Origin of the sequence: Thalassobellus citreus (assembly GCF_044385915.1) — a bacterium.
In the GTDB taxonomy this organism is placed as follows: domain Bacteria; phylum Bacteroidota; class Bacteroidia; order Flavobacteriales; family Flavobacteriaceae; genus Thalassobellus; species Thalassobellus citreus.
The window spans coordinates 1-461,373 of the sequence record NZ_JBISCC010000127.1 but is presented as its reverse complement, the minus strand read 5'-3'; the positions used below and the strand labels follow the sequence as shown (position 1 = coordinate 461,373).

Here is a 461,373-nt window from a genome sequence, read left to right as displayed (position 1 = left end):
CCATCATACGGGTTTGGGTTACGTTCTATTAAGGTTTCTATAGCTTTATCAAAATATTCTAAAGCTTTATCGAATTTTGCTTTTTTAAGACACCATAAACCCATAGCGTTGTTGCATCGTACATCATAAGGATCGCGAGACAAGCCTTCTAAATAATAATCTGTAGCATTATAAGTCGCATGTCTATATTGCTCTAAGTGTAAACCTCTTAAAAATAATTGTTCAACACTTTCTATGTCTTTTGGTTGTTTTGCAGCAACTGCAGAATTAGGAATACCACCTTCTTTTAAGGATTTTGGCGACCATGACACTAATGTAGTTCCGCTAGCATTTTTTACTGTAGCTGTTAAATCTTGATAAGAAGCTCCTTTTAAAGCAATGCTTTTTTCAAAACCATTTTTAGGATCTAAATCTTGTTCTATTTCAAATAATACTTTTTCTGAAGATTCTAAAATTAATTTACTCTTTGGATATATAGATGTAACATGAACTTTTACAGTCACTTTTTTTTCTGATGCTTCAATATTTAAAAGCGCTTCTTTAGTCGCATTTTTTACAACTCCTACATTATAATAGGGCATAAAATACTGCTTAAACGTTTTTTCTTCATAAGGATGCATCCATGAAAAATCGGGCTGATTATCGGTATACACTCCACACATTAATTCTATGTATGGGCCATCACTATCTGTTAAATTTCTATCCCATGCTTTACCAAAATCGCCATTACCCCAAGTCCATTGTTTTTTTCCTGGTGACACATGATGATCTGCCACATGAAGCAATCCGCCTTTGGAATCATTTTCATAACCACCCACAAAATCGTAATCAGACTGAATAGCCATATAAGACGTTGGAACAGGAATGTTTTTATATCTTGAAATATCGGTTCCAGGCGCATAATCTACTTTATAATATTCTCCTTTTGCAATAGGAAATTCTGAAACATCACGTTTTCCATGATCGAAAACAGCATTCACATCTGGTGGAAAAACAGATTGATAATGATCGTTTACAGCAACAGCTGGATTAGCCCACCATAAAAAGGTTTGCGGATGCGGTGTACGGTTATATAATTGTGCTTTAATTTCTAAATAGGCTTTATCTGGATGCAATGTAAATCCAGCCATTCCTTTGGTGCGGAACATACGCTCTACTTCGCTAACCCAAACCGTAACACTTCCATCTTTATTTTCTTCAATTTTAAAATCGGTAGGATCATAAGTACTTGGTCGGTGATGTTGTGGCCAGTTAAACTCAATACCACCAGAAATCCAAGGTCCTGTTAAACCAACTAAAGCCGGTTTAACAACTTGATTATAATACACAAAATGGCGTTCTCTAATTTTATCATAAGCCATTTGAATTCTTCCTCCTAAAGCTGGAATGACCATGATTTTTATATAATCGTTTTCAATGAAAACGACTTCCCATTCTTTATCTACTTTTTCATCACTTATTTTTTCTATTACAGGATGCGGATATACAGCACCACTACTTGCTTGATAAACTCTTTTATCTAAAAAAACAGGATATTTCTCTGGTGTTCCTACCTCGTAAGTTGGAATCACAACAATCTCTTTCCAAGCTTTAACTGCACTCATAATATTATTAATCTGTTAATTCACTTTCAATTTCTTCTAAGCTTTTCCCTTTCGTTTCAGGCAATTTCTTTTTAATAAAGACAAACCCTAAAACACATATAAAACTATAGACCCAAAACGTTCCATACGAACCTAATGCTTCATTTAAAATAGGAAACGTAAAGGTTAATATAAAGGAGGCTACCCAAAGCGAAAAAGTAGCAATTGCCATAGCAACACCTCTTAATCTATTAGGAAATATTTCTGAAAGCACCACCCAAGTAATGGGAGCTAGTGACATAGAATAAATGGCAATGGCTGTAATTACCAACACTAAAACAGGCCAGCCTTTAAATTCAAAATAATAAGCAGCGCCTAAAATAGCATAAACAATTGCAAGACCAATTGAACCAAAAAGCATTAATTTTCTCCGTCCCCAACTATCAACTGTTCGCATAGCAACAAATGTGAATATTAAATTAACACTACCTGTTATAACAATGTTGAATAACATATCACCTACACTATACCCTGCAGAAGTAAAAATTTCTTGTGCATAATTAAAGATGATATTAATTCCACACCATTGCTGAAATACTGCTAGTACAACACCAATTACTAAAACGGGCAATACTTTTTTACTGCGATAATCTGAAATAGAAAATGTTTCTTTAACAGTTTCTTTAAATGAATCTTTAATACTAGATAATTCCTGTAAAGCATATGCATCGCCTCCAATTTTATTTAGAACACGACTTGCTTTTTCATCTTCATTAACCTTAACTAAAAACCGTGGACTTTCAGGCACTAAAAACATGAATAAAAAAAATAGTCCAGCGGGAATTAATTCTGCCCAAAACATAATGCGCCATCCTGTTTGTCCATTCCAAGAATTTAAAATATCTATAGGAGTTGCACTATCTGCAATAGGATCTGCAATTAACCAATTTGCAATTTGAGCCGCCAAAATGCCAACAACAATGGTTAGCTGGTTAATAGCTACAAACCGACCTCTAAATTTAGCTGGTGCAATTTCTGCAATGTACATAGGCGATAATGTAGAAGCTAAACCTATGCCCAATCCGCCAATTAATCGATACCAAATAAAAGGCGTAAAGGTGTCAACCCAACCTGTTCCTAATGCAGATACCGTAAATAAAATAGACGCAATAATCAACGATTTTTTTCTACCTAATTTATCGGCTATAACTCCAGAAATAACGGCTCCAAAAATACAACCAATAAGTGCACTACTCATAGCCCAACCTTGTAAAGCAGGCGAATTCGTTATCTCAAAATTAAGTTCGTAAAAAGGTTTTGCACCTCCAATAACTACCCAGTCATAACCGAATAGTAATCCTCCCATGGCAGACACAAACGCTAATGACAGTAAATAGGGAATATTAAATTTAGTTGGTTTCATTTATAAATTAGTTTTTAATAAAAATATAGATTATTCTTTGATAAACATTCAAATTCTAACCCTTAACTTTTTAAGTTATATTTACATGCTATCTTTAGTTATTTACATCTTTTTAAGCACATTTTTTTTGATTACAATATACTACAGCACTAAATAATTAAAAAATAAGCATTAATAAAATAGACTATTTTTTAATAAACATGGACAAATCAACTTTAAAAGAAGGTTTTTTAGGTCAACGAATCATTATACTGCCTAATGAGGTAAAAAGCAGATTAAAAAACAACACCATTACAAGTAATTTTCACATTTCTGACATTGGGTATTTTCCAAAAGCAAGCAACCACTTTAGAAAACGAAAAAAAGATCATGGCACTTATATTTTCATTTATTGTGTTGAAGGAACTGGCTGGGTAAAAACGGATGGTGTAAAAACAATTATATCACCAAATCAATATATAATTATTCCTAAACATTTAGCTCACACCTACAAATCGGACAAAACGGATCCTTGGAGTATTTACTGGATGCACTTTGATGGAAAAATAGCAGAAACACTATACAACAAATACAGGCCAAACAAAAACGAAACCATATCTTTTGATAGTGATCGCATAAAACTATTCAACCAAATTTTTGAAATTTTAAACAATACTTATTTAGAAGCTCAGCTCGAATATGCTAATATTTTAAGCTTAAACTTTATTAGTGCTTTTATTTACAATAATATTGATGCTACTGTAAATATTAACAAACGCGATAATTTAGTTGGCTCCATAACTGCTTTTTTAAACAACAATCTTGGTAAATCATTAAAAGCTGAAGACATTGCCAAAGCTTTTAATCTATCAACATCATATACACAAACCTTATTTAAAAAAGGAACGGGCTATTCTTTAATCCATTTCTTCAACCTAAAAAAAACTCAAAAAGCTTGCGAATATCTTAACTACACAAATTTAAGCATCAAAGAAATCAGTATAAAATTAGGTTTCAAAGACCCTTTATACTTTTCAAGATTATTTAAAAACTATATGGGAGTATCCCCTAAAACTTATAAACAGAGGGATAATTAGAAATAAGATGGGTATTTAAAACAAAAAAGCCTCTCGTTCCCAAGAAGCTTTTCCTTTACAGTGCGGGCGGGGAGACTCGAACTTCCACACCTCGCGGCACTAGATCATTTATTCAACAAACCTTTTAAGGAACGAAACAAATCTAATAAGTTCAATAAAACTCTTTCTAGTATTAAAAAAATAAACAAAATATATCTGCAAACCATAACAACCCCTTACAAGTAACTTCTTTTTTAGATTGAAATTCTTAGTCATAGTTAAATTAAGCATATTCTAAACATATTTTATCAACTCAAAAAAATCGACTAAACAACAGTATTATCGGATTAAATACGGTTTTTTTTCTAAAACCTAACAAAAGTCATGTTTTAAACATTCATTAAACAATAGTTTTACATCCGTTAAATGCAATTATATTCGATGAAATACAATTTTAACACTTTTTTACTTGCATTTAACCGATATCTAATCAAAAACTTACAAAACAATCAAAATTTAAACACATAATCATCTAAAAATAAATCAATTAAAAACAAAAACCCTTAAAAACCCTTAAAAACCAATCTTATGAAATCAAAATTTCACCAAATCAAATTTCTAATAATTCTTCTACTTATTAATAGTGGAGGTTATCTATTCGCACAATCTCAAGACCTAGTTGTAATAGACCAGAGTTATGCACAAAAGGAAAAACTATTATCAAAACTTCCTTCAAATATTGCTATACTAAACATTAATGATTCTTCGAATCCTTGGAAAACGATTAGAGAAAAACTAGAAAGTGACTCTAACCTTAAAAACATTCATTTGTTTGCAGAATCTAGCTACAAATCTATTTTAATGGGAGGTATAGAATATACTAACGTTTCATTAGATAACGAATTTGAACTTTCTATGCTAGAAGGTCTTTATTCAGGAAACAATTATCAATTATTACTATATACGTGTAATCTTGCATCAAATTCAGAAGGACTTAATCTAATTAAAAAATTAGGAAATAAAGCATATTTCAATGTTGGTGCATCAACCAATTGTATAGATATTTTTAATTCTTCTTTGACATTTGATTTCACATCTCTTGGCACACCAACAGTAAACCCAATTTTCACAAAATAACCTAACCTATAATTATGAATAAATTTTTAAAACAATTAATTGTAATGGTTTTCCTAAGCCATTTATCAGTTTCTTTTTCCCAGAATGTAGACATGACCGTTACACAGGGACCAAACGTAGATGTTATGGTAACTGTTGGGTCTGCTAATTTAGACCTAAGTACTTTTGAAGACGATTTAGAACAAGCAATGCATACCAAAGGTATCCCATTAGGAAAGCTAAGAGTTGAAGCTTTTGAGAGGAGTTCAATATCTTCAGATCAAGCTGATGCTGGTGATATTTTTAATAGCTGGAATGTTATGGATTTTACAGGAGCCGAACCACCAAATTCTCATAATTACTTAAGTACAGCAGGTAGCGGTGTTTACAGTGGTTCATATTTCTCTTTTAACTCTACAACAAATGAAGTCTTAGCAGACCCAGTGGCTAGAAATTCAGGGAATTATGGAGTTGCTATGTATGACCCTACAGGAGATGTAGCTGACGGTACTATTTCAGCGACTTTCGGTCTTTCAGGAGCACCATATACACATGCAGAGGTTGGTTTCATTTTTAGAAAAATAGATAATGATAATTTCTATGCTTATATCATTGACAACCATACAGCTTGTGGTAATTTAATGAATTACGCTCCTGGTGATGGTTTTCCAGCTGAAGCCATTTTAAAAAGAGAAAATGGTGTTACTACTATTTTAGCTGTTAATACAAATAGCGGAACAAATGGTTCGGCTACTTATGGATGGAATGCCAATAGAGCTGATATGTTTGCTGCTTTTTATAATGGTCAAAGTATAGACTTTAAAATAGAAATGAGTGGAAATGACATTAATATCTCAAGAAGAGGTGGTGGAGGCAGTGCTGGAACGGATTGGATTCAATCATTCAGTATTTCAGATGCAACACATAGTTCTGGAAGTTATGGTTTTTATGTTCATGAACAACAAAACGCTTATTTTAAAGATATTAATATTGAAAAATTAGAACTTCGTGCCTTTAAAGATGTACTTAGAGAGCCACAATGGAGAAATAGTGCTTTACGTTTTAATGTAAATCTAGATGATTTGGAAGTTGCCGATTTTGATGTGGATTCTGATTTGTCTGAAATTTTAATGCGAACCATAAATGAAGACATACACTACATAGGTTGGGGTGTTAACGCTAATAAAGCCCAATTCGAACGCTTTACAGCACAAAATAATACTCAAGGAACTTTTGTTAATAGGGATGAAACCTCATATAGTTCCTGGATAGATCAAATAGCTCAATATATATATGAGCAATACTTATTTGGAACTGTTACAAATGGCGACTATTTTATTGCAGGAACGTCTGTAGAAATAGATGTTGCTCCAGCAGAGTTAAAAACAAATACAGCAAATGCTAGTTATCCTAATGGACGTTGGAAAATAACCCATGATGAAACTTTATTCCCCAATAATACTGGAAAAGTATCATGGAATAATCTCTATCTAGATGATGTACCTGAATTTTATGAAAAAACAGGGAAATACACATTTTCATTTGAAGATTTACCAACATCGCCTACCACACTTTTCTTTCACAGAAAACCAATAGCAAGTTTTACTTATAATTCTGGAACAGGCACACTAACCAATAACTCCTATGATTTAGACGGTGGTGCTAGTAATGGAATAGCGCAATCTGAATGGAAATGGAAATCGGTAGATGCTGGCAGTACTGCAGATTGGACTATGGGACAATTTAGCCCATCAGGACAACCAGACGGACAATATTTAATCATGCTTAAAGTTCAAGATCATCAAGGAACTTGGAGTAAGCCTGCAAGTGTTTATGTTGAAAAAACAGCTGCTACAGGAGGTAGTGATGATTTACCTCTAGCAGAGTTCAATATTATGCCAGATGTTTTAACTACATACTCAGGTGGCATGACCATTTCTATTCAAAATAACTCTTCAGACCCTTTTGGTAGATCTTTAACTGCAGAAGAATGGAATGTTATAAAAAGGGTTTACGATACAGATGGCAACCCAACAGATACTCAAATTTATAATGCTGGAGCTCCAATGACAGATTTCTCTGCATATAATACAGGAAATGCCGAATATATAATTAGTTTTAAAACACAAACAGACACAGGAGTTTGGTCGTTACCTTTTTATAGAACATTAACAATAATTGATGATAGTACTAATCCAACTATAACAGCTTCTCCGGCAAATGGAAACATTACTACAGATGACACGATCCAGCTAACTTTTCAAGATGAAGGTTCTGGTAGTGGATTTGATGTACAACGTTATGTTTTAAATCAAAGCGTAACTGCTCCTCCTTCAGATGATAGTAGCTGGAGATCATGGAGTAATAGCCAATCTAAAAATGTTTCTTTTTCTTCAGGCGGTACTTGGTATATTCATGCACAAGCCAAAGATAATGCTGGCAATATTGGCGTAGCTACTTTTGGCCCTTATAATTTAACATTAATTCTAAGTGCTGAAGATGATTTAGCCCTAACCGATGAAGACACCGATTCTTCTCCTATAAACGTATTATATAATGATAGTTATGACACAGGCGGAACTGTAACAGTTACTATATTTACACAAGGTACTTTAGGTACAGCTGTTGTAGATGGTGATAATAATATTGTGTATACTCCTGATACTAATAAAAACGGAACAGATACCGTTGTTTACCAAATAGATAACAATGGTTCTACCACTACAGGTAGCATTACTGTTTCTATTCAAGCAGTAGATGATGCACCAATAGCAATAGCAGACAGTTTTAATTTAGATGAAAACGCAACACTAAATGAAGATGTATCAACAAATGATGAAGAAGTAGACGGTGATGCTTTAATTTATTATCTAGTGGATGGGCCTGCACATGCTGCATCATTTACATTTAATAATGATGGTACATTTACTTATGAAAACAATGGAGATGAAGTTAATACAGATAGTTTTACATATAGATATGAAGATGCTAATAACTTTTCAAATACAATAACAGCAACTTTAAACATAACTTTACAAAATGACCTTCCACAAGGTGGAGATGTATCTTTAGAAGTTGTTGAAAATGTTGGATACAGCTTTGCAACAACAGACTTTACATTTAGTGATGTTGACGTTAATGATGGTTTTCACGGAATTCAAGTAATAGGAATACCTAGTCCTGGAACATTAACATATAATGGAACTCCAGTTCAAAATAATGATTTGATTGATGACGTTACTAAATTAGTATATACTACCGCAACAGATGGTTATGGAACAGATTATACATCTTTTACTTTTAAAGTTAAAGATAATTCAGACGCTGTAAGTACAGAAGTCTACACCATGTCTTTAGATGCTTTATTAGATACTGACGGTGATAGTATTCCTGATATTACAGATACCGATGATGATGATGATGGTACACCGGATGCTGAGGATGATTTTCCTTTAGATGAAAATGAAGATACTGATACTGACGGTGATGGTACTGGTGATAATGCTGATACCGATGATGATAACGATGGTACACCGGATACTGACGATGATTTTCCTTTAGACGAAAATGAAGATACTGATACTGATGGTGATGGTACTGGTGATAATACCGATACTGATGATGATAATGATGGTACACCGGATGCTGAGGATGATTTTCCACTAGACGAAAATGAAGATACTGATACTGACGGTGATGGTACTGGTGATAATGCCGATACTGATGATGATAATGATGGCACACCGGATGCTGATGATGATCTACCCTTAAACCCAGATGAGAATACAGATACCGATGGTGATGGCATAGGCGACAATGCAGATACCGATGATGATGGTGACGGCGAAGAAGACACAGACACCGATGGTGATGGTACTGGAGATAATATAGATACTGATGATGATAATGATGGTACACCGGATGCTGATGATGATTTCCCGTTAGATCCAGATGAAGATACTGATACTGATGGTGATGGCACTGGAGACAATGCCGATACTGATGACGACAATGACGGGTATTCAGATGAACTTGAGGATAGAGAAGAAACAGATACCAAAAACAGTAATAGCACTCCTGATGACAACGATAATGATGGAATACCTGATAGTGAAGATCCTGATGACGATAATGATGGCGTTTTAGACTCTGATGATGACTTCCCTAATAGTAGTGAACCTTCATTAGTTCCAGCAGAAGCATTTACCCCTAATGGCGATGGTATAAATGATACTTGGATAATTCCAGGAATTGATAATTACTCTAATTCATTAGTAAGAGTATATAACAGATATGGGCATGAGGTATTTGCTACAAAAGGTTATAAAAATGATTGGAATGGAATCTACAAATCTAATTCTGAAAAACTACCTTCAGGGTCATACTTATATGTAATTGACTTAGGAAATGGTTCAGCACCATTAAAAGGCTGGTTATTTATCAATTATTAATAAAAAAAGTCAATAAAATGAAATTTATATATAAAATTATTTTACCGCTTGTGCTATTTGTTATCTCTTCGGTAGAAGCACAACAAGATCCAAATTACACCTTATACGGGTATAATATGAATTTAATAAATCCTGCCTATGCTGGAGCAAATGATGCTATTGATTTTGGTATCAATATTCGAAGCCAATGGTCAAATGTTAAAGGAGCACCAGAAACCCAAAGTTTTATTTTTGGCACTCCGTTAGGTAAAAATGTAGGCTTAGGGTTATCTGTAATAAGTGACAAAACCTTTATAGAAAAGCAAACTTCTATTGCCGCAGACTTTTCCTATCATTTAAAATTAAATGAAGATATCGACTTATACTTTGGTATTAAAGCTGGTTTCAACTCTTATGATGCGAATACGGATGGATTAGTTACTTACGGAGTTGCTCAAGATCCTAAATTGATAAATCTAAACGGCAGATTGAATTCTAACTTTGGTGCTGGTATATATTTAAAACATGATGATTATTTTTTATCATTTTCTGTACCTAAAATCATAAACCAAGACAGGTTAGAACAAAACAATGGAATAGCCACCGTTGGAGCTAATAAACGACATATCTATTTATCAGGAGGCTATAATTTTGTGTTAAATGAAAATATAACATTAAAGCCTAGTACTTTAATCCGTTACATAGAAAACTCTCCTTTATCGGTAGATTTAACAGCTATATTTGAATTCAATGGTCATTTTGACTTAGGAGCAGCATATAGAATTGATGAAAGTGTAAGTGGTTTAGTAATGTTTAAAGCATCAAATACGATGCAAATTGGCTATGCTTACGAAACTTCACTTGAAAGTTCAGTTAGAAATATAGATAATGGAACTCATGAAATAATGTTAAAATTAAAACTTTAATTTTATTAAAGAAGACAAATAACATCTAGATTATATTATTTGTAAATTAATATTAAACGAGTATACTTAGGTATGCTCGTTTTTCTTTTAATCTGTTTTTATAAATCTTATTGACCTATACCTACTTATAATCAGAAAGAAGCTGAGAGTATAAAACAAAAAAGCCAACTTTAAAAAAGTCAGCTTTTCCTTTACAGTGCGGGCGGGGAGACTCGAACTCCCACACCTCGCGGCACTAGATCCTAAGTCTAGCGTGTCTACCAATTCCACCACGCCCGCTAAAGGACTGCAAATATAAACAAGATTTTTAAATTGCAAACTTCTTAGCCGTAAAAAACATTCTTTTTTTTATACTTTTGAATGAACTATAGAAAAAACTCATGAATCAAATACAATCTTACATATCAGAACATAAAAATCGTTTCTTAGACGAACTTATCGAACTTCTTAAAATTCCATCTATAAGTGCCGACTCCGCTTATAAAGGTGATGTTTTAAAAACGGCTGATGCTATAAAAATTAGTTTAGAAAAAGCAGGATGTGAAGCAGTTGAAATTTGCGAAACAAAAGGCTACCCTATTGTTTATGGCGAAAAAATAATTAATAAGAATTTACCAACTGTATTAGTGTACGGACATTATGATGTACAACCACCAGATCCTATCAATTTATGGGACTCACCTCCTTTTGAACCTGTCATCAAAAAAACAGACAAACATCCTGATGGTGCTATTTTTGCACGAGGTGCTTGCGATGACAAAGGACAAATGTACATGCACGTAAAAGCTATGGAATTTATGACTTCCACTAATCAATTACCATGCAATGTAAAATTCATGATTGAAGGCGAAGAAGAAGTTGGAAGTTCTAACCTTGCGACCTTTGTAAAAAACAATCAAGAAAAGTTAAAAAATGATGTCATTCTTATTTCAGATACAGGCATGATAGCTAACGATGTACCATCAATAACGACTGGATTACGCGGATTGAGTTATGTTGAAGTTGAAGTAACAGGCCCTAACAGAGATTTACACTCTGGACTTTACGGCGGTGCCGTAGCAAACCCAATAAACGTGTTAACTAAAATGATTGCGTCTTTACATGACGAAAACAATCATATTACCATTCCTGGGTTTTACGACCATGTTGAAGAACTTTCAAAAGAAGAACGTGCTGAAATGGCAAAAGCCCCTTTCAGTTTAGAAAACTACAAAAAAGCATTAGATATTGATGCTGTTTATGGTGAAACAGGATACACAACCAATGAACGTAATGCCATTCGTCCAACACTAGATGTAAACGGCATTTGGGGCGGTTATACTGGCGAAGGCGCTAAAACAGTTATTGCAAGTAAAGCCTACGCAAAAATATCTATGCGCTTAGTACCAAACCAAGACTGGAAAAACATTACCGAATTATTTACAAAACACTTTGAAAGCATCGCTCCAAAAGGCGTTACCGTAAAAGTGACACCACATCATGGCGGACAAGGTTACGTAACACCAATAGACAGCATTGGCTATAAAGCAGCCAGTAAAGCCTATAACGACACCTTCGGAAAAACACCAATTCCACAACGTAGTGGCGGTAGCATTCCTATTGTGGCATTATTCGAACAAGAATTAAAAAGCAAAACTATTTTAATGGGCTTCGGGCTAGATAGCGACGCCATACACTCACCAAACGAACATTTCGGCGTTTGGAATTACCTAAAAGGCATCGAAACCATTCCGTTATTTTATAAATATTTCACAGAACTTTCAAAATAATTTTGGGCGTTACCTTTATCCTGAAAAAAAGTTCAGGATAAAGGTCGCGCTTTCAACTATATCTTTTTCTCGTACCTCAAAAAAGGATGCCGTTTCAATCGCTAACGCAAATCCGAACTATTTTCACACCAATTAATGTAACATTTTGATACGTTTTGCGTTCTAATAGACAATCATCAATCAAAATCAATCATTATGTTAAAGCAATTCTTCATTATTTGCTCGGGAGCAGATACCGATATTTTAGAGCAATGTTCTAAAGGCGAACAAAACAAATATGCTGGTATTGGCGCTACAGTTTTCTTTACAGCAGTTATGGCTTTTATAGCTGGTAGTTATGCTCTTTACACAGTTTTCGACAATCTTTATACGTCTATATTTTTCGGACTTATTTGGGGGTTACTAATTTTTAATTTAGACCGCTATATTGTTTCAACCATTAAAAAAACAGGAAACATTATAGACGAATTAATTCAAGCTTCGCCTAGAATAGTATTAGCTGTTATTATAGCCATTGTTATTTCAAAACCTTTAGAATTAAAGATTTTTGAAAAAGAAATTAACCAGGTTTTATTAGAACAAAAAAACGAATTAACACTTGCTAATAAAAACCAGATTTCGGAACAATTCACTCCAACTATCGCTTCGCTAGAAAGCGAAATAACTAATTTACAAGAAGGCATAGAAACCAAAGAAGCCGAAGTAAATGCACTTTACAATACTTACATTGCTGAAGCCGAAGGAACCGCAGGAACTAAACTTTTAGGAAAAGGTCCTGTTTATAAAGAAAAAAGAGAAAAGCACGATGCACTTTTAGCCGAATTACAACAACTTAAAGCTGATAACAAATCAAAAATTGTAGCTATTGAAAACCGAATAGTACAACTAAATGGTGATTATGAAAATCAGGTTGCAACCACACAACCTATTATCAATAATTTTGATGGCTTAATGGCACGTGTAAATGCCCTAGGAAAATTACCTTGGTTGCCATCATTTTTTATATTCTTATTGTTCTTAGCCATTGAAACCTCTCCTATTCTAGCAAAACTTTTATCACCTAAAGGCGCATATGATTATAAACTAGAAGACCAAGAAACAGCTATAACAACAAACGTACTTCAAAATAAAAGTCAAAGAGACGCCATGTTAAAAGCAGATTTTGCTATTAACGATCGTATTTACGCAGACATTGAACATGAAGACGAGCTATATACTTACAAACGCAAAAAAGCGAGAGAACTTATGCAACTTCAAGCTGATGTCTTTTTTAAGAATCAAAAAAATGTTTTGTAATTTTAAGCCGCTGTTTGACTTTTAAAATGATTGTACAAATCTTTACACCCTAAACCAATAATTGATAGACTCTTATTTTTAGCAATAGATTCTTGATGAAGTTCTGTTAAGGCATTAACACCAAATTTATCGATACTTTCAACATCTTCTATACTTATTGTTAACGTACCAACACGATTAAAAATATTTTTAAATTCTGATTTAAAGACGTCTAAATTATCCTTATTTAAAGTTCCTTTAACTTTAAAAAAATTGTTGCAGTTAGTAATTTGTAAATCCATAATGAGGTTTTTTTTAATGTTTAAACAATAGATTTGAGGGGAAATCATTGTAATTATATGAAATAAAATTAGTAAAACAAAGCTATAACCGCATTATTTAATCGATGAATCGTTTTTAACTTTAGATAAAAAATTGCTATTTGTCAAATTAATCGACCAATAACATCTTTTTAAACAAGATTCCCTATTTTTACCTTTTGTGTAAAAAGCTAATTTTAATATTTTATATAAAACACAAGCTAAAAGCGCCCTTACAAGTCTATTTAAAGTACAACAATTGTTAAAAAATAAAAACAACTATGAAAAGACTCATTATATTAGTCTGTATTATTTCTGTTTTCAACAGCTATTCTCAAACAGAAGAACAGGATAAAAAAGCTATAAATAAAGTTTTAAAAGCACAACGTATTGCTTGGTCTAAAGACAATATTGAAGAATTTATGGAAGGTTACTGGAAAAGTGATTCTCTTAAATTTTATGGTAGTAATGGTATTACTTACGGATGGGAAAACACTTTAGAGCGTTATTTAAAAAGCTACCCTTCAAAAGACCATACAGGTACTTTAAGTTATAAAATTAATGACATTAGTAAAATAAGTGATGGTGCTTATTATGTTTTAGGTGAATTTCATTTAAAACGCGAAGTAGGTAATGCCGATGGTATTTTTATGCTTGTTTTCAAAAAAATTAATGGCAAATGGAAGATTATTGCTGATACGTCTTGTTAAAATAAAAAAGCATTTACACCTTTTAATTAAAAGGTGTAAATGCTTTTTTATTTGTGTTAAGGATTGAGGTATTTGTTTAAGCTCTTTTTTGATTTTTCTTCAAAAAAAGCGAGTACCGAAAGCCTGACCCCTTTTCGGGGGAACACCCAAATTCTATAATTTTTTAACGTATTTAGTAACAATAACAGTTAATGTAGGACCTACTTTGCCTTCAATAAATTCGGCATTATCTCTATCCAATCGAATATTCCTAACAGCTGTTCCTTGTTTAGCAACCATGCTAGAGCCTTTTACTTTTAAGTCTTTAACCAATACTACGTTATCGCCATTATTTAGAATAACACCATTAATGTCTCTATGTATAATTTTTTCGCTTTCGTCTTTATCTTCACCTGTTGCACGTGCTAATGCTAAAGCATCATCATCTAAATACATCATATCTAACAAATCTTTAGGCCAACCTTCATTACGAAGTCTTTGAAGCATTCTCCAAGACATAATTTGAACAGCAACATGTTCATTCCACATGCTATCATTTAAACAACGCCAGTGGTTTACATCCATTTCTACATTACCTTCTATTTGATCTAAACAAGTTTTACAAGCCAACACATCGTTTGCTACGTTTTCGTTTAATGAAGGCGGAATAGTGTATTGCTTTAAGTCTTGTTTTGAAGTACATAATTCGCAAGAGCTATTACTTCTATCTTGTAGTGTTTCTAATACTGTCATTTTACTTTATTTATTTTTACAATATTACGCTTAAATAAAAGGTCATACAAATTAGATTAAAACAAAAAAGGACACTTAAAAGCATCCTTTTTTGTTGAATTAGAATATTTTTATTTAGACAAATCGTGTATATAGGTATACAAATAATCGCCATGAACCCCTGTAAAATATTTGTTCCAAGCTTTTCCTTTTACTTTATTTTCTTCTGTATCAGGATAAGTTTCTTTCATTAACTCACTATTTCTATCAAACATTTTATCTAAATCTGATAATGAATCAAGAAAAAACGCTTCTATATACTCTGTTTTATCAGCACCCCAAGCATGCACATTTGGATAGTATGCTTTTACATATTCATTTTTTTGAACAATAGCGGCATTACCTTCCATTCTCAATGTGTTAAACTCTTCCATAGTTCCATCTTCTGGAAAAGCAAAATGACTTTTTCTAATATAAGTCAACATATCCTTAGTTGGTTTTTCAGCCATAATTTTTGCTCCAGATATGGGTGCGTAAATTTCGTCTGAATGTTCATTTGCATAATACGAGTTTAGATTTTTTAAAAATGCTTTTCTCTCGGTTTCATCTGGCCATGCTTCTTTTTCTAACTCACTATTTCTTTTTCCGAACTTCCCCATATCTTCCCATGATGCAAAAGTTTGCACTGTAAGAAACTCGGTATTATCGGCTGTCATATTATGCAAATATGTAGAAGCTCCCATGATATATTCATTTTTCATGGTTACTTTTTCTAAATATTCTTTTTCTGCAGCTTTCCACTCACTCATTTTAAAATCTTCCTTATCCATGTTCCAATGCATAGTTGTTACTGCAATAAACTCTGGTCTTTTGGGAGCTTCTTGCTGCTCTTCTTGTGCTAAAATAATAGATGTACTAAATAACAATAGTGCTAATACTATTGTTGCAAATAATGGTTTGGTTGTTTTCATAATTTGTAAAAATTAAAGTTAGTATAATGGTTTAAATAATTACTAAACAATAATTTGGGGACAAATAAAACTAAATGCTTAAAATAGGGGTGCTATAATGATTTCTCTAGGAGGAAATATTTTTCGAGATACTCAAATATAGTAAAATTTAATTTAATTATCTGAAAATCAATAGATTTATATTTTATTTGATTTAAAACTTCAAATAAACTAGCTCGTTTAAAGTTGATCTCGAAGTTTTTTTGACATGCCTTTTACAACCATATTATAAGAATGATCTATAAGCGCTTTAATAAGTTGTGGTTGCAATTCACCTTCATGTAGATAAAGTGTGTTCCAATGCTTTTTATTCATATGAAACCCTGGACGAATGCTATTATAGTTAGCTCTAAGTTCTTCAGAATATTCTGGGTCGGCTTTTAAGTTAATTGATGCTTCACCTTGCTCCCATTTTTTTAAAGAGGTTAACGCAAACATTTTCCCTAAGACTTTAAAAACTAATGCGTCTTGATCAAACGGAAACGCTTCGGTTGTTCCTTTTTTGCTTAAACAATATTTACGAAGTTGTTCTATGTTCATTTAGGTGAAAATCAAAAAAATAATAACTATAACATTATATAGATTCCTGCCTTCGCAGGAATGACAAGATTATTTTAAAATACGTTCCATTACTTTTTCAGAGTGACTTAATTCGGTATAACCAAACTGCTTATACAAGCCATGTGCATCAGCCGTTTTAAGCATCCAAACTTTACATGTTTCTAATTCTGGCGCTTCAATTACAGCTTTTATTAATTGTTTTGAATAGCCTTTTCCTCGATGTTCTGGTAGAATAAAAACATCCATCAAATAAGCAAAAACAGTATAATCGGTTGCTATTCTTGCAAAGCCAATTTGTTCTCCATTTAAATACACACCAAAACAGAAACAATGTTCAATTGTTTTTTTTACTTCTTCTAAAGTACGCCCTGTTGCCCAATAAGTTGTTGTTAAAAACCCGTGAATGACATCTATTTGAAGCCTGCTTTTATCTGAAGATATTTCTATCATTACTCTAATTTCTTAGTAGTTCCTGTTTCAATTTTTAATACCGAATAATCCAGTTTCCAACCAATAGTTTCAACAATGGTTTCCATAAGCAAGATGGTTTCTAAAGCTTCTTTTTGTGCTACTTGAATCAAACCACTTTCTGGCACTTTATCTTGAATATGTTGTTTGGCTTCTTGATGTAATCCTGTTAAATCTGAAGCTTCAAACTTATTAAATAAACCATCCGATTTATCATAATAATTCAAATTGGTTTCTATAGATAAAATTTCTGGTTGCGGAAAATGTTCTAAAATAATGATCTTCTTTATTGTGTCTGCTTGTAACTCAATCTTTGCTAAATCATAACCCACATGTGCTTTAGCATTAATTACAACCAATGCTTTTTTCTTGCTGGTTATCATTTTTAAAAAACGTTCTTTTACATCTTCGTAATGATATATTTCTGCAAAATCACCTTCAACAGTTATAAACTTACAAACCTTTTTTATTTTATCTAAAAGTAAAACCGACTGTGCGTTTACCAACTGTTTTTTCTTTATAGATTTAAAGTAGGTAACAATTCCTAAACTAACTAAAACACCTATAATAATTCCTAAAAATGCTTCCATAATTATTAATTCCCTATTTGACCTAAATGAGTATTCTTAAAATTATCTGAATACTTTAAACCGTAACCCAAAGCTCTATCAAACGATGCGTGTGAAAACAAAATAATTCCTACTAGTTGTAAAACATCATTTTGTAAATAAATCCCAATAATATAAAATAGAATAGCTAATCCCTTGTGATGAAAAACATTGTAGACAATACCACCAATTTTTGTATTTATTACATAGCCCAACATGCCAACATCTGGTGTTAAAATAAGTGCTAAAAACCACCACCAAGCAAAATGCAATTGATTAAAAGCAAAGATTCCTAAAATAAACATTGCTAATTCTTCTAATTTCAACGTTATCTTCATCATTCAATTATTTTATATAAAATAGGTTTACTAGGAGTAGCATCGTTTTCAAAAGGTGCTATTTGAAGGTTTAAAAAATAGCAACCATCATCAACCGTATTTGGCACAAAAATAAATTCTGTAATAGTAGCATTCAACCTCAATTCTCCTTTGGTATTCCAAAAAGCATTATGCGACAATAATTCGCAATTATCACGCTCTTTATCTACACTTGGCAAATCTATAAGCAAATGCTTAATGCCTTTTTCTCTTAAATAAATAGCAGCTTCTTCTAATAAATAAGTAGGATTGGTATTGGAGTATTGCCTAGAAATTTTATCGTTTGTATTAGGAATGGTTCTTATAACAATAGCATCTCTTTTTTTATTACCAATAGCAAATTGTAATTGCTTTTTTGAAATAACCATATCGTCATTCAACTTTTCTGGAGCAACTGTTATAACTTCTGCTAAAAAGAAAAACTGCTTTAAATTCTGGTTTATAGAATGTACTTTTTCGGTAATATGTCCCACACATTCGGTATGTGTACCATGAGCATGCGGATTAAAAAATATATTATTAAAATTTATACAAGCGCCTTCTTTTACACTTGCAATCCATTCGCCATCTTTTGCTGGTTCTATTTTGGGTTCATCAATATACCATGCATTTACATTGTTTTTTGATGCACGCAATGGCATTGAAATATCAATTGGATTTGATAAATTTATTTGAAGTTTTCTTGAATTGTATTGAATTGTAGCTAACATATTCAAATATACTTAAATCATAAACAAATCTGCTGCTATTCCGTCAACTAAAAATTTCCCCTTTTGAGCTGTTATTAATTTTTCTAATGGAACAGATTCATTTGTTTCGTTTACAATAGTAAGTAGTTCTTGTTTTACGAACTTTTCTGCAGAAGCTTTTAAATGCTGAAGAAATTCTTGTCCAAACTCACTTTCAATTTTCGCTAATGAAACTCCCCAGATAGTACGTAAACCTGTCATAACATATTCATTATACTGATCTTTCTTCGATAAAACCTCAACAGTATTTGGTAAGCTATCATTCTGAATGACTTGAATATATTTTGAATTATTTGCCACATTCCAACTACGCTGTGTATTAGAAAAAGAATGTGCCGAAGGACCAATACCCAAATACGATTTCCCTTGCCAGTAACTCGTGTTGTGTTTTGAAAAATAGTCTGGCTTACCAAAGTTTGAAATCTCATAATGCACAAAGCCTTGCTCCTCGGTTTTTTCAATTAAATGATTAAAATGCTGAAGCGCTAGGTTTTCATCAATTGGCGGATACATTCCTTTTTTAATAAAAGTATCTAAAGCTGTTTTAGCTTCAACCGTAAGCGCGTAACTTGAAATATGATTTATTCCAAAACCAAAAGCTATCTCTAAGTTTTCATTCCACTTCTCTAGACTCATATTCGGAATACCGTAAATAAGATCTATAGTTATATTATCGAAGTAGCGAGTTGCTATCTCCAAACATTCCTTAGCTTCTTCAGATGAATGTGCGCGATTCATACTTTTTAAATCATCTTCAAAAAAAGATTGAATGCCAATTGAAAGTCTGTTTATAGCACTTTTAGATAATTTGATTATTAATTTTTCGGATAAATCATCTGGATTGGCTTCTAAAGTAATTTCCGGATTATCTGAAACATTATAGTTGTTGTAAACTTCAGAAACCAAAAAATTCAATTCCTCTATTGATAATATAGATGGTGTTCCCCCTCCAAAATAGATGGTTTCAATGGTTTCGCCTTTCAGTTCATCTTTTCTAAGAACCAGTTCTTTTGCTAAAGCCTGAATCAATTCATCTTTCTTTTTTAAAGATGTTGAAAAATGAAAATCGCAATAAAAACATGCTTGTTTACAAAAAGGTATGTGTATGTATAAACCTGCCATTACTTCTTAACTCTAGCCTCATTCTGCTTCACAAAAGCATCCCAACCAGAATAACTTTTACCCACTTCAATTCTACCTGAATTGTAAAAATGACACACCGCAGCTGCTAAACCATCAGTGGCATCTAAATTTTTAGGCAATGTTTTAAGTCCTAATACACTCTGAAGCATTTTAGCAACCTGTTCTTTACTGGCGCTACCGCTACCTGTAATGGCCATCTTTATTTTTTTTGGCAAATATTCTGTAATTGGTATCTCTCTACTTAAACCCGCAGCCATAGCCACTCCTTGTGCACGACCAAGCTTTAACATACTTTGTACATTTTTCCCAAAAAATGGTGCTTCAATAGCTATTTCGTCTGGATTGTGTGTATCAATAAGTTCTATGGTGCGTTCAAAAATAAGCTTCAGTTTTAAATAATGATCGTCGTACTTTTTTAAATTCAGCTCATTCATCTGAACAAACTGCATGGTTTTACCAACCACTTTTATAAGGCCAAACCCCATAATAGTTGTTCCTGGATCAATACCTAAAATAATTCTTTCTTTAGTCATCTTGTTCACAATAATAACAACCACTAAGCGATATAGATGCTCCAATTGTTACAGTTAAAAGGTTTCCGTTAAACGAACCAAAACCACTAGAAATAGGATTAAAATCTTTTCCAAATCCATAAATATAAGACGCATCTAAATACACAGAAAACGTATCTGAAACGCCATAGTGAAATTCCATTCCTGCCATCGTATTTAAAAACGAAACTTTATTCTGTGTATAATTCCCCAACGGTTTTATCATAGAAACACCAGGACCCGCATGCATAAAAGCGCCTATACGTTTTACATTAATAATGTTTGACACATTATATACTAATTGCGCATTTAGTCGCGTATAATTCACTTTAAATTCTGGAGTATTATTAATATTAGAAAACCTATTATACCCAAAGTCTAGCTTAGCCCCAAACGGTGGTTTAAACATATATTGCACACCTAAATTAATACTAGGAAAATTAGTAGTGTTCGCCTCAAAATTAGAAACAAACCCTTCTGTTGATGGACTATTAACTCCTAATGCAAATTGTGCCGTTAAAGTGCCCGTATCTCCTTGAGACAAACCTAAAAAACAACAAAAAAACAGCACTATAGCTAACCAACTATTCTTAATCAATATAAAATTCGAGGTCATTACATATTATTAATTTAATTTGCACTTATATTTATGCATAATAATCTATCTCACAAAACTAAACAATTCTTTTTTGTACTTATTAAATTAAGCGTTGTAGTTGTGGCTTTTTATTTTATTTACCAAAAACTAACAAACAATAACGAATTACAGTTTTCTGTTTTTATTGATTTTTTGAATGAAAACAACATTTTTTCAATAAAAAACATCGCTTTTCTACTCATTTTAAGTTTTTTTAATTGGTTTTTCGAAATTAAAAAATGGCAAAACTTAGTAATTCCTATTAAAAAAATTACTTTTCAAAATGCTACCGAACAAAGTTTAGGGTCACTAACAGCATCATTATTTACTCCCAACCGTATTGGAGAATATGGCGCAAAAGCTATTTACTTCACTAAAAATCACCGAAAACAAATTATGTTTATTAACCTAATAAGTAACTTACTTCAAATGAGTGTTACAGTTTTTTTAGGAATTATAGGATTGTCTTTTTTTATTTCAAATTATAACATAAATATAAACAATAACAATCTACTCATAACACTAATAAGTAGTATCACGCTTATCGTTTTAATTACTTTCGGAATTAAAAGAAGCAAGTTTACTATTAAAGGTGTTTCTTTTGAAAAAATTAAACACTTTATTTCAAATTTCCCCAAAAACAAAATAGGATTCGGGTGGTTTTTATCATTAATACGATATGCCATTTTTTCATTTCAATTTTACTTTCTACTAATCATTTTTGAAACTGAAATAACATATTTTAATGCTATAACAGGCATTACTTCTATGTATTTACTATCCTCTATCATTCCTAGCATTTTTATTTTTGATGTGATTATAAAAGGAAGTGTTGCCGTTTATTTATTTGCTTTTTTAGGCGTTAACGAACTTACTATTTTAAGCGTAATCACCATCATGTGGTTACTTAATTTTGTATTACCAAGTATCATAGGAAGCTATTTTGTTCTTAAATTTAAACTTCCAAAAAACGATAATTAACAATGATTTTAGCAAGCATCATCATAACCATTTTTTATCTAATTTTAATAGGAAGTTTTGCTGTAGGATTTGATAAAGTCTCTGTTTTTAAATTAGAAGATTTACCTTCTAAAACAAAATTCTCTGTTATTATTCCTTTTAGGAATGAAGCTGAACATTTACCCGAATTATTAAAATCTATAAAAACACTAAATTACCCTAAACACCTTTTTGAGATTATTTTTGTTGATGATACTTCTGAAGATGATTCGGTTAAATTGATTGAACATTTTATTAAAACGACAAGGACAACTATTTCAATTATCCAGAATGAAAGAAAAACAAATTCCCCTAAAAAAGATGCTATTACATCGGCTATAAACAAAGCAAAAAATGAATGGATTATTACTACCGATGCCGATTGTGTGTTACCTAAATATTGGTTAGATAGTTTTGATGAATACATTCAAAAAACAAGCACTAAATGCATTGCTGCTCCTGTAACATACTTGTCTACAAATTCATTTTTAAACAGATTTCAATTACTCGACTTACTAAGTTTACAAGGTGCAACCATTGGTGGTTTTGGTTTAAAAAAACCATTTTTATGTAATGGCGCAAACTTTGGCTACCAAAAAGCTTTGTTCAAAACATTAAACGGATTTGATGGCAATAGCAATATTGCAAGTGGCGATGATATTTTTCTACTAGAAAAGGTTGCAAAAAAACACCCGAAAGCGCTTCATTATTTAAAATGCGAACAAGCCATTGTTTCAACAGAACCTCAAACCTCTTGGAAACATTTAATATCGCAACGACTACGTTGGGCAGCAAAAACAAGTGCTTATAATAATTGGTTTAGCAAACTCACAGGCCTTATTGTTTTAGCAATGAATGCCTTAATAATTACGTCTGTACTACTCACTATTATTGGAAGCTTCAATTTTAAAATTTTACTTTATTTCCTTTTTATAAAATTGAATATCGATTTCTTTTTAATTTATAAATCGGCTACTTTTTTTAATCAAAAAGAGATATTAAGATCGTTTGTTTTTGGCTTTTTATTGTATCCTTTTTTTAGTGTTTACATTGTTTTTCTATCTACATTTTCAAACTATAAATGGAAAGGGAGAACCTTTAAAAAGTAATTTTTATACAACAAAAAAAATCTCAAAAACTACATAAAGCTTTTGAGATTTTAAAGTATTTATAATTCCTTCTATTTAAAGAATATAATCAGTATTTATAAAGTTAGAAGATTTCTTTTCTAACAATTCGTTTAAAATAGCATTATTGTACTCATTATCTTTTGATGCCACAAAAGTTCTTATTGAAAACGAACGTAATGCATCACTAACACTTAAAGTACTAAATGCCGAATCTTTTCTTCCTGTAAACGGATACACATCTGGTCCACGTTGGCAAGAACTGTTTAAATTAACACGACATACTAAATTGACTAGTGTATCAATTAATGGTGACAATGTTTTTACATCTTTACCAAATAAGCTTACTTGTTGCCCGTAATTAGATTCTGCCATATCATCTAAAGGCTCTTCAATATCTGTGAATGGCACAATTGGAATTACGGGTCCGAATTGCTCTTCTTCAAAAACTCGCATATCTTTACTAACAGGATATAAAACGGCAGGAAATATAAAATTATCGGTAGTTTTACCTCCTTTTTCATTTAATATAGTAGCACCTTTTGCTTTAGCATCATCTATTAATTCTTGAATATACGCCGGTTTATCGGCTTCAGGAAGTGGTGTTAATTTCACACCTGATTCCCAAGGATTTCCAAATTTAAGCGCATCTACTTTTGCTGAAAAACGTTTATTAAAATCTTCAACAATAGATTCATGTACATACAATACTTTTAAAGCAGTACAACGCTGCCCGTTAAAAGATAAAGTACCAGCAATACACTCATCAACAGCTAAATCTAAATCGGCATCAGCTAAAACAATCCCTGGATTTTTTGCCTCTAAACCTAACACGGCACGCAATCTATTCTTTTTAGGGTGATTATTTTGAAGCGCATTAGCAGATTTACTATTTCCTATTAAAGCTAATACATCTACCTTACCAGATTTCATTATTGGTGTTGCCAACACACGACCTCTTCCGTAAACAATATTTACAACCCCTTTAGGGAAACTATTTTGAAAAGCTTCTAACAAAGGAGAAATTAAAAGCACCCCTATTTTTGCAGGCTTAAAAATAGCCGTATTCCCCATAATTAATGCAGGAATAAGCAAACTAAAAGTTTCATTAAGCGGGTAATTATAAGGTCCTAAACATAAAACGACACCTAATGGTCCTCTACGAATGTGTGCATACACACCAGCGTTTTTTTCAAACTTTGCCGAATCTCTATCTATTTGTTTATAGGCTTCAATAGTGTCATAAATATAATCAACAGTTCTATCGAACTCTTTTTCTGAATCTGGAAGGTTTTTGCCTATTTCCCACATTAAAAGTTTTACAACTTCTTCACGCTTGGTTTTCATTTGTTCTACAAACTTCTCCATGCAAGCAATACGATCTATAACCTTCATTGTTGGCCATAAACCTTGTCCTTTATCGTATGCTTTTAAAGCTGAATTTAAAGACGCTACAGCTTCTTCTTCACCTAAATTAGGAATCGTACCTAATAAGGTTGGTTTATACTCTGCTGTTGAAGATATTGTTGAATAAACTTCGGTAGTTTCACCTTTCCATTCTTTTAATTCACCATCTACTAAATATGTTTTTTGATGTAAAAGAGATGTGATTTTATAAGCTTCTGGAATTTCTAATAGTTTTGTATTCATGAGTTAAATATAGTGTTTTAGTATAGCTAAGATACTTATATTCTATCCAAAAAAGAATTACAACAGAAGCTAGCAAGCAAAAAATATTGTATTGTTAACACTGTGGTTACTTGTTAATAAAACACACAAAACTCAATCGTTTTCGATAATTAAAAAATGAAAACTTATTATCTTAAAGATCTTGTTTTAAACTAAAAACTGAAACAAATCTGGTTTATCATTTAGATAATCACCATAAAAATTATGTTCCTTCATTCGATCTATTAAAGGCTTTAAATCGTCGGCCGATTTTAATTGCACACCAACAACAGCCGAACCATTTTCTCTGTTTGTTTTTTTAGCATATTGAAAGTATGTAATATCATCATTAGCACCTAAAATATCAACTACAAATTCTTTTAACGCACCTGCTCGTTGTGGAAACTTTACTATAAAATAATGCTTTAAATTGGCGTATAATAAGGCTCGCTCTTTTATTTCTGAAGTTCGTGTTATATCGTTATTACTTCCACTAACAACACATACAACATTTTTTCCTTTTATGTCTTCAGCATAAAAATCTAATGCAGAAATACTAAGTGCTCCTGCTGGTTCTACTACAATAGCATCTTTATTATAAAGTTCTAAAATGGTTTGACACACCTTTCCCTCTGGAACGGTAAGCATGGTATGCAAGTTTGTTTTACAGATATCAAAAGTTAAATCGCCTACGCGTTTTACTGCAGCACCATCAATAAACTTTTCGATATGTTCTAACTCGGTATTTTTATTATTTTTAATAGACACTGACATAGACGGTGCACCTTCTGGCTCTACACCTATTATTTTGGTATTAGGAGACAATGCTTTAAAAACAGTTGATAAGCCTGATGCTAGTCCGCCGCCACCTACAGCTATAAAAACATAATCTATTGGCTCTGTTGCTTGTTCTAAAATTTCTAAGGCAATAGTTGCTTGTCCTTCAATAACTTTTGGGTCGTTAAACGGATGGATAAATGTTTTCTGAAGCTCATCACATTCTATCATTGCTGCATGATACGCATCATCAAAAGTATCTCCAACAAGCTTTATTTCTACATAGGCTTCACCAAACATTTTTACCTGCTCTACTTTTTGATTTGGCGTAGGTGCAGGCATATAAATAGTGCCTTGAATTTTTAATAATTTACACGATAAAGCAACACCCTGCGCATGATTTCCTGCACTAGCACAAACGACTCCATTTGAAGCTTCCTCTGTTGTTAGTGAACTAATTTTATTATAAGCACCTCTAATTTTATAAGAACGTACTTGTTGCAGATCTTCGCGTTTTAAAAGGATATTAGCATCAAACTGTTTTGAATACCTTAAACTAGTATTTAAAGGTGTAACTTCCGATACTTTTTTAATCGTTTCAGCAGCAGCTTTCACATCACTAAGGCTAGGAAAATATGTGTTTTTTTCCTGATTCATATGCTCATTATTTTTTATACAACAAGACCTGCCAAAGTTGACAGGTCTTGAATATTAATTATATTAATAGTTGTTAAACTATTGGTTTCATAGCTGTCATAGAAGCTCTTAAAAACTCACCTACTTTTTCAACTGGGTGATTTCTTAATGCTTTATTTACTTCAATTAACTTCGCGTTATCAACACCTGCTCCATTATCTGCAGCATAAGTTTTACCAATAACATCAGTATCAATAGTTTTCATGAAATCAGTTAATAAAGGCTTACAAGCATGATCGAATAAATAACATCCGTATTCAGCTGTATCAGAAATTACACTGTTCATTTCATAAAGTTTTCTTCTTGCAATTGTGTTAGCAATTAGAGGTGTTTCATGTAATGATTCGTAGTATGCAGAAGCATCAATAATTCCAGAATCTGTCATAGCTTCAAACGCTAATTCCACACCTGCTCTTACCATAGCAACCATTAACACACCGTTATCGTAATATTCTTGCTCTGAAATTTCAACATCACCTGCTGGAGTTTTTTCAAATGCTGTTTCAGCAGTTGCAGCTCTCCATCCTAATAAATCTTTATCATTATTAGCCCAATCTGCCATCATACCACTAGAGAAGTTACCTTCCATAATGTCATCCATATGTTTTTGGAATAACGGACGCATGATATCTTTTAATTCTTCTGATAATTCAAAAGCTTTAATTTTTGCTGGGTTAGATAAACGATCCATCATATTAGTAATACCACCATACTTAAGACCTTCAGTTATAGTTTCCCAACCATATTGAATTAATTTTGAAGCATAACCTGCATCAATTCCTTTTTCAATCATTTTATCGAAACAAAGAATAGATCCTGTTTGTAATAAACCACAAAGAATGGTTTGCTCTCCCATTAAATCAGACTTAACCTCAGCAACAAAAGAAGATGCTAACACACCAGCTCTATCACCTCCAGTTGCAGCAGCATACGCCTTAGCTTGTGCCCAACCTTTTCCTTCTGGATCATTTTCTTCATGTACCGCAATTAATGTTGGCACACCAAAACCTCTTTTATATTCTTCTCTAACTTCAGTTCCTGGACACTTAGGTGCCACCATAATAACAGTTAAATCTTCACGAACTTGCGTTCCTTCTTCAACAATATTAAAACCGTGAGAATACGATAATGTTGCTCCTTTTTTCATTAAAGGCATAACAGCATTTACAACATTTGTATGTTGTTTATCTGGTGTTAAGTTTAACACTAAATCGGCCGTTGGAATTAACTCTTCGTAAGTTCCTACATTAAAACCGTTATCAGTTGCATTAACAAATGATTGACGTTTTTCTGCAATAGCTTGAGCTCTTAAAGCATAAGAAATATCTAATCCAGAATCTCTCATGTTTAGCCCTTGGTTAAGACCTTGCGCTCCACAACCTACTATGACTATTTTTTTACCTTTTAATGCATTTACGCCATCTTCAAATTCTGAAGAATCCATAAATCGACACTTCGATAATTGACTTAATTTATCTCTTAACGATAGTGTGTTAAAATAATTTCCCATTTTAATTTTAGTTATTATTGATTATTGAATGCTAATAGCATCTCTGTTACTTTCATTTCATCTTTAGTTACCGCAATACGTCCTGCACGCACAAATTGCATAATACCAAACACATTTAAATCTCTACGTAAAGATTCGATTTCATTTCTTCTACCCGATTTTTCAAGTACAAAAAACTCTTTATTTACCGTAACGATTCTAGAATTACTTTCTTTAATTATATTTTGAATTTGAGGTTCTTCAAACAATAAAGAAGACTTAATTTTAAACATACAAGACTCTGTATAAATAGTTTCTTCGTCGGTATGGTAATAAGCACGTATTACTTCTATTTGTTTTTCAAACTGCCCTACAATTTTTTTAGCTTGAGAATCTGTAATATTAACTACAATAACAAAACGATTTACGCCATCTATTTCTGATTGCGATGTTGTTAAGCTTTCAATGTTTATAGTTCTTCTCTGAAAAATTGCAGAAATACGATTAAGTAATCCGATGTTATTTTCGGTATAAATTGAAATCGTTATTGATTTTATTTCTTCGTTCATTTTTTCTAAATATTTAGCTTAAACGTATATCTGAAACTGATGCTCCCGATGGCACCATAGGGAAAACATTATCCTCTTTTTCTACACAAACTTCTAAGAAATATGATTCTTTAGATTCCATCATTTCCTTAACAGCTTCTTCTAACTCTTCACGTTTAACAACTTTTCTAGCTTTAATATAATAACCTTCTGCAATGGCTACAAAATTTGGATTTGTCATTTCAGTAGATGCATAACGTTTATCAAAAAACAATTGTTGCCATTGACGAACCATTCCTAAAAATTCATTATTTAAAACAACAATTTTTACAGGTGTTTTTTGCTGAAAAATAGTGCCTAATTCTTGAATATTCATTTGAAATCCACCATCTCCAATAATAGCAACCACCTCTCTATTAGGCTCAGCCATTTTAGCACCAATAGCCGCAGGAAGCGCAAAGCCCATAGTTCCTAGTCCGCCAGAGGTAATATTACTTTTGGTAAGATTAAACTTTGAATAACGACAAGCAATCATTTGATGTTGTCCTACATCTGATACAATGGCTGCATTCCCTTTACTTTCTATATTTATTTGATTTAACACCTCTCCCATGGTTAAACCTTCTTTGGTTGGAGAAATATCATCTTTAATAACTTTTTCAAATTCTATAGCATACAAATCTTTAAACTCTTGTAACCAAGAATCATGAGAATTGGCATTTAGTAATGGTAATAGTTTTGCTAAACTATCTTTAGAATCGCCTATTACAGCGACATCTGTTTTTACATTTTTATCAATTTCAGCAGGGTCTATATCAAAATGAATGACTTTAGCTTGTTTTGCATATTTACTTAAATCGCCAGTAACACGGTCATCAAAACGCATTCCTATAGCAATAAGCACATCACATTCGTTAGTTAACTTATTAGGTGCATAATTACCATGCATCCCTACCATTCCTATATTTAATGGATGTGACGTTGGTATAGCTGACGCTCCAAGAATAGTCCATGCTGATGGAATTCCTGCTTTTTCAACAACTGCTTTCAGTTCCTCTTCTGCTTTACCAAGTATAACACCTTGCCCCCAAACAATCATAGGTTTTTTTGCTACGTTTATTAATTCGGCTGCAGCTTTAACAGCGTCTGGATTAGTTTTAGGTACAGGAATATAACTTCTTACACCTGTACATTTTTTATATTCAAAATCTAATTCGCCAAACTGTGCATCTTTAGTAATATCTATTAATACAGGACCTGGACGACCACTTTTTGCTATATAAAACGCTTTAGCTAAAACTTCTGGAATTTCTGAAGCTTTAGTAACTTGATGATTCCATTTAGTTACTGGTGTAGAAATACCTACGATATCAGTTTCTTGAAATGCATCACTACCTAATAAATGAGAAGGTACTTGCCCAGTAATACAAACTAATGGTGTAGAATCTATTTGGGCATCGGCAATTCCTGTTATTAAATTCGTAGCTCCTGGTCCTGAAGTTGCCATAGCAACCCCAACTCTACCAGAAATACGTGCATAACCTTGAGCGGCATGCGCTGCACCTTGCTCATGTCTTGTTAACACATGATGAATATCATCTTTAAACTTAAATAATTCATCGTATACAGGCATAATAGCACCTCCTGGATATCCATAAAGAATATCAACACCTTCTGCTATTAAGCATCTTACTATGGCTTCACTACCTGATATGCGCATTTTTTTATTAGTTACTTCTTGTGTTTTGTTTTCTGTTTCTGTATTCATAGTCTCAACGTTTAATGATGAGATTCCTGCGTATGCAGGAATGACAATTTATTATGCATCAGTAACACATCCTTTAGATGCAGAGGCTACTGATTTTGCATATTTATATAATATTCCTTTTTTATGTTTTAACGCTGGTTCAACCCATTGTGATTTTCTTTTTGCTAATTCTTCATCAGAAAGCAATACGTTAATAGAGTTATCTTCAGCACTTATTTTAATTTTATCGCCTGTTTTTAATAAGCCTATAGTTCCTCCTGATTGAGCTTCTGGAGTAATATGTCCAACCACAAAACCATGGGTTCCTCCTGAAAAACGACCATCTGTAATTAAAGCTACCGATTTTCCTAAACCTGCTCCCATAATTAAAGACGTTGGTTTAAGCATTTCTGGCATCCCAGGACCTCCTTTTGGACCGACATACCTAATGACGACGACATCTCCTTTTTCTACTTCTCCGTTTGAAATCCCTGTATTTGCAGCTTGTTCTCCATCATAAACAACAGCCTTACCTTCAAACAACAATCCTTCATTACCTGATATTTTGGCAACAGCACCTTCGGTTGCTAAATTTCCATAAAGAATCTGTAAATTTCCTGAAGATTTTAAAGCTTTATCTTTTGGATATATAACATCTTGATCATCTTCAAAAGTAAGCGGTTCAACATCAGCTAAATTTTCTGCTAAAGTTTTTCCTGTTACCGTCATACAATCGCCATGTAAATAACCGTTATCTAATAAGTATTTCATAACTGCAGGTGTTCCTCCAACGCCATGAACATCTTCCATTAAATATTTTCCGCTAGGTTTTAAATCGGCAATCAAAGGTGTTCTATCACTAACACGTTGAAAATCTTCTAATGTAAATTCTATGTCTGCAGCATGTGCAATAGCTAAAAAGTGTAATACGGCATTTGTAGAACCTCCTAATGCATTTACAAGTGCAACAGCATTTTCAATAGATTTTTTAGAAATAATATCTAATGGTTTTAAATCTAATTCTAAAAGATTTTTAATAGCTCTTGCAGTTCTTTCGCTTTCTGATAGTTTATTCGGATTCTCTGCTGGAATAGACGAATTATAAGGTAATGCAAACCCCATACATTCTATAGCCGAAGCCATTGTATTTGCAGTATACATACCGCCACAAGCTCCTGCTCCTGGAATAGCACTTTTTATAATTTCTCTATATTCTTCTTCACCAATTTCGCCTGCTACTTTTTGCCCTAAAGCTTCAAAAGCAGAAACAATATTTAATTTTCTTCCTTTATATTTTCCTGATGCTATTGTCCCTCCGTACATCATAATTGATGGACGATTTAAACGCAACATCGCTATAACAGCTCCTGGCATATTTTTATCGCAACCAACAACAGAAATAAGCGCATCATAACTTTGAGCATTCATAACCGTTTCGATAGAATCTGCAATAATATCACGAGACGCTAAAGAGTAATTCATACCAGAAGTCCCCATAGAAATACCATCACTAACACCTATAGTATTGAATCCTAAACCAACTAAATTGGCTATTTTACATTCAATTTTTACTTCAGCAGCCAAATTATTTAAATGCATATTACACGGATTACCATCGTATCCTGTACTAGCAATACCCACTTGGGCTTTATTCATATCTTCATCAGTCAAACCAACCGCATATAACATTGCTTGAGATGCTGGTTGAGATTCGTCTTGAGTTAATCTTTTACTATGTTTATTAAGTTCTTTCATTTTTATTGCAGATAATTTAATCTTTATCTTGGTTTAGTTTTCATTATTTCAAACATTTAAGACTTTTACCTCAGAATCAAAATATTCAAAATAACGCTCGAAATTAATTTATTAGGTTTTTATTTACGCATTTATTTAATTTACATGGTTAAACTCATAACCACCAAAATAAACATAACAAACTAAAAAACAACATGTTAACATGTTATTTTTATGATGTTCAAAAAAATAAAAAAAGCCTTCCTTTTACAGGAAAGCTTTTAATAAATATTTTATGTTTAATTATAGCCTTCCTATCTTCATGAAATAATCACAATGACAATAATAAGAATGCTATTTAAAATTTGTTTTTTCATTTTGTTACAACAAATATTTACAATTAAAATGTAACCACCAACTTTTTATTGAAAAAAATAAAAAGGAATTCTTTTTTCCTTTTATTTTTTTACTTTTGCAAGCACAAATAACAGAGGAAAGATTTGACTGATTGCAACCTCTTTATATTGAAATAATTTCGATATAAAATAAAAATGCTAAAGGCAGTGTAAACTTCCTTCGACGTTATCGTCAAATCTTACTGTAAAATAAATTATATGGCTTATTTATTCACTTCAGAAAGTGTTTCTGAAGGACACCCAGATAAAGTTGCAGATCAAATTAGTGACGCTTTAATTGACAACTTTTTAGCGTTTGACAGCGAAAGTAAAGTTGCTTGCGAAACCTTAGTAACAACAGGACAAGTTGTGCTTGCAGGCGAAGTAAAATCGACCACATATTTAGATGTTCAAAAAATTGCTAGAGACACCATAAACAAAATTGGTTATACCAAAGGCGAATATATGTTTGACGGAAATTCGTGTGGTGTTTTATCTGCAATACATGAACAATCTGAAGACATTAACCAAGGGGTTGATCGTGGAAGCAAAGAAGAGCAAGGTGCTGGCGACCAAGGGATGATGTTTGGTTATGCTACCAATGAAACTGAAAACTTCATGCCGTTGGCTTTAGATTTATCGCATAGAATTTTAAAAGAACTTGCTGAATTACGCCATGAGAATAAAGACATTACTTATTTAAGACCAGATTCTAAAAGTCAGGTAACTATTGAATATAGCGATGATAATATTCCGCAACGTATTGATGCTATTGTAGTATCTACACAGCATGACGATTTTGCTGATGATGATACTATGCTTGCAAAAATTAGAAAAGATATTGTTGATATTTTAATACCAAGAGTTGTTTCTAAACTTCCTGAACAAATTCAGGTATTATTTAATGATAATATTACTTATCATATTAACCCAACAGGAAAATTTGTTATTGGTGGCCCTCATGGAGATACCGGATTAACAGGACGAAAAATTATTGTTGACACCTATGGAGGTAAAGGCGCTCATGGTGGTGGTGCTTTTTCTGGAAAAGACCCTAGTAAAGTAGATAGAAGTGCTGCTTATGCAACACGACACATTGCTAAAAACTTAGTAGCTGCGGGTGTTGCCGATGAAATTTTAGTACAAGTAAGTTACGCTATTGGCGTGGTAGAACCTATGGGGATTTTTATTGACACTTACGGAACTTGCCCGTTTAATATGACCGATGGAGAAATTGCTAAAAAAGTATCAACTATTTTTGATATGCGACCATTTGCTATTGAAGAACGCTTAAAATTACGCTCTCCTATATATAGCGAAACTGCTGCTTATGGACACATGGGACGCACAAACGAAACGGTTACAAAAACATTTAGCCAACCCAACGGAGACACAAAAACACTAGATGTAGAATTATTTACATGGGAAAAGCTAGATTACGTTGATAAAGTAAAAGAAGTTTTTGAATTATAGACTTCTATTTATTATTTATAAAAACAAAAAAGACTTGCAATTGCGAGTCTTTTTTGTTTAACCTATAATTTAATTTCTTCTATTTTTTAATTTCTAATTTTTCGGCAAAATAATCACAAAAATCTTTCATTGTAGCAGTCATTCTTTCATCTTGTGTTGCTCTTTTAAAAGTATCACTCATAGCAACTAAGGTTTGATGAAAAAACACTTTCATTTCATCTACAGGCATATCTTTAGTCCATAAATCTATTCGCAAAGATTCCTTTGCTTTAGAATCCCATACGGAAAGCATCATAGCTTTTGCTTCTTCATTTGTAATGCCTCCATCTTCTGCTGTCCAAAATAATTTTTCTGGCACTTTATTAGCATCAAGTTCTACATTCAATTCTATTTTAGAGGTTTTATTCTCAGCCATTATTTACGTGGTTTAAATTTTGAGTTATTAAAAATATCTTCAGTGCTTGTTATAAGCATCTCTTTTAAGGTTACATCATTTTGTTCCATATAAGCCTTTACAATTTGCCAACCTATATATTGACCTAAGCGACCAGGTGATGCAGCATCAATTTCTTCTAAATAAAACTTAGAAAAGGGTGCAGGATTTATAAAACGCCCTAATAGTTTTGCATCGGTACTAAACAGCAATTCACGTTCAACAAAATAAATCCAAATTAAACTCTCATTTGCTAGCGCCCAATTTAATTCTTCTTGCGAATAACCAATACGTTGCGCCTCTGTTTTAAAAGGTACAACTGCATCTTTAAAATATAATTGCTTACCAAAATAAATCATTTCATCTAGAAACGTTTTATTTGGCTTTTGGTAAATATATCGTTTAGAATATTCACCTGCTAAATCAACTACAATTTGCTCTTTGGTTAAATCTTCTCTTATATATTTTGGAATATTAGCATAGAATTCATGATCGCCCCCTAGATAGGTATCTAAAGCGATAACATCAATAGTATCTGAAACAAAAATTTTATTTCTATAATCTACATAACTTGTAGTAGTAACAACTCTGGGTGGATTAAATTCTGGAAAATAATATTTAATATGATTAAAAAGCGATTCTATTTCTTTTTCCGTTTCTGAAAAATCTGAAAATACTTTATATACTTCAGCATACAACTGTAATTGTAACGTGTCTTTTTTTGTTTCTGCCCAAGTTGAATCGGTATCATTTTCAGAAAACATAAATGGATATGCTCCCCTTAAAGCAGGTAAATCTTTTAAATTTGTTTTAGCAGCCAACAAATCGAACCTTTCTATTGTTACATTATTATCAATTTGAGCTATTTTATGTTCTAAATCATTATTGTTTTTACAAGAAAATACAATCGATAGCATTAATATACATAATAATAAGTGTTTCATAGTAAACTTAAACGTGATAAATTTTTATTAATTGAGTGTTTCTTTTATTTTTGTTTGCAAAGGTAACTATTCTTAGATTTAAATTCATTTTATATGCATACAGAAAAAGTTGTAGACTACATTGTTAACTGGTTAAAAGACTACGCAACAAATGCGGGAGTTAATGGTTTTGTTATTGGAATATCGGGAGGTATCGATTCTGCTGTTACATCTACATTGTGTGCAAAAACAGGCTTAAATTTATTATGTATTGAAATGCCTATACATCAAGCAGAAAGTCATGTTACTAGAGCTCAAGAACATATTAAACATTTAAAAAATAAATTTGACAACGTTAGCGACACTAGAACTGATTTAACACCTGTTTTTGAATCATTTAAATCTGAAGTATTTTTTGATGGTGACCAAGCTACCATTGACATGGCTTTGGCTAATACGAGAGCTCGTTTACGCATGACAACCCTTTATTATTACGCTGGACTATACAAGTTATTAGTTGCAGGAACTGGCAATAAAGTTGAAGATTTTGGAGTTGGGTTTTACACAAAATATGGTGATGGCGGTGTAGATTTAAGCCCGATTGCAGATTTGTTAAAATCTCAAGTTTACGAATTAGGAAACTATTTAGAAGTACCCGAATCTATTATGAAAGCTGCTCCTAGTGATGGCTTATTTGGAGACACTAGAAGTGACGAAGACCAAATAGGAGCCTCATACCCTGAGCTTGAATGGGCCATGAAAATGGACGAAGCTGGCAAAAATGCGAATGATTTTTCTGATAGAGAACAAGTTGTTTTTAACATTTATAAGCGATACAATTCATCTAATAAGCATAAGATGACTCCTATTCCTATTTGCGATATTCCTAACAATTTGCTTTAATTTTTGTAAAATACATAAAAAAGCATTACATTTGCCGCAAGCTTATTCTCTCAATTATAATACTCTCTCTTATATTAACTATTATAAAAAGCTCTAAGATTATGATTAAATTATTAATAGCAGATAATCACCCAATTATCAGAAAAGGTTTAGAATTACTTTTTTCAGCTTCATCAAACATTGAAGTTGTTGGAAGTTTAGAAGACGGAGAAGAAATTCTTGATTTTATCAAGAAAAATCCTGTTGACATTATTTTAATGGAAGCTGATTTCCCTAAACTTAATGGTTTAACTGTGTTACGTTATTTAAAAAATGACTATCCAGACATTAAAACTATTATTTTTAGTGGTCAACCAGAAGAAGTATATGCCATAAACGCCATTAAAGCTGGTGCTTCTGGATACATTTCGAAATCTGTTAACATTATTACTATTAGTGAAGCAATAGTAAAAGTTTATGAAGGTGGTATTCATTTAAGTAATGAATTAACACAACAATTAGCTTTTGGTACGCGTACTAATAAAAGTGGTTCATTTTACAAGAAACTATCAACTAGAGAAGCAGAAGTTTTAAAACTTTTAACTGTTGGTAGAAAAAACAAAGAAATCTCTAAAGAATTAAACATTAACGAAAAAACGGTTAGTACATATAAAGCTCGTTTAATGCGCAAGCTTAAAGTTACTAATTTAGTTGATTTAGTTAATCAAGCAAAAATTGCTTCGGAGTTATAAAACTCTGTTTAACTTTATAGACAGTAACATTTTTAAGCCTGAGTAGTGTTTTACTTTTTTTTCAAGTACTGCAACCTCGTGTTACTGTTGATTTGTAAAGTTTATTGCTAGAATTTTTACTTTAAATCTATTAAAACTAAATAGACTTAAAATGATTTCTAAAACTAATTAAAATAACGCTAAGTATTTTTGAAAAGAAAAACACTTAGCGTTATTTTTTCTATAAAACTCGGTTTAACTTTCTAGATAACAGCATTTTTAAACCCGAATAATCCTTAACTTCTTCAAGTATATTTCTATTGGAATCACTTATATTTTGCATCGTTTCTTGTTGAAATTCTTTTACTTTTTGATCTATTAAGAAACAACGTAAACTTAAAATAGTTTCGCTAACTAATTGCGCAACACTATGTGTTTTTTCTTTTGGGAAGATATTCATTCTATTCCAGTCATCTAAAGTATAACGTTCGTCCTCCATTAAAATGGTTGTAATTTCGTTAGACATATCGGGATCTACTGAATTTATAAATGTTTTAAGTTCAAAATCTGGACTTTGATTCAGTCTATCTATAATCGTATAATACATGATTTTAAAATGAGGGTTTGTAAATTCCATTTCATCATCCTGTAAATCTAAAAATACTTTTTCGAACACTTTAGCTCGATGTATTTCTGGCTCTAAAACCAATTCACCTTTATCATTTTCTTTTAAAACCAGGTCTTCAAAATCTTCTTCTTTATTTCCATAAAGCAATAGCACTTCAATTATTTTCCGTTCTAAAAGGTATTGTACATCTACCTTTTTTACAGGTTGTGGTTCATGCTTAATAACATCAAACACTTTTTGATTCTTTTTAAGTTGCTTAGTCTCTTCTTGAGTTTCTTTTTTATCAATTTGAGCTAGTGTACTAAAAAGCACCTCCTCACTAATATCCATAATTCTAGCACATTCCTGTATATAAATTTCCTTTTTTATATGATCTGGAATTTTAGAAATACTATTTACAATATCTCTAACTGTTTCTGCTTTTTTTATAGGATCGTTTTTAGATTCTTCAAATAAAACAGATGCCTTAAACTGAATAAAATCTTTAGCATTATCTGCTAAATAAAGAGACAACTCTTCAAGTGTATTTTGTTTAGCAAAGCTATCAGGATCTTCTCCTTCTGGAAACGTACAAACTTTAACGTTCATACCTTGTTCTAGAATTAAATCGATACCTCTTAACGACGCTCGCATACCAGCAGCATCTCCATCAAAAAGCACAGTAATGTTTTTTGTAAGCCTATTTATTAATCGTATTTGTTCTGAAGTTAAAGCCGTACCAGAGGAGGATACCACATTTGTAATTCCTGTTTGGTGAAACTGAATAACATCTGTATACCCTTCAACTAAATAACAATTATCTTCTTTAGCAATACTTTGCTTTGCATGATAAATACCATACAACACTTTACTTTTATGATAGAGCTCACTCTCTGGCGAGTTTACATATTTTGCTGCTTTTTTATCTGCGATAAGAATACGACCGCCAAAACCTAAAACACGACCACTCATACTCTTAATAGGAAACATAATACGCCCTTTAAATCTATCAAAGCGTTTATCTTCCTTAACAATAGTTAATCCTGTTTTTGCTAAAAAATCAAGTTTATAACCTTGTTTTAAAGCTTCATCTGTAAAGGCTTGCCATTCGTTTAGAGAATAACCTAAATCGAATTTTTTTATTGTGTCTTCTGTAAAACCTCGTTCTTTAAAATAACTTAAACCTATAGATTTACCTTGATCTGTTTTATGTAATATTTTTTGAAAATAGGTGTTAGCAAACTCACTTACCAGATATAAACTTTCACGTTCATTGGCTTGTTCTTTTTGTTCATTGCTTTGCTCGGTTTCTTCAATTTCTATATTATATTTTTTGGCAAGATATTTTATCGCTTCTGGATATGTAAAATGCTCATGCTCCATTAAAAAAGACACCGCAGTCCCTCCTTTTCCTGTAGAAAAATCTTTCCATATTTGCTTTACTGGCGATACCATAAAACTAGGAGAGCGCTCATCACTAAACGGACTTAATCCTTTAAAATTACTTCCCGCTTTTTTTAACTGAACAAAGTCGCCTATAACCTCCTCTACTCGAGCGGTTTCAAATACTAAATCTATGGAAGCTGGAGATATCAATATGAAAATTTTATGAACTGTAAATGTAATATAAACTATTGATTGTTTAAAATTAAAGAAGTTTTGAAATTTTGAATATTCAATAAAATTTATCGAACTTCGCTAAATTCCTTGTTATAAGATATTTTACCAATAAACTAGAAAATGCCCATAGAAAACATTCCTGAAATTTATTTAAACGATTCTGTTGATAATACTGATTTGTTTATCTATGATTTTAAAATGACCGAAGATGTTATTAAAACTAAGGTTAATTTAAATATGCATATGTTTAGTTTTCTACAAGAAGGAAAAAAACAAGTTCATTTTTCTGATGTTGCCATAGCTGTAAACAAAGATCAGTCGTTACTTTTACAAAAAGGAAATTGTCTTTGGACAGAATTACTCGATAAGGAAGCAATTTACTTTTGCAAACTATTATTTTTTTCTGATAAAAAATTAAAAGAAATTCTAAAAAAACATTCAACTAGCATTACAAAACCTAAAGACGAAGCGCCTTACTTTGCTATTGAAAACGACACATTTATTAGTGCTTATCTAGATTCTTTAACCACTATAAGTACGGCTCCGCCCGTTTTTATGGAACGTTTGCTTTCTGTTAAGTTTGAAGAATTATTACTCTATTTAATCAATAAATATGGGGTCCCTTTTGAATCGTATTTACATGCATTAATCACAAACAAAGTTTCCGATTTTCAGAAAATCATAGAAAAAAATATTTACACAAGTCTTACTCTAGAAGAGATTGCTTTTTTATGTAATATGAGTTTATCAACCTTTAAACGCCATTTTATTAATGAATACAAAACCTCACCGGGTAAATGGCTACGAGATAAACGGTTGTTAAAAGCGAAAGCATTATTAGAAGAAGGAAAACTAAAATCTTCCGACATATATTTAGAACTTGGATACAATAACCTGTCTAACTTTAGTAGTGCTTTTAAGCAAAAATTTGGCATAAGCCCCAAAAATATTCCTCAAAAGGCTAATTGACCTTTTTTCATAAGTTTATGAACCCTATTCGTAATAAGATACTTTCTGTTTGATTATACTTTTGCAGTGTTAAAATTAAACACTTAAAATATAATTATTATGAATATTACATTAGCACAAGCAGAAAAAATGATTGCAGCAGCAAAAGAAAAAGCAACTGCAATAGATACAAAAATGAACATTGCCATTGTAGATGCAGGAGCAAACTTAGTAGCTTTTGGACGTATGGACGGAGCATGGTTAGGTTCTTTAGATATCTCAATTAAAAAAGCTAAAACAGCTCGTTTTTTTGATATGAATACAGGAATTATTGGTGAATTATCTCAACCAGGTGGTTCTTTATACAACATAGAACATTCTAATGGAGGTTTAATTACTTTCCCAGGAGGCGTACCAGTAAAAGATGCTGATGGAAACGTTATTGGAGCTATTGGAGTAAGTGGAAGTTCTGTAGAAAATGACCATACAGTAGCAGAAGCAGGAGCAACAGCTATCTAATCCCTGATCAAACAATATAATTAAGAGTGACTAAAATGAGGGTAACTATAAATAGTTACCCTCATTTATTTTAAAAACTAATTAAATGAAAAAATACATAGCAGAATTTATTGGCACTTTCGCATTGGTCTTTTGTGGAACAGGATCTGTAATTATCGATCAACAATCAAATGGAAGTTTAGGTTTAGTTGGAATTTCAGCAGCATTCGGAATTATTGTTACTGCCATGATTTATACTTTTGGTTCTATTTCTGGCACACATATAAATCCTGCAGTTACCATAAGTTTAGCTATTGGTAAATTAATGCCTAAAAGCGACATATTAGGCTATTTAGCGTCACAAGTTTTAGGTGCCTTTTTAGCAAGTGGTTTACTTACGCTTATGTTTCCAGACAACCTAAGTTTAGGAGGAACTTTACCCTCTGGAAGCATATTACAATCGTTTAGCATCGAATTGATACTAACATTCTTTTTAATGCTTACTATTTTAGGTGTAACATCTCAAAAAGAAACATCGCCTTTAGCAGGTATCATTATTGGTATTACTGTTACTGGTATTATTTTATTTGCTGGACCCATTTCTGGTGGTTCTTTTAACCCTGCTAGAAGTTTAGCACCTGCCATTGTATCTGGAAATTTAACAACACTTTGGATTTATTTAAGCGCTCCGATTTTAGGAGCCATTATAGCGACCTTTACTTGGAAATTGATAAGAAATTAAGGATAGCTAATAAAAAAAATAGCTTGTTAAATATTAATATTATGTTCAACAAGCTATTTCTTTTTTCTTCTAATTAATCCATATCAAAGCGTAAACCCACAGAAATATTATGTTGGTCAGCAATTTGATCTTTAAAAATGGGTGACAAGTCATATTTTACATATAATGCAGTGTCTCCAAAAGCTAAATATGTACTTAAACCATATATTAAATTACTAGTATTTAAGCCTCCTTTTTGTTTATCTTTTTTACGTTTTCCATCTAATTCATATTTTAATTTTTGACGAGTTCCAATATTAAAACCACCATAAGCTCCTATTCCAAATTTAAATTGTTTTTCTGTTGAATATCTAAAATAAGTGTCCCTTTCTATTTTTTTAGATGGCCCGAATTCAAAATGCACAGGGAATACTAAATTAGTCATAGACAATTTAGATTTCTTAAGGTTTTCAGGAAACACCTGCAGCACTGTTTGATCGTCTTGCTTAACAAAATATTGATTATCATTTGGTTTTAAACCATTTATTTGAAGCGAATACCCGTACTTAACACGCAAGAAATTAGTGTTTTTAAACACTCGTGTTTTCCATGCCCAACCTATTTCGAAAAAGCGAGATCCTCCAAACTTATATGGTGAATCATCTAGATTCTCATTTTCTATAATAGCATTATTTAAACCAAAAGCTAATACAAAATCACTTGATGTACGTCTGTCATATTTTCTGTTTTTTGGTTCATCATCTTTTTGTTTTCCAAAATAAATAAAGCTAGCATCACCACCTTCACCACCTCCTATTCTAAATAGCATTTCATTTTCATCTTGAGGAATCCTATCTGGGTTTCTACTCCATAAAGAAAATTCATTTTCTAAAATAGCAATGCGATTATCAATATTTAAAGCATGTTTTTTGGCAGCTTCTTTTTTAAGCTTTTCTGCCTCTTCACTTGTAACCTCACCATTATCCAACCTTATATTAATCGCTTCAACTTTTTCTTTTAAAAAATTACGCTCTTCACTTATAATAGCTTCTTTTTTTGCTTTTAGTTTTTCAATTTTATTTTCATTATTTACATTTTGAATTGTGTCTTGTGCATTGATTAAGTGCACATTTAAACTTAGTATGAATACCACTAAGCATTTAGTAATTGTTTGCATAACTGTTCGTTTTTTAGTCCATAATGGACATTAATTTATAATTGATTGATTTGATGATTTTTTTAATCGTTTCGTTGAGCAACAGCTGTTTTAACCGAATTGTAACTTGCCTTGATAGCTTTAAACACTTTTTCTCTAAAAGATTTATCTAATTCTTGTTCCACATCTTGAAGTAATGCATTTGCATCAACTAATCCTGTTGTTTCATTTAACATTCTATTTAATCTAATTTCTTGCTGAGCTTGTAACAGTAAGGCATCAATATCATCATCTGTTACTTCTGTTTTCGATTCTTTTAAATCTTGCACTTGCGCTACAACATCTTTTATTTTTTGTTCTTCAAAAGACAATTTTTCTTTTAAAATTTCTGATGATTTAATATCTACATCTTTTTTAATTACTCCTAATTCTTCTTTACTTGAAGCTACAACAACATTATTTAAATTATTGTTTTTTAAAACTTCGCTAGCTTTTTCCTTTATATAATGCTTAGTTTCATTTAATTCTTTTGTCACTTTATTGTCTTCAAAACCTTTCTCTTTAATTAATTCTTCAACAATTACATTATTTGAATCTTGAATAATAACCTCTGGTGCATCAACCACTTTAGGTAAATCTTCAACTTGAGTTTCTTTATTTAAAAATTGAGAAACAACCAAAAAAACACCAACAATACTTGCAGCCAAACCAATCCACCAATACGGCTTATTGTGCTTTATTTCTTTATGCTCATCTAATTGATTAGACAATTTACTCCAAGCATTGGCTGAAGGCTTGAGACTTCTATATTCAAGCTTCTCTTTTATGTCTTCTTCAAATTTAATTGGCGCCATAGCTTGCTATTTTATTTAATTTTCTTAATTCTTCTTGAAGCATTTTTCGTGCTTTAAATAATTGCGATTTTGATGTACCTTCATTAATATTTAACAACTCTGCAATTTCATGGTGCTTATAACCTTCAATTGCATACATTACGAATACCATTCTATAACCTTCAGGAAGCGCATCTATTAATTGTTGTATTTCTTCTACTTCAACATTTGTAATTATATCATTCGCATATGAATCATTATTAATCACATTATCTTCTATAGAAAACTCAACATTTTTTTGCTGTCTTAAAAACGAAATGGCTTCTCTAACCATAATTTTACGTATCCAACCTTCAAAGCTACCTTCATTTTTAAAATTTTTTAAATTAGAAAACACTTTAAAAAAACCTTTCAACATAACATCTTCGGCATATTGCATATCCTTAACATAATACCTACAAACGCTCAACATTTTTGGAGCATGCATTTCAAATAACACATGTTGTGCTTCACGGTTATTTTTCAACGCTTTTTTTATAAGTGCCAATTCGTTTTTATGGAGTTGAATAACTTTCAAAAATGATGTCATTTTGCTTTCTATTTATAAAGACGCAAATACTACACAAATGGTTGCCCAAAAGGTTAATAATTTTTAAAACTAATGTATGCTTAAATATATGAAAGAGTAAACAATAATTACAAAACACCTTATTCCGTCAATTATTTATCTAATAATTTAGATATTCAAAAAATACATTCATCAACAAAAAACTATAGATTTTTTATCAATTTTAAATAAATGTTAAATTTTATTCACTTATACCTTTGAATGACTGAAAATAATTTATCAATTACCTATATTTGGGTAAATACTCTATAGCCTATGGACAATAATCATCTTTTTTCATCATATGACAAGCTTCCAAAAACTTGGGACGAAATGTACAATGACAATGCAGAGTTTAGGACACAATACGAAGCATTTATAAAATATTTAGAAAAGACTTCTCCTGAAAAACTGACTAAAAAAGAAGATTTATCCAAACACCTATTTATGAGTCAGGGTGTAACCTTTACCGTTTACAACGACAATGAAGGTATTGAAAAAATATTCCCATTTGATATTGTACCAAGAATTATTACCGCTGCAGAATGGAGTAAAATTGAAAGCGGTATTAAACAAAGGCTAAAAGCTTTAAATCTGTTTATTAAAGACATTTATAACGAACAGTTTATTTTAAAAGATGGTATCATTCCTACAGAATTAATTTATTCTTGTCCTAATTTTTTACGCGAAATGAAAGGCGTAAAAGTACCACATGATGTTTACATACAAATATCTGGTGTCGACTTAATTAGAAACAATGATGGCGAATTTTATGTACTCGAAGATAATTTAAGAACTCCTTCTGGCGTAAGTTACATGCTTGAAAACAGAGAAATCTCTAAACGATTATTCCCTGGTATTTTACCTAAAAATAATGTGAGGTCGGTGTCTAACTATCCAAACATGCTACATAAAAAGCTTAAAGAGCTTTCAAACATATCTAATCCTAATATTGTTTTACTTACTCCTGGTATTTACAACTCGGCATATTACGAACACACAACACTAGCTAGATTAATGGGAATTGATTTAGTAGAAGGAAGCGACTTAGTTGTTAAAAACCACTTCGTTTATATGAAAACCACTAATGGTTTAAAACAAGTTGATGTAATATACAGACGTGTAGATGATGACTTTTTAGATCCGCTGGAATTTAATGCTGAAAGTGTTTTAGGTGTTGCTGGTATTATGGCTGTTTACCGAAAAGGGAATGTAAATATTGTAAATGCTCCAGGAACTGGCATTGCAGATGATAAAGCTATTTACATTTATGTGCCAGACATGATTAAATATTATTTAGATGAAGAACCTATATTAAAAAACATAGAAACCTACCAATTAGGAAGACCAGACGAGTTGGAACATGTTATTAAAAACATAAAAGACATGGTTATTAAAAAAACCGATGGTAGTGGTGGATATGGTATGCTTATGGGTCATGAAGCTTCAGATGACGAAATTGAAGACTACATAAAGAATGTAAAGAAAAAGCCAGATAACTTTATAGCACAACCCATTTTAAGACTTTCTACAGCACCTTGCTATATTGACGGCAAATTATCTCCTAGATGTATAGACTTAAGACCATTTGCACTATCTGGTCGTGATGGTATAGATATATGTCCTGGAGGACTAACTAGAGTCGCATTAAAAAAAGGATCGTTAGTTGTAAATAGTTCTCAAGGTGGCGGCAGTAAAGACACATGGGTTATTCAATAATATAAAACAAAAAACATGTTAAGTAGAGTAGCAAATAATCTTATTTGGTTAGATAGATATATGGAACGTGGTAATGGTATTTTAAATTTACTACATGTAAATTTTTATGCCAATCAAGACTCTCCTGAACTATTTTCTTGGACACCAATTATTAAAAATTTCACACCTCCAGAAAATCAATTTTATACAGAAGACGCTATAGAATGTATCGATTTTATGGTCTTTAATACTAGCAACTCTAACTCTATTTTAAATATAGTTACCAAAGCTAGAGAAAATGCAAGAAGTGTTCAAGAGCATATATCTAGAGAATTATGGTTGTGTATTAATAATTATTATCTATACCTTACAAATAAAGATTTACCAAAAAAATTAAGAGAAGAAGATCCTATACAGTTTTTAGAAGATTTAAGAAAACACCATTTAATTTACTATGGAACTGCCGATAATACCCAAGAACGTGGTCCATCATATTATTTTATGAATGTTGGCAAATTTTTAGAACGTGTTATTCTTATTTCCGATTTTACATCACTTAAACTGTACGACATTGGAAATACATCAGACGACTTAGAGAAAAGTTTCTATTGGAAAAACCTATTATTATCTATCGGTGGTTATCAATTATATTTAAAAACACATAAATCTACTTTTACAGAAGAGCATGTAATAAGCATGGTTTTTCAGGATAAATTATTTCCTAGATCGGTGTATTACTGTATTAATAAATTAAGCCGACATATTAATCAGCTTATTGAGAGCAACCAACTAGAAAGAAATAACATTGAATTTTTATTAGGAAAACTTGAAAGCACCATCAAGTATACAACCATTGAAAATATAAAAACTCAAGGCTTGCATAATTTTATTTATGATATTAAAGAAGACATTAGAAATATTTCGTTGAATATTAATGCCGTTTACTTTTCACAAAACAATTAATCTTTAATTTATGGCTACCTTTTTTATTAAACATATCACAAAATACACGTATAGTGATGCCATAATTGATGGCGCAACACTTACTAGATTACACCCTATTAATGATGATTACCAAAAAGTAGCATCGCATTTAATATCTATTACCAACAATCCGTACATAGAAACATTTACTGATTCTTTTAATAACAGAGTTGGCACTTTTATGGTCACCGACCCACATCATGAATTAAACATTACTTCTGAAATAGAAGTTATAACTTACAACAAGTTATTTCCTGAAGATACTATTAAAGTAGAAAAACAATGGAATAAACTAAAATCAATAAAAAATAATATAGATTTTATTGATTTTTTAAAACACAAACCATTTAATGGCAGTCAAGATATAAACGACTTAATTGCAGACAAAAACCTTGTTACAAAATCGCCCTATAAAGCCGCACTTGAAATTTCTCAATATATTTATGAAAACTTTAAATATATTCAAGGCATTACAGACATTAATACTCCGCTAGATGATGTTTGGCAATTAAAAGCAGGTGTTTGTCAAGATTTTACAAATGTACTTTTACAGATGCTAAGAACACTTGGTATTCCTGCGCGTTATGTTAGTGGTTATATTTGCCCAAGTAATGATATAACAAGAGGCGAAGGCGCTACCCATGCATGGATTGAAGCTTATATCCCATTTTACGGATGGCTTGGTATAGACCCAACAAATAATGCTATAGCAAACGAAAACCATGTTAGACTAGCAATTGGTAGAGATTACAACGATTGCTCTCCTGTTAAAGGCGTTTTTAAAGGTACAGGTGAAGCAGAAATGCAAGTAACTGTTGAAGTAAAAACGTCTAAACACTTAAACGACCCTATTCCAGAAACAAGTACAACCACTATTACAAATAACAGCTATAAACGAAACTTAGAACTTACTCAACAAATACAGCAACAACAGTAATTTGTAACAAATTCTTTTATTTTTTTCTATCAATCACATAATTCACCATAAGTTCTAGTGAATTTCTATAATCTGATTCTGGATACTTCTGAAGTATTTCTAACGCTTCTGTTTGAAATTGTTTCATTTTAGTAATGGCATAATCTAAACCACCATTATCTTTAACAAACGCAATCACTTCTTTGACGCGTTTTGTATTTTTATTATGATTTTTAATAGAATTTATAAGCCACTTTTTATCTTTCTTTGAAGCTTGATTTAATACATGAATTAAAGGCAAGGTCATTTTTTGCTCTTTAATATCTATACCTGTTGGCTTTCCTATTTGGGTATCGCCATAATCAAATAAATCGTCTTTTATTTGAAATGCCATACCTATAAGCTCACCAAATTTTCGCATAGCTTCTACATCTGGTGATTCTGGCTTTACAGATGCGGCACCCAAACTACAACAAGCAGCTATTAAAGTGGCTGTTTTTTGGCGGATAATTTCATAATAAATATCCTCAGTAATATCAAGTTTACGCGCTTTTTCTATTTGAAGCAATTCGCCCTCACTCATTTCACGAACAGCAATTGAAATGATTTTAAGCAAATCGAAATCGTTATTATCAATACTTAAAAGCAAACCTTTAGACAGTAAATAATCGCCAATTAAAACGGCTATTTTATTTTTCCAAAGGGCATTTACAGAAAAGAATCCGCGACGCATGTTACTATCGTCCACCACATCATCATGCACTAAAGTAGCAGTATGTATTAATTCTATAACCGAAGCACCTCTATAAGTCCTATCACTTATCTCGCCATTAGACACCATTTTAGAAACCAAAAAAACAAACATAGGACGCATTTGTTTTCCTTTACGGTTAACCATATAATGCGTTATTCTGTTTAGTAACGCCACTTTACTGGCCATAGATAGTTGAAACTTTTGTTCGAAAAGTTCCATTTCGTAAGCTATAGGTTGTTTTATTTGTTCTACTATTTTCATTCGGTGCTTAAAGATACTATTTCAGATGAATTATTTTAAAAAGTTTGTTTTATTTCTCACGAAGATTCCTGTCTTCGTGGGAATGACAAAAAGCAACTAATCTAACTTTTATTAGCTAATTGCCCGCAAGCGGCATCAATATCTTTTCCTCTACTTCGTCTTACTGTAACTGTAATGTTATTTTTTTCTAAAACATCAACATACATATCTAAAGCTTTAGATTGTGCTTGTTGAAACTCGCCATCGTCAATAGGATTATACTCAATAAGATTGACTTTACTTGGTGCAAATTTGCAAAATTCGACTAAAGCATCGACATCTTTTCGCTTATCGTTAATCCCATCCCAAACAACATATTCGTAAGTAATTCTATTTTTTGTTTTTGCATACCAGTATTCTAACGCTTCTCTTAAGTCCTTTAACGGAAACGTAGCATTAAAAGGCATGATAGAAGTTCTTACCTCATCAATAGCTGAGTGTAATGATACTGCAAGTTTAAACCTAACATCATCATCGGCCATTTTTTTAATCATTTTAGGAACACCCGACGTAGATACAACTATACGCTTTGGCGACATCCCTAAGCCTTCTGGAGAGGTTATCTTATCGATTGCCTTTATAACGTTGTTATAATTCATGAGCGGCTCTCCCATACCCATAAAAACAATATTACTTAGTGGGCGGTTATGATACAGTTTACTTTCGTTATCGATAGTAACTACCTGATCGTAAATTTCATCTGGATTTAAATTACGCATACGTTTTAAACGTGCGGTGGCACAAAAACGGCAATCTAAACTACAACCAACTTGACTAGACACACAAGCTGTGGTTCGTGTTTTTGTTGGTATTAAAACAGATTCTACTATTAAACCATCATGCAAACGCACAGCATTTTTAACTGTACCATCGCTACTACGCTGCATATTATCTACTTTGATATGATTTATAACAAAGTTATCTTCTAGCATTTGACGCGTTTCTTTCGAAATATTAGTCATATCCTCAAAAGTATGCGCTGCTTTTTGCCACAACCATTCATAAACCTGATTGCCTCGAAACGCTTTATCGCCTTGTTTTTCAAAGAAGTCTCTAAGTTCTTCTTTGGTTAATGCACGTATGTCTTTTTTCTTGATATCCATTGAAATGCAAAAATAGAAAAAAAAGCCTCCTTAACCCTCCAAAGGAGAAAACTCTTCTCTGAATAGGTTTACTTCTATAATTCTTTATTTATGAATTTTAAATTAAAGTTGTGATTTGCATTAGCGATTGAGGTATTGTTGAAGCTCTTTTTGTGTTGTTGCACCTATGCAACACAAAAAAGCGACTACCGAAAGCGCGACCCTTTTGGGGAATGCCCAAATAAAAGCAATAAAAAAGCCTTGAATTAACAAGGCTCTTTAAAATTTATATAATTAACATGGCATCACCATAGCTATAAAACTTGTAACCCTCTTTTACGGCTTCTTCGTATGCACGTTTTGTAAAATCGTGGCCAGCAAAAGCAGAAATCATCATTAACAATGTTGATTTTGGTGTGTGAAAATTAGTAATCATACAGTTAGCTATACTAAAATCGTAAGGAGGGAAAATAAATTTATTTGTCCATCCGTCAATTTCATTTAATTTACCATTTGATGACACAGCACTTTCTATAGCTCGCATTGCAGTTGTTCCAACAGCACAAATACGTCTTTTTTCTTCAAGCGCTTTATTTACAACACCTGTAGCTTTTTCATCAATTTCTAGTTCTTCGCTATCCATTTTATGTTTAGACAAATCTTCAACCTCAACTGGATTAAAAGTTCCTAAACCAACGTGTAAAGTTACCTCAGCAAAATTAACACCTTTAATTTCTAAACGTTTTAGTAGGTGTTTTGAAAAGTGAAGTCCAGCTGTTGGAGCTGCTACAGCACCTTCGTTTTTAGCGAAAATAGTTTGGTAACGCTCTTCATCTTCTGGCTCTACTTCTCTTTTTATGTATTTTGGAAGAGGAGTTTCTCCTAGCTCTGTTAATTTTTTACGGAACTCTGTATATGATCCGTCATATAGAAAACGTAATGTACGTCCTCTAGATGTTGTATTATCGATAACCTCTGCTACTAAAGTATCATCGTCTCCAAAATATAATTTGTTACCAATTCTTATTTTACGAGCAGGATCTACTAAAACATCCCAAAGGCGTTGTTCTTCATTTAATTCACGTAATAAAAACACCTCTATTCTAGCGCCTGTTTTTTCTTTATTACCATATAATCTAGCAGGAAACACCTTGGTATTATTAAGTATTAAAACATCATCTTCATCAAAATAGTCAATAATGTCTTTAAACATTTTATGCTCTATCGTTTGCTCTTTTCTGTTTAAAACCATTAAGCGCGACTCATCTCTATTTTCTGCTGGATGTTCTGCTAATAATTCTTCTGGTAAATCGAAGCCAAATTGTGATAATTTCATATGCTAGTTATTGTTGTTTTTTAGTTTTTTTAAAGGCAGCAAATATACAATCTGAAAGTAGGCCTTGTCAAGTAAATGAATGATTATTATTTAGTTATTTGAAATCCAATAGATTTTAGGTCGTCCCAAAATGTTGGATATGACTTAGAAACAACTGCTGCATCTTCAATAATAATTGGTGTTTTTAATGCTAAAGGTGCAAATGCCATAGCCATTCTATGATCGTTGTATGTTGCAATAGAAACTAATTCTTTTATTTTTTTTGAAGCTGAAAGATGCAAAGATTTATCTGTAATGGTAACGTTGCCTCCTAATTTTTCAATCTCTGTTTTTAATGCAACAAGTCTATCTGTTTCTTTTATTTTTAAGGTATGTAAACCTATTAAATCGCAAGAAATACCCAAAGCAAAACAAGTAACTGCTATGGTTTGCGCAATATCTGGAGCATTTTTTAAGTCTAACTCTAATGGTTCTAAGTTTGAAGCTTCTTTTTTTAGTGTTACCGAATTATCATTAAAAACACTTGTTACTCCAAAATGTTTGTAAATATCGACCAAAACAGAATCTCCTTGTAATGAGTTTTCTTTATAAGCACTTAAACTAATTTCTGTTCCTACCTCACTTAAAGCCGCTAAACTAAAATAATAAGATGCCGATGACCAATCGGACTCTACTGTTAGCGTTTTTGGTGTTAATTTTTTAGTGTTTGGTTTAACAGTAATGACATTGCCTACAAATGAAGACTCTACGCCTATTTCATCTAATAAACTCAAAGTCATATTTATATAAGGAACCGATGTAATCTCGCCTTCTAAAGTTAATTGTAAACCGTTTTCTAGTTTTGAAGCTATTAATAATAAGGCAGAAATATACTGACTACTTACATTTGCTTTTAAAGTAACTTGATGCTTGGTTAACTTTTTTCCTTTAATTTTTATTGGTGGAAAACCTTCGTTTTCTACATAACTTATTTCTGCTCCTAAATCTTGAAGTGCTTCTGCTAAAATTTTAATAGGACGCTCTTTCATACGTTTTGAACCCGTAAGAATAGTTTCTCGGCCTTCTTGAATAGAAAAATAAGCAGTTAAAAAACGCATGGCAGTTCCTGCGTGATGTATATCGACAATCTCTGACGATGATGCCAAAGCATCTGACATTAAACAACTATCATCTGAATTTGAAACATTTGCTAATTCAAACTCTGGATATAGTGCTTGTAATAACAATAATCTATTAGATTCGCTTTTAGAACCTGTTATTTTTACTGAAGATTGCTTTGCAATTTTAGATTTTTGAAGTGTAATATGCATCTAGTTTATAAATCTATATTTAAACAAGCTGCAAATTTACTTTAATTTTTCGTTATTATGATGCCTATTGTGATCGCGCTTGGTTTTTAAATCCAATTTTTTATCAAAAGCTGCTTGTAAATCTATTCCTGTTTGGTTTGCTAAACACAATACAACAAACATAACATCGGCCAGTTCTTCGCCTAAATCTTTATTTTTATCGCTTTCTTTTTCGCTTTGCTCTCCATAACGACGTGCAATAATGCGAGCTACTTCTCCAACTTCTTCGGTAAGTTGCGCCATATTTGTAAGCTCGTTAAAATAACGAACACCGTGTTCTTTAATCCAATTATCTACTTCTTTTTGTGCGTTTTGAATGTTCATTCTACCTTAGTTAATACAATTTGTTCTGATTCTTTTTCTACTAAGCCACTAAAATAAGCTTTTAAAGCTTCATAATGAACAGGTGAAATCCTAGATTGGTTGATTTCAGCTTCTACCGCCAATTGAATTGTATTTTGTTTTACCGATATAATATATTTATAAGACCCCAAATTATCTGGAAGCATTAATTTAACTGACTTTGGAGTAGATTCTACTTTATACCCTGACGGAATATTAATCATTAAGTTATATGAAGTAACAGAAGGATATCCAAAATCGACTGGAAACTCACGTTTTTCTAGTTTGAAAGGGTTTTCTTTAGTTTTTAAGAATAATAATGGTGAAAAATATATTTTATCATTAATAACATCGGCTTGACTTTCTATTGAAAATTTAAAAGATTCAGATATTGGTTTAGATAAATCATCTTCATTATTAACTACAAAATCAGATATCTCCATACCATTATATTTTTTTTCAAGCTTTTCTAAAAACTGATCTTTATCTGCTTCTAAATAATCCTCTCTAAAGGTCATGGCTTTATGAACCCTCTTAACAGTTCTAATTCCGCCCTCAACATCACCATTCTCGGCTAATTTAGCCAGCATCATAATTCTATTTTCAGATTTTACATTTGGATATAAACTTATGGTTGAAGACGTTTTATCTTTTCTAACAATACGCCCTTCCCAGTTTAAAGTTCTTAAGGGCAAAACATTTGGTTTACTATACTTACTAGTAGCATCTAATAAAATAACTCCTTCTTGCAATTCTATACTAGAAATCACATAATTATAACCTTCTCTAGTTGGAAACAACGGAATACCATGATGTCTAGTGCTAACTAAAACAGGGTTAGCATTTAACCCAACATGACGTAACATGGCTGTTAACATTAAATTGATTTCTGCAACGTTACCCACTTGATCTTTATATGCTTTTCTAACACCATCACTACAATACTTCCCATAATAGCCATTCCATTTAACTTTTGATTTAACAAAGTTGAATATTAATGCTACTTTTTCTATAGGATCTGAAATATTACTTACTAAAGCATCAATATCAACTTTAAAATAACTTGACTTTTCTAGCTCTAAACCAAAATTGGAACTCTCATAAATACTTTTAACCACATCTTCCCATGTTGTAGAATAATATTCTATAGGAGATTGAGGCATTTTAACATAGGACAACTCATATTTAACTGCTGAACGATAATTATTTATATTGTCTACATATGGCTCTTCTTTTAACGCTGGAATATCAGACAAACTATATGATGTTAGATGTGTTAAAAAATTCAAATCGGATGTACTATATGACGTATTAGTTGTTGAAAACCCATTCCCTCCTGTTCTAGATTTATTTGTAAAAGTAATTTTATCATTTTTAGTATTCTTTTTAGGAATTACAGACAAAAAACCTTTAGAATTTAATTTAAAATTAAAATACTCTGGTGCTTCAAATCTTGCATCTAACTTCTTAATGGGAATATCGTGCTGAAAAACAAACTCATCAACATTGGAGATGAAATCTGATGTTATTATATACTTAAACTCAATAACACAGCCTTCCTTTATATTTGGCATTGTAAATTTATACAGATCTCGATACTCACTATATTCTGTATTAAACACACCATCTTTTTGCAACTTAGTGTCTTCCATTTTACCATTAACTAAGTTATAAGTATAAGCTTTAAGATTAGATACTTTTTCCTTATTACCGCCTCTATGGAATAACAAAAGCTCATGCGTTGCATAATCAAACCCTTCTTGATTATAAATTTTTATTCGCTCGTGGATTTCTGTTACTAAACTAAAACCTTCCCCTTGTTGGTATCTAAAATAAGTTTCTCTATTTTTATATAAATACGTAGCACTTGCAGATGAATCTAGTGGGTTGAATTTTTCTTGCAATTCTTCTTTTGATACTTTTCCGAATTTATAATCTTGTGCAAATGACGATATGCAGAAACATAAGCTTAATAAAATTGTGGTGGTGGTTTTCATTTATTGTTGGTTTTAATTTTAATTCTTTATTAAAGCTACTTTTGCATTATCCATTTTTGAAACTTCTTTATAAAAATTTCTAAAATCGGCATAATCTTCTTTTGGAAATTCGCCGTCGTTAATAACAAACTGTCTTTTATAAATTAATGTGTTTTCGTCTTTAACTTCTACTTCAGCTTTATAACTCCCATATTTATTCTCCACCAACATGTTTTTGGGCATCGATTCTACTTTATAATCTTGAGGTAACTTAATTTCAACTTCATCAATATCGACAAAACCTCTTTTTATTTTTAATGGCTGCTTTCTGGTTCTGTATCTATCTGGAACGTGCGTATTTCTATTTAAGGCATTTAATGTAAGTAGCATTCTGTTTCCAACAATTTTAGAATAATTAGACGCTTTAAAACTCACATCTTCAACAAACTCAATAGCTTTTTTATTGTTTTCAATATGCATGTCATTTATAGAAATGCTATTAATATATTTCCATCGTTTTTTGTAATGAATATCTAAATCTCTTTCTGTTTCGGTTTCTAACCAATATTTATTATCATACTGAATGCCTTTAGAATTCACATTTACACTTGCATCAATATCCCCTTCTTTTGAAATACTATAATTTCCTTTTATAATTTGCGTATTTTCTTCTACTGTATACTTTTTTGTATGCTCAATTCTTCCGCCTTCTGGTGTAATAACTAACACATCTCTATCATCTGTAAAATCGCCTATAAAACCAAAAGGCAGTTTTTGACTGGTACATTCAAGCCATATGTTTTCATTGTTTTCTTGAGGAATATTTAAGATAACATGATTGCCTTGCATTGCCGCAAAATCATCTTCTAAACTTCTTTGAGATTTCCCTGCATAAACAACACTATAATTAGACTCTACTCCTACAGCTTTTAAAAGCGATCTAGTATAATTTGTTAAGGCTTTACAATCTCCATACCCAAGTTTATCAACCTCTGAAGCATTAAATGGTTTCCACCCACCAATACCTACTTGCACACTAATGTATCTTACTTTATCTTGAACATATTGATATATTTTTCTTGCTTTTTCAATATCATTCGGTTCGTCTTTTACAAGATTCTGAATCATACTTATAGTACTTTCAGGCAAATCATATGTATCTTTTATTAAATCATGATACATCCATTTCCCAAAGCTATTCCAATCATCAACTTCAGCATAGACACCTTCTAGAGTAAATTGCTTTGAAGTTAATAAAACTTTAGGTGCAAAATCAAAAAACGCAGGACTATACCTTTCTGGTTTAATAGCTTCTATGTTTTGTGCTTTGTATTTAACTCCATTTGTTAGAGTTTCTTTTTTTAATTCAAAACTTTCTAAATTCTTTTCCTTTGTTCTAATTGTTATAGTTTCTGGGTAATCAATGCTATAACCACTTGTTTCTACACTAACAAAATAACCGTTTAATGGGTAGAATGAAGGAATAAATGCTGTATTACTTGTTAGTGTTTCACAAACAAACTCAATGGTATACGGATAATCAATTGGTGTGTATTCTAGATATTTAACTCTAGAGTCTGAATATAATGTACCGCCATCAACCGCACTCACATCTTTAAAATCTTTCTTTTTTATTTTTTTAATAACCGCACCAAACTGATTATATACTAAAACTTGAAGTTCATTAATTTTCACATTCTTATCATAATGCACATAGGCATCAACATCATCGTCTCCTTCTTTATTTAGCACCGTAACAATTCTCTTTTTTGTTATGTACATTTCATTAGCCGATTTTATTGAAATATTCATATCATTTAACCTAACAACTGCATTTGCATTTTGTTTAAGATTATCTGGAATTGTGAAACTTGTGTATAAATTTTCTTGAGAAAAAACAGTTATTGTGGTGAGTAATATTAAAGTACTAATAATGCTTCTAAAAACCATAAAAAAAGAATAAGTTTTAAATTTATTATTTTAAAACCCATTATAACATGAGAAAAATCATATTTCGTTATAATGCATATTTTTTAGTTTTAAAACTAAAAATCTTACAGCTAATATAAGTAAATTAAGGAATAAATTTGTGGTAACTTACTGCAAAAGTAAATTTATTTATTCTTTGTTTTTAGAATCTATAATTATAGTTACAGGACCATCATTAAGCAGATCTACTTTCATGTCGGCTCCAAATTGCCCTGTTTGAACGACTTTACCATAATCATACTCTAATTGTTTTACAAAAGCTTCATAAAGCGGAATGGCAATATCGGGTTTAGCTGCTTTTATATAACTTGGACGATTTCCTTTTTTAGTTGAAGCGTGTAAAGTAAATTGGCTTACTACAATAACGTCTCCATCAACATCTTTTAGCGATTTATTCATAACATCATTTTCATCACCAAAAATGCGCAGGTTTATAATTTTATTTGAAAGCCAATTAATATCTTCTTGAGAATCTTCATTTACAATTCCTAAAAGAATTAAAAGCCCATTTGAAATAGAAGCGACTTTTTCGTCATCAATGGTAACACTTGCTTTTGAAACTCTTTGAATAACTACTTTCATTCTTTTTCCCAGGTATCAGTTCTGTAATGCTCATCTTCTCCTTCAATAATTTGGAGATAACTACGGTATCTTGAGAATTCTAAATCGCCATTATCTAAAGCTTCTTTTACAGCACATTTTGGCTCTTTTATATGCAAACAGTTATTAAACTTACAGTTTTGTTTTAAAGCAAAAAACTCTGGAAAATAATCTCCTACTTCTTCTTTTTCCATATCTACGACACCAAAACCTTTAATACCTGGTGTATCAATAATGGTGGCATCAAAACTTAAATCGAACATTTCGGCAAAGGTTGTTGTATGTTGCCCTTGCATATGTTGTGTAGAAATTTCTTTTGTTTTTATATTCAATGTAGGTTCAATAGCATTTACAAGTGTAGACTTACCAACGCCTGAGTGCCCCGAAAACATACTTACTTTACCCAACATTAAAGCCTTTACCTTATCTACATTTTTACCTGTTTTTGCAGAAACTCCAATACATTCGTAACCAATTTTACGATATACATGCGCTAGGTATTTTACTTCGTTAAGCGTTTCTTCATCGTAAGTATCTATCTTATTAAATAACAAAACAGTTTTTATAGAATAAGCATTAGCGGTTACTAAAAACCGATCTATAAAACTTGTTAAAGTTGGCGGATTATTAATGGTAATCATTAAAAAAACCAGATCGACATTTGCCGAAATAATATGGGTTTGCTTTGATAAATTAACAGATTTTCGAACAATATAATTCGTTCTATCGTGTATGTTATGAATGATTCCTGACACTTGATTATTATCGGTTTCCAACTCGAAATCGACAATATCTCCAACTGCAATTGGATTGGTACTTTTAATACCTTTCATCCTAAATTTGCCTTTTATACGGCACTCGTAAGCATCACCCAATTGAGTTTTTACGGTGTACCAACTTCCTGTAGATTTATAAACGCGTCCTGTCATATTTTTTCCAAAAGTAGTTTAAAATAATTATTTTACACGTAAGAATATCTATATATTAGCCCCTTATTTATTAAATCTCAACAACAAAAACATGAAAAAACTTTTTTTACCTATTCTTTTTTTAGCAATTATTCAAAACTCAATTGCTCAAACTAATTTGTATGAAAATCCAAATTTTGATGAAATTGCAAAATCGCATAAAATTATTGCTGTACTTCCTTTTATAACTCAGGTTAAATTAAGACCTAAACAAATGAAGGATATGACTAACGAACAATTACATAAACTAGAGCAATCTGAAGGAAAAGGTGTCCAAACCGCTATGTATTCATGGTTTTTAAAAAGAAAAAAACGAGGTAAATTACAAAGTTTAGAAGTACAAGACCCCAAAGTAACAACAGCTCTTTTAAAAAAAAATGATATTGATTATGACAACCTTACCGAGTACACTCCTCAAGAACTTGCAAAACTATTAGAAGTTGATGCTGTTATTTCTGGAGAATTTGAAACCGATAAACCCATGTCTGAAGGAGCTTCTGTTGCTTTAGGACTACTTATTGGTTTTTGGGGAAGCACTAATAGCGCTGTTATAAACATGAGTATAAACAATGCTGAAGATGGTGTACTATTATGGAACTACAATAAAAAAGTAAGAGGAAGTATAGGGAGTAGTCCTGATGACTTAATAAATATTTTAATGAGAAAAGCTTCAAGAAGATTAGCTTATACTAAAAATGATTAAAACAAAAAAAGGCTCGCAACTGCGAGCCTTTTTTTTAACACTTAAAACTTAACAGCTTTTAACTATTAATAATCTTCTCTTGATGATTAATTGATTCCTGGTGAATAGCTTTAAACATTTTTAAAATAAACTCTTCACTTAAACCGTGATCTTGTCCTTCTAAAACCATTTTTCCTAAAATCTCATTCCAACGTTTCGATTGTAAAACCGCTACATTTTTTTGTTTTTTAAGAGTTCCAATACCATCAGCTGCTTTCATACGCTTACCTAATAAATCGATAATTTGATTATCAACCACATCAATTTGTGCTCTTAAATTATCAAGTGATTTATTGTATTCAGCTTCAGAATCAGATTCTTTTCTAATTTTCAAATCTTTCATAATTTGAACTAAAGTAGATGGAGTTACTTGTTGAGCAGCATCACTCCATGCATTAGCAGGATCGTAATGAGTTTCAATCATTAACCCATCAAAATTTAAATCTAAAGCCGCTTGAGATACATCAAAAATCATTTCACGGTTACCTGTAATATGCGACGGGTCGTTAATTAAAGGAATATCTGGATATTTATTTTGAAACTCAATAGCTAATTGCCATTCTGGAGTATTACGGTACTTTGTTTTTTCGTAAGTAGAAAAACCTCTGTGTATTGCTCCAATATTTTTAACACCTGCTTTGTAAATTCTTTCAATACCTCCTAACCATAAAGCTAAATCTGGATTTACTGGATTCTTAATTAAAACTGGCTTATCAGTTCCTTGTAAAGCATCTGCAATTTCTTGCATAATGAATGGACTTACAGTAGAACGTGCACCAATCCATAATAAATCTACATCATGTTCTAAGGCTAATTTTACGTGAGCTGCATTAGCAACTTCCGTACAAATTTTCATACCTGTTTCTGCTTTTACTTTTTGTAACCATTTTAAACCTAAAGCACCAACTCCTTCAAACATACCTGGACGTGTTCTTGGTTTCCAAATACCAGCTCTAAAATAACTAACATCAGTATCTTTTAACTCATGTGCAATTTTTAAAACTTGTTCTTCTGTTTCGGCACTACAAGGGCCAGCAATTACCAACGGATGATCTAAGTTTAAATCATCTAACCAGGTTCTCATTTCTTTTGTGTTTTCCATAATTTCACTACTTAACTAATTCCGTTTAAAATATCTTTTATATGATTGGTATTTTTCATCTCATTAAAAATAGCATCAAAATCATCTGATTTCATAAGCTCTTTAAAATGAGTGAGGTTATTAATATACTCTTCTAGAGTTTCTATTACGTTTGTTTTGTTTTGTTTAAAAATAGGGGTCCACATTTCTGGCGAACTTTTTGCTAATCTTACAGTTGATGCAAATCCACTACCCGCCATATCAAAAATATCGCGTTCATTTCTTTCTTTATCTATAACTGTTTTACCTAACATAAACGAACTTATATGCGATAAATGTGATACATAAGCAATATGTTTATCATGGGCTTCCGGATTCATATAACGAATACGCATACCTATATCTGAAAACAACTTTAATGCTTTTTCTTGAAGCTTAAACGTTGTTTTTTCAACTTCACAAACAATATTTGTTTTCCCCTGAAACAAGCCACTAATAGCTGCACTTGGTCCTGAATGTTCTGTACCTGCAATAGGATGCATTGCTAAAAAATTTCTACGTTTAGGATGATTTTCAACCACTTTACAAATATCTAATTTGGTTGATCCTGCATCTACAACTAATCCATTCTCTGATATCTTATCTAAAATAGTTGGTAATAATTTAACGGTAGCGTCTACAGGAATAGACACAATTACTAAATCGGCATTACCAAGATCATCTAAGGTTGCTTTTTTATCAATTAAATTAAGAGATAATGCTTCATCAAGTGTTGACTGTTTTCTACTAATACCATGAATAATCACATCTGGATTATTCTTTTTAATATCAATAGCAAGACTACCACCAATTAAACCAACACCTATTGCGTATATATTTTTCATTTTACTCTAGCAATTGCTTCTTCTAAATCTTCAGTTTGTGCACATAAAGAAAAACGAATATATCCTTCACCTTGACTACCAAAAATAGTTCCTGGTGTTATAAATATATGGTTCTCTTTAAGTATTAAATCTATATATTCTTCTGCTTTTATATGTGGCGGTAATTTGGCCCAAACAAAAAGTCCTGTTGCATTTTCATCGTAAGTACAATTTAATGCTTTGGCTAATTTCCAAACTAAATCACGACGCTCCTTATACACACTGTTTAAAGTAACAAACCACATTTCTGAACATTTTAAAGCTTCTATGGCACCTTTTTGAATGCCATAAAACATTCCAGAATCCATATTACTTTTTACTTTTAAAATGTTATTAATATGCGTATCGCTTCCAACAACCATACCTACTCTCCATCCAGACATATTAAAGGTTTTGCTTAAAGAATTTAACTCTAAACAAACATCTTTAGCGCCTTCTACATTCAAAATACTTGTAGGATTGTCATTTAAAACAAAACTATACGGATTATCATTTACTATTAAAATATCATGCTTTTTACCAAAGGCAACTAACTCTTCAAATAAATATTTACTTGGTTGAGCGCCTGTTGGCATATGCGGATAGTTTACCCACATAAGCTTCACTTTACTTAAATCTAATTTTTCTAATGCTTTAAAATCTGGCAACCATTTATTAGCTTCATCAAGTTCGTAAAAAACAGGTGTTGCTTCCAATAATTTTGTAACAGACTGATAAGTTGGATACCCAGGATTTGGAATTAAAACTTCATCACCCTTATTTAAATATGCCATAGAAATATGCATGATACCTTCTTTACTTCCCATTAAAGGCAGTACTTCGGTATTCGGGCTTAAATTCACATCGTAATGTGTTTTATAAAACCCTGCAATAGCCTGTCTTAATTCTGGTAATCCTTGGTAACTTTGATACTTATGCGCATTAGGATCTAACAACCCTTTAGTTAAAGCATCAACAACCTTTTTTGGCGGTTGCATATCTGGACTACCTATACCTAAGTTAATAACTGGTTTTCCATTAGCTATTAACAAATTAACCTCTCTTAGTTTTTTTGAGAAGTAGTATTCTTCAACCGTATTTAATCTATCTGCTACTTCAATCATAACTTTGCATTTTTATATTCACCTAACACCTTAAATCCTTGCGCCATAATATCAATAATGGATTTTGCTTTCTTAAAATCGGCATACGTTTCAAAAGTAACATCAACAAAAAAGGCATATTTCCATGGTGTTTCAACTATTGGTAACGATTGTATTTTAGTTAAATTCAATTTACAATCGCTCATTACATTTAAAATAGTTGCTAAACTACCACGTTTATGGTCTGCTTCAAATTTTATAGAAGCTTTAGTTATCTCGTCTTCTGGCACTTCAGAATTTGTACGTTTTACAATAACAAAGCGTGTTTCGTTATGTTTAATTGTTTGAATACTGTGTGCTAAAATATCTAACTCAAATATTTCGGCTGCCATAACACTTGCAATGGCTGCAATTCCTTTTAATTGTTGCTCTTGAATACGTTGTGCAACCTCAGCAGTATCTTTATCTTCTACCAATTTAATATGAGGGTAGGCTTTAAAAAACGCTTTACATTGCAACAATGCCATAGGGTGCGAGTACACTTCTTTAATATCTTTAATATCTTGACCTGGCAACGCCATTAAATTATGTTGAATATCTAAATAATGCTCTCCAACTACATGCAAATCATGCTTATCTATTAAAGCATAATTAGGAATAATTGAACCAGCAATAGAATTTTCTAACGCCATAATAGCCGCATCAGATTCTTTAGTAATTACAGAATCAACTGTTCTATCGAATGTTAAACATTCAATAAGATTAACAGGTTTTTCAAAAAATTGTTTCGACACAATATGATGAAAAGATCCTTTTACTCCCTGTATGGCTACTGTTTTAATCAATTTTTGATATTATTTTAAAATATTTATTCCTTTATATTATTCTTATCAACTCTTAAACAAAAAAAAGTCTCGATTTACATCGAGACTCATATTTAAAATTTATAGTTTATAAATTATACACACAACGTCTCGTTTCTTCTGCTAAAGAAGAAATAAAAAAAGTTGCTAAAATATGTATAACTTACTGTTGCTTTCATAATTACGGTGCTAAAGTAATTCTTTTTTAAAGAAATCAAAATAGTATAAAATCTTTTTTTCATTTTTATTAAAAGTTTTAAAGATTTTACAGCAAAACAATGATTCCGATAGATAATCATTATTTTTGAACAAATAATTTATAATATGTCTATCGAAGTATCAGGTATCACAAAACTTTATGGCAGCCAAAAAGCTTTAAATAATATTTCTTTTAAAGTAAATAAACCAGAAATAGTTGGTTTTTTAGGTCCAAATGGCGCTGGAAAATCTACTATGATGAAAATTTTGACCACCTATATTAATGCTAATGATGGTTCTGCTAAAGTAAATGGATATAATATTAATGAAAATTCGCAGAACGTACAACACAGTGTAGGCTACTTACCAGAGCATAATCCACTCTATTTAGAGATGTATGTTAAAGAATATTTAGAATTTAATGCTAACATATATAAGGTTTCTAAAAAACGAATTAAAGATGTTATTGAACTTACTGGATTAACACCAGAAGCGCATAAAAAAATTGGACAGCTCTCTAAAGGATACCGTCAACGTGTTGGGTTAGCGAATGCTTTATTACACGATCCGGAGGTACTAATTCTAGACGAACCTACCACAGGATTAGACCCAAATCAATTAGTAGATATTAGAAATCTAATAAAATCCATTGGTAAAACTAAAACCGTATTTCTTTCTACGCACATAATGCAAGAAGTAGAAGCTATGTGCGACCGTGTTATTATTATTAATAAAGGAGAAATTGTAGCCGATAAAAAATTAAACGAACTAAGAGAAAGTAAAGAGCAAACCGTTATTGTAGAATTTGATTATCGCGTTGAAGATGCTTTTTTACGAAAACTCCCTAAAGTTAAAAACGTTGTAAACACTTATGATTTTGTTTATGAAATTACCTTTGAGACCTCAAAAGATATGAGATCATATGTTTTTGATTTCGCTCATGACAATCAATTAAAAATACTTCAACTAAACCAAAAAAACACAAGTTTAGAAACTCTTTTTAGAGATTTAACAACTAAATAATTATTCTAATTTCTTGAATTTTAATTAAAAAACGGGTATTTAATAAACGTTTTCTTAAGATATGATAAATATCATCTTTACCAATATATGAAGACACTAATTTTGCGTCATCAGATACATTTTTATTTAACCTAAATAAAATGTAATCGATTAACCTATAACAATAAAAAAAATGAGTAAGGGAATTTACGTTGCAACTATAGAACCTAACAGTGGAAAATCTGTTGTTGTACTGGGCCTAATGCGAATGCTTTTAGGAAAAATAGCTAAAGTAGGGTATTTTAGACCTATTATAGAAGACACTGAAACTGGAGAAATGGATAATCATATAAATACGATTATCTCACATTTTGAAATAGATATTAATTACAAAAAAACCTTTGCTTATACTAGAAGTGAAGTACTAGACCTATACAACAAAGGAAAAGCTGGTGAGGTTATTGATGAAATTATAAAAAAATACAAATATCTTGAAGAACGTTTTGATTTTGTACTTGTTGAAGGCACCGATTTTTCGCATGAAAATTCTAGTTTAGAATTAGACATCAACATCTTAATTTCTAAAAACTTAGGACTTCCTGTTATTATTGTTTCTCAAGGTGATAACATAAAACTTCCAGAAATTGTAGACAATGTTCAGTTAGCTCATGATACTTTTAAAGAAGAAGTAGATGTGCTTTCTATCATGACAAATAAAATCAAAACTGAAGATGTATCAACATTAAAAACGCTTTTAAAAGAACGTATTAATGAAGGTACAGATATAAGTGTGATTCCTAAAATTAGAAGTTTAGCAAGTCCTACTATTAAAGAAATTGTAAAAGCACTAGAAGGAAACATCCTTTTTGGTAAGGATATGGTAAACAATCAAGTTGAAAATTTTGGTGTAGGTACCATGCAATTACGTAATTACCTTAATCATTTAAAAGAAAACTCATTAGTAATTACTGCAGGAGATAGAGCAGATATTATTTTAGGTGCATTACAAGCACATATTTCAACAAATTACCCAAAAATATCTGGTATTATTTTAACAGGTGGATTAATTCCTGAAGACACTATTTTAAAATTAATAGAAGGACTTTCAAGTGTTGTACCTATTATTAGTGTAAAAGGTGGTACATTTTCAATTACCAATTCTATTGGTAAAATAAAATCTAGAATATATGCTGAAAATACTGAAAAAATTCAAACATCTATTTCTACATTTGAAAAGCATGTTAATACCGATAAATTAGCCGATAAATTAATCACTTTTGAATCTGAAATATTCACTCCAAGAATGTTCCAATATAATTTACTTCAACGTGCATTAAAAAACAAAAAGCACATTGTACTTCCTGAAGGTTATGACGAACGTGTTTTACGAGCAGCAGCAAAACTAATTGATGCTCATGTAGTTGACTTAACATTAATTGGAGAAAAGGCTAAAATAAAAGAATGCATTGAGAAATACGACATAGCTTTAGATATTAATGATGTAAACATAGTGTGGCCTCTTGAGTCTCCTCATTTTGAAGATTATACAAATACATTTTATGAACTAAGAAAACATAAAAACATTACTCTTGAAATGGCTAGAGACACCATGATTGATGTTTCATATTTTGCTACTATGATGATTCATAAAGGTCATGCAGATGGTATGGTTTCTGGTGCTGTACATACTACACAACATACATTACGCCCTGCTTTACAATTTATAAAAACAAAGCCAGGTGTTAACATTGTATCATCGGTATTCTTTATGTGCTTAGAAGATAGAGTTTCTATTTTTGGAGACTGCGCTATAAATCCAAATCCAAATGCAGAGCAATTAGCTGAAATAGCAGTTTCTTCGGCAAAAACTGCTGAAAACTTTGGAATAGACCCTAAAGTTGCTATGCTTTCGTATTCATCTGGAGCGTCTGGAAAAGGAGCTGAAGTTGATAAAGTAAGAGAAGCTACCGAGATTGTTAAAGCACAAGAAGCAGCTTTAAAAATTGAAGGACCTATTCAATATGATGCTGCAGTAGATATGCGTATTGGTAAAAGTAAATTACCAGATTCTGAAGTAGCAGGACAAGCAAGTGTTTTAATTTTCCCAGATTTAAATACAGGAAATAACACTTATAAAGCTGTGCAACGTGAAACCGGAGCATTAGCAATTGGACCTATGTTACAAGGTCTAAACAAACCCGTAAACGATTTAAGTAGAGGCTGTACTTCAGATGACATTTATAGTACAGTTATTATAACAGCTATTCAAGCCCAAGAAATATAATTATGCAAGTATTAGTTTTAAACTCAGGAAGTTCTTCCTTAAAATTCCAATTATTCTCAATGCCAGATGAAACCATACTTTGTTCTGGTTTAATTGAACGTATTGGTTTTAAAGATGCTAAATTCAAATTCAAAACTCAAAAATTAACTGTTGAATTTGAATCTGAAATATTAAATCACAAAACAGGATTAAAGTTATTAGCCAATCAACTTTTAGATAAAAATTCAGGGATTATAAAATCGGCCGATGACATTACTATAGTTGGACACAGAGTCGTTCATGGTGGTAAACACTTTAGCGAAACTACAGAGATTACTAAAGACGTAAAAGAAAAAATAAAAGCATTATCGTCATTAGCTCCTCTTCATAACCCTGCCAATTTAGAAGGTATTGAAGTAGCAGAAGATATTTTTCCAAACGCAAAACAAGTAGCCGTTTTTGATACAGCTTTTCATCAATCTATACCAAAACACGCCTATAAATATGCTATTCCTAATGAGTTATTAGAAAAACACCACATTCGTTTGTACGGATTTCATGGTACAAGTCATAAATATGTTTCAGAAAAAGCAATAGAATCTTTAGACAAATCAACTTCTAAAATTATTACTATCCATTTAGGAAATGGATGTAGTATGACCGCCATAAAAGATGGAGAAAGTATCGATCATACCTTAGGTTTCTCTCCTGTTAGCGGATTAATTATGGGAACTCGTTCTGGAGATATAGACCCAGCTATTGTATTTCATTTAGCAGAAAAATTAGATTATAGCTTAGAAGAGATAAACACCTTACTTCAGAAAAAAAGCGGGATGCTTGGTCTTACAGGTCATAGCGACTTAAGAGATATTCAAGATGAAGCCGCAAAAGGCAATAAAGAATGTCAATTAGCATTGCTTATGAATACTTACAGAATTAAAAAATACATTGGTAGTTATGCAGCCATTTTAAATGGACTAGATGCTATTGTATTTACTGCTGGTATTGGTGAAAATTCTCAATATATGCGAGAACTTGTTTGTAAAGATTTAGATTTTTTAGGCATAGAGTTAGATGCTAAAAAGAATGAAACAAGATCTGATGGTATTAGAACAATAAATAAAGAAGAATCTAAAGTTAAAATTTTTGTAATTCCGACAAACGAAGAACTAGAAATTGCAAAACAGTCTGTTATTTTATTTGAAAATTAATCGACCTTTATAAACTTCTTCAACATCTATAATATCTGGTTTGGTTAATGCAACAACATTACCCGTACCAGATATTTTCCCTGTTATTGATAATTGAGGATTCACAATAATATCGTTAGAACTTCTATTCCATAATTGTACGTTTTGCGCCATTAAATCTGCGCCTTCAAATCTAGATGTTCCAGAAGCGAATGTAACATTTAAGCTATTCGTCTTACCCGAAACATAGCAATTTGACAAATTATTAAAAACCAAGTTAAAGGAATTATTATCAATATCTAAAACAAAATTACCACTTGTAATACTTCCTGGAAGGCTAAAATCTTCAGACAATACAGTAAGTGAAGGGTAGGTTAAAACACCATCAGACTTAACATCATATTGTGTAGAGCTTCTTATCTCTTTTATATTTGGAGCTGTAACATATACTTTAGTTACTCCATAATTACGCACATAATTACAAGTATTATTATCGGTAAGCGTTAATTTTCCATCAACAACAATAGCTTCAACATCATTAAGTAAATTTTCACCTGTTTCAATAACCACTTTTTGATTTGGTCCTTCTTTTATAATTAATTCAATATCACGATTAACTAGTATTTTATCAAATGAAGAAAGACTCATTTCTTCACTAATAATAGCCCCTGTTTTTTGAAAACAATCACCTGCATTTTCACTATCACAAGCAAATACAATAATTAAGGCTAGTATGTAAATTAATTTCTTCATGTCTTATAATCGAACTCCAATACCAAATTCAACAGCTTCCGCTTTAGCGCCATGCGTTTTAAGCGTTAAAGCACCAAACCATTTATTAGTAAAATAACGTTTTAACCCAATTCTAGAATAAACTCTTCCTTCAAAATCAAACGGATAATATACATAATATCCTAATTGAGTAATTAATGAACTTTTATTAATAAATAGCTCATGACCTACAAAAACGCCAACACGTTTATAATCTTCATTTCCAGTCACATTTTCCTCTGGAAAAGAAACACTTTTATAATAAATAAGCTCCTTTAAAAAATTTGAAAAAAACACATCGGTTCCAAAATGCAAAGCACTTTTAACGTTAATACGCTTATCGGCATAAGCTGAAACTATATAAAATGGAAATTGCCCACTACCAACCACATCACTTTCATTTACACCTCCTCTAAATACCAAATTATATTTTATAGGTTGTGCAAATTTTTCTTTTACTCCTTCTAAAGTATTAACAAACTCTGGAATTTCATTATCTAAATCATATGTAACTCCAAGATTAAAAGCAATGGTATTTGTGCTTGCATTTGGTGCTTTTACATTCGCATTAGAGTAATGAATTAGTGAAAAACCTGTCTGTATACCAAACCTATCTATAATGCGTTCCTTTTTATAATTAAGCATCATAAGTGTACTACTTAAAAGGTGTGATCCAAAAGCATAATTTCTATAATTATCGACTTTATCATAATGATGGGTTGTATAAGCAAGACCTTGAGCAATACGAAACATTAAATTTCGCTTTAAAAAATAGAAATTGTAATGCGCATATAATCCATAACTGCTTCCTAAAACATTATTCTTAAAATCTTGAGAAACAAATGTTGCTCCATAATCAGGATAATTATAACGCTGCTCCCAATTATTAAAACCATATGTTTTTTTATTCCAACTTAAAATAATACCTTTTGGATGTCCTTGCACTAAATGAAGAATATCTGTATTATGGACCGCGATATTACCTTTAAAATAATTTACATCAATATATGATGTATGTTGTTTTTCTTGAGAAAAAACAAAAAATGATATTAAAAGTAAAACACTACTTAAAAATAACTTCATTAATATATTTAGATATAAAATGCTAAAGTATAAATTAAAACAATGCCGATGCTATAGCATGCACATTATCACTTTTTCCCATAGAATAATAATGTAAAAACGGTACACCAGCCTCTTTTAGCTCTTTAGATTGTTGAATAGCAAACTCAATTCCTACTTGCCTTACAGCTTTATTGTCTTTACACCCTTCAACAGCATTAATTAAATCTTCTGGTAAATCAATTTTAAATACCTGAGGTAATATTTGTAAATGACGTTTTACAGCAATAGGCTTTATACCTGGAATAATAGGCACATTAATGCCTGCTTCTTTAGCTTTTTCAACAAAATCAAAATACTTTTTATTATCAAAAAACATTTGAGTAACCACATAATCAGCTCCTGCATCTACTTTCTCTTTTAACCTTCTTAAATCGGTTTTTAAAGACGGTGCTTCCATATGTTTTTCAGGGTAACCCGCTACACCAATACAAAAATCGGCATTATGCTCAACCTTTACATCGTCATGTAAATATTTCCCCTTGTTTAAATCACTAATTTGTGACACCAATTCACTTGCAAAAGCATTTCCTCCTGCAACAGGCTTAAAATACGGTTCATCTTTCATCGAGTCGCCACGTAAAGCCATTACATTATCTAGCCCTAAATAATGACAATCAACCAATACATACTCCGTTTCTTCTTTTGTAAAACCACCACAAAGTAAATGCGGAATAGCATCTACACCATATTTGTGCATAATAGACGCACAAATACCAACCGTTCCTGGTCGCATACGGGTAATACGCTTATCTAGAAGTCCATTGCCTTTATCAATATAAATATATTCTTCTCTAGACGTTGTTACATCAATAAATGGCGGTTTAAACTCCATTAACGGATCTATATTATTATATAAATCTTGAATATTTTTCCCTTTTTTAGGCGGTATAACTTCAAAAGAAAATAATGTTTTCCCGTTTGCTTTTTTTATGTGATCTGTTACTTTCATTTGCCTCCCCAACCCCTCCAAAGGAGGGGCTTTCACGGGGTAATATTTAATTCTTATTTATTTTTCACTATCCTTTCTTTCTCCTCCCCTCTGAGGAGGCTGGAAGGGGCTTTTTATTCTTCTGCTAAATTAGGATGCAACCATTTTCTAGCTTTATCTTTCCCAATACCTTTTCTAACGGCATAATCTGTTACTTGGTCATCTGTAATTTTACCCAAACCAAAATACTTAGCTTCAGGATTACCAAAATAATATCCTGAAACTGCTGCAGCTGGCCACATGGCTAAACTTTCGGTTAAAGTAACACCTATTATTTTTTCAACCTCCAACAATTCCCAAATCGTTTCCTTTTCTAAATGATCTGGACATGCAGGATAGCCTGGTGCTGGACGAATCCCTTTATAACTTTCTTTTATTAAATCGTCATTGGTTAAACCTTCATCAGAATCGTAACCCCAATGCTTCGTCCGTACTTGCTTATGTAAATACTCGGCTAAAGCTTCAGCAAAACGATCGGCAATGGCTTGCGCCATAATGGCATTATAATCATCTTCTTTGGCTTTATAACTATCGGCTAATTCTTGTGCTCCAAAAATAGCAACACAAAAAGCGCCCATATAATCGGTCTTTCCTGTGTCCTTTGGTGCAATAAAATCAGACAATGCTATATTTGGAATACCATCTCTTTTCTTTAATTGCTGACGCAAGGTTCTAAACACTGCAACTTCTTTTCCTTTTTTCTGAATAGAAATATCGTCTTTATCGTTTGAATTTGCTTCAAACAATCCAAAAACAGCTCTAGGCTTTAATAATTGCTTCGCAATAATTTCTTTTATCATCGCTTGAGCATCTTTAAACAACTCCGAAGCTTGTTCTCCTACAACCTCATCGGTTAAAATATTAGGATATTTACCATGTAAATCCCAACTTCTAAAAAACGGACTCCAATCAATAAAAGGCTCTAATTCCTTTAAACTTAATTGCTTCAACATTTGAACACCTAATTCTTTAGGCTTTACAATTTCAGACGTATTCCAATCTATTTTAAACTTTTTTCGTCTTGCTTCTGCTATCGAAATATACGATTTCTCTTTGCCTCGTTTTAAAAACTTAGTTCGAAACTCATCATAATCCTTCTTCATCTTAGCCACATATTCATGCGACGTTTTCTTATTCAATAAATCGCCAACCACAGTAACTGCTCTTGATGCATCATTAACATGAACTACCGCATTATTATACTGGGTATCAATTTTAACCGCTGTATGTGCTTTTGATGTTGTTGCACCACCGATTAGTAACGGCACATTAAAATCTTGACGTTGCATTTCTTTTGCCAAATACACCATTTCATCAAGTGATGGCGTAATTAAACCTGACAACCCAATAGCATCTACACGCTCACTTATTGCTGTTTCAATAATTTTTTCTGGCGGTACCATAACGCCTAAATCAACTATCTCGTAATTGTTACATGCCAATACCACACTCACAATATTTTTACCAATATCATGAACATCGCCTTTTACCGTTGCCATTAAAATTTTACCAACAGGCTCTTGTTTATCGCCTTTTTCTGCTTCAATAAACGGATTTAAATAGGCAACCGCTTTTTTCATGACACGTGCCGATTTCACTACCTGTGGCAAGAACATTTTTCCTGCGCCAAACAAATCGCCGACTACGTTCATACCAATCATTAAATGACCTTCAATAACCTCAATAGGCTTAGCAGCTACTTGTCTTGCTTCTTCTACATCTTCAATAATATAAGCATCAATTCCTTTAACTAAAGCATGGGTAATTCTATCTTGAACAGGATTTTCTCTCCACGATAAATCAACTGTTTTTTCCGCTTTAGAACCTTTTACCGTTTCTGCAAAATCTAATAATCGTTCGGTAGCATCGTCTCTTCTGTCTAAAATAACATCTTCAACATGCTCTAATAAATCTTTAGGAATATCATCATACACTTCTAAAAGTGCTGGGTTTACAATACCCATATTCATACCTGCTTGAATCGCATAATATAAAAACACACTGTGCATGGCTTCGCGAACGCCATTATTTCCTCTAAATGAAAAAGACACGTTACTTACCCCTCCACTTACACTTACATTTGGTAAATTTTCGCGCACCCAACGTGTTGCTTCAATAAAATCGATAGCATTTCTTCGGTGTTCTTCCATTCCTGTTGCTACAGGAAATATATTTAAATCGAAAATAATATCTTCCGAAGGAAAACCTACTTCGTTTACTAAAACATCATACGATCGTTTTGCAATTTCTATTCTTCTATCGTAGTTATCGGCTTGCCCAACTTCATCAAAAGCCATCACTATAACAGCAGCACCATAACGTTTAATTTGTTTAGCTTCCCAAATAAATTTCTCTTCACCTTCTTTTAAAGAAATTGAATTTACCACACATTTACCTTGCACGACTTGTAATCCTGCCTCAATAATCTCCCATTTAGAGCTATCAATCATCATAGGAACCCGACTGATATCTGGTTCGGCTGCAATTAAATTTAGAAAACGCACCATAGACTCTTTTCCGTCAATAAGGCCATCATCCATATTAATATCGACAATTTGTGCGCCACCATCTACCTGATGACGTGCAATATCTAAAGCTTCATCAAACTTCTCTTCTTTTATTAATCGTAAAAACTTTCGAGAACCTGCTACGTTAGTACGCTCACCAATGTTTATAAAATTACTGTTTTCGTTTAGAATCAAAGGTTCTAAACCAGACAGCTTCATATATTTTGTTTGCTTCACTTTCATTAATCTATCGTTTCTAGCGTTTTTCTTGGCTTGTACTTAGCAGCAATATTTGCAATTACTTTAATATGTTCTGGACTTGTACCACAACAACCGCCAATAATATTTATTAAATCTTTCTTTAAATATTCTTCTATTTGCTCTCCCATTTCTTCAGGAGTTTCATCGTATTCTCCAAAAGCATTAGGTAAGCCTGCATTAGGATGTGCTGAAATTCCAAAATCTGTTTTATTAGCAATAGCTTCTAAATGCGGTTGCAATAAATTTGCTCCCAATGCACAGTTAAATCCAATAGTTAATAACGGAATATGAGATACTGAAATTAAAAATGCTTCAGCTGTTTGCCCCGATAAGGTTCTACCAGAAGCATCGGTAATCGTACCACTTAACATGATAGGAATATCTATACCTCTTTCATCTTTTACTTCTTCAATAGCAAACAATGCTGCTTTAGCATTCAAGGTATCAAACACAGTTTCAACCAACAACAAATCAACACCACCATCAACTAAAGCTTCTACTTGTTGTTTGTATGCAATACGCAATTCATCAAAAGTTACGGCTCTATAGCCTGGATCATTTACATCTGGCGACATACTCGCCGTACGGTTTGTTGGACCTATTGAACCTGCTACAAAACGAGGCTTGTTTGGTTCTTTTTTTGTGAATTCGTCTGCAACTTCTTTTGCAATTTTAGCCGATTGAAAATTAAGCTCATATACCAAATCTTCCATTTGGTAATCTGCCATAGCAATAGTAGTTCCTGAAAACGTATTAGTTTCAACAATATCAGCTCCAGCCTCAAAATATTTACCATGAATGGTTTTAATCGCTTCTGGTTGGGTAATAGACAATAAATCGTTATTACCTTGCAGTGGCGTTGGATAATCTTTAAAGCGTTCGCCTCTAAAATCTTCTTCGGTAAATTTATAAGCTTGTAACATAGTACCCATAGCACCATCTAGCACTAAAATACGTTCTTGTAAAGCTTGTTTTATGTTTGACATTTTTTTGATAATTTATATCTGTATGTCATCAAGAAAAGTAAAAGAAACACTTTTCGTTATCTTTCCAATAACCAATTAAATTATTAGTAGAATTTAGCACCTTCTTTACAAGATAAAGGGTTGCCAAGGTTTCAACGGGTCTAGTCCCTCTACCTTTCTTGATAACATTATTAATACGTTTATGAACTAGCGAACAAAAATACTAACTATATTTTTGTTTTCCTTATTCTACAAGGTCTTTTTTACTTGCAGGATTATCTAATTTGAAATCTATTCGAATAAAGAAGATGATAAATACCGATCGCCTCTATCGCAAATAATGGCGACTATAACACCTTTTTCTATTGACTTTGCTATTTCTAAAGCACAAAACACAGATCCACCACTACTCATGCCTGCAAAAACACCTTCTTCTTTTGCTAAACGCTGTGTAGTTTTTCTAGCATCTTCTTCAGTTACATCAACTACAACATCGACTTTAGAGCGATTGAAAAACTTAGGCACATAATCTGGTGACCATTTTCTAATTCCCGGAATTCTTGCGCCATCGGCAGGTTGAGCCCCAACAATAGTGATACTTTTATTTTGTTCTTTTAAAAAGGTAGAAGTTCCCATAATGGTTCCTGTAGTTCCCATAGCCGATACAAAATGTGTTACTTCACCTTCTGTATCTCTCCATATTTCAGGTCCAGTGGTTTTGTAATGCGCTTTCCAGTTATCGTTATTTTCAAACTGATTCAACAAGATATACCCTTTTTCATCTCGTAATTTAAAAGCTAAATCTCTAGAGCCTTCAATACCTACATCGGCAGAAGTTAATATAACCTCAGCACCATAAGCACGCATGGTTTTCACGCGTTCTACGGTCGAATTCTCAGGCATTATTAGTACCATATTCAATCCTAGTAATTGTGCTATAAATGCCAATGCAATACCTGTATTTCCGCTAGTGGCTTCCACTAATGTGCCTCCTTTTTTAATATCGCCTCGCTTTAAAGCTTCACTAATCATATTAAAAGCAGCACGATCTTTAACACTACCACCAGGGTTGTCGCCTTCAAGTTTCAAAAATAACCGAACACCTTTTTTATTTAAAATATGACTTGCTTCAACAATAGGTGTATTACCTATTTGATCAAGTATTGTTTTACCGTATGCCATTCTTTTTTGGTCTAATTTTAATTTCAGTTTGGTAGGTTACCAACGAATTTTCTGGAACCGATTGGGTAATCCAAACATTAGCTCCAATAATGCTATTGGCTCCAATAACAATATCACCACCTAAAATAGTAGCATTAGCATATATGCATACATTATCCTCAATAGTAGGGTGTCGTTTTGTGGATGCCAAACTTTTAGCTACCGAAATACCTCCTAAGGTTACCCCTTGATAAATTTTAACGTGTTCTCCAATAATTGAGGTTTCGCCAATAACAATACCTGTACCATGATCTATATAAAATGATTCGCCAATAGTAGCTCCAGGGTGAATATCTATACCTGTAATTCCATGAATATACTCACTCATCATTCTAGGTAAAATATAAACATCTAAATTATAAAGCGCGTGACTTAATCTATAAATTGAAATCGCATAAAAACCTGGATATGCCATATAAATCTCAGCTAAAGAGTGTGAAGCTGGATCGTTATTTTCAAATGCAATAGCATCGAGATCTAATTGACGTCTAATCTCTGGAAGCTCGGTTTTAAAGCTCTCCCATATTGCTTTTCCGTTTTCTATCTCTAACTTAGAAACTATTTTAAGAAATGTTTTTTCTAAATATTCTTTATGTGCTTCTTCTTGCTCACAATCGAACAAAGAATAAAACAATTTTTTAGTAAACGTTTTAACCGTATCCTTTAAACAAACATTATAACTTTTCATCTTTATAATTTGTTATGAAATTTGATTTATAAAAGTAAAACATATCCTTGTAAATCTTACTTTTAATATAAAATTTCTTGAAACCAAAATTCTATATTTAGATTCCCGTTTTCACGGGAATGACAATTTCAATGGAAACCCAATGCAAAGCCTAGGGAAATTATTTTCAATTAAATATTAAATCCTACAAGGTTTTAAAACCTTGCAGGATTGTACTTCTTAAGTCGTTTATTTTTGCTAATACTTAACTAATAACTTGAACAACTGCTTTAGGCGCTTCTTTACGAGAACCATCAAAACCATCAATACCACTAACCGTTGTATATTTTAAAACGTATTTTTTTCCTGGATTAATAATTTGATAAGCTGCTTGACACATTATTGTAGCTTCATGAAAACCACAAAGAATTAACTTTAATTTACCTGGATAAAAATTACCATCTCCAATTGCAAATATTCCTGGAATATTCGTTTGATAATCTAATGCATTATTAACTTTTATAGCATTTTTTTCAATTTCTAGACCCCAATTAGCAATAGGTCCTAATTTAGGAGACAACCCAAATAATGGAATAAAATGATCTGTTTTTAAAACAATAGGATCTTCATCTTTTTTCTTGATTTCAATAGCCTCAACCTTACCATCACCTATAATATCTGTAACTTCAGCAGGTGTAATTAAATTAATTTTTCCTGCATTTTTTAGTTCCTGTACTTTCTCAACAGAATCTAAATGCCCTCTAAACTCGTTACGTCTATGGATAAGTGTTACACTTTTTGCAACGTCTGATAAAAAGATACTCCAATCTAATGCAGAATCACCTCCACCAGCAATTACGACATCTTTACCACGATATATTTCTGGCTCTTTTATCATATATTCAACACCCTTATCTTCGTATTTAGCAAGATTTTCAAGTTGTGGTTTTCTAGGTTCAAAACTTCCTAAACCACTAGCAATAGCTACTACAGGCGCTTGATGCTGCGTACCCTTATTTGTAGTTACAATAAAAGTACCGTCTTCTTGTTTTTCAACAGTTTCTGCACGCTCACCTAAAGTAAATCCGGGCTCAAACTGTTTACCTTGCTCTAATAAATTCTTAGTTAAATCGCCAGCTAATATTTCTGGAAAACCAGGAATATCATAAATAGGTTTTTTAGGATATAACTCCGAACATTGTCCACCAGGTTGTGGTAATGCATCAATTAAATGGCATTTAAGTTTTAATAATCCAGCTTCGAATACTGTAAATAATCCTGTTGGTCCCGCACCAATTATTATTATATCTGTTTTAATCATTTCTGCTATTCTTTTAATAACTTATTTTTTTTCAATTAATCCTTTGGTAAATTCGTTTAGCGTTTCCACTTTTTGTTCAAAATCACCTTTTATTGTTTTTCTATATTCATTTAAATTCTTAACCAAATCGTCTACATTTTCTGGAATAACATCCTCGAAAAACTGACGTAATCGTTTAGCTGTTGTTGGCGACTTTCCGTTTGTACTAATAGCCACTTTTACATTGCCTTTTGTAACTATACCTCCCATATAAAAATCGCAATATGGTGGATTATCTGCTACATTTACTAAAATACTTTTTTTACGACAATGTTTATGAACTTTAACATTAACTTCTGGAATATCGGTCGTTGCAACAACCATATGCTTTCCTTTTAAATAACGCTTTTTATATTTCTTTTTTATAAGTTTTACATCTCCTGTCTTAGCTAAAGCAATGGTTCCTTCTCTAAACATTGGAGACACCATAGTGACATGTGCATCTGGACTTGAATTTAAAAGAAACGTTAATTTCTCTTCAGCTACGTATCCGCCTCCAACAATAAGGATGTTTAAGCTTTTAGTTTTTAGAAAAATAGGGTATAAATTATTCCTTTCTTCCTCAACTAAACTTGATGCTTTTATTTTATCGGCTTCAGATAGCATACTACAAATTTTTGTTAACTTCTTTGTAAACAGATGTTAATACCGCTCTTTCTTTCACCACATCTCCTATAACAATAATAGCAGGATTAGCTAATTGTTTTTCTGCAACAATTTCCTCTATAGTAGCAATGGTTCCAATACCAACATTTTCGTTATCTCTAGTACCGTTTTGAATAATAGCCACAGCAACATCTTGCTTATTTTCTTCTGAAAAAATCTTTACAATTTCACTCAGTTTACTCATACCCATTAAAATAACAACCGTAGCTGTAGATTTAGCTGCTAAAAACACATCGCCAGATAATTGATGCTTTTTTGTTGTACCAGTAATAACCCAAAAACTTTCTGAAGCACCACGCTTTGTTACAGGAATCCCTTGGGAAGCCGGAACTGCCATAGACGATGAAATTCCCGGAACCACAAAAGTTTCTAAACCAAACTGCCTGACATAATCAATCTCTTCTGCACCTCGTCCAAAAATAAAAGGATCTCCGCCTTTTAAACGTACCACATGCCCTTTTTCTTTTGCTTTAGAAACAATAAGCTCGTTTATCTGATCTTGCTGAAATGCATAACACCCTTTTCGTTTACCCACAAATATTAATTCCGCATCATTATTAGCATACTCTAATAAGGCTTCATTAATAAGCGCATCATAAAGCACCACATTGGCAGACTTAATTGCTTTAATTGCTTTAAGCGTAATTAAATCTACATCTCCTGGTCCTGCGCCTACTACTGTTAGCTTTGGGGTTTTTAAACTCATTTTTATGCTCGCTTATGCTAATTTGCTTTGTTCTGCTTCTCTGTAAGTTCTAACTGCTGCTAAAAACTTATTTGAACTATCTATATAATTTACAGCAAAATCTTTAGTTGGTGCATTCTTATTAATTTGATAAATCAATTCTGAAAACGACGTTCCTAAATCAATTTTCCCTCCTTCAACAAAAAGTTCATCAAACTGAGTAATAATTCCAGCATGTGTATTTGTCTTTTTATTTTCCGCTAATAATAACGCTTTCGCGGAATTAACTAACGATTGATAAGCATAATAAATAGCTCCTGAATACACGCCATTTTCAAAGGCTTCTTTAGCATTGTCAATTTTTTCTTCACTTTCAAAAAACAAAGTTGCAATTAAATCGATAACTACACCAGCACATTCTCCAATTCCTATTTCCTTAACGTATTTTTCTTCTTCGCCCCAATCGATAAAATCTTCTTGAGTTAAATTAGTAACGTCTTGTAAATCATTTAAGAAATCATAAAAATACTTTTCTCCTTTTTCTTTATAATATTCTACAAATGGTTTTCCATTAGCATTCGCTTCAAAATCATTTAAAATAAGTCTTAAAGCTTCTGGACCTCTTTTACTTGGTACTTTTACTACTTTATCAGCAAAGGCAGCGTTTCCATCTCCTAAATTTCCACCACCCAATAAAACTTGTAACGCTGGGGCTACTAATTTATCTGGTGTTCTAACCGTCATACCTTGAAAACCTATGTTTGCCATATTGTGCTGACCACAGGCATTCATACAACCACTAATCTTTATAACAAGATCTTCGTTTTTTAAATATTGTGGATATTCTGCTTTAATAACACGCTCCAATTCTTCAGCAATTCCTGTACTACTAGCAATACCTAAATTACAAGTATCTGTACCTGGACACGCTGTAATATCGACTGCTTTATTATAACCAGCTTCTACAAATCCTAACTTCTCTAATTCTGTGTAGAAAAACGGTACTAAATCTTCCTTTACAAAAGGAATAACTATATTTTGACGTAATGTTAAACGTACTTCACCAGCACCATACTTATCAACTAAATCAGCTAATAAACGTGCTTTATCTGTATAAAAATCACCTAAAAGCACTTTAATTCCTATAGCAACATATCCTTCCTGTTTTTGAGGAATAATATTCGTTGATTTCCATAAATCGAATGCTGCTTGATCTTTTATCTCTACTTGTGGCGCTTCAACCGAAACTGGTTTTGAAGCCTCATAAGCATCAGCATCAATAGCAACGCTTTTAAACTCAATAGCTTTTTGTTCTTCAGCAATTAATTCTCTAAAAGCTTCTAACCCGATATCTTTTAATAAGAATTTCATTCTCGCTTTAGCACGACTTTTACGTTCACCATAACGATCGAAAACTCTTAAAACACCTTCCATAATTGGAATAATTTTATCGGTTTCAACAAAATCGAACAACACATCTGCATGACGTGGTTGCGATCCAAGTCCGCCAGCTACCATTACTTTAAAACCACGAACACCGTTTTGTGTTTTGGCTATATAACCAATATCGTGCAGATAAGACAATCCAGTATCTTCATCTGTTGAAGAAAAAGACACTTTAAATTTACGTCCCATTTCTTGACATATAGGGTTACGTAAAAAGAATTTATATAAGGCATCTGCATAAGGCGATACATCAAACGGTTCGTTTACATCAATCCCCGCCGTTTCAGAAGCTGTTACATTTCTTACTACATTACCACAGGCTTCACGTAAAGTAACTTCATCTTTCTCTAATTCAGACCAAAGCTCAGGTGTTCTATCTAAATCGACATAGTGAATTTGAATATCTTGACGGGTTGTAATGTGTAAACGACCACGAGAATATTCATCAGACACTTCAGAAATTCTACGTAATTGGTTACTCTTTAATTTTCCGTAAGGTATTTTAATACGAATCATTTGCACGCCTTCTTGTCGCTGACCGTAAACACCACGAGCTAAACGAAGACTTCTAAATTTTTCCTCGTCAATTTTACCATTATGAAAAAGCTCAATTTTATTTGCTAATTCTATGATATCCTTTTCTACTATTGGATTTTCTATTTCTGTTCTAAAACTTTGCATGATATACCTGACCTTCTCTTTATTAGAAAAGAATTTTTAATTATTTTTTACTGAATAAAACCTGCTCCAACCGTGTTGTTTGATTGTGGATCGATTAAAATGAAAGAACCATTCGTTCTATGATTTTTAAATTGATCGTAAAAAATTGGTTTATTTAATTTGAAGGATACTGATGCAATATCATTAACTCCTAACGATGTTGCTTCTGTATCTATACCAGAATAATCTGGATGAATTTTATGATTAATTCTATCAACCTTTGCTAACACCTTATTAACGCCATGTTGTACTAGGTACTTCCCTCCAACTGTTAACTGGCTTGCATCCATCCAACATACATTTGCTGTAAATTGTTTCTCGATAGTTGGCAAATCACCTTCTTTAACAATCATGTCTCCACGACTTACATTGATATCGTTTTCTAAAGTGATGGTTACAGAAGAACGTCTAGAAGCCGTTTCATACTTTTCATCATAGAAATAAATATCTTTTATTTTAGATCTTGTTTTTGATGGTAATACAATAATATCGTCACCAACACTTAAGTTACCTCCATACACTTTACCTGCATATCCTCTATAATCATGAAAATCTTCAGTTTTTGGACGAATTACATATTGTACTGGAAAACGCGGTGTACCTACATTAAAAATATCTGCTTTATCTAAATCTTCTAAATGTTGAAGTAAAGCGTCACCTGTATACCAAGGCATTTTATCAGTTTTATTTACAACATTATCTCCCTTTAAAGCACTTACAGGAATGAATGTGATTTTTTGATCTTGATAATCTCTTTTGCTCATTAATTCAGAAAAATCAGCCTTAATTTTATTATAAGTTTCTTCAGAATAATCAACTAAATCCATTTTATTAATAGCCACAACCACATCCTTAACTCTTAATAAGTTATTGATGAAAAAATGACGATTGGTTTGCTCAATAACACCTTTTCTAGCATCAATTAAAATAATAGACGCTTGCGATGTTGAAGCTCCTGTTACCATGTTACGCGTATATTCTACATGACCTGGTGTATCTGCTATAATGTAACTTTTCTTTTTTGTTGAAAAATAGATATGCGCTACATCAATAGTAATACCCTGTTCTCTTTCGGCAACCAAACCATCTGTTGCTAAAGAAAAATCTAAGTAATCGTATCCACGTTGTTTACTTGTTTTCTCTATAGCTTCTAACTTATCTGAAGTCAATGATTTTGTATCGTAAAGAATACGTCCTATTAACGTACTTTTTCCATCATCTACACTTCCTGCGGTTGCAATTTTTAATACTTCCATACTTTTTATGCTGTTGGCTTTTAGCTTTTGGCTGCTAGCCTAATTTTTAATTCATTTTAAAAGATTTCCGCCTTCGCGGAAATTACCAAAATTGATATTTTAGAAATACCCTTGTTGTTTACGTTTCTCCATGGCTGCTTCAGATCGTTTATCATCAATACGCGCACCACGTTCTGAAATCGTAGAATCTCTAATCTCTTCTACAACTTTAGATATTGTTGAAGCATCTGACAACACCGCTGCTGTACAACTCATATCTCCCACAGTTCTAAAACGAACCATTTCTTCAATAACTTCTTCATGGTCATCTCTATAAACAACCTCATCTTCAGCAGACCAAATCATGCCATCTCTTAAGAATACTTTACGTTTATGAGCGAAGTAAATTGAAGGTATTTCAATAGTTTCTCTTTCTATATAAGACCAAACATCTAATTCTGTCCAGTTTGAAATTGGAAACACACGTACATTTTGTCCATGTTCTATATCGCCATTCAACATATCAAATAACTCTGGACGTTGATTTTTTTCATCCCATTGTCCAAAATCATCACGTACTGAAAAAATACGTTCTTTTGCTCTTGCCTTTTCTTCATCGCGACGAGCACCACCAATACATGCATCAAATTTAAATTCTTCAATAGCATCAAGAAGCGTTGTTGTTTGCAACATATTTCTACTTGCATAACGACCAGATTCTTCTTTTACTTTTCCTTCATCAATAGAATCTTGAACATTACGAACAATTAATTCTAAACCTAATTCTTTACATAAACGATCTCTAAATTCAATCGTTTCAGGAAAGTTATGCCCTGTATCAATATGCATTAATGGAAAAGGCACTTTTGCTGGATAAAATGCTTTTACAGCTAATCTTACCAAAGTAATAGAATCTTTTCCTCCTGAAAATAACAACACTGGTTTTTCAAACTGTGCTGCAACCTCTCTCATAATGTATATAGCTTCGTTTTCAAGCGAATTTATATGTGATGTATCTTTGTTCATAATCTTATTTTAATTTCCGCGAAAGCGAAAACAGTTTTCTTTATTATATTCTTTTAAGCATGTAATCCACACTCTCTATTTTCTAATGCTTTTGTTGGATCGAAATATTTAAACTCGTTTGGCAAGTTGTTTTCTTCTAAATACGTATCAAGTTTTTCATCTCCCCAAAAGTAAAACGGACTTACTTTTAAAACACCATCTTTACTTAAACTAAAAATACCAATACTATTTCTAAAAGCTGTTTGCCCTTGACGTAAATTTGTGAACCAAACTTTAGGCTTATGCTCATCCATAGCGCGTTTAAAAGGCTCTAACTTTACTTGTTCTGTAAATAAAGCATGCTCTGGAGCATCTACACTTGGTATTCCCATAACTACATCTCTATGAGATGATGTTTGTTTTGGCACATACAAAAACACATTCAAGTCTAAATCTTTAATAACTTGCTCTGCATGTCTATATGTTTGTGGTGTATTATAACCTGTATCGCACCAAATTACAGCTGTTTTAGCTTTTACAGAATTAACAGCATGTAAAATTGCTGCTTCGTAAGGTCTAAAATTTGTAGTAACTACCGCTTCATTGCTAAGTTCGAACGCTTTCTGAATAATTTCTGAAGGTGACGCTTTTTCAAAGCTTTTATTTAATTCGTCTATTTGTTTTTCTGTAAACATCTCTTTCTATATCTTATTTACCCCATTTAACAATATTCCAAGCGCGCTCATGGAAAAAATACAAAATCAGTTTTGTTATAAAATCTACAGAAGCAATAGAAGCAGCAAGTGTAATATCTTGTGCCAAAACAAAAGAAACTGCTAAGGTATCTAAAGTACCTACAACTCTCCAACTAAGTGCTTTTGCTACACTTCTGATTGGTTTTTCACCAACGCTATCCTCTTTATAAGTAGACTTTTCTTTATTTTTTAATAACATTTGCGCTATCATTTGTCGTTGTATTATATTAATCCTACCGATTTAGTAGGGATTACAAATGTAAAACATTTTATAACATAAAAAATATATTTAACAACTTTTTAGAATAATGGAATATTTTTAGGATAAACCGAAGAAAACAAATTAAAAAATGAGTTTATTTTGAGAAATTAGCAACTTTTATGTAGCAGACAAATCGGCTAGCGTCGTGTTTCTAAAGACCTTAAGTGTACTATCTCTTACTTGTATCATGAGTTTATTAACACTACAAAGGTTTTCATTTGGGCAATCGTCGCACTTTTCATAAAAATTTAAACTCACACAAGGCACCATAGCAATAGGACCTTCAAGAACGCGCATGACATCGGTCATTAAAATTTCAGAAGGATCATTTCTTAAATAATAACCACCATGCTTTCCTTTTTTAGAACCTAAAACACCTGACTTTCTTAAGGTAAGTAATATACTTTCTAAAAACTTTTGTGGTATTTGTTCGCTTTTAGCAATCTCGCCAACCTGCACAGGAGCATCTCCTTCGCTTCTCGCAATAAATGTAAGTGCTTTTAATCCGTATTTTGTTTTTTTAGATAGCATTCTGCTAATATATAATTATTTTAATTATATCCACTCCATAAGGACCTCAGACATAATAACACAATTTCCTTTTAATAAAACTCTATTATTCTCTATCAATTCACAGGAAACTATACCGCCTCGTTTTGATGCTTGATAACCAACAACCCTTTTTTTATTTAATTTTTCGCCCCACAAATTGGCTAAATAACAATGCGCCGACCCTGTTACAGGATCTTCATTAATCCCCATTGCTGGTCCAAAAAAACGAGATACGAAATCGTATTCCTTGGACTTTGCAGTAATAACAAACATCTTTTTAGTATGCTTTAGCAAAAGATTTAAATTGGGTTTCAAATTATAAACAGAACTTTCATCATTTAACTGAACAATACACCAATCGTTATCTTCATAAATAGCCAAAGGTTTTTCATTTAAAAAGGCTTCAATAATATCGTCCTTTTCATTGATAGGCTCTAAGTTCCCTAGCGGGAAATTCATTATTAATTCTTCGCCCTGCTTTTCAACTTTTAAAAGTCCGCTTTTGGTTTCAAATTCAAGAACAGACGCTTTAACATCATATTTATCGAATAAAATTTTAGCTGTTGCTAACGTAGCGTGTCCGCAAAGATCGACTTCATTTGTTGGTGTAAACCATCTTAAGTTATACCTGCCATTTTCTGGGTATACAAAAGCGGTTTCAGCTAAATTCATTTCCTGAGCGATATCAATATAATCTTCTACAGGAAGTGCTTTTTCTAAAACACAAACCGCTGCAGGGTTTCCTTTAAAAGGCGTCTCTGTAAAAGCATCTACTGTAAAAAGTCTCATGATGTTAGATACTTAAAGCTTGCTCCAAATCTTGAATAATATCATCTACATGCTCTAAACCAACAGACACTCTAACCAAGCCATCAGTAATATTAACTGCTAATCGGCTTTCTTCTCCTAAACTATGATGTGTAGTTGATGCTGGGTGTGTTACAATAGTTCTAGTATCTCCTAAGTTAGCCGATAGCGAACACATTTTAATAGCGTTTAAAAACTTACGACCTGCTTCTACCCCGCCTTTTACTTCAAAAGCAACAATATTACCTCCTAGTTTCATTTGTTTTTTAGCCACTTCATATTGCGGATGTGATTTTAAAAATGGATATTTCACCCAATTTACATTCGCATGAGATTCTAAAAACTCAGCGACTTTTAAAGCGTTTTCACAATGCTTATCAACTCTAACCGATAATGTTTCTAAACTTTTAGAAAGCGTCCAAGCATTAAATGGTGATAATGCTGGCCCTGTATTTCTGGCGAATAAATAAATTTCTCTAATTAAATCTGCACGACCAACCGTTACACCTCCTAGAACACGACCTTGTCCATCCATTAATTTGGTTGCAGAATGTACTACCAAATGCGCACCATACTTTATAGGTTGTTGTAAATAAGGAGTTGCAAAACAGTTATCTATAATTAAAATTAAATTATGTTTTTTAGCAATATCTCCTAATAATTCTAAATCGATAATATCGATTGCTGGATTTGTTGGAGACTCCGCGTATAAAATCTTTGTTTGAGGTGTAATAAAACTTTCAATAGTTTCTGGTTCGTTAATATCAAAATAACTGGTAGTGATACCCCATTTTGGTAAAAACTTAGTAAACATAGTATGTGTTGAACCAAAAACCGAACGTGCTGACACTATATGATCGCCACTTTCTAACAATGCTGCAAAGGTTGAAAAAATAGCAGCCATTCCTGTTGCAAAGGCATAACCCGTTTCAGCTCCTTCCATTTTACATACCTTTTCTACAAATTCGCTTGTATTTGGGTTTGTAAAACGACTGTAAATATTACGTTCTTTTTCTTCTGTAAACGAAGCACGCATATCTTCGGCATCTTCAAAGACAAAACTAGATGTTAAGTATAACGGACTAGTATGCTCTAAGGATTGGGTACGCTCTAATTGAGTACGGATTGCTTCTGTTTCGAAATTTTTATTCTTATTACTCATTTTTATTTTATATAGATTCCCGCCTGAACGGGAATGACAAATCTAATTTAATTAATATGCTTAGACAACCTTAAAATATCGCCAAAAACACCTCTTGCAGTTACTTCTGCTCCTGCACCTGCTCCTTGAATAACGATAGGTTGCTCGCCATACGATTCTGTAAATATTTCAAAAATAGCATCAGAACCTTTTACATGCCCTAACGTACTATCTTCTGGAATAGATACTAATTTAACTTCTAGATTCCCTTTGTCTTGTGATAAATCGCCAGACAAATCGCCAACATATCTTAATACATGACCCGCTTCTTGATTGTCTTTTATTTTCTGAAACTCATCATCTAAAACATCTAATTGTTTTAAAAATTCAGCAACTGAAATATCTCTATACGCTTCAGGAATTAAATTCTGAACCGATACATCTTCAAATTCATTATGCAAATCTAACTCTCTTGCTAAAATTAACAATTTTCTAGCAACATCATTTCCTGAAAAATCTTCTCTTGGATCGGGTTCAGTAAAACCTTTATCAATTGTTTCCTGCACAATAGCACTAAACGGTTTGTCTTGAACAGAAAAATTATTAAACAAATAACTTAGAGTTCCTGAAAACACACCACGAATTCTAGTAATGTTTTCACCCGATTCGTGTAATAACTTAATCGTATCAATTAATGGTAAACCTGCACCAACTGTGGTTTCGTATAAATATTCTTTATTATTTTCTTTTAATTGCTCTCGTAAATCTGTGTAAAATTGATGAGAAACGGTATTCGCTATTTTATTAGAAGACACTAAATCGAAACCAGCTTCAACAAACGGCACATAATTATCATGAAAATTAGGACTTGCTGTATTATCTACCGCAATTAAATTTTCTAAATGATTTGTTTTTGCAAATTCGATTACAGCTTCAACAGAACTTTCAAAAGATGATGCTAGTATAGCTTCATTCCAATTATTATCAACGCCTTTTTTATTTAAAAGTAGTTTTTTAGAATTCGCTATAGCAAACACATTTAAATTAACACCTTTTCGTTTTTCAATATCGTCTTTCGACTTTAATATTTGATTTATCAGTGCGCCTCCAACACCTCCGTGTCCGAAAATGGCAATGTTTATCTTTTTTGAAATACCAAAAATCTCACCATGAATCACATTCATTGCTTTATGAAGCTGACTCTTCTTAACAACCAAACTCACATTTTTACCTGTAATGGTATTATTAAATAATAACGGTGTTATTTGATTTTTAATTAGCGCATTGAAAGGTTTGTGGAATGAACTTAATTCAATACCAATAATAGAAATAACCGATACATCGTCAATAACTCCAATTTGATTGACATCTTGCGAATAAAAATCGTTTTCAAATTCACGCTCTAAAGCAATAACAGCTTGTGTTGCCTGATCTGCATCAATAATTAAACCTATACCTCTTTCTGAAGACCCTTGAGAAATAATGCTTACACTAATATCTTTACTTGCCAAAGCACCAAAAATTCTAGCATCTACACCACTTTTACCTAATAAGCCACGACCTTCTAAATTTAGCAACGCCACATTATCTAAAACCGATAAAGAGGTTACTTCTTTAGCATTTGGTTTCGCTGTTATTAACGTACCTTCATCATCAGCATTAAACGTATTTAAAATACGTAGACTGATATTTTTTTCAACTAAAGGAATGATGGTTTTAGCATGTAAAATAGTGGCTCCGAAGTTAGCCAATTCATTAGCTTCACTAAATGACATTTCTCTTATCTTTTTAGCATCTTCAACTAAATCAGGATTAGCTGTATAAATACCATTTACATGCGTATAATTCTGTAATTCTTCGGCATCTAAATAATTTGCTAAAAGCGCTGCTGTATAATTACTCCCGTTTCTACCTAAAGTAGTGGTTTCATTTTTAGAGTTTGATGCAATAAAACCTGTTACTACATTTACAAAATCGCTCCCTTTCTCTTTATAATAACTTTTTACATTATCTTTTGATGCTTGCTGAATAGGTTGCGCATTACCAAAAGCATCATTCGTTTTTATTAATTCTCTAGAATCAACCGCAGCTGTTTTAATGTTTAAATTATTTAATAAAGCTGAAATGAGTTTTGCCGATAACAATTCGCCTTGAGCCAAAATTTCATCTTTTACTTTACTACTATAATCGCCTAATAAACTAACACCTTCAAACAACTTATCTAAAATTGAAAATTCTGTTGAAAAATCAATCGTTTTTAAAGGTTCTATTTGATAAGCCTTAAAAGCCTCTAACTCGTCTTTATATGATTTTCCTGTTTTAGCTTTCTCTAAAATAGATTCTAAATCATCGGTCGCAGAACCTCTTGCAGAAACTACAACTGTTATTTTTTCGCCTTCATTAATCTTATTTTCAATAATTGAAATCACGGTATTTAATCCGTTTCCGTTTGCTAAAGATTTTCCTCCAAACTTTATTACTTTCATGCGTCTTTTTTTAGAATTTGGCACAAAAATGCCTTCTATTATTTTTTCTAATTGATCGTACTCCATTAAAAAGGCATCATGCCCATGTACCGAATTTATTTCATTATACGTAACATTCGGATTTGTTACTGCCAATTGTTTATGTGTTTGCCTATTTTCTTCTGCTGTAAAAAACAAATCGGAATCGACTCCTATAATATGAATGTTACCGTGAATGTTTTCCAATACATTAAAATCGGTTGGTCTGTTTTTAGTAACATCAATAGATTTTAAAAGCTGATTCATTAACTTATAAGCCGATAATTGAAAGCGCTCTTGTAATTTTTTACCATGATGCAACAACCAACTTTCAACATTAAAAATCTCTAATTCATCATTTTTTGTACGCTGAAAACGCTCGTTAAACGATTCTGGTGTGCGGTAACACAACATAGCATGCATTCTGGCATCATGCACAGGGTTTCTAGAATTTAACAGAAATTGTTCTTGAATTTGACAGTTTGCAATCAACCAATCGGTAGACTTCCAATCGGTAGCTACTAATATTAAATGTTCCGTAATATCGGGGCTTAACACTGCCATTTCCCAAGCAATTCCACCGCCTAAAGACCCTCCTAAAATAGCAAAGGTTGATTCTATATTTAGTTCCTTTAAACCTATTAAAAACAGGTTAGCAATATCTCTAGCTACAAAATCTTTGTAATTTTCAATTACAAAACCATCAAAACCATTTCCTGGAATATTAAAAGCCAAAACCGTATACATTTCGGTATCGATAACCTTATCTTTTCCAACAACGTCTTTCCACCAGCCTTTTTCTCCTGCAACTTCGCTATTTCCTGTTAAAGCATGATTTACTAAAACTACTGGTGCTGTACCTATAGGCTTACCAAAAACTTGGTAACTTAATTTTATTTCAGAATTAAGCACTTTGCTTTCTGTAATAAAATCTTTTATAATAATATGTTGTAATGGATGCTTCAATCTTTTTGTTTTTATTTAACGCCTACAAGGTATTAAAAACCTTGTAGGCCTATTTTTTTATTTAAATTGTTTTAAAAGCTTCTATTAAATCGGCTTTTAAATCTTCTATATCTTCAATTCCAACCGATAGACGAATTAAATCTCCAGAAACACCAGCCGAAGCCTGTTGTGCTTCATCTAATTGTTGGTGTGTTGTACTTGCAGGATGAATTATAAGTGATTTTGTATCACCAATATTTGCTAATAGAGAAAATAACTTGGTATTATCTGCTATTTTTTTAGCTGCTTCAAAACCGCCTTTATGCCCAAAAGTTACAATACCACTTTGTCCGTTTGGCAAATATTTATCGGCTAATGCTTTGTATTTACTACTTTCTAAACCAGGATAGTTTACCCATGCAATCTCCTCTTGAGATTCTAACCATTTTGCTAATTCTAAAGCATTTGCACTGTGTTGCTTAATTCTAACTGGTAAAGTCTCTAAACCTTGAATGATGTTGAATGCATTGGTTGGACTAATAGCACCTCCAAAATCTCTTAATCCTTCAAGAATTAATTTGAATGTGTAAGACGCTGCTCCTAAAACTTCGTGATATTTTAATCCGTGGTAACCTGCTGATGGCTCTGTAAACTCTGGAAACTTACCGTTTGCCCAATTAAAAGTTCCTGCATCTATAATGGCACCTCCTAACGATGTTCCTTGTCCGCCAATATATTTTGTTAACGAGTGAATTACAATATTTGCCCCATGCTCAATTGGATTTAATAAAGCTGGTGTTGCCACTGTATTATCTACAATAAAAGGTACTTCTGCTGCTTTAGAATGTGCTGCAATAGCTTCTAAATCTAAAACATCTAGTTTAGGATTCCCTAAAGATTCTACAAAAAAGGCTCTGGTATTATCTTGTACAGCATCTGCAAAATTATCTGGATTTGAAGCATCTACAAAGGTTGTTGTAATACCAAATCTTGGTAAAGTTACGTTTAATAAATTATACGTACCTCCATATAAACTACTTGATGCTACAATATGATCGCCTGCTTTTAACAAAGTTAATAAACCTGTTGATATTGCTGCGGTTCCTGAAGCAAAAACTACTGCTCCAATACCGCCTTCTAAAGCCGCAAGACGGTCTTGTAGAATTTGATTTGTTGGATTGTTTAATCGGGTGTAAATAAAACCTAATTCTTGTAATGAGAATAGATTTGCAGCATGATCTGAATTATTAAAAACATACGATGTTGTTTGATAAATTGGAACCGCTCGCGTTCCTCCGTTTGCTTTAACATCATGACCTGCATGTAATGCGTTTGTTGCTAGTTTTTGTGTGCTCATTTTTCTAATTTTTTAGTTAATAGATTAATTAAAAAAGTCAAATGCATCAAAATTTGATGTACTTAATAGAAAAATGTTATAAAGAATTTAAAATTACAGACATGTAATTTCGTTTTGGTTATCTATCCAACACCAATAAATGAATTGGTAATTAAGTAGAATTTAGCACCTTCTTTAATAAATTTAAAGGGTTGCTAAGGTTTCATAGGGTCTATCCCTCCGCCTTTCTTGATAACATCTCAGTAAGTGTTTGAACTTTGTGAGTGCAAATATTGCGTTAGAAAAAGTTAATATCCAAATTTTTTGATGGAAATTTTGTTTTTTGTTGACATTAATGGGTAAACATTAGCTTCAAAACACCTTACTAGCTACAAAGCAACTCGCGTAAGGGATTGATGCGGCATCCTTTTGTTTTTTTTAAAGTATTGCCTAAACTTTTAAAAGTATGGTTTATGTTATTAATAGATTCCTGCCTGCGCAGGAATGACAAAAAACGAAAGATATAGCGGAAAGCCCGACCCCTTGTGGGTAACGCCCAAAATGTATTATTTACTATATTTCATATCATAAAACTTGTTTCTAATTACAAGTCCTATGGGTCTGTTTTGAATTTTAGACTCTAACCACGAAATAATATCTAAATATAGAAAGGCACGACTTTGATAGGGATCGTCCTCGAATGTTTTTAGCTTTTTATGAAGCTTAATAAATTCATTTTTAACCTCATTTGGATAAATATCGCCCAGACCTCGTAAAAACTTGATGAATTCTTTTTGTACTTCGTACAAATCTTCCATTTTAATTAAAAACTTATAGGTGCTTTTAATTAGTACGTCTAGATTATAATCTAAACCGGCTTCGTAATGCGCCACAAGGTTTAATATTCTTGAAAAACACAATAAATCTTCGCGCATTTGCAAGGACTTATTGCTTATAATTTTTTCTAAATAATAAATACATTTTTTGTTTTCGCCAGCTCCAAAATACATACTCGCCATCTTATAATAAAACACCATAACATGATGCTCGTCAATACGATTTTTATAGCTTTTTAAACGTTCTAAAACCTCATCTATTAATGGTAAGCCTTCTTCAAAACTACCTTCGATAAAATGTAAATTAAATTTATTATTGTAAATGAATAAGAATGCTAAACTTTCGTTATTATCATCAAGTGGAAACCATGATTCTTTTGTAACCTCTTCTAATCTGCTAAGTGAATCTTTAAACTTCTCGTGTTGTTTTAAGTAAAATAAAGATTCTAACAAATAATGATTCCCTCTTAAAAAAAAGACTGGATTTAAAATAATCATATCTTTATTTTCATAGAACAAATCGGTCCATTTTGAAGCATACTTGTAGCATGACAAAAAATCGACTGTTAAAAAACTATACCATAATCTGGCTTTATAAAGCCATAATTTTTCTCTAAGCCCCAGTTTATTAATATCATATTTTGGAAGCCTATCGTTAAAATATTTTGTTACAACTTGATGTTCTTCGTCGTTTTTGATGTATCCTGTTTTTAAAAACAGTCCATATAATTGTAACGATAAATTAGATAGCTTACTTGCCAATACGTTTTGCTGACTCAGCTCTTTGGCTTGTATAGAAAGCTCGTCGGCTCTCGTACTAAGGCTTCTAGTAATATATTGCGATTCAATAACTTTTTCGAGCTCTACTATTTCATAAGCCACATTTTTTTCTTCATTTGCAATGGCTAAATTTTTGGCTTTATCTAAAATTTTTAAACTTTGTTTATACAATCCTTTATGATATAGAATGGTTGCAAAGTCTAATTGTTCTCTTATTTGAATCCTTACTGTTTGATGCGAAGGGTTTAATCGTAAACTAATTAAAATTTGTTTATACAGATGTGCTTTTAAATTTGATAGCTGTTGTTTTTTAACAATTCCCTTTTTTAAAATGGTAGCTTCATCATAAACCGAAAGCTTATCAAGAATATTAAATAGCGTTAAAAATTTTGAGTCTTCATTAACCCCTAATCTTCCTACATAAAGCTTAAATTGTCTCTTTTCAGATTTAGACAACGACTTTATTAACACAAACAAATTATCTTTTTGCTCTCTTGTCATAGTTACAAAAACAATGTTAAAATATTGATTTTCAATAAATTAAATAAACCAACTCAAAGTTAAACATCGTAATAATTATGAGTTGAATTCTCTAATTAATAAACCAAAATATACATTCGTAACACAATAAGAAAATATATTTTAACAAATGTCTGATAATAAAGTCCAAATTTTCGATACAACGCTTCGTGATGGCGAGCAAGTTCCAGGTTGTAAACTTAATACTGAACAGAAATTAATTATTGCTGAACAGCTAGATAATTTAGGCGTGGATATCATTGAAGCAGGTTTCCCTGTATCAAGTCCTGGCGATTTCAAATCTGTTGAAGCTATTTCTAAAATTGTAAAGCATGCTACAGTTTGCGGATTAACACGTTCTGTAGAAAACGATATAAAAGTAGCTGCTGAAGCATTAAAATATGCTAAAATACCTAGAATCCATACAGGTATTGGAACTTCTGATTCTCATATAAAATTTAAATTTAAATCGACGCAAGAAGATGTTTTAGAACGTGCAGTTAAAGCTGTAAGTTACGCTAAGTCTTTTGTTGAAGATGTTGAGTTTTATGCAGAAGATGCAGGAAGAACTGATAACGAATATTTAGCTCGTGTTTGCGAAGCTGTTATAAAAGCAGGTGCTACGGTTTTAAATATTCCTGATACTACAGGATATTGTTTGCCTCATGAATATGGTGCAAAAATTAAATATTTAAAAGAAAACGTAAAAGGCATTGATAAAGCTATTTTATCTTGTCATTGTCATAACGATTTAGGATTGGCTACAGCTAACTCTATAGAAGGTGTTATTAACGGCGCTCGTCAAATAGAATGTACTATTAATGGTATTGGAGAACGCGCAGGAAATACAGCTTTAGAAGAAGTTGTAATGATTTTAAAACAACATCCTTATCTTAATTTAGATACTAGTATTCAAACTGAAATGCTTTATGGTATTAGTCAGTTAGTATCTGATAGTATGGGTATTTATACGCAACCAAACAAAGCTATTGTTGGTGCTAATGCCTTTGCTCATAGTTCTGGAATACATCAAGATGGTGTTATTAAAAATCGTGAAACTTACGAAATTATAGACCCTAAAGATGTTGGAGTAACCGAATCTGCTATTGTATTAACTGCAAGAAGCGGTAGAGCTGCGTTAGCATATAGAGCTAAAAATGTAGGGTACGAACTTACAAAACTTCAGCTAGACGAAATTTATGTAAACTTTCTAGATTATGCTGATAAGAAAAAGGAAGTTCTAGACGACGACATTCATAAAATAATAGAAAACAGCAAGTTATACAAAGAAATAGTTTCCTCTTAATCGAATAAATTTCATTAGTTTAAACTAATATCTTATATTTTATAATTACTTTTCCGTTTAAGGAAACTAAATCAATTTAAATGAAACTAAATATTGCCGTTTTACCTGGTGATGGTATTGGTCCAGAAGTTACAGCTCAAGCCGTTAAGGTTTTGAAAGCTATTGCTATGGAGTTTAACCACGTATTTACTTTCGATTACGGATTAGTAGGTGCTTCTGCTATAGACAAAACAGGTAATCCATTACCAGAAGAAACTATTAACACTTGTGAAAACGCTGACGCCATTTTATTTGGTGCCATTGGAAACACAAAATACGATATAGATCCTAATACTACCATAAGACCCGAACAAGGTCTTTTAGGTCTTAGAAAAACACTTGATTTATATACAAATATTAGACCTGTTATAGCTTACGAAGATTTACTAAACAAATCTTCTTTAAAGAAAGCCCAAATTAAAGACACCAATATTCTTATTTACAGAGAATTAACAAGTGGCATTTATTTTGGTGAAAAACAATTAAGTGACGACGGTAATACAGCTTCTGATATCTGTAAATATACGCGTCATGAAATAGAGCGTATTGCGCATTTAGCATTTCAGGCAGCTCAATCTAGAAGACGTAAATTAACTTTAGTTGATAAAGCTAATGTGTTAGAAAGTTCGCGTCTTTGGCGCAGAATAGTTCAAGAATTAGCACCTCAATATCCAGATGTTGAAATCGTTTATATGTATATTGATAATGCGGCTATGGAGCTTATTATTAACCCAAGACAATTTGATGTTATTTTAACCGAAAATATGTTTGGTGATATCCTTTCTGAAGAAGCCAGTGTTATTGTTGGCTCTATAGGTTTATTAGCATCGGCATCTATAGGAAAAGATCATGCTATGTTTGAGCCTATTCACGGTGCTTACACCAAAGCAGCTAATAAAGGTATTGCTAATCCTATAGCTTCTATTTTATCGGCAGCCATGTTATTAGAACATTTTGGATTAGATGATGAAGCAGCCTTAGTACGTGAAGCGGTAGACAAATCGTTAAAACTACATATTACCACACCCGACTTAAATACCAAATACGATAATATAACAACCACCAAAGTTGGCGATTTTATTGAAGATTTTATAAATAATCCCGATGAAACCAACTTAAACTTTACCAACATACATTTAGGACAGTCCACAATTATTTAATTATTTGAGTTAGTCACAAAAACAAAAAATATTGGGATTTCTTTAAAGCGCATTGTAACCGATGCGCTTTTTTAATGCTTTTATTTATTTGGGCGTTACCCCGAAAAAGGGGTCAGGCTTTCCATTACAATCTTTTTGTTCGTACCTCTCAAAAAGGATTTTCATTGCAATCCTTAACGCGGAAAAGGAGAATTGAGGAATTCAATTTATAGTATTATATAAGAAAAGAAGTAATTACTTAATATTCTTTCAATTTCTCATTAATAAAAGAGTTAAAGTCTTTTCTATCAATATTAAATAGGCCTTCAATGGTTTTAATTAATTCTTCATCAGATTTACCACTATCCAATATTTCATATAACACATTATTTTCATCAGCCAAACTACAGAGTAGTGCTCCAACAGAATATTTTATGGAAGAAACATTTCCTATAACTGTATATTTCTTTTTGTTGTCTAACAAATATTCTAATAAATCAATTTTATTATTGCCTAAGTATTCTTTTAAAATCCTGATATGATGTAAATAATCCAATTCCATTGATCCTCCAAGATAAGTAGCGAAACCTTCATCGATTATTGAATTAATATTTTTGAAATACTTATGAGTATAAAGATGTACTAATTCGTGAGGGTAATATTCTGAATTATTACCCGAAAAAATCAATTCATGTTCTGGAAAAGTTTCGCCTCCATTTTGATTATTAAAAAACATTGAATCTTCATAATCAAAACCTCTTATTTTCTTATAATCATAAACAGAATTACAACTTATATAAGTATAATTAATCTTATCAAAGTTAAATTTGGAAATTAAATTATTTTCAAATTCAATTTGCTTTTGTACTTCAGTTTGATTTAACTTTTTGTTTGGAGGAAAGATATATTTTATGTTTTCAATATTTTTCTCATTCCACTCTTTAAGATTTTCAGTAATTACATTTTCAAATTTAAAATCTCCATCATTTTCTCTAAAAGCATAAAAATTATAAATAACATTTAAAGAATTGAATTCTTCAGGCTTACCCATTACAGCTATTTTAACTAAATATTTATCCTCTTCTTTTTTTTGTATAGACATTATAGTTGGAATATACTCAGGATACCAATCTACAATTGAGAACCATAAATCATCATATGCATATTTAAATATTAAAGTATCCGATTTCTTCCAATATTGTCCATACTCAAATAATTTACTTGAACTTATACACTTTTCAAATGTTTTAATTATTGTATCGTTTTCTTTATGGATTTCAGAAAAGGCTTTTAATGCGTAACCAACATCGTATCTTTTTTGCTGTTCAATTTTATTTTTCTCTTTACAATTGGTAAATATTATGAGAACAAAAAAGAAAAAATATTTCATCAATTTTATAATTTATATTGGTCAGCGAAACTATAATGATATAAAATCGTTTTAATATTTCATATCAGACGTTAAATAAAATTAGTTGAGTTTTTTAGAAATCAATCTAATTCCCTACTCAGGAAACTTATCTCTAATCTTATCTAAACATAAATTATGGATACTACCAACATGTGTATGATGTTTAGACGTATCAGGAACATAGGTACCGTCTTGTACTTGTCCGCCAATTTTTTGGTAAGCTTCTCTAAAACTTTGCCCTTCTACAACCAAAGTGTTTATATTATCTACCGTAAATAAGTATTTATACAAATCGCTATTTACATCAATATCTTTCACAATAATTTGCTGAATAGAATAATTAAAAATATCTAGAATGTCTTTTATTTCCTCAAAAGCAGCAATCATATTTTCTTTTAATAACTGAAAATCTCTGTGGTAGCCACTTGGCAAGTTATTCGTTATAAGAATCATTTCACTTTGTAAGGCTTGTATTTTATTACACTTACCTCTAATAAGCTCAAACACATCAGGATTCTTTTTGTGTGGCATAATGCTACTTCCTGTTGTTAACTCATCTGGAAATGTAATAAATCCAAAATTCTGACTCATGTACAAACAAGTATCCATAGCAAACCGCGCCATAGTATTACACAAACCACCTAAAGCAGCTGCAATAGTACGTTCATTTTTACCACGTCCCATTTGTGCCGCAACCACATTGTATTTTAAGGTTGCAAAGTCCATTTCTTTGGTTGTTAATTCTCTATCTATTGGGAATGAACTTCCGTAACCAGCTGCAGAACCTAAAGGATTTTGATCTACTGTTTTAATGGCTGCATCTAATAAATACACATCGTCTATCATAAGCTCTGCATAGGCAGAAAACCACAACCCGAACGATGATGGCATAGCTACTTGTAAGTGTGTATAACCTGGTAAGACTTTATCTTTATAAGTATCGGCTAAATCTAAAAGCGTATTGAAAAAAGTTTGTGTTTTGCTTTTTACAATGTTTAAATTCTCCTTGTAATAGAGATTAAGCGCTACTAAAACTTGATCGTTTCTAGAACGTGCCGTGTGGATTTTTTTACCAACATCGCCTAAGGTTTTGGTAAGCTCAAATTCTATTTTTGAGTGTACGTCTTCAAACTGAGGATCGATAACAAACGTGCCGTTTTCAATTTGTTCCTCTAAAGTTTTTAATCCGCCTAATAACTCCACCAATTCTTCAACTGAAAGAATGCCTATTTTTTGAAGCATTTTAGCATGTGCTTTAGATGCAATTACATCGTACTTTGCTATATGAATATCAATTTCTCTATCGTTTCCAACGGTGAATTGTTCTATTTTTTTATCGATTGATATGCCTTTGTCCCAGAGTTTCATACTTTATACTTTTTTCATTTCCGCGAAAGCGGGAATCTTTTAAATCTTAACTTTTATTTTTATAGATTCCTGCCTTCGCAGGAATGACAGAGCTATTTAAACAATTACCCTATTCAACAATTCCACATAAATCTTAATACCTTCTTCAATCTCATTCACATAAATAAACTCATTTGCCGAATGCGAACGTGTGCTATCTCCTGGTCCTAATTTTAAACTCGGACAAGACAACACGGCTTGATCTGACAATGTTGGTGAACCATAGGTTGTTCTTCCCATAGCAATTCCAGCTTTTACTAAATCGTGATCTAAAGGGATGGATGATGAATTTAAACGCAAACTACGTGGTTTTATACTTGTAACAGGTGCATTTTCTTGTAAAAAGGCAGCTATTTCGGCATTAGTATAAGCATCATTAACACGAACATCAATCACCAAATCTACATGACCTGGCACCACATTATGTTGTGAACCTGCACTAATTTGTGTTACAGTTAACTTCACATCGCCTAAAGCTTCTGATCCTTTTTCAAACTTTAAATCTTTAAACCACTGTAAAGCTTCAATACTATTATAAATGGCGTTATTATCGTTTGGATGCGCAGCGTGACTTGGTGTGCCTTCTATAACGGCTTCAAATACTACCAACCCTTTTTCGGCAACGGCAAGATTCATCAACGTGGGTTCGCCTACAATAGCAACATCAATTTTTGGAATAACAGCTAACATACTATTTAGTCCATTTGGACCGCTATTTTCTTCTTCCGCGGAAGCGACAATAACTAGATTATATTTTAAATCTTTATGATTATAAAAATAAGTGAATGTGGCCATTAAAGACACCAAACAGCCACCAGCATCATTACTTCCTAAGCCGTATAATTTACCATCTTCTACAAAGGCTTTAAACGGATCGTTAGTATAAGCACTATTTGGCTTTACGGTGTCGTGATGAGAGTTTAGCAACAATGTTGGTTTACTTACATCAAAATATTTATTAGTTGACCAAACATTATTTTTGGTTCTATTAAATGGAATGTCATACTGTGTAAACCATGCTTCAATATGCGCCGCAGTTGGTTCCTCTTCTGTTGAAAAAGACTGCGTTTCAATCAACTTTTTTAATAGTGATATCGCGTTATTTGTTAATTCCTGTAACATCCTTTATAAAGTTATGGTTGTAAAATTATCATTTTCTTGGGTTAACATAGAAGTATTTCCCATGTTTATGCTTTTTACACCATTATTTAATGCATCAAAACAATTTTCTAACTTCGGCAACATGCCATCTGCAATAATACCTTGCTCTAATAATTCTTGATATAATGAAGCATCTATGTGTTTGATAACAGAATTTTTATCGTTTATATCTTTTAAAACACCATTTAATTCGAAACAATAATAAATAGATGTTTCATATAAATTACTCATACCTACAGCTACTTGCGATGTAATGGTATCGGCATTCGTGTTTAAAAGTTGTCCGTTACTATCGTGCGTAATGGCACAAAAAACAGGGGTAAAATCGGCTTTAATTAATTTATCTATGGAATTATGAGCCACTTTTTTAACATCTCCAACAAAACCAAAATCAATGTCTTTTACTGGTCTTTTTTCTGATGTAATACTATTAACATCTGCTCCTGTTAAACCAATAGCATCTGTATTTAAAGCCTGTAGTTTAGCAACCACATTTTTATTTACCAAACCACCGTAAACCATAGTAATAACTTCTAAAGTTTCGGCATCGGTAATGCGTCTACCATTAACCATTTTAGACTCTATACCCAATTTTGATGCGATATGAGTCGCGCGTTTTCCGCCACCATGCACCAAAATTTTATGCCCTTTTAAATTAGAAAACAGTTTTAAAAAAGCATTTAAAGACGCTTCGTCTTCAATGATGTTTCCTCCTATTTTTACTATGGATAATTTTTCCATTTAAGTTTTTATTTTGAATGGGTTTCGACTGCGCTCAACCTGACACTATTTTTTATAAATTCTCTAATATTTTCTTTAACACCAATTGTGCTGCGTATGTTCTGTTATTAGCTTGTTCTATCACTAATGAACTATCACTATCTAAAACAGCATCTTCAACAATAACATTACGTCTTACAGGTAAACAGTGCATGAATTTAGCATCACCTAATTTCTCTTTGGTTATCATCCAATTAGGATCTATATTTAGTACTTTTCCGTAATCGTCATACGAACTCCAGTTTTTCACATATACAAAATCGGCATCTTTAAAAGCTTCTTCTTGGTTGTGAATTATTGGTGTATCTCCTGTAATTTCTGAACTCAAATCATACCCTTCAGGGTTTGCAATAACAAACTCAACATCCATTTTTTGCATGGCTTGTGTAAAACTATTAGCAACAGCGTGAGGCAAAGCCTTAATATGTGGCGCCCAACTTAACACGACTTTTGGCTTCTTAGTTTTTGCATGCTCTGAAATAGTAAGCGCATCGGTTAATCCTTGTAACGGATGTCCTGTAGCACTTTCCATATTAACAATGGGTACAGATGCAAATTTTTTAAATGAATTCAACACCTGTTCACTTTCATCTTTTTCCTTATCGGTAAGCGTTGGAAACGCTCTTACCGCAATAACATCACAATATTGAGATACCACTGCTGCCGCTTCTTTAATATGCTCTGCAGTATTTCCGTTCATAACCGTACCATCTCCAAACTCAATACCCCAAGCATCTCCAGAAACATTCATAACAATTGGATTCATTCCTAAATTCAATGCTGCTTTTTGGGTACTTAAACGCGTACGCAAACTTGAATTAAAAAATAATAACCCTAGTGTTTTATTTTTTCCTAATTCAATATCACTTAACGGATTTTCTTTTAAAGCTTTTGCATCTTCAATCCATGAATTGATATTATCGATGTCGTTTATGGATGTATAATGTTTCATTCTAAATTATTTTATTTTAGTAAACGGTACTTTATTTTCAAACGCATTGGTTATAAAATCATCTTCTAAACCGTTTACAATCCAAGTTTCAATATTTGCTTTTTTTGTTACTGATGCTGCTTCAATTTTAGATTGCATACCTCCGCTACCATGTGTTGATTTTGAATTAACCACTTGATTTATTAGAGCATCAAAATCCTCAACCAATTCAATGGTTTCTGGCTTACCATTTTCCATAGAGGCTTTTGTGTAAATCCCATTGGTATTGGTTGCAATAATAAACAAATCGACTTCTAAAAGCGATGCGGTTAACGCGCCTAATTTATCATTATCTCCAAATTTGATTTCATCGGTAGCAACCGTATCATTTTCATTAATAATAGGGATGTAATTATTATTAACGAGCACATTTATAGTATTTACAATATTGGTTTTACTCTGCTCTTTTTCGAAATCTGAATACGACAACAAACACTGCGAGGTTAACAACCCATATTCTCTAAAAATTTCTTGATAAATTCGTATAAGATGTGGCTGACCAATAGACGCCAAAGCTTGTTTTACAAAAAGCTCTTTACGCTGACTTTCAAGTTTTACAAACTGTTTTGCCACAGCAATAGCCCCAGAACTCACAATAATAAACTCGTAATTATCTTGAAGTTTTGCGATTTGACTTGCTAAATCTTCAATCTTACCTCTAGAAATATTATCGGTTTCTTTGGTGAGTGTATTCGACCCTATTTTTAGTAATATGCGTTTCTTCTTCATGTTATCTTATTTGCCCATTACCATGAACGTACCATTTATTGGTTACTAAATGCTGTAAACCAATTGGTCCACGTTGATGTAATTTATCTGTACTAATGGCTAATTCGCCACCCAATCCTAATTGACCACCATCAGTAAAACGTGTGGATGCATTATGATACACAGCTGCTGTGTCAACATTTTCCATAAACGCCTTAGCTTCGGCTTCATTACTTGTTACAATAACCGATGAATGTCCGCCAGAATATTTATTTATCATAGCAATAGTATCTTGATTAGATGCAATTTCTCCGATTAAGATTTTATAATCTAAAAATTCTTGATACCAGATTTCATCTGAAGTTATAGCTTCAACACCATGAGATTTTGAAATTGCTCCATCTCCTAAAACCTGAATTTTAGAATCACTTAATTTTGAAATTAACGTGTTCACAAATTCCTCTTTATTAGGTAAATTTTCGTCAATTAAAACTTTATCTACGGCATTACAAGCTGATATTTTTGATTTTCCGTTTAAGATAACATCTAAAGCAATATCTAAATCGGCTTCCTTATGTACATACACAAAATTATTACCACGACCACTAATAATAACTGGACAAGTAGCATGCTCTTTCACAAAAGCAATTAAACGTTCGCCACCACGAGGCACTATTAAATCGACTTTCTGAGTTGGTTTTTCTAAAAAGGCTTGTGTTTCGGTTCTATTGAACTGTAAATACTCCACCCAATCTGTTGAAGCACCATGTGCTTTTAACGCTTGATGCCAAAGTTCAACAATCTTTAAATTCGATCTTAAAGACTCTTTACCTCCTTTTAACAGAATTTTATTTCCTGATTTAAAGGCAATACCTCCAGCTTCCACAGTAACATCTGGACGCGATTCATAAATAATTAACACCGTTCCAAAGGATGCTGTTTTATTATAAACCTGCATACCATTATCGTGTTTAAAACTAAAACGTTCTACACCAACAGGATCTTCTTGAGATGCTAAATGCGTAACCGATTTAATCATTTCATCTACCTTCGAATCGTCTACTTTTAAACGATCGAACATAGAAATATCATCGCCCTTATAAGCGTCTAAATCCGTTTTATTTATAGCAATTATTGCTTCTCTTTCATTTTCTAAAAGCGTTGCCATTTCAAGCAATACGGCATTTCTTGTTTCTATGGATAATAGGGTGTTCATTGTTTTTAGTCTTCAGTTTAGCTTCTTGTGTGATTTCTCCTTTCGTCGAAATGACGCAACTGCATTTCAATATTTTAAATAATTATTCTAAAACCTTTTTAAGAGCTTCAAAAAATTGATCGATATGTTCTTTTTTAATAGTTAAAGGTGGTAAAATTCTAAGTAACTTTTTGTTAGAAGCTCCACCTGTAAATATATGCTCATCATAAATGAGTTTTTTTCTAAGTTCTCCTACTTCAAAATCGAATTCTAAACCAATCATTAAACCACGTCCTTTTATATTTTTTATCTGAGGAATGCTTTTCGCCTTCTCTATTAAATATTCAGACATTGCATTTACATTATCAATCAGTTTTTCTTCTTCAATCGTATTTAAAACCGCTAAACCAGCTGCACATGCTAAATGATTACCACCAAACGTTGTTCCTAACATACCATATTTTGCTTCAATATCTGGATGAATTAAAATCCCACCAATTGGAAAACCATTCCCCATACCTTTGGCAATCGAAATAATTTCAGGCGTTACGTTATAATGTTGAAACGCAAAGAATTTCCCAGAACGTCCGTAACCCGATTGCACCTCATCAGCAATAAAATATGTATTGTTTGCTTTACACAAAGCATCTACTTGCTCAAAAAAGGCAGCAGTACCTTGATCTAAACCACCAACACCTTGAATAAACTCAACAATAACAGCACAAACATCGCCTTTTTCTAATTCGGTTTTAACACCTTCAATATCATTTAAATCTAAAATAGTAACCTCTTGTTGCGCATTAATTGGCGCTATAATGTTTTTGTTATCGGTTGCCGCTACAGCTGCCGATGTACGTCCGTGAAAGCCATTTTTAAAAGCAACAACACGCGATTTCCCTGTTTTAAACGATGCTAATTTTAAAGCATTTTCGTTTGCTTCGGCACCAGAATTACATAAAAATAATTCATAGTCTTTACAGCCAGAAAGCACTTCTATTTTATCAGCTAATTGTACTTGTAACGGATTTTGAACCGCATTAGAATAAAACCCTAAGGCTTCTACTTGTTTTGTAACTGCCTGAACATAATTAGGATGTGCATGCCCTATTGAAATCACGGCATGTCCGCCGTAAAGGTCTAAATATTCGGTTCCAGCATCGTCATAAACATGAATATCTTTTCCCGAAACTGGGGTTACATTGTATAATGGATAAACGTCAAATAATGGCATTTTAATTATTTTTTAAGTTGATTAATTTTGTCAAACGACGCTTTAATACCTTCAATTAAAGCAGAGCTTAAACCTTTTTGCTCCATAACGTTTAAACCTTCAATAGTACAACCACTTGGTGTCGTTACTCTATCTATTTCTTCCTCTGGATGCTTACCCGATGATTTTAATAAACTAGCAGCACCATAAGAGGTTTGTAAAGCTAATTCTAAAGCTACATCGGCCTCAAAACCTAACTGAACAGCGCCTTGCATAGTAGCACGTATCAAGCGCATCCAAAAAGCAGTACCACTGGCACAAATAACAGTTGCAGCTTGTATTTGCTCTTCAGGAATCACCATGGTTGTCCCTAATAAATCAAAGATACCTCTTGCTAAATCCATCTGTGCTTTTCCTTTATCATTTCCAGCTAAACAAGTCATTGATTCTCCAATAGAAATCGCCGTATTTGGCATGACACGAATAATTGTTTTACCAGCACCAATACTATTTTCAATTCTAGCAATATCTACACCAGCAGCCACAGACATCACCACATGTTTATCTGTAATTTTTGATGCTACACTTGCTAAAACAGCATCAATATGCTTAGGCTGAAGCGCAAAAATAAGAACATCACTATTTTCAACAGCTAAAGCATTCTCGTTTGTAACGGTTACATTTTCAACATCTTTATACACATCTACATGCACAGTATTTCTATCACTTAAATACAATGATGTAAACGATTTATTACTAACAAGCCCTTTTGCAATCGAGCTTCCTAAATTTCCTGTTCCTATAATCGCTATTTTCATAATAAACTCTTTTTTTATTCCCTTGAGGGAAGTAATATCAATATTATAACTCTTTAGATTTCCGTCTCCACGGAAATAAAAAACAATCAATTAGAAATAAGTCGCCTTTAATCCTAATCCTGTTGTTTCTTCTAAACCAAACATTAAATTCATGTTTTGAACCGCTTGTCCAGAAGCACCTTTTAACAAATTATCAATCACACTAGTAATTAATAATTTGCCATTATGTTTATGTAAATGTATTAAACATTTATTAGTATTTACAACTTGCTTCATATGCAAAAACTCATCTGAAACAAATGTGAATTTTGCATCTTTGTAATAAGACGTATAAATTTCTTTTGCCTCTTCAACCGTTCCTTCAAAATCAGTATAAAGTGTTGCAAAAATACCTCTAGAAAAATTACCTCTATTTGGCATAAAAATAATTTCAGAAGAAAAACTATTTTGCAACTGGCTAACCGACTGATTAATTTCTCCTAAATGCTGATGCGTAAATGGCTTGTAATACGAAAAATTATTATCTCTCCAAGTATAATGCGTTGTTGCAGATAATGATGTTCCTGCTCCTGTTGCTCCTGTAACCGCATTAATATGCACATCGTTATTTAGCAAACCTGCATTTGCTAATGGTAATACCCCTAACTGAATGGCTGTTGCAAAACATCCTGGATTTGCTATATATTTTGCAGACTTAATATCGGCTCTTTGTAATTCTGGTAAACCATAAACAAATGTTTTTCCGTTAAAAACTTTATCAGCTTCCAATCTAAAATCATTTCCTAAATCGATAATTTTTGTGTTATCTGAAAACGTATTTGCAGATAAAAATTTAACCGAATTACCATGTCCTAAACACAAAAACAACACATCAACATCTGGGTTTACAGTATCTGTAAATTTCAAATCTAACGATCCTACTAAATCTTGATGAATTTTACTTATTTTGTTTCCAGCATTAGATGTACTGTACACAAAATTAATATTTGTGTTTGGGTGATTTATTAGTAATCTAATTAATTCACCTGCAGTATATCCTGCGCCTCCTATAATACCTACTTGAATGTTTTTCATTTTGTGCTGTTTTTATTCATTCCTGCATATCACAAATTATGTGATTTCTCCTTTCGTCGAAATGACTCAGTTTTTAAATTACTTATTTAGAATTTACTTGTCTGTATATTTTATTTTGATTTCCTAGAATCTTGATAAACCCTTTAGCGTCATCTGCTGTCCAAGCTTTATTTTCTTCACCATAAGTACTAAACTTACTTGACATTAAATCGTGATCTGAAACAATGCCATCTAAAGAAAAATGATATGGTTTTAAAGTTACCGTTACATCACCAGAAACCATGTCTTGACTACTTTGCAAGAAAGCTTCCATATCTCTCATTACAGGATCTAAATATTGTCCTTCATGCAAATGCATACCGTAGAAGCTAGATAAATAATCTTTGTGTTGTAATTGCCACTTAGTTAACGTGTGCTTTTCTAAAAGGTGATGTGCTTTTACCGTTATCAATGCAGCAGCAGCTTCAAAACCAACTCTTCCTTTTGTTCCTACAATAGTATCGCCTACATGAATATCTCTACCAATAGCATAAGCCGAAGCGATATCATTTAACTTTTCAATATTTATTCTAGGATCATTTTCTTCACCATTTAAAGCTGTAAACTCACCGTTTTTAAACGTTAATGTTACTTTTTCTTCACCTTCTTTTTCTAATTGAGATGGATATGCTTCACTAGGCAAAGGTTTTTCTGATTTCAATGTTTCAACACCTCCAACACTGGTTCCCCAAAGACCTTTGTTTACAGAATATTTAGATTTTTCCCAAGGCATATCAATACCTTCAGATTTTAAATAATCTATTTCTTCTTGTCTCGTTAATTTCTCATCTCTAATAGGCGTAATAATTTTGATATTTGGCGCCAAGGTTTGAAAAATCATATCGAAACGTACTTGATCGTTTCCAGCTCCTGTACTACCATGAGCAATATATTCTGCATCTATACTTTTAGCATACTCAATAATTTCAATAGCTTGAATAATACGCTCTGCACTTACAGATAATGGATAGGTACCGTTTTTTAATACGTTTCCAAAAATTAAATACTTTACCACTTTATTATAAAATGTGGCAACCGCATCAATATTCTTATAGGTTGAAACCCCCATTTTATAGGCATTACTTTCAATATGACTGATTTCTTCTTTTGTGAAACCACCTGTATTAACGCTTACCGCGTGTACATCATATTCTTTTGATAAACTTACTGCACAGTACGAAGTATCTAATCCGCCACTGTATGCTATTACTAATTTTTTCATGTGTAATACTATTTGTTTTTTATTTCCGCGAAAGCGATAATCTATTTTTTATCTTTTTTTAGAAAAAGAGCTTCTTTAATACGCTTTAATCTTTTAAAAACTTTTTCTTTAATTGGTTTTATTTCTTCTTCTTTTACCTTTGGATCATACAACATACCTGTACATAAGCACATTTTTCTGTTGGTACGGGTAAGTACATCATAATTTTTACAAGTTTGACATCCATTCCAAAAAGACTGATCATCTGTTAATTCAGAAAATGGTACTGGTTTATAGCCTAAATCGCTATTCAATTTCATGACTGCTGAACCTGTTGTAATACTAAACACTTTAGCATTTGGAAACTTGGTTCTGGAATGTTGAAACACTTTGTGCTTAATCCTTTTTGCTAAACCCATATTTCTGAAATCTGGGTGCACAATTAAGCCCGAATTAGCTACAAATTTACCATGCCCCCATTTTTCAATATAGCAAAACCCAGCAAACCTATTGCCTTCTAAAGCAATAACAGCATTGCCGTTTCTCATTTTTTCTGCAACATATTCTGGTGTTCTTCTTGCAATTCCTGTACCTCTAACTTGAGCAGATTCTGCAATTACATCACATATTTCCTGTGCATACTTTACATGATCATCATTAGCAATTATGACATCTATTTTTTTCATGTGTTTACAATCATCTTTTTTTATCAGTCACATGTAACATTCATTTAATATTTACTTAAATATCAAAATTTAATTATGAATGTTTCATAAACGAATATCGTCTAAATAAACTATAAAATTATATACTTGTTTTTTCAAATCCAATGAGATTATAGAACATAAGTTTATACACAATGTGTATAATATTTTTTTAATTTCTATATATGGATTTTATGCTCTCGGGGAAGCAGGACACACCTACTTCAAAATAAAATTAGACCCTCAAGGGGCGGCGAAAGCGGCGAGCAGGAATAGTAGTATTAACTAATTTGTTCAAGAATTGAACCTTAACTTCTGTAATAATGTAATTTACCGTTTTCATAATAATAGTAACTCTAAATCGTCGGCCTTAGCCCCTTTCGTTAACTAGATTCTGCAATATTACGTAAAAAAAATGAGGTAAAGAAAAGTAAACTATAAAAAAATGGCAGATTTAATAGTTTATAATATTCAATTTACATTAATAATAACCGGAAGTTCGAATGCTGTTTTTACTTGTTGCCCACGTTTTATAGCTGGAAATATTTTAGGCAACGAATCTATACTTTTAGTAAGTAAGGTTTTAATATTTGGTATTTCTTGTAAAGTGAGTGTATCTATTTTAGAATTTGAAAGCGACAACACTCCTGTTTCTGACACTTGAAAACTCAGTACAATCGTGTCATTAATATTTTGAGTAACCACAATACCATCACGCTCTAAAAAACTAAAAATATGAGTTGTTAAATGATTTTCAAAACACTCTTTTTTTTCTTGTTTCGTAGACATAGAGTCGCAAGAAGAAAAGGTTGGATACACATCTACATCGTTCCAATTAAAGGTTTGTAATTCTTCATTTAATATAGCCTCAGAAGATGTTTTTTTTACATTAAAATACTCGCAAGAAGTGAGCATAAAAACTAATATAAAAACGTATAAGTGCTTCATGGATTAAAAGTAATCACGAAAATACGATTTTTTTAGATTATTAACTCACACTATTTTTCATCTTCTTCTTTATTAACTTTAAGAAACCTTTCTTTTTTTAATTCTGTAATTCGATGATTTACAAATTCTTTCATTTTACTATTTGGAAACTTCTTATTTAAATCTTCATAAACTTTAATTTTTGCATCATAATCGGCATAATAATTTTCAAGCGTTACAGCTAAATGAAAATGAATCTTTTGGTTTTCAGGACTTTTTCTTATCGCTTTTTTCAAAGTAGCAATAGCCTCTTTGGGTCTTTTAAGATGATTTAATACCGTTGCTAATTTTGCGTATTCAGCATCTAAGGGTTTATCTAATAAAAATATGGCTTTTGAAATATACTTTTCGGCAGTCTCAAAATTATTTAAATGTTCGTAGTACGTACCAATAGCATATATCGAAGTAGCATCAAGTGGATTGAACTTTAATATTATCTCTCTATACTCTATTGCTTTTTCGTAATCGTATACTAAAGAATAGCTTAGACTCAACTTCTCATAAATATATTGGGAAGACTCACCTAAATCAATTAATTTTTTAAACCATAATATAGCATTATGGTAATCTTGTTTTTTATAAAAATTTTGAGCTTTTAAATTAATAAGTTCTGTATTATTCTGATACGTTTCTAAACCTTTATCGACATAGGTATCTACAAGATCATACTTTTTATATTTCAGATAATATTTAGCAATTCTATAAATAGCTTTTTGATGTGTTTGGTCTAACTCGTAGGCAGAACGAAACCTATCTATAGCAGTAGAGTCTTTTAATTTTTCTAGAACCAAACCTAATTCGTAATGATAATTTGGGTTTTTATCATCTATATAAACTAAATCGTTAAAAACCTTAGTTGCGGTTTTGTATTTCTTAGTTTTAGATAATAACCTCGCATATTCAAACTTCAACAAAGCGTCTTCTGCGTTTGCTTTAATGCTTAACTCATAATTTTTAAGCGCTTCATCATAATTACCAATAGCCCTGTATGCTTTCGCTATTTTATCATACACTTCATTTTTATTATTATACGTTTTATAACGCTCTATAGCTTTGGAATAATTTCCATTAGTATACAAACTATCTGCCATATTTAAAACCGAAGTTTGAGCTTCGGCTTTAAATAGTATTAGCAATAAAATGATTGAAAATATTCTAATCATTTTTAATCTTGTACTTGAAATATTATTGGTAAACTATAAGGTACATTTACTATTTTTCCTTTTTGCTTACCAGGAATCATTTTTGGTAAAGATTTAATAACTCTTGTAGCTTCTTCCTCTAAACTAGGATATGGAGCTCTCGAACGCACTCCTGCTATATTTCCTTCTGTATCTATAATAAAAATAACATTAATACGATGCTTGCCTGTTAATCCTTTTTCTTTTGCGATTTTAATATTGAAATTTTTGTTTACAAATTTTGATATTTTTTCAGACATGCAGTCTCTTCGCTCTTCATTACTAGTTAAATCTTCACAACCAGGAAAGACAGGAACTTGTTCTATTACTGAAAAAGGTACATCTATTATATTCTCATTAAAAACACCTTCAACAACTTTGTACTCTCCTATTTTTTCTCCTCTAATTAGTTTAAATAGTTCTGCTTTGTCCGCTTCACTAATCACTCCATTATTTTCTTTAACTTTTAATTTCAATAATTCTATTTGTTCTGAAATAGTCAATTCTTTATTATTCGTTTGTTCAGCACACGAGGTATAAACCAGCATCCCTAAAACTATAGGAATTAATAATGTGTATTTTAATAATTTAATCTGTTTTGATTTTGATTTTTGCAACATAATGATTCGTTTTTTGATTAATGATTGTTTAAAAAATGTATTGATGAATGATATATTTTTAGTCTCGAAAACTTGAGTCAACAAATTTTGATAGTACTGCGATTTGTCTTGATGTTTTACCGCTTCTGCATCTGCAATAAATTCATGAAGTGTATTCACTCTATTTTGATACATATATACCAAAGGGTTAAACCAAAATAAAATGCGAAGTATTTCAAAAAACAATAAATCTAAACTATGTAAGTGCTTTACATGAACAGTTTCGTGTTTTAAAATAGACTCTCTATCTTCACTTTTAATAAAATCGCCTAGAAAGACATATCGAAAAAAGGAAAATGCAGCATTACTGTTTATCAATTTTACTAAAGTTAAATCCTTTTGATAAGTCTTAGGGTTTTTAAAAATTAAAACTAAAATTCGAATTAACTTATAAAGGAAAACAAATAAAGCTATAATTAGGCCTGTATAAAAAGCGATTGCCCAATAAGAAACATTATTATTTATAACAACTGTTTCTAATAACACGAAGTTATTAGTATTTGATGGTGATTGACCAATAACGACTTCTGGTAGCGATATAATATATTCTTGAGGTAATACATCTTTAAAACGATTAATCTTTATAAACGGTATTGCAAATGATAATAAAGAGGTTACTATAAGATAGATTCTATTCCAATTAAAAAAGGTCTCTTTTTTTAAGAATACATCATATATTAATAAGAAGAATAATTGAAACGCAACGGTTTGTATGATATAATGTAACATAACTATTCCTTTTTATTAATTTCCTTTAAAACCGATTCTAATTCGTTTAAACTGATATCATTTTTCTTAACAAAAAAGGACACCATACTTTTAAATGACCCTTGAAAATAATTATCTACTAATTTATTTATAGATTGGTTACTATAGTCCTGTTGCTGTAAAAGCGGAAAATAGATATGTCCCTTACCTTCCTTTTCATAGCCAACAAATCCTTTGTTTTCTAATATTCTAACAATGGTTGACACTGTATTATATGCAGGTTTCGGCTCTGAGAATTCTTTAATAATGCTTTTTACATTAGCTTTTTTTAGCTGCCATAATATTTGCATAATATCTTCTTCTGCTTTGGTAAGTTGTTTCATAATGGATGAAATATATTTGTTCAACTAAAAACTTAGTTAAACAAATATAACTAAATAATTAGTTTGAACTAATTATTTAGTTTAAAATGTAACATATGGCATGATTTTTCGTCTTAACTATATAAAAATCAAACACATTTATGGATATTATTTTAATTATTATTGCTGCTTTACTAATTATTTCAGGAATTATTGGAAGCTTTCTCCCTGTTTTACCAGGCCCATTAACTAGCTGGTTAGGACTTTTAATAGCTCATTTTACGGATGCTATTCCTATGAATAAGTCATTTCTTATTATAACTTTAGCGATAGCTATACTTATATGGATTTTAGATTATATTATTCCAGCCATTGGCACTAAACGCTTTGGTGGCACAAAATATGGTATGATAGGAACTACTATAGGGTTAATTATTGGACTAATAAGTCCTATTCCTGGAGGCATTATTATTGGTCCGTTCGTTGGTGCATTAATTGGAGAACTTTTAAACAAAAGCGATTCTAAAACTGCTACTAGAGCTGCTTTTGGTTCCTTTATAGGTTTTTTAACGTCTACATTTATAAAATTTGTAGTCGCGATTATTTATTTAGGACTATTTATTGGGTTACTTATAGAACACGGTAGTTACCTAATTAATGGGTAGAAGAAACCCTGTGGGTCTCTCACCTCCACAGGGCTATGTAAATTGCTATTATCAACAAAAAAAATTGAGGGATTACTTAATTTTTAGAAGTGTTGATAAGACAAATTTAATTAAAATACCTATCTTCAAAGTGCGGGAAAACCGTAACTAATGTGCGGGTTAGATATAGAATCTAATTATACTAAGGATTTACAAGCTTCATAAAAGTGAAAATTATTTTGATTTTTAAAAACAAAAAGCTAAATGTTATATAAAACCTTTCTTTCTTGCTTCATCTAACAAAGTTTCGTCTTGCGCATCTGTAACTTCGAAAATTTCTCTGAGGTGCTTTTTTCTTTTTTCAACAGCACTTAATGAAATATCTAAATGAGATGCTAAGTTTTTTGTTTTTACACCTTGTGATAATAAATGAAGAATTTTTCTATTCTTTTCATCAACAACAATGTCACTTGTAATGGCTTTTCTAATAAAGCTATTTACAGTGCCACTATAAAAAGGCGGATTGTTAAGTACTGCTTGAAATGCACTAGCAAGCTCGCTAGATGTTAAATCACTTTTAATTAAAAAACCTTCAGGATCAATAGTTTTAATGATATTATGAATTCTAAAAGGCTCATTAAACATCGTTAAAATTATAATCTTAGATTCTGGTAAATTTTTACGAGCATAACCTGCTAAATCTTCACCAGAGGTCATTTTACCATCTGTTGAAGGTGGCAAACTAATATCAACAAACAATACATTATAAGGCAATTCGTTCTCAATAGATTTATCCATTAAAGCAATAGCCTCATCGCAATTATTAGCTATGTCTATTTTTAATTCTTGATTTTCCTTTTTGGTAAAAAGCAATGTATTTTGATACCCCTCAATAATCATTGGATGGTCATCAATCATTAGTATTTTAATTTTTTGGATCATAAATTTGGTTTTTTAGTCAATTGGGGCTTCAATTGTTACAGTTGTTCCTATATTTTGTTTTGAGGTTATACTAATAGTTCCTTCTATTTCTTGAATTCTTGAATTCATATTCTTCAAACCAATACCTGTTTTTGCTTTATTTACATTAAAGCCTGAACCATCATCGGTCATAGTTAAGCAAATTACATTACTTTTTAATTTAAAACTAATATTAACAATAGAGGCATTAGCATGTTTGTATATATTATGCAATGATTCTTGCACTACTCTATAAATATGAATCTTAGTTTTATTTGAAACTTCTTCCCAAATAATAGCATCATCATGCTTTAAAGTATATTCTAATTTATAAACATTAGTTTGAGTTTCTACTAAGGTTTTAATAATATCTATAAAACCAGAACCAGAAACAAAATCGGTATTTAATTCATGTGATACCTTTCTAATATCTTGCTCAATAGTTTTAAGCTCATCAATATATTGGGCTCTAGTTTTAATGGCTTCATCACTTTTATTCATATTTAAACTGTCTAAGCTTAAACGTGTACCAAACAAACGTCCTAAAACACCATCATGTAACTCTTCAGAAATACGCTGTTTTTCTAGAGTTCTAGCTTCTTCAATATTTTCATTTTGAGACAACATAAGGTTATAAATTTCTTCATTTGCTTCCTGTTGGTCTTGTCTAAATTTTAATTCATTATTTTTATTTCTTTGTGTTATTACTATGTATAATAATATTGATGCAATAATTAATATTATTGAAATTACAAGCAACCACATACGCTCTCTAGTTATTTGCTTGTTTTCTTGCTCTATTTGATTAGTTTCATACTGAATTCTGGTAAACTTATTTCGTGTAGCCCGTTCATTTTTAATTAAACTATCATTAAGTTTTATGTATTTATCATAGTATTTAACAGCTATACTATCATCTTCAATATCAGACAGCAACAAATAAGATCGCAATAAATCATCTTTTGAATATTTTTTTGAAATTTCTTTAGACTTATAAGCATAATACCTAGCAGAATCTGTTTTATTTAAGTCCTTATAATATTGAGCTAAATGTTGATTAATTATTACTGTATATGACTCAGCTCCAATACTATCGCAAATTTTTAACGCCTTAAGATATAAGTTTGGAAGTTTTTCATAATTATTAGACAAATAGGATGCATGAGCATAATTATCTAAAACTACAGCAAAAAAATCTGGTCTTTCTTTTTCTACCCCCTTATTACCTAAAATCTCTTTTAAATAATAAAGCGCATGATTATATTTACCAGCATCTTTATAAGTTACAGCTAAATTATTTTTCAAATTATTTAACATCAATTCATTGGCTCCGTCAATCTCATTTTGTTTGTCAATTGCTTTTTTAAAATAGGGTATAGCTTCATCAAATTGTTCTAAGATTTTAAAAATATGACCTAAATTATTATAAAAATGTGACTGAAACTTTAAAACATCTTTGGTTTCTTCTAATTGATCTAATAAAGACAAACCTTTAATAGAGGTTAACTCACTCCCTGTTAAATCTTTTTCTTGTTTTTGTATTAATGCTATATCTAAAAGTACAATGGCTCTGTTATAATAATCATCAAGCGCATTAAACAATTTTTCAGCTCTATCATCATAATAATAAGCACTATCAACTTCCTTACCATAATAATAATATCCTAAGTTTTTATTTATGTTTGCTAATGCAATTGAATCTTTTATTTTATTAGCCAATTTTAAACCAATATGGCTATAATAAAAAGTTTTAGAATCTCCTTTTTTAGAATAAATTGAAGATAAACTAGCATAACTTTTAACAATTAAAGAATCAATTTTTATTCTTTCAGATAAAACTTTTGCTCGTTTTGCATCATGTAATCTTTTCTCAATTGTTACAAATTCAACATTCTCTGAATTAGTAAGATAATATTGAATACTATCTATATCTTCTCTTTTATTAACTTCTTGAGAAAAAGATATATAAGAACAAAAAAATAATAGAAAGTAAAATTTAATATTCAAAAGAGATAAATTAAGTAATTTATCAAATGTATTTATAATTTTTTAATTTTTTAAAAAGACAAAGCCTTTATTATTCATAATAAAGGCCTTTATAAAAATTATTTAAATAATAATATTATCTAGTTTCTATTATTCCATCTCCAACAATTTTAGTTGTTTCTGGAGCAACTAACACATCATCTTCATTTAAATCCTGTTTTGTACAAGAAGTAAATGATGCAAAAATAACGGCTACAATCAAAGTAATTTTTAGGGTTTTCATAATATTCAATTTTAAGGTTAATTTATTTTTCTATAATATTTTTAATAAAAATTGTATCGAAGATTTTGAAACCAAAATCTTTGACAGAGGGAAAAATGGATAATTAACTTAAAAACCGAACGCACAAAAACGCACAGATTTTTTTACTTTTAAATTGAGGGATTCGACATTTCTGTCTATAAATGGATTAACTTTCTTTCGGAGCTGAGGGGAAATGATTTGGGTTGCTCGTTAAGAAGTACTAAAATAGGTTAAAGCGCTTACTTAAATGAAATATTTTCGACAAAACACCTATTTTAATCGATTAAGTGTAATTTATCGCTTTAAAACTGTTTATAACTTGTTGAAAACTATAAAAGAGTTGATTTATTTTTAACCAAACTTGTTTTAACAATTATAGTTCTAACATCTTCATTTAAATGCATATTCTGCAATCTAGTTATAAGTAATTGAGCGGCATTAGCACCAATAACTTTAGCATGTTGACGTATAGTTGTTAATCTTGGTAAAGTATGGTTAGAATCAGACTTACTAGCAAAACCTATAACAGACATATGTTTAGGCACTTTTTTACCCAAATTGATAGCTGAATTTATAGAAATTATTCCTGAAGAGCTATCTGCAGCAACAACACCATCGATGGTTTCGTTTTTCTTGAAAAAAGATTTAATTATTTTCTGATGATCATCTTTCTTCTTTATTCTTAAAACCAAAGGTACTTGACCTCCATCTTCTAAAATAGCTTTATTATAACCACGTTCTCTTAATTTCCCAACACTTAAATCATCTATATTACTTATAAAAACAATGTTCTTTCTGTTTTCAAGCAATAAGTTTTTAGTTGCATTGTATGTTGCATCAAAATCGTCTACAATTACCTTATCACACATAACATCATGAGCTACTCTATCAAACATAACTATAGGTAGACCTTGACTAATTGTTCTTTTAAAATGATCGATCTCATTTTTAATCTGAGTTTCTTCCGAAACACATAAAATAAAACCATCAACACTTCCATTTGCTAATAATTGTAAACTATCCTTTTCCGCTTCTAAAGATTCATTAGAGATACAAGTAATAATATTATAACCTAACTTGGTTGCTTCTCTTTCTATACCAAAAAGAACTTTTGCTAAAAAATGATTAAGAATATTTGGTATAATAACTCCAATAGTCTTTGTTTTGTTCTGTTTTAAACTTAAAGCCATTCTATTAGGCTTATAGTTATATAATTCAGCTAATTCTTTAACACGTTTTACTGTTTCTTCTCCAATTTCTTCGCTATTATTTAAAGCTTTAGAAACTGTAGAAATAGAAACATTTAACTCTTTTGCAAGCTGTTTTAAAGTAACCATGTAATGTATTTAGATAAATTATGAGTTGCGCAATTTACAAAAATCTCTTTTTTAAATTACTTTGTTTAAAATAAGTTATCAAAGATTTCATATTAGATTGAATATTTTTATAAGAAATATAAAAAATAAAACCACAATCTTAAATATAATTTAATGCTTTAAAACATTAAGAATCCTATTTTTGTATTTCAAAAAATATACTATGGATTTTTCAAAAGTAAAACTTGTTGTTAGCGATATGGATGGCACCTTACTAAACAATAATAGTGAAGTAAGTAATCGTTTTTTTAATCAGTTTGAAAAATTAAAGCAGCGTAATATCCACTTTGTAGCTGCTAGCGGACGACAATACCAAAGTATTTTAGAAAAATTAGATACCATAAAGCATGACATTTCTATAATTGCTGAAAATGGCGGCATCATGCAACATGATAATGAAACAAATATTCTTTTAAAGCTATCTTCTGAAGATGTATTAAAAACAATTAACACTTTAAGAACCATAGAAGGGTGCTACATTGTTTTATGCGGAAGAAAATCAGCTTACATAGAAACTAACGAACCTAACTTTATTTCAAAATTTAGTAAATATTATGCCGAATATAAAATTGTTGATGATTTAACAAAAGTAGCAAACGACGATTTTTTAAAAATAGCAGTTTACCATTTTGAATCTTCTGAAACTTATATATTTCCGCACTTAAAAGCATTAACAAACCAATTACAAATAATTGTATCTGGACAAAATTGGTTAGATATTTCGCATGCCAATGCAAATAAAGGTTATGCTTTAAGTATGCTTCAAGAAAAAATGGGTATCCATAAAAATGAAACAATGGTTTTTGGCGATTATAATAACGATTTAGAAATGCTAAAACTAGCACATTTTAGCTTCGCCATGGAAAATGCACATCCAGACGTAAAAAAAATAGCTAATTTTGAAACTAAAAACAATTCAGAAGAAGGTGTAGAAACTATTCTTGAACAACTTTTAGAAAGTTAATACTTTAAATTCTTAAAACTTTCTCTAGCTGAGAAAAACAAAAAAGCACCCTTTTTTCAATTAAGAAAAAAGAATGCTTCTACAAAATAAATATATAAACTACTAATTAACTTCTAACTAACCTCTTACTTCTTTAACTATTGCTAAAGCAGCTTTAACATCTTGCTCTAATTTAGCGTAATCTTTATTCGCTATAATGTCTTTAGATATTAATTTAGATCCCATACCAACACAAGTAACACCGGCATCAAACCAACCTTTAAGGTTTTCTTTTGTTGGAGATACACCACCAGTAGGCATAACGCTTGTCCATGGTTGAGGGCCTTTAATTCCTTTTACAAATTGAGGTCCGTAAATATCGCCAGGGAATAATTTAACAATCTCACATCCTAATTCTTCAGCACGTGTAATTTCTGTTAATGTACCACATCCTGGAGACCATAATACTTTTTTACGGTTACATGCAATTGCAATATCTTCTCTTAAAACAGGTGTTACAATAAAGTTTGCTCCTAAAGCCATGTATAATGATGCAGCTGCTCCATCTGTAACAGAACCAACACCCATAATCATACCTGGTAATTCTTTAATTGCATATTTAGTTAATTCACCAAAAACTTCATGAGCAAAATCACCACGAGCTGTAAACTCCATTAATCTTGCACCACCATCGTAACAAGCTTTTAATACTTGTTTACTTAATTCTATATCGTTGTGAAAAAACAAAGGAATCATTCCTGTATCTTTCATGGCTTGAGCCACTTCTAATCTTGAAAATTGTGCCATTTTTTTATTGTTTTTTTGTTTAGCGGTTTATCGTTGAATCGAAATACACAACTCAACGATAAACCTATAAACGTATTTATTATCTTGCTACACGTCCAGATGCATCACCACCCATTAATTTCTCTACCTCAGCAACAGTTACTAAGTTAGCATCACCTTTAATAGTGTGTTTTAAACATGACGCTGCTACTGCAAAGTCTAATGCATTTTGATCATCTTCAGGGTACGTTAATAATCCGTAGATTAAACCTCCCATAAATGAATCTCCTCCACCTACTCTATCAACAATATCAGTAATTTGGTACTGACGTGTTTCAAACATTTTTGTACCATCATATAATACACCAGCCCAAGTGTTATGAGAAGCAGAAATAGAACCTCTTAAAGTTGTAATTACTTTTTTAGCTCTTGGGAATTTTTTCATCATTTGTTGACAAACAGATAAAAAAGCTTCAGCTTTTACATCATGACCTTGTGTTTGAACACTAATACCTTCTGGTTTAATTCCAAAGTGCATCTCTGCATCTTCTTCATTCCCTAAAATAACATCACAATAAGAAGTTAATTCAGTCATAATCGCTTCACGATCACCACCATACTTCCATAATTTAGCTCTATAATTTAAATCTGTAGAAATAGTAATTCCTTTAGCGCTAGCAGCTTTTACAGCTTCTAAACACACATCTGCAGAACTTTGAGAAATAGCTGGCGTAATACCTGTCCAGTGAAACCACTCAACACCTTCAAAAACAGCATCCCAATCAACCATACCAGATTGAATATCAGCCATAGCAGAATTAGCTCTATCATAAACTACTTTACTACCTCTAGATACAGCACCAGTTTCAAGGAAATAAATACCTAAACGATCTCCACCCCATACAATTTTATCAACACCAACACCTCTTTTACGCATTTCCATCATAGCACACTCACCAATATCATTTTTTGGTAAACGGGTTACAAAATCACAAGATATTCCATAATTAGCTAATGAAACAGCTACGTTAGACTCTCCTCCTCCGTAAACAACATCAAAATTATTTGCTTGCGAAAATCTTAAAAATCCTTGAGGAGCTAATCTTAACATGATTTCCCCAAATGTTACTACTTTACTCATTTCTTAATTGTTATTTAGTTAATTTAATTTGCTTAAACGTTTAAGCAAATTTCTCAAATAAAATCAAAACCAATGACTGTCTTATGGTTTTGATTATAAAAACTAAAACATTATATTTGCTTAAACGTTTAAGCAAATATATAAAAAAATTGAATAGAAAAAAGAAAACTACCATAAAAGATATTGCTAACGTATTAAATATATCGCCTGCAGCAGTTTCAAAAGCACTACATGATGACCCCAGAATAAGTGACAAAACAAAAAAAGCTGTAAAACAAGTTGCCAAAAATTTAAATTATCAACCCAATCATTTAGCTAGTGCTTTACGTAAAGGAAAAAGCAAATTAGTTGGCGTTATTGTACCTAGAACAAACAGTAACTTTTTTTCTTCTGTCATTCAAAATATTGAAGAAGTTTTAAATAAAGAAGGTTATAATATAATAATTACACAATCTAACGAATCGTATAAAAAAGAATGTAATAACATTGATACATTATTGTTTACTCAAGTTGATGGTATTATTGCTTCTATGGCAAACGAAACTATTAATTTAGAGTATTATGAAAAAATTAAATCTAAAGGCATTCCGTTAATTCTATTTGATCGTGGTGAGAATGATTTAAATGTTGATTATATAGGTATTAATGATTATGATAGCAGCCATGTAATTGTTGAACATTTAGTAAATCAAGGATGTAAGCGTATAGCTCATATTGGCGGATATAAACACACTCGAATTTTCAATAATAGAATAAGAGGCTATATAGATGCGCTAAAAAAACACCATTTACCTCTTGACAAAGAACTTCTTATTGAAAGTAGCCTGACTATTGAAGATGGAAGACAAAAAATGATCAAATTATTAGCTTTAAAAAACAGACCAGATGCTGTTTATGTGGCTGGTGATTATGCTGCTTTAGGGGCCTTACAGATACTAAATGAACAACACATTAAGATTCCTAATGACATAGCACTAGTAGGCTTTGGAGATGAACCTTTTACGGCTATGGTTACCCCAACAATAACCAGTATAAACCAACACAGTGCTGAAATTGGAAAACAAGCTGCTAAAACATTTTTGAACCACGCAAAAAAACCAGTTGCAAAACAAACATTAAACAAAATAATTTTAGACGCTGAATTAATTATTAGAGATTCTTCTAACGTAAAAAAACTTAATTCTTAACATAAAAAAAGCGTATATATAAAATACACGCTCTTTGCTATTAATCATTTTATAATGTTATCATTCAACAGTATAGAAAGAACAATATTACAATTTTTGACCGTTTAGTTGTGTAACAAATGTTACACAACTAAACTTCAACTCTTATTTATAGTCCTAAAAAAGAATAGCAAAATATTATCATCTTCAAAGCCTTTTCTTATTTTTTTAAAAGCTATACTCATTTGTGCTTCTACTGTTTTTATAGAAATACCTAATGTGCTTGCTATATCTCTATATTTAATACCATCTATTTTGTTCATTCTAATAATCTCCTTACATCTTGGAGGTAATGAATCTATAATTAAATTCATTTTTTTTATACGCTTTTCTAATGCTTCATTATCGTCTTCAACTCTATCTCTTAATGCTTTTTCATAAACAACATCCAACAACCTTGTTTGCTTTTTTTTCTTTTTGATACTGTCAATATATCTATTATAAGCAATAGCATATAAATAATTTTTAGGAGACCTTATATCATCTAATTTCTCTCTATCATTCCATAAATTAATAAAAGCTTGTTGTACAACATCCTCAGCACTCATTTTATCATGTGTATATGTAATAATATAAGCTACCAATCTATCATAATATAGATTGAACAAATATCTAAACGCCTTTTTATCACCTCGTTTAAATGCTTTTATGGCATCTAATTCATTCATATATAATATAAATTATTAAAAAAATATTTTATTTCTTAGGGGTTTTATCAAGTTTTAATGCAATACTATAAAGAAATATAGCGAAAACCGATTAAACTATAAAAAATTCGCAATAAATTATGAAAAACCACATAACAAAACTTTTAATAGGGACCATAACAGAACAAGAGCTTAAAGAGCTTAATGACTGGCTGGCTATTCCTAAAAACCAATCTAAATTAGAATCTACAATTTCAGATTATCATGATTTAAATTTATCGATGCTAAAAACCAATATTGATGATGCATATAAAAATGTTATAAATATTATTGAACAAAATGAAGCATCTAAAAACCCTGTCAAGGTCCTTCCTCTGTATAAACGGAACTTTTTCAAATATACTGCTGTTATCTTATTATTCATATCTGCAAGTTTCTTCTTTATAAAGAAAGACAATCTAACTGATAAAAACAATACAGAATCTATAATATCTAAAACGCTACCAGGAACAGACAAAGCAACATTAACACTTGAAGATGGAACAACAATAGCTTTAGAAAAAGAAACCGTTTACCAAACAGAAAACATAAGTAGCAACGGAAAAGAGATTATATATAATACAACTCAAAATAAGAAAAAAGATATAGCATACAATTACTTAACTATTCCTAGAGGCGGACAGTATTTTCTAAAATTAGCTGATGGCACCAAAGTTTGGTTAAATTCTGAAACTCAACTAAAATACCCAACCAATTTTATAGATGGAGAAACAAGAATCGTAGAACTTATTTATGGAGAAGCCTATTTTGATGTTTCTCCTAGCACCTCACATAATGGTTCTAAATTTAAGGTTCATAACAACAATCAAGACATTGAAGTTTTAGGTACCGAATTTAATATTAAAGCTTATAAAAACGAGAATAAAATTTACACAACACTTATAGAAGGAAAAGTTGCTGTAAGTAACATAACTACTAGCTCTGTTTTAAAACCAAATCAACAATCTATTTTATCTATTAACACTAATCATATTGATATTACAGAAGTAAATGTATATCCTGAAATATCTTGGAAAGACGGCATTTTCAATTTTAGAGAAAAGAAATTACAAGATGTTGTTATTGTTTTAATGAGATGGTACAATATTGAGATTAGCTTTAAAGACGAGAGCTTAAAACATGAGAGATTTAATGGTTTAATAAGAAAAAATCAAAGTTTAGAGAGCATACTTAATACTATAAAACAAACTCAAACCATAGAATACGAAAAAATAGAAAACAAAATCATTTTAAAAATCAAATAAAAAAAGGAATGTGGTTTAGACCTTCGAAAATTCAAACCATCATTCCCTTAAAACTTTAATTAATTAAAACAATGTTTAACTAACTAATTTACAAATTTATGGAAATTAATTTTACGCGCTTAACTTTTCGAGAAAAACGAAAAGTTATAACAAAGCTTGTTATGAAAACCTTTATTATTTTATTTTGTACGACCATGTTCAGTTTCGCTCCAAAAAACACTTTTGGACAAGCTGACAAAATTGTTATTGATAATGATCAAACACTCTCTATAGAAGATGTTTTAGATTTAATTGGTAAACAAACAGATTTTACTTTTATATATAGTTACAATTTATTTGAAAACCTACCAGAAGTAGAACTTAAAAAGGGAACTATATTAGCGAATGATCTTCTAGAAAAAAGCTTACCTTCAAATAATTTCAACATTAGCTTTAGTGATGAAAAGACTATTTTAATTAAAAAGAACACGCCTATTTTAAGGCAAAAGCAAACAGAAATTCGAGGTATTGTAACCGACATAAATAACATCCCTATACCTGGTGTTTCAGTATTAATAAAAGACACAAATAAAGGTGTTTTAACAGATATAAATGGTCATTTCACAATTAGTATTTCTGGAAAATTCGCAACACTACAATTTGTGTCGTTAGGATATATTACAGAAGAAGTTAATTTAGGAGAATACACAACTATAAATGTTGTTTTAAAAGAAGACATATCTGAACTTGATGAAGTAGTAGTTATTGGTTATGGCACTACTACACAACGTAATGCAACAGGATCTGTTTCTACTGTAAAAGCAAAAGTACTAGAACAACAACCAACGCAAAACCCTATGTTATCATTACAAGGTCGTGTATCGGGACTTTTAGTTACAGCTGCTAGTGGACGTCCAGGAGCAAATACCCAAGTACTGATTAGAGGCGTAAATTCTATTGGTGCAGGAAATAGTCCATTATATATTATAGATGGCATTCCTTTTGATTCAAACCCATTAAATCAGTTTGATGCCATAGGTAATCCTAATATTGGTAATCAAAGCCCTTTGAATAGTATAAACTCAAACGATATTGAAAGTGTAAGCGTATTAAAAGATGCCGATGCAACTGCTATTTATGGATCTAGAGGAGCAAATGGTGTTATTTTAATTACCACAAAACAAGGAAAAAATAGTGGTAAATTAAAAGTTAATATAAATTTAAATACAGGAGTAGGTGATGTTGCTCACAAAATGGATTTAATGAATACTAGCGAGTATTTAGATTTTAGAAATCAAGCATTCACAAATGGCGGCAACACTCCTAACGATGGTAACGCTCCAGATTTAACCTTATGGGATCAAAATCAAGAAACAGATTGGCAAGAAGTACTACTTGGAGGCACTGCATATATAAATAATGCAAATTTAACCTTTAGTGGTGGCGATACTAATAATCAATTTTTATTATCTGGAAATTACAGAAAAGAAACCACGGTATATCCTGGTGACGCAAAAAATACAAGGGTAGGATTTAATGCTTCTTATAAATTCAAATCATCAGATAAAAAATTCGGTCTTCGTTTTGTTAGCACGTACTCTCTTGATGACAACTTTAGTTATGGTGGCGATTACGGCACTAAAATTTTAACAAGCCCTAACCTATTGCCTTATGATATTAACGGTGAGTTAAATTGGGAAAATTTAGGCCCTTATGACAATCCTCTTAGAGAGCTTTATAGAACATATGTAAATAAAACTGATAATTTTAACACCAATATTGTTTTAGACTATAAAATAACACCTGCTTTAGTAGCTAAAGTAAGTTTAGGTTATAATACTATTAAAATGGATCAGTTTACTGGAAACTACAGAAAGTATTATGCTCCAACAAGCAGCTCTTCACCCAATGCTAGCTTTGGAAATAATGAGCGTACTAGCACTATAGTAGAACCTCAAATTAATTATTCTAAATCTTTCGGAAAACATAATTTAAATGTTCTATTAGGAAGTACTATTCAAAAAACAAAAACCGATTCAGAATATATCTATGGAAGTAATTACTCTACTGACGCCTTATTAGAATCTCTAGCAGGTGCAGGAACAATAAGTGTATATAACAATGACGAAACTGATTATCGTTATGTATCAGCTTTTACAAGAGTAACATATAATTATTCAGACACATATATTCTTAACGGAACAGTTAGAAGAGATGGTTCATCTAGATTTGGACCAGGAAAACGCTATGGTAATTTTGGCTCTATTGGTGCTGCTTGGGTATTTTCAAATGAAAGTTTCTTGAAAGACAACAACTCATTTTTAAGTTTTGGAAAATTAAGATCTAGCTACGGAACGGTTGGTAACGATCAAATTGGTAATTACCAATATCAAGAAACATGGTCATCGTATTGGAAGAGTTATCAAGATGTGTCTTCTTTACGACCTCAGAAACTTTCAAACCCAAACTTTAGATGGGAAGAAGTTGCTAAATTTGACGTCGCACTAGAATTAGGCTTTTTTAATAATAAAGTATTACTAAATGCTAATTATTATAAAAACAGAACAGACAACATGCTTATAACATCTACATTACCATCTATAACAGGGTTTACTGGTATTACTGAAAACTTACCTGCAATCGTAGAAAATAGAGGATGGGAACTAGAACTTAATACAAGTATTATTAATACAGATAAAATTAAATGGAACTCATCGTTTAACATAACTATTCCTAAAAATGAGTTAGTTAAATATGACGGATTAGAAACATCAAACAATTCTTGGAGATATGAAATTGGACAACCAATTATAAATGCTAGAGGCTTTATTTTCAAGGGTGTTAATGCAGATACGGGCGTTATAGAATTTGAAGATTTAGATGATAGTGAATCTATTACATTTAACGAAGATAGAACTACATTAGGAACAACAATTCCAGAGTTTTACGGAGGTCTAACAAACACTTTTAAGTATAAAAACTGGACTTTAGATTTTCTATTTCAATTTGTAAAGAAAGAAGATTGGGATTATAAAAACAAACAATACACAGCTATAGGAGGTAGACAAAATTTTGGTTCTGAGGTTTATAATGGTGTTCAATCAAATAGCAGCGACTTCCCTGCTCCTACTACTGCATTCAACCCTTTATGGTATAATTATATTGGTTCTACAGCTTCTTGGGGTGATGCTTCATATATAAAATTAAAAAATGTTTACTTGTCTTATAGCTTACCAAAAGCATTAAACTCTAAAATTGGTTTTGCCAATGCAACCATATACTTTCAAGGACAAAATTTAGTGACGTTTACAAACTATTTAGGTTTAGATCCAGAAACAACAGGGCTATTTACACCGCCTTTAAGAACCTTTTCTTTAGGTCTTAATTTATCGTTCTAACTAAAAAAAATATAAAATGAAAAAACATATATCTATAAATAAAATGATAGTAGCATCAATTTTGCTAATATCAAGCTTTCTAAATTCTTGCGACAACTATTTAGAACCAGACCCTTCAACAGCATCATTAACATCAGAAAATGTTTTTTTATCTGATGCCACTTCTAATTCTGCAATATCTGGAATGTATGCTACAATAATGAACTCTAATGAAGTAAGCAGTATGCTAAATGGAGGTTTAGGGGTTATGACTGGTCTTAGCGCAGATGAAATACATGATTTTAATACAACCTATCAAGATTACGAAACCAATTCTATTAATTACTCTGATTTTGGACCTGTTTATTACCATTGGCTAGAAGCTTATAAAAGCATCTATAATTGTAATGCCGCAATAATAGGATTAACAGACAATGAGTTTGTAACACCAAGTGTTAGAGATAATCTACTTGGTGAAGTTTATTTTATGAGAGCACTTAACTATTTTTATTTAACAAATTTATACGGTGCTGTACCACTTATTACAAATACAGATCCAGCAGAGAATAAAGATAAATCAAGAACGTCTTCAGATGAGATTTACAATTTAATTGTTTCAGATTTAGATTTAGCAATACCACTTTTAGCAGAAAATTACATATCGGCAGAAAGAACTAGACCTAATAAATATACAGCAAAAGCTTTAAGAGCTAGAGTTGCTTTATATCTTGGAGATAACGTTACAGCCATAAACGAAAGCACAGATGTTATTAATAATGCTGCTACTTATACATTAAGCCCTATAGAAAGCGTGTTTAAAAATACTAGTCAAGAAACTATTTGGCAATTAGCTTCTGTTTCATGGAAACCAAATGCTTTAGATGCTCATTTTTATAACCCTAATGGCAGACCATCTTATACCATAACAGATGACTTGTTGAATAGTTTTGAAATTAATGACAAAAGAAAAACTAATTGGATCGCTCAATATACATACAACTCAGAAATCTATAATTACCCATTTAAATACACACAAACATTTCAACGACCAATTACAGAATATAATGTTGTATTCCGTTTAGCTGAGCAGTATTTAATTAGAGCTGAAGCAAAAGCAGCAACAGATATTCCTGGAGCTGTTAGTGATTTAGATGAAATAAGAAAAAGAGCTGATCTTTTACCATACAGCGGAACATTATCTAAAACAGCGGTATTAGATGCTATCGCACAAGAAAGACGTGTAGAATTATTTTCAGAATGGGGCCACCGCTGGTTCGATCTTAAAAGAACCTCTAAAATTGATGCTGTTTTAGGAGCATTTAAAGATAATTGGAAAAGCAGTGCTCAACTTTGGCCAATACCTCAAAAAGAAATAGATGCGAATCAAAACTTAAACCCTAATAATGAAGGATATAACTAGAGTGCATTATTTTATAAAATTATCATTTATTATTACAATCCCATTTTTCTTCATATTTTCATCTTGTTCAAAAACAAAAAAAGAAGAAACGGGTTATGTAATTAATGGTAATATTAAAGACTATAAGGGAATGGTATACCTTGAGTCTACAATAGATACTTTAAAACAGTCTATAGATTCTACAGCAGTAGTGAACGGAAACTTTACCTTTAAAGGTAAGGTTTCCGAACCTCTGATGTATACTTTAAAAGTTTCTGGTGTAAAATATCCCAAATATTTTATACTAAGCAATGATGACATTAATGTAGCTATTAATAAAGACACTATATTTAAATCTGAAATTACAGGAGCAAAACAACATGCTATCTACAATAGCTTTTATAAAAATGATTTTGAAATAATAAGAAAAATGGCAGGTCCAATATATGCCATATCTGATTCTATTTCTCAATCTGGTAAAAAGGAATTAACGGATTCTGAAAAAGCTTTTATGAAAAAAAAATGGAGCGACATGAGTGCTTTTGCAGATAGTGTTACTAATAACTTCATCCTTACTCATAAAAATGATGTTGCTGCTCCGCTTCTTATTTCCGAAAGATACATTACGTATTCTAAATCTGAAAAAGCAAAAACACTTTATAACGAGCTACCAAAAGAAATACAAAATTCTTATTATGGAAAAAAAATAAATGAGGCTCTCATTGCTTTTGATAAGACTTCTGTAGGCTCAATGACTACTGAAATTTCTCAAAAAACTCCAGAAGGGAAAATAGTTAACCTATCTGATTACAAAGGCTCTTATGTTTTAATAGATTTTTGGGCAAGTTGGTGCGGACCTTGCCGAAAAGAAAATCCTAATGTACTATTAGCATATAAAAAATACCATAAAAAGGGATTTGATGTTTTGGGTATTTCTTTAGATAAAGAAAAAGATAAAGACAAATGGATAAAAGCTATAGAAAAAGACCAATTGGTTTGGACCAATATTTCAGACCTTAATGGATTTAAAAACAAAGCTGCCAAAGCTTATGGTGTAAAGGCTATTCCTCAAAATTTCTTAATTGACCCTAAAGGAAAAATCATTGCTCAAAATTTAAAAGGAGATGCACTAGATAAAAAGTTAAGCGAATTATTTGATTGATAAATTAGAATAAAAACGCATTGAAATATTTATATATCAAAATTATCGATGTAACATTCTTTTCTCTTTAGCTACGAAATGTCTATTCAAAATAAAAACAGGGTTTCTAGATATTAGTTACCCTGTTTTTATTTTGTATACTGCTCTCTGCTTCCATCACTATCAATTTGATAATGAAAATCTATTTCTAAAATACCTGCATCTGTAGGATATGTATCATTAGGCCCATCACCATCTCTATATACCCTACAAACCAAAACACTTGATAATGTTTTACCACTTCCTGAAATAGTTCCTAAAGACGTAATAGCATGTTCATACGCACTTACAGTTCCTACAGCTGCGATAGGATAGCTAGAAGTTAATATTGTTGTATCTGGAAAAACATCACCAACATTGCTCCATGAATATTCTAAAGCCCAAGTAACTTTATATGTACCAACATCACTTTTAGTTGTCCAATGTATATGAGGATAAATATCGCTACCTTCTTTCCATGCATGCGGCATCTGCACTAAAAAATAAAGCTCTTCTTCATATCCTTTGTTAAACCAATATAACCAAACACCTTGACTACTTCCATTTCTTTTAAAAAGGGTCCAATCTGGTGCATTAGACGATCCTTTATTAGTAGAATTCATTGGCACTTTTAAATCATCCCATCTAGTAGCAGTTCCCTCATAACTTAACGAACCATCACTCTCTATATAAGTGTTATTTGAACCGTCACCAATTCTTGTATTTCCTGTATCATCAATAATCATTCTTTCTGAACCAGATGTTTTAAAATGAATATTATCTTCATCTGTAGTTTGTTCAACTTCAATACCCGTATCGGCATCTGCATCAAGCAAAGAATTGTTTGTCACCAACTCTGTCCAACTAGTGTTATAAAACCAAAAACTTTGAGTTGATGTGTCAAAAACTAATAATCCTGTTGCAGGACTTGAAATAGCAGTTCTTTGAGTTGTATTCATTCTAGGAATAAGAATTCCTTTTGATGTAGACTGGATATCTAACATAGAGGAGTCATCAGGACTAGTAGTCCCAATTCCTACTTGAGCAAAGACTATATAACTATTAAACAAAAAAGCTATAAGGGTTAATCTGAAAATTTTTATATACATGCTTTTCATTTGAAAAAAATTTAATTTGTTATTTTAAAAGTTTTATTTCCCTCATTAGAATTAACTATTACTAAGTACATACCTTGAGGTTGTAAAAATGGTATGTTAATTTGTTTTGTATTTATTACGTCTTTTTTAAGACTAATAATTTGTTGCCCTAGCATATTATAAATTTGCACATCACGCAACTTCAATAACTTTTTATTATTAATTACAATATGATTCTCTTTAACATAAACATGCACATTATCTTCAATGTTAGCATTAATACTAAGCAAAGCATCTGGTTTAAAAACGATACTAAATCGATTAAAATAATTATCTGGAGGTAAACTTATATCTACACTAGAATTACTTAAATTATATGTTTTATTTAAAACACTATCTTTAATATAAACGGTATCATTAAAGTTTTCAACCGCATCAAGCATTATTGTATGAACACCAACTTGATTTATTACTAACCCCATAGGAAATTCTAATGAATCATTAAATTCACCAACAGCTTCTATAACATATTTTTTGTTTAAATCATTTTCAATAATATAAAAAAGATCATCTTCTCTTATTGAAGAAATAGTAGCATCATATCCTGGATTATAGCCTATATCTACAGGAGATTCTGGTAAAAACCCTAATAATAATTGTCTATGAAACCCTTCTGGGTCTTCATAGCCTATTCTAATATATTTATTAACGTCATTACTGTTACTATTTTTTTGATTTGTAGATTTATAGAAATTTGAGTTTACACCATCTTCTTCTTTAAAAACACGTTGCGAATTATCAAAAATTATATTTCCACTTGAATTCGCATCTACAAAAAATCCTTGCGCTACACCAATATATCTTTTAGGTATAACTCCTGACGAACTACCTACTCCAGATATAGAAGCTATCATAGATGGCGCTACGCCTCCTGTTAAATTACAAATAGAATACCCACCTTGATAATCTGCTAAATAATGAGAATCTGATCCGCCATCTACCCAAAACTGAATATTATCTAGAACCGATAAATTATCTTGTATAAATTTATAAGAATCTATTGCTGAAGGATATGGATTTCCTAACAAAACACTTTCTCCTGCAAGAATAGAAAATGGTAAACTCCCATTATTGGGCACGCCTTTAAAAACATAATTTTGATTAACAGCGCCTGTACCTTTCATAGTAAACCCATAACCAGGATCAAGCAAAGTGTTTTGATCTATTTTTTGCCATCCATAGTACTCCAAACTACTCTGTGAAAACTTATAAAGCCATGTATCATTTATATACAAAGGGGTTGTAACATTACTACTTCCATCTAAAACAGATGGTACACCCGTATAAGGCGAACCTGTATTAAATAAAACTTGTTGTGGAGAAAACGGATTTAAATTAGCATCAGTACCATCAAACAAGCCACCATTTAAAGAAAAGAATCCTAAATTATTAGTTACTGGAGAAGACCAATAATTATATCCATAAACATTCGAAATACCTTGTTGATCTTTTAACAAGCTTCCTGTATTAGCTGTATTAATATTAGTTCCTACATGCGATTGAACTAATTGAGATTCGCCAACCAAACGTAAATCGCCACTTTCTAAATTTAGTTTATTTGCAACTATTACTCCTAAATTATCATCAACATAAACGCCTTTTTTTGAAGCTCCATAAACATTAACTTCTAAATTATAGAAGTTAATACTATCTCTTGTTCCACTAATATTTAAAACATTGTTTACCGAACTCTTAAAAAAAGTAGTTCCGGAAGAAGCCGAAGTTATTCCATTATTTACAAAATCATTGTTTAAATATAAATCACCATTATTATTATGAATACCTGTAAGTTGATTTAAATATTCATTTTCAAAATAAACCGTAGTTGCTGGTTCTATTTGTAATGTCCCTTCGTTAACAATTTGTGAGCATATTATTCCAGGGGTAAATACACAAAACCAAAAAAATATTGAATTTTTTATATTCATAACCAATAAGATTTAGGAACTAGTATTCCTAAAAATAAAATAAGACTTGGTTAAAAAACATGACAAAAGTCATTTCACACAACAAAAACATGTTTTAATCTTAAAAATACGCATTTAATCGATGTTTTTATGCTTGGGATTTTAAATAAAAACTATTCTATGCGTCGCAATCATCTTCCACAATACTACTTTCAATTGCATCTATAGGAAACGCAAAAAAGAACGTACTTCCCTTACCTAATGTAGAATCTACCCAAATTTTACCCTCTAAAAGATGCACTAATTTTTTTGCAATGGTAAGACCAACACCCATACCTTCATAATCTCTATTATAAGCGCCATTAACTTGAGTAAAACCTTTAAAAATTAAGTCTTGATGATCTTTATCTATTCCTATTCCTGTATCGGAAACAAAAAACTTGATATTGGGTTTATTTTGTTTATCACATAGTTGAAACCCATAATTAACATCTCCTTTTTCTGAAAACTTAAAAGCATTTTTTAATAAGTTTACCAAAATATGTTTTAATTTAAGAGTATCTGTATTAATAATTAACCTTTTACAATTTGGTGGTATTTTTAAATTGAAAGAAATATGATTCTTCCCTGATTTTTCTTGATGTCTTTTCATTAATTCATCAATTTCACTAAGAAAAACTATTAAATCTATCTCCTTTTTAAAAACCTTAGCCTTGCCTGATTCTATTAGAGAAATATCAAAAAGATCTTCTATTAATTTAAGTAAATGTTCGCCGCTATTATTAATTATTTGATTGTATTCAAGAATTTCGTCTATTGATGTATCTCTATCTATTAAACTAGAAAGCCCAATAATAGAATTAAGAGGCGTTCTTAATTCATGAGACATGGTTGCTAAAAACTCTGATTTAATTCTATCAGATTCTTTCGCTTTATCTAAAGCCTCTTCTAGTTTATTAATATATTTTATACGTTTTGTAATATCATGTTGAATACCTAAAAAACCTATAATCTCATTTTTTTCATCTAAAATTGGATCGATACTACTTTCTAAATCTATTAATTCTCCATTTCGTTTCTTGTTTAGATAATGAGACATTTTAAAGCTTTTTTTACTTAATAATGTTCGCCATAACAATTCGAAACGCTCTTTATCTTCTGTTCCTTTAAGCACCCTAGGTGTACATTTGCCAACAACTTCATAAGCCTCATAGCCATACGTTTTGGTAAACTGAGGATTTACATAGGTTATAAAACCTTGAGGGTCTGTCATTAACACAATATCTTTAGAGTTTTTCATTGCTAAGTTTAACTTCTGTAATAAAAAATCTTTTCTCTTACGCTCTGTTATATCTCTAAAAACACCTGTATAATAATTACTATCTCCCGATTTCCATTTTGATATAGAAAATTCTGTCGTAAGTTCTTCGCCACCTTTTCTTTTTGCCAAAAACTCCATGGTTTGCCCTATCTTCCTTTTTAAAGCCGTATTTAAAAGCCTATTTAAACTTTCTTTTTTTATTTGGTTCTTACTTACCAATACTTCAAAAATACTTTCGCCCAATATTTCACTCGAATGATATCCAAAAATCCTTTCTGCCGATGGATTCCAAGATAAAATACAACCATTGTTATCAACAGTTATTATAGCATCGGTAGCCGTTTCAACAATTGATTCGTTAAGTTTTTCCGACCGGACTGCTTTTTCCTTAAGAAACTCAATCTCGGCTAAAAGCGCTTCCATTGTTTTTTCTTTAGCATCCATGATTTACTGTTTTACTTTTAATCTTCAAATATTTAAATAACAAGTCTTCTATTATTTCTTTAGATACTGGTTTAGCAATATATTCATTACAACCAGCTTGCATTGCTTTAGTATCATCTTCTGATAATGCATAAGCTGTTAATGTGATAATTGGTATAACAAAATTAAACTTCCTTATTTCAGTAGTAGCCTGATAGCCATCCATTACAGGCATTTTAACATCCATAAATACGAAATCTATGTTTGAATTATTAGTTAATAATTCTACTGCCTCTAAACCATTGTAGGCCCTAAATATTTTAACATTAAACTTTTTAAGAACTTCTCTTAAATAAATAAAGTTTGAATTCTCATCTTCAACAATTAATATGTTCTTTTCATCAATTTTTGAAACCTCTATATTTTCATTTATATAAGACTTATTCGTTTCATATTTATTTACACGCTTAAATGGAAGTTTAAACATAAATTTACTACCTTTTTCAGTATTAGAATCAATCCATATTTCGCCTCCTAATAACTCAACAAGTCCTTTTGCTATACTTAAACCTAAACCATTTCCTTCTTCGTTAGATTTTCCATTTACTATTTGGCTAAATCTATCAAAAACAAATTCTCTATACTTCTCATCTATACCAACTCCTGTGTCTTTAACAAAAAATTGTATAAAGTCATCCTCTATACAATAACCAAATTTAATGGTTCCTTCGGTCGTAAATTTTAAAGCATTTTCTAAAAGATTAGACAAAATTTGCATAAGTCTATTTTTATCTGTTTTAATGAAACATTCATTATCCGATAAATCTTTTTTTGTTTTAATAGATACTCTTTTAGCTTTAGGGTGTAAAGAAAACTGATAATATAAACTATCTATTACCTCATTTAAGTTACAAGTATCTATACATATTTTTAACTGATTAGAATTTATTTTAGAAATGTCTACAACATCTGAGATAATAGATAAAAGTCGTTTTCCAGAATCTTGAATCAACCCAATAAACTGTTGCTTTTCTTTTTTTTCTAAATTATCTTCTTTGAGCAGATTAGAGAACCCTAAAATGGTGTTCATAGGTGTTCTAATTTCATGAGACATATTGGCAAGAAAAGCCGATTTTAATTGTTCGCTATTTTCTGCTTTTTCTTTTTCTATTACTAACTGTTTATTAGTATTAATTAAAGCTATTTTGTTTTGTTGCAGTTCTCTAGTACGATATTCTACTTTTTCTTCTAATTCTGAATTAAATTTGTTTAATTTAGAATAGGTGGTTTTTAGTTCTTCTACAACATTTGACAACAACTCCTGCTCACTTGTTTTTAAAACATCTTCTTTAGCTATATCTTTTTCTTTCCAATACAATGCTCTTAATTGCTGTAAAAAAACATTTATAGGCTGGGTAATGCTTTTTGAAATAAAAAATGCCACCATAAAACCTAAAAACACTAAAATAAGCGTAAAAGCCAGAAAAATACTTTTATTGAATTTTACATCTTTTACAGTTTGTGTATATATATTTTTTGCTTTATTTGAAGCATAAATTGACAGAACATTTAATTTTTCAAATAAAAAAATGCATTTATGATAGCCTTCATTCTCAAGCAATAATCTTGCTTCTGATTTCTGACCTAAATTATTAAGCCGTATTATTTCATTTATAGAAGTTAAAACATCACTATAAGCATAATATACATTATTAAAGTCTTCTTTTTTTCCTAAATAACGATCTTTAACGATATTAAAATGTATATTATTTATGCTATCTGAAGACCTTATTTGCTTAAGCAACTTTAAAGACGCATCCGATCCGTTTTTTGAATCTACTAAAGTATGTATATCATATTTTGTTGAAACGACGTTGAATCTAATTTCATTTATACTATTACTTACTAACAAAGGGTGGTCATAAATAACCTTAATTCGTTTGTTAACATCGTTCAATTCAACAAAAGAAATGGCACTTAATAAAATGGTAACAAATAATAAAACACCTAAACCAATATATATACGCGTTTGAAACCTTAGCTTTTTCATTTTGAAAAAATTTTAAACAAGTTTGTAATTTTTTACTAGAAAAAACATGATATAAGTCATTTTGAAATAATGACTAGAAATAAAAAAAGCATCCTTTTTCGTTATAAAGAAAAAAAGGATGCTTTTAATTTTAAGTTTATTTTTTATGCTTAAAAGCAATTAAATCATTACCTCACTAATTTGAATTACTGGTTCTATAGTAGTGTAATTAGGTAAATCTCCCATAATTTGCTCTGTATTTGGACCGAAAGAAGTTTCAAAAGCTTCAATTGTTTCAAAATACAAATTCCCCATAGCTATATATGTTGCGGCTTCATTAGGAGCTCCACCCCCTAAACCACTTTCTACTGTAGCACCTATAACTGCATCTCCTAACAAACCTGCTACCATTGGCACATGCTTATTGCAATAATAATCCATATCAAATGTTTTCCCTGTTTCATTAGGATATAACACACTTACTTTAATTGCTCCTTTTTTCATAATTGGTTGGTTTTAAATTATGCTTAGTAAGTTAGGGATAAAATAATAAAACGGCTCTAAAACAAAAAAGCATCCCAATTTTCTATAAAGAAAAAAGGAAAGCTTCTCATTGGTATACCAAATTTACTTTGGTAAACTACTTTCCCGAATGACTTCGGGAACAACACAACTTCTTTTTATTGCCAAAAAAAGCCCTAATTTCTTAGAGCTTTCTTTTGCAATTTTTAGCGGTCTGGACGGGACTCGAACCCGCGACCTTCGCCGTGACAGGGCGACATTCTAACCAACTGAACTACCAGACCGTTGCTTTATTGCGGTTGCAAATATACACGCCTTTTTTAATTCCACAAACCTTTTTTAGAGTTTTTTTTATCTTTTTTTTATCAAATAAATTTTTGTCGCTCTACCATATAGGTAGTCAGGATGTTATCGAAATTTTTATTTATATCGGCTTCTACATATTTAATTTTATACTGTGCGCATTTTAAACGTAAGGCTGTAAAATAATTATTTACGGTTTCACTATAATTTTCCTTTATACTATCGGCATACAAATTAATAAACGCTCCTGTTTCAACATCAACAAAACGCTTGGGTTTATTATCAAAGTCGAAATTTTGTTCTTTTTCTTTATCAAACACATGAAATAAAATAACTTCATGCTTATTATATTTTAAATGGCGTAGCGCTTCAAACAACCTCGTTTCATCTTCTGAAGTTTGAAACATATCGGTAAACAAAAAAATCATAGAGCGTCTATGTACTTTCTCTGCTATCTCATGTAAGTATTTATAAGTCTCTGTTTGCTTTTTTACTGGTTTTGATACCACAGCCTCACTTAAATGGTTTAAAAGCATTTGATGATGCCTTTCGCTTCCTTTTTCAGGCGCGTAATAATCATAATCATCGCTATAAATACTTAAACCAACCGCATCGCGTTGTTTTTTTAAAATTTGCATGAGTGCAGCTGCCGCTAATGCCGAAAACCCAATTTTATTTAAACTATTTATAGAAAAGTTATCCATTTCTGGATAATGCATTGAACTACTGTTGTCTATAATTAGATGACAGCGTAAATTAGTCTCATCGTCATAACGCTTAGTATAAAGCTTATCTGTTTTTGCAAACAACTTCCAATCTATATGGCGGGTACTTTCTCCTTGGTTGTATATTTTATGCTCAGCAAATTCTGCTGAAAATCCATGAAACGGACTTTTATGCATGCCCGAAATAAACCCTTCTACTACTTGCTTAGCAAGTAATCCTAAGTTTTTAAACCCTTCTGCTTTATTAAGTTCGTTTTGTAAATTCATTACTATTTTTCTCTTATAAGTTTTGCTCTATAAACACCATCTGATGCTTGCAAAAGTTTATTTTTTAGCACTTTTGGGAAATTTGGGTTTTCGTTTAAAAACTGTTCCAAGGTATTATAAGCATAATCAGATGTATAATTACCTATAGTAGCATTAAGCCATGATTTAGGAAAAAATATATCGCCCGTTAATTGTATTTCTTCAACCAAATCTAAACACATTTTTAAATGTTTTTGCGACGATTCTTGACGTAACGGATGGTTTATATTATACAATGCAGCACCCACCCAACTTTCTTTTTCTCTATTTTCTGCTTTAGCTAAAGATAACATAAATTTGTCTCTTATGCTTTCATCATTAGATAATGACGGCAATAAAAATTCAAAACGTTTTTTTCTATCAGGGTTCGATATACTTTCTAAAGCACTTTGCAGAATACTATCTGCCTTAGGATGGCTATATAAAGCTAAAGTAGCCGCTAAACCAGTATAATCGTTTTCATTTAAATACAAACCTTTTATGGTTTCTGATTTATTCCAAATACGATATAAGGCGTCTTTGCCATTTTTAGAACACGCAATACTTTTAAATAAACTAAAAAGTGTTTTTTTATAGCTAGATGAAAAATTATTATTTCGTAATTTTTTATTCAATAAAGATTCTAAGTCTTTACCAATAATTTCACGTTGTTCTGCTGAAAGAAAATCCCAAAAAAGAGTATTAGTCTTTCCTAAAATAATATTTAAAATAAGTTCTTCTTTTTCTGAAGCTATACCTTTTATTAAAACATTTAAAGCTTTTTGAGGCTCAACTTTGGCCGAAAGTACGTTTTCATATAAATTAATATAACTATAACCTCTGGCTAAATCGTCTTTTATATTTGGAATGGCATCAATATTTAAATTATCAATAGGAAATACGCCATACCCAAAAGCATCATAATTATAAATAACCGATTGTGGTTTTGGCAAACCAACAACAGCGTTTAAAACCTGTGTTTGTTTATTTAACTTAATAGGAATCACTTTTACGCTATCTTTATAAACCAAGCCTATTTTAAAAACTTGAGGCCAAATATGATCGCTTCCATCTTCCGCTTTTTGTGAAATCTCAAAATGTTCAATTGTATTGTCTTTATAAATAATACTATCTGAAATTATAGGTCGACCTGTTTCATTCACCCATACATTACTCCATTTTTTTAAATCTTCGTTAGTTTCTGCATCTAATAGTGTTACTAAATCATTCCAATCAGCATTACCATAAGCATAGGCTTTAATATAATTACGCATCCCTTTTCTAAAAGGCTCTGCTCCTACTAATGCTTCTAATTGGCGCATCATTATTGGAGCTTTATTATATATAATGCGTCCGTAAAGTGTGCCTGCATTTTTTAAATTATCTAACGGCTGTTTTATTGGTGTAGTGCCTTTTGTTCTATCTTCACTATAAGCACTTGCGTAATGCTCACTCATAAAGTTTAAACTATGATTTACATCGGGAAACGATTTACGAGTTACTTTATCGGCTAAAAAATTTGCAAAAACCTCTTTTAACCAAACATCATCAAACCAATTCATGGTTACTAAATCGCCAAACCACATGTGAGCCGTTTCATGAGCTATTAAATGACAACGATTTAATTCCTGATTTTGTGTTGCATTATTATCTAAAAACAAAGACGATTGGCGGTATTGTATTGCACCAACATGCTCCATACCACCATACTGAAACCCAGGAATAGCAGCAAAATCTAATTTTTGAAACGGGAATTCATACTCTGTATAATCTTCTAAAAACAAAACAGACTCGTTATGAAGTTTAAAAATTTCGCTAGTACTTGCTTCTATTTTTTCTTTATCATTTTCACGATAAAGCATACGCATATTTAAATTCCCCAATTGCTTATCTGCTTCATTAAATACACCTGCTACAAACGAAAACAAATAGGTACTCATAACATCAGATTTGTTAAACTTATATCTAACAAAATCTCCCTTATCCTCTTTAAAATCTAAATGAGATCCACAAAGTACTTTCCAGTCTTTTGGCGCAGTAATATCTAGCACATAGTTTGCTTTTATATTAGGCTGGTCGAAACACGGAAACAAAGTACTTGCTCTATCTGGAACTAATAAAGTATATAAATAAGCGTCATTTCTATTAAGTGATAATTCGCCTGCATCAAATTCAATATTTATTTTATTCGATCCTAATTTTAAATATTCAGGATTTATAATAAAATGTTCTTGCTGATGGCTAACAGTAATTTGCTCTTCATTAACCAAAACGTTTTTAATATGAGAACCATCTTCATTAAAATCTAAATACAAAGGTTGCTCTAAATTAGAGATTTCTAAATTTAAATCTAATTGAGAACTAATACGTTCCGTTTTTACTTCGGGTATTTTAAATGATAAATTATAAACAACATTAGAGACTTGCTGTTTTCTATATTCAGCTAACTCTAAAGAGATACCTGGACTTAACAAAGTGCTTTGTTTTTGTTTTGTATGGCAAGACACCATAAAAAACAAACCGAATAATACTATTAAAACATGCTTCATTTTAAAACTAATCGTTATAAAAAATTAAAAGGCATAGTAAAAACCATGCCTTTATATATTTACTTTCAAAATATTCTATAAAATACCATCAACAATACCGTAAGACACCGATTCTTGAGCTCCCATCCAATGGTCGCGATTAAAATCTTTCATTATCTTATCAAAAGTTTGTCCGCAGTTATCGGCTAATATTTGCGCACTTAACTCTTTAGTAATAACAATTTCTTTAGCAGTAATCTCAATATCACTTGCTTGCCCGCGAGCTCCACCACTAGGTTGATGAATCATAACACGTGCATGTGGCTGTATAAAACGTTTACCTTTTTCGCCAGCAGATAAAATAAGAGACCCCATAGATGCTGCAAAACCTGTACAAATGGTAGATACTTGACTGTTTAATGATTTTATACAATCGTAAATAGCAAAACCAGACGTTACATAACCTCCAGGACTATTAATGTATAATTGAATATCAAAATTATTCAAAGTATCTAAATACATCAATCTATCAATCACATGTTTTGCCGATTTATCATCTACTTGTCCCCATAAAAAAACTTTACGCTGCTCTAATAATTTGCTATCAATAGCATCTTGTACTTTTATTTTATCACTCATTTTTTATTTAATTTTTATCTAAAATAAAAAAAGGTTTACCATTATGGCAAACCTTTTTAATTTTCTTTTTATTTAACTTTTATAAAAGTCCGTCAATAGCATCTGTATATGCGTTCTTAGGTGCTACACCAACTTGTCTACCAACAACCTCTCCGTTTTGAAAAACTAAAACAGTAGGAATGTTACGCACACCATATTTAGCAGCAAATTCTTGATTTGCATCTACATCAACTTTACCAACAACAGCTTTACCATCGTATTCTTCACCAATTTGTTCAATAATTGGTCCAACCATTCTACATGGTCCACACCAAGCTGCCCAAAAGTCAACTAATACAGGTTTATCACTCTTTAGTACTGTTTCTTCAAACGTCGCATCTGTAATTTCTAATGCCATAATATTTATGTTTTAATATGTTCTTAATTCATTTTAACAACACAAAATTAGTCAAAAAAAACTTTAAAGCTTACACCCAAGCAATTTGTTTTGCCTATAGTTATATTGTTTCAACTTATTTTCAGTATTTGGGCGCATAAAACAGGCTATCCGCTATATCTTTCTGTGAAGCAGTCTCGAACTTGTTTCGAGATCTCATCAATATATATTAGGGCATAATTAATTAACTGGCTAATTTTATACGCTTCACAAAAAGGATGCCGCTTCTATCCTTTGCGCAAAAGACGTCTTCATAAAAGCATTTTAGTTGAGCAACCAAAAAGTTGCATATGGAAATTATTTGCTTTAATTTAGCAACCGTTAAGTTGCGTATTAATCAAAAATCGAATAATTATGAAAGACGTTATTAAAAAAGAAGTTTTATTTAATCATCCAATAAACAAAATTTGGGATGCTATTTCAAAAGCAGAAGAAATCTCAACTTGGTTTATCCCAGCCGATTTTAAAGCCGAAAAAGGATATAAGTACACGTTCACTTCACCTCCAAACGAAAAAGGTTGTACCATTATTAATGGCGAAGTAAAAAACGCAACGCCATATGTATTAATTTACACTTGGGTAGTTGCCGAAATGAAAACAGAAACCACTGTTAAATGGGAATTAGAATCAACAGAAGAAGGCACAAAACTAACTCTAGAACATTCAGGAATTTCAAATTATGAAGGCGAAACTGCCATAGCTATGTTTGAAAGCTTTAATGGCGGATGGGACAATTGCATTTCTGGTTTAACAGGTTATTTAAAAGAAACGGTTAATGCAGGATAAAATAACCAAATTATTTAAAGCCATTGCAGACCCAACAAGACGTGATATTTTTCACGCCTTAGTTATTGCAACCTCAGCCCTATCAATCACACAAATATCTAGTCAGTTTGATATTAGCAGACAAGGTATTACCAAACATATAAAAACGCTTGAAGAAGCAGGGTTAGTCAATATAGACTCACAAGGTCGCGAGCGTTTTTGCAATGCTAATCCAAAAAAACTTAAAGAAGTAAATAAGTGGTTGAAATTCTACGAACAATTCTGGGACGATAAACTAAATAATTTAGGAAATTATTTAGACAACAAAGCCTAAATTTTTTCAACAAACATATGAAAGACAACAACTACTCAAAACAAATAACAGTTTCTGTTAATTCAGAAAAAGTATTTCAAGCCTTAAATGAAGGACTTAATATCTGGTGGGGAAAAACAAGTAATACAGCATATAAAAAAGGTGGTCAATTTACTATTACATTCGAAAATGGATACTGGTGAACTTTTAAAATTATCGAACATACTCCAAACAAAGAATTAATATGGAAATGTGTTGATGGAGAGCCTGATTTTAATAAAGAATGGATTGGTCATACCCTACATTGGACCATTGATAAAAATAATAAAGCAACAACAATCAACTTTCAACAAACAGGATTAAATCCAAAAATTGATTGCTATGAAGTATGTTCTAAAACATGGGATATGTTTATTTCTGAAAGTCTGAAAAAACACCTTGAAAGTTTAAGTGATATTGCTTAATAAAAATAAAACATTATAATTAAAAACAAAAAAGAGCTGTCAGTATTTTGACAGCTCTTTTTTTACATTTAGGGCAAAACCGTTATTAACGATGTCTCTTTTTACCTATTTTTATTTCAGTAACTGTACCATCAACAGCAGTTTTTGTTGCAACTTTATCACAAGTTCCATCTCCAAAATCAACAGTTGCAGTACCAGCTTCTGTTGTATATTCTTTTATTCCAGAAGCAATATATTTACAGCCTGCAGGCTTTACTAATGGTGTTGTAATTTCTACATTTACAGTAACACCGTTTTTATTTGTAAAAGTAGACGAACCAGTAATTGTTTTCTCGTCATCATAACAAGTATCCGTATCTCCACCTGCAGTAATTTCAATAGTTCTAGTTCCTACTTTAGAAATGGTTCCTTCATCTGTTTCAATTGTTAAATCAATAGCACTTACTAATTCTGGATTTCCATTAGCATTACTAGTCACATAAGAATAGGTTTTAGTTCCATTAACAACATAACCATTAATAGATAAATCTTGAATGGTAATTGTTCTTTCTTTACTCGTATCCGATTTTGTTTTTACCTTAACAATCGTTCCAGATATAATGTTTCCATTATAATCTTCACATGCGTCAGTAAATGTAATAGTTGTTGTAACTGTATCATCTACTTCTTCAATAGTAATATCTGCACAGTTTTTAAAAAACCCAGATCTTCCTCGTTTATCTTTACCTGTTGTTTCTTTTGAAGAACTTGATGATTTTGAAGTTGATTCAATTTCAAAAGAACTATCAGAATAGATAGAAATATCGTCTAAAACACTTTCGGCTTCTTCAATAATAATTTCAGAATCTACACTTAATGATGCAGAAAGCTCATCTGATGGCACATTTTCATTATCACAGGCAATAAATCCTAAAGCCACTAACACTAATAACAATTTAAGTCTTTTCATAATTGGGAATTTTTAATTTAACTCATTTATTAATAAAACAAGTAAACCATAAAAACTCCTACCCTAATTGTTAATTTAATTTATAAACTACGTTTTGTTCTTCTAATTCTTTTATCAATTCTTGAGATACTTTAACCTTTTGTTTCCTACTTGGCATGCTTAATTTTATTTTTTCTTTAGTATCGTACACTAAAAAATTAAGCATTTGGTTTCCAGGATGCATGCTAATTAATTCCTTTAGAGCTATTATTTTTTGCTTATCTAAATCTTTAATATCAACTTGTATAGACAATTTTTTAGCATAATGCTCCATCACATCATGTAATAATTGAAAATTATTAAACTGCATACGCGGATCACTCTTTTTTCCTGTGTCTTTATTTACCCAACCATCTCGAATAAATGTTTTAACATACACAAAATTATTATGCATTAAAAAATGTCTAAACTTTAAATACTCTTCACCAAAAATTCTAAACTCATGGCTATCGGTATAATCTTCAACAGTAAATAAGGCCCAACCTTTTCCTTGTTTACTTACACGATGTTGCACATCGGTTACCACGCCACCAAAAACTAGCTCACGGTTTACATAGGGTGCTACATCATTAAACATTGCAAGTGTGGCATTGCAAAAAGTTTTCATCTCTGTTTTAAAATCATCTAATGGATGCCCCGAAATATAAACACCTACAACCTCGCGTTCTTTTGCTAACTTCTCCATAGTGCCCCATTCTTCACATGGTGGCACTTCTGGTTCTGCTATTTGCACATCACTAGCTTCTCCAAACAAACTTACTTGAGCCGAATTTTCATTTTCTTTATGACGTTGCGCATATTTAATGGCCATTTCTAAAAAGGTCATACCATCGCCTTCTCTATGAAAATACTGTGCCCTATGTGTGCCTTCAAAACAATCGAAACCACCTGCTAAAGCAAGATTTTCAAAAGCTTTCTTATTGGCTGCACGTAAATCGATACGCTTTGCGATATCGAAAATAGATTTATAATTACCGTCTTCTTTTCTATTATCTACAATAGTCATAACCGCACCATGTCCTACACCTTTAATAGCTCCCATACCAAAGCGAACCGCATTGTCTTTGTTTACCGAAAACTTATAATAACTTTCATTAACATCGGGTCCTAGAACTGGCAATTTCATACGCTTACACTCATCCATAAAGAATGTAACCTGCTTAATATCGTTCATATTATTAGACAATACCGCAGCCATATATTCTGCAGGATAATGCGCTTTTAAATAAGCCGTTTGATAAGCAATCCACGCATAACAAGTAGAGTGCGATTTATTAAATGCATAACTCGCAAAGGCTTCCCAGTCTTTCCATACTTTTTCTAAAACTTTTGCATCATGTCCATTAGCACTAGCTTGCTCAATAAACTTAGGCTTCATTTTATCTAGAACCGCAATTTGCTTTTTCCCCATTGCCTTACGCAATACATCGGCTTCACCTTTTGTAAATCCTGCAAGACTTTGAGACAGCAACATCACTTGCTCTTGATAGACCGTAATACCATAGGTTTCTTTTAGGTACTCTTCCATGGCTGGTAAATCGTACTCAATTTCCTCATCGCCATGCTTACGACGAACGAAACTAGGAATATACTCCATTGGTCCTGGACGATACAAGGCATTCATGGCAATTAAATCTTCAAACACCGTTGGCTTTAAATCGCGCAAGTGTTTTTGCATCCCAGGAGATTCGTATTGGAATACACCTACTGTTTCACCTCGTTGGAATAACGCATAGGTTTCTTCATCATCTAACGGGAATGTATCTGGATCGAGTAAAATATCATGTTTTGCCTTAACTATTTTAACAGTATCCTTAATTAAAGTTAGCGTTTTTAATCCTAAGAAATCCATTTTTAATAAACCCGCATCTTCTACAACGGAGTTATCAAATTGGGTAACATATAAATCGGAATCTTTAGCAACAGAAACCGGAACGAACTTTGTAATATCGTCTGGTGTAATAATAACGCCGCAGGCATGAATTCCAGTATTTCTTACCGAACCTTCTAAAGTTCTAGCAAGGTTTACTGTTTCTGCTTGCAAATCATTTCCATCAGATATATTTAAAAGTTCATTAACCTTTTCTAAATCTTCAGCACGAAATTTACTCGCCAAATCTTTTTCGCTTAAACCGAAAATCTTGCCAAGTTTAGACATGGTTGGAATTAACTTCGCAATCCTATCTGCGTCAAATAATGGTAAATCTAATACACGCGCGGTATCTCTAATAGACGACTTTGCCGCCATAGTACCATAAGTAATAATTTGTGCTACTTGGTTGCTTCCATATTTTTCAATTACATAATCCATAACACGACTTCGACCTTCATCATCAAAATCGATATCAATATCGGGCATACTCACACGATCTGGATTTAAGAAACGCTCAAAAAGCAAATCGTACTTAAGTGGATCGATATTGGTTATCCAAAGACAATAAGCAACCACCGACCCTGCTGCCGATCCACGTCCTGGACCTACCGACACATCCATGTTTCGAGCTTCACGAATAAAATCTTCTACAATTAAGAAATACCCAGGATAGCCTGTTTTTTCAATAACGTTTAACTCAAAATCGAGACGTTCAACAACTTCTTCAGATAATTCCTCACCATATCGTTTTTTAGCTCCTTCAAAAGTTAAATGCTTTAAAAAGGCATTTTCACCTCGTTTTCCTCCATCTGCTAAATCCTCTTCATGTTTAAATTCATCTGGAATATCAAATGCTGGTAATAATACATCACGTGCTAATTGATATGCTTCAACTTTATCAACAACCTCTTGTACATTAGAAATAGCTTCAGGAATATCTTTAAACAATTGTTTCATGTCATCAGAAGATTTAAAATAATACTCCTGATTTGGCATTCCATATCGATAACCACGACCACGACCTATAGGCGTTGCTTGTTTTTCACCATCTTTTACACATAATAAAATATCATGCGCGTTGGCATCTTCTTGTTTTTTATAATAGGTATTATTGGTAGCAACCAACTTAACATCATGTTTTCTTGCCAATGATATTAAGGTTGGATTTACACGATTTTCATCTTCTTGATTGTGGCGCATCAATTCTACATACAAATCGTCTCCAAACTGTTCTTTCCACCAAATGAGTGCTTCTTCCGCTTGATTTTCACCAATATTCAGGATTTTACTTGGTACTTCACCATATAAATTTCCTGTTAATACAATTAAATCTTCTTTATATTCTTCAATTAATTTTTTATCAATTCTAGGTAAATAATAAAATCCATTTACAAAGGCATGCGACGATAACTTTGCTAAATTATGATAGCCATTTTTGTTTTTAGCCAACAATACAATTTGATAGCCGTTATCTTTTCTAGATTTATCTAAATGATTTTCGCAAACAAAAAACTCGCAACCAATAATTGGTTTCATTTCTTTCACCTTAACCTCTGCCCCAGTTTCTTCTGCTTCTGTAATTTTTGCTTTAACACCTTTATTGTGTCTATTTACTGCATTTACAAAGTGAAAAGCTCCCATCATGTTAGCATGATCGGTTAGTGCTACCGCTTCCATATTATATTCGGCTGCAGCCGAAACAATATCGGCAACTCCCATAGTAGATTGTAACACTGAAAACTGAGAGTGATTATGAAGATGCACAAAATCTACATCGGCTAACCCCGACATGTTTTGCTTTATTTCTTCAGAAGAAATCTCACTTCCTTCAGCTTTTTTTATTCGCTCAAGAATTTTAGCACTTTCACGTTTAAGATTAATATGCTTTAACCCTATAAGTTGAATGGTATCTGGATTAGCCTTGTTAAAATTTTCAAAATAATCAGGTTCAACATCCAACTGCTCTTTAGTATACTCACCCAAACGCACCAATTCGAAAAAACAACGTGTTGTTGCTTCTACATCGGCAGTGGCATTATGCGCTTCTGCAAAACCTACGTTAAATAAATGTTCATGCAACTCTGATAATGTTGGTAATTTAAATTTACCGTAACGTCCTCCAGGAATTTCACATAAACTTGCTGTATGCTCTGTACAAGTATCTAAAACTGGTAATTCTTGCAAAGGATTTTCAACAGCGCCACGTACAAACTCAGCCCCCATAATATTAAGGTCGAACTTAACATTTTGCCCAACTACAAACTTTGTTTTTCCTAAAGCTTCATTAAACTTTTCTAAAACATCTGCTAACGGAATACCTTGTTCATCCGCCAATTCGGTAGAAATACCATGAATTTTCTCAGCATCATACGGAATATTAAAACCTTCTGGTTTTACCAAATAATCCTGACTTTCAATACAATTCCCCATCTCGTCATGCAATTGCCATGCAATTTGAATACAACGAGGCCAATTATCGGTATCGGTAATTGGTGCATCCCAACGCTTTGGTAATCCGGTAGTTTCAGTATCGAAAATTAAGTACATTCAGTCTGTTTATTTGTTGATATATTTTCTCGTTTAGAACAATAACGAAGCGTATAAAAATACATATCAAAATTGACATATCAACACATAAGTTATAAACAGTTTTAAACAGAGAAAGTGTCCTTTAATATAATTATTTTACTTTAGACGAATCTATATTACATATTATGAAATTCAAATTAGTTGTTTTAGGAATTATTATTAGTCTTCATTATTGCAATGCTAACGCTCAAAACACACCATTATATGTTGGCACTTACACTGATGGTTATAGTGAAGGTATTTACAAACTAGATTTCAATCAAAATACTGGAGAGCTTAGCAATTTGCAATTAGCAGTTTCTACACAAAACCCTTCATTTATAACATATTCAAGAAATAAAAAATTCATATATGGGGTAAGCGAAAGTTTGGGAGGTTCTGTTTCATCATTTAAAATTAGAGAAAACGGACATTTAAAATTTTTAAATAAGGTGAGTAGTAACGGGAAAGGCCCTTGCCATATTTCAATAAACAAACAAGGAAATAAAGCTGTTGTATCAAATTACAGTGGTGGCAGTGCTTCTATTTATAGTATTGCAAGAGATGGAAAATTAAATGATGCTACTCAAATTTTTAATTACAACACAGACGACAAAGTATCACATGCTCACTCTGCGCAATTTTTCAGGAATGAATTATACATAGCCGATTTAGGAATAAATGCACTATACCAATATAAACTTAAAGACAATACATACAAACTAACATTACCTACAGTGGTAGAAATGGTAGAAAACCCAGGCCCTAGACATTTTACAATAACAAAAAACGGTCAATACATCTATATCATAAATGAGTACGGTAGTTCTGTTACTTCTGTAAAAAGAACTGAAACAGGTTTTAAACAGATTGATTACGACTCTACATTAGATGAAGCCTATGAAGGATATAATTCTTGTGCAGATATTCATTTATCTAGGAATGAACTTTATTTATATGGTTCGAATAGAGGCGAAAATTCCATAGTAGTTTTTAAAAGAAACAAACTTGATGGCACTATTGAAAAAATTCAAACAGTACCAATTCATGGAGATTGGCCAAGAAACTTTACATTAGACCCTTCAGGAAAATTTTTATTGGTAGCTAATAAAAAGAGTCATAATATTTCTGTTTTTAGAATTAATGCATCTACCGGAAAACTTTCTTTTTTAAATGACGTAAAAGTACCAAGACCTGTATGCTTATTGTTTTAAAAACAGGCAAATAAAGTCTTGGTAATTAAAAAAATATAGTATCTTTGCGCCCTCATTAATAACCGAGGTCGAGAACCTCAAATAATTAATTATTATGCCAGTAAAGATTAGATTACAAAGACATGGTAAAAAAGGGAAACCTTTTTACTGGATCGTTGCAGCTGATGCACGTTCAAAAAGAGATGGTAAGTACTTAGAAAAATTAGGTATCTACAATCCAAACACAAACCCAGCAACTGTTGAATTAAACGTTGATGGCGCTGTAACATGGTTGCAAAATGGTGCACAACCAACAGATACTGCAAAAACACTTTTATCTTACAAAGGTGCTTTACTAAAAAATCACCTTGCAGGTGGTGTTAGAAAAGGCGCTTTAACTGAAGAGCAAGCTGAAGAAAAATTCAAAGCTTGGTTAGAAGAAAAAGAAGGTAAAGTACAAGCAAAAGCTGATGGTTTATCTGAAGCTGAAGCAAAAGCGAAAGCTGAAGCATTAGCTGCCGAAAAAGCAGTAAATGAAGCAAGAATTGCTGCCGCTACTCCTGTAGTAGAAGAAGAAGTAGCTGAAGAAGCTGCTCCTGAAGTTGAAGCAGAAGCATCAAAAGAAGAAGAATAAAAAAATATTTTTTTATACTTTTAAACTCCGGTATTTATATCGGAGTTTTTTTGTGAAATAGTATTTTGATTTTCAAAATACATTATTGAACAAATTCCGATGAAAATCGGAATCTCATAATTATTAATACTTTTAAAGATTCTGAAACAAGTTCAGAATAAAAAAATATCATTTTCAATGAAAAAAGAAGATTGTTTCTACTTAGGTAAAATTGTAAAAAAATACAGTTTTAAAGGTGAGGTTTTAGCGAAACTAGATACCGACCAGCCAGAACTTTACGAAAACTTAGATGCTATTTTTTTACAATTAAGAAATAATCTTGTGCCTTTTTTTGTTGAAAGTTCTCAATTACACAAATCGGAATTACTTCGTATAAAATTTGAAGATGTAGACGAAGAAGCCGATGCTGATGCAATTATGAAAAGTGGTTTATACTTACCACTAGACTTACTTCCTAAATTAGAAGGTAACAAATTTTACTTTCATGAAGTTATTAATTTTTTAATTGAAGACGTAAATTTTGGAAAAGTAGGTATTATAAAAGCTATTAACGACTCTACAGCACAAGCTCTTTTTGAAATAGATCGAGATGGTATAGAAATCTTAATCCCAATAAATGATGAATTTATAGTTAAGGTAGATAGAGCTAACAAAACCGTTTTAGTAAACACTCCAGAAGGGTTAATTGACTTATACTTAGAATAAATTTTTAAGCAAAACCCATAGCGTCTGCTTCTCTTTTTACTAAAAACAATGAAGATTGAATACAATCTCGTTGTTTAACTAAGAGCTTACAAAGCGGTAAAGACAAATTCATTTCCATAAGCAAGTCATTATATTTCATTATACTAAACTGCATAAGGTTATTAACTTGTCTTAATAAATTACTACTCTTTTCGTAACGCAATGATTTTTTAATACTCAACTCTGTTAAATGATTTCGTCTTTGTAACATTATAGAGTTATCTACCTTGGTTTCAAGTTTTTTTGATTCATTTTGTAACATCTCACAAAAACGTTTTCTCTCAAGCTCTTTTTCTTTAAAAAAAGTTTTTAAATTAACATCTGGAACATCACCTTGCATTTTTGAAAATATTTTTCCGACTTGTTGATTCATTAAAAATAAATCATTCAACTTCATTAAAATTTTATCATATTGTTTTATCCCCAAAACTATTCAGTATTTTATAATTAGACGCTTAATATACGTTAAACACAACCTAAATTGGATGTCTTTAGTATATTATTTAACATAATTTATTCAGTTTTAACATTTTATTTTTACTATTGCGTAATTTACAAAAAAATCATGTCTAAAAAACCTTTTCTGTTCAAAAAATTCGAAATAAACCAAGACCAATGTGCTATGAAAGTTGGTACAGATGGAGTATTACTTGGCGCATGGTCATCTATAAAACACAACCCTTTTTCTATTTTAGATATTGGTGCAGGCACAGGTATTTTAGCTTTAATGCTTGCTCAAAGATGTGATGCAGAACTTATTGATGCTATTGAAATTGATGATAACACTTACGAACAATGTGTTGATAATTTTGAACAGTCGCCTTGGGGAGATCGCCTTTTTGGTTATCATGCTTCTTTAGAAGAATTTACAGCAGAAATTGAAGACAAATACGATCTTATTATTTCAAATCCGCCATTTTATTCTGAAGATTTTAAAACAGAAAACACACAACGTGATTTAGCCAGATTTAACGATGCCATGCCTTTCGAACACTTAATTGAGAGTGTTTCAAAACTATTATCTGAAGATGGTGTTTTCTCGGTAATCATTCCTTTTAAAGAAGAAATTTCCTTTATTGAATTAGCTTCAAAACATAATCTTTTACTTAATAAAACACTCCATATTAAAGGAAATCCAAATTCAGAAATCAAACGAAGTCTTTTGGAATTCTCTTTCCGCGAAAGCGATATAAATATTAATGAGTTAATTGTTGAAACAGAACGTCATCAATATACTGAAGACTACATTAACCTTACCAAAGATTTTTATTTAAAAATGTAACTAAATCGGTAAATATTAATTAAATTTGAGAGGATATAGCGATATTTTTGTTAAAAACACAAAGGATTATCCCATTAAAACCTTTTAATTTAATCTAGATGAAACCAGATTTATTTGAAGCACCAGATTATTATAATCTTGACGAATTATTAACCGATGAGCATAAATTAGTTCGTGATGCTGCTCGCGAATGGGTAAAACGTGAAGTGTCTCCAATTATAGAAGAGTATGCTCAAAAAGCTGAATTCCCCAAACAAATTATAAATGGTTTGGCTGAAATTGGAGCATTTGGGCCATACATTCCCATGGAATATGGTGGTGCAGGCTTAGATCAAATTTCTTATGGTTTAATTATGCAAGAAATAGAACGAGGCGATTCTGGTATTCGTAGTACAGCTTCAGTACAGTCTAGTTTAGTTATGTATCCTATTTGGAAATATGGCAATGAAGCCCAACGTCAAAAGTATTTACCAAAATTAGCTAGTGGCGAATGGATGGGGTGTTTTGGTTTAACCGAGCCAGATCATGGTAGTAACCCAAGTGGAATGGTTACTAATTTTAAAGATATGGGCGACCATTATTTATTAAATGGCGCTAAAATGTGGATTAGTAATGCACCTTTTGCTCAAATTGCAGTGGTTTGGGCTAAAAATGAAACTGGACGTATTCATGGGTTGATAGTAGAACGCGGGATGGAAGGCTTTACTACCCCTGAAACACATAATAAATGGTCTTTACGCGCAAGCGCTACTGGCGAGCTTATTTTTGATAATGTTAAAGTACCTAAAGAAAACTTATTACCTAACAAATCTGGATTAGGAGCACCACTTGGTTGTTTAGATTCTGCACGCTATGGTATTGCTTGGGGCGCTATTGGTGCAGCCATGGATTGTTATGACACCGCTTTACGTTATAGCAAAGAACGTTTGCAATTTGGAAAACCTATTGGCCAATTTCAACTACAGCAAAAAAAATTAGCAGAAATGATTACAGAAATTACCAAAGCTCAACTTTTAACTTGGCGTTTAGGTGTTTTACGTAATAACGGAAAAGCAACTTCTGCTCAAATATCTATGGCTAAACGTAATAATGTAGATATGGCAATAAATATTGCTAGAGAAGCTAGACAAATGCTAGGTGGCATGGGAATTACAGGCGAATATAGTATTATGCGTCACTCTATGAATTTAGAAAGCGTTATTACTTATGAAGGCACACATGATATTCACTTGTTAATTACGGGTCTTGATATTACTGGATTAAACGCTTTTAAATAATTTTCTTTTTATTATAAATTAATACTTACTGGTATTAGACTTACATAACTAATACCAAACACCCAACTTATTTTTTGTATGATTAATATCACACACAAAGAACCTTAACAACTAAAATTTATTAAATAACTGACTTTCGACAGGTTTTTAAAATAATTCATGACTTAAATTTGTCGCTGACATTAAATTATTTAACCTTTTAAAGACTATGAAAGAATCAAGAAAAGACATTGTTCAATTTATAAATTTACAATTAGCTTCTTTAGGGCAACCTATTTACAAAGACAGTGATAAAAATGATGAAAAATTTTGTGACCCAAAATTTGAAGCGCTTTCAAAAGGCTTAATAAGAAGTATACGTGAGAAATCAAGACTTTTAGCAAGCCATCATTGTCCTGCTGATTCACGAATTCAAAAATTTATAAACGATTATTTAAAAGATGTAACTGTCGATAAATCGTTTGTAATTCCAAATAACACTTTAATACTATCCAAAAAGGGGCAAGCAAGAGAAGCTAGTTTACCACCAGACGGGAATTCATTTGAAAGTGATTTAGTAAACTCTAAAAGACTAAAACAAGGTATTTTAAACAATCCCTTACACGATAAAAGAACCACCAAAGGAACCTTTCATATTGTTGAAGGCCCACTTCCGGTTCCATTAGACAAAAAAGAAGTACCTAGAGTGGTTTTAGCACACTTTTTAAATGCTGCATTCAAACCTTCTGATGATTTAAATACCTTACCATTTACTTCAAATCAAGAAGAGAAAGCCAAAACTATGGTTTCTATGCTTTTAAGACCCGTTGTGTGTCCTGAAGTAAAAGGAGTTCTTTCTGAAAAATCTTTAGAAGTTCGATTCTTTGCTCCTGGTACTTTAGTAAGTAATTTAGACTTTGTTGAAAACATTTTTGGTAATGCAGGAAACCCTAATTTAGCACATAATGATGCTGCACTAGATCCAGAACACTGGACAGGACATACAGGATGTATTATTCTTGCGCCACAATTATTAAAACTTAAAAAGAAAGATGTTGGTTTACCTCATTTTGATGATGCCACAGAGCGTCAGAAAAAAGATGGTATGTGCTGGAAAGATGAAAACGAACTTTATAACGACGGTGGCGCTTTCAAAATTACTTGTAGAGATGATAGAGGTGTTGTGGTTACTTTAATTGCCGACAACTACTATGGATATTCAAAAAAAGAAATAAAGACTCAAATAAGTTATTCTGCAAACCTTTTTGGTTTAGTTGAAGAAGAACATGCTGGTGGTGCCATAGCTTATGCTAGACGTGTTATGGGAGATACCGTAAACTGTAATGATTATTTTAAATATTACGGACTAGATCATACTTTTGAAAATGTTAAAACCTTATTAGCAGACAGAATTGAAGTTAAACCTGAAAACTACGCCGTAGACAAAAATTACCCGAATGTAGTTTATATTCCTGAATCGTCTTATTTCAATACAAACACCAACAGTATTAGCTGGAACTATGAAGGTAAAGAACAAAGTTTAAAATTATCTCCTTTTAAAACTTACGTTCATCCATCAGGAAATAAACTTAGACTTGAAAAGCATGAATCTATCAATTTATGGCGTATTATAGAAACGTATCCAGAAGGAGTGTTTTGCCACAAACCATGTACAGTTTCTGGTGGAGGTAAATCGGAGATTTCTAAATCTATGCAAAATGCTATTACTTATAGCAGATTTAACATTCATGATATAGAAGAAGATTTTAAGAAAGCTGATGAAATTATTGAATTTAACTATTCAACAAGATGGAAAGATAAAAACTCTAACAGACCAAAATCAAGATCATTCTTAAGCGAGAAAAGAACTTTAGGATCTGTTGTAAAATTATTAACACCTTCTGAAGAAAACTCAGATGAGTTTAACGAGTGGTTAAAAAACATCCCTGTACATGTGCGCTCTTTAGTGTTATTTGTAAAACGTTTGTTTAGACAAGCTCATGGTGCCAATCTTAATTGGAAAGACATGATGACTGTTGAAATTATAAACGGTGTAAAAGGCACTTCATTAATTTACAATCACACACCTGTAGTTGGTAGTTATGTTAGAATAGGATTTAATCAAGAAGGGAATTGGATGTTGAATAAATTACGTTCAGATTTTTCAGCATGTGAAAAAATTCAAACCGAAGATGATATTACAGCGTCAATAACACTTCCAAGAGAGAAGTTTAAAAATTTAAACATAGAGTATCCTAATAAAAGTGTAAAAGTACTAACAAACTGTGAGGCGCATCTATTCCAAAGACCAGATGAAGCTATTGTAAGAGGTTATGATAAAGGTGCAGAATTAGATATTATTTCTGATGGTAGATTCTTAACAAACTATGAAAAGTTAACTAAAAAAGATGCCATAGAAATTTACGAAGACACCATTAATTATGATAAATACACACAACCAGTTCAAGACTTTATAAAGGAAATTATAAATAGTGAAGATGAAGACATACAATTTGTATTACCATCTCACCCAAGAATTGTAGATGGAGAACCAACTAAAAATCCACGTTATTTAGAACCAAATCAAGTCTATAACGAAACCGAAGCTACATACATTTCTGATATTGGGGTACGTTTAAAAAGAAAAATTAAGCCTGAAGACCCTGTAATTCATGTTGTAAACGCGGTTTTACCTGGTAGAAGAAACAACCCTGCAGACCGCGAAGCTGGTATTAGACCATTAGCTGTATACAACCCAATTCATTACCAGGAAACTCCTGAGTTATTTATGGATTTTATTTGTAGTTTAACAGGTAAATCGCCATCAACTACAGGAGCAGGATCAGAGGGTGCATTAACTAAGGCTCCGTTTAACATGCTTACGCCTACAACAGATTTAAATAATGCTTTATTATCGCATATCTTAACAGAGTCTAATGGATTTAGTACAGCAGCTGGATATGTTGGTGCAGAAAACAAAATAGACCATGATGTCAGTTTATTAATTCCAGAAATTTGGGCTAGAATGGCACCAGAAGACAGAGATCCTCAAAATTTAATTGCAAACGGATCTTTAGAAAAAATTGAAGATTTTGAACATAATGGTGAGAAAATATTAGCTAGCCGTTTAGGATACAGAATTACAAAAACATTCTCTTTATTATGTTTAAATAGACTGTTTGATGAACCTACAGCTGTATTTAATGAGCGTATGCTAAAACCAGAATTACAAAATTTAGAAGATTTTGTTGATGGTATTAAAAACATTACCGAAGCACAACAAAAAGTTGCATTAAACTATTTTGAAGACGGAAGTATTGAGGCAGCTATTCCACCATTAAAAATTCTATTGAATATTATGGCTTATGGAAATTACGAAGGCAAAGACATTAGTGACCCAGAGTTACGAAAGTATTTTGACAGAAGCTACATAATAAGTACAGATTGGTACAAAGAAAGACTAGCATTAAAACAACAAAAGGATATTGAATATTATGGTTCTCAAGTAGACTATTTAAAATCATTTATAGAAGATCCTCACAATGATGTTTTAGTAGAAGAGATGAACATTAATAAGCGTTTAGATGCTACTAACAAATTATACAACAATGCGAAATCTCCAGATTATTTAAACCGCTTAGTTGGTACAATTGGAGTAGATCCTTTATTTAAAAAATAAGGCTACGTATTAAAAAAACCGCTAGATTCTTTCGAAAGCGGTATTGTTTAAAATAATTAATATAATTTTTAAAATGCTTCTCAAATTGAGAAGCATTTTTTTGTTTATATTTACTTCATGTCTTCAAAATCTAGATTAGATAACGCTTACAAAAAAGCTAAATTGATTCACTTTGATGATCAGAGCAAATTTATACTATTTAGCGATTGCCACCGTGGCGATAATAGTTTTGCCGACGATTTTGCCAATAATAGAAATATATATTTTCATGCATTAAAGCATTATTATGCTGAAGGATTTCAATATTGCGAAATTGGCGATGGTGATGAATTATGGGAAAACATATCATTCAGCTCTATTTTAAATGCACATAAAAATGTGTATATGCTTATGAAACTATTTCATAAAGCAGATAGATTACATATGATTTGGGGAAACCATGATATGGTTTACAGAAATCCAGATTATGTAAAAAAACATTTATCTACTTATTTTGATGCGAAAACAGGTGAAGATGTAGAACTTTTTGGAGACATTACATACCATGAAGGCATTATCTTAAAACACACCGAAACAAAACAAGAAGTGTTTTTAACACATGGGCATCAAGCCGATTGGTGGAATTTCTTATTCTGGAAATGGAGTCGCTTTATGGTACGTATTCTTTGGAAACCCTTAAATGTTATGGGAATAGCAGACCCAACAAGTCCTGCAAAAAACTACAAAGAACTTATTAAAGTAGAGCGTAGAACAAAAAAATGGATTTCAGACAACAACAACTTACTAACCATTGTTGGACATACTCACCGACCTCGGTTTCCCGAACCTGGAGACATTGCTTTCTTTAACGATGGTAGCTGTGTTCATCCACGAAGTATTACAGGTATTGAAATTGAAAACGGAACCATTTCTCTTATAAAATGGCATATTGCCACAAAAGATGATGGCACACTTCAAATTGTAAAAACACTACTTGAAGGCCCAAGAAAATTATTAGACTATAAAAACTTTTAACTCTCAGGAGCAAGCTCTACTTCAAGACCTTCCATTTCTGGTGTCATTTGTATTTGACAACCTAAACGAGAATTGTCTTTAACATCAAAAGCTTCAGAAAGCATGGCTTCTTCATCATCACCCATTTCAGGCAACTCTGTTTCACTAGTTACGTAACATTGACAAGAAGCACACATTGCCATACCACCACAAACTCCAATAGTGCCTTCTGGGGCTAATTCATAAGACCGTACAACCTCCATAAGGTTCATAGCCATATCTGTTGGCGCTAGCAACGTATGTGCTACACCATCTCTATCTGTTATTTTTATTGTAATATCTGACATTCAAAAATTTTAAGTGGCAAAAATAAGTAAATAATTTCAATTAAACTATTAATCCTACTAAATTAGTAGACAATTGAATTATCAGCAAAAACAATGTCTCAGGAGCAATTTGTAAATATTTTTTTAGATTAAAATTAATAATTCTTCAATATCAAAGCTAACATAAGTCATAAAATTACCTAAGTCAATAGATTAATTTTACAATATGAATTTCTTAAAATAATGAAATGTATTTATGAATTCTCAATCATCAAATAAAAACACATTTACCCACGCTGGTGTTGTCTCTAAAATTGGAGATGAATCTATTGTGGTTTCCTTAGAACAAAACGTTCATTGCGAATCTTGTCGAGCTAAGGCTGCTTGTGGTATTTCAGAATCTAATACTAAAAACATTGAAATAGCAAACCTTGATGATTGTTATAAAATTAATGAACCTGTTCGTGTTGCTTTAAAAAAAGCACTTGGTTTTAAAGCCGTGTTTTGGGCTTATGTTTTTCCATTTATATTAATGTTTTTCACGTTAATAATTGCTTCTATTTATTTAAAAGAATGGATAGCAGGACTGTTATCACTTGCCATATTAATCCCTTATTATTTAACGCTCTACTTTTTAAAAAACACATTAAAAAGTGCCTTTAAAATTTCCATACTAAAAATATAATTAGCATGTCTGAATCCGTTTTAAATAGTGTTTTCTTATTAGCTTCCTTGGGTATCATTGCAGCTATTGTACTATATGTAGTTTCTAAAAAATTCTATGTTTATGAAGATCCTTTAATAGGAGAAGTTGATGAGTTATTACCAGCTGCCAATTGTGGTGGTTGTGGCTCTCCTGGTTGTAAAGCTTTCGCCGAAAAATTGGTTAGCTCTGATGATATTTCAGATCTTTTTTGCCCTGTAGGAGGCAACGATGTTATGAAAGAAGTAGCTACCGTTTTAGGAAAAGAAGTTACAGAAAAAGATCCTACTCTTGCCGTTTTACTCTGTCAAGGTAGTTGTGAGGTACGACCAAAAACTACCGAATATCAAGGTCCTAGAAATTGTGCTATATCTGCAATGATTTATAGTGGGGAAACCGATTGCCAATATGGTTGTTTAGGCGATGGCGATTGTGTAGCTGTCTGTAAATTCGATGCCATGTACATGGATGAAACTACCGGACTCCCGGTTATAATCACTGATAAATGTACGTCTTGTGGTGCCTGCGCTGAAGCCTGTCCGAGAGACATTATTGAAATGCGCCCTAAACACAAAAGAGATTTAAAAATATTTGTTGGCTGCTTGAATCAAGACAAAGCTGGTATTGCAAAAAAATCGTGTGCAGTGGCTTGTATTGGATGCTCTAAATGTGAAGATATTTGTCCTAAAGACGCTATAGACATGTCTAACAACTTAGCATATATAGATCCTGTAGCCTGTACGTTATGTAGAAAATGTGTGGATGTATGTCCTACACATTCTATTATAGAAACAAATTTCCCGAAGAAAAAGGTTAAGAAAGTTGAACCAAAAGTTGAAAAGGTAAAAAAGGTTGAACCTATAGCTAAAGCAAATGTTGAATCTGATAAACTAAAGACCGATGCTTAAAACATTTCCAAAAGGCGGTATCCATCCTCCAGAAAATAAAATAACATCATCAAAAGGCATTAAAAGAATGACGGTGCCTAAAATTGTATATGTACCCATATCTCAACATATTGGTATACCTGCCGAAATAATTGTTAATGTTAAAGACAAAATAGAAAAAGGGCAAGTTATTGCTAAATCTGGCGGATTTGTTTCTTCTAACATACATACACCTGTTGCAGGAACGGTTACTAAACTAGATAAAATAATAGATACTAGTGGCTACAAAAAACAATGCATCGTAATTAGAACAGATGCCAAAAATGAAACCAATTTTGAAGACATAGAATACCCTCTAAAAAAAGAAATTACTCTAGGACCTGAAGATATATTACAAAAAATAAATGATTATGGTATTGTTGGTTTAGGAGGCGCTACATTTCCTTCTCATGTAAAACTAACCGTGAAAGAAGGCGCTGTTTTAGATCACCTCATTATTAATGGTGTAGAATGCGAACCTTACTTAACAGCAGACCATCGTTTAATGCTTGAAAAAGCCGAAGAAATTATTGTTGGTATTCATCTTTTAATGACCGCTTTAAAAATTAACAAAGCCATTATAGGTATTGAAAACAATAAAAAGGATGCTATAAACATCTTTAAAAAACTAACAGAAAACGATTCTAAAATTCAGGTTGCTGCTTTACAAGTTAAATACCCTCAAGGAGGCGAAAAACAACTTGTAAGCGCCATATTAAATAGAGAGGTTCCTAAAAACGGATTACCATTAGACGTTGGCGTTGTTGTACATAACGTAGGAACTATTTTTGCCATTTATGAGGCCGTTCAGCACGATAAAGCATTAACAGAACGTGTTGTTACTATTACAGGAAAAAAACTAGAAAACGCCTCTAACTACTGGGTAAAAATAGGCACACCTATTAAAGATTTAGTAGCAGAAGTTGGCGGTTTACCAGAAGGTACTCGTAAGATTATTAATGGTGGACCAATGATGGGAAAAGCTATTAAAAACTTAGACGTTCCTGTTACTAAAGGCACTTCGGGAATTTTGGCTATTCATGAAGATGAAGCTAGCAGAGGTGAGCCCAAAAACTGCATTCGTTGTAGTGAATGTGTAAATGTTTGCCCAATGGGATTAGAACCTCATCTACTAATGAATCTTTCAGAAAAAGGGATGTATGAAAAAGCATCTTATGAAGATATTATGACCTGTATAGAATGTGGTTCATGCAGCTACGTTTGCCCTTCACATAGACCATTATTAGACTATATAAGGTTTGGAAAAAATATTGTTAAAAAGTTAAATACCACTAAAAACTAACTATGAGCAATCAACCCATAATTGTATCTGCGTCTCCGCATGTACACTCAGATAGAACGTCTAAAAAACTCATGTATGATGTGGTTATCGCATTAATACCAGCGTTCTTAGTTTCTTTATATGTTTTTGGAATTAGCGCATTAATAGCGACATCGGTAGCCATTGCTTCCTGTATGTTGTTTGAATATGTGATTCAGAAATATCTTTTAAAAACAGACGTCACAATTACCGATGGTTCTGCATTAATTACTGGTATTTTATTAGCCTTTAATTTACCAGCCACATTACCTATTTGGATGATTATTGTTGGTAGTTTAATTGCTATAGGCGTAGCAAAACTATCCTTTGGAGGCTTAGGCTTTAATATTTTTAATCCTGCATTAGTAGGTCGTGTATTTTTACTCGTATCATTCCCAGTACAAATGACCATGTGGCCAACAGCAATTGAAAATAACACCACACTTGTAGATGCTGTTACAGGAGCTACACCGTTAGGCGTTATAAAAGAAGGCTTGCAATATGGAGAAACAATGACTGAAATTAGTTCTAAAATCCCTTCTGCAATCGACATGTTATTTGGTTTTACAGGAGGTTCTTTAGGAGAAATGTCGGCAATTGCCTTACTATTAGGAGGCTTATATTTAATTATACGGAAAGTTATTACTTGGCATATTCCTGTAACATTATTAGCTTCTATGGCAGTTATAACAGGTGTTTTCTGGTTTATAAACGCAGAGCAATATGCCAACCCAATAATTCATTTACTGTCTGGTGGTGCTATTTTAGGAGCCTTTTATATGGCAACCGATCTGGTTACAAGCCCTATGACAAAAAAAGGCATGATTATTTTCGCTATTGGTATTGGGTTAATTACCGTTTTAATACGGCTTTTTGGCGCCTACCCTGAAGGTATTTCGTTTGCTATTTTAATAATGAATGCCTTTGTGCCATTAATTAATAAATATTTCAAACCTAGAAGATTTGGAAATAAAATAAAATCTAAAATCGTGTAATTATGAGTAAAAAAGAATCAACATTTCTAAGTATGGTGGTATCTCTTTTATTGATAACACTCATTTCTGGATTCGCCTTAGGCTTTGTAAACGATTTAACTATTGAACCCAAAGCAAAGGCTAAATTAGAGAAAAAAGTAAATGCTATAAAATTAGTATTACCAGAATTCGATAACAATCCTGTTGAAGATGTAAAAAAAATTAAAACAGCAGTCTCCAAAGATAGTGTTGAAGTTTATCCTGCTTTTAAAAACAACCAATTTGTTGGTGCTGCTGTTATTAGTTATTCTGAAAAAGGCTTTAGTGGTTTAGTAAAAATCATGGTAGGCTTTAAAGCAGATGGCGCTATAAAAAACATTGCGGTTTTAGAACAAAAAGAAACTCCTGGATTGGGAACAAAAATGAAAGACGAATCGTTTTTAAGACAATTTAGAGATAAAAACCCTGATACTTTTAACTTAAAAGTAAAAAAAGACGGTGGAGATATTGATGCGCTTACAGGAGCAACCATTTCTTCTAGAGCCTTTAGTGAATCAGCTAAAATGGCTTACGATATTTTCGTAAAAAACCTAGATGTTATCAACCAAACTAAACATTAAGAATTATGGCTGAACAACTAAATCAAAAGCAAAATTTCTTAAAAGGAATTATTAAAGAAAATCCCATTTTTGTGATGCTATTAGGTATGTGTCCTACACTGGGTGTTACCTCATCGGCATTTAATGGTTTAGGCATGGGAGTTGCTACTTTGTTTGTATTATTAATGTCTAATATTGTAGTTTCATTAGTAAAATCTCAAATACCAAGTAAGGTTCGTATTCCTGCATTCATTATTATTATAGCATCTTTTGTAACTATTGTTGAAATGGTTTTAGAAGCCTTTATTCCATTTTTATATGAACAATTAGGTATTTTTATTCCCTTAATTGTAGTAAACTGTTTAATACTAGGTAGGGCTGAAGCTTTTGCATCTAAAAACAATGTTTTAGCCTCTATTCTTGATGCCTTAGGCATGGGATTAGGCTTTGTGTTAGCCTTAACTGTGTTAGGTGCTGTACGCGAAATATTTGGTAGTGGTAGCTTATTTGGGTTAAGTTTTGTACCAGAAAACGCCAATACCTTTATTCTCTTTATTTTGCCTCCTGGTGCTTTTATTGCTTTGGCATATTTAACCGTTATTTTCAACAAACTAACTTCTAAAACAATTTAAGATATGGATTATGTAATTATACTTATAGCAGCCGTATTTGTAAACAATATTGTATTATCACAATTTTTAGGCATCTGCCCATTTTTAGGGGTATCTAATAAAGTATCAACATCTATTGGTATGTCTGGCGCTGTTTTATTTGTAATGACGATTGCCACAACCGTTACCTATTTACTGCATCAATATGTTTTAGTGCCTGCCGGATTAAACTATTTAAGAACCATTACGTTTATTTTAGTTATTGCAGCTTTAGTGCAAATGGTAGAAATTATGCTTAAAAAAGTAAGCCCGTCGTTATATCAAGCATTAGGTGTTTTTCTGCCTTTAATTACAACGAACTGTGCTGTTTTAGGGGTTGCCATATTAGCTTTAGGTTTAGATAATGGCAGCTTATTAAAAGCCGTATTTTTTGCTGTTTCAAACTCGTTGGGTTTTGCTTTAGCTTTAATTGTTTTTGCTAGTATTAGAGAACAGCTAGAACTTGCTAATATACCTGAAGGCATGAAAGGAGTTCCTATTAATTTATTAGTTGCAGGACTTTTATCTTTAGCTTTTTTAGGATTTACTGCTTTGGTTTAATCGGCCTTAACTTTCAAACAAATAAAAAAAGAGGATTCCAAATCAAGTATGAAATCCTCTTTTTTTATCTAAATTAATTGGAATAAAATTTCCTATTCATCTTTAATTTAAAAACCAACAAATAACCTAATTCACCTGATATATTTCCCCCGAAAAGAAAAGATCATCGGTTTGAGTGAATTTTGAATTGGATTTAACTTGTTTTGTTAATGCATCTTCTCTTTCTTCTAAAGTAACATCATCAAAACTTCTTATAACACCTGTTACTAAAGGATATTTTAATCGCACTAACATTTGATGCATGGTAGGGTCTTCTTCTTTAGCATTATGAACTAAAATATCAGCTTCAGTAATACCATTTTCTCCAAGGGTAACGACTTCTAATTTTAATCCGTTTAACACCAAACCTTTATTTTTTTCTTTACCAAAAATCATGGGCTGTCCGTGTTCAACAAATAGCTGCTTGTCTTCTCTAACATTCTTATCGGTATACTTTGTATAACATCCATCATTAAAGATGACACAATTTTGTAATACTTCAATTAACGACGTACCATTAAATTTTTCGGCATCAACAAACATTTGCGCCATTTCTTTAGGCGTGTTCCCTCCTATTCTAGCAAAAAACCGAGCTTGTGCGCCTATGGCTAATTCGCCAGGTTGAAAAGGTTGTTGCGTATTTCCGTAAGGAGAAGATTTTGTTTTTTGTCCAACCAAAGAGGTAGGCGAAAATTGCCCTTTTGTTAATCCGTAAATTTCATTGTTAAACAATACAATATTTAAATTGATGTTTCTACGTAACACATGAATAAAATGATTGCCTCCAATAGCCATAGAATCGCCATCGCCAGTAATAACCCAAACACTTAAATCTGGATTTGCTAGCTTAACACCCGATGCAATAGCAGGAGCTCTACCATGAATACTATGCATACCATAAGTATCCATATAATACGGAAATCGTGAAGAGCATCCTATACCAGAAATAAAAACGACATCTTCCTTTTTTACATCCATTTCTGGAAGCGCCTTTTGCATAGCTCTTAAAATAACATAATCATCGCAACCTGGGCACCAACGCACTTCTTGGTTGCTTGCAAAATCTTTAAACGTATATTTTTTAACTGCTGTTTCCATAATTAATCTACTATTTTTTTGAATGCTGTGATTAGTTCACTATTTCCAAAAGGCAAGCCTTGAATTTTGTTGTATTGTAACAATCCGCAGATATTAAAATTCATTTTTAAAATATTTACAAACTGACCGTTGTTTAATTCACAAACCACAATTTTCTTAAACTTCTTTAAAATGTCTTCTGTGTTTTTGGGTAACGGATTTATATAATTAAAATGTGCATAACCTATATTATTATAGCCTTCACTATTTAATTGTTTTACTGCCGAATGTAAACTACCATAAGTACCTCCCCAACCAACAACTAATAAATCGCCTTCTTCTGCAAATTCTGTAGTTAAATCTGGTATATAATTTTGTACACGCCTAATTTTTTCAGCTCTAATTTTTGTCATGTATTCATGATTTTCTGGAACATGAGATACATCACCTGTAACGCTATCTTTTTCTAAACCACCAATTCTATGTTCTAAACCAAAAGTACCAGGGACTGCCCAGTTACGAGCTAGCGTATCTTCATCTCTATCATACGGATGCCAATTCTCTTTTACTTTGGTAACCTTATTGTTTTTAATTTCAGGCATTTCGGCTACCCTTTTTATTTTCCATGGTTCAGATCCATTAGCAATATAACCGTCTGTTAATAAAATAACAGGTGTCATATGTTCTAAAGCTAATTTTGCCGCTTGATAGGCATAATTAAAACAATTTGAGGGCGTACTTGCTGCCATAACTATTACAGGACTTTCGCCATTTCTGCCGTACATGGCTTGCATTAAATCGGACTGCTCTGTTTTAGTTGGCAACCCTGTTGAAGGCCCTCCACGCTGTACATTTACAACAACTAAAGGGAGTTCTACCATCATGGCTAATCCTAATGCTTCACCTTTTAAAGCTAAACCAGGACCTGAGGTTGTTGTAATTGCTAAATCGCCAGCAAAAGAAGCTCCTATAGCAGATGTTACCCCTGCAATTTCATCTTCAGCCTGAAATGCTTTTACTCCAAAATGCTTATGTTTAACTAATTCATGTAAAATATCTGTTGCTGGAGTAATAGGATACGAGCCTAAAAACAATTCTAATCCCGACTTTTCTGCAGCTGCTAGAAAACCCCATGCTGTGGCTGTATTTCCTCCAATAATTCGGTAGGTACCAGATTCCATCTTAGCAGGCGAAATAGTATAGGCATTCGGAATTAACTCTAAGGTTTCGGCATAATAAAACCCTGCATTTAACACCTTCGTGTTAGACTCAATTAAGTGTGGTTTGGAAGCGAATTTTTTATTAAAAAAATCAATAGTATGCTCTGGCGAACGATCGTACATCCAATACACAATACCTAAAGCAAACATATTTTTACTTCTAATAATGGCTTTATTATCTAAATTTTCAATGCCTTTCAGTGCCTCTTTAGTTAATGAAGACATAGATACTTCTATAACCCTATAATTATCTAAACTGCCATCTTTAAGAGGGCTCGTTTCATATTGTGCTTTTTCTAGATTCTTCTTTGTAAATGAATCGGTATCAACTATTATAGTATGCCCTGGTTTTACTGAATATAAATTTGTTTTTAAACCTGCAGGATTCATAGCAACTAGCAAGTCTACTTCATCTCCAGGTGTACTAATTTCTACACTACCAATATGAACTTGAAACCCAGACACTCCATACAAACTTCCTTGTGGCGCCCTTATTTCTGATGGATAGTTAGGAAATGTTGAAACATCATTACCAAACATAGCCGATGTATCTGAAAATTGCGTACCTGTTAATTGCATACCATCACCAGAGTCGCCTACAAACCTAATAACGACTGCTTCTAAAGCTTCGCTATTAAGATTGACAGTATTTGAAATTTTATTAGCCATCATAATAAATTAATTTTTGAAAAATATATTAGCATTGGAACCATCCTATCAAATGTAATTTTGATTTTTTAATCTAAACGTGACAAAAGTCATATTTAGATCATAAAATGGAAAGTACTTTTACAGCATCTAATACAATTATATTATGGCAATTATTATAACTGAAGAATGTATTAACTGTGACGCTTGCCTTACCGAATGTCCTAATAATGCAATCTATGAGCCCGATCAAGAATGGGCATATTCAGAAGAAACTGAATTAAGCGGAACTATTACACTTCCAAACGGAGAAGAAGTAGACGCAGATGAAATGAACGAACCATTATCTAATGAGTTCTATTTTATAGCACCAGATAAGTGTACAGAATGTAAAGGATTCCATGATGAACCACAATGTGCTTCTGTATGTCCTGTTGACAGTTGTGTACCAGATGAAAACAATGTAGAAGATGAAGCTGCCTTACTAGCTAAGAAAGCTTGGTTACATGCAGAGTAATTTTTACAAAACCATATTTTAAGGGTTAACTTCCCTAATTTCGTGATAATTTCAAAACGTTCAACAAACCAAAGAAATTATACTTTATAAAAAGAGGATTTCATACTATTTGAAATCCTCTTTTTTTTTATGAATTATCTTCAAAAAAAAGCATAAATAATTCCTATTCAAATAATTATTTATTCAACACATGACAATTATCATAATTTAAATGTGATTCTAATCATAATTTTAACCAGTTGTATTAATGACTTAAGGTTTTCTTTGTGTAAAATACCAACTTGTTGTAATCGATTACATTTTATGCAAAACTATTTCCAAAGGGTCTCATGAATTTTATTTAAAATAAGATAATAACATTATGAAAAAAAAATTTCCAAAATTAATTTGCGATGCTAATGAGGCAGTTGCTAGAGTAGCTCATAAAACCAATGAGGTCTGTGCAATTTACCCTATTACACCCGCATCTCCTATGGGCGAACATGTAGATGTTTACAGCTCAAAAGGACAAAAAAATATTTGGGACAATGTTCCTAGAATTGTAGAAATGCAAAGTGAAGGTGGTGCTGCTGGAGCGGTTCATGGTTCATTACAAGCCGGAGCTTTAACTACAACGTTTACGGCATCACAAGGACTTCTTCTTATGATTCCTAATATGTATAAAATGGCAGGTGAATTATTACCTTCTGTAATACATGTTGCTGCAAGAACTATTGCAACGCATGCACTATCAATCTTTGGAGACCATTCTGATGTTATGGCTGCAAGACAAACAGGATTTGCTATGTTATTTGGTGGTTCTGTTCAAGAAGCGCATGATATGGCTTTAATTGCTCAAGTAGCTACATTAAAATCTAGAATTCCTTTCCTTAATATTTTTGACGGATTTAGAACATCACATGAAATTTCAAAAATTGATTCAATTACTGATGATATTATTGAAGCGATGATGCCTGAAGACAAAATTTCTGAACATAGAAGTCGATCATTAGACCCAGACAGTCCTGTAATTAGAGGAACATCTCAAAATCCAGATGTATTCTTCCAAGCTAGAGAAGCTGCCAATACGTTTTACGACAAAGTACCAGAAATTGTAGAAGAAACTATGAATGAATTCTACGAACATACAGGTCGTAGATATAGTCTATTCTATTATGAAGGACATCCTGAAGCAGAACGTTTAATTATACTTATGGGTTCTGGTGAAGGCGCAGCAAGAGAAGCCGTTGAAGCTATGGTAAATAACGGAGAAAAAGTAGGTGTATTATTTGTTCGTTTGTTTAGACCATTCTCAATAAAACATTTTGTTGATGCAATTCCAGACACGATTAAAAAAATTGCTGTTCTTGATAGAACTAAAGAACCTGGTAGTGTTGGCGAACCTCTTTATCAAGATGTTGTTACAGCATTTAATGAAAGTGATAAAGACATGCCTCTTGTTGTTGGTGGACGTTACGGATTATCTTCTAAAGAATTCACACCTCAAATGGTTAAAGGTGTTTATGATGAATTATTAGATGATAAACCTAAAAACCACTTTACTGTTGGTATTAATGATGATGTTACTTTTACAAGTTTACCAATTGACACAACCTTTAACATAGAACGAAATACTATTAATTGTATGTTCTACGGTTTAGGATCTGATGGTACTGTGGGAGCAAATAAAAACTCTATTAAAATTATTGGAGACACTACAGATAACTTTGTACAAGGTTACTTTGTTTACGATTCTAAAAAAGCAGGTGCCCAAACCATTTCTCACTTGCGTTTTGGACCAAAACCAATATACTCTTCATACCTAATTGATAAAGCAGATTTTATTGCGAGTCATCAATATAAGTTTATTAAGAAATATAATATGGTTGCCGATTTAAAACATGGCGGTACTTTCTTATTAAACTCACCATATTCTAAAGATGAAATATGGGGGCACTTACCTAAGCGAATTCAAAAAGAATTAATTGATAAAGAAATTAATTTCTATGTTATTGATGCCACAAAAGTAGCGGCTGAATCTAATCTTGGTAAACGTACAAATACGGTATTACAAACATGTTTCTTTGCTATCTCTGGTATTTTACCAAAAGAGGAAGCTATTCAAAAAATTAAAGACGCTATTGTAAAATCGTATTCTCATAAAGGAGAAAGCATCGTTCAGATGAATTTTACAGCGGTTGATAATTCGCTTGCTAATCTTGAAAAAGTAACATATCCAAAAGTAGTTTCTAGCGAAAGACCTTTAGAGACTGCTATGACGAATGCTCCTGATGGATTTGTAACTGAAGTATTAGAAAAAATACTAGGTGGATTTGGAGATGAATTACCTGTAAGCGCATTCCCTGTTGACGGAACCTTCCCTACAGGAACTACAAAATATGAAAAAAGTGGTATTGCAGATGCTGTACCAGTTTGGGATGATGCAGATTTATGTACACAATGTAATAAATGTGTTGTTATTTGTCCACATGCAGCCATTAGAGCAAAAGTTGTTACAAATGAAACCTTATCAAACGCACCAGCATCTTTAAAATCGGCTGCTGCAAAAGGAAGTCCTTTTAATAAAAACGAAGAGTCATACGTACTTCAAGTATCGCCTCAAGACTGTACAGGTTGCGACCTTTGTGTTGCTGTTTGTCCTGCGGTAAGTAAAGAAGATCCTGACTTTAAAGCTATCAACATGCATAAAAAACTGCAAGTTGAAACAGTAGAAGATGCAAACTGGGATTACTTTATTGATTTACCAGATTATAATAGAGAAGCATTGCGTATTACAAATGTAAAAGGATCTCAATTCTTGGAACCTTTATTTGAATTCTCTGGTGCTTGTTCTGGATGTGGAGAAACACCTTATGTTAAATTACTAACCCAACTATATGGTGATAGTATTTTAATAGCAAATGCAACAGGATGTTCTTCAATATATGGTGGTAATTTACCAACAACACCTTACACAACCAATAAATTTGGTAGAGGTCCTGCTTGGGCAAATTCACTATTTGAAGATAATGCTGAATTTGGTTTAGGTATGAGATTGGCTTTAAGTAAGAAACAAGAAATTGCTGTAAACTTATTAAAGTCTGTTGAAAATGAAGTTGGAACAGAATTAGTAGATGCAATTCTTAATAATCCTGAAAGTAATGAAATAGAAAAAGCTGAGAATTTCAGAAATCTAGACATCTTAAACGAAAAACTAGCGAGTATCGATAATAAGAATGCTAAAAAACTATCTCATCTAACAGAGTATTTGCGTAAAAAATCTGTATGGATTTTAGGTGGCGATGGTTGGGCATATGATATTGGTTTTGGCGGTGTAGATCACATCTTAGCATCTGGAGAGAATATCAATATCTTAGTAATGGATACTGAAGTATATTCTAATACAGGTGGTCAAACATCTAAAGCAACACCTTTAGGAGCCAGTGCAAAATTCTCTGTATCTGGAAAGCTTACCAGTAAGAAAAGTTTAGCTCTACAAGCAGTTTCTTATGAAAATGTATATGTAGCTCAAATTGCTATTGGAGCCAAAGATCTTCAAACACTTAAAGCTATTGAAGAAGCAGAAGCATTCCCTGGAACATCTATAATTATTGCTTATTCACATTGTGGAGAACATGGCTATGATTTATCTAAAGGGGTTTCTCAGCAAGAAAAAGCTGTTGAGAGTGGCTACTGGCCATTATTTAGATTCGACCCTTCTAAACCACAAGGCAAGAAGTTTAGATTAGATTCTAAAGCACCTTCAATCCCTCTTAAAGACTTTATGTATAATGAAACACGTTTTACTAGAGTTGTAAAAGAAAATGAAGAATTAGGAGCTCAACTTCTTGAACAAGCTCAGGAAGAAGTAAATTCTAAATGGGAACGTTTAGAAATTTATAGAGATATGTAAAAATCTCTTAACTAAAATAATATTCCCCATGTTGCATACTGTAACATGGGGAATTAAAATACTAATAAATATTAACTACAAACACACTTGTTATGGAAAATGATGCCAGTAAACTATTTGTAAATGCGGCTCAAAAACTTAATCAAGCCAATAAAGAGCTATACAAACCAGAAGAAGATATTGTAACTTATTTAGTTTGCAAAAACTCTCAATATGCTATTGAAAATTATTTAAAAGGGTATCTTTTAAAAAATGAAGTTGCTACTACTGAAGACGAAACGATAGAAAGTCTCTATAAAAAATGTAAAAAAATCAATAAAAAATTTGAAAAAGTGAGCTTAACAGGCTTTGATTGTAAAGCGCTTGATCTAGATTCTAGATACTGCAATGAGATTTCAAAAGTTAATAATTGCTTTGATATTGCAGATAGCTTAGACACTTTTCTAAGAAAAGAAAAAGTTATCTAAGCTTTATTATATTTAGCTTTAGTGCAAATGATTATTAAGTTAATCAGCACTAAGCTATTTTTAAAAATTAAAGCGTTTTTAAGCTACTATATTAACGACTCTCTCTATTTGTGGCACATACTTTTTAATAGTCATTTCCACACCAGATTTAAGCGTCATTTGATTTACGCTACAACCTACACAAGCACCTTGTAACTGTACCTTAACTAAGGTATCGTTTTCTTCTATAGATAATAGAGAAATATCGCCGCCATCACTTTGTAAAAACGGACGAATTTCCTCTAGTGCTTTCTCTACATTTAGTCTAACTTCTTCTGCTGTCATTTATTTTTTATTAACTGATGAACATCCAGCCATCGTTGTAATTTTTATAGCTTCAGTAGGTGGTAAATCATCGTTACGGTTTACAACTTCTTGAACTACGTGTTGTGTTATTTTTTCAAAAGCTTGCTCTAACGGCGTTGCTGTTTGTAAGGCTGCTGGACGACCAACATCACCTGCTTCTCTAATACTTTGCACCAATGGTATTTCTCCTAAAAATGGTACTTGTAAATCTTCTGCTAAATTTTTAGCACCTTCTCTTCCAAATATATAATATTTATTATCAGGAAGTTCATCTGGTGTAAAATATGCCATATTTTCTATAATTCCTAATACAGGCACATTAATGCTGTCTTGTTGAAACATAGCAACTCCCTTTTTAGCATCGGCTAAAGCTACATTTTGAGGTGTACTAACTACAACAGCTCCTGTAATTGGAAGTGATTGCATAATGCTTAAATGAATATCACCTGTTCCTGGAGGTAAATCTAAAAGTAAAAAATCAAGTTCTCCCCAATGTGCATCAAAAATCATTTGATTTAAAGCTTTTGCTGCCATAGGCCCACGCCACACAACCGCTTGATCTGGTTGTGTAAAAAACCCAATAGACAATACTTTAACACCATAATTCTCTACAGGCTTCATTTTAGATTTTCCTTCTACATTAACAGCTAAAGGTTTTTCTGCCTCAACATCAAACATAATAGGAATTGATGGTCCGTAAATATCGGCATCTAATACACCAACATTAAAGCCCATTTTAGCTAAACTAACTGCTAAATTTGCTGTAACTGTAGATTTTCCAACACCACCTTTACCTGATGCTACAGCCACAATATTTTTTATTCCAGGAATAGGGTTTCCTTTTATAACATTTGCTTTTGGTGTAGCAGGCGCATCTACCTTTACATTTACTGTTATTTTAGCTTTTTCATAAACCAAATTATGTATGGTTTTTAAAATATCTACTTCTGTACGCTTCTTAGCTTGTAAGCTAGGATTCTTTATAGTAATATCTACAATAACCTCATCACCAAAAGTAACTACGTTTTTTACAGCACCACTTTCAACCATATTTTGTCCTTCACCAGGTACTGTTATAGACTCAAGAGCTTTGAGTATATCTTGCTTACTTAATTTCATCTTTATTCTTATTTGTTCAAAATTAAAATCATCACGCTAAATCTATCTTTCAGCAAACAATTTAGATTTGTTCTAAAGTACAAATATACGCTGAAAAGTTAATATTTTAAAGCAGATTTATTGAAATGATTGATAAAGATATATGCTTTCTTTATGATATAAACTGATTTAAGTCATTGTCTAAAAATTAAAGTTTAACAGCTTTAATTCTTTATATATAGATTATAACACTTTTTTCACATTCTATAGTTGGTATTGGTATGATTTATGTGCAATAAACACTTTTTAAATAACACATACCTGACTTATGAAAAATGCTATTCTATATTTTGTCTTTTTTATTGGAATTTCAAGTTACGGACAAAGTAAAATTAAACGTGCCGAAGAAAGCTTAAAAGAAAAAGAGGACACCATTAAAAGTTATAATACAAACTACAGTAGCAACGAAGACAACGACAACAATTCTAATAATGATTTTTTAACTGAACTTGTTGGTGGTGTTTTTGTACAAATATTTGCTTATACGGCTTATGGTATTGCTTTTGAATCGCCTTTTGAAGAAGAACACCAAGCTAGCAACGCATATCTAAGCAAATACCCTTATTTCAATTCGAAAAAAGGTAACTACACTTACGAATGGAACAAAGACACTCCTATTTTTAGAACCTCATTATCGGCTAGATATATTATGGAAAACAGCCGATTAAAAGGCTCTCAATTAAATATGGATATGCGGTTTTTAAAAAGACTGGGATTAGAATTAAATTACCTTCAATTATGGGAAAACAACCCTAACTTTGGAAAAGATCATTTAGCTATTTACACCGCGCTTGCAAAATACCACCGTGTACGTACAGAAAAATTTAATGCTTGGTGGGGTCTAGGAGCTACTTATGTTAATGGTGCTGTTAATGAATTAGGCTTGACTTATGGATTGGGAGCTGAATTATTTTTTGCAAAACCTTTAAGTCTTGAAATTAACTTTAATCAAACCTTCATAAATAGCGAAAGCATTGATAAGTTTAATGCTTTGATAAATTATCATATTAAAAAACACAAACTAATTATGGGTTACGAATATCTTCAAATTGGAAATCAGAATTTTTCAACTCCTACACTAGGTGTTGGCCTTTTCTTTTAGACATATAAATACAATTATTACATCTAATTAATCAACTGATTATCAAAAAAAAAAAATACTATTACAAATCATAAAATAACGCTCTAAAATTTCAATATAATCGATAAAAAAAGAATAAACCCCGTCTAAATACCTAAAAATCAAAAACATGTGACTTTGGCATTAAACTTGTCTCTAAAGTATAAACACACTTGATTTATACGCTTCAAGTAAAAACAATAAATATGTTTACATTTAAGAAAAAAGAAATAAAAGAAGATGCTCAATATGTTATTGACATTGTAAAAAAATATTCTTCAGATAAAAATATTAAAAAATTAATTTCTCCTATTTCTGACGAATACTTTTTAATTGATTACAAAAATGAAATTTCAATTTGTATTAGTGATTCTGAAGTCACTATATCAAACCATACTTTTTTATATAAAAAGCTATTTAACTTATCATTTACAGATATGCTTAAAAAAGAGGTAAAGAACCATATGGAAGTAGAAATGCAACTTTTAAAGAAATCATTATTTAAAAACGAAACAGATCTTCTTGCTAAAATTTTAACGCTTTCAACAGAAAAAAAGAAACCTCAGGTTATAAAACACAACTTTAAAAACAGCAAAAAGATTGGATAAACTTTACTTTATTTCATTAGGATCCCAAAACACCTCATTAAAGTTTTGAATTTGATTATCAATAACTTGTACGCCTTCACTTTCTAAAAGTTGTTGCATTAAATTGGTGCCATCAAAATGATGCTTCCCAGTTAACAAACCCTTTCTATTTACAACCCTGTGAGCTGGCACATCTTTATTATGAGAACCATTCATAGCATAACCTACCATACGAGCACTTCTGGCTGCTCCTAAATATTTAGCAATAGCTCCATAACTTGTAACGCGTCCGTAAGGTATTTGTTTAGCAACTTCAAAAACCTTTTCAAAAAAGTTTAATGTTTCTTGTTGCATGGCTACATTTCTTTAATAATATTAATTAAAGTTATAATAGAAATAATGCCCGTAATACCTCCAATAAGGTAATTCATGCTTTTTTGTGAAGCAATTGATTTATCTTTTATTTTATGAAAAAAGAACATGTATACATAAAGCATTACAAAGGTTCCCATGGCGGCTCCTGAAATATATGCTATAATACTAATTTGGCTAAAATCTAACCAACCAAACGACGCCAAAGTAATGGTCATATACGCTTGATAAGGAATAGGAAACACATTAATAGCAGACAAAAAGACCCCTTGAAAAAAACGACTTTTCTTGCTTTTTATTTGAGGATCAACAAGCTCTTTAGATTCTTTTTTAGCTATCAGTAAAAAATAGATGGTAATTAAAACGAAAATAACAAAAGCCACACGTTGAAGAATTTCTACAATCTCTAAGTGACTACTTAAATAACTTGCAAAAATGGCCGCTACATAAGTTTGAATTAACACAACAACGCAAACACCTATTGAAAACACAACACCTCTAGCATGCCCTTCTTTTAAACTAATTTTAGCAGCAGTCATATTTAATAAACCTGGAGGAATAACACCTACTAATGCAATAACGAGTCCTAAAAAAAAGATAAAAGTTATATTCAAACCTATTTAATTTTAAACCGAATATACGTAATTGGTTTGTTTTGCTCTAAATATTGCGATTCGTAAAAGGTTTGAATACTTGTAACTTCTTCTGGACTTCCTTCTTGTTTATACACATTATGATTGGCATATAACACTTCATGCCCTGCACCATGTAACAAACCAAGTGTATAACCATGCATAAACTCGCTATCGGTTTTTAAATTCACCACACCGTCTGGTTTTAAAATGGTTTTGTATCGTTTTAAAAACACCTCATTCGTCATTCTATGCTTGGTACGCTTATATTTTATTTGCGGATCGGGGAATGTAATCCAGATTTCGTCTACTTCATTTTCTCCAAAAGCATGATCTATAAGCTCAATTTGAGTACGTAAAAAAGCAACATTGGGTATATTGTCTTCAATAGCAGTTTTAGCACCTCGCCAAAAACGTGCTCCTTTTATATCAATACCAATAAAATTTTTATTAAGATATTTTTGAGCTAATGCAACAGAATACTCTCCTTTACCACAACCTAATTCTAAAACTAGAGGATTATCGTTTTTAAAAACTGTTGATCTCCAATTTCCTTTTAAATTGAAATTTGAATCTACTAATTCTTCTCTTGTTGGCTGAATAACATTAGAAAAAGTTTCGTTTTCTCTAAACCTCCTTAGCTTATTTTTACTTCCCACAGCTTCTTAATTATTTTATTTTTATTGAAATAATAATTATTTGGTAAAATTAAGGAAATATACGAGAGTGTTTATATCCTTATCTTTGAAATTACCAAAAAATTGCGTGAGGGATTGAACAATTGTTGGAGCTCCTCGCAGAGAGCGACTTGTGAAAGCCCGACCATGCATTAGCATGGACACGCCATAACTATAAAAATGAAAAAAAGAATTTTAGTAGCACCTCTAAATTGGGGATTAGGACATGCAACTCGATGCATTCCTATTATTAAAGCATTAATTGATAATAATTACATCCCTGTTATTGCTAGTGATGGTGTTGCACTTTCGCTTTTAAAAAAAGAATTTCCAAATCTTTCATCGGTTGAACTACCATCTTACAATGTTACCTATGCTAAAAATGGTAAGTTTTTTAAATTAAAAATGATTAAAGATTCTCCTAAGCTTATTAAAGCGATAAAAGCTGAAAAAAAAGCAATAAAACATATTATTGATAACAAGGGTATTGATGGTATTATTTCTGATAATAGATTGGGGGTTTATAGCAAAAAAGTGCCTTCGGTTTTTATTACACACCAATTGAATGTTTTAAGTGGATCTACTACTTGGTTTAGCACTAAAATTCATGAAAAATTTATTAAAAAATTCAATATTTGTTGGGTTCCAGACACCAATGGGATACTTAACCTAAGTGGTAAATTAGGACATATTGATAGCTTTGAAATTCCTTTAGAATATATAGGTCCTTTAAGTCGATTTGAAAAAAAGCAAACACCAATTATTAATGATGTTATGATTTTACTTTCTGGCCCTGAACCTCAACGTACTTTGCTTGAAGAAAAATTACTGTTAGAATTTAAAAATTATAAAGGCAACGTTGTTTTTGTTAAAGGCATCATGGAAGAAGAACAAAGCATCCAAATTCTTGGAAATATAACTCTCTATAATTTTATGACTTCGGGGTTGTTAGAAAAAACTATAAACGAAAGTGCTTTAGTTATTTCTAGGTCTGGCTATACAACTGTTATGGACTTAGCAAAACTTAACAAAAAGGCCTTTTTTATTCCTACCCCTGGACAGTTTGAACAAGAATATTTAGCAAAACGACTTACCGAAATGAGCTTAGTACCAAGCTGTAAACAAGAAGATTTTACTTTAACTAAATTAAAAGACGTTAACGCTTATGAAGGTTTAAAAGCCTTTGATTTTAAAACAGATTTCAAAAAATTATTTAGCCTTTTCGAGGGTAAATGAAAACTCGCTACCCACACCATACTCGCTTTCTACATAAATTTTTTCGTCGTGAGCTTCAATAATATGTTTTACTATAGATAAACCTAAACCAGAACCTCCTTCTTTACGTGATCCACTTTTATCTACACGATAAAAACGTTCAAACAAACGTGGTAAATGGTCTTTTTCAATCCCTTCTCCATTATCTGTTACCCTAACAATAACTTTGTTTTTTATAAGGTTCTCTATACTTATTTCGGTGGTACCTTTATCTCTTCCGTATTTTAATGAATTAACTATTAAATTCACTAATACTTGCTGTATCCTTTCTTTATCTGCTTTTACTAAAACTGGTTCTGCATAATTCATATCAAAAGTTAGTGTTATGCTTCTTTTGCTTGCTTTCATTTCTAGCATTTCAAAAACACTTTTCACTAACTCAATAATATCAAAGTTTTCAGTATTTAAACTTAAATCACCAACTTCCAACTTGGTAATCATGTCTAAATCTTTTATAATGTAACCTAATCTATCAATACCTTTACTAGCTCTTTCTAAATATTTTTCTCGAAGGTTTTTATTATCCATGGCGCCATCTAACAATGTTAAAATATAACCTTGAACCGTAAATAAAGGCGTTTTTAATTCGTGAGACACATTACCCAGAAACTCTTTTCTGTATTTTTCTCTAACTTTAAGTGTTTCAATTTCAATTTTTTTTACGCGGGCAAACCTATCTATTTCTTGGGTAAGGGTTCGCATATCTGTAGTTATAGCTCCTTTTGATATGCTGGCAGATTCTAAAAGTGTTAAATCATCATATATTTTTTTTACCCTTCTGTATATAAAACGCTCTACCCTATATTGAATTAAAAGAAAGGAAAATACATAAGTTGCTATAAAAATAACAAATGGCATCCACCATATAAACTCAAAAAAATAATATAAAAAAACGCTCATTAAGAGCGTTATATACATGGTAATATAAAACGAGGTTTTTATTGCAAACCGATATGATTTTTTAAATTTTGTCTGCATTATTCAACAAACTTATAGCCTACTCCTTTTACTGTTTTAAAACTATCATCACCTAATTTTTCACGAAGTTTACGAATATGCACATCAATAGTTCTTCCTCCTACTACCACTTCGTTACCCCAAACTGCATCAAGAATTTCATCGCGTTTAAACACTTTTCCTGGTTTAGATGCCAACAAAGATAATAATTCAAATTCTTTTCTAGGAAGTACAATTTCTACACCTTTAGACGTAATTTTATATTCGTCTCTATTAATTTCTAGAGAACCAATTTTTACCGTATCAACAACGTCTTCTTCTTTAAAACGGCGTAAAAGCGCTTTTACTTTACTAACTAAAACCTTTGGTTTTATTGGTTTTGTAATATAATCGTCTGCACCAGCATCAAAACCTGCTACTTGAGAATAATCTTCACCTCTAGCAGTTAAAAAAGTTACTATGGTATTTTTTAAATCTGGATTTTTTCTAATTAATTCACAAGCTTCAATACCATCCATTTCTGGCATCATCACATCTAAAATAATTAAATGAGGCTGTTCTTTTTTTGCTTTTTTTACGCCTTCGGCACCATTTTCAGCAGTAATAACTTGGTAACCTTCACTTGATAAATTGTAACCAACTATTTCTAAAATATCTGGTTCATCATCAACTAATAATATTTTAATATCCTTTTTTTTCATCTGTAACACTTATTACTTTTTAAGGTGAGATAATATTTTTAATTAATCATCCCTTTACTGTAATTAAACTTTAAATTTGAATACTTCATTATCAAATAATTAAAATAATTAGCCAAATTTTAAGCCAAAGATAAAGCTAATAACAAGATTTAATTTAAACCTCTAAGATAAATAACATTAAGGTAACAAACAACTTACATGAATTTAATGTTTCGACATATAGCACAAATCTTTAACACTATTTTGGCATCACTTTTGCGGTATTTTATTACCTTTATTAATCGGTATAGAAACTATGAAGAAAAACTACTTTTTTACTTTAATATTTGCTTTAGCACTTTTGACTTCCTTTCAAGGAGTTTCTCAAAACAGTGTTAAAAACACACCTGCAGTAAAGCAAAATATTGAAAGTTTATCTATATATCCTAATCCTGTTACTAACGGTAAAACGTTTATATATATTACATCTAAAAAGAATTTAACCAAAAAAGTTGAGTTTTTTAATGTGCTAGGAAAACAAATTTTCTCTATTGTACTTACAGGTAAAGAATTAAACATTTCTAGACTAAGTAAAGGTGTTTATGTTTTAAAAATTACTGAAAACAATATTAGTGAAACACGGAAACTTGTGATTAAATAATTTAATCATACTTTATAATATTTAGAGCGCTACCTTTTGGTGGCGCTTTTTTATTTTATCTATTTTTGTCGATATGATAGAAAGTAATTCGATATTTAATATTAAGACAGAAACCGAGTTTAATGATTTGGCTTTACAAGTCTTTAATTATCAGTTTAAAAACAATAAAGTATATCGATCTTTTTGCGATTTATTATACAAACATCCTAGTGATGTTAAAACTATTGAAGACATTCCGTTTTTACCCATTCAATTCTTTAAGACCAAAGACATTTTAAGTTCTAACGAATCTGTACAAACAACTTTTACTAGCTCTGGAACCACTGGAAGTGAAACAAGCAAACACCATGTAACAGATTTAGAGATATACAAACAAAGCTTTTCTAAAGGCTTTCAACAATTTTATGGCAACATAGAAGATTATGTTATTCTAGCTCTATTACCTTCTTATTTAGAGCGGGAAGGTTCGTCGTTAATATATATGGCAGACGATTTAATTAAACAATCTAAACATCCTGAAAGCGGATTTTATTTAAATAATATTTCTGAATTAAAAGACAAACTTATTAAGCTTGATGCCGAAGGCAAAAAAGTGCTTTTAATTGGTGTGTCTTTTGCTTTATTAGATTTAGTTGAAACCTATAAATTCAACCTAAAAAACACCATTATTATGGAAACAGGTGGTATGAAAGGTAGAAGAAAAGAATTGATACGCTATGAATTACACCAGCAACTAAAACTAGGTTTTGGTGTTGATAGCATACATAGCGAATATGGTATGACCGAACTTTTAAGTCAAGCATACTCCAATGGAAACGGTGTTTTTAAATGCCCTAATTGGATGCGTATATTAACCCGAGATACAGAAGATGCTTTAAGTATTAATTCCTTAGAAAAAGCTGGCGGCATAAATGTTATTGATTTAGCCAATATTAATTCTTGTTCTTTTATTGCGACTCAAGACCTAGGTCGTGTTAATAAAAATGGAGCGTTTGAAGTTATTGGTAGGTTCGACAATTCAGATATTCGTGGTTGTAATTTAATGGTTTTGTAAGTAACTTATTTATTTTAAGACTCATTAAAAAAAATTATGAAGCGTCTTATTATATTATTACTACTAGTCTCCTCAGTCGCATTTTCACAAACTACAGATTATAACACTAAAAAAGGATTTGTTGCCAATGGTTATGATGTTGTTGCCTATTTTAACAATAAAGTCTTAGAAGGAAACAAAACCTATACAACGAAACATGATGGTGTATACTATAAATTTGTTTCAAGAGAAAACTTAAATACATTTAAAGAAAGTCCTAAAAAATTCATTCCACAATATGGAGGCTATTGTGCTTATGCCATAGCGACAAAAGCTAATAAATAAGGTTTCTATAAACCCAAAAAGCTTTGAAATAAAAAAAGGTAAACTCTATTTGTTTTATAATGCTTGGGGCACAAATACTTTAGAATTATGGCAACAAGAAAACAGCGACACTTTAATAAAAAAAGCAGATAAAAACTGGAACCAAATAAAATTAAAAAAATAAAATATTTTCTGTAAGTTTTAAAAAAACATTACGACCAAACCAACAGCTAAGAAAAAGAAGAATTAATTTTTAGTTGGTTGGTTAGTGTAACGCCTGATTTTTCTTAAAAATCAGGCGTTATTTTTTTATACTAAACGCAATACAAAATAATTTTTCTTACCTCTTTGAAGTAATACAAATTTATTATTGATTAAATCTTTTGAAGTAATAGTATAATCTTCTTTTACCTTTTCTTTATTAACTGAAATAGAATTTTCTTTTAATGCTCGTCTTGCCTCACCATTAGATTTTAAAAAACCGCCTTTTTCTGCTAAAGCTGCAATAATATCTAATCCGTTTTCAATATCAGACTGATTAATTTCAGTTTGTGGTACGCCATCAAAAACATCTAAAAACGTTTGCTCATTAAGTCTTTTTAAATCATCACTAGTCGATTTTCCAAAAAGAATAGCACTCGCTTTTATAGCATTATCTAAATCTTCTTTAGAATGAACCATTACGGTAATCTCTTCAGCTAAACGCTTTTGTAAAACACGTAAATGAGGTGCTTCTTTATGTTCTTCTATTAAAGCATTAATAGTATTTTCTTCTAAAAAAGTAAATATCTTAATATACTTTTCAGCATCTTCATCACTAGAATTCAACCAATATTGGTAAAATTTATAAGGCGATGTTCTGTTAGCATCTAACCAAACGTTTCCGCCTTCTGATTTTCCGAATTTAGAACCGTCAGATTTTGTAATTAACGGACAAGTAATTGCAAATCCTTTTCCACTACCTACTCTTCTAATAAGTTCGGTTCCTGTTGTAATATTTCCCCATTGGTCGCTTCCTCCCATTTGGATAGAGCAATTCTTCTCTTTATATAAATGAAGAAAATCATAGCCTTGAACAAGCTGATAAGTAAACTCCGTAAAACTCATACCTTCTGAAGATTCTGATGAAATTCTATTTTTAACAGAATCTTTCGCCATCATATAGTTTACAGTAATATGCTTACCAACATCGCGAATAAATTCTAGAAATGAAAAGTCTTTCATCCAATCGTAGTTATTCACTAATAATGCTGCATTTTCAGCATCGCTTTCAAAATCTAAAAAATGTGCTAACTGCCCTTTTATAGCTTCTTGATTATGACGAAGCGTTTTTTCATCTAACAAATTACGCTCGTTAGATTTCCCTGAAGGATCACCAATCATTCCTGTAGCTCCACCAACCAAAGCAACTGGCCTGTGTCCACAACGTTGATAATGCGCTAATAACATGATAGGTACTAAATTCCCAATATGTAAAGAATCGGCTGTAGGATCAAACCCCACATAAGCACTTCGCATGCTTTCCATTAAGTGTTCTTCTGCTCCAGGCATCACTGTATGTATCATGCCTCTCCAAGTTAATTCTTCAACAAAATTCTTTATCATCATTAAATCTATTTAGTAATCTTTGGCAAATATAAAAATACGTATAGAATTACTAATGCATAATCATTATTTATTACTTTAGTTGCATGATTTTAGTAACAGGAAGTACAGGTTTAGTTGGAGCACATTTACTCTATAAATTAGCTTTTAACAAAGAAAAAGTTAGAGCTATTTACAGAAGCACGCATAAACTAAATCATGTTAAAAATGTATTTTCTAGCTATACTACAGATTATGAGACTCTTTTTAATTCAATTGAATGGGTAGAAGCCGATATTTTAGACATCCCTTCTTTATCTGATGCTTTTAAGGATATTACTTATGTATACCACTGCGCAGCATTTGTGTCTTTTGAACCAGATAAATACCAGATTTTAAGACGAACCAATATTGAAGGCACTGCCAATATTGTTAATTTTTGCATTTCGAATAATATTAAAAAGTTGTGTTATGTAAGTTCTATAGCAACTATTGGAAACACTTTAAACAATACGCCTATTACTGAAAAAACAGAATGGAACCCAGAAGTAGACAATAGTGTTTATGCTATAACAAAATATGGTGCCGAAATGGAAGTTTGGCGAGCTACACAAGAAGGCCTAAACTCTGTTATTGTAAATCCTGGTGTTATTTTAGGCGCTGGTATTTGGCATTACGGAAGTGGTAGCTTATTTAAAAAAGCGTATAAAGGTTTAAAATATTATACTTCGGGAACTATTGGACTTGTTGCTATTGAAGATGTTACCTCCATTATGATACAACTTTTAAAAAGCGATGTTGTAAACGAACGTTTTATTTTAGTTGCCGAAAACTGGACTTACAAACAGTTTTTACAAACCTTAGCAAAATCTGTTAATGCAAATATTCCTAAAAAAACAGCTTCAAAAAACTTATTAAAAATAGCTTGGAAACTAGATTGGTTAAAAAGTAAAGTAACAGGTAAACGCAGGCAATTAACAAAACAAATTGCGTATTCATTATGTTCTGAAACTAATTATAGTAGTAATAAAATAAAGTCAACGCTTAATTATACTTTTAAAGATATTAATAAAAGTATTATTGAGATTGGGAGTCTTTACTTGAAACAGGAGAAATAAGCTTTCTATCAGCTTTAAATTTCTTTTCCAACATAATTTCTTTTAAAGAATCTTTTTTGATTATTAATCTTAAAGAATCTTTTGCTTTAATATTTGTTATAGAATCTAACAATTTCTCTTTAGTTAAAGCTTCTAAAGAGTCTTTTAATTTTTTCTCAGTTTCTTCTTTTAACTTTAAATCGCCATAAATCTTTTTAAGCGCCTCTAAACTATCTTTCACTTTTGCATAAATAGCTTCATATTCTTTAATATTAAAGGCGTAATAATCGTTACTTAAAGCAAACTGTAAACTATCAATCTTATATTTTTTAAAGATATATGTATTACGATTAATTCCAGAATCTATTAATGTTTTTCTGTTTCTATTATTGGCAGAAGCTAGCAATTTTACATCAATTAATATATCAACCATTTTATCCTTAGAAATTAAATTCTTTGGTTTGTCTGGTTTTTTAAATTCATAACAAGCTGTTGCCAATAAAAGAATTCCGAAACCTAATATGAATCGTTTTAAAATCATCTATTAAAAGTTAATCGTTTAGCAGATTTTACTTCTGAAAACTTAGCGTTTTGATATGCAATAGTTCCATTTAAAAATGTATGTGTTATTCTAGACTTAAAGGTTGTACCTTCAAAAGGCGACCATCCGCATTTGTAAAGAATATTATCTTTATTAACGGTCCATGGATTATTTAAGTCTACTAAAACCAAATCGGCAAAATAACCTTCTTTTATATAACCTCTTTTCTCTACTTGAAATAAGATAGCTGGGTTATGACACATTTTTTCTACTATTTTTTCTATTGAAATCTTACCTTTATGGTACATTTCTAACATTGCAGGTAAAGCATGTTGTGCTAGAGGACCTCCAGAAGGGGCACTTGTATAAACATTAGCTTTTTCTTCAGCAGTATGTGGTGCATGATCTGTTGCAATAACGTCTATTCTATCATCTAACAACGCCTCCCATAATTGGTCTCTATCTTTTTCAGTTTTTACTGCAGGATTCCATTTAATAAGTGTTCCTTTTTCATCATAATCTTTATCGCTAAACCATAAATGATGTATACAAACCTCGGCCGTTATTTTTTTATCTTTTAGCGGAATTTTATTAGAAAACAAAGCCGTTTCCTTTCCTGTTGAAAGATGAAAAACATGCAAACGCGCACCCGTTTTTTCTGCTAATTCAATAGCTTTTGAAGATGATAAATAACATGCTTCTTCACTTCTGATAATAGGATGATACTTTACAGGAATATCATCACCATATTTTTCTAAATGCTCTTGAAAATTCTTTTTTATAGTAGCTTCATCTTCACAATGTACCGAAATAACCATATCGGTACTTTTGAATATTTTTTCTAAAATTTCTGGATCATCCACCAACATATTTCCTGTTGAAGATCCTAAAAATAATTTTAATCCAGCAACTGATTTTGGGTTTACTTTTAAAATTTCTTCTAGGTTATCGTTAGTACCACCAAACATAAATGAATAATTAGCAAATGATGTTTTTGCTGCTATTTCAAATTTTTCTTCTAATTTTTCAACTGTAGTAGTTTGCGGATTGGTATTTGGCATTTCTATAAACGATGTAATACCTCCTGCAATAGCTGCTCTAGATTCGGTTTCTATAGTAGCTTTATGTGTTAAACCTGGCTCTCTAAAATGCACCTGATCATCAATAGCCCCTGGTAATAAATATTTCCCTTCGGCATCAATAACATGTACATCGGCAGATTTTGCGCTTATAGAATCGTTAATTTCTTTTATATATTCGCCTTCAATTAATATGTCGCCATTAAAAACGGAACCTTCGTTTACAATGTTTGCATTTTTAATTAGAATCGTTTTTTTCTTCATAATTTCTACTTTGTAAAAAGACTTTTAAGCTTCATTGATATGACTCCAAAAATAGCTTCTGAAATAATACCTGAACTTAATTTAGACTCTCCTCTCGTTCTATCAGTAAATATAACTGGTACTTCTTTAATTATAAACTTTTTTAAATAGGCTTTAAACTTCATTTCTATTTGAAACGCATAGCCTATAAACTTAATTGCATTTAAATCTATTGTTTCAAGCACATTTCGTTTATAACAAACAAAACCTGCTGTGGTATCATGAATTTTCATGCCGGTAATAATACGCACATATTTTGATGCTAAATAAGACATCAATACACGATTCATTGGCCAATTAACAACATTTACACCTGTTACATACCGAGAGCCAATAGATAAATCGGCCCCATCAACATGACAAGCCTTGTATAATTTTTCTAAATCATTAGGATCATGTGAGAAATCGGCATCCATTTCAAAAATATATTGATACTTTTTCTTTAAACACCATTTAAATCCGTGAATATAAGCTGTTCCTAACCCTGATTTCTCTTTACGCACTTCTAAAAACAATCTACCTTCAAAATCGTTTTGAAGTTCTTTTACTTTTAAAGCTGTTAAATCTGGAGAATTATCATCAACAATTAAAACATGTATTGCTTCCGATTTAGATAATACCGCTTTAATAATAGCTTCAATATTCTCTATTTCGTTATATGTTGGAATGATAACAATCGTATCTTGCATACTCTAATCTTAGTGAAAACACATAATTTTCAGCAAATGTACATCATTTAAAAGATTTTTTTTTCTAAATATTCCTTAATAATATAGCATTATTGATAATATTTATAATAATTTTATGCTATGATTCGTGATGTTTCTTCAAATGAATTATTTACTGTTCTAATCCTCTTTGGTATTGCTATTATAGCAGTAGCTAAGTTGGTAGCACCCAAACGTTTTCAAAACTTCTTATATATTATTGGAAACTTTAAGTATCTTAAAATTTATTCACGCGAACAAAAATTCTTTGACAACTTTGATGCTTTACTCTTTATTAACTTAATTATTTCGGGATCAATTTTTAGTTTTATCCTGTATCAACACGCAACAGGCATTAAAAATGTAGATGTAAATTTTATTTTTAAACTCACTGTAGGTATTGGTTCGTTTTTTTTAATAAAAGTTCTTATTGAGCGTTTAATAGGAAGTCTTTTTGAAATTGATAAAATAATGCACAGGTACCTCTTTCAAAAAATAAGTTACAAAAACTACTTAGGCTTATTATTGCTACCACTAAACGCACTTTTAGTTTTTAGTTTTAAAAATTCGTTAATTTTAACTTATATAATTATTATCCTTCTTTTACTTGTAAACCTAATCGGACTAATTACATCGTTTAAAACACATCAAAGTTTGATAAAGAGCAACTTTTTTTATTTTATTTTGTATCTTTGCGCTCTTGAAATTGCACCTTACATCATTTTATTTAAGGTGTTTAATGACAGATAAAGAACAAAACTACTTGTGTGTATGAAAGTGAAAACCATTTTAGTATCTCAACCTGAACCTAAAATTGAAAACTCTCCTTATTTCGATTTACAAGAAAAGCAGAAGGTTAAGATCGATTTTAGACCGTTTATTCATGTTGAAGGCGTTTCTGCCAAAGATATCAGACAACAAAAAGTAGATTTACACAATTACACTGCTATTATTTTAACTAGTAGAAATGCGGTAGATCATTTTTTTAGAATTGCTGAAGAAATGCGTTTTAAAGTACCTGATAGCATGAAGTATTTTTGTCAGTCTGAAGCTGTTGCTTATTACTTACAAAAATATGTAGTTTACAGAAAACGTAAAATTTATGTTGGTAAACGTACATTTTCTGAACTGTCTCCGTTAATAAAAAAATATAAAGACGAAAAATTCTTATTACCAAATACAGATAAAGTAAAGCCAGAAGTACCAAATACTTTAGATGCTTTAGGTGTAGATTGGAAACAAGCTACGTTTTACAAAACCGTAGTAAGTGATTTATCTGACTTAGCCAATGTTTACTATGATGTTTTAGTATTTTTTAGTCCTTCTGGAATAGAATCGTTATTTAAAAACTTTCCTGATTTTAAACAAAACGAAACTAGAATAGCTGTTTTTGGCAATACCACTATTAAAGCTGTTGAAGAAAAAGGATTACGTGTAGATATTGCTGCGCCAACTCCTGAAACACCTTCTATGACTATGGCTTTACAAAAATATATTGAACAAGCTAATAAGAAATAATCTTATTCTAAATATAATTAAAAAGCCCGATTTTAAATAAAATCGGGCTTTTTGTTTTAATGTGCATAACGTTGCGGGCCGCCACGTCTAATTTCTTCACTACAATGCATTTCAAACTTTTTAAAGTTTTCGCGAAAAGCATTGGACAATTTAAAAGCTGTTTTATAATAGGCTTCATCGTTATTCCAAGTGGCTCTCGGACTTAAAACACTAGTTGGTACACCAGGGCAAGACCTTGGTTGCGCAACTCCAAAAACAGAATGTATGTGATACGTATCATAGGTATATAAACCTAAATCACCATTTAAAACGGCGTTAATCATAGCACGTGTATATTTTAACTTCATTCTAGTTCCTACGCCATAAGAACCTCCTGTCCATCCTGTATTTACCAGCCAAACATTAACACCAGATTCTGTCATTTTCTTACTTAACATTTCGGCATATTTAGAAGGATGTAAAGGCATAAAAGGCGCACCAAAACAAGCCGAAAAAGAAGGCACAGGTTCTACAACACCTGCTTCGGTACCTGCAACTTTAGCTGTATATCCAGATATAAAATGATAAGCAGCCTGACTTGGTGTTAATTTAGAAATTGGAGGTAATACTCCAAAAGCATCTGCTGTTAAAAAAAAGATGTTTTTAGGATTTTTACCAATTGAAGGCTCCTTAATATTTTCAATATGATTTATAGGATAACTTACTCTTGTATTTTGAGTTATAGACGTATCTTCAAAATTTACATGTCCATTTTTATCTAAAACAACATTTTCTAAAATAGCACCCTTTTTAATAGCATCATAAATTTCGGGCTCGTTATCTCTAGATAAATTAATCACTTTTGCATAACAACCACCTTCAAAATTAAATACTGAGTTTTCATTAGTCCAACCATGTTCATCATCTCCAATTAAACTTCTATTCGGGTCTGTTGACAGTGTTGTTTTTCCTGTACCTGAAAGCCCGAAGAAAATGGCTGTATCGCCATCTTTACCTACATTGGCACTACAGTGCATTGGTAACGTATTTTTGAGTACAGGCAATATAAAGTTTAAAGCTGAAAAAATACCTTTCTTAATTTCGCCAGTATAACCAGTACCACCAATTAAGGCAATTTTTTTTGTAAAATTTAAAATCGCAAAATTATGTTGACGCGTACCATCAACTTCAGGATTCGCCATAAAACCTGGCGCATTAACAACGGTCCATTCTGGTGTAAAATTTTCTAGTTCTTCATCTGTTGGACGCAGAAACATATTATATGCAAACTGATTACTCCAAGGATATTCGTTTATAACACGAATATTCAACTTATAATCTTTATCAGCACAAGCGTAACTATCTCTAACAAAAACTTCCTTTTCAGAGAGATAAGCTGTTACCTTATTATATAAAACATCAAAAGCATCTGCTTCAAAAGGAATATTAATATCACCCCACCAAACAAGATCTTTTGTAACATCATCTTTTACAATAAATCGATCCATTGGAGAACGCCCAGTAAATTCACCTGTATTAACTGCTAAAGCCCCAGAAGATGCCTCAACACCTTGTCCTTTTTCAATAGCAATGCTATGAAGTTGTTCAGGAGACAATTGGTATTGAACCTTCGCATTTTTAATACCATAATTTTCTAACGAAATCGTTGTAGTAACTTGATTGTTGTTTTCCATATTTCTGCTATTATTTTAGTTGTATCGCAAAATTATGACATTTAAATTAAATTATCCTTTACGAAACATTATTTTTAGGCTTAATTCTTAAAAAATTCACAAACAATAAGCCCCATGCCATAATTAAAAACAGACCACCTATTGGCGTTATAAAACCTATAGTTTTAAAATCGAAACTTGACAATGAATTTGTTGCTAAACAATAAATTGAACCTGAAAACAAAATTACACCTAACAATACAAAATAGAATAGGATTTTTTTATCTTTTACTAGTACATTTGACACATTCCCAATAAATAATAGTAATAACGCATGATACATTTGGTAACGCACACCTGTTTCAAAAGTTTTTTGGGCTTCAATTGGAATTAATTCTTTTAAAGCATGAGCTCCAAAAGCCCCCAAAACAATACTCATTAAACCTAAAGTCGCTGCAGTAATCAAGATAGTTTTATTCATAATAATTATATTATTCTCAACAAAATACCAATACATTTATTAAATTCACAAAATAAAATCATAATCGGATTTCTTATTGATATTTAACAAAACTAGTCAACAAAACTCAATATGCGAAAAATTTTAGTCATTGGTTCTGGAAAATCAACTTCTTATCTTTTAAAATATTTATTAGATAAATCTACTTCAGAAAACCTTCATATTACTGTTGGTGATATACATATTGAGAATGCTAAAAAGCTCATTTTAAATCATAAAAATGCAACCGCAATTTCATTTGATGTATTTAATGAGAAAGCGCGCAATGAAGCTATTAAAAATACTGATATCGTAATTTCTATGCTACCCGCAAGATTTCATATAGAAGTTGCTAAAGACTGCGTTTTATATGGAAAACACATGGTTACAGCCTCGTATGTTAGCAAAGATATGCAAGCGTTAAATGATGATGCCATAGCTAAAGGTATTGTTTTAATGAATGAAATTGGAGTAGATCCAGGTATAGACCATATGAGTGCTATGCAAGTTATAGATCGTGTTCGAGACAATGGTGGAAAAATGATTTTATTTGAATCGTTTACAGGCGGTTTAGTTGCTCCAGAAAGCGATAATAACTTGTGGAATTACAAATTTACATGGAACCCAAGAAATGTAGTAACAGCAGGACAAGGTGGTACTGCTAAATTTTTACAAGAAGGTACTTATAAATACATTCCTTATAACCGTTTATTTAGGCGCACAGAATTTTTAGATATAGAGCATTTTGGTCGTTTTGAAGTTTATGCTAATCGAGATTCTTTAAAATACCAAAGTATTTATGGTTTAGAAAATGTGCAAACGCTGTATAGAGGCACTATGAGACGTGTTGGATTTAGTAGAGCTTGGAATATTTTTGTAACACTTGGCATGACTGATGATAGTTATACTATTGATGATAGTGAGAACATGAGTTATCGCGATTTTGTAAATGCTTTTCTTCCATACAGTCCATCGGATTCTGTTGAATTAAAATTAAGACACGCCCTTAAAATAGACCAAGATGATATTGTTTGGGACAAACTCGTTGAACTTGATGTTTTTAATGCAAAAAAAAGAGTCAAATTAAAAAAAGCGACACCAGCACAAATACTTCAAAAAATATTAATGGATAGCTGGACACTTGCTGAAGATGATAAAGACATGATAGTTATGTACCATAAATTTGGCTTCGAAAAAGATGGTAAAAAACACCAAATAGATGCTAATATGGTTGTTGTAGGTGAAAATCAAATATATACTGCTATGGCTAAAACGGTAGGTTTGCCAGTTGCAATAGCAACGATTGCTATTTTAAATGGAAAAATTAAAGCTACAGGTGTGCAAATTCCTATTAAAAAAGAAATTTACCAACCAATACTAGAAGAACTCGAAACTTTTGACATTAAATTTAACGAAAAAGAAGTTCCGTATTTAGGCTACAACCCTTTAAATAATTAATAACAAATTGTTCTTTTTTTAATTCCTTTAATATCGAAAAAAGCACTTCGAGTAATCATTATTATAAAAAATAGTTTCAAATTAAAATCAAATAACTACTTTTGTGTTCTAAATTAAAACAATTTATTACATGAAATCCAAAACGAAAGTTATTACTATTGACGGTATAGACAAAAAAATACTCCGCACTTTAATGGAAGATGCAAGAATACCAATTTTAGAAATAGCTAGAAATGTTGATATTTCTGGAGCTGCCATTCATCAAAGATTACGTAAACTTGAAAAATCTGGTTTAATTTCTGGTTCTAAATTTGTTATTAACCCTAAAATATTAGGTTACGAAACTGTAGCGTTTATTGGTGTTTATTTAGATAAAGCAATACAAAACCCTGAAGCTATAAAGCAACTAAAGAAAGTGCCTGAAGTACTAGAGTGCCATTACACTACTGGTAACTGGAATGTTTTAATTAAAATACTTTGTAAAGACAATGCGCATTTAATGCATTTACTTAATAATGACATACAAACTATTTCTGGTGTTTCAAGAACAGAAACGTTTATTTCATTAGACCAACAAATTGACAGACAAATAACTATATAATTAACATTAATTTATTGCAATTAGGGTATTTTCTTATGCAACCTTTTAGTAATATTGCGTCTTATTTTTAATACACATAAAATTAAATTGTTGTTTATGAAAAAATCGTTATTATTTTTAATTATTACGTTTTCTATATCCTCTTTAACATTCTCTCAAGAAAACATTAAAGAAACTTCAAATCAAAATTTTAATGAACTAAAATTAAATGGTTTATACCTAGTAATTGGGGCTTTTGATGTCACTTATGAAAGAACTTTAAATGAAGAATCTGGTGTTGGAATCAATATTTTCATACCTTTTGATGACGAAATAAGTGATGATGTGAACTATTACATCTCTCCATATTACCGCTTTTATTTTGGAAAAAAATATGCTGCAGGTTTTTTTGTTGAAGGTTTTGGAATGTTAAATTCTACAAATTATAACACTTACTTCTATAATAATGGGTTTGACCCTACAATAAAAGAAGATACCATAACCGATTTTGCCTTAGGTATTGGTCTTGGAGGTAAATGGGTTACTAATAGTGGTTTTATAGGCGAATTAAATTTGGGAGTTGGTAGAAACCTTTTTAACACAAGTGATGATTATATAGATAATGAATTTGTTGCTAAACTAGGTATTACTATTGGTTATAGGTTTTAAACCAAACAATTATATAAAAACAAAAATCCCAAACAGTTATTGTTTGGGATTTTTGTTTTTTATGAGATACTGAAACAAGTTCAGCATAACAAATTAAGTATGCTACATTTTCATTAACCAAGAACGTACATCTACTTCTTGTTTAATAATACCTCTTAAATCTTCTATTTTAACACGTTGTTGTTCCATAGTATCTCTATGACGAATGGTTACCATATTATCTGTTAACGTATCATGATCTACAGTAATACAAAACGGTGTTCCGTTTGCATCTTGTCTTCTGTAACGACGTCCTACAGCATCTTTTTCATCATAAACAACATTGAAATCCCATTTCAGGTCATCAATAATTTTACGAGCTACTTCTGGTAAACCATCTTTTTTAACCAATGGTAAAATAGCAGCTTTTACAGGTGCTAATACACTTGGTAATTTTAAAACGGTTCTTGTTGTTCCGTTTTCAAGTTCTTCTTCTTGTAAAGAATTAGAGAATACCGCTAAAAACATGCGATCTAAACCAATAGACGTTTCTAACACATACGGTGTGTAACTTTTATTGTCTTCATGATCGAAATATTGTAATTTCTTTCCTGAATATTCTTCGTGTGCTTTTAAATCGAAATCGGTACGTGAATGAATTCCTTCTAATTCTTTAAAACCAAACGGGAATTTAAATTCAATATCGGCAGCAGCATCAGCATAATGCGCTAATTTTTCATGATCATGAAAACGATAATTATCAGCACCCATACCTAAACTTAAATGCCATTTCATTCTGGTTTCTTTCCAATGGTTGTACCATTCTACTTGCGTACCAGGTTTAATAAAAAATTGCATTTCCATTTGTTCAAACTCACGCATTCTAAAAATAAACTGTCTTGCAACAATTTCATTTCTAAAAGCTTTTCCTGTTTGCGCAATACCAAACGGAATTTTTTGACGACTCGTTTTCTGTACATTTAAAAAATTCACAAAAATACCTTGCGCCGTTTCTGGACGTAAATATAAATCCATTGCTGTTTCAGCAGAAGCACCTAGCTTTGTACCAAACATCAGGTTAAATTGCTTAACATCTGTCCAGTTTTTACTTCCTGTTAACGGATCGGCAATTTCTAACTCTTCAATAAGTGCTTTCACATCGGCTAAATCTTCATTTTCTAAAGATTTTCCCATTCGTGAAAGTATGGTATTTATTTTTTCTTGATACCCTACAACACGTCCGTTTGTAGAAACAAACTCTTCTTTATTAAAAGCCTCACCAAAACGTTTAGCTGCTTTTTTAACTTCCTTATCTATTTTAGCTTCAATTTTAGCACAATAGTCTTCAATTAAAACATCGGCTCTATAACGCTTTTTAGAATCTTTATTATCAATTAACGGGTCGTTAAACGCATCAACGTGTCCAGACGCTTTCCAAGTAGTTGGATGCATAAATATAGCGGCATCAATACCCACTATATTTTCATTCATTTGTACCATGGCTTTCCACCAATAGTCGCGTATATTTTTCTTTAGTTCTGCGCCGTTTTGTGCATAGTCATAAACTGCACTTAAACCATCGTATATCTCACTACTTTGAAATACATAACCGTACTCCTTTGCATGCGATATTACCTTCTTAAATTTATCATCTTGATTTGCCATGGTGCAAAAATAAAAAACCACTCGAAACAAAAGGTGTTCTTTGTTAAAAATTAAGCATCTAGGTTGTTTATTTTTTATTTAACTTTATAAATTTACTTATTAATACACATGCTCAAATCTATACTAAACCTATTCTTCCCAAAAGTTTGTTATGCTTGTCATAATTTATTGAATGATAATGAAGATACCATTTGTATAGATTGCCGGCATGATTTACCAATAACCAACTTTCATTTTAATGATAACGATGCTGTAAAAAAAGTACTTTATGGACGAGCAAAGATTGAAAATGGCACAGCATTATTTCGATTTGAAAAAAAAGGTTTAGTACAGCAACTCATTCACGGTTTAAAATATAAAGGCTATGAACATATTGGATTTGTTTTAGGAAACTGGCTTGGTGGCGAACTAAAAACACTTGATTCATATAAAAATATTGATATTGTAATTCCTGTTCCGCTTCATAAAAAGAAACTTAAAAAACGAGGTTATAATCAAGTTACTAAATTCGGACAACAACTTGCTGAAGCTTTAAATGCCGACTATAAAGAAGATGTATTAATCAAAATAACAAATACAAAATCGCAAACCAACAAAGGTCGCTTTTCGCGTTGGACTAACACGAATGAATTATTTGCTCTGAAGAATACGAAAACTATAAATAACAAACATATTCTATTAGTAGACGACATTATTACTACTGGAGCAACCTTAGAAGCCTGTATCTTAGTTTTAAACCAAACAAAAAACATAAAAATAAGTATTGCAACTATGGCAATAGCCTAATAAGATTGTCGTTATATCTATAAACACACATCATACATTAGAAAATCTATTACATAATTAAAACTACTTCAAAATATATCATACCCCTACTTCTTTAAGTTTATCCATAGAGGTACTATGCAAAAACTTATAAGAAGTCATATTTTATTGTATTTTTAATCTTCATGACGACTTTCTAATGCTTGATGTGTGTTAAAAATTATGTAGGTTTGTGCAAAAGTATTATTGGTAATGTATAAGAAGCTTTCAAATTTTATTTTAGCCTTTTCTATTGGGCTTGTTTTTGTTAACTGTGCAAACCGTGGCACTCCTGAAGGTGGCCCTAAAGATTTAGATCCTCCTGTTATTATAAAAGCAATTCCTGAAAACTATTCTACACAATTTAGTGGTAATGAAATAAAAATTTATTTTGACGAATATGTTAAAATGAAGGACTTACAAAAGCAACTTATTATTTCGCCACCAATGGATACTCCTCCAGAAATTACACCTATTGGTAGCGCGAGTAAATACATTACTATTAAAATACACGATACCTTAGAAGCTAACACCACTTATGCTTTTAATTTTGGAAACAGTATAGTAGATAATAACGAAGGTAACCCATATCCGTATTATCGCTACGTGCTTTCTACAGGAGATTATATTGATTCGCTTACCGTTAAAGGAAATATTGTTGATGCCTTACAAAAGCAACCAGAAACTTTTGTAAATGTAGCGCTTTATGAAATAGACTCTACTTTTTCCGATTCTATTATTTACAAAGAAAAACCAAAGTATATAACCAATACATTAGATAGCCTTACAACTTTTTCTATTGAAAACATTAAAGCTGGAAAATATATGCTGATGGCTTTAAAAGATGGCAATGGCGATAATAAATTTCAGCAAAAAACAGATCAAATTGCATTTTATAAAGATTTTATTGATGTGCCAACCGATTCGCTTTATTCGCTTAAATTATTCTCTGAAGATTTAGATTTTAAAGCCACTAGACCTATTTTAGATGCTAGTGAAAAAATTACTTTTGGATATGAAGGTGACTATAGAGATATGAAGATTGATATTACCTCTGAAGTTCCAAATGATTTTAGTTATCGCATTACCAAAGACGAAAAAACAGACTCTCTTTACTATTGGTATAAGCCTAAATTAGAGGTAGATTCGCTTCTTTTTACAGTTTCTAATGCCAAGTATAAATTTGAAAAAGATTACAAAGTAAGAATAAGAGATAAAAAACGAGATTCGCTTACCTTAAAAGGCATAGCACCTATTGGCTCTGAAGACCCTTATAAAATAAGAGGAAGTGTGCCTTTTATGAGTTTTGATGATTCTAAAATTAGTTTAATGGACAAAGATTCTTTAAACGTTGATTTTACTACAAAATTTGACACCATTAATAACACCTACGATATAAGCTTTAAAAGAACCGAAGAGAATAGTTATAAAATACAAGTATTACCTGAAGCTTTTACTGATTTTTTTGACACTACAAATGATACTATAAACTATTCTGTAACTACTAAAAAAGGGTCTGATTATGGCTTTGCGCGTTTCACTTTAGTAAATGCCACATACCCACTTATTATTCAATTAACTACCGAAAAAGGAGATGTAAAGTTTGAGCAATACGCAGCAGAAAAAGGTATTGTAGATTTTTTAAACCTACCACCAAGCACTTATTACATTAGAGTTATTCATGATGCAAATGGCAATAAAAAATACGATACTGGTAATTATCTTAAAAAAATACAACCCGAAAAAGTGAGTCATTTTAAAGAAATTGAAATTAGAGCAGATTGGGGTTACCCTGAAACACTTCAATTTAACTAAGTTTAAATTCGTCTTTATCATTTAAAAACTTAAGCTTATTTCTATAAGCTTCAACGTGTCTTTTTTCTAGAGTAACAAGTTCTATTTGTTCAGTGTTGGGCGTAAAATTTGTTTTGATATTCCCTAGAACATCATACACTGCAGAGTGTCCTGAATATTCTATATTTATACTATCAACACCTACTCTATTTACACCAATTACATAGCACATATTTTCAATAGCACGCGCTTTTAATAAGGCATCCCAAGCAGAAATTCTAGGTCTAGGCCAGTTGGCCACATATAATAGAACATCATAATCTTCAACATTCCTTGCCCAAACAGGAAATCGTAAATCGTAACATACAAGCGGGCAAATTTTCCAACCTTTATAATCAATAATCACTTTTTCATCTCCTGCCGAAAACACTTTATCTTCACCTGCAAGAGTAAACGTATGCCGTTTATTATAATGTGTGATTTTACCAGAAGGTTCTACAAAAAGAAGTCTGTTATAAAACCTGTTTTCTTCAGAAATAATAAGACTCCCAACAATGGCGGCATTTGCTTTTAAAGCTTCTTTTTGCATCCATAAAACGGTATCACCATGCATGGTTTCAGCAACATTGGAAGCATTCATAGTAAAAGCCGAAGTAAACATTTCGGGGAGGACGATAACATCAACAGAATCAGAAATAGACTTTATTTTTTCTGAAAAGTTCAACCGATTTTGTTCAGGGTTTTCCCAAACTAAATCAGATTGAACCAATGCGATGTTAAGCTCCTTTTGCATTTATTTTAATTTACTTTCAAACTTATCTTTTTTGAATCTTAGTTTTTCAACTTTTTCAATCCACTTTGCTTCAGCAACCGGAGATAGCCTCCCTCTTTTTTTAAGGCTTTCGTATTTAGCCGTTGCCTTGTTATACTTATTTGTAGCTTTCTCAAAATTAGATTGTGCTTTTTCTTTTTGCTTTAAAGCCTTTTCAATCTTTTTTTGCTTCTTTTCGGCTCTCTTTTGTTCTTTTTCAGCTTTCTTTTTAGCTTTTTCGGCTTTTTCAAGCTCTTTAGCCTTTTTATCCGCCGCTAAACGTTCAACTTCTAAAGCTTTTTGTTCTTTTAAAACATCTAAAATACCAGCTTTTTCTTCAACAGACAAGGTTGTTGTTACATCTACTTTATCTTTTAAAATAGTTTCTCCTTTTACTTTATAAGTAACGCCATTAAATGCTACTTCTTGTGCTTGTATAGTTAATGATAATCCTAAAAATAATAATACTGCAAATAATCTCATAATCTTTTCTTTAATCGTTATATGGTTTTAGACCACATTACCATTAAAAAGTCACTATAAAACAGCAATCATTTTACAAAACAATCTAAATCAGAATATTACCTAATAAATTAAAAAAACTAAACAATATTCATCTTCTTCAATAAGAACGATGCATTCATATTTTGACAAATACCTGTTTTCAAAGTATAATCAAAATGAAGTTCATCATTAATAATTTCGGCATCAAAATAATAGTTTTTCACATCCTCCAACTCCTTTTCAATTTCACACAAACTCAAATCATGCGTTGCTATAATTCCTGTAGCATTTGAAGCGACTAATTTTTCAACAAACTTGCGAGAACCAATAGCTTTATCGGTACTATTAGTACCTTTTAAAATTTCATCTAACACAATAAAATAGGGTTCTTTTTGAATAGCATCAACAATGTATTTTAAACGTGTTAATTCTGAAAAGAAATACGAACTATCATCGGTTAACGAATCTGTAGTACGCATGCTTGTTATTAATTTAACTGGCGAATACTTACTTGTTTTAGCACAGATAGGCAAACCTACATTTGCCATAACAATATGCAAAGACACAGTACGTAAAAAAGTACTCTTACCTGCCATATTTGCACCTGTAACAATAAAAAACTGTTCGTTATCAATTAGTAAATCACTATCAACACGTTTGGTTTTATTTAGTAACGGATGCCCTAAACCTTCTGCTTTAATAACGGCGCCTTTTACTATGTCTGGAAACACAAAATCAGGATGGTTAAAAGTAAAATTTCCTAAAGAATTATAAGCATCAAAAAAGGACACAACTTCAAACCAATCAGCTACTTTATTAGCATACTGTTCAATCCATTGCTCTATGTGATAGCTATTTTTTAAATCGGATAAAAACAAACCATTCCCGAAGATGGCTGCTATTAAATTGTTTCTATTATCTAAAGCATCTAACGATTTAGATAAATCTTTAAAAATAGCAGATGCTTTTTTTCCTTCTTGCTGAATTTGCTGTTGTTTTTCTTTTAATAATTCTGAAGAAAAGGTTTCTTTTTCTATCAAATTTAAAAGTAATGCATATTGTTTAAAAGTCTCTTTTACCTTATCGGTATTAGAAGCTAGACTGTTTATTTTTTTAAGATAACGCCCGGTAACTCCTAATCCAATAACCAACCAATAACCAATTAAAGCTTGATTGGTAATGATATTAAAATATATGAGTCCGAATATAAGCAGAGACATTATAGTAAAAGCTAACGGGAGCCATTTCATAATTTTAGGCAAAAACGTTTTATGATCTTGCAACCAACCTATAATTTTATTTGCAGGTGTCTCAACAGAAACCAAACTTGATGTTGCTGTATAATGTTGTCGCCATTCTGGTTTAGAAGCAAGCTCTTTTATAGCTTCTTGACGTAATACAATACCATCAACATCATTTGCTTTTAAAGCATCAGCTAGTTTTTGAGTCCCTTCATTAATACGTGTTCTATTTATAAACTGAAAAAAAGAACCACGCCCAAATAAATCGATATCTAAACTATAAAAATGATTAGGATCTTGAAACTGCAAGCCATCATTTCTATCATAAAAATTGCCCGAAGCTATTTTAATTTCATCTTCATTAATAGCTACCAAAGCTTCATTAAATTGTCTTTTAGCTTTAACATCATTATACTTTGATAACAAATACAAAAACACAGCAATACCAACAACAGCGATAAAAACCGCCACTTGCCATTGACTAAAAGTTACATAAACACCAAAAGCAGCAATAATAAAAGTTAACAATCTTAACGTACTTAAGGCTGTCATTTTTTTGTACAACTTTCGCACAGCCTGGTTATAAGATTCTAGATGTTTTTTATAGTATGATAAAGAGGTGCTCATGTGCTGTTTTTATTGAATTGTAAAGAAACAAAAAAGCCTTGAAAAATTTTCAAGGCTTTTAACTTATATTTTATAGATTTTTAATTTAATCTCTAGACATAAAAATACGTAACACATACCAAAACAGAAGCATTAACGAAGCAAACAAACCTAATGCTGCCGGTATATATTCATCTGTAGAATATTTGTTAACTAAATTAGATGTTTGATATAAAATCGATCCTGCAGCTAATGCACACATTCCTACTGAAAACCAAAGCCCCAAATTAAACCCAAATAATGTTCCTGCTAAAATTAAACCAATTGCTATAAAAAACCCAACCGTTAAGCCCGCTCTTAAAAATGAAAAATCTTTTTTTGTAACAAATACAATAGCAGATAACCCAGTAAATAAAGCCAATGTAACAATTGCAGCCTGATTTAAAATTTCAGCACCAGTATCCATATAATATGCTGCTATATAAATTATTGGTACAAAAATAAAAGCCTCAGCAAGTATATAAACACCAAATGCTAGATATTGTGTATTCTTATCTGGTGTTTTTAAAGTCATTTTTTCTGCATAGTTAGTTACAAACATAAAACCACCCAACATAATTAACCAACGATATCCCTCAGTCATAGAAAGCATAAAGTTTACTATCGTTTCACTTTGAAGTAATAAATATTCAAAAAGAATAAACACCAATACGCCACCAGCAACATGAGAATACGTCTTTTTATAAAATGCCACTCGATCGACATCAGACACTTGGCTTAGTAATAATTTATCATTATTTTGAAACTGTTCCATAAAATTTCTATTTTTTAATCGTTGGTTTAAATTTACAAAAAAAGAAACCGAATTCTTACTTTTTTATAAAAATTCGGTTTTTAATTTATTTTAATTACTTACTAATCTCTTCCTCCTGCAAACACTCTAAATCCCCAATACACTAACTGAGCAAGAGAACCAATAGCTGCAACAAGATACGTTCTTGCAGCCCATTTAAGCGCATCTTCAGAACCTTTATATTCTTCTTGAGATACCATGTTTTTGTTTTTCAACCAAGCTAAGGCACGATTACTAGCATCGTATTCTACAGGTAGTGTAATAAAGCTAAACAAGGTTGCAAACCCCATCATTACTAAACCAGCAACTGCTACCCAATAACCTAATCCCATTCCTGCTGCTGCACCTAATGCAAGACCACCAATAACAATCCACATAGACATACCCGAAGTCACACTCACGACAGGAACTAAAGCCGAACGCATAGTTAACCATTGGTATGCTTTTGCATGTTGTACCGCATGCCCACATTCATGTGCAGCCACAGCCGCAGCCGCAGCATTACGCTGATTATAAACGGCTTCACTTAAATTTACGGTTTTATTTTTCGGGTTATAATGATCGGTTAAACGTCCAGGTGTAGAAATAACCTCAACATCTCTAATACCGTGATCTGCTAACATTTTTTCAGCAATTTCGGCACCACTCATGCCATTTCTCAAGTGCACTTTTGAATATTTTTCAAACTTACGTTTTAAAGTACTGCTTACTAACCAGCTTATTAAAGCAATACCTCCTAATAATATATAATATACTAACATTTTAAATCTATTTAAGTTTTTAATTACAAACTAAATATAACAAAAATAAAGCCATTATTAATTAAATGATAATATGTCAGTAAATTAAAAAGTGAGGAACCTAAATTAGGAACCTCACTTTAAAAAACACTTAAGTGTCAACCAAAAAAATTATTATTAGGCTTCAGCAAATTCTAAATCGAATGCCTCTGCTATTTCTTTATAAACAATTTCTCCTTTAACAATGTTTAATCCTTTTGCTAAAGGTGCATTATTTTCACATGCTTTTTCCCAACCTTCGTTTGCTAACTTAATAACATAAGGCAAGGTTACATTTGTTAATCCCATTGTAGAAGTATAAGGTACAGCTCCTGGCATATTTGCAACAGAATAATGAACCACCTCATCAATAATATATGTAGGGTCTTGATGCGTTGTTGGCTTAGTCGTTTCAAAACAACCACCTTGATCTACAGCCACATCTACCATTACAGTACCAGGACGCATCTCTTTAAGCATATCTCTTGTAATTAATTTAGGTGCTTTTGCTCCTTTAATTAATACACCACCAATAATTAAATCGGCATCAACAATATGTTTTCTAATATTATATTCACTAGAAAATTCACTAACAACATTATTAGGCATCACATCACTCACGTAACGTAAAGCTTTCATATTAATATCTAAAATATGAACACTAGCTCCTAACCCTGAAGCCATACGTGCTGCCTGAAGTCCTACAACACCTGCTCCTAAGATTAACACTTTTGCAGGAGGCACTCCTGGTATACCGCCTAATAAAACACCACGTCCTTTAATTGGTTTCTCTAAAAACTTCGCTCCTTGTTGAATAGACATACGTCCTGCAACTTCAGACATCGGAATTAATAAAGGTAAAGTTCCATCGGCATCTTCAACCGTTTCATAAGCAATACAAATAGCATTACTCTTAATCATAGCATGTGTAAGCGCTTCACTTGATGCAAAGTGGAAATATGTAAACACAACCTGATTTGGTCTAATTAAATCGTATTCTTTCTCAATAGGCTCCTTTACTTTAACAATCATTTCAGCAGTAGCATATACCTCTTCAATAGTATCAAGTATAGTTGCACCAGCTTTAATATAATCGTCATCTAAAAAACCACTATTAAAACCTGCATTTGTTTGTATATAAACAGCATGATTTCTTTTCGTTAATTCAAACACTCCAGAGGGTGTCATACCCACTCTGTTTTCATTATTTTTAATTTCAATAGGAACACCAATTTTCATAAGAAAGAGATATTTATTAAGTTAGTTTTAATTTTTCGCAAAATTAAATGAAATGATTTATATCTGAATCTTAAATTTCAATTTATTTGAATTATTGTTACCAAATTTAACATTTCGTTAATAAATCTATAACACATATCAATTTAATAGGAATATCCTGAATATTCCATAATAACCAAAAAAACCTACAAATAATTTAAAAACAGCATTTTACACGCTAATGCTTGTGGTATTTTATTTTGAAGAAAAGCAATAAAAATGAAGAAACAATAGTAATACTATTTGCAAAAATCATGGACGGACTTTCTTTTAAAATCCCATAAATTAACCAGCCAACAATGCCAATAAAAAAGATTATTAGCATAGGCAAAGACAAACCGGAAACATCTTTGGTTTTCCAAGTTTTATAAACTTGAGGTAAAAAAGCAGCTGTTGTTAAAATAGCAGCAATAAATCCTATTATTTCCATGTTATTTATTTGTAATACTTGAGTGAAAATTATTTGGGCGTTACCCCAAGGGTCGGGCTTTTCGTTAAAAGTTTTGGCTCGATGCACGCCTCGCCAAAAGCTACCACTGCAATCCCTAACGCGAAAAAATCAATAACATTTGTCATTTCGTACGAAAAGAGACATCACCTAATCAAATGTGTAATTAAATTATGTGATGTCTCATCGCAGCTCTTGTTTACATGACAAGAAACTATTATTAACCTACTATATTTACAATTTTACCAGGAACAACAATTACCTTTTTAGGTGTTCTACCTGCTAATTGTTCTTGCGTTTTTTCGTTTGCCATAACCGCAGCTTCAATATCGTCCTTACTCATATCCATTGGTAATTCCATTGTAAAACGCATTTTACCATTAAATGAAATTGGGTAGTTTTTACTGCTTTCCACTAAATGACTGGCATCAAATTCTGGAAACGGAGCTGTTGTAATAGACTCGTTATTTCCTAACTGATTCCATAATTCTTCAGCAATGTGTGGTGCGTATGGCGATATTAAAACCAATAAAGGTTCTAAAATGTCTTTACTTGTACATTTCTGAGCTGTTAACTCATTAACAGCAATCATAAAAGTAGAAACCGACGTATTGAAAGAAAAATTCTCAATATCTTCTTGTACCTTTTTAATAGTTTTATGCAACGTTTTTAAAGCATCTTTTGACGCTGCATCTTCGGTTACTTTTAAACCATTATCATCGGCATATAATTTCCAAAGTTTTTTAAGAAACGAATGCACACCTGTAATACCTGCGGTATTCCAAGGTTTGTATTGCTCTAATGGCCCTAAGAACATTTCGTAAAGACGAAGACTATCTGCTCCGTAATCTTTTACAATATCATCTGGATTAACAACGTTGTATTTAGATTTTGACATTTTTTCGACTTCACGAGACACCTTGTAAACTCCATTTTCTAAAACAAACTCAGCATCTTTAAACTCTTCTCTCCAATTTTTAAAAGCTTCAACATCTAATTCATCAGATGAATTAACATATTCAACAGGTACATGAGTTAAATTGATCGGTGTTATTAATTGCAACTCATCTTTTTCAATTCTATCAAGTAACTCTTCTTTAATATTTGATTTAACAATATCTATTGCTAATTCTTTATGACCTTTTAGAATCTCTACATAAACCTCTTTAGATATAAAAATAATCTTCTTATTTTCAACTACATCTTCATTTTTAACATCAATTATTGAATAAAAGATATAATGACCAAAAGCACTAGTCCCTAAAATCATCCCTTGGTTAATCAGTTTTTTTGCAAACTCATCAACAGGCACCACACCTTTATCAAATAAGAATTTTTGCCAAAAACGAGAATATAACAAGTGTCCTGTAGCATGCTCGCTTCCGCCAATGTATAAATCGACATCTTTCCAATAGTTAAGCGCTTCTTTACTTGCAAATGCTTCGGTATTTGTTGGATCCATATAACGGTTAAAATACCAAGAACTTCCTGCCCACCCTGGCATGGTGTTTAATTCAAGTGGGTATATTCCGTTATGCGATTTCTCGTCAGTCGTACCTCCTTCTGTCGAAATGACAAGATCGTTACTTACTACTTTATTATTTATGGTATCCCAAGCCCAAACAGTGGCATTTCCTAATGGTGGCTCGCCTGTTTCGGTTGGCAAATATTTTTCTACTTCTGGTAATTTTATTGGCAAATGCACAGCATCAATCATTTGCGGCATCCCATCAACATAATACACAGGAAATGGTTCTCCCCAATAACGCTGGCGACTAAAAACAGCATCACGCAAACGGTAATTGGTTTTTCCTTCACCTTGACCAATTTGCTCTAATTCGTAAATAGCACGTTTGGTCGCTTTTTTATAATTCATCCCGTTAAGGAAATCACTATTACCAATAACGGTTTTCTCTTTGTCTGAAAAAGCAGATTCTGAAATATCTACACCTTCAAAAATATTTATAATCGGGATATTAAAATGCTTTGCAAACGCATAATCTCTTTCATCACCACATGGTACCGACATAACAGCTCCTGTTCCGTAACCGGCTAACACGTAATCGCCTATCCAAACCGGAATAGGTTCTTTTGTAAATGGATGTTCTGCATACGCCCCCGTAAATGCTCCCGAAATGGTTTTTACATCGGCCATTCTATCACGCTCACTACGCTTTGCTGTTGCTAAAACATAGGCATCAACTTCCGCTTTTTGTTCTGGTGTTGATATTTGCGATACTAATTCGTGTTCTGGCGCTAAGGTCATAAAACTAACTCCGAAAATGGTGTCTGGACGCGTTGTAAACACATCGATAACGGCATCACTTTCCTTTACTTTAAAAGTAACAGACGCCCCAACAGATTTTCCAATCCAGTTACGCTGACTTTCTTTTAAAGAATCTGTCCAATCAATAGTATCTAAACCTTGAAGTAAACGTTCTGCATACGCAGAAATTCGCATGCTCCATTGGGTCATTTTTTTTCTTATTACAGAATGGCCACCACGTTCTGAAACACCGTTAATTATTTCATCATTTGCCAAAACAGTTCCTAACGCAGGGCACCAGTTTACCTCAGTTTCTGCTAAATATGTTAAACGGTATTGTAATAATATTTTTTCTTGTTTTTTTGAAGTAAAACCATTCCATTCTTCAGCAGAAAATGATTCAATATCATCATCGCAAACAGCATTTACTTTAGAGTTTCCTTCCGAAGCAAAAATTGCTTTTAGCGTTTCAATAGATTCTGCTTTATCAGTATCATTATTATACCACGATTCAAACAATTGAATAAAAATCCATTGTGTCCATTTATAATAACTTGGGTCACTTGTACGAACCTCACGAGACCAATCGAATGAAAAACCAATTTGGTCTAATTGACGACGGTATGTTTTTATATTTTCGGCAGTTGTAACCGCAGGATGTTGCCCTGTTTGAATAGCATACTGCTCTGCAGGCAAACCAAAGCTATCATAACCTTGCGGATGTAATACATTAAAACCTTGATGACGTTTGTAACGTGCATAAATATCGGATGCTATATACCCCAACGGATGCCCAACATGTAAACCCGCTCCACTTGGATAAGGAAACATATCTAACACATAAAACTTTGGTTTTTCGCTGTTGTTTTCGGCTTTAAAAGTTTCGTTTTCTGCCCAGTATTTTTGCCATTTGGCATCTATGTCATTGAAATTGTATTGCATCTATATCTTCAAATCTGATTTGCTATTACAAGTACATCTCTATTATTTGTAATAACGAAAATTAAAAGTGCAAATTTACGCTTTCTATATAAAACAAAAAGGCTTTGTTTCTAATTAATCCTATTACTCCTAAACAGGAAATAATTAATACTTAATTAAATTTTGATTGACACTCATTTTTGTAATTTCGCAGCTTATTAAAAACGTATTTGCTTGATAAAAAACACAACCAAAGCACATTTAGCTTTACTAGGCGCCAATGTAATTTATGGTGCTAATTATATTATTGCCAAAGGCATTATGCCTGATAAAATTGGTCCAACCGCGTTTGTGTATATCAGACTTGCATCTTGTGCGCTTTTATTTTGGATTCTGAAACTTGCCTTTGTTAAAGAAAAAGTTGCTAAAAATGATTTTTTAAGACTTGCTTTTTGTGGTTTAGTTGGTGGTGCAGCAAACCAATTGTTGTTTTTTCATGGTATTAATTTAACGTCGCCAATTGATGCTTCTATAATAACAACCTCAACGCCGTTGATTGTTTTGTTTTTTAGTTATGTTATTTTAAAAGAACGCATTACCAAAAACAAACTATTAGGAATAACCATTGGTGGTATTGGAGCAATCTGTTTAATATATTATGGTAATGACTCTAAAGGAACAAGTTCTGTTTTAGGCAACTTATTGGTACTATCTAACGCTTGTTGTTACGGGCTATATTTGGTTATGGCTAAAACGTTAATGAGGAAATACAACCCTATTACAGTAATAAGTTGGGTGTTTTTATTTGGGTGCATTTTTGCGTCTCCTTTAGGCATTCCTGCTTTTTTAAATACCAATTTTGAAACCTTTACACGAAACACCTATTTAACCATTGGTTACGTAGTTTTATTCACAACCTTTTTTGCTTATCTATTTAATATTTACGCCCTTAACAACGTATCTCCATCTGTAACTAGCAGCTACATATACCTGCAACCTGTTATTAGTTTTTTAATGGTAAGTGTTCTCGCTTATATTTTTATGCAAAGTGAATATGCTCAGGATATTAACCTTATAAAAATATTAAGTTGTATTGTTGTTGCAAGTGGTGTTTATATTATTAGCAAGCCTGAAAAAAAATCAATTTAAAACAATATTGAAAGTTTAAGCGTTGTTATTTATACAGTATTAGAATACTTTGTTATTTTTACGTTATTAATCCAAATTACTTTATGAGTTCATCATTTGAAAAACATCAAAAACGCAGACTTATTTCATCTTACTTTTCAGTAGTATTAAGTATTGCTTTGGTATTGTTTTTATTAGGATTACTAGGTATGCTGGTATTAAACGCAAAAAAAGTATCCGACCATTTTAAGGAGCAAGTAGTACTTACTATCTATTTAAAAGATTCTGCTAAAGAAGTTGAAACCAAACAACTTGAAAAAAGCTTAGCGATGTCTGATTATGTAAAATCTACCGAATACATATCAAAAGAACAAGCTGCAGAATCAATGAAAGCAGAAAACGGCGAAGACTTCATGGATTTTGTAGGCTATAATCCGTTACAGAATTCTATCGATGTGCATTTAAAAGCTGACTTTGTAACGTCTGACCAACTTGAAAAAATATCGGCAGAGGCTACTTCTAAAAACTTTGTTGACGAAGTGGCTTATGATAACGATTTGGTAAATTTAATGAACGATAATGTTAAAAAAATAAGTTTCTGGGTATTAGTTATAAGTGGAATTTTTACATTAATTGCTGTTTTACTTATAAATAGCTCTATAAGATTAGCCGTTTACTCCAAACGATTTACCATAAAAACCATGCAAATGGTTGGCGCTACCAAACAATTTATTCGTCGTCCATTTGTTTGGAAAAGTGTACGCTTAGGTATTATAGGTGCTATTTTAGCTTTAATAGGTATGGCTATTGTTTTATATTATCTAAACCAAACATTTACAGAGCTAGAGTTATTAAGCAACCCTGTTTTAACAAGTTTACTTTTTGCTTTTATATTTGCTTTAGGCATTATTATTACTTGGATTAGCACACATTTTGCAACCCAACGTTTTTTAAATTTAAAAACAGATGATCTTTATTATTAGATATTTTATAATAGCCTTAACGTAAATTTTTAAATAAATGCGTTAATTTGCAGCACTACTTTATATAAATCATGGGAGAAAAAAAACAAAAAGACGCTACAAAACCAGTTTTTGTATTCGGAAAGAAAAACTATAAATTTATGTTTATTGGTTTAGCATGTATTGCCCTAGGATTTATATTAATGTCTGGTGGCGGTAGTGACGACCCTAATGTTTTTAATCCTGAAATTTTTAGTTTCCGTCGTATTCGTTTAGCACCAATGGTTGTTCTTATTGGCTTTGGCTTTCAAGTATATGCCATTTTATTGAATCCTGATAAGAAGTAATTAACTTATCTTTTCAGCAAACTTAGCTGCCAATATTTTCACATAATCAAATCCGTTTTGCATAGCATCATCTAAGTTTTTTGAATGCTTTAATACAGCATCAGCATAGTTTATTCCTAATTTATTAATGCTATTTTCATCAAAATCTATAGCGCCACAAAAAGCAGCTACTTTAATATTTTTCGCTTTCGCGGAAGTAATAACACCTTGAATTGTTTTTCCCGAAAGGGTTTGAGAATCTAATTTACCTTCACCAGTAATAACCCAATCGGCTCCTTCTATTTGCGCATCAAAATTAGCAAGACCCTTAACTAATTGAATTCCCGATTCTAAAGAGCCATTTAAAAATACTTTTGATGCTATTCCCATACCTCCTGCTGCACCTGCGCCTTTTACTAATTGTGCATCTACAGCAAAAGTCTTTTCAATGATTTTAGAAAAATCTTCTAAACCCTTATCAAGCATTTTAACAGCTTCTTCTGAAGCTCCTTTTTGAGCTGCATACACATAGGCAGCACCATTTTTTCCGTATAAAGGGTTTGTTACATCGCATGCTATATTAAACTTTATACCCCTCAATTTATGATGTACTTTACCAAAATCTATAGCATCAATTTTAGACAAATTAGCTCCTATTGGTTTTAGCTCTTCTCTATTTTTATCTAAAAAACGATATCCTAAAGTGGTTGCCATTCCAATACCGCAATCGTTAGTTGCACTACCGCCAATACCTAAAATAATTTTAGATGCACCTTTATTAATGGCATCTAAAATCATTTCTCCTGTCCCCAAAGTGGTTGCATTTTTACAATCAAATTCATCTTGCTTTAATAACTTGACTCCAGAAGCTTCTGCCATTTCTATAAAAGCTGTTTTAGAGTTTTCAGAATATAAATACGAAGCTTCAATAGGTTGAAAAAATGGATTATTTACATTCACTTTTACAACAGTTCCTTTTAAATAATGATTCATCACATCAATAGTACCATCTCCACCATCAGCTAATGGCAATTTTAAAATAGTTGCATTAGGAATAATAGCTTTAATACCTACTTCTACAGCATTACAAAATTGTATACCTGTTAATGAGTTTTTAAATTTATCTGGTGCTATTACTATTTTCATCTGTTTATATCTATTGTCTTTTATCGGTCATATGATCATTATAATATTTCATTGATTGAAATTTTAACTTAAAATAGATGGAAGAAAATAGCTAAAAATTAATATAGTCACAAAAAACGCTACAAGAATATAAACTTCTCTTATCATAAAGTCTGATTTTTTAATAGCTACATTAAAATTAGAAATACTTTTTATTTCTGTTTTACGCGTTAATGCACTGACAGTATATGCTACGACTAAAGCTATTATTACACCTGTAAAATTAAGCCAAATCCAGAAAATATGAATTCCTAAATCAATATGAAAGATCTCCTGAATAGTTTTTGAAAAAATTAAATTAATAAGTACCGCTGAAATAATACCTGCATTCATCCCTATATGATTTACTTTTTTTGAAAAGAAAGCCAAAAAGAAAGTAACCAAAACGGGACCATAAAATACAGAACCAATAGCATTAATAATTTCTATAACCGCACTTTTGCTTCCTCCAAAAAGAAAAGCACTAGCAATGCATACCAACCCCCAAAACACCACAGAACCTTTCGAAATAAGCATATACTTTTTTGTACTCAATTTTGTTTTTCCTCGGTTAAAGAAATCTTCAACCGTTACAGCTGATAAGGAATTAACCGTTGAACTTAAAGATGACATAGCCGCCGATAAAATACCAACCATCAAAATACCTATTAGTCCGTGTGGCAAATATTTCATTATAAAAACAGGAACCATCAAATCGGCTTTAACACCATGAGTAGCATACTCATTAGGAAAATACTTTTGAGTTGTGATGGCTATTTCTTCAAGAAAACCTGGTGCCGTTGTTATTAAACCACCAATAACCAATCCCATGATACAATAAATTAAAACGACAGGAAACCTTAAAAGACCGTTAGCCATTAAAAGGGTTCTAATTGTTTTTTCATTTTTAGCAGATAATAACCGTTGTGCTTGTGTTTGGTCGCAACCATAGTAAGATGCGTAAAGAAAAAAACCACCTATAATCATTGGTAACAAACCATACTCATTTCCTTCTCCTATACCTAAATTACAGTCTATAACCTGTAATCTTTCAGGAGAAAAACCTTCTGCTAAACCGCCATGTTCTTGTAAAAGACTCCATCCGAAATACAAGCAAATAATTAACCCTACAAATAAGATAATCATCTGTATAGCGTCACCCCAAACCACAGCTTTCATACCACCTTGCCATGAATAAATAATAGTAATAACACTTATAATTAAAATAGTATATACAAAATCTATATCTAAAACAGCTTGTAAAATAATAGCAATAGTATAAACCATTACTCCAGTTCCTAAAGCACGACTAATTTGAAACACGATACTTAAAATTAACCGCGTAGATGTGCTAAATCGTTTTTCTACAAACTCATAAATACTAACAACTCCAGACCTAAATAATGGAGGAATAATCACTATCATTATAAAAATCATGGCTAGCGGAACAGCAAACTCAAAGGTTAACCATTTCATGCCTCCTCCTAATTTTAAACCAACAAAAGCTGGCGCTGATATAAAACTAATAGCCGATAATTGTGTTGCCATTGTAGATAGACTAAGAGGAAACCAGCCCATGCTTTTTCCGCCTAAAAAATAATCTTTGGAGTCTTTGTTATCCTTAAAAAAGAATCCCATTCCTAAAAAGAAAATAATGTAAAATATTATAATACTATAATCTAGCCAATTCATAATCTATATATACGTTTTAATCTCTATTAATTAGTTTGTTTTCTAATTCAATTTTATTCTTACTAAAATCAACTATTTAATAAATCAATTAATAAAGCTGCGCTCCATGAAAAATTATTCCCGCCATAACCTGCGTTTCCATGTTCATGTATTTCTTTTCTTGAATCAAAATATTCGTAAAAGCCATTTTTTTCAATAATACTAATAGTGTCTTGTTTTACACGTTCTGCAATATCGTTATATCCATATTGTTTTAAACCATTATAAAGTATCCAGTTAAGATTAATCCATACAGGGCCTCTCCAATATTTTTTAGGACTAAATCGTTCGCTTGTTGGATCAAAAGAAGCACATAAATATTGATGGTCTCCTCCAAATTTATCCAGCATAACTTTTAGCATTGAATCTGCTCTTTCCTTGTTAGGAATATTAGCAAACCATGGTGAAAATGATGATGAAGATATATATCTGATTGGTTTTTCATTTCGCAAATCATAATGAATATAGGCACCTAACTCTTCATCAAATAATTTATCGTTAAATGATTTAATACTTTTTGTTTGCCATTTTTGTAGTTGTGCAATTTTATCTTCATTATTTCCTATGAGCTTATATAATGCTATCAAGCTTTCGTTAGACTTTATTAGCACAGAATTAAATAAAGGATCTTGCACTAAAAACGGAGATAGTTCTGCTATTTTTTCATCGCTATAATTATTTTCCTTTGCTATTTCAATAATATACAAATAATGATCATATTCCCTTTTTGAAGGTCTTTCTGAAGCATCTACATGAGTTGTATCTCTTCTCTCAAAAGTATATTCTGGCGAATTCATAGTTTTCCAAATATCATCCCAAATAGGTGAATTATCGGTTCCAGATTCCCAATTATGATATATATAGACTAAACCTTCATTTTGAGGATCTCTATTTTTATAAAAATATTCATGATTAAAATAAACCTTATCAATAACCGTTTCTAAATACTTTAAAGTCGCTTTTTTATCGCTACTAATTCTATATAAATTTTCTAAAACAAATCCCGTTACAGGAGGCTGTGTCATACCGGTAGATTTATACTTTTTTGAAGCCTCAGGATGTAAATCTGAACAGTGAAAATCTGGCCCAGGAAAATAACTATCACTTTCAGTATGAAAAATAATATGTGGTATAAATCCATTTCCCCATTGTGCATCTAACAAGGTGTTTATTTCGGCTTCGGCTTTTTGCATATCAAAATGCGCAAAACCTATTGCAATTAAACCTGAATCCCAAAACCATTGAAATGGGTATAAGTTTGCACAAGGAATACTAAAACTATCCTTCCAATTATTATTAAGAACTTCTCTAGCTTTTTTTTCTAATTTTTTCATAGGTATATCTTACTAAAAAACTCATCACTTACACTTAGCAGTAAGTGATGAGTAATTAAACTAAACTCAAACTAAATTAATATGGGTTAAAAGTTGAACGTTGCAGTTATAAAAAATCGTCTTGGTAAAATTGGTCTTCCAAAGAAGAACTCTGCATCACCTGCTTGATTAACGTTTCTTGGATCTCCTTCTGTTACACCATCATCATCAAATAAGTTAAATATGGAAAACCCTAATCTTAAAGTATCATTACTGTCTTCATTATCTCCCATTTTAAACATATAACCAGCACCTAAACGCGCAATAGTTATTGCATCTAATTCAACAGTATTATTATCTGCTGCAAATTTACTTCCTGTATGGTTAAACGATAACAATGCATCAAACGCTCCATCATCATAATTTACACCTAAACTCCCTAAAAAGTTTGGTTGTCTTGCCAACTTATTACCCTCATTGACCGTTGAAGAAGTATTATTTGTTAAATCTGTAGAAACATTTTTAGTAATTTCATGATCTTGATATGTTGCTGTTCCTCTTAAACTAAAGTTATCTGCAAACGTCCAATCAAATGTTGTTTCTATACCTACAGTTGATGTACTTTGTTCAGATCTTGTTAAATCTACTAAAGTACCACTTACAAAACCTTGGTCTATTTTTATTCTATCGCTCAACCCAACATAATATGCTGCCAACGATCCTTTGAGTTTCTCTGTTCCTACTTTTGCACCTGCTTCAAATTGAATGATTTTTTCTGAATCATATTTACTACCAGTAACACCAGTTGCTAAAGGAGAAAACCCTCTAATTTGTGGAAAAAAGAACCCTTTTGAGAAGTTAGCATACAAGTTTACTTTTTCGTTTAACTTATACAAACCGGCTAATGACACTGCCCAATCTGTTGCACTAACATTAGCTCTTGTAAAACTACCATCTGCAAAACGTACATTTGCTAGTTCCGGTGTTAAGTTAGAATCATCATAAACTTGACTTTCTACTATATTTCCATTACTAAAAGTCCCTTCGGTACTCTCAATTCTAAACCCAACATCAAAACGCCATTTATTAAACACCATCTCATCAGTTAAATAAAAAGCTGACTTATTTTGAGATAAAAATTTATTTGAAGTCATTCCTATCCTATTATATAATCCACCTTTTGAAAAAGTAACATCATTTCCTCCTGCATCAACATAACTTAAATTAACTAGTTTTGGATTATTATTAAATTCAGATAAAACCCGGTATTGGTAATTTACATCTTCAGCTTCAGTACGAGCTAAAAACACACCTCCTGTAATATTATGCGTTCCACTTGTCCCTTCTAATGTTTTAGTTAAAGATGCTTCTCCTGAATAATCTGTCATAGGACGCAATCTGTCAATATGCAAATTATCGATAACCAAATCATTCCCGCTTATATCTGTAGACATTCCTTGATATTGAGCTGTATACCCTTGATTACCTGGCGCTAAATTAGCAACATAGTCGTTTAATGTTATTGGGTTTGGACTAGCTCCATTACCTCCTATATACAAGGCAAAATTGTGCTTATAATTTGCATATTTCACTTTAGATTTAAACACTAAATCATCAGAGAAGTTATAATTAAAATCTGCCATTAAATAACCTCCTTGTGTAAAAACACCATCTTCTATTGGGCTTTCATAAACACCTCCTGGTGTTAAAAATGATGTATGAGCTAATTCACCTGACAATAACTGAGAAACATCCTTACCATCGTTACCAGTAAGTCTGGTTCTACTTCCTCCTTCTAATGGTAAAGGCATAAAAAATTGTGCTTTATCATTTATAAATTGTCCATGAACTGTAAATGATCCATTTTCAAATTTCTTTTTAATATTGGCTCTAAACTGAACTCCTTTAGTTGGTAATCCTGTTTCTATTGGCCCATCATCTTTTCTAACAAAACCTGTAAACGCATAGTATGTATTAGAATCTTCTCCTCCTAATTTTCCACCTGTATAAAAATCGGTTTTTAAACGCCCCTTATCTGCCCATTCTACATTAACAATATTTCCTGGGTTAGAATCTCCTGTTTTACTAGTATAATTAATAATACCAGCGACAGATCCTGCTCCATATAATACTGCAGCACCACCACGAACAAATTCAACACCTTTAAAACCTATATCTGGTCTTGCATACACGTCATGTGCAGATGAATTTAAACCAAAAGTGCTCATTAATGGCATACCATCATATTGCAATGGGTTAAACACATATTGTCCTCCAGAAGGCAAACCTCTTACAAAAACATTTGTAGCAGTTTCTCCACCACCACCTTCAGCAGTAATCCCTGGAATACTTCTAATAATATCAGCTTGACTATTTGCAGAAAGCTTGGTTATTTCTTTTTGCTTTATCGAACTAATAGACATTGGTGTTTCTTTTTGTGATCTAAATGTTGCAGATGCTGTTAAAACAACTTCATCTAAAGAATTACTTCCTTCCTCCATTACAATTTGTAAATTAACAGGGCTGCTATCAAGATTAATTGATTTCTCTTGAGTTAAATAACCTAAGTAAGTTATTTGTAAAGTTTGAGTACCTGTAACATTGGTAGTAAAACTAAACTTCCCATCAAAATCTGAAGTCGTTCCAGAAGTACTTTCTAATATTAGAATGTTAGCCCCTGTAATTGGCACACCTGATTTATCATTAATAGTTCCCGAAATTTTAGTTTGCGAAAACATTACTGAAATGCTAAAAAGGCATAATAGTGTTAAAATAGTTTTTTTCATTTTATTTAGAATTAGTTAAATTTAAGTCAAATTTATAGATGATTACACAATAAAAACATCAAATTATTACGATATTTACATGCAAACGTTTGCGGCAACGTTTGATATTGTATTTTTTAACAAATTAAAGACCTATGAAAAAAGAAATTATTACTTTAAAAAAGTTAGCTGAAATACTTAATTTATCTATCTCTACAGTTTCAAGGGCTCTTAATGACCATCCCGATATTAGTGAGGACACTAAAGAAAAAGTTAAAAAATTAGCTCATTCTATGCATTACGTTCCAAATCTTTTTGCAAAAGGCTTTAGAAAACACAGAACAAACATTATAGGTGTTATAGTGCCTAATATTACGCACTATTTCACAACCACTATTGTTAGAGGTATTCTTGAAGAAGCATCAAAAAGAGGCTATCGGGTAATTATCTCAGAGTCTAATAACGATGTAACAAAGCAAACAGAAATGCTAGATACCATGATACAATTTGGAGTAGATGGTATTTTAGCATCGCTAACCAAAATGACAAAAGATATCGATAAAATTTTGCCAACCCTAAACACGGTTCCTTTTATTTTATTTGATAAAGTCTCAACTAAAATTCCCTGTACACAAATAACTATTAACGATGAAGAAGCCGCTTTTAATGCTGTTGAACATTTAATAAATATTGGAAAAAAAAGAATTGCTATTATTAAAGAAAGAGAGTTTTCATATAATTCTGAAAAAAGATATGCTGGTTATTTAAGAGCCTTAAAAGAACATCATATTGAAGTTGATGAAAAAATAATTATAAGTGTTGATGATATTTCTTTACAACAAGGGAAAAGAATGACAAACTTATTGCTTAGCTTTAAAAAAAGACCAGACGCTATTTTTACTATAACAGATAGTGCAGCAATTGGGGTAATTAAAACATTAAATAAATTTGATATTAAAATACCTGAAGACATTGCTGTAGTTGGATTTAGCAATAACATAAATTCTACTATTATTGAACCAAAACTTACAACCATAGACCAACCTGGAGAAACTATTGGTAAAACATCTGTTAAATATTTAATAGAAGAAATAGAAAGCGTAACAGATAGCGTTAGTAATAAAATGATAGAAATAAAAGGAAATCTTATAATTAGAGATTCAACTTTTAAAGCGTGAAATATTTGTTATAAATACACTTTACTAGCTCTATTTTAATATTTTTGCGTCATGGATATAATAGACTCAATCATTCTTGGTATTATTCAAGGACTTACTGAATTTTTACCTGTATCATCTAGCGGGCATTTAGAAATTGGAAAAGCTATTCTTGGCGATAATTCTGTGCCAGAAGAAAGCCTTCTTTTAACAGTGGTTTTACATTTTGCAACAGCCTTAAGTACTATAGTTGTTTTTAGAAAAGATATTTTAGACCTAATAAAAGGCGCTTTAAAGTTTAAATGGAACGACGATTTAGAATTCATATCTAAAATAGCGATCTCAATGATTCCAGCCGTAGTAGTTGGATTGTTTTTTGAAGAGCAATTAGAAGCACTTTTTGGTGGTAATATTCTACTTGTTGGTTTCATGTTAATAATTACAGCTATTTTATTATTTCTAGCTGATAAAGCAAAAGATACAGACAAAAAAGTGTCTTTTAAAAACGCCTTTGTAATAGGCATATCTCAAGCTATTGCGATGCTTCCAGGTATTTCGCGTTCGGGAGCAACTATATCTACATCAGTTTTACTTGGTAACGACAAAACTAAAGCTGCACGTTTTTCATTTTTAATGGTAGTACCCTTAATTTTCGGCAAGATTGCTAAAGATGTTTTAAGTGGCGATTTAACTTATGATAGTGGAAACTTCACGTCGCTTTCAATAGGATTCGTAGCCGCCTTTGTTGCTGGTTTATTTGCATGTACTTGGATGATATCTCTTGTTAAAAAGAGTAAACTCTCATATTTTGCCATTTACTGTGCTATTGTTGGCATTATAGCTATTGGTTATTCATTAATGAATTAAAAAATGAAAACTGCCGAAGACTACCTATCCGGACACGTTCTATTAATTGACAAGCCTCTTAATTGGACCTCTTTTCAAGTGGTTAACAAACTACGTTGGGAAATCCGTCAAGCTTTCAACATAAAAAAAATAAAAGTAGGTCATGCTGGCACTTTAGACCCTTTAGCTACTGGGTTATTAGTTATTTGCACTGGCAAAATGACCAAACAAATTGACACGTTTCAAGGTCAAATAAAAGAATACACTGGCACTATTGTTTTAGGAAGCACTACACCTTCATACGATTTAGAATCGGAGATAAACGAAACCTTTCCAACAGCACATATTACAGACGATTTAATTCATAAAACAACAGCACAATTTACAGGAGAGATTCAACAATTTCCGCCCGTATTTTCAGCATTAAAAAAAGACGGAAAACGTTTATACGAATATGCTAGAGCAGGAGAAACTGTTGAAATAAAATCTAGAACCGTTTCAATTTCAGAATTTGAAATCACAAAAATTGATGGTTTAAATATAGACTTTAGAGTAGTTTGCAGCAAAGGTACTTACATACGCTCATTAGCAAACGATTTTGGCAAAGCCTTAAACTCTGGAGGCCATTTATCGGCTTTACGTCGCACAAAAATTGGTGATTTTAATGTTACTAATGGTGTATCTATAGAAGCCTTTATCAAGTCTCTTAAAGGCTAAGTTTTTTAAATTTACGTATATTCATTAAATATTTGCTATAAATAAATCGATTTGAACCTAACAAATCAACATAAAGCCCTACTCATAACGCTTCTTATTACTGGAACCGTGATGCTGTCTGTTTTCAATTTAAGTTTAAAACAGCACAATGAATTAGCTTCTGAAAGTTATTATGAAATAGAACCTGAAAAAGAACTAACCGAAGAAGAGGTTAAAACACTAGAAGCTTTAGAAAAATTAAACGCTAGTAAAGCTGAAACCAACAAAGCCTTTAACGAAACTCAAAAAAACAAACACTTTGCGCAAGCCTACAAACTAATTGCGCCTCCAGAAGATTATGTTCCTAGAGAAAGCAATACAATGGAAAGCAAAGAAGCTTATACAAAAACCTATGAGTTAACGGATGTTTCTAAAGTAAATAAAGATGAACTTTCTTCTTTTGACAAAGTCAATGATTTATTAAAAAAACAAAAAGAAGCTAGTAACAATTCTAAAAGTACCATAAGCTTTTCGTTAACAAATAGAACAAAAGTACATATTCCCATACCGGTTTACCTTTGTGAAGTTGACGGTAAAATTGTTATAAATATTACTGTAAACAATAAAGGAAATGTAGTAGATGCTTATGTAAATACATCTTCAAATTCTACAAATAAATGCTTAATTGAGCATGCTTTAGATTATGCAAAAAAATCTCAATTTAGTGCAGATGCATCAAAAAAATCTCAAATAGGGTCTATCACATTTTATTTTATTGGCAAACATTAGGTTCTAGCTGACAAAGCATTTCGGTAACATCCTGAATAATATTTTGTCCTTTATCATCATTATACCAATGTTGTAAATCTTCTTTAAATGCTGAGGTTAATTTACCATTTTCAGCCTTAAATCTACTTACATAGCTTGCCGCTTCACTTGGTCGTGGTCCGTAGGTATTTAAAACTTCACCTGTTTCATCATCAATCATAATTAACTTAGGAACAGAACGTGTACCATGAGTTAAAAAAGCATCCATTAACTCCTTATTCTCATCGCGAGTCACAATTTTCATTTCAATATAAGAACTCAATTCAGAGATCTTATTTATTGCAGGCAATATATGTGCTGCGTCTCCACACCAACTTTCGGTAATAACTAACCAAGTAATATGATGACGAAATTCGTTAATCTTGCGTTTTGAAGCTTCCGATATTTTTATGGTTTTATCCCAACGCTTCATACGTTTATCATTAAGCTTTGTATAGTTTGCTAATGTTTTTGTTTTTTCATCTCCTGTATTCGACTTCTCATCCACTAAATACTTAACCAACTCTCTGTAAGCCTGATAAGATATGCCTTTTTGCAAACTAGTTTCTATAATTGAGCTCATAATATAATTTATTTTGGATTACACAAAATTAGTATCTTGGTGTTTTAATTAAGATGACTTTTGTCATGCTTTATTTTAACTCCTTACATTTTAATAAAATTAACATGGAAAAACATAGATGCAATTGGTGTAAAGGCGATGCTTTATATGAAGCATATCACGATAAAGAATGGGGCGTTCCCGTTTATGATGATGCCACACTTTTTGAATTTTTAATTTTAGAAACCTTTCAAGCTGGCTTAAGTTGGATAACCGTTTTGCGTAAGCGTGAAAACTTTAGAATGGCCTTTGATAATTTTGATTACAAAAAAATAGCTACCTACCAACAAGACAAAATTGATTCGCTTTTACAAGATGCAGGTATTATAAGAAATAAATTAAAAGTAAATGCGACTGTTACCAATGCAAAAGCCTTTATGAAAATACAAGATGAATTTGGCAGTTTTAGTAAATACATTTGGGGTTTTGTTGATGGCAAACCCATAAAAAACAAACACAAAACCATGCAAGATGTACCTGCAACAACAGCTATAAGTGATGACCTAAGTAAAGACTTAAAAAAACGCGGTTTTAAGTTTGTTGGTTCTACCGTTGTATATGCACATATGCAAGCTACCGGCATGGTGAATGATCATATAGAAAGTTGTTTTAGGTATGATGAGGTTTAATTCATAAAATTAACGACTCCGTCTTCATCCATTTCTTTTAGAATTTTCAACGTATTTTTAGCAATATCTTGATCTGGCTCTACGGTTGATATTTTATATTGATTAGACATATCCTGCTTTTCTCTAAAATGAGCTAAGTGAAAAAACCCTTGAAAAACCACAAAATTTGAAGACGAAGTGTTTGGAGAATCATGAAAGGTATTCCACCCAGAAAGTTCATTTATATTAGGGAAATGAAGAATTTTAGAATCATAAAAAGCAGTGCCTAGTTTTAAACTAAATTTATTTTTTTCTGAAGCACCTCCAATCCAAAGAGAGTTTATGGGAGTTTCTCCTTTAACACGAATAAAATAAATATTATTAGGATTACTTTCTATTTTAGTTGTAAAATCATTTAGAACAATAGAGTCTATAGGAATTTCAAATATATTATTTCCCATAGCGAATCCTTCTTCTAAAACTTCGGCTTTAACTTTGTAATTGTCAAGATTAATATTAATTATATCATAAGTGATTAAATCTTCTTCAAGAAAAAATTCTTTAAAATATCCTGTAGTTTGACTTGCTATACCCAAAACACTAAGAATTACAAGCAAAGAAGATGTCCATTTATTGCTCTTTAACCATTTATTATACTTTTCATAATCTAACATTCAGCTATATTTTATTTAAATACTCAAAACGCACTTACTTGGTTTTAAATAACTCAAACTAAACTAGTTTAATTTTTAACATAATCAAAATTTACACATTAAATCTTAGCAAATCACTTATTTACAAACACTAACTAATATGTTTTATAAACAGCTATAAAACATCCATTTTTCTGAAATTTTCAGAATTAATTTAATCATCAACTTGTTTTCAAGCAGCTTTACTTATAATTTATGCTGTTCGTAATAATCCAAAACATGCTTTGGTGTTTCAATAGCATCTGCTAATAAAGAATCTGGAATTGGTGGTTCTGCAATTTGTTTTATAGGTATAATACCTGCCCAAACTGGAAAATCTAAATCAGCTTTTTCGTCCTTAGCTCCAACATCTCTAATTTTAGCAGAAGCCGTTTCTATGATCATTTCAACCACAAGTGTCCCATTAAATTCTTTGTCGTTCATAGGACGCAAACTCTCCCATCTTCCTGGAATCATTTGATCTACAACTTGCTTTAATGCTTTTTCTTTTAATGTTGGATTATCAACTTGAACTACCGATCCAAATATAGTTACAGACCGATAGTTTACTGAATGATGAAAACCAGAACGTGCTAAAACCAATCCGTCTAAATGCATCACCGTCATACTTGCTTCCTTATTTTCTAATAAAGCCAATAACATTCTGTTTTTTCGTGACCCGTGCAAATAAATTTTATTTTCAATTCTGCCATAAGCCATAGGTATTGTTATCGCTTTATTATTAAAAACATAACTAACGTATCCTACAAATCCGGCATCGAGAATGTTGTTTATTTTTTCAACATCATAGGTTGCTCTATTTGCTCCTCTTTTTACTTTGTTTAATTCTGAAATCTTGTATTCTTTCATGATTTTTCATTTTAAAAGGATAAAATTAATAACTTTATGGACTGTTTAAATCATCCAGATTTAACTTTACAAATAGTCCAGATATGATTCCTTATAAAACAATTATTACTATAAATAGAAAAAGTAAACAACCCTTATTTATTCAATTAACAAATCAATTTATAGCATTAATAAAACAAGGTACTCTTGCTCCTAAAACGAAATTACCTAGCAGTAGATTATTATCTGAACTAATTGGTTTACACAGAAAAACAATAGTAGCCTGTTATGAAGAATTAACGTTACAAGGTTGGATAAAAACAGTACCTAAAAAAGGTACTTTTGTAAATGCCAATTTACCATTGCTTCAACAACAACCATTAGGCAAACTAGAAACAGTAGAAGAAAAAAATAAAGCAGGCTTTTCTTTTGAGAAACACACTATTTTAAATAGAACATTTCCTGAATTTTCAGAAGACAGTTTCATGTATGCAAACGATGGTGTTTCTGATGCACGATTAGCTCCAGTAGACGAAATTGCTGTGTTATACCGAAGGTGGGCTGGTAAAAAAAGTATTGTAAACCATTTGAGCTATGGTACCACTTACGGAAACTCCCAATTAAGAAACACTTTAGTAAGCTATTTAAATGAAACGAGAGGATTACATATTACAAAAGATAATATTATAATTACGAGAGGTAGCCAAATGGGCATGTTTTTGGCGTCACAATTATTAATTTCTAACAACGAATATGTAATTATTGGAGAAACTAATTACAGTGCTTCAGATACAACTTTCCAATTTGCTGGGGCAAAACTTTTAAGGGTTACCGTTGATAAAGATGGTATAGACACCAAGGCTATTGAGTTACTTTGTAAAAAACACAACATAAAGGCTATTTATACAACACCGCATCACCACCATCCTACAACAGCAACATTATCAGCTGAACGGCGTTTACACCTTTTAAACTTAGCTAAAACGTATCAATTCGCTATTATTGAAGACGATTATGATTATGATTTTCATTATAATCACGCACCTATTTTGCCACTGGCAAGTCATGATAAAAATAGTAATGTTATTTACGTAGGATCTGTTTGTAAAGCTGTAGCTCCTGTATTTAGAGTTGGATATTTAATAGCTTCTAAAGAATTTGTTGATGAATGTGCAAAACTACGTCGATTTATAGATAGACAAGGTGACGCTTTATTAGAATTGGCATTTTCTAGTTTTATAAAGGACGGAAGTTTAGATAGACATATTAAAAAAGTGGTTAAAATTTACAAAGCAAGACGCGACCTATTTTGTAGTCTTTTAAAAACAGAATTAAGCAACTACTTTTCATTTGAAATTCCCAAAGGAGGCATGGCTATTTGGCTAACTCTTGACAAAAAATATTCTTGGGAAACAGTAACTAAAATAGCTTTACAAGAAAAATTAATTATTCCTGATTGGAAACGTTATGATATGGCAAATAGTAAACATAATTCTATTAGAATTGGTTTTGCCACATACAACGACACCGAAATTCATGAGTTTATAAAACGCTTAAAAGCAACTATGGAAATTGTAGAAAACAACTTGCTGAATTTATAAATACTCTAAAAAAGCTTCTCTAGAAATCTCCTCAGCACCTAAGCTTTCTAAATGATTAGTGTACACTTGGCAATCAATAAGTTTATAATTGCTGTTTTGAATAAACGTTATAAACCCCACTTTGCTAGCATTACTCACTTTAGCAAACATACTTTCACCACAAAAAACTTGGTTACCTAAATCAATGCCATAAAGCCCGCCAACAAGTGTATCGTTTCTCCAAACCTCGACAGATTTGGCATAGCCTAATTCGTGTAATTTCACATAAGCATCAATCATATCTTTGGTTATCCAAGTACCGGCTTGCCCATCTCTTTTAGCTATAGAACATTCTTCTATAACCCTTTTAAAAGCTTTATTAACCGTTACTGTAAAATCTTTATTACGCAATACCTGTCTCATACTTTTCGAGACTTTCAATTTCTCTGGAAACAATACAAAACGCGGATTTGGAGACCACCATAAAATTGGCACTTCTGTTTCAAACCAAGGAAAAATGCCAGATTTATAAGCCAACAATAAACGTTCTACAGATAAATCGCCTCCAATAGCTAGTATACCATCTTCAGTAGCTTCATTTACATCTGGAAACCATATGTTTTTTGTTAAATAATGCATCTTTTAAAAGTAAAAAACCTCAACATTTTATAAAATATTGAGGTTAAATTTTAGACCCTTACGGTTTTGGATTCTTTAAGAAATCAAAAAATCCACCTTCCCTCAAATTAGTGAAGGAATTCTTGTGTCGTATTTATTAAAACGGTAAATCGTCGTGATCGTCTTCTTTTAAATCGCCTGCTGGTTCAAAAGCATCTGCTGGTGGTACTGGTGGCATATTTCCTCCAGAAGCTTCAGCTTGTAATGCTTCAATTCTCCATCCTTGTATAGAATTAAAATATTTAGTTTCTCCTTGTGGATTAACCCATTCTCTACCTCTTAAATTGATACTTATTTTTACTTGTTGTCCTTCTTTATAGCTATTCAACAACTCAGTTTTATCTTGTACAAACTCCACCATTATATGTTGTGGGTATTGTTCTTCTGTTGTTACAACAACTTCTCTTTTTCTAAACCCATTACTACCAAAAGTTTGAGTTTCTCCTACCATTTTAATTCTTCCTTGAACTTCCATTTATTCCTATTTATATCTATTAATACTATTTTAAAATTAACTTTTTTCAACTTAATAATATTATTCAGTTTGTATTTAAACTGAACAAAAACTACAAGTAAAAAAAATAAAATTAGTAAACCTGAACCAAATAAAACCGTCTATTTAACTAACACACAAGGTTTTTACACCTAATAAGGTTATTAAACTTTTTTATTTTGAACAAATGTAACTATTATGTTCTTCAACTAAAAACTGATTTACTAACAACTTGAACAATAATATTAACAGATTTACATTATATTACATAATTAATTAATTCTGCCATGATTTTGACCAAAAACAGCAATGTATTTCGATGGATAATAATAATAGCATCTTTTATTATTGTGACGCTAATTTTGTGGAAAACTTATGAGTTTTTTCAACATTTTAAAGATGAAGAGCGTATTAAAATGGAAAATTGGTCGTTCGCTCAAAGTGATTTACTAAAAACTGATAACCTTAACAGCAACATGGGTAATTTACCTTTAAAGGTAATTACGAGTAATAAAACGACCCCTATGATTATGGTTAATGTAGATGGAAGCATTGATTTTAATAATATTGACACTAAAAAAACAAAAGACTCTTTATATATTAAAAAATTAATTTTAAAATTTGAAAAAGAGAACAACCCTATTGAAGTTAAATTTGATGGCAAACTTATTAGTACAATGTACTATGGAAACTCACCGCTTTTAAACAAGCTAAAATATTATCCATTAGCACTACTTCTTATTGTATTTTTATTTGGTGCCGTTATCTTCTTTTTTTACAGTAGCAATAAAAATGCCATCCAAAATAAACTTTGGTCTGGTATGGCAAAAGAAACAGCGCATCAAATTGGCACTCCTTTATCTTCTTTAATTGGATGGACAGAAATTTTAAAAACAGAAAATGTAGATCCAGATTATATTATTGAAATGGAAAAAGATATAGACAGGCTACAAACTATTACGGAACGTTTTAGTAAAATTGGCTCCATTCCTGTTTTAGAACCATTAAATATTATTGAAGAAACTATAAACTCCTATGATTATTTAAAATCGAGATCTTCTAAGCTAGTAGATTTTAAAATTATAATACCCGAAGGTGATATTATTGTAAACCTTAATAAGCAACTATATAGTTGGACCATTGAAAACTTAGTAAAAAATGCTATTGATGCTATGAAAGGTCGTGGCAAACTTACCGTAGAAATTTCGCAACTAGAAAACAATATAAAAGTAAGTGTTAGCGATACAGGAAAAGGTATTCTTAAAAAAGATTTTAATAGAATATTTGACACGGGTTATACCACAAAAAAACGAGGTTGGGGCTTAGGATTATCGCTTACAAAACGTATTATTGAAGATTTTCATGATGGTAAAATAAAAGTTTTACAATCTGAAATAGGAAAAGGTACCACCATACAAATTGCCTTAAAACGCGCTATAGATCATGCAAGATAAGCTTATACTTATAAAAGAAGTTCATTTAAAAAACAATTGCCCCGAATGCTATAGTAAAGAAGGCTTGATATTAAGCTTTAAACAGCGATTTATTGAAACTAAATTTAAGAAATCGATTACTACCGAAGTTAAACATGAAATTGACTGTAGAACTTGTAATACTAGTATTTATCCTGTACAATGGACTGATGATATTGAACGTGTAGTTGCATATCAAAAAAAAGCATTCATTCCTAAAAAAGCATCTACCTTTTTAAAGAAAATGTTATTATTAGCATTATAGTTACAGTAATTATTTTAACAACTATAGCTATAATACTTTACACAAACTTATAATTGCGCATTTATTGCTTCAGCTGTAGCTTTAAATTCTTCTACAGTCAACGTTTCTTTTTTAATAAAACGAGCATCCTCCATAGTATGTAACGGAATTAAATGTACGTGCGCATGTGGTACTTCTAAACCAATTACAGTAACTCCAACTCTATCACAAGGAATTGCTTTTTCAATAGCAATGGCAACCTTTCTAGAAAAACTCATAAGTCCATTATAAGTAGTTTCATCTAGATCGAAAATTTTATCAACTTCCTTTTTAGGAATACAAAGTGTATGTCCTTTACTATTTGGGTTAACATCTAAGAATGCTAAAAAATCATCAGTTTCGGCAATTTTATAACAAGGAATTTCGCCATTAACTATTTTTGTAAAAATTGAAGCCATAATTAAGTTGAGGGTTAGAATAGCTGTAAATATAAAAGATTCCTAATAATATTAATTAGGAATCTTAATTAGAATTTTATGATATTTAAATAGATCCTGCCTACACAGGAATGATCATTATCTAGAAATTTCAACAATATCAAATTTCATTACTCCATTTGGCACTTGAATTTCGGCAACATCTCCAACAGATTTTCCTAACAAGCCTTTACCAATAGGAGAGTTTACAGAAATTTTTCCTGTTGCCAAATCCGCCTCACCATCAGCAACCAACGTATAGTTCATTTCCATACCATTGGTTTGGTTTTTTATTTTCACCTTAGATAATACTAATATTTTAGACGTATCCATTTGAGATTCATCAATAACACGGGCACCTGCTAAAGCATCTTCAAGTTTAGAAATACGCATTTCTAACATTCCTTGTGCTTCTTTGGCTGCATCATATTCGGCATTTTCACTTAAATCACCTTTATCTCTTGCTTCTGCAATAGCTCTTGAAGCCTTTACACGTTCTATATCTTTTAGCTGCTTAAGCTCTTCTCTTAATTTTTTTAATCCTTCTGGTGTATAGTATGATACTTTACTCATAACTTCATCGTTTATTTAATAATAAAATGCTGAACGAGTCCAGCATAAAAAAAATCCCGTATAAACGAGATTGAATAACAAATATACAAAAAAAACAACTCAGTTTACTTTTTGTTGTAAATTGCAAATCATATTTTTAAGTCTTATGAAATCTATTTTACTTACGTTTAGCCTTTTCGTTTTAGTTGCTTGTAGCAAGAATGATGATATTAAACCAAATCCTTATATTCCTAATATTAATTTTAATACTGGTAACTTAGTAAATATTAATTTACCAGAATATAGTCAGCTTCAATTTTCAGGCAATCATGTAATTCTAAATTCGTATGGTTTAAAAGGTATTGTCCTTTATTATATTGGCGGAAATCAATATTCAGCCTTTGAATTAACAGACCCTAACCATGTTCCTAGCTCATGTTCTAAATTAAATGTTGAGGGAGTTATTGCTACTTGTGGTTGTGATGATGGCAATAGTTACGATATTTTAACAGGGTCAATGAGAGAAGGCACTACTGGAGGCTATACTTTAAAACCCTATCGTGTTGAAGTTGCTGGCAGTATTATTAGAGTTTTTAACAATTAAAAAAGCGAATCATCCTTCTGTTTGATTAGCCATTTTCTTTTTCCACTTCTTATAACCTACAAATGAAAATACGGTATAAATAACTGTTAAACCTGTATAAAGACTTAAGTCTCTATTAAAATACAAGGCAATGGTTACAAAATTTATAACAATCCAAAATTTCCAAGCTCCAAGCTTTTTTTTAGCTTCTAAATAACTAGCTATAAAACTAAAAACAGTTGTTTGTGCATCTAAATAAGGCATTTTAGCATCGGTATAATTATCAAAACAATAGCCTAAAATAATAGCCAATACTTCTCCTAAAATAATTAAATACAAATAGGTGCTTATTGAAAAATCTGTTACTTTAAATTCGTTGTTTTCTTGAATGGCTTTTTTCCAATAAACAAAACCATAAACACCAATAATAACATAATAGATGTATAAAATAGATTCGGCATATAAGCCCGTTCTATAAAACAAAAAAATACTAATTAGCGATCCTAATACGCCAAATAGCCAACAAATAATATGTTCTTTAATTAAAAAAAACAAATAAGCTAAACCTAGTATTACAGCTATAAGTTCTAAATAAAAATCCATTAAAATAGTGCTAAGTAATTTTTAAAATAAGATTCGCTTGTAAACTGTAAATCATTAAACTCTATATCCTGAAATGGCTTAGGTAAAGAGAAAAAAGCAAACGAAAAACGTTCCTTATTAACTGCTGTAAAATCTACTTGATGCTCTAATGCTTTGTATTTTCCTTTGGTTAAAAACTCTAATAAATACCCAGGAAAGACAACAATGTTTTGACTTGCATGTAGCGTTTCTTTTTTATTACTAAAGTTTTGATATGAAAATCCATCAGCTGAACCAAAAACAAAAACGGTAAATAATGACACGTCTTTATGTTTAGATAACCTTAAAGACGTAGCAACCTCTAAATCTACTTTAGGGTAATAATTACAAGATACCATATGCCCTATAGAATCTTCGTAAAATGCTTTTAAGCCTTCAATTTTTAGTTGCTCAATAACATGCAGCTCTATGGTTTTTATTTTTGAAACTAGCGCCTTCCAATCATTCTGTAAAAAAGCATGAAACTCTTTTGGAAAAAGCACTTGTTTAGAAAATTCTGAAAGCACAAAGGAATGTAACAAATCGGTATCATATTGATTGATACTATCTTTTTGTCCTAAAAAAGAATAACCATCAAAACCACAATTATAATATGTTTGAAGAAATTCTTTTTTATAAGATTCAGGCTGTTTTAGAAAATTTTTAAATGCAGTCTTTATAGTTGTATCTGAAGATTTTGGGATAGTTGTTTCAACTATCCCAAAATGATCTTCAAACCTATTTTCTTTTACAAACATTTAAAACTTAAAAGTAGCTCCTACTAAAAAGTTTGTTGTTGCTTGTGGGTAGTAGCCTGTACCTTCAATAGTTGTAGTTACTCCTGCATTAGACCAAGTATCATCATAAGTATAATAATATCCGTTAGAAACATACTCTTTACCAAATACATTATTAACTATACCAGATAATAATATTGATTTAAATATTGATTTTGGTTTTATTTCGTAAACTACATTAAAATCATTCACAAAATAATCATTTAATTTTGATGCGTCAGAATCTACATTTCCCATAAATTGTTTTCCAACGAATTTACTTAAAAAAGATAATTGTAAGTTTTCCACAGGAAAAAAGTTAAGTGCATTTCCTATTACTAAATCTGGTGAAAAAGAAATGTTAGTATTTCCTAAATTAACCAAACTACCATCAATTGATGATGTAAAATCTTTATTCTTATTACTACTTACTGCAATATTTGTTGAAGTACTGAAAGATTTACAATATTGAATATTAGCATCTACTTCTAATCCTAACCTATAACTCTTACCACTAGTTGCTCTTATTGGGCTTCCAACATCATCAAGTTCTCCGGTTAATACTAATTGATTTTTATAAAACATATAATACAAGTTTGTACTTATATGAGCTTTACTCGTGTTATAACGCCACCCTAATTCAATATCATTTAGAGTTTCATTTTCGGTTACACCAGCTTCAAAATCGTCACGGTTTGGTTCTCTATTTGCTCTTGCATACGATGCATAAAAGCTACTAGTCTCAGAATCCTTATAGGTTAATCCTACTTTAGGATTGAAGAAATTAAACTTAGCATCTGTAATAAAAGAAACTCTATCAGAATTCAACCCATTGGTTTTATAACGTACAAAACGTCCTTGTAAATCAATAAACCCTGTTAAATTATCAACTAATTTAAAAGTTGCTTTAGAAAAAACACTGAAATCGTTTTTAGTAGCATCGCCTTCATAATACCTATCTCTAATATTAGTGTTAGGAGTTAAATTACTTCCCCAAATAACCTCACCAAAATGATCACCTGAATAAGTGTTATATGAAAGTCCTGTAATAATTTCAAAAGCATTTTTCTTATAAGTTACATTGGCATTAATTACATAAAAATCATTATCTAACCATCTGCGAACTATAACATCTGAATCATCTTCAATTAAATTATTAAAATCTGAAGCTGTTTCTTCCGGTTTGTACTGTTCAAAATACCCTTTTCCTTTTGTATAGTTTAAACCTAAGTTAGTAGACCAATTATTATCTAAACGCTCATTCCAATGTAATTGGTAATGATCTTGCCAATAATTATCAGTTTCATTTTCATAAGTATATGGGTTTTGACGACGATCTTCTTTTAATTCATCGGCAGTTAAACCATACCAAGATTGATATGTATATTCCTGACCACCAAACGATAAAGCTTTAATTAAAGTATTATCATCTTTATAAACTCCTTGAAGAAAATATGATTTTAAATCTGTAAACGCCCTGTCTACATAACCATCCGAATCTATTTTTGAAAAACGCCCTGAAATTTCAAAATGGTCATTTAATAAACCTGTACTTAATTTAACAGTATGCTTACGTGTATTATAGCTACCAAAACTATTAGAAATTTCGCCAGTAGCTTCTTTAGAAAACGCATCTGTAAGCAAATTTAAACTCGCACCGAAAGCACCAGAACCATTCGTTGATGTTCCTACACCACGTTGTAATTGTAAACTTTCAGTTGATGATGCAAAATCACCTAAATTAACCCAAAATGTACCTTGGCTTTCTGGGTCGTTATAAGGAATTCCGTTAATTGTTACATTAACACGTGTAGCATCTGTACCACGTACACGAATACCAGTATACCCAACTCCTGCTCCGGCATCACTAGTTGTAACGACAGATGGTAAATAGTTAAGTAAAATAGGAATATCCTGTCCTAAATTGCGCTTTTCTAATTGTTCTTTTGTCACATTAGAATGCGTAATTGGAGAATCTGCGTTTACACGCACTGCATTTACTAAAACCTCATCTAGTTTTTCTGTTTTAGTTGAATCTTGTTGTACTTGATTTTGTTGTGCATTTGCACTTAAAACAATTAAGAAAGATAATAATGTTAATGCTTTCTTTGTGTGAGATTCCTGCCTACGCAGGAATGACAAATTTTTGAATAAATTTTTCATACGATTATGAATTATAATCGAATAAAAAGAGGTAATTATTCTTAGTTATTAATAAGTTAATTTTTGAAGCACATGCTTCGTTTCCATGAATTCAAGCCTACACCAAATATGGTATAAATTAGAACTCGATTTCCTAAACAGCATTACCTGTTCTAGGTTCAATGGGTATGATCTCAGCCGATAATAGGCACCCCTTTTTTGAGAACGGTGCAAATGTACTAACGAATAATTGATAATCAATTATTATTTATCAGTTTTTTTAATCTAAATTAGGTTTCCTTCTATTTGCTTTTTTTTCAGATAGATTACGTTTATTTTTCAATCGTTTTTTAATGACTGATTTAGGGATTTTTGTAAGCACACGTTTTTTAGGGATTATTAATCCAATTCTTATTAAGTTAAAAAACCGTTTAATTACTAGCTCTTTATTTTTATGCTGACTTCTACTTTCTCCGCATTGTAAAATTAAAACACCTTCTTTTGTTAATCTATTTTGAAGCTTATTAAAAAGACGCTGTTTTTGTTCTTCATTAAAAACTGAAGACTCCTTTAAATTAAAAACCAATTCTACTTTTGAAGCGACTTTATTAACGTGCTGACCTCCTGCTCCAGAACTTCTAATAGCTTTAAAGGTTAACTCTTTTAATAAGACTTCGGTATTAAACATGTTTACGCTTGATGCGGATCTTTAAGTAGATCGTTTACTGTTTTTACAGGGTTAAAAGTTTCTAAAGGCACCTCTACAAATATAGAATTCCAATACGCCATACTTCCATTCCATAGTCCAGGAAGCTCTAATGCTTTAATATCAATACCGTTTTGCGTTTTCATGGTTATAAAAGCAGCTTCATGATCTACAAAATCTAAAAGATTAAACTTTTCTCCTTTATAATTTTTAACACCACAAACTAAATCTGTTGGATTAAAGTGCGTCGCATTTTTAACAATATCTGCTTGTTCATTATTATCAATATCTATTTGAGCAAACTCAACGATTTGTAATGAAATGTTACCGTTTTCGTCTTTTACCCAAAACGGACCACCACCAGGTTCTCCTTCATTTTTAACCATTCCACAAACACGAATAGGCCTGTTTAATTTATCTTTTAAATAATTTATTTTTGCTTCGGAAGCGAAATCATCAAACTCTGTATCAATTGAAACATTTAATTTATTAGTTAAAAACATAGCTATTTTTAGCATGTCATTTTCAGAAACCAAATCACTATCTAGTTGATTTAAAAACTTAAAAGCCTCTTCTTGAATTTCAACAAGAACACCTGCAAGTAATTTTTTGTATTCTGAAACTTCAATATTAGTTTTAACAACAACAATATTATCTATGTTTTTTATGAAAACAATATCGTTATTCAACTTATTTAAATTCTCTAATAACGCGCCATGACCAGCTGGTCTAAATAAAATAGAACCATCTTCATTTCTAAAAACTTCTCCATCATTTTTTAATGCTACAGTTTCTGTCGCTTGATTTTGATAAGAATATGACACATTAAAAGCGGTATTTGTTTTTTGCCCTAAATCAGTCTTAATTTTATTTAATTCCGAATTAAAATAATCATGATGTTGCTCTGATACCGTAAAATGTAAATTGGAACTCTTATTAGAAGATGCATATAAAGTAGATTCAAACAAATGCTCGTAAAAAGCAGTTACCACTTGATTGTCATATTTATGAAATGGCAACAAACCTTTTGGTAAAAAACTATAATTTAAACCATCTACATTCAACATCGTTTTTACAAATTCAAAATACTGTTCACTTTTTGATAAACTTTCAAAATTAGAATTTGATGCTTTTACTTTTGCAATTACTTCGTTATAAAAAGGAAATGTTTCTAAATTAGAAATAAAGGTTTTTATTAATGTATCTTTTTGTCTTTCAGCATAATCATCAATACTTTCATTTGAAGCATCAAAGTTTTTATAAAACTGAAATAAAAATTTAAACATACGTGTTGCTGCACCTGAAGCAGGTACAAACTTCACTATAGATAATGCATTTTGTTTCGCATTATACAGTTCAATAAGAACTTTTGTTTCATCCTCATTAAAAGACGCTATCCCTTTTCCAATAGTAGCTGCTTCAATTAGGTTAGAATAAGACATACCATTTTTAATACGACTTATTTGGGCATTAACTTGTTCTTGTGTTATCCCTTTATTTTCTATTTGTTGAATATCTTTTTTAGTAAACATTAATTATTTTTTTAATAGTAAATCAATATGCTTAATAGCTAATTCTAAACGCTCTTTTTTATTTCCTTTTAATAACACATAAGGTCTTTTATTTACAACCAAAGCTTCTTCAAAAGCTTTAAACATTTTTTCTCTATACTCTGACTTGTCACGTAAATCGTCTGCTTCCCAAGGCGTGTCAATATAAGTTAAAAAATACAAATCGTATGTATTTTCTAACGCATACTTTTCAAGCATAGGATCACAACTCCCTGAATAATAAGCTTCAGAATACACTTTGGTTTCCAATAAATCGGTATCACAAATTAAAACTGTATTTGTTTTTTGAGCCAATTCATTTTCAAGTTTTATTTGACCTTCTGCAATGGGTAACAAATCATCAACCTCGCATGTTTTTCGTTCATTATTCCATTTATCTTGAAGATAGTCTCTCGCATACTCTGGCACCCAAATAGAATTATAATGTCTAGCCAATTGCCTAGACAAAGTTGTTTTTCCAGTTGATTCGGGACCAAACAAAACTACTTTTACGCAGTTTGCAGGTTCTTGTTTATACTTTTCTTCCATGCTAAATAACCAAATACAGCTATTACTGTAAACACTAAATATTGCAAACTTGTAAATGTAAATCCTTTATGAAAATATAATGGAACTGAAATTAAATCACCTACAATCCAAAATATCCAATTCTCTAATTTTCTCCTTGCCATTAGCCACATACCTACAAAAAACACAGCGGTAGTAAACGTATCAACATAAGCAACCCAACTTGTCCATTTATCAAATACATTGTAAACTAAATAAACAAATAACAAAGTCGCTAAAAATACAGCTACACTTATTTTTTTCTCGTTAAACGACATTTTTGAAATTGGAGTTACATGGGTTTCATCAACTTTTCTTGTCCAAATATACCAACCATAAAGGCTCATAATAAAATAGTAAGCATTAATCATCATATCACCTAACAACTCCCATTTAAGTAATAAATAAACAAAAATAACTGTGCTAATTATCCCAGTTGGAAATACTAAAATATTATTTTGTTTTGAATACCATACAGATAAAAAACCAAAGATTACCGCTATTATTTCAAGCACAATATCTATTGTTTCATATGTTGAATATTGTCCAAAGAAAAAATCGAAAAAAGAATTCATAGTTGTATCTCTCTAACTGTAAAATATATAGAATGGAAAAGCTTATTTATACAAGCTCAAAAATTAGTGCTAAATATACTGTATCTTAGATGAAAAGAGAAATATACTTAAGCCATTAATTAAACTTAGTTAAAACTAAGAATTAACAAAAAGTGCTTTATAATAATTTACAAGCAGGATACAACAGGATAGAGTTTTTAAATGTAAAATATACATTTGATAACAACTAAAACTAAGCTAAACTATTTAAAATGAATAAAATATTACATATTAATAAAACAAAATCAATTTTGAGGAACTTCTTCAAAAAAAACCTGCTTTTTTCGGTATTTGTTTTGTTTTCCTTAACAACTATAGCCCAAAGGCAAATGGAAGATTTAGACCGAGGTGTACTTCCTATTAGAATTAGTAGTAATACCGTTTTAGTAAGTTGGAGAATTTTAGGAACAGAATTTACAAATGCTTCCTACAATGTTTACAGAGGCTCAACAAAGTTAAATTCAACACCAATTACTGGCGCTAGTAACTTTGCTGATAATACTGCATTTTTTCCAGGCTCATATAGTGTTGCCGCAGTAATAGATGGTGAAGAACAATCGCTTTCAGTACCCGTAGAACCTTGGGATAAAATTTACAAAAAAATACCTATTTCTGCCCCAACAGGAGGAACAACACCAGACAATGTTACTTACACCTATGATGCAAATGATGCATCTGTTGGTGATTTAGATGGTGATGGTCAATATGAAATTATACTTAAATGGTATCCAACAAACGCTAAAGACAATGCTCATAGTGGTTATACAGGAAATACTATTTTGCAAGGATTAGAAATGGATGGAACCGTTTTATGGACAATTAATTTAGGAAAAAACATAAGATCTGGATCGCATTACACTCAATTTATGGTGTACGATTTAAACGGAGATGGAAAAGCCGAATTAGTTTGTAAAACTGCAGACGGAAGTACTGACAGTGAAGGAACCATTTTAGGAAATGAAAATGCGGACTACCGTAACAGTAATGGCTATGTTTTAAGCGGCCCTGAATATTTAAGTGTTTTTTCTGGTGAAACAGGAGCTTTTATTGATACCGTAGATTATATTCCTGCAAGAGGTAGTGTTTCTAGCTGGGGAGATAATTATGGAAATAGGGTCGATCGTTTTTTAGCATGTGTGGCTTATCTTGATGGTGTACACCCAAGTGTAGTATTTTGCAGAGGGTACTATACTCGTACGGTTTTGGCGGCATGGGACTTTGATGGCACAAATTTACAAAACAAATGGGTATTCGATTCTAATACAGCAGGCAGCCAATACGAGCAGCAAGGAAATCATAGTGTAACTGTTGGAGACGTTGATCAAGACGGAAAAGACGAAATAATTTACGGTTCCTTAACTGTTGATGATGACGGAACAGCTTTCAGTTCTACTGGTTACAAACATGGAGACGCTAGTCATTTAGGCGACTTTAACCCAAACAGTCCCGGTCTAGAATATTTTACTTGTCATGAATCAGCTGGATATAGTAGAAATACTCCTCTTGGAAACTTTGGAGCTTTTCATACTAACGTGATTCCAAAAACCGATTTTAGAGGAAACCAACTAGGAGAAATATTTTGGCAAGTAAATCAAAATAGTGGAAAGGCTGATATTGGCAGATGTTTAATAGCCGATATTGACCCAAACTATCCAGGAGCTGAAGCTTGGGCATCTGATGGCACTGGAATACACGATGTAAACGGAAATGTAATTTCAACAACTTACCCAACGACAGCAGGTAATGGAGCTTCATACAACATGGCTGCTTGGTATGATGGCGATTTATCAAGAGAGCTAGTAGATAGAACAGTAATTACCGAATGGAATGGTAGCGGAACTAGTCGAGTTTTAACAGCTTATAATTATGATGGACTTGAATTAGCTAGTAACAATAGTTCTAAATCAAATCCTTGTTTAATTGCAGATATAATTGGTGATTGGAGAGAAGAAATTATTTGGCGTGCATCAAACAACACATATCTTGTAATAATGTCTTCTAAAGACATGCCAACAGAACGTATCTTCACCTTAATGCATGACCCTGTTTACAGAACTAGCATTGCTTGGCAAAATGTAGCATATAACCAACCTGCCCATACTGGTTTCTTTTTAGGTACTGATATGCCAGTTCCTGCAGCTCCAAACATTTATTTAGCTAATGAAACTTTATCTGTTGATACTAAAGAAATAAATAGTTCAAAAATAAAACTATACCCTAACCCTACTTCAGGAAAAGTTTATATAAGTGGGATTAATAATGGTTCTGTTGAAGTATACGATAGTATTGGAAAGTTACTATTTACAGAAACATCTAAAAATATTAAAAGCATAGACTTAAAAAACCAAATAACAGGTCTTTATTTTATAAAAATTAAAGATGAAACTGGTATTCATGCATTTAAAATATTCTTAAAATAAATGCTTTAAATGAAAAATAGACGCTCATTTTATTTACTATTCTAAATTCATAATTAAACAATTTTTTACCAATGTCAATAAAACCATTGCTAACCTTTTTTATAATTTTTTCTCTTTTTCAATGTGCTTCACCTACTAAACAAATTGATTTAGAAGGAAATTGGTCGTACAGACTAGACAAAGAAAACGTTGGTTTAAAAGAAAAATGGCAAACTCTTAAATTTAAAGACACCATTCAACTACCAAGTTCTTTAAGAGATAAAGGCATTGGAGACAATCCAACATTAACTACCGAATGGACAGGAAGCATATACGATAGCACCTGGTTTTTTAATCCAGCAATGCGTAAATACAGAAAAAAAGACAGCTTAAAATTTCCGTTTTGGTTAACACCCAACAAACATTATGTTGGTGCAGCTTGGTATCAAAAAGACATTATAATTCCAGAAAACTGGAAAGACAAAACCATAGGTTTAGAATTAGAAAGACCACATTGGCAAACTCAAGTTTGGATAGACACTGTTTATGGTGGCTCTCAAAACAGTTTGTCGGCATCTCACCAATATACTTTTAGCCAAAACATAAATCCAGGAAAGCACACAGTAACTATTCGTGTAGATAACGCCATAAGAGATTTAGATGTTGGTATTAATTCGCATAGTATTTCAGACCATACACAAGGTAATTGGAACGGAATTGTTGGAAATATGGTTTTATACCCAATCAATGAATACAAAATCAATCAACTTAAAATAACACCTAATCTTAGCGATAAAAATATTCAAGCTAAAATTATTCTGAACAAAAAAGCACAGAAAAACATTCAAGTTTCTATTAAAGTAAAAGGCCTCAACCATGAGCATAATTTAAATCCTTCGTCATTCAACTTTGAAAATGAAGCAAGTGAGCTTTCAATTAAAATCCCAATGGGTGATGATTTTAAAACTTGGAGCGAGTTTCATCCAAACTTATATAACATTGAAGTCGCCATAGAAGATGAAGATGGTATTCAAGATGTAAAAGAAGCTATTTTCGGAATGCGAGCATTCACTATAGAAGAGAAACATTTTAAAATAAATGGCACCCCAATATCTTTAAGAGGCACTACAGAATGTAGCGTATTTCCATTAACAGGTTATCCGCCAACAGATGAAGCTTCATGGACGCGTATTTATGAAATATGTAAATCATTCGGATTAAACCACATGCGTTTTCATTCGTATTGTCCGCCAGAAGCTGCCTTTATAGCAGCAGATAAAGCGGGGATTTACCTTCAAGTTGAAGGTCCGAGTTGGGCAAAATATTCTGTGAGCTTAGGAAACGGAAAACCCATTGACACCTATTTAATGGAAGAAACAAAACGTATTATTGATACCTACGGCAATCATCCTTCGTTTTGCATGATGGCTTATGGAAATGAACCTTCAGGAAATTATGTACCTTATTTAGAAAATTGGGTAAGTCATTTTAGAACCTACGATCCGCAACGTGTATTTACAGGAGCTTCCACAGGTAGAAGTTGGTCTATTATAGAAAATAGCGATTTTATTGTACGCTCTCCGCCTCGTGGTTTAAACTGGAAAAACGAACAACCACAAAACACATTTGATTATAGAGACAAAACTGAAAACCAAAACAGACCTTATGTTACTTTTGAAATGGGACAATGGTGTGTGTATCCTAATTTTGATGAAATTAAAAAATATACTGGCCCGCTAAAAGCTAAGAATTTCGAGCTCTTTCAAGAAGATTTAAAAGATCATCATATGGCAGATCAAGCACATGATTTTTTAATGGCATCTGGAAAACTACAAGCATCTTGCTACAAACAAGAAATAGAAGCGACTTTAAGAACGCCTAATTTAGCAGGCTTTCAGTTGTTAAGTTTAAACGATTTTTCTGGACAAGGCACCGCTTTAGTTGGTGTTTTAGATGCTTTTTGGGATGAAAAAGGATATATTTCTGCTAAAGAATTTAAATCGTTTTGTAATGATGTTGTACCACTTATAAGACTTCCTAAATACACCTTTTATAATAATGAAACTTTAACTACTCAAGTTGAAGTCGCCAATTTTAGTGGTGAAGTCTTAAAAGATTCAAACGCAAAATGGGAATTACTTGATGAAACAAATACAATCCTTCAATCTGGAAATTTAAATCCAGAAGCAATTCCTTTTGGAAAATGCAATGAACTTGGTAACATTAATGTCCCATTAAATTTTGTAACAAAGGCTTCAAAATTAACTTTAAAAGTCCATGTTGGAAACTACACAAATCAATGGCATGTTTGGGTATATCCAAAAACTGAGGCGAAAGTTGATACTAACAATATCTACATCACCAAAAGTTTAGACACAAAAGCAACTCAAATTTTAAAACAGGGCGGTAACGTATTATTGTTAGCCGCAGGTAAAATAGAAAACGGAAAAGATATTATACAATACCAAACACCTGTTTTTTGGAATACCTCTTGGTTTAAAATGAGACCACCACATACAACTGGTATTTTATTAAAAGACAAACACCCAGTGTTTAATGATTTTCCAACAGATTATTATGGCGATTTACAATGGTGGGAAATTGCAAACAGACAGCAAATCATGAATCTTGAAAATTTTCCTGCTAATTTTAGACCTATCGTTCAACCAATTGATACTTGGTTTTTAAACAGACGATTAGCAATGCTATTTGAAGCACATGTAGGTGAAGGAAAACTAATGGTTTGCAGTATTAATTTAGATGAAATTAATGACAACCAACTTGTAGCAAAACAATTATACAAAAGCATTATAAACTATATGAATTCAAATGATTTTAAACCTAATGACACGATTTCATTAGACATTATTAATGAGTTATTTGAAAAGAAAGAACGCGAAGTATGGAATTCTTATGTCACTGAAAACCCATAAAGAGCATCACTTAAAGATTTTTAATTATATGAAATTTCGCTTTCATTATATTCTCCTTTTATTATTATCAACAGTGTCTGTAAATAGTCAAACCATTACTATTGATGCACAAATTGAACCCCCTAAAATTATTGAGAATAGTTTAAAAATGGGTAACCCAGGACTTGCTGGAAAAGAAATTACTATTAACAACAAGTTCTTATCATTAGCAGGAAAACCTATGATTCCTGTTATGGGAGAAATTCATTTTTCAAGATGTAATCCTGATAAATGGGAAGAATTAATTCTAAAAATGAAAGCCAATGGTATTACCATTATTTCTACTTATGTTTTTTGGATTTATCATGAAGAGGAAAAAAGTGTTTTTAATTGGAACGGCAGTAAAAACTTAAAACACTTTATAGAGCTTTGTAAAAAACATGATGTTTGGGCATATCCACGTATTGGGCCTTGGTGTCATGGCGAAGTTAGAAATGGCGGATTACCAGATTGGATTGTAAATCAAAAAGCCTTTAAACCACGAACCAACGATGCTAAATACCTTGAACATGTTGACCAATGGTATCGTGAAATCTCTGAGCAATTAAAAGGACTTTATTACAAAGATAATGGGCCTATTATTGGAATTCAATTAGAAAACGAATATTGGAGAGGAAAAGGTGGCGAAAAACATATTATGACTTTAAAAAACATGGCTTTAAAGTATTGTATGGATGTGCCTATGTACACTATTACTGGCTGGAGAAACACCTCTACACCAGAAAATGAAGTGATTCCGCTTTGGGGTGGTTATCCTGCTGCACCTTGGAATACCGATATTAAAAAAATAAAATCTAATGCCAGCTATGTGTTTAACAAACCTATAAACGATCAAAGTATAGGTAACGAAGCTAGTACTGCTAAATACAAACCAAACTACTCGTTATATCCTTATTTTACGTGCGAATTAGGAATTGGCAATCAAATTTCAGAACACAGAAGACCTATTTTAAATCCTATTGATGGTGTTACTATTGCAACATCTAACGTGGCTTCTGGAAGTAATTTACCTGGATATTATGTATTTACAGGCGGGTTAAATCCTGTTGGAAAACATACCACATTACATGAAGAAAGGTATGAATCTGGCTATTGGAATGAATACCCTATTATATCTTATGATTTTCAAGCAGCCATAAGAGAAACTGGTGAAATAGCATCAGCATATCATAAATTAAAACCTTTACATTATTTCTTATCGGAGTTTGGAGAGCAACTTGCTCCCATAACGCCTATTATTCCTTTAGATAATAACAATCCAGATAATTTACAATACGCATTAAGAGTAAAAGATAATAGCGGATATTTATTTGTTTCAAATTATTATAGAGGGTATAAAAAGTCTACTAAGGAAGATATTCAGTTTCATATTAAATTAAAAGAAGGAGATATTAAAATACCATCTTCACCAATAAAGATAGAAGACAGCACTGTTTTTATATGGCCTGTAAATCTTAAAATGGGTCATAATATTCTAAAGTATAGTACAACACAACCCATTTGTAATATTAAAAACAAGAAAACTGAAGATTGGTATTTTAAAGAAACAAAAAACATAAACACCGAGTTTTTATTTGATTCAAAAAACATTGAAACAATTACTATTAATGGCAGAAAACAAGAAAAAACGAATGCTATTTTTTTCTTAAAGTCTATTAAAACAGGTCTAAACAATCCTATTATTATTAAAAACAGTGATGGTTCAGTGAAGCGAATTTTTGTATTATCAGAAAAGCAAATGGATACCTTTTGGTATTTTAAAAGCAAAAACAAAACCTATGCTTTTCTCTCTACAGCCAATTTAACAATGGATGAAAATGAAAACATAAAAGTATTTTCAACTCATGAAACCGATGAAATTATTGCATTAAATAGCACCTTAAAATTATCAGGAAAAACCAAAAACGGCTTTAAATACTACACCATAAAAAACAAGAAAGAGCACATCAACTTTAAGCTTGAAAAAACCGCTTTAATTAATGAAGCAAAGTGGCTTCAAATTTCACCAGAACATTACAAAGACAAAAATGAGATGTATCACAAACAGTTTTTTAAAGCATTTAAACTTGAAAATACTGCCGATATTAAAAAAGCTACTTTTCATTTTCTAACAGAAGAAACATGTATAATTCGTATCAATGGCAAATGGCTAAACCAAAACATAGCTATTGAAAAAACTAACGAATTAGACTTTACAGGCTATTTAAAAAAAGGAGAGAATGACATCCTATTAGATTTTCCTTATATAAAAAATAAAAAAGCCTTTGTTGGTGTTTTAGAAGTTGAATTCTATAACGCAAACAAAATATGTATTCCAACAGATATAAGCTGGCTAAACACAGAACAATACAAAATTCCTGCGCCTTGGGATACTGTTAGCAATAAAACAAAACCTGTAATAACAGAAAAACCAATACAATTTCAAGATTTTAGTTTTACACCTTATCGCTATCAACTTACTTTAAACAAAGATCAAGTAGACGCATATAAAAATGTGTTTTTAAGAATCAATTATTCTGGCGATAAAATAACATGTTATTCTGGTAAAAGTTTGGTTGCAGATAATTTTAATAATGACACCACTTGGTCTATCAATCTAACAGATATTAAATTAGAAAAAGACACACCTCTTATTTTTGAAATTGAACCTTTTAAAAAAGATCCTAAAATCTACTTTGATAAACAACCAGATTTTACTAAAACAGGTATAAATACTTTAGAAATAGATCCAGAATTCTCAACCCGTTTAGAAATTAAAAATTAGACGATTTTATAGAATTAAAAAACAATTCATCGTCTTCAAAAGCAGTTCCAATAACTACCAAATTGGCTCCTGCTTTATAGGCATCTTCTAATTGTTGTTTACAACGAATACCGCCACCAACAATAAGCGGAATTTTTAGATTTTCTTTTACACGAGTAATAATATTTGTCTCTACTGGCACTTTGGCTCCACTACCCGCTTCTAAATACACGAGTTTCATACCTAAAAGCTCACCAGCTTTTGCTGTATCAACAATATCTTGGATATTATCGCTTAACATGGGCTTCGTTCCTGTAACACGCTCTACAGCTGTTTCCTTTCCGCTTTCAATTAAAATATAACCTGTTGGAATGACTTCTAAACTCGTTTCTTTCAATTTAGAAACTGCTTCTACATGTTTCCCAATTAAATACTCGGGGTTTCTACCAGAAATCAAACTTAAAAACAAAATAGCATCTGCTTCGTTAGTAATTTGCGTAACATCTCCAGGGAATAAAACAATTGGTAAGTTGCTGTGCTTTTTAATTTCGGCTACTAATATTTCAGTCGCATCATCATCTACAGTACTACCTCCAACAAAAATGTGAGTGGCTATAGATGCATTTACTTTTTCAATAAATCGACTGGTAGTTTCAACAGAAAACTTATCAGGATCAATTAAAACAGCGAGTAGTTTTTCGCCATTTAAAATCGATTCGTTTATATTTTCATAAACCGCTTTCATTTAAGCAATTGCGTAAGCACAGGTAAAGCCTTCAAACTCTATAAACTGAATATCATAACGGTGCTTTTCATCTTCATAGTCAATCCAAGCATTTGTTTGTTCATCAATCAATTCAAACGGAATAACCAAACAATGCTTTTTAAAACTTAATCCTGGTGTAGCAAACAACTTGTACAACGATTCTTTAACACACCAAATGGCAGTTAACTTTTTTATATAATCGGTATCGTTTTCATTTAAATAATCAAACTCATAATCAATAAATTTATGAGCGATAACATTTATTTTATCACGTTGTTTTTCAACATCAATACCAACAATTAAATCGCTAATAATAACTGCCGAAAAATTAAACGAATGCGTAATAGAAATTTGCTTTCCATCTTTTAAATGAGGTTTGCCATTTTCATCATAAAACAAATCGGCATCAGTATATCCAAAAGCTCTTAATAAATGACGCACACTTAAAAATCCGCGTTGATGCAATTCACTTTTCATACCTAAAACACGCTCTAAACTTTTCGGATTTAATGAAATAGGCTGCATTAAATCATCGAAAGACTCATCTATCTTCCAGATTTTAACAACAGTTTGTGAATTTGGTGTAATGGTTTTATAAAGTGGCATTTAATATTCTAAATGTTATTAGTTATCTTTGCACCGCCAATGGCATTGTAAACATTTTTGATAAGCGAATTTAACTATTTTAAATACGAATGCAAAGATGTTTTCATTTTATAAAATTGAAAAAGAAAAATTAATATGAGCACAAAAACAATTCCTTTCGTTGCTAATAAAGTAAAAGACATATCGCTTGCCGATTGGGGAAGAAAAGAAATAGAATTAGCCGAAGCTGAAATGCCAGGACTTATGAGTCTTCGTGAAGAGTACGGAGCATCTCAACCTTTAAAAGGCGCTAGAATTGCCGGATGTTTGCACATGACTATTCAAACAGCTGTGTTAATTGAAACTCTGCAAGCTTTAGGAGCTGAAGTTACTTGGAGTTCTTGTAACATATTTTCTACTCAAGATCAAGCTGCTGCTGCCATTGCTGCTGCAGGAACTGCGGTTTATGCTTGGAAAGACATGACCGAAGAAGAATTTGATTGGTGTATTGAGCAAACCTTATTTTTTGGTGAAGACAGAAAGCCTCTTAACATGATTCTTGATGATGGTGGCGATTTAACTAATATGGTTTTAGATAAATACCCAGAATTATCTGCTGGAATCAATGGTTTATCTGAAGAAACAACAACAGGTGTTCACAGACTTTACGAGCGTGTAAAAAACGGAACATTAACTATGCCTGCTATTAACGTAAACGATTCAGTAACAAAATCTAAATTCGATAACAAATACGGTTGTAAAGAATCTGCAGTAGATGCGATTCGTCGTGCTACCGATATTATGTTAGCTGGAAAACGTGTAACTGTTTGTGGTTATGGCGATGTTGGTAAAGGTACTGCCGCTTCTTTTAAAGGTGCTGGAAGTATTGTAACCGTTACAGAAATCGACCCAATTTGTGCGCTTCAAGCGGCTATGGATGGTTTTGAAGTTAAAAAACTAGAAACAGTTATTGGTAATACCGATATTGTAATTACAACAACAGGAAATAAAGATATTGTTCAAAGTCGTCACTTCGAAGCTTTAAAAGACAAAGCTATTGTTTGTAACATTGGGCATTTCGATAACGAAATTGATATGGCTTGGTTAAACGAAAACCACGGTCATACCAAAAACACTATTAAACCTCAAGTAGATAAATATACAATTAACGGAAAAGATATAATCATTCTTGCCGAAGGTCGTTTAGTAAACTTAGGTTGTGCAACAGGACACCCAAGTTTTGTAATGTCTAACTCATTTACAAACCAAACCTTAGCTCAAATTGAACTTTGGACAAATGCTGATGCTTACGAAAACAACGTTTACATGTTACCAAAAGCATTAGACGAAAAAGTAGCAAAATTACACTTAGCAAAAATTGGAGTAGAGCTTACCGAGCTTCGCGAAGATCAAGCAAGTTATATTGGTGTTACTGTTGATGGCCCATATAAGCCAGAACATTACAGATACTAATAAATTCCTGCGAAAGCAGGAATCTCATAAATAGAAACTACATTATAAATTAAATCCCAAGCAGTCATGTTTGGGATTTTTTATTTGGGCAATTTTGTTTTAGCAGAAAAAGCTAAAACAAACCGCGCTTTCCGCTATATCTTTTTAAAACGTCATTGTGAGGAGCTACGAAGTGGCAATCAATTAATCTATAGTTCTAAACACAGTTTATTACACTTTTACTTTTAAAAAGGATGCCGCTGCAATCGCTATCGCGAAAAAACGCTCTTTATTTGTATAATTATTCTTATATTTAAACTATTTTTCATTCAATAAGTAAGAGTCAATATTATATAAAATAAATATTCAATGGCAGATATACATGCAGAAAAATTTGATAATGCAACTCAAATAAAACTAATTATTTTACAGGAATATTTAAAAGAATGGCTTCCTGTATTTCTAAAATCAAATAAAAAATGGTGGAAAGACATATTTATATATGATTTTTTTGCAGGAGAAGGATATGATAATCAAGGAAACCCCGGAAGCCCTTTAATAATTTTAAAAGAACTTTTAGAATATAATCAAGTTATTAAAGATGATGGATTTAATTTTAAAGTATTATTTAATGATTACAATCCAAAAAAAATAGAGAAATTAAAAAACCATTTAAATTTAGATGATTACGCTTTTAATGTTGATTTTAAACAAAAAGATTTTACTGAGCTATTTAATAGCATTTATCCAAGCATGATTGAAAACAACAGAAGTGGTTTACCACGATTTATGTTTATAGATCAGTATGGAGTTAAATTTGTAACTAAGGAAATATTCAATCAACTATCTGACTTAAAAAGAACTGATTTTTTATTTTTTATATCTTCCCATTTTGTAAAAAGATTCTCTGAACTCGAAGAATTTAAAAAATATATTAAAATTAGTAAAAAAGATTTTGACTTAACCAAACCTTATCAATGTCATAGAGTTGTTTTTGATTATTTCAAAAATATGATACCAAAAAACAAAGAATTATATCTAGCACCATTTTCTTTACAAAAAGAAAATTCAAGCAATGTTTATGGTCTTATTTTTGGCACTCATAATTTACTTGGAATTGAAAAATTTTTAAAACTTGCATGGAAACAAGACGGGAATGCTGGCGAAGCTAATTTCAATATAGATGAAGCTATACTAGAAGGTGATACTTTTGATTTATTCAATTCTGACACTAGAGCTAAAAAACTACAATATTTTGAAAAAGAATTAAAAAATTTAATTCAAAATAATAAAATTAAAACTTTAAAAGAAGTTTACATTTACGCTTTCAATTATGGCTGCCTACCCAAACACGCTAATGAATTGCTTAAAGAATTAAAAAAATCTGGATTAATAAAAAAAGATATAAAGTTAGTTACATCAAATATTCATAAATTAGAGGGAAATATTTTTTTAAAATGAAAAAAACTAAAATAGAATGGACAGAAGCAACATGGAATCCAACTACAGGTTGTAACAAAGTATCTTCTGGATGTAAACATTGTTATGCAGAAACTATGTCTTTTCGTTTAAAAGCAATGGGAACTGCTGGCTATGAAAATGGATTTGAATTTACATTAATGCCTGAACGTTTAGTACAACCTTTAAATATAAAAAAGCCAACTCGCTTTTTTGTAAATTCAATGAGTGATCTATTTCATGAAAAAATGCCTTATGACTATTTAGATCGAATTTTTGAAGTAATGGAAAAAACACCAAGACATCAATATCAAATTCTTACTAAACGTGAAAATATTTTAGCAGACTATTTCAAAAACAGAAAAGTTCCGAAAAATGTTTGGTTAGGTGTTTCTGTTGAGAACAAAGAAGCAAAAAACAGAATTGATGTTTTACGCAATATAGATGCAGAAATTCGCTTCTTATCATTAGAACCTCTATTAGAAGATTTAGGAAAGCTAGACTTATCAAATATCCATTGGGCTATAGTTGGTGGCGAAAGTGGACCAAAAGCAAGACCAATGAAACCAAGTTGGGCAATAAATATTAAAGACCAATGCTTAGAACAAAGTGTTCATTTCTTCTTTAAACAATGGGGAACTTGGGGTGCTGACAATGTAAGAAGAAGCAAAAAAGCTAACGGAAGACTTTTAGAAGGAACTGAGTGGAACCAATATCCAGCAGAACTAGAAAGTCTTTAATAATCATTCATCAACCAAATCCTTTTCAAAATACCACCACAAGCTAGAATCAATAGACGCTTTCATTTTATTAATATCAGCATCATCTTTTAAAAAGATAGTAATATTTTCATCAGCGCGATTTCGCCCCATACTTTCTCTAATTTCAATGAGTTCTATTTCATTAAAATGCTCTAAATGGTTTTTTATTCTGGTATCTAAAGACTCATCACTTAAGAAAATCTTGATAGTTTGCTGCTTTGGGGAATTTCTAATTTCAGATCTAAAAGGAAGTTGCATAAAAATAGTTTTTAAGTGAAACAAAATTTAAAACTTAAAGAATCCACTAGGCTTTTACCTTGTGATTTCCTTTGAAATTGTCTTTCCCGTAAAGTCGGGAATCTAAACGCAATAGCCTAAGTTAAGAATTTTATTAATATCTTTTGAGTTTAAATTCAATAAATAATGGCGAATAAACAAATAGACACTTTAAACATCTTGTTAAATCAGTTAGAAAAACACATTCCTTTTAAAGACAAAAACAATACTTTAATTTCAAAATCTAATGTTGGTTGGCAGCTAGACCATACTATAAAAGTTATTAATGCTGTTTCGTCTGTATTAGCAAAAACAGACCCTAAAAAATACAAAAAGAACTTTAACTTACGTCGAACGATTCTATTTGCATTAGGCTATATTCCTAGAGGTAAAGCTAAAGCTCCAAAAACTGTTTTACCACCAAACACTATTTCAACTCAAGATTTAATCAGTCAACTAGAAACGGCAAAAAAACAAATTGAAAGCATAAAAGCACTTCCAAAAAACGCTTATTTTATACATCATATTTTTGGAATGCTTACTAAAAAACAAACATTCCGTTTTTTAGAAATACACACAAAGCATCATTTAAAAATTGTAAATGATATTTTAAATCAATAAAAAAGCCCTCACTAAAATAGCAAGGGCTTTTAAAATTTATAAAGAAGACTTTTATTCTAGTAATTTAAGCTTTGCTAAATCATGAAAATAAAAGTTTCTATCGTTGTTCATAGACACAAATAAACCGTTAGGAAATGCAGCCCCAAGAGCTTTTGTAGTAACGTCGCAACCATCGGTTTCTGTGGTTCCTAAATTAATCTCTTTTATAAAAGCATTTGTTTTTAAATCGAAAACATTAAACGTATTTGATTGCTGATTAGATACAATTAAAAATCCTTTATCCTCATATTTAGCAATGGCAATACCTTCTATATCTTGTTTAAAATGTTCGCCTCCAAAGCAATAAATTTCTTTACTTCCCATAGATGGTTCTGCTTGATATTTACGAATACCGTGTTTCTCATCAGAATAATAAACAATACCATTCTCATCATCAACAGCTATAGCTTCAATTTCCTTTTTACCACTAAATGCTCCAAACTTTCTAACAAAATTAGCATGTACGCCTAAACTATCTGAAACCAATTCATATTGATACAAATACCCTTGTTTAGGTCCTGCTTTTCTTCCAACAATAGCATAAAGCACCTCAGTTTTTGGAGATTTGTAAAGCGCAATTCCCATTGGCAAGTTAAACTCAGGCTCGGTAGCATCAGTAAATACTTTAAAGCCACCACCATCTAATGGTTTCATGTCTGGAACTGAAAACAAACGTATTTGATTAAGTTCTCTTTCGGTAAAAGCAATCACATCTACTTTAGTAGAATCATTCAACTTAAAACCATACTCTAAATCGACATTATTTGGTCTTTTTATATTTGTAATGCTTTTATCTTTAAGAAGCTTTCCCTTCAAATCAAAAGCATAAATACCACCATCAGTATTCTTATCGGTTCCAAAAACAATACTTTTTGAAGCATCTTTTGGGTTTACCCAAATGGCAGGATCATCGGTATCATGAGGCGTTTGGTCTGTTATAACCGTAGCCACTATTTCTGGTAATTTAGCAACGCATCCCAAAAGCAACACGGTGATACCAAAAACAATATTCATTTTTAATTTACTCATTTTAAATGCTTATTTTTTCTTGAATAAATCATATTTTAAACCAAATGTAAGACGTCTTCCGTAGTACTCCATTTGCATGGTTCTAGCTTTAACACCTTGGAAATAACGTAACGGTTGGTCTGTAATATTGTTTAATGAAAAGTAAGCACTAAAACCATTTCCAATTTTGTAAGATCCGTTAAAATCTACCAAAAATTGCTCGCCATAGTATCTATCTTCAAAAGCATTTCCGCCTATTTCATCAATATAAGAATCTGAATAGTTTGCAGATAAACGTAAGCTTAATCTGTTACTTGTGTATGCTAAAGATCCGTTAACCATATTTGGAGCAGTACCTGGTAAATCTAAATCGGTTCTTTCATCTCCATCTTCATTTCTTATACCATCTGCGCTAGATGTTAAATAAGTATAATTTAACATGATGCTAAAGTTTTTAGCAAATCCAGGTAAGAAATCTAACTGACGTTGGAAACTAACCTCTGCACCAAAAATACTAGCATCGTCTCCATTTTGTGGTTGAAACACATCAAAACCAGTAGTATCAGTACCGTATTGATCGCTAGTTGTTTTTGTTCTATTTGTATAAATAAAGTTTTTAATTCCTTTTTGAAATACACCACCAGACAAAATCCCGACACTTTTAAAATAATGCTCAGCCATTAAATCAAAGTTCATAGATGTTGTTGCACTTAAATCTGGGTTTCCAATAACTATTTCTTCATCATCATTTACAACATCTATACTAGGTACAATATCCTTGTAGTTAGGTCTTGCTAACGTATTTGTCCATGCGAAACGCAAAACCGTTCTATCACTTAAATTATATTTAAAATGCACACCAGGTAAAACATGTACGTAATCTTTTTCTTTAGTAATGGTTCCTAACACATCTTCTTCATCTTCAATTTGATTACCAGTTGCTTTAGTTTTTGTGCCTTCTACTCTTAAACCAGCTAATACAGTAAACTTATCCGATAACTTTTGATTTGCCATAACATAACCAGCATATACTTGCTCTTTTACTGTATAGTTTTTTCTAAGGTATTCACTAGGCTCATCTTTCTCTTCAAATAAAGAGGCATTTTTTAAATCTAAGCTTCCTAAAAACTTATTATCTACAAATTGGCCCGCAGCATATTTTTCTCCTGCTAAGTAATCTGCATCTGTTTGATCTATTAAAGGCAATGCTGTTAAATCATCGAAAGCAGAATTTAAAGGATCGTACTCAAAAAAGTTATTATTTCTCTCTTTATCTTTAATCTTAGAACGCGCTCCAAACTTAATAAACCCGTCATTGGTATTAAAAAAGTTTACAGGTAATTTAAAATTCACAAACGTATTAAAATCTTTTTCGTCAGTAAATTGATTTTCTTCTGTTATTTCTTTTAAACTGAATTCAATAAAAGCTACATCGGCAGTATTTACAGGTGTTAACAACGGAAATTCTGTATTACTTAAATCTTCATTTAAGGCGATATCTTTTGCTCTATAAGAAATATAACGTTCGTTTAAACGCTCTTCTGAAGCTTTAGAAAAAGAAGTCATCCAATCCATTTCTAACTTACCTAATAAATGGTTACCACCTAAGCTATAGTTTTGCATACGTTGGTCTTCAAGACGTCTATTTTTATTTCTGTCATTATCAATACCACCTTTTGTTTGTCTATCAATTTCTCCTGTATAACCTATAATATTATTTGAAGCATCTAATTCTGCATCAATTTTTTTATAACGTAATCTGAAACGATTTTCTCTATCATCTCTCCAGTTATACATCGTTTTTAAATACATAGTATTGTTAGCATCAAAAGCATAATCGAAATTAGCAGAGAAACTACGACGAATACGTTCTACTAAATAAGTTCTTATATCAGATTCTCCAATATAAGGTTTCACTTCTACGTCATCACCATCAATATTTTCAGCTTCATTTGTCCATTCAGCTTCTACGTTATCCGATCCAAAATCGTTATCGTTAATTGATGTTGAAAGCATCCATCCAAATTTTTTGTTTTCAGATTTCCCTCCAACTAAAAAAGATCCGTTAAGTATTTTCTTGTTAGTAATGAAATTAACACCAGAACCAAGTGTAGCAGATACTCTAAATCCATTAGGAGATGTTCTTGTTACTAAGTTAACAGATCCTCCTAAAGCATCAGCATCCATATCTGGTGTTACGGCTTTGTTAACTTCTATAAGTTGAATCATGTCAGACGGAATTAAATCCATTTGTACATTTCTGTTATCACCTTCGGCAGAAGGAATACGACTTCCGTTTAAAGTAACCGAGTTTAATTGAGGCGCTAAACCTCTAATAATAACATTACGCGCTTCTCCTTGATCTACTTGCATAGTGATACCAGGAATACGTTTTACAGCATCTCCAATATTAGCATCTGGAAATTTACCAATTTGATCGGTAGATACAATATTGGTAATATTTTGTTTGTTTTTTTGTGAGTTTAAAGCTTTTGCTTGTCCACTATTAAAACCGTTAATAACAATATCGTCTAGAGATAATGCTTTAGAATGAATAGTTATTGTAACAGTTGCTGTTTTACCATCTTGTACTAAAACATCTATTTTAGCATCTTCGTAACCTAAATACTTAACCGTAATTGTTTGATTTCCTGCAGGAACTTCTTGTAATAAAAAGTTACCATCAACATCTGAATAAGTCCCTTTATTTAAAGACTCTATTAAAATGTTACTAAAAGGAACTTGTAGACCATCATTGTCTATAACAACCCCTTGAACATTACCTTCTTGTGCAAAAGTTAAAAAAGATATCATTGTAATTAACAATGATAATACGTAGTTTTTTTTCATGATTTTTGTTAGTTATTTATATTGGGCGAAATAACAAAATCAATGAAAGAAGAGTTTTAAGTGATTTTTAAATAAAAGTTATCAATGAACCTAAAAGCAGTTGAACTTTACACTTAATTAACAATAAAAAAACTTTAGATTATTATACAGGATATCTAGAGACAGATATTAAAGAAACGTTCTTTTTATCGGCTATATAGTATTCATATAACCAACATACTATATGTCTAAATTTTGATTATGAACATTTCTATTAAAATTTAAACAAAAAAAAGTCCTTTCTGTAAACAGAAAGGACTTTATACTTTAAAAGAAAATTATTTCTTAAGCTTCGAAAGGCTCAATAGAAACATAAGATTTGTTATCTTTTTTCTTTGTAAACTTTACAACACCATCAACATAAGCGTGTAATGTGTGATCTTTTGAGCAATACACATTTTCACCTGCGTGGTGTGTATTTCCTCTTTGTCTTACAATGATATTTCCAGCTAATGCAGCTTGTCCACCAAAAATCTTAACGCCTAAACGTTTCGATTCTGATTCTCTACCATTTTTCGAACTTCCGACTCCTTTTTTATGTGCCATTTTATTTCGATTTTAAATTTTAATATTAACTTAAAGCAGCAATTAAATCGGCTTTCTTCATAGAAGAAATTCCTTCAACACCTTTAGCTTTAGCCATGTCTTTTAATTCAGCAACAGTTAATTTGCTTAAATCTTGAGTAGCTTCTGCTTTTGGTGCAGCTGCTTCAACTTTAGGTTCTGCTTTTTTCTCTGCTTTTGCTGGGGCAGCTTTCTTAGCTCCAGAAGCAGCAATACTTTCAATTACGATTTCAGTTAAAGACTGACGGTGTCCGTTTTTCACACGGTAACCTTTACGTCTTTTCTTTTTGAAAACTATAACTTTATCACCTTTAAGGTGCTTTAAGACTTTTGCTCCTACTTGAGCTCCGTCTATAGCCGGGGCGCCTACAGTTACATTGTTACCATCATCTAAAAGAAGAACATTATCGAAAGAAACTTTCTTACCTTCTTCTGTTTGTAAACGGTTAACAAAAACTCTTTGGTCTTTAACAACTTTAAATTGTTGCCCTGCTATCTCTACAATTGCGTACATAGCGTAACGTTTTTATTTATTAATTTTGTTCAAAAATGAGTGCAAATATACATCTAAATAATTAATCTACAAACGTTTTATTTGTTTTGAGCCATTTTTATGCTAATAAAAAATGCAAACAACATTAATAAAAACAAATAACTTTTTTTAATAATCATTAAAGTACTATAAAAACCACCTTTTTAACCTTATAAAATAACAATATTTAGTAGTTTTGTAACTATTACAAACTCAATAAATAGAAACAAATGAAAACAATAAAAATTATATTAAGCCTATTTGTAATTACAACGATTTTTTTTAGCTGTAAAAACGAGGCTAAAGCCGAAATTAAAACTGTTGAAGTTGCCACTGAAACAGTAAAAAAATTAGACCCAAATGCTACTTACGCTAAAGCAGAATTCACTATTAACGGAATGACTTGCGCTATGGGTTGTGCTGCAACTATAGAAAAGAAAATAGCAAAAATGGATGGTGTAAAGTCTGCTAAAGTAGATTTTGGCAAAAAATTAGCTATGGTTGAATATGACAATGCTAAAGTAACACCTGCTTCTCTTGAAGAAACAGTTACTAAAGTTGCCGACATATATAAAGTTGCCGACATGAAAACGGTTGACACTTTTTCTAACGCTAAAAAAGTATGTACTACTAAATGCAGCGCAGACTGCACTAAAAAAGATTGTACAGATTGTAAAGCTAAAACAGAAGCTTGTAAAGCGAAATGTGCTAATAAAACAGATGCCGAAAAAAAGGCATGTGCTACAGATTGCAAAAAAGCTTGTTGTGTTAAAAAGACTGCTTAATTTTTATAAGAATTAAAACAAAAAAGGTCGTCTAAAAAGCAATTTTTAGACGACCTTTTTTATTTCCATTTTATGGTCTCCATAATATGTTGTATATCTTTCTCTAAGTAGTTTGTTGCTGGAAAAATAGAATCGTATTTAGTTTTCACATTAAAATACAAAGACCCTGTAACAAAATGACTCACGCTATCTGTTACATAAAATTGAGCTGGTGACGCTACATCTCCTATTACTTGCGAAAACTGTCCATAAACTTTTCGTTCTTTATTTTTATAAGGAAATACAGGTATTTCATCAGCCTTAATCATATGCTTTTGTGTAAAATTTTGAGCATCCCTAATATAGTTTCTTAAATTTCTATTATTACTTCCTATAGGTTTATAGGTTAAAAACAAAGTTGCTTTAAGCAACGGATATTCAATATTTAAACCATAACCTCCTGTTGCCACTTTAACCTGCTTAGAACTTATTTTTGTTGCCAATAAATTAGTTTCAAAAGTAAAAGGCAACTCTAAATTATCTTCAACATATTTTGCTTGCGGATAATCTAACCGTAAAAAAGCTTTGGGCTTTGGCATATAATCTTCTTCACAAGAAAAAAAGGATACAATAATCAATAAAATACAAAAATTCTTAATCATTATGTTATTGTAAATTTTACTAATTTAATACGTTTTTTATCTAAAGCTTCGATAGTAAAAACGTAATTTTTAAAATTTATTTTACTATTTAGCTTAGGGAAGCTTCCTGAAATCTCAAGAACAAAACCTGCTATCGTTTCTGCTTCACCTTTATTTTCTTCAAAAACAGAAACATCTTCTTCTTTTATAATTTTATAAAAATCTTTTAAAGCTGTCTTTCCTTCAAACACATAATTATTGTCATCTAATTTAGAATACATTAAATCTTCATCATCAAACTCATCACTAATATCTCCTACAATTTCTTCAATAATATCTTCTAAAGAAATTAAACCAGAAGTTCCTCCATATTCATCAACTACGACTGCTAAATGCACTTTCTTTTCTTGAAACTCTGCCATTAAATCATCTAATTTTTTATTCTCTGGCACAAAAAAAGGTTCTCGTATTAAACTTATCCAATCAAACTGTTTTCTATCTATGTAAGGTAGCAGGTCTTTTACATAAAGAATCCCTTGAATAGTATCTATATTGTCTTTATAAACAGGAATTCTAGAATAGCCATTAGCAATTATTTCTGGCATTATATCGGCATATTTTTGTTCAATATTAAGCGCAAAAATATCTATTCTAGGTCGCATAACCTGCTTTGTATCCGTATTACCAAAAGACACAATACCTTGCAAAATCTTATGCTCTTCTTTTGTTGTATCTTCTTCGCTTGTTAATTCTAGCGCCTGAGATAATTGATCGACACTTAAATTAGACTTTTGCTTCCCTAATTTCTTATGTATAGCCAACGTAACATTTTGCATAGGCATACTTAGAGGCGACAACAAAACATCTAAAATCTTTAAAGGATATGCCATAAAACCAGCAAACTTTAAATTGTTTCTACTCGCATAAATTTTTGGCAAAATTTCTCCAAAAAGTAAAATTAAAAAAGTAACAATTATAACTTCTAAAGTAAATTGAAAAATAGGGTTTTCTATAGATTCAAATAAAACACTACCCAAATACGCAAACAAAATTACGATAGCAATGTTTATAAAGTTATTAGCAACCAAAATAGTGGCTAATAATTTTTTAGGGCGTTCTAATAATTTTGAAATAATTTGAATGCGTTTTGATTTTGCTTCTAAACCAGCTTCAATATCTGTTTTTGAAAGCGAAAAAAGAGCTACTTCAGCTCCAGAAATAAGTGCAGAACATGCTAAAAGTATAAATAATAACACATAGCCAAATGCAAATGAAAAATCAATTGCTAATAAAAAAGGTTTAAAACTCGCGGGGTCAGGATCCAATTACTATAGGTTTAGTTAAACATAAGGTGTTCGATACAACATCGAACATATTATTAAAATGGAAGATCATCATTTTCTTCTGCAGCAGGTTCGCTACTTGCCTGTTGGTTAGCAGCAGGTTTTTGAGCTACTGGAGCAGTAGAAGCATTATTTTCACTTTCTTTTTTAGTTGATAGAAAGGTAAAATCTGTACATTGAATTTCGGTAGAATATCTATCGGCACCTTTATCATCTTGCCATTTTCTAGTTTTTAAGCGTCCTTCAATATAAACCTTATCGCCTTTACTTAAATACTTTTCACAAATTTCGGCTCCTTTATTTCTAACTACAATATTATGCCATTCGGTATTTGAAACTCGCTCATTAGTTTGCTTGCTTACGTAGGTTTCATTTGTTGCCAAAGGGAAGCGCCCAACACAACCACCACCTTCAAAATAATGCATTTTCACTTCATCACCCAAATGCCCAATTAGCATCACCTTATTTAATGTTCCAGACATAACTTTTATTTTTTTAAAGACAGCAAAAGTAAAGAATTGCTTTCCATTTGTTTAAAATTAATAAAAAAAAGTGATTTGCAACTAATCTATTCTAAAAATTAAAACTTTCTATAAAATTACCAATTAATATTGGTACTGGGTAATTATGAATTTCATCAATTAACACACCTTCTTGCTTAATTTCTTCTACATTAATAATCCAAAATTTAGTATACAAATGCTGATGCGATAATTTATGAATAATTGCGTCCTTATTATATAGTACTAATTCAAAAGATGTATTACTTTGTAAATCATGTTGAACAATTAAAGGTTTTAATAATGTAGCATTTACTTCTTTTTCTGTTTCAACCAACGGAAACTGATATAAATTTTGCCAAATACCTTTGCCTTCTCGCTTCTCAAGAATAGTTTTTTCATCCTTAGAAATAAAAACTAAAAAATTGAAATGTTTCTTTTTCGCTTTCGCGGATTTAATTTTAACAGGCAAATCACTAATCTTATTTTTATTAAAAGCAATGCAACCATTTTGAAACGGACAAACAGAACAATCTGGACTTTGAGGCTTACATTGCGTAGCACCAAACTCCATAATAGCTTGATTAAACTCTGCTGGATTTTTTTCATCAATTAATTCCTGAGCCAATTGCTTAAACTCTTTAGAACCTTTTGATGAATTAATAGGTGTATCAATTCCAAAATAACGCGCTAGTACTCTATAAACATTACCATCAACTACTGCAGTAGCTTCATTAAAACAAATAGAAGCAATGGCACTTGCTGTATAATCTCCAACACCTTTTAACTTTAATAAGTCTTTATAATTATCAGGAAATATTCCGTTTAAATCATTGGCAACATATTTAGCACTAGCATGTAAATTTCTAGCACGAGAATAATACCCAAGTCCTTGCCAAAGTTTTAAAACATCACTTTCGTTGGCAGCGGCAAGATCAAAAACAGTGGGGTAATTAGTAACAAAAGCTTCATAATATGGTAAGCCTTGTTTCACTTGTGTTTGCTGTAAAATAATTTCTGATAACCAAATGTAATAAGGATTATTAGTTTGCCTCCACGGCAAGATTCGCTTATTGACTGAATACCAATTTATTAGTGTTTTTGAAAATATCATTAATTGAATAAATAGAGCGAACAAAAATAAACGTTTATAATCTTAAATTTTAATGAATTAGGTTTGAAATATTGAATATTTAATTCCTATATTTGCATCCCTTTAAATTATAGATAGTAACATAAAAATAAAATATTAAAATGACGAAGGCGGATTTAGTAGCGAAGATTTCTGATAAATTAGGAATTGAAAAAGGTGATGTTCAAGCAACTGTTGAAACATTTATGGAAGAAGTGAAAACTTCTTTAGAAGGTGGTGATAATGTTTACCTAAGAGGTTTTGGAAGCTTTATTATTAAAACTAGAGCTGAAAAAACTGGTAGAAACATTTCTAAAAATACCACAATAAAAATACCTGCTCATAATATTCCTGCATTTAAGCCAGCAAAAGTTTTTGTTGAAGGCGTTAAAACAAATGTAGACGTTAAGTAAAAACATTAAAATAAATTATTAATTTAAAAAACTCCAATGTATGCCAAGTGGTAAAAAACGTAAGAGACATAAGGTAGCAACGCATAAGCGTAAAAAACGTAGACGTGCTAACCGTCACAAGAAGAAAAAATAAACCTCAAAAAGTAGTTAATCTAACTACTTTTTTTGGTTTAAAAAACAAAACGTTCTTTGAAATGAGTTCATCAAAAATTTCACACTTTTATTAGTGCTTTTTGAACTCCACGGATTTAAAAAAATCCTGTGAAATCTATTAATTAAAAATTAGTTAATAGATAAATAATGTATAATCCATCTGTACAGTTCAGTGAACAGTTATTAGTTACAATTTTTAGTAACCTAATACTGTGAACTAGAAAGTATGGATAAAAATTAACTAAATGGATAAAGAATTGATCATTAGATCTAGTTCCGAAGAAGTTGATTTTGCCTTATTAAAAGATGGAAAACTTATTGAATTACAGAAAGATGAAGGAGTGAATAACTTTTCGGTTGGTGATGTGTTTATAGCCAAAATAAGAAAAGCTGTTCCTGGTTTAAATGCTGCATTTGTAAATGTAGGTTATGAAAAAGATGCTTTTTTGCATTATCATGATTTAGGACCAAAACTTCCTTCTCTTTTAAAGTTCACAAAAAGTGTAAGCGCAGGTAAACTAAAAGATTTTTCTTTAAAAAATTTCCCATTTGAAAAAGATATTGATAAAGACGGAAAGATTTCTGATGTCTTAAAATCAAATCAATCGCTATTAGTACAAATAGTAAAAGAACCAATTTCTACAAAAGGCCCTAGAATAAGCTCAGAGCTTTCTATTGCCGGTAGATATATTGTTTTAGTTCCTTTTTCTAATCGTATTTCTATTTCTCAAAAAATAGAAGACAGAGAAGAAAAAGATAGATTAAAACGATTGGTAAAAAGTATCACACCGCAAGGTTTTGGTATTATTGTTCGTACGGTAGCAAAAGGCAAAAAAGTAGCAGAGCTAGATAAAGATTTACAAAATTTGCTTAGTCGTTGGACGGCAATGTGTAAAAAGCTACACAAAGCACATCATCCTAGTAAAGTATTAGGAGAAATGAATAAAGCCTCGTCAATTTTACGAGATATATTCAACGATACCTTTACAGGAATTACTGTTGATGATGAAGAGCTTTACATTCAAATTAAAGATTATTTGCAAGAAATTGCACCAAAAAAAGAATCAATAGTTAAATTGTATCAGTCTAAAATCCCCGTTTTTGAAAAATTTGGGATTGAAAGACAAATTAAAACCTCGTTCGGCAAAACCGTTTCTATGGCAAAAGGTGCGTATCTAGTAATAGAACACACTGAAGCACTACACGTTATAGATGTAAACAGCGGTAATAGATCTAATAAAGCCAACAGTCAAGAGGATACAGCATTAGAAGTTAATTTAATAGCAGCTACCGAAATGGCTCGTCAATTACGTTTGCGTGATATGGGCGGTATTATTGTGGTAGATTTTATCGATATGACTAATGCCGAAAACAGGCAAAAACTTTTCAATCATCTTCGTGATGAAATGAAAGATGACAGAGCCAAACACAAAATATTACCTCCAAGTAAATTTGGATTGATACAAATAACAAGACAACGTGTTCGCCCAGAAATGAACATTAAAACACGCGAGGAAAATCCTGATGTGATTATTAATGGCTCTGAGGTTGAAGCACCAATAGGAATTGTGCAAAAAATTACACACGATCTTGACCAACTATTAAAAAAAGACTATAAAAAGCTGACTTTAAACACACATCCTTTTATAGCAGCCTTCCTAACAAAAGGCTTTCCATCTATACGTTCTAAATGGTTTTTAGAACACAAAAAATGGGTTAAAATATTACCAAGAGACGCTTACACGTACTTAGAATATCATTTTTTCGACAAAGATGGTAATCAAATTAAATAATTAAAAAACCCGCAACTATTAAAGTTAGCGGGTTTTTTGTTTTAACAATTATGTAACACTGGAGTCTTAAGGTTTATATATTTTTATATAAAATCGCCCCAAAAATGCTTGTTAGACTCTATAAATCCTACAGATTTAAAATTATTTTATCGTTTTTATCTATTATATCAATAACCTTATTGTTATTTATAGGTTATAACTACTTCAATTCCAAAAGCAAAGATTTACAAAAAATCACTAATCATATTAGAGATTTAAAATCTAATTTTTCTAATAACAGTAAAAATTTCCAATCATTCCTAATTTATGGTTATAAAAACCCACAATTTTATGTTACGAAAAAAGAAGAAAACATAGATTCGTACATAAAAAACCTTCTCGATCAAGAAAAAGAATTAAACAAAACATTCGAAAAACTTCAATTAAATAACATTAATTTAAACTCAACGTTAATTAATAATTCTAAAAATAGCTTTGCTAAACTTGATACACTTTCAAAGTTGCTTAAATCTACTAGCTATAAATTAGGACATAGAGATTATGGCGAAATTGGTAAAATGAGAAATGTAGCTCATAAAATTGAATTTTCTAATCTCATTGAAAAAAAGCAAATTCTTCAATTGAGACGTCATGAAAAAGATTTTTTATTACGACAAGATTCTATTTACATCAATAAATTCAATCATTTAAATTCTCAACTCATATCTAAATACCAAAACACCCCAAGAACAATTCAACTTTTAAATGACTATAAAGCACTATTTAATTCAGTTGCTAATCTTAAATTTAAAATAAGTAATAAGCAGAATGGGTTATACAGCAAGATTTTTAATACGACTAAATCTATTAATGAAAAGCTTAATTTAATTGAAAGCATTACTCAAAAAGCCGTTATAAATAAAAATAATGACATTGCTAAATATGTTCAAATTTCATTAGTATTTATATTAGGTTTAATTATTTTATTAATCCTCTATTTATCACAATTTTTAACAAGAGATTTAAAACGTTTGCAAGCTTCAATGCATAAATTTATTGAATCAGATTTTAAAGAATATGACACTAATAAAGAGACCTCTAATATTTTAGAAGTAGATTTTTTATATAAAGCTTACGGCTTATTAAAAGAAAATCTTTTAGAAAACATAGATGATTTAAAGCTCACCATTGAAGAACTAGAAAGAACAACAGCTTATAAATCTAGTTTCTTAGCCAATATGAGTCATGAAATTAGAACACCTTTAAATGGTATTATTGGTGTTGTAAACCTACTTAATCAAACAAACCTTAGTGAGAAACAAATAAAACTACTTGAAATAGCCGATTATTCTTCAAGCCATTTATTAGGTTTAATAAACTTGATTTTAGATTATTCTAAGATATCGGCAGGTAAAATGGATTTAGAAAATCGTGTTATTCATTTAAATGAAGATTTAAATAAACTTACAAAAATTTTCAAATTTCAAGCTAAAGAAAAAGGTCTTGATCTTTTTTATGATTACAATAAAACAAATGAAGCCTCCAAACTATTATATGGAGATTCTATAAGAATTAACCAAATCATCATTAATTTACTTAATAACGCTATAAAATTTACAGAAACAGGTTTTGTAAAATTAAGTATTAAACAAGAAAAGCTAAACGAAACACATGACACACTCTTATTTTCTGTTAAAGATACTGGTCCTGGCATAGACAAAAATAAGGCTACAAAAATATTTCAAGCATTTGAGCAAGAAGATTTATCTACCACTCGAAAATTTGGTGGCACTGGCTTAGGCTTAACAATATCTAGTGATATAGCACAGTTAATGGGTGGAGAACTTAAGCTGAAAACAAAAAAAGGAGAGGGTACCTGTTTCTACTTTACTTTAACTTTAAAGCGCGCTAGCAAAGATTTAGAAATAACAAATAATGATTTTTTAATTGGTAATTCTCCAAAGCTTGGTGAAAGTATAAATGTTTTAATTGTTGATGACAACACCATGAATCAAAAAGTTTTAGGACTCATGCTTAAGAATTTCAATTTAAATATTGATTATGCAAATAATGGCTTAGAAGCTATTGATTGTTTTAAAGAAAATAATTATAGTATGATTTTTATGGACATTCAAATGCCTATTTTAGACGGACTAGAAGCCACGAGAATCATTAAGAAAACTAAGAAGTACAAAACCAATCCTATACCCATTATAGCAGTTTCAGCAAGCGCATATGCCGATGATAGAAAAGAAGCTGTAAATTCTGGAATAGACGATTTTATTTCTAAACCTATAGAAATTAAAAAGCTTCATAATTTACTTGTGAAATATTCGTTGAAAGTATAAAAATTAAAAAACCGCTCACTTAAAAAGTAGCGGTTTTTTTAATTCTTTTAAAAGATATATATACTATAATGACGTAGCATTAAATGTATCTCCTTGCGATAAATCGCCCGTTTCAAATCCTTTTTTAAACCATCTCATACGTTGTGCAGAAGTTCCATGCGTAAATGAATCTGGAACCACTCTTCCTGTTGATTGTTTTTGTAATCGATCGTCTCCAATAGCATTGGCAGCATTTAAAGCTTCTTCAAGATCGCCTGTTTCCATCATGCGAGTCATAGTTTGCGAATGATGCGCCCAAACACCTGCTAAAAAATCGGCTTGAAGCTCAACTCTAACTGAATATTTATTATATTCTTTCTGACTAAGTTGCCCTCTTAAACGTTGCATTTTTTCAGAAATACCCATAATTCTTTGAATATGATGACCAACTTCGTGAGCAATTACATAAGCCTGAGCAAAATCTCCTGGGGCGTTCATACGACGTTCCATATCATCAAAAAAGCTTAAATCTAAATATAATTTCTCATCGCCTGGACAATAAAAAGGACCAGTAGCACTAGATGCTGAACCACAAGCAGAAGACACTGAACCTGTAAAAAGCACCAATGTTGGTTCTCTGTAATTATCTAAAAGCTTATTCCATACATCTTCTGTATTTGCTAAAATTGTCGCGCTAAAATCTGCTAATTCTTGATCTTTTGCACTTGCAGTATATGGTGCTGAAGATTCGGTTTGTACTGCCCCACCACTTAGTAAAGTACTAATTAAAGACAATGGGTTTTTACCCATTATTAAAGATATCACCAAAAAGGCCCCTGCAATATACAGTCCTACTTTTGAAAAAAGGATTTTAATCAATGGCCCTAATAACATAGGATTAAACCCGCCAATTCCTTGACCAGAACTGCTTCTTTGTCCTCTACGGTCTTCAACATTAGAACTCTGTCTTTTACCTTTCCATTTCATATTAATATCTAATTTACAAGTTATTTTTTATTTAGCTCTCCTAACAAATACTCTAAACATTAAGAAGCCGGATTAGGAATTGCATCGTGTACTTCATTTATTTGAGACACAATCTCTTCGCTTAAAGTCACATTAACACTTCCTATATTCTCTTTAAGTTGTTCTAAACTAGTCGCACCAATTATATTACTAGTTACAAAAGGTTGTTGTGTAACAAATGCTAAACTCATTTGTGCTAAAGTCATATTATTATCTTCGGCAATTTTTAAATAGCGCTTTGCAGCTTCGGTACACTGCTCGCTACTATATCGTGCAAATCTTGGAAACAACTTTAATCTAGCATTATCTCCTGCAATGCCTTTAATATATTTTCCTGAAAGTACTCCAAAAGCCATTGGAGAATAGGCTAGCAAACCTATATTTTCTCGCAAAGACACTTCTGCCATATCGCCTTCAAAAACTCTGTTTATAAGTGAATATGCGTTTTGAATGGTCGCCATACGTGGTAAATTATTTACTTTCGATTCTTCCATATAACGCATGGCTCCCCAAGCTTTTTCGTTAGACATACCTATATTTCGAATTTTACCTGCTTTAATTTGTTGATCTAAAGCTTGAAGCACTTCGTTAAAATTGTCTTTCCATGTATCGTCTGGATTATGCTTATAATCTCGCACTCCAAACGTATTGGTTTGTCGCTCTGGCCAATGTATTTGATATAAATCTATATAATCGGTTTGCAGGCGTTTTAATTCGGCATCAATAGCCTCATTAATAGAATTGGCACTAAGTCCTGATGTTCTAATATGTGCCGTATAATCACTTGGACGCCCCACAATTTTACTTGCTAATATAACACGATCTCTATTTCCTGATTTTTTTAACCAAGTTCCTATAATTTTACTTGTTGTACCTTGTGTTTCCGGACTAGCAGGAACAGGATACATTTCGGCGGTATCAATAAAATTAACACCTTGCTCGAATGCATAATCTAATTGTTCATGTCCTTCTGCCTCGGTATTTTGATTTCCCCAAGTCATAGAGCCTAAACATATTTTACTAACTTTTATATTGGTATTTGGAAGTGTTGTGTATTTCATTTATTGATGTTTTTTCATTTCCACAAAGATGGAAATCTTTTGAATTAAACCTTAGTGCTACATTGTAGATTCCTGCCTTCGCAGGAATAACAAGTCACCCCATGTTTTTACATGAAGTGTAAATATAAAAAACCTTTTAGATATATATATTTCTAAAAGGTTTTTTATTCGTTAGCGATTGCAATGGAAAGCCCACAGTGAGGTACGAACGAGGACTTGCAATGAAAAGCGCGACCTGTTCCTGAAATTAATTCAGGATAAAGGTAACGCCCAAAGACTAATTATCGTTTAACAAACGAGATAACTCATCTAATTTAGGAGTTAAAATAACTTCAATACGTCTGTTTTTTGCGCGTCCTTCTGGTGTATCGTTAGTTGCAATTGGTGCAAATTCACCACGTCCTGCTGCTGTTAAATTTTCGGCATTAATAGCATCATTTTCTCTTAAAATATTAACGATAGCTGTGGCGCGTTTTGTTGACAAATCCCAGTTACCTTTTAATTGTCCGCTACCTTGATAAGGTACATTATCAGTATGCCCTTCAATTAATACAGCAATATCTGGGTTATCACCTAACACACTACCTAATTGTTTTACTGCGCGTCTTCCTTCGGCACCTACAGCCCAACTTCCTGAACTAAACAACAGTTTATTTTCCATAGACACATATACTTTACCATCGCGCTGTTCTACCGTTAAACCTTTACCTTCAAAATCGGTTAAAGCTTTTGAAATAGCATTTTTTAAAGCTGTCATTGCTGCATCTTTAGAAGCTATAACATTTTCTAATTCGGCTACGCGGTTAGAACGTTCTTCTAATGCTCTTTTAAGTTTTTCTAAACGTGCATTTTCGGCAGCTAAGGCTTGTTCTTTAGCTTCTAACTGTGCTAATAATTCTCTGTTTTTTTGTGAATTGGCAGCAATGGCTTTCGAGCTATTTTTTTCTAAAGCATCATAAGAGGCTTTTAAATTATCTAAATTAGATTTGGTTGCATTATAATCGGCTTGCAATTTATCACGTTCAGCTAAAGCTTCATTATAAGCAGATTTTAATTGCTTTAACTCATTCTCTACAGCTATTTTTGCACTTTGAAGCGATTCATTTTCTCTTGAAAGCTTTCTGTTTTGACTTTTTAAATTAGCATATTTAGCTTCTAATTCTTTATATATTTTTGGAGAAACACAAGAAGCTAAAAGTGTAATTGACAAGACAACTAATGAAATTTTTTTAATCATTTTATTAAATTCTATTTGGGTTATTTAATTTTCTATTTCTACTAAAATGGGACAATGGTCGCTATGTACCGCTTCCGATAGTATAACGGCTCTTTTTATGTTTTCTTGTAAAGGTTTTGATACCATAGCATAATCTAATCGCCAACCTTTATTGTTTGCTCTAGCATTTGCACGGTAACTCCACCAACTATATTGCTGTTTTTCTTGATTTAAATACCTAAAGGAATCTATAAACCCGCTATCAATAAATTTCCCTAACCATTCGCGTTCTTCTGGTAAAAACCCTGAAACGCCTTTCATTTTTGGGTTATGAATATCTATTGCTTCATGACAAATATTATAATCGCCACAAACTACCAAATTTGGTATTTCTGCTCGTAATTCATTTAAATAATTATGAATCATATCCATATACTCAAACTTATGTTGTAAACGTGCATCATTAGTTCCAGATGGTAAATACATGCTCATTACCGAAACACCATCAAAATCTGCACGAATATTTCTTCCTTCGAAGTCCATTGACTCAATTCCTGTGCCATACTCTACATGATTAGGTTCTATTTTACTTAAAATAGCAACACCACTATATCCTTTTTTTTGAGCACTAAACCAATAGTTGTATTTATAACCAGCTTCAATAAAAACATCTAAGTCTAATTGCTCTTTTAATGCCTTAATTTCTTGTAAACAAATAACATCTGGATTGGCACTTTTTAACCAACCTATAAAGTCTTTTTTTAATGCTGCTCTTATTCCGTTTACGTTATAGGATATTATTTTCATGAATCTATATTATTTTATTAAAACCTTCTTAAGAAAGTTTAGTGAATTTTAACTTAAGGCTTGAAAAGATCCTGACCTCCATCAGGATAGATTTGTTTTATATTAAAAACAAATCTAATTTTAGCTAAAATAAATAATGCTTTACTTTTACACTATTATTTTGATTGCCTTTTAACAAAATATTTTAAACTATTTACAGTTTAAGTACCTCATGAAGTATACACTAACTTTTATTGGTTTACTTATTGGTTTTAGCGTTTTTTCGCAAAATCAATCTTCCAATTATAGAACGATAAAAGTTGCTGTAAAAGATTCTATTTATATTGATAGTGTTAGTATTAATTCAAGTTCATTTTCAATTAAAAGAAATGATGAAACTAATATAGATTCAACATTATATCATGTTGATTTTGGAAAAGCACTTTTAACTTTCAAAAAACCTATAGATACCGATTCTATTATTATAAACTACCTAAAGTTTCCAGATTTTTTAACAAAAACCTATAAACAGTTAGATGAAAGTATTATTGTAGAAAACACAAGTAATCTTCAAAAACTGTATAAATTATCGCAACCCAATAATACTAAAAACACGATTCCTTTTGATGGTTTAACAACCTCTGGAAGTATTTCTCGTGGTGTAACTATAGGAAACAATCAAAACTCTGTTTTAAATAGCGAACTAGATCTTCAAATTACAGGAAAACTAAATGATAACGTATCGCTTCGTGCCTCTATTCAAGATGCCAACATACCCTTACAAGAAAGTGGATACTCGCAACGTTTAGATGAATTTGATCAAGTTTTTATTGAGCTATTTAGCGATAATTGGAATATTCGTGCAGGCGATATTGATTTACAAAACAACAACTCTTATTTTGCTTCATTTTCTAAACGTGTACAAGGACTATCGGTAAATTTGAATCTAGGTGAAGACAATAAAAAAACAAATTTGTTCGCCGCAGGTGCTCTAGTACGAGGACAATTTACAACCAGCCAGTTTACGGCACAAGAAGGCAATCAAGGCCCTTATAAATTACAAGGGCAAAATGGCGAATTGTTTGTGCTTATTGTATCGGGTAGCGAAACCGTTTATGTAAATGGCATCCCTGTTAAACGAGGTGAAGACCAAGATTATATTATTGATTATAATGCTGGAGAAATTATTTTTAACTCCACCTACCCCATAACTTCTGAAATGCGAATAACTGTCGATTATCAATTTAGTGAACGTAATTATTCTCGATTAGTGGCTTATGGTGGTGGAAATTTTGAAAGTGAAAAATTAAAAATAGGTATTTCTGTTTATTCTGAAAACGATTCTAAAAACCAACCACTTCAACAAAACCTATCTGAAGAACAGGTTCAAATTTTAGCAAATGCAGGCGATGATAAAACACAAATGGTAGCATCTTCTGAAATTAAAGAAGCTTTAAATGAAAATAGAATTCTATATAAAAAAGAACTTATTAATGGTGTTGAAGCCTTTGTTTTTTCTAATAATGCAGATGATGAATTGTACCGAGTTACTTTTACACAGGTAGGTACAAATCAAGGCGATTATAATTTAAGTAACATTAATGCTATTAATAATATTTATGAATACGTAGGTGTTTTACAAGGGAACTATGCCCCAATTATTCAGCTTGTTGCCCCTACAAAACTTCAAATTGCCGTTGTTAATGGTAGCTATAAGCCAACAGAAAAAACACAAATTAATTTTGAAGCTTCGGCTAGTAAGAATGATTTGAATTCATTTTCTAATTTAAATGATGATGACAACGATGGATTTGCTGGAAAATTAAATTTTGAACAACGTATTATTAAAAACGACAGCCTTTGGAGTATTAATGCTTTTTTTGATAGCGATTATATTAGTACTAACTATAGAAACATTGAAGGTTTATATAGCCCTGAATTTAATCGTGATTGGAATTTAGATCGATCGAATATAAACGGAATAGGAACTGATTTAGGAAATCAAACGCTTTTAAACTCTGGAATTCGAATGTTTCACCCTAAAAAAGGAACTATTAATTATCAATTTGAACATTTAAATTATTCTGATGGTTTTTCAGGAAATAGGCATATTGCAAATGCTAATTTACTTTTAAACAAACTAAGTATTATTTCATATTCAAGTTTCTTAAATGCCAATTCTAACACCAATACCTCAACGTTTTTACGATCGTATAATACGATTACTTATGGCTTGAAAAAAAGTTGGATAGGGACTAAACTAGCTATTGAAGACAACGAGCAAAAAAACATTTCAACTCAAGAATTAACGGCTTTAAGTCAGAAATTTAAATCGTACGAACTCTTTTTCGGAGTTGGAGATAGCACCAAAGTTTTTGCAGAGATTGGTTATAAAAACAGAATAAATGATAGTATCAGAGATAACGAATTACAAAAAGTAAACACCTCTAATACTTTTTATTTAAACTCTAAATTAGTACAAAATAAGAATACTAATTTGTCGCTTTACTTTAATTACAGAACACTAGATAATGAAGACGAAATAATTGATACTTCGACTTCGCTCAGTACAAGTGACGAGCGTTCTATAAATTCTAGATTACAATACAATCAAAAACTATTTAAACAAATTATACAGTGGAATACTATTTTTGAAACCAATTCGGGTACATTGCCACAACAAGATTTTACTTATGTAGAAGTTGAAGCTGGACAAGGCACATACACTTGGATAGACTATAACGAAAATAGTATTCAAGAACTAGAAGAATTTGAAATCGCTCAATTTCAAGACCAAGGCAAATATATTCGTGTGTTATTACCAAATCGAATTTTTATAAAAACGCATCAAAACAGATTAAGTCAAACACTTACTATCAATCCGACGCAATGGTCTGTAAGCGATAAAAAAATGCAAAAATTTTGGTCGTATTTTTATAATCAAACCTCCTATTTAATAGATAGAAAGTTAAAACGAAACAATAATAGTTTTAATTTAAATCCGTTTGAAACCAATTTAGAAAACCAATTAGGATTACAATTAAACTTTAGAAATGTCTTGTTTTTTAATCGTGGAAAACAAAATTACACAACGTCTTACACCTATTTATCTAACACTTCTAGAAATATACTATCTATTGGCTTTATTGAGAATAGTTTAAAAAGTCAGCAATTAAATTTTAACCATAAACTAGCTGAAAGTTGGCTAGTTAATCTTCTTACAGCTTTTGATACAAACGAAAGTATTAGCGAAAATTTTGCTAGCAAAAATTATAATTTTGAAGAAAGCCGTTTTAACCCAAAATTATCCTATTTATTTAACGACAATTCTCGTTTTGATATCTTTTATCAATATGCTTCAAAAGACAATACCATTGGTAGTTTAGAATCTTTAAAACAACAAAAGTATGGCGCTTCCTTTTCATTTGCTAACAAAGAAAAAGGTGCCATAAATGGTGAATTTAATTTTTTCTCTAACACATTTACTGGTAATGCAAATACGCCTGTATCATACCAAATGCTAGAAGGACTACAACCTGGAAAAAACTTTACGTGGAGTTTGTTAGCACAAAAAAAACTAACCAATTTTCTTGATCTTAACTTAACCTATTACGGAAGAAAAACCGAAACTAGCCAAACCATTCATACTGGTTCTGTTCAGTTAAAAGCTTATTTTTAAATTTTAGAAGTATCTATTTTTTCAAAAATTGAAATAATACCTTTAACAGCTTCTATATAAAATTTAGGATGAATATTTTCATAATCGTCTGTTGGTTCATGATAATCTTTATGGTCTTCAACCCCAAAATATAAGAAAGGAATCCCTTTTTTATAAAAATTAGCATGATCTGAAGCATACACCCAATTCTCTAAACCATCATATCCATCGTGCCCTAAAATAATTTTTATCTTTTCTGATTGCTTCACATTTTCAATAACATGTTTAAATAGTTTATTTATTGAAGCTCCAACAGCAAATAATTCATTTTTATCGCTACGGCTAATCATATCTAAATTAAGATTTGCCTTAATTTGTTTTAACGGCACCACTGTATGATTTACAAAATATTTAGAGCCTTGTAAATCTAACTCCTCACCATCAAAAGCTGCTAAAATTACCGAATGTTTTGGTGGATACTTTTTAAAATATTCAGCAAAGGCAAATAATGCGCTTATACCAGAAGCATTATCATCTGCGCCATTAAATATTTCTCCGTTTTTTATACCTTCATGATCGTAGTGCGCACTAATAACAATGTATTCATTAACTAATGTCGTTCCTTTAATAAGTCCTAAAACATTTGTTCCGTTATATTGTTTTCTATGGTTTATAAATGAAAAATGTTGCTCGTAAGATTTATTTATAGGTAAAACATCTAACTTAGAAAATTCATTAATAATAAACTTCTTAGCTCTTACTGCTCCTTGAGTACTGGTGCGTCTACCTTCATATAAATCTGAAGACAATGTTTTTAAATTCTGAAGTAGAGCTGCTTCATTAAAAGAAACAGTTTTTTCTTGAGTTAATGTTTGTCCGCTAATCTCAAAAAAAGAGAGTAATAGAAAAAGACATATTCCTTTTATATACATTAAAATATTTTAGATACTAAAGCTAAACAAAAAATCCCATACAAAATGTATGGGATTTTAATTTTATAAAATTAATAGCGTTTTTATAAGTTCGCTTTCATTAATTCTCTATTCATTCTAGCAATATTATCTAATGAAATTCCTTTAGGACATTCCACTTCACAAGCTCCTGTATTAGTACAGTTTCCAAAACCTTCTAAATCCATTTGAGCTACCATGTTTTTAACACGATCTGCAGCCTCGACTTGTCCTTGAGGTAATAATGCGTACTGAGAAACTTTAGCGCCTACAAATAACATTGCAGAAGAGTTTTTACAAGTAGCAACACAAGCACCACAACCAATACAAGTTGCAGCATCCATAGCTTCATCGGCAGCATGCTTAGAAATAGGTAGTGAATTTGCGTCTTGTGTATTACCTGATGTATTTACAGAAATGTAACCTCCGGCTTGTTGAATACGCTCAAAAGCCATTCTATCAACAATTAAATCTTTTATTACAGGAAAAGCTGCGGCTCTAAATGGTTCTATAGTAATAGTATCTCCATCTTTAAACATACGCATGTGTAACTGACAAGTAGTTACACCTCTATCAGGCCCATGTGCTTCACCGTTAATATACATAGAACACATTCCGCAAATACCTTCACGACAATCATGATCGAAAGCAACAGGCTCTTCTCCAGTATTTACTAATTGTTCATTTAGAACATCCATCATTTCTAAAAAAGACATATGCTCTGAAATATCAGTGACTTTATAATCGACCATTTGCCCCTTAGAAGAAGCGTCTTTTTGTCTCCAAATTTTAAGTGTTAAATTCATAGTGTCTTTATTATTTGTATGAACGTTGTTTTAATTCGATATCTTTAAATTCTAATTCTTCTTTATGTAAAACCGCATCAGCTGGTTCTCCTTTATATTCCCAAGCAGATACAAAAGCGAAATCTTTATCATTACGTTTTGCTTCTCCTTTTTGCGGGCCATCTTCCTCTGCAGATTCTTCTCTAAAATGTCCTCCACAAGATTCTTCTCTTGTTAAAGCATCTTTTGCAAATAACTCTCCTAACTCTAAGAAATCGGCAACACGTCCAGCTTTTTCAAGCTCGGTATTCATTTCATTAGCACTTCCAGGTACTTTAACTTCTTTCCAGAATTCTTCACGAATAGCTTTAATTTCTGCCATTGCTTCGGTTAATCCCTTAGCATTACGTGCCATTCCTACTTTATCCCACATTACTTTTCCAAGTTTTTTGTGGAAATAATCAACAGATTTTGTTCCTTTATTATTTACGAAGAAATCAATTCTATCTTTTACTTCTTTTTCAACTTCATCAAATTCTGGAGTATCAGTTGGAATTTTTCCTGTTCTAATATCATCAGCTAAATAATCGCCAATTGTATAAGGTAATACAAAATAACCATCGGCTAAACCTTGCATTAATGCAGAAGCTCCTAGTCTGTTTGCACCGTGATCAGAGAAATTAGCTTCTCCAATACAATAACATCCAGGAATGGTTGTCATTAAGTTATAATCAACCCAAACACCACCCATTGTATAGTGAACTGCTGGATAAATCATCATAGGAGTTTTGTATGGATTTTGATCTACAATTTTCTCATACATTTGGAATAGGTTTCCATATTTAGCCTCTACTATGGCTTGACCTAATTCGTATATTTTTTCTGCTGATGCATTTTTAATATTATGAATTTTTGCTTGCTCTTTCCCGTAACGTTCAATAGCAGCTGCAAAATCTAAATACACCGCTTCTCCTGTTGCATTTACACCGTAACCAGCATCACAACGTTCTTTAGCAGCTCTTGATGCAACATCACGTGGTACTAAGTTACCAAATGCAGGATAACGACGCTCTAAATAATAATCTCTTTCATCTTCAGATAAGTCGGTTGGTTTTTTACTTCCTTCTCTTATCGCCTTTACATCTTCTATATTCTTAGGAACCCAAATACGTCCGTCATTACGTAACGATTCAGACATTAAAGTTAATTTAGATTGGTAATCCCCTGAACGTGGAATACATGTTGGGTGAATTTGCGTATAACATGGGTTAGCGAAATAAGCCCCTTTTTTATGAATTTTCCAAGCAGCTGTTGCATTAGATCCCATAGCATTGGTTGATAAGAAATATACATTTCCGTATCCTCCTGAAGCAATTACTACAGCATGAGCAGAATGTCTTTCTATCTCCCCTGTAATTAAATTACGAGCTATAATACCTCTTGCTTTACCATCAACTTTTACAACATCTAGCATTTCATGACGGTTAAACATTTCAATTTTACCACGAGCAATTTGTCTATTCATTGCTGAATATGCTCCTAATAATAATTGTTGTCCTGTTTGACCTTTAGCATAAAACGTTCTAGATACTAATACACCACCAAATGAACGGTTATCTAAAAGCCCTCCATAATCACGAGCAAAAGGAACTCCTTGTGCTACACATTGATCGATAATATTTGCAGACACCTCAGCTAAACGATAAACGTTAGCTTCACGAGAACGGTAATCGCCTCCTTTTACGGTATCATAAAATAATCTGTATGTTGAATCACCATCACCTTGATAGTTTTTCGCTGCGTTAATTCCACCTTGAGCTGCAATAGAATGCGCTCTACGTGGTGAATCTTGATAAGCAAATGCTTTTACATTATATCCTAACTCTGCTAATGTTGCAGCAGCTGAACCTCCAGCTAATCCTGTTCCAACAACAATAACATCAATATGACGTTTGTTTGCAGGATTAACAAGATTGATTTTATCTTTATAAGTTGTCCATTTATCTTTAATTGGACCTTTTGGTACTCTTGAATCTAAAGCCATACTATACTAAGATTAATGGTTAAAGTGATGAAAAAGTGCAATAATTATAAATCCTAAAGGAATTATAATTGAATACATTTTACCAATATTTTGTAATGTTTTCTTTCTTGATGCCGTAACTCCCATAGATTGGAATGCCGATGTAAAACCATGTGCTAAGTGTAAGCCTAAAAACACAAATGCAACTACATATGCTGCTACTCTCCAGATAGGAACAAACTTGTGTTGTAACTCGCCAAAATATCTTGTTGGATCTTCTGGTAAAAACTCTATATACTTATGATTTACTTCTGGCAACCAAAAATCAATAAAGTGTAATAAGATAAATGCCAAAATAGCAAGACCACTATAAATCATATTTCTACTCATCCAAGTAGAATTTGCTGCACCATTATTTCTAGCATAAGCAACTCCTTGCGCTTTTTTGTTTTTAATTTCTAAAACAAAACCTAAAACAAAATGAAATACAACACCAAAAATTAAAACAGGCTGTAAAGCAAATTGCACTAATGGATTGGTTCCCATAAAATGGGATAACTCATTAAAAAGGTCTTCACTAAAAAGCGATGTTATATTAACCGCTAAATGAATAATTAAAAAGAAAATAAGGAAGAGAGCCGAAAGTGCCATGGCTATCTTTCTTCCAATTGAAGATTTAATAAATCCGCTCATATTTTATTAGTTATTTTATGTTATGCAAATGTAGGTCAGGGAGCTTTTATAGACAACAAACAATTGTCATGTTTTTGTTATTTAGAATGGTTTTAACTAAGTGTTTTGTTAACTCTTATTATTCAAAAATAATTTTTTTAGTAATCATAGCGTTCTCTGAATGTATGTTTACAAAATACATTCCTTTCGTAATACCTGTTAAATTAATTTCTTTTATTCTAGATGTATCGGAAATATTAATATTAGATATTAATCGTCCACTTACGTCATAAATAACTACTTTTTGTAAGTTAATAAAAGATTCATTTTTAATATAAAAACGCCCAAAACTTGGATTTGGATATACACCAATTGAATTAATTAATTCTTGATCTTCAACACTTAAGTTACATGAATATTCTACCATTGGAGATTTTGATGAGAAGCATGAAAAAGAAGGAAGGTTTGACTCACTTCTACTTTGAACATCATTTGCTGCAGCAATATTATTTAACGACAATACTCTTTGTTGCTCATTTAAACCAATAGCATAATGCATAACATCATTTCCATTATTACTAAAAGGGGAATTATCTATTACATGAGCTAACTGATGCGCATGTCCTAATTCATGAAGAGCTACACTCTCAAAATCAATTTTAAATCCCTGTGTTCCTATACCATAGTACCAATCTTCTCCATCATCAAAAGCAATATCTATTTCAGTTGTATATGCCTCAAAATCTTCAAGACTACTCCCGCAACCAGAAAAAGAATAGCTTGTTTGACCTAAAGTTCCAACAGGTAACTCCGATCCAACATCAAACCTTATAATATTTACACCATTTGAATCACTAGAAACAGTATTGCCAATTGTAAAATTTATACCAGTTTCACATCGCCAAGTATCCAATGCACTTAAAAAAGCTGATTTTGCAGATGTATTTGCATTAAAACTTGTTTGCATATTAAAAATATAACCTCCACTTCCATCATTATTAACATGCCTTGTTTGGTAAGCATAAATAATTCCAGAATCAGCAGGTAATTCAAATTCTCCATTAATTTCTGAATAAGGAATCGTTAAATCTTCAATAGATGTTATACTATTTAAAGAATCATCAGTTACTATAATTTTTCCAGTACCAGCTCCAGATGGCACTTGAACAGTAATAGATGTGGAAGACCAAGTTACTTGTGTATCTAAGGCGTCTATAAAAGTATCACCTCCATCATCTCCACTACTAAAACTTACCTTCCCTTTATTTACACCAAAATCTCCTGTTGAACCAGGAGGTATAGAAATTGTTATTATTGATTTTGTTCCAGCAGTTATAGTTGTTGGAGAAAAACTAATAGCATTAGGGACTAATGTTTTACTTGTTTTTGAAGTTGTTTTAAGACTCGTAATTTTTGGCAATTCAACATACTCTATGTATTCTTTTTTTGTTAGCAGTATAATATCATTATATAAAGAACTTGAAGTGCCTTTTCCCGACTTAAAAGGATGTATTATTTTATTATCATGCAGTCTATATTTATAAAATCCTTGCAAAGAACTATATACTGTAAAATTCTTTTTATTTGAAACTTTATCACTATATATAGTATTATTATCATTTAATGTAAAAACACCTAAATCTCCTTTATTTAACTTTAAGCTAGGCACAATTAATTGATTTTGCATTCCAATAGTACCTCCTCGAGTAATTATTTCTATTGTTTCCTCTGGTTGTCCTTTAAAAACTTTATATACTTTAACAATATTAGATGTAAATATCTTTTCTTTAGTTTTGTCCCAAAATGAATTTTTAGATATAACCTCTCCTTCTACTACTAAGCTAGAATTCTCAATCTGTTGCTTTAAAGATACTTTTCTTAATAACTTTTGAGCATTTAGATTAGAACTAGCTAGAAAGATAAAACATAAAGCAATTATTAAAATTTGCGTAATATTTCTTTTCATAATAATTAAAAAACAATCATTTTATTTAATTGTAATATTACCAAATATAACAATTATTAATATAATATTTATTTAGCTTTGTTTTTTAGTTAATGCATATTTAATATTTACAAGCAATTATGAAATACTTACAGATAAACAACTCCCTTTTTATACAAAACAGAAAAAACTTTATCTCTAAAATGCAACCAAATAGTTTGGCTGTTTTTAATTCTAATGATATATACCCCATAAGTGCAGATAGCACATTGCCTTTTCAGCAACACAGAGATATTTTTTATCTAAGTGGTGTAGATCAAGAAGAGAGTATTTTAGTTTTATTTCCAGACTGCCCTAACGAAAAACATCGTGAAATCTTATTCTTAAAAGAAACTAACGAACACATCGCCATTTGGGAAGGTGAAAAATTAACTAAAGAAGCTGCTTTTTCTACCAGTGGCATTAAAACTGTTTATTGGCTACAAGACATGGAAAAAGTCATGTTTGAATTAATGACACAATGCGATACCGTTTACTTAAATACCAATGAGCATTATAGAGCTTCAGTTGAAACAGAAACTAGAGAAGACCGTTACACTAAATGGTTAAAAGAAAAATATCCTGCACACGCCGTTGCTAAAAGCGCTCCAATTTTACAAAGACTACGCTCTGTTAAAAATCAAATTGAAATAGACTTAATACAACACGCCTGTAATATTACTGAAAAAGGATTTCGTCGTGTACTAAATTTTTTAAAGCCTGACGTTTGGGAATATGAAATTGAAGCAGAGTTTATGCATGAGTTTTTAAGAAATCGCTCAAAAGGGTTTGCTTACAGCCCTATTATTGCATCTGGAAATAATGCCAACGTATTACATTACTTAGAAAACAATAAACAATGTAAATCTGGCGACTTATTACTTTTAGATGTTGCTGCTGAATACGCCAACTATTCTAGTGACATGACGAGAACAATTCCTGTTTCTGGTCGTTATAACGAAAGGCAAAAAAATGTTTACAACGCTGTAAACCGTGTTAAAATTGAAGCAACAAAAATGCTTATTCCAGGAACTGATTGGGCAAAATATCATACTGAAGTTGGAAAACTAATGACTTCTGAACTTTTAGGCTTAAGACTACTTGACAAAGCAGATGTTCAAAATGAAAACCCTGATTGGCCTGCTTACAAAAAATATTTTATGCATGGAACATCCCACCACATGGGATTAGACACGCATGATTACGGTATTTTAACTGAACCTATGCAAGCCAATATGGTATTTACTGTTGAACCTGGTATTTATATTCCAGAAGAAGGTTTTGGTATTCGCTTAGAAGACGATGTTGTTATTCAAAATTCTGGAGAACCATTAAACCTTATGAAAAACATACCTATTGAAATTGAAGAAATTGAAGATTTAATGAATTCTTAAAAAAGAAAAGAGGGTTGTATTTAAAATACAACCCTCTCGCTAGCAATACTAAAAATGTATTTTATAGAGTGACTAATTCAAATAAATAATCGTTTAGTTTTTGCAGCGTATTAATTTTATCTTTTGAGTTTATTAATAAGGAAATATTATTGTTACTTCCTCCATAAGATATCATTCTAATTTTAATATCCTGTAATATTTGAAATAACTTATAGGTGTTTTCATGAATAACCACTGAATGCCCTACAAGACAAACAATACTTTGGTTTTTATCTACTTCTACTGACGAAAACGTTTCTAACTCAGCTACTATTTTATCTAAGTTTTTGTCATCATCAATAGTTAACGACACAGCAACTTCCGATGTCGTAATCATATCAATAGACGTTTCATAAACTTCAAAAATTTCAAATACTTTTCTTAAAAAACCATGAGCCTGTAACATTCTACCAGACTTAATTTTTATGGCAGTAATATTATCTTTTGCAGCGATGGCTTTAATACCGTTTTCAGAAGTTTTACTTGAAATTAAAGTCCCATAAGCTTCAGGATCCATAGTATTCTTTAAACGCACTGGTATACAATCTTTTCTAACTGGCGTCACTGTTTGTGGGTGCAATATTTTAGCACCAAAATAGGCTAATTCGGCAGCCTCATCAAATGATAGGTTAGAAATTGGCTTTGTATTTTCAACATATCTAGGATCATTATTATGCATCCCATCAATATCTGTCCAAATTTGCACTTCTTCAGCCTTAATAACAGCACCTATAATTGTTGCTGTATAATCACTTCCACCGCGTTGCAAATTCGAAACTTCATCATTAGCATCTAAACAAATAAATCCTTGTGTAATATATATTTCAGAATCTTCTGCATCATTTAAAACTGTTGCAAAATGTTGTTTTATATACTCAATGTTTGGCTCATTTGCTTCATCAATACGCATAAAACTTAAAGCTGGTAATAATGCCGAACGAATACCTTCCTGCTTTAAATACGCATTAAACATATAAGTAGAAAGCAACTCTCCTTGTGCAAGAATATTGTTTTCTAAAACTGTTGAAAAAGATTTATAAGTACATTCAACTAAAAAATTGAAAACACTAGAAACATATTCTTTTACATTTTTATTTAAATCATCATTTATTATAAGACCATCAATTGTCTTAAAATAAGTTTCATGCAAACCTTTAATCTTGTCTATAGCTTCATTAGGGAGCTTATCTTCAATATTTTTTGAAATAGCTACTAAATGATTTGTTGTACCAGACATAGCCGATAGTACAACTACCTTTTTCTTACCGTCGTTAATAATATTTTTAACGTTACATATATTTTCAATGGAACCAACTGATGTGCCCCCAAATTTCAATACCTTCATTTTCATTAATTTGAGCGCTAAACTATAACTACTTTAAGCAATAAAGATATTTATTAAAAAAAAAGTATATTTTTGCACAAACTGTTAAATAATTAACATTAAGTTTCTTTTTTTATGTTTAAACCATAAATTAATTGACACGTATAATTATTACATAACAATAAATATTTACTAAATGAAAACGGTATCGAATTGTGTTGAAGACATTTTAATAACACAACCTTATTTAGAAGAAGCGCTATCTAGAAACATAATAAACTTTAGTGCTCTAGCTATAGAATTGACAGAACCTATTAGTAAAATGCTAAAAAAAGAGGTGAAACCCGGAGCTATTATGATGGCTTTAAGACGCTATAATCCCCCAGTGACTTTAGGGAATTCTATAAAAATGAAAAAAGTTATTCAGAATTTAGGAGACATAACGGTTCGTTCTAATTTAAGTGATTTTACCATAAAAAATTCAGACACCATCATTGATAATCATGCTAAGATTTTAGAAAGAATAAATCAAGAAACAAAACTATTTTACACATTTACAAGAGGTATTCACGAAAGTAACATTATTATTTCTAGTGTTTTAGACGATTTTACTCGTGAATGCCTCAAAAACGAGACGTTTCTAGCTACTCAAGACGGACTATCGGCAATCAGTGTCAATTTACCACAAGACAACTCAAAAATAGCAGGTTTATACTATCAGTTTTTTAAACGATTGGCTTGGGAAGGCATCGTACTTTACGAGGTTATTTCAACAACAAACGAATTCACAATCTTAGTTGAAGAAGAATTTGTAGATAAAGCTTTTTCTGCTATTAAAAAGGTGAAAGCTTAATTTTCACACATTCACAACAACTAATTTTATTCTTTTTATTGATTAAAAACACCTAATTATTATTCAACCAATCTAGATTCTGGTATCTCGATATAATCACTATACATTTGCCAAATCTTAAAACCTCCAGCAACATTCATCACATTAGTTATTCCATTATTTCTTAAAATTAATTCGGCTAAATACCCTCTTAAACCTTTTTGACAAAAAATAATGATTTTTTTATCTTGAGATTTAATAAAACCAACCTGTTTTCTTAATTGATCTAATGGATAATTAACTGCGTCAGGAATGGTTCCTTTTTCATACTCTTTAACTGTTCTTGTGTCTATTAACAAATAATCTTCCTCTGAATTATTTTGCATAAAAGACTCTAATTCTTCAACTGAAATTTGCTCACTTCTTTCATTTAAAATATTCTCAGTTACGAAACTAGAGACAACAATAGGATCTTTTGCAGGTGAAAATGGAGGCGCATAAGCCAAATCTAGTTGAGATAAATCTGTTATTTTTAATTTAGCATAAATGGCAGTACTTAACACATCTACACGTTTATCTACACCAACTTCACCAAATAATTCCGCTCCTAAAATGGCTTCAGTTTCTGGGTTATAATATATCTCAGTAATTAAATCTTTTTGTCCTGGATAATAACCTGGAGTAGATCCTGCCACCGTTAAAACGGTTTTAAAAGGTATACCTTTTTTAGTCAAAGTTGCTGCATTCATCCCAGTTCTTGCCAATGTATAATCAAAAACTTTTATAATGGCAGTTTTGTAAGCACCTTTAAATTCAATAGTTCTTCCAACTACATTTGCTCCTGCTGCTCTACCTGCTTTATTAGAATGTGTTCCTAAAGGAAAATAATCAAACTCATTGGTTTGTAAATTTTTAATAGACACATTATCACCTGCCGCATACACATCTTTAATAGATGTCTCCATAAACTCATTAACTTTTAAGGCACCATTGCCAATAACTTCAGCTCCTTCTTGAACCAACAAATCTGTATTAGGCTTTATTCCAACACTTAAAATCACAAAATCGGTTGAAATTTGTTTTCCATCATTAGTTATAACAGATTGAATACTCCCATCTTTATCAATATCAAATTTAGAAACCAAACTTTCAGTTAAAACCTCTATACCTTCAGAAGTTAAAACGTTAGCTGCAAAGTTTCCAAATTTTTGTTGCCACATATTTAGTACGTGCGTAGAACCTTCAATTAACGTTACTTTCTTACCTGCGGCTTTTAAATTTTCAGCTACTTCAACTCCAATTAAACCAGCCCCAACAACTGTTATATGCTTTGACTCTTCTGTTAATCCTTCCTTAGTAATTTTATCAAAATCAATCATAGAACGACAGGTAGACCAATTACTAGCCAATTTTATATTTCCAATTGGTGGCACTACAGAACTTGCTCCTGTCGCAAAAATTAGTGTATCATATGCATACTCATTAACACTAGAAAATACCAACTTCTTTTTAGTGTCTATTTTTATAATTTCCTCATTTAAACGAACATCTATATTAAATCTGTTTTGAAGTAATTCTGGTTTCACAACCATTAACTTATCTCTACTTTCAATAACACCAGAAAAAGCATAAGGCATGCCACAAGTTGCATAACTAATATTTGCTCCTTTTTCAAATAAAACAATTTCAGCCTGCTCATTTTCTCGTCTAGCTTTTGCGGCTGCAGAAGGGCCTGCAGACAAACCTCCTATAACTATGATTTTTTTCATTTTGCTTAAAATTTCTAAACAAATTTGAATCAAAAATTTCAATAAGAATGTAATATTTGTTACTCTAACGTTTGCGTTAATTGGGTGTTTATAAATTTATTTTTCAGGATAAACACTCAATATGAAACTGCAACAATTATATCTTTGCTTAAAATAATACAAACATGGTTTTAACATACAAAGGCATTAAGTTATTCTATACTGATGAAGGCAAAGGTTCTCCTGTTATTTTACTTCATGGATTTTTAGAGAACAGTAATATGTGGCTTCCTTTTATTCCCGCATTATCAAAAAAGAATAGAATTATTTGTATTGATTTATTAGGACATGGAAAAACAGGATGTCTTGGCTATATTCATAGTATGGAACTTATGGCAGAAGCTGTAGAGGCTATTCTTTCTCATTTAAAAATAAATAAAGCAACTCTTATTGGACACTCTATGGGCGGATATGTTGCGCTCGCTTTCGCAGAAAAACACCCAAACAAAATAGAAGGCTTATGCCTTATGAATTCTACAGCAGAAGCAGACTCTAAAGAAAAACAAATTAATAGAAACAGAGCCATTGTTGCCGTTAAACAAAATCACAAAACATTTATACAACTTGCCATATCTAATTTATTTAGACCAAAAAACAGAACCATTTTTTCTGAAGAAATAAAACAAATAAAAAAAGAAGCCTTAGAAACACCTTTACAAGGTATTGTTGCAGCCTTAGAAGGCATGAAAATCAGAAAAAACAGAACCTCTTTATTATCGAATAATGATTATAAGCAAATGATGATTATTAGCAAAAAAGACCCTGCTTTAAATTATAACAACTTAATACATCAAACAAAAGACACCCAAGTTAGAATTATTGAATTTCCTGACGGACACATGAGCCATATTGAAAATAAATATCATTTCCTACAAAAAATAATGCATTTCATCGAAAAAATAAGTATTTTATCAACAATTTGAGTTCTTTTATTTATATTTAGTCACAAATAGTTTTCGTCATGAATAAAAAAACTAACCAGCCAACTTTAATTCCGAAAATATATTGTGGTATTTTTGGACATGATTATCAAGTAACCAAGAAAGTCACTTATCATGTTAAAGAATACACTTGTTGTCATTGTAAAAAACAATTAACAACAAATAGTAATGGAAAATTAATTGAATTAACACCTAATTTTAGAGAAATTAATGACATACTTGAGCGTATTCACTCCAAAAGAATGTTACGTTTAAAGAGAAAAACTACCACTTCGTCGATTTACTTGCATGCTGTTAAAAATTAACAATCTTTTTTAATACTTTAACATACTCTTACTAAGACTAATAAATAGCAAAAAAAGTAAATGAAAAACATTCAGTGCAAAATGTTCGGTCACGACTTTCAAGTAACAAGAAATGTGACGTATCATGTTAAAGAATACAGCTGCAAAAACTGCAAAAAAGAACTTACTACAAATGGCAGTGGAAAATTAACAGAATTGACTCCGAAATTTAAAGAAATAAACGATGTGCTAGAACGTATTCATTTTAAACGCAAAATTAGAACTAAAGAACAAACTGTAATTAACAGTAACTTATTAGTTTTTAAGCATTAATATTTTTCCACCCCTGAGCCTTTAAAGGTATTTTTGTATCTGCCCTTGTAACTAAATCAATTCCAGCGTTAACTTCTTTCATAAAACCAATTACTGTAAAATTTGGATTTGCTTTAATTTTTGGAAAATCGGCTTGTGAAATTGTAAATAATAACTCATAATCCTCTCCTCCATTTAAAGCTACTGTAGTACTATCAATATTAAATTCTTCACATACAGAAATCACTTGTGGATCTAACGGAATTTTAGCCTCATACAAATCACATCCTACATTACTTTGCTTACATAAATGAATAATTTCAGAAGACAAACCGTCACTAATGTCTATCATAGATGTTGGCTTAACATCTAAATCTTTCAATAACTCAATAATATCTTTACGAGCTTCAGGTTTTAATTGACGCTCCATTAAATAAGAATACATCTCTAAATCTGGTTGATTATTAGGATTTACTTTATAGACTTCCTTTTCGCGTTCAAGTATTTGCAATCCCATATAAGCAGCTCCTAAATCACCAGTTACAACCAGTAAATCATTTGGTTTTGCTCCATTTCTATAAACCTCCTTATCATGTTCTACTTCTCCAATAGCAGTAACAGAAATTAACAAGCCCGTAGTAGAAGACGTTGTATCACCACCAACTACATCAATATTATATATACTTGCAGCTGTTTCAATTCCTGCATACAAATCTTCTAAGGCTTCAAGCGGAAACCTATTAGACACCGCAATAGAAACAGTAACCTGTGTAGCTTTGGCATTCATAGCATACACATCTGATAGATTAACAACAATAGCTTTGTATCCTAAATGTTTTAACGGCACATAACTTAAATCAAAATGAACACCTTCAATAAGCAAATCGGTTGTTACAACAATTTTCTTTTTATCAAATTCTAAAACTGCAGCATCATCACCAACACCTTTAATTGTTGACTGCTGTTTAATCGTAAAATTTTTAGTTAAATGATCTATAAGTCCAAATTCGCCTAAATCACTTAGCTGCGTACGTTGTTGATTTTTATCTTCTATCATACTGCAAAAATAAGAAGCTTATTTATATTAATTAGCAAGCATTCAAAATTAAAAAGCTTCAAAAACATTTTAAAAGGTAGAATTTTTCAAGTCAACACAAACACAATTTTAACCTATAAGACAAAAATAAAGATCTTTTCACCCCATTATAAAACACTGATTTTCAAAGTAAAATTAATTAAAAGACAAAATAAGACTACATTAAATATGTGTTTTGACTAAAAAATATGTTTTTTATCTATTTTTTCATATATTTATCTCACTTAACCTCCTAAAGAATTTATTATGAATACAAAAAAAACCAATCTTTTTTGCTCAGTTTATGGTCATAATTACATTCATTTAAGTCATGCTAATGAAAACACACCTAAACTAATATGTAAATGTTGTAAAAGTTATTTTGACTTTAAAAGTGATGGCACTATAACTCCTGTTATATTAGAAAAAACGCAAGAACAAGTATCTTTAATCTACATGAAAATCACAGCTTAAGCATAAAAATACTTTATGATAAAAATCATACTTTAATTAGGCAAGAACCTTTAATTTCATCATTCCTTTCTTAATAAGAAAAACCTATTAGACCATATACTAATATAATGTTAGGTTGTATGGAAATCCATGACTTATATTGTATATTTGCAGTCTATTTAGACAAAATCTAATTAAAGATTATGATAAAAGTTTCTGATACAGCTAAGAAAAAGGTTATTGAATTAATGACTGATGACGGCTATAACCCAACCGAAGACTTTGTGCGCGTTGGTGTAAAAAGTGGTGGTTGTTCTGGATTGTCTTACGATTTAAAGTTTGATAAAGAAAATAACGAAGGTGATAAAGTATTTGAAGACAATGGGGTAAAAATTATTGTTGACAAAAAAAGCTTTTTATATTTAATAGGAACTACACTAGAATATTCAGGAGGGCTAAACGGAACTGGTTTCGTATTTAATAACCCTAACGCAAACCGCACTTGTGGTTGCGGAGAATCGTTTTCATTATAAAAAATAAGAAGTAATTATGTCGAAGTATACAGAAGACGATTTACGCGAAGAGCTTAAAACAAAAGAATACGAATACGGTTTTTATACCGATATAGAATCTGAAACATTTCCTATTGGTTTAAATGAAGATATTGTGCGTGCTATTTCTAAAAAGAAAGAAGAGCCACAATGGATGACAGATTGGAGATTAGAAGCCTTTAAGGTTTGGAAAGATATGACCGAACCAGAATGGGCGAATGTTAATTATGAAAAACCAGATTTTCAAGCAATAGCTTATTATTCTGCTCCAACAGCAGTTGATCCTAACAAAACATTAGACGATGTAGATCCCGATTTACTTGCTATGTACAAGAAATTAGGAATTTCGGTTGATGAACAGAAAAAAATGAACAATGTTGCTATGGATATTGTTGTAGATTCTGTGTCTGTTGCAACAACATTCAAGAAAACTTTAGGCGAAAAAGGCATTATTTTTATGAGTATTTCTGAAGCTATTAAAGAGCATCCAGAACTTGTAAAAAAATATTTAGGAACTATAGTTCCAACGAAAGACAACTTTTATGCAGCCTTAAATAGTGCTGTTTTTAGTGATGGTTCTTTCTGTTACATTCCAAAAGGTGTAAAATGCCCTATGGAATTATCAACTTATTTTAGAATTAATCAAGCAGGAACAGGACAATTTGAAAGAACCCTAGTTATTGCAGATGAAGGTAGTTATGTAAGTTACCTTGAAGGTTGTACTGCACCAAGTAGAGATGAAAATCAATTACACGCAGCCGTTGTAGAGCTTATAGCTTTAGATGATGCCGAAATAAAATATTCAACAGTACAAAACTGGTACCCTGGAAACGCTGAAGGAAAAGGTGGTGTTTACAACTTTGTAACCAAAAGAGGCTTATGCGAAAAAAACGCTAAAATTTCTTGGACACAAGTTGAAACAGGTTCTGCAGTTACTTGGAAATACCCTTCATGTGTATTAAAAGGCGATAATTCGGTTGGTGAGTTTTACTCAATTGCAGTAACAAACAATTACCAACAAGCCGATACTGGTACAAAAATGATTCATTTAGGTAAAAACACGAAGTCGACCATTATTTCAAAAGGAATTTCAGCAGGGAAATCACAAAACAGCTATCGTGGTTTAGTTCAAATTAATTCAAGAGCAGATAATGCCCGTAACTTTTCACAATGTGACAGTTTATTAATGGGTAACGAATGTGGCGCACACACCTTCCCATACATTGAAGCAAAAAATAAATCGGCAAAAATAGAACACGAAGCAACAACTAGTAAAATTGGTGAAGACCAAATTTTCTATTGCAACCAACGTGGTATCGATACAGAAAAAGCTATTGCTTTAATTGTAAACGGATTTAGTAAAGAAGTTTTAAATAAGCTTCCTATGGAATTTGCGGTTGAAGCTCAAAAATTATTAGAAATCAGTTTAGAAGGAAGTGTTGGATAAATTCAATAAAACAGAATGAAAAAAATATTTTTTACTCTATTAATTCTAACAGCTATTTTAAGTTGTAAAAACGAAACAAAATCTGAAGCAGAAAAAATAACTGATAGTTTAAAAGAAACTGCTAAGCAAAATGACGGATTAACCACATTAAAAGGTCAATTCGTATTTTATGATGATGCCGCTGTATTACAAACACCTACAGAAATATATGGTGTGTTTATTACAGATAAAATGAAAGAGTTAGAAACACTAGCAAAGCAACACAAAAAAGCACCAACCGATATGGTTAAGGTTGAAATAAAAGCTAAAGTTTCAACACAAAAAGATGACAAAATTCTTTGGGATAAAAAAGTTGAAGTTGTTGAAATAATAAAAGTTTCAGCAATAAATAAAGATAATAACGTAGTTAAATTAGGAAAATAATAGCATGTTAAAAATAACAAATTTACAGGCCAGTATAGAAGATAAAGCCATATTAAGAGGCATTAATTTAGAAGTAAAACCAGGAGAAGTACACGCTATTATGGGACCTAACGGTTCTGGAAAAAGTACATTATCTTCTGTAATTGCTGGAAAAGAAGAATACGAAGTTACAGACGGCACCATTCTTTTTAACGACGAAGATATTAATGACCTAGCTGCCGAAGAACGTGCACATAAAGGCGTGTTTTTATCTTTTCAATACCCAGTAGAAATTCCTGGAGTTTCGGTTACAAACTTTATAAAAACAGCTATTAACGAATCTCGTAAAGCTAAAGGTTTAAAAGACATGCCTGCTAAAGACATGCTTAAACTTATTCGTGAAAAAGCAGAATTATTAGAAATTGATAGAAAATTTTTATCACGTTCTTTAAACGAAGGCTTTTCTGGAGGTGAGAAAAAGCGTAACGAAATTTTTCAAATGGCTATGCTAGAACCAAAACTAGCTATTCTTGATGAAACCGATTCTGGCTTAGACATCGACGCCCTACGCATAGTAGCAAATGGCGTAAATAAACTTAAAAGCAAAGACAACGCTGTTATTGTAATTACACACTACCAACGTTTGTTAGACTATATCGTTCCAGATTTTGTACACGTACTTTATAATGGCCGTATAGTAAAATCTGGTGGTAAAGAGTTGGCACATGAGCTTGAAGAAAAAGGATACGACTGGATTAAAGAAGAAGTAGACGCGTAATTAGTTAGCAGTATTCAGTTTACAGTAGTTTACTCAACTGATTACTCTTACTAATCTATTAAATAATAAAACAGTTATAAATTATACAGACTTAGTAGTACTTTTAACTGCTTACTGAAGACTGACCACTGAAGACTGAAACATGGATTTAAAAGAAAAATTATTATCATCCTTTTTAATTGTTGACAATCAAGTAGACATAGACTCCTATGTACACGATGTTAGAAACGATGCTATAAAAATATTTAAAGAAAAAGGCTTTCCTTCTAAAAAAGAAGAAGCTTGGAAATACACATCTTTAAATAAAATTTTAAAAAAAGATTATAGCGTTTTTCCTAAGCAAGAAAATGTTATTGAATATAGAGATGTTCAAAAGTATTTTATTCATGAAATAGACACCTATAAAGTTGTGTTTGTTGATGGAAAATATGCATCACATTTATCTAGTACTACGCACGATGGTATGGATGTTTGCCTTATGTCTTCAGCTTTAACAAAACCTAAATACCGTTTAATTATTGAAAACTATTTCAATAAAGCTGCAAGTACAGATAGTTTAACATCATTAAACACAGCATTTGCAAGCGAAGGTGCATACATATACATACCAAAAAACAAATTGGTAGATAAGCCTATTCAAATTATAAATTTCTCTACAGGAAACGAAGCGGCAACTATGTTACAACCACGTAACTTAATTGTTGTAGAAGAGAATTCGCATGTACAAATTATAGAACGTCACCAAAGTTTAACCAAAAATGCGGTATTAACAAATAGTGTTACCGAAATTTTCACAAACAAACGTGCTATTGTAGATTATTATAAAATACAAAACGATAATAGCGACGCATCCTTAATAGACAACACCTTCATCAAACAAAAACGAGAAAGCGTAGCATCAGTACACACTTTTTCATTTGGAGGTAAATTAACACGTAACAACCTTAACTACTATCAAGAAGGCGAGCGTATCGATTCTATATTAAAAGGTGTAACCATTTTAGGAAACAAACAACATGTAGACCACAATACTATGGTACATCATATCGAACCAAATTGCGAAAGTCATCAAGATTACAAAGGCATATTTGGCGATAATTCAACAGGTGTATTCAACGGTAAAATAGTTGTAGAAAAAGAAGCGCAAAAAACAAACGCCTTTCAATCAAACAACAATATTTTAGTAAGCGACAAAGCATCTATAAACACCAAACCACAACTAGAAATTTTTGCCGACGATGTAAAATGTTCTCACGGTTGTACCATTGGTCAGTTAGACGAAAGCGCTATGTTTTACATGCGTTCGCGTGGTATTCCAGAAAAAGAAGCCAAAGCTCTTTTAATGTATGCCTTTAGTAATAATGTATTAAGTTCGGTTAAAATACCAGAAATAAAACAACGTATCACCAAAATTATCGCAAAAAAACTAGGTGTTAATATTGGGTTCGATTTATAGAAAATTTTGTCATTCCCTCGAAAGAGGGAATCTCATAAAAAGAATTAAATTATATTTTTTTTGAAGCTAATCCCGCTTTCGGCAGTCGCTCTCTGCGAGGAGCTCCAACAAATGCCTCTATCGGGGCTAGACATAAAGCTATGTTCAAGGTAAACGACATAAGAAAAGATTTTCCCATTCTTTCTCGCAAAGTAAACGGAAAACCATTAGTGTATTTCGATAATGCAGCAACATCACAAACACCACAACAAGTTATAGATGTTATTGTAGATTATTATTCAAACTACAACGCAAATATCCATCGTGGCGTTCATACCTTAAGTCAAGAAGCAACAGATTTATACGAACAAGCACGTATTAAAATTCAAAAGCATTTCAATGCAAAACATGCACATGAAATCATTTTAACATCAGGAACCACACACAGTATAAACTTAGTTGCAAACGGGTTTTCTGCCTTATTAAAAAAAGGAGATGAGATTATAGTCTCAGCTTTAGAGCATCATAGTAATATTGTACCATGGCAAATGCTTTGCGAACGCACAGGAGCCAGTTTAAAAGTCATTCCCATAAACCAAGATGGTGAATTGATCATGTCGACATTTGATGAATTACTATCAGAAAACACAAAACTTGTTTTTGTAAACCATGTATCAAATGCTTTAGGCACTATAAACCCTATTGAAACCATTATAGAAAAAGCACACCAAGTAGGCGCAGCTGTTTTAATTGATGGCGCACAATCGGCTCCACATATAAAACCTGATGTTCAAAAATTAGATGTCGATTTTTACGTTACCTCAGCTCATAAAATGTGTGGACCAACAGGAGTTGGCATGCTTTACGGAAAAGAAGCATGGTTAAACAAATTACCACCTTATCAAGGCGGCGGTGAAATGATTGCCGAAGTCACTTTCGAAAAAACAACCTACGCAGGTTTACCTCATAAATTTGAAGCTGGCACACCAAATATTTGTGGTGGCATTGCCTTTGGAGCCGCAATAGATTATATGAACACGATTGGTTTTAATACTATTGCAGAGTATGAACATGAACTTTTAGAATATGGTACTAAAAAACTTCTAGAAATAGAAGGTTTAAAAATTTACGGCACTTCAAAACAAAAAGCATCGGTTATATCATTCAATCTAGAAGGTATTCATCCGTACGATGTAGGTACCATTCTAGATAAATTAGGTATTGCTGTTAGAACAGGACACCATTGTGCACAACCTATTATGGCTTACTTTAAAATACCAGGAACCGTAAGAGCTTCGTTTTCATTTTATAATACAAAAGAAGAAATTGATGTTTTAACTGAAGGCATTAAAAAGGCTAAAATGATGTTGTCTTAATCCTATAGTTATATTCTTTTAAAACATTTCTTTCGTAATTTCATTTTATATAGATAAACAGAAACAATACCTCTGTTTTTTTAAGTATTTAACATAAATTTTTACATAAAACGCAATTTTTTGTTAAAATTTATTATCTTCAACGCTGACTAATTCAAATTTATATTTCAAATGAAAAAATTATTATTAAGTATGGCTGCTGTAGCCTTGTTATTTACAGCGTGTAATGATGAAAAAAGTGAAATCGTTCAAGAACAAGCAGTTGATATGAGCGATTTTTATGTTTTCACAGATTCTAGTGAAGATTTAAGTTCTAAATCTGCTAATTCAAAAAAAACATACAAAACATGTTATTCCATGGAGGTACTTAACAGACAACTTAAAGAAAATCCTGGTTTAGAAAAGAAAATGTATGATATAGAATATAAAACCAGAAAATTTATTACTGCTAAAGGAAAGCCAACAAACGGTGGCGGTGGTAATGGCGGCGGTGGCGGCGGAGAATCCGATGTAGACGTATTACCTATTGATGATGGTTTAGGAATAATTAATATTCCTGTATACGTACATATTGTTCTTCCAAATGCTAGCGATGTTACCAACACACAAATTCAAGCTCAATTAGATGTTCTAAATGATGATTTTGGCTCTAAAAACACAAGCCAATTGCCTTCTGGTGCTACAACTTTTATTAATGATGTTTCAAATCCAGGTATTAGTTTTTCTTTAATTGGTACAGATAGACATAATGACAACACTCCTGAATGGGGAACAAATAATGCTGTAAAAGCTGCATACCCTCCTATTAATCCAGATTCTGTATTAAACATTTGGGTTTGTAATATTGGTGGTGGTATTTTAGGATATGCACAATTCCCAGGTGGAAGCCCAAGTACAGATGGTGTTGTTTTATTACACTCTAGTTTACCTGGAGGTTCGGCGGCTCCATACAATTTAGGAAGAACTGCCACACATGAAGTTGGACACTACTTAAATTTAAGACATATTTGGGGTGATGGAAGATGTAGACAAGATGATTTTGTTGCAGATACACCTTCTTCTGACGGAGCAAACTATGGTTGCCCTTCATACCCTACAGTAAACTGTAAATCAGCTGATATGACTATGAATTATATGGATTATACAGATGATGCATGTATGTATATGTTTACAGACGGACAAAGCAATAGAATGCGAGCTCTTTTAGCCAGTGGTACAAGATAATATTCGTGTAAAAACACTTATAAAAAATTTAAAAGACGCCAACTTTGGCGTCTTTTTTGTATATTATATTTAAATATTCAATTCATGAAATTTACAACAATACTACTTGCTTTATTTATGCTTCAATCCTGTAAATGCCAAAAAGAAACAACAAGCATGCTAAATAACTCATCTCAAGAAAAACAAACTGAAGTACTATCTGGAGCCTATTCAATCTCATTAATTGGGACTAACAAAAACCTCCCTGAAAAATTAAATATCTTTTTTGAGGAAAACACAAATAAAGTATCTGGATTTGCTGGATGTAATCGCTTTTCTGGAACTTATACAACAAAAGCAAACACTATAACTTTTAGCAAATTAATAACTACAAGAATGTATTGCGAAAATGTTATGGACATAGAGAAACACCTACTAAAGACATTATCTGATGCCAATATATTTTCAATAAAAAAAGGGCAACTAAATTTAAAAAAAGATAATGTTATCTTAGTCGAAGCATCAAAAAGCCCACTTAATACAATACAAACAAAAAATAGTTATATTATTGAATACACAGCTTCTTCTAGAGGTGTTTTTAAACACATTATTATAAATAAAAAAAACATTTCTATAGCCTCAAAAAGAGGCGGTAAACCTACTATAAAAGAATACAATGAAGCTTATTGGAATAGCCTTTTAGAAACTATTAAAACATTAAATATTGAATCCATTTCAACTCTTGAAGCCCCAAGTAAAAAGTTTCAATTTGATGGAGCACCATTAGCCCATTTAAAAATAACTAAAGGAGAAGTAACTTATGAATCATCCCCTTTCGATCATGGTAATCCGCCTATAGAAATAGAAACACTTGTTAAAGAAATTCTATCTATTTCAGAAAACATTGAATAGGAACGTTTGATGTTGTATTTTTACATAAAATTTTAAGTATGAGTATTGAAGACATTCAAAACGAAATAATAGACGAATTCTCAATGTTTGAAGACTGGGAAGAACGTTACCAATATATGATTGATTTAGGGAAAGATTTACCTTTAATTGACGACCAATATAAAACCGATAGCAACATTATAAAAGGTTGCCAAAGTAAAGTATGGGTACATGCCGAAATGAAAAACGATAAAATAGAATTTACTGCAGATAGTGATGCTATAATCACCAAAGGTATTATTGCTATTTTAATACGTACGTTTTCAAATCAGCATCCAAAAGATATTATAGACGCTAATACCGATTTTATTGATCAAATTGGTTTAAAAGAACATTTATCACCAACTAGAGCAAATGGCTTAGTAAGCATGGTGAAGCAATTAAAAATGTATGCCATAGCATACCAAACACAATTGAAATAAGGTTAATTCGTTTAACGTTTAGCTGTTTATAAAACCTCTAAACGACTAAACAAATAAACGCATAAACATTAAAAAATGAGCAACACAATAGACACTGCCGATTTAGGTGAAAAAATAGTAAATGTTTTAAAATCTATTTACGACCCAGAAATACCTGTAGACATCTACGAATTAGGTTTAATTTATGATGTTTTTGTAAACGAAGATTACGATGTAAAAATATTAATGACTTTAACAACGCCTAATTGCCCTGTTGCAGAAACTTTACCTTTAGAGGTTGAAGAAAAAGTAAAATCTTTAGACGCTGTAAAAAGTGCCGAAGTTGAAATTACTTTTGACCCACCATGGACTCAAGAACTTATGAGTGAAGAGGCTAAGTTAGAATTAGGAATGCTTTAGAATTAAAACTAAATACCATGATAAAAGAAGTTATAAAACAAGAAGAAGATGTTGTGGCATTAAGCCCTACTTTAAATAGAAAAGTAGTTCATTTAAAAGATTTAATGATTACGGTTATTGAGTTTACAAATGGTCCTATGGCACAACCAGATCCACCACATAATCATCCGCATGAGCAAATTTCATACGTTGCAAGTGGTTCTATTAAATTATTCATTGAAGACCGTGAATATATTTTAAATGAAGGCGATGTTTTTAAAGTAGAATCTAATCTTAATCACTGTATTCAAACCTTAACAGAAAATGTTAAACTTATTGATGGGTTTGCTCCAATACGTGAAGATTTTCTTTAAAATTTAAAAACACATAATGCCAGACGAGATTATAAATCGCGTAGCGAATAGCAAATTAATAACTTTAAACCTTGAAGATTATTATCCTGAAGGTAAACGTATTCTTTTCGATATAAAAGATTGGTTATACGAAGGGTTTGTTTTGCGTGAAAAAGAGTTTCGAAATCAAGTAGCCGAATTTGATTGGTCACAATACAAAGATTGTTATGTGGCATTAACTTGTAGTTCTGATGCTATAATTCCTGGTTGGGCTTATATGCTTATAAGTATTCAATTAGAATTGTTTTCTAAAAAAACAATTATTGGCAACCTCGAGGCTTTAGAAACAGCTATTTATCAAGATGTTCTAAATAATTTTGATACTACCGAGTTTAAAGATAAACCCATCATTATAAAAGGCTGCTCAAAAAAACCAGTACCTCAAAATGCCTATATTATGCTAGCAACTAAACTAAAACCTGTTGCTAAGTCTATTATGTATGGTGAGGCTTGCTCTTCTGTTCCGCTTTACAAAAACAAATAATTTTACTGTGACTTAACCCGTCAAAGCGGTGTCTTACTATCTATATTTACAAAAAAAATTATCAAATTAATAAAATGAAAAAAGCACTATTATTACTTTCCTTATTTATTGGAATTTCTTCAATAAATGCTCAAACTAAAGAAGAATTAGAAACTCAAAAAGCAGAAAAACAAGCTGTAGCAGATGCTGCTCAAGCAGAAGCAAATGCTTTACAAGCAAAAATTGATGCCCTACCAGGATGGAGAAAAGGTGCTTTTGGTACCATTGGAGGGAGTTTATCTAATTTTAATAATTGGTATTCACAAGGTACACCTAATAATGTATCTGGTAATATAGGCTTTACTTTAAATGCTTATGCAAATTTAATAGAAGAAAAATTCTTCTGGAGAAACTCATTAAACACTAATTTGAATTGGGTAAAACTGGATAAAAAAGATGATGCTACTGATGATGATAGCTTCAACCCTACAACTGATGTCTTTAATATTTCATCATTATACGGAAGAAACATAACTAAAACATTAGCAGCTTCTGGATTAATGGAATACAGAACAACGTTACTAGACAACTTTAACGACCCTGGATATTTAGATGTTGGTATTGGTGTAACTTGGACGCCTATTCAAAATTTAATAGTTGTTATTCATCCTTTAAACTATAACTTTGTTTTTAGCGATAATGATACTGTTTTTGAATCTTCAATAGGAGCCAAAATTGTTGCAGATTACACAAGACAAATAGGCGCTATAAATTTTAAAACAAACTTCTCTACATTCCAAAGCTACAAAAGCAGCGATTTATCAAACTTTACATGGACAAACTCATTTGGCTATACCTTATGGAAAATGATTGGTATTGGTTTTGATTTTGGATTAAGAAGCAACAAACAAGAAGCTTTAAATTATGCATTAGCTCAAGTTCCTGCAACAGCAACTTCTTTTGAAGATGTTGATAACAAATTACAAACCTATTACACTATTGGTTTAAGTTATAAATTCTAAGTAAAACATTTTTTATTTAAAAGCGCACTTATAAAGTGCGCTTTTTTTATATCTAAACATAAAGTTTATTTTAAATTAAACGCATTTTATCTGATTAATTTGCATTTAATCGAATTTATTTTTATATTGCACTCGATTACTAAAGATCAATTTCTCTCTACTTTGGTTTCATTATAATTGTTTTGCCCTAAACACTAAATGAACTTAATACAATGACTGAAAATAGCAACAAAATTGTTTTAGCAGAAGACAACACCACACTTTCCTTATTGCTAAAATTCAGATTAGAAAAAGAAGGATATAATTTATTCATAGCAAAAGATGGCAAAGAAGCTATAGAATTAATAGAAGAACACACTCCAGATTTAATTATAACCGATATCATGATGCCTTTTATAAGTGGATTAGAGGTTATTAGTCATGTTAGAATAAAATTAAACATCGACTCACCAATAATAGTTTTTTCAGCGGCTGGTCAAGAAGAAATGGTTCTTAAAGCTTTTAACCTTGGCGCCAATGATTTTATGGGTAAGCCATTTAGTCCCAACGAATTAATGATACGAGTAAAACGACTTTTAGGATAAAATCTATGCTAGAATACGACACATATATTAACTACTTAAAAGACAGCCCAACACTAATTAAAGTTGCTTGGAGCACTAGCTGTTTTTTATTATTATTGATTGTGTTGCTCTCCATCTATTTAAAATCTGTACGAACATATTTAAGAAAAAAAGAGTTAGAAGATTTACAGTTTAAAAAAGAATATGAAGCATCATTAATTGAATATCTGTATTCAGGAGATGATAGTGGAAACATTAATTCAATACAAGAATCAATTATTGAAAACATTAAAGTTTCAGTAAACAACAAATCAAAACGAAAAATAATCATAAATGTTCTATATGATTTAATGAATGAAGTTTCAGGAGAAATGTCTGATTCAATAAAAACATTTTATTATAAAACAGGACTTATAAATGATGCACTAAAGCGTTTAGAAAGTAAAAAATGGCATATTATAGCAAAAGGTATTGGAGAATTAACACGCTTTAAAATTGATGAGGTTCATAATAATGTTTCAAAATTTATAACGCACCCAAAAAAAGAGGTTAGAAAAGAAACGCAATTATACCTTGTAAGTCTATATAAATTTGAAGGTCTTTCGTTTTTAAATAAAATGACAACACCTTTATCGGAATGGGCACAAATACAATTACTAGAAATTTTACAAAATTTTGACGATCAACAAATTTGCGATATAAAACCTTGGTTAAAATCATCAAATGATAGCGTCGTATTATTCTCTTTAAAATTAGCACAAATCTATAATCAATTTGAAGTTCAAGATACATTAATAGAATTACTATCTCACACCTCTAAAAAAATTAGAATTTCAGCTATAGAAACTTTAACCCATTTATATGGTCTTGAAGCAAAAGAAATGCTTAAAGCTAACTTTAATGAATTAAGCTTAGAAGAACAAATTTCATTCTTTGGTATGCTTGAAAAATTAGTCGTTCCATCTGACGAACCTTTTGTAGAAAAACACTTATTTCATAAAAACTTTGAAATACAGCTTTTAGCTCTCAAAATATTAAAATCAATTAACCTTGATAAATATATGGGTTTAAGCAAAATGCCTATTGACGAAAAAGATTCTTCAATGTTAAAACTAGTAGACTCATTATAATTATGGATACAAGTAGCGTTCAAATAATTTTAAAATTACTGCATTTCATCTTTTTTGGGTATGCATTTGCAGCCATATTATCATATATTATTTTATCAGTAATTTCAGGAAAAGAAACCATAGAATATCTTAAAAAAAACAGCTTTGTTAATTATAAAGACATACTATCTTCTACCATGTCGCCTTCAATAACTATTATTGCCCCTGCTTATAATGAAAGTCTTAATGTTGTAGAAAATGTAAGATCATTATTATCTAATCACTACGTTAATTACAGTGTTATTATTGTTAATGATGGCAGTAAAGATGACAGCTTAGAAAAACTAATAGAAGCTTATGATTTAGAAAAAATAGAGTATTTAATTAATGATAAAATTAAAACAAAACCACTAAGAGCTGGAGTTTTTAAATCTAAAAACCCTGCTTTTGAAAAGTTAATGGTGGTTGATAAAGAAAATGGCGGAAAAGCAGATGCACTAAACATGGGCTTGAACATTAGTAAAACAAAATATGTAGCCTGTATAGATGTAGATTGTTTATTACTAGAAGATGCGCTTCAAAAAATGATAAAACCTTTTCTTGATGAAACAGGAACAAAAGTTATTGCTGCTGGAGGTGTTATTAGAATAGCAAATTCTTGTATTATAAAAGGTGGAAAATTAATAGATGTTAATTTACCTAAAAACCTACTTGTTCAATCTCAAATTTTAGAATATTTACGAGCATTCCTTCTTGGAAGAATGGCTTGGAGCAGACTAAATGGGCTCTTAGTAATTTCAGGAGCTTTTGGTATATTCGATAAAGAAATAGCCATTGCCGTTGGAGGCTACGACACCCATACTGTTGGTGAAGACATGGAGATAATTGTTAGAATGCGTCGCTATATGGAAGAGCGAAATGAAAAATATAGAGTTTCATATATCCCAGATCCGTTATGTTGGACAGAAGCTCCAGACAGTTATAAAATATTTATATCGCAACGAAATAGATGGACACGGGGTACCATTGAAACTTTAAAAAAACATAGAAAAATTGGTTTTAACAGAAAATATGGATCATTTGGCTTATTAAGCTACCCATATTGGTTAATTTTTGAGCGTATGGCTCCAATTATTGAAACAGTAGGACTTATTTATTTTTTCATATTAATTGCCTTAGGAGAAGTAAGATGGGAATATGCCTTATCATTTTTAGTGTTATCATATTTATTTTCAGTATGTTTTTCCATTATTGCCATTTATTCTGAAGAACTAACTTTTCATCAATACAAAAAAAGAGGCACAGGATATAAACTTGTTTTATTAAGTGCTTTAGAACCTTTTATACTTCATCCTTTTGTATTATATGCTGCTATTAAAGGTAATTATGATTACTATTTTAATAAGAAAAAGAAATGGGGCAGCATGGTAAGAAAAGGATTATCAACCATCTAATAACTTTAAGTAAAAATATTCATGCCGTATCGTTTCTTAAATAAAGATATTTATAAATATATCAATCTAACCATGGCATTAATTGGTACATTTTGGTTTATGAGCTTGTTTGAGCTTATTATGACTAAATCAAATCACACTAGTTTTTTATTAGCCGTTATATTTAAGTTTATAAACGACTTTTGGTGTGGTATAATCATTGGATTATTACTATTTCCCATTTCATACTTATGTAATTTATTTCTAAAAAAATACGTTTTTACTATAGTTAAAGTACTTTTTGTTCTTTTAGTAATTATTCAATTTTCATTAGTAAAGTATAGCTTAACCACATTACTAAACTTAGGAGCAGATCTTTTAGGATACTCCTTTGATGATATTTTTAATACAGTTTCAGCGTCAGAATCATTTTCGATTACTTATTTTATTCCCTATATAGCCTTTCCGCTTCTATTCTTCTTATTATTCTATTTAATAACAAAATATTCAAACGAACGCATCTTAATTGGTGCAGGTGTTATCGTTTTCTTACTATTTGGGAGTTTAAAATTAGTACTAACAAATATATCTGATGTTAATTATCAAAACAAAATAGTTTTTTTAACCTATGACATTTATAAATTTCAAAATGAAAAAAACAAATTAAATGCATATAAAACAGATAGAAATGACTACCCTTTACTAAAGCCTTTTAGTAATTCTAAAGATGTTTTATCTCCTTTTTTTAATACCAAAGAAAAAAAGCCAAATATTGTTGTTATAATAGTTGAAGGTTTGGGAAGCGAATTTATGAATAACGGAAGTTATAGTGGCTTTACACCTTATTTAGATGGTTTAGTTTCAAAATCGTTGTACTGGAATAATTTTGTAAGTACTACAGGAAGGACATTTGGTGTTGTGCCATCATTGTTGGGCTCTTTACCATTTGGTGAATCAGGTTTTTTAGAATTACCTAAAACACCATCTCATATTTCATTAGTAAGTATTTTAAAAGCTAACGGATATTCAACTTCATTTTATTCTGGAGACCAATCTAGTTTTGATAAAAAAATAAACTTCTTTGAATATAATGACATTGATAATATTATAGACGAAAACAAATACGGTCCTGAATACACTAAAACACAAGCTAACTCTGGTGGGTTTTCTTGGGGCTACCCAGATTCCGAAATATTCAGAAAAACTTTAGCATCATTAGATAATACAGAAAAACCAAGATTAGATGTTATCATGACGCTTTCTAATCACGAACCTTTTAATTTTCCTAACAAAGAACTTTACGAACTTAAAGTTGATAGTATTTTAAATGCCAATAGAAATCTTAAAATTTCAAAAGAAGACGTATTAGATAATAAAGACATTTATACAAGTTTATATTACACAGATGCTTCTATAAAAGGCTTTATGACTGCTTACGAAAAGCGTGAGGACTTCAATAATACTATTTTTATTATTACAGGAGATCACAGGCTTATTCCTATTTCACAAAAAGATAAATTGTGCAGATTTCATGTGCCATTATACATTTATAGCCCACTTTTAAAGCAAGCAGAAATATTTAAATCGGTTTCATCACATTGGGATGTAACACCTAGTTTATTGTCTTTTTTAATAAAAAACTATAAACTTAATAATCTTCAAGAAACCGCTTGGATGAGCGAAGGTTTAGATACTGCCAAACAATTTAGAAACGTTCACAAAATACCGTTAATGCGTTACAAAGGGAGTATTAACGATTATATATACAAAGACTATCTCTTGTCTGATGGTGAATTATATAAAATAAATGAAAACTTTGGTACCTACAAAGTTCATGAAGAAGCGCTTTCTAAAGAAATAGCAGATTCTTTAATGTCCTTTAAAAAAATGAATGCCTATGTTACTCAACGAAATAAAATTTTCCCCGATTCATTAAATATATATGTTAAACCTAGTATTGATTTTTCAGAAAAGCAATTAGCTATGATTAATACTATGGCTGAAGGGTTAAATTTTGATCAAACTTTTCAACTAGCAAGAGAAAAAGCTTTTAACAAAAAACGTAAAGAGTGTAGACTACTTTGTGATTATATTTTAAACGAACTCCCTAATCATTCAGATGCTAGAACTCTAAAAGGGAGAACTTATGCTTGGGATGGTGATTACGAAAAATCGGAAACCGAATTATTAAACGTTATTAAAAGATCGCCTTTCTATTATGATAGCTATATGGCACTTTTAGATTTATACTGGTGGTCTAGTCAAGATGAAAAATCGGAAGCGATATACAAACAAGCTCTTAAAAACAAAATAACAGAACCTGAGCTTAGTCTTAAAATGGCTAAAGCTTATGTTAGAATGCAAAAAGCAAAAAAAGCTATTAAATTAATGGATAGTATTACTAGCAAACACCCTAGTAATAGTGATTACAAAATCTTTAAATCTACCTTAAAATAAAAGGTTACTATTATGAAAAAATACATCGCTATAATATTAATGCTTATTAGTTTTTGTTTTTACGGACAACAAAAAGTATATAATGGCAACCCAGATACTTCCTTTAAATTAGCAAGAGAGCTAGCATTTAATAATAACCGAAAACAAGCGCAAGACACCTTACTATCTATTTTAACCAAATACCCAAATTACAACGATATTCGTTCTTTTTTAGGAAGCACTTATTCTTGGGATGGTAACTATAAAAAAGCAAAAGAAGCCTTTAGCTATGTTTTAAAAAATGACCCAAAAAGATTAGACACATGGGAAGCAGTAATTAAAAATGAATTATACAGTGAAGCACCATTTAGCGCATTAAAATTGGCAAATACTGGCTTAGAACATTTTCCTGAAAGTCCAGAATTACTGTACTTAAAAGCTAGTGCAGAAGAAGCTTCAAACAAACCTGAAGAGGCATTACAAACTATTGAAAAATTATTAAAAAACAACCCAAAAAACGAAAAAGCATTAAGCTACAAAACCACTTTATCCAACACTCTTAGACACAATATAGTGGGTATTAGAAATTCCTTAGAACTATATTCTGATGTATTCGATCCTATGCAATATTATTTCTTTAAATATGTAAGACAAACTAAATATGGATCCGTACATGCTAAAGTAAATTTTAGTCGTCGATTTGCTTCTAACGGAGTACAATTTGAAGTTGATGCATACCCAAGAATTGCAGAAGGCATTTATGCTTACTTAAATTTTGGTGTATCTAATTCTTTTCTGTTTCCAGATATTAGATATGGTGCCGAAATATATAAATCATTACCTAAAAGTTTCGAGGCTTCATTAGGATTTCGATCTTTAAAATATAGTGAAACTACAAATATTTACACAGGTTCTGTGGGTTGGTATACAGGCAATAATTATTGGTCTTTTAGAGGTTATGTTACACCTGGCGATTCTGGAGCTAGTATGTCGGGAACACTTACTTTTAGAAAATACAGAAGTAATGCCGATAACTTTTTTAGTGTAGAAGCAGGTATGGGGTTTTCTCCAGAAATTTACCGATTTGAATTTGAAGGCAACGAAAATTCTATTATAAATCTTAAATCTCAAAAAGTAAACTTAGGCTACTTTTTTAGTACCAAAAATAATAAAAATGCTTGGGGCATACGCACAGGCATCGTACATCAAGAAATTAGTTTCGACCCAGGATCTTATTTCTGGATTTTTGATGTTGGTCTTTCTTGGGAACTTAAATTTAGATAAAATTTATTGCATCTCATTTACATCATAATCAGGATACAAGAATTTATTATAAGGAAAACGTGTAACATGAATTTCACGAACCTCATCGTAAACACGCTTTTTAAAGTCTTCTAAATTTTGCTTATTTAATGCCGAAATAAACAAGGCATTATTACCTACTTTACTCATCCACGTACTTTTCCATTCCTCTAACGAGTTATGTCTTTCGGTTCGTTCAGTTTCTAAATCATCCTCATCAATATGCTCTTGCTGATATGCATCAATTTTATTGAAAACCATAATGGTTGGTTTATCACCACTTTTTATTTCACCTAAAATTTTCTCAACAGACGCAATATGCTCTTCAAAATTAGGATGCGAAATATCAACTACATGTAATAATAAGTCGGCTTCTCTAACTTCATCAAGTGTACTTTTAAAACTATCTACCAATTGTGTTGGTAGCTTTCTTATAAATCCAACTGTATCAGTTAATAAAAATGGCAAGTTTTGTATCACCACTTTTCTAACGGTAGTATCTAAAGTTGCAAACAATTTGTTTTCGGCAAAAACTTCACTTTTACTTATTACATTCATTAAAGTAGACTTCCCAACGTTAGTATATCCAACTAATGCTACACGCACCATTTTACCGCGATTACCACGTTGCACAGACATTTGTTTATCAATGGTTTTTATTCGCTTTTTTAGTAAAGCAATTTTATCGCGTACAATACGTCTATCAGTCTCAATTTCAGTTTCACCAGGACCACGCATTCCAATTCCCCCTTTTTGGCGTTCAAGGTGTGTCCACATACCACGTAATCTAGGTAACAAATATTCACATTGCGCCAATTCTACTTGGGTTCTTGCGTAACTTGTTTGCGCACGTTGTGCAAAAATATCAAGGATTAAATTGGTTCTATCTAAAACCTTAACATTAAGAATTTTACTAATATTTCGTTCTTGTGCAGCCGATAATTCATCATCAAAAATAGCGGTTCCAATATCATTTTCCTCAATAAACACGCGAACATCTTCCATTTTACCGGTACCTATAAACGTTTTAGAATTAGGCATGTCCATTTTTTGAGTAAAGCGTTTAATAGCATACCCACCCGCAGTGAATGTTAAAAACTCCAACTCATCTAAATATTCTTTAGACTTTTCTTCATTTTGTTCTTTAGTTATAACACCTATTAAAACAGCGCGTTCTAAAGATAAATCTTTCTCTTCTATCATATAAATAAGTAATATGCAAAGTTACATAATTGTGAGCGTTTTATTTGAAAAAGGACTCCAAGATATAAAACATCAAGGTTTCCTTAAAAATTGTTATTCTCGTTAAAGCGGAAATCTAAAATATAGAATTTAAGAAAATTATATTTTTAATATTTTTAAACCTATTTTTGATCTATGACAGAAACTTTTGAAGACATTCCAGTAAGACCCGATTTACAAACTATTGCTTTTTATAATATTGAAAATTTATTTGACATTTATGATGATAAGCATACTAATGACAACGACTTCCTGCCTACTTCTGTAAAAAAGTGGACACCAAAACGTTATGATAATAAACTTAGAAAATTAAGTTTTGCTATTTCTAATATTGGAAAAAAAGAAACTGGTAAACACCCTGCACTTATTGGACTAGCTGAAGTTGAAAATGCTAAAGTTATTGAAGATTTAATAAGCTCAAAACATCTTGAAGATTGTAATTATGGCTATGTACATTACGATTCGTTAGACGAACGTGGTATTGACGTAGCACTGTTATACGATAAAAATGCTTTTGAAGTATTAACGTCTGAACCTTTTACTATTGAATTAACTGATGAAGATGGATCGCCTGATTACACCAGAGACATCCTACTTGTTACAGGTTTATTAGATGGCGAGAAAATACACGTACTTGTTAATCATTGGTCGTCTAGACGTGAAGGCGAAAAGGAAACAGAATTTAAACGTATTGCTTCTTCTGATAAAGCAGGAGAAATTATTTCTAACATACGCTTTGAAGATGAAAACGCTAAAATTGTAGTAATAGGCGATTTTAACGATGACCCTTCAAGCAACAGTATTAAACGCTTGGTAGAAGGCTTTGATTTGTTTAACCCTATGGAAACTTTACGTTCTTATAACCGAGGGACCACAAACTACAACCGCCAATGGAACTTATTCGATCAAATAATAATTTCTACTAATTTTTTTAAAAGCTCTGATAATTTATTTGAATACAGTACTGCAAATATTTTTGATGAAGATTTTCTAAAACTTTTTAAAGGAAAATTTAAAGGCACGCCTTTTAGAACTTACGTTGGAAAAAAATATAAAGGAGGTTATAGCGATCATTTTCCTGTGTATGCTGTTTTTAAGAAGTAATTTATTAATAAAACCGACAATACTGTTTTTGTCATGTCGACGCTAGGAGACATCGCATCTGGCATATAACCCTTATTATGTGATGTCTCCTTACGTCGACATGACAACGGGTTTAAGATTCATTTTTAAACAGCCATAGAAAGCACATAAGCCAACCCTAATACAAGAATAGGTAGCAAGAATAATAACCAAATATTATAAGAGTTAGACTTCTTTTTATTCATTTTTGCATTAATCATCATGCGGCGTTTACCTGTATATACTAGCCAGTTTTTAAAGCATACAAAGCCTGAAACCAAAACAAATATAATCCACGCTTTTTCCTGAGACATGGTACTCACATGCATTTGACTAAAAAAACCTGCAAAGAAAAGACCTAAAAGCAATAACAATGCGCATTGTACAACAGACACATATAGTATAGCAATAGTATTAGCTTTTTGCTTGTATTTAGGTTTGAAATATGAAAAGATATTGTAAAATAATATGTCGAATGCGTTCATTTAAAATATTTCAAGCGAAAATACTATTAAAATTTATAAAGCTTATTATCATTCCACATAATCAACACTCACTTCATCCAACTCATAAATACCATCAAAAGTATCTTGACCGCTACCAGTAAATTTAAAGGCTACATACATAGTTCCCATAGCACAAGATAAATCAACCGTTCCAGAATTAAACCATGGCACAAACGAATCGGAATCTTTAACCACATAGGCATCAGAAAGCACACCCCAAGTTGCAGATGTAATATTTTCTTCGGTACCATCCCAATCTAACGAATACAAGACTTCCAAAAAGCTACTATCGGCTAAACTATTTGAAGTTTTAAAACGAAGCGTAACACTGTTATAAGTATCTAAATTAATGGCTGGCGTAATTAACCAACCTATGTTACTAGCATCACCAGAACTAGCCGATTGAAATCTTGCCGACCTTCCTAAAGACGCATTAGAACTTGTAGAAGAGAATCCTTCCCATGCTTCCGTTCCTGCTTCTATATAATTTGTCCAACCATCAATTACTATAGGCTTATTGTTTTTTTGAGATTCGAAATCTTCATAAAATAAATTACTACTTCCTATGCTAGAGGCTAATCCGCAATTTAATTCCATAGGATCACACCGTTCGCTACTATCAAGATTTACATCTGTAGCACTATTTACAATAACCACATTAAAATCATCTCCAAAATCTCTACTAAATATTCCTGTAACACTTCCTTTTCCTTGTGGTACAATAACCGATTTAAAATCTGAAAATGTACTAGTTTGCATAAGTATAGAAACTCCAGAATCGCAACTTTCTAGAGTACGCAAGCCATCATATTCATCAATAGATTCACTGGCATAAGAAGCACCTAACTCAAACCTATTTAATTGCATATTATCTAGCCGTATTAAGGTGTTTAAATCGGCATCGGTTAAATTTTCGGGACTTACTATTTTCGGAACTATAGTTGCTACCTCATTTGTTCTTATAACAATATCGCGATATTCAGCTGGTTGAATTTGCTTCACTTTAACGGCATCGCCTTTTCCTATGGTTATGACTCCGTTTGTTTCACCAATGGTTAAACCTGCTAATTTGATATATACTTTTCTTCCAAACTCATAAGTATCAGACAAGCTACTCACATTAATATCGACTTTAAGTCCTAATCTTTGGTCGGCATCTGTACTACTATCATCTATTTTATTTTGAATAATCAATTCTTCAAAAAAGTTACCTGCGGCATCACTTGAAACTACGTAACCTTCAATATAAATATCTTCATCATCATAAATTCGTGCTATTAAATCACCGTTATTTATTGCTTGCTCAAACCTTTGATGTATAGCTCTAAACGTGGTTAATTTATTATCTGGAATGCTTATATTTTCTGATTCATTGGGTGTTGGAATTTTATAATCGTCATCATTTACACAAGATGCCATCATTAAAACACTTAAAAGAATATATAGTTTATTCATGCTCTTATCTTTTTAAAATCTTACATTCAAATTAAGGAAATAGGTTGCCCCACGACCGTACCAATATTTAGATCCGAATACAGGTTTATCAAGCGCTTTATCGTCTCTTAATTGTCTGTAGTTAGCATTCCTGCCTTGTTCGAAACCACCTGTTTTATACACTTCATCTAACAAATTATTCACACTTGCGAAAAGCCCAATATAATAATCACCAACAAGCCATGATTTTCCTCCTGTTAAGTTTACAGACATATAATTATCAAAGGCTTCTTGTTTTAAAAGGTCTTTAGCAATAGTTTCATCATAATCTATAAACGGTTGTCCATCAACATCGGTATAAAAATTATAGGTTCGGGTTAACGGACTAATATCTATATATGTTTTATCAAAAAAATTAGCTGTAGCTCCAAACCACCAATAATCAGGATCGCGATACTCGAATCCAACAGAATAGGCTTGATGTGGACCAACCGCCAACTTATAATCTTTTAAATATGACTTCCCCAAATACACATTCTCAAATCTATCTGAAGACAGATATAAATCGGGGTTATTAGCATAGGTATATTGTCCGTAGGCCACCGCACCTTTTAATTTAATTGTAGTTGTAACTTGTGCTTCAACACCTAATTCGGTACCTAAATGGTTTTTATCAATGCCCTGTAAAATTTCTTGAATAAATTCAGTGTCATCATTTCCAGATTGCTGTGTTCCCGACTCTGCAATAACATTTCCAATACCATCGGCAAAGAAAAATGAAATTTCGTTAGCGTCTTTCAATGTTGTATAAAATCCTGTTAATTTTGCTTTTACAATATCAGACCGATAAATATAACTCGCATCAAAAGACATGACTTTCTCTTCAGTAATATTGGGCACGATGTTGTGATTCGATCTAGAATTTGAATAACTATTTCTAATGGAAGGTCCTTTGGTAATATATCCTGCATTTATATCTATAATATGCTTTCCTGATATTTTATAGGTTGCTCCTGCTTTCAAACCCATTCCCAAAAAAGATAAACTTTCGCCTTTACCTAAAGAATTATTTGCAAACGATTCATTTTGAAACAAACCTTCTCTTTGATATTGTGTATTTGCAACATTAGCCGAAGCATAAAAATCAACTTTATTATATTTAAATTGTGCTTGTACATAGCCCGAAAAAACACTAGCAAACATATTGTAATTGTAACCATAGGTATCGCCTACTTGCGCAATAGCATTGGAGTTTTGTAAATCGTACTGAATACCATCGAAACTATCGACATTTAAAAAGCCTGTACCTCCTAGTAAATCTAAAACCTCTGCATAATTTTCAGATTTTAAAGTTTTATAATTCAACGCAGCATTGAATAAAAGATGCTCATTAATATCATTTTTATAAACCGTATTTATTGATAGTTGTTTATCATCTACTCTATCTTCATACAACATGTATGTGGCATTTCTTCCTAAGGATGTATTAATTACATTGGCTTCATATAATTGTTCCCAATTAAGTTGTCCGTTATTTAAAAATTCTTGTTGTGCTTGGTATGCAAAACCTAAATCGTTTGGAAAATTGCGTTCAAAATAACTTGGTAGTTTTTGGTAATAACTTGGGCTTGGATTTGTACCACCACTTTCAAAAGTATCATGCCCATCGTTTGTGGTTACTAAATTTGCGCCACCATAAGCCAATCGACTATTTCCAAATTTCCCGAATTGATAACCGATGTTTGTATTTAATGAGGATTTTGTGTTGATGTTCCAATAATGATTTAGCATCACAATAGGCTCGATGACTTCTTTAATACGTGAATTTCGTATTTCACCATCTTGATAGCCCCAATATTCATTATACTTTATGCCTTTTAAATCGTAAACTTCTTGTGTATTGGCTGATGATTTCCCGCGTTTGTTAGGTGCATAAATTCCCGTAAAACTTAAACTGTGTTTATCATTGAATTTCTTTTCCGCGGAAGCGAAAAAAGAATTAGAATCATAAATTGTTGCGTCTTGATAACCTTCGTTTCCCCAACGTCGACCTAAAGACAGCGTGTACGCCCAACCACTTTTTAAAAGACCCGAGGCATAAGTTGCCATAAGCCTGTTTGAATAACTTCTGTTTGAAGACGAATAGGTAATACGACCTCCTGATTTCATTTGAGAAGCTCTTGTATTCATATTAATAGTTCCTAAAAGCCCTCCAAAATTATAGTTTGATGGCGTTAACCCCGTGGTTAGTTCTTGATTTCGCAAAACATCATTCATACCGCCCCAATTACTCCACTGTGGTCGACCATTATAAATTTTGTTCATTTCAATTCCATTAATTAAAACGGAACTATTATCTGAATCTAAACCTCGAACCCTGAAAAAAGAGGAGCTAAACTCGAAGGCAGCAGTACGCTGAAAAACATCTAAAGATGATGAAAGCAAACCAGAAATATTACCGTAACCACTTTCGTCTCCATCTAATTCATCATCAGATAACGTAATAGTAAACACATCTTGAGAAGACGTGTCAAGATCTAAAGTCATATCAGTAATATTGACTATTTCACCTTCGTTTACAATAATTGGATATCGTTTTGTAAGGTATCCTAGCTTAGAAATTTTCAGAACTTGTTCTCCCAAAGGTACATTTTCAATAAACTGAAACGCACCTAATTCATTGGTCACTTGTATTTGTTTAGTAGCTTCAATAGTAATTGTAACATTTGAGATAGGCTGAAAAGAATCGCCATCAATAACGCTCCCTTTTATTAAGGTTTGCTGTGAACTAGCAATAGTTGTAAACTGCCAAAAAAACAAAAAGAACAAAAATTTATTCATACTAAATTAAAACACAAATTGTTTTAAAAACAACTACAAAGGTAAGAAATTTATATTAAATAAATATTTTTGAAATAAATTTTGTATTATAGAGACTACAAACAAAGCAATATCTTATTAATATGAATTGTATTAAACCATATGTTTTCCTTATCTTTTTATGTGTAATTATTAGCATAAATGCACAAGAAAAAAGATTCAAAATCCACACTATAGCATTCTATAATTTAGAAAACTTATTTGACACCATAAACGACCCAAATAAATTTGATGAGTACAGCCCAATGATGGAACTTAAAACAGATAGAAGTGAGATTTACAAAAAGAAAATAAAAAACATGGCACGTGTTATTTCTGAAATAGGCTTAGATATAACACAGAATGCTCCTGCAATAATTGGAGTTTCAGAAATTGAGAATAAAGAAGTTTTAAATGACTTAGTAAACGATTCTTTATTATTAGTAAAAAATTATGGCATTGTTCATTATGATTCTCCTGATGCTAGAGGTATTGACGTAGCACTTTTATACCAGAAAAAGATATTCACACCTTTAACAACCAGTAAACATGAACTTAAAATTTATGATGACACAACAGGAAAACGTATTTATACACGCGATCAATTATTAGTTAGTGGTAATTTAGATGACGAGCTTATTCATGTTATTGTTAACCATTGGCCATCGCGTCGTGGCGGTGAAGTACGAAGTAGAGCAAAACGTGTTGCTGCTGCTAAAGTTAGTAAACACATAGTCGATTCATTACAATCCATAAATCCATATGCCAAAGTTTTTATTATGGGCGATTTAAACGATAACCCCACAAACAAAAGTGTCAAAACTATTTTAAAGGCTAAAAAAGATAGAAGAAAAGTGCCTTTAAAAGGCATTTATAATCCTTTTGAAACATTCTATAAAAATAGTATAGGAACAACTGCTTATAGAGATTCATGGAGCTTATTTGACCAAATTATGGTAACACAACCGCTACTTAAAAAAGATTACACGTCTTTTAGGTATTATAAAGCAGGTATCTTCAATAAAAACTACCTAATAACTAATACAGGAAAATACAAAGGCTATCCTCACAGAAGTTGGTCTAACGGTGGATTTGACAATGGTTTTAGCGACCATTTTCCTGTTTATACTTATATAATAAAGGAAGCTTCTAGTGCTCAAACTAATTAAGAGTATTATCTACATCCAAGTACTCCAAGGAATTCTAGATAACAACAATACTAAAGCAATTGTATAAAAAACAGCTATGGTTTTTAATTTTGCTTTAGACGTTAGTTTCTTTTTATGTTTAGAATATCCAATCGTTATTAATGCTACTGCAATAATATTAACAAACGGATGTTCAACAAGGTATAATCTTGCAATAGAATTACTCATAACGCCACCTCCTAGCTCACTCCATAATTCAAATCGAGGTGAGACAAAATATAGTATCAAACCTATTAATAATTGAATATGAGATACTATTAAAGTGAACAATGATATTCTGAAATCTTTTGCTTCGTATTCTTTATCTCCTAAAGTTTTAATTAAAGCATTTGCAACAGCTACAATTAAAATAAAAAGCACCAAATATGCCCAGTATGAATGAATTGATAATATGATTTCGTACATGAATAACCTTTTTTTAATTAGAATAACAAATGTAATAATTAAAAGTATAAAAAAACCGCTTCGTTTGAAGCGGTTTTTAAATTGATTAACTATTAGCAAATTTATTCTTATATATTTTTTTAGTTTATTACTATTTCAAAGAAAACAATACATAAACAAAGATTAATATTACGTTAAAAGACATAAATAATTTAAATATTCAATTGATTTTAAGATATAAACAATAAATTTGTAACAACTACAAAGTCTAATTAACTAAAGATTCATTTCATGAAAAACCTATTTATTTATACATTCACTTTTTTATGTACTATATCTTCTTTTGGTCAAATTCAATCTTATTATAATGGTCTCGATTTGACAAATACAGGTGAAGATTTATTCATAGAATTATCAACTAGAGTAAAATCGACTCATATATCAATTCCTTACACATCTTCAGCCACTGATACTTGGGATGTTTTAAAGCAAGCGGAAGAAGACCCAAATAATCCTTCTAATGTATTATTGATTTATGGTTTTGATGATACAGATGGTGATTATAAAACTGATAGAACAAGATTAAAATCTGAGACTGACACTGGAGGAGGTGTTCCAGGTAAATGGAATAGAGAACATATTTTCGCCAAGTCTCTAGCAAACCCTGTTTTAGTAACTGATGATCCAGGTCCAGGAACAGATGTACACAATTTAAGACCAGCTGATTCAGAATGGAACTCTCTACGTAGTAATCGTAAGTTTGCAGATGGAAATGGGGATTCTAAAATTATAGCAGGCAATGGAGGTTGGTATCCTGGTGATGAATGGAAAGGAGATGTTGCACGTGCTATTATGTACATGTATTTACGGTACAATGGTGATGGATCTAAGACTTCTGAAACACAATGTTTACCAAAAGACATAGGTTATGGAAATATACTATCTGCAGACATAAATATGATAGATTTATTTTTAAAATGGAATGCTGAAGACCCTGTCTCAGGTTTTGAAGACCAACATAACCCTGTTGCAGAAGGAATTCAAGGTAATAGAAATCCTTTTATTGATAATCCTTATTTAGCTACACTTATTTGGGGAGGTTTAATAGCTGAAGATCGTTGGGATTTAAATGATAATTCAGATACAGAAGCTCCAAGTATTCCTCAAAACTTAATAGCAACAACTATTAAAGATGATGAAATTGAAATTAGCTGGGATCCTTCTACAGATAATGTTAATGTCATTGATTATTTAATTTATTTAGATGGCGTGTATTTACAGTCGACATCATCAACTTCTACTTTAATTGAAAATTTAACCGCAAACACGACATATCAAATTACTATAAGAGCTAGAGACAATTCTTCTAACTTGTCTGCTGCCAGTGAGATTTTGAATACTACAACCTTACAAGGGCCAATAGTTTTATTTTCAGAAAATTTTGAAAACTGCGGTGATTTAAATTTCATTACATATAGCGAAAGCAGTACTAAAGATTGGGCGTGTAGCCCACAATATGGAGAGAATAATTCAGGTTCTATTGGTATTAATGGCTACCAACAGGTAACTTTAAGTAAAGACTGGCTAATCACATCTAGTCCAATTGATTTTGATACAAGTTCTGGAGAAAAATTGAGTTTTTATACTGATGCCGCTTACGGGACATCTACATTAGAATTGGTGTATTCATCAGATTATGATAAAACTGATACTCCTGAAAATTTTATATGGACAGCAGTACCAAATGTTACAATTCCTTTACATTCTGATGGTTCTGGAACCGAAGAAGTATACACTTTTACCGATATAGATATTAGCGAAATTACAGGTTCTGTTTATTTTGCATTTAAATACTATTCAAACAACGAGCCTACTCGTTGGACTGTTGATAGTTTTGAAATTATAGCTGGCAGTTTACTTGGTATTGATAATTTAAATACTGAAAATCTTAGAGTAAAAGTATACCCAAACCCAAGCAATGGTAGTTTTATCTTTTCAGTTCCCCAAACCGAAAAAGTAGTAACTATTGAATTATACTCTATACAATCACAGTTAATTTCTAAAAAAACATACAACGTTGAAAACGGAAAGGTAGAAATGGATATACAAGATGAACCAGCTGGCTTATATATAGTTAAAGTGAATTCAAAAAACAAACGTAATAATACCACTCTTAAACTAGTAAAAGGATAAAACTATTTCTAGTATGTTAATACTGCTAAAATATAAAAAAGCCCATTTGTAACAAATGGGCTTTTTTAATTAATTAAACAGAATAAAAGTAAATTAAAGCTTAACATTCAAAAAGTATTCAACTACTACTAAGAATATGGTACAACATAATCAAATAGGTATTATATTTTTTTAAGATTTATAAATTTAGTCTACTTACTAAAAATTAGTTTAACCTAGAACTGAATTATTATTTAGTTTAAAATAAATAATTACAATATATATAAATAAAAAGACCGTCTTAAAGACGGTCTTTTCTATTGTTTAATAGAATTGTAAATTATTCATTAACAACCCACTCACCACCAGTTTTAATAAGACTGAAATTCTCAACCCCACTACTTCCGTTATAAATATCTACAGAAACGATATATTTTTGGCCTTCAGCAGCACTAGGGTCTAAACTATCTAGTACAACTCCAATACCAGTAATCATCTGATCATCTGTCCAGCCAGAATTACCTCCTGTTCTATTAAAGTTTCCAAAATTTGATAAATTTCCAGCAGCATTTTCAAAACCAGATACGTTTAGTAAAGTTTCTCCAACCAAAGTATAATCATCTGATGTAAAAGTATACCTAATAGTATTATCTGGTACCCAAACCCCTGATTCTAAACCAAACTGAAGTTTTGAGTCAATTGTTGATTCATAAGCAACCCATTCTCCTTCTATTTTTGTGTATAAATTACCTCTTGTCTGTGCTCCACTTGAGCTAGATACATAACCATAAATTACATTTAATGCTTCACCTTCTAATGCATATGGAAATTTAATATTTAAAAATGTTGGTAAATAATTATCTGGTTGCGTTGAACTTCCAAAAGTTTCAATACCCATAGAGGCAAAATCTTCATCATTTACTAAGTAAACCCCATCAGTAGCTATTTCCCATACGTCCTCTGTAAAAGTATAAATTACTTTATTAGAGGTTTTATTTCCAACTATCTCATCTTCTAATACATCATTGGTCATAATTGCCGACCATGTATTTGCTACACGAATACCATCTATTAGAGCAGTTGGTCCACCACCACCTTGACGAATTCCGATTCTATTTGCTGTGTTACCAGCAACACCTGTGTTTGTTGCTTCTGGTGTTGTAGGTTCTGTAGCTTCTGGTGCAGTTAAAACATATAAATTTGATGTGCCTGTAGCCGTATCATAAGTTGAAACTATTAAGTAAGTTGTATTTAAGGCAAAAGGAGTAGCACCATATGATAATGAACTTGAGCTTGCCCCTATACCAAATAAAATATTTCCAGACCCATCACTTTTAGCTCCAACTCTTGCAGAATAACTGAAACTACCATCTTCTTCCATTAAATGGAAAAAATAAGTTCCATCACCAACTTCACTTAAATTTATTAAAGCACTCGCGTAAACTGTTCCAGTAGATATTATTGATGTAAGCGAAGTATTAACATCTTCAGAACCTGAACTAGATATAGCTAAAGCGCCTCCTAAATTAGTACTAGGATAATCTGCCATAGATAAACTTGTAGTTGCAAACATTAATTGGTTAGAAGCTCCTGAGTGATTTGTCCAACTTCCCCCCGAGATAGTTGTTAAGTCTCCTGCTGCAGCTCCATAATCAAAATTTTCTTCAAGAGAAACAGTTGGAGTAACGGTATATGCACTTCCTGTAAATTGAAAATATGAAGCAGCAACATAATCGCCTTCTTTAGGAGAACTATAATTATTACTAAGAATATCAGCAATATAATCTTCTGGTGTTGCATCAGATTGAAAACCTAATAAATCACTTCCACTTAAAGCATAATCTTCTTGCTTTAAGCTATAATCTCTTAACCAAAATGCATTACCAATATATAATCTAAAATCCACAGTTACAGACGACCCATTACTTAAATATGGATATAATTCAGATAAATAATCTGGTAACATTGATTTAGCATCATCTTCTGAACTAAAACTGCCAAATGATAAATCTAATTCATCATAGTCATCATCACTAAGTGTTAATTCAACTTCTTCAACAACACCTGGATTATTAGCATTAGCGTCATCATAAATATCTTCTAGAGGATTACAACCAATAATGATTGTTCCTAATAAAACTGTATATAAATAAAATATTTTTTTCATTGCTCTTTTTTTAAAAATTTACTTTTAATCCTACACTATAGGTTCTACCTGCTCCAAAATACACTAAAGCAGTTCCTGCAGTTCCATCTACATCATTTGCATCTGACACATATTCTGTATTAAACACATTATTAATTTTACCATTTAATACAGCTTCAAATGAACCTATATTAAATACATGGCTTATACCTGCATCAAATAAGCCATATTCAGGAACCTCCCATGTATCTGGAAGACCTTCTGTACCTCTATTTGTAACTTGATAAGAAGCAAACATATCTCCTGCATAGTTATAATCTACATAAAGATTTGATTTTTTAGCAAATTTATAATTTGCTCCTAAAGCAAACGTGGTTTGTGCAGCGTCACCAACTTTTAAATCTTTTGCAAATACATCAACTTCTCCTACAGGTGTGCCATCCTGAGTTCTTACTATAGCAGACACATTGCTTTTCCATTGCCAATCTCCTAAAGAAGCCATCCCTGTAAAAGATAATTTATCTGAAAATTTATATCTAAAATCAATTTCTACTCCTTGGTGCAAAGCATCCATACCAAGTAAGTTATATAAAACCCTTTCATCTCCAGGATTTGCGCCTGGTAAAGATCCATTTATCCCTTTATCTAACCAACTAGTACGATAAAGATTAACATTGGCAGAAAATTTTTCACTTCTATATCCATAACCTAATTCTACACTAAATACTTTTTCGTTTTCAGCCTCTTCATTAACATCTAATAAATCATCATCCTGAAACGCAACACCGTCTAAAAATGGTGCTTTAGAAAAATACCCAACATTAACAAATACATTATTATTAATATCTAGGTTATAGTTACCACCACCTTTAACTCCAAATCCAAAAAAGTTAACATCGTCTGATTTCCTATCATTAAGAGGAATATCAGAGTTCATAAATTCCTCTTTTTTATAATTGGTATTAGAAATATCTGCAGCCATAAATAAATTTAAAGACTCATTAACTTGATACTCTGCCTGACCAAAAATACCTGATCTTAAAACAATACCATCATAATCTTTATTATAACGATCTCCAACTCTTAAAGGCTTACCAAAAGCAAAAGTATCACTCTCATTATCTAAGAAAAATTGTCCACCTAATAAATCTTCTACTTCATACCAGTGATGTCCAATATAAGAACGCGCATCTAAACCTCCTGAAATAGTTAACTTATCATTAATTCTGTTTTTATAAGTAGATAATATACCATACCATTCATGTGAGTTTCTTGAAGCAGAAATTATATCTGTAGAACCAGCAGCGCCATTTGCAATATTTTCCGCTACAATTCTATCAAAATCTATAGGTTGTAATCCTGAACTTCCTGTTCTATAATCATCAGAACCAATTTTAGAACCTTCATCTCGACGTCCACCTCCAGAACCAAATGACGCATATAAAGCTGTTGATAAAACTGAACTATCATTAATATTCCATAAATGATTTAATGAAATTTGAGGTTTATGATAAAAATTATAAGATTGATGATACACCTCTCCATTTTTATAACCCCAATCTTTATTAGCCTTTTGTGGTCCAGAATCTGTATCTAACAATTCAGAAATTGTAGAACGATTGAAACGTTGACCATGAGTTTGTTGTGCTCCAAATGCAGTAAATGTTAATCTGTGACTTTCATTTATTTGCTGTGCTAAACTTATAAAGTAATTGTAACCTGAAAATTCACCCCCATCTATATATCCATCTCCGAAAATTTTTGAAGCACTAACCGTAGCTGCAAAACCTTTATCTGATAATCCAGTAGAATATGTCATTCCATATTTTAAGTAGCCATCATTTGCAATCCCAGTAAAAAAGTTACCACCTTCTTCTGCATCAGTACTTTTGGTTAAAATATTTATTGTACCACCTATAGAAGGTACTGCTACTTTTGAAGCACCCAAACCTCTTTGTACTTGCATTGAAGAAGTAACATCTCCTAATCCTGCCCAGTTAGACCAATAAACACGTCCGTTTTCCATATCATTAACAGGAACTCCGTTAATCATTACAGCTACATTTTCAGAACTAAAACCTCTCAAAGAAACTCTACCGTCACCATAACCTCCACCAGCTCTAGTTGCATAAACACCTGGAGTTGCTTTTAATATTTCAGGAAATTCTTGTGTACTTAACTTTAAAGAGATGTCTGCTGCTTTAATAGTAGAAACTGCAACTGGAGTTTTTCGATCTACAGCCACAGATGCAATAATTTGAATTTCTTCTAAACCAACTTGGCTAGATTCAAGTTCAATATTACCCATAGCTTTATCTCCTGAAAAAGAAATAGTTTTAGATGTATAACCTACATAGGTAATTACAATTTCTCCTGAGCTAGATTGTGTGGTTAAAGAAAAATTACCATCAAAATCTGTAACAACACCATTGGTTGTTCCTTTCTCAACAACATTTGCTCCAGGCAAAGACATGGTTGTACCTGCTTCTAAAATAGTACCAGATATAGTACTTTGAGCCATAATTACCGTAGAAAACAAGATTCCTACAGCTAACATTAAAAAATGCGTAGTTTTTTTCATAATTAATTATTTGAAATTAGTCAAGGCAAAAATACGCAGAATTGAAGAATATACATTACCCAATTGTTAAGAAAATTAACAATTGTTAATAAAAAAAAGGTAATAGTATTTTTAATACTATTACCTTTTTTTGGTTTTTAATGAGAATAATTTTGCGTTTTAATTAAAACGCTTATAATAATTCAATAAATTATGAGTTGACGAATCATGTTCGCTATCCGCAGTATTGTTAAATTCATGTAAAATTTTATTAGCTAATTGCTTCCCTAATTCTACTCCAAATTGGTCATAACTAAAGATATTCCAAATAATACCTTGTACGAAAATTTTATGCTCATACATAGCAATTAATTCCCCTAAACTTTCTGGTGATAACTTGTTAATAAATATGGTATTTGTTGGTTTATTTCCTTGAAATACTTTAAAAGATGTTAAATCTTTACTAGCTCCTTCTGCAACAACCTCTTCTTTAGACTTACCATTTAACAATGCTTCAGTTTGCGCAAAGAAATTAGACATTAATTTATCTTGATGATCTTTGTTTCCGTGCAACGAATTAGCAAAACCAATAAAATCGGCAGGAATTAATTTAGTTCCTTGATGAATTAATTGAAAAAAGGCATGTTGCGAATTGGTTCCTGGTTCTCCCCAAATAATGGTTCCTGTTTGATAATCTATAGGATTACCATTTCTATCGACACTTTTACCATTACTCTCCATAATACCTTGTTGCAAGTAGGTTGCAAATTGACTTAAATATTGAGAATAAGGAATAATAGCTTCACTTTCTGCTCCAAAAAAGTTATTATACCAAACACTTATTAAAGCTAAAACAACAGGTATATTAGTTTTAAAATCTTCATTTTTAAAATGCTCATCCATTTTATTAGCTCCTTTTAATAAGCTATCAAAATGATTATAACCTACAGCTAAACTAATACTTAAGCCTACGGCACTCCAAAGTGAAAAACGACCACCAACCCAATCCCACATTGGGAAAATATTATTTTCATCTACTCCAAAAGCTTTCACATTTGCTATATTAGTTGATACGGCTACAAAATGCTTTGCAATAGCTTCTTCTGAAGCCGATTGTAAAAACCAGTCTTTTAATGTATTCGCATTAGAAAGCGTTTCTTGTGTAGTAAATGTTTTTGAAACCACTACAAAAAGTGTTGTTTCTGGATCTAATTTTTTAATGACTTCATTAACATGGTCGCCATCTACATTACTAACAAAATGTGTTGTTAAGTGATTTTTATAATACTGAAGTGAATCTACAACCATTGCTGGCCCTAAATCAGATCCTCCAATACCAATATTAACAACATCGGTAAATGCTTTTCCTGTAAAGCCTTTTCTTTCACCATTAACAACCTCATTAGTAAATGCTTCTATTTTCTGCTTTACTTTATAAATCTCTGGCATAACATTAACACCATCAACAGTAAAATCTGAATTTTTAGGCGCACGTAATGCGGTATGCAAGACTGCTCTTCCTTCTGTTTCATTTATTATTTCACCAGAAAACTGACTTTTAATAGCTTCATTTAATTTAACGGCATCGGCTAATTCTAGTAAAAGCTTAAATGTTTCTTCTGTAATTCTGTTTTTCGAAAAATCTACATAAAAATCTTCCCACTTAATTGTGAAGTTATTTGCTCGCTCTTTATCTTGAGTAAACAAATCTTTCATATGAACATCGTTAATTGAATTAAAATGCTCTTGAAGTTTTTTCCAGGCTTCTGTTGTCGTTGGGTTTATGTTTGGTAATGCCATTTTATGAGTTTGCTTGTTTAACGATTGTCTGTATCTGTTGTTGCTCTTCTTCAATACTAGGTAAAAAGAGTGTATTATCTAGTTGGGATTTTATTGGATCTATAAAATCTAAATACTTTTTCTTTAATGAGTCTGAAATTGGTTTTGCTTCTGGTAATTTTTGTTTAAATGGATCGACCTGCCTACCATTTTTCCAAAAACGATAGCATACGTGTGGACCTCCTGTATTACCTGTCATACCTACCCAACCAATAACATCGCCTTGTTTTACAAACTGCCCAACTTTTACTTTACGCTTTTTCATGTGCAAATATTGCGTTTCGTAAGTAGCGTTGTGTCTTATTTTTACATAATTACCATTTCCTCCAGTATAACTAGATTTACTAACCGTACCATTAGCTGTAGCCATAATAGGCGTGCCAATTGGTGCTGCAAAATCGGTTCCTTTATGCGGACGTACCTTATAGCCATAAACAGCAATTCTACGCTTAAGGTTATATCTTGAAGAAATTCGACTAAACTTAACTGGTGCTTTTAAAAAAGCACGACGCTGATTTTTTGCTTTTTCATCAAAATAATCTACAATACCTTTAACAGAATCTGTCATAAATTGAAAGGCATAAAAAGGCTCTTTATTATGCTCAAAATAAGCTGCTTTTACATCATGAACACCAGTATATATCGTATCATCTATATACTTATCTGTATAAATAACTTTAAAACGATCTCCTTTTTGAAGCCTTCTAAAATCAATAGTCCATGCATATATTTCGTCTGCTAGTTTATTTGTTAATACAGCACTTACGCCTTGTTCATCTAAAGTTTCTGAGATACTACTATTAATAACACCTGTAACTACTTTTTCGACATATTTAATAGGCTTCGTTCTTTTATAAGCACGAATAGAATCTTGAAAATTAATAACCACATAATCTTCTTTATTAGGCTGATAAACAAAACATTTTGCTGTTTCTAAAGAATCTTTAGCACATAAAAGCGTATAAGGCTTACCAACTTGTAACCCTCTTACTATATCAAAAGTATCTTTTGCTGTTTCAGCAATATGAAATATCTTAGGATAACCAACGGAATTCCTTTCTAAAATTTGTCCAAAACTATCTCCACTTTTTATGGTATCTCTTTTAACCACATAATCGCTTAATTTAAAACCAAACTCGAATAATTCTTTAGGCTTTTCAATAACCGCTAAGTCTTCTTCAACTAAATTAGATTTTGAATCGTCTTTACAGCTAATAAATAATAATGCTAATAGTGGTAATACTAAATATCTGTTCCCCAATTTTCTATTTCTTGCTCTGTCCATAATTCTGGAAAAAATATTCTCTTTTGATATTTTGGATGCATGTATTTTACCCATTCACTTCCTCCTGTTGCTTCGGCTGTTTTTCCGCCAATATTTAAATAATGATTTGCTGTATTGTAATGTGCCATTACCCATTTTATATTAACGGTATAATCGTAATGACGCATAGCATCAACCAAGTCTTTGTTTTCTCTTGCTTCTTTTGGGAGCGCTTTAAATTTAGAAAACAAATTATTTGTTTGATAAAATTTAGCAAATCTAATAAATTCGTCTTTATATCTTTCTTCAAAAACTGTTAATGTGTAACTTTTATTGCCTGTTACATAATCTTTCCCCGCAGCTTGCCAATATAAATATTCAAACGCATTTTCATAAGATGAGTTTCTATCAAAAGTACCTCTAAAGCGTTTATCAATGAGGTTTACAAGTTCTGTAGATGCAAATTCAATTTTTCTATATTGTGCACTTTGAAATCCGCTTGCAGGTGTTAGTGTAGTTCTAAACTTATTATAATCGTCTATATCCATACCATCTTTCATAATACTAAAAGACGATGTAAGCATATCGAAATAACGACTAATGCGCATTAATTTGGAAGTAAAAAGGTCTGCATCAACCTCATTGGTTTTTGCTACCTGATCTATTTCCCAAAGTATCATTTTAAATAAAAGTTCATTTATTTGATGATACATGATGAAAACCATTTCATCTTTAAAAACGGTACGTTGTACTTGAAGATTTAACAACGCATCTGTTTGAATATAATCCCAATAGTTTATAGGCTTACTATTTAATAAACCTTCAAGATAAGCTTCAGAATCTTGACCTATGGCTTCGTATTTTTCTTTAAGTTGGTTTTCTATTTTAGATTTCAAAATTCCTTAATTATTGACAACTATTTTGAACGGATGTTTTAACCCTTTAAAAGCTTCTAAATCGGCTCTTAAAGAACCGACAGCTAAATCGGCCTTGATTCGTAAAGGTAATTTATTTTTGTCTTTTGAAACCCAAAGTGTCAAACTTTCTTCTTCTTTAAAAACACGACCTGCCATAACATACGGTCTAAATTTTAAAGACTCTATTTCTCCAAATTCTGTATCAATAGTTTCTTCTCCTAAATATTTAAGCTTAAACCCGTAATTTTCTTCATCAAAAAACATATCGACACGAACTTCATCCCCTACTTTCAAATTACTCGTATCTAAGTTATTACGCAAATAATAAAATGTAGATACCATATCTTGAATATTAGGTTTTGTATCTATCACCGATTTTTTATTATGCTTCTTATCATTAACGTAAGCTTTATTTTTTTCTTGATCGAAATCTATTTCTAAATCTTTAGTATGGCCTCCTTCATCAATATTTCTAACAAACTTATATGGCATATTGGTTTTTTTATCAAAATAGCTCTCATACCTATCTTTTACTTTAAAAAACCATTTTATCATACCTGTAGTCCAGCCTTTACCCACTACATGATATACATCTTTATCTCCAAGTTTAGAATCTTTAACGGTAAGTGTCGCATTTCCTGCTTTCATCCAGCCACTATAGCTCATTTTAAATTTAAACCATTCGCCATCTCCATACGCAGATTCTTGCTGCGAAAAAGACATTTGCATGGTAAAAACAGCTATTATTATAAGTAGTATATTCTTCATTTGTTATGGGTCGTTGACATGTAACTTCTTAAATTTACATTTATTGTTTTTAAGTTAGAAATTACAATTACTATTCCAAAAATATAAAAATTCTTAAGACATCATGTTTATATAAGAAGTTCTTAACGTTAATTTGTTACAAAAACCCTCCATTTTAATTTTGATAGAATTGAGACCAATACTGAACAACATTTAAAACCAAAAACCTATATTAAAGAACCAAACACTTTGCTTTTGTTCTGGCGAGTAACTATATTTTACTTGAACAGGGCCAACTAAAGTTTCCATAGCATAGCCTAAGCTATAACCTCGATAATCTGGAAGCGTAAACCACTCCCCTGTCTCAAAAAGATCATCTTCTATATTTGCCCAATTTCCTTCTAAAGTTAAATGATGTTTTTTATAAACCTCATAATCTGCACTAAAAGATGCTTTAACATAACTATCTCCTGTTAAAGAAATAAAATCATACCCTAAAAATGGAATAAAATTATTTATTAAGTTATTACCATAACCTCCTAGAGCAAAATCTAATGATTTAGTCGATTTTTCTCCAAATTTAAAACCGCCACTGCTTCCTATATTAAAGGCTAACTTATCAGACAAACTAAAGGCATATGCTAAATCTGCTTTTACAATTGCAAAATTGTCAAAATCTTTGTTAAAGCTAGAAGCATAATAATAGTTATGCACATCGCCATTAAAATACACACCACTTTTAGGGAAATACTTATTATCGTAAGTATCTAATTTTAAATTCCCAAAAACACTTAAATAACTTGTTTTTTCAAATATAAAATCATCATTAGGATTGGTTACTGAAAGCGTTTCCGATTTCACCTCCAACCGTTTATGTTCTAGTCCCAAACTTAATGCAAAATCTTTTCTAAACAATGTTTGCAAATAAAACTGATTGGTTTGATCTTGTATATTTGCATCAATTTTATTTAATCCAGTTGTAATAATTTCAGAATCTTCTAGAAATAATTGAGCGCTTATATTCTTATTAAATGTGTTATATCTAGACCTTAAACCCACACTCCAATAAAAACCTTTATCTATTAAATACTCAAAATTATATCTAACATGATCTCCTAAAATAAAGTCTAAAGATGCTACATCATTATCAAATAACAAACGTTTCTGGGTTACATTAATTAAGGCTGCACTTTTATATAAATCGTCAAAATGTATTCCTAATTTTAAAAACGTTGTGTTTTTTGTTTCTTTTAATTTTGCTATTAAATGATAACTTTCATTATCCTTATTTTTAATTAAGTTATATTGAAATGAATCAAAATTATTAGTTGCTACAAGATTTTCAATACCTTTTGCAAAATCGTTATAACTTATTTTTTCGTTAGGTTTTAATTTTAATTTTCCTAAAACATAAGCCCTCGTATAGTTTTTTAATCCTTCAAATAAAAAAGAATTTATAGAGAGGCTATCTTTAGCTTTCATCATTACATGTTCTTTTTCCTTAGTCTTAAAAAAAGGTTTTAATGTTTCATATTTTAAAATAGCAGCTTCCTTTCCTTTTTCAATAATTTTAGAACCTTCATCAAAAGATACTACGGTGTAGTCTTTAATATCTGGTTTTATATAAATATCGGTTTGTTTTGCTTTAGTCTCCATAGCCTTTATGGTTCTAAAGTTATTTATTTGAATTAAAACATCTGGCGCCGATGTTAACTCGTCTCTATTTAACAACCCATCTTGCACATCTACTCCAATAATAATATCCATTCCTTTTGCTCGTAACTCATCAATAGGATAATTATTTATTACACCACCATCTATTAACACCTCACCATTAATATTAACAGGTTGAAACAACGAAGGAAGGGCGCTACTTGCCAAAATAGATTGCGTTAAATCGCCTTTATCTAACAACACTTGCTTACCTGTTTCTACATTGGTTGCTATACAGAAAAATGGAATAGGCAACGCATTAAAACTATCAATATCGTTAACAGGCAATAACAATCTAGAAAGTAAACTATAAGTGTTTTGACCTCTTGAAAGTGCCGAAGGCAACTTAACTTTAAAATGATCGAACGGCAGTGTTAATGCATATTTTTCAGAATTATCGCGTTCATGAAATGCTTTTGAAGCTCTTGGCAAATCATCATTCATAATTTTATCAAAATCTACTTCTTTAAAAATAGAATCGAGTTCTTTTCCAGAATAGCCAGAAGCATACAACGCGCCTAAAACAGCTCCCATACTTGTACCTGCTATATAATCAATCTTTACACCTAAACTATCAATAACCTTTAACACACCAATATGCGCCAATCCTTTTGCACCACCACCACTTAATACTAAACCAACTTTTTGGGTATTCTCTTGTGTTTCATTTTGCGCTTTCGCTGAAAGAGAAACGATTATGAACAGGGTTAATATGATGGTTTTAAAGTTCAAAAATTTTGTTTTATCCTATATTACTTCTCATGATAATAATTATAAACTTTTTCAGCACGAGATACACCAACAACAGCTTCCAACTCATCTAATTTTGCATTAGCAACACGTTTTGCCGACTTAAAATGTTTCAATAAATCTACAATAGTTTTTTCACCTATTCCAGAAATAGTTTCAAGTTCTGTATTTAAAGCCCCTTTACTACGCTTATTTCTATGGTGCTCTATACCAAATCGGTGTGCTTCATTTCTTAAAAACTGTATCACTTTTAAGGTTTCGCTTTTCTTATCTAAATATAAAGGAATTGGATCGTTCGGATAGAATAATTCTTCTAAACGTTTTGCAATACCTATAATGGCTATTTTTCCTCTTAAATTTAAAGCATCTAAACTTTTTAATGCTGATGATAATTGCCCTTTTCCGCCATCAATTATAATAAGTTGTGGCAATGACTGGCCTTCATCTAACAAACGTTTATAACGCCGATACACCACTTCTTCCATAGATGCAAAATCGTCTGGCCCAACAACTGTTTTTATATTAAAATGACGGTAATCTTTTTTACTTGGTTTCCCGTTTTTAAACACGACACATGCCGCAACTGGATTCGTTCCTTGAATATTAGAATTATCAAAACATTCTATATGCCTTGGTTCTTCATGAAGACGTAAATCTGTTTTCATTTGCGCCATAATACGATTGGCATGCCTATCTGGATCTACAATTTTTATTTGCTTGAAACGATCCATTCTAAAATACTTCGCATTACGAATCGATAAATCTAAAATATGTTTTTTATCGCCTAATTTAGGAATGGTTACTTTAAGAGCTTCTCCTAAATTAACTTTAAAAGGCACATAAATTTCTTTTGAATTAGAATTAAATCGTTGTCTAATTTCAGTTATTGCTAATTCTAATAATTCCAAATCGGTTTCGTCTAATTTCTTTTTTATCTCTAAGGTATGAGAACGAATGATAGATCCGTATGATAGCTGTAAAAAATTAACGTAACCATAACTTTCGTCACTAACTATAGAAAACACATCTACATTGCTAATTTTTGGGTTTACAATAGTCGATTTTGCTTGGTAGTTTTCTAAAACTTCAATCTTTTCTTTTATTTTTTGAGCTTCTTCAAACTGCATGTTTTCAGCAAAACTTTTCATTTGAAGTTTAAACAAGCTTAAAGAATCTTTAAAATTTCCTTTTAAAATTTCTTTTATAGCTTTAATGTTTTCGTTGTAAGCTACTTCTGTTTCCAAACCTTCACAAGCACCTTTACAGTTTCCTAAATGATATTCTAAGCATACTTTATACTTACCAGCATCCACTTTTTCTTGAGCTAAATGGTAATTACACGTACGTAAACTATACAAACCTTTTATTAAATCTAACAGTACATGCACGGTTTTTCCGCTGGTATATGGTCCAAAATATTCGCTACCGTCTTTAAAAACACGTCGGGTAGAAAACACTCTTGGGAAACGTTCTTTTTTTATACAAATCCAAGGATATGACTTGTCGTCTTTAAGCAGTACATTATATCGAGGCTTATGCTTTTTTATTAAATTATTTTCAAGTAAAAGCGCATCCGTTTCTGTATCAACAACTATATGCTTAATATCTGCTATTTTTGTTACTAATACGCGGGTTTTCCCATTATCATGCGTTTTAGTAAAATAAGAACTTACCCGTTTCTTTATATTTTTAGCCTTTCCTACATAAATAATAGTGCCTTCTTTATCATAATATTGATAAACTCCAGGTTGGTTTGGTAGTGTTTTTAATTGTATTTGTAAATCGGGAGTATCCATTAAATCAAAGGTAATTATTTTAATTTTTTATTGCTGAAATACTACTTATATAAATGTGTTAAACTTTTAAATAATTTGATTTTTGAATTGACAAATTCACTACATTTCGCCACGTTTTATAAAACCTTAAAATGAATAAAAAAATTATCGGACGCATTGATATTGTTGACTTCCCCAAATTAGGACTATTCAATATTGATGTGAAAATTGATACAGGTGCCTATACATCTGCCATTCATTGTTCTAAAATTATTGAAGAAAACAATAGTTTAATATGTATTTTTAATAGTGACGACCATAAAAACTTTGGAAAAACAGAAATTATTTTCGACACCTTTTCGCGTACCAACGTAAAAAGCAGTAATGGTTTTAAAGAAAATAGATATAAAGTTAAATCTGAGGTCATATTTTTTGGAAAAACATATAAGATTAACTTAACTTTAAGCACTAGAGAGGACATGAAATTTCCGGTATTAATTGGTAGACAATTTTTAAAAAGAAAATTTATGGTTGATGTAGACTTGGAAAACGTTTCTTTTTACAAAAAAGCACAATGAATATAGTAATCCTATCAAGAAATTCAAACCTATACTCAACTGAAAGATTGGTTGAAGAAGGCGAAAAAAGAGGTCACAAAGTAGAGGTTATAGACCCATTAAAATGTGATATTATCATAGAAAAAGAAAAACCTACTATTTATTATAAAGACAGGTATTTAGATTATGTAGATGCCATTATTCCTAGAATTGGAACCTCAGTAACCTTTTATGGTTGTGCTGTAGTACGTCAATTTGAAATGATGGGCGTTTTTACCATAGTAACATCTGATGCCATTCAACGTTCAAGAGATAAACTACGCAGTTTACAACGCTTAAGTAAAGCAGGAATAGGCATGCCTAAAACGGTTTTCACCAATTACTCTAGAGATGTTGAAGAGGTTATAGAACATGTTGGAGGTACTCCTGTAATTATTAAATTATTAGAAGGCACTCAAGGTTTAGGTGTGGTTTTAGCCGAAACAAAAAACGCAGCAGAATCAGTTCTTGAAGCTTTTAATGGCTTACAAGCCAGAGTAATTGTGCAAGAGTTTATAAAAGAAGCTGGCGGTGCAGATTTAAGAGCACTAGTTGTTGATGGTCAAGTTGTAGGCGCTATGAAACGACAAGGAAAAGAAGGTGAGTTTCGTTCTAATTTACACCGCGGCGGGTCGGCAAATATTATAAAACTAAATCATGACGAATTAAAATTAGCAATGAATGCTGCTAAAGCTTTAAAACTACCTGTTTGTGGCGTAGACATGTTACAATCTTCTCGAGGCCCTTTACTTTTAGAAGTAAATTCTACTCCTGGATTAGAAGGCATTGAAGCTGCTACAGGACGAAATATTGCAAAAAGCATTATTCACTATATTGAAAAAAATAGCCATAAAAAATAAATGACTCTACCAAATACTAACATTTTAACTATTCTAAACACAAAAATATACCCTGGCGAAAGCAAAGAAGTTAATTTTGATGTGGCCAATTTACACACTTCAACACCTGTAAACATTCCTATTATTGTTGAACGTGCAAAAAAACCAGGCCCCATTGTACTATTTACTGCTGGTATTCATGGTGACGAGGTAAATGGTGTAGAAATTGTTAGAAAATTAGTAGCTAATGGCATAAACAAACCAAAATGCGGTACCATTATTTGTATGCCCGTTATTAATGTTTTCGGATTTATAAATTTAAAGCGTGAGTTTCCAGATGGTAGAGATTTAAATCGTGTTTTCCCTGGTACTAACAATGGCTCTTTAGCAAGTAGAGTTGCTTACAAATTAATAAACGAAGTACTTCCTTATGTAGATTATATTATGGATTTTCATACTGGTGGCGCTGGTCGTTTTAATGCCCCACAAATCCGTATAACAAATGGAGATTCTCAACTTAATAATTTAGCTAAAACCTTTGGCGCTCCTTTTGTTTTATATTCTAAAAACATATCGAAATCATTTAGACATACCTGCTTTAAATTAGGTAAATCTATGCTTCTTTTTGAAGGTGGAAAATCTTTTCATATTGATGAAAATGTAACAACTGCAGGCGTTAACGGCGCTAAACGCGTTTTAAAGCATTTAGATATGCTAAACACTAAATTTAAAGTATCTAAACCTAAAAAAGAAACCGTTTTTATTGAAGAAAGCAAATGGCAACGGGCTAAATACTCAGGCATGTTTAGAGCAAAAACACCTATTGGCAAGCATATTGAAAAAAGGGAAGTTTTAGGAAACATTACAGATCCTTATGGTAAGTTCAATTACGAAGTAAAAGCTCCTAACTCGGGCTACATAATTAATGTAAATGAAGCACCTATTGTGTATCAAGGCGATGCTTTATTTCATATATCAACTAAACTTGAAGCTTAGATTATGACGAAATCTGAACTACGTAAAACATATAAAACACTTCGTAACAATTTATCAGAAAATGATATTGATGAGTTTAGTTTAGCCATTGCCAATCAGCTTTTAAAACTTCCTATTTGGGAGTATAATTTCTATCATATTTTTTTAGCTATAGAAGAACAAAAAGAAGTTAACACCGATTATATTTTAAATATTCTTTCGGGTAAAGACAAAAATATCCTGATTTCTAAAAGTGATTTTAAATCAGGAGACATGACTCATTTTCTTTTAACTGATAACACCGCTATTAAGAAAAACAAATACAATATTCCTGAACCTGTTGATGGTATAGAAATTTCAAATGACAAAATTGATGTTGTTTTTATTCCGCTTTTAGCTTTTGACAAACAGGGAAATCGTGTGGGTTACGGCAAAGGTTTTTATGATCGGTTTTTAGCCAACTGCAAACCTGAAACCATTAAAATAGGGTTGTCTTTTTTTGAAGCAGGCAATGAAATTAATGATGTTTACGAAAGCGATGTTCAATTAGATTATTGCGTGACGCCTGAGTTCGTTTATAAATTTTAGTTATTACAATTCTCGCAATACGTTTCTCTTAAATAATTATTTTCTAATAATTGAAATGTAACACCTCCATCTTCAACAGCATTAAATAATTTACAATAGCGTGCTTTATTCATATTAATAGCATTTAACATAATAGTTTTATAATTTAAATCTTTAGTAAAATCGACATTTACCAAGGTTAAATTTAAATAGTAAAACAATAAATCTTCATTAATATCAATACTTCTCGCTTTATTTTCAAGCAATTTTACAGACATATCTATATTAGCATAGTAACTAAAAAATTGAGCTAAACTTAAATAATCATAATCTGATAGCGGAAACTTATTATAATTATTATTTATAAAAGCAACCGATTTATCTTTATTTGCATAATCTCTTTTTCTCATTAAATTTTCGGCTTTAACAATATGAAAATTAACCATCATTCTTGAAATAAGCGAACTATCAATTCCGTAATTCTTTAAAGCAGTTATTTGATTTTTTAACTTGGTTTCATTTATTTCTAGAGCTCTAAAACGCCATAATTTAATTTTTAAAGCTGTAATATTATATTTTACTTCTCGATCTTTTGGAACTATTTTTTCCAGTTCTAATAATTCATTATAAACAATTAAAATCTCTCTAACATTCAGCATATATCTATAAGCAGAATTTTTATTAAATATCTTAACAAATTTTTCTTGTTTTGGGATATTCATTTTTCTTAAAATGTCTGGCGACACTTCTTTTCCTTTAAGCCTTTCAAAAATTGAATTTTGAATATCAATTGCTTCATCTAATTTTTCGGCAGTAATGGCGGCATTAAATTTATTTAATAAAACATCGGTAGACATTGTTTTATACTTGTCTTTCTTTTCTAATTCTAACTCTAAAACCGCCTTTCTATGGTGCTTTAAAATAGATTCCATTTCGCCTGAAAGCCCTCCTTTTAGTTTTGCTTTAATTTGAGTTTTACTCAAACCCGATAAACTTTCGTGCTTTGTTCCTTTTATATCATTTAAAAACTCTACCCAATTTTCTGAAGAAGAAACTTCTGTATTAATAGTTGGTTTTTGAAATGTTTGTAATGCAGCAACAATACTATTTGCACGCTGCTCCTGCAATTCTATATTTCTATTTAAGCTTCCCTCTATAGATGAATAGGCCTTAATATTTATAGCTTTAATATTAAAATCTGTTAACCGTAAAGAATCGTAAATGGGCTTTATATCTTCTTGTGAATAATTAGATTTATTCTTTTCAAAGGGAATTTTAAACTTCATCGTTTTGTTTCTAATAACAAACGTTTCTTGTTCAGTTACTTTTATTTCTTTTGGGTTATATGTTAAAGAATCTAAATACATTCCCATATCTAATAACTCCCAAGGATAAGACTCTAAATCATAAATTGTATAGTAATGACATAAGTTTTTATTATTTAAAAACAGGATATTATATTCTAATTCATCATTAATAAAACCTTCAGGAATTTTGCCAACATAAGCTCTAAAAACACTTTCTCCATTTGGCTTCAAACCTCTCCTTAACTCCTTAGTATAAAAAGGCTTAAGCAAAAACCCTCGTATTTGAGTCTTCTTTACAGATTCAACATCACATGCATACCTATCTTTTAAAACTATATCGATAGCCACACCATCTCCAGCATTTTTAAACAATAAATTAAACCAGTTTTTATCGTTAACCTGAAAATATAGATTATTCTTTTCTCTTTGTATTGAAAATTGAACTTCTTTAGGTTTTTGATTAAATACTTGAAAACATTGCTGACACTTTTGATCTCTATCGTTTCCTGGAAAAATAATGTCGTAAGTATTTTGTGCGCTAACAATATTTGAAACAAATATGAAACACAAGGCTAAAGTCAAGTATCTACTTTTCATTAATTAGGATTTTAAAATATAAAGATAACGAATACCTTTAAGAGTAGAAAAATACTTACTTGTAAAATTAGGAGGACACTTAATTTTTAGAAAACGCCTTCTTATTAAATACAATAAGCATTATAAAACCAGTACTTATAGCCATATCGGCTATATTAAAAACGGGTTCGAAAAAGTTAAAACGCTTACCACCATAAAAAGGAACCCACTGCGGTAAATCTACTTCAAATAAAGGAAAATAAAGCATGTCTACAACGCGACCGTGTAATAAAGAATCGTATCCGCCTGCATCTGGTAAAAACGTTGCAATTTGGCTATAACTATCATCAAATAAAACACCATAAAAAACAGAATCTACAATATTACCTAAAGCCCCTGCAAATATTAGAGAGATTGCTATTACCAATATTTTTGACCCTTGTTTTCTGGTTGTATCGTATAACCAATAGCCAATACCAAATATAGCAACGACTCTAAACAACGTTAAGGCTACTTTGGCAGTTCTATCAGAGATAAAAGAGACAAAATCACTAATTTTTGTTCCCCAAGCCATTCCATCGTTTTCAATAAAATATATTTTAAACCAACTAAAAACGGCAACTCTTTCATGAAGTGAAAAATGGGTTTTAATATATATTTTGCTAACCTGATCGATAAGTAAAATAAGAATTATTAAGAAAACAGATTTTTTTAGTGACATATAAAAAATAAAAACGCCTCAATATATGAGACGTTTTAATATATAATTAAAATAAAATTATTGTATGTTTTTTGCTTCAATACTTAAAGTAGCATGAGGCACTAACTTTAATCGTTCAGCATTTATTAGCTTACCTGTAACACGACATATACCATAGGTCTTGTTTTCTATTCTTATTAAAGCATTTTTTAAATCACGAATAAATTTTTCTTGACGAATAGCTAATTGCGCATTAGATTCTTTACTCATAACAGCACTTCCTTCATCAAAAGCTTTAAATGTAGGAGATGTATCTTCTGTACCATTATTATGATCATTCATATACGCACTCTTAATAAGCTCTAAATCATGCTGTGCTTTTTCTATTTTTTCTAAAATTAGCACTTTAAATTCTGCTAAGTGTTCATCTGAATATCTTGCGTTAGCTTCTCCCATAATTTTTAATGTTTTTGAATATACAATTTGGTATTTACATCATCAAAAGCAATTTCTATACCATTCTCTAATTTATCAATAATCTCAAGTTCGTTTGTTAATGTTTCCGATTTTATATATGCTCTATTTGCATCTACTGCACTAGTAATATATTCGTCTTTTTGAAGCGTTACATCTATTCTATCAGTTACTTCAAATCCTGAATCTTTACGTAAATTTTGAATACGATTAATTAACTCTCTAGCAATGCCTTCTTTTCGTAAATCATCACTAATTGTAACATCTAAAGCTACTGTTAAAGCACCTTCGTTTGCAACCAACCATCCTTCAATATCTTGTGATGTAATTTCTACATCTGTGCGTTCTAAAATAATATTTTTTCCGTTAATATCAACCTCTAAATTACCATTTAATTCTATTTTGTTAATATCTTCTGCTGTAAAGTTAATTACTGCAGCTGCAATGGCTTTCATATCCTTTCCAAAACGCGGACCTAACGCTTTAAAGTTAGGTTTTATTTGTTTTACTAATATATCTGAAGCATCTTCTAAAAGCTCTACTTCTTTTACATTTACTTCATGTTTTATTAAATCTGAAACCGCTAAAATCTCTTCCTTTTGTTGTTCATTATCAATTGGAATCATAATTTTTTGAAGTGGCTGGCGCACTTTTATCTTTTCTTTAGCTCTTAACGAGAGTACTAAAGACGATATTGTTTGTGCACTTTCCATTTTTCGCTCTAAAGACTTATTTATAAAACCAGCATCTACCTTTGGAAACTCAGCCAAATGTACACTTTCAAATTGTTCAGTTTGTGTTGTTTTTGTTAAATCTAAGTAAAGCTTATCCATAAAGAAAGGTGCAATTGGCGCTCCTAACTTAGCAATAGTTAACATACACGTGTAAAGTGTTTGGTATGCCGAAATTTTATCTTGTTGGTAATCGCCTTTCCAGAAACGTCTTCTACTTAAACGCACAAACCAGTTACTTACATAATCTTGAGTAAAGTCTGAAATAGCACGAGCCGCCTTTGTTGGCTCATAATCTGCATAATATTCATCTACTTTCTGAATAAGCGTATGTAATTCTGAAAGAATCCAACGATCTATTTCAGGTCTTTCATCTAAAGGAATATCTGCTTCACTATAAGTAAAACCATCAAGATTGGCATATAAATTAAAGAATGAATATGTATTATAAAGTGTTCCGAAAAACTTACGTTTTACTTCCTCAATACCTTCTAAATCGAATTTTAAATTGTCCCAAGGATTCGCATTAGAAATCATATACCAACGTGTAGCATCAGCACCGTAATTCCCTAAAGTTTCAAAAGGATCGACCGCATTACCTAAACGCTTAGACATTTTTTGTCCGTTTTTATCTAACACCAATCCGTTAGATACCACATTTTTATAGGCAACAGAATCGAAAACCATCGTTCCAATAGCATGCAACGTATAGAACCAACCACGTGTTTGATCGACGCCTTCTGCAATAAAATCGGCTGGGTATGATTTTTTACCATCAATTAACTCCTTATTCTCAAACGGATAATGCCATTGTGCATACGGCATAGAACCAGAATCGAACCAAACATCAATTAAATCGCTTTCACGGAACATTTTCTGTCCTGTTGGAGATACTAAAACAACCTCATCAACAATGTTTTTATGTAAATCGATTTTTGCATAGTTTTCTTCAGAATTGTTTCCAACTTCAAAATCGGCAAAAATATCTTCAGCCAAAACACCTGCAGAAACCGCTTTTGCCATTTCATTTTTCAACTCTTCAACCGAACCTATACATATTTCTTCTTTACCATCTTCTGTTCTCCATATTGGAAGTGGAATTCCCCAATAACGAGAACGCGATAAATTCCAATCGTTAGCATTTGCTAACCAGTTTCCAAAACGCCCTGTTCCAGTAGCTTTAGGTTTCCAGTTAATTGTTTCGTTAAGCTCGAACATACGCTCCTTAACATCGGTAACTTTAATAAACCAAGAATCTAACGGATAATAAAGAATAGGCTTATCGGTTCTCCAACAGTTAGGATAACTGTGTTTATATTTTTCAACCTTAAAGGCTTTATTTTCTTCTTTTAATTGAATAGCAATTTCAACATCTATAGAACGCTCTGGTGCTTCTCCTTCATTATAATATTCGTTCTTTACATATTTACCTGCATATTCAGCCATTTCTGGTCTAAATTTACCTTGTAAATCGACTAACGGAACTAAATTACCATTTTCATCTTTTACCAACATTGGTGGCACTTCTGGCGTAGCTTGTTTTGCAACCAAGGCATCATCTGCTCCAAATGTTGGAGCTGTATGCACTATACCTGTTCCATCTTCAGTCGTAACGAAATCTCCAGAAATAATTCTAAATGCATTTTCAGGATTATCATTTGGCAATGCATATGGCATTAATTGCTCATAAGTAATACCTACTAAATCTTTACCTACAAACTCTTTTACAACGTAAAAAGGAATTTTTTTATCGCCCGATTTATATGCTAATAATTCTGATTTTTCTTCAACTTTATTAAACTTTCCTGAGAATTGATAGTTAACTAATTTCTTAGCTAAAACCACATTAATAGGTTCAAAGGTATATTGATTATACGTTTCAACTAAAACATATTCAATTTTTGGACCAACAGTTAAAGCGGTATTACTTGGTAATGTCCAAGGTGTGGTTGTCCAAGCCATAAAATGAATATCGCCTTCATTTTGTAAAAATTCCGGTAATGACTCTGGTTTTGCTTTAAACTGAGCTACAATAGTAGTATCGGTTACATCTTGATACGTTCCTGGTTGATTTAACTCATGAGAACTTAAACCTGTTCCTGCTTTTGGAGAATATGGTTGAATGGTATAGCCTTTATATAATAAGCTCTTATTATATATTTCTTTAAGCAACCACCAAACAGATTCCATGTATTTTGGGTCGTAGGTAATATATGGGTCGTCCATATCTACCCAGTAACCCATTTTTTGAGTTAGATCATTCCATACATCTGTATAACGCATAACTGCTTTACGGCAAGCAGCATTATAATCTTCAACAGAAATGGTTTTACCAATATCTTCTTTAGTAATACCTAATTCTTTTTCTACACCTAACTCTATAGGTAACCCATGGGTATCCCAACCAGCTTTACGCTTTACTTGGTAACCTTTCATGGTTTTATAACGCGGAAAAATATCTTTAATAGCTCGCGCTAAAACATGGTGTACACCAGGTAATCCGTTTGCAGAAGGTGGTCCTTCAAAAAACACAAATGGTTTATTACCTTCTCTAGTAGATACACTTTTTTCAAAGATGTTATTTTCTTGCCAATAGTTTAAGATTTCATCTGCAACATTTGGTAAGTCAAGTCCTTTATATTCAGGAAATTTCGCGCTCATTTACTATATATTCTTATAAGGATGCGAATTTAAGAATTTATCCTTAAATGGTTAATTTTTATACATAAAAAAAGCCAAAACAATTGTTTTGGCTTTTTTTGTAATTTTTTAATTTTTAATTAACTATTATTTTTTTACTAAGAACTTGATGATCTTCTGTTCTAAAATATGCTATATACGTACCACTTGATATATTAGAAATGGTTAATCCGTTTTTTAAACTTTCTTGTGAAACATCGCTAAATTCTAAAACTATTTGACCTAACATATTTACAATTGAAATTTTAGATACTGAAGTATTTAACTTTTTCGCAAACAACTTATGCTCAGAGTTTTTATAATAAATAAAGTTCTCTGTTGTTAATGCTTCTTCAGCACTTAATCTTTTCTGTTCTGATTGAAATACAATTTCAAACCTTGTATTAAACTTACCTTGTTCTGATGTAAACTCGTAAGCCTCTCCTCCTCTTAAATCAAAATACGTTCCTGTTTCATTATCTTTTAAATATATTTCTTGATTTTCATCTATATTTTCGAATTCTGTAATTTTAATATTAAATGTATTACTACCCGATGATATAAAATTTAATGGAACTACTTTATCTGCAGTTATCTCGCTATAGGCTTGAATATTCATATCCTTACCTTCTAAACTTAAATGCAAGTCATTATTACTAGCACCTATACTTTTCGCATCATAACCATAATCATATTCATCACTTGTATATGGACTAAATCCTAAAAGCAATTCTCTTCTTGTTTTTGGACCTTCTACTGAATTAAATTCTAAACGCATTTTTCGCATTATGTTATCAGCACCTTCTTTATTTGAAGTATTACTTTTTGATGATTTACTATTACCTGATTTTGAAAACACAGAACCATTATTATAAGTACCATCTGCATCAGCTTCTTTTATAAATACACGCTGACTGTTATTAAACTCAACAACTCCATCTGCTATAATTTCAACAATAAAACCTTGGCCAACGGGAAGGTATCTTGATGGAACAACTGCTCCTTCTCCACCTCTTGTTGTTGCTCCAGAACGTCCTACAAACTGAGATGCTCTAATAGCTCCTAACTTATTTACTTCTGCATAACCACCATTATAGTCATTAAGATTATGAGAACTTCCACTCCATTGTTGCCACAAATTCAACGCCCCTTCTATTACCCCTTCATTATCATCTATAAACTTATGAATATCTATAGCTGAAGCATATGGGTTTCCTAATAAAAATTCCGTTTTCGACTTATCAGCAACCGATCCTGGCCCTCCTACATCTTTAACATCTACTAATATAGTACCGTTATTGGGTTTCCCTTCAAAAATATATTGTTGCTCTGTACTTGGAATCCCTGTTCCTTTTTGAGTATAACCAACACCTGGTTTTAAATTTGAAGATGGTGCTATTTGCTTCCAATCCCAATATGTTTTTCCGTTTATAAACGTGTACAACCAATAGGTACTTATGTTACCATTTGCCGTATAAGCTGGTGTAAATTGACAATTCATTTCTGTATCATCTTTTAACATTTCTAATTTAAAATTAGAGTTATTTGAATTATTGGTTGTTCCATTATTGTCAGATAAACTTGTAGCTTCTTTTGTTCCTACCGGAGATCCCCAATAGTTGTACCAATAAGCACTTGAAGTTCCTTCTTGACGTCTTTTTACCTTACCATCTGCTGAGGTTACTAAATCACTCGTTTTAGTTTGTAATAACTGAGAATCACTCATTAAATCTAAGGTACCATTTAGCTCTAAATACCAGTTGTTTTCTACTAAATGATCGCCTAGAATTGTTAATGTTTTATCTGTATCAATTATAAGACCAGACGTTTTAATATTATGATTAGCACTTACATCACTTGATATTTTTACAACAATCCAATCTTTATTATTTGCAGAATCTTCTATATCCCAAACATCGCCATACAACCAAGTAGACTCTGAAACCCAAGAACCATTACTTAATGATTCATATGGCATAGGAGCTGTTTGGTCTTGAACCGTTACATTAGACAAATAGATATCTCTATTATACCCTGAATAATCTAAAGTGCTTCCTTTTTTAATACCTGACATAGGGTAATAAGCAATTAAACTACCCCAAGAAACTGTTGCATTTGAAGAAGTATCTTTAATATCTTTTACTATAAAAGCTCCTTTAACATTTCCTGAATCATCTTCAATCTCTTGGTATATCATTTGTTGAATTTGATCTTTGGTTAATGACGTATTAAACACTCTAACTTCATCTATAGAACCTTTAAAATATTTTTTATCATTATCAGTACTTGACAACCTTCCAATTTCAAAATTTCCGTTTGAATTATTAGTATTTTCAATAGACGAACCTCCTACATTTTCAGAACCAACTAACTCACCATCAACATATAACTTCATTTCTCCTGATGATGCTGTATAAGTCCCTGTTAAATGATGCCATTCACCCAATTTAATTAAATGCGAAATGTCTCCAATAGTATTTTCTTGACTTCCTACTGTCTTTATTGTAAACATAGGTTGCTTACCACTTTGCAACCACAATCTGCAACCCGAATCTTCTCCTGCAACAACCATATCGGTAGTATTTCCAGCATCAGATTTAACCCAGGCCATTATAGTTACATTATTTAACCCTTCTATAAAAGAATCTCTAGATAAATAATCATCTATTCCATCAAAATCTATGCGGGCATTAATTGACGGATTTACATCAAACAAATCTCTGTAATCTAAATCACCGCCTGAATTTAAATCGCTATCACCATCAGGTAAAATAGATAAATCTAAAGGGTCTTCTATATCTTCATTTACATCCCATGAGGCATCTTTAACACCGTTTGTTTCAAACGGGTTCACTAATCCGTCTTTATCAGAATCAGCAGCCGAAGCCCCATTCGCCATACCGTTCTCTTTAACATCTAATTTCCCATCATTATCTGAATCAAAATCCAAATAATCTGGTGTTCCATCACGATCTGTATCTTCAGGAGATAAAATACCTATTCCATAATTATCATCTACACCATCATTATTTGCATCTGTTATTCCGGATCCATTTCCACTGGGCACTATATAAGCAAATGTTGATTGTGCTTCTACATTATCTGGTATTCCATCATTATCTGAATCTAAATCATGACAATTAGAAATACCATCATTATCAGCATCAAAAATATCAAATGCAATAGGGACAACTCTTGCATTCACGGAATATCTATTTTCCTTAGTAATTATTGTATATGTTATTGATTGTATTCTTTTATTATGGTCTAAACCTAAAAAACTTAAAGTACCAAATAATTGATCTGAGTTAGATTGAGTCCCTTCTTCGGGGGAAGGATCGACAATAGAAATAAATCCTCCTGTACTACCTTTTTCCGCCAGAGTTCCTGCAGAATTAAACAAATTATATGTATTACCTGCAATAGTAAAATCTAAATTACTCTGTGTGCTAGCATCATCATAAACCACAGTAAAATCACCTATATTACCTGTTCCAATCAAATTATCAAACCACAATTCTAAATTAAGAACAGGTTGTGCAAAAGTAAGCGTATAAGTAGCGCCAATACTTACATCTGCTCCTCCTTCTCTATAATAAAAAGTGGACCCATTTGTTTTAGCAGTTCCGTTTACCGTAGAAAACGTAACTGAATTGGCATTACCGCCTATGGTAAACGACTCTGTAAGGCTACCCGAAGTCGTTACTGGTAAAACATCATCACAACCTTCATCAGTATCTAATATACCATCGTTATCATCATCTAAATCTACTGAATCTAATATCCCATCGTCATCTATATCACTATTTTCTTCTGGAGTCGAATTATTATCTGATTTAAAATTAATTTTATAATCTTCAACCTCTCCTGCTTCCCAATTATAATCGCATGACGTAAAATTAGTATTTGTTCCTGTTCTAAAACCAACTCTCATCATTGCAATACCTAATTCAGCTGTATTTGGTATAGGGATACTAATAGGAACATCTATAGTTTTATTTCCACCTTTATTCTTATTATCCTTGACAGTAAATAAAAACCGTTCTCCATTATCCTCAAAATCATCGTCGGTTTCATTAAAATTCATCCATACAACAACTGTATTCTCACTTTTATTCCAGCCATTAATTGTTACACTAACTGTTCCATTTAATATTTCTCCAACAGTAACATCTGTTGGTGTTATTGAAGAATAATACGTATAAGCACCAGTATTACCAGAGCTAGTATTATTAATACTTCCTATTGCTACTTTTGAAATATAATTAGTATTGAAATTTCCAATATTATTTGGAGAACAATAATTAGCATCATAACCTCCAGAACCAGAATCATCGCCATCTGAAGTAAAATTAATTTTATAATCTTCAACTTCTCCTGCTTTCCATTTATAATCGCAAGATGTAAAATCTGTATTTTTCCCTTTTCTTAAACCGATTCTCATTCTAGAAATTCCTGATTGTGCATTATTTGGCACTGGAATACTAATAGGTACACTAATTGTCTTTTTTCCGCTTTTGTTATTTTTATCTTTTATGGTAAACAAAAACCGCTCTCCACTATCCTCAAAATCATCATCGTTATTCGTATTAAAATTCATCCAAACAACTACTGTATTCATATTAGTATTCCAACCATCTATTGTTATTTCAACTGCACCATTAATTGTTTCTCCAACAGCTATATTTGTTGTAGTTACAGAGTCAAAATAATCAACATAGCCTCCAGTAGTACCAGAGCTAGAATTATTTATACCACCTATTTCAACCTTAGAAATATAATTTGTGTTATTTTTATTAATATTTTTTGGGGTACAATATTGCGCATGAAGTTTACTTGTTGAAAATACTACAAGTATAATTATAATAAGATTATAAGATTTGATATAATTTGCTTTCATAGTTTAAATTTCAATAGGATTAAAAATCTATTAATTTTTATACTACAAATAACACAACTATAGTAAAATGGATTATTAAAAAAGCTTTGAGGGGAGCTTATTAAAATTGTATTTAAACAATTTAACGACGCAAAATTATATACACAATATTAAAAGAAAATATCTTTTCGATTAAAAGCACATAAATCTGTGATATTGTTTATTTTAAAACAAAACTAACACAACAACATTAAAGAACCTAGAAAAACAACCACTTATTATCGTTTAAAAACAAATAAATTCGATGAAATGAAATCATAAATTCTCTTTTCACAATTGAACAAAAAGCATTTGTCAAAAAAAAAAAAAAGCCAAAACAATTGTTTTGGCTTTTTTTGATAACTTTAAATTTTTAATTAACTATTATTTTTTTAGTAAACACTTGGTGATCTTCCGTTCTAAAGTAAGTAACATAAGTACCACTTGATATATTTGAAATGTTTAATCCATTATTTAAACTTTCTTGTGATACTTCTCTGAACTCTAGAACTGTTTGACCTAACATATTCACTAGTGATATTTTAGATACTGAAGTATTTAACTTTTTAGCATACAACTTATGATCAGAGTTTTTATAATAAATAAAATTCTCTGTAGCTAATGCTTCTTCTGTACTTAAACTTTGTTGTTCTGATTGAAATACGATTTCAAATCTTGTATTAAACTTCCCTTGATCGGATGTAAACTGATAAGCTGTATCTTCTCTTAAATTAAAATAGGTACCTGTTTGATTATCTTTCAAATAGATTTCTTGGCTTTCATCTATATTTTCTAGTTCTGTAATTTTAATATCAAAGGTATTACTGCCTGATGATTTAAAATTTAATGGCACTACTTTGTCTGCGGTTATCTCGCTATAAGCTTGAATATTCATATCTTGACCATCTAAACTTAAATGTAGATCGTTATTATTAACTTCTGTGTTTTTGGCATCAAATCCATAATCGTATTCATCACTCGTATCCGGACTAAAACCTAAAAGTAATTCTCTTCTTGTTTTTGGACCAATTACCGAATTAAATTCTAATCGCAGTTTTTGCATACTATTATCAATAACTTCTTTATTTGAAGTATTACTTTTTGATGATTTACTATTACCTGATTTTGAAAACACAGAACCATTATCATATGTACCATCCGCATCAGCTTCTTTTATAAATACTCGTTGACTATTATTGAATTCAACCGTTCCATCTGTTATAATTTCTACTATAAAACCCTGTCCTACCGGAAGATATCTAGATGGTGTTATTGTTCCATCTTGCTGACCATTTGTAGCTCCATAAAAACCAACAAATTGGTATGCTCTAATAGATCCTAATTTGTTTACCTGCGCATAACCACCATTATATTCATCAAGATTATGTGAAGAGCCACTCCATTGTTGCCATAAATTTAATGTTCCGTCAATTATTCCTGCATTATCATCTATAAACTTATAAATATCTAATGCTGATGGATATGGATTTCCTAATAAGTATTCTGTTTTTGACACATTAGCAACAGATCCTGGACCACCAACATCTGTAACATCTACTAATATAGTGCCGTTATTTGGTTTCCCTTCAAAAATATATTGTTGTTCTGAATCTGGAATTCCTGTCCCTTTTTGGGTATAACCAACTCCTGGTTTTAAATTTGCTGAGGGGGCAATTTGCGCCCAATCCCAATAGGTTTTTCCATTTATAAACGTGTACAACCAATAGGTACTTATATTGCCATTAGCAGTATAAGCTGATGTAAATTGACAATTCATTTCTGAATCGTCTTTTAACAATTCTAATCTGTAATCTGAATTATTTGAATTATTGATTGCTCCATTATTATCTGATAAAATAGTTACTCCTGTTGCTCCAACTGGAGATGCCCAATAGTTATACCAATAAGCACTAGCTGTTCCTTCTTGACGTCTTTTTATTTTTCCTGTTGATGAGGTCACCAAATCGCTATTACTGGTTTGTATTAATTGAGAATCATCTTGTAAATCTAAGGTTCCGTTTAATTCTAAATAGGAACTATTTTCTACTAAATAATCTCCTTGAACTGTTAATTTCTTATCTGTATCAATTATAAGACCTAATGTTTTAACATTATGATTAGCATTAACATCACTCAATATTTTTACAATACTCCAGTCTTTATTAGTTGCTGCATCTTCAATATCCCATACATCACCATGCAACCAAGTAGACTCTAATGACCAAGAACCATCGCTTAATGATTGATAAGGCATTGGTGCTGTTTGCTGTTGCATACTAGTAATATTATGCAATTTAGTAATTCTATTGTTTAAGGAATAATCCGTTGTTCTATCATAAGATACTATATCTAACATTGGATAATATGCAATTAGACTAGACCACAGCACAGGGTTATTAGTTGATATATCTTTAGAAATAACAACCCCTTTAACATTACCTGAATTTTCTTCTATCTCTTGATAAACCATTTGTTGTATTTGATCATCTGTAAGTAATTTATTAAATACTCTTACTTCATCTATATCTCCTTTAAAATACTCCCTATTTGCGGTAATTTCTGAGGTTCTTCCAACTTCAAAATTCCCATTAGAAGATACTGTATTTTGAATTGAAGCTCCAGTTATTCCTGTATTTTGTGTATCAACCAAAACTCCATCTACATAAATTTTTATTAAACCAGTATTACTAGAAAAACTTCCTGTAATATGGTGCCACTCATCTAAATTGATAGCACTACAACTACACCCTCCTGCAAACTGCGTAGAATTACTAGCAGTTGTTATAGTAAATGTTGGCCTATTCCCATTTTTTAAAGACATTTTACAACCTAACCCTTCTCCTGCAATAGTCATGTCAGTTGTATTACCTGTATCAGATTTCACCCAAGCCATAAGTGTTACATCATTTAATCCATTTATAAATTCTGGCGTAGACAAATAATCATCAACTCCATCAAAATCAAGCTTAGATTCAACAATAAAAGGGTTTATTATAATGTTTCCTCCACAATTCTCTAATATTTCAGCTGTAGTTGCTGGAATAGTTACATCTAAAAGAACATCAACATCTTCAACACATGATGCACAAACAGTATCAAAACCACCACCATCATCTATATCATAATACATATGCCCTGTAATAGAAGCTCCACTTGTTAACGAGGCTGTATTCCTTACTATAAGTACAGAATTAACATCATTCCCAATTAAATCGTCATTACTTAATGATATATTATTTAAAACCATTGCATCATTATTAAAAAACGTAGCTGTACCAAAATTTAAGTTTCCATCTAAAACAAACAACCCATTATTTGTATAATCTGCATTCAAACTCATGTCAGTATGGATATAAACCGAACAATTATTTTTTAATGAACTCGCACCTCCTGAAGATAAAGAACCATAAACTTCTAAAAGACCACAATTTGAATATTCACTAGCAATACTGGCGTCTCCCTGAACAATAGTACTTCCGGTACTAAAAGAAACAAATTCAACACTACCTCCTAATTGTAAATCACCTCCAATGTTTAAAGATTGTCCTGCATTAAAAATTTTAGAAGAACCAGAAGGATTAAACGTTCCAGGAATAAAAACACTACCAGTTTCATAAATATAAAGATTTACATTTTGAAATGACGGATTGGTTGGAAAATCAATATTACCTTCAACCAACACATTAGCTCCATTAATACTAGATATCGTTCCAGAATAAGTTACACCAGGCGCGATATAAAGAAATCCCTTAAAACCACTATTTGCAATAACATCACTATTATCATCTAAAATAGCAACACTATCTCCTCCACCCACTGAGCTTGGAGCAGCTATGGAGCTCCCCATACTATCTACCCAACCTAATGCATCTGTATATGTATAAGTAAAGCTTGACGGCAAATTTGGTGGAGCGAATGTGAATATTTCACATGTTTGAGCACTTAACTTAAAAAAGAATAAGAAACATATAAAAAAGACATTTAATGTTTTTGTAAGTTTCATAATATCGTTCTATTAAAAATTTATAATTAAATAAACAATCTGCTATGAAGACTTGAAGGAAAAAATAATCTTCATTAAATCACTACATGGATTTAAATAAATTAATAGAACAATATTAAATATTAATCAGCTTAAAAACTAATTAATATTTATTTTTTATCGATTAAAGAACAATAATTTCGATGAAAAGCATTTTTGTGAAGGCTTTTTTCTACAAATAAGAAAACAAAAACTAAAAAACTAACTACAACAAACATAACTTAGAACAAACAAGAAACTTATAAAATTATTTAAACCACAAACTCAACCAAATCCTCAATTTTAGAAATCAATTGAATTTTAATAACAGTATTTTTTAAAGAAATTTTATTGTATTTAGATACAAAAATGGTTGAAAACCCTAATTTTTCGGCTTCAAGAATACGTTGTCCTACACGTTGAACAGGACGAATTTCTCCAGATAAACCAACCTCGGCAGCAAAACAAAAATCTTTCTGCAAAGCTACATCTTCATTAGAAGATAAAATAGAAGCAACCACTGCCAAATCTATAGCAGGGTCATCAACAGTAATACCACCTGTTATATTTAAAAATACATCTTTTGCTCCTAAACGAAAACCTGCTCGTTTTTCTAAAACAGCCAGAAGCATATTTAAGCGTTTAGCATTAAATCCTGTGGCACTTCTTTGAGGTGTTCCGTAAACAGCTGTACTTACCAAAGCTTGCACTTCAATCATTAAAGGGCGCATACCTTCAAGAGTAGCTGCTATTGTATTTCCTGATAATTCTTCGTCTTTCTTAGAAATTAAAATTTCTGAAGGATTAGAAACTTCTCGCAAACCAGAGCCTTGCATTTCATAAATTCCTAGTTCGTTTGTAGAACCGAACCGGTTTTTATTAGCCCTTAAAATTCTGAAAACATGATTACGATCTCCTTCAAATTGTAAAACAGTATCTACCATATGCTCTAAGATTTTAGGACCAGCAATATTGCCATCTTTTGTAATATGACCAATTAACAAAACGGGCGTAGCTGTTTCTTTAGCAAATTTTATAAGCTCTGTAGTACACTCTTTTATTTGAGAAATACTTCCTGAAGACGACTCTATATAATCGCTATGTAACGTTTGAATAGAATCTATAATAACAATATCAGGCTCTAAAGCTTCAATTTGTTTGAAAATATTCTGAGTTTTAGTTTCGGTAAGAATATAACAATTGTTGTTTTCAGGGTTAATGCGTTCTGCTCGCATTTTTATTTGTTTCTGGCTTTCTTCGCCAGAAACGTAGAGTGTTTTATACGGTAGCTTTAATGAAATTTGAAGTAACAAAGTACTTTTCCCAATACCAGGTTCTCCTCCTAAAAGTGTTAATGACCCAGGAACTATTCCGCCTCCTAAAACGCGATTAAATTCACCATCAAAAGTATCTAAACGAGCTTCTTTTGATGCATCAATATCTTTTATTCGCAAAGGAATAGACACCCTTTTTGTGGTAGAAGTCGGTGTTTTCCAATCGTTTTTTTCAGGCTTTTGAATCACCTCTTCTACAACCGTATTCCATTCTTTACAGGCATTACACTGCCCTTGCCATTTAGCATATTGCGTTCCGCAGTTCTGACAAAAAAAAGTGGTTTTTACTTTAGCCATTAATACCCAAAATCTGCTTTAATTAAATCTGCCTTTTCAAGCACTAAATCTTTAGTAATACCTGCTATTTCTTTTAAGGTATAAGCCGATTGATAAGTCCGCATCGCCTTTTTAGGCTCACCTGTTTCTTCATAAAAACGCGCCAAATAATAACTTCCTAAAAGTGTTTCCGGATATGATTTTCTAGCCATTTTTCCTAAATCTTCATAATACTCAAAACTTTCATTTTTTTCTATTGCCGCAGAAATCGCTTTAAAATCGTTAATTAAAATCTGCTTATCAATTCCAAACAAATCTTTAATAGTTTGGTACTTTTCTTGAAGGTAAACAACGGGTGAAATTTCTAACTCAAGAATTGTTTCTTTATACTCTTTTTTACTAATAGGTTGAAAAACCTTAAACATACCTTCTATAGCATTTGGTATAGCGTGTGTAGGTACAGAATAATGTGACGGCCCTTCAAAACTATCAAAATCATAATATAAATTTTGGTTTTCAATATTAGAAACATCAGCATTTAAAGCTTTTGTCATTTTTTTAATAAATGACGCATCGTTATCTGTATTTGCTAAATAGTAAAATGTTTTAGAATCTACTTTAGCAAGCACTTCTGGAATATAATCAATCATATTTGGTGCTAATTCTGGACTAACAACTATATATCCTTGAAATAAAGGGTTTGGCTTTAACAAAAAATAATTAATATAGTTTGCAGTTTCTCCATGCCCAACAGCAACTCTAAAGTTAACAGTTCTATATTTGTTTTCTATATAAGGAATAAGTTCCATACCTATAAACTCAAAAAAGGCTGCGCCAGATTCAATAGGTAATGAGTTTTGCTCAGAATACATACAATCGTCATAACGCTTATTAAACTGATTAACACCAACAACAATGGCTTCTGGCATATCCTCCCAATAACTATAATAATCTACATTTCCTGCAACTGCTTCAAATAAATAATCGCCATCAAAGACTATAAAAATGGGATAACTTTTATCTTCATTTGCTTTATAGCCTCTAGGGAGTTGAATTTTTAATTCGCGTGTATCACCTAATTTTGAAGATTCTATAATTTCGTATTTAACTTGCGCCTCTATAAGTGGAGAGACAAAAAACAGAAATAAAAAGAAAAAAACAGAATGCTTCATTATGAATTGATTTGAGATTTAATAGCAGCAAGGTATGAAATAAAGAGAAACTACAAAATGTGTTTGTTCTACTTTTTTCTATTATAAATTGGTAAATAAATAAGTGATAGTCCTCCAAAAACAATAATCATAAGCGTTTGTGATGCCCACATAATCCAACCAAAAGCAATACTCGGTTCTTCAGGTATTCCAAAAATTGAAAAAGCTGCATAAATAGCTAATGGATAAGAACCAATACCACCATTAGTTGCAGCGATACTAAAACTTGCAGAAATAAAACCTATTAAAATAGCGCCTGCTGAAACCCCTTCTAAATCTTCTATAGCAAAAGACGTTACATAAAACATAAGCAAATACATAGCCCAAATAAAAAGGGTATGAAATATATAAGCCCATTTCTTTTTCATCTTAAAAACACTTAGAGCTCCTTCAATTAATCCAATGACGAACCCTCTAATTTTAAAAGCTATTTTTGAATTACTATTTTTTATAAATCTTGTAAAAAACAGTAACAAAACCCCTCCTAAAACAAGGGCTATAATAATTTTTGTGGGATTGAATTTTTCAATTAAAAAACCATAAATAAAATCGAATTGAAGAAAAAGAGTAATTATAATTATACCCAGCATAACAATCAAATCGGCTATTCGCTCTGCTACTATGGTTCCAAACCCCTTCTCAAAAGGCACGTCTTCATAATTTGTTAGTATAGATGCCCTAGCAACTTCACCTGCTCTAGGAATGGTATAATTTATTAAATAGGTAGCAAAAACAGCCATAACACTATTTCCAAACCTAATACTATACCCCATAGGTTCTAACTGAAAACGCCAGCGGTAAGCACGCGACAAATGACTTAACAGCCCTAAAAACATACCCAAAACCACCCAAGTGTAATCGGCCTTTTTAGCATAAACTAACAATTCTTCTATAGAAACTTTAGATAGAGAATACCAGACTAAAAAAACTCCCAATAATAATGGGAGTGTAATTTTTAGTATGTTCTTTATCTTTTTATTCAAAAGCTTATTTTAATAAGTTTGTAGCTTCATCTGGAAACACTAAAGATGGTTTAAACACCTTAGCTTCCTCAATATCCATAAAAGCATAGGTAATTAAAATTAAGGTATCTCCAACTGAAACTTTTCTAGCAGCTGCACCATTAAGCGTAATTTCTCCGCTATTTCGTGGCCCTGGAATGCAATATGTTTCTAAACGCTCTCCATTATCGTTATTTACAATTTGAACTTTTTCGCCTTGTATAATATTGGCAGCATTCATAAGATCTTCATCTATAGTTATACTTCCTATATAATTGAGTTCAGCACCTGTGCATTTTACTCTATGAATTTTAGATTTTACTACTTGTATTTGCATGTGGCAAAGATAATTAATTTAAAGCGATATTATCTATAAGTCTAATATCATCTGCATAGGCGGCTATAAATGCTCTATACGTTTTTTTGTTAGATTTTCGTTTTACGGATTTCAAGGTTTCGGTATCTGCAATAATAAAATATTCTAATTTTAACAAATCATGCTTTGCAAACTCATTTTCAACCCATTCCATTACTTTATTAGCACTTTTTGTGCCAAATTTAATTTTGGCAGTTTTTAAAGTTTTATAAATAAACGGTGCTGCCTCTTTATATTCTGGTTTTAACCTTGTATTACGAGAACTCATAGCTAAACCCGATGCCTCTCTATGAATTTCACAACCTACTATATTTAAAGGAATATGATGTTTCTCAACTAATTTCCTGATAATTTGAAGTTGCTGAAAATCTTTTTCACCAAAATAAGCATTATCTGGTTTTACAATTTCAAAAAGTCGTTTTACTATAGTACCTACACCGTCAAAATGTCCGTCACGAAACCTACCTTCCATTTCAAACTCTAAACCATCAAAATCAAACGATTCAGAAACTGTATTTCCACCATAAACATCATCTACAGTAGGCGCATATACCAAAATAGCATCTTTACTTACTGTTTTTAGTAACTCTACATCATTATCTAATGTTCTTGGGTACTTTTTTAAATCTTCTTTATTATCAAATTGTGTGGGATTCACAAAAATACTAACAACAACCCTATCATTATTTTCTAAAGCCTTTTTAACTAATTCTAAATGCCCCTCATGCAGTGCTCCCATAGTAGGAACTAATCCTACAGTTATATTTTTAGATTTTAAAACATCTAAAGCCGCTGTAATTTGCTGTTTTTCTGAGTGTATTTCCACTTTTTAATAAAAATTTAACGGGTGCAAACTTAAGATTTTACAGTGAAACTGCATAAATTTTTGTACTTTTGCGTGTTTTTTATTTTGATTTTTTCAAAAAGGAACAACATTTGTGTATAATACATCATATTATTTCTTCTTAAATACAAGGAATCATTATTTATTAATACGACAATCATTATTAAGTCAACAAAAACAAACATATGAAAGATAAGAGGATATTATACGTATCATCTGAAGTAGTGCCTTATTTACCTGAAACCGAAATTTCTTCAATGTCTTTTGAAGCACCTCGATTAGTAAATCAACAAGGTGGACAAATTCGAATTTTCATGCCTAAGTACGGCAATATTAATGAAAGAAGGCATCAATTACACGAAGTTATAAGATTATCTGGAATAAATTTAGTTATTAACGACTTAGATATGCCTCTTATAATAAAAGTGGCTTCTATACCTAAAGAGCGTATTCAAGTTTATTTTATTGATAATGAGGAATACTTTAAAAGAAAAGCTACATTAACAGATGAAGCCGGAAAACTGTTTTCTGATAATGATGAACGTGCAATTTTCTTTGCAAAAGGTGTTATTGAAACTGTAAAAAAATTAAACTGGTCGCCAGATGTTATTCATGTACACGGTTGGTTAGCAGCTTTACTTCCTGTTTACTTAAAAGAGTATTATAAAGACGAACCTTTATTTAACCAAAGTAAAATTGTTACTTCTATCTACAATCAAAGTTTTAACAATACTTTAAATAAAGATATGATCAATAAGGTTAAATTTGACAATATTAATGAAGAAGCTATTACTGTGCTTGAAGAACCGTCATTTAACAACTTAATGAAAATTGCTATTGACCATTCTGATGCATTAATAATAGGATCTGAAGATATTACAGATGAATTAAATGATTATTTAAAAGCATCAAACAAACCTATTTTAGAGTACAAAAGCAAAGATGAATTTGGAGAAGCATACACCAACTTTTTTAATACAGAAGTTTTAAGCTAAACCTACATATTCATTATATTATATATGAAAAAGATAATTAAAGCCCTTAAACTACCTATTACTTTTATTTTAATCCTTATTTCCTTTATCGCTTGCGATAAGGATTTTACTGTAATAGAAAGTGATGTTTTGGGTAAAGAAAATTCTAACTTTTTAACAGATAGTGTTTATTTACCTATATCAGCATATAATAAAAAACTCGATTCATTACAGGTTAACGGGCTATCCTCCAATCTATTAGGTTTTTTTAATGATCCAGCTTATGGAAAAACTACAGCTAATATTGTAGCTCAAATTACCCCAACTACATTTAATCCCGATTTTGGAAAAAACACTAAAATTGAATCTGTTGTATTAACTATTCCATATTTTAGCAGAGCTATAACCGATTCTACTTATACAATTAATGATTCATTATATGGCAATTCTCCAATTAAATTATCTATCTATAAAAATGATTATTTCTTAAGAGATTTTGATCCAAACTCAACTCTTGGAACGTCTCAAAAATATTATTCAAAATCCGATGGAACAGTTTTAAATGGAACTTCCGTTATTAATTTTGAAGATCATAAAAGTGATATAATATTTGAAGATGACAGTTTCACCCCTAGTAATAAAAGAATAAGTCTAGATGACACAGATGCTGATGGAAATACTACAACTACATATTCTACACCTGCTTTTAAAACAGAATTAGACACTCTTTTTTGGAGAAATACAATTATCAATAAACAAGATGACCCTGTATTAAGTAATGCTAGTAATTTTAATAATTACTTTAGAGGGTTATACTTCAAAGCAGAAGCTATTAATGATGAAGGTAATATGATTTTATTAAACCTAGCATCAACTGAAGCTAATATTATTATTAATTATTCTAAAGACTCTTCGGTTGCAGGAGAAAGAACACAAGCAACATATCAACTTAATTTTACAGGAAATAAAATTAATACATTTACTACTGATTACAATTTAGTAACATTACAAAATGGAAATAAAATTTCTGGAGACGAAAAACTTTATTTAAAAGGTACAGGCTCTATGGCTATTGTAAATTTATTTAAAGACCAAAGCGCTTTTGATAATTTCATTAATGATTATAGAATCTCTGATGGAAATGGAGGTTTTATTAAACAAGATAATACCGATGATTATAAACTTAAAAGGCTTATTAATGACGTCTTTTTAATTGTTTATGAAGATGAAGACATCAATATTGGCTCATATAGCAATGAATTTCACAAATATGACCGTATTTACGCATACGATATTAAAAACAATCAATCCACTATTGATTATCAAATAGATCCTATTGATTCTAAATTAATAAGTTTAAGTCAAAGAGACACTATTCTAGGAAAATACAAAATACGTCTTACAGAATATTTAAATAATATACTGCTTAGAGACTCTATTAATACAAAAATCGGATTAGTACTATCAAATAATGTAAATTATACTAATAATGCTGAAATTTTAAGCAGTGATGATGATGTAACAGGTGTACCTGCAGCAGCTATAATAAGTCCGAGAGGCACTATTTTACATGGTAGTAATTCAAATAATGATGATAAAAAATTGAAATTGAAAATATTTTATACAGAACCTAAAGATAATTAATAAGTTATACTGTACTGGATTTTCATTTTTAACTAAATTAATAATTGTAAAAAATGAATTTCATCGTATAAAATAAGGACTTTATATAAAAACTATTATTCATTAATATTTATTTTACATATTTGCTATAAATTATTGAACCCCAAAATCTAAATTAAAAATTATGTGTGGAATTGTTGGATATATTGGTTACAGAGAAGCTTACCCTATTGTAATAGAAGGACTTAAACGCTTAGAATATAGAGGTTATGATAGTGCTGGTATCGCATTATTTGATGGCTCAAACCTTAAAGTAGCTAAAACAAAAGGGAAAGTAGTTGATTTAGAAGAACGCTCCGATAAAGAAATAACAAAAACTGGTAATGTAGGAATAGGTCATACACGTTGGGCGACTCATGGTGTTCCTAATGATGTTAACTCTCACCCTCATCTTTCAAACTCTGGTGAACTTGTAATTATACATAATGGTATTATTGAAAATTACGATTCGCTAAAACAAGAATTAATATCCAGAGGATATACTTTTCATTCTGATACTGATACAGAAGTCTTAATAAATTTAATTGAAGATGTAAAAAAGCAAGAAAATGTAAAACTTGGTCAAGCTGTTCAAATTGCATTAAACCAAGTTATTGGCGCTTATGCTATTGCTGTTTTTGATAAAAATAAACCAGAAGAAGTTGTTGTTGCTCGTCTTGGAAGCCCTTTAGCCATAGGCATTGGGAAAAACGAAGATGAATTTTTCATTGCAAGTGATGCATCACCTTTTCTAGAATATACTAAAAATGCCGTTTATTTAGAAGATGAAGAAATGGCAGTTATTAGATTTCATAAAGGTATAAAAATTAGAAAAATTAAAGACGATTCTTTGGTCCCTACATATGTTCAAGAATTACAATTAAATTTAGAGCAAATAGAAAAAGGTGGTTATGATCATTTCATGCTAAAAGAAATTCATGAACAACCAAAAGCAATAACAGATACTTATAGAGGAAGATTATTAAGAAACGAAGCTATTATTAAAATGGCAGGTGTTGAAGATAATATGAAAAAATTCCTCAATGCAAACCGCATTATTATTGTTGCATGTGGTACATCATGGCATGCTGGTTTGGTTGCTGAATATATTTTTGAAGATTTAGCAAGAATACCTGTAGAAGTAGAATATGCCTCTGAATTTAGATATAGAAACCCCGTAATTACAGAAAATGATGTGGTTATAGCCATTTCACAATCTGGAGAAACAGCAGATACACTTGCCGCTATAAAATTAGCAAAATCTAAAGGCGCTTTTGTTTTTGGTGTTTGTAATGTAGTAGGGTCTTCTATTGCTAGAGAATCTGATGCTGGAGCATATACACATGCAGGTCCAGAAATAGGTGTAGCATCTACAAAAGCATTTACAACACAAATTACTGTATTAACACTAATGGCTCTAAGATTAGCTAGAGCTAAAGGCACTATTAGTAGTTCTGATTTCCGTCAACACTTATTAGAATTAGAAATGATTCCTAAAAAAGTAGAAAAAGCTTTAGAATCAGATTCTATTATTAAACAAATTGCCGACATATATAAAGAGTCTTCTAACTGTTTATACCTTGGAAGAGGCTATAATTTCCCAGTTGCTCTAGAAGGTGCATTAAAATTAAAGGAGATATCATATATACATGCTGAAGGTTACCCTGCAGCCGAAATGAAACATGGACCTATTGCTTTAATTGATGAAAACATGCCTATTGTTGTAATTGCAACAAAAAAAGGACATTATGAAAAAGTAGTTAGTAATATTCAAGAAATTAAATCTAGAAAAGGTAAGATAATCGGTATTGTAACAGAAGGAGATGTACAAGTAAAAGAGCTAGCAGATCATGTTATAGAAGTTCCTGAGACATTAGAATCTTTATCTCCTCTTTTAACTACTATCCCTTTACAATTATTATCGTATCATATTGCTGTTCTACTAAATAAAAATGTAGATCAGCCAAGAAATTTAGCAAAATCAGTTACAGTGGAATAACTTTCAATGCTATTAACGTATCATAACACTACGACTAAAACATGACAAAACATCATATTTTAGTCTTTTTTTTGCTAAAAACACAACAAAACACATTTTTTTTTAACAAAAAGTACTATGCGTGCATAATTTTTTTATATTTTTATGCTCAAGTGATATTCAAAAAACATATATTGCTACCCTAAAAATTAACTAATTCTTACTAAATGAAAACAATTATCCAATTTTTATTGTTCCTTTTTTGCTCTATAGCGTTATCACAAACAACAATTACTGGTTCTGTTTTAGATGATAACAGCCAGCCCATTCCTGGAACTAACATAATCATTGTTGGAACTTCTACGGGAACCGTAACAGATTTTGATGGGAATTTTACCTTAAGCTATAACCAAAATCCTCCTTTCGATGTACAGGCAAGTAGTGTTGGTTTTGAATCTATGACCATTGAAGTTACCAGTAACAACCAAATATTAAGTTTTGTACTTAACGAAGGTACTTCTTTAGATGAAATTGTAATTTCAGCTTCAAGAACTCCTGAAAGTATAAGAGAATCTCCTGTTACTATTGAAAGATTTAATGTTAAAGATATTCAATTAGCAACCTCTCCAGATTTTTACTCAAGTTTAGAAAATTTAAAAGGAGTTGATGTAAATAAAGGAAGCTTAACTTTTAATGCTGTTAATACACGTGGATTTGCAAGTTTTGCAAACACACGATTTGTTCAACTAGTTGATGGTATGGACAATTCTCTACCTGGATTAAATTTTGCCTTAGGGAATATTTTGGGATTGAGTGAACTTGATATAAGTAGCGTGGAAATATTACCAGGAGCATCTTCTGCTCTATATGGGGCAAATGCTTTTAATGGTATTTTATTTATGACCAGTAAAGACCCTTTTGATTACCAAGGAGTAAGTGCCTATGTAAAAACAGGGTTAACAGTACAGGATGAAGCTGGTGATAATCAATTTCATGATTTTGGATTTCGAGCTGCTCATGCCTTCAGTGATAAATTTGCTGCAAAAGCATCTTTTTCTTATTTAAGAGGGACCGATTGGTTTGCATCAGACGATAATCAATACACGTTAGGTGCAGTAGGTACAGTTGATGCAATAGATCCTTTTAGATCTGGACCTGCTCATGATGGATTAAATATATATGGTGACGAAGTAAGTTTAGCGGCTTCTGGCTTAAATCTTAATCAAGTTGCGCAACAATTAGAAGGCAGTATTCTTCCTATTGGAGCAAGTGCATTAGTACCAGCAGTAAATGTAGCAAGAACAGGCTATAAAGAATCAGATTTAACCGATTATAAAGCTGAAAGTATAAAGGCTTACTTTACACTAAATTATAGACCTTTTGGAAATAACACAGAAGTTATTTGGAGTTCTAAAATAGGAAAGGGTTCTTCTATATACCAAGGATCAAATAGATATGCCATAAAAGATTTCGCCTTACAACAACACAAATTAGAATTTAGAGGCGATAATTTTTTCCTTAGAGGTTATACCACTATAGAAAATGCTGGAAACTCATATGATATGCGTTTTACAGGAATTAACATGAATAAAGTTGGAGCAACACAGTGGTTTGGCGCATATGCTGCAGCCTATGCTCAAGGTGCTGGACAAATATTAGGTGGTGGTGGAAACCCAAACGATCCTACTGTTCAATCTCAATTGCACGCTGGAGCTAGAACATTTGCAGATACTAATTATACACCACAACCAGGAACTCCTGAATTTATTTCATTATTTAATAAAGTTACAAATGACCCAGACATTACAACTGGATCTAAATTAGTAGATGAATCTAAAATGGATATTGTAGATGGAAATTATAACTTTAGAGATTTACTAAATAATGTTGTAGACTTACAAATAGGTGGTCAATACAGACAATATTCATTGAATTCTAGCGGAAGTGTATTTACAGATTATGATGGTTCAATCGATTATCATGAATACGGAACTTACATACAAGGTATTAAAAAATTAATGGATGACCGATTAAAGATTACAGCTTCCATTCGTTATGATAAAAACGAATTTTTTGATGGCAGTTACTCACCAAGATTTTCATTAGTGTATGCGGCTGGAGAAAATAAACAACATAATTTTAGAGCGTCCTTACAAACAGGTTTTAGAAATCCAGATACACAAGCACTATTTATTGGTTTTGATGTAGGTAGAGCTATACTTGTAGGTTCAGCTCCAGATAATTTAGATAGAAGGTTACCAAATACTACTTTAACAGGAAGAGATGCTTACTCAAATGCTTACACATTATCATCAGTACAAGCATTTGCAGCTAGTGGAGGAACAACCTCTTTAACACCTGTAAATGGCACTGGTATTACACCCCTTGCAGAACAAGAAAAAGTTACAGCATTTGATGTTGGATATAGAGGAAAAATAAGCTTTGTAACTGTAGATTTTAATGCCTATTATAATACTTATGACAACTTTAGTGCTCAAAAATTTGTTGTGACTCCTAAATCTGGTTCAGTAACAGATGCATCAGGGGTTATTGATGTTGCTACAGGGAATTTTCAAGTTTTTAATGTATATACGAATTCATCAGCGGACGTTAGTTCTTATGGTGGAGTTATTGGTTTATCAACAAAAATTGCTAAAGAATTTAATTTAGGTCTAAACTATACTTATTCAAAATTAGATTTTAATCAATCAACTGATCCTGATTTTAGTGCTGGATTTAACACACCCGAACATAAAGTAAAAGTGTCTTTAGGAAATCCTGAATTATTTAAAAATTTCGGATTCAATATTAATGCACGTTGGAGTGATAAATATTTTTGGCAAGCAACTATAGCTAATGCCATGATACCTGCAAGAACAGTAGTTGATGCACAAATAAACTATTTAGTACCTTCCATGAAATCTACATTTAAAATTGGAGGAACTAACCTAGGCGGAAAAGAATATCAAAGTGCAGTTGGGTCTCCTTTTATTGGTTCTCAATATTTTATTTCATGGACAATTAATAATTAATTGATTGGCGAAAAAATTATAACATAAATTATACTTTTAAAACACCTTCAATTAGAAGGTGTTTTTTTATTCCAAAAAACCTATTAAAACCACTTTTTTTTTAAATTAAAAAATATATCTTTGCACGCGAAAACTTAAACTGTTTTCACACAATTAAATCGCATAATATTAAACATATAAGTAATGTCTAAAGTTACAGGTAAAGTTGCACAAATAGTAGGTCCAGTTATCGACGTTGAATTCGGAGCAGGATCAGAACTTCCAAAAATTTACGATTCATTAGAAATAAAAAGACCTGATGGTTCTTTATTAGTTCTAGAAGTACAATCTCACATTGGTGAAGATACAGTACGTACTATTGCTATGGATTCTTCGGATGGTTTAAGTAGAGGAACAGAAGTTACTGCAACTGGAGCACCTATACAAATGCCAATTGGTGGAGATGTTTACGGACGTTTATTTAATGTAATTGGAGATGCTATTGATGGTCTTGGAGATTTACCTAAAGCTGGAGAAGCTGGGTTACCAATTCACCGTCAAGCACCAAAATTTGAAGATTTATCAACTTCTACTGAAGTTTTATTTACAGGTATTAAAGTAATTGACTTAATTGAACCTTATGCAAAAGGTGGTAAAATTGGTTTATTTGGTGGTGCTGGTGTAGGTAAAACAGTATTAATTCAAGAGTTGATTAACAATATAGCAAAAGGTCACGGTGGACTTTCAGTATTTGCTGGAGTTGGAGAAAGAACTCGTGAAGGAAATGACCTTTTAAGAGAGATGTTAGAATCTGGTATTATCAAATACGGTGATGACTTTATGCATTCTATGGAAGAAGGCGGATGGGATTTATCTAAAGTTGATAAAGCTGGAATGAAAGAATCTAAAGCAACGTTTGTATTCGGACAAATGAATGAGCCTCCTGGAGCACGTGCACGTGTTGCCTTATCTGGTTTAACTATTGCTGAGTATTTCCGTGATGGTGCTGGTGAAGGACAAGGGAAAGATGTACTTTTCTTCGTAGATAACATTTTCCGTTTTACACAAGCTGGATCTGAGGTATCTGCATTACTTGGTCGTATGCCTTCTGCGGTAGGTTACCAACCAACATTAGCAACAGAGATGGGTGCGATGCAAGAACGTATTACTTCAACTAAAAGAGGTTCTATTACATCTGTACAAGCGGTTTACGTACCTGCGGATGATTTAACCGATCCTGCTCCTGCTACAACCTTTGCTCACTTAGATGCAACAACTGTATTATCTCGTAAAATTGCTGAGTTAGGTATTTACCCTGCGGTAGATCCTTTAGATTCTACATCAAGAATTTTAACTGCTGATATTTTAGGAGAAGAGCATTATGCTTGTGCTCAAAGAGTAAAAGAGTTATTACAACGTTATAAAGAATTACAAGATATTATTGCTATCCTTGGTATGGAAGAATTATCTGAAGAAGATAAATTAGCTGTAGGTAGAGCGAGACGTGTTCAACGTTTCTTATCTCAACCTTTCCACGTGGCAGAACAATTTACAGGGATTCCAGGTGTATTAGTAGATATTAAAGAAACTATTAAAGGTTTTAACATGATTATGGATGGTGAATTAGATCGCTTACCAGAAGCAGCGTTTAACCTTAAAGGAACTATTGAAGAAGCTATTGAAGCTGGAGATAAAATGTTAGCTGAGGCTTAAAACTAGTATTCAGTTTGCGGTAACAGTTTGCAGTAAGCGACTGAATACTGAACACTGAATACTGAATACTGAAAAACTATGTATTTAGAAATTGTATCACCTGAAGCAACCCTATTTAGTGGAGAAGTAACTAGTATTTCTGCTCCTGGAGTAAATGGTGAATTTGAAATGCTTAAAAATCACGCTCCTATTGTTTCTTTATTGAAAGAAGGGTTTGTGAAAATTTCAGGTAGTATCGAATTAGAAAAAGAAGTTGAAGATAAATTTACTAAAGGAGACAAAGGCACTACTTTATTAAAAATAAATTCAGGAACTTTAGAAATGAAAGATAATAAAGTTATTGTTTTAGCAGATTAACTTTTATTTTAAAATATATTAAAAACGCGAAGCTAATGCTTCGCGTTTTTTGTTTATACCTTCTTTATCACATTGGTAACAATACCCCAAATTAAAAAGTTATTATCTTCTGTAATGTGAATGATAGGATAGTCTGGGTTTTCGGGTTGCAACCAAACCTCTCCGTTAGAAACTCTTAAGCGTTTTACCGTAAACTCACCATCTAAGAAACAAACGGCTATTTTATTATTTGAAGGTTCTAAACTTCTATCTATTACTAATAAATCGTTATCGTCTAATCCTGCACCAATCATAGATTGTCCACTTACTTTTGCATAAAAGGTAGCCTCTTTGTTTTTTACTAATTCTTCATCTAACGATAAACGTTGTTCTTTAAAATCTTCGGCTGGCGATGGAAATCCTGCAGAAATACCTGCATCGAAAAAATGAGCTGAAGCGCCGTCGACTGCTTCTGGGGTGAAAAATGTTAAACTTCCTGATTTATGTGCTATCATTTTATTCTTTATTACTGCTGTTTGTATTAGTCTTCTTTTGCGTTAGGGATTGCAGTGTAAATCCTTTTGTTCTCTTTTGATTAAACAGAACTTTAAAAAAAGCTCCTGCCTTAATTATGGATTCCTGCCTGCGCAGGAATGACAAAACAAAAGATTGCAACGTAAAGCCCGACCTGTTCCTGAACTAAATTCAGGATAAAGGTAACGCCTAAATTAACATTTTACTTTTATAATATCGTTAATATTAGTTGTATATCTTGGTGATAATCGTTCTTGACGCATTTTCCAGGTGCGTTTTAAATCTTGATTACCTATTTTAATTTTATAGTTTTTATACTTGCTATTCATACTATCGATAGCTTGCATTAAAGGTTGGTGTTTTGGGTTTTCGTGCTCGAAAATATTTAATTGATAATTATCTACCGGCACCAAACCTGTAACGATAACTCCTGCCCTTTTATATTTTATTCCTGTCTTAAAGATAGACATTACTGCGCTAACGGCACAATTACTTATAATTAAAGATGAATTTGTTGGAAAAGATAGGTTTACACTGGTGCTTGCACGATGTTGTTCTAAGTCTTTTTTATGCCTATCGCTACTAAGTGTAACAATGATAACGTAACAACTAGAGTCTTGTTTTCTTAATTTTTCGGCACAACTTGATGCAAATGTTGAAACGCGTTCTTTTATATTATCTATATCTGAAAATGTGTATTCGAAACTTCGGGTGGTGGCAATGGCTTGCTTATCTTTTACCTCTTCTAATTGCAAGGTTGGAATACCTTCTAAATCTTTTTTTAATCTCCATTCGACTACTGAAAAGTTTTTACGCACCCAATCGTCTGGTAATTGTGTAAAATGGAATGCAGTTATGCATCCCTTTTCTTTTAAACGCTTTGCTAATCGCCGTCCTATGCCCCAAACATCTTCAATTTTTGTCCATTTTAGGGCTTTAATGCGTTTTTCTTCTGAATCGATAACATACACCCCTTTTGTTTTTTTTGGAAACTTACGGGCTATTTTATTTGCTACTTTACTTAAGGCTTTTGTTGGAGCAATTCCAACACTGGTTGGAATACCTGTCCATTTTAAAACACGTTGTCTTATTTGTTTTCCGTAATCATCAAAATTATAGTTTTCAAAGCCTTTAAATTGCAAGAACGATTCATCTATACTATACACCTCAACATCTGGTGTAAATTGTTTTAATATAGACATTACACGGCTACTCATATCTCCATATAACGGATAGTTTGAAGACAACACATGAATATTATTTGCTTTACAGAAACTTTCCCATTTAAAAATAGGCGCTCCCATAGGAAGGTTTAACGCTTTGGCTTCGTCACTTCTAGAAATGACACAGCCATCGTTATTTGAAAGAATAGCGATTGGTTTTCCTTGTAAATTAGGATTAAAAACCCGTTCACAAGAGGCATAAAAATTATTACAGTCTACTAAGGCGTACATAGTAGTAAAGATAATTGAAAGACTTAAAAAAAATACATTTTTAAGTAAAATTGAATGTTAAAAAAGCTTCCTATTCTCTATAATAGAATTACCAACACGTTTATAGCTTACTTTTTTTCCATTAGCACAAAAATCATATCTCCCTTTAGCCTTTTGTTCAGAAACAGATAACAATACCACATCATCTACTGTACAGTCATTATCTTTAGCCACTTTTGCTTTAATATGACTAATAGTAGCGCGTCCTTTTTTTAATTGGTTTTGAATTTTCTTATCTAATTTAGGTTCAGTAAAATCATTTGCTAACTCACACCCATTCTTCTTAGCTGTTTTTGTAATTTCTTTTACCTCAATATTATTTTTAGGACTTTCGGCATCAATATACTCCCATGTATAATCGGCTTTTAAAAGTACACGTCTACCATCATCGGTTTTTACTATATAATTGTTTTGTGCAAAACCAAAACCTGAAATAATAAATAAAAGAATAAAAAAAGACGTTTTCATAGCAAGATTATATTTAACAGAATTTCAAAAATACGCTTTTAATAAAAACGATGAAACTATTCTTCAACATACTCTAAAATATCTGCTGGTTGACAATCTAAAGCTTTACAAATAGCTTCTAAGGTTGAAAAACGCACCGCTTTTGCCTTCCCCGATTTTAAAATGGACAGGTTTGCCGTAGTGATTCCTATAATTTGTGCCAATTCGTTGCTTCGCATTTTGCGTTTTGCGAGCATGACATCAAGATTTACTATTATTGGCATGAGTTAGATTGTTAGTTCGTTTTCTTGTTGCATTGAAGATCCTGCTTTTAAAAGACTTGCCAAAACAAAAAGAGATAAGCCTTATAAAAATAATAAAAATTCAAAATTCCCTCTTGAACTTAAACTAACCCAAATGCGGTCATCTAAAAACTTGCCATCTACAAATGTCCTTGAAGTTAAATAAAAATTATAAGCATTATAAATATAACTCGCTCCTAAATCTAATATGATTTTTGCAACAATAACAATACCTAAAAACTTCACGTTTTTATGTAAAAACAAATTAAACCGTAACTCTTTCTTCAAGGAGAAGAATATTTTTTTTAAAAAATAAAAGCTGAAAGCTAATGCAATAACACCAGAATAAGCTCTTAATCCTAGCAATATTTTTAACATTAAATTTTCTGAATTTACTACAATAGAACTATTTCCCGTAAAGTAAGAATCTGTAGTAGTAAAGACATTTTCTTCGCCATCATCGAAACTCAAAACATTTACGGTTCGTTGTTTAAAGTCTTCAGGTATCAAGTTTATTTGTTCTCCTGATTCTGTATATAATGTTTGCTCAAATTCATCGTAATTAAAAATAGCATTGGGTAATTTAACATTTAATGTAACAGGAACTTCATAACCTCTAGAATGATGAGCAACTGAACTATAGTTTTCTATTTCTCCTTTTTTAGTAAAGATTTCAAAAGAAAAAGAAACAATAATAGACATTAAAGTTGCAAAAAATGCTAAACGAAAAACCCTGTATAAGATATTTACTAAAATTTTATTCTTTTTCATAATTATATTGTTAAATCGTTTTCTTGTTTTAATTCTCTTGCTTTCTGAAACACTTCACTTAAAAACATTAAGAACAGTCCCATAATTACAAATAATATAGTTGAAGTATCCAAAGAAAGTTTAAATTCATTTTTTAAAATTACACTTAAAATAATTTTCGCAATAAACTCTCCAGCACCAGATATTAAAAAAAGAATACCTGACTTTTTAAAATTCGTTACTACTAATTGAGAAAAATAATGACCTGTAGATAAATCTTGAACACTCTTCCTCAATCGCTTTATAGCTAAAAAATAAAGGCCCCACAATGTTATTATTAAAATAAATATGATACATACATTCACATAATTTAAACTGTTTAAATCGATTAAATAGCCTATAAACTTCACCTCATATTTCTTTTTAAAAAACAACAGAGGAAAACTCAAAGCTCCTGCTACTAAAATTAGAACCAAGAGGTAATAATAAATATTAATTAACTTTTTTAAAATAGATATTGATTTCATATAATTATCGTTTTTCGATAACAAAAATATAATAAATTATCGAAAAACAATAATTTTTTTCAAAAAAGCATATTTTTAAATCTTAAAAAAGTTCTTTCTACATTTGTAATTATGAGTGATACCTTTAAAACCATAGCTAAATTTCAATATTCCAGTGAAGCCCAAATTATAAAAGGAAGGTTAGAGGCTGAAGGTATAGATGCTTTTTTAAGCGACAACTTAACCATAGACACAGACCCACTTGTAAGTAATGCTATTGGTGGTGTAAAACTTAAAGTCCAAACTAAAGATGCTTTAAAGGCTCAAAATATTTTAGATAGTATTTCTAAATATTCTTTAGATGATGAAGGTAGCTCCATACATTGCCCTAGTTGTAATAGTAGTAAAATTCAATTATATTCTACTATTAAAAATTTTAAAGCTTTCTTTTCATTTATAATTGGCTTTCTCTTTGGAACATTACCTTTTTATGCCAAAGACAAATACAGGTGCGACATTTGTAATCATGAATTTGATATTGAATCATAAGCTTGTTTCAACTTTTTAACGACTGTTTCAATTTCTTCTTCATTTAAATCGCCAAAACCAAAACGAATACAGCAGGTATTTTTATCTTGGTAGAGTATGGTTTTAGGCAAGAATAAATCCTGTTTCAGTGCTTGTTCTGCTAACTTAACTAAGGATATTTTAGGTTCAAAACGCAACCAAAGCGCCAAACCTCCAGATGGTTTTTCCCAAAACACATATTCATTAAAATATTTCGTGAGGCATTCACATAAAAAATCACGTCTTTGTTTATAAATGATGATGTTTTTCTTAATTAACCGATGTATTTCACCTTCATAAATAAGCTCCGACAGCATTTGTTCTTGAATTAAATCACCTTGTCTGTCTAATATTTTTAAATAGTTTTTAGCTTCCGAAATTAAATTTTCTGGCGCTATTACAAAGCCTGTTTGAAAACTTGGAAATAACGATTGCCCCAATTTACCCAAATAAATAATAACACCATTAGCATCTGAACTCGCCATTGGTAACATAGCAGAACCATCGAACTGAAAATCGTAGTCGAAATCGTCTTCAATAATAGCAAACTGATATTCTTTAGCAAGTTGCATTAATTGTAAACGGCGTTCGGCACTAAGTGCTCTTGTAGTTGGGTAATGCCTATGCGCACATACATAAATACAACGAATGGCATTTTTTATAAAATGGGTTCTAATATAATCTACATCAATACCATCGTCGTCTATGGGAATGGTTTTAACATTCGCTCCCGACTGCTGAAAAATCATATTGGCAGCATAATTACTTAAATCGCCAACCAAAACAATATCATTAGGTTTTAATAATAACTGAGACACAATGTACAAACTCATTTCTATACTTCGTGTACTCATTAAATTATGCGACTTTATATGAAATCCGCGCGTCGCATTTAAATAATTACAAAGCTGTATTTCGAAAGCAGAATGAGATGACACCGCTGTTTGATTCCATTTTGAAACTAAGGATTTCCGTTTCATAGAAGCACTATACCATTTTGAAAATTGGTGTGTAGGATGCAATCTTAAATCTGATTGTCCATCATTAATACTATATGTTTTATGATTCTGTTCTTCTGTAGAAGCTAAATTAAAAGAAGGCTGAAACGGAAAACCAGTTGTTTTAGCATACTCATTAACTTGATCAATATGTTGTGAAGTCGCTTTAATGGCTGCTGTTTTCTGTTCAGGCACTAAAACACAAGTACCTTTATTTGGTACAATATCTACCCAACCTTGTGAAGCTAATTCATCGTATATTGCAACAACGGTATTCCTGTTAATATTAAACAACTCACTAAAAGTACGGGTTCCAGGTAACCAAGTGCCCTCGGTTAAATATCCACGCTGAATCGCATTAATAATTTGCTGCGCCGCCTGAATATAAATGGGTGTTGCATTCGATTTTTCAAGATGAATTAATTGCTCTAAAAGTTTATTAACCGGACTATTCATTATTTTAAAACTGGACTACTTAACTAGTCCAGAAAGTTACGAATTTTGCAGCGTAAAAACACATTGAATTACTTGTTATGAAAAACAATTATTTTTTAGCTATTGCTATACTCCTTTCTATCTTTGGAAACGCTCAAAACGAGCCTATTATACAACAAGACACAACTGCTCTTGGAGAAGTTATAATCAAATCAACACGAATAGATTTACCTTTTAAAGAAAACTCTAGAACCATTTCTATAATTTCTTCAGAAGATATTAAAAACAGTGCTGCAAATAATATTGCTGATTTATTACAACAAGTAGCTGGATTAGACATTAGACGTCGTGGTACTGCCGGAAGTCAAGCCGATTTATATATTCGCGGTGGAAGTTTCGATCAAACTTTATTACTTATTGATGGCATAAAAATGGACGATGCACAAACCGGGCACCATACTATGAATGCCGCATTACCAATAGAAGTTATAGAGCGCATTGAAATTATAAAAGGGCCTGCAGCTCGTGTATTTGGGCAAAATGCTTTTACGGGAGCTATAAATATTGTCACTAAAAAAGAATTAAAAAACTCGGTTTCAGTTAAAGCAGAAACTGGTTCTTTTGGACAATTTAATGGAGGCATCACGGTTGGTGCAGACATGGAGAACTCATCGCACATCGTGCATGTAGATAAAATGTCTTCTGCTGGATACCTACATAACACCGATTATGACAACAGTAATTATTTTATAAAAAGTGTTTTTAATAAAAACAAAAAAGCTATTGAAATGATTGCTACATTTCAAGATCGAAAATTTGGTGCAAACAGATTCTATGCTAGAGAAAGTGCCACAGAACAATACGAAGAAACTCAAAACAGTTTAATTGGGTTTACTACATCATTTAACACCGAAAAATTAACTCTTAAACCTCGTGTTTACTGGAAACGAAATCAAGATGAATATGTGTACTTAAGAAACGACCCAACGGTTTACAGAAACCTACACATTACCAACAAAATTGGTGCAGAAGTTAATGGTAGCTACAAATCTAATCTTGGAACTACCGGATTTGGTGTTGACTTATCTAAAGTTTATATTAAAAGTAATAATTTAGGAGACCGCAATAGATTTATGACAACCTTATTTTTAGAGCATGAATTTAAAACAGCAAATGATAAATTAGATATTACTCCAGGAGTAGCAGTAACTTATTTTTCAGATTTCGATTTTTATGCCTTTCCAGGGATAGATATAGGTGTCAAGATAAACGACCAATTGAAAGCCTACGGAAATATTGGTTATACATATAGAATACCAACTTATACCGATTTGTTTTATAACGATTCTAGTACAGCAGGAAATCCAGATTTAGAAGTTGAAGAAGCTTTTGCCCAAGAAGTAGGAATTAAATATTTCTCGCCTAAATTTTCAGGATCGTTAGCAGTTTACAACAGAGATGCACAAAACCTAATTGATTATATCCGTCCAAACACTACAGAAACTATTTATACAGCTACTAACATTACCGAGGTTAACACCAAAGGTTTTGAAGTTGATTTAGCATATCATTTTAAACTAAGTGATTTTAACCAAACACTTGCCGTTGGGTATAATTTTTTAGAAGATGATATTTTAAACCAAAACAAAGAGCTTTCTCGTTACTCACTAAATACGCTTAAACATCATTTTACAACACGTTTAAGCACACAATTATTTAAAAATGTAAGTCAGAATATTATTTACAAACATGCTGAACGTACTACAGGCGATAGCTATAATGTTTGGGATGCTTCGTTAGCAATAACCCTAAAACAATTAGAATTTACAATAACAGCAAGTAATATTTTTGATGCCGATTATATTGAAGCTGGTTTTGTACCTATGCCACCAAGCAATTTATTATTTGGTTTGAGGTACCATTTTGAATAAAATTTGATGCTTTTAAAAGCTAGAATAGCTTTATAATTTATGCCTGTTAGTTTTTTTAAGCTAACAGGCATAACTATTTTTAAGTACCTAATTCTTCCCTTAATTAAAAATATACAACAAGTTTTTATAACACTTCTGTAACAAAAATCATTTTTAAAACACCTATATATAAAATCAAGTTTTAGTATTGTAAAACTCTCTTTAAAGTTTTACCTTACAAAAAATTTTAAAGCGGTTTTATTATGGTAGATTGGTTTTCAAATTTAGAATTATTCCCAAAAATATACTGGAGTATAGCCTTATTAGGGTCTTTAATTTTTACAATATCTATGGTTTTAACCTTTCTTGGAGGCGACGCTGATGATTTTGGAGATGTAGATAGTGATATAGAAGGCGATACTGGTATTGGCTTTCAATTTATAACTTTCAAAAACTTAGTTGGCTTTTTTACCATTTTTGGATGGAGTGGTATTGCCTGTATAGATGCAGGACTATCAAACCCAATAACCATCCTTATTTCTATAGTTTGCGGGTTACTCATGATGACTATCATGGCAGCTATGTTTTACTACATGGGAAAACTTAACGATAGTGGAACTTTAAAATACAAAAATGCCATAAACACCATTGGCGAAGTATACTTAACCATTGGCGCTAACAGAACTTCTATGGGCAAAGTACAAGTAAAAATACAAGGCACTTTAAGAGAGCTTGAAGCACTTTCCGATTCTGAAACCGATTTAAAATCTGGAGCAGTAATAAAAGTAAAAAATGTTACCGAAAACGGAATTCTAATTGTCGAACAACTTAATAAATAATTTATGCTACTATTAACAACACAAGCCTCTCAATTTGGCTTACCAATAGCTGTAATCTTTGCAGTTCTATTTATTTTCGTCTTCTTTATTGTATTAATAAAACGATATAAACGCTGTCCTTCAGATAGAATATTAGTGGTTTATGGTAAAGTTGGTGGCGGTCAATCGGCTAAATGTATTCATGGTGGTGCTGCTTTTATACTTCCAGTTATTCAAGATTATGAGTTTTTAGATTTAACACCTATTTCAATAGAGGTCAATTTAATTAACGCCTTGAGTAAACAAAACATACGTGTTAATGTACCATCTCGATTTACTATTGGTATTTCTACAGAACCTGGTATTATGCAAAATGCTGCCGAAAGACTTTTAGGTTTGGGGCAAAACGAAATTCAAGAATTGGCACAAGAAATCATTTTTGGTCAATTACGTTTAGTCGTTGCTTCCATGGATATTGAAGAAATTAATAGCGATAGAGATAAATTTTTAACCAATATTTCTAAAAGTGTAGAATCTGAACTTAAGAAAGTAGGTTTAAAACTTATTAACGTAAACATTACAGATATTGTTGATGAGTCTGGATATATTGAAGCTTTAGGAAAAGAAGCTGCGGCGCATGCAATTAATGCGGCTCGTAAATCGGTTGCCGAAAAAACTAGAGATGGTTCTATTGGTGAAGCAAATGCCGTTCAAGATGAAAGAACTCAAGTTGCAGAACTTCATGCTAAAGCAAAAATTGGTGAAGCAAATGCTAGTCAAAATGAAAGAACTCAAATTGCTGCTGCCAATGCACAAGCAAAAATTGGTGAAGCAAAAGCAAGTCAAAATGAACGTGTACAAACAGCTAGTGCCATAGCATTAGCTAAAATTGGAGAAGCAGAAGCCTTAAAAGACGAAAGAATTAAAACATCTGAAGCTAACGCGCGTGCTATTGATGGAGAAAACATTGCCAAAATATCTATTGCAGAATCTGATGCTCTAAGAAGAGAAAAAGAAGCAGAAGCTGAAAAAAGAGCGATTGCTTCTGAAAAAGTACAAGCAGCAAAAGCTTTAGAAGAATCTTATGCAGCTGAGCAACGCGCAGAAGCTGTAAGAGCAGAACGCGAACGTTCTTCTCAAATAGCAGATATCATTGTTCCAGCTGAAATTGATAAAAAGAAAGTTGAAATTGATGCAGAAGCTGAAGCTGAAAACATAAGAAGAATTGCTAAAGGTGAAGCAGATGCCATTTTCTTAAAAGCTGAAGCAGAAGCTAAAGGTTTATATGAAGTATTAACCAAACAAGCCGCTGGTTTAGATCAAATTGTAAAAGCTGCTGGTAATAGCTCTAAAGATGCTGTTCTACTTTTAATTGCTGATAAATTACCAGAATTAGTAAAAACTCAAGCCGAAGCTATTAAAAATATTAAAATTGATAAAGTAACTGTTTGGGAAAATGGTGGTAATGGTGATGACGGAAAATCGTCTACAGCAAACTTTCTTTCGGGTATGTACAAATCGGTTCCGCCTTTACAAGATATGTTTAATATGGCTGGTATGGATTTACCAGAGTACTTAAAAGGAAAAGATGTTAAAGAAATTGAAGCTAAAGTTGAATCAACTGACAACAACGACGAAGCTACAATTATAAAAGAAGATTAATTAAAAAAATAATACAACACAACGCTACAACACCAAAAATAAGTTCCTATAACGAAACTTATTTTTGGTGTTGTATTGTTTGTTCTTGGTGTTTTTGGAGTTAATTAATTAAAACAGTAAACTACGAATAAATCCCGCCTTTTGTAGTAACACCCAAATACTATTTTAAATTAAGTAAGGTTTTCTTAACTTTGTAAATCTAAATTTATTAAGTATTGTCGTTAAACTTACAAGACATTCCTCGAGTAAAAACCATTACCAAAGAGGACTTTTTAAAACACTATTTTAAACCTCAAAAACCAGTAGTTATTGAGCGTTTTATAAGCCATTGGCCAGCTTATAGTAAATGGAATTTAGACTATATGAAAGCTATTGGTGGCAACATTACCATTCCTCTTTATGATGACAGACCTGTAGATTATAAAGATGGCTTTAATGAGCCTCATGCCAAAATGAAACTGGGAGATTATATTGATTTACTAAAAAAAGAGCCTACTAAATACCGCATCTTTTTATGGAACGCTATTAAGGAAATACCGCAACTACAAAAAGATTTCACCTTTCCAGATTTTGGTTTACGCCTCATGAAAGGCATTCCTATGTTATTTTTTGGAGGAAAAGATTCGCACACCTTTATGCATTATGATATAGATTTAGCTAATATTTTTCATTTTCATTTTGAAGGCAAAAAACAAGTGATTTTATTTGATCAAAAACAAAATGATTTTTTATATAAAATCCCGCATTCATTAATCACAAGGGAAGACATCGATTTTAACAACCCTGATTTAAAAAAATGGCCCATGCTTAAAAAAGCTCAAGGCTATAAAACAGAACTTAATCATGGCGAAATTTTGTATATGCCAGAAGGTTATTGGCATTATATGCGCTATATAACCCCAGGGTTTTCTATGAGTTTACGTGCCATTGCTAGAAATCCAAAAAACTTTAGTAAAGCTGTTTACAACTTAGTTATAATGCGAAATTTTGACAATATAATGCGCCGTATAAAAGGGCAAGAATGGATTGATTGGAAAAATAAACAAGCCATTGTTAGAACACATAATAACCTTTAACAAACCCCTCCTCTTAATTACAATATTATATGTGACTTGTAAAAAAATTCGGGTCTTAAACTAAATGTTTATTTAAAACAAAAGCAGCATTAATAAAACTTATAATATATTTGCGCACTGAAAAAATTAAAAACTCAAATCATGAAAAAAAATGTAATTGTATTAGTATTAGCTATTCTTAGCATATCATTTGTAAATGGACAAGCATTTACAGGAAGTAACGATAATAAATTTCAAGTTGGTACTAACCTTCAAGATGGAGGTACTGGACTAAACATAAGTTACGACTTTGGTATTGGCGAAAACATTTCAGTAGGATTATCATCTACTTATCTTTTAGGAATTAATGATGTTATTGATGCCGATTTTGATAATCGTTTTGACATTAGAGCACGTTTTAACGCCAATCTTGGTAATGTTATTAATATTGATGAAAATTTTGATATATATCCTGGATTAAGCCTTGGTCTTAAAAATTTTGGTGGACATTTAGGAGCACGTTACTTTTTTTCTGAAGGCTTTGGTGTTTACACAGAGTTAAATGCACCATTTGCAAAATATAAATCAGGTGTTTTAACGCCTGCCGAAACATTACACAACCAGTTTACTGTAAATTTAGGAGCTGTTTTTAACTTGTAAAAACAGTTATTAGATAATATAAAAGCGGAAAACTTTATTGTTTTTCGCTTTTTTTGTTTCTACAATTAAAAGTGAAATACAATAATATTTGGGCGTTACCCAAGGGTCGGGCTTTCCGCTATATCTTTTGCAAAAAAAGCAAAAGGATGCCGCATCAATCCCTAACGCAAAAAAACAAAATAATCTGTAAAAAAGAATACCCTTTAAACAAATTACTTCAGTCCTTTCCCCTAGTAATTATTCAAGATTTATTTGATAAGTTTATTTGCCTTTTCGTAGACCAAATACGATTCCCATCCACGATATAAAAAATAATCAATAAATTTCTTACGCTTCTTAAAAACGTTGCTCTCCTTTATTAAATTAACTCTTTTTTCGGCTAAATCGTTAAAATACTCGTTGTAATCGTCTTCTGATATTGTTGCAAGTGCTTGATTTATATTAACTTTGGACACGTCTTTTTTCTTAAGTTCGAAAGATAATCGACGACGGCCCCAAGCCTTAATTCTGAACTTACCTCGAACAAATGTTTTGGCAAAACGTTCTTCATTAAGAAAGTTATGCTCTAACAGGTGTACTATTATTACATCTATGGCTTCAGGTATCATATACATACCTTCTAGCTTTTGCCTTACTTCTTGATGACACCGTTCTTGATACGCACAATAATGCTCTAGTTTTTTAGTAGCTTCTTGTACAGTATATGTTTTTTTGGTTTGCATAACACGCCAAAAATAACAATAGATTAATTAATAAAAAGAATAAAAAAATTATAAAAGCCAAATCTTAATTTTTAAAACTTAACAATTATGAAAAAAATTACGCTTATAAAATCCTTCTCTTTATTTATAATGCTTTTGTGTGCTGTGAATTTTGGGTTTGGGCAGACTACTTTAGCAGCTGGGGACATTGCTATTACGGGTTTTAATTCTGATGACCCTGACCAATTTTCATTTGTATTATTAACAGATGTTACAACAGGAACCTCTATTAATTTTACTGACAATGGATGGCAAAGTTCTGGTTCATTTAGAGGAGGTGAAGGAACAATTACTTGGACTGCAACCTCAAATTTACCATGTGGTACAGTGATTGTTATAACGGACGAGAGTCCATTTTCCTCTTCAGTCGGTAGCGTTACTGATGGAGGATTTCAATTATCTATAGACGGAGATCAAATATTAGCATATCAAGGGCTAAGCTCAACTCCAACGTTTATTTATGCAATACACTTTGATGGTACAACTGGATGGTCTGCAGATGCTACTACTGCAAATACATCAGCTATTCCTAGTGGCTTAACAAATGGAACAAATGCAATAGCTATTAATGACACAGATAATGCTACTTATGACTGTTCGGTTACTTCTGATAATTCTTTAATTTTATCAGCAGTTTCTAACTCAATTAATTGGATATCTTCTGGTTCAATTTTGACTATCGGAGATTGTTACTATTCTTGTACTGCATGTTCGGGAGGCACTGTTACCTGGAATGGAGCATGGGTTGGTGGCTCTCCAGACATAACAACACAAGTTATTATATCAACAAACTATAATACGGCAAATGGTGGAAGTGAAATTAGTTTTAGTGCTTGTTCACTTAAAGTTGAAAATGGAGCTACTCTAAATATTGCAGACAATGATTATATTGAAGTTGAAAATGTATTAACTGTTGATTCAGGATGCTTTATCACTGTTCAACCTTACGGAGCATTTATACAAAATAATGATACTTCTTCAAATGGTATTTATGGAAACATATCTGTCGTTAAAAAAACTGCTGATTTAAATGTGTGGTATGAGTACACCTATTGGAGCTCTCCTGTTTCTGGAGAAACAATAGGAGGAGGCTTATTCGAATCCGAAGCATCAAGACGCTATTTATTTAATGGTCAAAATTTTCTAGACGCAACGGCAGAAACCAGCAACAATAATGCCGCAGTTACAGGACAAGATGATATTGATGACAATGGTGATGATTGGCAATGGCTTAGTAGTGGTACTATAATGCAACCTGGAGTAGGTTATGCTGCAACTCATTCAGAAGCATTTTTTATTGCTCCACCTATGAGTTCACTTCCTTATCAATTTGACTATACTTTTGAAGGACCTTTCAATAATGGAGTTATTACGGTTCCCATTTATCGAAATGACTCTGAATTAGCTGACAACAATTGGAATTTAATAGGAAACCCTTACCCATCTGCAATTGATGCAGATTTGTTTCTAGCCGCAAATACAATTATTGACGCAAGTGTTACAACAACATCAGCATCTACAATTGATGGTGCTATCTTTTTATGGTCGCAGGCAACTGATTTGTCTTCTAATGAAAACGGAAATCAAGCTCAAAATTTTTCAGATTCTGACTATGCCATAATTAATGGCACTGGAGAAACAGCCGGTGGTGATGGCACTGTTCCTTCTATCATTTTACCCTCTGGTAATAGAGCTATTCCTTCTGGTCAAGCTTTTTTCATTTCAATGTCTAATGCAGCTCCTGCAACCTTAGTGTCTGGAGATATTTATACAGCAGACGTGATTTTTAACAATAGTATGCGTGTTTTTGGATCTACAGATAATAGTCAATTCTTTAAGTCAAATTCTAAAAAGAACACTTCTTTACCCAATAAATTAAGGGTTAATTTAACATCTGATAATGGTGTCTTTAATCAAACTTTGATAGGATATGTAAATGGGGCTTCTAATAATGATGATGGGGCTTATTTTGATGCTCAAAAAAATATTGCAACAACTACTTCTGCTATACTATACTCAACTATTAATGGTTCAAATAAAAAGTTCGCCATTCAAGGAAAAGCAGTTAATAGCTTAGATGAAAATGAAATAATTAAACTTGGATTTAAAACAATCATTGATGTTGCAACACTTTATAAATTATCTGTAGCTCAATTACAAGGTAGTTTTTTAACTAGTAATACTATTTATCTAAAAGACAATTTAACAGGAACAGTTCATGATTTATCAGCGTCTGATTATACATTTACATCTGAAGTTGGAGAGTTTAATGAGCGTTTTGAAATAATGTTTACTGCTGAAGCATTATCAACTGAAGACAATATTTTAGATGCCAAATCGCTTAAAATTGTTCAGCTAGATAATGATCATGTTCAATTTAGTACATCAAATAACTTGAGTATTAAATCGGTTACTATTTTCGATTTATTAGGCAGACAACTTTATAATTTAAAAGGCAATACCAGTTCTGAAACTTACAAGCTTTCAAACTTAAACAAAGCGGTTTATATTGCTAAAGTAGAATTATCTAACGGTGCTATTATTACTAAAAAAAGCTTTAAAAACTAGAACGTTTTTAAGAGTATAAATAAAACTAACTATAAAAAAATCCTCTAGATAATTCTAGAGGATTTTTTGTTATTTAAAACTCAATCAAGCTATCCTTCTCTAGCAAATAAAACTTCCATTGCAAAAATGTAGAAAGTTTACAAACTATACTTTAAAGATAAAATAAAGTTACGTCCTGCTGCTGCAATACCAGATGAATAGGTTTTATATCGTTGGTTACTTATGTTTTCTAAACTAGCTGTTAACGTTGTAGAATTCGTTAATTGATATTGGGTTCTTAAATTAAGCGTGTACCAAGATGGGCTATATGGATTTCCGTTAGCATCTAAGGCATAGATATAATCTTTTTCTTTTTCAGAAGGCGCTAATTGATTAAAAGACAATTCGTTATTATAATTCGCAAAAAAATCAAACTTCAAATTTTTAGTAGTCCAAATTAAATGTGAATTTCCAAAATAAGGAGCTACATGCCTTATAGGAACTTCGATACCATCATTTTCTTCTGTACCTCCAATAATACTATACTGCGATGTTAATTTCAATGTATTTGTAATTGGCATCTTCATCCCTATTTCAAAGCCATAAATCCATGCTTTTGATGCATTTTGTATAGCTTGTACATTACTTAATTCACCATCATAAATAATATCGGTATCGCCATTTAAATTATAATCTCTTCTTACTAAAGCATTATCTAAATAGGTATAATACGTACTCATATCTAGAATTAGTTTTTGGCCAAAATTCAACTTCAACCCCACTTCTCCCCCATAAGCATACTCTGGTCTTAATGTTTCATTAGGCACCACTACAGAGCCTGGTTCAGAATCGAATACCTTTCCTATATCATCAATATTTGGAGCTCTAAAAGCAGACGATGCATTTAATTTCCATTGCATGATATTATTTGGCGACCAACTTATACCTGCTGTTCCTGTAAGTGCGCCTGCTTCATTTTTTGAAGCATTAAAAGGCAAGTTTAAATACACATTATTTTCGCTAAAATCTGCTTTAGAAATAACATGATTAAAACGCAAACCAGATTGAAATACAAATTTAGGATTTGGTTTGTATTTGATACTTGAATAAACTGCTGCCGATTGCCAACTGGCGCCATTAGGATACCTTGAAACTGTTGGAGTTATTATATGAGTTGCAATATTTTCTTCATTGCCGTGAGACATGATTTTATTATAAACATACTCAACCCCATAAAAAAACTGTGTTTTATAACTTAATGTTTTTTCAAAATCTAAATTAAAAGAATAGGCATCAACAACTTCTTCTCTTACACTTCGAATATCTGATTGAAAATCACGATCCATCCGACTCTCTTGAAAATTTTGATAAGCAAAAGTCGCTTTAATTTTATCGTATAAATTTGAGTGACTACTTAACTTAGTAACCTGTAAGTTAGACATAAACCATTCTTGCGGACCATAGTTCCATTCTGCCGATCGCAACACACCTTTTTTATACCTAATTAAACGATCGTACCTTGGCGTATTTGACGTTGTGGTATAAAACAACCCTAGATCAAAACTTAAATTTTCAGAAGCTTCATAACGCACCTTTTGCATCATATTAAGTTGATTATATCCTGTTTCTCTTTGAACCAAAGGATTACCATTTTTTATAACAACATCTCCTGTATTAGTTGCTAGAACAAATTTGGGTCTTAAATATGCATCAGGTCCATACTTCCCCATTTTTAAGTCGCCAAAACTCGTATAACTCGCATTGGTTACAAACGCCCACTTTTTATATCCTAAATTAAAATCGAAATGCCCCGTTTTTTCATCACTAGCAGATGCATATCTTACTATTGCATTTGATTTAAATAATAACGAATCGGTATAAGATAGTTTTGGTTTTTGAGTATAAAAACTCATAACACCTCCTACAGCATCACTTCCGTAAATAACAGATCCGGAGCCCAATGTAACCTCGGTAGATTGAATTGAAAACGGGTCGATAGCTATCACGTTTTGTAAATTACCACCTCTAAATATGGCATTATTCATTCTAACACCATCAACAGTAATTAATAATCTATTGGTTGAAAATCCACGAATCATGGGGCTTCCTCCTCCTAATTGGCTTTTTTGAATATAAACTTGTCCGGTAGTTTCAAGTAAATCGGCACTTGTTTGAGGATTGGTAAACTGAATGCTTTCTGGATTTATACTCACAATTTTTTGCGGAATGTCTTTTTTATTTTGCTCAAACTTTGAAGCCGAAATAACAATTTCTTCAAGACCTTGGGTATTAGAATTTAAATACACTCGGTTTAAAATTCCTAACTCTTTTTTTGTGATTTTTTTTAATATATGCGAAAGGTGTTTAAAATAAATTATTTCAGAATTTGAAAAACTTTCTAAATTGGCTTCTCCCAAAAAATTAGTAACCACACTTTTAGATTTATCTATATTAAAGATGGCAACTCCAATTATAGGTTCATTAGTATCTTTACTAAGAACCTTAATATTCTGAGCCTGTGCTGTTATAGCAACAAAAAAACAACAAAAAAGAAAAAACAACTTCATGTTTAACTAAAAACTTGATTAAATACCTTTAGAGATTTTGGGGTTTTAAAACTCCCCAAATGTAATTCAAAATAAAGCAAAATCATATTTAAAAATGACTGTCTTTGCTTGCCATTTACTTTTACTTCAGATAAGGCATCAAATGTTGTGCCTAAAAGCTGTTTCAATAACCTAATATTTTCACCTGTTATAGAATACTTACTTTGTTGCTGTTTTTCAAATCTGCCATCACTTAAATTAAAATAATTGAATTCTATATTCTTTAGATCTGGATAAAAACCCAAATATTTAGTGAGGTTAAGCAAAAAGAGTAAATGAAAATTCGAATATTCTGAATGCACATCTAACCATTGAAGCGTAGTTTCTAAATAACTAAAAAGTATATCGTTTTGCTCTTCTTCTCTTAAAGCATTTGATAATACTTCTGTTAAAAACATAACTATAGAACCTTTTAAAACATTAGTATGTAAACTTGTATATAAATGAGCTAGTTTAGCTTCTTTTACAGATTGTAGCGACCTATTATTTTTATAATCTATAACTAATTGCAACTGAGAAAGCGGCTGATAATAAGCACTTTTTGATTGTCCTCGCTTACTTTTTAAAATGCCTCTTAAAAGCACACTAATAAGCCCCAGTTGTTGGGTATAACATTTTACTATAAGGTCATTATCTCTATACTTTAATTTAGATAATACAATGGCATTTGTAGTAACTAACATTATCTAACAACCATAAGTTTTAAAACCTTTGTTTCAAAAGTATCTAAATCTGATAACATAACTAAATAAACTCCTGAAGCCACCACGTTATTAGCAAGGTTTTTACCATTCCAAAACGCTGTTCCTCCGTCTATTTCGAGATTATACCCTCTATATCTTTGGTTTATTCTAGATTGTGCTTCGGCCACTAAATTACCTTCAATATCGGTAATTTTAATATTTACATTTTCTGAAATATCTTTAATTTTCACTTTGTCTTCAACAATATTAAAAGAGGGTCTTACAGGGTTAGGGTATACGTAAGCAATTTGTAAATCGTCAAAAGTACTTGAGCCTCCTGCACTAAAAGAAACTAATCCACGACTTGTAGCTATATAAACCGTTCCATTAGTATTATTAATAGACACATCATTTATTTCATTTGAAGGCAAAGGAGAATTATCCTTAGTAAAATGAAATATGGTGTTCTGTCCATCAGATGAAAAATAAAATATTCCAGCATCTGCAGTTGCTATCCATTTATTATTAGAACCATCTACTTCTATATCTGTAATAAATTGTTGAAAAAGTAACTCTTTAGCAATACCATCTTCTTCAATAATAACTTCTTCTACTTGTACATTATCATCTTCAAAAAAATTAGAGGTGTTATATAATATACGTAATCCCCTGAAAGTCCCAATCCACAACTGATTTCTCTTATCTAATGCTAAAGCAGTCACAAACTCGGTTGGCATATTTTCATCTTCTTTATAAATCTCTTTCATTAATTCCTTTCCACCTGCTTCATTAAACCCAATAACTCCAAAACTAATACTTGCTAGCCACTTTGTTCCATCATCATCAATAATAACATCGGAAAAACCACTATTACCTAAAGGAGAAGATATAATTTCATCAAGGGCATAGGATTTCCATTGATTATTTGAAGGATTATATGATTTTAATTGATTTTTAGTTAATCCTAAAGTCATCCATAAAACACCATTCTTATCGAAAGCAGACGCTCCAACTCTTACATCTATATAATTAGGGTCATTAGGTAAAACTAATGATTCTAAACCACTATTAGATTCATTATATAATGTACTTGGTATATCTTCACTAACTTCTAATAAACCACTAAAAAAAGAGCTTATATATACTTGATTTGTATTTAATGGGTTTATGGAAATTTCATTTAAACATTTTGCTTCTAACACTTCACTATATGGGTTGTTAATCCATACGTCATCCTTTAAATGACTAACTCCTCTACTATTTAAAGGGTAAGGATTATAAAATAAATCATACTCCCCAAAAGTAACCCATAGACCATCAGGTTCTGCTTCAATAGAAAATGGTTTGTTTAACAAAGGTCCATCCGGATGAATCTCTTCATATAAAACTGGACTTACTAAAAGTGTTTTCAAAACTCCAAAATCTTTAGTTCCTATATACAAATATTCTGAATCTATTGATGTAGAATTAAACTTTGTATTAAAACTAGGGTCTATTAGAGCTTGTGAAATTAAATTGAAACTAGCATCGTATATAAAAGCCGTATTATTAGTTGTTACAATTAAATTATCATCGACAGATTGTAATTCAACAGGAATATCGGCATATGAAAACAACTCTGTTAAAACATCATTTACAACTTCATAAATCTTTCTATTTGTTCTAATTGTATACAACTTATTTGTTGAGGCTTCAATTGCCAAAAAATCTCCAGATATAATAGTCTGCCAATTTTGATAATCTATCAAATTAGGATTTGAAATTGATGCTTTTCTTAGACCATTACCACCAAAACAAGCTGCATAAATATCTCCATTGTAGATTGTAGTTTGATTAACTTGTATTTGAGAACCTCCATTGCCAATAAAATATGTATCTCCAAACTCTAAACGTTCTAAATCAAAAACAGAAATACCATAATTTGTAGATACATAAACGACATTATCATAAGCACTAAAATGATTTATTCTTTTATCTGTTTCTGGTATTGTAGGTTTTTCAATAATATCTACTACGGTTAAAATATCCTCCTCATTATCAAAAGCTATTTCTATTAATCCATTTTCATAGCCTATAACCAATAATTCATAAACATCACTATAATATATAGTAGAAATTGTTTCACCTGATAAGCCATTAATAGTAGAGAGTTCTTCAATAACATTTGTTTGAGTGTCTAAGCTAAAAATTGCATTATCTGAAGCAGCGTATATTTTGTTATTGCCTTTTACAACATTTTTAATGTTATAGTATGAAAAATGACCTTCCCATAGCGCCGAATAATCTTGAGCAAATTGGGCTATGGGAAACAAAAAAATAAATAAAATAAATAGTCTTTTAAACATATGTAATTTTAATATTCAAATATATTTATATCTAACGAGTTTTACCTCAAAATAATATATTTTAAAGCAAAAAGCATCCTAATAAATTAGAATGCTTTTAATTTTAATCAAAATTCTATCCCTATACCACTCCTTGTGCTAACATAGCGTCTGCTACTTTTACAAAACCAGCAATATTTGCACCTTTTACATAATCAATGTATCCATCCTCATCTTTACCATATTCTATACACGATTTATGAATCTCTGACATGATATCCTTTAACTTATTATCTACCTCTTCTCTAGTCCATTTAAATCGTAAAGAATTCTGTGTCATTTCTAAACCAGATGTTGCAACACCTCCAGCATTTGAAGCTTTTCCTGGAGCAAATAATATTTTTGCTTCATGAAATACTGTAATAGCATCTTTAGTTGATGGCATATTAGCTCCCTCACTTACACAAACACATCCATTCTTTAAAAGAGTTTTTGCATCATTTTGGTTTAATTCGTTTTGAGTTGCACATGGTAAGGCTACATCACATTTTACACTCCAAGGCGTTTCTCCTTTAACAAATTTAGCATTTGGATACGATTCTAAATACTCTTTTATTCTTCCTCGTTTTACATTTTTTAGCTCCATTACAAAAGCTAATTTCTCAGCATCAATCCCTTCATCATCATAAATATACCCTGAAGAATCAGACAATGTTAAAACCTTGCCTCCTAATTGTATTGTTTTTTCTGCTGCATATTGAGCTACATTACCCGAACCTGAAATAACGACATTTTTACCTTTAATATCATCATTTCTAGTTTCAAGCATTTTTTGAGCAAAGTATACTGTGCCATAACCAGTAGCTTCTGGTCTAATTAATGAGCCTCCCCAAGACATGCCTTTCCCTGTTAAAACGCCAGTAAAACCATTGCTTATTTTCTTATACATACCAAAAAGATACCCAATTTCTCTAGCTCCTACCCCAATATCACCTGCGGGAACATCTGTATTATGACCAATATGTCTAAATAATTCATTCATAAATGCATGGCAAAACCTCATAATTTCACCATCACTCTTTCCTTTAGGGTCAAAATCACTGCCACCTTTACCACCACCCATTGGTAATGTAGTAAGACTGTTTTTAAACACTTGTTCAAATGCTAAAAACTTTAAAATACTCATATTTACTGTAGGATGAAAACGCAGACCTCCTTTATAAGGTCCTATGGCAGAATTCATTTGAATTCTATACCCTCTATTTACTTGTATTTCGCCAGAATCATCAACCCAACAAACCCTAAATGTAATGACACGTTCTGGCTCAACCATTCTTAAAAGAATGTTTTTACCATAATAAATATCATTCTGAACTATATAGGGAATTACTGTCTCTGCAACTTCTTCTACTGCTTGTAAAAACTCAGGTTCTTGACCATTACGCTCTTTTACAATATCTAAAAACGAATCAATTATTTTTTTCATTTGGCCTTATTTATATTAATAATATATCTAAAATGTAATTTATAGACACAAATATACGTTATCTATAAAAATTAAGCTGTTTTTTTTTGAAATTCGCAATATTTTTTTAGAAATATTTACCGAAATTTACAGATATTTGTTTGTTAATCCACTTTTTATATATTTGTTATTAATAATGCCTCAAAAAAACAAAACCTTATATGTTTAAATTGAAACATTTAGCTTTAGCTTTTTGTATCCTTATCACCTCTCAAACAGCAAATGCTCAGTTAGGTTTTTCACATGAAATAGGTGTTGTAGCTGGCCCAGTACAGTTTCGTTCAGATTATGGAAATCGTGATGATACTGAAACCAATTTTGGAAATTCTGGCTTTGGGATTGGTATTGTTCATTATATAAACTTCGCTTACAGAGCAGATTGTAATTGTTATACCACTGACACATATTTTAATGATCATTTTAAATTAAGAAATGAAATATCATTCAACAAGACCAATTTAGAACATTTAGGCAAATGGGTTGATCCAAGTAGAAATACTATTGAAGCAAATCAATTAAGAGGTCATACAGGTCAAGCTAATAATTTAGATATTGGTACTCAGTTAGAGTTTTTTCCATTTAGTATCCGTTCGTTTCAGTCATTTGGATATAGAATTGCTCCTTATATAAGTCTAGGTGTGCATTATACATCATACAGTCCTAAAGTCGAAACCAATTATAACAATCCGGATCCACTTGCTTATGGAGATGTAACAGATCCTAGTAATTTTTATTCGGGATGGGATCCTGGATCTGTAGATGTCTCTCCTGGAAGCACATGGTCTGTTGTAAGCAGTATAGGAATTAGATACAAACTTAATAAGTTATCTGATTTAATGCTTGATTTAAGAGGACAATATTACTTTAGTGATTGGGTAGATGGTCTTAATCATCAGTTAGAATACAATAAAAATAACGATTGGTTAGTATGGCTAAATGTGGGGTACATTTATTATTTAAATTAATTTAAATACATCTAATTTTATTACTGTTTTTCTTTCTTGTTTATCTAACGAATTTTAACAAATTCAATTCATATTTAATTCGGTATATTCAAATGCAATAATTACCTTTAAGTCTAGTTAACAAAACAGCTATGCTTAATAAAAACCTTATTCTTGTCTTTTGTTTTTTCTTGCTTTTTTTCAATTGTAACAAAGACATAAAAACTACATTTTCAGACGTAACTATTTCAACTAACAATAATGATATTGTTGAAATTACTATTCCTAAGGCTTATGGAAATGAAACCATCATAAGTCAAATAAATTCTGAAATAAACAAAACAGTTGTAACGACTTTATATATAGGAGAATCAGATAGTGTACCGCATATTTCTATTGAAGAAAGTATTACAAATTTCAATAAAGAATATCAATCATTTAAAACTAATTTCTCTGAAAGCACACAAATATGGGAAGCGCAAATAGATGGTGAAATACTATACCAGTCGCCTAAAATTATGAGCATAGCACTAACGTCTTATATAAACACAGGCGGAGCTCATGGTAATTTAAACATCTCTTTTTTAAATTTTAATAGTGAAACAGGTAATTTAATTCACAATAAAGATTTATTAAAAAATAGTGATGCTTTTAAAGAAATAGCAAAAACGTATTTAGCTGAAGCAATAGATAACGATATGCTTTTTGATTTTGAAAACTTTCAATTACCTGCAAATATAGCCTATAATGAAGAAGGCCTTATTTTGCTTTACAACACCTATGAAATTGCGCCTTACTCATCAGGGATTTTAGAATTTACAATCCCTTTTGAAAAAGTAAGTAGTTTTTTAGTTTTTAACAGCTCTTACTAAAGCTAAAACATAACCAAGGTGCATCCCTTCATGAAACAATATAAATTGCAATGCATCATCAATATTTTTTAATGTATTACCTGTTGTAGAAACTGTATACTCTTGGTAATTTTTAAAAGCGCCATTTTTATAATCGGCTTCTAATTTTTCAATAGAAGAAAATAACAAGTCTTTAATTTCATCAACTTCTTCTTGAGAAACAAAGCCTTCTGGCTTACTATCTTTTCTATATTTATTAATTAAATCATCACTTGCAGCCATTGGCAAACCAGATAATTTATAGGCTAATAATTGTTGAGTAACCATTATATGCCCAATATTCCAAATGATATTATTATTAAATCCTTCAGGAATTTTATTTAAATCCTCTAAAGAATTGTTTTCAAGATATTTCTTTGAAAAAACGCGAATGTTAGATAATACGTCGAAAGTAAATTGCATGTCTTTATTTTTTCGATAAATATACTTTTAAATGCTATAATTCCTTTTATTTTGCATAAAATTTTTATTAACTCATTAAGAAATAAACACATGAAAAAAGTATATTACCTAAAAACTTGTAGCACCTGTATTCGAATTTTAAAGGAATTAAATCTTTCTTCTGATTTTATTCTTCAAGATATTAAAACGGAAAGCATTACCGTTAAACAACTAGAACACATGGAAAGTCTTGCGGGTAGTTACGAAGCTCTTTTTAGTAAACGTTCTAAACTTTACAAAGAAATGGATTTGAAAAACCAAGAACTTACTGAACGTGATTTTAAACATTACATTTTAGAACATTATACTTTTTTAAGTCGTCCAGTTATAATAATTGATGATGTTATTTTTATTGGAAATTCTAAAAAAGTAGTAGAAGCAGCTAAACAACATATTGGATAAGCATAGGTAACAAATCCCAATTTTATCTAAAAATAGAATTTTATTTTAATTCAATTATGCTATAAACCCTATACAGAACTAGAAAAACATTTAACGCAACCGATTGCTTTAATTAAAATTTATTTACTATTTTTGACTAGTAGTCATTTCTATAATTAAAACACCAACTAGAAGTATAATAGCTTCTTAACCAACTAAACTATCAAACAAATGAATAAGACACTTAACCTTTGTTTACTTCTATTCATATTAAGCATACAACTTTGTAAGGCACAAACACCTTTTTTAAAGAAAAGCAATAACACAACTCAATTAATAGTAGACAATAAGCCTTATATAATTCTTGGTGGAGAACTGGGAAATTCTACAGCAACTAGTATGGCTAATATGGAATCTGTATGGCCAAAGCTAAAAGCATTGAATTTAAATACCGTTTTAGTACCTGTTTATTGGGAATTAATTGAAGAAGAACAAGGTAAATTTGATTTTTCATTAATAGAACAATTAATAGCTGAAGCTAGAAATAGCAATTTAAAAATAGTATTCCTCTGGTTTGCTTCTTGGAAAAATAGTATGTCTAGTCACGCTCCAGAATGGGTAAAACTAAATCAAAAAAAATATCCTAGAGTTAAAGACGATAAAAATATAAGTCAAGAAATTTTAACACCTTTTAGTGTCAATAATTTGAATGCAGATTTAGTTGCTTTTGAAAACTTTATGCGTTTTATAAAAGATTTTGATAGTAAAGAGCATACCACTATTATGGTACAAGTTGAAAACGAAATAGGCATGTTACCAACCGCTAGAGATTACCATCCTTTAGCAAACGAAGCCTTTAAAAAAGAGGTGCCTAAAGCATTAATTTCCTATTTACAGAAAAACAAAACTAAACTTGTTCCAGAGTTTTATGCTGTTTGGGAAAAACAAGGCTTTAAAACCTCTGGAAACTGGGAAACTATTTTTGGAAAAGGATTACATACCGATGAAATTTTTATGGCATGGTATTTTTCAAAATTCACTAATAAAATTACAAAAGCAGGTAAAGCTATATATCCGTTACCAATGTATGTTAATGCGGCATTAAATAGCTCTAAAAAAATACCGGGTAATTATCCTAGTGCTGGACCATTACCTCATATTATTGATGTTTGGAAAGCTGCGGGACCTGATATAGATTTTTACTCTCCAGATTATTATAATCCAGATTTCAAACATTGGAACGATTTATACACACGCCAAGGCAATCCATTATTTATTCCAGAACATCGATTTGATGATACCGTAGCAGCAAAGGCGATGTATGCTATTGGGCATTATGAGGCTATGGGCTTTTGTCCTTTTTCAGTGGAATCTAAAGACATAATTACAGCTGAAAATATGGGTGATACTGGTTTTTCAGATGTTTCTAATAACAACTCTATTACTACCGAGCCACTTGCTAAAATGTATGATTTAATAAATCAATTGACTCCCGTAATAAGTGACAAGAAAAAAATAAAAAACATTGATGCTGTTTTATTAAACAAGGAAAATTCTGAGACCAAAATTGTTATGGGTCAATATGAATTTACCTTACGCCATGATTATACCTTAAACTGGTCTCCCAATGCAAAAGATGATAGCTGGCCTTTTACTAGTGTGGTTTTAATTGAAACCGAAAAAGGCGAATTCTTTATTGCTGGTTCTGGTGTTGTGGTTACTTGTAAGAATGCTAAAAATCCCTCGCTAAATACAGGTATTCTTTCTGATGAAGAAGGTTATTTTAAAAACAATAAATGGATAGTATCTAGATATTTAAATGGCGATCAAACGCATCAAGGAAGACATATTCGTATTCCTTTTGACACGTATAGTATTCAAAAATTTGAGCTTTATACTTATAAATGAATTAGACTTTACATATTAATAAATAGAAAAAGGGTTTTATTATTTTATAATAAAACCCTTTTTTATAAAGCTATTAAATATATATTATTCTTTATAAGGGTCTAAGGTATTAATTGTTCCATCATCATTATAAGTAATCTCAGCAACCTTTACAGATCTTAAGTGTGTTACACCTTTAGACAGACTAGAGTCATGATAAAACAAGTACCACTTCCCTTCTACTTCGCAAATAGAATGATGTGATGTCCAACCTACAACAGGGTTTAAAATTCTGCCTGTATAAGTAAATGGCCCATAAGGACTATCGCCAATGGCGTAACAAATAAAGTGAGTATCGCCTGTTGAATACGAGAAATAGTATTTTCCTTTATATTTATGTAACCAAGAAGCCTCGAAAAAACGACGGTCATTATCTCCTTCTAGCAGCAATTTGCTATTTTCATCTAAAATTTGAACTTCTTTTACGTCTTCAGCAAATTCTAATAAATCATCTGTTAATTTAGCAACCAAAGGCAATAATGCAGGTTCCTCTGGTTTAGGCAACTCATTTTTTTCATTATAAATATTATTACGGAATTTTTGAAGTTGACCACCCCAAATACCTCCAAAATACATATAATAACTACCATCTTCATCTTCAAAAACAGCAGGATCGATACTGTAACTCCCTTTTATGGCTAATGGTTCAGCTTTAAAAGGTCCTATTGGAGAATCTCCAACAGCAACACCTATTTGAAAAATGCCTTCTTTATTTCTAGCAGGAAAAAACAAGTAATATTTTCCGTCTTTATGTGCTGCATCTGGAGCCCACATTTGTCTTTCTGCCCATGCTACATCTTTTACATGTAAAGCAACACCATTATCTACGGCATCACTATCAATAGAATCCATAGAAATAACATGATAATCTTCCATACCAAAATGGTCACCATTATCATTAAAAGGGATTCCTGCATCAATATCGTGCGATGGATAAATATAAATCTTACCATTAAAAACATGTGCAGACGGATCTGCAGTAAACATATGTGTAACTAATGGTTGAGAAATAGCTTTCTTATTTAATTCATTAAAATCAATTTCTTCAATACTATCTTCTGGCATAATTATATTCTTTTAATTTCTTCTTTCTTTTAAATCACTTTCTATTTGTACTTCCATTTTCTTATTAATTTCATAAAGAAATAACAAGCCTATACATATTAAAAATGGAATTGCAGGATATATACTTACTAACATTTTTGTTCCCTGAATAACTGTATCTGGTTGCGTAATTACTTCTCCAGCAATTGCAGCCTCTTTTGTTACATAACCATACAAACCTAGAATCCAGGTTAACAAAGCACTTCCTATACTTAAACCGCCTTTTAAACCCACCATCATTGCAGAAAAAATAATAGCTGTTGCTCTACGGTTATTTTTCCATTCAGAATAATCGGCCACATCGGCAATCATTGCCCATAATAGCGGAATAGTAAGACCATAGAAAAAACCATGTAATATTTGTGAAACAAAGATTAATTCTACAGATTCGGCAGAGAAAAAATAAAAGGCTATAATAAACAGGGTTGAAATAAATAGAGCCACTCTAAAAACATCTCTTTTTCCGTACTTGTCTGCATATCTTTTTGAAAGTGTTATACCAACAATCATAAAAATAATACCTCCTGCATTAAATAATCCAAATCCAGCTGATACAGGATTTTCACCAAAGAAATTAATTCCAACAGATGACAGAAAATCTAAAATAGGTTGAATAAAATGTGTTAACTTTTCTTCACTAACATAATTCTCAAAATAGTAAACATACGAGCCTCCCTTCATAGCAAGTGTTACAAAAACTAATGTTGTAACAATAAGAATGATAACCCATGGTTTGTTTTTAAATAAATCGCCTAAATCTTCAGTAATACTCGATTTTTGTTCTGGTTTTGGAACAATACGTTCTTTGGTAGTTAAAAATGTAATTATTAACATAATAGTCCCTATAATAGCTAACCATGTCATTACAATTTCAATCCCCACAGCTTTATCGCCTCCTCCTGCAGATTCAATAATTGGTAACATAAATACTTGCACAAAAAATTGCGCAAACATTACGGCTACAAAACGATAAGATGACAAACTATTTCTATCTGCCATATCACCTGTAATCACACCGCTTAAAGCAGAATACGGTAAATTATTAGCAGCATATAATAGCAATAATAACGTGTATGTTACTACGGCATAAATTACTTTTCCTTTGTATTCAAAATCAGGTGTACTAAAAGCCAATAAAGCAATAACACCAAGCGGAATCGCAGTCCATAAAATCCAAGGCCTAAATTTTCCCCATTTAGAATTTGTCCTATCTGCAATAGCACCAATTATTGGATTAAAACCAAAGGCAGCAATAAGTCCTACCGTTAACATAATGGCTGAAGCATGATTTGCTTCAAGACCATAAATGTCGGTATAAAAATATGCCAAATAGGTCATTAATGTTTGGAAGACTAAATTGGCAGCAAGATCTCCTAAGCTATATCCAATTTTTTCTTTAATTGATAATTTCTGTGAATTAGAATTCATGCTGTTTAGTTATTTGGCTTTAGATTATATTTTTTTAAAGCAATAATGCTATCGTAAGCTTCTTTGGGTTTACCTTTTCTATCGAAAAGCAATGGGTAATTTATTCTTCCTTTTATAGGCCAATTGTTAAGCCAAGTTTGAGCATCATTTACACCCCAAAAGGTGACTCTACTAATTTTATCTTGATGCTTTAAGAATAGCTTAAAAATGTCTTGATATCTATTAGCTAGTTTAGTTTTAATAGAATCTGGTAGTTTTTCGGGATACGGATTCATTTTCTCATCACCTTCAAAATTTTGACTTACTTCTGCACCTACTAAATCCCAAGGGTTTGGCAATACGGTAATATCTAATTCTGTAACGGCTACTTGTATTCCTAAGGCAGCATATTCTAAAATACTCGTTTCAATCTCTTCTATTGAAGGACCATTTAAACTCCAATGCCCTTGCATACCAACACCATCAATCTTTACTCCTTTATTTTGAAGATTTTTTATCAATGCAATAGCTCCTTTTCTTTTAGCTGCACTGGTCATATTATAATCGTTATAATATAATGCTGTAGTTGAATCTACTTCTGAAGCTGTTTTAAAAGCTAGAGCTAAATAGTCTTCACCTAAAGCATCAAGAAACACCGTTTTTCGTAAAGAACCATCTTCATTTAAAGCTTCATTAACAACATCCCAAGAAGCTATTTTTCCTTTGTATTTACCAACAATTGTTTCAATATGATGTTTCATAACAGATGTCATTTCTGTACTATCTGTTATTTTTGAAAACCATGGAGATAACTGACTGTGCCAAATTAATGTATGACCATGAATATGCATATTATGCTTTTCCCCAAAGGCAACATATTTATCAGCCAACCTAAAATCAAAAGTGTTTTCTGTTGGATGAATAAACTTAGATTTCATAATATTTTCAGCCGTAATACTATTGAATTCTTTGGCAATTAAAGCAGTCACTATAGAATCTGATTCCATTATTTGAATAGAATCAAGAGCTGCACCTATATAAAAACTATCTTTATAAGCGTTATTTAAACTAGGTTTGATTGTTTTTTCTTCAATATTTTTTTTACAGCTATTTACTAACAGTAATATAGATATAACAGCTAAAAAGAGTTTTATTATTTTCATTTTTATGCTAATATTAATTAGTTAAGCCATCTAAAAAGCCAAAATAAGCCGGTTTATAGTTATAATCTGAATCGAATAATAAAGGCCATTCGTTTTGATTATTATGAAAATCTAACAGCCAACTATCGGTATCTCTCATACCCCAAAATGTAATTCCAAATTGTTGTGCTTCTGGAATCGTTTTATATATAATTGCAACTTGTTTATATCTTTCTTTTTGAGCATTAGACCTTGCTGTGGTTAAACTAGTTAAAACTTTATCTTTATTTACAGTCATATCTACTTCAGAAAAATGGATTAAAAGCCCCGTATCTGCTAATTTAGTTACATTCGATTTTAAGGATTCTAAATTAGGATACTGATAATCTATATGCATTTGCAGGCCAATGCCATCAACGGGTACTGAATTTGCTTTAAAATCATTAACCATATTTATAACTTTATCTGCTTTAGAACTATCGCTACATAGGTTATAATCGTTATAAAACAACTTCACTTTATCATCGGCTTCACGTGCCCATTTAAAACATTTTTCAACATAATCAGGCCCAATTCTTTTATAAAAAGGAGCGGCTTCTGCATCTGAAGTAAATGCTTCGTTAACCACATCCCAACTTTCAACAACAGGAGTACCGTCGGCAAAAGTTGCTTCAGCAAAATGAGATACTGCAGCTTTAATATAGGCTTCTACATGCGCTTCAAACTCAGTATCCGTCCCTGCAAAATTTTCTAACCAATCTGGAATAGCATATGAAGGATGCCAAATTAATGTATGCCCATGAACCCGTAATCCGTTTTCTTTTGCATAAGTAACAATAGCATCTCCTGAACTCCAATCATAAGTATCAGGAGCTATAAAAAATTTATACATTTTCATATCATTACCAGCAGTAATACTATTAAATTCTTTGTTTAACAAAGTTTTAAAATCAAAATCACTACTAGATGATAATTGACTTGCTGAAACAATATTTCCAATAGGAAAATTAGCAGCTTCCTGTAATGTTGTTGTAGGTGTTGTAGGATCGGGAGTTGGTGTTGTAGGTGTTGGTTTTTCAGATACTTCAGGATCATCTCCTGATTTACTACAAGCTAAAAAAAAGACTAAAACAACTAGCACAGTCCATTTTATTATTTTACTCATATTTTTTTAATTGTTTTAAGTTTTAAATAAGTCTCATTTAGTATTTAATTTCCAGGGGCAAAAGGAAAATTTAAAGATTCAAAATAGTCTAATGTTTGTGTGGGTTTTTGAACGCCTTTGGGCAGTTCCTTTTTAGAGAACTGTTGAAAATATAATAAGCAAGCATCTCGCCACCATTTAGCTTCTTTATATTGAATGTTTAATAACATTTTTATTTCTTCAAAACGTTGATGATCAACACAACCTTGTTGCATATCCCACGTTTTAACCATAGATTCTACTTGATTTACACCTTCTTGATATTTTAATGCTATCCCATTCCATAGGGTTTCACCATTCTTCAATTTATAATCCCATGAAGGGTGATGAAACCATAATAAATATTCTTCTGGACAAGTTTCAATATTATTAAATATACTTGCAACTTGAGGTGCGTATTGTGCCGTTGCTTTACTTCCTGTTAGAGTTCTATCAAAACCAATACCGTCATTATCTGCTTTATGGTAATAAACAGGATTCCATTCTGGTCTTGATAAATTAGAAACCCAAGGTCCAGGACCATAATGATGACCTGTTGCCATAATATGATGCAAACCTAAAGGTGTCATATAATTAACAACAGCTTCTCTAGAATTAAGCAGCATCTCTTCTACAGGTATCACAAAATCTTCATTATTAGTAAATGTTTCACGTATCCATTCATTTGCGATATCTTCAGATTTCAAATATGGATTCCATGCTAATCGCCCAAAGCCATACCAATTGGCTTGCAAAAATACATGTCCCGTCCAATTTCTATCACTTCCAATATTGCTAACTCCAGCAATACCAGTTAGTTTTTTATTATTAAGTGTGCCTTCAATAACTTTAGCAATTGTAGACCCTTTTCCTTTTCTATAGGTATCTGATTGCAAAACCTCTTCATATAATTTTGGAAGAAACACAGCATGTGTACTTTGCCCTAAATACTCTTGTGTTATTTGAAACTCCATCATTAAAGGTGTTTTATGCATGGCTCCAAACATAGGGTGAAAAGGTTCTCTAGGTTGAAAATCGATGGCTCCATTTTTTACTTGAACAAGTACATTGTCTTTAAATTGTCCATCATAAGGCACAAACTCAGCGTATGCCTGTTTTGCTCTATCGGTTACATCGTGTTCTGAATACACAAAGGCTCTCCACATAACAATGCCTCCAAAAGGCGCTAAAGCTTCTGCCATCATATTAGCACCATCTACATGATTTCTATCGTAATTTTGCGGTCCTGGTTGCCCTTCAGAATTTGCTTTTACCAAAAAGCCACCAAAATTAGGTATTGCTTTATAGATTTCGGCTGTTTTATCTTGCCACCATTTAATCACATTAATATCTAATGGATCGGCCGTTTGTAATCCTCCTATTTCAATAGGTGCAGAAAAGCGAGCCGTGAGATATACTTTTATTCCGTAAGGTCTAAAAACATTTGCCAAAGCCTTTACTTTATCTAAATATTGAGACGTTAATATTAAAGCATTAGCATTTACATTATTTAAAACAGTTCCATTAATTCCTATAGATGCGTTAGCTCGAGCATAATCTATATAACGTTGGTCTATATAATCTGGTAAGCGGTGCCAATCCCAAATTGAGGATCCCGAATACCCTCTTTCTACCGTTCTATCTAAATTATCCCAATGGTTTAAAACTCTAATTTTAAGCTTTGGTGAATCGGCAATGCTTAAATTTTCAATAGATTGATGGGTTTGTATCAATCTTAAAAAATGATATACACCGTATAAAACACCAACATCCGTTTTTCCTGTTATTACGAGCTGTTTTTTATCTTTTACAGAAAAAGATTTAATAATGAATCCTTCATTATTTATTTGATTGAATTCATCTTCTAAAAGTTGAATAACATCTTGACTTAAGTTTTCTTTATTACCAAAAACCAAACTGTTTTTTATGTTTTCACTTTTAATTAGCAAACACTTCGATCCAAGCATGCCATTTAATCCTAATTCTAATTCATTTAAAGCTATTTCAATCGTTTTTGAATCTCCTAAAGGAACTAGTTTTTGAATATTTGATTGATAAGAATGTCTTATATTTTCATTCTGAATAAAACTATATTGCATCCATAATTTATAACCATCGTTAGCAAACGCATTGAAACACAATAGAAATAAAAACAACAACACTAAATAATATTTTTTTAACTCTAATCTCTTCATAAAAATTAATTCAGCTATTCTTACAGTTATTTCCTTTTTTAAATAAAAATATACCCATAAATAAATATTTCACAATATCTACTATAATTAATTGTGAAGATAAGAAATATTATTTAATTTGCAATCGGTTGCGTAAAACTATAACAATCCATTTGAAAATAAAAATATTTGATAAATATTATGTATTTATCAAAACTTATAACTAAATAAACACCGCCAACTATCATGAGAAATTTAATACTAAATACCATAATTATCATCTTCTTTATTTGTGTCAGTTCTTGTGAAACCAAAAAAAACAATCTACCTGATGATAATATTAATATAGAAATTAAAAAAAATGATACGTTAGCTTTTTACAATACATCACTCTCTATAGATGAACGTGTTCAAGATTTAATATCAAGATTAACCCTTGAAGAAAAGATTGAGCAAATGATGAATGGTACGCCCGAAATTAAACGACTAAACATTCCTGCATATGATTATTGGAACGAAGCACTGCATGGTGTAGGTAGATCTTGTGCTGCAACCGTTTTTCCCCAAGCAATTGGTTTAGGAGCAACCTTTGATGCAGATTTAGCATTTAGAGTCTCTTCGGCAATTTCAGATGAAGCCAGAGCCATTTATAATGCTACAAATAAAAAAGGTTATCATAATAGATATAACGGCTTAACATTCTGGACACCTAATATCAATATTTTTAGAGATCCTCGTTGGGGTCGCGGACAAGAAACCTATGGAGAAGATCCTTATTTAACGTCTATTTTAGGAGTATCATTTGTAAAAGGTTTACAAGGAAATAATCCCAATTACTTAAAAACAGCTGCTTGTGCTAAACATTTTGCAGTTCACAGTGGGCCTGAAAAACTAAGACATGAATTTAATGCAAAAGTAAACCAGAAAGATTTATGGGAAACCTACCTACCCGCTTTCCAAGCTTTAATAGATGCTAATGTAGAAGCTGTTATGTGTGCTTACAATAGTACAAATGGTGAGCCGTGTTGTACTAATAATTATTTAATTACTGATGTCTTAAGAAACACATGGAATTTTAAAGGTCATGTAGTAACAGACTGTTGGGCTTTAGTTGATTTGCATAATCAAAAAAATGAAGGTGGGCATGGTCGCGTAAAAACGCCTGCTGAAGCTGCTGCCTTAGCTATAAAAAGTGGTATTAGTTTAAACTGTGGAGTTACATATACTGCTTTAGGTGATGCTATTAAAGAAGGGGTAATTACCGAAAAAGATATTGATGAACAACTAATCATTTTATTAAAAACACGTTTTAAATTAGGGCTTTTTGATACTAAGGGCAGTAATCCTTATGATGCTATTAAATTAGATGTTGTAAATAACGAAGCTCATAGAGCCTTATCTAAAGAAGTGGCTCAAAAAAGCATCGTGCTTTTAAAAAACAATGGAGTTTTACCTTTAAAAAAGGACCTTTCGAAATATTTTGTAACAGGTCCAAATGCTGCTAATATAGAAACTCTTTTAGGCAATTATTATGGAATAAATTCTAATATGGTAACTATTGTAGAAGGCATTAGTAATGCCATAAGCCCTACAAGTCAATTACAATTTAGATTAGGAACTATGCTTAACAAACCATCTATAAACCCTATAAACTATGCCACAGGTAACGCAGCAACTAGTGATGTTACTATTGCTGTATTGGGTGTTTCAAGTCAGTTAGAAGGCGAAGAAGGAGATTCTATTGATTCTAATACAGCTGGAGACCGTTTAGATTATAATTTACCTGAAAATCAAATTAATTATTTAAAAGAATTAAGAGAGACAGTTGACAAAAACCCTGATAACAAAAAACCAATTATAGCCATAATTACAGGAGGTAGCCCTATTAATCTTGCAGAAGTAGAAGCATTAACTGATGCTGTTTTATTTGTATGGTATCCTGGTGAAGAAGGCGGAACTGCTGTTGCCGATATTCTATTTGGAGATGTGTCTCCATCAGGAAGATTACCAATTACATTTCCAAAATCATTAGACCAATTGCCAGCCTTTGATGATTATGCAATGACAGGAAGAACTTACAAATACATGAATATAGATCCGCTTTATCCATTTGGTTTTGGGTTAAGTTACACTACTTTTAAATATAGCAATATTGAGGTATCATCTCCTACTATTTCAAAAGAAGAAAATCTTACCGTTGAAGTGTCTGTAACAAATACGGGGACTGTAAAATCTGATGAAATTGTACAAGTTTACATCTCAGATATTGAAGCATCCGTTCATGTTCCAAACTTTCAACTAATCAATACAAAACGCATTACACTAGAACCAGGAAGCTCTCAAAAAATAGCATTTGAGTTAACACCTAAAGATTTTGAAATTGTAAAAAATGACGGCACTAGAACTATTGAATCTGGTGCATTTAAAATTTATATAGGAGGTTCTAGCCCAATGAAACGAAGCTTTGAATTGGGTACTTCTAAAATGTCTGAAATTTTAGTTAACGTAAAATAATTTTTAAAAATGAATAAATTAAAAGTTTTAATTGTTGCCTTACTCTTAATTCAACCTTCTGGTTTAATTGCCCAAATTAAGCTACCTAGATTAATTAGTGATGGCGTTGTTTTACAAAGAGATACAAAAATTCCTTTATGGGGATGGGCGAGTCCAAATGAAAAAATAACCGTTCATTTCAATAATAAAAAATACAGAACCAAAGCTTCTAATGGAGGAACTTGGAGTTTAAAGCTTCCTAAAATGAAAGCTGGTGGCCCCTATGTAATGATGCTTTCTGGAAAAAATAGCATTGAAATAAAAGATATTTTAATTGGTGATGTTTGGCTTTGCTCTGGACAATCAAATATGGAACATCAATTATATAGACATGATGTTATTTATGCCAATGAAATTGCCACAGCTAATTATCCAGAAATACGCCATTATAAGGTTCCTAAAACCACGAGTATATCAGGTAAAAAAGAAGATTTAAAAGGTGGAAAATGGCAAAAAGCTATTGGAGAAGAAGTAAGACCTTTTTCGGCCGTTGCTTATTTTTTTGCTAAAAAAATATATAAAAAGTATCATATCCCTATTGGGCTCATTAATGCTAGTGTTGGAGGTACTCTTATTGAAGCTTGGATTTCAGAAGAAGGATTTAAAAACTATCCCAATATTCAAAAAATAATTGAAGAAAATAAAGATACGGTCTTTGTTAATAATCAAAAAATAGCGTTTCCAAATATACCAGTGTCTTCAAAAATAACAGACAAAGGTTTAATTGGAGAAAAGAAATGGTATGATGTAAATTTTACACCAAAAAAATGGCGACGCATTAATATTCCAGGATATTGGGAAGATCAAGGAATTAAAGATTTAAACGGTGTTGTTTGGTATCGTAAAGAAATAGACATTCCAGAATCTATGGTTGGCAAAAAAGCACGGGTTTTTCTTGGCAGAATTGTAGATGCTGATAAATTATACATTAACGGAGTACTGGTTGGTGAAACATCATACCAATACCCACAAAGACGATATACCGTTCCTGAAAACCTTTTAAAAGCTGGAAAAAACACGTTTGTTATTCGTGTTACCAATAACTCAGGCAAGGGTGGTTTTGTTACCAATAAACCCTATTATATTTTTACAGAAAAAGACACTGTCAATCTAAAAGGCTATTGGAGTTATAAGGTTGGAGATGTTTTTAAACCACAGAAGGTTACGTCTTCAAATGATAAAAAAGAAAAAATTAGAAAAATAAATTTACAGGACGAACCTACAGCCCTTTTTAATGCAATGGTTGCACCTTTTACTCAATATCCTTTAAAAGGGGTAATTTGGTATCAAGGTGAAAGTAATGGCTGGCACCCAAAAAAATACGAAGGCTATTTAAAAGCCTTAATAAACAATTGGAGGTATGAGTTTAATAATCCTGAATTACCTTTTATTTACGCACAGCTTCCAAATTTCATGGATGTATCTTATTTACCCTCTGAAAGTAGTTGGGCACAACTTAGAAAGTCTCAATTAAAAGCACTTGCTATCCCAAATACGGCAATGACTGTTAATATTGATTTAGGAGAATGGAATGATATTCATCCAGATAATAAAAAAGATGTAGGAGAGCGTATGGCTTTAGCTGGATTAAAATTAGCTTACGATGAAGACATAGTTTATTCTGGACCTATATACAAAGACCATGAAATACAAGGAAACAAAATAATGCTTTCATTCACGCATCTTGGTAGCGGATTAATTGCCAGTGATGGAGATGCATTAAGTGAATTTGCAATTGCTGGTGATGATAAAAACTTTGTTTGGGCAGAAGCTAAAATAGAAGATAATAAAGTAATTGTTTCTAGCGAAGATGTTCCAAATCCTAAATATGTACGTTATGCATGGGCAGACAACCCTGATAACCCTAATTTATACAACAAAGAAGGCTTACCAGCATCACCTTTTGAAACTGAATAAATATAATTTATAAAACAAAAAAATAGAATGACACTTACTGGCTACAGGTTTGTAAAATAGTAAGTGTTATTTTATTTCCTTAAAGAAGATTCTCTAACTACAACTTCAGTGTTTAGCACTCTTGTTTCTTTAACCTCAACTTTTTCTTTAGAGGTTAAAGTTTTTAAAATAATATCTGCTGAAGCTTGCCCCATTTTTGAGCCTGGATTTGTAATTGTTGACAAATGAGGTTCTATAATTTGTGAAATTGGGTCGTTATTAAAACCTATTACTGCTAAATCACCTGGCACGTTAATGCATCTTTTTTTTGCGCATTGTATGGCACTAACTCCTAAAATATCACCAGGAGCAAATATACCATCAGGCGGATTTTTTAAATCAAGTAGTTTGTTTGTTGCCTCGGCTGCCTCTTCTAAAGTTATTCCTTTAAGTTTAACTATAAGTTCGTCTTCAATAGGAAGATTAAATTCTTTTAAAGCAGCTAAATACCCCTTTTTTCTTTCGTAATAAATACTAAATTCCGAGCCTGCAGCCAGATGCGCTATTCGTTTACATCCTTGAGAAATAAGATGTTTCGTTGCTTTATAACCAGCATCATAATTATCAATTATAACTTTATATGTATTAAATTCTTCTTTTGGAACTCTGTCAACAAAAACCAAAGGTGTATTACTATCTATAAATAATTGAAAATGCGACGTATCTTTTGTTTCCATAGCTAAGGAACAAATAACACCACTAACCCTATTATTATATAATGACTTAACTAAGTCTACTTCGCCTTTATAAGAATCATGCGACTGAACAATAATAACATTATACCCTGCCTTTTTTGCTGTAATTTCAATACCACTAATTAATGATGAAAGAAAAGCTTGTTCAATAGTAGGAACTAAAACACCTATTGTTTTGGTTTTTTTATTTCGTAAACTAGCCGCTAGATTATTGGGGCGATATCCCATTTCTTCAGCCGTATTTTTAACTTTTTCAATAGTTTTTTTACTAATACTAGAATGATCTTTTAATGCTCTGGAAATAGTAGAAGTAGCTAAATTTAGTTTCTTTGCAATATCATATATAGTAACCTCTGTATGCTCTTTCATTTATATTCTAAAAAATTAATCAAATATACATCTTTTGAAGAAAAGATATTTTATATTTAAATTACCAATTAAACAAACAAGATATGCGCATTTTTTCTACTGGTTTTTTCAAAACTTTATCTATTCTAAGTTTATTAACTTTATTCTTTTCCTGTAAAAAAATTTCCAACTCTAAGCAATCGGTTGCAAGCAATGAATATACTACTTTTTTTTGGTTTAATTACCAAGGAAAAGATGACACATTCAAATCTATTTCTAAATCAGATGACAACTATTTAAACCCCATTTTATCGGGGTTCTATCCAGACCCAAGTATTTGCTATGCGAATAGTAAATTTTACCTCATAAACTCATCGTTTTCATACTTCCCTGGTATCCCTATTTTTGAAAGTACAGACCTTGTTAATTGGCAACAAATAGGACACGTTATTACACGTAAAGAACAAGCCGATTTTAGTGGTTTAAATGTATCTGAAGGTCTGTTTGCCCCAACTATTAGGTATCATGATGGTACGTTTTATGTTATTTGTACAAACGTTGCTGGAGGAGGCAACTTTATTGTAACAGCTAAAAACCCAGCAGGTCCATGGTCAGATCCTATATATTTACCTGAAGTTGAAGGCATAGACCCCGATCTGTTTTTTGATGATGATGGTAAAGTATACATTACCCATAATGGTGTTCCTCCAAATAATATTTCAAAACATGAAGGGCACCGCGCTATTTATATATTTGAATATGATCTTGAAAATGAAAAAGTTATTGGTAACTCTAAATTGATAGTAAATGGTGGTACTAGCATGGGCATAAAACCTGTTTGGATTGAAGCGCCTCACGTTTTTAAAAAAGACGGTTACTATTATTTAATTTGTGCACAAGGAGGCACAGGAAATAATCATTCTGAGGTGGTGTTTAGAAGTAAAGCTGTTTTTGGCCCTTATGTAAGTTATGAAAACAACCCGATATTAACACAGCGTCATTTAGATGCTAACCGATCAAACACTATTTCATCAACAGGACATGCCGATTTTGTAGAACTTCCTAATGGCGATTGGTGGACTGTATTTTTAGGTTGCAGACCGTACGAAGACGATTTGTATAATACAGGTAGAGAAACCTTTTTAATGCCCTTAATCTGGGAAAATGGTTGGCCAACAGTTGTTGGTGGCAAAAAACCGATACCCGTTTTACATAAAAAACCAAATTTACCAGCAGCACAAGAAACAACAACGCCTACAAGTGGTAATTTTGTATCTTATGATGGTTTTAATGAAGAGACCTTAGACTTTAAATGGAATTATATAAGAACGCCTATAGAAGCATGGTACAAACTAGATGGCGACAATTTACTTATAAAACCTAGAACAGAATCTATACATACAAAAACAAACTATTCGTTTATAGGAAGGCGACAACAGCATTTACAATTTAAAGCGTCTACAAAGCTTTCTTATACTGTTACAGATACTTTACAAACGGCAGGCTTGGTAGCATTTCAAAATGAAGATTTTTATTTATTAATTGGAAAACGTTTAAATAAAAATGGTAATCCCGAAGTGTTTATAGAAAAAAATGCTGGTCCTGTAGATGCTAGTAAACCTAATATTATTGCAAAAAAAGAACTTAACAAAAACACAGAAAACTTGTTTTTAAAAGTTGAAGGAGATAAACGTTTTTATAATTTTTATTACAAAACGCAAGAAGATGAACCTTGGGTGTTATTAGGTAATAAAATTGATGCTTCTATATTAAGTACAAATAAAGCAGGTGGTTTTGTTGGTACGTATTTAGGAATGTATACGTCTTTGAAGCATTTTTAAAAACAAATAAAACCAGACCATCACCCTTAAAAAAAACCAGAGAAGTTAACATCTCTGGTTTAATTTCATTATGGTTATATCACATTTTAATGAGACTCAAACATTAAAAAATCTCTTTCTAATCTGCTACTATTCTTAAATTCATATTTAAATTTTCTCCAAAAATATTGAGGATATAAATACCGGATAATTTTTTATTTGCAATATTTAAAACAAAATGACCGTTTTTATATACATTAAGTTTTTCTTTAATAATTACTTTACCTGTTACATCTTTTAAAGTTGTTGTTAAATAAGGTTTATTATAAGCAGGAATTTTTATGTTTATTTGATTATTAATAGGATTAGGATATACTTTAATATCATTTTTATTGTAATTAAACTCTTTACTACTTAAACTATTTTGATATAAAGTCGTTACATCTGAAGCACTTAACGCATGATTAAAGACTTTAAGTTCGTCTAATTTCCCTTTATAAGGCGCAGGGCTTGTACCGTTTAACAACTCCAGTTCACCTATGTTTCCTAAAATAAAATCGCTTACTTCAGCAATACCTGTAACCCCTGTTTCATCAAGATCTTTTATAAAAACCCCATTTAAATAAACTCGTAACTTATGTGCAGTTACATCTCTCATAACAACGACATGCTCCCAATTACCTGTAAAAAAAGGAGCCCCATCGCTTGATAATTCTTTTTTAGTCACATTGTCATCTACAGCAAAACGAAATTGACCGCCCTTAAACTCTATATTATATCGCTTACCTGTACTGCCTGTTGAAGTATTTGTACCAAAAGAACCTTTACATAATAAATAAACACTATTAGACCCTTGTGGCAATAAAGAAGGTGTCGCTTGCATCCAAAATGAAATACTAAAAGAACTTTCATCAAAATAGATTTGATCTTGATTAGAAATACTAACCATATAAGTCGCATCATTTGACGTTGAGAAATCTAACGCATTCCCTATTTTTCCTAAAACTCTGACACTTGCATTGTCAAAATTAGAGTCTAATATTCCATGATTTTCATAAGCTGTATTGTCTGTTACTTGTTGTCCGTCTAAAGGCGCTTCATTAAAGGGCCAATATCCTACCATTTTTTGAGGAACAACATCTGATGGTGCTAGTGGTGTTGTAACTGATTTTACTTCACTATATGCAGACGAATCGCTACTATTAGTAGCCTTAACTCGATAGTAATACTTAGTATTTGGCACTAAGCCTGTATCATTAAAACTCGTGCTATTCTCACCTAGTGTTCCTATAACAATAAAGTTACTACCATCTATTGAACGTTCTATAATGTTATTATCTTCGTTATTTGCAATATCACTCCAATTAACAGTTAATGAACTTGAAGGATTATCTGTAGAAACTAAATTAGTAAAATTGACATTTGATGGTGGAATAATAAATTCTGGTGGCGTCTCATTAACCAATCCATTTATATAAACTTCAATATTTAAATAAGGAGAATTTGTGATACTTACTGCTAAGGCATCAGAAGCATTATTTTTATTTAAACCATTATTATCTTCCCAAGCATCAGGCATACCATCATTATCTGTATCTAAAGGAGAGGGAGCTGCATATACATGACCTAAACCACCGTTAATAAATGGTAAATCGGTTTCTCTATAAACATAAAAAGCTTCAGTACCCTTTGATACTAAATTATCTATCATTAAGCTATCTACTTGGTCTCTCCTAGGATAAGACGCTCCTACATCTAGCACTACTTTATCAAAAGATTCTTGTGCCGTTAATGATGCGTTTTTAACAGGATAATCATAAGGAGATAATTGAAGACTAGAAACGTTACCTGTAGGATAGCCTGTTAAATCTTCTGAAACTAAAGTTCCATCTAATGTCCCATTTTTATTATTATCAAAATAATTACCAGAGCCATATAAAAAGAAATTGGAATTACCTCTATTAAAAGGTGTAGATAATGAGTTATTGGTATGAGGCCCACCAATAAAATAATTATTGATGATGTTTACTTCTGAAGTTCCTGCCGAATCACCTCCCATAATATAGGCGTCTCCTGATTCTGTATGCCCATATGTATTACCATAGTTTCCCCAATTATAAACCACATTATTTACAAACTCATTAATGCCTTTTACTTTTGGGTTACGAGTTTTATTACTTATATATAAATTTCCAATTAAACTTATTTTACCATCTGATGGTTGCATTAAACCTCCTGCTGAATGATTATGACGGTGTAATCCTTGGCCAATAATAGAATTTTGTATAGTTATATTATCGGGACTTGTGCCTTTTCCATCCCAATTAATAGAAAACACTTCGTCTGTTCCCCAAGTAACTGTCATATGATCAAAAATCATGTTAGCGCCATTTGATAAACCAGATGCATCTTGATTTTTAGCTCCTCCAACATAACGAATACGAATATATCGAGAAATAGTATTGCTTGCTCCAGTAAATGTTACTCTTGGACCCGCCAATACAATACCTTCTCCTGTGGCAGTTTGCCCTGCAATTGTAGTGTTTTTTGCTACTACAATTTGAGATTGCAAATTAATGATGCCTCCTACTTTAAATATAACAAAACGCCCTTCTTGACTAACAGCATCACGAAATGATCCTGCCCCACTATCGTTTAAATTGGTTACTAAATAAATTTGAGGGTTTACGTATCCTCTTGCCCCTGTAGTATACCTACCAAAACCAGTAGCTTCTGGAAATGCTAAAGTTTGGGCATTTAGGTTTTCTAACAATAAAGTTAATAAAAGGGTAATGACTATTTTAAATACGGCTTTTAATGATAAAGTTCTGTGTCTCATATATAAATTGAATTTCGCTTAGTTTAGTTTAAATAACAAATTTAAAAGTTACAGACTTTATTTTAACCTTCAACATTTACATTAGATATTTTTTCTGATGAGAAATATTCAATACCTGTTTTTCCGTTATCATATTCTTGTTGACCAAAGGGCAGCATTTTAAATACTAAAATAAAAATTTTCATAATTAAAATGGAACCCAAACTCATAATTAATACTTTTTTGGAATTCACTATTATTAAGCATTCTAAGCTATACCAATTTCATCTTCTGTAAAACCATAACTAGGTAAAGCGGAATTTAGACTGGTGAAATCTAAAGGCCAGAAATACATACAGGCTTTTGGAAAGCATTTGAGAAAATTAAGAAAGGATAGTAGTTTATCTCAAGAAGATTTAGCTAAATAAATTCCTGATTTAAAACTTCTAATTTCAACTACTTTACCTACATTAATTTTCTATATTTGATTATGAAATAAAGTTTCCTTTATGAAAAAACCTATACTATTAGTTTTATTAGCAACCTTTTCTTTATCTAACAACCTATTTTCACAAGACAAAACCTTTGGTTTAAAATTTGGTTATGGAATCTCTAATGCTTACGCACCAAATGGTGAGCTTATTTTATATACAGGTGGAGGTGCAGGACAAGGTAATGACTCCTTTGAATACACTTCAGGTTTTCAAGTAGGTATATCAAAACTCCTATTTTTTAAAAATGAAGAAAATTATCTTTCAATGAATGCAGAATACGTAACCAATGGGTACAAAGACAATATTTACACCATTGATTTAGACTATATTGAATTAAATACAACCATTATTAATGAGTTTGGCAGAAATTACAATTTATTTTTAGGGATTGGTGGCGGTTTAGCTTATTTAGTTAACCATAGTGAGGAAATTGATGCTAAAAACAAACTAGATATTAGGATGAACGTGATGCTTGGTTATAAATTATCTGATAATTTAAAACTGTATTTTCAAGGTAAGGCTGGCTGGATTGGATTATCAAAAGAAAACAAGATTAAAAGCTATATGCTAAGCTTAAACACTGAGTTTTTACTGTTTTAATTTATTACCTCAATTTTATCCAATGAAAAAAATATTTTTTATCTACTTCTTTCTTATAACCATTTCTTTTTTTGGTCAAACCATTGTTACTAATAATGCAACCGTATTTCTTAAAAACAACACTGTACTACAAGGTGAAATGAGAATGGGTCTTAAAGGACTTAGAATTAAACATAATTCCAAAAAATTCAAAGTTTATATGGGCAAAGAAATTGATAGTGTGCATATTTCTACTATAAATCACACACATAGATTTGTATACACCCCATTAAAATTCAACAAAGGGAAACATAAAGATTATAAGCTAATGCAACCTGTGTTTGAAGGTGATAAAATTACCCTCTATAATTATAATGAATCTGTATTTATGAGTAATGGATTTGGGATGTATGGAATGTCAGGTGGTAGTTTTAATTTTTTATATGCAATAAGAAATAATGAAAAAGTCCCTGTTAGAATTGCAAGTAGTTTTGGTTTCCATAAAGGTTTTAGAAAAGTTGCTCCAAAATATTTTAAGGATTGCCCAAAATTAGTTTCTAAAATAAATAATGATATTTATACTAAAGAAAACGTTTTGGAAGCTATAAAGTTTTACGAAAGCAATTGTAACAATTAATATTATTATGGGTAAAAAATTTTAGCTTATTTCTTCCGCTTACTAGGAATTTTTTGTGTTTTTAGAGTTATTGGAAACATAATGGGTTTACTTAACGGTAGACTTCACAAAACTAGTACAATTGAAAAGTTTGAAGTTTTAACAGCTCTTGTATTAGCAGCCTTTTTAGCTTATATCTTTTTCAAATATTCAAATAAATGGTTAAGAAAAAAACCAAAAGATGAAATAGATGAGATTGGGAAAGAAGGAAACTAACCACTTCCTTTCAACCTCTCCGTTTCTAAACTAATCTTCTTTTGTACAACCTTACCATAACGATCTTGTCTTGTTCTACTAGAAGATATTTATTTTATGTGTATTCATATTTTTAAATTTTAGTGATTTAATTACATTAGAAAAACTGCAACCTTTTTAATTTGGACTGCAACCTTATGTGCAACCTTTTTTTTGAAAAAACTTGATTAATCAGTATTTGAAGTAAAATATAATTAATGAACTATTGGTAACTATAATCTAGGAAAGTATATAAAAACAAAAAAGTCCAACATTTCTGTTGAACTTTTTTTGCTCCTTCTCTTGGGCTCGAACCAAGGACCCTCTGATTAACAGTCAGATGCTCTAACCAACTGAGCTAAGAAGGAATATTAATTTCGCCTTAGCGAGCGCAAATATATAAGTTTTTTTAATTACCACAAACATTTTTTAAAAAAATTAATTAAAAATTGCTTTAAAAATATCATTCCCGTTTGCAAATAAAACTAACCCTATTAAAATAAAGAATCCTACCATTTGTGCATACTCCATAAATTTGTCTCCAGGCTTTCTTCCAGATACCATTTCGTAAAGTAAAAACATAACGTGTCCGCCATCTAAAGCAGGTATTGGCAATAAGTTTAAAACACCTAACATTATAGATAGAAAGGCTGTTAAACCCCAAAAAGCACCCCAATCCCATGTTGGAGGAAACATTTTCCCTATAGCAGCAAAACCTCCTAATTGTGAAGCTCCCTTTTTTGTGAATATGTATTTAAATTGAGCAAAATAATCAACAATAGTCCAATACCCTAATGAAAGTCCTTTACTTACACTTTCTGTAAAAGAGTAATCTTTATGATTATAAGTAATATAATCTTTATCGGTAGGTTGTAAAACCACTCCTATTTTTGAGTCTTTATCTGGAGTAACTATTACTTCTTTTAATGTATGATCTCTTTCAATAGTAAGTTTAACGGTTTCCTTTTCTGTATTTCTATTTTTTATAAAATAATTATAATCTGTATTATAGCTTACTTTATTCCCTTCTACTGCAACAATTTTATCGCCTTTTAATAAGCCAGCTTTTTCACCAGGAAAATCAGGCACTATAGAATCTAAAACAAATGGAGATCTGGCTGTAAAAGCGCTAGTGTCTCCATTTTCAAACATGGTAGTCCCAATATTTTCTGGTATAGCTATATCTACAGTATTTCCGTCTTGACGTTCAACTTTAATAGACTTAATGGTTCTAAACATTAAGTTAGAATTAATACTAGATATTTCTTCTATAGGGACACCATCTGCACTAACAATTTTATCGCCTTGTTTAAATCCTATATCCTCCATGGTTTTAGTAATACCATAGCCATATTTAATATCATCTTTTGTGCTATAACTAGTTCCCCAAGCAAAAACTATAAAAATATAAATTACAAAAGCCAAAATAAAATTAACTGTTACACCACCCAACATAATAATTAATCGTTGCCATGCTGGTTTAGAACGAAATTCCCATGGTTGTGGCTCTTGAGCCATTTGCTCGGTATCCATACTCTCATCAATCATTCCAGAAATTTTCACATAACCTCCTAATGGCAACCAACCTATACCGTAAACGGTTTCTCCTATTTTCTTTTTAAATAATGAAAACTTTACATCAAAAAATAAGTAAAATTTTTCAACGCGTGTTTTAAATAATTTAGCTGGTATAAAATGACCTAATTCGTGTAAAACAACTAATATTGATAGGCTCAACAACAATTGAGCTCCTTTTATTAAAAATACTGACATCTATAATTTTTTATAATCGCACAAAAGTAAGCTTTTCACATCATTTAGAAAACTTATTAAAATTAATAGCTAGTTTTTTAACACCGATTTATTAATTACACCCTGTGTTGTATGTAATTGCACGAAAAGAACTCCCGAAGAAAATGGAGTTATATTAACTTTTTCTAACCACTTTGATTGATATAATAATTGTCCAAATACGTTAAATATCTTTATTTCATTAACCCCTATACTACCTGGTTTTGAAATAATTACATTCTCTTGCGCAGGATTTGGATACAAAAGAATGCTTCTCTCAAGTTCAAATTTATTAGTTGCAAGTGTTACTGTATTGTTTTTTGAAATTAAATCTGCCTCAGGATCAAACTCAACTGAAGCTACTGTAAAATTCACCGAATTAAGGAAATCTTCTTGATTCGTCGTATTGTTTAATGTAATATCTAGTGTTTCGCCTAAAGTTCCTGTAAGTCTTAAAGGTACTGGAGCTTCAAAATAAGATACTGAAGGATTACTTTGTGTTTGAGAAATTTGAATATGTACTTGGCTATCCGAAGGTTGATTCCATTCAATATTGTAACTAGGATAGCCTTCTTTATATAACCAATCGTTAAAAAACTCGGTTAAATTTTCACCACTTGCTGCTTCCATAATAGGAATAAAATCTTCTGTTTTAGCATAATCATAGGCATGATTCGTATTGCTTAAATAATTTTTAATACCTTGAAAAAAATTGGTATCCCCTATTTTCTTTCTTAGCATATGCAAAACCATAGCACCTTTATTATAACTTAATCTGCTACTAAATATTCTACCTACACTTGTTGTGTCTGTATCTGAAAGATATACAGTACCACCAGTAAAAGAGGTTATAGAGGTGTTACGTTGTTTTTTCCATGTTGTAAAAGCCGCATTACCGTCAATATTTTCAATGGTTAGCCCAGATAAATAGGTTGCAAAACCTTCATTAAGCCAAATATCTTTCCAGCTGCCGCAGGTAATTTTATTTCCAAACCATTGATGCGCCAACTCATGAGCAATTAAATTACGATTAAAACTACCCATAAATGAAACTGTTGTATGTTCCATACCTCCTCCCCAACCAAATTGCGCATGACCATATTTTTCATTAGCAAAAGGGTATGTTTCAAATAAATTAGAAAACAAATTCATTATTTCAACCGTAATTGGAGTACTTGTTTGCGCCGTACTTAAACTTTCTGGATACACATAGTTTACTATATCAAAAGGACTTCCATTATTTGCTACCGTATGCGAATACACGCTATAGTTTGTTACAGCTATCGCTATTAAATAAGCAGGAATTGCATAACGATGTTTAAAATGAGTGGTTTTATTTAATCCATCAATAATCTGGCTTTGTTCTAATCCATTAGAAACAGCAATATATTCTTCATTAGACGGATTAAACCTAGGTGTTGTGATGTAAACATCTAAAGAATCTGCTTTATCATTTAAGTCTTGCTTACAAGGCCACCAACCTTTTGCGCCGTAAGGCTCAGAAAGTGTCCACACAATAGGATCTCCATCGTGTTGACTTTGTTCAAAAGAACCAAAACCAGAGCTTACTGGGTTACCGGAATAGCTTATAGTTAAAGAATCTAAAACACCTGTATTTTGAACAGCTGGTAATGTAATAACCAATTCATCATTTGCATTCTGAGTAAATGATAATGTATTTCCTCTTTGTGTAACTTGTGAAACCGTCATGTTATCTGTTAAATCGAAAGTAACTTCACTTAAATTCTCTTTGGCTTCAAGATAAGTAGTTACATCTCCTGAGATAAAAGCAATACCTGGATCTAGAGTAAACTCTAATCGGTGATATTTTACATCGTAATTTCCGGTATTAATATTTGCTTTTTGTAGCATTTTTTTTGAAGCAGATTTTACTTCTAAATCTCTTATAGATTTTAATGTATTATCAAAGTCTTGCCCAAAAAAACTTATAGAATATAAGCAACATACTAGAAAAATATATACTTTCATTTTTATGTGTTTTTAAAGAATTCTTTTCAACTAAAAATACTACTTTATTAGTTATGTGTCGTATTTTTGTATTGAATCTTATAATTAATCTGTAAATTATATATAAATGCTTTCTTTTTTTAAAAGCTACAAGACATTCGCTATTGTTTTTGCTATCATCTCCATCATTATTATAGCTCTAATATATAACACTTTAAATGTTTACCAACCACTACCTATTTACCAACCCGCTATGGTTAGTACCGAATTGGTTGATAGCACCATTCAATATCAAAAAAAGTATCATAAAATAGCCGATTTTTCACTTACAAATCAAAATGGAAAAACCATTACTCAAGCCGATTATAAAGATAAAATTTATGTGGCCGATTTCTTTTTTACAACCTGCCAAACCATTTGCCCCATAATGACAGACCATATGGCCGATGTACAAAAAGCAATTTTAAATGATGACGAAGTTATGTTATTGTCCCACTCTGTAACTCCAAAAATTGATTCGGTGGCACAACTAAAACGTTACGCTATAAAGAAAGGTGTTAATGATAAAAAATGGAATTTAGTAACGGGTGATAAAAAACAGATTTACGAGTTAGCTCGAAAAAGTTATCTCGCTGTTAAAACTCTTGGAGATGGCGGCCCTTTTGATATGGTACACACCGAAAACTTTATGCTTATTGATAAAAAACGTCAAATTCGCGGGTTTTATGATGGCACCAACACAGAGGATATTGAAAAACTTCTTGAAGATATTAAAATTTTAAAAGAAGAATATAGGCAATAGTTTTATCTACAATTTTTTTAGGCTGAAATTTTACATTACTTTTGTTTCTTTAAAATCAATCTAAATAAGCTTGCAAGATACATTAGCCAATTTAAATCGAGGAGAACGTGCCATTATTACTGACGTTTCATCTATTCACATTCCTTTAAAACTCCTAGAAATGGGCTGTTTACCGGGTAATCCTGTAGAACTTGTACAATTAGCACCGTTTCAGGATCCTATGTATTTAAACATTAATGGATCGCATGTAGCTATTAGAAAAGAAACTGCTATTCATATTTTAATTGAAAAAGCAGATGAGTAAGCAAATAAACGTCGCCTTAATAGGAAATCCTAATACAGGAAAAACATCTGTTTTTAATGCCCTTACCGGTTTAAACCAAAAAGTTGGAAATTACCCTGGTATTACCGTCGAAAAAAAGGAAGGTATTTGCAAATTACCTCGTGGAGTAAAAGCCCATATTATTGATTTACCTGGCACATACAGTTTGAACGCATCTTCTCTAGACGAAAATGTTGTTATTGAGCTTCTTTTAAATAAAAACGATAAGGACTTTCCTGATGTTGCTGTTGTTGTAAGTGATGTTGAAAATTTAAAACGAAATCTACTTCTTTTTACGCAAATTAAAGATTTAGAAATCCCTACACTGCTGGTTATTAACATGGCAGACCGTATGAAGTACAAAGGTATTTCATTAGACATTCCTTACTTAGAAAAACAGCTTCAAACTAAAATCGCATTAATTAGTACTAGAAAAAACGAAGGTATTGATGCCTTAAAAGATCTAATTACTAATTATAAAGATCTATCAATAACACCTTGTTTAAATGCTTTTGAAATTGATAAAGATTATTTTGAAAATTTACAAAAAGCATTTCCTAATCAGCTTATATATAAACTTTGGTTAGTAATAACTCAAGATGTAAACTTTGGAAAAACCGATAGAAATGAAATTGATGCTATAGCAAGTTTTAAAACTAAAAGTAAAGCCGATTTAAAACGATTACAGCAAAAAGAAACCATTAAGCGTTACCAATTTATAAACAATGCGCTTAAAAAAGGACAAACCATTGATGCCTCTCAAGCTAAAGACTTGCGCACAAAACTCGATCGTGTTTTAACACACAAAGTATGGGGGTATCTTATTTTTATAGTAATTCTACTTACTATTTTTCAAGCTATTTACGACTGGTCTAGCGTCCCGATGGATTATATAGATAATGCGTTTGCTTTACTTAGTGAATGGACAAAAAACAGTTTACCACAAGGTGCTTTTACTAATTTACTAGCAGAAGGTATAATTCCTGGACTTGGAGGTATTGTTATTTTTATTCCTCAAATAGCCTTTTTATTCCTATTTATTTCTGTACTTGAAGAAAGTGGTTATATGAGTCGTGTCGTGTTTTTAATGGATAGAATTATGCGTCGTTTTGGTTTAAGCGGAAAAAGTGTTGTACCCCTTATTTCTGGTACAGCCTGTGCGATTCCTGCTATTATGGCAACACGTAATATTGAAAGCTGGAAAGAACGATTAATCACTATTCTGGTAACGCCTTTTACAACTTGTTCGGCACGATTACCTGTATACCTTATTATTATATCATTAATAATTCCTGAAGGACGATTTTTAGGATTAAGTTATCAAGCTTTAACCTTGATGCTTCTATACCTTATTGGATTTTTATCTGCTGTTATTGCAGCTGCCATTTTAAATAAAATAATGCAATTTAAAAACAAAAGCTTTTTTGTTGTTGAAATGCCAAATTATAAACTTCCGCTTTTTAAAAATGTAGCACTAACGGTTATTGAAAAAACAAAAGCATTTATTTTTGGAGCCGGTAAAATTATTCTTGCCATCTCTATTGTACTTTGGTTTTTAGCCTCTTATGGACCTGGCGACGATTTTAATAATGCAGAAAACATTATTAAAACGGAATACGCTTCGCAACAATTAACTGACGACGAAATACAGCAACATATTGCATCTCATAAATTAGAACACTCTTTTATTGGTTTAACAGGACGTGCTATTGAGCCTGCCATAAGACCTCTTGGTTACGATTGGAAAATTGGAATAGCCATTGTAAGTAGTTTTGCTGCACGTGAAGTATTTATTGGTACACTTGCTACTATTTACAGTGTTGGAAGCGATGATGAAGACACCATAAAAAACCGTATGGCAGCAGAAATAAATCCTATTTCAGGAGGACCATTATTTACATTTGCTTCTGGTGTTTCTCTATTATTATTTTATGCCTTTGCTATGCAATGCATGAGTACACTAGCTGTAGTAAAACGAGAAACTAATAGCTGGAAATGGCCAACACTTCAATTAATTATTATGAGTGGGTTTGCCTATATTGTTGCACTCATTGCATTTCAATTTTTAAAATAATTTAAGGAGTTTAAAAGAATATCGACTAAAAAAACATGAACACCATTATTCAAAACATACTGGTTCTTTTTACTTTAGGAATCGCTTTGCTTTTTTTAATTAAAAAATATTTTTGGAAAAAGCCAACATCCAAAAAAGCCTGTGGAGGCGATGATGGATGTGGATGTCATTAAAACGCTTACCTTCTCAACAACGCTTCAATATAATTCTGAGTGTTTATATACTCCATTCTTAAATCTTTCAGGTATTTTAAAACACTTTGATAATGTATATTATCAGGTTTTAAACAATCATTTAAAGCATCATCTGTAACTGTTATAGCAATATACCAATTACCACTTCTACTTACATATGCATCTTCTAGTATGGGGTCAAAATCTTTAGATTTTAATGCCGTATCAATTATAAAAGGCAAAAAGTTTAATGTTTTATCTGGTATTTCAACTTCATGAAAGGAGAAATAAAGCACTTCATTGTCATTAATATCAAAAGGCACATTTCTATCTACATCTTGATGGTACAATTCATATTTTGTATTTACATAATTGTAAAATTCGTTGGCATCTTTAGGATCTTCAAAAACAAAAGCATGTGCTTTAGGGAGTGTCCTTTTAAACTTTTTAGCCAGCATCACCTTATCGGTTTTAATACTTGGCGCTATTCTTAACGGAATACATGATGTAAAACATCCTAAAAAAAGTATTAAAAATAATTGTTTCATATAGGTCGATTGAAAATTCTAAAATCTATATCCTATTCTTAAGTGCAAATTCCCAGCAACATCACTTTCATTTTTTAAATACCCTGCATTTTTTGCGAAAGTATATACATACCCAATGCCAATACCTGTTTCATAATTAAAATGATTTCCAATATTTCTTCTTATTCCCCAAGTTGGAACAATAGAAATATCGCTTATTACCCTAATATTATCATAATTAGAAATCACAAACCAATCTGGGTGATAACTTGTTTTTAAAGAAATAAAGTTTCCGCTATTACCATCAATTCTTCTAGATTTTCGTGTTCTTTTATTCAAATTATAATACCAACGTGGTTCTGCTGTGATTACAGGTGCTAGTAAAAAACCTGTTTTATCGTAAAAACTTCCTCCCCAAATACCAGTATCAAGCCCAAATTCACTTCTTAAAGCTATTTGATTTGATAATTTAGATTCGTTATGTATCCAAACACCTAAAACACCTGTTTGAATTCCGAAAGTTGACTGTTCTACACTTACATTTTGAGACTTTGCAATTAAAGTAGATCCGCAAAAAATTAAAGCTAAAAGGAATTTTTTTATCATCTTATTTTTAATTAAAATTTAGGTAAGTATTTATCAACAACTATGCCTTCACTTCAAAATAAGACTGTTTTAACACAATCATAATATTTTAAAACATATTTTTAGTCTAACCTAAATTTATATTTATATTTGTATAAATTATTTTTAATGAAATATCTAATATTATTTTTAAGCATACTGCCAACTACTTTGTTTTCACAGCAAATTTCGGGTCGCGTATCAACCGATGGAGCACCCCTGCCTTATGCCAATGTGTATATAAAAAACACTACAAAAGGAGCAAATACGAAAGATGATGGCACATATAGCATTAATAATATTAAATCTGACACCTACACTCTTACAGCATCGTTTACAGGTTTTAAAACTCAAAGTAAATTAGTTACCATCACAGATAAAGATGTTACAGTAAATTTTAATTTAGAAGAATCTGAAGCACTAAATGAAATTGTTGTTACAGGAACTTTAAAAGCCGTATCGCGTCTAGATAGCCCCGTACCTGTTGAAGTATACTCACCCGCCTTTTTTAATAAAAATCCAACACCAAATATTTTTGAAGCACTACAAAATGTTAATGGTGTACGTCCGCAAATAAATTGTAGCGTCTGTAATACGGGTGATATTCACATAAACGGACTAGAAGGCCCTTACACTTTAGTTTTAATTGATGGTATGCCCATTGTTAGTGGTTTATCTACAGTTTACGGTTTATCGGGCATCCCTAATTCTCTTATAGAACAAATTGAAATTGTAAAAGGTCCTGCATCGTCTTTATATGGTAGCGAAGCTGTTGGTGGGTTAATAAACATTATTACAAAACTTCCAGAAAATGCCCCTTTAGTTTTTGTCGATAGTTACGCAACAGGTTGGGGAGAATGGAATTTAGACCTTGGTTTTAAAGCTAAAATAGGAAATAAAACAGATTTACTTTTGGGAGTGAACTACTTTAATTACAACAACCCAATAGACAATAACAATGATAATTTTACCGATTTAACACTTCAAGATAGAGTATCAATATTTCAAAAATGGAGCTTTAAAAGGAAACAAAATAGAATATTCTCTCTTGCTGGACGCTTTTTTTATGAAGATAGATGGGGTGGAGAAATGCAATGGAATTCATCTTACAGAGGCGGAACCGAAATCTACGGTGAAAGCATTTACACCAAACGATACGAGCTTTTAGGAAAATACCAATTACCTGTTAAAGAAAATATGTTTCTTCAATTTTCATATACCGATCATAATCAAAATTCTGTTTACGGTGATACACCTTATTTAGCAACTCAACGTATTGGTTTTACTCAATTAACTTGGGATAAACCTCTAGAGAATCATGATTTATTATTCGGAATTGCTGCACGTTACAACTATTACAATGACAATACACCAGCAACCATTAAAGCAGATAATATTGTAATTCCTTCTATTTTTATTCAAGATGAAATTAAACTCAATAAAAAAAACAATGTTTTACTAGGCGCACGTTATGATTACGATAAACGTCATGGCAATATTTTCACCCCAAGAATAGCTTATAAATTTAAACCTTCAGAAAACGATGTTTTACGCTTAAATGCTGGCACAGGCTTTCGTGTTGTAAATCTTTTTACCGAAGAACACGCAGCACTTACAGGTTCTAGAGATGTTGTAATTACAGAAGCCTTAAAACCAGAACGATCGTTTAACGTAAACCTAAATTATTTAACGAAACTATATACCAAACAAGGAAATATGTTTACAATTGATGCCTCAGCTTGGTATACACATTTCAGTAATTTAATAGCACCAGACTACGAGAGCAACCCCAATCAAATTATATATGATAATTTAAACGGAAAAGCAGTAAGTAAAGGTATAAGCTTAAATATAGACACAATGCTTTCTAATGGCATAAAACTATTAGTAGGCGCAACAGTACAAGATGTTTCTAAAACCGAAAATGTCATCACTGAACGTCAAATTTTAACCGAAAGTTTTACAGGTACATGGGGAGTAACCTATAAAAATTATAAATACAATACCACCATAGATTATACAGGAAATCTATATGGTTCTATGCGACTGCCTTTACTGGGTGATTTAGACCCAAGATTGCCAGAATCTCCAGTTTGGAGTATTCAAAATATACAATTTACTTTTGATGGATTAAATAATTTTGAAATTTACGGCGGAATAAAGAATCTACTTAATTGGACTCCCAACAAAGGAAACCCTTTTATTATTGCTAGAGCTAACGATCCTTTTGATAAAAATGTTCAATTTGATAATGACGGAAACGCCATGTCAACAGCCAATAATCCCTACGCTTTAACCTTTGACCCTGCCTATATTTATGGTCCTAATCAAGGAAGACGCTTGTTTTTTGGCATGCGATACAATTTAAAATAACACAAATTATTTTATAGATAAAGATCTATCAAACCATGAATTCACCTAAAAAATAATTCTCCAAATTTGAGCTACTAAAAAAGTAACAACAAACCCTAAAACAACAGGCATAATAGATGCAAACACCGTCCATTTTACACTTTTTGTTTCCTTATAAATAGTATAAATAGTTGTACTACATGGGTTGTGTAATAAACTAAACAACATCAAATTTATAGCGGTTAGCAAAGTCCAACCACCTGCACGTAAAATATCACCTGTAGCTGTAACCGAATCTAGTTCGAACATAACACCTGCACCAGAACCTCCAGCAATACCTGTTACCATAACCGTTAGCATTAATATGGTAGGAATCACAATTTCATTAGCAGGAATCGCGACTATATACGCTAATAAAATAACACCATTTAGTCCTAAAAGAAACCCAAAACCATCTAAAGCATCAATAGTCCAAGCAGCTATACTTTCATTACCTATATACACATTAGAGATTAACCAAATAACCGCACCCGCAGGAGCTGCAAAAACAATAGCGCGCCACAAAACAATCATGGTTCTATCTATTAACGAGGTATATAAGGTTTTCCAAAAACGTGGCGGACGATACGGAGGTAATTCTAAATTAAATGTAGATACTTCTCCCTTCAACATGGTTTTAGACAATGCCCAAGATGTACCAAACATAAAAGCCATACCCAAAACAGCAATTCCTATAACCGCTAATAATGAAACTACACTAGATAATGAAGAAGGCACTACAGCTCCAATAAAAATAGTAGCAATTAATATTTGTGTAGGCCATCGTCCATTACACAACGAAAAATTATTAGTTATTATAGCAATTAAACGCTCTCTAGGGCTATCAATAATTCGAGTAGCAACCACACCAGCAGCATTACAACCAAAACCCATACTCATGGTTAAAGCTTGCTTACCATGTGCACCAGATTTTTTAAATAAAGAATCTAAATTAAAAGCGATTCTAGGTAAATAACCAAAATCTTCCAATAATGTAAATAAAGGAAAAAAGATAGCCATTGGCGGTAACATTACCGCAATAACCCAAGCTACAGCAAGGTAAACACCATCAATTAAAAACCCATCTAACCACCAAGGCATCCCAATATTTGATGCAAAGGATTTTAAAATAGGATGCACGGTATCTAGTAAAAGTTCTGCTAATAAACCTGAAGGATAATTGGCTCCAATTATAGTTAACCATAACACCACAGCTAAGATTAAAAACATAATAGGAAACCCAAACGTTTTACTGGTAACTATTTTATCAATTTGTCTATCTAATCTAAAACGTTTTTTTGAATTATCAACCTTTACGGTATCACTAACTATTTGAGCCGCATCAGCATAAATACCTTCGGTTAAATTATCATGAAAATCGTCACCAATTTGCCAACGCAATTCGTTAGACAATTCTAATATATGATCTATATTTTTATTCTTCATGTCGTTATCAAAAACCTATTAGTTAAACTAATTCTCCTGCTCTTAAAGCATTAATAATATGCGTGTCACCTTCTAACAATCTAAAGGCAATCCATCTGCTATTCGCGATATTAGGGAACTCTTTTTCTATTTCAGCAGAAAGCGTTTTAACCGCATTTTCAATATTACTAGGCACATTTTTAATACGATGCGGCTTACATACAATATTGCCATTTGCAATCTCGCTAATAGTATGAATTAACTCTGGAATGCCTTGATTAAATCGAGCACTGGTTGGCACTACTGGAATTCCTAAATCGCGTGCTAGCGTTCGTTCATCTATAGTAATATGGTTTCGTTTAGCTTCATCCATTAAATTCAAACACAATACTGCCTTATCTGTAATTTCTAAAATTTGCAGTACTAAATTTAAGTTACGTTCTAATCTATTTGCATCTACAACAATTACAGTTACGTTGGGTTTTCCGAAAAGGATAAAATCTCGAGCTGCTTCTTCATCTTCTGATGTGGAGAGCAATGAATACGTTCCAGGTAAATCGACCAACTTAAATTTTTGACTATTATACTCAAAACCTCCTTCGGCTCTAGTAACTGTTTTCCCTGGCCAATTCCCGGTATGTTGCCTTAATCCTGTTAATGAATTGAATACCGTACTTTTTCCTGTATTCGGATTACCTGCCAACGCCACCACAAAATCGAAATTGTTGGTATTTATTCCTAGCTTTTTTAAACCTTCAGCATTGAAATGTTCACAGGTGTCGCAAGCACTTTTTACTTTTGTATCCATGGCTTAATCTTTTTTAATAAGAATTTTTGATGCTTGATTTTTCCGAAGGGCAATTGAGGTACCTTTTATTAAATAAGCATGTGGTTCTCCTAACGGATTCATTAAATCTATTTTAATATCGGCACCTTTTACAAAGCCTAAATCTAAAAGTCGTCTTCTACTCTCTCCCCGACTTTCTTTAGAAATCCCTATAATTTTAGCGGTATCTGATTCTTTTAAACTTGATAATCTGGCAATATTATCTTCAATAACAACCTCTTTTTCAATAGCTGCAACGGTTAAATTTGCTGCTACAATAGGTGCTAACCTAAACTCTTCACCTTCCGATAGAAACACAATACGAGTTGCATTATTTTCAACCACTCTAATAAGCGATCCTATATGAATGTTTTCGGCTAAAATTTGCTTATAAATTATTTCGGGTTCATCTTCAATATGTGTAATTCTACCAATGGTATTTACAGGTAATAAAGGCAACTCTGTCCCATTAACCTCAGCCATTTTTCCTGTTTTTGTAGGGATAGGATCTCCGTGCGGATCGAACTTTGGATTTCCTAAACGAGATGCCAGCGTATTGGTTTCATCATGACTTAACTTATGCTCCATCTTTTCTGCCCTATCATGCCATTCGGTTTTATCAAAACCTGTTTTATCGGCTAAATAGCGTTCCCAAAGCCTATGTACTCTAACAATACGAACCGCATAATCTCGTCCTGTTTCTGTTAACTTTAAAATATCTGATTCAAAATAAATTAAATCATTAATCGTCATTTTTTTTATGGCTTCAACAATGCTATTATTATTAAAATCTAACACCTGAACCAAAGTTTTCATATCAACTTTGTTTTCTGAATTTTCAAAATGATATAACTGCTTTAAAATATCTTCAATTATTGTTTTTTCATTACCTTTTAAATTCTTTTTAAGAATCCAAAACCAACCCTTTATAGGTCTAAACAAGCCAAAAAGCAATATTGCAATAACAAAAAAGATAATAAGTGCCGATATTGGATTGTATGTATTCATAATTACATGCTTAAATATAAATTTTGAGCAACTTCTTTAGAAATAATCATCTTTTTAGATTTAGTTTCTATAGTTAACGAGTTATCAAAAGGTTCAAAATCTAAAACCTTAATAGTGTCTCCTAACGCCAAATTATTTTTGTTTAAATACTTTAAAAACACATCAGAAGAGTTTTTTACTAATGCTAAAACGCCTTCTTTCCCTGTTTCTATATCTAAAATATTCACACTTTTTACAGGCGAATAATTTCCATCTTTATCTGGTATAGGATCGCCATGCGGATCGTGTGTTGGGTTTCCTAAAAAATCATCTAACTCGTTTACTAGTTTTAAAGATTTTATATGCTCTAACTGTTCGGCAACATCATGAACCTCATCCCAAGAAAAGTTTAATTTATCTACCAAAAACACCTCCCAAAGCCTGTGCTTTCTAACAACTAAGGCTGCTGCTAAACGGCCTTTTTCGGTTAAACTCACGCCTTGATATTTTACATAATTAGCTAAGTTTTTTTCAGCTAATTTTTTAATCATATCGGTAACCGAAGACGCTTTAGACTCAATTTTTTTTGCAATAGCATTAGTACTTACAGCCAAACTCCCTTGTTGTCCTAACTGATAAATAGCTTTTAAATAATTCTCTTCAGATAATGAAACCATGTTATAAAAATATACTGTAAAGATACACATATTTACTTTGGTTTAAAACTATTTTTAGGTATGGCTAAAAATTAAAACAAATAGAATATTTTTAAACAAATTATTCTGTTTTAGTACCTTTATTGTTGCTAAAACTATAAATACTAGCCATTATGAAAAATATAATTTTCGTTTTCATTTTAATTTCATGTTTTATATCCTGTAAAAACAAAAAGAAATTTGAAGGCAAATGGACAAATTGGACTTTAAAAAATTACGGATATAATGAAACCAAAAATGTTGTAATACAAAACGATTCTATAAAATTTAATTACACTGCATTTAATTTTTGGAACAAATATCCATTAACAATTGAAAAAGGAAAATTCAAATTTAATAACATAACCCTTAAAGGATCGATTGAAAAAGATACTTTAACTTTTAACGATTCTATACATTTTATAAAAGATGATTTAGATACTTTATATGATTACAAGCCTTTACTAAAAATAGAATTACCTCAAATATCAAAATTAATTAAGACTTCTAAAAAAGAAAACAACTTGATTAGTTATCTCTATTATGGAAAAAGAATTGATAATGGAGAATTTGGTTTACAATTAAATGACAAATATGCAAAATTAAAAGATATACCTGCTTTTCTAAATTACGAAAGAACAAGTACTAGGTGTGAATTAAGTTTATTACCCTCAACATATTTAATTATTGATAAAACAACACCAATGAAATATTTAGAGGATATATTTTATAACTTATCAATCATTAATAAACTAAAAATATGTTTTATAAATAATATAACCATAAATTTTAATGACTCCTTAGGACTTTATTATGAATATGAAAGGCTAATGAAAAAATTACCTCCATATAGAGAAAATGATAATTACAACACAAATACTTCTTCTGAAAAATATTCTATTCCACCACCACCTCCATTAGCACTTCCTCTATTTGATAAAACTACTCCTGAAATAAAATTTATCTACTTAAAAAAAGACAAAATATATTTCAAAAATGAAATTATAAAACCTGAAGACTTAAGATTCCTTATTAAACCTTGGATTAAAAAAAACAATGTTATTTTTAGTCTTTATGATTTAGAATCAACGTACTGTAGTTTTTTAGAAATGAATGCTATTATCAATAATACATATGAAGATGTAAGAGAGAAAGAATCTAAATTAACATTTAACAAAACCTTAAAAGAATTAAATAAAGAAAAACACTTAGAAATAAAAATGAAAATTAGAATGTATCATATTTGGAATTATTCAATACCTCATTATAATTCTATAATTAAAAAAAACAATTCATTTTTTGGTTTAAACGCTCCTTTAGTGCATTCCAAAACAAGTGTAGAATAACAAAATATTTTTATCTTAGTAAAATGGCTCAACACAACGAACTTGGTAAAAAAGGCGAGCAACTAGCCGTAGATTTTCTATTAAAAAACAGTTACGATATCATAGAACGTAACTATCGTTTTGATAAAGCCGAAGTTGATATTATTGCCAAAAAAGATGATATTTTAGCTATTGTTGAAGTAAAAACACGATCGACAGTCGATTTTGGAAATCCGCAAGACTTTGTAAAACCGAAACAAATTCAACGTCTTGTAAAAGCTGTTGATGAATATGTAACAGCGAACGATTTAGATGTAGAAGTGCGTTTTGATATTATTGCTATTGTAAAAGAAAGCAACAACTTTAATATTGAGCATTTAGAAAATGCTTTTTATCATTTTTAAACTTTTATTATTATTACTTAAGCAAAAAATAATTCACAATAAATTTAGAGTTAAAAATGGATCCCTGCATTCGCAGGAATGACAAATTATTCCTCAAAAAAGGTTTTTACATCTTCGAAATGTTCTGGTTTTGCAATAATGTGCTTGTCTTTATCTAAAATAAAATAGGTTGGTGTTGCCGTTACACCATAATCATTTCCTATGGCATTATCCCATTTACCTTCTCCATACACATGAATAAATTCTGGATAGTCATATGTTAGGTCTTTCCATTTGTATGGTTCTTTTTCTAAACCAATAGCAACCACTTGTATCTTTCCTTTTTCTTGAGCTTTTACAAAAGTATCTAAATGTGGAACTTCTTCTAAACAATGAGAACAAGTACTACTCCAAAAAACTACTATGTAATTTTCAGCAGTATCTAATTCACTTAATCTTTTAGTGATTTTCTTATCATCTTTTTCTATTTCTAAAGAAAAATCGGGTGCTTTTTCACCTAAAGAAACTCTTTTAAACAATAATAAGTCGTTAACCAACTGTTGGTCATTCAAAGCCAAAGCAACATCAATTAAATAAGTTTCAGAAATATAATTTGCAATAGGCTCATTACCTAAATCGGCCATTTGTTGCCATAAATCTAGCAATAAAATTCGCTTAACTTCATTAGGAACCATTTTCATAGCATCACAAAAAACATCAATATTCTTCTTATAATTGGACGCTTCATCTAATGTTTTTGAAGTCATTCCAAACACATAATTTAACATGCGCTCTTCTAAAAAACTAGAACTTTGTAATGTTGTATTATTAAAATCTACATAATCAAAATAATGTTTTTCTAAATTATTTATATATGTTTTTACATCTTCAAATACTTCGGGTACATAAGGCTTATTAGCTTTAATAAATTGAAGTGCAATAGTACCTTGAGCTGCTTTTTCAAAGTTTAGTTGCGTTTCTTTTTGAGTTTTAAAAATGGTTTTTAATGCCGTGGTATCTGTACTTTGTTGCCTAAAATAATTACCTATACTTTGAGTAACCATAGACATACTATTGGTATAAGATGCTAAAAGTTTATTTTCTGAAGAAGATGTGAATTTTACACCTGTTTCCGAGTTAAAAGTAAGCTCTATATCTTCTTTTGCATTATAAATAATATCGAAATTATAATCTTCTTGCGGTACCGCATATACCAATTTATAAATACCCTTTGTTGCTGTAGAATCTAACTGAAACTGAAAGCTTCCATCTTCTTTTATTTCTGCATTAGTAACGTATTCTGAGATAGTAGGCGTTGCTTTATACAATAATGCAACGTTATAGTCTTTAGCTGGAGAGAACGTTCCTTTTATAGTACGTTGCGCAAAAAGAAATGTTGGTAATAATACTACTAAGACAATAATTCGGTTTAACATGGGCACTAATTTATTTATATATCATAAAAATCAATAATCAAGCCACGATAGGTTTTAACAACTCGAAAGCTTGTTTTACAGATTTAACAGATTCAAAAGTTAATAATAATCGTAAGCCATTACGCGTTTGCTTTTCTTTCATTTTACAAATTCTTGGGTTTTTTTGCACAAATTGAAGCACTTTAGTAAACCCTTTACTTTGATAAAAATTACTTTGTTGGTCGGTAATAAAATAGCCTACAAACTTACCTTGTTTCATAATAATTTTTTCGAAACCTATTTTAGTTGCCAACCACTTTATTTGGACACTATTTAATAAATCGGTCACTTGATTTGGTAATTCTCCAAAACGATCGACTAATTCTTTTTCAAATTTCTGTAATTCTTCTTCAGTATTTAAATTATTTAGCTGTGTGTATAAATTTAAACGTTCAGCAATATTATTTACATAATCATCTGGAAATAACAATTCAAAATCCGAATCGATAGTTACTTCTTTAACGTAAACTTTATCGTCTTCATCATATAAATCTTTAAACTCGTTTTCTTTAAGTTCTTCAATTGCTTCATTTAATATTTTCTGATAAGTATCAAAGCCTATTTCATTTATAAATCCGCTTTGTTCACCACCTAACAAATCGCCTGCACCACGAATTTCTAAATCTTTCATGGCTATATTAAAGCCGCTTCCTAATTCGGTAAACTGTTCTAAGGCTGTAATTCGTTTTCTAGCATCATCTGTCATAGCCGAATATTCGGGTGTTATAAAATAACAGAATGCTTTTTTATTACTACGCCCTACACGACCACGCATTTGGTGTAAATCGCTCAATCCGAAATTATTAGCGTTATTAATAAAAATGGTATTCGCATTAGGCACATCCAATCCACTTTCAATAATGGTTGTGCTCACTAACACATCAAAAGCACCATCCATAAACGATAACATAAGCTGTTCTAGTTTTTTACCATCCATTTGCCCATGACCAATACCTATTTTAGCATCGGGCACTAAACGCTGAATCATGCCTGCGACTTCCTTAATATTTTCAATACGATTATGAATAAAAAATATTTGTCCGCCACGTTCAATTTCATAACTCACGGCATCACGAATACTATCTTCACTAAACCGAATTACATGACTTTCTATAGGATAACGATTTGGTGGTGGCGTTGTAATAACCGATAAATCGCGGGCAGCCATTAAACTAAATTGAAGCGTTCGCGGAATTGGTGTTGCGGTTAAAGTCAACACATCTACATTATCTTTTAATGTTTTAAGTTTTTCCTTTACAGCAACTCCAAATTTCTGTTCTTCATCAACAATTAGGAGGCCTAAATCTTTAAACTTTACTTTTTTATTAACGAGTTGGTGTGTGCCAATAATAATATCTACTTTTCCTTTTTCAAGATTCTCTAAAGTCTCTCTTTTTTCTTTTGCAGTTCTAAATCTATTTAAATAATCTACCGTTACAGGGAATTCTTTTAAACGTGCTGCAAAGGTTCTAGAATGCTGATATGCTAAAATAGTTGTTGGCACCAAAACAGCGACTTGTTTGCCATTATCTACAGCTTTAAAAGCGGCACGAATAGCGACTTCTGTTTTACCAAAACCTACATCGCCACAAACCAATCTGTCCATAGGGCGTTCGCTTTCCATATCGGCTTTAATATCGGCAGTAGCAGTACTTTGGTCGGGCGTATCTTCATAAATAAAAGAAGCCTCCAACTCATGTTGCATATAACTATCTGTCTTGTATTGATAGCCTTTTTCGGTTTTACGTTTAGCGTAAAGTTTAATTAAGTTAAACGCTACATGTTTTACACGTGCTTTTGTTTTGGCTTTTAAAGTTTTCCAAGCGGTACTACCAAGTTTGTAAATTTTTGGTGGCTTCCCATCTTTTCCATTAAACTTAGTTATTTTATGAAGTGAATGAATACTTAAATACAGTACATCGCGCTCACCATAAACCAGTTTAATAGCTTCTTGTTTTTTGCCTTCTACATCTATTTTTTGAAGTCCGCCAAAACGTCCAATACCATGATCTATATGCGTTACATAATCACCAATATCTAAATTTGTAAGCTCCTTTAAAGTAATGGCTTGCTTTTTAGCATAACCGTTTTTAACATGAAACTTATGGTAACGTTCAAAAATTTGATGATCTGTATAACACACCACTTTTGAGTCGTGATCTATAAACCCTTGATGTAATGATAAAACAATGGTTTTATAATGAACCTCTTCTTCTACATCATCAAAAATATCATGAAAGCGTTTTGCTTGCTGTTCACTTACACAGGCTATATAATTTTTATATCCTTTATCGTGATTGGTATTTAAATCTTCTATTAACAAATTAAATTGCTTGTTAAAAGAAGGCTGTGGAGAAGTATTAAATGCAATTGATTGCGTATCGCCTATACTAGAAAAGACAGCAGAACTACCAAACTCTACAATTGAAAACTCTAACAATTGTTTTTTTAATAATTCAGAATTACTAAATAACTCATTTGGTTCGGCATGCTTAATATCTGAAGACAAGGTTTTAAAAGCTTCTTCTGCTTTGGTATAAAAATCGTCTATTCTTGAAAAGAATAAATCGGCATTTTTAAAATACACCACTGTTTTTTGAGCAATATATTTTAAAAAACTTTGACGTTTTTCTTCTAATAATTTATTGGCAACATTAGGAATGATGTTGATTTTTTTAATCTGCTCTATAGATAATTGTGTCTCTACATCAAAGGTTCTAATACTATCAACCTCATCGCCAAAAAACTCAATTCTATAAGGTTGATCGTGCGAAAACGAAAATACATCTACAATACCTCCACGTACCGAAAACTCACCAGGTTCGGTAACAAAATCGACCCGTTTAAATTGATATTCAAACAACACCTCATTTACAAAATCGATAGATAAATCGTCATTAACACCAATTTTTAAAGTATTACGTTCTAATTCTTTTCTAGTTACCACCTGCTCGAAAAGCGCATCTGGATACGTAACAATAATGGCTGGTTTTTTTTGAGAGTTTATGCGGTTTAAAACCTCAGCTCGTAATAGTACATTAGCATTATCGGTTTCTTCTATTTGATAAGGTCTGCGGTAACTTCCAGGATAAAATAATACATCTTTATCGCCACATAATTGTTCTAAATCGTTTAGGTAAAAAGCAGCTTCTTCTTTATCGTTAAAAACAATTAAAAAAGGTTTCTCTGCTTCTTTAAACACACTCGATATAACAAACGAAAACGAGGAGCCTACAAGGCCTTTTAAATGTGTTTTACTTTGAGAATTGGCAATAGACGTTTTCAGATTTCGCGTTTGCAAAGTCTGTGCATAAGTTTGCGAGAGAATAGTTTTACTCACGTAATTTAAATTTTAAGCAAATATACTTTTTTATAAGACTTTTAATAAACGTTTTAAAGAAAACGATCGCGCTTTTACTTATTATTATAAATAAAAATCAAATTACTTTCCCTTTATACTTATCTACATTAATATTGTATTTATCAATTCTTAAACCAAGTTTACGGTTTGAAATTTTAAGTTGTTTTGCAGTTTGTAAAACATTCCCTTTTTTTACGGTAAGACAATCAATAATTAATTGTTTTTCCACCTTTTCTACAATAATTTGAAGCGTCCCTTTATTAAGTGTACTTGATGACTCGGCAGTTTGAAGTGTTGGAGGAAGATTTTCTATTCGTATTACTTGATCGGTACTAAGAATAGCGGCACGTTCAACACAATTTTCTAATTCTCTAATGTTTCCTGGCCATTTGTAAATCATTAAAGCATCAATAGCAGAAGAAGATATTCTTAAAATATTCGTACCATTCTTTTTATTTGCTTTTTGAATAAAATGATCTGCTAAAATTGGAATATCATTTAGTCGCTCCCTTAAAGGAGGTATATATAAAGGAAATACATTAAGACGATAATATAGATCTTCTCTAAATTCACCTTCTACAATAGCTTCTTCTAAGTTTCTATTTGTTGCTGTAATAATTCTAGCATTACAATTAATAGTTTTAGAACTTCCTAATTTTTCAAATTGCTTTTCTTGAAGCACTCTTAAAAGTTTAATTTGCATAGTTGCAGATAACTCTCCAACTTCATCAATAAATAAAGTGCCGCCTTGAGCTAATTCAAATCGTCCTTTTTTAACTTCAGACGCTCCTGTAAAAGCTCCTTTTTCATGACCAAACAATTCGCTTTCAATTAAAGTTTCAGGTAATGCCGAGCAATTAACTTTAATAAAAGGTTTTGATGCTCTATTACTTTTATAATGTATGGCATCAGCTATTAACTCTTTACCAACACCACTTTCTCCTCTTATTAAAACCGTTGCTTCAGTTTTAGCCACTTGTTCTATTTGTTTAAAAACCTCTCGTAGTTTAAAGCAATTACCAATTATATTCTCATAAGAAAACCTGTTTTCAAGTTCTAAATGTAATTTTTTATTTTCGTTTTTCAAGCGTTCTATTTCTTCCATTCTATCTTGTTTGGCTCTTACAGCTTGTGCAAGCATAGAACCAATAACCGAAAGAATTCTGATAAGCTCATTTTTATTTACACGTTCATCATAAACTCTAGAAATACTTAATGTTCCAACAATTTCATTATCAACTTTTATTGGTACAATAACAAAAGAAATATCTTTGTTATTTTTTGTTTGAAGTTCCATTTTGGTTTTATTTACAAAACCTTGAGCGCCTTCAATTTTATCAATAAAGATAGGCTCTCCACTTTTAACAACATTTCCAGTAATACCTTCTCCAACTAAATAACGTCCTTGTTTTTTGTCATCATAAGACATTCCGTAAGAAGCCTCTATTAAAATTTTAGAAACCTCTCGATTCAATATCGATAGAATAGAACGCTCTGCGTCTAAATACCTTGCTACTAGTTCCATAACTGGTGCCATTATATCTTTAATGAACCTAGTATTATTAATCATGGTACTAATTTCAAACAACAGTGGTAATTCAGTATCTCCTTTACAGAATCTCCCAGCTTTATGACAATAATGACTTTTAAATCCGTCTTTAATATTATTTTTTAATGCTGTAGACATAGGACGTTATACTATTAGATTCTACTTCTTTATAGAAGACAATACACCAAATTCAAAAATACATAATTTTTAACAAAATAACCATTTTTAATAATTTTAAATAACAAAAACACTATAGTTGCAATTATTATTTATGGTTTTATTCATTTTGTTGAAAATTATGCAATTACAATATTTTACAAAAATGTAAAATAGCCACTGTTTTTTTACATTTTTGTAAACTTCATTTTTTATATAAATCATTTTCAAAAAACTTTATTTTTTTTATAACAACCTAACAAACAGTTATTTAAAACAATAATTTCAATCCTTTTATTTTACTAAATGTTTTGTTGGCATAGTAAGTGAAAAATGAAAATCAAACATTCATTAAATAATCTTACTTATGAGAAAAATAGCAATTTACGGAAAAGGTGGTATTGGAAAATCTACTACTACACAAAACACAGTGGCTGGTTTAGCAGAAATGGGAAAAAAAATAATGGTTGTAGGATGTGATCCTAAAGCCGATTCAACTAGACTTCTCTTAGGTGGTTTAGCCCAAAAAACAGTACTAGACACATTAAGAGAAGAAGGGGAAGATGTTGTATTTGACGACATTGTAAAACCTGGTTATGGCAATACAAGTTGTACAGAGTCTGGTGGCCCAGAACCTGGTGTTGGTTGCGCTGGTCGTGGTATTATTACATCAATTAACATGTTAGAACAACTAGGAGCTTATGATGAAGATAAGTCTCTAGATTATGCTTTTTATGATGTATTAGGAGATGTTGTTTGTGGTGGATTCGCAATGCCAATTAGAGATGGTAAAGCAGAAGAAATTTACATTGTAGTTTCTGGTGAAATGATGGCTATGTATGCTGCAAATAATATTTGTAAAGGTATTGTAAAGTTTGCGCAAGCAGGAGCTGTGCGTTTAGGAGGACTTATTTGCAACAGTCGTTTGGTTGATAATGAACAACAAATGATTGAAGAATTAGCAAAAAAATTAGGAACTCAAATGATTCATTTTGTACCACGTGACAACATGGTTCAAAAAGCCGAAATTCATAGAAAAACAGTTATCGAATACGAACCAAACCATTCTCAAGCAGAAGAATACAGACAACTTGCTAAAAAAATTGATCAAAACAAAATGTTTGTAGTTCCAACACCTCTTGAAATTGAAGAACTAGAAGGGTTACTTATAGAATTCGGAATACTTAATTAAAAAACACAATCATTTAAAATATATCAATATGCAATTAATAAGAGCCATTGTAAGATCTGAAAAATCTGCAACCGTAATTAAATCGTTATTTGAATCTGGTTTTGTAGCTGTTACAAAAGTACCAGTTGTAGGACGTGGTAAACAACGAGGAATTAAAATAGGAGATATTACTTATGATGAAATTCCTAAAGATTTATTAATGATTGTTGTTAAAGACGAAGACAAAGATTTTTCAATAAGAACAATTATGGAATCTGCACGTACTGGAGAAAAAGGAGCTTTTGGAGACGGTAAAATATTTGTAAGTCCAGTTGAAGAAGCCTATACAATAAGTCGTGGCACAAAAGAACTTTAAACAGAAAGCAATATGAAGACAGTTATAGCCATATTAAGAATTCATACAATGAATTCAACAAAAAAAGCACTTTCTGATGCTAATATACCATCATTCACAGCAACAGGGCAAGTTTATGGTCGAGGTAAAGGAAAATGGGATGCCGAAGTTATGGAAGGCGTAAAAAATAATCAGCCAGAAGCCATTGCCCTTTTAGGACCAGAACCAAGACTTAGATTACACAGAATGATAACAGTTACCGTTGAAGACTCAAAGGTTAAAACCGCTATACAAGCAATCATGGGTGCTAATCGAACAGACGCAGCAGGTGATGGAAAAATATTTGTATTACCTACTACAGAAGCACTTAGTATTCGTACTGGAGATTCAGGAGATAGCGTATTAGATTAATACTTAAAACAAAAACATATGTCGAAAGATACTAAAAATACATTTCCTGATCCATCGGAATTAATAGAGGAAATTTTAAACAAATACCCTAGTAAAATAGGAAAGAAGCGAGCAAAATCTTTGATTACAAATGATCCAAAAGAAGATCAAGAAATTCAATCTAACATCCGTACAATTCCAGGAATTATTACACAAAGAGGATGCTGCTATGCTGGTTGTAAAGGTGTAATATTAGGACCAACACGTGATATTATTAACATAGTTCACGGACCTATTGGTTGCTCTTTCTATGCATGGCTTACACGAAGAAACCAAACAGATGCAGGTCCAGACGGAGAAAATTATATGAATTACTGCTTTTCAACAGACATGCAGGATACTAATATTGTTTTTGGAGGTGAAAAAAAACTAGAAGAAGCCATCCGTGAAGCTTACAACATGTTTAAACCACATTCTATTGGGGTATTTTCTACCTGTCCAATTGGATTGATTGGTGATGATGTCCATGCTGTTTCTAGAAAGATGAAAGAAGAATTAGGCATCAACATTTTCGGATTTAGTTGTGAAGGATACAAAGGTGTTAGTCAATCTGCTGGTCACCATATTGCCAATAACGGCATATTTAAACATGTGGTTGGTTTAAATGATACAGATCCAGGCGGAAAATTTAAACTAAACCTACTTGGTGAGTATAATATTGGTGGAGACTCATTTGTACTTGAAAAATACTTCGAAGAGATGGGAATCACACTAGTTTCAACCTTTAGTGGTAACTCAAGTATTCACCAATTTGAAAATGCTCATATGGCCGATTTAAACGCGGTTATGTGCCATAGGTCTATCAATTATATTGCAGAAATGCTAGAGAAAAAACATGGTATTCCTTGGATTAAAATAAACTTTATTGGAGCAGAAGCTACTGCTAAATCATTAAGAAAAATAGCAGAGTACTTTGAAGACAGTGAGTTAATAGCTAAAACCGAAGAAATTATTGCCCGAGAAATGTTAGAAGTTAAGGCTACTATTGAAGATGTAAAAACAAGAACAGAAGGCAAATTATGCATGATGTATGTTGGAGGATCTAGAGCGCATCATTACCAAGAATTATTTGGAGAAATAGGAATGCGTACCATATCTGCTGGTTATGAGTTTGGACACCGTGATGATTATGAAGGAAGAAAAGTGCTTGACAGTATAAAAATTGATGCTGATAGTAGAAATATAGAAGAGTTAGACATTACCAAAGATGAAGGTTATTGGAGAGACGATTTGGTTGCCAAAAAAACATCCCTTGAAAACAAAGGATATGGCTTTGCTGAGTACGAAGGCATGATGCCAGATATGGAAAAAAACAGTTTGGTAATAGATGATATTTCTCACTGGGAAACAGAAAAGCTTATTGAGTATTATAAACCAGATATTATTGGTGCGGGTATTAAAGAAAAATATGTGATACAAAAATACGGTGTACCACTAAAACAACTACATAGTTATGATTATGGTGGTCCGTATGCAGGCTTTAAAGGCGCTGTTAATTTTTACAATGATATTGATAAAATGGTAAATACTAAGGTCTGGGGATTAATTCCACCACCGTGGAAAAATCAACCAAAGTTAGTAGCAAAACTAGCTGATTCAGCTTACTAATGGCAATAAAAACCATTAACAAACAATTTATAAATTTTAAATCAGAGATATTATGTTACTAAGACATACCACAAAAGATATAAAAGAAAGAAAAGCTTTAACAATTAACCCAGCAAAAACCTGTCAACCTGTTGGAGCTATGTATGCTGCACTAGGAATTCATGGTTGCTTACCACATAGTCACGGATCGCAAGGCTGCTGTTCATATCACAGAAGTGCACTTACAAGACATTACAAAGAACCTATTATGGCAGCAACAAGTTCGTTTACCGAAGGATCTTCAGTGTTTGGAGGACAATCTAACTTGGTACAAGCAATAGACAATATTTTTACTATTTATGAACCAGATATCATTGCGGTTCATTCAACATGTCTATCTGAAACTATTGGTGACGACCTTACACAAATTGTTGAAAAAGCAAATGCTGGTGGAAAAATTCCAGAAGGAAAACACGTAATATATTGTAATACTCCTAGCTACATAGGATCTCACGTTACAGGATATGCCAATATGGTAAGTGGAATGGTAAAATGTTTATCTGCTTCTACAGGTGTAAAAAGCGATAAAATAAATCTTATTTCTGGTTGGGTTGAGCCTTCAGATATGAAAGAAGTAAAACGGTTAGCAAACCTTATGCAAGCCAAATTCACATTATTTCCAGACACTTCAGATGTTGTTGATGCACCGCAAACAGGGAGTTACAAAATGTATCCAAAAGGAGGAACCACTGTTCCTGATTTAATTGCTACTGGAGATAACAAAGCAACTTTAGCTTTTGGAGAATGGGCTACAGCCGATGCAGCAACAAAATTAAACATCAAATGTAAAGTACCTTTTGAAGTAACAGACCTTCCTATTGGAGTAAGAGCTACAGACCGCTTTATCATGAAAATGTCAGAGCTAGCAGAAGTAAGTATCCCTGATGAAATCACAACTGAAAGAGGAAGACTTGTTGATATGATTACCGACATGCAACAGTATTTAAACGGAAAACGTGTTGCCTTATTTGGAGATCCAGATCAATTAATTCCATTGGTTGAGTTCTTATTAGACATGAACATGAAACCTGTTTATGTTGTTTCTGGTACACCAGGTAAAAAAATGCATCAAAGACTAGAAAAACTAATATTACCAACCGTTCCTGAAGCCAAATTTAAAAATGGTTTAGGAGCCGATATGTATTTAATGCACCAATGGATTAAAGAAGAAAGCGTAGACCTTTTAATAGGAAACACCTATGGCAAATACATTTCTAAAGATGAAAACATCCCTTTTTTAAGAATGGGATTCCCAATTTTAGATAGAGTTGGTCATTCTTATTTCCCAACTTTAGGATATATGGGAGGGCTACGCATTTTAGAAAAAATATTAGGTCTTATTATGGATAAACAAGATTTAGAATCTTCAGAACCAGAATTTGAATTGGTTATGTAATACAAGTAAAAACTAATATCCAAAAGTTTAAAATGAAATATCCATGAGTGTATTTTACACAAAAAAACACGGATGTTACATCAAGGCTTAAAAACAATAAATAGTAACAGGTGAAACTATAAACTAAAATTAAAACACATGGAATCTATACTTAAAGACAGAGAAAATCAAATATTGACTAAGGGTACAGATTCTCGTGAATTAGCTTGTGACAAATCTAGTCTAGCAGGATCCGTAAGCCAAAGAGCTTGCGTATTTTGCGGGTCTAGAGTCGTTTTATACCCTATTGCCGATGCCCTTCATTTAGTACATGGTCCTATTGGTTGCGCTGCTTATACCTGGGACATTAGAGGTGCTTTATCATCTGGACCCCAAATTCACAGACTCAGTTTCTCAACAGACGTAAAAGAAAAACAAGTGGTTTTTGGAGGTGAAAAAACCTTAAAAAAAGCACTTATTGAATTAATTGAAGCCTACAATCCCAAAGCCGCATTTGTGTATTCAACATGTATTGTTGACTTAATTGGCGATGATGTTGAAAGCGTTTGTAAAAATGTAACAAACATAACAGGTGTTGAGGTTATAACAGTACAAGCACCTGGTTTTGCTGGCACAAAAAAAGACGGATACAAAGTTGCCTGTGATGCGTTAATGAAACTGGTTGGTACTAAAGGCACCAACGAAACAATTCCTAACAGTATTAATATTATTGGAGATTTTAACCTAGCCGGAGAACTTTATTTATTACGTGACTATTACGAAAAAATGGGGATTCATATTGTAGCCACTATTACTGGTGATGGTCGTGTAGATGCTATTCGTCAATCTCATAAAGCAGCATTAAATATTGTGCAATGTTCTGGTTCTATGAGCAATTTAGCGCTTCAAATGGAAGAAAAATATCAAATATCAAACATGAGAGTTTCATATTTTGGTATTGAAGACATGTCTGACGCTCTATATAATGTAGCTCGTTTTTTTGGAGACAAAGAAATGATGGATAAAGCCATTGAATTGGTTAAGACTGAAGTAAGTGATTTATTACCCAAACTACAATTCTATAAAAAAGCATTAAAAGGCAAAAAAGCAGCCATTTATGTTGGTGGTGCTTTTAAAGCCATTTCTCTTATAAAAGCATTACGAATGCTAGATGTAAAAACAGTAGTAGTTGGTTCTCAAACAGGAAATAAAGAAGACTATCTAACTATGAAAAACCTGAGTGATGAAGGTACTATTCTTGTTGATGACACCAATCCGTTAGAATTAACTCAATTAGTTAAAAAAACCAATGCAGATATTTTAATAGGAGGTGTTAAAGAAAGACCCATTGCTTATAAATTAGGTTTAGGTTTTTGCGACCATAATCACGAACGTAAACTAGCATTGGCAGGCTACAAAGGCATGCTAAATTTTGCTAAAGAAATTTATGCAACTGCTATGAGTCCAGTTTTTCAATTCACTAAAAACAAATAACAATACGGTTTAATACTTTGAAATATGCAAAATAAAGTCGACATCATAGAAAAAGGAAAAGCGTTTACATCAACTCGTAATGCATGTAAAGTATGTACACCATTGGGAGGAAGTATTGTTTTTAAAGGAATTGAAGGGTGCGTGCCTCTCATTCATGGTTCGCAAGGATGCGCAACGTACATAAGACGCTATTTAATAAGTCATTATAAAGAGCCCGTAGATATTGCTTCTACAAATTTCACAGAAGAAACCGCCATTTTTGGTGGTGAAAAAAACTTATTTATCGCCATAAAAAATGTTACTAAACAATACAATCCTAAAATAATTGGTATTGCTACAACCTGTTTAAGCGAGGTTATTGGTGACGACATGCGTAAAATACTATATAAGTATAAAGTTGAAAACGAGAACGATCCTAATCTTCCTGAATTAGTTTTTGTGAACACCCCTAGTTTTATGGGAACTCATATTAACGGGTTTCATGACACGGTGTTATCTCTTGTAAAAGCATTTGCTACAGAAGGTCAAACAAGACATAGTATTAATATGTTTCCAGGCTTTCTTTCTCCTGCAGATTTACAACACCTAAAAGATATTTTTTCTGAGGTACTGATGAACGTTACTATGGTTCCTGATTATTCTGATATTTTAGATAATGAGTATACAGGAGTATATGAAAAACTACCAAAAGGAGGAACTACATTAAAAGAGTTACAACATACAGCTTCAGCAAAAGCATCCATAGAATTTGGATATATTTTAAATAAATCTAACCCAAAATCACAATCGGCAGGAGAATTTTTAGAGTCTAGTTTTGATGTGCCTAGAATAAATTTAAACATCCCAATTGGGATTAATGCTACCGATGCTTTTTTTGATACGCTTGAAAAATTAACTAATAATAAGATACCCGAAAAATACAGAAAGCAACGTGGAAAACTGGTTGATGCCTATGTAGATGGACATAAATATGTCTTTGGAAAAAAAGCGGTCTTATATGGAGAAGAAGATTTTGTTATAGCCATGATTTCATTTTTAGAAGAAATTGGAATTGAAACAGTGTTATGTGCTTCAGGTGGTGATAGCGGATTACTAAAGAAAGTGATTCAAGAAAAAGTAAAACCCAATTCAGATATTATCATTCACGATAATTTCGATTTTGAAGAAATAGCCACTGTTTGTAAAGAATTGAAACCCGATATCTTAATAGGAAATAGCAAAGGCTATTATATAGCCCGCGAATTAGGAATTCCATTAGCACGAGTAGGTTTTCCTATTCATGATAGATTAGGAGGTTCACGTATTAAACATATTGGTTACGAAGGTACTCAAGTACTTTTCGATATGATAGCTAACACACTTATTCAACAAATGCAAGATCATTCGCCTGTTGGATACAAATACATGTAATTTTTAATTACATCAATAAAATGAATACAGATAATCATTAAAATTAAGAACATGGAAAAGACAACCACTTTAAATAAAGTGCACCCTTGTTTTGACAAGGAAGCAAAATTAAAATATGCAAGAATTCATATCCCAGTAGCACCAAAATGTAATGTTCAATGTGGTTATTGTAATAGAAAATATGATTGTGTAAACGAAAGCAGACCAGGTGTTACAAGTTCTGTGCTAAAACCATTTCAAGCCCTTAATTATATAAGAGCCATATCTCAAAAAATTAAAAATGTATCAACCGTTGGTATTGCTGGACCAGGAGATGCCTTTGCCGAACCAGAAAAAACATTAGAATCTATTAGATTGATAAAAAATGAGTTTCCAGAAAAAATATTTTGTCTCTCTTCAAACGGATTAAACATACTGCCATACATTGATGAGATAGCCCAATTAAATGTGACACATGTTACCATTACCATTAATAGTTTTAGACTTGAAACTTTAGAAAAAATCTATAAATGGGCACGTTACAAGAAAAAAATGTATCGTGGTGTTGAAGCTGCAAAATTGATGCTAAGTCAACAAGGAGAAGCTTTAAAAGCATTGGTAGCAAAAGGTATTGTTGTAAAAATAAATACGGTAATTATTCCTGGTGTTAATGATACAGAAATAGAAGAAGTTGCTAAAAAAGTAAGCGAATTAGGAGCTACAACTATGAATTGTATTCCATTAATTCCTACCGAAGGAAGTGATATGGAAGATTTAGAAAAGCCAACAGGCAAATCTGTTAGAAACATTATAAGATCTATTCATAAGTATATAAAACCAATGACACATTGTGCGCGATGTAGAGCAGATGCTGCAGGAATACTAGGTAAAGACGATACAAGTGCTTTTAAATTAATTGATCAATGTGCCGTCATGCCAACACCCGTTGATAAAACAAAACCACATGTTGCTGTTGCAAGTTATGAAGGCTTAATGATTAACAAACACTTAGGAGAAGCTACTGAGTTTTTAATATATAAGCAAACAGAAACTGGATATGAACTGGTTGAAAGGCGTTTAGCTCCAACAAAAGGAACAGGAGATTTACGTTGGATAAACCTTGCTAAATCGTTAAAAGATTGTTCTTATGTATTAGTAAATGGTGTTGGGGCTAAACCTGTTGATTTACTCCAAAAAGTTGGTATAGCAGTTATTGAAATGTCTGGATTAATTGATGACGGATTGGATGCTGTTTACAAAGGGAAAAAACTAAAATCGGTACTTAAAACAACCTTAGGGAAATGCGGTACTGGTTGTGGCGGTAACGCTATGGGTTGTGGATAATCTTAAAAACACAATTTATATGTAATCATACAAAACAATTAAAAATGAAACATTCACAACTAAAATTTTGCCACACAAAAAAAGGACAATATGAATGTGAGATCTGATCTAAAAACTATAAATATTAACAGATGAAAAAACCAGATTATTTAATATTATTATGCAATTCCTACAGAATGGTAGGCGAAGCAAAAGGCACTTGCCTAAAAAGAGGATCGTCAGACTTAATACAATATATTTCAGAAGAAGCAGCCGATAGAGGTTTAGATGCAGCTGTAACTACAACAGCTTGTTTAAATATTTGTCCGCAAGGTCCAGTAATAATCATTCAGCCAAATAATTTTTGGTATGGCGGTGTTACAGACGAAGATAAAATAGATGAAATATTAGAGGCACTAGAAGAAAATGAAGCTGTTGAAGAATATTTAATTTCTGATTAAATATTGTTTCACCTTTTATTTAAATGATTTTGCCTAGACTTTGATACTTGTTTTATCAAAGATGCTTATTAACTAATAATCTTTCTCTTATGGAATTATTTTTTTTAATTACTCTTTTTATAGTTGCCTTCCTCTATGCCTCAATTGGTCATGGTGGAGCTAGTGGATATTTAGCTTTAATGGCTATGTTTGGTATTGAAGCTATTACCATGAGATCTTCAGCTTTAATACTTAATCTATTTGTAGCAGGTATCGCATTTTACAGCTATTATAAAGGCGGATATTTTAAATGGAAAATCTTACTCCCATTTGTTATAGCTTCAATGCCTGCTGCTTTTTTGGGAGCTAAATTGTCTGTAGACCCTACGTTTTATAAAATATCGTTAGGCATTTGTCTTTTAATAGCCGTAGCTAGAATGTTATTACAAGTAAAATCTAAAAAAAATAACGCTGTAAAAAACCCTAATATCTTAATAGCACTAGTTCTTGGCTGCATTGTAGGCTTTTTTTCAGGGATGATAGGAATTGGAGGTGGTATTATTCTAAGCCCTATACTAATAGTTTTTGGTTGGGCTAATTTAAAGGAAGCAGCAGCTATTTCTGCAGGATTCATTTGGCTTAATTCAGCTACAGGCTTGTTAGGAACAATAAGTTCGGGTGTTCACTTTGCTCCTATGATAGTACTTTGGATAGCAGTAGCACTATTAGGAGGCTTTCTTGGTTCATGGTCTGGAAGTTTTAAGTTTTCATCAGTCACATTGCGTTATGTTTTAGCCTCAGTCTTGTTTATGGCTAGCATTAAATTATTTTTCATTTAATACATTTATTATGAAACCATATATCATAGATACAACCTTACGAGATGGAGAACAAGCACCAGGAGTCGTTTTTTCAAAAAAAGAAAAAATGAAAATCGCCATCTTACTTGATGAGTTGGGTGTAGATGAAGTTGAAATAGGAACTCCTGCCATAAGCAAAGAAGAAAAATTAATAATTAAAGATATTGCGAGCCAAGGGTTTTCGTATAAAACATCTAGTTGGTGTAGAGCTCATCTTACTGACATAGAAGAAGCTGTAAAATTAGGAACAACCTCAATTAATATTTCATTACCAGTTTCAAATATTCAAATAAAAACTATAGAGAAATCTAAAAACTGGGTATTGAATAAATTAAAAGAAACCACAAAATATGCTTCCCATTTTTTCTCTCATGTTACAGTAGGTGCCCAAGATGCCACAAGGGCTGATTCAAATTTTTTAAAAGAATATATTTATTACGCACAAGAAAATGGTGCTAAACGTATTAGAATTGCAGATACCGTTGGTATATCTAGTCCCTTAGAAATTCATGAACTGTTTACAGACTTAAACGGTAGTTTCCCCTCTATGGAATTTGAGTTTCATGGACATAATGATCTAGGAATGGCAACAGCAAATGCTATAACGGCTTATAAATCTGGTGCTACATGTATAAGTGCAACTGTTAATGGTTTAGGGGAAAGAGCTGGTAATTCTGTACTCGAAGAATTTATAGCCTATCTTATTTATAAAGAAAAAAACGATAGCTACAATTCAAAAATTATTTCAACACTTTGTGATACTGTTTCAACTATTTCGGGACAAAAATTACCAGATAGCAAACCTTTAATAGGCACAAAAGTTTATACACATGAATCTGGCATCCATACATCGGCAATTCTAAAAAATAGAGCATCTTATCAATTTATTAATCCTATAGATTTTGGACAAAAAAACACAGGCTTTTACTTTGGAAAACACTCTGGTACAGCCTCTGTAAATCATTTTTTAAAAGAGAAAAACCTTCATTTTGACGAACGTTTAGCGCAAAATATTTTATCAATGGTTAAGCAAAAATCATCTCATTTAAAAAGAGCTTTAACAGATGTAGACTTAATGACTATTTACAAACAATCTGTTTGCTCATAAAACAACATAGACGTTTAATTTAATTTGAATATAAAATGAACATTATTATACCTGTAATTGACGATAACAAAGGCAAGTACACCATTGCAAAAGGATTTCACAACACCGAATACACTTGTGTATTTAATAGTCTTAACAGTAGTTTTGAATGGATTAAAACAAAAGAAATAAGTAATATGGATGACAACCTAAGTTTAGCTTTAAAGCGCAAAGGTATTTATTCTATTATAACCAGCCATATGCCCTATTTAGCCTTAAGGTTGTTTAAAGAAAGTGGTTTAACTATTTACAAATCAAAAGGAAAAAATGTTGAAGAAAATATAGAACTATACCTAACTAATGAACTTCAATCTTTTACACCTCAAATACATTTTGGTACTTCAAATTATAGTGCATGTGGCTCATGTAGTGCTAATTCAAACTCCTGCGGATCAGACTGTAGTTAATATTAAAAAATATGGCATTAAGCAAAGCAATAGCCTTTTTACAAGCAGCTAGCATTAGTAATGAACTAAGAACAGCGTGTACTCATTATTCAAAAGACAAATTATTACTTCAATTAAATTTTAATGAGGTAGAGTTTGAAGATGCTATTAATATGGAATTGGTTAAATGTCAAACATATGAAGAAGCAGAAGTTATACAACAAATAAGAATATGGTTTTTATTACTTTAAAATATGATATATAGAGATTTAGAAAAAGTACGAGGAATTATTGAAGATGCAACAAGCTTAGAAGTGTCCTATGCCTATGACGATTTAGTATTTCCAGATCATACAGCTTTCATCATACAATTTGATGATACTAAAACAACACGTTTTTTCTGTTACTTTCATAAAGATTGCAATTTAAAAGACAAAAAAGAGCTTGAAGAAAAATTAAAAAGCGCTAGCCTTAAACAAAAATGTGATCTCATTGTTAAAGGCGATTTTTATTTAGAACAAGAAAACGAACAAGTGAATATTCATTTTTTATAAAAAGATAGTTATGAGCGAAAAAAAACTTAATTGGAGAACGTGGTTGTTAGAAGGCGACCAATACCTTAAAGCATCAACACCTAAAAGCGGGGTGAGTCGCTTTGGTCCAGAAGTAAGGTATAATTTAATATCGATGTCTTTAGAAGCCTATATTATGGCTATTATGGATTTCTATAAAAAATTACCACAGAATCACACCTATTCAGATTTAATAAGGGGCTTGGAAACAGTTATTACCTTAGACGAGAAACTTAAAAATAGAATTTTACGCTATGAAAATATTCAATCTATTTGTTCTATCGAGAAATATCATACCACAGCTGCAACAGAAGTAGAACTTATAGATTTAAAAGGAGCAGTTGTAGAAATAAGTGCCATAGCACACCGTGTATGTGCTGCCTAAAATTAATACTGTTTTCTATTATTTTTTTACAAATAACTTAATAGAAATAGGTAACTACAGCATATTTCTTTGTTTTAATTATTTTCTTCAGGCAAAATAAAGGACGCCTCCATTTATTATCTTTATCATTATTATATCCTTTTTTTAACAAAAAATGTATAAAGACATTTTGATTTTATTTTATATAAAAAAAGTAAAAAAAAATATGTAGGTTTGCAGCAATAAAAAACAAAAATATATGTCGTTTTCTGATTTATTTGATAGTGGATTTAAAAAGCGTAATGAGAGTCATTTCGCTTCTATTGTTCGTATTGCCATGGAAGATGGTGTTATTACTAACGAAGAACAAGCTTTTTTAGATAGATTAGCACGTAGGTTATCTATTAACGAAAGCGATTATAAATTGATTTTAAAGAATTACGAATCGCACCCAATTAACCCGCCAGTATCTTACGATAAACGTTTAGAGCGTTTGTACGATTTAGTAAGAATGGTACATGTTGATGATATTAATGGTGACTCTGAACACAAGCTTTTAAACAAAATTGCTGTTGGTCTTGGGTTTCATGCTGTAAACGTAAAATATATTACAGATAAGGCTTTAACAATAGTACATAACGGAGTTGATTTAGAAACTTTTATCGACGATATAAAGAATATGAATAGATAAGACTTTATTCTTTTTTTGATATATAAAAATGCGAACTTTTCAGTTCGCATTTTTTATTTATGCAATTTTAATTGAATACGCTTTCGCGGAACATCAACCTCTAACACTTTTACTATAATTTGTTGATGTAAACTCACATGTTCATTCACGTCTTTTACAAAACTATCTGATAAATTTGAAACGTGAATCAATCCGCTTTCCTTAATACCAACATCTACAAAACATCCAAAATTAGTGATATTATTGACGATACCTGGAAGTAATTGGCCTTCATGTAAATCGTTAATAGTTTTTATATTCTGATTGAAGGTAAACACTTTGGCTTGTTCACGAATATCTAAACCTGGTTTTTCTAATTCTTTAATAATATCTTCTAGAGTTAGTAAACCAACAGATGCTGTACAATACTGTTTTAAATCTATTTTTTTAAGAAGGTCTGAATTACCAATTAAATCTTGAACCGACTTACCTAAATCTTTCGCCATTTTTGTAACAATAGCATAACTTTCTGGATGTACTGCCGAATCGTCTAACGGATTTTTAGCATCTTTTATTCTTAAAAAAGCAGCACCTTGCTCAAAAGCTTTCCCCCCTAAACGTGGTACCTTTTTTATGTCTTTTCTAGATGTAAAAACACCATTTTCGTTTCTGTAATTAAAAATATTTTCGGCTAATTTGTGGCCAATACCAGAAACAGAACTTAGTAATGGTTTGCTTGCCGTATTTATATTTACACCAACGGCATTTACACAGTTTTCTACCACAACATCTAATTGTTTTTGAAGCTTGGTTTGATCGACATCATGTTGATATTGCCCTACTCCAATAGATTTAGCATCAATTTTTACTAATTCTGCTAATGGATCTTGTAATCGCCTTCCAATAGAAACCGAGCCACGAACTGTAACATCGTAATCTGGAAATTCTTCACGCGCAATTTTTGATGCCGAATAAATACTTGCTCCCGCTTCGCTTACTACAAACACTTGAACCTCATTTTTAAAATGAATCTTTTTTATAAGCGCTTCTGTTTCTCGTGATGCTGTGCCATTTCCAATGGCAATGGCTTCAATTTTATAAGCATCGGCTAAGGAGCTTATTTTTTTCATCGCACCAACACTATCACTTTTTGGTGGATGCGGATAAATAGTTTCGTTATATTTTAATTGACCTTGCGCATCTAAACAAACCACTTTACAGCCTGTTCTAAAACCAGGATCAATAGCTAAAACACGTTTTTCACCTAATGGAGATCCTAATAACAGTTGTTTTAAATTTTTTGCAAAAACGTTTATCGCAGATTCATCAGCTTTATCTTTTGCTATTTGAAGTGCTTCGTTACTTAACGATGGTACTAATAAACGCTTATAGGCATCTTTAATAGCTGTTTCTATTTGTTCCGTGCAAGCGTTATTACTTTTAATAATACGCCTTTCCATGTTATCTAAAGCACGATCATCATCAATAGAAATTTTAACTCTAATAAAACCTTCTTTTTCGGCTCTTAAAATAGCGAGTAATCGGTGTGATGGTATTCTACTTAAGCCTTCTTCCCAATCAAAATAATCTCTAAATTTTTGAGCCTTTTCATCATCAGCCTTTATTTTTATCACTTTCGTGGAAATCATAGCAAAACGTTCTAATTGACGACGTATATTATTTCGAATATCGGTACGCTCATTTATCCATTCGGCAATAATATGTCGAGCTCCTTCTAAAGCTTCATCAACCGAATTAACAGTTCCTATTACATATTTAAACGCAATAGACTCGACATCATTTGCATTTTGAGACATGATTATTTTTGCCAAAGGCTCCAATCCGTTTTGTCGTGCTTTTTCAGCTTTTGTTTTACGGCTCTTTTTATAGGGTAAGTATAAATCTTCTAGCGTTATTAAATCTTGAACCGCTTCTATTTTCTGTTGTAATTCTGGTGTTAAAACAGCTTGCTCTTCCAAAGCTTTTAAAATCGCTTTTTTACGTTTTTCTAAAGCTTCATATTGTTCCTTAAATTTTACAATATCTCCTATTTGAACCTCATCTAAATTACCTGTAGCTTCTTTTCGGTAACGAGAAATAAACGGAATGGTACAATCTTCATTAAGTAATGCAATCGTATTTTTTACAGATTGTTCTGGAAGTTGTGTTTGGGAAATTATAAATTTTATCATGTTGTTTAATGAAAAAGACCTATCAAATTTTCTTGATAGGTCTAATTTATATTTTAATTTAAAATTACTATAATTGTTAAGCAACTTTTTTTAACAAATCGAAACACGGGCATTTTTTACAACGCTTGTTCTCGCCTTTTTTGAATTTTTTACAACAACTCGTTTTTACCTTATTAGTAGTAATAATACCAATGCGTTGTAACTCTTTAATTGCTTTTTTCTTCTTCTTTTTGCCCAAAACAGAATCTAACATTTAGATAACGTGACAAAAATAAGTTATTTTTATTAAATCTAAATAAGATTAATAGTTAAACTTTATTGCGGATTATCAACAGACGCAGAACTAACTGTTAGTTGTTGAATATCTCTATCAAATAAGTACAGGCCACCTTTATCGTCACCAATAAGATTTATTTTATCAAGAATCGTTCGAGCAACAGCTTCCTCTTCAATTTGTTCAGAGACGTACCATTGTAAAAAGTTATGTGTTGCATAATCTTTTTCTTGAAGTGTTATATGCACTAACTCATTGATACTTTCTGAAACAAATACTTCATGTTTAAAAAGCTCTTCGAACATTTCTTTAAACGAATTGAAAGTAACATGAGGCGCAGCTAATTCTGAAATTTTGGCATGACCACCGCGTTCGTTAACAAACTTTACAAGTTTTAACATATGAGCGCGTTCTTCATCAGATTGGTCATACATGAAACCAGCAACACCTTCTAAACCTTTAACTTCTGCCCAACAGGCCATAGCAAGGTATATTTGAGAAGACTCTGCTTCAATTCTTATTTGATTGTTAAGTGATTTTTCTATGGTTTTTGATAACATAATATGGCTTTTTGTAAAGTTACATATTTCTTTAAACGCAGAAAAATCTTATCTCAATAATTTATATTATTTTCACATTAAAATTTTAGTGAACTAAAATGTTTTTTATTGATAACAAAGCAAAAAAAATCCCGTTTTCAAAATAATTTTGAAAACGGGATTTATGTAACTTAATCTTTTATTTAATTTCCTGCTTGTGTTTTAGCATCTTCTACCATTTTTTCGTTTGGCAAAATAGCAATATTTACACGTCTGTTTTTAGCACGCCCTTCTGCTGTTGCATTATCATGAAGTGGTTGTGTTTCTCCAAACCATTTTGTTGTTAAACGCATTTGAGCAATACCGTTACCTGATAAATAATTAGTTACAGAAGTTGCTCTTTTTTCAGAAAGTGTCATATTATATTCTGCTGTACCTTGACTATCTGTATGACCTACAACCAAAATATTAGTATCTGGATATTCTTTAAACACACCAATAAGCTTATTTAATGTTGCTTGAGATGCTGTATTTATATTAGATTTATTTGTGTCAAAATACACGCCACTACTTTCATCAAAAGTTACTACAATACCATTATCTACACGCTCTACTTGCGCACCAGGAATTTCATTTTCAATTTCTTGAGCTTGCTTATCCATTTTATTTCCAATAAGCACACCTGCTCCGCCTCCAATAACACCACCAATAACAGCTCCTAATTCACCATTACCGCCTTTACCTAAATTATTACCAAGAATAGCACCTAAAATAGCACCTCCAGTAGCTCCAATTACAGCTCCTTTTTGCTTGTTATTTGCATTTTGTACCGCTCCACAGTTTGTTAAACTTACAGTTAATGCAAGTGCTAAAACAATGACTCCAATTTTATTTATTAATGTTTTCATATTTATATATTTATTATTTTGTAAAATTCATAATGATAGTAAATGGCTTCCCATCAACAGAAACTGTTTGTTGCCATTGCATATTAGTTTCTGACAATGATGTTAAACTCAACCTAAATCCTTGATTAGTGACTGATTTATGTTTCGTATCTGTAGGCTTTAATAAAAAATCGTAAAGTCCTGTTTCAGAGTCAATCTCTTGAATTGTAAACACGAAATCTCTAGCGCCAGTTGAGCAACTTGTATCATTAATAGTATAGATTCCTGTATTATTATTAGGAATAAATTGCCACGTACTGCCTTCAAAACAAGCTTTTGACGCATCATTAAGCAAGGTTACATTATAAGTTCCTGCTTCGCTATAAGATATAGAACTTAAAGTCCAATCGCCTTTAATGACTTTTTTAGAGATTCTAACAGTTTTAGAGGTTCCACAAGACACTAAACCAATAGTGAATAGTAAAAGAAATATTTTTTTCATAAATGTAAGTTTAATTAATAACTAAAGTAGTTACGAGTTAGGGTTATTATTAGATATTTTATTAATCAAAAGTAAGACACATACTTATTAAAAGGGTCACCATTTAACAATACTTTAATTGTTAAATGGTGACCCTTTTAATAAAAACAAAACACCAATAAGAATTAATTAACTCACCTGTAACCCATTACCAACATTAGCATCATCAGGATTAACAAACACCAATTTACCATCTGGCGTTTCAGTCATTAAAATCATACCTTCACTTTCAACACCTCTTAAGGCTCTTGGTGCTAAGTTTACTAAAACAGTTACACGCTTACCTACTACTTCTTCTGCTGTAAAGCTTTCAGCAATACCCGAAACTATAGTACGCACATCAATACCTGTGTCTACTTTTAAAACTAGTAGTTTTTTAGCTTTCGGCATTTTTTCGGCTTCTAGAATCGTACCCACACGAATATCTAACTTTGTAAAATCATCAAAAGTTATAGTGTCTTTTTGAGGTTCTACAACAGCATTAGCAATTTCGTTTGCTTTTTTACTGGCTTCTAATTTATCTAGTTGTTTTTGTATGGTTTCATCTTCTATTTTAGAAAACAGTAATTCTGCTTTTCCTATTTTGTGGTCTGCAGGAAGTAATACGCTTTTTGTGCTTACCTCATTCCATGTATTCTCGATACAATTCTCCTCTATCGAATCATTCGAACTAACATTCAATATTCCTTTAAGTTTTGTAGACGTAAACGGTAAAAAAGGCTCACTTAACGTTGCTAGAGCAGATGCTATTTGAAGTGCCACATACATAATTGTTTTTGTACGTGCTTCATCTACTTTAACTACTTTCCATGGTTCTGCATCGGCTAAATATTTATTACCTAAGCGAGCTAAATTCATTAGTTCTTGCCCTGCTTCTCTAAATCGGTAACGCTCAATAGAACTTGCTATAACATTTGGATATGCTTTTAGAGCTGCCAAAGTTTCTTCATCTACTTGAGTTAACTCACTTGGTGTTGGTACAATGCCTTCGTAATATTTATTAGTTAATACGACTACACGATTAATAAAGTTCCCGAAAATGGCAACTAACTCATTATTATTTCTTGCTTGAAAATCTTTCCAAGTAAAATCGTTATCCTTTGTCTCAGGTGCATTAGCATTTAACGCATAGCGTAACACATCTTGCTGACCTGGAAAATCTTTTAAATATTCTGGCAACCAAACGGCCCAATTTTTAGAGGTAGAAAGCTTATTACCTTCTAAATTTAAAAACTCATTTGCAGGCACATTTTCTGGTAAAATATACGATCCTTCTGCTTTTAACATCGCAGGGAAAATGATACAGTGAAATACAATATTATCTTTCCCTATAAAGTGTACTAATTTAGTGTCTTCATCTTTCCAATACGGCTCCCAATCTTTGCCTTCGCGTGCGGCCCATTCTTTGGTAGATGATATGTAGCCAATAGGTGCATCAAACCAAACGTATAATACTTTGCCTTCGCCACCTTCTGCTGGCACAGGAATACCCCAATCTAAATCTCTAGTTACTGCTCTAGGACGTAATCCATCATCTATCCACGATTTACATTGTCCGTAAACATTAGGTTTCCAGTCCTTTTTATGTCCTTCTAAAATCCATTCTTTTAAAAAGGCTTCGTGTTTATCTAAAGGTAAAAACCAGTGTTTTGTTTGCTTTAAAGTTGGTACATTACCTGTTAATGCCGACTTAGGATTTATTAAATCGGTCGCATTTAATGTGCTTCCGCAACTTTCACATTGATCGCCATAAGCTTCTTCGTTTCCACATTTCGGACAAGTTCCTGTTACAAAACGGTCTGCTAAAAACTGATTAGCTTCTGCATCATATAATTGCTCGGTAGTTTCTTCTATAAACTCACCTTTATCATATAAGGTTTTAAAAAATTCTGAAGCAGTATCATGATGAATAGGAGCCGATGTACGTGAATAATTATCATAAGTAATTCCAAAATCTTCAAACGATTTTTTAATAATAGCATGATATTTATCTACAATATCTTGAGGTGTTACCCCTTCGTTTTTTGCCTTAATAGTAATAGGCACACCATGTTCGTCACTTCCACCAATAAGCAATACATCGTTTCCTGTTAAACGTAAATAACGTGCATAAATATCGGCAGGAACGTAAACACCAGCTAAATGCCCAATATGAATGGGTCCGTTTGTATACGGTAAAGCAGTAGTAATGGTATATCTTTTTGGCTTATTCATCAATCTAAATTTAATTTCAACAATTACCGCGCTTCACTTAGAATAGCGGTTCTTTTTCAAGCCGTAAAAGTACGCATTTTGACTTCGAATTGGAAAATAAAAAGTATGAAACAAAAAATCCCCCAGAAAAAAGCAGGATTAGTTCCATCAACTATTTTGAATTCCTCTTTCTAACTTTTGAAAATAGAATTTCACTAAAAAAATGTACATTTACATTATGTCGAAAATCTCATTAACCTCAATATTGTTTTTAGTTGTTTTTTTCTTAGGAAGAACACACTTTTCAGCTCAAAACATATCATTAAATAAAACTAGTACATTGATACAACCTCCATACTTAAAAGCAGGCGATACTGTTGCCATTGTTGCACCTTCAGGTATTTTAAAAAATAGAATTGGTGAAGTTGAAAAAGCAAAAGCACTCTTAAAAAGCTGGGGTTTACATGCTGTAGTCGGAAAACATGTTTTTAACCAAGCGAATCATTTTGCAGGAACCGACGATGAACGTTGTGAAGATTTTCAAAATGCCTTAGACGACCCCAAAATTAGTGCTATTTGGTGTGCACGTGGCGGTTACGGTGCCGTTAGAATTTTAGATAAATTAGATTACACTAAATTTAGAAAGAATCCGAAATGGGTTATTGGTTATTCTGATATTACGGCACTTCACAGTCAAATTCATAACGAAGGTTTTGAGAGTTTACACGCCATGATGTGTACCAGCTTACAAGATGATGCCGAAACTATTAAAGAAACTATTTCAACCTTTAAAAAAGCGCTTTTTGGAAATCCTTTAACGTATACTTTAAAAGGTTCTAGCTATAATAAAACAGGAACGGCTACTGGTGAATTAATTGGAGGTAACCTATCGATATTACAAACAATGTTAGGCTCTAAAACGAGCATGGATACCTCTGGAAAAATTTTATTTATTGAAGAAATTGGCGAATATAAATATCATATTGACCGGTTACTACAAAGCTTAAAACGTGCGGGTTATTTTGAAAATTGTAACGGCGTTATTATTGGCGACATGACTAAAATTAAGAAAAACACAACACCTTGGGGAGCTTCAATTGAACAACTTATTTTAGAGGTTTTAAAAGAGTATAATTTCCCTGTAGTATTTAACATGCATTCAGGACATGCTAAAGATAATCGAGCGCTTATTTTGGGGAGAACTGTTGATTTAACCGTAAATAATGAACAATCAACCGTTATTTTTAAGAATTAATAGAATATGTTTTAATCTTGCCTTTATTTTAAACCCCTAAACATAAACTCTATGAAGAAAAAATTACAATTATTAGCAGTAGCTGCTACGCTTTTACTTTCTTTTAATGCAAAAGCTGATACAATTAAAAACTCAAAATTAAACTTAAACAATCCTGATGTTCGCAAATGTTTATTAGAAGCATCTGAAACTGATGGTTGGAAATTAGCATCTGTTTATTTAAATGATGACAATAAAATAGTTATGATTTTTGATAAAGACAACGATACGAAAGTATATACAAGTAAAGAAGTTTTAAGTCTTTAGAAAATATTTCTTAAAAAATCTAAAAGCCCGCAAAACAATATTGTTTTGCGGGCTTTTTTGTTTTTATATGTTTTCAATTATACCCCAAACTGGTTTAAATGATGGTCTAAATGTTTGTAAAACATGTTATTCCATTCTTGCTTAGTTAACTTACCAAAGGAATTAGACTCTTTGCCATCAAAATGACTTTCTCCTAAACTTTGTGCTTTCACTAAATAGTCTATTAATCTAGTTTTCTCTTCTACAAAATTTTTAGCATCCGCAATTAAAAACTGAGGCGCTGTTCTAGAGTTTTTCTTATATGGTTTCTCGCTAACAACGATAGGCTTTACAAATAATTTTAGCAATACCTTTTTAAACCCCGTAGCTTTTGGGTGAATATCTTCAAAAGCCATTTCGTAAGTCACATTACAGTGTGCCAACATTTGATCGACACTCATTTTTCCCCATAACGGATTTGTGTTAGACGAGAGTTTGTTAATTCTACCTATTACAGTATCTGTTTCTTTTTGGTCGAAAATGTTTTTCATTTGTTTAAAATTTGATTGATATAAAAGAACTTGAATGCAATTTATTTTATTTTTACTTTAAAAAGATATAACATGCCATTTTAAAATGATTTATGCTTTAAATAAAGAAAACAAAAGAATACGCGCAAATTCTTTGGGCGAAATAGGTGTTTGTCAATTTTGTAAATCATCTTTGATTACAACAAAAAACATCAATTCCCTTTTTTATTGGCATCATCAGTCCGCCTACACAAATTGTGATAAATGGTACAATTCAATTTGCGAATGGCATAATGAATGGGTTTCTAATTTCCCAATCGAATGGCAAGAAATTATTATAAAAAAAGATCAAAGAAAACATATTGCAGACATTAAATTACCAAATGAAGTAGTACTAATGCTTCAAAACTCAAAAATCACTTCTGAAAAAATAAAAGAAAAAGAAGATTTTTTCGTTAACTTGATTTGGGTTTTTAATAGCGCATGCTTAGGAATTTTTGACTTTAGCGTTATTAATCAAAAAATTCTAAATGAATCCTTTTATCTACAAATAAATCCTTTCGGAAAAATAAAAACAAATAATAGTTGGGATTTTAAAAGATATATTCTAAATATATCAACCCCTTTATTCATCGACTTTAGTCATCGATTAATTTTTATTAAAAAAGTATTCACCGATACTGGCAACCTAAATTTAAATAATAATAATTTCAATCTTTATAAGGTATATTCAGAGAGAGACAAATATGAAAACATCATTCTTGAAATAATCATTTTGACCAAAGGTGATTTTTTAAAAAAATATTACTATTCACAATAACTATTAAAACCCACGCTCCTTCTGCAACTGCTCGTAAGCTTCTTGTACTTGTCTAAACTTTTCTTCGGCACCTTTTTGGTGTTCTTTACCTAAGTGAATCACTTTATCTGGGTGGTATTTTTTAGCCATTTTTCGGTAAGCTTTTTTAATGTCGTCTACCGTAGCACTTTTAGTAATATCTAAAATTTTATAAGCATTATCGCTACTGCTATAAAACATAGCTTTTATACTCTCATAATCGCGCGAGCTAATACCTAAATAACCAGCAATGGTATAAATTTGTTTTACTTCATCTTCGGTTACCGTTCCGTCGGCTTTTGCAATACCAAACAAAAAGTGCATGAGTTGTAAACGCGACGGATGATCCATCATTTGTTTAATTTGCAAACATACTTGTCTGGTAGATATATTATTTTGCTTGTTTATGTTTTTAAACAATTTAAAAGCATGATTAGCACGCTCTTTACCATACATATTTACAAATTGCTGACGCACAAAATCTAATTCGCGTTTATCCTGTTTGCCATCTGCTTTTATAACAATAGATGCTAATATGAGTAAACTCACTTCAAAATCGCCCGAATGTGTTTGTGGTCTACGCTGTGGTTGTGTTCTTTGTCTTCCACGTATTTGTGGTTGTTCTTGTCCATCGGCTAACGCATCAACTACACTACCTAATGCTAAACCAATAATAGCCCCTATTGGACCTCCAAACGACCAGCCTAAAGCGCCACCTATCCATTTTGAAAAACTCATGTAAGTATAAATTTTATTTATCGTCAAATATAATATTAGTTAGTTGATAATTATACCATATTGTTACACAATTGGTATCTTTGTAGTCTAAAAAATTGTTAATTATAAAAATTTAAAAATATGTATCCAGCAGAATTAGTAAAACCAATGCGCGAAGATTTAACAAATGTTGGTTTTGAAGAATTACATACTGCCGAAGCAGTTGATGCAGCTATAGCAAAAGAAGGGACTACACTTGTGGTTGTAAACTCGGTTTGTGGTTGTGCAGCAGCAAATGCTCGCCCAGGTGCTAGAATGAGTTTAGCTAACGATAAAAAACCAGATCATATTACAACTGTTTTTGCAGGTGTTGATAAAGAAGCTGTTGATAAAGCTCGTGGATATATGGTTCCGTTTCCTCCTAGTTCACCAAGTATGGCTTTATTTAAAGATGGTGAATTGGTACACATGTTAGAGCGTCATCATATTGAAGGGCGTCCTGCAGAATTAATTGCAGAAAATCTTGTTGATGCTTATAACGAGCATTGCTAGAAAGTCTCACTTCCTAGTCCTCTTACACAAGGAAAGAGGCTTCCCTTTAGAATAAAAATAAAAAAACCACGATTTTATCGTGGTTTTTTTATTTTTGCGACATGCAAAAACTATTGTCTTACCCTTTAAGCTTCATTTATTATCTGTGTTTTTTTTTAACACTTGTTATATTTCATCCTATTCAATGGTTCTGTTTTAATGTATTTGGTTATAAAGCTCATAAATTAAGTGTTGATGCATTGCAATTTGCATTAATGCGTTGTGCTAATATTTTAGGTACACGTTTTTCTTTTGATAATCCACATCAAATTGACACCAATCAACCACTTATACTCGTTGCAAACCATCAAAGTTTACACGACATTTACCCGCTTACTTGGTACATGCGTAAATACCATCCTAAATTTATTAGCAAAATAGAGTTAGGAAAAGGCATTCCTAGTGTATCATATAATTTACGTCATGGAGGCGCTGCTTTAATCGATAGAAAAAATCCGCGTCAATCTTTACCAGCCCTTATGAAATTTGGTGAATATATTGAAAACACCAGAAGAACTGCCGTTATTTTTCCAGAAGGTACGCGAAGTAAGAACGGGGAACCTAAACCATTTCAAACAAAAGGTTTAGAAATTTTATTCAAAAAAATTCCATCAGCCTTAGTTGTTCCTATCACCATAAACAACTCCTGGAAAACAGTACGTTACGGTAAATTCCCTATGGGTTTAGGCACTCATATAACATTTACTGTGCATAAGCCTTTAAAAGTTGCTACCTTTGCAGACAAACAAGAACTTATTAATAGTATTGAAACTACTATTACACAACATATAAAACCTTAAAAAATATTAAAGATGTCTTTAAAGAATAAGAGATTTGAAGTGATGCAGTTTTTAGAAAAAGACATTGACGCATTAGTTGAAAAATATTTAATCCCCATTGAGAGTATTTGGCAACCAACAGATTTTTTGCCAAATTCTGAAACAACTGATAATGCCTTTTTTGAAGAAGTTAAAGAAATTAGAGAGTTAGCAAAAGAATTGCCTTATGATTTCTGGGTAGTTTTAGTTGGTGATATGATTACCGAAGAAGCACTTCCAACATACGAATCATGGCTTATGGATGTTGAAGGTGTAGACCAAGTAAACGGACAAACAGGATGGTCTAAATGGGTACGCCAATGGACTGCAGAAGAAAACAGACATGGTGATGTGCTTAACAAGTACTTATATCTTTCTGGACGTGTAAACATGAAAGAAATTGAAATTACAACACAACATTTAATTGCTGATGGTTTTGATATTGGTACCGATAGAGATCCTTATAAAAACTTTGTTTATACTAGTTTTCAAGAATTAGCAACTTATGTATCTCATAACCGAGTTGCTAAATTAGCTAAAGACAAAGGCAATAAGCGACTTTCTAAAATGTGTAAAATTATTTCTGGAGATGAGATGAGACATCATCATGCTTATTCAGAATTTGTGGAGCGTATTTTTGAAGTAGACCCTAGCCAAATGATGATGGCTTTTCATTATATGATGAAACAAAAAATAACCATGCCTGCTCACTTTTTAAGAGAAACTGGAGGAAAAATAGGTTCGGCTTTCGAAGAGTTTTCTAATACCGCACAACGTATAGGTGTTTACACATCAATGGATTATATTGATATTTTAGAAAAACTTATTAAGCGTTGGGAAATAGATAAAATTTCTAATCTTACTGATGAAGCTGAAAAAGCAAGAGATTATTTAATGAAACTACCTTCTAGAATGACTCGAATAGCAGAACGTATGAAAGTTCCAGAAAATTCTTTTCAGTTTAAATGGGTAGAACCAGCTATTATAAAATAATTAGAACATATTAATTATATCTTTAAAAAATTCCTTTCCTAACCGAAAGGAATTTTTATTTTTATACTATGACAAACTCAAAAGACATAATTAATAAAACAAAAGCATTTGTAAAAGAAACACTTGCTAATGCAGAAGGAGGACACGATTGGTTTCACACACTAAGAGTTTATAACAATTCATTACTCATAGCTAAAAATGAATATGTTGATGAATTTGTAGTTTCGCTTGGTGCATTACTACACGATATTGCAGATAGTAAATTTCATGATGGCGATGAAACCGTTGGACCTAAAATAGCACGTGAATTTCTATTTAAACTAAATGTAGATTCTTTAGTTATAGAACATGTTGTAAATATTATTGAAAATATTTCTTTTAAATCGAGTTTATCAGGAAGTAAAACAGACAGGTTTACATCAACTGAATTAGATGTTATACAAGATGCCGATAGATTAGATGCCATTGGCGCTATTGGTATTGCAAGATGCTTTAATTATGGAGGTTTTAAAAACAGGGAACTCTTCAACCCTAATATTAAACCGAATCTCAACATGAGTAAAGCTGAGTATAAAAGCTCAACAGCTCCTACTATTAATCATTTTTACGAAAAACTACTGCTTTTAAAAGATAAAATGAATACCAAAACAGGAAAGCAAATAGCAAATGAACGCCATAACTATATGCTAAATTTCCTTGAGCAATTTTATAAAGAATGGGATGGTATTAGCCACTAATAATCATCTTTATTTCCTTTCTGTAATTTGAAGCACTTTTACCAGTTATTTCATTAAACTGCTTATTGAAATGCGAAAAGTTATTAAATCCGCATTCAAAACAAACATCGGCAATACTCATTTGGCTTTCTGTAAGTAACTTTGTTGCATGTACCACACGATACTCATTAACTAATTGAGTAAATGTTTTTCCTGTTGCTTTTTTAAAATAACGACAAAACGCTGGAACCGTCATACTTACTTCACCAGCAATTTCATCTAAAGTAATATGTTTTTGAAAGTTCTTATTAACATATTTAAAAATAACATCCACTTTAGAACTGTCTTGTGCTTCTGTTTCAAATGCAAAACCATCTGCATTCAGCAAATTATAATCATCTGTTTTTGCTAAATGGTTTAATATATCTAAAAATTTCAAAACACGTTTTAATCCATCACATTCTGAAAGTTTTTCAATTTTAGCTCCTATTTTCTTTTTTGTATCAATTTTAAATCGGATACCTTTTTTTGCTCTTTCAAATAAGGCCACAATAGGCCCCATTTCTGGAACATTAAGAAAATCATCTCCTAAAAAATTAGATTTAAACTGTATGGTTGTTTCCGTTCCGTTTGCAGTTAATCTATCTGTAAAACCATTATGAGGTAAATTAGATCCTATTAATATAAGTTGACTATTATTAAAATAAGATAAATGATTTCCTATATGTGTTTTCCCTTGCCCTTTATTAATATAAATAAGCTCTAATTCTGGATGAAAATGCCAATAAGCACCATTTTTATCTACAGTATCTACATGTTGTTTAACCAATATAGAACTGCCGAAACTCGGGGTAAGCTTCCTAAAAGTTGGTTTTTTATTAATCATAACAAATCTATTATATTACAAAATTACAATATATAACTATGAAAACGTATTATTTATTACCCGTATTCTATGTTATTTTATCATTACATTCATTTAACATTTAGTTAACAGATAATATAGCATATAAATTGGTCAAATTTGATGTTTTTTAGAGCCTACTTCTGCTGTAATTTTGTCTTGCAGATTAAAAGTAATATTTGCTATCGTAAAACATTTAGATATACATATATTAAAATATACGATATATTAAAACTTAAATGATTAGTAGCAATCATAATAATAACTCTAATAAAGAGTTTACAAAATTCATTAATAATTAGTTTAATGTCTTATTTAGTTTAGTTGGTAAAGTGAGCTGTGGTGGCTCACTTTTTTTTTTGCTTTATTTTAAAATAACAACAGCTATAAATACTACGTTATTAAAATACAAAAAAAACACCAAATAGACTTTCTATTAAAAATTCACCTAAATATATTCTAAATTAACCCTCACACCTCTTAACCTTAATTTAACAGATAATTAAGCATACAAATTAGCCAAAATGGATGTTTTGTAGCTTCTCGTTCTCATATACCTTTGTCTCGTTGAACGTTAAAAAATTCAAATTATGAAAAACCTAATTAAAAAAAGCATTCTATTAGTAACAGTGTTTACTACAATGCTAAGTATCGCAAATGAAACGCCTAACAACAATAAAAAAGCTTATAAGGAAACTGCTTTAACTATTAATAATGTTAGCGAAGGAAACCTATTAACTATTAAAGATTATAACGGTATTGTTCTTTATAAAGAATTAATAAGCGTTAGTGGAACTTATAAAAAAGGATTTGATTTAACTGCGCTTCCTTCTGGAAACTATTTCTTTGAAGTTGATAAAGACATGGAAATT

The 461,373-nt window shown here is 31.5% G+C and carries 396 protein-coding genes, 3 tRNA genes, 1 pseudogene and 2 riboswitches (1 of these 402 only partly in view); of the genes and pseudogenes, 174 read left to right on the top strand and 226 right to left on the bottom strand.

All coding sequences use genetic code 11. The annotated features are described in order from the left end of the window. On the bottom strand, positions 1 to 1,604 hold the 5' end (the start) of the coding sequence (locus tag ACH5TX_RS15635) for a DUF5107 domain-containing protein (protein WP_439340422.1). It extends 1,687 nt beyond the left edge of the window; the window shows 1,604 of its 3,291 coding nt (coding positions 1-1,604); the start codon lies at positions 1,602 to 1,604; the stop codon falls past the left edge of the window. A 7-nt stretch (positions 1,605 to 1,611) separates the two neighbouring features. Then, the gene (locus tag ACH5TX_RS15630; protein WP_439340421.1) at positions 1,612 to 3,006 is read right to left on the bottom strand and encodes a sugar porter family MFS transporter; all 1,395 of its coding nucleotides are present in this window, start codon (positions 3,004 to 3,006) and stop codon (positions 1,612 to 1,614) included. A 200-nt stretch (positions 3,007 to 3,206) separates the two neighbouring features. On the opposite strand from ACH5TX_RS15630, the gene ACH5TX_RS15625 reads away from it, so the two are divergent. From ACH5TX_RS15625 to ACH5TX_RS15610, 4 genes are all read left to right on the top strand, one after another. Continuing rightward, positions 3,207 to 4,082: an AraC family transcriptional regulator gene (locus ACH5TX_RS15625; RefSeq protein ID WP_439340420.1), complete on the top strand. Its 876-nt coding sequence runs from the start codon at positions 3,207 to 3,209 to the stop codon at positions 4,080 to 4,082. A 567-nt stretch (positions 4,083 to 4,649) separates the two neighbouring features. Continuing rightward, positions 4,650 to 5,198, top strand: a complete 549-nt coding sequence (locus tag ACH5TX_RS15620) for a DUF4347 domain-containing protein (protein WP_439340419.1) — start codon at positions 4,650 to 4,652, stop codon at positions 5,196 to 5,198. A gap of 14 nt (positions 5,199 to 5,212) precedes the next feature. Continuing rightward, a complete protein-coding gene (locus tag ACH5TX_RS15615; protein ID WP_439340418.1) occupies positions 5,213 to 9,628 on the top strand; it encodes a T9SS type B sorting domain-containing protein in 4,416 nt (1,471 codons plus the stop codon). A 17-nt stretch (positions 9,629 to 9,645) separates the two neighbouring features. Next, a complete protein-coding gene (locus tag ACH5TX_RS15610) occupies positions 9,646 to 10,533 on the top strand; it encodes a PorP/SprF family type IX secretion system membrane protein (protein WP_439340417.1) in 888 nt (295 codons plus the stop codon). Between the two features lie 197 nt (positions 10,534 to 10,730). On the opposite strand, the gene ACH5TX_RS15605 is transcribed toward ACH5TX_RS15610, so the two are convergent. Continuing rightward, positions 10,731 to 10,812 (bottom strand) — tRNA-Leu (locus ACH5TX_RS15605). A gap of 101 nt (positions 10,813 to 10,913) precedes the next feature. Here ACH5TX_RS15605 and ACH5TX_RS15600 point away from each other — a divergent pair. Both ACH5TX_RS15600 and ACH5TX_RS15595 read left to right on the top strand, forming a co-directional pair. Continuing rightward, the gene (locus tag ACH5TX_RS15600) at positions 10,914 to 12,302 is read left to right on the top strand and encodes a dipeptidase (RefSeq protein WP_439340416.1); all 1,389 of its coding nucleotides are present in this window, start codon (positions 10,914 to 10,916) and stop codon (positions 12,300 to 12,302) included. A 195-nt stretch (positions 12,303 to 12,497) separates the two neighbouring features. Next, complete coding sequence (locus ACH5TX_RS15595) at positions 12,498 to 13,598, top strand: DUF4407 domain-containing protein (RefSeq protein WP_439340415.1); 1,101 nt, start codon at positions 12,498 to 12,500, stop codon at positions 13,596 to 13,598. A gap of 2 nt (positions 13,599 to 13,600) precedes the next feature. Here ACH5TX_RS15595 and ACH5TX_RS15590 read toward each other — a convergent pair whose 3' ends face one another. Then, positions 13,601 to 13,879: a hypothetical protein gene (locus tag ACH5TX_RS15590; RefSeq protein WP_439340414.1), complete on the bottom strand. Its 279-nt coding sequence runs from the start codon at positions 13,877 to 13,879 to the stop codon at positions 13,601 to 13,603. A 299-nt stretch (positions 13,880 to 14,178) separates the two neighbouring features. On the opposite strand from ACH5TX_RS15590, the gene ACH5TX_RS15585 reads away from it, so the two are divergent. After that, positions 14,179 to 14,607, top strand: a complete 429-nt coding sequence (locus tag ACH5TX_RS15585) for a YybH family protein (protein ID WP_439340413.1) — start codon at positions 14,179 to 14,181, stop codon at positions 14,605 to 14,607. A 153-nt stretch (positions 14,608 to 14,760) separates the two neighbouring features. On the opposite strand, the gene ACH5TX_RS15580 is transcribed toward ACH5TX_RS15585, so the two are convergent. The 10 genes from ACH5TX_RS15580 to ACH5TX_RS15535 form a co-directional block, all read right to left on the bottom strand. Beyond that, positions 14,761 to 15,339 (bottom strand): PhnA domain-containing protein, encoded by a 579-nt coding sequence (locus ACH5TX_RS15580; RefSeq protein WP_439340412.1) that lies wholly within the window; start codon positions 15,337 to 15,339, stop codon positions 14,761 to 14,763. A gap of 110 nt (positions 15,340 to 15,449) precedes the next feature. Next, entirely contained in the window at positions 15,450 to 16,289 is an 840-nt protein-coding gene (locus ACH5TX_RS15575) for a hypothetical protein (RefSeq protein WP_439340411.1), read from the bottom strand. Positions 16,290 to 16,508: 219 nt separating this feature from the next. Further along, on the bottom strand, positions 16,509 to 16,868 hold the full coding sequence (locus ACH5TX_RS15570; RefSeq protein ID WP_439340410.1) for an MmcQ/YjbR family DNA-binding protein: 360 nt from the start codon (positions 16,866 to 16,868) through the stop codon (positions 16,509 to 16,511). A 69-nt stretch (positions 16,869 to 16,937) separates the two neighbouring features. Further along, positions 16,938 to 17,339, bottom strand: coding sequence for a GNAT family N-acetyltransferase (locus ACH5TX_RS15565; protein ID WP_439340409.1), 402 nt, complete (start codon positions 17,337 to 17,339; stop codon positions 16,938 to 16,940). After that, a complete protein-coding gene (locus tag ACH5TX_RS15560; protein WP_439340408.1) occupies positions 17,339 to 17,947 on the bottom strand; it encodes a DUF4230 domain-containing protein in 609 nt (202 codons plus the stop codon). The genes ACH5TX_RS15565 and ACH5TX_RS15560 overlap by 1 nt, the downstream gene beginning before the upstream one ends. Before the next feature lie 5 nt (positions 17,948 to 17,952). Further along, positions 17,953 to 18,303, bottom strand: a complete 351-nt coding sequence (locus ACH5TX_RS15555) for a DUF4260 domain-containing protein (RefSeq protein WP_439340492.1) — start codon at positions 18,301 to 18,303, stop codon at positions 17,953 to 17,955. Then, positions 18,303 to 19,052 (bottom strand): cyclase family protein, encoded by a 750-nt coding sequence (locus ACH5TX_RS15550; RefSeq protein ID WP_439340407.1) that lies wholly within the window; start codon positions 19,050 to 19,052, stop codon positions 18,303 to 18,305. The genes ACH5TX_RS15555 and ACH5TX_RS15550 overlap by 1 nt, the downstream gene beginning before the upstream one ends. 12 nt (positions 19,053 to 19,064) lie before the next feature. After that, a complete protein-coding gene (gene hemW / locus ACH5TX_RS15545; protein WP_439340406.1) occupies positions 19,065 to 20,213 on the bottom strand; it encodes a radical SAM family heme chaperone HemW in 1,149 nt (382 codons plus the stop codon). Next, positions 20,213 to 20,767, bottom strand: coding sequence for a crossover junction endodeoxyribonuclease RuvC (ruvC, locus tag ACH5TX_RS15540; protein WP_439340405.1), 555 nt, complete (start codon positions 20,765 to 20,767; stop codon positions 20,213 to 20,215). Before ruvC ends, hemW begins: the two co-directional genes overlap by 1 nt. Continuing rightward, positions 20,760 to 21,401, bottom strand: coding sequence for an outer membrane beta-barrel protein (locus ACH5TX_RS15535; protein ID WP_439340404.1), 642 nt, complete (start codon positions 21,399 to 21,401; stop codon positions 20,760 to 20,762). The genes ruvC and ACH5TX_RS15535 overlap by 8 nt, the downstream gene beginning before the upstream one ends. Before the next feature lie 33 nt (positions 21,402 to 21,434). On the opposite strand from ACH5TX_RS15535, the gene ACH5TX_RS15530 reads away from it, so the two are divergent. Together ACH5TX_RS15530 and ACH5TX_RS15525 are read left to right on the top strand one after the other, a co-directional pair. Further along, positions 21,435 to 22,403 (top strand): lysylphosphatidylglycerol synthase domain-containing protein, encoded by a 969-nt coding sequence (locus tag ACH5TX_RS15530; protein ID WP_439340403.1) that lies wholly within the window; start codon positions 21,435 to 21,437, stop codon positions 22,401 to 22,403. Between the two features lie 2 nt (positions 22,404 to 22,405). Beyond that, positions 22,406 to 23,530 carry a glycosyltransferase family 2 protein gene (locus ACH5TX_RS15525; protein WP_439340402.1) on the top strand — a complete coding sequence of 375 codons (1,125 nt, stop codon included), beginning with the start codon at positions 22,406 to 22,408 and terminating at the stop codon, positions 23,528 to 23,530. 75 nt (positions 23,531 to 23,605) lie between these two features. On the opposite strand, the gene ACH5TX_RS15520 is transcribed toward ACH5TX_RS15525, so the two are convergent. The 6 genes from ACH5TX_RS15520 to ilvD all read right to left on the bottom strand — a co-directional run bounded on the left by ACH5TX_RS15520 (position 23,606) and on the right by ilvD (position 32,228). Further along, complete coding sequence (locus ACH5TX_RS15520) at positions 23,606 to 25,198, bottom strand: NADP-dependent glyceraldehyde-3-phosphate dehydrogenase (protein WP_439340401.1); 1,593 nt, start codon at positions 25,196 to 25,198, stop codon at positions 23,606 to 23,608. Positions 25,199 to 25,384: 186 nt separating this feature from the next. Further along, on the bottom strand, positions 25,385 to 26,650 hold the full coding sequence (gene ilvA, locus ACH5TX_RS15515) for a threonine ammonia-lyase IlvA (RefSeq protein ID WP_439340400.1): 1,266 nt from the start codon (positions 26,648 to 26,650) through the stop codon (positions 25,385 to 25,387). 73 nt (positions 26,651 to 26,723) lie between these two features. Then, positions 26,724 to 28,199 carry a ketol-acid reductoisomerase gene (gene ilvC, locus ACH5TX_RS15510; protein WP_439340399.1) on the bottom strand — a complete coding sequence of 492 codons (1,476 nt, stop codon included), beginning with the start codon at positions 28,197 to 28,199 and terminating at the stop codon, positions 26,724 to 26,726. 14 nt (positions 28,200 to 28,213) lie between these two features. Then, positions 28,214 to 28,747 (bottom strand): acetolactate synthase small subunit, encoded by a 534-nt coding sequence (gene ilvN / locus ACH5TX_RS15505; protein ID WP_439340398.1) that lies wholly within the window; start codon positions 28,745 to 28,747, stop codon positions 28,214 to 28,216. Positions 28,748 to 28,760: 13 nt separating this feature from the next. Next, positions 28,761 to 30,494, bottom strand: coding sequence for a biosynthetic-type acetolactate synthase large subunit (gene ilvB, locus ACH5TX_RS15500; RefSeq protein WP_439340397.1), 1,734 nt, complete (start codon positions 30,492 to 30,494; stop codon positions 28,761 to 28,763). Positions 30,495 to 30,545: 51 nt separating this feature from the next. Continuing rightward, a complete protein-coding gene (gene ilvD, locus ACH5TX_RS15495; RefSeq protein WP_439340396.1) occupies positions 30,546 to 32,228 on the bottom strand; it encodes a dihydroxy-acid dehydratase in 1,683 nt (560 codons plus the stop codon). A gap of 593 nt (positions 32,229 to 32,821) precedes the next feature. Here ilvD and metK point away from each other — a divergent pair. Next, positions 32,822 to 34,075 carry a methionine adenosyltransferase gene (gene metK / locus ACH5TX_RS15490; protein WP_439340395.1) on the top strand — a complete coding sequence of 418 codons (1,254 nt, stop codon included), beginning with the start codon at positions 32,822 to 32,824 and terminating at the stop codon, positions 34,073 to 34,075. 79 nt (positions 34,076 to 34,154) lie between these two features. On the opposite strand, the gene gldC is transcribed toward metK, so the two are convergent. Beyond that, positions 34,155 to 34,490 carry a gliding motility protein GldC gene (gene gldC / locus ACH5TX_RS15485; protein ID WP_439336774.1) on the bottom strand — a complete coding sequence of 112 codons (336 nt, stop codon included), beginning with the start codon at positions 34,488 to 34,490 and terminating at the stop codon, positions 34,155 to 34,157. Beyond that, complete coding sequence (gldB, locus tag ACH5TX_RS15480) at positions 34,490 to 35,452, bottom strand: gliding motility lipoprotein GldB (RefSeq protein WP_439340394.1); 963 nt, start codon at positions 35,450 to 35,452, stop codon at positions 34,490 to 34,492. Before gldB ends, gldC begins: the two co-directional genes overlap by 1 nt. Before the next feature lie 93 nt (positions 35,453 to 35,545). Between gldB and nadE the strand changes: the two genes are divergently transcribed. Both nadE and ACH5TX_RS15470 read left to right on the top strand, forming a co-directional pair. After that, positions 35,546 to 36,334 carry an NAD(+) synthase gene (nadE, locus tag ACH5TX_RS15475; protein WP_439340393.1) on the top strand — a complete coding sequence of 263 codons (789 nt, stop codon included), beginning with the start codon at positions 35,546 to 35,548 and terminating at the stop codon, positions 36,332 to 36,334. Positions 36,335 to 36,435: 101 nt separating this feature from the next. Then, the gene (locus tag ACH5TX_RS15470; RefSeq protein WP_439340392.1) at positions 36,436 to 37,065 is read left to right on the top strand and encodes a response regulator; all 630 of its coding nucleotides are present in this window, start codon (positions 36,436 to 36,438) and stop codon (positions 37,063 to 37,065) included. 220 nt (positions 37,066 to 37,285) lie between these two features. Here the strand turns inward: ACH5TX_RS15470 and dnaG are convergent, their stop codons facing one another. Then, a complete protein-coding gene (gene dnaG / locus ACH5TX_RS15465; protein WP_439340391.1) occupies positions 37,286 to 39,247 on the bottom strand; it encodes a DNA primase in 1,962 nt (653 codons plus the stop codon). Between the two features lie 144 nt (positions 39,248 to 39,391). Here dnaG and ACH5TX_RS15460 point away from each other — a divergent pair, with 144 nt between their 5' ends. From ACH5TX_RS15460 to ACH5TX_RS15450, 3 genes are all read left to right on the top strand, one after another. Beyond that, positions 39,392 to 40,240, top strand: coding sequence for a helix-turn-helix domain-containing protein (locus ACH5TX_RS15460; protein WP_439340390.1), 849 nt, complete (start codon positions 39,392 to 39,394; stop codon positions 40,238 to 40,240). Between the two features lie 99 nt (positions 40,241 to 40,339). Beyond that, the gene (locus tag ACH5TX_RS15455; RefSeq protein ID WP_439340389.1) at positions 40,340 to 40,738 is read left to right on the top strand and encodes a GlcG/HbpS family heme-binding protein; all 399 of its coding nucleotides are present in this window, start codon (positions 40,340 to 40,342) and stop codon (positions 40,736 to 40,738) included. Between the two features lie 85 nt (positions 40,739 to 40,823). Continuing rightward, positions 40,824 to 41,459, top strand: coding sequence for an MIP/aquaporin family protein (locus ACH5TX_RS15450; RefSeq protein WP_439340388.1), 636 nt, complete (start codon positions 40,824 to 40,826; stop codon positions 41,457 to 41,459). A 73-nt stretch (positions 41,460 to 41,532) separates the two neighbouring features. Here the strand turns inward: ACH5TX_RS15450 and ACH5TX_RS15445 are convergent, their stop codons facing one another. The 3 genes from ACH5TX_RS15445 to ACH5TX_RS15435 all read right to left on the bottom strand — a co-directional run bounded on the left by ACH5TX_RS15445 (position 41,533) and on the right by ACH5TX_RS15435 (position 44,016). Further along, positions 41,533 to 42,615 (bottom strand): hypothetical protein, encoded by a 1,083-nt coding sequence (locus ACH5TX_RS15445; RefSeq protein WP_439340387.1) that lies wholly within the window; start codon positions 42,613 to 42,615, stop codon positions 41,533 to 41,535. A 62-nt stretch (positions 42,616 to 42,677) separates the two neighbouring features. Continuing rightward, a complete protein-coding gene (locus ACH5TX_RS15440) occupies positions 42,678 to 43,448 on the bottom strand; it encodes a hypothetical protein (protein WP_439340386.1) in 771 nt (256 codons plus the stop codon). Next, the gene (locus ACH5TX_RS15435; protein WP_439340385.1) at positions 43,435 to 44,016 is read right to left on the bottom strand and encodes an RNA polymerase sigma factor; all 582 of its coding nucleotides are present in this window, start codon (positions 44,014 to 44,016) and stop codon (positions 43,435 to 43,437) included. Before ACH5TX_RS15435 ends, ACH5TX_RS15440 begins: the two co-directional genes overlap by 14 nt. A gap of 294 nt (positions 44,017 to 44,310) precedes the next feature. Between ACH5TX_RS15435 and ACH5TX_RS15430 the strand changes: the two genes are divergently transcribed. From ACH5TX_RS15430 to ACH5TX_RS15420, 3 genes are read left to right on the top strand one after another with little or no spacing between them, the layout of a single operon-like run. Then, positions 44,311 to 45,753 carry a circularly permuted type 2 ATP-grasp protein gene (locus ACH5TX_RS15430; protein ID WP_439340384.1) on the top strand — a complete coding sequence of 481 codons (1,443 nt, stop codon included), beginning with the start codon at positions 44,311 to 44,313 and terminating at the stop codon, positions 45,751 to 45,753. Positions 45,754 to 45,768: 15 nt separating this feature from the next. Further along, the gene (locus ACH5TX_RS15425) at positions 45,769 to 46,695 is read left to right on the top strand and encodes an alpha-E domain-containing protein (protein WP_439336764.1); all 927 of its coding nucleotides are present in this window, start codon (positions 45,769 to 45,771) and stop codon (positions 46,693 to 46,695) included. 10 nt (positions 46,696 to 46,705) lie between these two features. Beyond that, on the top strand, positions 46,706 to 47,653 hold the full coding sequence (locus ACH5TX_RS15420) for a transglutaminase family protein (protein WP_439340383.1): 948 nt from the start codon (positions 46,706 to 46,708) through the stop codon (positions 47,651 to 47,653). A gap of 16 nt (positions 47,654 to 47,669) precedes the next feature. Here the strand turns inward: ACH5TX_RS15420 and ACH5TX_RS15415 are convergent, their stop codons facing one another. The 9 genes from ACH5TX_RS15415 to rsgA form a co-directional block, all read right to left on the bottom strand. Then, a complete protein-coding gene (locus ACH5TX_RS15415) occupies positions 47,670 to 48,647 on the bottom strand; it encodes a polyprenyl synthetase family protein (protein ID WP_439340382.1) in 978 nt (325 codons plus the stop codon). Positions 48,648 to 48,748: 101 nt separating this feature from the next. After that, positions 48,749 to 49,789 carry a dual-specificity RNA methyltransferase RlmN gene (gene rlmN / locus ACH5TX_RS15410; RefSeq protein ID WP_439340381.1) on the bottom strand — a complete coding sequence of 347 codons (1,041 nt, stop codon included), beginning with the start codon at positions 49,787 to 49,789 and terminating at the stop codon, positions 48,749 to 48,751. A 265-nt stretch (positions 49,790 to 50,054) separates the two neighbouring features. Beyond that, a complete protein-coding gene (gene queA / locus ACH5TX_RS15405) occupies positions 50,055 to 51,104 on the bottom strand; it encodes a tRNA preQ1(34) S-adenosylmethionine ribosyltransferase-isomerase QueA (RefSeq protein ID WP_439340380.1) in 1,050 nt (349 codons plus the stop codon). Positions 51,105 to 51,190: 86 nt separating this feature from the next. Further along, complete coding sequence (locus ACH5TX_RS15400) at positions 51,191 to 52,414, bottom strand: 3-phosphoshikimate 1-carboxyvinyltransferase (RefSeq protein ID WP_439340379.1); 1,224 nt, start codon at positions 52,412 to 52,414, stop codon at positions 51,191 to 51,193. Between the two features lie 36 nt (positions 52,415 to 52,450). Further along, the gene (locus tag ACH5TX_RS15395; protein WP_439336757.1) at positions 52,451 to 52,777 is read right to left on the bottom strand and encodes a nucleotide pyrophosphohydrolase; all 327 of its coding nucleotides are present in this window, start codon (positions 52,775 to 52,777) and stop codon (positions 52,451 to 52,453) included. After that, the gene (locus ACH5TX_RS15390; protein ID WP_439340378.1) at positions 52,774 to 54,792 is read right to left on the bottom strand and encodes a DUF3858 domain-containing protein; all 2,019 of its coding nucleotides are present in this window, start codon (positions 54,790 to 54,792) and stop codon (positions 52,774 to 52,776) included. The genes ACH5TX_RS15395 and ACH5TX_RS15390 overlap by 4 nt, the downstream gene beginning before the upstream one ends. Positions 54,793 to 54,810: 18 nt before the next feature. Continuing rightward, positions 54,811 to 56,721, bottom strand: a complete 1,911-nt coding sequence (locus ACH5TX_RS15385; protein WP_439340377.1) for a DUF3858 domain-containing protein — start codon at positions 56,719 to 56,721, stop codon at positions 54,811 to 54,813. Positions 56,722 to 56,889: 168 nt separating this feature from the next. Continuing rightward, complete coding sequence (dtd, locus tag ACH5TX_RS15380) at positions 56,890 to 57,342, bottom strand: D-aminoacyl-tRNA deacylase (protein ID WP_439340376.1); 453 nt, start codon at positions 57,340 to 57,342, stop codon at positions 56,890 to 56,892. Next, the gene (rsgA, locus tag ACH5TX_RS15375) at positions 57,339 to 58,289 is read right to left on the bottom strand and encodes a ribosome small subunit-dependent GTPase A (protein WP_439340375.1); all 951 of its coding nucleotides are present in this window, start codon (positions 58,287 to 58,289) and stop codon (positions 57,339 to 57,341) included. The genes dtd and rsgA overlap by 4 nt, the downstream gene beginning before the upstream one ends. A gap of 91 nt (positions 58,290 to 58,380) precedes the next feature. Here rsgA and ACH5TX_RS15370 point away from each other — a divergent pair, with 91 nt between their 5' ends. After that, the gene (locus ACH5TX_RS15370) at positions 58,381 to 59,031 is read left to right on the top strand and encodes a hypothetical protein (protein WP_439340374.1); all 651 of its coding nucleotides are present in this window, start codon (positions 58,381 to 58,383) and stop codon (positions 59,029 to 59,031) included. A gap of 58 nt (positions 59,032 to 59,089) precedes the next feature. Here ACH5TX_RS15370 and ACH5TX_RS15365 read toward each other — a convergent pair whose 3' ends face one another. The 4 genes from ACH5TX_RS15365 to ACH5TX_RS15350 are packed head-to-tail and all read right to left on the bottom strand — an operon-like array spanning position 59,090 to position 63,001. After that, the gene (locus ACH5TX_RS15365; RefSeq protein ID WP_439340373.1) at positions 59,090 to 60,172 is read right to left on the bottom strand and encodes a chorismate mutase; all 1,083 of its coding nucleotides are present in this window, start codon (positions 60,170 to 60,172) and stop codon (positions 59,090 to 59,092) included. An 11-nt stretch (positions 60,173 to 60,183) separates the two neighbouring features. Next, on the bottom strand, positions 60,184 to 61,035 hold the full coding sequence (locus ACH5TX_RS15360) for a prephenate dehydrogenase (protein WP_439340372.1): 852 nt from the start codon (positions 61,033 to 61,035) through the stop codon (positions 60,184 to 60,186). Then, positions 61,032 to 62,177, bottom strand: coding sequence for a pyridoxal phosphate-dependent aminotransferase (locus tag ACH5TX_RS15355; RefSeq protein WP_439340371.1), 1,146 nt, complete (start codon positions 62,175 to 62,177; stop codon positions 61,032 to 61,034). Before ACH5TX_RS15355 ends, ACH5TX_RS15360 begins: the two co-directional genes overlap by 4 nt. Beyond that, complete coding sequence (locus ACH5TX_RS15350; RefSeq protein WP_439340370.1) at positions 62,174 to 63,001, bottom strand: prephenate dehydratase; 828 nt, start codon at positions 62,999 to 63,001, stop codon at positions 62,174 to 62,176. Before ACH5TX_RS15350 ends, ACH5TX_RS15355 begins: the two co-directional genes overlap by 4 nt. Positions 63,002 to 63,343: 342 nt before the next feature. Here ACH5TX_RS15350 and gldA point away from each other — a divergent pair, with 342 nt between their 5' ends. The 3 genes from gldA to ACH5TX_RS15335 all read left to right on the top strand — a co-directional run bounded on the left by gldA (position 63,344) and on the right by ACH5TX_RS15335 (position 67,693). Then, positions 63,344 to 64,240, top strand: a complete 897-nt coding sequence (gene gldA, locus ACH5TX_RS15345; protein WP_439340369.1) for a gliding motility-associated ABC transporter ATP-binding subunit GldA — start codon at positions 63,344 to 63,346, stop codon at positions 64,238 to 64,240. A gap of 172 nt (positions 64,241 to 64,412) precedes the next feature. Continuing rightward, positions 64,413 to 66,503, top strand: coding sequence for a phosphate acetyltransferase (gene pta, locus ACH5TX_RS15340; RefSeq protein WP_439340368.1), 2,091 nt, complete (start codon positions 64,413 to 64,415; stop codon positions 66,501 to 66,503). Between the two features lie 2 nt (positions 66,504 to 66,505). Next, the gene (locus ACH5TX_RS15335; protein WP_439340367.1) at positions 66,506 to 67,693 is read left to right on the top strand and encodes an acetate/propionate family kinase; all 1,188 of its coding nucleotides are present in this window, start codon (positions 66,506 to 66,508) and stop codon (positions 67,691 to 67,693) included. Here ACH5TX_RS15335 and ACH5TX_RS15330 read toward each other — a convergent pair. The 21 genes from ACH5TX_RS15330 to ACH5TX_RS15230 form a co-directional block, all read right to left on the bottom strand. Beyond that, positions 67,679 to 68,425, bottom strand: coding sequence for a head GIN domain-containing protein (locus ACH5TX_RS15330; RefSeq protein ID WP_439340366.1), 747 nt, complete (start codon positions 68,423 to 68,425; stop codon positions 67,679 to 67,681). The genes ACH5TX_RS15335 and ACH5TX_RS15330 overlap by 15 nt on opposite strands. 3 nt (positions 68,426 to 68,428) lie before the next feature. Continuing rightward, positions 68,429 to 69,526 (bottom strand): acyloxyacyl hydrolase, encoded by a 1,098-nt coding sequence (locus ACH5TX_RS15325; RefSeq protein ID WP_439340365.1) that lies wholly within the window; start codon positions 69,524 to 69,526, stop codon positions 68,429 to 68,431. A 34-nt stretch (positions 69,527 to 69,560) separates the two neighbouring features. Then, entirely contained in the window at positions 69,561 to 70,517 is a 957-nt protein-coding gene (gene metF / locus ACH5TX_RS15320) for a methylenetetrahydrofolate reductase [NAD(P)H] (protein ID WP_439336740.1), read from the bottom strand. Between the two features lie 113 nt (positions 70,518 to 70,630). Next, complete coding sequence (gene metH, locus ACH5TX_RS15315) at positions 70,631 to 73,306, bottom strand: methionine synthase (RefSeq protein ID WP_439340364.1); 2,676 nt, start codon at positions 73,304 to 73,306, stop codon at positions 70,631 to 70,633. Next, positions 73,306 to 74,310: a homocysteine S-methyltransferase family protein gene (locus ACH5TX_RS15310; protein WP_439340363.1), complete on the bottom strand. Its 1,005-nt coding sequence runs from the start codon at positions 74,308 to 74,310 to the stop codon at positions 73,306 to 73,308. The genes metH and ACH5TX_RS15310 overlap by 1 nt, the downstream gene beginning before the upstream one ends. A gap of 53 nt (positions 74,311 to 74,363) precedes the next feature. Further along, positions 74,364 to 74,478, bottom strand: a riboswitch (SAM riboswitch). A 102-nt stretch (positions 74,479 to 74,580) separates the two neighbouring features. Continuing rightward, positions 74,581 to 75,471, bottom strand: coding sequence for a cysteine synthase CysM (cysM, locus tag ACH5TX_RS15305; protein WP_439340362.1), 891 nt, complete (start codon positions 75,469 to 75,471; stop codon positions 74,581 to 74,583). Then, the gene (epsC, locus tag ACH5TX_RS15300) at positions 75,458 to 76,198 is read right to left on the bottom strand and encodes a serine O-acetyltransferase EpsC (RefSeq protein ID WP_439340361.1); all 741 of its coding nucleotides are present in this window, start codon (positions 76,196 to 76,198) and stop codon (positions 75,458 to 75,460) included. The genes cysM and epsC overlap by 14 nt, the downstream gene beginning before the upstream one ends. A 244-nt stretch (positions 76,199 to 76,442) precedes the next feature. Then, positions 76,443 to 77,498, bottom strand: a complete 1,056-nt coding sequence (locus ACH5TX_RS15295) for an NAD(P)/FAD-dependent oxidoreductase (RefSeq protein WP_439340360.1) — start codon at positions 77,496 to 77,498, stop codon at positions 76,443 to 76,445. Positions 77,499 to 77,519: 21 nt separating this feature from the next. Next, entirely contained in the window at positions 77,520 to 78,143 is a 624-nt protein-coding gene (locus ACH5TX_RS15290) for a precorrin-2 dehydrogenase/sirohydrochlorin ferrochelatase family protein (RefSeq protein ID WP_439340359.1), read from the bottom strand. 1 nt (position 78,144) lies between these two features. Continuing rightward, complete coding sequence (gene cobA, locus ACH5TX_RS15285; protein ID WP_439340358.1) at positions 78,145 to 78,909, bottom strand: uroporphyrinogen-III C-methyltransferase; 765 nt, start codon at positions 78,907 to 78,909, stop codon at positions 78,145 to 78,147. Positions 78,910 to 78,921: 12 nt separating this feature from the next. Further along, on the bottom strand, positions 78,922 to 81,015 hold the full coding sequence (locus tag ACH5TX_RS15280; protein ID WP_439340357.1) for a ferredoxin-like domain-containing protein: 2,094 nt from the start codon (positions 81,013 to 81,015) through the stop codon (positions 78,922 to 78,924). A gap of 47 nt (positions 81,016 to 81,062) precedes the next feature. Continuing rightward, positions 81,063 to 82,310, bottom strand: coding sequence for a sulfate adenylyltransferase subunit 1 (locus ACH5TX_RS15275; protein ID WP_439340356.1), 1,248 nt, complete (start codon positions 82,308 to 82,310; stop codon positions 81,063 to 81,065). A 99-nt stretch (positions 82,311 to 82,409) separates the two neighbouring features. After that, positions 82,410 to 83,315, bottom strand: a complete 906-nt coding sequence (cysD, locus tag ACH5TX_RS15270) for a sulfate adenylyltransferase subunit CysD (RefSeq protein WP_439340355.1) — start codon at positions 83,313 to 83,315, stop codon at positions 82,410 to 82,412. Positions 83,316 to 83,368: 53 nt separating this feature from the next. Then, positions 83,369 to 83,989, bottom strand: a complete 621-nt coding sequence (locus tag ACH5TX_RS15265) for a phosphoadenosine phosphosulfate reductase domain-containing protein (RefSeq protein WP_439340354.1) — start codon at positions 83,987 to 83,989, stop codon at positions 83,369 to 83,371. 13 nt (positions 83,990 to 84,002) lie between these two features. Beyond that, entirely contained in the window at positions 84,003 to 84,260 is a 258-nt protein-coding gene (locus ACH5TX_RS15260; protein WP_237238496.1) for a DUF2061 domain-containing protein, read from the bottom strand. Between the two features lie 168 nt (positions 84,261 to 84,428). Further along, positions 84,429 to 84,842: an RrF2 family transcriptional regulator gene (locus ACH5TX_RS15255; RefSeq protein ID WP_439340353.1), complete on the bottom strand. Its 414-nt coding sequence runs from the start codon at positions 84,840 to 84,842 to the stop codon at positions 84,429 to 84,431. A 24-nt stretch (positions 84,843 to 84,866) separates the two neighbouring features. Next, positions 84,867 to 85,652, bottom strand: coding sequence for a PhzF family phenazine biosynthesis protein (locus tag ACH5TX_RS15250; RefSeq protein ID WP_439340352.1), 786 nt, complete (start codon positions 85,650 to 85,652; stop codon positions 84,867 to 84,869). 4 nt (positions 85,653 to 85,656) lie between these two features. Continuing rightward, a complete protein-coding gene (locus tag ACH5TX_RS15245; RefSeq protein ID WP_439340351.1) occupies positions 85,657 to 86,832 on the bottom strand; it encodes a trans-sulfuration enzyme family protein in 1,176 nt (391 codons plus the stop codon). Between the two features lie 47 nt (positions 86,833 to 86,879). Next, positions 86,880 to 90,281, bottom strand: a complete 3,402-nt coding sequence (gene thrA, locus ACH5TX_RS15240; protein WP_439340350.1) for a bifunctional aspartate kinase/homoserine dehydrogenase I — start codon at positions 90,279 to 90,281, stop codon at positions 86,880 to 86,882. 61 nt (positions 90,282 to 90,342) lie between these two features. Further along, positions 90,343 to 91,617, bottom strand: a complete 1,275-nt coding sequence (locus tag ACH5TX_RS15235; RefSeq protein WP_439340349.1) for an O-acetylhomoserine aminocarboxypropyltransferase/cysteine synthase family protein — start codon at positions 91,615 to 91,617, stop codon at positions 90,343 to 90,345. A gap of 115 nt (positions 91,618 to 91,732) precedes the next feature. After that, a riboswitch (SAM riboswitch) is annotated at positions 91,733 to 91,855 on the bottom strand. A gap of 307 nt (positions 91,856 to 92,162) precedes the next feature. Then, positions 92,163 to 93,713 (bottom strand): hypothetical protein, encoded by a 1,551-nt coding sequence (locus ACH5TX_RS15230; protein WP_439340348.1) that lies wholly within the window; start codon positions 93,711 to 93,713, stop codon positions 92,163 to 92,165. A gap of 148 nt (positions 93,714 to 93,861) precedes the next feature. On the opposite strand from ACH5TX_RS15230, the gene ACH5TX_RS15225 reads away from it, so the two are divergent. Together ACH5TX_RS15225 and leuB are read left to right on the top strand one after the other, a co-directional pair. After that, complete coding sequence (locus ACH5TX_RS15225) at positions 93,862 to 95,037, top strand: 2-isopropylmalate synthase (protein WP_439340347.1); 1,176 nt, start codon at positions 93,862 to 93,864, stop codon at positions 95,035 to 95,037. Positions 95,038 to 95,117: 80 nt separating this feature from the next. Then, positions 95,118 to 96,236 (top strand): 3-isopropylmalate dehydrogenase, encoded by a 1,119-nt coding sequence (gene leuB / locus ACH5TX_RS15220; RefSeq protein ID WP_439340346.1) that lies wholly within the window; start codon positions 95,118 to 95,120, stop codon positions 96,234 to 96,236. Between the two features lie 238 nt (positions 96,237 to 96,474). On the opposite strand, the gene ACH5TX_RS15215 is transcribed toward leuB, so the two are convergent. From ACH5TX_RS15215 to ACH5TX_RS15140, 16 genes are all read right to left on the bottom strand, one after another. Further along, complete coding sequence (locus ACH5TX_RS15215; protein WP_439340345.1) at positions 96,475 to 97,605, bottom strand: hypothetical protein; 1,131 nt, start codon at positions 97,603 to 97,605, stop codon at positions 96,475 to 96,477. A gap of 114 nt (positions 97,606 to 97,719) precedes the next feature. Next, positions 97,720 to 98,994 (bottom strand): argininosuccinate lyase, encoded by a 1,275-nt coding sequence (gene argH / locus ACH5TX_RS15210; protein ID WP_439340344.1) that lies wholly within the window; start codon positions 98,992 to 98,994, stop codon positions 97,720 to 97,722. A 96-nt stretch (positions 98,995 to 99,090) separates the two neighbouring features. After that, positions 99,091 to 100,155 (bottom strand): M20 family metallo-hydrolase, encoded by a 1,065-nt coding sequence (locus ACH5TX_RS15205; RefSeq protein WP_439340343.1) that lies wholly within the window; start codon positions 100,153 to 100,155, stop codon positions 99,091 to 99,093. Positions 100,156 to 100,158: 3 nt separating this feature from the next. Beyond that, positions 100,159 to 100,935 carry an acetylglutamate kinase gene (gene argB / locus ACH5TX_RS15200; protein WP_439340342.1) on the bottom strand — a complete coding sequence of 259 codons (777 nt, stop codon included), beginning with the start codon at positions 100,933 to 100,935 and terminating at the stop codon, positions 100,159 to 100,161. Between the two features lie 52 nt (positions 100,936 to 100,987). Beyond that, positions 100,988 to 101,926: an N-acetylornithine carbamoyltransferase gene (locus ACH5TX_RS15195; protein WP_439340341.1), complete on the bottom strand. Its 939-nt coding sequence runs from the start codon at positions 101,924 to 101,926 to the stop codon at positions 100,988 to 100,990. Between the two features lie 6 nt (positions 101,927 to 101,932). Further along, positions 101,933 to 102,694 (bottom strand): glutamate 5-kinase, encoded by a 762-nt coding sequence (gene proB, locus ACH5TX_RS15190; protein WP_439340340.1) that lies wholly within the window; start codon positions 102,692 to 102,694, stop codon positions 101,933 to 101,935. Position 102,695: 1 nt separating this feature from the next. Then, positions 102,696 to 103,889 (bottom strand): glutamate-5-semialdehyde dehydrogenase, encoded by a 1,194-nt coding sequence (locus ACH5TX_RS15185; protein WP_439340339.1) that lies wholly within the window; start codon positions 103,887 to 103,889, stop codon positions 102,696 to 102,698. Between the two features lie 82 nt (positions 103,890 to 103,971). After that, a complete protein-coding gene (locus tag ACH5TX_RS15180; RefSeq protein WP_439340338.1) occupies positions 103,972 to 105,099 on the bottom strand; it encodes an aspartate aminotransferase family protein in 1,128 nt (375 codons plus the stop codon). Positions 105,100 to 105,104: 5 nt separating this feature from the next. Continuing rightward, complete coding sequence (gene proC / locus ACH5TX_RS15175) at positions 105,105 to 105,896, bottom strand: pyrroline-5-carboxylate reductase (RefSeq protein WP_439340337.1); 792 nt, start codon at positions 105,894 to 105,896, stop codon at positions 105,105 to 105,107. A 90-nt stretch (positions 105,897 to 105,986) separates the two neighbouring features. Beyond that, entirely contained in the window at positions 105,987 to 106,970 is a 984-nt protein-coding gene (gene argC, locus ACH5TX_RS15170) for an N-acetyl-gamma-glutamyl-phosphate reductase (RefSeq protein ID WP_439340336.1), read from the bottom strand. 82 nt (positions 106,971 to 107,052) lie between these two features. After that, entirely contained in the window at positions 107,053 to 108,231 is a 1,179-nt protein-coding gene (locus ACH5TX_RS15165) for an argininosuccinate synthase (protein WP_439340335.1), read from the bottom strand. Between the two features lie 41 nt (positions 108,232 to 108,272). Then, a complete protein-coding gene (locus ACH5TX_RS15160; protein ID WP_439337512.1) occupies positions 108,273 to 108,887 on the bottom strand; it encodes a GNAT family N-acetyltransferase in 615 nt (204 codons plus the stop codon). A gap of 498 nt (positions 108,888 to 109,385) precedes the next feature. Beyond that, positions 109,386 to 109,862, bottom strand: coding sequence for a hypothetical protein (locus ACH5TX_RS15155; RefSeq protein WP_439340334.1), 477 nt, complete (start codon positions 109,860 to 109,862; stop codon positions 109,386 to 109,388). Positions 109,863 to 109,912: 50 nt separating this feature from the next. After that, complete coding sequence (locus tag ACH5TX_RS15150) at positions 109,913 to 111,064, bottom strand: tetratricopeptide repeat protein (RefSeq protein ID WP_439340333.1); 1,152 nt, start codon at positions 111,062 to 111,064, stop codon at positions 109,913 to 109,915. Positions 111,065 to 111,066: 2 nt separating this feature from the next. After that, the gene (locus ACH5TX_RS15145) at positions 111,067 to 112,470 is read right to left on the bottom strand and encodes a M56 family metallopeptidase (protein ID WP_439340332.1); all 1,404 of its coding nucleotides are present in this window, start codon (positions 112,468 to 112,470) and stop codon (positions 111,067 to 111,069) included. A gap of 2 nt (positions 112,471 to 112,472) precedes the next feature. Next, positions 112,473 to 112,832 (bottom strand): BlaI/MecI/CopY family transcriptional regulator, encoded by a 360-nt coding sequence (locus ACH5TX_RS15140; RefSeq protein WP_439340331.1) that lies wholly within the window; start codon positions 112,830 to 112,832, stop codon positions 112,473 to 112,475. A gap of 140 nt (positions 112,833 to 112,972) precedes the next feature. Between ACH5TX_RS15140 and ACH5TX_RS15135 the strand changes: the two genes are divergently transcribed. Next, complete coding sequence (locus tag ACH5TX_RS15135; RefSeq protein ID WP_439340330.1) at positions 112,973 to 113,476, top strand: DUF456 domain-containing protein; 504 nt, start codon at positions 112,973 to 112,975, stop codon at positions 113,474 to 113,476. 246 nt (positions 113,477 to 113,722) lie between these two features. Here ACH5TX_RS15135 and ACH5TX_RS15130 read toward each other — a convergent pair whose 3' ends face one another. From ACH5TX_RS15130 to ACH5TX_RS15115, 4 genes are all read right to left on the bottom strand, one after another. Next, positions 113,723 to 114,397 (bottom strand): DNA-binding response regulator, encoded by a 675-nt coding sequence (locus ACH5TX_RS15130; protein ID WP_439340329.1) that lies wholly within the window; start codon positions 114,395 to 114,397, stop codon positions 113,723 to 113,725. Positions 114,398 to 114,409: 12 nt separating this feature from the next. Continuing rightward, positions 114,410 to 116,422 carry a tetratricopeptide repeat-containing sensor histidine kinase gene (locus ACH5TX_RS15125; protein WP_439340328.1) on the bottom strand — a complete coding sequence of 671 codons (2,013 nt, stop codon included), beginning with the start codon at positions 116,420 to 116,422 and terminating at the stop codon, positions 114,410 to 114,412. Between the two features lie 115 nt (positions 116,423 to 116,537). Next, positions 116,538 to 116,684 (bottom strand): hypothetical protein, encoded by a 147-nt coding sequence (locus tag ACH5TX_RS15120; RefSeq protein ID WP_439340327.1) that lies wholly within the window; start codon positions 116,682 to 116,684, stop codon positions 116,538 to 116,540. 350 nt (positions 116,685 to 117,034) lie between these two features. Continuing rightward, complete coding sequence (locus tag ACH5TX_RS15115; RefSeq protein ID WP_439340326.1) at positions 117,035 to 118,042, bottom strand: LacI family DNA-binding transcriptional regulator; 1,008 nt, start codon at positions 118,040 to 118,042, stop codon at positions 117,035 to 117,037. 202 nt (positions 118,043 to 118,244) lie between these two features. Between ACH5TX_RS15115 and ACH5TX_RS15110 the strand changes: the two genes are divergently transcribed. Then, positions 118,245 to 119,045, top strand: coding sequence for an HAD family hydrolase (locus ACH5TX_RS15110; RefSeq protein WP_439340325.1), 801 nt, complete (start codon positions 118,245 to 118,247; stop codon positions 119,043 to 119,045). A 117-nt stretch (positions 119,046 to 119,162) separates the two neighbouring features. Here ACH5TX_RS15110 and ACH5TX_RS15105 read toward each other — a convergent pair whose 3' ends face one another. Continuing rightward, a complete protein-coding gene (locus ACH5TX_RS15105) occupies positions 119,163 to 119,831 on the bottom strand; it encodes a bifunctional 4-hydroxy-2-oxoglutarate aldolase/2-dehydro-3-deoxy-phosphogluconate aldolase (RefSeq protein WP_439340324.1) in 669 nt (222 codons plus the stop codon). A gap of 79 nt (positions 119,832 to 119,910) precedes the next feature. Further along, entirely contained in the window at positions 119,911 to 120,951 is a 1,041-nt protein-coding gene (locus tag ACH5TX_RS15100) for a PfkB family carbohydrate kinase (protein WP_439340323.1), read from the bottom strand. Between the two features lie 149 nt (positions 120,952 to 121,100). Between ACH5TX_RS15100 and ACH5TX_RS15095 the strand changes: the two genes are divergently transcribed. Continuing rightward, positions 121,101 to 122,138, top strand: a complete 1,038-nt coding sequence (locus ACH5TX_RS15095) for a LacI family DNA-binding transcriptional regulator (protein WP_439340322.1) — start codon at positions 121,101 to 121,103, stop codon at positions 122,136 to 122,138. A 137-nt stretch (positions 122,139 to 122,275) separates the two neighbouring features. Here the strand turns inward: ACH5TX_RS15095 and ACH5TX_RS15090 are convergent, their stop codons facing one another. After that, positions 122,276 to 122,845: an RNA polymerase sigma factor gene (locus tag ACH5TX_RS15090; RefSeq protein WP_439340321.1), complete on the bottom strand. Its 570-nt coding sequence runs from the start codon at positions 122,843 to 122,845 to the stop codon at positions 122,276 to 122,278. Between the two features lie 119 nt (positions 122,846 to 122,964). Here ACH5TX_RS15090 and ACH5TX_RS15085 point away from each other — a divergent pair, with 119 nt between their 5' ends. The 4 genes from ACH5TX_RS15085 to ACH5TX_RS15070 all read left to right on the top strand — a co-directional run bounded on the left by ACH5TX_RS15085 (position 122,965) and on the right by ACH5TX_RS15070 (position 130,045). Next, on the top strand, positions 122,965 to 124,128 hold the full coding sequence (locus ACH5TX_RS15085) for a FecR family protein (protein ID WP_439340320.1): 1,164 nt from the start codon (positions 122,965 to 122,967) through the stop codon (positions 124,126 to 124,128). A 161-nt stretch (positions 124,129 to 124,289) separates the two neighbouring features. Then, positions 124,290 to 127,505, top strand: coding sequence for a SusC/RagA family TonB-linked outer membrane protein (locus ACH5TX_RS15080; protein WP_439340319.1), 3,216 nt, complete (start codon positions 124,290 to 124,292; stop codon positions 127,503 to 127,505). A gap of 16 nt (positions 127,506 to 127,521) precedes the next feature. Next, on the top strand, positions 127,522 to 128,904 hold the full coding sequence (locus ACH5TX_RS15075; protein ID WP_439340318.1) for a RagB/SusD family nutrient uptake outer membrane protein: 1,383 nt from the start codon (positions 127,522 to 127,524) through the stop codon (positions 128,902 to 128,904). Then, the gene (locus ACH5TX_RS15070) at positions 128,888 to 130,045 is read left to right on the top strand and encodes a redoxin domain-containing protein (RefSeq protein ID WP_439340317.1); all 1,158 of its coding nucleotides are present in this window, start codon (positions 128,888 to 128,890) and stop codon (positions 130,043 to 130,045) included. Before ACH5TX_RS15075 ends, ACH5TX_RS15070 begins: the two co-directional genes overlap by 17 nt. A 128-nt stretch (positions 130,046 to 130,173) precedes the next feature. On the opposite strand, the gene ACH5TX_RS15065 is transcribed toward ACH5TX_RS15070, so the two are convergent. From ACH5TX_RS15065 to trxA, 10 genes are all read right to left on the bottom strand, one after another. After that, positions 130,174 to 131,181 (bottom strand): phage tail-like protein, encoded by a 1,008-nt coding sequence (locus tag ACH5TX_RS15065; RefSeq protein ID WP_439340316.1) that lies wholly within the window; start codon positions 131,179 to 131,181, stop codon positions 130,174 to 130,176. A gap of 11 nt (positions 131,182 to 131,192) precedes the next feature. Continuing rightward, complete coding sequence (locus tag ACH5TX_RS15060; RefSeq protein WP_439340315.1) at positions 131,193 to 133,148, bottom strand: T9SS type A sorting domain-containing protein; 1,956 nt, start codon at positions 133,146 to 133,148, stop codon at positions 131,193 to 131,195. Positions 133,149 to 133,305: 157 nt separating this feature from the next. Next, positions 133,306 to 134,892, bottom strand: a complete 1,587-nt coding sequence (locus ACH5TX_RS15055; protein WP_439340314.1) for a sensor histidine kinase — start codon at positions 134,890 to 134,892, stop codon at positions 133,306 to 133,308. Beyond that, positions 134,882 to 136,921, bottom strand: coding sequence for an ATP-binding protein (locus tag ACH5TX_RS15050; RefSeq protein WP_439340313.1), 2,040 nt, complete (start codon positions 136,919 to 136,921; stop codon positions 134,882 to 134,884). Before ACH5TX_RS15050 ends, ACH5TX_RS15055 begins: the two co-directional genes overlap by 11 nt. 159 nt (positions 136,922 to 137,080) lie before the next feature. After that, positions 137,081 to 137,404, bottom strand: a complete 324-nt coding sequence (locus ACH5TX_RS15045; RefSeq protein WP_439340312.1) for an EthD family reductase — start codon at positions 137,402 to 137,404, stop codon at positions 137,081 to 137,083. 228 nt (positions 137,405 to 137,632) lie between these two features. Further along, positions 137,633 to 137,706, bottom strand: a tRNA-Asp gene (locus ACH5TX_RS15040). An 81-nt stretch (positions 137,707 to 137,787) separates the two neighbouring features. After that, entirely contained in the window at positions 137,788 to 138,717 is a 930-nt protein-coding gene (locus tag ACH5TX_RS15035) for a DUF58 domain-containing protein (protein WP_439340311.1), read from the bottom strand. 2 nt (positions 138,718 to 138,719) lie between these two features. After that, the gene (locus tag ACH5TX_RS15030) at positions 138,720 to 141,284 is read right to left on the bottom strand and encodes a M1 family aminopeptidase (protein WP_439340310.1); all 2,565 of its coding nucleotides are present in this window, start codon (positions 141,282 to 141,284) and stop codon (positions 138,720 to 138,722) included. Between the two features lie 75 nt (positions 141,285 to 141,359). Further along, positions 141,360 to 141,902, bottom strand: coding sequence for a ClpP family protease (locus ACH5TX_RS15025; RefSeq protein WP_439340309.1), 543 nt, complete (start codon positions 141,900 to 141,902; stop codon positions 141,360 to 141,362). Between the two features lie 79 nt (positions 141,903 to 141,981). Continuing rightward, complete coding sequence (gene trxA / locus ACH5TX_RS15020; RefSeq protein WP_439340308.1) at positions 141,982 to 142,299, bottom strand: thioredoxin; 318 nt, start codon at positions 142,297 to 142,299, stop codon at positions 141,982 to 141,984. 393 nt (positions 142,300 to 142,692) lie between these two features. Here trxA and ACH5TX_RS15015 point away from each other — a divergent pair, with 393 nt between their 5' ends. Genes ACH5TX_RS15015 through ACH5TX_RS15005 form a run of 3 tightly spaced genes read left to right on the top strand, consistent with a single transcriptional unit; the run spans position 142,693 to position 143,619 of the window. Continuing rightward, on the top strand, positions 142,693 to 143,124 hold the full coding sequence (locus ACH5TX_RS15015) for an SRPBCC family protein (protein WP_439340307.1): 432 nt from the start codon (positions 142,693 to 142,695) through the stop codon (positions 143,122 to 143,124). Next, positions 143,114 to 143,437: an ArsR/SmtB family transcription factor gene (locus tag ACH5TX_RS15010; protein WP_439340306.1), complete on the top strand. Its 324-nt coding sequence runs from the start codon at positions 143,114 to 143,116 to the stop codon at positions 143,435 to 143,437. The genes ACH5TX_RS15015 and ACH5TX_RS15010 overlap by 11 nt, the downstream gene beginning before the upstream one ends. Positions 143,438 to 143,454: 17 nt before the next feature. Continuing rightward, complete coding sequence (locus tag ACH5TX_RS15005; protein ID WP_439340305.1) at positions 143,455 to 143,619, top strand: hypothetical protein; 165 nt, start codon at positions 143,455 to 143,457, stop codon at positions 143,617 to 143,619. Positions 143,620 to 143,965: 346 nt separating this feature from the next. Here ACH5TX_RS15005 and ACH5TX_RS15000 read toward each other — a convergent pair whose 3' ends face one another. Together ACH5TX_RS15000 and dnaE are read right to left on the bottom strand one after the other, a co-directional pair. Then, positions 143,966 to 144,829 carry a hypothetical protein gene (locus ACH5TX_RS15000; RefSeq protein ID WP_439340304.1) on the bottom strand — a complete coding sequence of 288 codons (864 nt, stop codon included), beginning with the start codon at positions 144,827 to 144,829 and terminating at the stop codon, positions 143,966 to 143,968. Positions 144,830 to 144,899: 70 nt separating this feature from the next. Next, positions 144,900 to 149,288 (bottom strand): DNA polymerase III subunit alpha, encoded by a 4,389-nt coding sequence (dnaE, locus tag ACH5TX_RS14995; protein WP_439340303.1) that lies wholly within the window; start codon positions 149,286 to 149,288, stop codon positions 144,900 to 144,902. A 167-nt stretch (positions 149,289 to 149,455) separates the two neighbouring features. Between dnaE and ACH5TX_RS14990 the strand changes: the two genes are divergently transcribed. The 3 genes from ACH5TX_RS14990 (at position 149,456) to rimM (ending at position 151,841) form a co-directional block, all read left to right on the top strand. Beyond that, complete coding sequence (locus ACH5TX_RS14990) at positions 149,456 to 150,523, top strand: lactonase family protein (RefSeq protein ID WP_439340302.1); 1,068 nt, start codon at positions 149,456 to 149,458, stop codon at positions 150,521 to 150,523. 94 nt (positions 150,524 to 150,617) lie between these two features. Continuing rightward, a complete protein-coding gene (locus ACH5TX_RS14985) occupies positions 150,618 to 151,136 on the top strand; it encodes a 30S ribosomal protein S16 (RefSeq protein WP_439340301.1) in 519 nt (172 codons plus the stop codon). Between the two features lie 177 nt (positions 151,137 to 151,313). After that, positions 151,314 to 151,841: a ribosome maturation factor RimM gene (gene rimM, locus ACH5TX_RS14980; RefSeq protein ID WP_439340300.1), complete on the top strand. Its 528-nt coding sequence runs from the start codon at positions 151,314 to 151,316 to the stop codon at positions 151,839 to 151,841. 4 nt (positions 151,842 to 151,845) lie between these two features. Here rimM and ACH5TX_RS14975 read toward each other — a convergent pair whose 3' ends face one another. Next, positions 151,846 to 152,271: a hypothetical protein gene (locus ACH5TX_RS14975; RefSeq protein ID WP_439340299.1), complete on the bottom strand. Its 426-nt coding sequence runs from the start codon at positions 152,269 to 152,271 to the stop codon at positions 151,846 to 151,848. Positions 152,272 to 152,445: 174 nt separating this feature from the next. Here ACH5TX_RS14975 and ACH5TX_RS14970 point away from each other — a divergent pair, with 174 nt between their 5' ends. The 4 genes from ACH5TX_RS14970 to ACH5TX_RS14955 all read left to right on the top strand — a co-directional run bounded on the left by ACH5TX_RS14970 (position 152,446) and on the right by ACH5TX_RS14955 (position 159,111). After that, positions 152,446 to 153,162, top strand: a complete 717-nt coding sequence (locus tag ACH5TX_RS14970) for a tRNA1(Val) (adenine(37)-N6)-methyltransferase (protein WP_439340298.1) — start codon at positions 152,446 to 152,448, stop codon at positions 153,160 to 153,162. Between the two features lie 98 nt (positions 153,163 to 153,260). Continuing rightward, complete coding sequence (locus ACH5TX_RS14965) at positions 153,261 to 154,439, top strand: acyl-CoA dehydrogenase family protein (RefSeq protein WP_439340297.1); 1,179 nt, start codon at positions 153,261 to 153,263, stop codon at positions 154,437 to 154,439. 208 nt (positions 154,440 to 154,647) lie between these two features. Continuing rightward, positions 154,648 to 158,097 carry a PPi-type phosphoenolpyruvate carboxykinase family protein gene (locus tag ACH5TX_RS14960; RefSeq protein ID WP_439340296.1) on the top strand — a complete coding sequence of 1,150 codons (3,450 nt, stop codon included), beginning with the start codon at positions 154,648 to 154,650 and terminating at the stop codon, positions 158,095 to 158,097. A gap of 117 nt (positions 158,098 to 158,214) precedes the next feature. Next, positions 158,215 to 159,111: a metallophosphoesterase family protein gene (locus tag ACH5TX_RS14955; RefSeq protein ID WP_439340295.1), complete on the top strand. Its 897-nt coding sequence runs from the start codon at positions 158,215 to 158,217 to the stop codon at positions 159,109 to 159,111. On the opposite strand, the gene ACH5TX_RS14950 is transcribed toward ACH5TX_RS14955, so the two are convergent. Continuing rightward, on the bottom strand, positions 159,108 to 159,437 hold the full coding sequence (locus tag ACH5TX_RS14950; protein ID WP_439340294.1) for a 2Fe-2S iron-sulfur cluster-binding family protein: 330 nt from the start codon (positions 159,435 to 159,437) through the stop codon (positions 159,108 to 159,110). The two genes, ACH5TX_RS14955 and ACH5TX_RS14950, sit on opposite strands and share 4 nt — an antisense overlap. Before the next feature lie 235 nt (positions 159,438 to 159,672). Between ACH5TX_RS14950 and ACH5TX_RS14945 the strand changes: the two genes are divergently transcribed. From ACH5TX_RS14945 to ACH5TX_RS14915, 7 genes are read left to right on the top strand one after another with little or no spacing between them, the layout of a single operon-like run. Then, positions 159,673 to 160,101, top strand: a complete 429-nt coding sequence (locus tag ACH5TX_RS14945; RefSeq protein ID WP_439340293.1) for a SoxR reducing system RseC family protein — start codon at positions 159,673 to 159,675, stop codon at positions 160,099 to 160,101. A gap of 5 nt (positions 160,102 to 160,106) precedes the next feature. Then, entirely contained in the window at positions 160,107 to 161,027 is a 921-nt protein-coding gene (locus ACH5TX_RS14940; RefSeq protein ID WP_439340292.1) for a Fe-S cluster domain-containing protein, read from the top strand. Then, complete coding sequence (gene rsxC, locus ACH5TX_RS14935; protein WP_439340291.1) at positions 161,020 to 162,348, top strand: electron transport complex subunit RsxC; 1,329 nt, start codon at positions 161,020 to 161,022, stop codon at positions 162,346 to 162,348. Before ACH5TX_RS14940 ends, rsxC begins: the two co-directional genes overlap by 8 nt. Before the next feature lie 2 nt (positions 162,349 to 162,350). Further along, the gene (locus ACH5TX_RS14930) at positions 162,351 to 163,361 is read left to right on the top strand and encodes an RnfABCDGE type electron transport complex subunit D (RefSeq protein ID WP_439340290.1); all 1,011 of its coding nucleotides are present in this window, start codon (positions 162,351 to 162,353) and stop codon (positions 163,359 to 163,361) included. Between the two features lie 2 nt (positions 163,362 to 163,363). Further along, a complete protein-coding gene (locus ACH5TX_RS14925) occupies positions 163,364 to 163,960 on the top strand; it encodes an RnfABCDGE type electron transport complex subunit G (protein ID WP_439340289.1) in 597 nt (198 codons plus the stop codon). A gap of 5 nt (positions 163,961 to 163,965) precedes the next feature. After that, entirely contained in the window at positions 163,966 to 164,571 is a 606-nt protein-coding gene (locus ACH5TX_RS14920; protein ID WP_439336663.1) for an RnfABCDGE type electron transport complex subunit E, read from the top strand. Positions 164,572 to 164,574: 3 nt separating this feature from the next. Further along, complete coding sequence (locus tag ACH5TX_RS14915; protein ID WP_439340288.1) at positions 164,575 to 165,150, top strand: electron transport complex protein RnfA; 576 nt, start codon at positions 164,575 to 164,577, stop codon at positions 165,148 to 165,150. Positions 165,151 to 165,276: 126 nt separating this feature from the next. On the opposite strand, the gene ACH5TX_RS14910 is transcribed toward ACH5TX_RS14915, so the two are convergent. After that, complete coding sequence (locus ACH5TX_RS14910; protein WP_439340287.1) at positions 165,277 to 166,287, bottom strand: 2-oxoacid:ferredoxin oxidoreductase subunit beta; 1,011 nt, start codon at positions 166,285 to 166,287, stop codon at positions 165,277 to 165,279. 2 nt (positions 166,288 to 166,289) lie between these two features. Then, positions 166,290 to 168,158 (bottom strand): 2-oxoacid:acceptor oxidoreductase subunit alpha, encoded by a 1,869-nt coding sequence (locus ACH5TX_RS14905; protein WP_439340286.1) that lies wholly within the window; start codon positions 168,156 to 168,158, stop codon positions 166,290 to 166,292. A 142-nt stretch (positions 168,159 to 168,300) separates the two neighbouring features. Between ACH5TX_RS14905 and ACH5TX_RS14900 the strand changes: the two genes are divergently transcribed. From ACH5TX_RS14900 to ACH5TX_RS14890, 3 genes are all read left to right on the top strand, one after another. Further along, on the top strand, positions 168,301 to 168,651 hold the full coding sequence (locus ACH5TX_RS14900) for a 4Fe-4S dicluster domain-containing protein (protein WP_439340285.1): 351 nt from the start codon (positions 168,301 to 168,303) through the stop codon (positions 168,649 to 168,651). Between the two features lie 361 nt (positions 168,652 to 169,012). Next, complete coding sequence (gene nifJ, locus ACH5TX_RS14895) at positions 169,013 to 172,543, top strand: pyruvate:ferredoxin (flavodoxin) oxidoreductase (protein WP_439340284.1); 3,531 nt, start codon at positions 169,013 to 169,015, stop codon at positions 172,541 to 172,543. 92 nt (positions 172,544 to 172,635) lie between these two features. Beyond that, positions 172,636 to 173,010 carry a HEPN domain-containing protein gene (locus ACH5TX_RS14890; RefSeq protein ID WP_439340283.1) on the top strand — a complete coding sequence of 125 codons (375 nt, stop codon included), beginning with the start codon at positions 172,636 to 172,638 and terminating at the stop codon, positions 173,008 to 173,010. Between the two features lie 78 nt (positions 173,011 to 173,088). Here ACH5TX_RS14890 and ACH5TX_RS14885 read toward each other — a convergent pair whose 3' ends face one another. Next, entirely contained in the window at positions 173,089 to 173,334 is a 246-nt protein-coding gene (locus ACH5TX_RS14885; RefSeq protein ID WP_439340282.1) for a NifU family protein, read from the bottom strand. Continuing rightward, positions 173,335 to 174,474, bottom strand: coding sequence for an Mrp/NBP35 family ATP-binding protein (locus ACH5TX_RS14880; protein ID WP_439340281.1), 1,140 nt, complete (start codon positions 174,472 to 174,474; stop codon positions 173,335 to 173,337). Between the two features lie 307 nt (positions 174,475 to 174,781). On the opposite strand from ACH5TX_RS14880, the gene ACH5TX_RS14875 reads away from it, so the two are divergent. Then, a complete protein-coding gene (locus tag ACH5TX_RS14875) occupies positions 174,782 to 175,615 on the top strand; it encodes a hypothetical protein (RefSeq protein ID WP_439340280.1) in 834 nt (277 codons plus the stop codon). Between the two features lie 224 nt (positions 175,616 to 175,839). Then, positions 175,840 to 176,241 (top strand): hypothetical protein, encoded by a 402-nt coding sequence (locus ACH5TX_RS14870; protein ID WP_439340279.1) that lies wholly within the window; start codon positions 175,840 to 175,842, stop codon positions 176,239 to 176,241. 3 nt (positions 176,242 to 176,244) lie between these two features. Here the strand turns inward: ACH5TX_RS14870 and ACH5TX_RS14865 are convergent, their stop codons facing one another. Genes ACH5TX_RS14865 through trmB form a run of 3 tightly spaced genes read right to left on the bottom strand, consistent with a single transcriptional unit; the run spans position 176,245 to position 177,883 of the window. After that, positions 176,245 to 176,574, bottom strand: coding sequence for an MGMT family protein (locus tag ACH5TX_RS14865; protein WP_439340278.1), 330 nt, complete (start codon positions 176,572 to 176,574; stop codon positions 176,245 to 176,247). Positions 176,575 to 176,576: 2 nt separating this feature from the next. Further along, entirely contained in the window at positions 176,577 to 177,206 is a 630-nt protein-coding gene (locus ACH5TX_RS14860; RefSeq protein WP_439340277.1) for a lysine transporter LysE, read from the bottom strand. Between the two features lie 2 nt (positions 177,207 to 177,208). Next, positions 177,209 to 177,883 carry a tRNA (guanosine(46)-N7)-methyltransferase TrmB gene (gene trmB / locus ACH5TX_RS14855; protein ID WP_439340276.1) on the bottom strand — a complete coding sequence of 225 codons (675 nt, stop codon included), beginning with the start codon at positions 177,881 to 177,883 and terminating at the stop codon, positions 177,209 to 177,211. Between the two features lie 198 nt (positions 177,884 to 178,081). On the opposite strand from trmB, the gene ACH5TX_RS14850 reads away from it, so the two are divergent. Then, a complete protein-coding gene (locus ACH5TX_RS14850; RefSeq protein WP_439340275.1) occupies positions 178,082 to 179,137 on the top strand; it encodes a glycosyltransferase in 1,056 nt (351 codons plus the stop codon). On the opposite strand, the gene ACH5TX_RS14845 is transcribed toward ACH5TX_RS14850, so the two are convergent. Together ACH5TX_RS14845 and ACH5TX_RS14840 are read right to left on the bottom strand one after the other, a co-directional pair. Beyond that, positions 179,111 to 180,154 carry a sensor histidine kinase gene (locus ACH5TX_RS14845; RefSeq protein WP_439340274.1) on the bottom strand — a complete coding sequence of 348 codons (1,044 nt, stop codon included), beginning with the start codon at positions 180,152 to 180,154 and terminating at the stop codon, positions 179,111 to 179,113. The genes ACH5TX_RS14850 and ACH5TX_RS14845 overlap by 27 nt on opposite strands. After that, entirely contained in the window at positions 180,154 to 180,834 is a 681-nt protein-coding gene (locus tag ACH5TX_RS14840) for a response regulator transcription factor (RefSeq protein WP_439340273.1), read from the bottom strand. The genes ACH5TX_RS14845 and ACH5TX_RS14840 overlap by 1 nt, the downstream gene beginning before the upstream one ends. Positions 180,835 to 181,129: 295 nt before the next feature. On the opposite strand from ACH5TX_RS14840, the gene ACH5TX_RS14835 reads away from it, so the two are divergent. From ACH5TX_RS14835 to ACH5TX_RS14825, 3 genes are all read left to right on the top strand, one after another. After that, positions 181,130 to 181,474, top strand: a complete 345-nt coding sequence (locus ACH5TX_RS14835) for a T9SS type A sorting domain-containing protein (protein ID WP_439340272.1) — start codon at positions 181,130 to 181,132, stop codon at positions 181,472 to 181,474. 73 nt (positions 181,475 to 181,547) lie between these two features. Continuing rightward, a complete protein-coding gene (locus tag ACH5TX_RS14830; RefSeq protein ID WP_439340271.1) occupies positions 181,548 to 182,528 on the top strand; it encodes a LuxE/PaaK family acyltransferase in 981 nt (326 codons plus the stop codon). A gap of 36 nt (positions 182,529 to 182,564) precedes the next feature. Further along, positions 182,565 to 182,852, top strand: coding sequence for a YHS domain-containing (seleno)protein (locus tag ACH5TX_RS14825; protein WP_439340270.1), 288 nt, complete (start codon positions 182,565 to 182,567; stop codon positions 182,850 to 182,852). 288 nt (positions 182,853 to 183,140) lie between these two features. On the opposite strand, the gene tyrS is transcribed toward ACH5TX_RS14825, so the two are convergent. Then, positions 183,141 to 184,436 (bottom strand): tyrosine--tRNA ligase, encoded by a 1,296-nt coding sequence (tyrS, locus tag ACH5TX_RS14820; protein ID WP_439340491.1) that lies wholly within the window; start codon positions 184,434 to 184,436, stop codon positions 183,141 to 183,143. A gap of 86 nt (positions 184,437 to 184,522) precedes the next feature. Between tyrS and ACH5TX_RS14815 the strand changes: the two genes are divergently transcribed. Then, on the top strand, positions 184,523 to 185,533 hold the full coding sequence (locus ACH5TX_RS14815; RefSeq protein ID WP_439340269.1) for an NAD-dependent epimerase/dehydratase family protein: 1,011 nt from the start codon (positions 184,523 to 184,525) through the stop codon (positions 185,531 to 185,533). On the opposite strand, the gene ACH5TX_RS14810 is transcribed toward ACH5TX_RS14815, so the two are convergent. The 3 genes from ACH5TX_RS14810 to ACH5TX_RS14800 are packed head-to-tail and all read right to left on the bottom strand — an operon-like array spanning position 185,493 to position 188,124. Then, complete coding sequence (locus ACH5TX_RS14810) at positions 185,493 to 186,053, bottom strand: DUF4296 domain-containing protein (RefSeq protein ID WP_439340268.1); 561 nt, start codon at positions 186,051 to 186,053, stop codon at positions 185,493 to 185,495. The two genes, ACH5TX_RS14815 and ACH5TX_RS14810, sit on opposite strands and share 41 nt — an antisense overlap. Next, positions 186,050 to 187,396: a dihydroorotase gene (locus tag ACH5TX_RS14805; RefSeq protein WP_439340267.1), complete on the bottom strand. Its 1,347-nt coding sequence runs from the start codon at positions 187,394 to 187,396 to the stop codon at positions 186,050 to 186,052. Before ACH5TX_RS14805 ends, ACH5TX_RS14810 begins: the two co-directional genes overlap by 4 nt. Before the next feature lie 5 nt (positions 187,397 to 187,401). Next, positions 187,402 to 188,124 (bottom strand): polyprenol monophosphomannose synthase, encoded by a 723-nt coding sequence (locus ACH5TX_RS14800; protein ID WP_439340266.1) that lies wholly within the window; start codon positions 188,122 to 188,124, stop codon positions 187,402 to 187,404. 120 nt (positions 188,125 to 188,244) lie between these two features. Here ACH5TX_RS14800 and ACH5TX_RS14795 point away from each other — a divergent pair, with 120 nt between their 5' ends. Beyond that, positions 188,245 to 188,892: a DUF4271 domain-containing protein gene (locus ACH5TX_RS14795; protein ID WP_439340265.1), complete on the top strand. Its 648-nt coding sequence runs from the start codon at positions 188,245 to 188,247 to the stop codon at positions 188,890 to 188,892. 21 nt (positions 188,893 to 188,913) lie between these two features. Further along, a complete protein-coding gene (locus ACH5TX_RS14790; RefSeq protein ID WP_439340264.1) occupies positions 188,914 to 189,660 on the top strand; it encodes a uroporphyrinogen-III synthase in 747 nt (248 codons plus the stop codon). 56 nt (positions 189,661 to 189,716) lie between these two features. Here the strand turns inward: ACH5TX_RS14790 and pckA are convergent, their stop codons facing one another. Then, on the bottom strand, positions 189,717 to 191,333 hold the full coding sequence (pckA, locus tag ACH5TX_RS14785; protein WP_439340263.1) for a phosphoenolpyruvate carboxykinase (ATP): 1,617 nt from the start codon (positions 191,331 to 191,333) through the stop codon (positions 189,717 to 189,719). 58 nt (positions 191,334 to 191,391) lie between these two features. Beyond that, positions 191,392 to 191,793 (bottom strand): DUF423 domain-containing protein, encoded by a 402-nt coding sequence (locus ACH5TX_RS14780; protein ID WP_439340262.1) that lies wholly within the window; start codon positions 191,791 to 191,793, stop codon positions 191,392 to 191,394. Between the two features lie 111 nt (positions 191,794 to 191,904). Here ACH5TX_RS14780 and ACH5TX_RS14775 point away from each other — a divergent pair, with 111 nt between their 5' ends. The 3 genes from ACH5TX_RS14775 to ACH5TX_RS14765 all read left to right on the top strand — a co-directional run bounded on the left by ACH5TX_RS14775 (position 191,905) and on the right by ACH5TX_RS14765 (position 194,518). Then, positions 191,905 to 193,269 (top strand): saccharopine dehydrogenase family protein, encoded by a 1,365-nt coding sequence (locus ACH5TX_RS14775; protein WP_439340261.1) that lies wholly within the window; start codon positions 191,905 to 191,907, stop codon positions 193,267 to 193,269. Between the two features lie 130 nt (positions 193,270 to 193,399). Next, on the top strand, positions 193,400 to 193,870 hold the full coding sequence (locus ACH5TX_RS14770) for an Lrp/AsnC ligand binding domain-containing protein (RefSeq protein WP_439336638.1): 471 nt from the start codon (positions 193,400 to 193,402) through the stop codon (positions 193,868 to 193,870). A 96-nt stretch (positions 193,871 to 193,966) separates the two neighbouring features. Beyond that, on the top strand, positions 193,967 to 194,518 hold the full coding sequence (locus ACH5TX_RS14765; protein WP_439340260.1) for a DUF3575 domain-containing protein: 552 nt from the start codon (positions 193,967 to 193,969) through the stop codon (positions 194,516 to 194,518). Between the two features lie 102 nt (positions 194,519 to 194,620). Here ACH5TX_RS14765 and ACH5TX_RS14760 read toward each other — a convergent pair whose 3' ends face one another. Then, complete coding sequence (locus ACH5TX_RS14760; protein WP_439340259.1) at positions 194,621 to 196,162, bottom strand: glycine--tRNA ligase; 1,542 nt, start codon at positions 196,160 to 196,162, stop codon at positions 194,621 to 194,623. A gap of 108 nt (positions 196,163 to 196,270) precedes the next feature. Between ACH5TX_RS14760 and ACH5TX_RS14755 the strand changes: the two genes are divergently transcribed. Continuing rightward, positions 196,271 to 196,948: a ComF family protein gene (locus ACH5TX_RS14755; RefSeq protein WP_439340258.1), complete on the top strand. Its 678-nt coding sequence runs from the start codon at positions 196,271 to 196,273 to the stop codon at positions 196,946 to 196,948. Between the two features lie 231 nt (positions 196,949 to 197,179). Beyond that, on the top strand, positions 197,180 to 198,781 hold the full coding sequence (locus ACH5TX_RS14750) for an Ig-like domain-containing domain (RefSeq protein WP_439340257.1): 1,602 nt from the start codon (positions 197,180 to 197,182) through the stop codon (positions 198,779 to 198,781). Here the strand turns inward: ACH5TX_RS14750 and ACH5TX_RS14745 are convergent. The 8 genes from ACH5TX_RS14745 to ACH5TX_RS14710 form a co-directional block, all read right to left on the bottom strand. After that, the gene (locus ACH5TX_RS14745) at positions 198,774 to 199,553 is read right to left on the bottom strand and encodes an amidohydrolase (protein ID WP_439340256.1); all 780 of its coding nucleotides are present in this window, start codon (positions 199,551 to 199,553) and stop codon (positions 198,774 to 198,776) included. The genes ACH5TX_RS14750 and ACH5TX_RS14745 overlap by 8 nt on opposite strands. After that, positions 199,554 to 200,054, bottom strand: coding sequence for a hypothetical protein (locus ACH5TX_RS14740; RefSeq protein ID WP_439340255.1), 501 nt, complete (start codon positions 200,052 to 200,054; stop codon positions 199,554 to 199,556). Between the two features lie 119 nt (positions 200,055 to 200,173). Further along, positions 200,174 to 201,943 (bottom strand): MutS-related protein, encoded by a 1,770-nt coding sequence (locus ACH5TX_RS14735; RefSeq protein WP_439340254.1) that lies wholly within the window; start codon positions 201,941 to 201,943, stop codon positions 200,174 to 200,176. Between the two features lie 85 nt (positions 201,944 to 202,028). Continuing rightward, positions 202,029 to 202,736 (bottom strand): Bax inhibitor-1/YccA family protein, encoded by a 708-nt coding sequence (locus ACH5TX_RS14730; RefSeq protein ID WP_439340253.1) that lies wholly within the window; start codon positions 202,734 to 202,736, stop codon positions 202,029 to 202,031. A gap of 101 nt (positions 202,737 to 202,837) precedes the next feature. Continuing rightward, complete coding sequence (locus ACH5TX_RS14725; RefSeq protein WP_439340252.1) at positions 202,838 to 203,536, bottom strand: zinc metallopeptidase; 699 nt, start codon at positions 203,534 to 203,536, stop codon at positions 202,838 to 202,840. 156 nt (positions 203,537 to 203,692) lie between these two features. Then, positions 203,693 to 204,793 (bottom strand): alanine dehydrogenase, encoded by a 1,101-nt coding sequence (gene ald, locus ACH5TX_RS14720; protein WP_439340251.1) that lies wholly within the window; start codon positions 204,791 to 204,793, stop codon positions 203,693 to 203,695. 217 nt (positions 204,794 to 205,010) lie between these two features. Next, the gene (locus ACH5TX_RS14715) at positions 205,011 to 205,262 is read right to left on the bottom strand and encodes a SemiSWEET family sugar transporter (RefSeq protein ID WP_439340250.1); all 252 of its coding nucleotides are present in this window, start codon (positions 205,260 to 205,262) and stop codon (positions 205,011 to 205,013) included. Between the two features lie 238 nt (positions 205,263 to 205,500). Next, positions 205,501 to 208,488 (bottom strand): leucine--tRNA ligase, encoded by a 2,988-nt coding sequence (locus tag ACH5TX_RS14710; protein WP_439340249.1) that lies wholly within the window; start codon positions 208,486 to 208,488, stop codon positions 205,501 to 205,503. Between the two features lie 213 nt (positions 208,489 to 208,701). Here ACH5TX_RS14710 and ACH5TX_RS14705 point away from each other — a divergent pair, with 213 nt between their 5' ends. The 3 genes from ACH5TX_RS14705 (at position 208,702) to ACH5TX_RS14695 (ending at position 210,904) form a co-directional block, all read left to right on the top strand. Then, positions 208,702 to 209,616, top strand: coding sequence for a DMT family transporter (locus ACH5TX_RS14705; protein WP_439340248.1), 915 nt, complete (start codon positions 208,702 to 208,704; stop codon positions 209,614 to 209,616). An 83-nt stretch (positions 209,617 to 209,699) separates the two neighbouring features. Further along, positions 209,700 to 210,578: a cell division protein FtsX gene (locus ACH5TX_RS14700; protein WP_439340247.1), complete on the top strand. Its 879-nt coding sequence runs from the start codon at positions 209,700 to 209,702 to the stop codon at positions 210,576 to 210,578. 71 nt (positions 210,579 to 210,649) lie between these two features. Continuing rightward, on the top strand, positions 210,650 to 210,904 hold the full coding sequence (locus ACH5TX_RS14695) for a DUF3098 domain-containing protein (protein ID WP_439336613.1): 255 nt from the start codon (positions 210,650 to 210,652) through the stop codon (positions 210,902 to 210,904). On the opposite strand, the gene ACH5TX_RS14690 is transcribed toward ACH5TX_RS14695, so the two are convergent. The 4 genes from ACH5TX_RS14690 to ACH5TX_RS14675 all read right to left on the bottom strand — a co-directional run bounded on the left by ACH5TX_RS14690 (position 210,905) and on the right by ACH5TX_RS14675 (position 217,877). Then, entirely contained in the window at positions 210,905 to 212,029 is a 1,125-nt protein-coding gene (locus ACH5TX_RS14690; protein ID WP_439340246.1) for a glycerate kinase, read from the bottom strand. Between the two features lie 63 nt (positions 212,030 to 212,092). Continuing rightward, the gene (locus ACH5TX_RS14685) at positions 212,093 to 213,739 is read right to left on the bottom strand and encodes a sodium:solute symporter family transporter (RefSeq protein ID WP_439340245.1); all 1,647 of its coding nucleotides are present in this window, start codon (positions 213,737 to 213,739) and stop codon (positions 212,093 to 212,095) included. A gap of 68 nt (positions 213,740 to 213,807) precedes the next feature. Beyond that, positions 213,808 to 215,112 (bottom strand): MGH1-like glycoside hydrolase domain-containing protein, encoded by a 1,305-nt coding sequence (locus tag ACH5TX_RS14680; protein WP_439340244.1) that lies wholly within the window; start codon positions 215,110 to 215,112, stop codon positions 213,808 to 213,810. Between the two features lie 86 nt (positions 215,113 to 215,198). Beyond that, a complete protein-coding gene (locus tag ACH5TX_RS14675) occupies positions 215,199 to 217,877 on the bottom strand; it encodes a TonB-dependent receptor domain-containing protein (RefSeq protein WP_439340243.1) in 2,679 nt (892 codons plus the stop codon). A gap of 134 nt (positions 217,878 to 218,011) precedes the next feature. On the opposite strand from ACH5TX_RS14675, the gene ACH5TX_RS14670 reads away from it, so the two are divergent. From ACH5TX_RS14670 to ACH5TX_RS14655, 4 genes are read left to right on the top strand one after another with little or no spacing between them, the layout of a single operon-like run. Then, on the top strand, positions 218,012 to 219,034 hold the full coding sequence (locus tag ACH5TX_RS14670; protein WP_439340242.1) for a LacI family DNA-binding transcriptional regulator: 1,023 nt from the start codon (positions 218,012 to 218,014) through the stop codon (positions 219,032 to 219,034). Between the two features lie 51 nt (positions 219,035 to 219,085). Further along, positions 219,086 to 219,880 carry an undecaprenyl-diphosphate phosphatase gene (locus ACH5TX_RS14665; protein WP_439340241.1) on the top strand — a complete coding sequence of 265 codons (795 nt, stop codon included), beginning with the start codon at positions 219,086 to 219,088 and terminating at the stop codon, positions 219,878 to 219,880. Between the two features lie 3 nt (positions 219,881 to 219,883). After that, positions 219,884 to 220,576 (top strand): tRNA pseudouridine(55) synthase TruB, encoded by a 693-nt coding sequence (gene truB, locus ACH5TX_RS14660; protein WP_439336611.1) that lies wholly within the window; start codon positions 219,884 to 219,886, stop codon positions 220,574 to 220,576. Positions 220,577 to 220,627: 51 nt separating this feature from the next. Next, positions 220,628 to 221,344: a hypothetical protein gene (locus ACH5TX_RS14655; protein ID WP_439340240.1), complete on the top strand. Its 717-nt coding sequence runs from the start codon at positions 220,628 to 220,630 to the stop codon at positions 221,342 to 221,344. On the opposite strand, the gene ACH5TX_RS14650 is transcribed toward ACH5TX_RS14655, so the two are convergent. Further along, entirely contained in the window at positions 221,328 to 221,945 is a 618-nt protein-coding gene (locus ACH5TX_RS14650) for a thioredoxin family protein (RefSeq protein ID WP_439336609.1), read from the bottom strand. The genes ACH5TX_RS14655 and ACH5TX_RS14650 overlap by 17 nt on opposite strands. A gap of 104 nt (positions 221,946 to 222,049) precedes the next feature. On the opposite strand from ACH5TX_RS14650, the gene ACH5TX_RS14645 reads away from it, so the two are divergent. After that, complete coding sequence (locus ACH5TX_RS14645; protein ID WP_439340239.1) at positions 222,050 to 222,613, top strand: DNA-3-methyladenine glycosylase I; 564 nt, start codon at positions 222,050 to 222,052, stop codon at positions 222,611 to 222,613. On the opposite strand, the gene ACH5TX_RS14640 is transcribed toward ACH5TX_RS14645, so the two are convergent. Beyond that, on the bottom strand, positions 222,610 to 223,266 hold the full coding sequence (locus ACH5TX_RS14640) for a hypothetical protein (protein ID WP_439340238.1): 657 nt from the start codon (positions 223,264 to 223,266) through the stop codon (positions 222,610 to 222,612). The genes ACH5TX_RS14645 and ACH5TX_RS14640 overlap by 4 nt on opposite strands. Positions 223,267 to 223,491: 225 nt before the next feature. Beyond that, complete coding sequence (locus ACH5TX_RS14635) at positions 223,492 to 224,154, bottom strand: pyridoxamine 5'-phosphate oxidase family protein (protein ID WP_439340237.1); 663 nt, start codon at positions 224,152 to 224,154, stop codon at positions 223,492 to 223,494. Positions 224,155 to 224,237: 83 nt separating this feature from the next. Here ACH5TX_RS14635 and pdxR point away from each other — a divergent pair, with 83 nt between their 5' ends. Then, positions 224,238 to 225,734 carry a MocR-like pyridoxine biosynthesis transcription factor PdxR gene (gene pdxR / locus ACH5TX_RS14630; protein WP_439340236.1) on the top strand — a complete coding sequence of 499 codons (1,497 nt, stop codon included), beginning with the start codon at positions 224,238 to 224,240 and terminating at the stop codon, positions 225,732 to 225,734. On the opposite strand, the gene aat is transcribed toward pdxR, so the two are convergent. Continuing rightward, positions 225,729 to 226,352 carry a leucyl/phenylalanyl-tRNA--protein transferase gene (gene aat / locus ACH5TX_RS14625; protein ID WP_439340235.1) on the bottom strand — a complete coding sequence of 208 codons (624 nt, stop codon included), beginning with the start codon at positions 226,350 to 226,352 and terminating at the stop codon, positions 225,729 to 225,731. The genes pdxR and aat overlap by 6 nt on opposite strands. Positions 226,353 to 226,488: 136 nt before the next feature. Further along, positions 226,489 to 226,866: a DUF3127 domain-containing protein gene (locus ACH5TX_RS14620; protein WP_439336606.1), complete on the bottom strand. Its 378-nt coding sequence runs from the start codon at positions 226,864 to 226,866 to the stop codon at positions 226,489 to 226,491. A 305-nt stretch (positions 226,867 to 227,171) separates the two neighbouring features. Between ACH5TX_RS14620 and ACH5TX_RS14615 the strand changes: the two genes are divergently transcribed. Continuing rightward, positions 227,172 to 228,338: a sensor histidine kinase gene (locus tag ACH5TX_RS14615; protein ID WP_439340234.1), complete on the top strand. Its 1,167-nt coding sequence runs from the start codon at positions 227,172 to 227,174 to the stop codon at positions 228,336 to 228,338. Continuing rightward, positions 228,328 to 228,621 carry a hypothetical protein gene (locus ACH5TX_RS14610; RefSeq protein WP_439340233.1) on the top strand — a complete coding sequence of 98 codons (294 nt, stop codon included), beginning with the start codon at positions 228,328 to 228,330 and terminating at the stop codon, positions 228,619 to 228,621. The genes ACH5TX_RS14615 and ACH5TX_RS14610 overlap by 11 nt, the downstream gene beginning before the upstream one ends. Before the next feature lie 47 nt (positions 228,622 to 228,668). Here the strand turns inward: ACH5TX_RS14610 and ACH5TX_RS14605 are convergent, their stop codons facing one another. Beyond that, on the bottom strand, positions 228,669 to 229,058 hold the full coding sequence (locus ACH5TX_RS14605; RefSeq protein WP_439340232.1) for an HIT family protein: 390 nt from the start codon (positions 229,056 to 229,058) through the stop codon (positions 228,669 to 228,671). Positions 229,059 to 229,175: 117 nt separating this feature from the next. Then, positions 229,176 to 229,649 (bottom strand): transcription elongation factor GreA, encoded by a 474-nt coding sequence (gene greA, locus ACH5TX_RS14600; protein WP_439336602.1) that lies wholly within the window; start codon positions 229,647 to 229,649, stop codon positions 229,176 to 229,178. 145 nt (positions 229,650 to 229,794) lie between these two features. Here greA and ACH5TX_RS14595 point away from each other — a divergent pair, with 145 nt between their 5' ends. After that, positions 229,795 to 230,232 carry a Rieske (2Fe-2S) protein gene (locus ACH5TX_RS14595; RefSeq protein WP_439340231.1) on the top strand — a complete coding sequence of 146 codons (438 nt, stop codon included), beginning with the start codon at positions 229,795 to 229,797 and terminating at the stop codon, positions 230,230 to 230,232. 9 nt (positions 230,233 to 230,241) lie between these two features. Here ACH5TX_RS14595 and pnuC (ACH5TX_RS14590) read toward each other — a convergent pair whose 3' ends face one another. From pnuC (ACH5TX_RS14590) to pnuC (ACH5TX_RS14560), 7 genes are all read right to left on the bottom strand, one after another. Continuing rightward, positions 230,242 to 230,814: a nicotinamide riboside transporter PnuC gene (gene pnuC / locus ACH5TX_RS14590; RefSeq protein WP_439340230.1), complete on the bottom strand. Its 573-nt coding sequence runs from the start codon at positions 230,812 to 230,814 to the stop codon at positions 230,242 to 230,244. After that, complete coding sequence (locus ACH5TX_RS14585; protein ID WP_439340229.1) at positions 230,814 to 231,590, bottom strand: 2OG-Fe(II) oxygenase family protein; 777 nt, start codon at positions 231,588 to 231,590, stop codon at positions 230,814 to 230,816. The genes pnuC (ACH5TX_RS14590) and ACH5TX_RS14585 overlap by 1 nt, the downstream gene beginning before the upstream one ends. After that, positions 231,591 to 233,771, bottom strand: a complete 2,181-nt coding sequence (locus tag ACH5TX_RS14580) for a TonB-dependent receptor (RefSeq protein WP_439340228.1) — start codon at positions 233,769 to 233,771, stop codon at positions 231,591 to 231,593. 259 nt (positions 233,772 to 234,030) lie between these two features. Beyond that, a complete protein-coding gene (arfB, locus tag ACH5TX_RS14575; RefSeq protein WP_439340227.1) occupies positions 234,031 to 234,438 on the bottom strand; it encodes an alternative ribosome rescue aminoacyl-tRNA hydrolase ArfB in 408 nt (135 codons plus the stop codon). Positions 234,439 to 234,440: 2 nt separating this feature from the next. After that, on the bottom strand, positions 234,441 to 235,988 hold the full coding sequence (locus ACH5TX_RS14570) for a DUF4301 family protein (protein WP_439340226.1): 1,548 nt from the start codon (positions 235,986 to 235,988) through the stop codon (positions 234,441 to 234,443). 3 nt (positions 235,989 to 235,991) lie between these two features. Further along, positions 235,992 to 236,555 carry an AAA family ATPase gene (locus ACH5TX_RS14565; protein WP_439340225.1) on the bottom strand — a complete coding sequence of 188 codons (564 nt, stop codon included), beginning with the start codon at positions 236,553 to 236,555 and terminating at the stop codon, positions 235,992 to 235,994. Continuing rightward, positions 236,516 to 237,148: a nicotinamide riboside transporter PnuC gene (pnuC, locus tag ACH5TX_RS14560; protein ID WP_439340224.1), complete on the bottom strand. Its 633-nt coding sequence runs from the start codon at positions 237,146 to 237,148 to the stop codon at positions 236,516 to 236,518. Before pnuC (ACH5TX_RS14560) ends, ACH5TX_RS14565 begins: the two co-directional genes overlap by 40 nt. Positions 237,149 to 237,399: 251 nt before the next feature. On the opposite strand from pnuC (ACH5TX_RS14560), the gene ACH5TX_RS14555 reads away from it, so the two are divergent. The 3 genes from ACH5TX_RS14555 to ACH5TX_RS14545 all read left to right on the top strand — a co-directional run bounded on the left by ACH5TX_RS14555 (position 237,400) and on the right by ACH5TX_RS14545 (position 245,322). Next, the gene (locus ACH5TX_RS14555; protein WP_439340223.1) at positions 237,400 to 239,607 is read left to right on the top strand and encodes a rhamnogalacturonan lyase family protein; all 2,208 of its coding nucleotides are present in this window, start codon (positions 237,400 to 237,402) and stop codon (positions 239,605 to 239,607) included. 71 nt (positions 239,608 to 239,678) lie between these two features. Continuing rightward, on the top strand, positions 239,679 to 242,519 hold the full coding sequence (locus tag ACH5TX_RS14550; RefSeq protein WP_439340222.1) for a DUF8487 domain-containing protein: 2,841 nt from the start codon (positions 239,679 to 239,681) through the stop codon (positions 242,517 to 242,519). A 28-nt stretch (positions 242,520 to 242,547) separates the two neighbouring features. Then, positions 242,548 to 245,322, top strand: a complete 2,775-nt coding sequence (locus ACH5TX_RS14545; RefSeq protein WP_439340221.1) for a beta-galactosidase — start codon at positions 242,548 to 242,550, stop codon at positions 245,320 to 245,322. Here ACH5TX_RS14545 and ACH5TX_RS14540 read toward each other — a convergent pair. Together ACH5TX_RS14540 and ACH5TX_RS14535 are read right to left on the bottom strand one after the other, a co-directional pair. Then, positions 245,312 to 246,046, bottom strand: a complete 735-nt coding sequence (locus ACH5TX_RS14540; RefSeq protein ID WP_439340220.1) for a phosphoglycerol geranylgeranyltransferase — start codon at positions 246,044 to 246,046, stop codon at positions 245,312 to 245,314. The two genes, ACH5TX_RS14545 and ACH5TX_RS14540, sit on opposite strands and share 11 nt — an antisense overlap. Then, on the bottom strand, positions 246,047 to 246,673 hold the full coding sequence (locus ACH5TX_RS14535; RefSeq protein ID WP_439340219.1) for a 4'-phosphopantetheinyl transferase family protein: 627 nt from the start codon (positions 246,671 to 246,673) through the stop codon (positions 246,047 to 246,049). Positions 246,674 to 246,808: 135 nt separating this feature from the next. Between ACH5TX_RS14535 and ahcY the strand changes: the two genes are divergently transcribed. From ahcY to ACH5TX_RS14520, 3 genes are all read left to right on the top strand, one after another. Next, entirely contained in the window at positions 246,809 to 248,125 is a 1,317-nt protein-coding gene (gene ahcY, locus ACH5TX_RS14530) for an adenosylhomocysteinase (protein ID WP_439340218.1), read from the top strand. Between the two features lie 348 nt (positions 248,126 to 248,473). Beyond that, positions 248,474 to 249,565 (top strand): three-Cys-motif partner protein TcmP, encoded by a 1,092-nt coding sequence (tcmP, locus tag ACH5TX_RS14525; protein ID WP_439340217.1) that lies wholly within the window; start codon positions 248,474 to 248,476, stop codon positions 249,563 to 249,565. Then, positions 249,562 to 250,302, top strand: coding sequence for a DUF5131 family protein (locus ACH5TX_RS14520; RefSeq protein ID WP_439340216.1), 741 nt, complete (start codon positions 249,562 to 249,564; stop codon positions 250,300 to 250,302). The genes tcmP and ACH5TX_RS14520 overlap by 4 nt, the downstream gene beginning before the upstream one ends. Before the next feature lie 3 nt (positions 250,303 to 250,305). Here ACH5TX_RS14520 and ACH5TX_RS14515 read toward each other — a convergent pair whose 3' ends face one another. Continuing rightward, complete coding sequence (locus ACH5TX_RS14515; protein ID WP_439340215.1) at positions 250,306 to 250,581, bottom strand: hypothetical protein; 276 nt, start codon at positions 250,579 to 250,581, stop codon at positions 250,306 to 250,308. 165 nt (positions 250,582 to 250,746) lie between these two features. Between ACH5TX_RS14515 and ACH5TX_RS14510 the strand changes: the two genes are divergently transcribed. Then, complete coding sequence (locus tag ACH5TX_RS14510; protein ID WP_439340214.1) at positions 250,747 to 251,220, top strand: DUF1569 domain-containing protein; 474 nt, start codon at positions 250,747 to 250,749, stop codon at positions 251,218 to 251,220. A 51-nt stretch (positions 251,221 to 251,271) separates the two neighbouring features. Here ACH5TX_RS14510 and ACH5TX_RS14505 read toward each other — a convergent pair whose 3' ends face one another. The 4 genes from ACH5TX_RS14505 to rplU all read right to left on the bottom strand — a co-directional run bounded on the left by ACH5TX_RS14505 (position 251,272) and on the right by rplU (position 256,234). Beyond that, entirely contained in the window at positions 251,272 to 252,288 is a 1,017-nt protein-coding gene (locus ACH5TX_RS14505) for a phytase (RefSeq protein ID WP_439340213.1), read from the bottom strand. A 9-nt stretch (positions 252,289 to 252,297) separates the two neighbouring features. Continuing rightward, positions 252,298 to 255,117 (bottom strand): TonB-dependent receptor, encoded by a 2,820-nt coding sequence (locus tag ACH5TX_RS14500; protein WP_439340212.1) that lies wholly within the window; start codon positions 255,115 to 255,117, stop codon positions 252,298 to 252,300. Between the two features lie 324 nt (positions 255,118 to 255,441). Beyond that, positions 255,442 to 255,702, bottom strand: a complete 261-nt coding sequence (gene rpmA / locus ACH5TX_RS14495) for a 50S ribosomal protein L27 (RefSeq protein ID WP_439340211.1) — start codon at positions 255,700 to 255,702, stop codon at positions 255,442 to 255,444. A gap of 25 nt (positions 255,703 to 255,727) precedes the next feature. Beyond that, positions 255,728 to 256,234 (bottom strand): 50S ribosomal protein L21, encoded by a 507-nt coding sequence (gene rplU / locus ACH5TX_RS14490; RefSeq protein ID WP_439340210.1) that lies wholly within the window; start codon positions 256,232 to 256,234, stop codon positions 255,728 to 255,730. A 248-nt stretch (positions 256,235 to 256,482) separates the two neighbouring features. On the opposite strand from rplU, the gene ACH5TX_RS14485 reads away from it, so the two are divergent. After that, entirely contained in the window at positions 256,483 to 257,037 is a 555-nt protein-coding gene (locus ACH5TX_RS14485) for a cation transporter (protein ID WP_439340209.1), read from the top strand. 59 nt (positions 257,038 to 257,096) lie between these two features. On the opposite strand, the gene gldD is transcribed toward ACH5TX_RS14485, so the two are convergent. The 4 genes from gldD to mutY all read right to left on the bottom strand — a co-directional run bounded on the left by gldD (position 257,097) and on the right by mutY (position 260,614). Then, the gene (gene gldD, locus ACH5TX_RS14480; RefSeq protein WP_439340208.1) at positions 257,097 to 257,678 is read right to left on the bottom strand and encodes a gliding motility lipoprotein GldD; all 582 of its coding nucleotides are present in this window, start codon (positions 257,676 to 257,678) and stop codon (positions 257,097 to 257,099) included. Beyond that, the gene (locus ACH5TX_RS14475) at positions 257,678 to 258,982 is read right to left on the bottom strand and encodes a gliding motility-associated protein GldE (protein WP_439340207.1); all 1,305 of its coding nucleotides are present in this window, start codon (positions 258,980 to 258,982) and stop codon (positions 257,678 to 257,680) included. The genes gldD and ACH5TX_RS14475 overlap by 1 nt, the downstream gene beginning before the upstream one ends. A 53-nt stretch (positions 258,983 to 259,035) precedes the next feature. After that, a complete protein-coding gene (locus ACH5TX_RS14470; RefSeq protein ID WP_439340206.1) occupies positions 259,036 to 259,482 on the bottom strand; it encodes a single-stranded DNA-binding protein in 447 nt (148 codons plus the stop codon). 91 nt (positions 259,483 to 259,573) lie between these two features. Continuing rightward, positions 259,574 to 260,614 (bottom strand): A/G-specific adenine glycosylase, encoded by a 1,041-nt coding sequence (gene mutY, locus ACH5TX_RS14465; protein WP_439340490.1) that lies wholly within the window; start codon positions 260,612 to 260,614, stop codon positions 259,574 to 259,576. 140 nt (positions 260,615 to 260,754) lie between these two features. On the opposite strand from mutY, the gene ACH5TX_RS14460 reads away from it, so the two are divergent. From ACH5TX_RS14460 to ACH5TX_RS14450, 3 genes are all read left to right on the top strand, one after another. Beyond that, positions 260,755 to 261,045 carry an HU family DNA-binding protein gene (locus tag ACH5TX_RS14460; RefSeq protein WP_439336572.1) on the top strand — a complete coding sequence of 97 codons (291 nt, stop codon included), beginning with the start codon at positions 260,755 to 260,757 and terminating at the stop codon, positions 261,043 to 261,045. A 398-nt stretch (positions 261,046 to 261,443) separates the two neighbouring features. Continuing rightward, positions 261,444 to 262,991, top strand: coding sequence for an Rne/Rng family ribonuclease (locus ACH5TX_RS14455; protein WP_439340205.1), 1,548 nt, complete (start codon positions 261,444 to 261,446; stop codon positions 262,989 to 262,991). Between the two features lie 104 nt (positions 262,992 to 263,095). Next, positions 263,096 to 265,318 (top strand): ATP-binding protein, encoded by a 2,223-nt coding sequence (locus tag ACH5TX_RS14450; RefSeq protein WP_439340204.1) that lies wholly within the window; start codon positions 263,096 to 263,098, stop codon positions 265,316 to 265,318. Between the two features lie 63 nt (positions 265,319 to 265,381). On the opposite strand, the gene ypfJ is transcribed toward ACH5TX_RS14450, so the two are convergent. The 4 genes from ypfJ to ACH5TX_RS14430 all read right to left on the bottom strand — a co-directional run bounded on the left by ypfJ (position 265,382) and on the right by ACH5TX_RS14430 (position 269,407). Continuing rightward, positions 265,382 to 266,284, bottom strand: a complete 903-nt coding sequence (gene ypfJ, locus ACH5TX_RS14445) for a KPN_02809 family neutral zinc metallopeptidase (protein ID WP_439340203.1) — start codon at positions 266,282 to 266,284, stop codon at positions 265,382 to 265,384. 59 nt (positions 266,285 to 266,343) lie between these two features. Beyond that, entirely contained in the window at positions 266,344 to 267,384 is a 1,041-nt protein-coding gene (locus ACH5TX_RS14440) for an NADP(H)-dependent aldo-keto reductase (RefSeq protein ID WP_439340202.1), read from the bottom strand. A 277-nt stretch (positions 267,385 to 267,661) separates the two neighbouring features. Next, positions 267,662 to 268,621 (bottom strand): OmpA family protein, encoded by a 960-nt coding sequence (locus tag ACH5TX_RS14435; protein ID WP_439340201.1) that lies wholly within the window; start codon positions 268,619 to 268,621, stop codon positions 267,662 to 267,664. A 24-nt stretch (positions 268,622 to 268,645) separates the two neighbouring features. Then, positions 268,646 to 269,407 (bottom strand): exodeoxyribonuclease III, encoded by a 762-nt coding sequence (locus ACH5TX_RS14430; RefSeq protein ID WP_439340200.1) that lies wholly within the window; start codon positions 269,405 to 269,407, stop codon positions 268,646 to 268,648. Positions 269,408 to 269,618: 211 nt separating this feature from the next. Here ACH5TX_RS14430 and ACH5TX_RS14425 point away from each other — a divergent pair, with 211 nt between their 5' ends. Beyond that, positions 269,619 to 273,065 carry a DUF8818 domain-containing protein gene (locus tag ACH5TX_RS14425; protein WP_439340199.1) on the top strand — a complete coding sequence of 1,149 codons (3,447 nt, stop codon included), beginning with the start codon at positions 269,619 to 269,621 and terminating at the stop codon, positions 273,063 to 273,065. Here the strand turns inward: ACH5TX_RS14425 and ACH5TX_RS14420 are convergent. From ACH5TX_RS14420 to ACH5TX_RS14400, 5 genes are all read right to left on the bottom strand, one after another. Further along, positions 273,062 to 273,976, bottom strand: coding sequence for a M28 family peptidase (locus ACH5TX_RS14420; protein ID WP_439340198.1), 915 nt, complete (start codon positions 273,974 to 273,976; stop codon positions 273,062 to 273,064). The genes ACH5TX_RS14425 and ACH5TX_RS14420 overlap by 4 nt on opposite strands. Before the next feature lie 83 nt (positions 273,977 to 274,059). Then, positions 274,060 to 274,800: a succinate dehydrogenase/fumarate reductase iron-sulfur subunit gene (locus ACH5TX_RS14415; protein ID WP_439336564.1), complete on the bottom strand. Its 741-nt coding sequence runs from the start codon at positions 274,798 to 274,800 to the stop codon at positions 274,060 to 274,062. 10 nt (positions 274,801 to 274,810) lie between these two features. Next, a complete protein-coding gene (locus ACH5TX_RS14410; protein ID WP_439336563.1) occupies positions 274,811 to 276,823 on the bottom strand; it encodes a fumarate reductase/succinate dehydrogenase flavoprotein subunit in 2,013 nt (670 codons plus the stop codon). Positions 276,824 to 276,835: 12 nt separating this feature from the next. Then, entirely contained in the window at positions 276,836 to 277,495 is a 660-nt protein-coding gene (locus ACH5TX_RS14405; RefSeq protein ID WP_439340197.1) for a succinate dehydrogenase cytochrome b subunit, read from the bottom strand. A 118-nt stretch (positions 277,496 to 277,613) separates the two neighbouring features. Continuing rightward, the gene (locus tag ACH5TX_RS14400) at positions 277,614 to 279,440 is read right to left on the bottom strand and encodes a T9SS type A sorting domain-containing protein (RefSeq protein ID WP_439340196.1); all 1,827 of its coding nucleotides are present in this window, start codon (positions 279,438 to 279,440) and stop codon (positions 277,614 to 277,616) included. Between the two features lie 119 nt (positions 279,441 to 279,559). Between ACH5TX_RS14400 and ACH5TX_RS14395 the strand changes: the two genes are divergently transcribed. Further along, positions 279,560 to 280,852 carry an aminopeptidase P N-terminal domain-containing protein gene (locus ACH5TX_RS14395; RefSeq protein ID WP_439340195.1) on the top strand — a complete coding sequence of 431 codons (1,293 nt, stop codon included), beginning with the start codon at positions 279,560 to 279,562 and terminating at the stop codon, positions 280,850 to 280,852. 61 nt (positions 280,853 to 280,913) lie between these two features. On the opposite strand, the gene ACH5TX_RS14390 is transcribed toward ACH5TX_RS14395, so the two are convergent. Continuing rightward, complete coding sequence (locus ACH5TX_RS14390) at positions 280,914 to 282,236, bottom strand: aspartate kinase (RefSeq protein ID WP_439340194.1); 1,323 nt, start codon at positions 282,234 to 282,236, stop codon at positions 280,914 to 280,916. A 175-nt stretch (positions 282,237 to 282,411) separates the two neighbouring features. On the opposite strand from ACH5TX_RS14390, the gene ACH5TX_RS14385 reads away from it, so the two are divergent. Further along, positions 282,412 to 283,068, top strand: a complete 657-nt coding sequence (locus ACH5TX_RS14385; RefSeq protein ID WP_439340193.1) for a hypothetical protein — start codon at positions 282,412 to 282,414, stop codon at positions 283,066 to 283,068. Between the two features lie 59 nt (positions 283,069 to 283,127). On the opposite strand, the gene ACH5TX_RS14380 is transcribed toward ACH5TX_RS14385, so the two are convergent. Next, entirely contained in the window at positions 283,128 to 284,816 is a 1,689-nt protein-coding gene (locus ACH5TX_RS14380; protein WP_439340192.1) for an FAD-dependent oxidoreductase, read from the bottom strand. A gap of 164 nt (positions 284,817 to 284,980) precedes the next feature. Between ACH5TX_RS14380 and ACH5TX_RS14375 the strand changes: the two genes are divergently transcribed. From ACH5TX_RS14375 to ACH5TX_RS14365, 3 genes are all read left to right on the top strand, one after another. Beyond that, complete coding sequence (locus ACH5TX_RS14375) at positions 284,981 to 285,778, top strand: alpha/beta fold hydrolase (protein ID WP_439340191.1); 798 nt, start codon at positions 284,981 to 284,983, stop codon at positions 285,776 to 285,778. Positions 285,779 to 285,816: 38 nt separating this feature from the next. Continuing rightward, complete coding sequence (locus tag ACH5TX_RS14370; RefSeq protein WP_439340190.1) at positions 285,817 to 286,101, top strand: DUF1660 family phage protein; 285 nt, start codon at positions 285,817 to 285,819, stop codon at positions 286,099 to 286,101. Positions 286,102 to 286,182: 81 nt separating this feature from the next. Beyond that, positions 286,183 to 286,413, top strand: a complete 231-nt coding sequence (locus ACH5TX_RS14365; RefSeq protein WP_439340189.1) for a DUF1660 family phage protein — start codon at positions 286,183 to 286,185, stop codon at positions 286,411 to 286,413. Here ACH5TX_RS14365 and thiL read toward each other — a convergent pair. Further along, positions 286,403 to 287,449 (bottom strand): thiamine-phosphate kinase, encoded by a 1,047-nt coding sequence (gene thiL, locus ACH5TX_RS14360; protein ID WP_439340188.1) that lies wholly within the window; start codon positions 287,447 to 287,449, stop codon positions 286,403 to 286,405. The genes ACH5TX_RS14365 and thiL overlap by 11 nt on opposite strands. A 285-nt stretch (positions 287,450 to 287,734) precedes the next feature. Here thiL and ACH5TX_RS14355 point away from each other — a divergent pair, with 285 nt between their 5' ends. The 19 genes from ACH5TX_RS14355 (at position 287,735) to ACH5TX_RS14265 (ending at position 305,586) form a co-directional block, all read left to right on the top strand. Continuing rightward, the gene (locus ACH5TX_RS14355; protein ID WP_439340187.1) at positions 287,735 to 287,941 is read left to right on the top strand and encodes a hypothetical protein; all 207 of its coding nucleotides are present in this window, start codon (positions 287,735 to 287,737) and stop codon (positions 287,939 to 287,941) included. Between the two features lie 182 nt (positions 287,942 to 288,123). Further along, complete coding sequence (locus tag ACH5TX_RS14350) at positions 288,124 to 288,453, top strand: HesB/IscA family protein (RefSeq protein ID WP_439340186.1); 330 nt, start codon at positions 288,124 to 288,126, stop codon at positions 288,451 to 288,453. Between the two features lie 16 nt (positions 288,454 to 288,469). After that, entirely contained in the window at positions 288,470 to 289,918 is a 1,449-nt protein-coding gene (gene sufB / locus ACH5TX_RS14345; protein WP_439336552.1) for a Fe-S cluster assembly protein SufB, read from the top strand. A 15-nt stretch (positions 289,919 to 289,933) separates the two neighbouring features. Then, positions 289,934 to 290,341, top strand: coding sequence for a hypothetical protein (locus ACH5TX_RS14340; protein WP_439340185.1), 408 nt, complete (start codon positions 289,934 to 289,936; stop codon positions 290,339 to 290,341). 4 nt (positions 290,342 to 290,345) lie between these two features. After that, positions 290,346 to 291,098 carry a Fe-S cluster assembly ATPase SufC gene (gene sufC, locus ACH5TX_RS14335; protein WP_439340184.1) on the top strand — a complete coding sequence of 251 codons (753 nt, stop codon included), beginning with the start codon at positions 290,346 to 290,348 and terminating at the stop codon, positions 291,096 to 291,098. Positions 291,099 to 291,240: 142 nt separating this feature from the next. Then, positions 291,241 to 292,554: a Fe-S cluster assembly protein SufD gene (gene sufD, locus ACH5TX_RS14330; protein WP_439340183.1), complete on the top strand. Its 1,314-nt coding sequence runs from the start codon at positions 291,241 to 291,243 to the stop codon at positions 292,552 to 292,554. Positions 292,555 to 292,694: 140 nt separating this feature from the next. Continuing rightward, complete coding sequence (locus ACH5TX_RS14325; RefSeq protein WP_439340182.1) at positions 292,695 to 293,909, top strand: aminotransferase class V-fold PLP-dependent enzyme; 1,215 nt, start codon at positions 292,695 to 292,697, stop codon at positions 293,907 to 293,909. A 171-nt stretch (positions 293,910 to 294,080) separates the two neighbouring features. Beyond that, positions 294,081 to 295,133 (top strand): zinc metalloprotease, encoded by a 1,053-nt coding sequence (locus ACH5TX_RS14320; protein WP_439340181.1) that lies wholly within the window; start codon positions 294,081 to 294,083, stop codon positions 295,131 to 295,133. An 84-nt stretch (positions 295,134 to 295,217) separates the two neighbouring features. Beyond that, a complete protein-coding gene (locus tag ACH5TX_RS14315) occupies positions 295,218 to 296,024 on the top strand; it encodes an META domain-containing protein (RefSeq protein WP_439340180.1) in 807 nt (268 codons plus the stop codon). 38 nt (positions 296,025 to 296,062) lie between these two features. Further along, positions 296,063 to 296,485, top strand: coding sequence for a SufE family protein (locus tag ACH5TX_RS14310; protein ID WP_439340179.1), 423 nt, complete (start codon positions 296,063 to 296,065; stop codon positions 296,483 to 296,485). 75 nt (positions 296,486 to 296,560) lie between these two features. Further along, positions 296,561 to 296,884, top strand: coding sequence for an SUF system Fe-S cluster assembly protein (locus ACH5TX_RS14305; protein ID WP_439340178.1), 324 nt, complete (start codon positions 296,561 to 296,563; stop codon positions 296,882 to 296,884). A gap of 17 nt (positions 296,885 to 296,901) precedes the next feature. Beyond that, entirely contained in the window at positions 296,902 to 297,237 is a 336-nt protein-coding gene (locus ACH5TX_RS14300) for a cupin domain-containing protein (RefSeq protein WP_439340177.1), read from the top strand. A gap of 16 nt (positions 297,238 to 297,253) precedes the next feature. After that, entirely contained in the window at positions 297,254 to 297,760 is a 507-nt protein-coding gene (locus ACH5TX_RS14295) for a DUF2480 family protein (RefSeq protein ID WP_439340176.1), read from the top strand. Between the two features lie 74 nt (positions 297,761 to 297,834). Further along, the gene (locus ACH5TX_RS14290) at positions 297,835 to 298,761 is read left to right on the top strand and encodes a DUF3078 domain-containing protein (protein WP_439340175.1); all 927 of its coding nucleotides are present in this window, start codon (positions 297,835 to 297,837) and stop codon (positions 298,759 to 298,761) included. A gap of 212 nt (positions 298,762 to 298,973) precedes the next feature. Beyond that, positions 298,974 to 299,345, top strand: coding sequence for a response regulator transcription factor (locus ACH5TX_RS14285; RefSeq protein ID WP_439340174.1), 372 nt, complete (start codon positions 298,974 to 298,976; stop codon positions 299,343 to 299,345). Between the two features lie 5 nt (positions 299,346 to 299,350). Then, on the top strand, positions 299,351 to 300,454 hold the full coding sequence (locus ACH5TX_RS14280; RefSeq protein WP_439340173.1) for a HEAT repeat domain-containing protein: 1,104 nt from the start codon (positions 299,351 to 299,353) through the stop codon (positions 300,452 to 300,454). A 2-nt stretch (positions 300,455 to 300,456) separates the two neighbouring features. After that, a complete protein-coding gene (locus ACH5TX_RS14275) occupies positions 300,457 to 301,887 on the top strand; it encodes a glycosyltransferase family 2 protein (RefSeq protein ID WP_439340172.1) in 1,431 nt (476 codons plus the stop codon). Positions 301,888 to 301,908: 21 nt separating this feature from the next. Then, positions 301,909 to 304,323, top strand: coding sequence for a sulfatase-like hydrolase/transferase (locus tag ACH5TX_RS14270; RefSeq protein ID WP_439340171.1), 2,415 nt, complete (start codon positions 301,909 to 301,911; stop codon positions 304,321 to 304,323). A 12-nt stretch (positions 304,324 to 304,335) separates the two neighbouring features. Continuing rightward, complete coding sequence (locus ACH5TX_RS14265; protein WP_439340170.1) at positions 304,336 to 305,586, top strand: YaiO family outer membrane beta-barrel protein; 1,251 nt, start codon at positions 304,336 to 304,338, stop codon at positions 305,584 to 305,586. Between the two features lie 3 nt (positions 305,587 to 305,589). On the opposite strand, the gene hflX is transcribed toward ACH5TX_RS14265, so the two are convergent. Further along, positions 305,590 to 306,807 (bottom strand): GTPase HflX, encoded by a 1,218-nt coding sequence (hflX, locus tag ACH5TX_RS14260; protein ID WP_439336536.1) that lies wholly within the window; start codon positions 306,805 to 306,807, stop codon positions 305,590 to 305,592. A gap of 174 nt (positions 306,808 to 306,981) precedes the next feature. On the opposite strand from hflX, the gene ACH5TX_RS14255 reads away from it, so the two are divergent. After that, positions 306,982 to 307,950, top strand: coding sequence for an endonuclease/exonuclease/phosphatase family protein (locus ACH5TX_RS14255; RefSeq protein WP_439340169.1), 969 nt, complete (start codon positions 306,982 to 306,984; stop codon positions 307,948 to 307,950). Between the two features lie 125 nt (positions 307,951 to 308,075). On the opposite strand, the gene ACH5TX_RS14250 is transcribed toward ACH5TX_RS14255, so the two are convergent. Genes ACH5TX_RS14250 through ACH5TX_RS14240 form a run of 3 tightly spaced genes read right to left on the bottom strand, consistent with a single transcriptional unit; the run spans position 308,076 to position 312,749 of the window. After that, positions 308,076 to 308,453 carry a hypothetical protein gene (locus tag ACH5TX_RS14250; protein WP_439340168.1) on the bottom strand — a complete coding sequence of 126 codons (378 nt, stop codon included), beginning with the start codon at positions 308,451 to 308,453 and terminating at the stop codon, positions 308,076 to 308,078. Positions 308,454 to 308,501: 48 nt separating this feature from the next. Further along, complete coding sequence (locus ACH5TX_RS14245) at positions 308,502 to 309,929, bottom strand: DUF5689 domain-containing protein (protein ID WP_439340167.1); 1,428 nt, start codon at positions 309,927 to 309,929, stop codon at positions 308,502 to 308,504. Between the two features lie 12 nt (positions 309,930 to 309,941). After that, a complete protein-coding gene (locus ACH5TX_RS14240; RefSeq protein ID WP_439340166.1) occupies positions 309,942 to 312,749 on the bottom strand; it encodes a carboxypeptidase-like regulatory domain-containing protein in 2,808 nt (935 codons plus the stop codon). Between the two features lie 122 nt (positions 312,750 to 312,871). On the opposite strand from ACH5TX_RS14240, the gene ACH5TX_RS14235 reads away from it, so the two are divergent. Continuing rightward, entirely contained in the window at positions 312,872 to 313,936 is a 1,065-nt protein-coding gene (locus tag ACH5TX_RS14235) for an endonuclease/exonuclease/phosphatase family protein (protein ID WP_439340165.1), read from the top strand. Between the two features lie 9 nt (positions 313,937 to 313,945). Here ACH5TX_RS14235 and ACH5TX_RS14230 read toward each other — a convergent pair whose 3' ends face one another. Beyond that, positions 313,946 to 314,380: a hypothetical protein gene (locus ACH5TX_RS14230; RefSeq protein WP_439340164.1), complete on the bottom strand. Its 435-nt coding sequence runs from the start codon at positions 314,378 to 314,380 to the stop codon at positions 313,946 to 313,948. A 270-nt stretch (positions 314,381 to 314,650) separates the two neighbouring features. On the opposite strand from ACH5TX_RS14230, the gene ACH5TX_RS14225 reads away from it, so the two are divergent. Next, positions 314,651 to 316,552: an endonuclease gene (locus ACH5TX_RS14225; protein ID WP_439340163.1), complete on the top strand. Its 1,902-nt coding sequence runs from the start codon at positions 314,651 to 314,653 to the stop codon at positions 316,550 to 316,552. A gap of 319 nt (positions 316,553 to 316,871) precedes the next feature. Here ACH5TX_RS14225 and ACH5TX_RS14220 read toward each other — a convergent pair whose 3' ends face one another. The 8 genes from ACH5TX_RS14220 to uvrC form a co-directional block, all read right to left on the bottom strand. After that, positions 316,872 to 318,698, bottom strand: coding sequence for a hypothetical protein (locus tag ACH5TX_RS14220; RefSeq protein WP_439340162.1), 1,827 nt, complete (start codon positions 318,696 to 318,698; stop codon positions 316,872 to 316,874). A 10-nt stretch (positions 318,699 to 318,708) separates the two neighbouring features. Further along, complete coding sequence (locus ACH5TX_RS14215; protein ID WP_439340161.1) at positions 318,709 to 321,258, bottom strand: TonB-dependent receptor; 2,550 nt, start codon at positions 321,256 to 321,258, stop codon at positions 318,709 to 318,711. A gap of 159 nt (positions 321,259 to 321,417) precedes the next feature. Then, positions 321,418 to 323,037 carry a glucose-6-phosphate isomerase gene (gene pgi, locus ACH5TX_RS14210; protein ID WP_439340160.1) on the bottom strand — a complete coding sequence of 540 codons (1,620 nt, stop codon included), beginning with the start codon at positions 323,035 to 323,037 and terminating at the stop codon, positions 321,418 to 321,420. A gap of 1 nt (position 323,038) precedes the next feature. Further along, positions 323,039 to 324,361 carry a M23 family metallopeptidase gene (locus tag ACH5TX_RS14205; protein ID WP_439340159.1) on the bottom strand — a complete coding sequence of 441 codons (1,323 nt, stop codon included), beginning with the start codon at positions 324,359 to 324,361 and terminating at the stop codon, positions 323,039 to 323,041. Continuing rightward, entirely contained in the window at positions 324,319 to 325,236 is a 918-nt protein-coding gene (locus ACH5TX_RS14200) for a tryptophan 2,3-dioxygenase family protein (protein ID WP_439340158.1), read from the bottom strand. The genes ACH5TX_RS14205 and ACH5TX_RS14200 overlap by 43 nt, the downstream gene beginning before the upstream one ends. A 6-nt stretch (positions 325,237 to 325,242) precedes the next feature. Beyond that, positions 325,243 to 326,025: a DUF3108 domain-containing protein gene (locus ACH5TX_RS14195; protein ID WP_439340157.1), complete on the bottom strand. Its 783-nt coding sequence runs from the start codon at positions 326,023 to 326,025 to the stop codon at positions 325,243 to 325,245. Between the two features lie 192 nt (positions 326,026 to 326,217). Beyond that, positions 326,218 to 328,449 carry a patatin-like phospholipase family protein gene (locus ACH5TX_RS14190; protein WP_439340156.1) on the bottom strand — a complete coding sequence of 744 codons (2,232 nt, stop codon included), beginning with the start codon at positions 328,447 to 328,449 and terminating at the stop codon, positions 326,218 to 326,220. A gap of 20 nt (positions 328,450 to 328,469) precedes the next feature. Then, a complete protein-coding gene (uvrC, locus tag ACH5TX_RS14185) occupies positions 328,470 to 330,263 on the bottom strand; it encodes an excinuclease ABC subunit UvrC (RefSeq protein ID WP_439340155.1) in 1,794 nt (597 codons plus the stop codon). A 131-nt stretch (positions 330,264 to 330,394) separates the two neighbouring features. Here uvrC and ACH5TX_RS14180 point away from each other — a divergent pair, with 131 nt between their 5' ends. From ACH5TX_RS14180 to ACH5TX_RS14165, 4 genes are read left to right on the top strand one after another with little or no spacing between them, the layout of a single operon-like run. Further along, positions 330,395 to 330,820, top strand: a complete 426-nt coding sequence (locus ACH5TX_RS14180) for an ATP-dependent zinc protease family protein (RefSeq protein ID WP_439340154.1) — start codon at positions 330,395 to 330,397, stop codon at positions 330,818 to 330,820. After that, positions 330,817 to 331,698, top strand: coding sequence for a 30S ribosomal protein S6--L-glutamate ligase (gene rimK / locus ACH5TX_RS14175; RefSeq protein WP_439340153.1), 882 nt, complete (start codon positions 330,817 to 330,819; stop codon positions 331,696 to 331,698). The genes ACH5TX_RS14180 and rimK overlap by 4 nt, the downstream gene beginning before the upstream one ends. Then, positions 331,699 to 332,673 carry a succinylglutamate desuccinylase/aspartoacylase family protein gene (locus tag ACH5TX_RS14170; RefSeq protein ID WP_439340152.1) on the top strand — a complete coding sequence of 325 codons (975 nt, stop codon included), beginning with the start codon at positions 331,699 to 331,701 and terminating at the stop codon, positions 332,671 to 332,673. A gap of 3 nt (positions 332,674 to 332,676) precedes the next feature. Further along, on the top strand, positions 332,677 to 333,240 hold the full coding sequence (locus tag ACH5TX_RS14165) for a 5-formyltetrahydrofolate cyclo-ligase (protein ID WP_439340151.1): 564 nt from the start codon (positions 332,677 to 332,679) through the stop codon (positions 333,238 to 333,240). On the opposite strand, the gene ACH5TX_RS14160 is transcribed toward ACH5TX_RS14165, so the two are convergent. The 11 genes from ACH5TX_RS14160 to panC form a co-directional block, all read right to left on the bottom strand. Further along, a complete protein-coding gene (locus ACH5TX_RS14160) occupies positions 333,237 to 335,123 on the bottom strand; it encodes a hypothetical protein (RefSeq protein ID WP_439340150.1) in 1,887 nt (628 codons plus the stop codon). The two genes, ACH5TX_RS14165 and ACH5TX_RS14160, sit on opposite strands and share 4 nt — an antisense overlap. 79 nt (positions 335,124 to 335,202) lie before the next feature. Continuing rightward, entirely contained in the window at positions 335,203 to 335,823 is a 621-nt protein-coding gene (locus tag ACH5TX_RS14155) for a lipoprotein signal peptidase (protein ID WP_439340149.1), read from the bottom strand. Positions 335,824 to 335,880: 57 nt separating this feature from the next. Next, positions 335,881 to 336,258 (bottom strand): TraR/DksA family transcriptional regulator, encoded by a 378-nt coding sequence (locus tag ACH5TX_RS14150; RefSeq protein ID WP_439340148.1) that lies wholly within the window; start codon positions 336,256 to 336,258, stop codon positions 335,881 to 335,883. A 5-nt stretch (positions 336,259 to 336,263) separates the two neighbouring features. Further along, a complete protein-coding gene (gene ileS / locus ACH5TX_RS14145) occupies positions 336,264 to 339,668 on the bottom strand; it encodes an isoleucine--tRNA ligase (RefSeq protein WP_439340147.1) in 3,405 nt (1,134 codons plus the stop codon). 115 nt (positions 339,669 to 339,783) lie between these two features. Continuing rightward, complete coding sequence (locus ACH5TX_RS14140) at positions 339,784 to 344,586, bottom strand: DUF8693 domain-containing protein (RefSeq protein ID WP_439340146.1); 4,803 nt, start codon at positions 344,584 to 344,586, stop codon at positions 339,784 to 339,786. A gap of 391 nt (positions 344,587 to 344,977) precedes the next feature. Beyond that, positions 344,978 to 348,607: a DUF8693 domain-containing protein gene (locus tag ACH5TX_RS14135; RefSeq protein WP_439340145.1), complete on the bottom strand. Its 3,630-nt coding sequence runs from the start codon at positions 348,605 to 348,607 to the stop codon at positions 344,978 to 344,980. A 290-nt stretch (positions 348,608 to 348,897) separates the two neighbouring features. Beyond that, entirely contained in the window at positions 348,898 to 350,256 is a 1,359-nt protein-coding gene (gene radA, locus ACH5TX_RS14130; RefSeq protein ID WP_439340144.1) for a DNA repair protein RadA, read from the bottom strand. Continuing rightward, positions 350,256 to 351,407: an alpha/beta hydrolase gene (locus tag ACH5TX_RS14125; protein WP_439340143.1), complete on the bottom strand. Its 1,152-nt coding sequence runs from the start codon at positions 351,405 to 351,407 to the stop codon at positions 350,256 to 350,258. The genes radA and ACH5TX_RS14125 overlap by 1 nt, the downstream gene beginning before the upstream one ends. A 68-nt stretch (positions 351,408 to 351,475) precedes the next feature. Next, a complete protein-coding gene (locus tag ACH5TX_RS14120; protein WP_439340142.1) occupies positions 351,476 to 352,429 on the bottom strand; it encodes a lysylphosphatidylglycerol synthase transmembrane domain-containing protein in 954 nt (317 codons plus the stop codon). A gap of 4 nt (positions 352,430 to 352,433) precedes the next feature. Then, positions 352,434 to 352,784 carry an aspartate 1-decarboxylase gene (panD, locus tag ACH5TX_RS14115; RefSeq protein WP_439340141.1) on the bottom strand — a complete coding sequence of 117 codons (351 nt, stop codon included), beginning with the start codon at positions 352,782 to 352,784 and terminating at the stop codon, positions 352,434 to 352,436. Between the two features lie 13 nt (positions 352,785 to 352,797). After that, the gene (panC, locus tag ACH5TX_RS14110; RefSeq protein WP_439340140.1) at positions 352,798 to 353,649 is read right to left on the bottom strand and encodes a pantoate--beta-alanine ligase; all 852 of its coding nucleotides are present in this window, start codon (positions 353,647 to 353,649) and stop codon (positions 352,798 to 352,800) included. A 203-nt stretch (positions 353,650 to 353,852) separates the two neighbouring features. On the opposite strand from panC, the gene ACH5TX_RS14105 reads away from it, so the two are divergent. The 6 genes from ACH5TX_RS14105 (at position 353,853) to ACH5TX_RS14080 (ending at position 363,362) form a co-directional block, all read left to right on the top strand. Beyond that, complete coding sequence (locus tag ACH5TX_RS14105) at positions 353,853 to 354,662, top strand: glycogen/starch synthase (protein WP_439340139.1); 810 nt, start codon at positions 353,853 to 353,855, stop codon at positions 354,660 to 354,662. A 24-nt stretch (positions 354,663 to 354,686) separates the two neighbouring features. Further along, positions 354,687 to 356,285 carry a BamH family beta-barrel-assembly machinery protein gene (gene bamH, locus ACH5TX_RS14100; RefSeq protein WP_439340138.1) on the top strand — a complete coding sequence of 533 codons (1,599 nt, stop codon included), beginning with the start codon at positions 354,687 to 354,689 and terminating at the stop codon, positions 356,283 to 356,285. A 163-nt stretch (positions 356,286 to 356,448) separates the two neighbouring features. Continuing rightward, positions 356,449 to 358,302, top strand: a complete 1,854-nt coding sequence (gene glmS / locus ACH5TX_RS14095) for a glutamine--fructose-6-phosphate transaminase (isomerizing) (protein WP_439340137.1) — start codon at positions 356,449 to 356,451, stop codon at positions 358,300 to 358,302. Between the two features lie 206 nt (positions 358,303 to 358,508). Next, positions 358,509 to 361,313, top strand: coding sequence for a TonB-dependent receptor (locus ACH5TX_RS14090; RefSeq protein ID WP_439340136.1), 2,805 nt, complete (start codon positions 358,509 to 358,511; stop codon positions 361,311 to 361,313). A 183-nt stretch (positions 361,314 to 361,496) separates the two neighbouring features. After that, a complete protein-coding gene (atpD, locus tag ACH5TX_RS14085; protein WP_439336502.1) occupies positions 361,497 to 363,005 on the top strand; it encodes a F0F1 ATP synthase subunit beta in 1,509 nt (502 codons plus the stop codon). Between the two features lie 78 nt (positions 363,006 to 363,083). Then, positions 363,084 to 363,362 carry a F0F1 ATP synthase subunit delta/epsilon gene (locus tag ACH5TX_RS14080; RefSeq protein WP_439336501.1) on the top strand — a complete coding sequence of 93 codons (279 nt, stop codon included), beginning with the start codon at positions 363,084 to 363,086 and terminating at the stop codon, positions 363,360 to 363,362. 53 nt (positions 363,363 to 363,415) lie between these two features. Here ACH5TX_RS14080 and ACH5TX_RS14075 read toward each other — a convergent pair whose 3' ends face one another. From ACH5TX_RS14075 to ACH5TX_RS14050, 6 genes are all read right to left on the bottom strand, one after another. Further along, a complete protein-coding gene (locus ACH5TX_RS14075) occupies positions 363,416 to 363,856 on the bottom strand; it encodes a LexA family protein (RefSeq protein ID WP_439336500.1) in 441 nt (146 codons plus the stop codon). A gap of 213 nt (positions 363,857 to 364,069) precedes the next feature. Beyond that, the gene (locus ACH5TX_RS14070; RefSeq protein WP_439340135.1) at positions 364,070 to 365,329 is read right to left on the bottom strand and encodes a Y-family DNA polymerase; all 1,260 of its coding nucleotides are present in this window, start codon (positions 365,327 to 365,329) and stop codon (positions 364,070 to 364,072) included. Between the two features lie 57 nt (positions 365,330 to 365,386). Further along, positions 365,387 to 365,836, bottom strand: a complete 450-nt coding sequence (locus ACH5TX_RS14065; RefSeq protein ID WP_439340134.1) for a DUF3157 family protein — start codon at positions 365,834 to 365,836, stop codon at positions 365,387 to 365,389. Between the two features lie 56 nt (positions 365,837 to 365,892). Continuing rightward, positions 365,893 to 366,099, bottom strand: coding sequence for a helix-turn-helix domain-containing protein (locus ACH5TX_RS14060; RefSeq protein WP_439340133.1), 207 nt, complete (start codon positions 366,097 to 366,099; stop codon positions 365,893 to 365,895). A gap of 81 nt (positions 366,100 to 366,180) precedes the next feature. Next, entirely contained in the window at positions 366,181 to 366,888 is a 708-nt protein-coding gene (locus ACH5TX_RS14055; protein WP_439340132.1) for a hypothetical protein, read from the bottom strand. 2 nt (positions 366,889 to 366,890) lie between these two features. Continuing rightward, the gene (locus tag ACH5TX_RS14050; protein ID WP_439340131.1) at positions 366,891 to 367,394 is read right to left on the bottom strand and encodes a DUF2975 domain-containing protein; all 504 of its coding nucleotides are present in this window, start codon (positions 367,392 to 367,394) and stop codon (positions 366,891 to 366,893) included. A 111-nt stretch (positions 367,395 to 367,505) separates the two neighbouring features. Here ACH5TX_RS14050 and ACH5TX_RS14045 point away from each other — a divergent pair, with 111 nt between their 5' ends. Further along, positions 367,506 to 367,922, top strand: coding sequence for a putative signal transducing protein (locus tag ACH5TX_RS14045; RefSeq protein ID WP_439340130.1), 417 nt, complete (start codon positions 367,506 to 367,508; stop codon positions 367,920 to 367,922). On the opposite strand, the gene ACH5TX_RS14040 is transcribed toward ACH5TX_RS14045, so the two are convergent. After that, complete coding sequence (locus ACH5TX_RS14040; protein WP_439340129.1) at positions 367,898 to 369,394, bottom strand: aminotransferase-like domain-containing protein; 1,497 nt, start codon at positions 369,392 to 369,394, stop codon at positions 367,898 to 367,900. The genes ACH5TX_RS14045 and ACH5TX_RS14040 overlap by 25 nt on opposite strands. A 77-nt stretch (positions 369,395 to 369,471) precedes the next feature. Here ACH5TX_RS14040 and ACH5TX_RS14035 point away from each other — a divergent pair, with 77 nt between their 5' ends. From ACH5TX_RS14035 to ACH5TX_RS14015, 5 genes are all read left to right on the top strand, one after another. Further along, positions 369,472 to 371,304, top strand: a complete 1,833-nt coding sequence (locus ACH5TX_RS14035) for a TonB-dependent receptor plug domain-containing protein (RefSeq protein WP_439340128.1) — start codon at positions 369,472 to 369,474, stop codon at positions 371,302 to 371,304. A gap of 242 nt (positions 371,305 to 371,546) precedes the next feature. After that, positions 371,547 to 372,122 carry a hypothetical protein gene (locus ACH5TX_RS14030; RefSeq protein WP_439340127.1) on the top strand — a complete coding sequence of 192 codons (576 nt, stop codon included), beginning with the start codon at positions 371,547 to 371,549 and terminating at the stop codon, positions 372,120 to 372,122. A 3-nt stretch (positions 372,123 to 372,125) separates the two neighbouring features. Next, positions 372,126 to 373,763, top strand: coding sequence for a flotillin family protein (locus tag ACH5TX_RS14025; protein ID WP_439340126.1), 1,638 nt, complete (start codon positions 372,126 to 372,128; stop codon positions 373,761 to 373,763). A gap of 215 nt (positions 373,764 to 373,978) precedes the next feature. Further along, a complete protein-coding gene (locus tag ACH5TX_RS14020) occupies positions 373,979 to 374,839 on the top strand; it encodes a cupin-like domain-containing protein (protein WP_439340125.1) in 861 nt (286 codons plus the stop codon). Positions 374,840 to 374,980: 141 nt separating this feature from the next. Further along, on the top strand, positions 374,981 to 375,478 hold the full coding sequence (locus ACH5TX_RS14015; protein ID WP_439340124.1) for a DUF6646 family protein: 498 nt from the start codon (positions 374,981 to 374,983) through the stop codon (positions 375,476 to 375,478). 248 nt (positions 375,479 to 375,726) lie between these two features. On the opposite strand, the gene ACH5TX_RS14010 is transcribed toward ACH5TX_RS14015, so the two are convergent. After that, the gene (locus ACH5TX_RS14010; protein WP_439340123.1) at positions 375,727 to 376,200 is read right to left on the bottom strand and encodes a regulatory protein RecX; all 474 of its coding nucleotides are present in this window, start codon (positions 376,198 to 376,200) and stop codon (positions 375,727 to 375,729) included. Positions 376,201 to 376,287: 87 nt separating this feature from the next. On the opposite strand from ACH5TX_RS14010, the gene ACH5TX_RS14005 reads away from it, so the two are divergent. Continuing rightward, positions 376,288 to 378,807 carry a RemA C-terminal-like gliding motility protein gene (locus ACH5TX_RS14005; RefSeq protein WP_439340122.1) on the top strand — a complete coding sequence of 840 codons (2,520 nt, stop codon included), beginning with the start codon at positions 376,288 to 376,290 and terminating at the stop codon, positions 378,805 to 378,807. Between the two features lie 137 nt (positions 378,808 to 378,944). On the opposite strand, the gene ACH5TX_RS14000 is transcribed toward ACH5TX_RS14005, so the two are convergent. The 4 genes from ACH5TX_RS14000 to gdhA form a co-directional block, all read right to left on the bottom strand. After that, positions 378,945 to 381,353: a TonB-dependent receptor plug domain-containing protein gene (locus ACH5TX_RS14000; protein ID WP_439340121.1), complete on the bottom strand. Its 2,409-nt coding sequence runs from the start codon at positions 381,351 to 381,353 to the stop codon at positions 378,945 to 378,947. 2 nt (positions 381,354 to 381,355) lie between these two features. Continuing rightward, positions 381,356 to 382,075, bottom strand: coding sequence for a DNA repair protein RecO (recO, locus tag ACH5TX_RS13995; protein ID WP_439340120.1), 720 nt, complete (start codon positions 382,073 to 382,075; stop codon positions 381,356 to 381,358). Further along, positions 382,075 to 384,420, bottom strand: coding sequence for a type IX secretion system anionic LPS delivery protein PorZ (gene porZ / locus ACH5TX_RS13990; protein WP_439340119.1), 2,346 nt, complete (start codon positions 384,418 to 384,420; stop codon positions 382,075 to 382,077). Before porZ ends, recO begins: the two co-directional genes overlap by 1 nt. A 121-nt stretch (positions 384,421 to 384,541) precedes the next feature. Next, entirely contained in the window at positions 384,542 to 385,885 is a 1,344-nt protein-coding gene (gene gdhA / locus ACH5TX_RS13985; RefSeq protein ID WP_439340118.1) for an NADP-specific glutamate dehydrogenase, read from the bottom strand. Positions 385,886 to 386,085: 200 nt separating this feature from the next. On the opposite strand from gdhA, the gene ACH5TX_RS13980 reads away from it, so the two are divergent. Both ACH5TX_RS13980 and ACH5TX_RS13975 read left to right on the top strand, forming a co-directional pair. Beyond that, positions 386,086 to 386,889 carry a THC0290_0291 family protein gene (locus ACH5TX_RS13980; protein ID WP_439340117.1) on the top strand — a complete coding sequence of 268 codons (804 nt, stop codon included), beginning with the start codon at positions 386,086 to 386,088 and terminating at the stop codon, positions 386,887 to 386,889. Positions 386,890 to 387,020: 131 nt separating this feature from the next. Then, complete coding sequence (locus tag ACH5TX_RS13975; protein WP_439340116.1) at positions 387,021 to 387,740, top strand: DUF3298 and DUF4163 domain-containing protein; 720 nt, start codon at positions 387,021 to 387,023, stop codon at positions 387,738 to 387,740. Here the strand turns inward: ACH5TX_RS13975 and ACH5TX_RS13970 are convergent. Beyond that, positions 387,717 to 388,181: a DinB family protein gene (locus ACH5TX_RS13970; protein WP_439340115.1), complete on the bottom strand. Its 465-nt coding sequence runs from the start codon at positions 388,179 to 388,181 to the stop codon at positions 387,717 to 387,719. The genes ACH5TX_RS13975 and ACH5TX_RS13970 overlap by 24 nt on opposite strands. A 90-nt stretch (positions 388,182 to 388,271) precedes the next feature. Between ACH5TX_RS13970 and ACH5TX_RS13965 the strand changes: the two genes are divergently transcribed. Both ACH5TX_RS13965 and ACH5TX_RS13960 read left to right on the top strand, forming a co-directional pair. Then, positions 388,272 to 388,622: an arsenate reductase family protein gene (locus ACH5TX_RS13965; RefSeq protein ID WP_439340114.1), complete on the top strand. Its 351-nt coding sequence runs from the start codon at positions 388,272 to 388,274 to the stop codon at positions 388,620 to 388,622. Between the two features lie 210 nt (positions 388,623 to 388,832). Then, the gene (locus ACH5TX_RS13960) at positions 388,833 to 390,509 is read left to right on the top strand and encodes a GH35 family beta-galactosidase (protein WP_439340113.1); all 1,677 of its coding nucleotides are present in this window, start codon (positions 388,833 to 388,835) and stop codon (positions 390,507 to 390,509) included. A gap of 84 nt (positions 390,510 to 390,593) precedes the next feature. Here ACH5TX_RS13960 and ACH5TX_RS13955 read toward each other — a convergent pair whose 3' ends face one another. The 5 genes from ACH5TX_RS13955 to ACH5TX_RS13935 are packed head-to-tail and all read right to left on the bottom strand — an operon-like array spanning position 390,594 to position 397,579. Beyond that, a complete protein-coding gene (locus ACH5TX_RS13955; protein WP_439340112.1) occupies positions 390,594 to 391,613 on the bottom strand; it encodes a glycoside hydrolase family 43 protein in 1,020 nt (339 codons plus the stop codon). Between the two features lie 12 nt (positions 391,614 to 391,625). Beyond that, a complete protein-coding gene (locus ACH5TX_RS13950; protein WP_439340111.1) occupies positions 391,626 to 393,080 on the bottom strand; it encodes an MFS transporter in 1,455 nt (484 codons plus the stop codon). 5 nt (positions 393,081 to 393,085) lie between these two features. Further along, positions 393,086 to 394,222, bottom strand: a complete 1,137-nt coding sequence (locus ACH5TX_RS13945; RefSeq protein ID WP_439340110.1) for an endo-1,4-beta-xylanase — start codon at positions 394,220 to 394,222, stop codon at positions 393,086 to 393,088. 13 nt (positions 394,223 to 394,235) lie between these two features. Then, positions 394,236 to 395,366 carry an endo-1,4-beta-xylanase gene (locus ACH5TX_RS13940; RefSeq protein ID WP_439340109.1) on the bottom strand — a complete coding sequence of 377 codons (1,131 nt, stop codon included), beginning with the start codon at positions 395,364 to 395,366 and terminating at the stop codon, positions 394,236 to 394,238. Between the two features lie 44 nt (positions 395,367 to 395,410). Beyond that, positions 395,411 to 397,579, bottom strand: coding sequence for an alpha-glucuronidase family glycosyl hydrolase (locus tag ACH5TX_RS13935; protein WP_439340108.1), 2,169 nt, complete (start codon positions 397,577 to 397,579; stop codon positions 395,411 to 395,413). A 225-nt stretch (positions 397,580 to 397,804) separates the two neighbouring features. On the opposite strand from ACH5TX_RS13935, the gene ACH5TX_RS13930 reads away from it, so the two are divergent. Continuing rightward, positions 397,805 to 400,072 (top strand): glycoside hydrolase family 3 C-terminal domain-containing protein, encoded by a 2,268-nt coding sequence (locus tag ACH5TX_RS13930; protein ID WP_439340107.1) that lies wholly within the window; start codon positions 397,805 to 397,807, stop codon positions 400,070 to 400,072. Positions 400,073 to 400,081: 9 nt separating this feature from the next. Then, positions 400,082 to 402,028, top strand: a complete 1,947-nt coding sequence (locus tag ACH5TX_RS13925) for a sialate O-acetylesterase (protein ID WP_439340106.1) — start codon at positions 400,082 to 400,084, stop codon at positions 402,026 to 402,028. 71 nt (positions 402,029 to 402,099) lie between these two features. Here the strand turns inward: ACH5TX_RS13925 and ACH5TX_RS13920 are convergent, their stop codons facing one another. Then, complete coding sequence (locus ACH5TX_RS13920) at positions 402,100 to 403,131, bottom strand: LacI family DNA-binding transcriptional regulator (RefSeq protein ID WP_439340105.1); 1,032 nt, start codon at positions 403,129 to 403,131, stop codon at positions 402,100 to 402,102. A gap of 83 nt (positions 403,132 to 403,214) precedes the next feature. Between ACH5TX_RS13920 and ACH5TX_RS13915 the strand changes: the two genes are divergently transcribed. Then, complete coding sequence (locus tag ACH5TX_RS13915; protein ID WP_439340104.1) at positions 403,215 to 404,951, top strand: glycoside hydrolase family 43 protein; 1,737 nt, start codon at positions 403,215 to 403,217, stop codon at positions 404,949 to 404,951. A gap of 118 nt (positions 404,952 to 405,069) precedes the next feature. Here the strand turns inward: ACH5TX_RS13915 and ACH5TX_RS13910 are convergent, their stop codons facing one another. After that, positions 405,070 to 407,769, bottom strand: a complete 2,700-nt coding sequence (locus ACH5TX_RS13910) for a LamG-like jellyroll fold domain-containing protein (RefSeq protein WP_439340103.1) — start codon at positions 407,767 to 407,769, stop codon at positions 405,070 to 405,072. A gap of 62 nt (positions 407,770 to 407,831) precedes the next feature. Continuing rightward, positions 407,832 to 407,954, bottom strand: coding sequence for a hypothetical protein (locus ACH5TX_RS13905; protein WP_439340102.1), 123 nt, complete (start codon positions 407,952 to 407,954; stop codon positions 407,832 to 407,834). 303 nt (positions 407,955 to 408,257) lie between these two features. Between ACH5TX_RS13905 and ACH5TX_RS13900 the strand changes: the two genes are divergently transcribed. From ACH5TX_RS13900 to ACH5TX_RS13890, 3 genes are all read left to right on the top strand, one after another. Next, positions 408,258 to 408,842: a hypothetical protein gene (locus tag ACH5TX_RS13900; protein ID WP_439340101.1), complete on the top strand. Its 585-nt coding sequence runs from the start codon at positions 408,258 to 408,260 to the stop codon at positions 408,840 to 408,842. 22 nt (positions 408,843 to 408,864) lie between these two features. Further along, positions 408,865 to 409,458 (top strand): hypothetical protein, encoded by a 594-nt coding sequence (locus ACH5TX_RS13895; protein WP_439340100.1) that lies wholly within the window; start codon positions 408,865 to 408,867, stop codon positions 409,456 to 409,458. 81 nt (positions 409,459 to 409,539) lie between these two features. Continuing rightward, positions 409,540 to 409,713 carry a hypothetical protein gene (locus ACH5TX_RS13890; protein WP_439340099.1) on the top strand — a complete coding sequence of 58 codons (174 nt, stop codon included), beginning with the start codon at positions 409,540 to 409,542 and terminating at the stop codon, positions 409,711 to 409,713. A gap of 312 nt (positions 409,714 to 410,025) precedes the next feature. Here ACH5TX_RS13890 and ACH5TX_RS13885 read toward each other — a convergent pair. The 3 genes from ACH5TX_RS13885 to ACH5TX_RS13875 all read right to left on the bottom strand — a co-directional run bounded on the left by ACH5TX_RS13885 (position 410,026) and on the right by ACH5TX_RS13875 (position 413,511). Further along, positions 410,026 to 410,099 (bottom strand) — tRNA-Asn (locus ACH5TX_RS13885). 70 nt (positions 410,100 to 410,169) lie between these two features. Continuing rightward, on the bottom strand, positions 410,170 to 411,504 hold the full coding sequence (rseP, locus tag ACH5TX_RS13880; protein WP_439340098.1) for an RIP metalloprotease RseP: 1,335 nt from the start codon (positions 411,502 to 411,504) through the stop codon (positions 410,170 to 410,172). Between the two features lie 69 nt (positions 411,505 to 411,573). Then, the gene (locus tag ACH5TX_RS13875) at positions 411,574 to 413,511 is read right to left on the bottom strand and encodes a M1 family metallopeptidase (protein WP_439340097.1); all 1,938 of its coding nucleotides are present in this window, start codon (positions 413,509 to 413,511) and stop codon (positions 411,574 to 411,576) included. 106 nt (positions 413,512 to 413,617) lie between these two features. Between ACH5TX_RS13875 and ACH5TX_RS13870 the strand changes: the two genes are divergently transcribed. The 4 genes from ACH5TX_RS13870 to ACH5TX_RS13855 all read left to right on the top strand — a co-directional run bounded on the left by ACH5TX_RS13870 (position 413,618) and on the right by ACH5TX_RS13855 (position 416,861). Next, positions 413,618 to 414,292, top strand: coding sequence for an SCO family protein (locus ACH5TX_RS13870; protein WP_439340096.1), 675 nt, complete (start codon positions 413,618 to 413,620; stop codon positions 414,290 to 414,292). Between the two features lie 70 nt (positions 414,293 to 414,362). After that, positions 414,363 to 414,596 carry a FeoA family protein gene (locus ACH5TX_RS13865; protein ID WP_439336456.1) on the top strand — a complete coding sequence of 78 codons (234 nt, stop codon included), beginning with the start codon at positions 414,363 to 414,365 and terminating at the stop codon, positions 414,594 to 414,596. Further along, positions 414,589 to 416,688 (top strand): ferrous iron transport protein B, encoded by a 2,100-nt coding sequence (feoB, locus tag ACH5TX_RS13860; RefSeq protein WP_439340095.1) that lies wholly within the window; start codon positions 414,589 to 414,591, stop codon positions 416,686 to 416,688. Before ACH5TX_RS13865 ends, feoB (ACH5TX_RS13860) begins: the two co-directional genes overlap by 8 nt. 35 nt (positions 416,689 to 416,723) lie before the next feature. Then, positions 416,724 to 416,861: a FeoB-associated Cys-rich membrane protein gene (locus ACH5TX_RS13855; RefSeq protein ID WP_439340094.1), complete on the top strand. Its 138-nt coding sequence runs from the start codon at positions 416,724 to 416,726 to the stop codon at positions 416,859 to 416,861. Positions 416,862 to 416,866: 5 nt separating this feature from the next. Here ACH5TX_RS13855 and ACH5TX_RS13850 read toward each other — a convergent pair whose 3' ends face one another. Both ACH5TX_RS13850 and ACH5TX_RS13845 read right to left on the bottom strand, forming a co-directional pair. Beyond that, positions 416,867 to 417,409, bottom strand: coding sequence for a hypothetical protein (locus ACH5TX_RS13850; protein ID WP_439340093.1), 543 nt, complete (start codon positions 417,407 to 417,409; stop codon positions 416,867 to 416,869). An 18-nt stretch (positions 417,410 to 417,427) separates the two neighbouring features. Continuing rightward, positions 417,428 to 417,994 carry a hypothetical protein gene (locus tag ACH5TX_RS13845; protein ID WP_439340092.1) on the bottom strand — a complete coding sequence of 189 codons (567 nt, stop codon included), beginning with the start codon at positions 417,992 to 417,994 and terminating at the stop codon, positions 417,428 to 417,430. Positions 417,995 to 418,141: 147 nt separating this feature from the next. Between ACH5TX_RS13845 and ACH5TX_RS13840 the strand changes: the two genes are divergently transcribed. Next, a complete protein-coding gene (locus ACH5TX_RS13840) occupies positions 418,142 to 420,385 on the top strand; it encodes a TonB-dependent receptor (RefSeq protein ID WP_439340091.1) in 2,244 nt (747 codons plus the stop codon). Between the two features lie 45 nt (positions 420,386 to 420,430). Here ACH5TX_RS13840 and feoB (ACH5TX_RS13835) read toward each other — a convergent pair. The 3 genes and pseudogenes from feoB (ACH5TX_RS13835) to ACH5TX_RS13825 form a co-directional block, all read right to left on the bottom strand. Further along, positions 420,431 to 422,636 (bottom strand): annotated as a pseudogene (gene feoB, locus ACH5TX_RS13835) (ferrous iron transport protein B). Positions 422,637 to 422,639: 3 nt separating this feature from the next. Then, positions 422,640 to 423,662 (bottom strand): metal-dependent transcriptional regulator, encoded by a 1,023-nt coding sequence (locus ACH5TX_RS13830; RefSeq protein WP_439336451.1) that lies wholly within the window; start codon positions 423,660 to 423,662, stop codon positions 422,640 to 422,642. 2 nt (positions 423,663 to 423,664) lie between these two features. Then, on the bottom strand, positions 423,665 to 424,318 hold the full coding sequence (locus tag ACH5TX_RS13825; RefSeq protein WP_439340489.1) for a metal-dependent transcriptional regulator: 654 nt from the start codon (positions 424,316 to 424,318) through the stop codon (positions 423,665 to 423,667). Between the two features lie 152 nt (positions 424,319 to 424,470). On the opposite strand from ACH5TX_RS13825, the gene ACH5TX_RS13820 reads away from it, so the two are divergent. Continuing rightward, entirely contained in the window at positions 424,471 to 425,682 is a 1,212-nt protein-coding gene (locus ACH5TX_RS13820; protein ID WP_439340090.1) for a hypothetical protein, read from the top strand. A gap of 23 nt (positions 425,683 to 425,705) precedes the next feature. After that, a complete protein-coding gene (locus ACH5TX_RS13815) occupies positions 425,706 to 426,065 on the top strand; it encodes a YraN family protein (protein WP_439340089.1) in 360 nt (119 codons plus the stop codon). A gap of 86 nt (positions 426,066 to 426,151) precedes the next feature. Here ACH5TX_RS13815 and ACH5TX_RS13810 read toward each other — a convergent pair whose 3' ends face one another. The 3 genes from ACH5TX_RS13810 to ACH5TX_RS13800 all read right to left on the bottom strand — a co-directional run bounded on the left by ACH5TX_RS13810 (position 426,152) and on the right by ACH5TX_RS13800 (position 432,567). Next, entirely contained in the window at positions 426,152 to 427,480 is a 1,329-nt protein-coding gene (locus ACH5TX_RS13810) for a TlpA family protein disulfide reductase (RefSeq protein ID WP_439340088.1), read from the bottom strand. Positions 427,481 to 427,517: 37 nt separating this feature from the next. Beyond that, a complete protein-coding gene (mfd, locus tag ACH5TX_RS13805; protein ID WP_439340087.1) occupies positions 427,518 to 430,859 on the bottom strand; it encodes a transcription-repair coupling factor in 3,342 nt (1,113 codons plus the stop codon). Positions 430,860 to 430,956: 97 nt separating this feature from the next. Continuing rightward, a complete protein-coding gene (locus ACH5TX_RS13800) occupies positions 430,957 to 432,567 on the bottom strand; it encodes a sigma-54 interaction domain-containing protein (protein WP_439340086.1) in 1,611 nt (536 codons plus the stop codon). 385 nt (positions 432,568 to 432,952) lie between these two features. On the opposite strand from ACH5TX_RS13800, the gene nifH reads away from it, so the two are divergent. The 16 genes from nifH to ACH5TX_RS13720 all read left to right on the top strand — a co-directional run bounded on the left by nifH (position 432,953) and on the right by ACH5TX_RS13720 (position 446,249). Continuing rightward, positions 432,953 to 433,777: a nitrogenase iron protein gene (gene nifH / locus ACH5TX_RS13795; protein ID WP_439340085.1), complete on the top strand. Its 825-nt coding sequence runs from the start codon at positions 432,953 to 432,955 to the stop codon at positions 433,775 to 433,777. 28 nt (positions 433,778 to 433,805) lie between these two features. Then, positions 433,806 to 434,132: a P-II family nitrogen regulator gene (locus ACH5TX_RS13790; RefSeq protein WP_439340084.1), complete on the top strand. Its 327-nt coding sequence runs from the start codon at positions 433,806 to 433,808 to the stop codon at positions 434,130 to 434,132. A gap of 12 nt (positions 434,133 to 434,144) precedes the next feature. Then, on the top strand, positions 434,145 to 434,522 hold the full coding sequence (locus ACH5TX_RS13785) for a P-II family nitrogen regulator (RefSeq protein WP_439340083.1): 378 nt from the start codon (positions 434,145 to 434,147) through the stop codon (positions 434,520 to 434,522). An 18-nt stretch (positions 434,523 to 434,540) separates the two neighbouring features. Continuing rightward, positions 434,541 to 436,169 (top strand): nitrogenase molybdenum-iron protein alpha chain, encoded by a 1,629-nt coding sequence (nifD, locus tag ACH5TX_RS13780; protein WP_439340082.1) that lies wholly within the window; start codon positions 434,541 to 434,543, stop codon positions 436,167 to 436,169. A 52-nt stretch (positions 436,170 to 436,221) separates the two neighbouring features. Continuing rightward, positions 436,222 to 437,604, top strand: coding sequence for a nitrogenase molybdenum-iron protein subunit beta (gene nifK, locus ACH5TX_RS13775; RefSeq protein ID WP_439340081.1), 1,383 nt, complete (start codon positions 436,222 to 436,224; stop codon positions 437,602 to 437,604). Positions 437,605 to 437,742: 138 nt separating this feature from the next. Beyond that, positions 437,743 to 439,077 (top strand): nitrogenase iron-molybdenum cofactor biosynthesis protein NifE, encoded by a 1,335-nt coding sequence (gene nifE, locus ACH5TX_RS13770; protein ID WP_439340080.1) that lies wholly within the window; start codon positions 437,743 to 437,745, stop codon positions 439,075 to 439,077. A gap of 24 nt (positions 439,078 to 439,101) precedes the next feature. Continuing rightward, a complete protein-coding gene (locus tag ACH5TX_RS13765; protein ID WP_439340079.1) occupies positions 439,102 to 440,487 on the top strand; it encodes a nitrogenase component 1 in 1,386 nt (461 codons plus the stop codon). 51 nt (positions 440,488 to 440,538) lie between these two features. Then, positions 440,539 to 441,810, top strand: a complete 1,272-nt coding sequence (locus ACH5TX_RS13760) for a NifB/NifX family molybdenum-iron cluster-binding protein (protein ID WP_439340078.1) — start codon at positions 440,539 to 440,541, stop codon at positions 441,808 to 441,810. A gap of 131 nt (positions 441,811 to 441,941) precedes the next feature. Further along, positions 441,942 to 442,250 (top strand): (2Fe-2S) ferredoxin domain-containing protein, encoded by a 309-nt coding sequence (locus ACH5TX_RS13755; protein ID WP_439340077.1) that lies wholly within the window; start codon positions 441,942 to 441,944, stop codon positions 442,248 to 442,250. 89 nt (positions 442,251 to 442,339) lie between these two features. Next, the gene (locus tag ACH5TX_RS13750) at positions 442,340 to 443,068 is read left to right on the top strand and encodes a sulfite exporter TauE/SafE family protein (RefSeq protein WP_439340076.1); all 729 of its coding nucleotides are present in this window, start codon (positions 442,340 to 442,342) and stop codon (positions 443,066 to 443,068) included. A 10-nt stretch (positions 443,069 to 443,078) separates the two neighbouring features. Further along, positions 443,079 to 444,197, top strand: coding sequence for a hydroxymethylglutaryl-CoA lyase-like TIM-barrel protein (locus tag ACH5TX_RS13745; protein WP_439340075.1), 1,119 nt, complete (start codon positions 443,079 to 443,081; stop codon positions 444,195 to 444,197). Positions 444,198 to 444,232: 35 nt separating this feature from the next. Next, complete coding sequence (locus ACH5TX_RS13740; RefSeq protein ID WP_439340074.1) at positions 444,233 to 444,643, top strand: NifB/NifX family molybdenum-iron cluster-binding protein; 411 nt, start codon at positions 444,233 to 444,235, stop codon at positions 444,641 to 444,643. A gap of 11 nt (positions 444,644 to 444,654) precedes the next feature. Further along, the gene (locus tag ACH5TX_RS13735) at positions 444,655 to 444,873 is read left to right on the top strand and encodes a hypothetical protein (protein WP_439340073.1); all 219 of its coding nucleotides are present in this window, start codon (positions 444,655 to 444,657) and stop codon (positions 444,871 to 444,873) included. Positions 444,874 to 444,876: 3 nt separating this feature from the next. Next, positions 444,877 to 445,176 carry a hypothetical protein gene (locus tag ACH5TX_RS13730; RefSeq protein WP_439340072.1) on the top strand — a complete coding sequence of 100 codons (300 nt, stop codon included), beginning with the start codon at positions 444,877 to 444,879 and terminating at the stop codon, positions 445,174 to 445,176. Positions 445,177 to 445,186: 10 nt separating this feature from the next. Beyond that, positions 445,187 to 445,579: a hypothetical protein gene (locus tag ACH5TX_RS13725; protein ID WP_439340071.1), complete on the top strand. Its 393-nt coding sequence runs from the start codon at positions 445,187 to 445,189 to the stop codon at positions 445,577 to 445,579. A 238-nt stretch (positions 445,580 to 445,817) separates the two neighbouring features. Beyond that, positions 445,818 to 446,249, top strand: a complete 432-nt coding sequence (locus tag ACH5TX_RS13720; RefSeq protein ID WP_439340070.1) for a tellurite resistance TerB family protein — start codon at positions 445,818 to 445,820, stop codon at positions 446,247 to 446,249. Between the two features lie 53 nt (positions 446,250 to 446,302). Here ACH5TX_RS13720 and ACH5TX_RS13715 read toward each other — a convergent pair whose 3' ends face one another. From ACH5TX_RS13715 to metG, 5 genes are all read right to left on the bottom strand, one after another. Then, positions 446,303 to 448,420: a Tex family protein gene (locus ACH5TX_RS13715; RefSeq protein ID WP_439340069.1), complete on the bottom strand. Its 2,118-nt coding sequence runs from the start codon at positions 448,418 to 448,420 to the stop codon at positions 446,303 to 446,305. Positions 448,421 to 448,735: 315 nt separating this feature from the next. Next, positions 448,736 to 449,254, bottom strand: a complete 519-nt coding sequence (locus ACH5TX_RS13710) for a ferritin (RefSeq protein ID WP_439340068.1) — start codon at positions 449,252 to 449,254, stop codon at positions 448,736 to 448,738. A 182-nt stretch (positions 449,255 to 449,436) separates the two neighbouring features. Further along, positions 449,437 to 450,141, bottom strand: a complete 705-nt coding sequence (locus ACH5TX_RS13705) for a YiaD family glycine zipper/OmpA-like lipoprotein (RefSeq protein WP_439340067.1) — start codon at positions 450,139 to 450,141, stop codon at positions 449,437 to 449,439. A 13-nt stretch (positions 450,142 to 450,154) separates the two neighbouring features. Next, a complete protein-coding gene (locus ACH5TX_RS13700) occupies positions 450,155 to 450,622 on the bottom strand; it encodes a lipocalin family protein (protein WP_439340066.1) in 468 nt (155 codons plus the stop codon). 168 nt (positions 450,623 to 450,790) lie between these two features. Then, positions 450,791 to 452,875, bottom strand: coding sequence for a methionine--tRNA ligase (gene metG / locus ACH5TX_RS13695; RefSeq protein WP_439340065.1), 2,085 nt, complete (start codon positions 452,873 to 452,875; stop codon positions 450,791 to 450,793). 217 nt (positions 452,876 to 453,092) lie between these two features. Here metG and ACH5TX_RS13690 point away from each other — a divergent pair, with 217 nt between their 5' ends. Continuing rightward, positions 453,093 to 454,109, top strand: coding sequence for a S66 peptidase family protein (locus ACH5TX_RS13690; protein ID WP_439340064.1), 1,017 nt, complete (start codon positions 453,093 to 453,095; stop codon positions 454,107 to 454,109). A gap of 51 nt (positions 454,110 to 454,160) precedes the next feature. Beyond that, a complete protein-coding gene (locus tag ACH5TX_RS13685) occupies positions 454,161 to 454,415 on the top strand; it encodes a hypothetical protein (RefSeq protein ID WP_439340063.1) in 255 nt (84 codons plus the stop codon). Between the two features lie 77 nt (positions 454,416 to 454,492). Here ACH5TX_RS13685 and ACH5TX_RS13680 read toward each other — a convergent pair whose 3' ends face one another. Next, positions 454,493 to 454,945: a DUF1569 domain-containing protein gene (locus ACH5TX_RS13680; RefSeq protein ID WP_439340062.1), complete on the bottom strand. Its 453-nt coding sequence runs from the start codon at positions 454,943 to 454,945 to the stop codon at positions 454,493 to 454,495. A gap of 85 nt (positions 454,946 to 455,030) precedes the next feature. Here ACH5TX_RS13680 and ACH5TX_RS13675 point away from each other — a divergent pair, with 85 nt between their 5' ends. Beyond that, entirely contained in the window at positions 455,031 to 455,744 is a 714-nt protein-coding gene (locus ACH5TX_RS13675; protein WP_439340061.1) for a competence protein CoiA family protein, read from the top strand. Positions 455,745 to 455,747: 3 nt separating this feature from the next. Here ACH5TX_RS13675 and ACH5TX_RS13670 read toward each other — a convergent pair whose 3' ends face one another. Beyond that, complete coding sequence (locus ACH5TX_RS13670) at positions 455,748 to 456,500, bottom strand: TerB family tellurite resistance protein (RefSeq protein ID WP_439340060.1); 753 nt, start codon at positions 456,498 to 456,500, stop codon at positions 455,748 to 455,750. 120 nt (positions 456,501 to 456,620) lie between these two features. Between ACH5TX_RS13670 and ACH5TX_RS13665 the strand changes: the two genes are divergently transcribed. The 4 genes from ACH5TX_RS13665 to ACH5TX_RS13650 all read left to right on the top strand — a co-directional run bounded on the left by ACH5TX_RS13665 (position 456,621) and on the right by ACH5TX_RS13650 (position 459,618). Further along, a complete protein-coding gene (locus ACH5TX_RS13665; RefSeq protein ID WP_439340059.1) occupies positions 456,621 to 457,031 on the top strand; it encodes a BrxA/BrxB family bacilliredoxin in 411 nt (136 codons plus the stop codon). A 101-nt stretch (positions 457,032 to 457,132) separates the two neighbouring features. After that, positions 457,133 to 457,870 (top strand): lysophospholipid acyltransferase family protein, encoded by a 738-nt coding sequence (locus ACH5TX_RS13660; RefSeq protein WP_439340058.1) that lies wholly within the window; start codon positions 457,133 to 457,135, stop codon positions 457,868 to 457,870. Between the two features lie 12 nt (positions 457,871 to 457,882). Then, the gene (locus ACH5TX_RS13655) at positions 457,883 to 458,881 is read left to right on the top strand and encodes an acyl-ACP desaturase (protein ID WP_439340057.1); all 999 of its coding nucleotides are present in this window, start codon (positions 457,883 to 457,885) and stop codon (positions 458,879 to 458,881) included. A gap of 68 nt (positions 458,882 to 458,949) precedes the next feature. Beyond that, positions 458,950 to 459,618, top strand: coding sequence for an HD domain-containing protein (locus ACH5TX_RS13650; protein WP_439340056.1), 669 nt, complete (start codon positions 458,950 to 458,952; stop codon positions 459,616 to 459,618). On the opposite strand, the gene ACH5TX_RS13645 is transcribed toward ACH5TX_RS13650, so the two are convergent. Continuing rightward, on the bottom strand, positions 459,608 to 460,483 hold the full coding sequence (locus ACH5TX_RS13645) for an AraC family transcriptional regulator (protein ID WP_439340055.1): 876 nt from the start codon (positions 460,481 to 460,483) through the stop codon (positions 459,608 to 459,610). The two genes, ACH5TX_RS13650 and ACH5TX_RS13645, sit on opposite strands and share 11 nt — an antisense overlap. A gap of 608 nt (positions 460,484 to 461,091) precedes the next feature. Here ACH5TX_RS13645 and ACH5TX_RS13640 point away from each other — a divergent pair. Then, the coding region (locus ACH5TX_RS13640) for a hypothetical protein (protein ID WP_439340054.1) at positions 461,092 to 461,373 on the top strand (282 nt) is incomplete at its 3' end.

Bases quoted from the DNA above. Each gene is read 5' to 3' on its own strand.
- ACH5TX_RS15630 (WP_439340421.1), bottom strand. From the start codon at position 3,006: ATGAAACCAACTAAATTTAATATTCCCTATTTACTGTCATTAGCGTTT.
- ACH5TX_RS15625 (WP_439340420.1), top strand. From the start codon at position 3,207: ATGGACAAATCAACTTTAAAAGAAGGTTTTTTAGGTCAACGAATCATT.
- ACH5TX_RS15620 (WP_439340419.1), top strand. From the start codon at position 4,650: ATGAAATCAAAATTTCACCAAATCAAATTTCTAATAATTCTTCTACTT.
- ACH5TX_RS15615 (WP_439340418.1), top strand. From the start codon at position 5,213: ATGAATAAATTTTTAAAACAATTAATTGTAATGGTTTTCCTAAGCCAT.
- ACH5TX_RS15610 (WP_439340417.1), top strand. From the start codon at position 9,646: ATGAAATTTATATATAAAATTATTTTACCGCTTGTGCTATTTGTTATC.
- ACH5TX_RS15600 (WP_439340416.1), top strand. From the start codon at position 10,914: ATGAATCAAATACAATCTTACATATCAGAACATAAAAATCGTTTCTTA.
- ACH5TX_RS15595 (WP_439340415.1), top strand. From the start codon at position 12,498: ATGTTAAAGCAATTCTTCATTATTTGCTCGGGAGCAGATACCGATATT.
- ACH5TX_RS15590 (WP_439340414.1), bottom strand. From the start codon at position 13,879: ATGGATTTACAAATTACTAACTGCAACAATTTTTTTAAAGTTAAAGGA.
- ACH5TX_RS15585 (WP_439340413.1), top strand. From the start codon at position 14,179: ATGAAAAGACTCATTATATTAGTCTGTATTATTTCTGTTTTCAACAGC.
- ACH5TX_RS15580 (WP_439340412.1), bottom strand. From the start codon at position 15,339: ATGACAGTATTAGAAACACTACAAGATAGAAGTAATAGCTCTTGCGAA.
- ACH5TX_RS15575 (WP_439340411.1), bottom strand. From the start codon at position 16,289: ATGAAAACAACCAAACCATTATTTGCAACAATAGTATTAGCACTATTG.
- ACH5TX_RS15570 (WP_439340410.1), bottom strand. From the start codon at position 16,868: ATGAACATAGAACAACTTCGTAAATATTGTTTAAGCAAAAAAGGAACA.
- ACH5TX_RS15565 (WP_439340409.1), bottom strand. From the start codon at position 17,339: ATGATAGAAATATCTTCAGATAAAAGCAGGCTTCAAATAGATGTCATT.
- ACH5TX_RS15560 (WP_439340408.1), bottom strand. From the start codon at position 17,947: ATGGAAGCATTTTTAGGAATTATTATAGGTGTTTTAGTTAGTTTAGGA.
- ACH5TX_RS15555 (WP_439340492.1), bottom strand. From the start codon at position 18,303: ATGAAGATAACGTTGAAATTAGAAGAATTAGCAATGTTTATTTTAGGA.
- ACH5TX_RS15550 (WP_439340407.1), bottom strand. From the start codon at position 19,052: ATGTTAGCTACAATTCAATACAATTCAAGAAAACTTCAAATAAATTTA.
- hemW (WP_439340406.1), bottom strand. From the start codon at position 20,213: ATGGCAGGTTTATACATACACATACCTTTTTGTAAACAAGCATGTTTT.
- ruvC (WP_439340405.1), bottom strand. From the start codon at position 20,767: ATGACTAAAGAAAGAATTATTTTAGGTATTGATCCAGGAACAACTATT.
- ACH5TX_RS15535 (WP_439340404.1), bottom strand. From the start codon at position 21,401: ATGACCTCGAATTTTATATTGATTAAGAATAGTTGGTTAGCTATAGTG.
- ACH5TX_RS15530 (WP_439340403.1), top strand. From the start codon at position 21,435: ATGCATAATAATCTATCTCACAAAACTAAACAATTCTTTTTTGTACTT.
- ACH5TX_RS15525 (WP_439340402.1), top strand. From the start codon at position 22,406: ATGATTTTAGCAAGCATCATCATAACCATTTTTTATCTAATTTTAATA.
- ACH5TX_RS15520 (WP_439340401.1), bottom strand. From the start codon at position 25,198: ATGAATACAAAACTATTAGAAATTCCAGAAGCTTATAAAATCACATCT.
- ilvA (WP_439340400.1), bottom strand. From the start codon at position 26,650: ATGAATCAGGAAAAAAACACATATTTTCCTAGCCTTAGTGATGTGAAA.
- ilvC (WP_439340399.1), bottom strand. From the start codon at position 28,199: ATGGGAAATTATTTTAACACACTATCGTTAAGAGATAAATTAAGTCAA.
- ilvN (WP_439340398.1), bottom strand. From the start codon at position 28,747: ATGAACGAAGAAATAAAATCAATAACGATTTCAATTTATACCGAAAAT.
- ilvB (WP_439340397.1), bottom strand. From the start codon at position 30,494: ATGAATACAGAAACAGAAAACAAAACACAAGAAGTAACTAATAAAAAA.
- ilvD (WP_439340396.1), bottom strand. From the start codon at position 32,228: ATGAAAGAACTTAATAAACATAGTAAAAGATTAACTCAAGACGAATCT.
- metK (WP_439340395.1), top strand. From the start codon at position 32,822: ATGGCTTATTTATTCACTTCAGAAAGTGTTTCTGAAGGACACCCAGAT.
- gldC (WP_439336774.1), bottom strand. From the start codon at position 34,490: ATGGCTGAGAATAAAACCTCTAAAATAGAATTGAATGTAGAACTTGAT.
- gldB (WP_439340394.1), bottom strand. From the start codon at position 35,452: ATGAAACACTTATTATTATGTATATTAATGCTATCGATTGTATTTTCT.
- nadE (WP_439340393.1), top strand. From the start codon at position 35,546: ATGCATACAGAAAAAGTTGTAGACTACATTGTTAACTGGTTAAAAGAC.
- ACH5TX_RS15470 (WP_439340392.1), top strand. From the start codon at position 36,436: ATGATTAAATTATTAATAGCAGATAATCACCCAATTATCAGAAAAGGT.
- ACH5TX_RS15460 (WP_439340390.1), top strand. From the start codon at position 39,392: ATGCCCATAGAAAACATTCCTGAAATTTATTTAAACGATTCTGTTGAT.
- ACH5TX_RS15455 (WP_439340389.1), top strand. From the start codon at position 40,340: ATGAATATTACATTAGCACAAGCAGAAAAAATGATTGCAGCAGCAAAA.
- ACH5TX_RS15450 (WP_439340388.1), top strand. From the start codon at position 40,824: ATGAAAAAATACATAGCAGAATTTATTGGCACTTTCGCATTGGTCTTT.
- ACH5TX_RS15445 (WP_439340387.1), bottom strand. From the start codon at position 42,615: ATGCAAACAATTACTAAATGCTTAGTGGTATTCATACTAAGTTTAAAT.
- ACH5TX_RS15440 (WP_439340386.1), bottom strand. From the start codon at position 43,448: ATGGCGCCAATTAAATTTGAAGAAGACATAAAAGAGAAGCTTGAATAT.
- ACH5TX_RS15435 (WP_439340385.1), bottom strand. From the start codon at position 44,016: ATGACATCATTTTTGAAAGTTATTCAACTCCATAAAAACGAATTGGCA.
- ACH5TX_RS15430 (WP_439340384.1), top strand. From the start codon at position 44,311: ATGGACAATAATCATCTTTTTTCATCATATGACAAGCTTCCAAAAACT.
- ACH5TX_RS15425 (WP_439336764.1), top strand. From the start codon at position 45,769: ATGTTAAGTAGAGTAGCAAATAATCTTATTTGGTTAGATAGATATATG.
- ACH5TX_RS15420 (WP_439340383.1), top strand. From the start codon at position 46,706: ATGGCTACCTTTTTTATTAAACATATCACAAAATACACGTATAGTGAT.
- ACH5TX_RS15415 (WP_439340382.1), bottom strand. From the start codon at position 48,647: ATGAAAATAGTAGAACAAATAAAACAACCTATAGCTTACGAAATGGAA.
- rlmN (WP_439340381.1), bottom strand. From the start codon at position 49,789: ATGGATATCAAGAAAAAAGACATACGTGCATTAACCAAAGAAGAACTT.
- queA (WP_439340380.1), bottom strand. From the start codon at position 51,104: ATGAAATTATCACAATTTGGCTTCGATTTACCAGAAGAATTATTAGCA.
- ACH5TX_RS15400 (WP_439340379.1), bottom strand. From the start codon at position 52,414: ATGCATATTACACTTCAAAAATCTAAAATTGCAAAGCAATCTTCAGTA.
- ACH5TX_RS15395 (WP_439336757.1), bottom strand. From the start codon at position 52,777: ATGAACATTCAAAACGCACAAAAAGAAGTAGATAATTGGATTAAAGAA.
- ACH5TX_RS15390 (WP_439340378.1), bottom strand. From the start codon at position 54,792: ATGAAAACCACCACCACAATTTTATTAAGCTTATGTTTCTGCATATCG.
- ACH5TX_RS15385 (WP_439340377.1), bottom strand. From the start codon at position 56,721: ATGGTTTTTAGAAGCATTATTAGTACTTTAATATTACTCACCACAATA.
- dtd (WP_439340376.1), bottom strand. From the start codon at position 57,342: ATGAAAGTAGTTATTCAAAGAGTTTCAAAAGCAAGTGTTACCATTGAT.
- rsgA (WP_439340375.1), bottom strand. From the start codon at position 58,289: ATGACAGGACGCGTTTATAAATCTACAGGAAGTTGGTACACCGTAAAA.
- ACH5TX_RS15370 (WP_439340374.1), top strand. From the start codon at position 58,381: ATGAAAAAACTTTTTTTACCTATTCTTTTTTTAGCAATTATTCAAAAC.
- ACH5TX_RS15365 (WP_439340373.1), bottom strand. From the start codon at position 60,172: ATGGAAAACACAAAAGAAATGAGAACCTGGTTAGATGATTTAAACTTA.
- ACH5TX_RS15360 (WP_439340372.1), bottom strand. From the start codon at position 61,035: ATGAAAAATATATACGCAATAGGTGTTGGTTTAATTGGTGGTAGTCTT.
- ACH5TX_RS15355 (WP_439340371.1), bottom strand. From the start codon at position 62,177: ATGATTGAAGTAGCAGATAGATTAAATACGGTTGAAGAATACTACTTC.
- gldA (WP_439340369.1), top strand. From the start codon at position 63,344: ATGTCTATCGAAGTATCAGGTATCACAAAACTTTATGGCAGCCAAAAA.
- pta (WP_439340368.1), top strand. From the start codon at position 64,413: ATGAGTAAGGGAATTTACGTTGCAACTATAGAACCTAACAGTGGAAAA.
- ACH5TX_RS15335 (WP_439340367.1), top strand. From the start codon at position 66,506: ATGCAAGTATTAGTTTTAAACTCAGGAAGTTCTTCCTTAAAATTCCAA.
- ACH5TX_RS15330 (WP_439340366.1), bottom strand. From the start codon at position 68,425: ATGAAGAAATTAATTTACATACTAGCCTTAATTATTGTATTTGCTTGT.
- ACH5TX_RS15325 (WP_439340365.1), bottom strand. From the start codon at position 69,526: ATGAAGTTATTTTTAAGTAGTGTTTTACTTTTAATATCATTTTTTGTT.
- metF (WP_439336740.1), bottom strand. From the start codon at position 70,517: ATGAAAGTAACAGATCACATAAAAAAAGCAAACGGGAAAACATTATTT.
- metH (WP_439340364.1), bottom strand. From the start codon at position 73,306: ATGAAAGTGAAGCAAACAAAATATATGAAGCTGTCTGGTTTAGAACCT.
- ACH5TX_RS15310 (WP_439340363.1), bottom strand. From the start codon at position 74,310: ATGTCAAACATAAAACAAGCTTTACAAGAACGTATTTTAGTGCTAGAT.
- cysM (WP_439340362.1), bottom strand. From the start codon at position 75,471: ATGGCATACGGTAAAACAATACTTGATCAAATAGGTAATACACCTATT.
- epsC (WP_439340361.1), bottom strand. From the start codon at position 76,198: ATGAAAAGTTATAATGTTTGTTTAAAGGATACGGTTAAAACGTTTACT.
- ACH5TX_RS15295 (WP_439340360.1), bottom strand. From the start codon at position 77,498: ATGATTAAAACAGATATAATAATAATTGGTGCGGGACCAACAGGATTA.
- ACH5TX_RS15290 (WP_439340359.1), bottom strand. From the start codon at position 78,143: ATGCTATCTGAAGCCGATAAAATAAAAGCATCAAGTTTAGTTGAGGAA.
- cobA (WP_439340358.1), bottom strand. From the start codon at position 78,909: ATGAGTTTAAAAACCCCAAAGCTAACAGTAGTAGGCGCAGGACCAGGA.
- ACH5TX_RS15280 (WP_439340357.1), bottom strand. From the start codon at position 81,015: ATGCAAAGTTTTAGAACAGAAATAGAAAATCCAATAGTAGAAAAGGAT.
- ACH5TX_RS15275 (WP_439340356.1), bottom strand. From the start codon at position 82,310: ATGGAAGTATTAAAAATTGCAACCGCAGGAAGTGTAGATGATGGAAAA.
- cysD (WP_439340355.1), bottom strand. From the start codon at position 83,315: ATGAACAAAGATACATCACATATAAATTCGCTTGAAAACGAAGCTATA.
- ACH5TX_RS15265 (WP_439340354.1), bottom strand. From the start codon at position 83,989: ATGTTTACAGAAAAACAAATAGACGAATTAAATAAAAGCTTTGAAAAA.
- ACH5TX_RS15260 (WP_237238496.1), bottom strand. From the start codon at position 84,260: ATGATAGCGCAAATGTTATTAAAAAATAAAGAAAAGTCTACTTATAAA.
- ACH5TX_RS15255 (WP_439340353.1), bottom strand. From the start codon at position 84,842: ATGCTATCTAAAAAAACAAAATACGGATTAAAAGCACTTACATTTATT.
- ACH5TX_RS15250 (WP_439340352.1), bottom strand. From the start codon at position 85,652: ATGAGACTTTTTACAGTAGATGCTTTTACAGAGACGCCTTTTAAAGGA.
- ACH5TX_RS15245 (WP_439340351.1), bottom strand. From the start codon at position 86,832: ATGAGTAATAAGAATAAAAATTTCGAAACAGAAGCAATCCGTACTCAA.
- ACH5TX_RS15235 (WP_439340349.1), bottom strand. From the start codon at position 91,617: ATGAGCACACAAAAACTAGCAACAAACGCATTACATGCAGGTCATGAT.
- ACH5TX_RS15230 (WP_439340348.1), bottom strand. From the start codon at position 93,713: ATGACAAGAGAGCAAAAAGATAATTTGTTTGTGTTAATAAAGTCGTTG.
- ACH5TX_RS15225 (WP_439340347.1), top strand. From the start codon at position 93,862: ATGTCTGATAATAAAGTCCAAATTTTCGATACAACGCTTCGTGATGGC.
- leuB (WP_439340346.1), top strand. From the start codon at position 95,118: ATGAAACTAAATATTGCCGTTTTACCTGGTGATGGTATTGGTCCAGAA.
- ACH5TX_RS15215 (WP_439340345.1), bottom strand. From the start codon at position 97,605: ATGAAATATTTTTTCTTTTTTGTTCTCATAATATTTACCAATTGTAAA.
- argH (WP_439340344.1), bottom strand. From the start codon at position 98,994: ATGAAACTCTGGGACAAAGGCATATCAATCGATAAAAAAATAGAACAA.
- ACH5TX_RS15205 (WP_439340343.1), bottom strand. From the start codon at position 100,155: ATGTTACAGGAATTAACAAATAACGCGATATCACTATTAAAAAAGTTG.
- argB (WP_439340342.1), bottom strand. From the start codon at position 100,935: ATGGAAAAATTATCCATAGTAAAAATAGGAGGAAACATCATTGAAGAC.
- ACH5TX_RS15195 (WP_439340341.1), bottom strand. From the start codon at position 101,926: ATGAAACATTATACATCCATAAACGACATCGATAATATCAATTCATGG.
- proB (WP_439340340.1), bottom strand. From the start codon at position 102,694: ATGAAGAAGAAACGCATATTACTAAAAATAGGGTCGAATACACTCACC.
- ACH5TX_RS15185 (WP_439340339.1), bottom strand. From the start codon at position 103,889: ATGAACACCCTATTATCCATAGAAACAAGAAATGCCGTATTGCTTGAA.
- ACH5TX_RS15180 (WP_439340338.1), bottom strand. From the start codon at position 105,099: ATGCCATTATTTGACGTTTATCCATTATACAATGTAACCCCAGTTTCG.
- proC (WP_439340337.1), bottom strand. From the start codon at position 105,896: ATGAAAATAGCGATTATAGGAACAGGAAATTTAGGAAGCTCGATTGCA.
- argC (WP_439340336.1), bottom strand. From the start codon at position 106,970: ATGAAAAACATTCAAGTAGGTATTATAGGAGGCGCAGGATATACTGCA.
- ACH5TX_RS15165 (WP_439340335.1), bottom strand. From the start codon at position 108,231: ATGAAAAAATTAGTAATAGCATACAGTGGCGGATTAGATACTTCGTAC.
- ACH5TX_RS15155 (WP_439340334.1), bottom strand. From the start codon at position 109,862: ATGAAGCACTTATACGTTTTTATATTAGTTTTTATGCTCACTTCTTGC.
- ACH5TX_RS15150 (WP_439340333.1), bottom strand. From the start codon at position 111,064: ATGATTAGAATATTTTCAATCATTTTATTGCTAATACTATTTAAAGCC.
- ACH5TX_RS15145 (WP_439340332.1), bottom strand. From the start codon at position 112,470: ATGTTACATTATATCATACAAACCGTTGCGTTTCAATTATTCTTCTTA.
- ACH5TX_RS15140 (WP_439340331.1), bottom strand. From the start codon at position 112,832: ATGAAACAACTTACCAAAGCAGAAGAAGATATTATGCAAATATTATGG.
- ACH5TX_RS15135 (WP_439340330.1), top strand. From the start codon at position 112,973: ATGGATATTATTTTAATTATTATTGCTGCTTTACTAATTATTTCAGGA.
- ACH5TX_RS15130 (WP_439340329.1), bottom strand. From the start codon at position 114,397: ATGATCCAAAAAATTAAAATACTAATGATTGATGACCATCCAATGATT.
- ACH5TX_RS15120 (WP_439340327.1), bottom strand. From the start codon at position 116,684: ATGAAAACCCTAAAAATTACTTTGATTGTAGCCGTTATTTTTGCATCA.
- ACH5TX_RS15115 (WP_439340326.1), bottom strand. From the start codon at position 118,042: ATGGTTACTTTAAAACAGCTTGCAAAAGAGTTAAATGTTTCTATTTCT.
- ACH5TX_RS15110 (WP_439340325.1), top strand. From the start codon at position 118,245: ATGGATTTTTCAAAAGTAAAACTTGTTGTTAGCGATATGGATGGCACC.
- ACH5TX_RS15105 (WP_439340324.1), bottom strand. From the start codon at position 119,831: ATGGCACAATTTTCAAGATTAGAAGTGGCTCAAGCCATGAAAGATACA.
- ACH5TX_RS15100 (WP_439340323.1), bottom strand. From the start codon at position 120,951: ATGAGTAAAGTAGTAACATTTGGGGAAATCATGTTAAGATTAGCTCCT.
- ACH5TX_RS15090 (WP_439340321.1), bottom strand. From the start codon at position 122,845: ATGAATGAATTAGATGCCATAAAAGCATTTAAACGAGGTGATAAAAAG.
- ACH5TX_RS15085 (WP_439340320.1), top strand. From the start codon at position 122,965: ATGAAAAACCACATAACAAAACTTTTAATAGGGACCATAACAGAACAA.
- ACH5TX_RS15080 (WP_439340319.1), top strand. From the start codon at position 124,290: ATGAAAACCTTTATTATTTTATTTTGTACGACCATGTTCAGTTTCGCT.
- ACH5TX_RS15075 (WP_439340318.1), top strand. From the start codon at position 127,522: ATGAAAAAACATATATCTATAAATAAAATGATAGTAGCATCAATTTTG.
- ACH5TX_RS15070 (WP_439340317.1), top strand. From the start codon at position 128,888: ATGAAGGATATAACTAGAGTGCATTATTTTATAAAATTATCATTTATT.
- ACH5TX_RS15065 (WP_439340316.1), bottom strand. From the start codon at position 131,181: ATGAAAAGCATGTATATAAAAATTTTCAGATTAACCCTTATAGCTTTT.
- ACH5TX_RS15060 (WP_439340315.1), bottom strand. From the start codon at position 133,148: ATGAATATAAAAAATTCAATATTTTTTTGGTTTTGTGTATTTACCCCT.
- ACH5TX_RS15055 (WP_439340314.1), bottom strand. From the start codon at position 134,892: ATGGATGCTAAAGAAAAAACAATGGAAGCGCTTTTAGCCGAGATTGAG.
- ACH5TX_RS15050 (WP_439340313.1), bottom strand. From the start codon at position 136,921: ATGAAAAAGCTAAGGTTTCAAACGCGTATATATATTGGTTTAGGTGTT.
- ACH5TX_RS15045 (WP_439340312.1), bottom strand. From the start codon at position 137,404: ATGAAAAAAGGAGCAATTAAAGTAAGTGTGTTATATCCTAATGAAACA.
- ACH5TX_RS15035 (WP_439340311.1), bottom strand. From the start codon at position 138,717: ATGAATTTACAAAACGAACTTAATAAAGCAGAAGGGTTTAAAAACTTA.
- ACH5TX_RS15030 (WP_439340310.1), bottom strand. From the start codon at position 141,284: ATGAAGCATGTTTTAATAGTATTATTCGGTTTGTTTTTTATGGTGTCT.
- ACH5TX_RS15025 (WP_439340309.1), bottom strand. From the start codon at position 141,902: ATGAGTGATAAAATAAAAGTACAAGATGCTATTGATAGCAAATTATTA.
- trxA (WP_439340308.1), bottom strand. From the start codon at position 142,299: ATGGCATTAGAAATTACAGATGCGACGTTTGAAGAAACAGTACTAAAG.
- ACH5TX_RS15015 (WP_439340307.1), top strand. From the start codon at position 142,693: ATGAAAGACGTTATTAAAAAAGAAGTTTTATTTAATCATCCAATAAAC.
- ACH5TX_RS15010 (WP_439340306.1), top strand. From the start codon at position 143,114: ATGCAGGATAAAATAACCAAATTATTTAAAGCCATTGCAGACCCAACA.
- ACH5TX_RS15005 (WP_439340305.1), top strand. From the start codon at position 143,455: ATGAAAGACAACAACTACTCAAAACAAATAACAGTTTCTGTTAATTCA.
- ACH5TX_RS15000 (WP_439340304.1), bottom strand. From the start codon at position 144,829: ATGAAAAGACTTAAATTGTTATTAGTGTTAGTGGCTTTAGGATTTATT.
- dnaE (WP_439340303.1), bottom strand. From the start codon at position 149,288: ATGTACTTAATTTTCGATACTGAAACTACCGGATTACCAAAGCGTTGG.
- ACH5TX_RS14990 (WP_439340302.1), top strand. From the start codon at position 149,456: ATGAAATTCAAATTAGTTGTTTTAGGAATTATTATTAGTCTTCATTAT.
- ACH5TX_RS14985 (WP_439340301.1), top strand. From the start codon at position 150,618: ATGCCAGTAAAGATTAGATTACAAAGACATGGTAAAAAAGGGAAACCT.
- rimM (WP_439340300.1), top strand. From the start codon at position 151,314: ATGAAAAAAGAAGATTGTTTCTACTTAGGTAAAATTGTAAAAAAATAC.
- ACH5TX_RS14970 (WP_439340298.1), top strand. From the start codon at position 152,446: ATGTCTAAAAAACCTTTTCTGTTCAAAAAATTCGAAATAAACCAAGAC.
- ACH5TX_RS14965 (WP_439340297.1), top strand. From the start codon at position 153,261: ATGAAACCAGATTTATTTGAAGCACCAGATTATTATAATCTTGACGAA.
- ACH5TX_RS14960 (WP_439340296.1), top strand. From the start codon at position 154,648: ATGAAAGAATCAAGAAAAGACATTGTTCAATTTATAAATTTACAATTA.
- ACH5TX_RS14955 (WP_439340295.1), top strand. From the start codon at position 158,215: ATGTCTTCAAAATCTAGATTAGATAACGCTTACAAAAAAGCTAAATTG.
- ACH5TX_RS14950 (WP_439340294.1), bottom strand. From the start codon at position 159,437: ATGTCAGATATTACAATAAAAATAACAGATAGAGATGGTGTAGCACAT.
- ACH5TX_RS14945 (WP_439340293.1), top strand. From the start codon at position 159,673: ATGAATTCTCAATCATCAAATAAAAACACATTTACCCACGCTGGTGTT.
- ACH5TX_RS14940 (WP_439340292.1), top strand. From the start codon at position 160,107: ATGTCTGAATCCGTTTTAAATAGTGTTTTCTTATTAGCTTCCTTGGGT.
- rsxC (WP_439340291.1), top strand. From the start codon at position 161,020: ATGCTTAAAACATTTCCAAAAGGCGGTATCCATCCTCCAGAAAATAAA.
- ACH5TX_RS14930 (WP_439340290.1), top strand. From the start codon at position 162,351: ATGAGCAATCAACCCATAATTGTATCTGCGTCTCCGCATGTACACTCA.
- ACH5TX_RS14925 (WP_439340289.1), top strand. From the start codon at position 163,364: ATGAGTAAAAAAGAATCAACATTTCTAAGTATGGTGGTATCTCTTTTA.
- ACH5TX_RS14920 (WP_439336663.1), top strand. From the start codon at position 163,966: ATGGCTGAACAACTAAATCAAAAGCAAAATTTCTTAAAAGGAATTATT.
- ACH5TX_RS14915 (WP_439340288.1), top strand. From the start codon at position 164,575: ATGGATTATGTAATTATACTTATAGCAGCCGTATTTGTAAACAATATT.
- ACH5TX_RS14910 (WP_439340287.1), bottom strand. From the start codon at position 166,287: ATGGAAACAGCAGTTAAAAAATATACGTTTAAAGATTTTGCAAGCAAC.
- ACH5TX_RS14905 (WP_439340286.1), bottom strand. From the start codon at position 168,158: ATGATGGCTAATAAAATTTCAAATACTGTCAATCTTAATAGCGAAGCT.
- ACH5TX_RS14900 (WP_439340285.1), top strand. From the start codon at position 168,301: ATGGCAATTATTATAACTGAAGAATGTATTAACTGTGACGCTTGCCTT.
- nifJ (WP_439340284.1), top strand. From the start codon at position 169,013: ATGAAAAAAAAATTTCCAAAATTAATTTGCGATGCTAATGAGGCAGTT.
- ACH5TX_RS14890 (WP_439340283.1), top strand. From the start codon at position 172,636: ATGGAAAATGATGCCAGTAAACTATTTGTAAATGCGGCTCAAAAACTT.
- ACH5TX_RS14885 (WP_439340282.1), bottom strand. From the start codon at position 173,334: ATGACAGCAGAAGAAGTTAGACTAAATGTAGAGAAAGCACTAGAGGAA.
- ACH5TX_RS14880 (WP_439340281.1), bottom strand. From the start codon at position 174,474: ATGAAATTAAGTAAGCAAGATATACTCAAAGCTCTTGAGTCTATAACA.
- ACH5TX_RS14875 (WP_439340280.1), top strand. From the start codon at position 174,782: ATGAAAAATGCTATTCTATATTTTGTCTTTTTTATTGGAATTTCAAGT.
- ACH5TX_RS14870 (WP_439340279.1), top strand. From the start codon at position 175,840: ATGTTTACATTTAAGAAAAAAGAAATAAAAGAAGATGCTCAATATGTT.
- ACH5TX_RS14865 (WP_439340278.1), bottom strand. From the start codon at position 176,574: ATGCAACAAGAAACATTAAACTTTTTTGAAAAGGTTTTTGAAGTTGCT.
- ACH5TX_RS14850 (WP_439340275.1), top strand. From the start codon at position 178,082: ATGAAAAAAAGAATTTTAGTAGCACCTCTAAATTGGGGATTAGGACAT.
- ACH5TX_RS14845 (WP_439340274.1), bottom strand. From the start codon at position 180,154: ATGCAGACAAAATTTAAAAAATCATATCGGTTTGCAATAAAAACCTCG.
- ACH5TX_RS14840 (WP_439340273.1), bottom strand. From the start codon at position 180,834: ATGAAAAAAAAGGATATTAAAATATTATTAGTTGATGATGAACCAGAT.
- ACH5TX_RS14835 (WP_439340272.1), top strand. From the start codon at position 181,130: ATGAAGAAAAACTACTTTTTTACTTTAATATTTGCTTTAGCACTTTTG.
- ACH5TX_RS14830 (WP_439340271.1), top strand. From the start codon at position 181,548: ATGATAGAAAGTAATTCGATATTTAATATTAAGACAGAAACCGAGTTT.
- ACH5TX_RS14825 (WP_439340270.1), top strand. From the start codon at position 182,565: ATGAAGCGTCTTATTATATTATTACTACTAGTCTCCTCAGTCGCATTT.
- tyrS (WP_439340491.1), bottom strand. From the start codon at position 184,436: ATGATAAAGAATTTTGTTGAAGAATTAACTTGGAGAGGCATGATACAT.
- ACH5TX_RS14815 (WP_439340269.1), top strand. From the start codon at position 184,523: ATGATTTTAGTAACAGGAAGTACAGGTTTAGTTGGAGCACATTTACTC.
- ACH5TX_RS14810 (WP_439340268.1), bottom strand. From the start codon at position 186,053: ATGATTTTAAAACGATTCATATTAGGTTTCGGAATTCTTTTATTGGCA.
- ACH5TX_RS14805 (WP_439340267.1), bottom strand. From the start codon at position 187,396: ATGAAGAAAAAAACGATTCTAATTAAAAATGCAAACATTGTAAACGAA.
- ACH5TX_RS14800 (WP_439340266.1), bottom strand. From the start codon at position 188,124: ATGCAAGATACGATTGTTATCATTCCAACATATAACGAAATAGAGAAT.
- ACH5TX_RS14795 (WP_439340265.1), top strand. From the start codon at position 188,245: ATGATTCGTGATGTTTCTTCAAATGAATTATTTACTGTTCTAATCCTC.
- ACH5TX_RS14790 (WP_439340264.1), top strand. From the start codon at position 188,914: ATGAAAGTGAAAACCATTTTAGTATCTCAACCTGAACCTAAAATTGAA.
- pckA (WP_439340263.1), bottom strand. From the start codon at position 191,333: ATGGAAAACAACAATCAAGTTACTACAACGATTTCGTTAGAAAATTAT.
- ACH5TX_RS14780 (WP_439340262.1), bottom strand. From the start codon at position 191,793: ATGAATAAAACTATCTTGATTACTGCAGCGACTTTAGGTTTAATGAGT.
- ACH5TX_RS14775 (WP_439340261.1), top strand. From the start codon at position 191,905: ATGCGAAAAATTTTAGTCATTGGTTCTGGAAAATCAACTTCTTATCTT.
- ACH5TX_RS14770 (WP_439336638.1), top strand. From the start codon at position 193,400: ATGAAATCCAAAACGAAAGTTATTACTATTGACGGTATAGACAAAAAA.
- ACH5TX_RS14765 (WP_439340260.1), top strand. From the start codon at position 193,967: ATGAAAAAATCGTTATTATTTTTAATTATTACGTTTTCTATATCCTCT.
- ACH5TX_RS14760 (WP_439340259.1), bottom strand. From the start codon at position 196,162: ATGGCAAATCAAGATGATAAATTTAAGAAGGTAATATCGCATGCAAAG.
- ACH5TX_RS14755 (WP_439340258.1), top strand. From the start codon at position 196,271: ATGCTCAAATCTATACTAAACCTATTCTTCCCAAAAGTTTGTTATGCT.
- ACH5TX_RS14750 (WP_439340257.1), top strand. From the start codon at position 197,180: ATGTATAAGAAGCTTTCAAATTTTATTTTAGCCTTTTCTATTGGGCTT.
- ACH5TX_RS14745 (WP_439340256.1), bottom strand. From the start codon at position 199,553: ATGCAAAAGGAGCTTAACATCGCATTGGTTCAATCTGATTTAGTTTGG.
- ACH5TX_RS14740 (WP_439340255.1), bottom strand. From the start codon at position 200,054: ATGAGATTATTTGCAGTATTATTATTTTTAGGATTATCATTAACTATA.
- ACH5TX_RS14735 (WP_439340254.1), bottom strand. From the start codon at position 201,943: ATGAGCACCTCTTTATCATACTATAAAAAACATCTAGAATCTTATAAC.
- ACH5TX_RS14730 (WP_439340253.1), bottom strand. From the start codon at position 202,736: ATGGAACAGTTTCAAAATAATGATAAATTATTACTAAGCCAAGTGTCT.
- ACH5TX_RS14725 (WP_439340252.1), bottom strand. From the start codon at position 203,536: ATGTTAGTATATTATATATTATTAGGAGGTATTGCTTTAATAAGCTGG.
- ald (WP_439340251.1), bottom strand. From the start codon at position 204,793: ATGAAAATTGGTGTTCCTATTGAAATTAAAAATAATGAAAACAGAGTG.
- ACH5TX_RS14715 (WP_439340250.1), bottom strand. From the start codon at position 205,262: ATGGAAATAATAGGATTTATTGCTGCTATTTTAACAACAGCTGCTTTT.
- ACH5TX_RS14710 (WP_439340249.1), bottom strand. From the start codon at position 208,488: ATGCAATACAATTTCAATGACATAGATGCCAAATGGCAAAAATACTGG.
- ACH5TX_RS14700 (WP_439340247.1), top strand. From the start codon at position 209,700: ATGAGTTCATCATTTGAAAAACATCAAAAACGCAGACTTATTTCATCT.
- ACH5TX_RS14695 (WP_439336613.1), top strand. From the start codon at position 210,650: ATGGGAGAAAAAAAACAAAAAGACGCTACAAAACCAGTTTTTGTATTC.
- ACH5TX_RS14690 (WP_439340246.1), bottom strand. From the start codon at position 212,029: ATGAAAATAGTAATAGCACCAGATAAATTTAAAAACTCATTAACAGGT.
- ACH5TX_RS14685 (WP_439340245.1), bottom strand. From the start codon at position 213,739: ATGAATTGGCTAGATTATAGTATTATAATATTTTACATTATTTTCTTT.
- ACH5TX_RS14680 (WP_439340244.1), bottom strand. From the start codon at position 215,112: ATGAAAAAATTAGAAAAAAAAGCTAGAGAAGTTCTTAATAATAATTGG.
- ACH5TX_RS14675 (WP_439340243.1), bottom strand. From the start codon at position 217,877: ATGAAAAAAACTATTTTAACACTATTATGCCTTTTTAGCATTTCAGTA.
- ACH5TX_RS14670 (WP_439340242.1), top strand. From the start codon at position 218,012: ATGAAAAAAGAAATTATTACTTTAAAAAAGTTAGCTGAAATACTTAAT.
- ACH5TX_RS14665 (WP_439340241.1), top strand. From the start codon at position 219,086: ATGGATATAATAGACTCAATCATTCTTGGTATTATTCAAGGACTTACT.
- truB (WP_439336611.1), top strand. From the start codon at position 219,884: ATGAAAACTGCCGAAGACTACCTATCCGGACACGTTCTATTAATTGAC.
- ACH5TX_RS14650 (WP_439336609.1), bottom strand. From the start codon at position 221,945: ATGAGCTCAATTATAGAAACTAGTTTGCAAAAAGGCATATCTTATCAG.
- ACH5TX_RS14645 (WP_439340239.1), top strand. From the start codon at position 222,050: ATGGAAAAACATAGATGCAATTGGTGTAAAGGCGATGCTTTATATGAA.
- ACH5TX_RS14640 (WP_439340238.1), bottom strand. From the start codon at position 223,266: ATGTTAGATTATGAAAAGTATAATAAATGGTTAAAGAGCAATAAATGG.
- ACH5TX_RS14635 (WP_439340237.1), bottom strand. From the start codon at position 224,154: ATGAAAGAATACAAGATTTCAGAATTAAACAAAGTAAAAAGAGGAGCA.
- pdxR (WP_439340236.1), top strand. From the start codon at position 224,238: ATGATTCCTTATAAAACAATTATTACTATAAATAGAAAAAGTAAACAA.
- aat (WP_439340235.1), bottom strand. From the start codon at position 226,352: ATGCATTATTTAACAAAAAACATATGGTTTCCAGATGTAAATGAAGCT.
- ACH5TX_RS14620 (WP_439336606.1), bottom strand. From the start codon at position 226,866: ATGGAAGTTCAAGGAAGAATTAAAATGGTAGGAGAAACTCAAACTTTT.
- ACH5TX_RS14615 (WP_439340234.1), top strand. From the start codon at position 227,172: ATGATTTTGACCAAAAACAGCAATGTATTTCGATGGATAATAATAATA.
- ACH5TX_RS14610 (WP_439340233.1), top strand. From the start codon at position 228,328: ATGCAAGATAAGCTTATACTTATAAAAGAAGTTCATTTAAAAAACAAT.
- ACH5TX_RS14605 (WP_439340232.1), bottom strand. From the start codon at position 229,058: ATGGCTTCAATTTTTACAAAAATAGTTAATGGCGAAATTCCTTGTTAT.
- greA (WP_439336602.1), bottom strand. From the start codon at position 229,649: ATGAGTAAAGTATCATACTATACACCAGAAGGATTAAAAAAATTAAGA.
- ACH5TX_RS14595 (WP_439340231.1), top strand. From the start codon at position 229,795: ATGAAATCTATTTTACTTACGTTTAGCCTTTTCGTTTTAGTTGCTTGT.
- pnuC (WP_439340230.1), bottom strand. From the start codon at position 230,814: ATGGATTTTTATTTAGAACTTATAGCTGTAATACTAGGTTTAGCTTAT.
- ACH5TX_RS14585 (WP_439340229.1), bottom strand. From the start codon at position 231,590: ATGTTTGTAAAAGAAAATAGGTTTGAAGATCATTTTGGGATAGTTGAA.
- ACH5TX_RS14580 (WP_439340228.1), bottom strand. From the start codon at position 233,771: ATGAAAAATTTATTCAAAAATTTGTCATTCCTGCGTAGGCAGGAATCT.
- arfB (WP_439340227.1), bottom strand. From the start codon at position 234,438: ATGTTTAATACCGAAGTCTTATTAAAAGAGTTAACCTTTAAAGCTATT.
- ACH5TX_RS14570 (WP_439340226.1), bottom strand. From the start codon at position 235,988: ATGTTTACTAAAAAAGATATTCAACAAATAGAAAATAAAGGGATAACA.
- ACH5TX_RS14565 (WP_439340225.1), bottom strand. From the start codon at position 236,555: ATGGAAGAAAAGTATAAACAAGAACCTGCAAACTGCGTAAAAGTAGTT.
- pnuC (WP_439340224.1), bottom strand. From the start codon at position 237,148: ATGAATTCTTTTTTCGATTTTTTCTTTGGACAATATTCAACATATGAA.
- ACH5TX_RS14555 (WP_439340223.1), top strand. From the start codon at position 237,400: ATGAATAAAATATTACATATTAATAAAACAAAATCAATTTTGAGGAAC.
- ACH5TX_RS14550 (WP_439340222.1), top strand. From the start codon at position 239,679: ATGTCAATAAAACCATTGCTAACCTTTTTTATAATTTTTTCTCTTTTT.
- ACH5TX_RS14545 (WP_439340221.1), top strand. From the start codon at position 242,548: ATGAAATTTCGCTTTCATTATATTCTCCTTTTATTATTATCAACAGTG.
- ACH5TX_RS14540 (WP_439340220.1), bottom strand. From the start codon at position 246,046: ATGAAAGCGGTTTATGAAAATATAAACGAATCGATTTTAAATGGCGAA.
- ACH5TX_RS14535 (WP_439340219.1), bottom strand. From the start codon at position 246,673: ATGCCACTTTATAAAACCATTACACCAAATTCACAAACTGTTGTTAAA.
- ahcY (WP_439340218.1), top strand. From the start codon at position 246,809: ATGAGCACAAAAACAATTCCTTTCGTTGCTAATAAAGTAAAAGACATA.
- tcmP (WP_439340217.1), top strand. From the start codon at position 248,474: ATGGCAGATATACATGCAGAAAAATTTGATAATGCAACTCAAATAAAA.
- ACH5TX_RS14520 (WP_439340216.1), top strand. From the start codon at position 249,562: ATGAAAAAAACTAAAATAGAATGGACAGAAGCAACATGGAATCCAACT.
- ACH5TX_RS14515 (WP_439340215.1), bottom strand. From the start codon at position 250,581: ATGCAACTTCCTTTTAGATCTGAAATTAGAAATTCCCCAAAGCAGCAA.
- ACH5TX_RS14510 (WP_439340214.1), top strand. From the start codon at position 250,747: ATGGCGAATAAACAAATAGACACTTTAAACATCTTGTTAAATCAGTTA.
- ACH5TX_RS14505 (WP_439340213.1), bottom strand. From the start codon at position 252,288: ATGAGTAAATTAAAAATGAATATTGTTTTTGGTATCACCGTGTTGCTT.
- ACH5TX_RS14500 (WP_439340212.1), bottom strand. From the start codon at position 255,117: ATGAAAAAAAACTACGTATTATCATTGTTAATTACAATGATATCTTTT.
- rpmA (WP_439340211.1), bottom strand. From the start codon at position 255,702: ATGGCACATAAAAAAGGAGTCGGAAGTTCGAAAAATGGTAGAGAATCA.
- rplU (WP_439340210.1), bottom strand. From the start codon at position 256,234: ATGTACGCAATTGTAGAGATAGCAGGGCAACAATTTAAAGTTGTTAAA.
- ACH5TX_RS14485 (WP_439340209.1), top strand. From the start codon at position 256,483: ATGAAAACAATAAAAATTATATTAAGCCTATTTGTAATTACAACGATT.
- gldD (WP_439340208.1), bottom strand. From the start codon at position 257,678: ATGATTAAGAATTTTTGTATTTTATTGATTATTGTATCCTTTTTTTCT.
- ACH5TX_RS14470 (WP_439340206.1), bottom strand. From the start codon at position 259,482: ATGTCTGGAACATTAAATAAGGTGATGCTAATTGGGCATTTGGGTGAT.
- mutY (WP_439340490.1), bottom strand. From the start codon at position 260,614: ATGATATTTTCAAAAACACTAATAAATTGGTATTCAGTCAATAAGCGA.
- ACH5TX_RS14460 (WP_439336572.1), top strand. From the start codon at position 260,755: ATGACGAAGGCGGATTTAGTAGCGAAGATTTCTGATAAATTAGGAATT.
- ACH5TX_RS14455 (WP_439340205.1), top strand. From the start codon at position 261,444: ATGGATAAAGAATTGATCATTAGATCTAGTTCCGAAGAAGTTGATTTT.
- ACH5TX_RS14450 (WP_439340204.1), top strand. From the start codon at position 263,096: ATGCTTGTTAGACTCTATAAATCCTACAGATTTAAAATTATTTTATCG.
- ypfJ (WP_439340203.1), bottom strand. From the start codon at position 266,284: ATGAAATGGAAAGGTAAAAGACAGAGTTCTAATGTTGAAGACCGTAGA.
- ACH5TX_RS14440 (WP_439340202.1), bottom strand. From the start codon at position 267,384: ATGAAATACACAACACTTCCAAATACCAATATAAAAGTTAGTAAAATA.
- ACH5TX_RS14435 (WP_439340201.1), bottom strand. From the start codon at position 268,621: ATGATTAAAAAAATTTCATTAGTTGTCTTGTCAATTACACTTTTAGCT.
- ACH5TX_RS14430 (WP_439340200.1), bottom strand. From the start codon at position 269,407: ATGAAAATAATATCCTATAACGTAAACGGAATAAGAGCAGCATTAAAA.
- ACH5TX_RS14425 (WP_439340199.1), top strand. From the start codon at position 269,619: ATGAAGTATACACTAACTTTTATTGGTTTACTTATTGGTTTTAGCGTT.
- ACH5TX_RS14420 (WP_439340198.1), bottom strand. From the start codon at position 273,976: ATGTATATAAAAGGAATATGTCTTTTTCTATTACTCTCTTTTTTTGAG.
- ACH5TX_RS14415 (WP_439336564.1), bottom strand. From the start codon at position 274,800: ATGAATTTAACACTTAAAATTTGGAGACAAAAAGACGCTTCTTCTAAG.
- ACH5TX_RS14410 (WP_439336563.1), bottom strand. From the start codon at position 276,823: ATGGCTTTAGATTCAAGAGTACCAAAAGGTCCAATTAAAGATAAATGG.
- ACH5TX_RS14405 (WP_439340197.1), bottom strand. From the start codon at position 277,495: ATGAGCGGATTTATTAAATCTTCAATTGGAAGAAAGATAGCCATGGCA.
- ACH5TX_RS14400 (WP_439340196.1), bottom strand. From the start codon at position 279,440: ATGAAAAGAAATATTACGCAAATTTTAATAATTGCTTTATGTTTTATC.
- ACH5TX_RS14395 (WP_439340195.1), top strand. From the start codon at position 279,560: ATGAAATACTTACAGATAAACAACTCCCTTTTTATACAAAACAGAAAA.
- ACH5TX_RS14390 (WP_439340194.1), bottom strand. From the start codon at position 282,236: ATGAAGGTATTGAAATTTGGGGGCACATCAGTTGGTTCCATTGAAAAT.
- ACH5TX_RS14385 (WP_439340193.1), top strand. From the start codon at position 282,412: ATGAAAACGGTATCGAATTGTGTTGAAGACATTTTAATAACACAACCT.
- ACH5TX_RS14380 (WP_439340192.1), bottom strand. From the start codon at position 284,816: ATGAAAAAAATCATAGTTATAGGAGGTTTGTCTGCAGGCCCTTCTGCA.
- ACH5TX_RS14375 (WP_439340191.1), top strand. From the start codon at position 284,981: ATGGTTTTAACATACAAAGGCATTAAGTTATTCTATACTGATGAAGGC.
- ACH5TX_RS14370 (WP_439340190.1), top strand. From the start codon at position 285,817: ATGAATAAAAAAACTAACCAGCCAACTTTAATTCCGAAAATATATTGT.
- ACH5TX_RS14365 (WP_439340189.1), top strand. From the start codon at position 286,183: ATGTTCGGTCACGACTTTCAAGTAACAAGAAATGTGACGTATCATGTT.
- thiL (WP_439340188.1), bottom strand. From the start codon at position 287,449: ATGATAGAAGATAAAAATCAACAACGTACGCAGCTAAGTGATTTAGGC.
- ACH5TX_RS14355 (WP_439340187.1), top strand. From the start codon at position 287,735: ATGAATACAAAAAAAACCAATCTTTTTTGCTCAGTTTATGGTCATAAT.
- ACH5TX_RS14350 (WP_439340186.1), top strand. From the start codon at position 288,124: ATGATAAAAGTTTCTGATACAGCTAAGAAAAAGGTTATTGAATTAATG.
- sufB (WP_439336552.1), top strand. From the start codon at position 288,470: ATGTCGAAGTATACAGAAGACGATTTACGCGAAGAGCTTAAAACAAAA.
- ACH5TX_RS14340 (WP_439340185.1), top strand. From the start codon at position 289,934: ATGAAAAAAATATTTTTTACTCTATTAATTCTAACAGCTATTTTAAGT.
- sufC (WP_439340184.1), top strand. From the start codon at position 290,346: ATGTTAAAAATAACAAATTTACAGGCCAGTATAGAAGATAAAGCCATA.
- sufD (WP_439340183.1), top strand. From the start codon at position 291,241: ATGGATTTAAAAGAAAAATTATTATCATCCTTTTTAATTGTTGACAAT.
- ACH5TX_RS14325 (WP_439340182.1), top strand. From the start codon at position 292,695: ATGTTCAAGGTAAACGACATAAGAAAAGATTTTCCCATTCTTTCTCGC.
- ACH5TX_RS14320 (WP_439340181.1), top strand. From the start codon at position 294,081: ATGAAAAAATTATTATTAAGTATGGCTGCTGTAGCCTTGTTATTTACA.
- ACH5TX_RS14315 (WP_439340180.1), top strand. From the start codon at position 295,218: ATGAAATTTACAACAATACTACTTGCTTTATTTATGCTTCAATCCTGT.
- ACH5TX_RS14310 (WP_439340179.1), top strand. From the start codon at position 296,063: ATGAGTATTGAAGACATTCAAAACGAAATAATAGACGAATTCTCAATG.
- ACH5TX_RS14305 (WP_439340178.1), top strand. From the start codon at position 296,561: ATGAGCAACACAATAGACACTGCCGATTTAGGTGAAAAAATAGTAAAT.
- ACH5TX_RS14300 (WP_439340177.1), top strand. From the start codon at position 296,902: ATGATAAAAGAAGTTATAAAACAAGAAGAAGATGTTGTGGCATTAAGC.
- ACH5TX_RS14295 (WP_439340176.1), top strand. From the start codon at position 297,254: ATGCCAGACGAGATTATAAATCGCGTAGCGAATAGCAAATTAATAACT.
- ACH5TX_RS14290 (WP_439340175.1), top strand. From the start codon at position 297,835: ATGAAAAAAGCACTATTATTACTTTCCTTATTTATTGGAATTTCTTCA.
- ACH5TX_RS14285 (WP_439340174.1), top strand. From the start codon at position 298,974: ATGACTGAAAATAGCAACAAAATTGTTTTAGCAGAAGACAACACCACA.
- ACH5TX_RS14280 (WP_439340173.1), top strand. From the start codon at position 299,351: ATGCTAGAATACGACACATATATTAACTACTTAAAAGACAGCCCAACA.
- ACH5TX_RS14275 (WP_439340172.1), top strand. From the start codon at position 300,457: ATGGATACAAGTAGCGTTCAAATAATTTTAAAATTACTGCATTTCATC.
- ACH5TX_RS14270 (WP_439340171.1), top strand. From the start codon at position 301,909: ATGCCGTATCGTTTCTTAAATAAAGATATTTATAAATATATCAATCTA.
- ACH5TX_RS14265 (WP_439340170.1), top strand. From the start codon at position 304,336: ATGAAAAAATACATCGCTATAATATTAATGCTTATTAGTTTTTGTTTT.
- hflX (WP_439336536.1), bottom strand. From the start codon at position 306,807: ATGATAGAAGAGAAAGATTTATCTTTAGAACGCGCTGTTTTAATAGGT.
- ACH5TX_RS14255 (WP_439340169.1), top strand. From the start codon at position 306,982: ATGACAGAAACTTTTGAAGACATTCCAGTAAGACCCGATTTACAAACT.
- ACH5TX_RS14250 (WP_439340168.1), bottom strand. From the start codon at position 308,453: ATGAACGCATTCGACATATTATTTTACAATATCTTTTCATATTTCAAA.
- ACH5TX_RS14245 (WP_439340167.1), bottom strand. From the start codon at position 309,929: ATGAATAAACTATATATTCTTTTAAGTGTTTTAATGATGGCATCTTGT.
- ACH5TX_RS14240 (WP_439340166.1), bottom strand. From the start codon at position 312,749: ATGAATAAATTTTTGTTCTTTTTGTTTTTTTGGCAGTTTACAACTATT.
- ACH5TX_RS14235 (WP_439340165.1), top strand. From the start codon at position 312,872: ATGAATTGTATTAAACCATATGTTTTCCTTATCTTTTTATGTGTAATT.
- ACH5TX_RS14230 (WP_439340164.1), bottom strand. From the start codon at position 314,380: ATGTACGAAATCATATTATCAATTCATTCATACTGGGCATATTTGGTG.
- ACH5TX_RS14225 (WP_439340163.1), top strand. From the start codon at position 314,651: ATGAAAAACCTATTTATTTATACATTCACTTTTTTATGTACTATATCT.
- ACH5TX_RS14220 (WP_439340162.1), bottom strand. From the start codon at position 318,698: ATGAAAAAAATATTTTATTTATATACAGTTTTATTAGGAACAATCATT.
- ACH5TX_RS14215 (WP_439340161.1), bottom strand. From the start codon at position 321,258: ATGAAAAAAACTACGCATTTTTTAATGTTAGCTGTAGGAATCTTGTTT.
- pgi (WP_439340160.1), bottom strand. From the start codon at position 323,037: ATGGCATTACCAAACATAAACCCAACGACAACAGAAGCCTGGAAAAAA.
- ACH5TX_RS14205 (WP_439340159.1), bottom strand. From the start codon at position 324,361: ATGGACAGAGCAAGAAATAGAAAATTGGGGAACAGATATTTAGTATTA.
- ACH5TX_RS14195 (WP_439340157.1), bottom strand. From the start codon at position 326,025: ATGAAGAATATACTACTTATAATAATAGCTGTTTTTACCATGCAAATG.
- uvrC (WP_439340155.1), bottom strand. From the start codon at position 330,263: ATGGATACTCCCGATTTACAAATACAATTAAAAACACTACCAAACCAA.
- ACH5TX_RS14180 (WP_439340154.1), top strand. From the start codon at position 330,395: ATGAATAAAAAAATTATCGGACGCATTGATATTGTTGACTTCCCCAAA.
- rimK (WP_439340153.1), top strand. From the start codon at position 330,817: ATGAATATAGTAATCCTATCAAGAAATTCAAACCTATACTCAACTGAA.
- ACH5TX_RS14170 (WP_439340152.1), top strand. From the start codon at position 331,699: ATGACTCTACCAAATACTAACATTTTAACTATTCTAAACACAAAAATA.
- ACH5TX_RS14165 (WP_439340151.1), top strand. From the start codon at position 332,677: ATGACGAAATCTGAACTACGTAAAACATATAAAACACTTCGTAACAAT.
- ACH5TX_RS14160 (WP_439340150.1), bottom strand. From the start codon at position 335,123: ATGAAAAGTAGATACTTGACTTTAGCCTTGTGTTTCATATTTGTTTCA.
- ACH5TX_RS14155 (WP_439340149.1), bottom strand. From the start codon at position 335,823: ATGTCACTAAAAAAATCTGTTTTCTTAATAATTCTTATTTTACTTATC.
- ACH5TX_RS14150 (WP_439340148.1), bottom strand. From the start codon at position 336,258: ATGGGAGAAGCTAACGCAAGATATTCAGATGAACACTTAGCAGAATTT.
- ileS (WP_439340147.1), bottom strand. From the start codon at position 339,668: ATGAGCGCGAAATTTCCTGAATATAAAGGACTTGACTTACCAAATGTT.
- ACH5TX_RS14140 (WP_439340146.1), bottom strand. From the start codon at position 344,586: ATGAAAGCAAATTATATCAAATCTTATAATCTTATTATAATTATACTT.
- ACH5TX_RS14135 (WP_439340145.1), bottom strand. From the start codon at position 348,607: ATGAAACTTACAAAAACATTAAATGTCTTTTTTATATGTTTCTTATTC.
- radA (WP_439340144.1), bottom strand. From the start codon at position 350,256: ATGGCTAAAGTAAAAACCACTTTTTTTTGTCAGAACTGCGGAACGCAA.
- ACH5TX_RS14125 (WP_439340143.1), bottom strand. From the start codon at position 351,407: ATGAAGCATTCTGTTTTTTTCTTTTTATTTCTGTTTTTTGTCTCTCCA.
- panD (WP_439340141.1), bottom strand. From the start codon at position 352,784: ATGCAAATACAAGTAGTAAAATCTAAAATTCATAGAGTAAAATGCACA.
- ACH5TX_RS14105 (WP_439340139.1), top strand. From the start codon at position 353,853: ATGAAAGATAAGAGGATATTATACGTATCATCTGAAGTAGTGCCTTAT.
- bamH (WP_439340138.1), top strand. From the start codon at position 354,687: ATGAAAAAGATAATTAAAGCCCTTAAACTACCTATTACTTTTATTTTA.
- glmS (WP_439340137.1), top strand. From the start codon at position 356,449: ATGTGTGGAATTGTTGGATATATTGGTTACAGAGAAGCTTACCCTATT.
- ACH5TX_RS14090 (WP_439340136.1), top strand. From the start codon at position 358,509: ATGAAAACAATTATCCAATTTTTATTGTTCCTTTTTTGCTCTATAGCG.
- atpD (WP_439336502.1), top strand. From the start codon at position 361,497: ATGTCTAAAGTTACAGGTAAAGTTGCACAAATAGTAGGTCCAGTTATC.
- ACH5TX_RS14080 (WP_439336501.1), top strand. From the start codon at position 363,084: ATGTATTTAGAAATTGTATCACCTGAAGCAACCCTATTTAGTGGAGAA.
- ACH5TX_RS14075 (WP_439336500.1), bottom strand. From the start codon at position 363,856: ATGATAGCACATAAATCAGGAAGTTTAACATTTTTCACCCCAGAAGCA.
- ACH5TX_RS14070 (WP_439340135.1), bottom strand. From the start codon at position 365,329: ATGTACGCCTTAGTAGACTGTAATAATTTTTATGCCTCTTGTGAACGG.
- ACH5TX_RS14065 (WP_439340134.1), bottom strand. From the start codon at position 365,836: ATGAAAACGTCTTTTTTTATTCTTTTATTTATTATTTCAGGTTTTGGT.
- ACH5TX_RS14060 (WP_439340133.1), bottom strand. From the start codon at position 366,099: ATGCCAATAATAGTAAATCTTGATGTCATGCTCGCAAAACGCAAAATG.
- ACH5TX_RS14055 (WP_439340132.1), bottom strand. From the start codon at position 366,888: ATGAAAAAGAATAAAATTTTAGTAAATATCTTATACAGGGTTTTTCGT.
- ACH5TX_RS14050 (WP_439340131.1), bottom strand. From the start codon at position 367,394: ATGAAATCAATATCTATTTTAAAAAAGTTAATTAATATTTATTATTAC.
- ACH5TX_RS14045 (WP_439340130.1), top strand. From the start codon at position 367,506: ATGAGTGATACCTTTAAAACCATAGCTAAATTTCAATATTCCAGTGAA.
- ACH5TX_RS14040 (WP_439340129.1), bottom strand. From the start codon at position 369,394: ATGAATAGTCCGGTTAATAAACTTTTAGAGCAATTAATTCATCTTGAA.
- ACH5TX_RS14035 (WP_439340128.1), top strand. From the start codon at position 369,472: ATGAAAAACAATTATTTTTTAGCTATTGCTATACTCCTTTCTATCTTT.
- ACH5TX_RS14030 (WP_439340127.1), top strand. From the start codon at position 371,547: ATGGTAGATTGGTTTTCAAATTTAGAATTATTCCCAAAAATATACTGG.
- ACH5TX_RS14025 (WP_439340126.1), top strand. From the start codon at position 372,126: ATGCTACTATTAACAACACAAGCCTCTCAATTTGGCTTACCAATAGCT.
- ACH5TX_RS14015 (WP_439340124.1), top strand. From the start codon at position 374,981: ATGAAAAAAAATGTAATTGTATTAGTATTAGCTATTCTTAGCATATCA.
- ACH5TX_RS14010 (WP_439340123.1), bottom strand. From the start codon at position 376,200: ATGCAAACCAAAAAAACATATACTGTACAAGAAGCTACTAAAAAACTA.
- ACH5TX_RS14005 (WP_439340122.1), top strand. From the start codon at position 376,288: ATGAAAAAAATTACGCTTATAAAATCCTTCTCTTTATTTATAATGCTT.
- ACH5TX_RS14000 (WP_439340121.1), bottom strand. From the start codon at position 381,353: ATGAAGTTGTTTTTTCTTTTTTGTTGTTTTTTTGTTGCTATAACAGCA.
- recO (WP_439340120.1), bottom strand. From the start codon at position 382,075: ATGTTAGTTACTACAAATGCCATTGTATTATCTAAATTAAAGTATAGA.
- porZ (WP_439340119.1), bottom strand. From the start codon at position 384,420: ATGTTTAAAAGACTATTTATTTTATTTATTTTTTTGTTTCCCATAGCC.
- gdhA (WP_439340118.1), bottom strand. From the start codon at position 385,885: ATGAAAAAAATAATTGATTCGTTTTTAGATATTGTAAAAGAGCGTAAT.
- ACH5TX_RS13980 (WP_439340117.1), top strand. From the start codon at position 386,086: ATGTTTAAATTGAAACATTTAGCTTTAGCTTTTTGTATCCTTATCACC.
- ACH5TX_RS13975 (WP_439340116.1), top strand. From the start codon at position 387,021: ATGCTTAATAAAAACCTTATTCTTGTCTTTTGTTTTTTCTTGCTTTTT.
- ACH5TX_RS13970 (WP_439340115.1), bottom strand. From the start codon at position 388,181: ATGCAATTTACTTTCGACGTATTATCTAACATTCGCGTTTTTTCAAAG.
- ACH5TX_RS13965 (WP_439340114.1), top strand. From the start codon at position 388,272: ATGAAAAAAGTATATTACCTAAAAACTTGTAGCACCTGTATTCGAATT.
- ACH5TX_RS13960 (WP_439340113.1), top strand. From the start codon at position 388,833: ATGAATAAGACACTTAACCTTTGTTTACTTCTATTCATATTAAGCATA.
- ACH5TX_RS13955 (WP_439340112.1), bottom strand. From the start codon at position 391,613: ATGCCAGAAGATAGTATTGAAGAAATTGATTTTAATGAATTAAATAAG.
- ACH5TX_RS13950 (WP_439340111.1), bottom strand. From the start codon at position 393,080: ATGAATTCTAATTCACAGAAATTATCAATTAAAGAAAAAATTGGATAT.
- ACH5TX_RS13945 (WP_439340110.1), bottom strand. From the start codon at position 394,222: ATGAAAATAATAAAACTCTTTTTAGCTGTTATATCTATATTACTGTTA.
- ACH5TX_RS13940 (WP_439340109.1), bottom strand. From the start codon at position 395,366: ATGAGTAAAATAATAAAATGGACTGTGCTAGTTGTTTTAGTCTTTTTT.
- ACH5TX_RS13935 (WP_439340108.1), bottom strand. From the start codon at position 397,579: ATGAAGAGATTAGAGTTAAAAAAATATTATTTAGTGTTGTTGTTTTTA.
- ACH5TX_RS13930 (WP_439340107.1), top strand. From the start codon at position 397,805: ATGAGAAATTTAATACTAAATACCATAATTATCATCTTCTTTATTTGT.
- ACH5TX_RS13925 (WP_439340106.1), top strand. From the start codon at position 400,082: ATGAATAAATTAAAAGTTTTAATTGTTGCCTTACTCTTAATTCAACCT.
- ACH5TX_RS13920 (WP_439340105.1), bottom strand. From the start codon at position 403,131: ATGAAAGAGCATACAGAGGTTACTATATATGATATTGCAAAGAAACTA.
- ACH5TX_RS13915 (WP_439340104.1), top strand. From the start codon at position 403,215: ATGCGCATTTTTTCTACTGGTTTTTTCAAAACTTTATCTATTCTAAGT.
- ACH5TX_RS13910 (WP_439340103.1), bottom strand. From the start codon at position 407,769: ATGAGACACAGAACTTTATCATTAAAAGCCGTATTTAAAATAGTCATT.
- ACH5TX_RS13905 (WP_439340102.1), bottom strand. From the start codon at position 407,954: ATGAAAATTTTTATTTTAGTATTTAAAATGCTGCCCTTTGGTCAACAA.
- ACH5TX_RS13900 (WP_439340101.1), top strand. From the start codon at position 408,258: ATGAAAAAACCTATACTATTAGTTTTATTAGCAACCTTTTCTTTATCT.
- ACH5TX_RS13895 (WP_439340100.1), top strand. From the start codon at position 408,865: ATGAAAAAAATATTTTTTATCTACTTCTTTCTTATAACCATTTCTTTT.
- ACH5TX_RS13890 (WP_439340099.1), top strand. From the start codon at position 409,540: ATGGGTTTACTTAACGGTAGACTTCACAAAACTAGTACAATTGAAAAG.
- rseP (WP_439340098.1), bottom strand. From the start codon at position 411,504: ATGTCAGTATTTTTAATAAAAGGAGCTCAATTGTTGTTGAGCCTATCA.
- ACH5TX_RS13875 (WP_439340097.1), bottom strand. From the start codon at position 413,511: ATGAAAGTATATATTTTTCTAGTATGTTGCTTATATTCTATAAGTTTT.
- ACH5TX_RS13870 (WP_439340096.1), top strand. From the start codon at position 413,618: ATGCTTTCTTTTTTTAAAAGCTACAAGACATTCGCTATTGTTTTTGCT.
- feoB (WP_439340095.1), top strand. From the start codon at position 414,589: ATGAGTAAGCAAATAAACGTCGCCTTAATAGGAAATCCTAATACAGGA.
- ACH5TX_RS13855 (WP_439340094.1), top strand. From the start codon at position 416,724: ATGAACACCATTATTCAAAACATACTGGTTCTTTTTACTTTAGGAATC.
- ACH5TX_RS13850 (WP_439340093.1), bottom strand. From the start codon at position 417,409: ATGAAACAATTATTTTTAATACTTTTTTTAGGATGTTTTACATCATGT.
- ACH5TX_RS13845 (WP_439340092.1), bottom strand. From the start codon at position 417,994: ATGATAAAAAAATTCCTTTTAGCTTTAATTTTTTGCGGATCTACTTTA.
- ACH5TX_RS13840 (WP_439340091.1), top strand. From the start codon at position 418,142: ATGAAATATCTAATATTATTTTTAAGCATACTGCCAACTACTTTGTTT.
- ACH5TX_RS13830 (WP_439336451.1), bottom strand. From the start codon at position 423,662: ATGAATACATACAATCCAATATCGGCACTTATTATCTTTTTTGTTATT.
- ACH5TX_RS13825 (WP_439340489.1), bottom strand. From the start codon at position 424,318: ATGGTTTCATTATCTGAAGAGAATTATTTAAAAGCTATTTATCAGTTA.
- ACH5TX_RS13820 (WP_439340090.1), top strand. From the start codon at position 424,471: ATGAAAAATATAATTTTCGTTTTCATTTTAATTTCATGTTTTATATCC.
- ACH5TX_RS13815 (WP_439340089.1), top strand. From the start codon at position 425,706: ATGGCTCAACACAACGAACTTGGTAAAAAAGGCGAGCAACTAGCCGTA.
- ACH5TX_RS13810 (WP_439340088.1), bottom strand. From the start codon at position 427,480: ATGTTAAACCGAATTATTGTCTTAGTAGTATTATTACCAACATTTCTT.
- ACH5TX_RS13800 (WP_439340086.1), bottom strand. From the start codon at position 432,567: ATGTCTACAGCATTAAAAAATAATATTAAAGACGGATTTAAAAGTCAT.
- nifH (WP_439340085.1), top strand. From the start codon at position 432,953: ATGAGAAAAATAGCAATTTACGGAAAAGGTGGTATTGGAAAATCTACT.
- ACH5TX_RS13790 (WP_439340084.1), top strand. From the start codon at position 433,806: ATGCAATTAATAAGAGCCATTGTAAGATCTGAAAAATCTGCAACCGTA.
- ACH5TX_RS13785 (WP_439340083.1), top strand. From the start codon at position 434,145: ATGAAGACAGTTATAGCCATATTAAGAATTCATACAATGAATTCAACA.
- nifD (WP_439340082.1), top strand. From the start codon at position 434,541: ATGTCGAAAGATACTAAAAATACATTTCCTGATCCATCGGAATTAATA.
- nifK (WP_439340081.1), top strand. From the start codon at position 436,222: ATGTTACTAAGACATACCACAAAAGATATAAAAGAAAGAAAAGCTTTA.
- nifE (WP_439340080.1), top strand. From the start codon at position 437,743: ATGGAATCTATACTTAAAGACAGAGAAAATCAAATATTGACTAAGGGT.
- ACH5TX_RS13765 (WP_439340079.1), top strand. From the start codon at position 439,102: ATGCAAAATAAAGTCGACATCATAGAAAAAGGAAAAGCGTTTACATCA.
- ACH5TX_RS13760 (WP_439340078.1), top strand. From the start codon at position 440,539: ATGGAAAAGACAACCACTTTAAATAAAGTGCACCCTTGTTTTGACAAG.
- ACH5TX_RS13755 (WP_439340077.1), top strand. From the start codon at position 441,942: ATGAAAAAACCAGATTATTTAATATTATTATGCAATTCCTACAGAATG.
- ACH5TX_RS13750 (WP_439340076.1), top strand. From the start codon at position 442,340: ATGGAATTATTTTTTTTAATTACTCTTTTTATAGTTGCCTTCCTCTAT.
- ACH5TX_RS13745 (WP_439340075.1), top strand. From the start codon at position 443,079: ATGAAACCATATATCATAGATACAACCTTACGAGATGGAGAACAAGCA.
- ACH5TX_RS13740 (WP_439340074.1), top strand. From the start codon at position 444,233: ATGAACATTATTATACCTGTAATTGACGATAACAAAGGCAAGTACACC.
- ACH5TX_RS13735 (WP_439340073.1), top strand. From the start codon at position 444,655: ATGGCATTAAGCAAAGCAATAGCCTTTTTACAAGCAGCTAGCATTAGT.
- ACH5TX_RS13730 (WP_439340072.1), top strand. From the start codon at position 444,877: ATGATATATAGAGATTTAGAAAAAGTACGAGGAATTATTGAAGATGCA.
- ACH5TX_RS13725 (WP_439340071.1), top strand. From the start codon at position 445,187: ATGAGCGAAAAAAAACTTAATTGGAGAACGTGGTTGTTAGAAGGCGAC.
- ACH5TX_RS13720 (WP_439340070.1), top strand. From the start codon at position 445,818: ATGTCGTTTTCTGATTTATTTGATAGTGGATTTAAAAAGCGTAATGAG.
- ACH5TX_RS13715 (WP_439340069.1), bottom strand. From the start codon at position 448,420: ATGATAAAATTTATAATTTCCCAAACACAACTTCCAGAACAATCTGTA.
- ACH5TX_RS13710 (WP_439340068.1), bottom strand. From the start codon at position 449,254: ATGTTATCAAAAACCATAGAAAAATCACTTAACAATCAAATAAGAATT.
- ACH5TX_RS13705 (WP_439340067.1), bottom strand. From the start codon at position 450,141: ATGAAAACATTAATAAATAAAATTGGAGTCATTGTTTTAGCACTTGCA.
- ACH5TX_RS13700 (WP_439340066.1), bottom strand. From the start codon at position 450,622: ATGAAAAAAATATTTCTTTTACTATTCACTATTGGTTTAGTGTCTTGT.
- metG (WP_439340065.1), bottom strand. From the start codon at position 452,875: ATGAATAAGCCAAAAAGATATACCATTACTACTGCTTTACCGTATACA.
- ACH5TX_RS13690 (WP_439340064.1), top strand. From the start codon at position 453,093: ATGTCGAAAATCTCATTAACCTCAATATTGTTTTTAGTTGTTTTTTTC.
- ACH5TX_RS13685 (WP_439340063.1), top strand. From the start codon at position 454,161: ATGAAGAAAAAATTACAATTATTAGCAGTAGCTGCTACGCTTTTACTT.
- ACH5TX_RS13680 (WP_439340062.1), bottom strand. From the start codon at position 454,945: ATGAAAAACATTTTCGACCAAAAAGAAACAGATACTGTAATAGGTAGA.
- ACH5TX_RS13675 (WP_439340061.1), top strand. From the start codon at position 455,031: ATGATTTATGCTTTAAATAAAGAAAACAAAAGAATACGCGCAAATTCT.
- ACH5TX_RS13670 (WP_439340060.1), bottom strand. From the start codon at position 456,500: ATGAGTTTTTCAAAATGGATAGGTGGCGCTTTAGGCTGGTCGTTTGGA.
- ACH5TX_RS13665 (WP_439340059.1), top strand. From the start codon at position 456,621: ATGTATCCAGCAGAATTAGTAAAACCAATGCGCGAAGATTTAACAAAT.
- ACH5TX_RS13660 (WP_439340058.1), top strand. From the start codon at position 457,133: ATGCAAAAACTATTGTCTTACCCTTTAAGCTTCATTTATTATCTGTGT.
- ACH5TX_RS13655 (WP_439340057.1), top strand. From the start codon at position 457,883: ATGTCTTTAAAGAATAAGAGATTTGAAGTGATGCAGTTTTTAGAAAAA.
- ACH5TX_RS13650 (WP_439340056.1), top strand. From the start codon at position 458,950: ATGACAAACTCAAAAGACATAATTAATAAAACAAAAGCATTTGTAAAA.
- ACH5TX_RS13645 (WP_439340055.1), bottom strand. From the start codon at position 460,483: ATGATTAATAAAAAACCAACTTTTAGGAAGCTTACCCCGAGTTTCGGC.